Source organism: Pseudomonas sp. ASL3, from assembly GCF_056680425.1.
The window spans coordinates 980,172-1,441,544 of the sequence record NZ_CM155281.1 but is presented as its reverse complement, the minus strand read 5'-3'; the positions used below and the strand labels follow the sequence as shown (position 1 = coordinate 1,441,544).

At 57.5% G+C, this 461,373-nt stretch carries 386 protein-coding genes, 2 tRNA genes and 31 pseudogenes (2 of these 419 running past the window's edge); 184 read left to right on the top strand and 235 right to left on the bottom strand.

The genetic code is table 11. From position 1 onward, the window contains the following. The 3 genes and pseudogenes from AC1MEE_RS06520 to AC1MEE_RS06510 all read left to right on the top strand — a co-directional run. Window positions 1-377: the 3' portion of a TetR/AcrR family transcriptional regulator gene (locus tag AC1MEE_RS06520; protein ID WP_480414499.1), read on the top strand. It extends 256 nt beyond the left edge of the window; 377 of the gene's 633 nt are visible here — the last part of the coding sequence; its start codon lies off the left edge, out of view; it ends in the stop codon at window positions 375-377. A 367-nt stretch (window positions 378-744) separates the two neighbouring features. After that, window positions 745-896 (top strand): annotated as a pseudogene (locus tag AC1MEE_RS06515) (site-specific integrase); the annotation flags it as partial. Next, window positions 873-1,184, top strand: a pseudogene (locus AC1MEE_RS06510) (DUF6691 family protein); the annotation flags it as partial. The pseudogenes AC1MEE_RS06515 and AC1MEE_RS06510, both read left to right, overlap by 24 nt. Window positions 1,185-1,257: 73 nt before the next feature. On the opposite strand, the gene AC1MEE_RS06505 reads toward AC1MEE_RS06510, so the two are convergent. Both AC1MEE_RS06505 and AC1MEE_RS06500 read right to left on the bottom strand, forming a co-directional pair. Continuing rightward, window positions 1,258-2,541, bottom strand: coding sequence for a Zn-dependent hydrolase (locus tag AC1MEE_RS06505; protein WP_480414498.1), 1,284 nt, complete (start codon window positions 2,539-2,541; stop codon window positions 1,258-1,260). A 77-nt stretch (window positions 2,542-2,618) separates the two neighbouring features. After that, on the bottom strand, window positions 2,619-4,103 hold the full coding sequence (locus AC1MEE_RS06500; protein ID WP_480414497.1) for an NCS1 family nucleobase:cation symporter-1: 1,485 nt from the start codon (window positions 4,101-4,103) through the stop codon (window positions 2,619-2,621). A 621-nt stretch (window positions 4,104-4,724) separates the two neighbouring features. Here AC1MEE_RS06500 and hydA point away from each other — a divergent pair. The 3 genes from hydA to preA all read left to right on the top strand — a co-directional run bounded on the left by hydA (window position 4,725) and on the right by preA (window position 8,873). Then, window positions 4,725-6,164 (top strand): dihydropyrimidinase, encoded by a 1,440-nt coding sequence (hydA, locus tag AC1MEE_RS06495; protein WP_480414496.1) that lies wholly within the window; start codon window positions 4,725-4,727, stop codon window positions 6,162-6,164. A gap of 66 nt (window positions 6,165-6,230) precedes the next feature. Further along, on the top strand, window positions 6,231-7,598 hold the full coding sequence (locus tag AC1MEE_RS06490) for an NAD(P)-dependent oxidoreductase (protein ID WP_480414494.1): 1,368 nt from the start codon (window positions 6,231-6,233) through the stop codon (window positions 7,596-7,598). Then, window positions 7,599-8,873, top strand: a complete 1,275-nt coding sequence (preA, locus tag AC1MEE_RS06485; protein ID WP_480414493.1) for an NAD-dependent dihydropyrimidine dehydrogenase subunit PreA — start codon at window positions 7,599-7,601, stop codon at window positions 8,871-8,873. Between the two features lie 70 nt (window positions 8,874-8,943). Here preA and AC1MEE_RS06480 read toward each other — a convergent pair whose 3' ends face one another. Continuing rightward, a complete protein-coding gene (locus AC1MEE_RS06480) occupies window positions 8,944-9,564 on the bottom strand; it encodes a TetR/AcrR family transcriptional regulator (protein ID WP_480414492.1) in 621 nt (206 codons plus the stop codon). 146 nt (window positions 9,565-9,710) lie between these two features. Beyond that, window positions 9,711-10,299 (bottom strand): annotated as a pseudogene (gene istA / locus AC1MEE_RS06475) (IS21 family transposase); the annotation flags it as partial. A gap of 5 nt (window positions 10,300-10,304) precedes the next feature. On the opposite strand from istA, the pseudogene AC1MEE_RS06470 reads away from it, so the two are divergent. From AC1MEE_RS06470 to AC1MEE_RS06460, 3 genes and pseudogenes are all read left to right on the top strand, one after another. Then, window positions 10,305-10,487 (top strand): annotated as a pseudogene (locus AC1MEE_RS06470) (hypothetical protein); the annotation flags it as partial. 101 nt (window positions 10,488-10,588) lie between these two features. After that, the gene (pvdP, locus tag AC1MEE_RS06465) at window positions 10,589-12,232 is read left to right on the top strand and encodes a pyoverdine maturation tyrosinase PvdP (RefSeq protein ID WP_480414491.1); all 1,644 of its coding nucleotides are present in this window, start codon (window positions 10,589-10,591) and stop codon (window positions 12,230-12,232) included. A 96-nt stretch (window positions 12,233-12,328) separates the two neighbouring features. Then, on the top strand, window positions 12,329-14,299 hold the full coding sequence (locus AC1MEE_RS06460) for an acyltransferase family protein (RefSeq protein ID WP_480414489.1): 1,971 nt from the start codon (window positions 12,329-12,331) through the stop codon (window positions 14,297-14,299). A 32-nt stretch (window positions 14,300-14,331) separates the two neighbouring features. Here AC1MEE_RS06460 and AC1MEE_RS06455 read toward each other — a convergent pair whose 3' ends face one another. Both AC1MEE_RS06455 and AC1MEE_RS06450 read right to left on the bottom strand, forming a co-directional pair. Further along, window positions 14,332-14,472 (bottom strand): hypothetical protein, encoded by a 141-nt coding sequence (locus AC1MEE_RS06455; RefSeq protein ID WP_480414488.1) that lies wholly within the window; start codon window positions 14,470-14,472, stop codon window positions 14,332-14,334. Window positions 14,473-14,676: 204 nt separating this feature from the next. Then, on the bottom strand, window positions 14,677-15,495 hold the full coding sequence (locus tag AC1MEE_RS06450; RefSeq protein ID WP_480414487.1) for an alpha/beta fold hydrolase: 819 nt from the start codon (window positions 15,493-15,495) through the stop codon (window positions 14,677-14,679). A gap of 47 nt (window positions 15,496-15,542) precedes the next feature. Here AC1MEE_RS06450 and AC1MEE_RS06445 point away from each other — a divergent pair, with 47 nt between their 5' ends. Further along, window positions 15,543-15,863: an ArsR/SmtB family transcription factor gene (locus AC1MEE_RS06445; protein WP_480414485.1), complete on the top strand. Its 321-nt coding sequence runs from the start codon at window positions 15,543-15,545 to the stop codon at window positions 15,861-15,863. Between the two features lie 139 nt (window positions 15,864-16,002). On the opposite strand, the pseudogene AC1MEE_RS06440 reads toward AC1MEE_RS06445, so the two are convergent. From AC1MEE_RS06440 to AC1MEE_RS06430, 3 genes and pseudogenes are all read right to left on the bottom strand, one after another. Continuing rightward, a pseudogene (locus AC1MEE_RS06440) lies at window positions 16,003-16,896 on the bottom strand (DnaB-like helicase N-terminal domain-containing protein); the annotation flags it as partial. Beyond that, window positions 16,893-17,766: pseudogene (locus tag AC1MEE_RS06435) on the bottom strand (ParA family protein). The pseudogenes AC1MEE_RS06435 and AC1MEE_RS06440, both read right to left, overlap by 4 nt. A gap of 580 nt (window positions 17,767-18,346) precedes the next feature. Further along, entirely contained in the window at window positions 18,347-19,096 is a 750-nt protein-coding gene (locus AC1MEE_RS06430; protein WP_480414484.1) for an NADPH-dependent F420 reductase, read from the bottom strand. 101 nt (window positions 19,097-19,197) lie between these two features. Here AC1MEE_RS06430 and AC1MEE_RS06425 point away from each other — a divergent pair, with 101 nt between their 5' ends. From AC1MEE_RS06425 to AC1MEE_RS06415, 3 genes are all read left to right on the top strand, one after another. Beyond that, a complete protein-coding gene (locus AC1MEE_RS06425) occupies window positions 19,198-19,575 on the top strand; it encodes a winged helix-turn-helix transcriptional regulator (protein WP_480414483.1) in 378 nt (125 codons plus the stop codon). 182 nt (window positions 19,576-19,757) lie between these two features. Then, window positions 19,758-20,384: a TetR/AcrR family transcriptional regulator gene (locus AC1MEE_RS06420; protein WP_480414482.1), complete on the top strand. Its 627-nt coding sequence runs from the start codon at window positions 19,758-19,760 to the stop codon at window positions 20,382-20,384. A gap of 199 nt (window positions 20,385-20,583) precedes the next feature. Continuing rightward, the gene (locus AC1MEE_RS06415) at window positions 20,584-21,855 is read left to right on the top strand and encodes an OmpP1/FadL family transporter (protein ID WP_480416167.1); all 1,272 of its coding nucleotides are present in this window, start codon (window positions 20,584-20,586) and stop codon (window positions 21,853-21,855) included. A 111-nt stretch (window positions 21,856-21,966) separates the two neighbouring features. Here the strand turns inward: AC1MEE_RS06415 and AC1MEE_RS06410 are convergent, their stop codons facing one another. Together AC1MEE_RS06410 and AC1MEE_RS06405 are read right to left on the bottom strand one after the other, a co-directional pair. Then, window positions 21,967-22,752 (bottom strand): SDR family NAD(P)-dependent oxidoreductase, encoded by a 786-nt coding sequence (locus AC1MEE_RS06410; RefSeq protein ID WP_480414480.1) that lies wholly within the window; start codon window positions 22,750-22,752, stop codon window positions 21,967-21,969. Window positions 22,753-22,924: 172 nt separating this feature from the next. Next, entirely contained in the window at window positions 22,925-24,385 is a 1,461-nt protein-coding gene (locus AC1MEE_RS06405; protein ID WP_480414479.1) for an efflux transporter outer membrane subunit, read from the bottom strand. A gap of 220 nt (window positions 24,386-24,605) precedes the next feature. On the opposite strand from AC1MEE_RS06405, the gene AC1MEE_RS06400 reads away from it, so the two are divergent. From AC1MEE_RS06400 to fabF, 3 genes are read left to right on the top strand one after another with little or no spacing between them, the layout of a single operon-like run. Further along, window positions 24,606-25,715, top strand: a complete 1,110-nt coding sequence (locus AC1MEE_RS06400; protein WP_480414478.1) for an efflux RND transporter periplasmic adaptor subunit — start codon at window positions 24,606-24,608, stop codon at window positions 25,713-25,715. Next, entirely contained in the window at window positions 25,712-28,861 is a 3,150-nt protein-coding gene (locus AC1MEE_RS06395; protein ID WP_480414477.1) for an efflux RND transporter permease subunit, read from the top strand. The genes AC1MEE_RS06400 and AC1MEE_RS06395 overlap by 4 nt, the downstream gene beginning before the upstream one ends. Before the next feature lie 58 nt (window positions 28,862-28,919). Continuing rightward, complete coding sequence (gene fabF, locus AC1MEE_RS06390) at window positions 28,920-30,212, top strand: beta-ketoacyl-ACP synthase II (protein WP_480414476.1); 1,293 nt, start codon at window positions 28,920-28,922, stop codon at window positions 30,210-30,212. Window positions 30,213-30,221: 9 nt separating this feature from the next. Here the strand turns inward: fabF and AC1MEE_RS06385 are convergent, their stop codons facing one another. The 10 genes from AC1MEE_RS06385 to vapB (AC1MEE_RS06340) form a co-directional block, all read right to left on the bottom strand. Further along, the gene (locus AC1MEE_RS06385) at window positions 30,222-30,554 is read right to left on the bottom strand and encodes a hypothetical protein (protein ID WP_480414475.1); all 333 of its coding nucleotides are present in this window, start codon (window positions 30,552-30,554) and stop codon (window positions 30,222-30,224) included. After that, window positions 30,551-31,531, bottom strand: coding sequence for an integrase domain-containing protein (locus AC1MEE_RS06380; protein ID WP_480414474.1), 981 nt, complete (start codon window positions 31,529-31,531; stop codon window positions 30,551-30,553). Before AC1MEE_RS06380 ends, AC1MEE_RS06385 begins: the two co-directional genes overlap by 4 nt. Window positions 31,532-32,440: 909 nt before the next feature. Then, entirely contained in the window at window positions 32,441-33,763 is a 1,323-nt protein-coding gene (locus AC1MEE_RS06375; RefSeq protein WP_480414473.1) for a tyrosine-type recombinase/integrase, read from the bottom strand. 510 nt (window positions 33,764-34,273) lie between these two features. Beyond that, the gene (locus tag AC1MEE_RS06370) at window positions 34,274-34,615 is read right to left on the bottom strand and encodes a hypothetical protein (RefSeq protein ID WP_480414472.1); all 342 of its coding nucleotides are present in this window, start codon (window positions 34,613-34,615) and stop codon (window positions 34,274-34,276) included. Window positions 34,616-34,645: 30 nt separating this feature from the next. Further along, a complete protein-coding gene (locus tag AC1MEE_RS06365) occupies window positions 34,646-35,968 on the bottom strand; it encodes an MBL fold metallo-hydrolase (protein WP_480414471.1) in 1,323 nt (440 codons plus the stop codon). A 10-nt stretch (window positions 35,969-35,978) separates the two neighbouring features. Continuing rightward, a complete protein-coding gene (locus AC1MEE_RS06360) occupies window positions 35,979-39,521 on the bottom strand; it encodes a S8 family serine peptidase (RefSeq protein WP_480414470.1) in 3,543 nt (1,180 codons plus the stop codon). 296 nt (window positions 39,522-39,817) lie between these two features. Continuing rightward, a complete protein-coding gene (locus tag AC1MEE_RS06355; RefSeq protein WP_480414469.1) occupies window positions 39,818-40,594 on the bottom strand; it encodes a tyrosine-type recombinase/integrase in 777 nt (258 codons plus the stop codon). Window positions 40,595-40,731: 137 nt separating this feature from the next. After that, complete coding sequence (gene mobH / locus AC1MEE_RS06350; protein WP_480414467.1) at window positions 40,732-42,600, bottom strand: MobH family relaxase; 1,869 nt, start codon at window positions 42,598-42,600, stop codon at window positions 40,732-40,734. Between the two features lie 370 nt (window positions 42,601-42,970). Further along, the gene (gene vapC, locus AC1MEE_RS06345) at window positions 42,971-43,378 is read right to left on the bottom strand and encodes a type II toxin-antitoxin system tRNA(fMet)-specific endonuclease VapC (protein ID WP_480414466.1); all 408 of its coding nucleotides are present in this window, start codon (window positions 43,376-43,378) and stop codon (window positions 42,971-42,973) included. Continuing rightward, a complete protein-coding gene (gene vapB, locus AC1MEE_RS06340; RefSeq protein WP_480414465.1) occupies window positions 43,378-43,608 on the bottom strand; it encodes a type II toxin-antitoxin system VapB family antitoxin in 231 nt (76 codons plus the stop codon). Before vapB (AC1MEE_RS06340) ends, vapC begins: the two co-directional genes overlap by 1 nt. 291 nt (window positions 43,609-43,899) lie before the next feature. Between vapB (AC1MEE_RS06340) and AC1MEE_RS06335 the strand changes: the two genes are divergently transcribed. From AC1MEE_RS06335 to AC1MEE_RS06310, 6 genes are all read left to right on the top strand, one after another. Then, on the top strand, window positions 43,900-45,909 hold the full coding sequence (locus tag AC1MEE_RS06335; RefSeq protein WP_480414464.1) for a DNA topoisomerase III: 2,010 nt from the start codon (window positions 43,900-43,902) through the stop codon (window positions 45,907-45,909). Window positions 45,910-46,501: 592 nt separating this feature from the next. After that, a complete protein-coding gene (locus AC1MEE_RS06330) occupies window positions 46,502-46,699 on the top strand; it encodes a hypothetical protein (RefSeq protein WP_480414463.1) in 198 nt (65 codons plus the stop codon). A 307-nt stretch (window positions 46,700-47,006) separates the two neighbouring features. Continuing rightward, the gene (locus AC1MEE_RS06325; protein WP_480414462.1) at window positions 47,007-47,279 is read left to right on the top strand and encodes a hypothetical protein; all 273 of its coding nucleotides are present in this window, start codon (window positions 47,007-47,009) and stop codon (window positions 47,277-47,279) included. 284 nt (window positions 47,280-47,563) lie between these two features. Further along, on the top strand, window positions 47,564-48,022 hold the full coding sequence (locus AC1MEE_RS06320) for an STY4534 family ICE replication protein (protein WP_480414461.1): 459 nt from the start codon (window positions 47,564-47,566) through the stop codon (window positions 48,020-48,022). Window positions 48,023-48,129: 107 nt separating this feature from the next. Beyond that, the gene (gene radC, locus AC1MEE_RS06315; protein ID WP_480414460.1) at window positions 48,130-48,624 is read left to right on the top strand and encodes a RadC family protein; all 495 of its coding nucleotides are present in this window, start codon (window positions 48,130-48,132) and stop codon (window positions 48,622-48,624) included. Window positions 48,625-48,751: 127 nt separating this feature from the next. Further along, entirely contained in the window at window positions 48,752-49,483 is a 732-nt protein-coding gene (locus tag AC1MEE_RS06310; RefSeq protein ID WP_480414459.1) for a DNA cytosine methyltransferase, read from the top strand. 352 nt (window positions 49,484-49,835) lie between these two features. On the opposite strand, the gene AC1MEE_RS06305 is transcribed toward AC1MEE_RS06310, so the two are convergent. Beyond that, the gene (locus tag AC1MEE_RS06305; protein WP_480414458.1) at window positions 49,836-51,188 is read right to left on the bottom strand and encodes a hypothetical protein; all 1,353 of its coding nucleotides are present in this window, start codon (window positions 51,186-51,188) and stop codon (window positions 49,836-49,838) included. A 217-nt stretch (window positions 51,189-51,405) separates the two neighbouring features. Further along, complete coding sequence (locus AC1MEE_RS06300; RefSeq protein ID WP_480414457.1) at window positions 51,406-52,626, bottom strand: phospholipase D-like domain-containing protein; 1,221 nt, start codon at window positions 52,624-52,626, stop codon at window positions 51,406-51,408. Window positions 52,627-53,340: 714 nt separating this feature from the next. Between AC1MEE_RS06300 and AC1MEE_RS06295 the strand changes: the two genes are divergently transcribed. The 9 genes from AC1MEE_RS06295 (at window position 53,341) to AC1MEE_RS06255 (ending at window position 60,242) form a co-directional block, all read left to right on the top strand. Beyond that, window positions 53,341-53,466 (top strand): hypothetical protein, encoded by a 126-nt coding sequence (locus AC1MEE_RS06295; RefSeq protein ID WP_480414456.1) that lies wholly within the window; start codon window positions 53,341-53,343, stop codon window positions 53,464-53,466. Between the two features lie 332 nt (window positions 53,467-53,798). Continuing rightward, window positions 53,799-54,041: a hypothetical protein gene (locus AC1MEE_RS06290; RefSeq protein WP_480414455.1), complete on the top strand. Its 243-nt coding sequence runs from the start codon at window positions 53,799-53,801 to the stop codon at window positions 54,039-54,041. Window positions 54,042-54,264: 223 nt separating this feature from the next. Continuing rightward, window positions 54,265-54,843, top strand: a complete 579-nt coding sequence (gene pilL2, locus AC1MEE_RS06285) for a PFGI-1 class ICE element type IV pilus protein PilL2 (RefSeq protein ID WP_480414453.1) — start codon at window positions 54,265-54,267, stop codon at window positions 54,841-54,843. Further along, on the top strand, window positions 54,843-55,496 hold the full coding sequence (locus tag AC1MEE_RS06280; protein WP_480414452.1) for a hypothetical protein: 654 nt from the start codon (window positions 54,843-54,845) through the stop codon (window positions 55,494-55,496). The genes pilL2 and AC1MEE_RS06280 overlap by 1 nt, the downstream gene beginning before the upstream one ends. Before the next feature lie 9 nt (window positions 55,497-55,505). Then, window positions 55,506-56,231 (top strand): TIGR03759 family integrating conjugative element protein, encoded by a 726-nt coding sequence (locus AC1MEE_RS06275; RefSeq protein WP_480414451.1) that lies wholly within the window; start codon window positions 55,506-55,508, stop codon window positions 56,229-56,231. Then, window positions 56,216-56,773, top strand: coding sequence for a lysozyme family protein (locus AC1MEE_RS06270; protein ID WP_480414450.1), 558 nt, complete (start codon window positions 56,216-56,218; stop codon window positions 56,771-56,773). The genes AC1MEE_RS06275 and AC1MEE_RS06270 overlap by 16 nt, the downstream gene beginning before the upstream one ends. Further along, the gene (locus tag AC1MEE_RS06265; protein ID WP_480414449.1) at window positions 56,770-57,279 is read left to right on the top strand and encodes an integrating conjugative element protein; all 510 of its coding nucleotides are present in this window, start codon (window positions 56,770-56,772) and stop codon (window positions 57,277-57,279) included. The genes AC1MEE_RS06270 and AC1MEE_RS06265 overlap by 4 nt, the downstream gene beginning before the upstream one ends. Window positions 57,280-57,282: 3 nt before the next feature. Beyond that, window positions 57,283-59,442, top strand: coding sequence for a type IV conjugative transfer system coupling protein TraD (gene traD, locus AC1MEE_RS06260; protein ID WP_480414448.1), 2,160 nt, complete (start codon window positions 57,283-57,285; stop codon window positions 59,440-59,442). Window positions 59,443-59,489: 47 nt separating this feature from the next. Beyond that, window positions 59,490-60,242: a TIGR03747 family integrating conjugative element membrane protein gene (locus tag AC1MEE_RS06255; RefSeq protein ID WP_480414447.1), complete on the top strand. Its 753-nt coding sequence runs from the start codon at window positions 59,490-59,492 to the stop codon at window positions 60,240-60,242. A gap of 321 nt (window positions 60,243-60,563) precedes the next feature. Here the strand turns inward: AC1MEE_RS06255 and AC1MEE_RS06250 are convergent, their stop codons facing one another. Further along, on the bottom strand, window positions 60,564-61,040 hold the full coding sequence (locus AC1MEE_RS06250) for a hypothetical protein (RefSeq protein ID WP_480414446.1): 477 nt from the start codon (window positions 61,038-61,040) through the stop codon (window positions 60,564-60,566). Window positions 61,041-62,086: 1,046 nt separating this feature from the next. Here AC1MEE_RS06250 and AC1MEE_RS06245 point away from each other — a divergent pair. The 16 genes from AC1MEE_RS06245 to AC1MEE_RS06170 all read left to right on the top strand — a co-directional run bounded on the left by AC1MEE_RS06245 (window position 62,087) and on the right by AC1MEE_RS06170 (window position 77,856). Continuing rightward, complete coding sequence (locus AC1MEE_RS06245; protein WP_480414444.1) at window positions 62,087-63,364, top strand: metallophosphoesterase; 1,278 nt, start codon at window positions 62,087-62,089, stop codon at window positions 63,362-63,364. Between the two features lie 12 nt (window positions 63,365-63,376). Further along, window positions 63,377-64,447: a GTPase-associated system all-helical protein GASH gene (locus AC1MEE_RS06240; protein WP_480414443.1), complete on the top strand. Its 1,071-nt coding sequence runs from the start codon at window positions 63,377-63,379 to the stop codon at window positions 64,445-64,447. Next, window positions 64,447-65,379, top strand: coding sequence for a TRAFAC clade GTPase domain-containing protein (locus AC1MEE_RS06235; RefSeq protein ID WP_480414442.1), 933 nt, complete (start codon window positions 64,447-64,449; stop codon window positions 65,377-65,379). The genes AC1MEE_RS06240 and AC1MEE_RS06235 overlap by 1 nt, the downstream gene beginning before the upstream one ends. Further along, the gene (locus AC1MEE_RS06230; RefSeq protein WP_480414441.1) at window positions 65,376-66,269 is read left to right on the top strand and encodes a TRAFAC clade GTPase domain-containing protein; all 894 of its coding nucleotides are present in this window, start codon (window positions 65,376-65,378) and stop codon (window positions 66,267-66,269) included. Before AC1MEE_RS06235 ends, AC1MEE_RS06230 begins: the two co-directional genes overlap by 4 nt. After that, window positions 66,266-68,221: a GAP1-N1 domain-containing protein gene (locus tag AC1MEE_RS06225; RefSeq protein ID WP_480414440.1), complete on the top strand. Its 1,956-nt coding sequence runs from the start codon at window positions 66,266-66,268 to the stop codon at window positions 68,219-68,221. Before AC1MEE_RS06230 ends, AC1MEE_RS06225 begins: the two co-directional genes overlap by 4 nt. 328 nt (window positions 68,222-68,549) lie before the next feature. Further along, on the top strand, window positions 68,550-68,834 hold the full coding sequence (locus tag AC1MEE_RS06220; RefSeq protein WP_480414439.1) for a hypothetical protein: 285 nt from the start codon (window positions 68,550-68,552) through the stop codon (window positions 68,832-68,834). A gap of 437 nt (window positions 68,835-69,271) precedes the next feature. Further along, the gene (locus tag AC1MEE_RS06215; protein WP_480414437.1) at window positions 69,272-69,622 is read left to right on the top strand and encodes an integrative conjugative element protein, RAQPRD family; all 351 of its coding nucleotides are present in this window, start codon (window positions 69,272-69,274) and stop codon (window positions 69,620-69,622) included. 2 nt (window positions 69,623-69,624) lie between these two features. Next, a complete protein-coding gene (locus AC1MEE_RS06210) occupies window positions 69,625-69,858 on the top strand; it encodes a TIGR03758 family integrating conjugative element protein (RefSeq protein WP_480414436.1) in 234 nt (77 codons plus the stop codon). Window positions 69,859-69,892: 34 nt separating this feature from the next. Beyond that, window positions 69,893-70,243, top strand: a complete 351-nt coding sequence (locus tag AC1MEE_RS06205) for a TIGR03745 family integrating conjugative element membrane protein (RefSeq protein ID WP_480414435.1) — start codon at window positions 69,893-69,895, stop codon at window positions 70,241-70,243. Window positions 70,244-70,262: 19 nt separating this feature from the next. After that, the gene (locus AC1MEE_RS06200) at window positions 70,263-70,664 is read left to right on the top strand and encodes a TIGR03750 family conjugal transfer protein (RefSeq protein ID WP_480414434.1); all 402 of its coding nucleotides are present in this window, start codon (window positions 70,263-70,265) and stop codon (window positions 70,662-70,664) included. Next, the gene (locus tag AC1MEE_RS06195) at window positions 70,661-71,347 is read left to right on the top strand and encodes a PFL_4703 family integrating conjugative element protein (RefSeq protein ID WP_480414432.1); all 687 of its coding nucleotides are present in this window, start codon (window positions 70,661-70,663) and stop codon (window positions 71,345-71,347) included. The genes AC1MEE_RS06200 and AC1MEE_RS06195 overlap by 4 nt, the downstream gene beginning before the upstream one ends. Then, complete coding sequence (locus AC1MEE_RS06190) at window positions 71,344-72,204, top strand: TIGR03749 family integrating conjugative element protein (protein ID WP_480414431.1); 861 nt, start codon at window positions 71,344-71,346, stop codon at window positions 72,202-72,204. Before AC1MEE_RS06195 ends, AC1MEE_RS06190 begins: the two co-directional genes overlap by 4 nt. After that, window positions 72,194-73,678 carry a TIGR03752 family integrating conjugative element protein gene (locus AC1MEE_RS06185; RefSeq protein ID WP_480414430.1) on the top strand — a complete coding sequence of 495 codons (1,485 nt, stop codon included), beginning with the start codon at window positions 72,194-72,196 and terminating at the stop codon, window positions 73,676-73,678. The genes AC1MEE_RS06190 and AC1MEE_RS06185 overlap by 11 nt, the downstream gene beginning before the upstream one ends. Further along, entirely contained in the window at window positions 73,659-74,075 is a 417-nt protein-coding gene (locus AC1MEE_RS06180) for a TIGR03751 family conjugal transfer lipoprotein (RefSeq protein ID WP_480414429.1), read from the top strand. Before AC1MEE_RS06185 ends, AC1MEE_RS06180 begins: the two co-directional genes overlap by 20 nt. Further along, a complete protein-coding gene (locus AC1MEE_RS06175) occupies window positions 74,075-76,858 on the top strand; it encodes a conjugative transfer ATPase (RefSeq protein ID WP_480414428.1) in 2,784 nt (927 codons plus the stop codon). Before AC1MEE_RS06180 ends, AC1MEE_RS06175 begins: the two co-directional genes overlap by 1 nt. A gap of 155 nt (window positions 76,859-77,013) precedes the next feature. Further along, window positions 77,014-77,856 (top strand): hypothetical protein, encoded by an 843-nt coding sequence (locus AC1MEE_RS06170; protein ID WP_480414427.1) that lies wholly within the window; start codon window positions 77,014-77,016, stop codon window positions 77,854-77,856. A 267-nt stretch (window positions 77,857-78,123) separates the two neighbouring features. Here the strand turns inward: AC1MEE_RS06170 and AC1MEE_RS06165 are convergent, their stop codons facing one another. The 7 genes and pseudogenes from AC1MEE_RS06165 to AC1MEE_RS06135 form a co-directional block, all read right to left on the bottom strand. After that, window positions 78,124-92,988, bottom strand: a complete 14,865-nt coding sequence (locus tag AC1MEE_RS06165) for a calcium-binding protein (protein WP_480414426.1) — start codon at window positions 92,986-92,988, stop codon at window positions 78,124-78,126. Continuing rightward, the gene (locus AC1MEE_RS06160) at window positions 92,985-93,239 is read right to left on the bottom strand and encodes a hypothetical protein (RefSeq protein WP_480414425.1); all 255 of its coding nucleotides are present in this window, start codon (window positions 93,237-93,239) and stop codon (window positions 92,985-92,987) included. The genes AC1MEE_RS06165 and AC1MEE_RS06160 overlap by 4 nt, the downstream gene beginning before the upstream one ends. A 341-nt stretch (window positions 93,240-93,580) precedes the next feature. After that, complete coding sequence (locus AC1MEE_RS06155) at window positions 93,581-93,964, bottom strand: hypothetical protein (protein ID WP_480414424.1); 384 nt, start codon at window positions 93,962-93,964, stop codon at window positions 93,581-93,583. Continuing rightward, on the bottom strand, window positions 93,954-95,375 hold the full coding sequence (locus tag AC1MEE_RS06150; protein WP_480414423.1) for an HlyD family type I secretion periplasmic adaptor subunit: 1,422 nt from the start codon (window positions 95,373-95,375) through the stop codon (window positions 93,954-93,956). The genes AC1MEE_RS06155 and AC1MEE_RS06150 overlap by 11 nt, the downstream gene beginning before the upstream one ends. After that, window positions 95,368-97,530, bottom strand: a complete 2,163-nt coding sequence (locus tag AC1MEE_RS06145) for a type I secretion system permease/ATPase (RefSeq protein ID WP_480414422.1) — start codon at window positions 97,528-97,530, stop codon at window positions 95,368-95,370. The genes AC1MEE_RS06150 and AC1MEE_RS06145 overlap by 8 nt, the downstream gene beginning before the upstream one ends. 155 nt (window positions 97,531-97,685) lie before the next feature. Next, on the bottom strand, window positions 97,686-99,059 hold the full coding sequence (locus AC1MEE_RS06140) for a TolC family outer membrane protein (protein ID WP_480416166.1): 1,374 nt from the start codon (window positions 99,057-99,059) through the stop codon (window positions 97,686-97,688). Between the two features lie 584 nt (window positions 99,060-99,643). Then, window positions 99,644-99,780, bottom strand: a pseudogene (locus AC1MEE_RS06135) (IS5/IS1182 family transposase); the annotation flags it as partial. A 203-nt stretch (window positions 99,781-99,983) separates the two neighbouring features. Between AC1MEE_RS06135 and AC1MEE_RS06130 the strand changes: the two are divergent. The 5 genes and pseudogenes from AC1MEE_RS06130 (at window position 99,984) to AC1MEE_RS06110 (ending at window position 104,544) form a co-directional block, all read left to right on the top strand. Continuing rightward, a complete protein-coding gene (locus tag AC1MEE_RS06130) occupies window positions 99,984-100,310 on the top strand; it encodes a TIGR03757 family integrating conjugative element protein (protein ID WP_480414421.1) in 327 nt (108 codons plus the stop codon). Next, a complete protein-coding gene (locus AC1MEE_RS06125; protein WP_480414420.1) occupies window positions 100,307-101,248 on the top strand; it encodes a TIGR03756 family integrating conjugative element protein in 942 nt (313 codons plus the stop codon). Before AC1MEE_RS06130 ends, AC1MEE_RS06125 begins: the two co-directional genes overlap by 4 nt. Window positions 101,249-101,323: 75 nt before the next feature. After that, window positions 101,324-102,661: an integrating conjugative element protein gene (locus AC1MEE_RS06120; RefSeq protein ID WP_480416165.1), complete on the top strand. Its 1,338-nt coding sequence runs from the start codon at window positions 101,324-101,326 to the stop codon at window positions 102,659-102,661. Window positions 102,662-102,669: 8 nt separating this feature from the next. Then, window positions 102,670-103,017 carry a hypothetical protein gene (locus tag AC1MEE_RS06115; RefSeq protein ID WP_480414419.1) on the top strand — a complete coding sequence of 116 codons (348 nt, stop codon included), beginning with the start codon at window positions 102,670-102,672 and terminating at the stop codon, window positions 103,015-103,017. Window positions 103,018-103,027: 10 nt separating this feature from the next. Beyond that, window positions 103,028-104,544: pseudogene (locus tag AC1MEE_RS06110) on the top strand (conjugal transfer protein TraG N-terminal domain-containing protein). A 37-nt stretch (window positions 104,545-104,581) separates the two neighbouring features. Here AC1MEE_RS06110 and AC1MEE_RS06105 read toward each other — a convergent pair. Together AC1MEE_RS06105 and AC1MEE_RS06100 are read right to left on the bottom strand one after the other, a co-directional pair. Further along, the gene (locus tag AC1MEE_RS06105; protein ID WP_480414418.1) at window positions 104,582-104,956 is read right to left on the bottom strand and encodes a DUF3742 family protein; all 375 of its coding nucleotides are present in this window, start codon (window positions 104,954-104,956) and stop codon (window positions 104,582-104,584) included. Window positions 104,957-105,288: 332 nt separating this feature from the next. After that, entirely contained in the window at window positions 105,289-105,663 is a 375-nt protein-coding gene (locus AC1MEE_RS06100) for a DUF3742 family protein (protein ID WP_480414417.1), read from the bottom strand. Between the two features lie 129 nt (window positions 105,664-105,792). Between AC1MEE_RS06100 and AC1MEE_RS06095 the strand changes: the two genes are divergently transcribed. Next, the gene (locus tag AC1MEE_RS06095; protein ID WP_480414416.1) at window positions 105,793-106,449 is read left to right on the top strand and encodes a hypothetical protein; all 657 of its coding nucleotides are present in this window, start codon (window positions 105,793-105,795) and stop codon (window positions 106,447-106,449) included. A 252-nt stretch (window positions 106,450-106,701) separates the two neighbouring features. Here the strand turns inward: AC1MEE_RS06095 and AC1MEE_RS06090 are convergent. The 8 genes and pseudogenes from AC1MEE_RS06090 to AC1MEE_RS06055 all read right to left on the bottom strand — a co-directional run. Next, window positions 106,702-107,730: pseudogene (locus AC1MEE_RS06090) on the bottom strand (DUF4113 domain-containing protein); the annotation flags it as partial. A gap of 235 nt (window positions 107,731-107,965) precedes the next feature. After that, window positions 107,966-108,529 (bottom strand): TetR/AcrR family transcriptional regulator, encoded by a 564-nt coding sequence (locus tag AC1MEE_RS06085; RefSeq protein WP_480414415.1) that lies wholly within the window; start codon window positions 108,527-108,529, stop codon window positions 107,966-107,968. Between the two features lie 245 nt (window positions 108,530-108,774). Continuing rightward, window positions 108,775-109,476, bottom strand: a complete 702-nt coding sequence (locus AC1MEE_RS06080; protein ID WP_480411247.1) for a glutathione S-transferase family protein — start codon at window positions 109,474-109,476, stop codon at window positions 108,775-108,777. Between the two features lie 244 nt (window positions 109,477-109,720). After that, complete coding sequence (locus tag AC1MEE_RS06075) at window positions 109,721-109,900, bottom strand: site-specific recombinase (RefSeq protein WP_480414413.1); 180 nt, start codon at window positions 109,898-109,900, stop codon at window positions 109,721-109,723. A 238-nt stretch (window positions 109,901-110,138) separates the two neighbouring features. Next, window positions 110,139-110,369, bottom strand: a complete 231-nt coding sequence (gene vapB, locus AC1MEE_RS06070) for a type II toxin-antitoxin system VapB family antitoxin (protein ID WP_480414412.1) — start codon at window positions 110,367-110,369, stop codon at window positions 110,139-110,141. Between the two features lie 236 nt (window positions 110,370-110,605). Continuing rightward, window positions 110,606-111,001: a single-stranded DNA-binding protein gene (locus tag AC1MEE_RS06065; RefSeq protein WP_480414411.1), complete on the bottom strand. Its 396-nt coding sequence runs from the start codon at window positions 110,999-111,001 to the stop codon at window positions 110,606-110,608. 2 nt (window positions 111,002-111,003) lie between these two features. Beyond that, window positions 111,004-111,543: a DUF3158 family protein gene (locus AC1MEE_RS06060; protein ID WP_480414410.1), complete on the bottom strand. Its 540-nt coding sequence runs from the start codon at window positions 111,541-111,543 to the stop codon at window positions 111,004-111,006. Between the two features lie 37 nt (window positions 111,544-111,580). Further along, on the bottom strand, window positions 111,581-112,351 hold the full coding sequence (locus tag AC1MEE_RS06055; RefSeq protein WP_480414409.1) for a PFL_4669 family integrating conjugative element protein: 771 nt from the start codon (window positions 112,349-112,351) through the stop codon (window positions 111,581-111,583). A 107-nt stretch (window positions 112,352-112,458) separates the two neighbouring features. Here AC1MEE_RS06055 and AC1MEE_RS06050 point away from each other — a divergent pair, with 107 nt between their 5' ends. Beyond that, window positions 112,459-113,175, top strand: a complete 717-nt coding sequence (locus AC1MEE_RS06050) for a hypothetical protein (RefSeq protein WP_480414407.1) — start codon at window positions 112,459-112,461, stop codon at window positions 113,173-113,175. Between the two features lie 220 nt (window positions 113,176-113,395). Here the strand turns inward: AC1MEE_RS06050 and AC1MEE_RS06045 are convergent. From AC1MEE_RS06045 to AC1MEE_RS06035, 3 genes and pseudogenes are all read right to left on the bottom strand, one after another. Continuing rightward, a pseudogene (locus tag AC1MEE_RS06045) lies at window positions 113,396-113,993 on the bottom strand (eCIS core domain-containing protein). Window positions 113,994-114,242: 249 nt separating this feature from the next. Beyond that, entirely contained in the window at window positions 114,243-115,466 is a 1,224-nt protein-coding gene (locus tag AC1MEE_RS06040; protein WP_480414406.1) for an MFS transporter, read from the bottom strand. A 45-nt stretch (window positions 115,467-115,511) separates the two neighbouring features. Further along, window positions 115,512-116,486, bottom strand: coding sequence for an alpha/beta hydrolase (locus tag AC1MEE_RS06035; RefSeq protein WP_480416164.1), 975 nt, complete (start codon window positions 116,484-116,486; stop codon window positions 115,512-115,514). Window positions 116,487-116,753: 267 nt separating this feature from the next. On the opposite strand from AC1MEE_RS06035, the gene AC1MEE_RS06030 reads away from it, so the two are divergent. Then, window positions 116,754-117,647 (top strand): LysR family transcriptional regulator, encoded by an 894-nt coding sequence (locus tag AC1MEE_RS06030; RefSeq protein ID WP_480414405.1) that lies wholly within the window; start codon window positions 116,754-116,756, stop codon window positions 117,645-117,647. Between the two features lie 136 nt (window positions 117,648-117,783). Here AC1MEE_RS06030 and AC1MEE_RS06025 read toward each other — a convergent pair whose 3' ends face one another. From AC1MEE_RS06025 to AC1MEE_RS05975, 11 genes are all read right to left on the bottom strand, one after another. Then, window positions 117,784-119,163: an STY4528 family pathogenicity island replication protein gene (locus tag AC1MEE_RS06025; protein ID WP_480414404.1), complete on the bottom strand. Its 1,380-nt coding sequence runs from the start codon at window positions 119,161-119,163 to the stop codon at window positions 117,784-117,786. Continuing rightward, the gene (locus AC1MEE_RS06020) at window positions 119,163-119,717 is read right to left on the bottom strand and encodes a DUF2857 domain-containing protein (RefSeq protein ID WP_480414403.1); all 555 of its coding nucleotides are present in this window, start codon (window positions 119,715-119,717) and stop codon (window positions 119,163-119,165) included. The genes AC1MEE_RS06025 and AC1MEE_RS06020 overlap by 1 nt, the downstream gene beginning before the upstream one ends. A 28-nt stretch (window positions 119,718-119,745) precedes the next feature. Further along, on the bottom strand, window positions 119,746-121,425 hold the full coding sequence (locus AC1MEE_RS06015) for a ParB family protein (protein WP_480414402.1): 1,680 nt from the start codon (window positions 121,423-121,425) through the stop codon (window positions 119,746-119,748). Next, the gene (locus AC1MEE_RS06010; RefSeq protein WP_480414401.1) at window positions 121,425-121,715 is read right to left on the bottom strand and encodes an Arc family DNA-binding protein; all 291 of its coding nucleotides are present in this window, start codon (window positions 121,713-121,715) and stop codon (window positions 121,425-121,427) included. The genes AC1MEE_RS06015 and AC1MEE_RS06010 overlap by 1 nt, the downstream gene beginning before the upstream one ends. Continuing rightward, a complete protein-coding gene (locus tag AC1MEE_RS06005) occupies window positions 121,696-121,920 on the bottom strand; it encodes a hypothetical protein (protein WP_480414400.1) in 225 nt (74 codons plus the stop codon). Before AC1MEE_RS06005 ends, AC1MEE_RS06010 begins: the two co-directional genes overlap by 20 nt. Continuing rightward, a complete protein-coding gene (locus AC1MEE_RS06000; protein WP_480414399.1) occupies window positions 121,904-122,083 on the bottom strand; it encodes a hypothetical protein in 180 nt (59 codons plus the stop codon). The genes AC1MEE_RS06005 and AC1MEE_RS06000 overlap by 17 nt, the downstream gene beginning before the upstream one ends. Beyond that, entirely contained in the window at window positions 122,080-123,426 is a 1,347-nt protein-coding gene (dnaB, locus tag AC1MEE_RS05995; protein ID WP_480414398.1) for a replicative DNA helicase, read from the bottom strand. Before dnaB ends, AC1MEE_RS06000 begins: the two co-directional genes overlap by 4 nt. After that, a complete protein-coding gene (locus tag AC1MEE_RS05990; protein ID WP_480414397.1) occupies window positions 123,423-124,292 on the bottom strand; it encodes a ParA family protein in 870 nt (289 codons plus the stop codon). The genes dnaB and AC1MEE_RS05990 overlap by 4 nt, the downstream gene beginning before the upstream one ends. Window positions 124,293-124,477: 185 nt before the next feature. Further along, window positions 124,478-124,553: transfer RNA gene (locus AC1MEE_RS05985), tRNA-Asn, on the bottom strand. Between the two features lie 60 nt (window positions 124,554-124,613). Further along, on the bottom strand, window positions 124,614-125,537 hold the full coding sequence (locus tag AC1MEE_RS05980; protein ID WP_480414396.1) for an alpha/beta fold hydrolase: 924 nt from the start codon (window positions 125,535-125,537) through the stop codon (window positions 124,614-124,616). 93 nt (window positions 125,538-125,630) lie between these two features. Continuing rightward, window positions 125,631-126,302: a glutathione S-transferase family protein gene (locus AC1MEE_RS05975; RefSeq protein WP_480414394.1), complete on the bottom strand. Its 672-nt coding sequence runs from the start codon at window positions 126,300-126,302 to the stop codon at window positions 125,631-125,633. 133 nt (window positions 126,303-126,435) lie between these two features. Between AC1MEE_RS05975 and AC1MEE_RS05970 the strand changes: the two genes are divergently transcribed. Next, on the top strand, window positions 126,436-127,353 hold the full coding sequence (locus tag AC1MEE_RS05970; RefSeq protein ID WP_480414392.1) for a LysR family transcriptional regulator: 918 nt from the start codon (window positions 126,436-126,438) through the stop codon (window positions 127,351-127,353). 3 nt (window positions 127,354-127,356) lie between these two features. On the opposite strand, the gene AC1MEE_RS05965 is transcribed toward AC1MEE_RS05970, so the two are convergent. The 3 genes from AC1MEE_RS05965 to AC1MEE_RS05955 all read right to left on the bottom strand — a co-directional run bounded on the left by AC1MEE_RS05965 (window position 127,357) and on the right by AC1MEE_RS05955 (window position 129,718). Further along, window positions 127,357-127,767: an SRPBCC family protein gene (locus AC1MEE_RS05965; RefSeq protein WP_480414391.1), complete on the bottom strand. Its 411-nt coding sequence runs from the start codon at window positions 127,765-127,767 to the stop codon at window positions 127,357-127,359. Window positions 127,768-127,822: 55 nt separating this feature from the next. Next, the gene (locus tag AC1MEE_RS05960) at window positions 127,823-128,620 is read right to left on the bottom strand and encodes an SDR family NAD(P)-dependent oxidoreductase (protein WP_480414390.1); all 798 of its coding nucleotides are present in this window, start codon (window positions 128,618-128,620) and stop codon (window positions 127,823-127,825) included. Between the two features lie 78 nt (window positions 128,621-128,698). Further along, on the bottom strand, window positions 128,699-129,718 hold the full coding sequence (locus AC1MEE_RS05955) for an aldo/keto reductase (RefSeq protein WP_480414388.1): 1,020 nt from the start codon (window positions 129,716-129,718) through the stop codon (window positions 128,699-128,701). A 159-nt stretch (window positions 129,719-129,877) separates the two neighbouring features. Between AC1MEE_RS05955 and AC1MEE_RS05950 the strand changes: the two genes are divergently transcribed. Beyond that, window positions 129,878-130,786 (top strand): LysR substrate-binding domain-containing protein, encoded by a 909-nt coding sequence (locus AC1MEE_RS05950; protein WP_480414387.1) that lies wholly within the window; start codon window positions 129,878-129,880, stop codon window positions 130,784-130,786. 6 nt (window positions 130,787-130,792) lie between these two features. Here the strand turns inward: AC1MEE_RS05950 and AC1MEE_RS05945 are convergent, their stop codons facing one another. Further along, window positions 130,793-131,614, bottom strand: a complete 822-nt coding sequence (locus AC1MEE_RS05945; RefSeq protein ID WP_480414386.1) for an alpha/beta fold hydrolase — start codon at window positions 131,612-131,614, stop codon at window positions 130,793-130,795. Between the two features lie 292 nt (window positions 131,615-131,906). Here AC1MEE_RS05945 and AC1MEE_RS05940 point away from each other — a divergent pair, with 292 nt between their 5' ends. After that, a complete protein-coding gene (locus tag AC1MEE_RS05940) occupies window positions 131,907-132,836 on the top strand; it encodes a LysR family transcriptional regulator (protein ID WP_480414385.1) in 930 nt (309 codons plus the stop codon). Between the two features lie 318 nt (window positions 132,837-133,154). Here AC1MEE_RS05940 and AC1MEE_RS05935 read toward each other — a convergent pair whose 3' ends face one another. Both AC1MEE_RS05935 and AC1MEE_RS05930 read right to left on the bottom strand, forming a co-directional pair. After that, window positions 133,155-133,469 carry an NIPSNAP family protein gene (locus AC1MEE_RS05935; protein WP_480414384.1) on the bottom strand — a complete coding sequence of 105 codons (315 nt, stop codon included), beginning with the start codon at window positions 133,467-133,469 and terminating at the stop codon, window positions 133,155-133,157. Window positions 133,470-133,514: 45 nt separating this feature from the next. Beyond that, on the bottom strand, window positions 133,515-134,678 hold the full coding sequence (locus AC1MEE_RS05930) for an iron-containing alcohol dehydrogenase (protein ID WP_480414383.1): 1,164 nt from the start codon (window positions 134,676-134,678) through the stop codon (window positions 133,515-133,517). Window positions 134,679-134,914: 236 nt separating this feature from the next. On the opposite strand from AC1MEE_RS05930, the gene AC1MEE_RS05925 reads away from it, so the two are divergent. Together AC1MEE_RS05925 and AC1MEE_RS05920 are read left to right on the top strand one after the other, a co-directional pair. Next, window positions 134,915-135,703: an SDR family oxidoreductase gene (locus AC1MEE_RS05925; RefSeq protein ID WP_480414382.1), complete on the top strand. Its 789-nt coding sequence runs from the start codon at window positions 134,915-134,917 to the stop codon at window positions 135,701-135,703. 136 nt (window positions 135,704-135,839) lie between these two features. After that, window positions 135,840-137,152: pseudogene (locus AC1MEE_RS05920) on the top strand (MFS transporter). Between the two features lie 39 nt (window positions 137,153-137,191). On the opposite strand, the gene phnN reads toward AC1MEE_RS05920, so the two are convergent. Further along, the gene (gene phnN / locus AC1MEE_RS05915) at window positions 137,192-137,761 is read right to left on the bottom strand and encodes a phosphonate metabolism protein/1,5-bisphosphokinase (PRPP-forming) PhnN (RefSeq protein WP_480414381.1); all 570 of its coding nucleotides are present in this window, start codon (window positions 137,759-137,761) and stop codon (window positions 137,192-137,194) included. Between the two features lie 247 nt (window positions 137,762-138,008). Between phnN and AC1MEE_RS05910 the strand changes: the two genes are divergently transcribed. After that, complete coding sequence (locus AC1MEE_RS05910; protein ID WP_480414380.1) at window positions 138,009-138,914, top strand: alpha/beta hydrolase; 906 nt, start codon at window positions 138,009-138,011, stop codon at window positions 138,912-138,914. A 16-nt stretch (window positions 138,915-138,930) separates the two neighbouring features. Here the strand turns inward: AC1MEE_RS05910 and AC1MEE_RS05905 are convergent, their stop codons facing one another. Next, the gene (locus AC1MEE_RS05905) at window positions 138,931-139,917 is read right to left on the bottom strand and encodes a LysR family transcriptional regulator (RefSeq protein ID WP_480414379.1); all 987 of its coding nucleotides are present in this window, start codon (window positions 139,915-139,917) and stop codon (window positions 138,931-138,933) included. 83 nt (window positions 139,918-140,000) lie between these two features. Here AC1MEE_RS05905 and AC1MEE_RS05900 point away from each other — a divergent pair, with 83 nt between their 5' ends. After that, window positions 140,001-141,317: an L-fuconate dehydratase gene (locus AC1MEE_RS05900; RefSeq protein WP_480414377.1), complete on the top strand. Its 1,317-nt coding sequence runs from the start codon at window positions 140,001-140,003 to the stop codon at window positions 141,315-141,317. A gap of 95 nt (window positions 141,318-141,412) precedes the next feature. Next, a complete protein-coding gene (locus AC1MEE_RS05895) occupies window positions 141,413-142,723 on the top strand; it encodes an MFS transporter (RefSeq protein ID WP_480414375.1) in 1,311 nt (436 codons plus the stop codon). Between the two features lie 90 nt (window positions 142,724-142,813). Here AC1MEE_RS05895 and AC1MEE_RS05890 read toward each other — a convergent pair whose 3' ends face one another. The 10 genes and pseudogenes from AC1MEE_RS05890 to mrdA form a co-directional block, all read right to left on the bottom strand. Further along, a complete protein-coding gene (locus AC1MEE_RS05890; protein ID WP_480416163.1) occupies window positions 142,814-143,578 on the bottom strand; it encodes a methyl-accepting chemotaxis protein in 765 nt (254 codons plus the stop codon). Between the two features lie 90 nt (window positions 143,579-143,668). Further along, window positions 143,669-144,706, bottom strand: a pseudogene (locus AC1MEE_RS05885) (HAMP domain-containing protein); the annotation flags it as partial. Between the two features lie 190 nt (window positions 144,707-144,896). Then, window positions 144,897-145,889 carry an oligopeptide/dipeptide ABC transporter ATP-binding protein gene (locus AC1MEE_RS05880; protein WP_480414374.1) on the bottom strand — a complete coding sequence of 331 codons (993 nt, stop codon included), beginning with the start codon at window positions 145,887-145,889 and terminating at the stop codon, window positions 144,897-144,899. Continuing rightward, entirely contained in the window at window positions 145,886-146,917 is a 1,032-nt protein-coding gene (locus AC1MEE_RS05875) for an ABC transporter ATP-binding protein (RefSeq protein WP_480414372.1), read from the bottom strand. The genes AC1MEE_RS05880 and AC1MEE_RS05875 overlap by 4 nt, the downstream gene beginning before the upstream one ends. Beyond that, window positions 146,914-147,813, bottom strand: coding sequence for a D,D-dipeptide ABC transporter permease (gene ddpC, locus AC1MEE_RS05870; protein ID WP_480414371.1), 900 nt, complete (start codon window positions 147,811-147,813; stop codon window positions 146,914-146,916). The genes AC1MEE_RS05875 and ddpC overlap by 4 nt, the downstream gene beginning before the upstream one ends. Before the next feature lies 1 nt (window position 147,814). Further along, entirely contained in the window at window positions 147,815-148,831 is a 1,017-nt protein-coding gene (locus AC1MEE_RS05865; RefSeq protein ID WP_480414370.1) for an ABC transporter permease, read from the bottom strand. Between the two features lie 106 nt (window positions 148,832-148,937). Then, the gene (locus AC1MEE_RS05860) at window positions 148,938-150,494 is read right to left on the bottom strand and encodes an ABC transporter substrate-binding protein (RefSeq protein ID WP_480414369.1); all 1,557 of its coding nucleotides are present in this window, start codon (window positions 150,492-150,494) and stop codon (window positions 148,938-148,940) included. A 232-nt stretch (window positions 150,495-150,726) separates the two neighbouring features. Next, the gene (gene ddpX / locus AC1MEE_RS05855) at window positions 150,727-151,287 is read right to left on the bottom strand and encodes a D-alanyl-D-alanine dipeptidase (protein ID WP_480414368.1); all 561 of its coding nucleotides are present in this window, start codon (window positions 151,285-151,287) and stop codon (window positions 150,727-150,729) included. Window positions 151,288-151,351: 64 nt separating this feature from the next. After that, window positions 151,352-152,212 carry a MurR/RpiR family transcriptional regulator gene (locus AC1MEE_RS05850; protein ID WP_480414367.1) on the bottom strand — a complete coding sequence of 287 codons (861 nt, stop codon included), beginning with the start codon at window positions 152,210-152,212 and terminating at the stop codon, window positions 151,352-151,354. Window positions 152,213-152,498: 286 nt separating this feature from the next. Beyond that, entirely contained in the window at window positions 152,499-154,391 is a 1,893-nt protein-coding gene (gene mrdA / locus AC1MEE_RS05845; RefSeq protein ID WP_480414366.1) for a penicillin-binding protein 2, read from the bottom strand. Between the two features lie 283 nt (window positions 154,392-154,674). On the opposite strand from mrdA, the gene AC1MEE_RS05840 reads away from it, so the two are divergent. From AC1MEE_RS05840 to AC1MEE_RS05830, 3 genes are all read left to right on the top strand, one after another. Next, window positions 154,675-155,727, top strand: coding sequence for a LacI family DNA-binding transcriptional regulator (locus AC1MEE_RS05840; protein ID WP_480414365.1), 1,053 nt, complete (start codon window positions 154,675-154,677; stop codon window positions 155,725-155,727). Between the two features lie 237 nt (window positions 155,728-155,964). Beyond that, a complete protein-coding gene (locus tag AC1MEE_RS05835; RefSeq protein WP_480416162.1) occupies window positions 155,965-157,329 on the top strand; it encodes an MFS transporter in 1,365 nt (454 codons plus the stop codon). A 40-nt stretch (window positions 157,330-157,369) separates the two neighbouring features. Next, window positions 157,370-158,530: an L-talarate/galactarate dehydratase gene (locus AC1MEE_RS05830; RefSeq protein ID WP_480414364.1), complete on the top strand. Its 1,161-nt coding sequence runs from the start codon at window positions 157,370-157,372 to the stop codon at window positions 158,528-158,530. Window positions 158,531-158,721: 191 nt separating this feature from the next. On the opposite strand, the gene AC1MEE_RS05825 is transcribed toward AC1MEE_RS05830, so the two are convergent. From AC1MEE_RS05825 to AC1MEE_RS05810, 4 genes are all read right to left on the bottom strand, one after another. Beyond that, window positions 158,722-159,516 (bottom strand): ABC transporter permease, encoded by a 795-nt coding sequence (locus tag AC1MEE_RS05825; protein WP_480414362.1) that lies wholly within the window; start codon window positions 159,514-159,516, stop codon window positions 158,722-158,724. Continuing rightward, the gene (locus tag AC1MEE_RS05820) at window positions 159,513-160,193 is read right to left on the bottom strand and encodes an ABC transporter ATP-binding protein (RefSeq protein ID WP_480414361.1); all 681 of its coding nucleotides are present in this window, start codon (window positions 160,191-160,193) and stop codon (window positions 159,513-159,515) included. The genes AC1MEE_RS05825 and AC1MEE_RS05820 overlap by 4 nt, the downstream gene beginning before the upstream one ends. A gap of 67 nt (window positions 160,194-160,260) precedes the next feature. Then, window positions 160,261-162,072: an ABC transporter ATP-binding protein gene (locus tag AC1MEE_RS05815; RefSeq protein WP_480414360.1), complete on the bottom strand. Its 1,812-nt coding sequence runs from the start codon at window positions 162,070-162,072 to the stop codon at window positions 160,261-160,263. A gap of 306 nt (window positions 162,073-162,378) precedes the next feature. Further along, entirely contained in the window at window positions 162,379-164,019 is a 1,641-nt protein-coding gene (locus AC1MEE_RS05810; RefSeq protein ID WP_480414359.1) for an Nramp family divalent metal transporter, read from the bottom strand. Window positions 164,020-165,009: 990 nt separating this feature from the next. Between AC1MEE_RS05810 and AC1MEE_RS05805 the strand changes: the two genes are divergently transcribed. The 4 genes from AC1MEE_RS05805 (at window position 165,010) to arsJ (ending at window position 168,403) form a co-directional block, all read left to right on the top strand. Then, window positions 165,010-165,384, top strand: coding sequence for a metalloregulator ArsR/SmtB family transcription factor (locus tag AC1MEE_RS05805; RefSeq protein WP_480414358.1), 375 nt, complete (start codon window positions 165,010-165,012; stop codon window positions 165,382-165,384). A gap of 38 nt (window positions 165,385-165,422) precedes the next feature. Next, on the top strand, window positions 165,423-165,938 hold the full coding sequence (locus AC1MEE_RS05800) for a cyclin-dependent kinase inhibitor 3 family protein (protein ID WP_480414357.1): 516 nt from the start codon (window positions 165,423-165,425) through the stop codon (window positions 165,936-165,938). Between the two features lie 23 nt (window positions 165,939-165,961). Further along, window positions 165,962-166,966, top strand: a complete 1,005-nt coding sequence (locus AC1MEE_RS05795) for an ArsJ-associated glyceraldehyde-3-phosphate dehydrogenase (RefSeq protein WP_480414356.1) — start codon at window positions 165,962-165,964, stop codon at window positions 166,964-166,966. A 216-nt stretch (window positions 166,967-167,182) separates the two neighbouring features. Then, window positions 167,183-168,403 (top strand): organoarsenical effux MFS transporter ArsJ, encoded by a 1,221-nt coding sequence (arsJ, locus tag AC1MEE_RS05790; protein ID WP_480414355.1) that lies wholly within the window; start codon window positions 167,183-167,185, stop codon window positions 168,401-168,403. A 5-nt stretch (window positions 168,404-168,408) separates the two neighbouring features. On the opposite strand, the gene AC1MEE_RS05785 is transcribed toward arsJ, so the two are convergent. After that, complete coding sequence (locus AC1MEE_RS05785) at window positions 168,409-169,614, bottom strand: lipase family protein (protein ID WP_480414354.1); 1,206 nt, start codon at window positions 169,612-169,614, stop codon at window positions 168,409-168,411. A 111-nt stretch (window positions 169,615-169,725) separates the two neighbouring features. Between AC1MEE_RS05785 and AC1MEE_RS05780 the strand changes: the two are divergent. Both AC1MEE_RS05780 and AC1MEE_RS05775 read left to right on the top strand, forming a co-directional pair. Beyond that, window positions 169,726-169,887: pseudogene (locus AC1MEE_RS05780) on the top strand (diaminopimelate decarboxylase); the annotation flags it as partial. A 146-nt stretch (window positions 169,888-170,033) separates the two neighbouring features. Beyond that, window positions 170,034-171,089, top strand: a complete 1,056-nt coding sequence (locus tag AC1MEE_RS05775; protein WP_480414353.1) for a permease — start codon at window positions 170,034-170,036, stop codon at window positions 171,087-171,089. A 270-nt stretch (window positions 171,090-171,359) separates the two neighbouring features. Here the strand turns inward: AC1MEE_RS05775 and mnmH are convergent, their stop codons facing one another. The 3 genes from mnmH to AC1MEE_RS05760 all read right to left on the bottom strand — a co-directional run bounded on the left by mnmH (window position 171,360) and on the right by AC1MEE_RS05760 (window position 174,814). Next, window positions 171,360-172,460, bottom strand: a complete 1,101-nt coding sequence (mnmH, locus tag AC1MEE_RS05770; protein ID WP_480414352.1) for a tRNA 2-selenouridine(34) synthase MnmH — start codon at window positions 172,458-172,460, stop codon at window positions 171,360-171,362. Continuing rightward, window positions 172,460-173,494, bottom strand: a complete 1,035-nt coding sequence (selD, locus tag AC1MEE_RS05765) for a selenide, water dikinase SelD (protein WP_480414351.1) — start codon at window positions 173,492-173,494, stop codon at window positions 172,460-172,462. Before selD ends, mnmH begins: the two co-directional genes overlap by 1 nt. Window positions 173,495-173,623: 129 nt before the next feature. Beyond that, window positions 173,624-174,814, bottom strand: coding sequence for a DUF2252 domain-containing protein (locus AC1MEE_RS05760; RefSeq protein ID WP_480414350.1), 1,191 nt, complete (start codon window positions 174,812-174,814; stop codon window positions 173,624-173,626). 80 nt (window positions 174,815-174,894) lie between these two features. On the opposite strand from AC1MEE_RS05760, the gene AC1MEE_RS05755 reads away from it, so the two are divergent. After that, window positions 174,895-175,236, top strand: a complete 342-nt coding sequence (locus AC1MEE_RS05755; RefSeq protein WP_480414349.1) for an FKBP-type peptidyl-prolyl cis-trans isomerase — start codon at window positions 174,895-174,897, stop codon at window positions 175,234-175,236. 166 nt (window positions 175,237-175,402) lie between these two features. Further along, the gene (locus tag AC1MEE_RS05750; protein WP_480414348.1) at window positions 175,403-176,449 is read left to right on the top strand and encodes a class I SAM-dependent methyltransferase; all 1,047 of its coding nucleotides are present in this window, start codon (window positions 175,403-175,405) and stop codon (window positions 176,447-176,449) included. A 116-nt stretch (window positions 176,450-176,565) separates the two neighbouring features. Here the strand turns inward: AC1MEE_RS05750 and AC1MEE_RS05745 are convergent, their stop codons facing one another. The 4 genes and pseudogenes from AC1MEE_RS05745 to AC1MEE_RS05730 all read right to left on the bottom strand — a co-directional run. Beyond that, the gene (locus AC1MEE_RS05745; protein WP_480414347.1) at window positions 176,566-176,904 is read right to left on the bottom strand and encodes a hypothetical protein; all 339 of its coding nucleotides are present in this window, start codon (window positions 176,902-176,904) and stop codon (window positions 176,566-176,568) included. Between the two features lie 107 nt (window positions 176,905-177,011). Further along, window positions 177,012-177,572: a lipid-binding SYLF domain-containing protein gene (locus tag AC1MEE_RS05740; RefSeq protein ID WP_480414346.1), complete on the bottom strand. Its 561-nt coding sequence runs from the start codon at window positions 177,570-177,572 to the stop codon at window positions 177,012-177,014. A 316-nt stretch (window positions 177,573-177,888) separates the two neighbouring features. After that, window positions 177,889-179,616, bottom strand: a complete 1,728-nt coding sequence (gene ggt, locus AC1MEE_RS05735) for a gamma-glutamyltransferase (RefSeq protein WP_480414345.1) — start codon at window positions 179,614-179,616, stop codon at window positions 177,889-177,891. Window positions 179,617-179,818: 202 nt separating this feature from the next. Next, window positions 179,819-179,959, bottom strand: a pseudogene (locus AC1MEE_RS05730) (N-acetyltransferase); the annotation flags it as partial. A gap of 158 nt (window positions 179,960-180,117) precedes the next feature. Here AC1MEE_RS05730 and AC1MEE_RS05725 point away from each other — a divergent pair. After that, window positions 180,118-181,017 (top strand): LysR family transcriptional regulator, encoded by a 900-nt coding sequence (locus tag AC1MEE_RS05725; RefSeq protein WP_480414344.1) that lies wholly within the window; start codon window positions 180,118-180,120, stop codon window positions 181,015-181,017. Between the two features lie 19 nt (window positions 181,018-181,036). Here AC1MEE_RS05725 and AC1MEE_RS05720 read toward each other — a convergent pair whose 3' ends face one another. The 8 genes from AC1MEE_RS05720 to AC1MEE_RS05685 form a co-directional block, all read right to left on the bottom strand. Then, entirely contained in the window at window positions 181,037-181,933 is an 897-nt protein-coding gene (locus AC1MEE_RS05720; RefSeq protein ID WP_480414343.1) for a hypothetical protein, read from the bottom strand. After that, complete coding sequence (locus tag AC1MEE_RS05715; protein ID WP_480414342.1) at window positions 181,933-182,850, bottom strand: DMT family transporter; 918 nt, start codon at window positions 182,848-182,850, stop codon at window positions 181,933-181,935. The genes AC1MEE_RS05720 and AC1MEE_RS05715 overlap by 1 nt, the downstream gene beginning before the upstream one ends. Before the next feature lie 11 nt (window positions 182,851-182,861). Next, window positions 182,862-184,211 (bottom strand): hypothetical protein, encoded by a 1,350-nt coding sequence (locus AC1MEE_RS05710; protein ID WP_480414341.1) that lies wholly within the window; start codon window positions 184,209-184,211, stop codon window positions 182,862-182,864. A 293-nt stretch (window positions 184,212-184,504) separates the two neighbouring features. Next, complete coding sequence (locus AC1MEE_RS05705; protein ID WP_480414340.1) at window positions 184,505-185,017, bottom strand: GNAT family N-acetyltransferase; 513 nt, start codon at window positions 185,015-185,017, stop codon at window positions 184,505-184,507. A gap of 244 nt (window positions 185,018-185,261) precedes the next feature. Beyond that, window positions 185,262-185,966: a cysteine hydrolase family protein gene (locus AC1MEE_RS05700; protein WP_480414339.1), complete on the bottom strand. Its 705-nt coding sequence runs from the start codon at window positions 185,964-185,966 to the stop codon at window positions 185,262-185,264. A gap of 155 nt (window positions 185,967-186,121) precedes the next feature. Further along, window positions 186,122-186,373 carry a glutathione S-transferase C-terminal domain-containing protein gene (locus tag AC1MEE_RS05695; RefSeq protein WP_480414338.1) on the bottom strand — a complete coding sequence of 84 codons (252 nt, stop codon included), beginning with the start codon at window positions 186,371-186,373 and terminating at the stop codon, window positions 186,122-186,124. Window positions 186,374-186,543: 170 nt separating this feature from the next. Then, window positions 186,544-187,407 carry an alpha/beta fold hydrolase gene (locus AC1MEE_RS05690; protein ID WP_480414337.1) on the bottom strand — a complete coding sequence of 288 codons (864 nt, stop codon included), beginning with the start codon at window positions 187,405-187,407 and terminating at the stop codon, window positions 186,544-186,546. A 67-nt stretch (window positions 187,408-187,474) separates the two neighbouring features. After that, the gene (locus AC1MEE_RS05685) at window positions 187,475-188,221 is read right to left on the bottom strand and encodes an SDR family NAD(P)-dependent oxidoreductase (protein WP_480414335.1); all 747 of its coding nucleotides are present in this window, start codon (window positions 188,219-188,221) and stop codon (window positions 187,475-187,477) included. A gap of 174 nt (window positions 188,222-188,395) precedes the next feature. On the opposite strand from AC1MEE_RS05685, the gene AC1MEE_RS05680 reads away from it, so the two are divergent. After that, window positions 188,396-189,289: a LysR family transcriptional regulator gene (locus AC1MEE_RS05680; protein WP_480414334.1), complete on the top strand. Its 894-nt coding sequence runs from the start codon at window positions 188,396-188,398 to the stop codon at window positions 189,287-189,289. 48 nt (window positions 189,290-189,337) lie between these two features. On the opposite strand, the gene AC1MEE_RS05675 is transcribed toward AC1MEE_RS05680, so the two are convergent. Both AC1MEE_RS05675 and AC1MEE_RS05670 read right to left on the bottom strand, forming a co-directional pair. Then, entirely contained in the window at window positions 189,338-189,904 is a 567-nt protein-coding gene (locus tag AC1MEE_RS05675) for an N-acetyltransferase family protein (RefSeq protein ID WP_480414333.1), read from the bottom strand. A 166-nt stretch (window positions 189,905-190,070) separates the two neighbouring features. Next, window positions 190,071-190,475: pseudogene (locus AC1MEE_RS05670) on the bottom strand (aldo/keto reductase); the annotation flags it as partial. On the opposite strand from AC1MEE_RS05670, the pseudogene AC1MEE_RS05665 reads away from it, so the two are divergent. The 3 genes and pseudogenes from AC1MEE_RS05665 to AC1MEE_RS05655 form a co-directional block, all read left to right on the top strand. Next, a pseudogene (locus AC1MEE_RS05665) lies at window positions 190,476-190,900 on the top strand (TetR family transcriptional regulator C-terminal domain-containing protein); the annotation flags it as partial. 55 nt (window positions 190,901-190,955) lie between these two features. Beyond that, a pseudogene (mug, locus tag AC1MEE_RS05660) lies at window positions 190,956-191,472 on the top strand (G/U mismatch-specific DNA glycosylase). A 400-nt stretch (window positions 191,473-191,872) separates the two neighbouring features. Continuing rightward, on the top strand, window positions 191,873-192,112 hold the full coding sequence (locus AC1MEE_RS05655) for a hypothetical protein (protein ID WP_480414332.1): 240 nt from the start codon (window positions 191,873-191,875) through the stop codon (window positions 192,110-192,112). Window positions 192,113-192,470: 358 nt separating this feature from the next. Here the strand turns inward: AC1MEE_RS05655 and AC1MEE_RS05650 are convergent. The 4 genes and pseudogenes from AC1MEE_RS05650 to AC1MEE_RS05635 form a co-directional block, all read right to left on the bottom strand. After that, window positions 192,471-192,861: pseudogene (locus tag AC1MEE_RS05650) on the bottom strand (RidA family protein). A gap of 439 nt (window positions 192,862-193,300) precedes the next feature. Then, window positions 193,301-194,086: a sulfite exporter TauE/SafE family protein gene (locus tag AC1MEE_RS05645; RefSeq protein WP_480414331.1), complete on the bottom strand. Its 786-nt coding sequence runs from the start codon at window positions 194,084-194,086 to the stop codon at window positions 193,301-193,303. A gap of 267 nt (window positions 194,087-194,353) precedes the next feature. Then, on the bottom strand, window positions 194,354-195,331 hold the full coding sequence (locus AC1MEE_RS05640; RefSeq protein WP_480416161.1) for an autotransporter domain-containing protein: 978 nt from the start codon (window positions 195,329-195,331) through the stop codon (window positions 194,354-194,356). A gap of 474 nt (window positions 195,332-195,805) precedes the next feature. Then, on the bottom strand, window positions 195,806-196,840 hold the full coding sequence (locus AC1MEE_RS05635) for an oxidoreductase (protein WP_480414330.1): 1,035 nt from the start codon (window positions 196,838-196,840) through the stop codon (window positions 195,806-195,808). Between the two features lie 106 nt (window positions 196,841-196,946). Here AC1MEE_RS05635 and AC1MEE_RS05630 point away from each other — a divergent pair, with 106 nt between their 5' ends. The 3 genes from AC1MEE_RS05630 (at window position 196,947) to AC1MEE_RS05620 (ending at window position 199,967) form a co-directional block, all read left to right on the top strand. Then, window positions 196,947-197,876 (top strand): AraC family transcriptional regulator, encoded by a 930-nt coding sequence (locus AC1MEE_RS05630; RefSeq protein ID WP_480414329.1) that lies wholly within the window; start codon window positions 196,947-196,949, stop codon window positions 197,874-197,876. A 137-nt stretch (window positions 197,877-198,013) separates the two neighbouring features. Beyond that, the gene (locus tag AC1MEE_RS05625; RefSeq protein WP_480414328.1) at window positions 198,014-199,561 is read left to right on the top strand and encodes an FAD-dependent oxidoreductase; all 1,548 of its coding nucleotides are present in this window, start codon (window positions 198,014-198,016) and stop codon (window positions 199,559-199,561) included. Between the two features lie 193 nt (window positions 199,562-199,754). After that, entirely contained in the window at window positions 199,755-199,967 is a 213-nt protein-coding gene (locus AC1MEE_RS05620; protein WP_480414326.1) for a DUF1059 domain-containing protein, read from the top strand. Window positions 199,968-200,007: 40 nt separating this feature from the next. Here the strand turns inward: AC1MEE_RS05620 and AC1MEE_RS05615 are convergent, their stop codons facing one another. From AC1MEE_RS05615 to AC1MEE_RS05595, 5 genes are all read right to left on the bottom strand, one after another. Continuing rightward, window positions 200,008-200,553 carry a DUF4174 domain-containing protein gene (locus tag AC1MEE_RS05615; RefSeq protein ID WP_480414325.1) on the bottom strand — a complete coding sequence of 182 codons (546 nt, stop codon included), beginning with the start codon at window positions 200,551-200,553 and terminating at the stop codon, window positions 200,008-200,010. A gap of 103 nt (window positions 200,554-200,656) precedes the next feature. Beyond that, a complete protein-coding gene (locus AC1MEE_RS05610; RefSeq protein ID WP_480414324.1) occupies window positions 200,657-203,254 on the bottom strand; it encodes an ABC transporter permease in 2,598 nt (865 codons plus the stop codon). Between the two features lie 56 nt (window positions 203,255-203,310). Then, window positions 203,311-203,988, bottom strand: a complete 678-nt coding sequence (locus AC1MEE_RS05605; protein WP_480414323.1) for an ABC transporter ATP-binding protein — start codon at window positions 203,986-203,988, stop codon at window positions 203,311-203,313. Continuing rightward, entirely contained in the window at window positions 203,969-204,643 is a 675-nt protein-coding gene (locus AC1MEE_RS05600) for an ABC transporter ATP-binding protein (protein ID WP_480414322.1), read from the bottom strand. Before AC1MEE_RS05600 ends, AC1MEE_RS05605 begins: the two co-directional genes overlap by 20 nt. Window position 204,644: 1 nt before the next feature. Next, window positions 204,645-205,223, bottom strand: a complete 579-nt coding sequence (locus tag AC1MEE_RS05595) for a hypothetical protein (RefSeq protein WP_480414321.1) — start codon at window positions 205,221-205,223, stop codon at window positions 204,645-204,647. 277 nt (window positions 205,224-205,500) lie between these two features. Here AC1MEE_RS05595 and AC1MEE_RS05590 point away from each other — a divergent pair, with 277 nt between their 5' ends. After that, window positions 205,501-206,559 (top strand): hypothetical protein, encoded by a 1,059-nt coding sequence (locus AC1MEE_RS05590; RefSeq protein ID WP_480414320.1) that lies wholly within the window; start codon window positions 205,501-205,503, stop codon window positions 206,557-206,559. Between the two features lie 16 nt (window positions 206,560-206,575). Here the strand turns inward: AC1MEE_RS05590 and glsB are convergent, their stop codons facing one another. The 3 genes from glsB to AC1MEE_RS05575 form a co-directional block, all read right to left on the bottom strand. Further along, the gene (gene glsB / locus AC1MEE_RS05585; RefSeq protein ID WP_480414319.1) at window positions 206,576-207,484 is read right to left on the bottom strand and encodes a glutaminase B; all 909 of its coding nucleotides are present in this window, start codon (window positions 207,482-207,484) and stop codon (window positions 206,576-206,578) included. Window positions 207,485-207,647: 163 nt separating this feature from the next. Continuing rightward, window positions 207,648-209,642, bottom strand: a complete 1,995-nt coding sequence (locus AC1MEE_RS05580) for an acyltransferase family protein (RefSeq protein ID WP_480414318.1) — start codon at window positions 209,640-209,642, stop codon at window positions 207,648-207,650. Window positions 209,643-210,063: 421 nt separating this feature from the next. Further along, a complete protein-coding gene (locus AC1MEE_RS05575) occupies window positions 210,064-210,771 on the bottom strand; it encodes an SAM-dependent methyltransferase (RefSeq protein ID WP_480414317.1) in 708 nt (235 codons plus the stop codon). Window positions 210,772-210,946: 175 nt separating this feature from the next. Between AC1MEE_RS05575 and AC1MEE_RS05570 the strand changes: the two genes are divergently transcribed. Both AC1MEE_RS05570 and AC1MEE_RS05565 read left to right on the top strand, forming a co-directional pair. Next, a complete protein-coding gene (locus tag AC1MEE_RS05570) occupies window positions 210,947-211,651 on the top strand; it encodes a helix-turn-helix transcriptional regulator (protein WP_480414316.1) in 705 nt (234 codons plus the stop codon). 52 nt (window positions 211,652-211,703) lie between these two features. Next, the gene (locus AC1MEE_RS05565) at window positions 211,704-212,294 is read left to right on the top strand and encodes a DcrB/PsbP domain-containing protein (RefSeq protein WP_480414314.1); all 591 of its coding nucleotides are present in this window, start codon (window positions 211,704-211,706) and stop codon (window positions 212,292-212,294) included. Window positions 212,295-212,319: 25 nt separating this feature from the next. Here AC1MEE_RS05565 and AC1MEE_RS05560 read toward each other — a convergent pair whose 3' ends face one another. Beyond that, on the bottom strand, window positions 212,320-212,967 hold the full coding sequence (locus AC1MEE_RS05560; RefSeq protein ID WP_480414312.1) for an ATPase: 648 nt from the start codon (window positions 212,965-212,967) through the stop codon (window positions 212,320-212,322). A 391-nt stretch (window positions 212,968-213,358) separates the two neighbouring features. Then, window positions 213,359-214,597 carry an ISL3 family transposase gene (locus tag AC1MEE_RS05555; RefSeq protein ID WP_480412525.1) on the bottom strand — a complete coding sequence of 413 codons (1,239 nt, stop codon included), beginning with the start codon at window positions 214,595-214,597 and terminating at the stop codon, window positions 213,359-213,361. Window positions 214,598-215,231: 634 nt separating this feature from the next. Between AC1MEE_RS05555 and AC1MEE_RS05550 the strand changes: the two genes are divergently transcribed. Beyond that, on the top strand, window positions 215,232-216,107 hold the full coding sequence (locus AC1MEE_RS05550) for an NAD-dependent protein deacetylase (protein ID WP_480414311.1): 876 nt from the start codon (window positions 215,232-215,234) through the stop codon (window positions 216,105-216,107). On the opposite strand, the gene AC1MEE_RS05545 is transcribed toward AC1MEE_RS05550, so the two are convergent. Continuing rightward, window positions 216,102-217,106 carry a GlxA family transcriptional regulator gene (locus AC1MEE_RS05545; protein ID WP_480414310.1) on the bottom strand — a complete coding sequence of 335 codons (1,005 nt, stop codon included), beginning with the start codon at window positions 217,104-217,106 and terminating at the stop codon, window positions 216,102-216,104. The two genes, AC1MEE_RS05550 and AC1MEE_RS05545, sit on opposite strands and share 6 nt — an antisense overlap. Window positions 217,107-217,159: 53 nt before the next feature. Between AC1MEE_RS05545 and AC1MEE_RS05540 the strand changes: the two genes are divergently transcribed. Then, window positions 217,160-217,990, top strand: a complete 831-nt coding sequence (locus tag AC1MEE_RS05540) for an MBL fold metallo-hydrolase (RefSeq protein ID WP_480414309.1) — start codon at window positions 217,160-217,162, stop codon at window positions 217,988-217,990. An 11-nt stretch (window positions 217,991-218,001) separates the two neighbouring features. Here the strand turns inward: AC1MEE_RS05540 and tam are convergent, their stop codons facing one another. Continuing rightward, window positions 218,002-218,766 (bottom strand): trans-aconitate 2-methyltransferase, encoded by a 765-nt coding sequence (gene tam, locus AC1MEE_RS05535; RefSeq protein WP_480416160.1) that lies wholly within the window; start codon window positions 218,764-218,766, stop codon window positions 218,002-218,004. A 108-nt stretch (window positions 218,767-218,874) separates the two neighbouring features. Between tam and AC1MEE_RS05530 the strand changes: the two are divergent. Further along, window positions 218,875-219,378: pseudogene (locus AC1MEE_RS05530) on the top strand (LysR substrate-binding domain-containing protein); the annotation flags it as partial. Between the two features lie 209 nt (window positions 219,379-219,587). Here the strand turns inward: AC1MEE_RS05530 and AC1MEE_RS05525 are convergent. The 9 genes from AC1MEE_RS05525 to AC1MEE_RS05485 form a co-directional block, all read right to left on the bottom strand. Continuing rightward, the gene (locus tag AC1MEE_RS05525; RefSeq protein ID WP_480414308.1) at window positions 219,588-219,824 is read right to left on the bottom strand and encodes a hypothetical protein; all 237 of its coding nucleotides are present in this window, start codon (window positions 219,822-219,824) and stop codon (window positions 219,588-219,590) included. Between the two features lie 468 nt (window positions 219,825-220,292). Beyond that, window positions 220,293-221,333, bottom strand: coding sequence for an OprD family outer membrane porin (locus tag AC1MEE_RS05520; protein WP_480414307.1), 1,041 nt, complete (start codon window positions 221,331-221,333; stop codon window positions 220,293-220,295). A 256-nt stretch (window positions 221,334-221,589) separates the two neighbouring features. Next, the gene (locus AC1MEE_RS05515; RefSeq protein WP_480414306.1) at window positions 221,590-222,423 is read right to left on the bottom strand and encodes a phosphodiesterase; all 834 of its coding nucleotides are present in this window, start codon (window positions 222,421-222,423) and stop codon (window positions 221,590-221,592) included. 25 nt (window positions 222,424-222,448) lie between these two features. Then, the gene (locus tag AC1MEE_RS05510) at window positions 222,449-223,480 is read right to left on the bottom strand and encodes an ABC transporter ATP-binding protein (protein ID WP_480414305.1); all 1,032 of its coding nucleotides are present in this window, start codon (window positions 223,478-223,480) and stop codon (window positions 222,449-222,451) included. Next, on the bottom strand, window positions 223,477-224,271 hold the full coding sequence (locus AC1MEE_RS05505; RefSeq protein ID WP_480414304.1) for an ABC transporter permease: 795 nt from the start codon (window positions 224,269-224,271) through the stop codon (window positions 223,477-223,479). Before AC1MEE_RS05505 ends, AC1MEE_RS05510 begins: the two co-directional genes overlap by 4 nt. After that, window positions 224,268-225,086 carry an ABC transporter permease gene (locus AC1MEE_RS05500; RefSeq protein ID WP_480416159.1) on the bottom strand — a complete coding sequence of 273 codons (819 nt, stop codon included), beginning with the start codon at window positions 225,084-225,086 and terminating at the stop codon, window positions 224,268-224,270. Before AC1MEE_RS05500 ends, AC1MEE_RS05505 begins: the two co-directional genes overlap by 4 nt. A gap of 51 nt (window positions 225,087-225,137) precedes the next feature. Then, window positions 225,138-226,142 carry an ABC transporter substrate-binding protein gene (locus AC1MEE_RS05495; protein WP_480414303.1) on the bottom strand — a complete coding sequence of 335 codons (1,005 nt, stop codon included), beginning with the start codon at window positions 226,140-226,142 and terminating at the stop codon, window positions 225,138-225,140. Further along, window positions 226,126-227,145 (bottom strand): LacI family DNA-binding transcriptional regulator, encoded by a 1,020-nt coding sequence (locus AC1MEE_RS05490; RefSeq protein ID WP_480414302.1) that lies wholly within the window; start codon window positions 227,143-227,145, stop codon window positions 226,126-226,128. Before AC1MEE_RS05490 ends, AC1MEE_RS05495 begins: the two co-directional genes overlap by 17 nt. A 686-nt stretch (window positions 227,146-227,831) precedes the next feature. Then, window positions 227,832-228,746, bottom strand: a complete 915-nt coding sequence (locus tag AC1MEE_RS05485) for a LysR family transcriptional regulator (RefSeq protein WP_480414301.1) — start codon at window positions 228,744-228,746, stop codon at window positions 227,832-227,834. Window positions 228,747-228,983: 237 nt separating this feature from the next. Between AC1MEE_RS05485 and AC1MEE_RS05480 the strand changes: the two genes are divergently transcribed. From AC1MEE_RS05480 to AC1MEE_RS05465, 4 genes are all read left to right on the top strand, one after another. After that, entirely contained in the window at window positions 228,984-230,159 is a 1,176-nt protein-coding gene (locus AC1MEE_RS05480; protein WP_480414300.1) for a M20 aminoacylase family protein, read from the top strand. Between the two features lie 46 nt (window positions 230,160-230,205). After that, the gene (locus AC1MEE_RS05475; RefSeq protein WP_480414299.1) at window positions 230,206-230,985 is read left to right on the top strand and encodes an ABC transporter substrate-binding protein; all 780 of its coding nucleotides are present in this window, start codon (window positions 230,206-230,208) and stop codon (window positions 230,983-230,985) included. A gap of 10 nt (window positions 230,986-230,995) precedes the next feature. Further along, complete coding sequence (locus AC1MEE_RS05470; RefSeq protein WP_480414298.1) at window positions 230,996-231,844, top strand: phytanoyl-CoA dioxygenase family protein; 849 nt, start codon at window positions 230,996-230,998, stop codon at window positions 231,842-231,844. Between the two features lie 87 nt (window positions 231,845-231,931). Beyond that, complete coding sequence (locus AC1MEE_RS05465; RefSeq protein WP_480414297.1) at window positions 231,932-232,897, top strand: class I SAM-dependent methyltransferase; 966 nt, start codon at window positions 231,932-231,934, stop codon at window positions 232,895-232,897. Between the two features lie 164 nt (window positions 232,898-233,061). Here the strand turns inward: AC1MEE_RS05465 and AC1MEE_RS05460 are convergent, their stop codons facing one another. The 13 genes from AC1MEE_RS05460 to AC1MEE_RS05400 all read right to left on the bottom strand — a co-directional run bounded on the left by AC1MEE_RS05460 (window position 233,062) and on the right by AC1MEE_RS05400 (window position 245,855). Beyond that, window positions 233,062-233,604, bottom strand: a complete 543-nt coding sequence (locus AC1MEE_RS05460) for a cysteine hydrolase family protein (protein ID WP_480414296.1) — start codon at window positions 233,602-233,604, stop codon at window positions 233,062-233,064. A 452-nt stretch (window positions 233,605-234,056) separates the two neighbouring features. Next, entirely contained in the window at window positions 234,057-234,767 is a 711-nt protein-coding gene (locus AC1MEE_RS05455; RefSeq protein WP_480414295.1) for a GntR family transcriptional regulator, read from the bottom strand. A 70-nt stretch (window positions 234,768-234,837) separates the two neighbouring features. Continuing rightward, the gene (locus tag AC1MEE_RS05450) at window positions 234,838-235,860 is read right to left on the bottom strand and encodes a proline racemase family protein (RefSeq protein WP_480414294.1); all 1,023 of its coding nucleotides are present in this window, start codon (window positions 235,858-235,860) and stop codon (window positions 234,838-234,840) included. An 11-nt stretch (window positions 235,861-235,871) separates the two neighbouring features. Then, window positions 235,872-237,353 (bottom strand): aldehyde dehydrogenase family protein, encoded by a 1,482-nt coding sequence (locus tag AC1MEE_RS05445; RefSeq protein WP_480414293.1) that lies wholly within the window; start codon window positions 237,351-237,353, stop codon window positions 235,872-235,874. Beyond that, on the bottom strand, window positions 237,350-238,633 hold the full coding sequence (locus tag AC1MEE_RS05440) for an NAD(P)/FAD-dependent oxidoreductase (RefSeq protein ID WP_480414292.1): 1,284 nt from the start codon (window positions 238,631-238,633) through the stop codon (window positions 237,350-237,352). Before AC1MEE_RS05440 ends, AC1MEE_RS05445 begins: the two co-directional genes overlap by 4 nt. Continuing rightward, window positions 238,630-239,673, bottom strand: coding sequence for a 4-hydroxyproline epimerase (locus AC1MEE_RS05435; RefSeq protein WP_480414291.1), 1,044 nt, complete (start codon window positions 239,671-239,673; stop codon window positions 238,630-238,632). The genes AC1MEE_RS05440 and AC1MEE_RS05435 overlap by 4 nt, the downstream gene beginning before the upstream one ends. A 57-nt stretch (window positions 239,674-239,730) precedes the next feature. Next, entirely contained in the window at window positions 239,731-240,612 is an 882-nt protein-coding gene (locus tag AC1MEE_RS05430) for a dihydrodipicolinate synthase family protein (protein WP_480414290.1), read from the bottom strand. A 25-nt stretch (window positions 240,613-240,637) separates the two neighbouring features. After that, window positions 240,638-241,303, bottom strand: coding sequence for an amino acid ABC transporter permease (locus AC1MEE_RS05425; RefSeq protein ID WP_480414289.1), 666 nt, complete (start codon window positions 241,301-241,303; stop codon window positions 240,638-240,640). Window positions 241,304-241,313: 10 nt separating this feature from the next. Beyond that, window positions 241,314-241,985 (bottom strand): amino acid ABC transporter permease, encoded by a 672-nt coding sequence (locus AC1MEE_RS05420; protein ID WP_480414288.1) that lies wholly within the window; start codon window positions 241,983-241,985, stop codon window positions 241,314-241,316. A gap of 11 nt (window positions 241,986-241,996) precedes the next feature. Next, window positions 241,997-242,818 (bottom strand): amino acid ABC transporter ATP-binding protein, encoded by an 822-nt coding sequence (locus AC1MEE_RS05415; RefSeq protein WP_480414287.1) that lies wholly within the window; start codon window positions 242,816-242,818, stop codon window positions 241,997-241,999. Between the two features lie 54 nt (window positions 242,819-242,872). Continuing rightward, window positions 242,873-243,718, bottom strand: a complete 846-nt coding sequence (locus AC1MEE_RS05410; protein ID WP_480414286.1) for a substrate-binding periplasmic protein — start codon at window positions 243,716-243,718, stop codon at window positions 242,873-242,875. 183 nt (window positions 243,719-243,901) lie between these two features. Further along, window positions 243,902-244,813 (bottom strand): LysR family transcriptional regulator, encoded by a 912-nt coding sequence (locus tag AC1MEE_RS05405; RefSeq protein WP_480414284.1) that lies wholly within the window; start codon window positions 244,811-244,813, stop codon window positions 243,902-243,904. A 190-nt stretch (window positions 244,814-245,003) separates the two neighbouring features. Continuing rightward, the gene (locus AC1MEE_RS05400) at window positions 245,004-245,855 is read right to left on the bottom strand and encodes an urea carboxylase-associated family protein (protein WP_480414283.1); all 852 of its coding nucleotides are present in this window, start codon (window positions 245,853-245,855) and stop codon (window positions 245,004-245,006) included. Window positions 245,856-245,967: 112 nt separating this feature from the next. Between AC1MEE_RS05400 and AC1MEE_RS05395 the strand changes: the two genes are divergently transcribed. Further along, complete coding sequence (locus AC1MEE_RS05395) at window positions 245,968-247,407, top strand: MFS transporter (protein WP_480414282.1); 1,440 nt, start codon at window positions 245,968-245,970, stop codon at window positions 247,405-247,407. A gap of 39 nt (window positions 247,408-247,446) precedes the next feature. On the opposite strand, the gene AC1MEE_RS05390 is transcribed toward AC1MEE_RS05395, so the two are convergent. From AC1MEE_RS05390 to norR, 3 genes are all read right to left on the bottom strand, one after another. Then, a complete protein-coding gene (locus AC1MEE_RS05390) occupies window positions 247,447-247,671 on the bottom strand; it encodes a DUF6555 family protein (RefSeq protein WP_480414281.1) in 225 nt (74 codons plus the stop codon). 578 nt (window positions 247,672-248,249) lie between these two features. Further along, window positions 248,250-249,488: an ISL3 family transposase gene (locus AC1MEE_RS05385; protein WP_480412525.1), complete on the bottom strand. Its 1,239-nt coding sequence runs from the start codon at window positions 249,486-249,488 to the stop codon at window positions 248,250-248,252. A 473-nt stretch (window positions 249,489-249,961) separates the two neighbouring features. Further along, on the bottom strand, window positions 249,962-251,515 hold the full coding sequence (norR, locus tag AC1MEE_RS05380) for a nitric oxide reductase transcriptional regulator NorR (protein ID WP_480416158.1): 1,554 nt from the start codon (window positions 251,513-251,515) through the stop codon (window positions 249,962-249,964). 248 nt (window positions 251,516-251,763) lie between these two features. On the opposite strand from norR, the gene AC1MEE_RS05375 reads away from it, so the two are divergent. Continuing rightward, complete coding sequence (locus tag AC1MEE_RS05375; protein ID WP_480414280.1) at window positions 251,764-252,720, top strand: LysR family transcriptional regulator; 957 nt, start codon at window positions 251,764-251,766, stop codon at window positions 252,718-252,720. On the opposite strand, the gene pstB is transcribed toward AC1MEE_RS05375, so the two are convergent. The 7 genes from pstB to AC1MEE_RS05340 form a co-directional block, all read right to left on the bottom strand. Then, window positions 252,701-253,480: a phosphate ABC transporter ATP-binding protein PstB gene (gene pstB, locus AC1MEE_RS05370; protein WP_480414279.1), complete on the bottom strand. Its 780-nt coding sequence runs from the start codon at window positions 253,478-253,480 to the stop codon at window positions 252,701-252,703. The genes AC1MEE_RS05375 and pstB overlap by 20 nt on opposite strands. Next, window positions 253,480-254,352, bottom strand: a complete 873-nt coding sequence (gene pstA / locus AC1MEE_RS05365) for a phosphate ABC transporter permease PstA (protein ID WP_480414278.1) — start codon at window positions 254,350-254,352, stop codon at window positions 253,480-253,482. Before pstA ends, pstB begins: the two co-directional genes overlap by 1 nt. Next, window positions 254,349-255,344 (bottom strand): phosphate ABC transporter permease subunit PstC, encoded by a 996-nt coding sequence (gene pstC / locus AC1MEE_RS05360; RefSeq protein ID WP_480414277.1) that lies wholly within the window; start codon window positions 255,342-255,344, stop codon window positions 254,349-254,351. The genes pstA and pstC overlap by 4 nt, the downstream gene beginning before the upstream one ends. Window positions 255,345-255,419: 75 nt before the next feature. Beyond that, a complete protein-coding gene (gene pstS, locus AC1MEE_RS05355) occupies window positions 255,420-256,436 on the bottom strand; it encodes a phosphate ABC transporter substrate-binding protein PstS (RefSeq protein WP_480414276.1) in 1,017 nt (338 codons plus the stop codon). A 191-nt stretch (window positions 256,437-256,627) separates the two neighbouring features. Beyond that, window positions 256,628-256,837 carry a hypothetical protein gene (locus tag AC1MEE_RS05350; RefSeq protein WP_480414275.1) on the bottom strand — a complete coding sequence of 70 codons (210 nt, stop codon included), beginning with the start codon at window positions 256,835-256,837 and terminating at the stop codon, window positions 256,628-256,630. After that, window positions 256,824-257,324, bottom strand: coding sequence for a VOC family protein (locus AC1MEE_RS05345; protein WP_480414274.1), 501 nt, complete (start codon window positions 257,322-257,324; stop codon window positions 256,824-256,826). The genes AC1MEE_RS05350 and AC1MEE_RS05345 overlap by 14 nt, the downstream gene beginning before the upstream one ends. Window positions 257,325-257,486: 162 nt before the next feature. Continuing rightward, window positions 257,487-257,921, bottom strand: coding sequence for a DoxX family protein (locus AC1MEE_RS05340; RefSeq protein WP_480414273.1), 435 nt, complete (start codon window positions 257,919-257,921; stop codon window positions 257,487-257,489). 185 nt (window positions 257,922-258,106) lie between these two features. On the opposite strand from AC1MEE_RS05340, the gene AC1MEE_RS05335 reads away from it, so the two are divergent. Beyond that, complete coding sequence (locus AC1MEE_RS05335; RefSeq protein WP_480414271.1) at window positions 258,107-259,006, top strand: LysR family transcriptional regulator; 900 nt, start codon at window positions 258,107-258,109, stop codon at window positions 259,004-259,006. A gap of 236 nt (window positions 259,007-259,242) precedes the next feature. Here the strand turns inward: AC1MEE_RS05335 and yiaY are convergent, their stop codons facing one another. After that, window positions 259,243-260,391: an L-threonine dehydrogenase gene (yiaY, locus tag AC1MEE_RS05330; protein ID WP_480414269.1), complete on the bottom strand. Its 1,149-nt coding sequence runs from the start codon at window positions 260,389-260,391 to the stop codon at window positions 259,243-259,245. Between the two features lie 288 nt (window positions 260,392-260,679). Then, window positions 260,680-260,961, bottom strand: coding sequence for a DUF3303 domain-containing protein (locus AC1MEE_RS05325; RefSeq protein ID WP_480414267.1), 282 nt, complete (start codon window positions 260,959-260,961; stop codon window positions 260,680-260,682). 273 nt (window positions 260,962-261,234) lie between these two features. Here AC1MEE_RS05325 and AC1MEE_RS05320 point away from each other — a divergent pair, with 273 nt between their 5' ends. From AC1MEE_RS05320 to AC1MEE_RS05300, 5 genes are all read left to right on the top strand, one after another. Then, window positions 261,235-262,488: an NRAMP family divalent metal transporter gene (locus AC1MEE_RS05320; RefSeq protein WP_480414265.1), complete on the top strand. Its 1,254-nt coding sequence runs from the start codon at window positions 261,235-261,237 to the stop codon at window positions 262,486-262,488. Between the two features lie 375 nt (window positions 262,489-262,863). Further along, window positions 262,864-264,216, top strand: coding sequence for an OprD family outer membrane porin (locus AC1MEE_RS05315; protein WP_480414263.1), 1,353 nt, complete (start codon window positions 262,864-262,866; stop codon window positions 264,214-264,216). A 217-nt stretch (window positions 264,217-264,433) separates the two neighbouring features. After that, a complete protein-coding gene (locus AC1MEE_RS05310) occupies window positions 264,434-265,138 on the top strand; it encodes a YoaK family protein (RefSeq protein WP_480414260.1) in 705 nt (234 codons plus the stop codon). A gap of 87 nt (window positions 265,139-265,225) precedes the next feature. Next, the gene (locus AC1MEE_RS05305) at window positions 265,226-265,576 is read left to right on the top strand and encodes a hypothetical protein (RefSeq protein ID WP_480414259.1); all 351 of its coding nucleotides are present in this window, start codon (window positions 265,226-265,228) and stop codon (window positions 265,574-265,576) included. Between the two features lie 56 nt (window positions 265,577-265,632). After that, complete coding sequence (locus tag AC1MEE_RS05300) at window positions 265,633-265,872, top strand: hypothetical protein (protein ID WP_480414257.1); 240 nt, start codon at window positions 265,633-265,635, stop codon at window positions 265,870-265,872. 57 nt (window positions 265,873-265,929) lie between these two features. Here AC1MEE_RS05300 and AC1MEE_RS05295 read toward each other — a convergent pair. Both AC1MEE_RS05295 and AC1MEE_RS05290 read right to left on the bottom strand, forming a co-directional pair. Next, window positions 265,930-266,367 (bottom strand): annotated as a pseudogene (locus AC1MEE_RS05295) (methyl-accepting chemotaxis protein); the annotation flags it as partial. A gap of 102 nt (window positions 266,368-266,469) precedes the next feature. Next, a pseudogene (locus tag AC1MEE_RS05290) lies at window positions 266,470-267,156 on the bottom strand (PAS domain-containing protein); the annotation flags it as partial. A gap of 387 nt (window positions 267,157-267,543) precedes the next feature. Between AC1MEE_RS05290 and AC1MEE_RS05285 the strand changes: the two are divergent. From AC1MEE_RS05285 to AC1MEE_RS05260, 6 genes are all read left to right on the top strand, one after another. Further along, entirely contained in the window at window positions 267,544-268,320 is a 777-nt protein-coding gene (locus AC1MEE_RS05285) for an ABC transporter substrate-binding protein (protein ID WP_480414255.1), read from the top strand. 94 nt (window positions 268,321-268,414) lie between these two features. After that, window positions 268,415-269,104 (top strand): ABC transporter permease, encoded by a 690-nt coding sequence (locus AC1MEE_RS05280; protein ID WP_480414254.1) that lies wholly within the window; start codon window positions 268,415-268,417, stop codon window positions 269,102-269,104. A gap of 16 nt (window positions 269,105-269,120) precedes the next feature. Continuing rightward, window positions 269,121-269,819: an ABC transporter permease gene (locus tag AC1MEE_RS05275; protein WP_480414252.1), complete on the top strand. Its 699-nt coding sequence runs from the start codon at window positions 269,121-269,123 to the stop codon at window positions 269,817-269,819. A 9-nt stretch (window positions 269,820-269,828) separates the two neighbouring features. Next, window positions 269,829-270,941 carry a succinylglutamate desuccinylase/aspartoacylase family protein gene (locus tag AC1MEE_RS05270; protein WP_480414250.1) on the top strand — a complete coding sequence of 371 codons (1,113 nt, stop codon included), beginning with the start codon at window positions 269,829-269,831 and terminating at the stop codon, window positions 270,939-270,941. Between the two features lie 17 nt (window positions 270,942-270,958). Further along, complete coding sequence (locus AC1MEE_RS05265) at window positions 270,959-271,723, top strand: ABC transporter ATP-binding protein (protein ID WP_480414248.1); 765 nt, start codon at window positions 270,959-270,961, stop codon at window positions 271,721-271,723. A 121-nt stretch (window positions 271,724-271,844) separates the two neighbouring features. Continuing rightward, window positions 271,845-272,753, top strand: coding sequence for a MurR/RpiR family transcriptional regulator (locus tag AC1MEE_RS05260; protein ID WP_480414246.1), 909 nt, complete (start codon window positions 271,845-271,847; stop codon window positions 272,751-272,753). Window positions 272,754-272,761: 8 nt separating this feature from the next. Here the strand turns inward: AC1MEE_RS05260 and AC1MEE_RS05255 are convergent, their stop codons facing one another. The 8 genes and pseudogenes from AC1MEE_RS05255 to AC1MEE_RS05220 all read right to left on the bottom strand — a co-directional run bounded on the left by AC1MEE_RS05255 (window position 272,762) and on the right by AC1MEE_RS05220 (window position 280,217). Then, on the bottom strand, window positions 272,762-273,184 hold the full coding sequence (locus AC1MEE_RS05255; RefSeq protein ID WP_480416157.1) for a response regulator: 423 nt from the start codon (window positions 273,182-273,184) through the stop codon (window positions 272,762-272,764). Between the two features lie 42 nt (window positions 273,185-273,226). After that, window positions 273,227-275,314: pseudogene (locus AC1MEE_RS05250) on the bottom strand (putative bifunctional diguanylate cyclase/phosphodiesterase); the annotation flags it as partial. After that, the gene (locus tag AC1MEE_RS05245) at window positions 275,311-275,688 is read right to left on the bottom strand and encodes a response regulator (RefSeq protein WP_480414245.1); all 378 of its coding nucleotides are present in this window, start codon (window positions 275,686-275,688) and stop codon (window positions 275,311-275,313) included. The pseudogene AC1MEE_RS05250 and the gene AC1MEE_RS05245, both read right to left, overlap by 4 nt. A 12-nt stretch (window positions 275,689-275,700) precedes the next feature. Then, window positions 275,701-276,417: pseudogene (locus AC1MEE_RS05240) on the bottom strand (response regulator); the annotation flags it as partial. A gap of 87 nt (window positions 276,418-276,504) precedes the next feature. Beyond that, window positions 276,505-278,130 (bottom strand): annotated as a pseudogene (locus AC1MEE_RS05235) (PAS domain-containing sensor histidine kinase); the annotation flags it as partial. Beyond that, window positions 278,128-279,048 (bottom strand): annotated as a pseudogene (locus AC1MEE_RS05230) (PAS domain-containing protein); the annotation flags it as partial. The pseudogenes AC1MEE_RS05230 and AC1MEE_RS05235, both read right to left, overlap by 3 nt. Window positions 279,049-279,352: 304 nt before the next feature. Further along, window positions 279,353-279,442: pseudogene (locus AC1MEE_RS05225) on the bottom strand (DNA adenine methylase); the annotation flags it as partial. A 4-nt stretch (window positions 279,443-279,446) separates the two neighbouring features. Further along, window positions 279,447-280,217 carry a phytanoyl-CoA dioxygenase family protein gene (locus tag AC1MEE_RS05220; RefSeq protein WP_480416156.1) on the bottom strand — a complete coding sequence of 257 codons (771 nt, stop codon included), beginning with the start codon at window positions 280,215-280,217 and terminating at the stop codon, window positions 279,447-279,449. A 246-nt stretch (window positions 280,218-280,463) separates the two neighbouring features. Here AC1MEE_RS05220 and AC1MEE_RS05215 point away from each other — a divergent pair, with 246 nt between their 5' ends. Next, window positions 280,464-281,042 carry a DUF4337 domain-containing protein gene (locus AC1MEE_RS05215; protein ID WP_480414243.1) on the top strand — a complete coding sequence of 193 codons (579 nt, stop codon included), beginning with the start codon at window positions 280,464-280,466 and terminating at the stop codon, window positions 281,040-281,042. 77 nt (window positions 281,043-281,119) lie between these two features. Here AC1MEE_RS05215 and AC1MEE_RS05210 read toward each other — a convergent pair whose 3' ends face one another. Then, complete coding sequence (locus AC1MEE_RS05210; RefSeq protein ID WP_480414241.1) at window positions 281,120-282,877, bottom strand: L,D-transpeptidase family protein; 1,758 nt, start codon at window positions 282,875-282,877, stop codon at window positions 281,120-281,122. An 82-nt stretch (window positions 282,878-282,959) separates the two neighbouring features. On the opposite strand from AC1MEE_RS05210, the gene AC1MEE_RS05205 reads away from it, so the two are divergent. Then, window positions 282,960-283,664, top strand: a complete 705-nt coding sequence (locus AC1MEE_RS05205; protein WP_480414240.1) for a murein L,D-transpeptidase catalytic domain family protein — start codon at window positions 282,960-282,962, stop codon at window positions 283,662-283,664. A gap of 47 nt (window positions 283,665-283,711) precedes the next feature. Here AC1MEE_RS05205 and AC1MEE_RS05200 read toward each other — a convergent pair whose 3' ends face one another. From AC1MEE_RS05200 to AC1MEE_RS05185, 4 genes are all read right to left on the bottom strand, one after another. Beyond that, entirely contained in the window at window positions 283,712-284,824 is a 1,113-nt protein-coding gene (locus tag AC1MEE_RS05200; RefSeq protein ID WP_480414239.1) for a CapA family protein, read from the bottom strand. A gap of 177 nt (window positions 284,825-285,001) precedes the next feature. Further along, on the bottom strand, window positions 285,002-285,184 hold the full coding sequence (locus AC1MEE_RS05195; protein ID WP_480414237.1) for a hypothetical protein: 183 nt from the start codon (window positions 285,182-285,184) through the stop codon (window positions 285,002-285,004). A gap of 132 nt (window positions 285,185-285,316) precedes the next feature. After that, window positions 285,317-285,598 (bottom strand): type II toxin-antitoxin system RelE family toxin, encoded by a 282-nt coding sequence (locus AC1MEE_RS05190; protein WP_480414235.1) that lies wholly within the window; start codon window positions 285,596-285,598, stop codon window positions 285,317-285,319. Then, the gene (locus AC1MEE_RS05185; protein WP_480414233.1) at window positions 285,588-285,833 is read right to left on the bottom strand and encodes a type II toxin-antitoxin system Phd/YefM family antitoxin; all 246 of its coding nucleotides are present in this window, start codon (window positions 285,831-285,833) and stop codon (window positions 285,588-285,590) included. The genes AC1MEE_RS05190 and AC1MEE_RS05185 overlap by 11 nt, the downstream gene beginning before the upstream one ends. A 398-nt stretch (window positions 285,834-286,231) precedes the next feature. Here AC1MEE_RS05185 and AC1MEE_RS05180 point away from each other — a divergent pair, with 398 nt between their 5' ends. From AC1MEE_RS05180 to AC1MEE_RS05160, 5 genes are all read left to right on the top strand, one after another. After that, the gene (locus tag AC1MEE_RS05180; RefSeq protein WP_081729292.1) at window positions 286,232-286,393 is read left to right on the top strand and encodes a DUF2986 domain-containing protein; all 162 of its coding nucleotides are present in this window, start codon (window positions 286,232-286,234) and stop codon (window positions 286,391-286,393) included. 379 nt (window positions 286,394-286,772) lie between these two features. Then, complete coding sequence (locus AC1MEE_RS05175) at window positions 286,773-288,269, top strand: hypothetical protein (protein ID WP_480414230.1); 1,497 nt, start codon at window positions 286,773-286,775, stop codon at window positions 288,267-288,269. Window positions 288,270-288,339: 70 nt separating this feature from the next. Beyond that, entirely contained in the window at window positions 288,340-288,591 is a 252-nt protein-coding gene (locus AC1MEE_RS05170; RefSeq protein WP_480414228.1) for a hypothetical protein, read from the top strand. 97 nt (window positions 288,592-288,688) lie between these two features. Continuing rightward, window positions 288,689-289,186 carry a CC0125/CC1285 family lipoprotein gene (locus tag AC1MEE_RS05165; RefSeq protein WP_480414227.1) on the top strand — a complete coding sequence of 166 codons (498 nt, stop codon included), beginning with the start codon at window positions 288,689-288,691 and terminating at the stop codon, window positions 289,184-289,186. Window positions 289,187-289,578: 392 nt separating this feature from the next. Continuing rightward, window positions 289,579-290,292, top strand: a complete 714-nt coding sequence (locus AC1MEE_RS05160; protein ID WP_480414225.1) for an SOS response-associated peptidase family protein — start codon at window positions 289,579-289,581, stop codon at window positions 290,290-290,292. Between the two features lie 6 nt (window positions 290,293-290,298). Here the strand turns inward: AC1MEE_RS05160 and AC1MEE_RS05155 are convergent, their stop codons facing one another. Both AC1MEE_RS05155 and AC1MEE_RS05150 read right to left on the bottom strand, forming a co-directional pair. Next, window positions 290,299-290,685 (bottom strand): type II toxin-antitoxin system VapC family toxin, encoded by a 387-nt coding sequence (locus AC1MEE_RS05155; RefSeq protein WP_480414224.1) that lies wholly within the window; start codon window positions 290,683-290,685, stop codon window positions 290,299-290,301. Next, window positions 290,682-290,927, bottom strand: a complete 246-nt coding sequence (locus AC1MEE_RS05150) for a type II toxin-antitoxin system Phd/YefM family antitoxin (RefSeq protein WP_480414222.1) — start codon at window positions 290,925-290,927, stop codon at window positions 290,682-290,684. The genes AC1MEE_RS05155 and AC1MEE_RS05150 overlap by 4 nt, the downstream gene beginning before the upstream one ends. Before the next feature lie 262 nt (window positions 290,928-291,189). Here AC1MEE_RS05150 and AC1MEE_RS05145 point away from each other — a divergent pair, with 262 nt between their 5' ends. The 4 genes from AC1MEE_RS05145 (at window position 291,190) to tal (ending at window position 293,890) form a co-directional block, all read left to right on the top strand. Beyond that, window positions 291,190-291,432 carry a hypothetical protein gene (locus AC1MEE_RS05145; RefSeq protein ID WP_480414221.1) on the top strand — a complete coding sequence of 81 codons (243 nt, stop codon included), beginning with the start codon at window positions 291,190-291,192 and terminating at the stop codon, window positions 291,430-291,432. Next, window positions 291,419-291,730 carry a helix-turn-helix domain-containing protein gene (locus AC1MEE_RS05140; RefSeq protein WP_480414219.1) on the top strand — a complete coding sequence of 104 codons (312 nt, stop codon included), beginning with the start codon at window positions 291,419-291,421 and terminating at the stop codon, window positions 291,728-291,730. Before AC1MEE_RS05145 ends, AC1MEE_RS05140 begins: the two co-directional genes overlap by 14 nt. 70 nt (window positions 291,731-291,800) lie before the next feature. Beyond that, the gene (dusA, locus tag AC1MEE_RS05135; protein ID WP_480414217.1) at window positions 291,801-292,811 is read left to right on the top strand and encodes a tRNA dihydrouridine(20/20a) synthase DusA; all 1,011 of its coding nucleotides are present in this window, start codon (window positions 291,801-291,803) and stop codon (window positions 292,809-292,811) included. Between the two features lie 152 nt (window positions 292,812-292,963). Then, a complete protein-coding gene (tal, locus tag AC1MEE_RS05130) occupies window positions 292,964-293,890 on the top strand; it encodes a transaldolase (protein WP_480414215.1) in 927 nt (308 codons plus the stop codon). Window positions 293,891-293,973: 83 nt separating this feature from the next. Here the strand turns inward: tal and rssC are convergent, their stop codons facing one another. Together rssC and rssB are read right to left on the bottom strand one after the other, a co-directional pair. After that, a complete protein-coding gene (gene rssC / locus AC1MEE_RS05125) occupies window positions 293,974-294,456 on the bottom strand; it encodes an anti-sigma factor antagonist RssC (protein WP_480414213.1) in 483 nt (160 codons plus the stop codon). Continuing rightward, a complete protein-coding gene (gene rssB / locus AC1MEE_RS05120) occupies window positions 294,456-295,637 on the bottom strand; it encodes a two-component system response regulator RssB (RefSeq protein ID WP_480414211.1) in 1,182 nt (393 codons plus the stop codon). The genes rssC and rssB overlap by 1 nt, the downstream gene beginning before the upstream one ends. A gap of 266 nt (window positions 295,638-295,903) precedes the next feature. Here rssB and AC1MEE_RS05115 point away from each other — a divergent pair, with 266 nt between their 5' ends. Continuing rightward, on the top strand, window positions 295,904-296,203 hold the full coding sequence (locus tag AC1MEE_RS05115; protein ID WP_480414209.1) for a PilZ domain-containing protein: 300 nt from the start codon (window positions 295,904-295,906) through the stop codon (window positions 296,201-296,203). A 75-nt stretch (window positions 296,204-296,278) separates the two neighbouring features. On the opposite strand, the gene AC1MEE_RS05110 is transcribed toward AC1MEE_RS05115, so the two are convergent. Further along, window positions 296,279-296,980 carry an MlaA family lipoprotein gene (locus tag AC1MEE_RS05110; protein ID WP_480414207.1) on the bottom strand — a complete coding sequence of 234 codons (702 nt, stop codon included), beginning with the start codon at window positions 296,978-296,980 and terminating at the stop codon, window positions 296,279-296,281. Between the two features lie 201 nt (window positions 296,981-297,181). On the opposite strand from AC1MEE_RS05110, the gene pcrP reads away from it, so the two are divergent. Beyond that, on the top strand, window positions 297,182-297,847 hold the full coding sequence (pcrP, locus tag AC1MEE_RS05105; RefSeq protein ID WP_480414205.1) for an HAD superfamily inactivated hydrolase PcrP: 666 nt from the start codon (window positions 297,182-297,184) through the stop codon (window positions 297,845-297,847). A gap of 120 nt (window positions 297,848-297,967) precedes the next feature. Beyond that, the gene (locus AC1MEE_RS05100; protein ID WP_480414203.1) at window positions 297,968-298,231 is read left to right on the top strand and encodes a DUF4404 family protein; all 264 of its coding nucleotides are present in this window, start codon (window positions 297,968-297,970) and stop codon (window positions 298,229-298,231) included. A gap of 63 nt (window positions 298,232-298,294) precedes the next feature. On the opposite strand, the gene queF is transcribed toward AC1MEE_RS05100, so the two are convergent. Next, the gene (gene queF, locus AC1MEE_RS05095) at window positions 298,295-299,125 is read right to left on the bottom strand and encodes an NADPH-dependent 7-cyano-7-deazaguanine reductase QueF (protein WP_480414201.1); all 831 of its coding nucleotides are present in this window, start codon (window positions 299,123-299,125) and stop codon (window positions 298,295-298,297) included. A 68-nt stretch (window positions 299,126-299,193) separates the two neighbouring features. Next, the gene (gene copI, locus AC1MEE_RS05090) at window positions 299,194-299,718 is read right to left on the bottom strand and encodes a copper-resistant cuproprotein CopI (protein ID WP_480414199.1); all 525 of its coding nucleotides are present in this window, start codon (window positions 299,716-299,718) and stop codon (window positions 299,194-299,196) included. Window positions 299,719-299,882: 164 nt separating this feature from the next. Between copI and AC1MEE_RS05085 the strand changes: the two genes are divergently transcribed. After that, complete coding sequence (locus AC1MEE_RS05085) at window positions 299,883-300,563, top strand: heavy metal response regulator transcription factor (RefSeq protein ID WP_480414197.1); 681 nt, start codon at window positions 299,883-299,885, stop codon at window positions 300,561-300,563. Next, window positions 300,563-301,918, top strand: a complete 1,356-nt coding sequence (locus AC1MEE_RS05080; protein ID WP_480414195.1) for a heavy metal sensor histidine kinase — start codon at window positions 300,563-300,565, stop codon at window positions 301,916-301,918. Before AC1MEE_RS05085 ends, AC1MEE_RS05080 begins: the two co-directional genes overlap by 1 nt. A gap of 125 nt (window positions 301,919-302,043) precedes the next feature. Here AC1MEE_RS05080 and AC1MEE_RS05075 read toward each other — a convergent pair whose 3' ends face one another. The 3 genes from AC1MEE_RS05075 to AC1MEE_RS05065 all read right to left on the bottom strand — a co-directional run bounded on the left by AC1MEE_RS05075 (window position 302,044) and on the right by AC1MEE_RS05065 (window position 305,299). After that, window positions 302,044-303,291, bottom strand: coding sequence for a lipoprotein-releasing ABC transporter permease subunit (locus tag AC1MEE_RS05075; protein ID WP_480414193.1), 1,248 nt, complete (start codon window positions 303,289-303,291; stop codon window positions 302,044-302,046). Between the two features lie 66 nt (window positions 303,292-303,357). Further along, window positions 303,358-304,041: a lipoprotein-releasing ABC transporter ATP-binding protein LolD gene (gene lolD / locus AC1MEE_RS05070; RefSeq protein WP_480414191.1), complete on the bottom strand. Its 684-nt coding sequence runs from the start codon at window positions 304,039-304,041 to the stop codon at window positions 303,358-303,360. A gap of 7 nt (window positions 304,042-304,048) precedes the next feature. Then, on the bottom strand, window positions 304,049-305,299 hold the full coding sequence (locus tag AC1MEE_RS05065; protein WP_480414189.1) for a lipoprotein-releasing ABC transporter permease subunit: 1,251 nt from the start codon (window positions 305,297-305,299) through the stop codon (window positions 304,049-304,051). A gap of 93 nt (window positions 305,300-305,392) precedes the next feature. Between AC1MEE_RS05065 and AC1MEE_RS05060 the strand changes: the two genes are divergently transcribed. Together AC1MEE_RS05060 and AC1MEE_RS05055 are read left to right on the top strand one after the other, a co-directional pair. Continuing rightward, on the top strand, window positions 305,393-305,980 hold the full coding sequence (locus AC1MEE_RS05060) for a PilZ domain-containing protein (protein WP_480414187.1): 588 nt from the start codon (window positions 305,393-305,395) through the stop codon (window positions 305,978-305,980). Window positions 305,981-306,045: 65 nt separating this feature from the next. After that, window positions 306,046-306,768, top strand: coding sequence for a glycerophosphodiester phosphodiesterase (locus tag AC1MEE_RS05055; protein WP_480414184.1), 723 nt, complete (start codon window positions 306,046-306,048; stop codon window positions 306,766-306,768). 42 nt (window positions 306,769-306,810) lie between these two features. On the opposite strand, the gene sthA is transcribed toward AC1MEE_RS05055, so the two are convergent. Further along, window positions 306,811-308,205: a Si-specific NAD(P)(+) transhydrogenase gene (sthA, locus tag AC1MEE_RS05050; RefSeq protein WP_480414182.1), complete on the bottom strand. Its 1,395-nt coding sequence runs from the start codon at window positions 308,203-308,205 to the stop codon at window positions 306,811-306,813. Window positions 308,206-308,402: 197 nt separating this feature from the next. Beyond that, window positions 308,403-309,398 carry an FAD:protein FMN transferase gene (locus AC1MEE_RS05045; RefSeq protein WP_480414180.1) on the bottom strand — a complete coding sequence of 332 codons (996 nt, stop codon included), beginning with the start codon at window positions 309,396-309,398 and terminating at the stop codon, window positions 308,403-308,405. A 490-nt stretch (window positions 309,399-309,888) separates the two neighbouring features. On the opposite strand from AC1MEE_RS05045, the gene tcuC reads away from it, so the two are divergent. After that, complete coding sequence (gene tcuC, locus AC1MEE_RS05040; RefSeq protein WP_480414179.1) at window positions 309,889-311,184, top strand: tricarballylate/proton symporter TcuC; 1,296 nt, start codon at window positions 309,889-309,891, stop codon at window positions 311,182-311,184. 225 nt (window positions 311,185-311,409) lie between these two features. Here the strand turns inward: tcuC and AC1MEE_RS05035 are convergent, their stop codons facing one another. Continuing rightward, window positions 311,410-312,873 carry a glyceraldehyde-3-phosphate dehydrogenase gene (locus tag AC1MEE_RS05035; RefSeq protein WP_480414178.1) on the bottom strand — a complete coding sequence of 488 codons (1,464 nt, stop codon included), beginning with the start codon at window positions 312,871-312,873 and terminating at the stop codon, window positions 311,410-311,412. 169 nt (window positions 312,874-313,042) lie between these two features. Between AC1MEE_RS05035 and mfd the strand changes: the two genes are divergently transcribed. The 3 genes from mfd (at window position 313,043) to AC1MEE_RS05020 (ending at window position 319,795) form a co-directional block, all read left to right on the top strand. Next, window positions 313,043-316,492, top strand: a complete 3,450-nt coding sequence (gene mfd / locus AC1MEE_RS05030) for a transcription-repair coupling factor (protein WP_480414177.1) — start codon at window positions 313,043-313,045, stop codon at window positions 316,490-316,492. An 11-nt stretch (window positions 316,493-316,503) separates the two neighbouring features. After that, entirely contained in the window at window positions 316,504-317,028 is a 525-nt protein-coding gene (locus AC1MEE_RS05025; protein WP_480414176.1) for a CsiV family protein, read from the top strand. A 67-nt stretch (window positions 317,029-317,095) separates the two neighbouring features. Further along, complete coding sequence (locus AC1MEE_RS05020) at window positions 317,096-319,795, top strand: DEAD/DEAH box helicase (protein ID WP_480414175.1); 2,700 nt, start codon at window positions 317,096-317,098, stop codon at window positions 319,793-319,795. Between the two features lie 132 nt (window positions 319,796-319,927). Here the strand turns inward: AC1MEE_RS05020 and AC1MEE_RS05015 are convergent, their stop codons facing one another. Together AC1MEE_RS05015 and nagZ are read right to left on the bottom strand one after the other, a co-directional pair. Continuing rightward, the gene (locus AC1MEE_RS05015; RefSeq protein WP_480414174.1) at window positions 319,928-320,668 is read right to left on the bottom strand and encodes an S-methyl-5'-thioinosine phosphorylase; all 741 of its coding nucleotides are present in this window, start codon (window positions 320,666-320,668) and stop codon (window positions 319,928-319,930) included. 11 nt (window positions 320,669-320,679) lie between these two features. Further along, complete coding sequence (gene nagZ, locus AC1MEE_RS05010; RefSeq protein WP_480416155.1) at window positions 320,680-321,678, bottom strand: beta-N-acetylhexosaminidase; 999 nt, start codon at window positions 321,676-321,678, stop codon at window positions 320,680-320,682. Between the two features lie 12 nt (window positions 321,679-321,690). Here nagZ and AC1MEE_RS05005 point away from each other — a divergent pair, with 12 nt between their 5' ends. After that, window positions 321,691-321,852: a hypothetical protein gene (locus AC1MEE_RS05005; protein WP_480414173.1), complete on the top strand. Its 162-nt coding sequence runs from the start codon at window positions 321,691-321,693 to the stop codon at window positions 321,850-321,852. 38 nt (window positions 321,853-321,890) lie between these two features. On the opposite strand, the gene psrA is transcribed toward AC1MEE_RS05005, so the two are convergent. After that, a complete protein-coding gene (gene psrA, locus AC1MEE_RS05000) occupies window positions 321,891-322,598 on the bottom strand; it encodes a transcriptional regulator PsrA (RefSeq protein WP_480414172.1) in 708 nt (235 codons plus the stop codon). 264 nt (window positions 322,599-322,862) lie between these two features. Here psrA and lexA point away from each other — a divergent pair, with 264 nt between their 5' ends. Beyond that, a complete protein-coding gene (lexA, locus tag AC1MEE_RS04995; RefSeq protein ID WP_480414171.1) occupies window positions 322,863-323,471 on the top strand; it encodes a transcriptional repressor LexA in 609 nt (202 codons plus the stop codon). Window positions 323,472-323,481: 10 nt separating this feature from the next. Further along, a complete protein-coding gene (gene sulA / locus AC1MEE_RS04990) occupies window positions 323,482-323,955 on the top strand; it encodes an SOS-induced cell division inhibitor SulA (RefSeq protein ID WP_480414170.1) in 474 nt (157 codons plus the stop codon). Window positions 323,956-323,969: 14 nt separating this feature from the next. On the opposite strand, the gene AC1MEE_RS04985 is transcribed toward sulA, so the two are convergent. The 7 genes from AC1MEE_RS04985 to AC1MEE_RS04955 all read right to left on the bottom strand — a co-directional run bounded on the left by AC1MEE_RS04985 (window position 323,970) and on the right by AC1MEE_RS04955 (window position 332,484). After that, a complete protein-coding gene (locus AC1MEE_RS04985; protein ID WP_322216995.1) occupies window positions 323,970-324,203 on the bottom strand; it encodes a hypothetical protein in 234 nt (77 codons plus the stop codon). 127 nt (window positions 324,204-324,330) lie between these two features. Further along, window positions 324,331-324,852, bottom strand: a complete 522-nt coding sequence (locus tag AC1MEE_RS04980; protein WP_480414167.1) for a DUF6586 family protein — start codon at window positions 324,850-324,852, stop codon at window positions 324,331-324,333. Window positions 324,853-324,975: 123 nt separating this feature from the next. Next, window positions 324,976-327,588 carry a type I DNA topoisomerase gene (gene topA / locus AC1MEE_RS04975; RefSeq protein ID WP_480414165.1) on the bottom strand — a complete coding sequence of 871 codons (2,613 nt, stop codon included), beginning with the start codon at window positions 327,586-327,588 and terminating at the stop codon, window positions 324,976-324,978. A gap of 114 nt (window positions 327,589-327,702) precedes the next feature. Continuing rightward, window positions 327,703-327,939, bottom strand: a complete 237-nt coding sequence (locus tag AC1MEE_RS04970) for a DUF1653 domain-containing protein (protein WP_480414163.1) — start codon at window positions 327,937-327,939, stop codon at window positions 327,703-327,705. A 133-nt stretch (window positions 327,940-328,072) separates the two neighbouring features. After that, window positions 328,073-329,248 carry an acetyl-CoA C-acyltransferase FadA gene (fadA, locus tag AC1MEE_RS04965; protein ID WP_480414161.1) on the bottom strand — a complete coding sequence of 392 codons (1,176 nt, stop codon included), beginning with the start codon at window positions 329,246-329,248 and terminating at the stop codon, window positions 328,073-328,075. A 24-nt stretch (window positions 329,249-329,272) separates the two neighbouring features. Beyond that, window positions 329,273-331,420, bottom strand: coding sequence for a fatty acid oxidation complex subunit alpha FadB (gene fadB / locus AC1MEE_RS04960; RefSeq protein ID WP_480414158.1), 2,148 nt, complete (start codon window positions 331,418-331,420; stop codon window positions 329,273-329,275). A 626-nt stretch (window positions 331,421-332,046) separates the two neighbouring features. Next, a complete protein-coding gene (locus AC1MEE_RS04955; protein WP_480414156.1) occupies window positions 332,047-332,484 on the bottom strand; it encodes a hypothetical protein in 438 nt (145 codons plus the stop codon). A 101-nt stretch (window positions 332,485-332,585) separates the two neighbouring features. Between AC1MEE_RS04955 and AC1MEE_RS04950 the strand changes: the two genes are divergently transcribed. After that, on the top strand, window positions 332,586-333,029 hold the full coding sequence (locus AC1MEE_RS04950; RefSeq protein ID WP_480414154.1) for a universal stress protein: 444 nt from the start codon (window positions 332,586-332,588) through the stop codon (window positions 333,027-333,029). A gap of 112 nt (window positions 333,030-333,141) precedes the next feature. Here AC1MEE_RS04950 and AC1MEE_RS04945 read toward each other — a convergent pair whose 3' ends face one another. Beyond that, a complete protein-coding gene (locus AC1MEE_RS04945) occupies window positions 333,142-335,052 on the bottom strand; it encodes an ATP-binding cassette domain-containing protein (RefSeq protein ID WP_480414152.1) in 1,911 nt (636 codons plus the stop codon). A 243-nt stretch (window positions 335,053-335,295) separates the two neighbouring features. On the opposite strand from AC1MEE_RS04945, the gene AC1MEE_RS04940 reads away from it, so the two are divergent. Beyond that, the gene (locus tag AC1MEE_RS04940; RefSeq protein WP_480414150.1) at window positions 335,296-337,224 is read left to right on the top strand and encodes a transglycosylase SLT domain-containing protein; all 1,929 of its coding nucleotides are present in this window, start codon (window positions 335,296-335,298) and stop codon (window positions 337,222-337,224) included. A 588-nt stretch (window positions 337,225-337,812) separates the two neighbouring features. Here the strand turns inward: AC1MEE_RS04940 and AC1MEE_RS04935 are convergent. Then, entirely contained in the window at window positions 337,813-338,622 is an 810-nt protein-coding gene (locus tag AC1MEE_RS04935) for an MOSC domain-containing protein (RefSeq protein ID WP_480414148.1), read from the bottom strand. Between the two features lie 100 nt (window positions 338,623-338,722). Further along, entirely contained in the window at window positions 338,723-339,652 is a 930-nt protein-coding gene (locus AC1MEE_RS04930) for a chemotaxis protein CheV (protein WP_480414146.1), read from the bottom strand. A gap of 578 nt (window positions 339,653-340,230) precedes the next feature. On the opposite strand from AC1MEE_RS04930, the gene AC1MEE_RS04925 reads away from it, so the two are divergent. The 6 genes from AC1MEE_RS04925 (at window position 340,231) to AC1MEE_RS04900 (ending at window position 347,453) form a co-directional block, all read left to right on the top strand. Then, window positions 340,231-340,734 (top strand): hypothetical protein, encoded by a 504-nt coding sequence (locus AC1MEE_RS04925; protein ID WP_480414144.1) that lies wholly within the window; start codon window positions 340,231-340,233, stop codon window positions 340,732-340,734. A 399-nt stretch (window positions 340,735-341,133) separates the two neighbouring features. Next, window positions 341,134-342,024, top strand: coding sequence for a sensor histidine kinase (locus AC1MEE_RS04920; protein WP_480416154.1), 891 nt, complete (start codon window positions 341,134-341,136; stop codon window positions 342,022-342,024). After that, window positions 342,021-342,680, top strand: coding sequence for a response regulator (locus AC1MEE_RS04915; protein ID WP_480414142.1), 660 nt, complete (start codon window positions 342,021-342,023; stop codon window positions 342,678-342,680). Before AC1MEE_RS04920 ends, AC1MEE_RS04915 begins: the two co-directional genes overlap by 4 nt. A 434-nt stretch (window positions 342,681-343,114) precedes the next feature. Continuing rightward, window positions 343,115-344,551, top strand: coding sequence for an undecaprenyl-phosphate glucose phosphotransferase (locus AC1MEE_RS04910; RefSeq protein WP_480414140.1), 1,437 nt, complete (start codon window positions 343,115-343,117; stop codon window positions 344,549-344,551). Then, the gene (locus AC1MEE_RS04905; RefSeq protein WP_480414138.1) at window positions 344,551-346,008 is read left to right on the top strand and encodes a mannose-1-phosphate guanylyltransferase/mannose-6-phosphate isomerase; all 1,458 of its coding nucleotides are present in this window, start codon (window positions 344,551-344,553) and stop codon (window positions 346,006-346,008) included. The genes AC1MEE_RS04910 and AC1MEE_RS04905 overlap by 1 nt, the downstream gene beginning before the upstream one ends. A 122-nt stretch (window positions 346,009-346,130) precedes the next feature. Then, window positions 346,131-347,453 (top strand): beta-galactosidase, encoded by a 1,323-nt coding sequence (locus AC1MEE_RS04900; protein ID WP_480414136.1) that lies wholly within the window; start codon window positions 346,131-346,133, stop codon window positions 347,451-347,453. Between the two features lie 171 nt (window positions 347,454-347,624). On the opposite strand, the gene AC1MEE_RS04895 is transcribed toward AC1MEE_RS04900, so the two are convergent. Both AC1MEE_RS04895 and AC1MEE_RS04890 read right to left on the bottom strand, forming a co-directional pair. Beyond that, window positions 347,625-348,650, bottom strand: coding sequence for a Fic family protein (locus AC1MEE_RS04895; RefSeq protein WP_480414134.1), 1,026 nt, complete (start codon window positions 348,648-348,650; stop codon window positions 347,625-347,627). 46 nt (window positions 348,651-348,696) lie between these two features. After that, window positions 348,697-349,581 carry a LysR family transcriptional regulator gene (locus AC1MEE_RS04890; RefSeq protein ID WP_480414131.1) on the bottom strand — a complete coding sequence of 295 codons (885 nt, stop codon included), beginning with the start codon at window positions 349,579-349,581 and terminating at the stop codon, window positions 348,697-348,699. Window positions 349,582-349,704: 123 nt separating this feature from the next. Here AC1MEE_RS04890 and AC1MEE_RS04885 point away from each other — a divergent pair, with 123 nt between their 5' ends. The 3 genes from AC1MEE_RS04885 (at window position 349,705) to AC1MEE_RS04875 (ending at window position 352,562) form a co-directional block, all read left to right on the top strand. Beyond that, window positions 349,705-351,234, top strand: coding sequence for an MFS transporter (locus tag AC1MEE_RS04885; RefSeq protein ID WP_480414130.1), 1,530 nt, complete (start codon window positions 349,705-349,707; stop codon window positions 351,232-351,234). 448 nt (window positions 351,235-351,682) lie between these two features. Next, on the top strand, window positions 351,683-351,952 hold the full coding sequence (locus AC1MEE_RS04880) for a DUF2790 domain-containing protein (RefSeq protein ID WP_480414129.1): 270 nt from the start codon (window positions 351,683-351,685) through the stop codon (window positions 351,950-351,952). Between the two features lie 142 nt (window positions 351,953-352,094). Continuing rightward, complete coding sequence (locus AC1MEE_RS04875; protein WP_480414128.1) at window positions 352,095-352,562, top strand: AraC family transcriptional regulator; 468 nt, start codon at window positions 352,095-352,097, stop codon at window positions 352,560-352,562. Window positions 352,563-352,753: 191 nt separating this feature from the next. Here the strand turns inward: AC1MEE_RS04875 and AC1MEE_RS04870 are convergent, their stop codons facing one another. Continuing rightward, window positions 352,754-353,893, bottom strand: coding sequence for a glycerate kinase (locus AC1MEE_RS04870; RefSeq protein WP_480414127.1), 1,140 nt, complete (start codon window positions 353,891-353,893; stop codon window positions 352,754-352,756). 120 nt (window positions 353,894-354,013) lie between these two features. Beyond that, window positions 354,014-355,117, bottom strand: a complete 1,104-nt coding sequence (locus AC1MEE_RS04865) for a sugar diacid recognition domain-containing protein (RefSeq protein ID WP_480414126.1) — start codon at window positions 355,115-355,117, stop codon at window positions 354,014-354,016. Window positions 355,118-355,537: 420 nt separating this feature from the next. Here AC1MEE_RS04865 and AC1MEE_RS04860 point away from each other — a divergent pair, with 420 nt between their 5' ends. Then, the gene (locus tag AC1MEE_RS04860; protein WP_480414125.1) at window positions 355,538-355,855 is read left to right on the top strand and encodes a helix-turn-helix domain-containing protein; all 318 of its coding nucleotides are present in this window, start codon (window positions 355,538-355,540) and stop codon (window positions 355,853-355,855) included. A gap of 154 nt (window positions 355,856-356,009) precedes the next feature. Here the strand turns inward: AC1MEE_RS04860 and AC1MEE_RS04855 are convergent, their stop codons facing one another. After that, on the bottom strand, window positions 356,010-356,723 hold the full coding sequence (locus tag AC1MEE_RS04855) for a FadR/GntR family transcriptional regulator (RefSeq protein ID WP_480416153.1): 714 nt from the start codon (window positions 356,721-356,723) through the stop codon (window positions 356,010-356,012). 339 nt (window positions 356,724-357,062) lie between these two features. On the opposite strand from AC1MEE_RS04855, the gene AC1MEE_RS04850 reads away from it, so the two are divergent. The 3 genes from AC1MEE_RS04850 (at window position 357,063) to AC1MEE_RS04840 (ending at window position 360,593) form a co-directional block, all read left to right on the top strand. Continuing rightward, the gene (locus tag AC1MEE_RS04850) at window positions 357,063-358,391 is read left to right on the top strand and encodes an MFS transporter (RefSeq protein WP_480416152.1); all 1,329 of its coding nucleotides are present in this window, start codon (window positions 357,063-357,065) and stop codon (window positions 358,389-358,391) included. A 90-nt stretch (window positions 358,392-358,481) separates the two neighbouring features. Further along, window positions 358,482-359,834 (top strand): glucarate dehydratase, encoded by a 1,353-nt coding sequence (gene gudD, locus AC1MEE_RS04845; protein ID WP_480414124.1) that lies wholly within the window; start codon window positions 358,482-358,484, stop codon window positions 359,832-359,834. Window positions 359,835-359,939: 105 nt separating this feature from the next. Then, the gene (locus AC1MEE_RS04840) at window positions 359,940-360,593 is read left to right on the top strand and encodes a DUF1345 domain-containing protein (protein WP_480414123.1); all 654 of its coding nucleotides are present in this window, start codon (window positions 359,940-359,942) and stop codon (window positions 360,591-360,593) included. Between the two features lie 185 nt (window positions 360,594-360,778). Here the strand turns inward: AC1MEE_RS04840 and AC1MEE_RS04835 are convergent, their stop codons facing one another. Both AC1MEE_RS04835 and AC1MEE_RS04830 read right to left on the bottom strand, forming a co-directional pair. Next, window positions 360,779-362,017, bottom strand: coding sequence for an ISL3 family transposase (locus AC1MEE_RS04835; protein WP_480410596.1), 1,239 nt, complete (start codon window positions 362,015-362,017; stop codon window positions 360,779-360,781). A gap of 74 nt (window positions 362,018-362,091) precedes the next feature. Continuing rightward, on the bottom strand, window positions 362,092-362,442 hold the full coding sequence (locus AC1MEE_RS04830; RefSeq protein WP_480414122.1) for a hypothetical protein: 351 nt from the start codon (window positions 362,440-362,442) through the stop codon (window positions 362,092-362,094). A gap of 462 nt (window positions 362,443-362,904) precedes the next feature. Between AC1MEE_RS04830 and AC1MEE_RS04825 the strand changes: the two genes are divergently transcribed. Both AC1MEE_RS04825 and pncA read left to right on the top strand, forming a co-directional pair. Continuing rightward, a complete protein-coding gene (locus AC1MEE_RS04825) occupies window positions 362,905-363,870 on the top strand; it encodes a D-2-hydroxyacid dehydrogenase family protein (protein WP_480414121.1) in 966 nt (321 codons plus the stop codon). Further along, on the top strand, window positions 363,870-364,520 hold the full coding sequence (gene pncA, locus AC1MEE_RS04820; protein ID WP_480416151.1) for a bifunctional nicotinamidase/pyrazinamidase: 651 nt from the start codon (window positions 363,870-363,872) through the stop codon (window positions 364,518-364,520). Before AC1MEE_RS04825 ends, pncA begins: the two co-directional genes overlap by 1 nt. Here the strand turns inward: pncA and AC1MEE_RS04815 are convergent. After that, window positions 364,511-365,623 (bottom strand): NAD(P)/FAD-dependent oxidoreductase, encoded by a 1,113-nt coding sequence (locus AC1MEE_RS04815; RefSeq protein ID WP_480414119.1) that lies wholly within the window; start codon window positions 365,621-365,623, stop codon window positions 364,511-364,513. The two genes, pncA and AC1MEE_RS04815, sit on opposite strands and share 10 nt — an antisense overlap. Before the next feature lie 47 nt (window positions 365,624-365,670). Then, on the bottom strand, window positions 365,671-366,156 hold the full coding sequence (locus AC1MEE_RS04810; RefSeq protein WP_480414118.1) for an N-acetyltransferase family protein: 486 nt from the start codon (window positions 366,154-366,156) through the stop codon (window positions 365,671-365,673). A gap of 153 nt (window positions 366,157-366,309) precedes the next feature. Between AC1MEE_RS04810 and AC1MEE_RS04805 the strand changes: the two genes are divergently transcribed. Further along, on the top strand, window positions 366,310-367,218 hold the full coding sequence (locus tag AC1MEE_RS04805; protein ID WP_480414117.1) for a formate/nitrite transporter family protein: 909 nt from the start codon (window positions 366,310-366,312) through the stop codon (window positions 367,216-367,218). 89 nt (window positions 367,219-367,307) lie between these two features. Beyond that, window positions 367,308-367,553: pseudogene (locus tag AC1MEE_RS04800) on the top strand (two-component sensor histidine kinase); the annotation flags it as partial. 1,026 nt (window positions 367,554-368,579) lie between these two features. Here AC1MEE_RS04800 and AC1MEE_RS04795 read toward each other — a convergent pair. Genes AC1MEE_RS04795 through AC1MEE_RS04785 form a run of 3 tightly spaced genes read right to left on the bottom strand, consistent with a single transcriptional unit; the run spans window position 368,580 to window position 371,547 of the window. Further along, complete coding sequence (locus AC1MEE_RS04795) at window positions 368,580-369,419, bottom strand: amidohydrolase family protein (RefSeq protein WP_480414116.1); 840 nt, start codon at window positions 369,417-369,419, stop codon at window positions 368,580-368,582. A gap of 56 nt (window positions 369,420-369,475) precedes the next feature. Next, on the bottom strand, window positions 369,476-370,765 hold the full coding sequence (locus AC1MEE_RS04790) for an MFS transporter (protein WP_480414115.1): 1,290 nt from the start codon (window positions 370,763-370,765) through the stop codon (window positions 369,476-369,478). Window positions 370,766-370,815: 50 nt separating this feature from the next. After that, the gene (locus AC1MEE_RS04785; protein WP_480414114.1) at window positions 370,816-371,547 is read right to left on the bottom strand and encodes a GntR family transcriptional regulator; all 732 of its coding nucleotides are present in this window, start codon (window positions 371,545-371,547) and stop codon (window positions 370,816-370,818) included. A gap of 73 nt (window positions 371,548-371,620) precedes the next feature. On the opposite strand from AC1MEE_RS04785, the pseudogene AC1MEE_RS04780 reads away from it, so the two are divergent. After that, window positions 371,621-371,743, top strand: a pseudogene (locus AC1MEE_RS04780) (hypothetical protein); the annotation flags it as partial. Here AC1MEE_RS04780 and AC1MEE_RS04775 read toward each other — a convergent pair. Further along, window positions 371,693-371,863, bottom strand: a complete 171-nt coding sequence (locus AC1MEE_RS04775; protein WP_480416394.1) for a hypothetical protein — start codon at window positions 371,861-371,863, stop codon at window positions 371,693-371,695. The pseudogene AC1MEE_RS04780 and the gene AC1MEE_RS04775 overlap by 51 nt on opposite strands. Here AC1MEE_RS04775 and AC1MEE_RS04770 point away from each other — a divergent pair. Next, window positions 371,862-372,083, top strand: coding sequence for a hypothetical protein (locus AC1MEE_RS04770; RefSeq protein ID WP_480416393.1), 222 nt, complete (start codon window positions 371,862-371,864; stop codon window positions 372,081-372,083). The two genes, AC1MEE_RS04775 and AC1MEE_RS04770, sit on opposite strands and share 2 nt — an antisense overlap. A gap of 42 nt (window positions 372,084-372,125) precedes the next feature. On the opposite strand, the gene AC1MEE_RS04765 is transcribed toward AC1MEE_RS04770, so the two are convergent. Then, the gene (locus AC1MEE_RS04765; RefSeq protein ID WP_480414113.1) at window positions 372,126-372,767 is read right to left on the bottom strand and encodes an HNH endonuclease family protein; all 642 of its coding nucleotides are present in this window, start codon (window positions 372,765-372,767) and stop codon (window positions 372,126-372,128) included. Then, window positions 372,760-374,124, bottom strand: coding sequence for an AAA family ATPase (locus AC1MEE_RS04760; protein WP_480414112.1), 1,365 nt, complete (start codon window positions 374,122-374,124; stop codon window positions 372,760-372,762). The genes AC1MEE_RS04765 and AC1MEE_RS04760 overlap by 8 nt, the downstream gene beginning before the upstream one ends. Before the next feature lie 256 nt (window positions 374,125-374,380). On the opposite strand from AC1MEE_RS04760, the gene AC1MEE_RS04755 reads away from it, so the two are divergent. Then, window positions 374,381-375,598 (top strand): MFS transporter, encoded by a 1,218-nt coding sequence (locus AC1MEE_RS04755; RefSeq protein ID WP_480414111.1) that lies wholly within the window; start codon window positions 374,381-374,383, stop codon window positions 375,596-375,598. 393 nt (window positions 375,599-375,991) lie between these two features. Here AC1MEE_RS04755 and AC1MEE_RS04750 read toward each other — a convergent pair whose 3' ends face one another. Then, a complete protein-coding gene (locus AC1MEE_RS04750) occupies window positions 375,992-377,416 on the bottom strand; it encodes an IS1182 family transposase (protein ID WP_480410535.1) in 1,425 nt (474 codons plus the stop codon). A gap of 126 nt (window positions 377,417-377,542) precedes the next feature. On the opposite strand from AC1MEE_RS04750, the pseudogene AC1MEE_RS04745 reads away from it, so the two are divergent. The 5 genes and pseudogenes from AC1MEE_RS04745 to AC1MEE_RS04725 all read left to right on the top strand — a co-directional run. Further along, a pseudogene (locus AC1MEE_RS04745) lies at window positions 377,543-377,737 on the top strand (transposase); the annotation flags it as partial. A 165-nt stretch (window positions 377,738-377,902) separates the two neighbouring features. Next, window positions 377,903-379,639: a type I secretion system permease/ATPase gene (locus AC1MEE_RS04740; RefSeq protein WP_480414110.1), complete on the top strand. Its 1,737-nt coding sequence runs from the start codon at window positions 377,903-377,905 to the stop codon at window positions 379,637-379,639. A gap of 13 nt (window positions 379,640-379,652) precedes the next feature. Next, window positions 379,653-380,978, top strand: coding sequence for an HlyD family type I secretion periplasmic adaptor subunit (locus tag AC1MEE_RS04735; RefSeq protein ID WP_480414109.1), 1,326 nt, complete (start codon window positions 379,653-379,655; stop codon window positions 380,976-380,978). Next, entirely contained in the window at window positions 380,975-382,387 is a 1,413-nt protein-coding gene (locus AC1MEE_RS04730; RefSeq protein WP_480414108.1) for a TolC family outer membrane protein, read from the top strand. Before AC1MEE_RS04735 ends, AC1MEE_RS04730 begins: the two co-directional genes overlap by 4 nt. Window positions 382,388-382,889: 502 nt before the next feature. Next, on the top strand, window positions 382,890-384,128 hold the full coding sequence (locus tag AC1MEE_RS04725; RefSeq protein WP_480412973.1) for an ISL3 family transposase: 1,239 nt from the start codon (window positions 382,890-382,892) through the stop codon (window positions 384,126-384,128). Between the two features lie 69 nt (window positions 384,129-384,197). On the opposite strand, the gene AC1MEE_RS04720 is transcribed toward AC1MEE_RS04725, so the two are convergent. From AC1MEE_RS04720 to AC1MEE_RS04710, 3 genes are all read right to left on the bottom strand, one after another. Next, window positions 384,198-384,365, bottom strand: coding sequence for a hypothetical protein (locus AC1MEE_RS04720; RefSeq protein ID WP_480414107.1), 168 nt, complete (start codon window positions 384,363-384,365; stop codon window positions 384,198-384,200). Window positions 384,366-384,667: 302 nt separating this feature from the next. Continuing rightward, window positions 384,668-397,048, bottom strand: coding sequence for a hypothetical protein (locus AC1MEE_RS04715; RefSeq protein ID WP_480414106.1), 12,381 nt, complete (start codon window positions 397,046-397,048; stop codon window positions 384,668-384,670). A gap of 21 nt (window positions 397,049-397,069) precedes the next feature. Next, the gene (locus tag AC1MEE_RS04710) at window positions 397,070-397,366 is read right to left on the bottom strand and encodes a hypothetical protein (RefSeq protein WP_480414104.1); all 297 of its coding nucleotides are present in this window, start codon (window positions 397,364-397,366) and stop codon (window positions 397,070-397,072) included. 347 nt (window positions 397,367-397,713) lie between these two features. Here AC1MEE_RS04710 and AC1MEE_RS04705 point away from each other — a divergent pair, with 347 nt between their 5' ends. Next, window positions 397,714-398,781, top strand: a complete 1,068-nt coding sequence (locus AC1MEE_RS04705) for an IS630 family transposase (protein WP_480414103.1) — start codon at window positions 397,714-397,716, stop codon at window positions 398,779-398,781. A 218-nt stretch (window positions 398,782-398,999) separates the two neighbouring features. Here the strand turns inward: AC1MEE_RS04705 and AC1MEE_RS04700 are convergent, their stop codons facing one another. The 11 genes from AC1MEE_RS04700 to AC1MEE_RS04650 form a co-directional block, all read right to left on the bottom strand. Continuing rightward, window positions 399,000-399,767 (bottom strand): SapC family protein, encoded by a 768-nt coding sequence (locus AC1MEE_RS04700; RefSeq protein ID WP_480414102.1) that lies wholly within the window; start codon window positions 399,765-399,767, stop codon window positions 399,000-399,002. A gap of 976 nt (window positions 399,768-400,743) precedes the next feature. Beyond that, window positions 400,744-401,982 carry an ISL3 family transposase gene (locus tag AC1MEE_RS04695; protein WP_480410596.1) on the bottom strand — a complete coding sequence of 413 codons (1,239 nt, stop codon included), beginning with the start codon at window positions 401,980-401,982 and terminating at the stop codon, window positions 400,744-400,746. An 85-nt stretch (window positions 401,983-402,067) separates the two neighbouring features. Further along, window positions 402,068-404,833, bottom strand: coding sequence for a cystathionine beta-lyase (gene metC, locus AC1MEE_RS04690; RefSeq protein WP_480414101.1), 2,766 nt, complete (start codon window positions 404,831-404,833; stop codon window positions 402,068-402,070). A 212-nt stretch (window positions 404,834-405,045) separates the two neighbouring features. After that, window positions 405,046-405,642 (bottom strand): cysteine dioxygenase family protein, encoded by a 597-nt coding sequence (locus AC1MEE_RS04685; RefSeq protein WP_480414100.1) that lies wholly within the window; start codon window positions 405,640-405,642, stop codon window positions 405,046-405,048. Between the two features lie 34 nt (window positions 405,643-405,676). Further along, the gene (locus AC1MEE_RS04680; protein ID WP_480414099.1) at window positions 405,677-406,504 is read right to left on the bottom strand and encodes an amino acid ABC transporter ATP-binding protein; all 828 of its coding nucleotides are present in this window, start codon (window positions 406,502-406,504) and stop codon (window positions 405,677-405,679) included. Then, window positions 406,491-407,177, bottom strand: a complete 687-nt coding sequence (locus AC1MEE_RS04675) for an amino acid ABC transporter permease (protein ID WP_480414098.1) — start codon at window positions 407,175-407,177, stop codon at window positions 406,491-406,493. Before AC1MEE_RS04675 ends, AC1MEE_RS04680 begins: the two co-directional genes overlap by 14 nt. Further along, entirely contained in the window at window positions 407,167-407,901 is a 735-nt protein-coding gene (locus tag AC1MEE_RS04670; protein WP_480414097.1) for an amino acid ABC transporter permease, read from the bottom strand. The genes AC1MEE_RS04675 and AC1MEE_RS04670 overlap by 11 nt, the downstream gene beginning before the upstream one ends. Next, window positions 407,898-409,115 (bottom strand): aminotransferase class I/II-fold pyridoxal phosphate-dependent enzyme, encoded by a 1,218-nt coding sequence (locus tag AC1MEE_RS04665; RefSeq protein ID WP_480414096.1) that lies wholly within the window; start codon window positions 409,113-409,115, stop codon window positions 407,898-407,900. Before AC1MEE_RS04665 ends, AC1MEE_RS04670 begins: the two co-directional genes overlap by 4 nt. Continuing rightward, on the bottom strand, window positions 409,112-410,536 hold the full coding sequence (locus tag AC1MEE_RS04660) for an FAD-binding oxidoreductase (protein ID WP_480414094.1): 1,425 nt from the start codon (window positions 410,534-410,536) through the stop codon (window positions 409,112-409,114). The genes AC1MEE_RS04665 and AC1MEE_RS04660 overlap by 4 nt, the downstream gene beginning before the upstream one ends. After that, window positions 410,533-411,372: a transporter substrate-binding domain-containing protein gene (locus AC1MEE_RS04655; protein WP_480414092.1), complete on the bottom strand. Its 840-nt coding sequence runs from the start codon at window positions 411,370-411,372 to the stop codon at window positions 410,533-410,535. The genes AC1MEE_RS04660 and AC1MEE_RS04655 overlap by 4 nt, the downstream gene beginning before the upstream one ends. 27 nt (window positions 411,373-411,399) lie before the next feature. Next, window positions 411,400-412,242 carry a transporter substrate-binding domain-containing protein gene (locus AC1MEE_RS04650; protein WP_480414090.1) on the bottom strand — a complete coding sequence of 281 codons (843 nt, stop codon included), beginning with the start codon at window positions 412,240-412,242 and terminating at the stop codon, window positions 411,400-411,402. Between the two features lie 252 nt (window positions 412,243-412,494). Between AC1MEE_RS04650 and AC1MEE_RS04645 the strand changes: the two genes are divergently transcribed. Next, window positions 412,495-413,367 (top strand): LysR substrate-binding domain-containing protein, encoded by an 873-nt coding sequence (locus tag AC1MEE_RS04645; RefSeq protein ID WP_480414089.1) that lies wholly within the window; start codon window positions 412,495-412,497, stop codon window positions 413,365-413,367. 87 nt (window positions 413,368-413,454) lie between these two features. On the opposite strand, the gene ggt (AC1MEE_RS04640) is transcribed toward AC1MEE_RS04645, so the two are convergent. The 5 genes from ggt (AC1MEE_RS04640) to AC1MEE_RS04620 form a co-directional block, all read right to left on the bottom strand. Continuing rightward, window positions 413,455-415,065, bottom strand: a complete 1,611-nt coding sequence (gene ggt / locus AC1MEE_RS04640) for a gamma-glutamyltransferase (protein ID WP_480414087.1) — start codon at window positions 415,063-415,065, stop codon at window positions 413,455-413,457. A gap of 361 nt (window positions 415,066-415,426) precedes the next feature. Further along, complete coding sequence (lpdA, locus tag AC1MEE_RS04635; protein WP_480414086.1) at window positions 415,427-416,812, bottom strand: dihydrolipoyl dehydrogenase; 1,386 nt, start codon at window positions 416,810-416,812, stop codon at window positions 415,427-415,429. Between the two features lie 2 nt (window positions 416,813-416,814). Then, entirely contained in the window at window positions 416,815-418,098 is a 1,284-nt protein-coding gene (locus tag AC1MEE_RS04630; RefSeq protein WP_480414085.1) for a dihydrolipoamide acetyltransferase family protein, read from the bottom strand. Next, window positions 418,099-419,163, bottom strand: coding sequence for an alpha-ketoacid dehydrogenase subunit beta (locus AC1MEE_RS04625; RefSeq protein WP_480414084.1), 1,065 nt, complete (start codon window positions 419,161-419,163; stop codon window positions 418,099-418,101). Between the two features lies 1 nt (window position 419,164). After that, window positions 419,165-420,397 (bottom strand): thiamine pyrophosphate-dependent enzyme, encoded by a 1,233-nt coding sequence (locus AC1MEE_RS04620; RefSeq protein ID WP_480414082.1) that lies wholly within the window; start codon window positions 420,395-420,397, stop codon window positions 419,165-419,167. Between the two features lie 169 nt (window positions 420,398-420,566). Between AC1MEE_RS04620 and bkdR the strand changes: the two genes are divergently transcribed. The 6 genes from bkdR to AC1MEE_RS04590 all read left to right on the top strand — a co-directional run bounded on the left by bkdR (window position 420,567) and on the right by AC1MEE_RS04590 (window position 426,839). Continuing rightward, a complete protein-coding gene (bkdR, locus tag AC1MEE_RS04615; RefSeq protein WP_480414081.1) occupies window positions 420,567-421,055 on the top strand; it encodes a Bkd operon transcriptional regulator BkdR in 489 nt (162 codons plus the stop codon). Between the two features lie 321 nt (window positions 421,056-421,376). After that, complete coding sequence (locus AC1MEE_RS04610) at window positions 421,377-422,684, top strand: MFS transporter (RefSeq protein ID WP_480414079.1); 1,308 nt, start codon at window positions 421,377-421,379, stop codon at window positions 422,682-422,684. A gap of 17 nt (window positions 422,685-422,701) precedes the next feature. Beyond that, window positions 422,702-423,742 (top strand): NAD(P)-dependent alcohol dehydrogenase, encoded by a 1,041-nt coding sequence (locus tag AC1MEE_RS04605; RefSeq protein WP_480414078.1) that lies wholly within the window; start codon window positions 422,702-422,704, stop codon window positions 423,740-423,742. 48 nt (window positions 423,743-423,790) lie between these two features. Further along, window positions 423,791-424,699, top strand: coding sequence for an AraC family transcriptional regulator (locus AC1MEE_RS04600; protein WP_480414077.1), 909 nt, complete (start codon window positions 423,791-423,793; stop codon window positions 424,697-424,699). Between the two features lie 40 nt (window positions 424,700-424,739). After that, window positions 424,740-425,699 (top strand): carbohydrate kinase family protein, encoded by a 960-nt coding sequence (locus AC1MEE_RS04595; protein WP_480414076.1) that lies wholly within the window; start codon window positions 424,740-424,742, stop codon window positions 425,697-425,699. A gap of 60 nt (window positions 425,700-425,759) precedes the next feature. Continuing rightward, window positions 425,760-426,839 (top strand): FUSC family protein, encoded by a 1,080-nt coding sequence (locus AC1MEE_RS04590; protein WP_480414075.1) that lies wholly within the window; start codon window positions 425,760-425,762, stop codon window positions 426,837-426,839. Window positions 426,840-426,905: 66 nt separating this feature from the next. Here AC1MEE_RS04590 and AC1MEE_RS04585 read toward each other — a convergent pair whose 3' ends face one another. Beyond that, a complete protein-coding gene (locus tag AC1MEE_RS04585) occupies window positions 426,906-428,144 on the bottom strand; it encodes an ISL3 family transposase (protein ID WP_480412525.1) in 1,239 nt (412 codons plus the stop codon). Window positions 428,145-429,158: 1,014 nt separating this feature from the next. On the opposite strand from AC1MEE_RS04585, the gene AC1MEE_RS04580 reads away from it, so the two are divergent. From AC1MEE_RS04580 to AC1MEE_RS04545, 8 genes are all read left to right on the top strand, one after another. Then, window positions 429,159-429,863, top strand: coding sequence for a FadR/GntR family transcriptional regulator (locus tag AC1MEE_RS04580; protein ID WP_480414074.1), 705 nt, complete (start codon window positions 429,159-429,161; stop codon window positions 429,861-429,863). 30 nt (window positions 429,864-429,893) lie between these two features. Next, window positions 429,894-430,799 (top strand): L-threonate dehydrogenase, encoded by a 906-nt coding sequence (gene ltnD / locus AC1MEE_RS04575; RefSeq protein ID WP_480414073.1) that lies wholly within the window; start codon window positions 429,894-429,896, stop codon window positions 430,797-430,799. Between the two features lie 10 nt (window positions 430,800-430,809). Next, complete coding sequence (gene otnK, locus AC1MEE_RS04570) at window positions 430,810-432,102, top strand: 3-oxo-tetronate kinase (protein WP_480414072.1); 1,293 nt, start codon at window positions 430,810-430,812, stop codon at window positions 432,100-432,102. Continuing rightward, a complete protein-coding gene (gene otnC / locus AC1MEE_RS04565; RefSeq protein WP_480414071.1) occupies window positions 432,099-432,737 on the top strand; it encodes a 3-oxo-tetronate 4-phosphate decarboxylase in 639 nt (212 codons plus the stop codon). The genes otnK and otnC overlap by 4 nt, the downstream gene beginning before the upstream one ends. Before the next feature lie 164 nt (window positions 432,738-432,901). Then, window positions 432,902-434,362 carry a GntT/GntP/DsdX family permease gene (locus tag AC1MEE_RS04560; protein ID WP_480414070.1) on the top strand — a complete coding sequence of 487 codons (1,461 nt, stop codon included), beginning with the start codon at window positions 432,902-432,904 and terminating at the stop codon, window positions 434,360-434,362. 24 nt (window positions 434,363-434,386) lie between these two features. After that, the gene (gene otnI, locus AC1MEE_RS04555; RefSeq protein WP_480414069.1) at window positions 434,387-435,175 is read left to right on the top strand and encodes a 2-oxo-tetronate isomerase; all 789 of its coding nucleotides are present in this window, start codon (window positions 434,387-434,389) and stop codon (window positions 435,173-435,175) included. Between the two features lie 50 nt (window positions 435,176-435,225). Next, window positions 435,226-436,851 carry an NADP-dependent glyceraldehyde-3-phosphate dehydrogenase gene (locus tag AC1MEE_RS04550; protein WP_480414068.1) on the top strand — a complete coding sequence of 542 codons (1,626 nt, stop codon included), beginning with the start codon at window positions 435,226-435,228 and terminating at the stop codon, window positions 436,849-436,851. A gap of 92 nt (window positions 436,852-436,943) precedes the next feature. Beyond that, the gene (locus tag AC1MEE_RS04545; protein ID WP_480414067.1) at window positions 436,944-437,759 is read left to right on the top strand and encodes a transporter substrate-binding domain-containing protein; all 816 of its coding nucleotides are present in this window, start codon (window positions 436,944-436,946) and stop codon (window positions 437,757-437,759) included. Window positions 437,760-437,990: 231 nt separating this feature from the next. On the opposite strand, the gene AC1MEE_RS04540 is transcribed toward AC1MEE_RS04545, so the two are convergent. Next, entirely contained in the window at window positions 437,991-438,860 is an 870-nt protein-coding gene (locus tag AC1MEE_RS04540; protein ID WP_480414066.1) for a LysR family transcriptional regulator, read from the bottom strand. 132 nt (window positions 438,861-438,992) lie between these two features. Here AC1MEE_RS04540 and AC1MEE_RS04535 point away from each other — a divergent pair, with 132 nt between their 5' ends. Further along, on the top strand, window positions 438,993-440,051 hold the full coding sequence (locus AC1MEE_RS04535) for an SDR family oxidoreductase (RefSeq protein ID WP_480414065.1): 1,059 nt from the start codon (window positions 438,993-438,995) through the stop codon (window positions 440,049-440,051). A 16-nt stretch (window positions 440,052-440,067) separates the two neighbouring features. On the opposite strand, the gene AC1MEE_RS04530 is transcribed toward AC1MEE_RS04535, so the two are convergent. From AC1MEE_RS04530 to AC1MEE_RS04520, 3 genes are all read right to left on the bottom strand, one after another. Then, complete coding sequence (locus AC1MEE_RS04530) at window positions 440,068-441,342, bottom strand: 3-phosphoshikimate 1-carboxyvinyltransferase (protein ID WP_480414064.1); 1,275 nt, start codon at window positions 441,340-441,342, stop codon at window positions 440,068-440,070. A 199-nt stretch (window positions 441,343-441,541) separates the two neighbouring features. Further along, window positions 441,542-442,216, bottom strand: coding sequence for a type 1 glutamine amidotransferase domain-containing protein (locus AC1MEE_RS04525; protein WP_480414063.1), 675 nt, complete (start codon window positions 442,214-442,216; stop codon window positions 441,542-441,544). 142 nt (window positions 442,217-442,358) lie between these two features. Then, window positions 442,359-447,809, bottom strand: a complete 5,451-nt coding sequence (locus AC1MEE_RS04520; protein ID WP_480414062.1) for a trifunctional serine/threonine-protein kinase/ATP-binding protein/sensor histidine kinase — start codon at window positions 447,807-447,809, stop codon at window positions 442,359-442,361. Window positions 447,810-448,169: 360 nt separating this feature from the next. On the opposite strand from AC1MEE_RS04520, the gene AC1MEE_RS04515 reads away from it, so the two are divergent. The 4 genes from AC1MEE_RS04515 (at window position 448,170) to tnpA (ending at window position 451,202) form a co-directional block, all read left to right on the top strand. Continuing rightward, a complete protein-coding gene (locus AC1MEE_RS04515) occupies window positions 448,170-448,307 on the top strand; it encodes a DUF3761 domain-containing protein (RefSeq protein WP_480414061.1) in 138 nt (45 codons plus the stop codon). A 1,040-nt stretch (window positions 448,308-449,347) separates the two neighbouring features. Further along, window positions 449,348-449,761: a hypothetical protein gene (locus AC1MEE_RS04510; RefSeq protein ID WP_480414060.1), complete on the top strand. Its 414-nt coding sequence runs from the start codon at window positions 449,348-449,350 to the stop codon at window positions 449,759-449,761. 31 nt (window positions 449,762-449,792) lie between these two features. Next, window positions 449,793-450,431, top strand: a complete 639-nt coding sequence (locus tag AC1MEE_RS04505; RefSeq protein ID WP_480414059.1) for an SGNH/GDSL hydrolase family protein — start codon at window positions 449,793-449,795, stop codon at window positions 450,429-450,431. Window positions 450,432-450,869: 438 nt separating this feature from the next. Continuing rightward, window positions 450,870-451,202, top strand: a complete 333-nt coding sequence (gene tnpA / locus AC1MEE_RS04500; protein ID WP_480414058.1) for an IS66-like element accessory protein TnpA — start codon at window positions 450,870-450,872, stop codon at window positions 451,200-451,202. 122 nt (window positions 451,203-451,324) lie between these two features. Here the strand turns inward: tnpA and AC1MEE_RS04495 are convergent, their stop codons facing one another. Then, window positions 451,325-451,711: a VOC family protein gene (locus tag AC1MEE_RS04495; RefSeq protein WP_480414056.1), complete on the bottom strand. Its 387-nt coding sequence runs from the start codon at window positions 451,709-451,711 to the stop codon at window positions 451,325-451,327. Between the two features lie 264 nt (window positions 451,712-451,975). After that, complete coding sequence (locus AC1MEE_RS04490; RefSeq protein ID WP_480414054.1) at window positions 451,976-452,389, bottom strand: tautomerase family protein; 414 nt, start codon at window positions 452,387-452,389, stop codon at window positions 451,976-451,978. 153 nt (window positions 452,390-452,542) lie between these two features. On the opposite strand from AC1MEE_RS04490, the gene AC1MEE_RS04485 reads away from it, so the two are divergent. Beyond that, a complete protein-coding gene (locus AC1MEE_RS04485; RefSeq protein ID WP_480414053.1) occupies window positions 452,543-453,505 on the top strand; it encodes a LysR substrate-binding domain-containing protein in 963 nt (320 codons plus the stop codon). A gap of 30 nt (window positions 453,506-453,535) precedes the next feature. On the opposite strand, the gene AC1MEE_RS04480 is transcribed toward AC1MEE_RS04485, so the two are convergent. Continuing rightward, entirely contained in the window at window positions 453,536-453,991 is a 456-nt protein-coding gene (locus AC1MEE_RS04480) for a hypothetical protein (RefSeq protein WP_480414052.1), read from the bottom strand. Between AC1MEE_RS04480 and AC1MEE_RS04475 the strand changes: the two are divergent. Further along, window positions 453,990-454,418, top strand: a pseudogene (locus tag AC1MEE_RS04475) (ATP-binding protein); the annotation flags it as partial. The gene AC1MEE_RS04480 and the pseudogene AC1MEE_RS04475 sit on opposite strands and share 2 nt — an antisense overlap. A gap of 343 nt (window positions 454,419-454,761) precedes the next feature. On the opposite strand, the gene gcvA reads toward AC1MEE_RS04475, so the two are convergent. Continuing rightward, window positions 454,762-455,634: a transcriptional regulator GcvA gene (gene gcvA / locus AC1MEE_RS04470; protein ID WP_480414051.1), complete on the bottom strand. Its 873-nt coding sequence runs from the start codon at window positions 455,632-455,634 to the stop codon at window positions 454,762-454,764. Window positions 455,635-455,742: 108 nt separating this feature from the next. Between gcvA and AC1MEE_RS04465 the strand changes: the two genes are divergently transcribed. Next, complete coding sequence (locus AC1MEE_RS04465) at window positions 455,743-456,348, top strand: LysE family translocator (protein ID WP_480414050.1); 606 nt, start codon at window positions 455,743-455,745, stop codon at window positions 456,346-456,348. 295 nt (window positions 456,349-456,643) lie between these two features. Here the strand turns inward: AC1MEE_RS04465 and AC1MEE_RS04460 are convergent, their stop codons facing one another. The 5 genes and pseudogenes from AC1MEE_RS04460 to AC1MEE_RS04440 all read right to left on the bottom strand — a co-directional run bounded on the left by AC1MEE_RS04460 (window position 456,644) and on the right by AC1MEE_RS04440 (window position 460,456). After that, window positions 456,644-457,045 carry a hypothetical protein gene (locus AC1MEE_RS04460; protein WP_480414049.1) on the bottom strand — a complete coding sequence of 134 codons (402 nt, stop codon included), beginning with the start codon at window positions 457,043-457,045 and terminating at the stop codon, window positions 456,644-456,646. Window positions 457,046-457,089: 44 nt separating this feature from the next. Next, on the bottom strand, window positions 457,090-457,779 hold the full coding sequence (locus AC1MEE_RS04455; protein ID WP_480414048.1) for an inovirus Gp2 family protein: 690 nt from the start codon (window positions 457,777-457,779) through the stop codon (window positions 457,090-457,092). Between the two features lie 966 nt (window positions 457,780-458,745). Then, window positions 458,746-459,225 (bottom strand): annotated as a pseudogene (locus tag AC1MEE_RS04450) (YagK/YfjJ domain-containing protein); the annotation flags it as partial. Window positions 459,226-459,450: 225 nt separating this feature from the next. Further along, window positions 459,451-459,780, bottom strand: coding sequence for a hypothetical protein (locus AC1MEE_RS04445; protein ID WP_480414047.1), 330 nt, complete (start codon window positions 459,778-459,780; stop codon window positions 459,451-459,453). 588 nt (window positions 459,781-460,368) lie between these two features. Next, a tRNA-Ser gene (locus AC1MEE_RS04440) sits at window positions 460,369-460,456 on the bottom strand. A 121-nt stretch (window positions 460,457-460,577) separates the two neighbouring features. On the opposite strand from AC1MEE_RS04440, the gene AC1MEE_RS04435 reads away from it, so the two are divergent. Together AC1MEE_RS04435 and tusD are read left to right on the top strand one after the other, a co-directional pair. Then, window positions 460,578-461,252, top strand: coding sequence for a Bax inhibitor-1/YccA family protein (locus AC1MEE_RS04435; protein ID WP_480414046.1), 675 nt, complete (start codon window positions 460,578-460,580; stop codon window positions 461,250-461,252). Between the two features lie 102 nt (window positions 461,253-461,354). Then, window positions 461,355-461,373: the start of a sulfurtransferase complex subunit TusD gene (tusD, locus tag AC1MEE_RS04430; RefSeq protein ID WP_480414045.1), read on the top strand. The gene runs 374 nt beyond the window's last position; 19 of the gene's 393 nt are visible here — the first part of the coding sequence; the start codon lies at window positions 461,355-461,357; the stop codon falls past the right edge of the window.

Genomic DNA, 461,373 nt, shown 5'->3' with positions numbered 1-461,373 from the left:
CCACGGAGGAGCAGAAACTGCGCGAGGCAAGTCTGGCCTATTTCAGCTTCGCGCGGAGCAACCCGGCGCTTTACCAACTCATGTTCGGCCCTGAATTCGTTTCCGGAGAAATGATCCCGGAGCTTCGCGTGGCCCGCGAAGACGCATTTGGTGAAAATAAGCGCATCATCGCGGAGATTCTCAGGCTTGACGTTGAAAGCCGGGAGGTACGGGGAGCTGCCCTTGCTGGCTGGTCACACATGCACGGACTGGCGTCGCTGGTAATACATGGCGTTATGCAGTTCCCCGCTGGCACTAGCGATGAGCGTTTCGTGGACACTGCATTGCAGGGTTTTGCGCATCTCTTTTATGCAGGGCGCAGGGACCAGGGAGAGTAACCTTCGTCGAACAGCGACGTATCTTCCCGAACTGAATACCAGATTGAATGGCCGCTTGGCGATTCTATTGAAAAAGTCGCCGGCGGTTTCGGCGGCAAAAAAATGCCCGTCTGAGATTGAAATCCGCACTTTGCGTAGAGGAATATCGACTTAGAATTTACCTGGCGACGTGCAAAACGAACGTTTTCCAAGCTCAGTGCAGGTTGAGTCAGGCCGCTTCGACTTTTTCAACAGAATCGGCCGATTTCTGCCTGTCGCAACTACCTATTTCGGATCGAAATCGGCCGCTCAAGCGCAAAGTACCGGCTCAGGTGAACTCGACTTAAACTGCGCTACCAAAGGCCGGCGTGAAACTCGTCCGGCCCCATACCCAAACACAGACAGCAGCGGTCCGGTCTGTTCCAAGACGGTGACCAAACAATTGGGTGACCGTCAACGTCAGCCGGAACAAGGAGCCGACGTAGCGCCAAAGCTCAGGCCCTACTGCTTTCAGGTGGTAAATGGACACCTCATGATCTGGCGCTGGTCATGATCGGGGCGATTGCGGTGGCCTGGGCGCCGTTTCACTGGGCCATGAAGCAACCGAAATCCTTGCTGGGCGCGCCAATGCAGTTGCCGGTCAGTCGTGAGCTGGATCGCCGCTTAATCGGTGGCAGCCTGCTCTTCGGGGTTGGCTGGGGCATTGCCGGCATCTGCCCCGGCCCGGCACTGGTGTTGCTGCCCACCGGGCACCGGCAGGCGTGGGTGTTTGCGATCGCCATGTTGGCGGGGATGTTGATGTTCAGAGCGCTGCAAGCGCGTCGTTGAGTCGCCAACGGTAAAAGGTCGCAACCTTCGGCGGCGCCCGCAGGCGTTGCCGAAGTCTGCAATCCTTTACGCTTCAGGCCGCCAATTGCCCACTGGCAATCGCCGCCGACGCCGCCAGCATTGCCCGCAACAACACCGCACACCCGGCCGCCAGGTCATCCGGCGCGGCGTTTTCGATTTCGTTGTGGCTGATGCCGCCTTCGCACGGCACGAAAATCATTCCGGCCGGGCCGAGTTCGGCGAGGAAGATTGCGTCGTGCCCTGCCCCGCTGACGATGTCCATATGCGACAACCCAAGGCCTTGAGCGGCGCCGCGTACCGCTTCGACGCAGCCCTTGTCGAAGTACAGCGGTGGGAAGTCGGCGGTGGGTGTCAGTTCGAAGGTCAGGCCATGTTCTTCGCAAGTGGTTTCGATGACTTCGCGAACCTCGGCGATCATCGAGTCCAGCCGCGCCGGTTCCAGATGACGGAAGTCCAGGGTCATGCGTACCTCGCCGGGGATGACGTTGCGTGAGCCGGGATAGGCTTGCAGACAACCGACGGTGCCGCAGGCGTGGGGTTGATGGCCGAGGGCGGCGCGGTTGACCGCACCGACGATGACCGATGCGCCGACCAGAGCGTCCTTGCGCAGGTGCATCGGGGTCGGGCCGGCGTGAGCTTCGACACCGCGCAGTTTCAGGTCGAACCATTTCTGGCCGAGGGCGCCCATCACCACGCCGATGGTTTTGTGTTCATCTTCGAGGATCGGGCCTTGCTCGATGTGCGCTTCGAAATAGGCGCCGACCGCATGGCCGCTGACCTTGCGCGGGCCGGCGTAGCCGATGGCGTTAAGCGCTTCGCCGACCGTGATGCCATCGGCATCGACCTTGGCCAGGGTTTCTTCAAGCGTGAATTTTTCTGCGAACACGCCGGAGCCCATCATGCACGGGGCGAAGCGCGAGCCTTCTTCGTTGGTCCAGACCACCACTTCCAGCGGCGCTTCGGTTTCCACGCCCAGGTCATTGAGGGTGCGCAGCACTTCGACACCGGCCAGCACACCGAAGCAACCGTCGAACTTGCCGCCCGTGGGCTGGGTGTCGATGTGGCTACCGGTCATGACTGGAGGCAGGTTCGGGTTGCGGCCGGGGCGGCGGGCGAAGATGTTACCCACGGCATCAATGCTGACGGTGCAGCCGGCCTCCGTGCACCAGTTGACGAAGATGTCCCGGGCCTGACGGTCGAGGTCGGTCAGGGCCAGGCGACAGACCCCGCCCTTGACCGTGGCGCCGAGCTTGGCCAGTTCCATGAGCGACTGCCACAGGCGGTCGCGGTTGATGTGCTGATGGGTGGATTGCAGAACGTCTACGGCAGCGTTCATGTTGATCTCCTCAGGCAGTTTTTATGGGATTCTTCAAGCAATTCGTTGGTGTGTTTACTGGCGATGGGGCCCGTTGTTCAACCCGAAGATTTCACAACAGACGGGCTGCTGCGCATCGAGCACAACCCGTAATAAATCAATCCGCCCAAGGCCGAGCCGGTAAACCAGCCATAGCTGTAGAACCAGCTGAACACATCGCTGCCCAGCGACATCAACGTCAGCACCACTGGCACGCCAAACGCGATAAAACCAAACCAGTTCCACGCCGGATAAATGTCATCGCGATACAGCCCGGCCAGATCCAGTTGCTGTTTCTTGATCAGGAAATAGTCCACCACCATGATCCCGGCAATCGGTCCCAACAGGCTGGAATACCCCAGCAACCAGTTGGAGTACACCGTCTCCAGGCTCACGTTCGAGACAATCAGCCCAAGCTTTTTCAGCAGTTCATGGCCCATCAGCAACAACCCGACCAGACCGGTGAGCAACACCGCTTTGGTGCGGTTGATCACCTTGGGCGCGATGTTCTGGAAGTCATTGGTTGGCGAAACGATGTTGGCCGCGGTGTTGGTAGAAAGCGTGGCGATGATGATCAACGCCATGGCCAGCGCGACCCAGACCGGGTTCTGAATATGGCCGATCAGGCTGACCGGATCGGAGACCGTGACGCCCACCAATTTCACCGACGCAGCGGTCATGACGACGCCAAGGGAAGCAAACAGGAACATGGTCAGCGGCAAACCAAAAAGCTGCCCGAGAATCTGATCTTTCTGGCTTTTGGCGTAACGGCTGAAGTCCGGAATATTCAGGGACAAGGTCGCCCAGAACCCGACCATGGCCGTCAGCCCGGCGGCGAAGTAACTGACCACGCTGGCCCCTTCCGGACGCTTGGCCGGGATTGCCAGCAACTCGGTCATCGACACATTCGGCATTGCCCAAACAAGCAGCCCTACCCCCACCAGCACCAACAGCGGTGCCGAGAGGGTTTCCAGCCATTTGATCGATTCGGCCCCGCGCAATACCACCCACAGGTTCAGCGACCAGAAGATCATGAAACCGATGACTTCCCCGGTACCACCGAGGGATTTCCAGCCCTCGAAAATCGAGCCCAGAAACAGGTGAATCGCCAGCCCGCCAAACATGGTCTGGATGCCGAACCAGCCGCACGCTACCAGCGCGCGGATCAGGCACGGCACATTGGAGCCGAGGATGCCGAAAGACGACCGCAGCAACACCGGAAACGGGATGCCGTACTTGGTGCCGGCGAAGGCGTTCAGGGTCAGGGGGATCAGCACGATGAGGTTGGCAAACAGAATCGCCAACAGCGCTTCGCCGACGCTCAAGCCGAAGTAAGCGGTGAGCACCCCGCCAAGGGTGTAGGTCGGCACGCAGATCGACATGCCGATCCACAATGCGGTGATGTGCCATTTGTTCCAAGTTCGTTCGTGCACCTTGGTCGGTGCCATGTCGTGGTTGTAACGGGGACTGTCGAGGACGTCGCTGCCGGCTTCGAGCTCAAACAAGCCGTCGCGCTCGGTCACTTGCGATCTGATCTGTTGCATGGCCGCTCCACTGTTTTTTTGATTATTTTTGCTCATCGGGGGGCTGGCGCCAACAAGCGCGAGCCGGACGATGGCCGGAGAAACTAACAACTTTACGGACCGGCCAAGGTGTCAGCGGCGGCATCAATAAACGTGCCGGGTATTCCGCTTATGCATCGGGCAGCGCCATAAAATCTTTGTAAATAACTGATGTTTATCAGTTTTATTTATCCAACGATTGGGTCCAGGGTACTTGTCTGTTCACTCAGGCCGAATGCCAGGCAAGTTGTCCGAACAGTCAGGACTCAATCTGGTGCATGGATCTTTTTTTCAAAGTTGCGCACCAACCATAGACCCTCCTCAAGCAGCTGATTTCACATAAGAAATCTCGTCTATTTTTGAAACCTGTCAAGTGCGTCAAAATGGTGAGAGGTCGAACCATTTTGGTTATTTTATAAATAAATCGTTATTTTTCATAAACTTAAAACAGCTACAAGCCTATAAAAAATATTCTTGCTCATTCCTTGAACTACGACTAGATTCCATTCCTGACAGCGCTGACAGGAATACACCTGTTTGCACCATCTTCATATAAAACATTTAGAACCGGCATCAGTCGGTCATGCCTGCGAGGAACTCGGAATGTCTCTGTTGATCCGTGGCGCCACCGTTATTACCCATGATGAAAGTTACCGCGCCGACGTCTATTGCGCCGACGGCGTGATCAAGGCCATCGGCGAAAACCTTGATGTTCCCGTCGGTGCCGAAGTGCTCGACGGCAGTGGACAATACCTGATGCCCGGCGGCATCGACCCCCACACCCACATGCAACTGCCCTTCATGGGCACAGTGGCCAGCGAAGACTTTTTCAGCGGCACGGCGGCGGGTCTGGCCGGTGGCACCACGTCAATCATCGACTTCGTGATCCCCAATCCGCAGCAGTCATTGCTGGAGGCCTTTCACCAGTGGCGTGGCTGGGCCGAGAAATCGGCCTCCGATTACGGCTTTCACGTAGCCATCACCTGGTGGAGCGAGCAGGTCCGCGAGGAAATGGCCGAGTTGGTCAGCCATCACGGAGTCAACAGCTTCAAACATTTCATGGCCTACAAAAACGCGATCATGGCGGCCGACGACACCTTGGTGGCGAGCTTCGAACGCTGCCTGGAACTCGGTGCCGTGCCCACGGTGCACGCGGAAAACGGTGAACTGGTTTATCACCTGCAACGCAAGCTGATGGCCCAGGGCATCACCGGCCCGGAAGCCCATCCGCTGTCGCGACCTTCGCAAGTAGAAGGTGAAGCCGCCAGCCGGGCGATTCGCATCGCCGAAACCCTCGGCACGCCGTTGTATCTGGTGCATGTGTCGACCCAGGAAGCCCTCGACGAAATCACCTACGCTCGCAGCAAGGGCCAACCGGTCTACGGCGAAGTGCTGGCCGGGCATCTGCTGTTGGACGACAGCGTCTATCAACATCCGGACTGGCAGACCGCCGCCGGCTATGTGATGAGCCCACCCTTCCGTCCGCGCGGTCATCAAGAAGCGCTTTGGCACGGCCTGCAATCGGGCAATCTGCACACCACGGCCACCGACCATTGCTGCTTCTGCGCCGAGCAAAAAGCGGCAGGGCGTGACGATTTCAGCAAGATCCCCAACGGCACTGCCGGCATCGAAGACCGCATGGCGGTGCTCTGGGACGAAGGGGTGAACACCGGGCGTTTGTCGATGCAGGACTTCGTCGCGCTCACCTCCACCAACACCGCGAAAATCTTCAACCTCTATCCGCGCAAAGGCGCGATCCGCGTCGGCGCCGATGCCGACCTGGTGCTGTGGGACCCCGCCGGCACCCGCACCATTAGCGCCAAGACTCACCACCAGCAAGTGGACTTCAACATCTTCGAAGGCAAGACCGTGCGCGGTGTGCCCAGCCATACCGTCAGCCAGGGCCGCGTGGTGTGGGCCGATGGCGACTTGCGTGCCGAACGCGGGGCCGGACGCTACATCGAACGGCCGGCGTATCCGGCGGTGTTTGATTTGCTGAGCAAGCGGGCTGAGTTGCATCGGCCGGTTGCAGTTAAACGCTGAGATCGAGGCGACGAAAAAACCAATGCCCATCAGAGGCAGTACCTCAATAACCGTGAGGCCAATACCGTGATCAAGACCCTGAACCACCTCCCGCATCCCCATGAGATTGCGGCCGCCCTCGCCAGCCATTTCACCGATCTGGCGCCACCGCTCAACGACCGTCAAGCCCATCTGGAAGCCTCGCGCTGCCTGTATTGCTACGACGCGCCATGCGTGAATGCTTGCCCGAGCGAGATTGATATTCCGTCGTTCATCCGCAATATCCATCAGGACAACGTCCAGGGCGCCGCGCAGAAAATCCTCTCGGCCAACATCCTCGGCGGCAGTTGTGCCCGGGTGTGCCCGACAGAAATCCTCTGCCAGCAAGCCTGCGTACGCAACAACGCCCAGGAATGCGCACCGGTGCTGATCGGCCTGTTGCAGCGTTACGCCGTGGACAACGCACACTTTAGCCAGCACCCCTTCCAGCGCGCTGCCGCCACCGGCAAGCGTATCGCGGTGGTCGGCGCCGGTCCTGCGGGGCTGTCCTGCGCCCATCGCAGCGCCATGCACGGTCATGACGTGGTGATTTTCGAAGCTCGGGAAAAGGCCGGTGGCCTCAACGAGTACGGAATCGCCAAGTACAAACTGGTGGACGATTACGCGCAGAAGGAGCTGGATTTCCTGCTGCAAATCGGCGGCATCGAAATCCGCCACGGGCAGAAACTCGGCGAGAACCTGACCTTGAGCGAACTGCACCCACAATTCGACGCGGTGTTCCTCGGGCTCGGCCTGGCCGCCAGCAAGCAACTGGGCCTGCCCCACGAAGAGGCGCCGGGGCTGCTCGCGGCCACCGACTACATCCGAGAACTGCGCCAGACCGATGATCTGACGCAACTGCCGTTGGCCGACCGCTGCATCGTCCTCGGCGCCGGCAACACCGCGATCGACATGGCTGTGCAAATGGCACGTCTCGGCGCTCGCAATGTGAATCTGGTGTACCGCCGTGGTGTCGAGGACATGGGCGCGACCGGCCACGAGCAGGACATCGCCAAGGCCAATCAGGTGCGCTTGCTGACCTGGGCGCAACCCGATGAAGTGCTGCTCGACGATCAAGGCAACGTGCGCGGCATGCGCTTCGCCCGAACCCGGTTGGTAGACGGTCGCCTGCAAACCACCGGGGAAACCTTCGAGCTGGCCGCCGATGCCATCTTCAAAGCCATCGGCCAGGCGTTCGACGCCAGCGCCCTCACCGACCCGCTAGCCCGGGAACTCAAGCGTCAGGGTGAGCGGATCCAGGTAGACGAACAGCTGCGCACCAGCATCCCCGGCGTGTATGCCGGCGGCGACTGCACCAGCCTCGATCAGGACCTCACCGTGCAAGCGGTACAGCACGGCAAACGGGCCGCCGAGGCCATTAATGCTCAACTGATTCTCAATGTGGAGGCTGCGTAAATGGCCGATCTGTCGATTGTCTTCGCCGGTATCAAAGCCCCTAACCCGTTCTGGCTGGCCTCCGCGCCGCCTACCGACAAAGCCTACAACGTGGTCCGCGCGTTCGAGGCTGGCTGGGGCGGTGTAGTCTGGAAAACCCTGGGTGAAGACCCGGCGGCCGTCAACGTCTCGTCGCGCTACTCCGCGCACTTCGGTGCCAACCGCGAAGTCATGGGCATCAATAACATCGAGCTGATCACCGACCGCTCGCTTGCGATCAACCTGCGGGAAATCACCCAGGTGAAAAAGGACTGGCCGGACCGCGCGCTGATCGTGTCGCTGATGGTGCCCTGTGTCGAAGAGTCCTGGAAATTCATCCTGCCGCTGGTGGAAGCCACCGGTGCCGACGGCATCGAGCTGAACTTCGGTTGCCCCCACGGCATGCCGGAACGGGGCATGGGCGCAGCGGTGGGCCAGGTGCCGGAGTACGTCGAACAGGTCACTCGCTGGTGCAAAACCTATTGTTCGCTGCCGGTGATCGTCAAGCTCACGCCAAACATCACCGACATCCGCGTCGCCGCCCGTGCGGCCCACCGTGGCGGCGCCGATGCGGTGTCGTTGATCAACACCATCAACTCGATCACCAGCGTCAACCTGGAGCAAATGGTCGCGATCCCCACCGTCGGCCACCAAAGCACCCACGGCGGTTATTGCGGTTCGGCGGTGAAGCCGATTGCGCTGAACATGGTCGCTGAAATCGCCCGCGACCCCCAGACCCAAGGCCTGCCGATCTGCGGCATTGGTGGCATCGGCAGTTGGCGCGACGCGGCGGAATTCATTGCCCTAGGCAGCGGCGCGGTGCAGGTGTGCACGGCGGCGATGCTGCATGGTTTCCGGATTGTCGACGAAATGAAGGACGGGTTATCGCGCTGGATGGACAGTCAGGGTTACGCCAACCTGAAAGCATTTTCCGGGCGGGCGGTGGGCAACACCACCGACTGGAAGTACCTGGACATCAACTATCAGGTGATCGCCAAGATCGATCAGGCGGCCTGTATCGGCTGCGGGCGTTGCCACATCGCTTGCGAAGATACCTCGCACCAGGCGATTGCCAGCCTCAAGCAGGCGGACGGCACGCATAAATACGAAGTGATTGATGATGAGTGTGTGGGGTGCAACTTGTGCCAGATCACCTGTCCGGTGGCCGATTGCATCGAGATGGTGCCGATGGACACCGGCAAACCGTTTCTGGATTGGAATCATGATCCGCGCAATCCCTACCATGTCGCCCTTTAAGAACTGCGGCGCCTGAGCTGACGCCTTCGCGGGCAAGCCCGCGAAAAGGCCCGCCTCCCCACCGCAAAACCTACGGTTCCAACCCAATCCCCCGCAAGATCACACTGGTCACCGTCTGCACCGCCCGCTCAAACTGCATGTCGGACAACGGCTGATGGTCATTCAGAATATTCACCTGATGATCAAAGTCGGCGTAGTGCTGGGTCGAGGCCCAGATCATGTACAACAGGCTGGAAGGCTCTACCGGCAGGATGCGTTTGTCCTCCACCCATTGGCGAATTTTCGCTTCTTTCATCTTGGCCCAGTCGTACAGGCTGGCGTCCAGTGCCTCACCCAGTGTCGGCGCGCCGTGGATGATTTCGTTGGCCCAGACTTTCGAGCCGTAAGGCCGGCTGCGGGAATGGTTCATCTTGGCGCGGATGTAACTGCTGAGCACCACTCGCGGGTCGTCGAACATTTCAAAGCACAGCGCGTCCTGTTTCCAGACTTCCAGCAGGTCGAACAGCACAGCGCTGTACAGCTCGCTCTTGGTACTGAAGTAATAATGCAGATTGGAGCGCGGCAGTTGCACTTCGGCGGCGATATCGGCCATGGCGGTGCTGCCGAAACCTTTTTCGGCGAAGACCTTCTCGGCCCCCAGCAGGATTTTCTCGACGTTACTGCGGCGAATCTCGATCTTGTGATTGCCCATGAGGGCTCCCTGACTACAGCGTTGCTCAAGACTAGCACCCGTCCCGGATCGCGGCGACCGCCCTGTCGCACTTCCCCGAGCAAACCCGATTGACGCACGGCGAGACCATGATTTCCAGCCCGGACAGCGGCTTGATCCTTCAGGTGCTGACCGGCCTTGTCGACAGCGGTCTTCATGTTGTCGTAGATGCCACGACGTGGCACCCCACCTAGCGCGCCAAACCAGCGAGTATGGGCATCGAACAACGTCTCGGGCCCTTGGCTGGGGTATGCGACCAACCAAAAAGCGCGACTGGCGCACAGCTTCATGTGGGAGACCTGGGTACGTCGAAACAGGCCGCCAATCAGCAAGCCTTCTTCGCTCTAGTCGAACTGAAAGGCCTCACCAGGTGCGAACGTCAACGGTATAAAGGAACGTAGAGATTTACCTTGCTCACCGCGCCACGAGCGTATGAAGGCCGTGAGCTGGCTGTAGCCGCCGTCCGTAACCCTCGGCCTTGATCAACGCCAAAAGTGCTTTGGCGCTCCTGCGATTCTGCTTTGCCCTAAACGAATCGGCCTTGAGCGCCTGCTCCAGCGTCTCGTGGAAAGGACTGAGTTTGTTGAAGGCTGTGCGCCGCTGGTACACCGGCTGGGTTGCTTCGGGCGCTCTGACCCATTTCCGGATGGTATTGCGCGACAGCCCCGTATGCTTGGCTATTATCTGATGCAGCGACAGCTTGTCGCGAAAATGCATCCGCCTACATGTCCAACGTCATGGGACGGTTGATCGGAACTCTGCTTTCAGGCTGGATATTTCAGGCCTATGGCCTGGTTGCCTGTTTGTGGGTTTCAACGGTTTTCGCCCTGTTGGCCGCAGTGATTTCTATCGCCTTACCCAGGCACGCCAAGGCGATATGCAAAATCCGAAAGCCAAATATTTGACTTTTTTTTCGCCTTAAATAAAAAAGCCAATAAACTGGCATTGTCAGAAATTTTACAATAAATTTGAACTGGCAGATCAGCCTCCCAAGGGAGATGGCGCAATGGAGATATCTCGGCGAAAGATGATAGCGGGGCTGCTGGCCATGTCCGGGGCTTTGCTTACCTCGGCCTATGTGGGCAGTCACAAGGTCAAAGCCTACATGGAAAACCATGACGGGACGCCTCCCAAGGCCCGCGTCGAGCCGGCCAATGTCGATATCCAGCGACTGGCCTCTCAGCTGCGTGGTGTATGGCAATTGCAATTCATGGGTAGCGCTGCCGATTTGAGCGATCTGATGCCGGAAGGTCTGGAAATGTTTCTCGACGTGGCTGACCGTGGGCGGAGTTTACGGGGCTTTATCGACACGCCAGAAAACCTGCGCGCGTCGCAGCCTCCACGCTATCAGGTGATGGGTGATCTGGTGGATGCGTCAGCTACTCAGATTCACTGGATAGTGCTGGATAGGGACTCGGTGCGTTATTCGCCCATTTACCAAGTCACTGTCGCGCTCGAAAATATCTGGGCAAAGTTCGGAGTTGCCGACAACGACATTTTGAAAGGCCGCTTTCAGCGCCTGGATCGACCGGCTGCAGCTGGAGTAGAAGCTTTCGATTTTATTGCACGCAAGCGTCCGTTTCCGGAGGCGCGAGAGCGCATACCGCTCAATGCTACATTTCTGAGCTGGCTGATGAAGCCCGAGCACCGACTGGCTCATCAGATTTGGCACGCCTCACGGGATAAATGGCACGAGCTTTCCGAAGAGCGTCGCAATGCATTACGAGGCCTTGGCTGGCAACCGGGGCCCTTGGACAGCGAGCGCCATGCGCGAGGTCGGCATATGGATCGTAACGGATCGGGCGTGGATTTCTTTTTCATGCACCGGCATATGCTGGGTATTGCTCGCTCCATGCAGGCACCGCCTGCCTGGACGCACTTTCCCTTGCCACAACCGGCTGTGGAACAGGACCGGCTCGGCTTCGCCCGCTACTTTGACAATCATGACGGCTGCTCCGTCCCACCGACCTGGTTAGCGCCTGATGACAAGGAGTACGCCGAGGGATTGGAGGCGATGAAGAGCCGAGACGCTTTTTACAGTAACTTCCAGGTTTGGGAGTCGCGATTCCGGGATCCCGAGTACTTATCTCGTGTCACCCTTGGCCAATTCGGCTCGGAGATGGAGTTGACCTTGCATGATTGGCTGCATATGTGTTGGGCCACCGTGCCGCGTGATCCCGCCGACAGTGTTCCAGTCCCGCTCGCCCGAGGGCCTGCGGATTTCTCAGAACGCTGGTTCGGGCCACAAAACGACTTCCTCGGGGACCCTTTTTCATCCCATGTACACCCGTTGTTCTGGGGATTCCACGGTTGGATCGACGACCGCATCGAGGATTGGTTCGATGCTCACGAACGCGTTCATCCCGGGCAAGTTGTGCGTCGCTCACTAAGGGGTACCGAATGGTTCGCGGCGGGCCCTTGGGTGGAAGTCGACGAGCCATGGCTGGGCCCGATGACGCACGGATGCGGCGCCGTCCTTGATCCTATGACCGTGGGCACAATGGAAATGGATGTAGTAGACAGCGCGAAGCTGGCGCTGCACATCGCGTGCGACGATAAAGACCATATCGCAGATGCGCTGGCCAAGGCACCAAACAGACCCTGGTTCGCACGCAATCTGCCGGTGCGCAGCCATGTTGGAAAAGCATAGGAAGACACATAGTGAGATTCAATTTCTCTTGCGTTCATCCGTTGCTATTAATGTGAACTCATAACAAAAAAACGCTATAACACAGGAGTCTGTTTCGTGAAGCCACCCACACATGTACGGAATACTTCAAGCTATCGGCCGGACATTGATGGTCTGCGTGCCGTTGCCGTAATCCTTGTTGCGCTGTTTCACGCCAAGTTTCCGGTACTGGGTGGTTTTGTCGGCGTCGACGTGTTTTACGTGATTTCCGGCTACTTGATTACATCGATTATTGCCAAGGAAATCCCGGCAGGGGATTTCACGTTTCGTCGGTTTTATGAGCGAAGAATCAAGCGGTTACTGCCTGCCTACTTGTTCCTGCTATTTTGGCTGTTTATTTATTGCAGCCACTTTATGTTCGCAGAAGAGCTGGTCTCGTTTGCCAAAAGCTCGGTGTATTCCCTGATCGGGGTGAGCAATGTCTACTTCTTGTTCGGGACGAAGTACTCAGGATCGGCCTTTTATGAACCGCTCTTGCACACCTGGTCCCTTTCGGTAGAAGAGCAGTTTTATATGGTCTGGCCGATCCTCCTCATCATTTTATTCAAGATCAGGCACAAGGTTTCGCCGACCCTCATGATAGCAATAATTTTTCTGATATCGCTTTCGCTGTCAGAGGTGTACTCACGCCTGCACCAAAATGCCGCCTATCTGTTATTGCCGTTCCGTTTTTTTGAATTGCTCATCGGAAGTTACCTGGCCGTTGCGTCTGACAAAGTCGCGAGGGTGATGAAGTACCCGGCGGCTTGCTCGCTGGTCGGGGTTGTGCTGATTTTTGCCAGTGCTTTCATGCTGAATGACTTGTCCACTTTTCCGGGCATCAATGCCTTGCCTGTGTGTGTGGGCACCGGGTTGCTCATCGCGTCCGGGATGACGACGAAGCCAAGCCTGGTCACCCGTTTGCTCGGCCTGCCGCCTGTAACCTATGTAGGGAAAATCTCGTACTCGTTGTATCTCTGGCATTGGCCTGTACTCGTCCTGGCCCAATATCAGGGGATAGCGTTAACGACGAGCAATGCGTGCCTTCTCCTGGCGGGCTCTTTTGCTGCCTCGTCCATCAGTTATCACTTCGTGGAAAAGCCTTTCCGGTCGATCAAAGCCGGACAATTCAGAACGGTATTTACCGGACTCTATCTACTGCCTTCAATGTGCGTCCTCGGGATGGCCGTGCTGATTGTCACGCGTGACGGTTTCCGTTCTGATGCCGACATGGCCGTGCCAGAGCTCCTGGAACAGAACAGCTCCCACGTCATCCGCAGCAAATGCATGGAAACCGCGGTGGTGGGCAACATAGACGAATGCCACCTGGGCCTCTCCAAGAAATCCATCGATGGTGTGCTGATCGGGGATTCGTTCGCAAACGCGTACGCGCCGTTCATCAATGCGCTGGCCGTCGATGCAGGCCTCATGATTCACGACACGACCATGAGTTCGACGCCCTCTATACCCGGCATCTTTGTCGTGGACATCCAGAGCAAAGCCTCCCCGGGGGAGGCTGAAGCGATCATCAAATACTCGACCGACCGCTTCGAATTCGCCAAGAAACAAAGAATCGTGATCCTGTCGAATTTCTGGAACGCCTACGACCATTGGAATCAGCGTTACAGCATTCAAAATTCAAAGCGTGAAGACCTGACGGATCAAATGGATCAGTACTATTTCAAGGCAGTCAAGGAACTGTTGGATGCCGGCGTGAAAGTGGTGGTCATTGCCCAACCCTTTGCAGAAATTGGTCGGGTCAAAGTCAATGAACTCAGGCTGATGAAGCTTCATCATCTAGACCTGCAAGCGGTCACGCTGAAACCCGCCGAGGCTCTTGCCGAGCGGATCGAGTACAAGATCAAACAGAAATTTCCTGCCGTGGTCCTGATTGATCCCAATGATGAGTTGTGCGCAAAGGAATGCCGGCCGATCGTGGCGGGGAACATCCTGTTCACCACCGACGGCTCCTACCTTAACTCCATCGCCGCGGCGGCGCTGGGGAGTGAGTACATCAAGAATTTGGGTAATCCGCTGAAGAATTTGTAAGGAGGAGCGCAGCGCAGGTTATTCCAGGCGCGTCATTGCTCTGGAGCGACCAGGCGGAGCTTCCAGCGACCGCCGCCCCGTTCCGCACCAATACCGGTGTACCAAGTCGAAACGTGCTGTGCAGCGTCGAGACGCCAGAAGTCGACCTCACTGCCCAAGGGGGCTCTGGCCATCAATAAACCCCATAGTCCATGCGGGTGAGGAAGTCGTTGCTGCTTAAGCTGAAGGAGAGCCCGATACCTGCGAGCGTTGACCCCTACTACATGATAAAGGGGTTGGCCTCTATGATTGCACCACCTTTATCACAAGAGCTCATACTGAAGTGCGCGTTGTTATCTCTGCAGGAGACCAGAGAGCGGCCAGAAGCGGGCACGGCTTTAGATAGAACCAATTTGCTTCAGAACTGCTGCCACGATGTCCTCCGGCCTATCTTCCTGCATGAGGTGGCCGGACTTTTCTACCCGAATGCATGGATCCCGGGAAATCAACCCCGCAAGGTGCTCCCCTTTCTCATATGGAATCCAAGCGTCTTCTGCTCCCCACAGAACCGTGACAGGGCAATCCAGCGCCCCATAGAGTCCTTGAACCTCATCAGTAACCGCCTGATCCATCTGTGCGATCTGTCGATAAAAAGCAGCTTGGCCGACTACGCCAAGCCAAGGACTGCTGTAAACCTCCAGGGCTTCCTCAGATAGCGGATTGCACGCCGCAGTTTGCAGATATGCCTTCAGAAGAACCTGGTGCATATAGTCAGGCATCCCCGCGAATGCAGCCTCGTGCTGACGAACATGCTGAACAAATGGTGAGCCCCACGGGGCCAAGGCCACCGCATCGAAGATCGTGAGAGATTTGTAACGAAGCCCATTCAGGTAGTAGGCGCGCAGTGCTGTTGCCCCACCAAAGTCGTGTGCAAGTACGTCTGGCCGGATTATGCCCCATTCATCAAGAAGCGCTGCGAGCACATTATTCTGGATGGCCAAAGAAACATCTTGGCCATCCCTCATCTCGGACAGTCCATAGCCGACCATATCGAAGTAATACACCGTACGCCTGTCAGCCAAATGAGGAATGATCCTGCGCCATACCTGAGATGAAAACGGTGTCCCATGAAGAGCGACTAGAGGCGCGCCAGCCCCCAGCTTTCCCCACCTGACAGCGTTACCTTCGATGATCGATGTGTAGGGTAAATCCAGCATGGCTCACCTCATATTGTCATTTAGCTAAATAACTATATGATGTATTCATGGACAGATCAATTCAAGTTAAGGCGATGGGGAGCGAAGCCCGGATGTCGATATTGCGGCTGCTAGCAGAGCCGCATAAAAATTTCGCAGATCAGTGGTCAGCAGACCCTGCTGAGCTAGGGGTCTGTATGACCCTCATCGCGAGTGCAATGGGCGTAGCACAGCCAACAGCCAGTCGGCACCTAGAGATTCTAAAAAATGCCGGTTTCATATCAGTTGTCAAACAACACAAATGGTCATACTGCAAACTCAATGAGTCTGCGATTCTGGAGTATTTGGAATGGCTTCGGATCGAGTTAGCGTTGCCAAAAAGGGGTTAGCTGTTTGGTATTCTCGTCCGCTTCAGATCGATTTCGGCCTTTCGACCGCCAAGTCGCTGCCAGGTCACATCTTATGGCCGCCCCTCGCTCGCATTAATCTCACTGGGCGTCCTGCCATCTAAAGTCGGCACTTTATCCAGCTTTCGGGTGTCAGCCCAGAACTGTCGTCGACCACCAATCGTTCTCCGTAGCCATTGATCCTGGCCACTGCGGCAGTCAGTCTTGGCCAGTCTTCATCGTCTAGCTGGCCTCACATCAACGCGGCCAAATCTAACAAGCCCAGAATCGCCAGCATCCGGTACATCAGCGCTTGAGCAGGCATTTCCAGGCTGTAGATCTGTACGGTATTGGCCGGATCCTGCTGCAGCACCGCATCGACGAAGCTCAACGCAAGACTGGTTTTGCCCATGGACGGACGTGCGGCGACGATGATCAAGTCGGCGTCCTGAAAACCGCCGGTTTTCTGGTCCAGATCCGCGAGTCCGCTCGGAACGCCTGTCACGCCATCGCCGTGATTGAAGTTGAAATCAACCTGCTCCAGCACCTTCATCAGCGCGTCGTCGACGTCGACAAAGCTGTTGGGTGTACGGCCCTGTCCCAGTGCAAAAAGCTTCTGCTCGAAGCTCTCCTGCACCTCAGTGCTTTTCGCCTGATTGTCAGAGGCGCTGCGGCTGCATTCATGGCCCAGCATGATCAACTGCCGCAGATGAGCGCGCTCTCGAACGATCTCGGCGTAGGCGCCAATGTTGGCCACCGAGGGGATGTTTTTTGCCAATTCGCCGAGGTAAGCAAGACCGCCCGCCTCGTCGATTTCGACCAGCGATTCGGACACGGTGACAACGTCGAACGGCGTGTTGGTGGCTGCCAGCGCTTCAATGGCCTGGTAGATCAAGCGATGCTCACGCTTGAAGAAGTCCTCGGGACCGATGGTATCGGCGATCAACTCCCAGGCTTCGTTGTCGAGCATCAGCCCACCGAGCACGCCTTGCTCAGCTTCGATGGAATGCGGTGGCATCAGGTCGAAGAGGTTCACGAAACCACCTCGTGGTCGGCCTTCCGCCGGCTACCCAGCGTTTCTGCCGCCAAGAGATCAAATTGCGGTTTCCACTCCGGAAACAACTCCACGGCCAGCGCCTTGATCACGCTAAACGCCGAGGGGGAGCGGCGATTTAACGGTTGGCGATATTCCAGTCGATGAGCCGGCACACCCTCGGTGGCCGCTCGGCGAAAGCTCACCGCCGCTGGGAGTGTGGTGTTCAGCAGATTGATCTGCGGATGGTCCGCAAGGGTCTCGGTGAGTGATTGATAGATAGATCAGGCTCGCATCGTTAGTGGCATCAAGCTTGTTGATCACGATGTTCAACGGCGGCGTATGCACACCTAGCACTGAAAGCGGCTCCAGATCCTTGAGCAGCTGCTGCGTCCCCCGATAAAACTCACGCGCGGCGAGCATGTCCGGGGTGATTGGCGAGATCGCCAGATCCGAGCACAGCAACGCCATTTCCAGCATCACCGAGCGCGCGCCCTGGGTATCGATCAGCAGCAGATCGAAGTCAGCGGCAAAGGCCGACACCAGGTTTTTCAGACGCAAACGCCCGTCAGCCGCATGCAACAGCATGTTGCTGAGCTGGTTGAACGGATCGTTGGAGACGATGAGCGACAGGTTTGGGATGCAGGTGCGGGAAATGATCTGCTCTGCCCGGGTGTCGTTGTGAGCAATGAGTTGGTAGGTCCCGCCTTTCGCTTCGTGTTCGATGCGATAGAACGAAGACAGCGATGGCTGGGTGTCGAGGTCGATCAGGAGAGTGCGGAGATGAGCGTCGGCGCAGAACGCGCCTAGATTTGCGGTCACCGTGGTTTTACCCGGGCCGCCTTTGGTTGAAACGATTGATGCGATTTTCATGATGCTGGCCTCTAAATCAGTTGATTAGAGGCAGCGCTTTGCACGTGAAAACTAAACCTAGAATACTGTTACCAAATGTTTTTCGAAGCAGTAGAGCGAGATTTTGAAGGCTCGGCGCAAATGATCAAAAATCATTTGGTCCTAGAAACGTCCTACAACACCCCACTCAACCCCTTGAAAAATCTGGCTCACGACCTGGACTCGAATAGATAATTAAGTATTTGTTTTATAACGAAATTATGCTTAATTCTAAAGTTTATATCCCTACGATTATCCTAATCTAGCCCGTATTTTATGCGAATTCTTTCGATACCCCATGAACAGGGCAGCAGCAAGCTGCTGAAGGTGGCGTACGCAGGCCAGTCTGTACTGGATCAGAAAAGCACATCAAAGTGACTGCTTTTGACTGATAGTCGCCGGTGTTAAGGGCTGCTATCGCCTCAAAGCGAATACCTATAGGGAGGCGGTATTGGCGAGCTAGGGCGGCTGCACTCACCACTGAAGGACTATCAGATAATGTTGTCCAATAAATCAGTAGCGTGTCGCGCTCCAACAACCGTGGCTTCCGAGTGCGAGGAATTTAGCTGGCCGCGTTGAAGCTCCGATTAAATTCAACTACGTCACGATGAGAAGGATTTTTGGCGAATAGTGCAGGGAGTTGCGCATTGAACGCCTCTCGCTTCTGCGCTGCGGCTCCCTTAACTGCGACATTCAATGCTGGGCGCATCTCATCTGCGGTGTAGTCGCAGCAGTACGCTGGCGTGCAGGGTTGTTGACGCCATGAGTCCTCCAGGCTGCCGCTGTCGACCGGCTCGAATCCAACTTCATCGACAAGTTGCATCACAAGACGCTTGTGATTTGCATCGTCAACGGCAACGGCGACTCCCAGACGGCCTTCCGCGCCTTTTGGCTTACCAAGATTCTCTAGCGAATAAGCCAGAATATTGTTGAAGGCCTTGATCACCGGTCGGCCAAGCTGCTTGCTAACCCAGACGCTCTCCGTTTGACCATCTTCCAGCGCGGGGATCAGTTCGTCTCTCAGACCAGGGTAATAGTTACTGGTGTCGACCACTGGAACCGAGGATGGCAGTGCGGCCAGCAGGTTCTTAGGAAGAGCTGTCATGGCCGGTTGGGGAATGGAAATAATCACAGCATCGGCGCTGTCGAAGACATCTTTCAAGTCACAAGGAACGGCACCTACTTCTTTGGCAAAGGCGCTCACCGCCTCTTTTCCCCGAGAGTTAGCCACTCTGACCTCGTGGCCAGCAGTGACAAGCCGGCGGGCAAGGGTTCCGCCGATAGATCCAATACCAACGATCGCAATTTTCATACTGCCTCCAGGGATTCAAAGTCCGGATACGTTATTATCGATACTGCAATATCCGCAAGAACCGACGTTTTTGTCTGTAACCCACCAAAAGGTAAGTATCGATGGAGCGCCAGTGGGAATGTGAGAACCCTTTACGACGGCAGGCCTGGTCTGCCGCTATAAACGCTACGCTTCGCGTTCTGGAGGGCAAGTGGAAAATTGTGATCATCAATGAGCTGATGGCCGCTAAAGGCCGGCCGCTTCGGTTCTCAGAATTGGAAAAGCTCATTCCCGATGTCACGCAGAAGATGCTCATTCAGCAGTTGAAAGGGCTCCAGCAAGACGACATAGTTCAGCGCACCGTATACCCAGAGGTACCGCCGCGAGTGGAGTACGCGCTGACGGCGCTTGGTCATGCACTCGGCCCGGCTATGACAGCCCTTATAGACTGGGCTGAGCTTCGTCACATGCACGACGCCAAGCGCATGGAAACTACTTAGCGACGATGGACTTGCGGAACGCTAATCCCTCATGTTCGATCACTCAAACGTCAGCCCGTTTCACGCCTGATCGGCTGAAGTTTGTGATCGCTCGGAAAAGTCGTTCAAAATGGTCGATTTGTGACTATATATCTTATCGGTCACAAGTTGTCAGTCCTCGATAGGGTGAGTAAGCTGTTGTCATGAATCAGCCATCAATATCTTCATCTTCGCCCAGCGCCCGTGGCCCAGTGGATCACGACATTCGAGACCAGATTGTCGCGGCTGCCAACGAACACTTCAGTCAATACGGCTACGGCAAAACCACGGTTTCCGACCTGGCTAAGGCCATCGGGTTTTCTAAGGCCTACATCTACAAATTTTTTGATTCCAAGCAGGCGATCGGTGAAGCCATCTGCGCAAATTGTCTGGCAGAAATCGTCGCGGCTGTGGAGCAGGCTATCAATGTAGAAGGCCTGTCGCCGACGGAGCGCTTTCGACGTTTGGTCAAAACTGTGATCGCCACAGGTGTGAATCTGTTCTTTAACGACCGAAAACTCTATGACATTGCAGCGTTCGCGGCGTCGGAAAGCTGGCCCAGTTCGCAGGCTTATGACGCACAGATCAAACGCTTCGTGTTGCAAATCGTGCGAGAGGGGCGAGAGATTGGCGAGTTTGAACGCAAGACTCCGCTGGACGAGACAGTAGAAGCGATACATCTGGCGCTGCGGCCATTCGTCAACCCTTTGCTGCTGCAGTACAACCTCGATTTCGTCGAGGAGGCGCCCACGCTCACCTCCAACCTCATCTTGCGTAGCCTCATGCCTTGACCTTCGGCTAACGGTTTTACGGCATACCCGGGTAAGCGCCAGATCACCAAAACGGCTTTTCACTTTGCCCTTCTTCCATCCGTCGAAGGGCATTTTATTTATCTGCTTTGTGACTATTGACTGAATTGGTCACATGAACAAATATGGTGATGCGTCGCTTCTACTGTTTCATCTCAGTGATACCCATAGAGTTCAAACAATGAAAACAATATTGCTCAAGAGCCCATTTGGCCTCGCTGTCGTGCTCGCATCCTCAAACGTTTTTGCAAGCGGCTTCGCTCTCAATGAACAAAGCATCAGTGGGATGGGATCCGGGTTTGCCGGTCGCTCCTCCTCCGCTGAAGACGCGAGCACGGTCTTCGGTAATCCTGCGGGAATGTCTCGCTTGAAAAGGGAGCAGGTCAGCGTGGGGGCTGCGACTCTTTTTGCTAAGTCCGACATAAGCCAAACTCGCAGTACATTCGGGGGCCAGGAAGACGGCGACATGGTGCCAACCACCACAGTGCCTATGGGTTACTACGTCAAACCCATCGATGAGCATTGGGCGTTCGGTGTGGGTTTTTATGTACCTTTCGGTCTGATGACTGACTATGGCAGTGGTTTTGCCGGGCGTTACTACGCCAACAAAAGCGAGGTCACGACCCTTACGTTCCAGCCCACCATCAGCTATGCCTTTAACGACAAAGTTTCGATAGGGTTCGGCCCCACAATCAACCGTATCACTGGTGAGCTGTCCGGGATGGTGCCCAATCCACTCAGCCCTGGTCGCAATGACGGAAAACTCAAAAGCACTGGCGACGACACAGCTCTCGGTTTCAACGCCGGTATCCTGGTGCAGGCTACAGACCGAACCCGCTTGGGAATGACCTACCATTCCAAGGTCAGTTATCACTTGGATGCCAAGACCAAGGTCACCGACGGCATCTTTACCGTGTTGGGGGTCAGCGGTCGGAGTTATGACGCTTCGCTGGATGTGGATACCCCAGAGTCAGTGGACTTCTCGGTGACTCATCAGCTGAATAATGACTGGACCCTATACTTGGGGAGTACTTGGACCCGCTGGAGTCGCTTCAAAGAATTAACCATCGAGAACACTGGTTTACCCCCTTCGTTGAGCAGCGCGCTGGGCACCATTACCGAAGAACAGAACTGGCATGATACGTGGGCTCACGCTATCGGCACTGCGTATCAACTGAACAACCAATGGGTACTTCGCGCGGGCTTATCGGTCGACCAGTCGCCCACCAACAACACCAACCGAGGACCACGCATTCCTACGGGCGACCGGAAGGTTATCAGCTTCGGTGCTGGCTGGACTCCGGTGGACAATGTCACGATTGATGTTGCTTATTCCTACCTGTGGGAGGAGAGCGTGCAGGTCAACGACGCCTCGACGACCAGAGGCGCTTACAGTGCCAAATATAAGAACAGTGCGAGCGGGCTCGGTACTTCTGTTAGTTACCGCTTCTAATTGAGTGCCGTTACACGATAACTGTCCGGTCGGGAGCACGCGTTGCCTCCCGGCTTTTTAGAACACATCTCGGGCATTCCCCCTCAGGGAAAAGGCCTCTTTGTCGCCCCCTCAGACTCCCATAACCTGTGCCATAAGGCCCTGATGAAACCGACGTGGAGTGGCCCACGTCAAGACAGTGATGGCCTTGTTGCCAAAACCCGGCACCACACTCATGCGTCCGGCTTGCAGTGCACGGATTCCTGCACGCACGACGGGTTGAGGCTGCATCATCACTCTTTTTAAGGCTGGCGTGATCCGTTGTTTGGCGCTTTCTGCAAATCCGGTATCTGACATCCCAGGGCAAAGTGCGGTAACGACGACACCGTCATTTTTCAGTTCACGATGAAGCGCATCAGAGAAGCGAAGAACATAGGCTTTCGCGGCAGAGTAAACGGCGAAATTCTTCACGCCCTGGAAGGACAGCAAGCTTGCGACCATCAGGATGTGCCCACGTTTGCGGGCTCGCATGTCGGCCGCGAAAAGGCGTGTCAGGGCTGTCAGGCTGGCGATATCCAAATCAATCATGGTCAGGGACTCATCCAGAGGTTGATCCAGGAAAGGCCCCTGCAATCCATGACCCGCATTGTTGATGAGCACATCGATCACTATATTGCGTTCGCTGAGTCGCTCATGCAGTTCGATGATCGCCGGGATCGAGGACAGGTCTACTTGTTCGACTATCACATCAACGCCGAAGCGTTCGCGCAACTGCGCCGATAGCGCTTCGAGCTTACTCAGCCTTCTTGCTATCAGAACGAGCGATTTTCCCTGCGCTGCATATTGCCGGGCAAACTCCTCGCCAAATCCGCTTGATGCTCCGGTGATGAGCACCCAGGAATTCTCGTTCGATTTCATTTCGCTGCACTCCGGTTGGTTTCTATTGAGCAATTGGTTGCTGAGCACGTCGCAACAGAACGGCCTGAGACCACTGGTCGTCAGTCGATGAGCGAATCCCGCTCTCGGGTTGGGTAGTAGCGAAGAGAGGACGTGGAGGTGCGTGCATCAGGTGCTATGTCACCTGGTTAAATCATCGTGTCGCAATAGGCTGGGCTTCAGGAGGTTGCCAGCCACCACCTAGCGATTTGAATGCCGCAACCGCCGCTCGTGCCGATTCAGTTCGCGCTTGCGCCCGAGCATCGGAAGCCTGCAGCATCGTCTCGTCAGCGTGCAGGACATCGATCAGGCTGGCCGTGCCTTTCTCATAGGCAATGAACGACGATTGGCGAGCCTGTGTCAGAGACGCCTCTCCCCCGGTGAGGGTGGTTGCTTGAGCTTCCCGATTCACCAGTGAGGAGAACGCGTTCTCGACATCCTCGGTGGCGCGCAGCACAGACTGACGGTAAGCGGCCAGGGTTTCGGCTTCCTGTCCCTTGGCTTGGTCGATTTGGGCGTTTATGCGACCGAAGTCGAAGAGTCTCCAGCGCAGTCCCAATACACCCGCCGACTGGCTGGCGCCGCCGGTAAAAAGGTTGCCTGCGGATACAGCCGTGGCACTGCCCAGCAATGCGCTAAGGGAGAATTTCGGGTAGTACTCAGCAATCGCTTCCCCGATGCGTGCGTTTGAGGCCGCAAGACGGCGCTCAGCCACAATGAGATCTGGCCTGCGGCGCAGCAAATCGGCCGGCGTTCCCATCGCCTTTAACTGCGGCGCTACAGGAATGCTCCCCGCACTTGCCAATTGCGTGCGGTGAGTGCCTGGCGGCGTGCCGAGAATTACATCCAGCGCATTCCTTGCAGCATCCAGACCGGTCTGCAGGACCGGCACTGTCGCTTGGACCTGCGATAGCGCTCCCTCAGTCTGGTGAACCTGATAGTTGGCGGCGAGCCCCTTGCTGTAGAGCAATTGGACTTTCTCTAGCAACTCCTGCTGCGTTTTGACTTGCCGATTCGCAATGTCCAGCCGGGTCTGCAGTCCGCGGATAGTGATGTAGATATCGGCGGTCTGCGCGGCGATGGCCAGTCGTGTGGCAGCGACACCCGCCTCGGAAGCCTGGTACTCGGCCAGTGCAGCCTCGCGTCCGCGTCGCAGGCCGCCAAAGACGTCCGCCTCCCAGCTAGCATCGAGGTTGACCTCGTAGGAACTTCCGTACCGATCATAGCCAGGCGTTGAGTTCAACACCTGGCCGAGTGGGGTCTCGATTGACTGGTAGGAACGCGCGGCCTGGCCGCTGATGTTTCCCGAGGGCAGTAAAGCGGCATTTGCGGCGCCTAGTCCTGCCCGTGCCTGCGTTACTCGCGCCGACGCCTGCGCCAGATCCAGGTTCTGCTCAAGTGCCTTGGAGACGAAGTCGGCTAGCAGTGGATCACCGAAGCCTTCCCACCAGGCTACAAGACTGGCAGGCGTCGCCCCAGGCCTCTGTTCGACAGAAGGCTGACCCAAGTAACGGTCCGAAAGCGGGGCGTCCGGACGGTGATAGTCCGGACCGACCGCGCAACCTGTCATCAAGCTGGCACTCACCAAGAGAGCAACGGGACGGAGGGGAGGCATTGAGGTTCCTTCAATTGAGGATGTTTGTGACCATATTACGTTATGGTCACTTTCTGTCAATCGACGCTCGTTTAGCCAAGTTCGAAATTGGCTCAGTGCATTCGGCGATTCCACCGCTGAGGTTGAGGAGCTTAGCACTTCATAATTTGTGACCATTGACAGTAATGGTCACTCGGCTGAGAATATGACGCCTGTCCTATTTGTTTAAGTAAGGGAACCTATGCGCCGGCTTCGACCTGTCCCCATTGCCGCTTGCTTGTTGCCTCTAGTCCTGACGGCGTGTGGCGATTCATCCACCGTTGAAGATCCACGCATGCATGCCCCTCTTGTGAGGTCCTCTGCTGTTCAGGCTTCGTCCGACGTCTCGCGTTCTTTCACTGGTGTCGTGGCTGCCCGCGTCCAGGGCGACCTGGGCTTTCGGGTATCAGGCAAGGTACTTGAGCGTCTGGTTGACACCGGTCAGACCGTTAAACGTGGTCAGCCACTCATGCGCCTTGACCCAATCGACCTAGGGTTGCAGGCGCGAGCACAGCAAGAGTCGGTCATGGCCGCTCGGGCCCGAGCCAAGCAGACAGCAGATGACGAGGCTCGATATCGCGACCTGGTCGCCGCAGGTGCTATTTCTGCATCGGCCTATGACCAGATCAAAGCCGCAGCGGATACCGCAAAGGCGCAGCTTAGCGCCGCTGAAGCGCAGGCTGATGTAGCCCGCAATGCTTCTGGTTATGCGGTGCTGTTTGCGGATTCCGACGGCGTTGTGGTGGAGACGCTCGCCGAGCCCGGACAAGTTGTCAGCCCGGGACAGCCCGTGGTTCGACTGGCGCGGGCGGGGCAGCGCGAAGCCATCGTGCACCTGCCCGAGACGTTGCGCCCCGCAGCAGGATCCACCGCGCAGGCGACGCTTTATGGCAATACCACGGATGCTGTTACAGCGAAGCTGAGGCTGCTTTCTGACTCGGCCGACCGAATGACACGCACCTTCGAGGCGCGGTATGTGCTTGAGGGCGCGCTGGCCAATGCACCGATAGGGTCGACCGTCACGCTTCGGATCGCTGAAGGAACCACGCAAGGGCAGGGGCTGCAAGTACCGATCGCTGCCGTTTATGACCCAGGCCAAGGCACTGGCGTGTGGGTCATCGCCGGTACACCGGCGAAGGTGGCCTGGCGACCTGTACAAGTCCTGGGCTTGAGCGACGACACAGTGCGAGTCGCGGGCAACCTCAAAGTCGGCGAGCAGATCGTAGCGTTAGGCGCACATCTGTTGCGCGAAGGTGAAGAGGTGAGATTGCCTCAACAGGATGACGCCAAAGTTGCCGGGGGTCGTCCATGAGCGAGGGGCGCTTCAATCTTTCCGCGATCGCCGTTCGTGAGCGCTCTATCACGGTGTTTCTGATCTTCCTGATTGCCGTTGCGGGCATCTTGTCGTTCTTTCAGCTGGGGCGTGCGGAAGATCCTCCGTTTACGGTCAAGCAGTTAACGGTCATTACCGCCTGGCCGGGCGCCACGGCGCAGGAGATGCAGGATCAGGTAGCAGAGCCACTTGAAAAACGCCTGCAAGAACTGAAATGGTACGACCGCACGGAAACCTACACCCGTCCTGGCCTGGCCTTCACGATGGTGTCACTGCTCGATAGCACGCCGCCTTCACAAGTGCAGGAGGAGTTCTATCAAGCGCGTAAAAAGCTCGACGATGAGGCCAGGAAGCTGCCGGCGGGAGTCATCGGGCCAATGGTCAACGACGAGTTTTCGGACGTGACATTTGCACTTTTCGCCCTGAAAGCCAAAGGCGAGCCGCAGCGACTGTTGGTGCGTGATGCAGAGTCGTTGCGCCAACAACTGTTGCATGTGCCGGGCGTGAAGAAGGTCAACATTATTGGGGAGCAGCCCGAACGTATCTTTGTTTCCTTTTCGCATGATCGGTTGGCCACCTTGGGCGTATCTCCTCAGGACATCTTTGCCGCGCTGAATAATCAAAACGTGCTCACGCCCGCCGGTTCGATCGAAACCAATGGGCCGCAGGTCTTCCTCCGGCTGGATGGCGCCTTCGATAAGGTGCAGAAGATTCGTGACACACCCATTGCGGTTCAGGGGCGCACGCTCAAACTCTCTGACGTGGCGACAATCGAACGTGGTTATGAAGATCCCGCAACCTTTCTCGTGCGCAATAACGGTGAAGAGGCCTTGTTGCTGGGGATCGTGATGCGTGAGGGTTGGAACGGTCTTGACCTCGGCAAGGCGTTGGACGCGGAGTCGGTCAAGATAAATGAAGGCATGCCTTTGGGCATGACGCTCTCCAAGGTCACCGATCAATCTGTAAATATCAGTTCGGCCGTCGGCGAGTTCATGGTCAAATTTTTCGTCGCGCTGCTTGTGGTGATGCTTGTCTGCTTTCTCAGCATGGGCTGGCGTGTAGGCGTTGTGGTCGCTGCGGCTGTGCCATTGACGTTGGCTGTGGTGTTTGTGGTGATGGCGGCCACTGGAAAGAACTTTGACCGTATCACCCTTGGCTCGTTGATTCTGGCGCTTGGACTGCTGGTGGACGACGCCATCATTGCTATCGAAATGATGGTGGTGAAAATGGAAGAGGGCTACGACCGCATCAAAGCTTCCGCGTACGCCTGGAGTCATACGGCCGCGCCGATGCTTTCCGGTACGCTAGTGACGGCTATCGGCTTTATGCCCAACGGCTTCGCGCAATCGACAGCCGGCGAGTACACCAGCAACATGTTCTGGATCGTGGGCATTGCCCTGATTGCCTCCTGGGTGGTTGCGGTCGCTTTTACCCCATACCTGGGGGTGAAGATGTTGCCGAACATCAAGAAAGTCGAGGGTGGTCACGCGGCCATCTACAACACCCCTAACTACAACCGCTTCCGCCATGTTTTGACGCGAGTCATCGCTCGCAAATGGCTGGTGGCCGGCACTGTCATCGCTTCGTTTGTCGTGGCGATCCTCGGCATGAGCCTGGTCAAGAAGCAGTTCTTCCCTACCTCGGACCGTCCCGAGGTATTGATTGAAGTGCAAATGCCTTATGGAGCCTCCATTGAGCAGACCAGCGCGACCACCGCCAAGATAGAGACCTGGCTGCAAAAGCAGGATGAGGCAAAGATCGTCACGGCCTATATCGGACAAGGCGCGCCGCGCTTCTATCTAGCGATGGCACCGGAACTCCCTGATCCGTCGTTCGCGAAGATTGTGGTGCTGACGGACAGCCAGGAGGAGCGCGAGACCCTCAAGTTCCGTATCCGCGAAGCGGCGGCTGAGGGACTTGCCCCAGAAGCGCGTGTCAGGGTGACTCAGCTTGTTTTCGGGCCGTACTCGCCATTCCCTGTTGCCTACCGGGTGATGGGACCTGATCCGTCAAAGTTGCGCGAGATTGCGGGCCAGGTACAGGACGTGTTGCAGTCGAGCCCGATGATGAGAACCGTCAACACCGATTGGGGGCCACTGACGCCGACGCTGCATTTCGCTCTGGATCAGAATCGCTTGGAGGCGGTGGGGTTGACGTCAAACTCAGTCGCACAGCAACTGCAGTTTCTGTTGACCGGAGTACCGATCACAGCCGTTCGTGAGGACATTCGTTCGGTGCAGGTGGTCGGTCGCGCAGCGGGTGATATCCGGCTCGATCCCGCCAAGATAGAAGGCTTTACGCTGGTAGGCACGGCGGGTCAGCGGATTCCATTGTCCCAGGTGGGAGAGGTCGATGTGCGTATGGAGGATCCGATCCTTCGGCGTCGTGACCGCACGCCGACCATTACCGTGCGAGGCGACATTGCCGAAGGCCTGCAGCCACCGGACGTATCGAGCGTGATCATGAAGGAGCTGCAGCCGGTCATCGACAAGCTGCCTGACGGGTACCGGATCGAGCAGGCGGGTGCAATCGAGGAGTCGGGCAAGGCCGGTAAGGCGATGCTGCCGCTATTCCCGATCATGATTGCCATGACTCTGCTGATCATCATTCTGCAGGTACGTTCGATCTCGGCGATGATCATGGTGTTCCTCACCGCGCCTCTGGGATTGATTGGCGTGGTGCCAACATTGCTTATCTTCCAGCAGCCTTTTGGTATCAACGCCCTGGTCGGTCTAATCGCCCTTTCGGGCATTCTGATGCGCAATACGCTGATTCTGATTGGGCAAATCCATCACAACGCGCAAGAAGGACTGGATCCGTTCCACGCGGTGATCGAAGCCACAGTGCAACGTGCTCGCCCGGTGCTGTTGACAGCGTTGGCGGCAATCCTGGCGTTCATCCCCCTGACACACTCCGTCTTCTGGGGGACGCTGGCCTACACACTGATCGGAGGTACGTTTGTCGGAACCATCATGACGCTGGTGTTCCTGCCAGCGATGTACTCCATCTGGTTCAAGATCCGCCCTGACAATACGGGTCAAACTGAAACAGCGAATAAGCAAGCAAGCCTAGTGGACAGGACGCCACCCCGTCCTCTCGCCGCTCACCTAACCACAGAGCTTTAGCCGTAGGCCATAGCGTGCTGCTTTTAGTGGGCGTCGACTGAAAAATGAAGAGGGTTCAATGATTAATTTCGAAGGTCAAAAGCGAATCGTAGTCACGGGCGTCGGAATTGTCGGGCCTCTGGGGTGCGGAGTAGAAGAAGTCTGGAAGAGACTGCTGGCTGGGCGTTCTGGCATCCGTAACCTGCCCGACGATATTACTGAGGGGACGGGCGTTGCAGTAGGCGGCCAGGTGCCGTCTCTAGAAGATGATGCCATCGCGGGTTACGACCCGGAGCGCATCATCTCGGCCAAGGATCGCAAGAAGATGGATCGCTTCATCGAGTTTGCACTTGTGGCAGCGCACGAAGCTCTGGAGCAGGCAGGCTGGCATCCGACTGATGTCGCAGACCAGGAGCGGACAGCCACGATCATTTCATCGGGCGTAGGTGGGTTTGGCGCGATTGCCGACGCTGTGCGCACCACCGATGCGCGTGGTCCTCGCAGATTGTCGCCGTTCACTGCGCCGTCTTTTCTCGCCAACATGGCGGCCGGGCACGTATCCATTCGGCACGGTTTCAAAGGGCCGCTCGGCGCGCCTGTAACGGCCTGTGCTGCTGGGGTACAGGCCATCGGCGATGCGGCCAGAATCATCAGAAGTGGTGAGGCGGATATCGCCATATGCGGCGGTACCGAAGCAGCGATAGACCGTGTGACCCTGGGTTGTTTTGCTGCGGCCCGTGCGCTATCCACTGGTTTTGCCGAGCGCCCGCAGCAGGCCTCACGTCCCTTTGATCGTGATCGCGATGGCTTCGTCATGTCCGAAGGTGCCGGGTTGCTTGTGATCGAGTCGCTGGAACATGCCCTTGCGCGTGGAGCCAAGCCCCTGGCGGAGCTGGTCGGCTATGGCACCAGCGCCGATGCCTATCACCTGACGGCAGGTCCGGAGGACGGCAGCGGCGCACGGCGCGCCATGGAGCAGGCACTGCGGCAGGCGGTTGTCAGTCCTGCTGACGTACAGCATATCAATGCACATGCGACCTCCACACCGGTTGGCGACAGGGGGGAGTTGGCAGCGATTTGCTCGGTGTTCGGGAGTGACTCTGGCGTAGCGATCAGCTCGACTAAATCCGCCACCGGGCATCTTCTGGGAGCGGCCGGAGGCATTGAAGCCATCTTCACCGTACTGGCGCTTCGTGACCAGGTCGTGCCCCCCACGCTGAATCTGCTTCATCCCGATGAGGCGGCTTACGGGCTTGATCTGGTCGGCTTGAACTCCCGGAAGACACTGATAACGCACGCGCTCTCAAATGGGTTCGGGTTCGGTGGAGTTAACGCCAGCGTTCTGTTCCGCCGCTGGCAGTCTGAGTCTTGACTGTGGAGCTCATGCCGCCGCTATCTGTACGTTAATGACCGCTTTTGAGCGGTTGTTGACCCTCGCGTGGCGGTTGAGCTGCCAGGACTTTCCTAGGCGATGAACAAGCAAATGCACGGTCAGCAGATAGTAATAGCGAGTCGATTCAGCGTGCTGGTTCACATGGTGATTTAGGAACCATACAAGATGCTTTTGCTGCCAGGTCCATGGATTGTTGCGTTGCCAGCGATCAGCTATTGCTGTTTGGATAGCCTTCGCCTGACGCAGGTGGCGTTGGCGTGTGGTATGAGATCCAGTCAGGACGCCCGCCAGGAACAGCTCCATATCGAATGCCTTACTCATGCTCGGCCCCCGATGTAAGCCGACACTACGTCGATACGACCGTGCCCCAGCTCATAGCTGATTTGTGCTCGGGCCTCCTGATCGAGGTGTCGGTCGAGCTGGTAGCAACTGCCACCGTTGATGGGCGCAGGATGCTGGGTGATTTGCTCATAGCGTTCGCACGCATAGGTCGCCCGCAATTCGTGGAAGCCCTTGAGGTTGTGCGTAAGGAGAATCTCCCGTGCGGGGCGAACGATTACCTGTTGGAAATCGAGGTAGCGTTCATTCGCTGCAAGCAGGTTGCGGCTACCGTCTGGCGAGACTTGAAGGGCGAATGCCAGTGCGTCGCGGATGTGCTCATCCACCGTTATCCACCGAGGGGCCGAGGCTCCCGAGCGGCCACCTTTGGTGCCGTCCTGGATGTTGATCCTCCCGAGTTGCTCGGCTTCCCGTTGCAGTCGAGGAAGGTCGGCCAAAATCGCCTCGCGTAAGCGCATACCGGTTGCTCGCGCCAACTGCGCGATGGCGGCGGCGCGCGACTGCTGATGTCCGCAGAGCACGTCTACGACCCGCTTCACGTGTTCGCGGTCTTGGCCTTGCGGCACCGAGCGACGAACACTGGTGCGCCGCATTCCCAACGCCTTGCTCGGACTCACGACCTTCACATACTGATCACCGCGAAGCGCAGCCATGGTCCGGTTCACGCTGGACAGCCGGTTTTGCGCGGTGGCGATGACGAGTTCACCTCGTTCAACTTGCTTACGCAAATGCCCGGCGTAGTCCAGCAAAGTCTGCCGATCAATTTGCTGCGCATCATTGAACCCTGGCCCATCGTCTGACCGACACCAGCGCACGAACGCTTGCCACCGATCGCTATGCGCTTTGACCGTGCCGTAATGCCCGCCGCCAAATAGATCGCGCAATGCCTGCGGCCCGGCATAGCTTAACTGCCGGCCATAGCCAAAATTCCGCCCGTCCCGTCTACCGACCAGTGCCATGATCAAACTCCTCTCGAAACCAAACCCTTGAAGCTTTCCCCACGTCATCCCGCCAAGGATGTTGAGTGTTATCAGGGATCAAGGCCCCTGCGACCTGTGAGGGTTGTCCACTAACGCGGGACTGGCGGCTCCTTACGACCGGGAGCATGGGCATCTCATGATCTGGCCTCCTGAACACCTTCGAAGAAGTGGGCGGGTGGAGGCTGCGCTGGTTGACGAGACTGGCGCCGCGAGATCCTGAGTCGGGTGAAGGCAGTGAAGCAATGACCGGGGCATACCTGACTGTCAGTCAGGTGCAGTCCATTCCTTGGGCTGCGGCACCATCATCTGCATCGCTGTTGCTGGTGACTTTTCGGTGATTGTCACGCCGATTGTCACGAGGGGAAATGCCGAAAAGCCTTGTACGAGTTGGGCTGCAGCAGCGGTAGGAGCGCCCGTCTCTTTCCGGAGAAAGAGACGGGCGCAGGTTGGCGCAAGAAATGGCCAAGCGGATAAGTTGCTGCAGAGCAGCTAGGAAGGGGTATGAGTTGCCGCAGTGGGCACTCTGCTAGAAGTAGGCATCCATCACATCGCTGTGACTGTGCGAGCCGCCGGACGCTAATCGCACTTGGGGAGAACCACCACGGTGTGGCGTAGCCTCAAAGGTTCTGGCTACCTGGGTTGCTGTCAACGACAGCGCTTGCACGATCTTTTTTACGCCGGTGAATAATTTGGGTCAAGGCTCGAATTTTCGATGGTTCTGCGGCTGTGGATGAAATTATCCACCGGTGGAAATCAGTGGTTTTCCCTAGGCGCGTCACTAGTTTTCAGATCTTCTAAGTGAGGTCCTTCCAAACCAGGCGGCTTTGCAGCCCTGTTTGGAAGGACCCGCGTGGACAAGCGGATCACCGAAATATGAAGACCGTGCGCTTACTCGGTTGCGCCATGTTTTGCTTTTAGTCGAGTGACATTCGCACCCGCCTGATTGGCGAATTCGCGAGGGCTGACATGCTCCTGCTGATTAGCCTCAAGGTAGCGACTCCACCAGTTCATGATCAGCCTGCGCTCCTCGATGAACTCGGCCTTGTGGATGTAGGCCGCTCGGACGTTGTTGCGTTCCTTGTGGCTCATCTGCCGCTCGATGGCTGTATCCGTCCACAAACCCGACTCGATCAGTGCGCTGCAGGCCATCGAGCGAAACCCATGCCCGCAGATCTCGGTTTTGGTGTCGTACCCCATCTTCCGAAGCGCGCTGTTCACAGTATTTTCGGACATCGGTTTCCAAGACTTTGTATCGCCTGCGAACACCAAATCAAATTTGCCTGTGATTGCGTGGATCTGCTCGAGCAGGGCGACCGCTTGCGGCGATAAGGGTACAAGATGGATATCGCCTGCCATCTTCGTACCCCTTGTGGAAAAGGGTACGCCTTCCAACGCTGGTCGCGTGTCGGGTATTTCCCAGACACCACGCTTGAGGTCGAACTCGCTCCAGCGGGCGAAGCGCAGCTCGCTGGAGCGTACAAACACGTGCAGCGACAGCAAGACCGTCAGCCGGGTAAGTGCGCGGCCTTTATAGGTGTCGATCCGTTCCTGCAATTCAGGCAAGCGCGATAAGGATAAAGCGGGGCGATGGACGACCCGCGAGGCTTTGATCGAGCCTTCGAGGTCGTAAGCAGGGTTTACGGTGATAAGCCGGAGGCGCTTTGCCTCGCGCATGATGTTCTGCAGGTAGTTTTGTACCCTTAAAGCAACGTCTATCGCTCCGCGCTTCTTGATCGCTTCCAAGGGCCGCATCAGGTCGTGGGTGTCTAGGTCGACAATGGCGCGGGCGCCGATCAGCGGGAAGAGGTGGGTTTTGAGGCGGCTCATCACGGTCTTGGAATAGTCTGGTGCCCACTTGGCTGACATTTCCGTGTGCCAGCCGAGGGCAACGCTTTCGAAGGTGCGACCTTTGATCAGGGCTTGCGTCTTGGCTTGGTTCTTGGCTCCTATGGGATCAATGCCATCCGCGAGCATTCGTTTGACCTCCAAGCGCTTGCGGCGCGCATCGGCGAGGCCAACGATGGGATAGTTGCCGAATGAGGTCAGTCCTTCCCGGCCATCAGGTTTGATGTATCTGAGACGCCAGCCTTTGCGGCCATTGGGTTGGACTAGAAGGTAAAGGCCGTCGCCGTCGAAAAGCTTGTAGGCGCGGTCTGTGGGCTTGGCCGATCGGCAAGCGGAATCGGAGAGTGGAGCAGTGGTGCGCGACATAAGGGTACTCCCTTTTATCGAACTGACCTTTACCCCAAACTCTACCCTTAAAACGGCTGGTACCCACCGGAATCCGACGGAACGCCAAAACGAAAAAACCCGCCAGAAGGCGGGTTTTTCGGGGGTTTCAGAGATTTTGGAAGCCTTCTCTGGAACCTTGTCTGGCTCCACGACCTGGACTCGAACCAGGGACCCAATGATTAACAGTCATTGGAAATTAGCGTGTGCTCTACACCACCGACAACTTTTCACCTCTGAGCAAATGTAACTTTTGTTGTCGGGGCCGCGCTTGTGTTCTATCAAGCATTTGTTTCTACGGCATTGCTGCCGTCACAACCGCAAAAATAACCGGCGTTGCCGGTGATGTCAAATGGGGACTTGTTGCTGGGGAGGACCGTATTGTTTTCGTACGCTGAAAGCGTTACATGTTTAGCCGTGTTTATAGAGCCCGGGCTTGCTATAAATTGATGATGGCCGCCACGAATGACTGTAAGCGGCCCGTGGCGGACATCAGACTTCAATCGTTGTTGCTTTTTTCAGCGAGGACACGTCTTGAGTAATTTCCGTAACTTTGACTTTCAACTGTTCAATCGCTCCGTTGGTATCTGCTGTCTTCAGGCCCAAATCTTCCTTGATCTCTTGCTTGTACGTTGCGGTAAACGAACCGTCGGCCCCAACTGAGATCTGAAAGGATGTCCAGATCGACAAACCCTCCAAGAAAGAACCAAAAACGACCATAACCAAACCGCTTAGTCCAAATGTCTGGCGCCAGACAAATACGTAAACGGTACTGAGTAATAACACTGCGCCTAAAACCAGGCCAAGGTAGAACGCGATGTCTTTGATGCTCATGAAATGTAAGCCTCGCCCTTAACCTTCCTTTTAAACGTCAATGTCAAAATAAAGCCTCGTACTCCGTACCCCACGCTGCAAAGCAACATCGTTAGGGTCCATGTCCGTACGTAAGCTAACACCCTGTTCCCCTGTCGCCGCATCCAGCGCCTTCATTAATCCCTCCAAAGGAAGAGCTCCCCAGCGCCGCTTCACGGCAACGTCATGATCTACCGGAACCACCGCTGCAGTTAGATGGGTCATTAACTCCAATCCGCCTTTGCGTAAGGTAGCGTTATAACTTCCATGGTGTCCCACTTTGTAGAACGTGGTGCGCTTTACCAAATCCGTTCCGGTCATCACTTCCCCTCCAGGAAGATCCCATTTGCAATCCGCCCATGACAACCAATTACCCACCTGCGCATCCGCAGCAAACAACAATACGCCAGCGTCCTCGAGATCAATGGCGAGCACTAGGCTGGTATTGTTAGTCATACTGTCCAGCGCCAACGCAAGGCCGGTCGCATCGTCTAGCCACGCATCATCGATGCGCCTCCAATCCTCATGGTTCCAATATCTCTCTTCGAAGAACAATACTGTTTGCGCCACTTTGCGGGGAATGTTGTAGGGCTGAGCAAAAGGTACTTGAGACTCATCGGCGCTGATCGCAGGGCCAATATGCAGGTTGTAGGTTTCTAGGGCCATTTTGTAAGTTATGTCTTCCTTTTCTGATTTGGAAGGCAAGATCTTCTTTAACTTTGCATCGTCTCGTGGTGGCCCGAGCACGAAGATTCGCGCACGGAAATCCCGAAGAACGAGGGGCGGATCCTTGGGGTCACAGTACCGAGGCGGTTGACCCAGCTTATTGCGCACCGTCTCCAGAGCAGCTTTGGTAGTGCCCCGGGCAGGCGTACCGAAGAAGGCCAGCAGATCGTTCACAGGATGGGTATTGTCCGGATCATCAACGTGCAGCCGCACAGCGGTTGCTTGCAACATTGCCAGCGCCTGGTCGTGACTTTGCTTAAGATCGATGGCTTGTGGATCGTCCGGATCTTCGGTCCAGCCCATCCAGACCTCGCTGACATCTAGTATCTTGAAGATATCCTCGGCCTGAACGAAGCCGGAGAGGTGGTCCCAGTGCTCGTGTGTCACCACTAGTAGGTCGAGTTTGCCATCGGTTGTCCGGACCACATCCTCCATTACCGCCATCATCTTTTTTTCTTGATCTTCGGTGCCGAGAATTACCCCGCAATCGATCAGGATTCGGTACGTTTTATCACCATCGCCAAATAACGTAACCAGGTGACAATCGCCCAGCCCATGACGGTAGATACGCACCGTGGCCCGGGGCTTCGCGTTGTTATTCGTTGGCATGACCTCTCCCCTATCTCCGGTGCAGAAATGCGAACGGCTCACTGGCCAAGGCCGCAAGACCACGGTAGTTGTCCGCGAGTGCCTCTAGCTGGTCTTCCTGAAATTTTTGCTGGCGCTCGATGCGTGCGGACTGATCGAGACGCTTACGTATTACGTACGCCACCTCGCTGCTTACAAGGTCAATCACCAACGTGACCCCTCCCCTGAACACTTTGCCGCTGCCGTCTTTTGCATGGACCGACTGGGTTAACTCAACTACCAACTGCGACAGCAACTCACCATCCGGCCCCACGCGCCGCAATGGTCGGACTGAGTGGACTTCGATATTGCGCATTTCGCAAGGAACCACCATCCCGCTTATTTGCAGTGAATATTGAGTAATGCCAAGGCGATGCAGACCGAGGAAAGAGAGTTCGTCATCACTCACCTGTTTTTCGTCCATTAACCAGGCATGGAGCCGGATCGCATTTTTCCGAGAGCTCTCCCAAGCGGAGTCTCGGCGCGTCTGTAGGGTCCATTGCAAGCTCAATTTCGGAAGCAGTTTGCCAAGGTTTTTCAGTGGCATCAGCGGTGCTTCCCATTGCAGGGTATCGACCGAATAAGTACGCAAACCTTCTGGATAGATCCCTCGTGCCATAAATGCAGAGGCAAAGGCTACGCGATAGCCATAAGGGTCTTTGGGAATCAGATCATTGTCCGCCGTGATCAGCGCTCGCAAGTAGTCGCCGAATGTGAGGTCCACTGGCGGACAATAGTCCAGCGCTCGGATACACATGGTCAGCACATGCCTTGCGACCGTGCTGGCGACATCGGTAAGGGCGTCGACGAGGTCTGCTTGCAGCGCCCCGAGAGGCAACACCTCCGAACCCTGCGTGGCAAGGCGGATAGGGACCAATGCCCGACGCATATATATCTGCAGGAAGGCATCGAACACTGCAGAAACCAACACAGAGCCACGGTCATGCGCCTCGGTTTTGCTCGTGTAGTCAGTCGGGCTGGGTTTTACCCGCCGCCAAGTCATTTTGCCATTCTTGCCCTCTACCTCAGTACCGATGGCATCTCGTAAAGCCCGGTAGTGTCCGGTGGCCTTGCCAAACTGCACCGCCAGCCACGCAAGCATCGACTCTTGAGATAGATCACCTCGTGAACGTGCAATCAACTCTCTTAATGAATCCCTCAAGGTGAAGTGCTGGAAAAGCGCAATGATGTCCGCAAATCCCTCGTGGAAGGCCAGAACATCGGGGTTGGTAGGCTCGATAAAACGGCGATGCAGACCATCCAGCAACGCGTGGGTAGTTTCGTGCGCGACGATGTCATGGGAGAGCGCGGTGAAAATAGTCTCACCTGGTACGTTGCCGCCTTTATTGGATGATATAAAGTAGCCTAGGAGCAAAGCTTTCCGCTGGGGACTGTAGAATGCATTGGCCCCGCGCAATGCATGGGGATAAATACGCAGTCGTTGTACGAAGTGCGATTGGTTACCTGCAAAACGCGGTGCCCATAGGGCCACTCGGCCAAGAGCCTTCTCGAAATAGCCTATGGTTTTCATCGCCACGGCGTAGGCCATTTGCTGGTGAAACTGGGGATTGGCCTCCGATGGCAGAAATCCATCCGTAGCCAGCAGTCTCGGATCATTCAGATCCACAGGGGCGTAGCAGTACCCGCTAGCAGGGTCCACGTCTACAACCTCTAGGTACTCGCCCACCGGCCCAGGCGCCAATTCAGTCTCCCACGGCAGCATTAGTGTGGTCTGGTTGATCGCGACCATATCGAGTTCACGCGCTAGTGACGGATCATAGGCATATACCCGTAGCCTGCGGCCTACTGGCGTTGGTGGTTGAGGCGACAGGGCCTGGTGCATTTGCAGCCGGTCAAGGTTGCTGATGTACTGAGTCGGCGGTGACAATGGCGGGCCATCGTCCTGCCGGGGCATTGACGAGGTTTCCAACTGCAATGCTTGGCGAAGGGCCTGCGAAGCTCTAGGGTGCTGTGCCAAAGCGTTCGCGATGGCGAGTCGCTGCCCCAAGGTCAGTGAGTCCGGATCTACATCAAGATCAGGCAGCAAGGTCTCGATCGAGGCTGAATGGGACAGTTGCAACGCCTCCAACTCCAACATGCGCTGCTTAGCGCCCGACGCTTGCGCCATGCCAAGTCCCGTGAGCACGCGCAGGAATGCAAATGACGCCGAATCGGCAGCCTCTTTCTCCAATTGCTTGGGGTCTGGCGCTGCCACCTTGAAGGCATCCAGCGCACGTAACTCCCCTTGGCCAAGCTTCTGCGTACTGGTCTTGCTGCCGGTATCAAACAAGGCCTTGCGAACAGCGGCGACACGCATCCATTTGTGTGGGTACGCAGCACACGCAGCCCTATTGTTTTGTAGCCAAATTGCCGCCGCCGCAGCGATCTGTGGCGTAGCGGCTGACGTCCCGGCGCCATCGAAATCAACCACATTTTCACAGCCAAACTTGGCCCAAGGTACGTTCGGTGTATATGCGGCCAAGGCCGTGCGCATTTTGGATTTAGGCCCGTAATTGCCAGCCATTTTCTTGAGGGCCAGATCGGCGTACGGCGTGTGGTCGGCCATCACACCGCACGCAGCAATTACACGGTTGAAGCGCGCGGGATAAACAATGTTATGGGTCAGCAGGTTCCCGAAGTTGTTGCCCGCTGCCGTGACTAATACCACTCCCTCCTCATACAAGGCATTTACCGCATCCGCCCATGCCTGGCTTGCCACACCCCCCATGCTCATGGATACCACCTGAACTTCTTTGCCAGGCTGCCCGCAAAGCGCGTGGACATAATCAAATGCCTGCGCGATTGCGCTGTTGTAGAAAAGCACTACCCGATTGGCTACTCGGATTGGTACTACCTTGACGAAGGGCGCGGCACCTAGGCTTGCGAAACCTGCCGCCGGAGCGCCAGCGAGAATGCTCAAGGTACCGGTGCCATGGCCAAGGTTGTTCAACAAGCCGGAGGTGTCATCTGACGCGTCATTTGGACGGTTGTCATCGACAAAGTTTCGCGCCAATTTGGTCTCCAGCCGCTGCGGGAGGCTGGCATGATTCGGATCATATCCGGTGTCCAGATGGGCCACGCGTACAGCATCAACTTCGGCCACGGCCCCAAGGTTCTTCAACAGATTGGCGAACTGCGAATGCTCATCGTCCTGGTACCAGAAATTGTTTGAGCTGCTGGGGTAGTCCGCACTTTGCTTCATGACATCGCACGTCGCGGTGAGCGCTAATTGCTGGTCTTGCGACGTTCCGGTCACCCATCTCTGGGCCAGGTCGGGCTCAGCGAACACCGGGAGTGCAGCGCCAGCGATGCCCAGCCCCTGAGTTAGCATGGCATGACAGGCATCCCACGGATTGCCGGTGTCTATGGCCATGCCGGATTCAACAACATGCCAAGTAGGGCTTGGGGCCACACCCTGCTGTGCTTGGTCAATGCTTATGAATAAGGGGCGGATGCTGAGCGGTGTCGCGGCAAGCGCCATCTGGGCCGCGGTGGGTGGTAACATTTTCACTAGAAAGCGTTGGATATTAGGCATGGTTCGAGGCTCTGCTGCACAGCACAACAGCTTTTGCGGCACAGCGCTTCGCCGCAACCAAAAACCGCACGACTACGATGGGCCGTACTGCAAGGCGGGCGTTTGCAAGGGGAAGAGTAGACTAGGGAAATAAGTGCCGCCAGCCGCGTCGATACAGGTCGTCGGGGAAATCGGCCGCCTTCGTATAGGAACAACCCTAGTTGAATCCGATCAGCGTAAGCGATGGTGAAGCGAAGATCCCGTAGAGTGAACGCTGCTGTCATTGACCAATTCCATCCACCCCCTGAATAAGGCCATCACCCATACGTATTCAACAGTTCTCTCATCTGCTCATGATTCACCGAAACATAAGTCAGCGTTGTCGAAATATTACGATGCCCCAACAATTCCTTAACGACATGAATATCACGATCGGGATAACGCATCAGCTCAGTGGCAATGGTATGCCTGAACCTGTGAGGGCTCACCCTGACGTCGATCGAATTGGATAAGTGCGTATAGAATGCCGACACCTGATCCATATCCATCCGTTTCTTCCTATGGCGCATGGAGAAAATATTTACATTGAATAGTTGATCACTGGCGTCCATGTGCTTTTTCTTGGCGCACCGGATGAGTTTTATCAAATACGGATAAAGGTCTTTATGAATCGGAATGTAACGTTCCTCATAGTTTTTTGAAACATCAGCAGTCACGCAAATCAATCCTTTATGAATATCAACATCACACATGCGGAGATTGATTAACTCATTAGCACGTAGTCCAGTATAGACAAAAGTCTCGTACACCACCCTCCAAAACCATGCGGGATGAATTTTCGCCTGCTGTTGCCACTCAACCTCCTCCTGCTCCATATCCGTCAGAACGTGCCTGGCGCGAGACACATTAATGCGGTCCACCGTTTTTTTCGGGCGCTTGGGTGTACGGACCTGACAGTCTTCGAATGGGTTATCAGCCACGCCGACGAGGCCTCGTTCGATGCCAAACTGCACCAGACCAAACAGGTGTCTGATGTAGCTGTTCCAGCTCACCGCTTTGAGCGTGACCCCGAGCACTTCCTTGCGCCATTGCAAGACTGCTTTCCTGTTGATCTCCTCGACGAGGCAATCACCTCCCCAACGGATCCAGGCTCGGGAGGCGACTCCATACGAATCTTCCGAGCTGTTTTTAAGGACTTTGTCTGATAAATATTCGGTTACTAGTTCTGATATCAAATACATGGCTTTTGTTCTTTGATGTGCGGGGAATCAATCAATTCCAGATAGGGATTATCGTATGGCTTCTCGGTAAACACTGACAACGGATCTTTAAGCAGGTACCCCTTAACATTTCGCGTTTTTCGTGGACCCTGTACCTGACATGTCCATATATTCAGTCCATCGTCGCGTTTGACATGAAGCCCCAATTTCTCGAACGAACGCTGAACCAACCGCCAGTCACTACACCCTTCGATTTTGGCACACTGCGCCACATCGGGATGTTCCTGCGCGTATCGTTGAAAAATTTCAGGCGTAACTAAAAACGCTGTCCCGGCAACAGAGTGGACCTTCGCTTTTGCGTCATTTATTACAATCTTGTGTGTCACTACTCCATCTTGGACCCAGTCTATGAAAGTTGAGCCTAGTTTAACTAGTTCGAATTGATAATTGTTCACTCTATTGCTGTTATCAAAACGTCCTACAGCACTCACAGACCCTTCTCTCAAGCCATTCCCGGGTGGTCGAAAAGGCTCACGGCTTTCTACTACAGGCGCCACAGACGTATCCTCAGTCATCCCCAGAAGGTCCAGTAGCATGTCTACATCGTCGTTAGATGTGACACTGCTTTGGTCACCTGAAGGCATTCCTTGGCCTTCTGGCGATGACGCCTGATGGCGTTGACTACCCTCTTCCATCGCTGGAAGTGCCTCGGCGGAGGAAATCGTTTCCGAATCCAGATCAGATACCTCGGCTGTAACCGTCCCTTCAAAAAGCTCTGGACGCGACTCGGCATCCCAGATCAGCGCAGGGGAAAGCTTTAAAAACGTCAACGTCATCTGCCAACTTCCACTGTCGATGGCGGCCTTCCAAATGGCCTTCCCTGCCTCGTTGGATTGGATGATTCCATGGTCCTGGAGGACATTGAAAAATGTCGAGTTCGAGCTTGGAATGCCTTCGACACCTTGGGAAAGAAGATGGGCTCTCAGCTTGTCCGCAACCGTCTTGCTGACCAGCCACAGTGCATCCTTGGTCAGCCAGCCATCCGAGGCTCCAGGCTGATTCAGCTTCAACTGATCCGCCACTAGGTGCCGCAGGCCTTCCACCAATTGCCGCTGCAGTGAATGCTTCGGAGCGGCTAGTGCTCGCTCCGGATTGCCACCCAGCTCTTGAGCAACAGAGGCGCGATCGGCCTGGATTACCAGCTCACCGAGTATGCCGGCATGTTCATACTGGCCAGCTAGCAAATAGATCAGTGCTGCCCACAGCTCGGGAAATGTGCTGAGCCAATCGAGTATTTTTTCAGAAAGGATCTGCGTGTAAACCAACCCTGCCGCGGCACCATGGAGTTTGTATTCCCGCCCCTTGGCAAAGCGGAATCGGTAGCTGTCCGTGATAGGTCCATGCCATGGATGCCAGCGTGAGCCAGAGGCGAGATCCACCTCGACGTCGACCGCAATCTTGCCAACGTCGTGAAGCAGCGCCGCATAGGCCACTGCCGCAGTCCATGCCTCCGCTTGAGCGGCCTGCTGCTCCGGTGAGGTGCCCACAGGAAGCAAGTACGACTGGCGCATCTTCAGCGCATAAGCAACGATCTCTAAACCGTGATCAAGCATCCCACCTGGGTAGGCATGGTGGTGAGTTTCGGAGGCAGGGAGATGCTGGACCAGCTCTGCAAAGCTTCGCAGCGGCCCCCCGTAAAGCTGGTCAAATTGTTTGCGCGAGAGCGAGGTACGCTGCCAGATATGTTCGAGTAGCTTCCTGCGTCGTGGCGTGCTTAAAAGATCTTCGGCCGACTCAGCCAGACGAGCCCCAGGCTCTGCTACAGGCGGCCTCTCAGGGGCAATGCCTTTTGCTTTTTTCCAACTCAGCTTCCAAAACATTCATCCCTCGACGATTTGAATTTTAGGAGAGCCTTTTCGCCTTTCCGCTCCCTGACCAACCTTTTCGGGTAGGCCTCTTTCCCTTGGCCTCCATCCCCTTCGCGCCCTTCCTTTTGGCGCTGGCTTTATGGCCTTTTCGAGGGCTACGTCACAATGAGGAAACTGGTTTATCCAGTTTCCTTTTTGATTGCAGGATGATCGTGCCGGCGATATCGCTTACGTAGTTTTCTTTGACCGTGCTCGGATGAGCGAGGAGAACAAGCCTCACCCAATGACAGGGGATGTCATGGGGCCAAAGCTCAAATAGGCGGCGGAGTTATTACTCTGGAAATCGTCGTTTCCAGGTTCTGAATCAGGATCGCTCTGCCCGTTATCGGGTTGTCACCCAATCCTCAATACGTAATCCCGCCACGCGATCAAATTCCCGGATGTTGTTGGTCACAAGGACCAATCCCAGAGACCGGGCGTGGCCAGCAATCATCTGGTCGTAAGGACCAATAGGCTTACCCAGCTTCGCTAACTCTGCCCTTAACTGACCGCTATGAGCGGCCGCCTCGTGATTGTAATCAAGCACCTCAAGTCTGGCAGCGAAGCCCTCGACAACCGCCAGATTCCGCTCCGGGGTCGCTGATTTTTCTGCACCGTAGATCAATTCCATCAAGGTAATGGCGCTGATGCACAGCTGACCGTGATGGAGGCTGAACGCCTCACGAACCTCCTGAGGTTTATTCTTGATGGTGAAAATGCAAATGTTGGTATCCAGCATGTACTTGAGCATCAGAGCCCCTCGCGCTCTTGATCAATGGGTTGCTCACGCTCAGCCATGAAGTCAGCGCTCACGCTTGCGCCCTCAAACCAACTGTCCCATGACTCACCCGCCGGGGTAATGATTCGGGTACGCCCCACCGCAACGACATCTACTCGCGTCACCCCTTCAGGAAAAGCGACCGCTTTGGGCAGGCGTACAGCTTGGCTTCGATTGCTTTTAAATATGGCGGCTTGTTCCATGATTGCCTCCTGGAGATATGCCCTTTGGACATCCAATTGTAGTTAGCACTTGGTATATGTCAATGGGATATACCAATCAAGTCAGAAGGCAGGATTACCTGACTTACGGCCAAATCTCCCTCACTGGGCCCATCTTTCGGAACTCTGCGCGGCTTGCCCACGGCGCGCGTCGCCATGACCGCCGACCGATAACCCCAGTCTCCAATCCAGTTTTCCAGGGGAATTCCCCACTCACTTCCTGACAATGTCGAGGCAAATTCGCACATCATCATCGACTAAACGAGGTCTCCATTGCGCCTATTCCTCTGCGAAAAGCCCTCCCAAGGCAAAGACATCGCCCGCGTCCTGGGCGCAACCAAGCGCGGTGATGGCTGCCTGATTGGCGACTCTGTCTGCGTGACTTGGTGCATCGGCCACTTGCTCGAAACCGCCCCGCCGGAGGTGTACGACGACCGCTACAAGTCCTGGTCGCTGGAGCATCTACCTATCATTCCCGGCGACTGGAAGGTTGAGGTCAAATCCAAAACGGCTACGCAATTCAAAGCAGTGAAAAAGCTTTTGCGTGAGGCCAGCGAATTAGTGATTGCCACAGATGCCGATCGTGAAGGTGAACTGATTGCCCGCGAGATCATGGATCACTGCGGTTATCGTGGCCCGGTTCAGCGTTTGTGGTTATCAGCCCTGAATCCGCAATCGATTCGCAAGGCTTTGGCTGAATTGAAGTCGGGTGAAGAGACGTTTTTGCTTTACCACGCGGCGCTGGCTCGTTCCCGCGCAGATTGGTTGATCGGGATGAACCTGAGTCGCTTGTTTACCTTGATCGCGCGGCGATGCGGTCATGATCAGTTGCTGACCGTGGGGAGAGTGCAAACGCCTACCTTAAGCCTGGTGGTGAACAGAGACCGGGCCATCGCAGCGTTTGTAAAAAAGCCATTCTGGGAGGTTGAGGTTCGTCTCTCTGCGGAAGGCCAGGCGTTTAGCGCCAAGTGGAGAGCGCCGCGCGAGTTGTTGGACGCTGAAGGATGTTGTGTTGATCAGGCTCGAGCACTTGAAGCGTCTAGGCGCCTTGCGCAAGGTCAGGCCGTTGTCAGCGCGATCGATGTGGAGCGAGTGATCGAGCGACCGCCGTTGCCTTTCGATCTCGCCGCGCTACAGGAGCAATGCGACCGGCAATTCGGCATGGGTGTTGAGGAAACGTTGAACATTGCCCAGTCGCTGTACGAGACACACAAGGCAACGCATTACCCTCGCACCGAATGCCCTTATCTGCCTGAAAGCATGCTCGAAGAGGTGCCTGCGGTGCTGGACGCATTGGGTAAAACTGACCCGTCAATTGTTCCGTTGCTGCCAACATTGAACCGAGAGCAACGCTCACACGCCTGGGACGAAAAAAAACTGATCGGCCCGCATCACGGCATCATTCCGACGACTGAACCAGCTGACATCTCAAAGATGTCGGAGACGGAAAGCAAGGTGTATGACCTTATCCGTCGTCGTTATCTCGCCCAATTTCTGCCACATCATGAATATGATCGCGCAGTGGTATCGATGTCCTGCTCAGGCTTGGAGTTGCGCGCTGTGGGCAAGCAGGTCGCTGTTGCAGGGTGGAAAGCGTTGTTCTGTAGCAACGATTCAAGCGACGGGAAAGATGAAGAAAATCCCCCTGAAAAATCTCAACAGCTACCTGCTCTGCAGGTGAGTCAAAACTGCCGCATCGATGCTTCAGAATTGAAGTCTTTGATGACCTCGCCTCCTCGGCCTTACACCGAAGGTTCGCTACTCAAAGCGATGAAGAACATCGCTGAACAGGTCTCAGATCCGCGCCTAAAAGCGAAGCTGAAGGCGACTACCGGCATCGGCACGCAGGCCACTCGCGCGGCAATCATCAAGGGCCTGATGCAGCGCGGATATCTGGAGAAGAAACGTCGATCATTGAGCCCAACGGCGTCTGCATTCGCACTGATCGACGCCATCCCTGGCATCGTCAAAGACCCAGGCATGACCGCGATCTGGGAGCAGGCATCGGACGAGATTGAAGCAGGTCGACTGACCTTGGACAACTTTCTCAAAAGCCAAGGCCTATGGATCAGCAAACTGGTCGAGCAATGTTCGACGCTCACACTTCACATCGATCAACCGCCCTCACCGCCCTGCCCTCAATGTGGTTCGACCATGAACAGGAGGTCCGGCAAAAATGGAGCCTTCCTGTCCTGTGCGAAATATCCGGATTGCAAAGGGATTGTGAATGTCGAAGCCACAGGCAAACGAAAGACCAGTCCAAAATCCTACAAAAAAATCTGACTCAATCTGTCGGCCTAGGAGAAGGTTAAACGGTATTCCAAGATTTAATGGCGTGTGAAAGAATTACCCAGCATTGCATTTTCAACCGCTGGCTACTGGCGGTCATCAGTGGCGTCTGGAGCTCAACACTCCAAACCCAAGCACGCTTTACCTCGGGAAGTGCGTGCAGACTCTCCCTTCGTCTCCCTGTCTGTCCGGACACGTTGCCGTCACAATCTCCATGTTTGGGATTCACAGGCGTAAAGAGTTCAAGGTCTACTACTCCTCGGGTCGCTGCGCTGACGCACGACCCCTACTCCCCCTTTTAAAGCGACTTTGAAGAGTGCCCTGACGTTCTGCGAGGCGGAACGTGAGGACACCCTTCCGAGGGACTGATATTCGCTGCCGGTGCCCGCCGGTGAAAAAACGGGCTCCCTTTGTACGCGGATGCGTGCCAGCAAATTCCGATTCCAGCCACGACAAGAATCGGGTGAGGTGTTAGCAACGACAGGTCAATGCCAAGGGGCCGTCAACGCCGACGTTCACAGGTGGTTTTCTTTTCTTGAGCCGAGACTCTGGTCTCGGCTTATCTTCCTTGATCCAGGAGAACACCATGTCCCTTGCTGCTGTGATGAAGTTCTTCGGGTTGCTCGACGAGAAAGACATGTACATGAAGGCTAAAGGCGGCGTGAAGAATCTTCGCATCGTCGGCCGTGGCATGCTCAAACAGGACGTTGAAGAGATTTATGGCTCAGACAGTTACAAGCAAGCTCAACAGATGGCTAAGCACATCATTGCCAGGCAAGCGTAGGGTCAGCCTTGATCGGCTGATGGAATGCGGTGCCGGGGATCATCTGACTTGACATACCACAGTTCTTTTTCCACTCTAGATTCATGTCTCGCTGACGCTGTCAGCAGCATGCCCAGGTAGCCAGGATCTTCAAGGCTACGGCGCGGTACTCCGCGTTGATCACTCCCAGGATCGCCATCAGCATTCGTCAGCGCGATCAGTCGTCAGTCTCAACGACGATGGAATGCACCAACACCACACCACCCAATCGGGGATTCATTTCCCCAATGGGCGAAGTGTTTCTCCGTTTTACTGACAGGAGAAACACATGAACACACTCAGTTACCAATTCGGCTACTGTCTGGGAGTCATTGTCCATCGGGCGATCACTACCCTTCGCTCACTCAAGCACATGCCTCCTAGGCCGGATAAGTGCTCCAATCCGGACATTCTTGAACTGTGCCGGACGCCCTCCCTCGCTCGAAAGGGTGTGGATCTCAACCAGTGGTACGAGAACAACGTATTGCTCCGCGTTCCCAAACCTCAGCGCAAGCGTAAAAAAGTGACACCAAAACGTAGCACGCTGGATGCGCTCATCTGACTTCACGCCAAGCCTTGCACTTGACAGCACGGCGATCATTTTCCATGCTTTTGTCATGTTCAGCTGACGTCGTCAGCAACATGCCCGGGTAGCTGTGATCTTCAAAGCTACGACGCGAGTCATCGCGATGATCAACCCAAGATCGCCACAGCATTCGGCAGCGCGATCAATCGTCGGCAGCATTGACGATCGAGTGCCTGATCACACCATCACCCAAGCGGGGAAATCACTTTCCCCTTGGGGCGAGTCTTTCCCCGTTTTCATTTCTGAAATCGGAGAATCACATGACTCAATCCCTCACCAACGAAACCAAATACTTCGACCTGCACACCCACGGCATCGGTTATCTCAACCGAATTCGCGAGGTGAGCGTACGCAAGGGCGATCCATTCATGGCCGTCACCATTGGTGCCTTGCATGGCGCCTCTGATCAAGTGGAGTACACCTACATCGATTGCAAGGTTGCCGGTGGAGAGGCTGAAAAGCTGGTCCGTCGCTGCCAACAGGCCGAAAACGCCAAGAAGAAAGTCTTGGTCGCTTTTCGCGTTGGCGACCTTTGGGTCGATACCTTCACCTACGAGAAAGGCGAGAAAAAGGGCCAGCCAGGCGCAAGCCTCAAAGGTCGATTGCTTTTCCTTTCCTGGATTCGAATAGACGGCGAGCTGGTTTACCAGGCGTCGGCCAAGGAAAAAATTCTTGAATCCGATAATCAAATCGACCCAGCAGACGCTGATGCCGCTTGATCATTAACCTGTAATTCAATGCGTCCCTGCGACGCCAGCAACACACCCCCATGAGGGACACACCCTCTATGAGGTGTGCCCTCCCGTCGTTGTCCAAGGAGGCACACATGACTCAACCTAGACGTTCCACCCGTTCGTCCAAGCGTGGCTCGGCCCGTATCCATCGTGAAAGCCAGATCGTTGCACAGGCTTTGCAAATCCTCGATCAGCGTTTTTTCCAGCGTGGAGAACAACTGACCCAATCCTCTACCGTGGCTGATTTCCTGAGGATTCAACTCGCACACCAACAGAGCGAAGTCTTTGGGGTGATTTTCCTCGACTCGAAACATCGACTCTTGAAGTTTGAGCAGTTGTTTCATGGTTCCATCAGCGACTGCAAAATCTACCCTCGGGAGGTAGTCAAACGAGCATTGGCCCATAACGCCGTTGCTGTGATTTTGACCCACAACCATCCCTCGGGAAACACAACCCCTAGCGAAGCGGACCGCAACATAACCGACCTTTTGAAGAAGGCATTGGATTTGATCGACGTCACAGTGCTGGACCATTTCATCGTCGGAAAAGGCAAAGCCCTTTCCCTCGCTGAGCACGGCTGGCTTTAACCCTCATCAAGGCGCCTTCGGGCGCCCTACTTACCGTCCCGTCGTCCTACGCGAAACACCTCACCCAGGAATCCCCCTCCCCTCGTGTGCACCGCATTCACGCATGCGCGCGGCCGCAGGAATGATGATGAATGAGTTGGCTCTTTTCGCAGGCGCTGGTGGCGGAATACTGGGTAGCCACCTGCTTGGCTGGCGGACCATCTGCGCCGTTGAGCGTGATGCCTACGCAGCACAAGTTCTGGCGCAACGACAGAACGATGGAATCCTCTCAACTTTCCCGATTTGGTCTGACGTGTGCAGCTTTGACCCCTGCCCATGGCGAGGCCTTGTTGACGTGGTTTCGGGGGGCTTTCCCTGTCAGGACATCGCCATCTGCGGACGCGGCGAAGGCATTGAGGGTGCTCGATCCGGACTTTGGAAAGAAATGGCAAGAATCATCGGTGCGATTCGACCTATGTACGTCTGGCTGGAAAACTCACCAATGCTCGTCGGAAGAGGACTTGCTGTGGTCCTCGGTGATCTTGCCCAAATGGGGTATGACGCTCAGTGGCGTTGTCTATCAGCAGCTGAATGCGGAGCGCCGCACCGTCGCGACAGGATCTGGCTCGTGGCCTACGCCGGTAGCGAGCATGGCGCGCGGATCATCACCCGGGTCGCTGACTCGGAAATCTGGACGGGACCGCACCAGGGACCGGTTGGATCATGCCGTGATGGCTCTGCATGGTGGGCAGTTGAACCCGGAATGGGTCGAGTGGCTGATGGGGTGGCCCATCGGGTGGACCGCATTAAAGCCCTTGGCAACGGGCAGGTTCCGATCGTGGCAGCGTCGGCATTCGAGTTGCTCGCAGCGGAGGAATAGGCGAGCCCGCGTTCGATGAACACAGCTTCAACCGGGAACTCTTGATGCCTCCCAAATGCGGATGCATCGCTATTATCAATGGTGCGTCTGGTTCGCGTTGCCCCATTTGCATTCGTCTGAGCAGCGACACTATCCTTACTGCACTTATAATTTGTTTACTTCGAATGGATTGCGGCGTGGCTGGTGGCGATAGGAGACGTTCGGCAGAAGCGGCCGATCGCGTCGTCAGCAGATAGCGATCAGAAACGGAAGTTCAGCGCGAACAGATGACCTGCGCCCCCATTCGGGCAAGATTGGCTGCCCGATAAAGGGGACTGATACGCTTCCTCCCTCAATTTATTTTGGCAATACCCTAACTTTGCATGACCGCTCGAAATTTTTTGTATTCCCGTTTGATTTTAATAAACTGACTTTCAATACTTTTTGAGCGATTTAGTGCACGCACCTCAATCATTTCATCTGCAAAAAAACCAGCAACCTCATCTGCCACACCGTACTCTTCAAAAAAGTTTCGCTGTTGATCTGAACGAAATGGCAGATGTAATCCATCCTCCACGCTAAGCACTGAGCCTTTCACTGGGAACATCTCCAACATCCTACCAAGCTTATCGTCAAACGTTGCCAAAAATGGAAACATAATACGCTCAGTCGGGACGGAGCTTATTATTAACTCCATCGCTCTCGGAGTATAAAAATCCCAAGCTATATTATCCACCTTTTTCAACAGCCGCCTATTTTTCCCTCCTTTATTTATAGTGCCCAGAATCTCCATAGACTTTGGATCCGCAAAATACGCGAGCAAAATACTTAGCTCTCTCTCATGAAAAACACCTACTACATTCTGAACTTCGTGTAACAACTGTTTAAATTTCTCCGACGCACTCCGACTTGAAGAAAAATTAATCCTTAACGCTATTAGTAAAAGCAGCAATAGCTCCCGCTGTATTAATACCACTTGTCGAGAAATTTTTTTTCCATCGGGAGAAGCATAATAATTAAAAGCCACATCGCGAGCCTCCCTCACAGCCTGCCTAAACGAGCAACCAAAAACCAATTTACTGTTTCTTACATACTCATCGCAGTTTATCTTTCTAAAATACATCAATGCCGTGAGATTCCAACGAAACCCTTTATTCAAGCACTGCCAAAATCCAACTACTCCACCATTCCAACGCTCCGCCTTGCCACGTACAAACTTGATGCTCTCCTGCATATAAAAAAGATGATCGAAATTATACCCCCCATAAATAACTGCATCCATTAACTTGATCACGCGACTGTGATTATTACCCAAAGATCGCCCTCTAAGCATTGTTGATATAAAGCTAGCCACGTTAGTATCAAACATCAAAGTATAATCAACAGCGATATCTGCCTTTCTATTTTCCGCTGCCGCACGAACCGTATCCTTGCTCAACACCAGAACTTGATGAGACCGATAATAGGGAATCACATGATCAATTTTTGAAATGGTCTCAAATATCCCAAATGATTCATGCGCGGAAAACCCTTCAAGAGACAATACAACTTTTAAATTTTTAAAGCGCAAAGCGTATATACAATAAACTTTGAATGCTTCAAAAGATGTTTCCACTTCACGCATCCGTATCAAAAGCCTTTTAACGTCCAACTCATCATATAGTCCCATGCCACCCCCCCCCAAAAAAACAAAACTCACCACATATAAGCTCGAGACCAAACCCAAGACTCATCCTTCCACACTTGCACGTCGGCTCTTACAGCTCAGGGTGACCCTAACCAGCGCTGGCTTCGTAGCGGATCAACTGCCCTAATGCTGTGCGCTTACTATTGAACGACCGGCTACGTCCTATCGCTTTGATGTCACTGTAGCCATTATCGCGAACGAACCACCACATCCAAGAGGAGCAGTAATATGACCCGACAAGCTCCTAGGAGACAAATCATTCCCCCTCCTCATTCGCTTGCTCAGCTCCCCAGTATGCGTAGTTAAATAAAGCATCCAATTCGACAAAATCGCGAAGCCCCAGATCCTTTCTGATCCTTTCCGCCTGTTGGCAGTAATCCGCATAGCGTTGAGCGTTGACAGTTGTTTTGCTTGGCTTAGCTGGAAACTGACGAGTATTGGCCAACCCTAGACCCGATACGGCGTTTTGATTCATCACGGCGAAACGCGTACAGTCAAGCGCCATCAGAATTTCGGTAATAACATTCACACCAGCTCTGGGGACGTCGACGAAATGGTCCAGCAAAATTTGGTATGCATCTTGAGCCGTAAGCTGTTCACCTTGAGTGATAGCTCTCAGGGCGGCGATAAAGTGTTGTGCATGATCAGCAACGATATTCTTTCCCCGATGCAGCCCTCCGGAGTGGAACAAATTGATCAGTTGTTCGTAGTGCTCAAGAAAGGAACTTCGGCTTGATCGCTCCATAGAGGCAAGCTCACTGATTTTCAGTGCCGCTGCCTTTCTATTTTCTTTTCGAGTAGTTGTTTGTAACGCAAAGCCACTCTCCGATTCATCCTGTTGCATTAACCCCAAAATGTCGCGGAGTAAATTCGTGTCAAGGCTCGTCGAATCAGTAACTAGTTTGGCTCTCCGATCCGCCAGCCGGTGCTGAGCCTGATAAATCGCATAGCGATATGCGTACTCATCAATGCCCGCTTTTGTCGCAGGCACAAGCTCCTCGTCATCGATGAGATGGTCGACGTACTCCGTCACTGAACTAATCATCGTACCGCTTGGATCGTCTATTACTGCTGAAGCCTCATAATTGCCCCCCAATCCACCGGAGGTCAGATTGGCCGAACCAATGACCACCGTGCCGCCGTTTGGCCCCGAAAACCCATAGATTTTCGGATGAAACGTGGCGCTCGTATTGCTGAGGTAAAGGCTCAGACCATGTTGCGCCTTGCTTATACTAAAGAGTTTTCGCAATAGCGCCGGGCTTGTCTGGAAAAAGGCAAGACCAATAGAAAACCTAGCGGTAAGCCCAGCGGTAAGGCGCTTTTCAAGGGGGTGGAGAATCAATCCAAGAGCCGACTCTTTCGCAAAGGCAACAACGCATTCCAAGTGCGTTGCCTTCGCCAATAGAGAAACGATGACGCTACAGTGATCCTGTTGCTCGTCATTGAGCAGCAGTCGGACATTTTGTTTTTCCAACATGTCGGGACCTATTTGATTTCGTCAATGGATGACCCCTGGCTCGCTGGATCAATGCCTTTTTGCAAGCGTATACCCGAGATATTTTCTCACTTGGAATGTCTCGGCAAGCGACTTCAGCTCAACATCGCTTGAACGCAAACATCTAAACAGTGCCATACAATTGCCACCAATGCAGCATCCGCCAGCGCGATAATTGGCTCAGTGATGCCAACCGGAAGGTGCAAGAAATGATAGCGTTGATAGGCTAAGCACCAGCCAGCCCGCGATATTTTTCAGTTGAACACTGGAGCATCCCCTAACCAGACGCTTTCAATCTCTACGACAGCGATCATTCAATCAGAATGCGTAGGCGCTGCGGGGGGCTGGTGTGTAAGCGCCTAATCTGCGCCAATCACGGCCTCGTATGCGTGCCTCATCATCTCTATCAAATGCCTTGGCCGCTGGAGACAACGAAAAATTTCAGAAACGTCTGATTGACGCCTCCAAGATCAAAAGCTAAATATCAGAACAGGACCGCTGTCGTCGACAGCACCTGCCCAGGTAGTCAGGATCTTCAAGGCTACGGTGCAGCTCGCTGCATTGATTCAACCCGGTTCGCTCAGCATTCGACGGCGCGAACAATCGTCGAGAGTCTCGATGATCGAATGCTTACTCAACCACCCTGACGGGAGACCCCGTTAGGTGGCGTCTCCTCAAAAATTTAATGGAGATGCCATGAAAATATCGCTCACGCTGTACGACGCACTGATATCCGCCAATGTCTCGACCGACAAGGCCAAGGCCGTGGTGGATGCTTGGGAGACCGATGTGGAAAAGCTCGCAACCAAAGCTGACCTTTAGCATGTAGAAACCAGGCTGACCGCCTCGATTTCCGAGCTTCGTTCGGAGGTTCGGTCTGACATGAAGGTCATGCGCTGGCAACTCGGCGCAATCTTCGTTTGTGTGGTCGTTCCGTTGCTCAAGCTGGGTTTCGATCTGCTGACTCACGCGGCGGGCTGACATCGTTAGCCATCGGCAACTTCTCCCACTGACGCTCGAAACACCTTGAAAAGATCGGTCAGCTGACACCAGCTTGTCCGCTTTTTCACCCTCATCTATTCAACCCATACGGGGAAACACTTCCCCTGCCAGGGTGCTGTGTCTCTCCGCTTGCCAACATTTTGGAGAAACACATGCTGACACCAAGAAAAACTGCGCTACTCAAGCTCCCTATCGTTCTCAGTGAACAAGCATGGCTGGAGGCAGTGTTCATTAACGACTTTCTTGTTACCGAATTGAATAGTCGTCTCAACGCCGTCGTCCAGCGTGCGTACCGCGAGCTGCTATTGCTGCGTGACTTCGAAGAGGAAGATAACATCGGTTGCGGGCTTTATCTGTTCCCCGCCAGTGGCGAGAGAATAGATCGTGTCTGGTGATTGAACGCCAAGGCGGGGAGCCACATCTGCTGCGCATCATGTTGACGGATGAAATTCCGAGTCCATAACAGACCCCTGGCAGCACCATTCACGCGACGGTAAAACAATGCGCCATCTTCAGATGGCGCTTCTCCTAATCGCATAGGCCTGAAACCAGTTTTCCTGCTGCCCGCTGCGCGTTGATTTGACAAGGTGCCTTCACCATCACCTGAGGACAAATCAAATGCCCTTTTCTCCCAGCGCGCAAAAAGGTGTCTCTCCCACCACGCTCATGCTTGTCTCAGCCTTGTTATTGAACGGTTGCGCGTTCATCCCATCGCCAAAGAACCCAGCCTCAGGAGATGAGTCAAGCGTCCCATCGCATCTGAGATCCAACCCAGTTACAAAGGGCGAAACCCCGAGCCTGAAGCACATCCGTTATGACCGTTACACCGTCATGTCGACATCCCCCAAACCGGATCAAACCGACCTTCTCGCCCAGATCATCGACATCCGCATCCCCGATACGCTGACGCCGTCGGTGCAGGATGCGATGACCTACGCCCTTCGTAGATCCGGATACCAGCTCTGCCCCGCCAATAGCGACATCCAGCGGCTGTACTCACACGCCCTTCCCGCCTCCCATTACCAGCTTGGCCCTATCACCCTGCGTGACGCGCTCCAGGTCTTGGCAGGACAAGCCTGGAAACTTGAGGTCGACGAGCTCGCGCGCAGTATTTGTTTTTCGATGAGACCGAGTTTTCAACGCCCCACAGCTGCCTCTCTTGCCACCGATGTGATGGCCCAGCGGGGAGATCAGTGATGAAACTGAATCCAAAAATATGGTTCGTCCATAGTGCGTTGCTTCTGGTGCTGAGCAGCGCCGCCATTTATCAGGGAATGCAACTGCAGCATCTATCGCTGACTACCGAATCCAACCCGCTGGCCGGCACCGTCGAGACGTTGGTGGAGCAGCAAAACACTTTGCGTATGGAGATGGATGTTTTCACCAATGCAAACTTCGTGACCGGTGCACAACACGAGTCATACACGTCGGAGATCGGCCGGAAACTCGATGCTATAGCGCAAGCAGATCAACCCAACTCCGAATGGCAGTCGCTTAGAGAGGAAGTCACCGTGCTCGCGGCGGACGTAGAAGTCATCCGTCAAAACCTCCAGCAACTGAAGCTTCTCATGGAGCAGCGCCCTGCCTCTGCAATCACGACAAACCCCGCCTCTCGCAAGTCTTCATCCAAAACGGTTCCGCAGGCCGCCCCTTTCAAAACAATCGGCATCGAGTACCGCGGCGGTGACGAGTTTTTAGCTGTTTCGCCACCAGGAACACGCCGTCTGAGCGACGTCCAGCTGTTGCGCGCGGGTGATTCGTTAGAGGGATGGCAGCTCCGGTCACTGGAGCCGGGCGCAGCACATTTCACCTTGCCGAATGGAAGCCGGCAAACGGTAGCAGTCAGATAAGGAGGCCGCATGAGTTCACTAATCATCAAGGGACTGTTCATAGCCGGCGCATGGGCAATCCTGCCGGCCGCGCAGGCCGAAACCGTCCAATCCGGCACTACCCATACCGAACCCCAGGAACTCTCAATCAATGAGCTTGAAACACGAAAGGCCAGCCTATGGGGCTTGGATACGGTCGAGTGGGAGCGCTTTCGCCAACTCATGCAGGGGCCGCTGGGTATCTACTCGCCCAACCTCGATCCGCTCTCCGCGCTGGGCATCGAAGCAAAAACCGAGCAGGAACGCACGCGCTATGCCGAGCTCCAGGTACAGATGGAAACGGCACGAGTCACCAAGCTGCTGGCCTATCAAAATGCCTACGATCAAGCCTACAAGCGGCTGTACCCAAACATGCTGCCAGTTAACCTCATCGGTTCGGAGACGTTCCCTCAGGCTTCACCAGCAATAAGCCGCGAGCGCTTGGCGGTGTTCGTCACACCGGACTGCAAAGAGTGCGCTGAACAGGTGAAGCAATTGCAGCGCGACAACCAGTCTTTCGATATCTACCTGGTTGGAGCCCGCCTGAACGATGACAGCATCCGCGCCTGGGCACTCAAGGCCGGAATCTCCGCGGACAAGGTTCGCAGTCGTCAGATCACGCTGAATCACGATGCAGGTCGATGGATCAGCATCGGTGGCAAAGGCCGTTTCCCGGCGGTGCTCCGTGAGGACAACGGCAAGTGGGTGCGGCAATGAATCGTCAGGCGCTTGCCCTCACGACGGGGCTGGTGATGTGCTCGGCGCAAGCGGAGGTTCCGCCACCGGCCTATCAGCTCGCAACGCACGGGACCGCCGTCCCCAGCGAAGTGCTGTACGCCCTCGCATTGCAGGAAAGTGGCACCCCGTTACGCGGCAAGTTAGTGCCGTGGCCCTGGACCCTGAACGTGGCCACAGTCTCCTATCGGTTTCCCACGCGCAGCGCAGCCTGCACGGCACTGCAGCAGGCCATTCAAGAGGTGGGGCCGAAACGCGTCGATGCGGGGCTGGGTCAGCTCAACATTGGCTGGCAGCGTCATCACTTCTCCCAGCCCTGCGATGTGCTCGACCCTTATTTCAATCTGGCACTGACCGCTCGCGTTCTGCATGAGCAGAAATCAGCAAGCCGCGACTGGATCGAAGCCGCCGGACGTTATCACCGACCCGCCGGTGGCCCGCTCGCAGCGCGCTACCGCGAAAGCTTCACTCAACATCTAAGACGCGTGACTGCACCCTCTATCACCTCGGGAGAACGCCAATGAAAGTCCTGCTCACCTATTTCGCTCTGATGTTTCCGGCGCTGGCCTATGCAGAGCTGATCATCGTCGAAGATCTTGGCGGCATCTCTGCGCTGCCCTATTACCGGGCCTTGAATCTGCTGCCTGATGCTGAGCCATCGCCCCTGCAGTCGCTTCCCCCGATCCCGGTCAAACCCTATGGCGAGGCCGACATGTTGCCGGTCAAGTCTGCGCGGCTGAGCCCTGGCAAAGTCGTGAATCGAGCGCTTAATGCGCCGGGGTTGCAACCGTTGTTCCTGATCGGCGACGACCCACTTTCACGGGATTGGTTATCGACTCGCGGCGACATCCTGCGCGAGCTGAATGCCGTGGGTCTGGTGGTCAACGTCGAAAAACTCGAGACACTGCAGGAGCTGCGACAGCTCGCAGCGGGTTTGGAGATTGCGCCGGCGTCAGGCGATGAGCTCGCCGAGATGATCGGGCTTGAGAACTATCCCGTGCTGATCACGTCGACGGGCCTGGAGCAATAACCCATGGCACAGGATCATGTCATCGAAGCCCTGCTCCGCCCGGCCGTCGAGCTGTATACCGTTGGCGTCTGCCTGATGGGCGCTTTTCTCTCGCTGTTTGCGCCTTGGGCCTTGGCCCTGTCGCCCTTATTTGGCCTGGCCGCCGCATGCTTCTTCCTGTGGTTTGGCTGGATACGGTTGCGTCAGGCGTTGGTGGTACTTCGTTACCGACGCAACATTCGCCGCCTGCCGCGCTACGTGATGACCAGTAAGGACGTGCCCGTCAGCAATCGACGCCTGTTCATCGGTAAGGGATTCAAATGGGAACAGCGCCATACCCAGCGGCTGATGCAGACCTATCGACCCGAGTTTCGTCCCTATGTTGAACCAACGTCGCTGTTTACCGCAGCACGGCAAATGGAAGAGCGCATGGAGTACGCGCCCTTCCCGCTGAGCCTGATTCCCAAGGCCACGGCTTGGGACAATCCACTCAATCCGCTACGACCTCTGCCACCCGTAGGCGGCGCGCCGCGTATTCACGGCGTCGAGCCGGTTGAGGTTGAGGTCTCGTTGCCTCTGGGCGAACGCGTCGGTCACAGCCTGATACTTGGCACCACGCGAGTCGGGAAGACGCGCCTGGCTGAGCTGTTTATCACCCAGGACATTCGCCGCGTGAAGCAAGTCGCAGACGTCAGCGAGTTCGAGCCTGTGATCGTGTTTGACCCCAAGGGCGACGCCGACTTGCTCAAGCGCATGTACGTAGAAGCCAAACGCGCCGGCCGCGAGGGCGAGTTCTATATCTTCCACCTGGGCTGGCCCGACATCTCGTCCAGGTACAACGCGGTGGGACGGTTCGGACGGATCTCGGAAGTGGCCAGCCGAATCTCAGGACAACTTTCCGGTGAGGGCAACAGCGCAGCCTTCCGAGAATTTGCCTGGCGCTTCGTCAATATCATCGCCCGGGCGCTGGTCGAGCTGGGTATTCGCCCCGACTACATGAAGATCCAGATGCACGTGATCAACATCGATGCGCTGTTCATCGAGTACAGCGGTCACTACTTCGCCCGCCATGACACCAAAGCCTGGGACGCAATTGTGAAGATCGAGGCCGGGTTGAACGACAAGAACATCCCCTTCAACATGAAGGGCCGCCAGAAACGCGTGATCGCCATCGATCAATACCTCTCCCAAACCCGCGTAGCCGACCCGGTGATGGACGGCCTGAGATCCGCAGTGCGGTACGACAAGACCTACTTCGACAAGATCGTGGCCTCATTGCTGCCCTTGCTGGAAAAACTCACCACCGGCCGTATGGCGGAGCTGATCTCGCCCGACTACACCGACCTCAACGACCCGCGCCCCATCTTCGACTGGATGCAGATCATCCGTAAGCGCGCGATCGTCTACGTCGGCCTTGATGCATTGTCCGATCCGGAAGTGGCCGCGGCGGTTGGCAACTCAATGTTCTCCGACCTGGTCTCGGTGGCCGGACACATCTACAAATTCGGTATCGATGACGGACTGCCCGGTGCCGGTAATGAGCAGAAGATCCCCATCAACCTGCACGCTGACGAGTTCAACGAACTGATGGGCGATGAATTCATTCCCATGATCAACAAAGGCGGTGGCGCCGGCATTCAGGTCAGTGCTTACACCCAGACCGTCAGCGATATCGAAGCCAAGATCGGCAACAAGGCCAAGGCCGGGCAAGTTGTCGGTAACTTCAACAACCTGTTCATGCTGCGCGTGCGAGAGACCGCGACCGCGGAGCTACTCACCAAGCAGCTGCCAAAAGTCGACGTCTACACCACCACCCTGGTCAGCGGTGCTACCGATAGCTCGGACCCATCTGCCACGACCGACTTCACCAGCAACACTCAGGACCGGGTCAGCTCCACCAGCGTGCCGCTGATCGAACCGGCGCACATCGTCAGCCTGCCCAAAGGACAGGCGTTCGCCCTGATCGAAGGCGGCAACCTCTGGAAAATCCGCATGCCGCTGCCGGCGCCCGATCCGGACGAAGTCATGCCCAAAGACCTGCAAACCCTCGCCGAGAACATGCGCAAAAGCTACATCGACGGCGGCGGCGAATGGTGGACCACGACCGGCACCCAAGGCCTTGGCCAAGACCTGCCGCCCGACCTGCTCGATGATCAAGCGGCCTCTCCTTTCTCGCCCCCATAAGTGCCGTCGCGTCTTGATCAAACGCCCATCATCACGAGAACACCAGCATGGCCAGCACCACACAGACCGCCCAAACCCAGCAACAGCAAGTCCAAAAGAAAGGCGTCATCGCCCGAACACTCGCCCTACCCTTCGCGTTCATTGGGATCATGCTGGTCTCGCTGCTTATCAGCATCGTCATCGAATGGCTCGGCCTCTACTTCTACTGGCCCAACCAAGGCTGGCACCACGCCCAAGGCATGCTCAACAGCGAGTTGAAATGGATCTCCGACAGCTACGTGCAAAGCCTGGTATTGGACCAACCCGGTAAAGTGGCAAAGGAACTGATCAACCTGGTGTATGAGTGGGTGTTCGAAAAAACCGGGCTGATCGACTGGATAAACTACTCCGCCAGCCAATCCAGGCTCAACGGTACTCAGGGTGACGGCGTGCAGCATTACCTCGGCGTGCTGTACATCTACGTCGAGGACTATGGGCTGGCAGCCGTCTACACCATCCTCACTTTTCTCACACGATTGGTGATCCTGACGCTGACCATTCCGCTGTTCTTGATGGCGGCGTTTACGGGGGTGGTTGATGGGCTGGTGCGTCGTGATCTGCGCCGGTTTGGGGCTGGTCGTGAGTCGGGGTTCATTTATCACCGAGCCAAGATAATGATCGTGCCGTTGGTGGTTGCGCCTTGGATCATCTACCTGGCTTTGCCGGTGAGTATCAGCCCCGTTCTGATCTTGTTGCCATGTGCGGCCGCGCTGGGGTTGGTGGTCAGTGTGACGGCGGGTAGTTTCAAGAAATATCTTTAGGAGAGTGCCGGTGGATATTCCGGGGTGGATTGTTCGGAGTCTGGCTCCTGCAAATCACGCAGTTGGCTCTGTACGTGCCATACCTGCTTGGGTCGACACTTGCTTGTCGCGATAGGTAGGAATCGGCCGATTCTGTTGAAAAAGTCGGCTGTGTGCACCACGAACGTATCACACCGAAAACCCACCTCCTCCCTGAAAATGCCCAAAACTGTCGGGAGCGACTTTTTCAACAGAATCGGTCAAAAGCAGTCGTTCGGATACGTCTGCCTGCTTTCGATCTGGCCACACTATTTGAGCCTGGAGCGCCCCCAAAAGGAGCACTCATGAGTCACACGCTTGTTGTTCATGTTTTTCTGGTAGCGCTGGCACCGGGGTTCTGAGAACTTGTGTGAGTAGGTTGACCAATACCGTGTAGTTGGGTTTTTCGCCAAGCGCGTCGATCGCCTTCGTTCCGTCGACCTGGTGGAAGTCTCCGGAGGACGAAACCAGAAATCGAAGAGCTTCCGCTCGTAATCCTAGTTCGGAAAACTCAGCAGTCACAAGCACTTCGATGTAGAGTCTCTCATTTTTCACGACTGGGTAAGCGTGTGTAGCAAAGCTCTTGGAAGCAATTGTTCCGCGAATCAATTCTGATCTAGCTGCGCTGGGCTCTATCTTGAGTGAACCATCATAGAAGTGCTCTGCCAGCTTTCTCCAGTGATCCACGTATCCATCAAAGGAATCCCAGGCTCGGCTGAGTTCACGTGCATTTCGCGAAATTTGTTCTGACAATTGCTGTACGTCTTGTGTGTTTAGCATCTTCCAGCTTTCCCTTGCGCGTGTGCTTCCAGCATACAGTTCCTTGTTCCAACTCGCATACTGCGGGCATTTCTGTCCGGTGGAATAATGTATCTGGATTGCCTCAGCTCACGCAGGCATTCAGAATCAGATGTTCCACTGATACCCATCGAGAGCGGGTCCGCTTTGGGTCCAGGCTGTGTGAAAACACGCTGGATGCGTTGAAGGCTGGGATTTGTTTGGGTTACATGCGGGACCGACAGAAGAAGGCACGGATTGATCCACGCAGTACCGTTGCCCCTCATGTGGCGGCCTAGGTCAGCCGCAGGCTGACGATCAAGCGGCTTGTTTCACACTCTGATCGCTCCAAGCAATCTCTGGATGCCGAAGATGCTCATCATTCGCTTGAGGTTATAGCTGTGAAACACGCGGATGCAGCGCTGCACCTCGAAGCGGACGTCGGCCGGTCATCAAGTTGGGGCGCGCTAAGCTGGATCTCACCGCCGACGGGGGCGGACTGTAGGGCATTGAGCAGTAGATGGGGATCGAATTGAGCCCGCTCGACTTCTACCCGCCGTTGCAGGCATAGCTGGTGCCGCATAGTTCCTCCCCATAGCCGGCGAGTACTTCCCGGCAGAAGACTAGCAGGTCCACGATGGCGAGTCGGGCGCTCGGGGCTGGGGCAGGTCCAACCAGCGGCGCAGCAGGCCATTCAGATGGGCGATTTGTGCGATGATCTCCGCCAGCGTCCTATCTTTACCCGGACCGTTACCGGCGAGGTCATTCTTGGTCGTAACCACATCGAGGCCACCAGATACTCGGTGCAGGCAGCGTCGGCAGCAACGCACCGTGTCCGCCATCTCGGTTGGATGGCCTAACGCTTGTAAGCTGCCATTCTTTCAGGTGAGCTTGGCATTGCTTAGTTGTATCTGGATTAGACCTCGTGTCGCCGTGTCACACTGCGCCGAATCGGTATGCGAGCCGTACATCAACCTGTATATAGGTGAGGTCGAGTTACGCTGAACGCCGACATCCTTTAGGATATCGGTAAAACCAAGGAGTGGGCTTTGCTTATAATTCATTTGTCAGACATTCACTTCCGCAAGTCCGAGATCCGCACAGTACAAGATCCGAACTTTCATCTGCGGAACGAGCTGGTCCGGGACGTGGAGCGTCAATGTCGACAGTTGGGCACCCCAGACGCAATCATCGTATCCGGCGACGTCGCCTTCGCCGGCGATCCCGAGGAATTCGCCTATGCCACGGAATGGCTCGCCGAACTCTGTAGAGCCTGCGGTTGTCCGAAGGATTCGGTTTTTGTTGTGCCGGGCAACCATGACGTAGTACGTCAGTCGGCCGAGCGCAATCTCGTCCAATTGATCCACCGTCAGATCAAGCATGCGGAAGATCCGATCGCCGAGATCGCCCACCAACTGAGGGATCCGGATGCTGGCCGTCTACTTTATGAGAGCCTGGATAACTACAACCAATTTGCACTGCAGTTTTTTTGCGATTTGTTGCCACCTGAGAGGACGCGTGCTACCCGCGACCTCAGGCTCAACGACGGCTCCACCCTACGCCTGTGGGGCTTGAACACGGCATTTGTGTCAAGCCGTCATGATCAGAGAGGGGATCTATTCGTCGACCCAGCAAGCCTGCAGATCACACGCGAGGATGGCGTGGTGAACCTAGTGGTTGCACACCATCACCTGTCTTGGCTGCGGCAGGCCCGTGAACTGGAGGATCATCTCAATGATGTGGCGCCTGTGCAGATCTTCGGCCATGTCCACACGAACCGCATCGACATGAATCGCGACTACGTGAGGCTGACCGCCAGCGCCGCTAACCCCGATCGACAGGAGGAGGGATGGGAGCCGGGCTATAACCTAATCGAACTATCCGTTGACGGTGGACCTGATGCGCGCATGCTTCGAATCAAGGCCCACGTGAGAGTGTGGCAGACGGCACCCGGAGGTTTCCAAGCGAAGATGGACAGAGCCTCCCCCGTGTTCGACCATCTCATCGGGCTAGACCGGTGGTCACCACCCATTGCGAGACTATACCCGACCGCGCTCCCCGGCGACTCCTCGGAGCCTGTGGTCGGAGGTGCTGCATTGCCCATCGAGGGAGGACATGCGATGAACACCCTCCGAGATTTAGGCCTGCGCTTCTACCGACTTTCCTTCAGTAAGAAGTCGGAAATCGCGGGAAGGCTGGAGCTTCTGGAAGACGAGGACATGGGCCAGCCCGACCACGAGCGCTTCAGGCGCGCATTCCTCCGAGCACACGAGCGCGGAAAGCTAGATGCGCTCGCCGAAGCAGTATATGCAGCAGAACAAGGTTAAAAGGGACTGTTAATGGCCAAATTTACGTTCGCGGATCGTTACGCCGAGGCAGGGCTACAGCCCAGCTCTCAAGTGATTACCTCTCGGCAGGAGCCTGCCAAACGCATTGTCGACAACATCACGGATGCGCACATCCTAGATCTAGCGGCCGTTTACTATGGCAGCACTGGGCTCGACTTGAGCTGGCTTAGGGACCAGTTCATTCAAGAAGACGCAAGTTTTAGCCTCGTGAACAATGAGCGCGAGACACGGGTGCTTGCAGCATTGATGCTGGGCGAGCTGGTGGCCAATGAGCGTTCCGAGGCAATCCTGGCTGTGATTGTAGGTGGTGTCATGGGACACCGGAGCCCTTCTCAGTCAGGATGGCTCCTGAGCGACGCGAGAGAGGCCCTTGGGCGGCTTTCGGTGGCAGAGCGCAGGCCCGGGGAGGTTCATACCAAGGTAGTGGCGACGATCACCCCCCAACTTAGTGAAGAAATTACAGCCATCACCCCAAACGACTGGGCGACGCTTCTGGCAATGCTTGGCAAGATCAGATCTGAAGCGCAGGCATCGGCGAAGACCACCGCAGCCCAGTCTACGAACGCTTTAACTGCGCTCAATGAGCAGGTGAAATTGATGCGCGAGGAGAGCCAGATGCTCTGGTGGCTGTTCGGCGGTCACAGCAGGTCACTTGAACGCAGTTTCGATAACTTTAGCCCTCAGCAGGCAGCGCTAGTTGGCGCTGTGGATCTCGGCGCTTTAACTACAGAATCTTTGCTCGGTCCGGTCGCGGCACCGGCGATGCTGGAGCGGGTGATCGCATTAGCCAAGTGGACGAAAGGGGCGCAGCCTCGTGATCTCGCTACGGCAGTTGATAGCTTTACCGCAGAGGATATTGAGCGCTTGGAAGTATTTCCGAATAAGCTGCCACCGAGACTTGCTCCTGTCACGGCAGCGATCTACCTTGCTCGTATGCTGGGGATCGGCGCGTGGCATGCGCAATTTAAGACTAAAACTGGCCTAGACGCTTCAGTATCGTTCGATCCACTTTCGCTGGCGGAGCAACTCTACTGCGAACACCTATTAGGTCAGCTTCTGTGATGGACGAGCACGGCGAAGTCGACGCAGACGTCGATGTATTTGAGCAACCGGAGGCAGGGCAGGCAGCCGATCTTGATCTGCGATGGGTAACGCTTCCACCGTCGGCTATGTTAACGGTGGAAGATGCCGATGCGTTACTCCGTTGGCAACCGGCATCGGTGATCGCGGTGGTCGGAGAACGGAACGGTGGCAAGACGACTCTGGTCACCGAAATGTACGAGCGGTTCCTACGCGGTCCCTTCGCCAACGCTCTCTTTGCCCACAGCCTAAGCCTCATAGGCTACGAGAAGAAAAGCTTCCAGTCGCGCGCCGAGTCGGGCGCTGGGCGTCCGGACACGCCCCGCACGTCAGCTCAGGATGGGTTACGCTTCTTCCACCTCGCCGTGGCGGATGAATCCGACCTCCAACGGACCGACCTTCTAATTTCTGAGCGCGCCGGCGAAGTCTACCGCGAGGTTCGTGATAGGCCGGAGCTTGCCGCCGATCTGATCGAGATTCGCAAGGCTAGCGCTATCGCGTTCATCATCGACGGCGAACGGGTCGCAGACGACCGCAGACGCGCTGAAGTTTTCGCCTCAGTCCGGAACATCGCACGTGCGCTAGCAGCCGCAGGGAACATTGGCGCCCAATCACAGGTCCAGCTAGTCACCACCAAGTGGGATCTACTTGAGAGCGACGCAGCGGCCGGCGCGCGGGCTGCGCTGTCTGACTTCGAGGAGCGTCTTGCCAATCTGCTCGACGGGCGGTTCAAGGTCGAGACGTTCCACACGGCCGCACGCGATCCAGACGGAGTTGTCGAGCCCGCGCGCGGCCTCGAACCTCTCCTGCAAAGTTGGCTGCGGCCCGCGAAGCAACCACCAATCGACAACCCCGAGCTGCCGGCGCTGTCGGATGAGTTCGATAGACTTATACTCAGAAGGATCGTGAAATGAAGGCGAGCTTCGTCATCATGGGGTTGCCCGCGTCGGGTAAGACTACCTTTTTGGCGGCGCTCTGGCACCTCGTAGAGGCCGACGAGACCGAGTGTCGCCTCAAGCTGAACGGTTACCGCGGCGACCTTTCTTATCTTAATCGCATCGCGGAGGCGTGGCGTACCTTTCAGAAGGTACCTCGGACGTCTCAGGTCGGGGACATGAATGTGACCATCCATTTACTTGATCGCGAGACTGGCGTGAGCGGCGCGGCGTTCTTCCCGGACCTTGCCGGAGAGACCTTCGACCTTCAGGTGGAGGAGCGGCGTTGCCGGGCCGAATTCCTCGAACAAGTCGCCGTTGACGACGGCATCTTGTTTTTCATCAACGCCGACGTGAAGGATGATGCCCTTTCCGTAACCGAATTGAACGCGAGGCTCCCCGGCGGTGGCGCAACCGCGATAGGAGGTGCTGCGGCTGATCCGGCGGAAGACGCGGGAGATGGGATAGCTTCGGCCTCATTGCGTGAATGGGAGCCGAAGTTGCTGCCTGCGCAAGTCAGGATTGTACAATTGTTCAGTGACTTCGTACGCCATCCGTTCACACCTCGCAGTCGACGTCTTGCGATAATGATTTCCGCATGGGATCTCACCCGCGGTATGGAGCTTGCCCCTCGGCAATGGCTCGCCGCGAACATGCCGCTTGTCGATCAGTTCTTGAGAGCGAATGGAGACTCTTTTAAGCATGAAGTGTATGGAGTCTCCGCGCAGGGCGTGAGTCTGGAGGACCAGTCGGCAGTGGGTGAGGCGGCTAAGCTGACGCCGAGCAGGCGCATTCAAATCGTCGGCCCTGAAGACGAGGGGCACGACCTGACAGCACCGCTTATTTGGCTTATGTCGGCGGGCGAATGAAACTCGATCAATGCTTATTTGGATACGATGACGGGCATAGGTTGCTGGCATCGTCGCTACCCCTGGGATCTGAAACGTCGTTCCTCACCGAACTTAGTGATCTCGCTCCAGGAACAGTCTTCAGCCGCTCTGAGGGGTACTGGACGGGCTTGCCGGTACCCGCTATCGGTCGCTACGTTCTTATGCGCACTTGGCCAGCGCCGGAAATGCCTCGGCCTGGGTGTGTCTGGACCCATGCGCTGCTGATCGAGCCAGCGCTTCTCGAGTCGGTAGAGAATCTGTCCGTGCTACAAGCCCTCGCGATTCGGCCAGCCGCTCCCCTTGATAGGGGCCGCTACCGCGAGGCGGTGCCGGTCGACTTCACCTCCTTTGCTGGGGCCGACTTGCCGGTCGACGACGCTATAGTGCGGAAGCTAATCGCGTCTCTTTACGCGATGAGCAGTACGACAGTTGAAGTTGCCGCGCCTGGCGAGCTCGATGGACCTCTATTTGCAGTCTGGTCCCAACAATGGCCGCGACTTAGGCGTAACTTTCGCTTCCAGACCGCTACTTCACGGTTGCCTCGCTCCACTGGTTCGGCCCGCTTCGACATCACTGCGGTGCTCGCGAACCAGAGGGATGGGGCTACGCAGAACGATGATCCCGATACGCCGTGGCTCTCAGCTGCTGCGCGCGATGTTCAAGAGGGCGTCAACGGATCTTTGCGCCGGTTCCTTTGGCTTTACGGTCGCGACGTTCGCAAGCAGCGTGGCTCGTTTCGGCCTCTTGTCGAAGTCAAGGCTATTGATCATAAGGCTGTGGCGGATTCCGGAAAGCGCTTGATCGAGATCGTCACCGGCTCTTTTCCAACTCTAGATGATGCAACGTATCTGAAGCAGGATCTTGTGGATGGAGTGTTGGTTGCCCCCGCACAAGTAGAGCTGCTTCGGTTCGTGCTGTCGAACGAGGGGGAAGCTGTCTTTCCTCCGCCGACAAGTACGGGTGTCGCCAGACTCGCGCACTTCTGGCTAGAGAAACCTGATGAGATCCTCCAGCTCGCCGAGATCACGGCGGATGCTGAGGACCCGCTAGGCAGGTCGGTGTTTGAGAAGGTGACCGGCGGCGTCCAGACGTCGGAGTTCTGGCTTCTTACGCGCTCCTATCCGCGTGTCCGACTGCGCATGCTGCAAGCGCGCCCGGAGCTTTTGATGGCGGATGCCGCGCTTGAGCTCGATGATGCCACTCTAACGGAACTGCTCCCTCTGGTCCCCTCCGAGACTGCTGGCCTGACGAAACTGATCTCTCGTTTGCTTCCGCGCAACGACGAACAGCTTGTAAAGGTTGCGTTCGAGCAGTTTTCAGGCGTCGCCGCGGCCCAAGTCGTATTGGCGGCGAATGGTGCAAACACACGAGTGGCAGACGCCTGGTTGCACGAACTGACACGCAGACCCAGAGTCCTGCTCCAGCCTGACGTTATGGGCCTGGTCTCCCGCGCAAGCCTTCTATACCAGCTCGCCGACGCACTCGGCTGGCTGACGCCGGAGGTAGCCGCAGCGGGTACAAGCCCTTGGCTTGCCGCGCTCATCAATGTATTCAATGACCTCCCTGAGGACCAGGAGGACATGCTCTACTGTTTCCTCGTAGCGCTAGCGCTTTTATCCGGAGGCGACAGTGGCCGCCACGTAATTGAGAAGTTTTTCGATGTCTTACACGGGCAGGTGCTTAAATCGAGGTTGTCCTGGCATGCGCGAAACATCCTATTGCCCCTGCTGCCAGATCTCGGTTGGATACGAGGCTGGGATCTGGGGCTTCGGCTTCGAACGGCGGTGGCGGCGGCCTATGTTCGTTATGAATGGTCTCCGCAAAGTTACGCCGCGCTGACAGGCGACCGAAAGGTCCGTGCGATGCTCGCCGATGCTGCGTCGGACGTTCCCGGTGGTCAACCATATGTCGAGGCAGCAGAATCAAGCTGACTTACACCCTTGACCACGGATTTGCATTCGGCCAGACCAACCGTTTGCACTCGACTTGTCCAGCAAGGTGACCCCTTCCAAGTCTCGAAGGCACATGACCTGTCGGTTGGATTGATTGCCGTGGGTAGCTATGGATCGACTGCCACCAGGAGGTACGGGCTGCAGTCGACCCGTAGCTGACTTTACATTGGCATTTCGACCGTCCATCTCTGCTTGTTGAACTAAGGTGGCCTTAATGTACTGTTGGCTCGGTCGGACCTATCTACGTGCATGTCGCATCTTCTTCAGATTTGGCACGCTGCCAGCTATGCTACACGGGGGCACTGCCATGCAACTGCTGCTTTTACTGCTGCTGCCATTGACCAGCCTAGCTAATGCTGCTGAGCCGCCGCCCTATGACTACAAGGTATTTCAGAGAAAATTTGAATCTGTGTATGTCCTGCCGCACCAATGCGATCCTCAGCATATGGAGTGGCCTCAGATGGTTTGTTCCAACGACAAGGTTGACGCCGTAAGGCGGTTCAGCAATGAGTGGGTAGCGCGCTCGTACTGGGATGGACACACTGTAATCGACAATCCCAATGCTGATAAGCGCGTCAACGCACGGCCCTGAGTTATGGAGACCTGCTACGACTTGGCGTCCTGACGCCCGTATATGGACTGGCTACCCATGCATTGAGCGGTGAAAGCGCTTTTTTTTTTGCACGCTGCTACGTCAAATCTTAGCCCTGAACCTTCTGCGCAAAACACAGACTTCAATCTCATACGCGTACTTTTCTGCCGTGGAAACCGAAGTCGACTTTTTCAATACAATCGGCCGCTCTCTGCCTGTCGCAACTACTTATTTCGAATCGAAATCGGCCGCTCACCCGCGAAGTACCTCCTCACCACAAATTGATCTCGATCAATCTCTCCCCGCCCCTTGATGCCCCTTGTACCAACAGCGTCAAAAAACGCCCAAAACAAACTCCCTTCATTCTAGTTTTCTAGCTGCTCCCTCCCCTCCGCCTTGGCAAGCTGGTCCTACCCGTTGCAGCCAGGACCACCCAAATGCTCGCCGCCACATCCAATCCCCCTACCCAATACAAAGTCCCGCTCGCACTCGCTTTCGTCCTATTCCTCTGCGGCGTAGACACCCAGGCCGACTCAACCCTATCCGAACAAACCAGCCTAGAACTGATCCTGCGCCAACTCGACACCATCGACCGCATCGCCCAATCCAGCGAAGCGCTCCCCGTGGAGGACAGCGTTCGCTACCTCTTTGACTACCCACGCCTGGCTACTGACATCGATCTAATCCGCCAAGGCATCAAGGCCTATCAAACCCCATCCCGCGCACAGCCACGTCAACCTCCGGAGTTGACCGGCCACTACACCCAACAGAGCGACCAGCCACGATGAGCATGAACTCTGCCCAATCCAATGCGTTCCGGGCTGCCGGCGGTTACGCGCACCAGGACAGCTCCACGTTGATGGTGGGATTAGCGCTAACGCTCGCCCTGATTTTTACAGCCTGGGCCATCGGAAGCGGATTCCGAGGCTGGACCAGTGGACAACTCACCCAGCAGCAGTTTGGCGTTCTCGTTTTGAAAGCGCTGCTGATCTACACCCTGCTCACCTACCTGCTGCTGAGCTGACTCACACAAAAACCAACTGCCCGAGGAGGCAATCATGACTTTTCATCAAATGACCAAGCGTTTGGCTTTAGCGCTATTGAGCACCACTGCGTTCTTATCATCGATCGCTCATGCCGGCCTTCCGCAGATGGATGCACCCAGTCGCGGAGAAGGCGGCAGCATCATCGAGACGATCCAGAATTACGCTTTCGACGGCGCAGGCCTGATCGCACTGGTGATTTCGGTGGCCAGTTTCTGTGGCGTTGCGTATCACGCGTACGGGAGTTACGCGGAGGTACAAACCGGCAAGAAGACGTGGGGACAATTCGGACTCACATGCACTGTCGGTGCGGTATTGCTGGTGCTGTCGATTTGGTTGCTGACCAAGGCCGGCGGAATTCTCTGAGCGGAAGGAGGCGAACACGATGTCTTCGATTCCTGATCAGCTTTCAGACGGCACCTTGGTCTTTCTGCCGAATCGACTCAATCGGCAACCCATCATCGTATTGGGCATGACCGCGGATGAGCTCTGGTTGTCAGTTGGTCTGTCCGCTGCTGCGGGGCTGGTGACCGGTATATGTCTTGCGATGCTCACACAGAGTATCGCCATGGTGCCTTCAACCATCCTCGGATCCGTTGCGCTGGGCATTTTTGTCGGCGGGAAATTTCTACGCCGACTCAAGCGCGGCAAACCTCAGACCTGGTTGTACCGCCAGATGCAGTGGCGGGTCTGTCAGCAGCTGCCGGCACTGACAGCCTGGACTGGCGGCAGCGATCTGGTGGTGCGCAGCGGGCGGTGGGAGACGCGCCGGAGTGCTCGCAGATGAGTCGTTTCAAGAACGAGGTTTCGCGGCTGGAATCCCACGTCAAAACCTTACGAGTGGGTACGGTGTTGCTGTTTCTACTTGGGGTACTGGCAGGCGCAGGCTGGTGGTCGGCCCCGCGGGATATGACGATTCATGTCCCGCCCGACCTGCGCTCTGGCAGCACCCGCAAGTGGTGGGAGGTGCCGCCGGAAACGGTGTATGCCTTCAGCTTCTACATCTTCCAGCAGCTCAATCGCTGGCCCAACGATGGCGAGCAGGACTATCCCCGTAACTTGCATCAGCTCAGCGCCTATCTGACGCCCAGCTGCAAAACGGTGCTTCAGGCGGAGTTCGAGCAACGGCGTGCTGCCGGCGAACTGCGTAAGCGGACCCGCGGGGTTTTCGAGATACCTGAGCGCGGGTATGGCGACGATCCCACTTTTCGCGTGAAGACGCTGGGCGCTGATGCCTGGCTGGTCAATCTCGATCTGACCGCTGATGAGTACTTCGGCTCGGAGAGAGTCAAGCGCGCATTGGTGCGTTACCCCCTGCACGTGGTGCGGATGGACATCGATCCGGAACGCAATCCATTTGGTTTGGCCCTGAACTGCTACAGCGGCACGCCACAACGTATCGCGGCATCGTCCTCGACTCGCTCTCACCGCGCGGGTCTGGAAGTACCGGCGGAAGGAGAATTGAAATGACACGATTAGGCCCTTCTCTATGGCTGCTCGCCCTCTGCGGACTGTCGGCTTCGACCCAGGCGGTTGAAATCATGCAGTGGCAACGGCTACCGCTGGCAATCCCGCTAAAGGTCGGTCAGGAGCGCATTGTCTTTGTCGATGAAAACGTGCGCGTCGGTATTCCCGGTTCGCTAAAAGCCAAGCTGCGAATTCAAAGCAGTGGCGGCGCGCTGTATTTGCGCGCCAATGAGCCGATCGAACCGACCCGACTGCAGCTACAAAACGTCAGTACCGGCGAGATCATGTTGGTCGACATTGCGGCCACTGATGCCGAGGGAGATCAAGCGTTAGAACCGGTCAAAATCGTAAAGGTCGTAACGGCAACGCAGGCAACGACGACGGAGGTAGAGAACGCTCAAACCGAACTGGCTCCGCGACAAACACCCGTGCCCGTGGTGATCACCCGCTACGCCGCTCAAAACCTGTACGCACCGCTGCGGACCGTCGAACGCCTTGAAGGTGTCAGCCAGGTCAGGGTCAAACGAGACCTGGATCTGAGCGGCCTGATACCCATACAGCCTATCGAAGCCTCAGTGCTGGGCGCATGGCAGCTGGATGATTTTTGGGTGACTGCAGTGCGATTGCAGAACAAGGCCCCGGGAACGCTACAACTTGACCCTCGCGCATTGCATGGCGACTTTATCGCTGCGACTTTTCAGCACCAAAGCCTGGGTAGGAGCGGTACGCCCACCGACACCACCGTTGTCTATTTGGTCACTCAGGGCCACGGGTTATCGGCTGCCCTGACACCGGCAATGATCGATGTCGACGCGGCCATCAACCTGCCAAAACCAGGAGAGGGTCGCGATGAAAAGTAACGGCCTGATCAAATGGTTACTGTTGCCGATCCTCCTGGTGCTGCTCTTCGTGGTCCTCAAATCCTGCTCCAGCGACAAACCCTCCACGTCCAACTCGGCAGCACCCGGCACTCAACTTTCACCTGAAGAAATGAAACGCCTCGGCATCGAGGGCGACACGCCCATGGACACCGTGGCGACGCTTGTCGGCCAGACCAAAGCCATGCGCAAAGAGTTGCAATTGCTGCTGGACACAAACAAAACCCAGCAGGAAGAAAACGACCGCCTGCGTAAACGCGAAAGCGACGTCGACCAACGCATCCGCAGTGCCCTCGGCGGTCAATTGGACCAGCTGAGAAACGACCGCGATCAGTTCAACCAGGACAAACAGGTCACGAAAAACCTGCTGGAAACACTCAAGGATCAGTTGGACACCAGAAGCCTGTCGTCAGGAAATGCAGACCTGCCAGTGGGTCTCGGCTTGCAGCCCGGAGATAACGAAGCGTTCGGAGGTTCCGAAGACAGCCTGATATGGATTGATCCCCAAGACGCCACGGCGATCGATGCCCAGGGCAAACCGATCCCAGCAGGCTCCAGTAAACCGGCGCAAGGCTTCAATTTTCCCAGCGCTTTCGCCGACCACATCAACATGGGCCAGCGCGAACTAAAAGCCGCTGTCGGCGACGCTGGCCGCAACATCAAAACGGAAGACAAGCCACCCGCCAGACCGGTCTATACGCTGCCGGAAAACGCAACGCTGATGGGCTCGGTGGCCATGACCGCATTGATCGGCAGAGTCCCGGTGGACGGCACGGTCAATGACCCCTTCCCCTTCAAAATCCTGATCGGACCGGACAACCTCACAGCCAACGGCATCGATCTGCCGGACGTGGCCGGTGCGGTGATCAGTGGTACTGCAGCAGGAGACTGGACCTTGTCCTGCGTGCGCGGCCAGATCGTCAGCATGACCTTCGTCTTCAACGACGGTCGTGTACGCACAGTGCCGCAACCTCAGCGCCTGACCACTCGCCAAGGCAACAACACGCAAAACAGCGGCCAGATGGACAAAATTCAGGGCGGCATCGGCTGGATCAGCGATCCATACGGGATCCCCTGCATCTCTGGAGCTCGCCGTTCCAACGCAGAGCAATACCTCGGCAGCAAGAGCCTGGTGACTGCCGCCGGCGCGGGAGTCGCCAAACTTCTTGAGGCCGATCAGGCCAGTTCCGGCACGGTGATCAGCAGTGGCGGCACCACCGTCGGAACCACCAACGGCCCCGGGACTTCCGCACTCAGCACCATCCTCTCGGGTGGGGTCAAGGACATCGGCGATTGGGTCAACAAGCTGTATGGCCAAGCGTTCGCCGCAATCTATGTCCAGCCCGGCGCTCAGGTGGCCGTCCACCTGGATCGGCAACTGGAGATCGATTACGAGCCCGACGGCCGCAAAGTGAAATACGCATCAGGAGGTTCACATGCTTCATCGCTCGATTAATCCGCTGCTGGGGTTCGCTCTCCTGTCACTGCTCTCAGCTTGTACCACCGACAAAGACACGCTGATGCCGCACGGCCCGCACAACATGCTCGACCTCTGGACCAACTCTGCCGGTGCTACGGGTAGCCATGGGAGTAACCAACAACTCATGGAAGCTCGACTGCAGCTGCGTCGGCCCATGACCGAACACGACTCTCAACAGCAGGCTTATACCCGCACCGCTCAAAACGAGATCTACAGCCAGTTCAAGCGACTGCCCAATCCAGACCTGGTGCTTTATGTGTTTCCACATTTGGCCGGTACCGACCCTGCCCCGATTCCAGGCTACAGCACCGTTTTTCCTTTCTACCAGCGTGTGCAGTACGCGATGCCCGGTGAACGGACCGAGGACTATTGATGAGCCAAGTTGAGCAACCTGATGCCTGGGAGCAATACGTTTCCAAACTGGCAGAGCAAGGAATTCCCGAGCCTGGGGTAAAGAAGAATGCAGCTACCCAAGCCGATGAGCAGGACCTGTACACATCCCAACCGAGCTTCGTCGACCTGTTGCCGTGGGTTGAATACTTGCCCGATTCGCAGTGCATGTTGCTGGACGATGGCGAGTCGGTGGCTGCGTTTTTTGAGCTCACCCAGATTGGCACCGAAGGCCGCGAAGCTGATTGGCTGCGAGGTGTTCGCGATGCCTTGGAAAACGCCCTACAGGACAGCTTTGATGAGCTGGAGGATCAGCCATGGGTCGTGCAGCTTTACGCCCAAGACGAAACCAACTGGGACACCTACGTAAACCAGCTTCGTGACTACGTTCAGCCCCGCGCGCAAGGGTCTGCATTCAGTGAGTGCTACCTGCAGATGTTCCAGCAACACCTAGAGGCGATCTCAAAACCAGGCGGCTTGTTCGAAGACAATACGGTCACACGACTGCCTTGGCGTGGTCAGTCTCGACGCGTACGTCTGGTCGTCTATCGACGCAGCAAGGGCACAGACGCTCGACGCGGCCAAACCCCGGAACAGGCACTGAACGCTATTTGCGATCGGCTGGTGGGCGGGCTGGGAAACGTCGGAGTGAAATCCAGTCGCATGGACGGCGCACAGATCCACAATTGGTTGTTGCGCTGGTTCAATCCTCACCCCACATTGCTGGGTCCGTCTCCAGAAGACCGAGCGCGTTTCTATGAAGCGACGACTTATCCCGACACCGCCGAACCCGGCGAGCTGGAGCTGGCCAGCGGTACCGACTTCGCGCAGCGCCTGTTCTTCGAGCAGCCGCGATCGGATGCAGAACATGGTCTCTGGTATTTCGATCAAATGCCCCACCGGGTCGTCATCCTCGATCGGCTGCGCTCGCCACCGGTGACAGGCCATCTCACCGGTGAAACCCGCAAAGGCGGCGATGCTATCAACGCTCTGTTCGACCAGATGCCCGAGGACACCGTCCTGTGCATCACCCTCGTGGTCACACCGCAAGACATGCTCGAAGCACACCTCAACCACTTGGCCAAGAAGTCGGTCGGCGACACCTTGGACTCCGAACAAACACGGCGAGACGTACACGAAGCCCGATCGCTGATCGGCAGCTCACACAAGCTGTACCGCGCCAGTGTCGTGTTCTACCTGCGCGGCCAGGATCTGGCCCAGCTCGACGCCCGAACCCTGCAGTTGAACAACGTCATGCTCAACGCCGGGCTGCAGCCTGTAAGAGACGAACACGAGGTCGCACCGCTCAACAGCTACCTGCGCTGGCTGCCCTGCACCTACAACCCGGGGATGAAAAACGCAGACTGGTACACCCAACTGATGTTTGCCCAGCACATCGCCAACCTGGCGCCCGTCTGGGGTCGCAGCCAAGGCACCGGCCATCCAGGCATCACCTTCTTCAACCGTGGCGGCGGCCCGATCACAGTCGATCCGCTCAACCGCCTCGATCGGCAGATGAATGCCCACCTCTTCCTGTTCGGCCCTACGGGCTCCGGTAAGTCCGCCACACTGAACAACATCCTCAACCAGATCACCGCAATCTACCGCCCGAGGTTATTCATTGTCGAAGCCGGCAACAGCTTTGGTCTGTTCGCGGACTTTGCGAAACGTCTGGGTATGAGCGTGAACCGAGTGAAGCTCGCGCCCGGCTCTGGTGTCAGTCTGGCGCCCTTCGCCGATGCCCACCGCCTGATCAGCGCACCCGCTCAGGTAAAAACCCTGGACGTCGACGAACTGGACGAGACGGATGCCAGCGACGAGGACGAGCGCGATGTGCTGGGTGAACTGGAAATCACCGCACGACTGATGATCACCGGGGGTGAAGAAAAAGAAGAAGCACGGATGACCCGCGCGGACCGCAGCTTGATTCGCCAATGCATCCTCGACGCCGCACGAACTTGCGTCGAACAACAGCGCACAGTGCTCACCCAGGACGTCCGCGATGCACTCCGTCACGCTGGCCAAGACAACACCCTGCCCGAAGCCCGACGCACACGATTACTGGAAATGGCCGACGCCATGGACATGTTCTGCCAAGGCGCCGACGGTGACCTGTTCAACAGCGACGGCAGCCCGTGGCCAGAAGTCGACATCACCATCGTCGACCTCGCCACCTACGCCCGCGAAGGCTACAACGCCCAACTCTCCATCGCGTACATCTCGCTGATCAACACCGTCAACAACATCGCCGAACGCGACCAGATGCTCGGCCGACCAATCATCAACGTCACCGACGAAGGTCACATCATCACCAAAAACCCCCTGCTCTCGCCCTACGTGGTCAAGATCACCAAAATGTGGCGAAAACTCGGCGCCTGGTTCTGGTTGGCGACTCAGAACATCGACGACCTGCCGAAGGCTGCAGAGCCGATGTTGAACATGATTGAGTGGTGGATTTGCCTGAACATGCCGCCGGATGAAGTGGCCAAAATCTCACGGTTTCGGGAGCTGAATGAGGCGCAGAAAAAGCTGATGCTTTCAGCGAGGAAGGAATCGGGGAAGTTTACTGAAGGGGTGATTTTGTCGAAGTCGACGGAGGTACTGTTTCGGGCCGTGCCGCCGAGCTTGTACTTGGCCATGGCGATGACTGAGCCAGAGGAGAAGGCGGAGCGGTTTAGGGTGATGGGGGAGCTTGGGGTTGGGGAGTTGGATGCGGCGATTGAGATTGGGCGGAGGATTGATCGGATGAGGGGGATTGATACTTAATTTATTTCATCATTGAGGTTTGCATAACTCCCAACAGATGGCCATCAGAAGCGGTACATAACACCATTTCATAAGTTTTTTTCCGCTAGCAGTTACATAGGCAGGAACCCGCAACAGTGATACCTTATGGCCAGCACAGGACCTCAGGACCGTTCATGAGCGAAGAAAATCAGACCCAAACAAATAAAATACTTGGGAGGAGATGTAACATATGCCTCCTGAGACGGCCTATGACAAAGGATCATATTTTTCCAAAAGGAATTAGTGCTCCAGGGCAAAAACTTACAAAAAAGATCCTAGGAAAACTAGATCCAACCGGCGCAAACTCTCGAAGAAATGTAATCAGTCAAAATGGCTACACCAAAAGCACCTTGTGTTCCGACTGCAACAATAGATTGCTGGGTATCCAGCTGGATCCATCGCTGTCTCGCTTTTGCAAAGAAATAGATCTATACGTCCGAAATGCCCCGTTACTGATGTCACCTGTGGCGTCAATTAGGGGAGTTAAGCTGAATCAGATAGTTCGTTCCGTTGTAGGACATTTGCTTGCAGCTGACGACAAGCCTATTGTTCGAAACATAAAAACAAAGGCACTACGTCGCTACTTCCTCAACCGCCATGAAAATTTCCCTGACGAATTTGAGATTTTATTTTGGCTATATCCTTTCCGCGAACAAATTATCGCAAAAGATATATATACTACTAACAACCCCGGATCTGGAGCAATGCTATGGACGACGGTTTACAAAGCTTACCCTGTAGGTTTTGCAGTATGCAAAAAAATTGACAGCTATCAATTTGATGTCAAGGGCTTACTCAATATCACACCTCATCTTGATAAAAATATAGAGAGGGAATACTCCATCAACATTCCTTTGCGCCCTCTTGCGCCTTATAACTGGCCCGAAGCACCTTCACGCAACGGTTTCATCATGACTACCGACGCACCCGGAACAATTACTACTCCATACATGAATCGAAAAGCCTATCCTCACTAACTAAAACAGAAAAAATTTATCGATCTAGGCCCTGTACAAAAATCCATGATCACCCCGTTTTTTTTCAAGGACCAAGCGTTTGCTTTCGTATCTTAATCAGAAAGCAGCATATTGGCTCAACAAACTAAAATTACGTAAGGAGCTCACCTAAGAGGTGATCGCCGGACGCATACAACTCAAACCGAAGGGGCGCTAAGGTAGTGTAGGGGGTTGAGAATAAAATGAGGCGCTACCGACAACCGGAGCGCCCCAATCCCCTACCTATGCTTACTTCCAGTTAGCGACGAGTACCGCCTCCAGCTGCGTGTGCTGAGACGCAGTCAGGTTAGTCTCCGCCCCTGCGTCAACACCGAACGACGCCATGCTATCGACTAAGCTCTGAACTTGACTGTCCAATAAGGTTTTACCATTGGCCGCCTTGAACTGGTCGATATGATAGTCATTGGAAGAGTACCAGTTGTTGACCACGACCTTATCATTGGTACCGACGATACTGATCTCCAAGTTACTCCCACTGCGCCGCAACCATAGATCTTCAAGGCTGACTTCAGCGCCAAATTGCAGGGCATCAGTTCCGCCGCTTGTATCGTAGTTATTGATCGTATCTCGACCCGAACCTTTTCCAAACTGATAGATGTCATCGCCGTTGCCGCCATCCATAGCGTCATTACCAGTCCCTCCGTTGAGTACGTCGTTGCCACTACCCCCGTAGAGAATGTCATTACCCGCTCCACCTTGGAGCTGGTCGTTGCCGTCTTCACCGTTGAGCGTGTCGGCGCCATCGCCTCCGAATATCGTGTCGTTGCCGTTGCCTCCGTATACGGTATCGTCGCCAGCACCGGAGTCGATCACGTCATCACCGCTATAGCCCTGGAGCGTCTCGTCGGTATCAGTCCCCAGCAGCATTTGCGCTTTGATCTTAGTCTGATCCCAGGTGCTGCCATCGGCAAACTGGATACGATCAATCTGGTAGCCCGACGTAGCATCGCCAGCGAAGTGATTCATCACTCGCAAGCTATCGGTGCTGCCATTCACGCGGATAACCAAGTCACTGCCATCGCGTTTGATGCTGACGTCCGAAGCATTAAGATCGGTCAGCTTGACGGTATCAAGCTTGTCCGGTCGACTTTCGTAGGCATAATAAATGGTGTCTTGTCCCGAACCTTTACCGAACAGGTACGTGTCGTCCCCATTGCCACCATCCAGGCGGTCGTTACCGGCTCCGCCGTCCAGGATGTCGTTGCCATTGCCGCCGTAGAGGATGTCATTACCGGCCCCTCCCTTGAGCAGATCATTACCCTCCTCCCCGTTGAGCGTGTCTGCCCCGAGGCCACCCAGGAGAGTGTCGTTACCGCCCCCGCCATTGACCGTATCGTCACCGGCACCGGCATCAATAAGATCATCATTGCTCGTGCCCGAGAGCGTTTCATCAGCGCCTGTGCCCTGCAGCACCTGAGCCTTGATCATGGTCTGATCCCAAGTGCTGCCATCGGCAAACTGGATACGATCAATCTGGTAGCCAGCCGTAGCATCGCCAGCGAAGTGATTCATCACTCGCAAGCTATCGGTGCTGCCATTCACGCGGATAACCAAGTCACTGCCATCGCGTTTGATGCTGACGTCCGAAGCATTAAGATCGGTCAGCTTGACGGTATCAAGCTTGTCCGGTCGACTTTCGTAGGCATAGTAAATGGTGTCTTGTCCCGCCCCCTTGCCGAACAGGTAGGTGTCGTCACCATTGCCGCCGTCAAGGCGGTCATTACCGGCTCCGCCATCCAGGATGTCATTACCGTTTCCGCCATTAAGGATATCGTTCCCTGCCCCCCCTTGAAGCAGGTCATTGCCCTCCTCCCCGTTGAGGGTATCCGTGCCTGCGCCGCCCAGAAGCGTATCGTTACCGCCTCCGCCATTAACGGTATCGTCACCGGCATGAGCATCGATAACATCATCGTTACTCGTACCCGACAACGATTCATCAGCGTCTGTACCTTGCAGGACCTGCACCTTGATCATGGTCTGCTCCCAGAAGCTGCCATCGGCAAACTGGATACGATCAATCTGATAGCCAGCCGTAGCATCGCCAGCGAAGTGATACATGACCCGCAGGCTATCGGTACTGCCATTCACGCGGATGACCAGGTCGTTGCCATCGCGGTTGATGCTGACGTCCGAAGCGTTCAGATCAGTCAGCTTGACCGTATCAACCTTATTCGCTCGACTTTCGTAGGCGTAGTAAATGGTGTCTTGCCCCGACCCCTTGCCAAACAGGTAGGTGTCGTCACCACTGCCGCCGTCCAGGCGGTCGTTACCGGCGCCGCCGTCCAGGATGTCATTGCCATTACCGCCATAGAGGATGTCGTTGCCGGCTCCGCCTTGGAGAAGATCATTACCCTCCTCCCCGTTAAGGGTATCCGCGCCTGCGCCGCCCAGAAGCGTATCGTTGCCGCCCCCACCATTGATCGTATCGTCACCCGCGCCGGCATCAATCAGATCATCACTGCTGTAGCCCAGAAGCGTTTCATCGGAGTCGGAGCCTTGCAGCACCTGTACCTTGATTGTGGTTTGATCCCAGAAGCTGCCGTCGGCAAACTGGATGCGATCAATCTGATAGCCAGCCGTAGCATCGCCAGCGAAGTGATACATGACCCGCAGGTTGTCGGTACTGCCATTCACGCGGATGACCAGGTCGTAACCGTCGCGTTTGATGCTGACGTCCGAAGCATTAAGGTCGGTCAGTTTGACCGTATCGACCTTATCCGCTCGGCTTTCATTGGCATAGTAAATGGTGTCTTGTCCCGACCCCTTGCCAAACAGGTACGTGTCGTCACCATTGCCGCCGTCCAGGCGGTCGTTACCGGCGCCGCCGTCCAGGATGTCGTTGCCATTGCCGCCGTAGAGGATGTCGTTGCCGGCTCCACCTTGGAGAACATCATTACCCTCCTCCCCGTTGAGGGTATCCGCGCCTGCGCTGCCTAAGAGCGTGTCGTTGCCGCCACCACCGTAGACCGTATCGTCACCGGCACCGGCATCAATCAGATCATCACTGCTGTAGCCCAGAAGCGTTTCATCGGAGTCGGAGCCTTGCAGTACCTGCGCCTTGATCACCGCCTGATCCCAGGTGCTGCCATCGGCAAACTGGATGCGATCAATTTGATAGCCAGACGTAGCATCGCCAGCGAAGTGATTCATCACTCGCAAGCTATCAGTGCTGCCATTCACACGGATAACCAAGTCACTGCCATCGCGTTTTATGCTGACGTCCGAAGCATTAAGATCGGTCAGCTTGACGGTATCAAGCTTGTCCGGCCGGCTTTCGTAGGCATAATAAATGGTGTCTTGTCCCGAACCTTTACCGAAAAGGTACGTGTCGTCCCCATTGCCGCCGTCCAGGCGGTCGTTACCCGCGCCGCCGTCCAGGATGTCGTTGCCATTGCCGCCGTAGAGGATGTCGTTGCCGGCTCCACCTTGGAGAACATCATTACCCTCCTCCCCGTTGAGGGTATCCGCGCCGGTGCTGCCTAAGAGCGTGTCGTTGCCGCCACCACCGTAGACCGTATCGTCACCCGCACCGGCATCAATCAGGTCATCACTGCTGTAGCCCAGAAGCGTTTCATCGGAGTCGGAGCCTTGCAGTACCTGCGCCTTGATCACCGCCTGATCCCAGGTGCTGCCATCGGCAAACTGGATGCGATCAATTTGATAGCCAGACGTAGCATCGCCAGCGAAGTGATTCATCACTCGCAAGCTATCAGTGCTGCCATTCACACGGATAACCAAGTCACTGCCATCGCGTTTTATGCTGACGTCCGAAGCATTAAGATCGGTCAACTTGACGGTATCAAGCTTGTCCGGCCGGCTTTCGTAGGCATAATAAATGGTGTCTTGTCCCGAACCTTTACCGAAAAGGTACGTGTCGTCCCCATTGCCGCCGTCCAGGCGGTCGTTACCCGCGCCGCCGTCCAGGATGTCGTTGCCATTGCCGCCGTAGAGGATGTCGTTGCCGGCTCCACCTTGGAGAACATCATTACCCTCCTCCCCGTTGAGGGTATCCGCGCCTGCGCCGCCTAAGAGCGTGTCGTTGCCACCACCACCGTAGACCGTATCGTCACCGGCACCGCCATCGATCAGATCATCACTGCTGTAGCCCTGAAGCGTTTCATCGGAGTCGGTGCCTTGCAGTACCTGCGCCTTGATCACCGCCTGATCCCAGGTGCTGCCATCGGCAAACTGGATGCGGTCAATTTGATAGCCAGACGTAGCATCGCCAGCAAAGTGATTCATCACTCGCAAGCTATCAGTACTGCCATTCACGCGGATAACCAAGTCACTGCCATCGCGTTTGATGCTGACATCCGAAGCATTTAGATCTGTCAGCTTGACGGTATCAAGCTTGTCCGGCCGACTTTCGTAGGCATAGTAAATGGTGTCTTGTCCCGAACCTTTACCGAACAGGTATGTATCGTCACCACTGCCGCCGTCGAGGCGGTCGTTGCCTGCGCCACCGTCCAGGATGTCGTTGCCATTGCCACCATTGAGGACATCGTTCCCGGCACCACCGTTAAGACGGTCGTTACCATCCGTACCAGTCAGTTGAAGCGATTCAAGGAAGGCAGCCGAGGAGACGTTGGCCTTAATATCGTCGTAATTCCAGACTACGCCATCGCTGAACTGCAACTGATCGATCGCGTAACCATAGAGGCTGTTTTGGGAAAAGTGCGATCCAACCCGCAATGTTTCGCCGGTCTCCTTGATCTGGATGACCAGGTCATCGTACTCGCGCCGAATGATCACGTCCGCGGAGGTCAGACCTTCAAGGCGAATCACATCCAGCTTGTTCGGCGTGGTGTCGTTATAGGCGAAGTTACTGATGGTGTCCTGGCCTGAGCCTTTACGGAATACGTAGGTGTCTGAACCGTAGCCACCGTCCAGGGAATCATTGCCCGTGCCACCGTCGAGGACATCATTGCCGTAGCCACCGGACAGCGTGTCGTTGCCAGCTCCGCCCAACAGGGTGTCATTGCCATCTTCGCCGTTCAGCGTGTCTTTGCCATCGCCACCATCGAGCACATCATCGCCGGCACGGCCACTGAGCGTGTCGTTTCCGGCCAGGCCGGTGAGCGTATCGGCCGTCTCATAACCGATGAGGCTGTCATCACCTGCGGTCCCCGTAAGCAACGCGGACTTTATCTGCGCATTATCCCAGATCGAGCCATCGCTGAACTGCAGCTGATCGATCGCGTAACCATAGAGGCTGCTTTGGGAAAAATGCGATCCAACCCGCAATGTTTCACCGGTCTCCTTGATCTGGATGACCAGGTCATCGTACTCGCGTCGAATGATCACGTCCGCGGAGGTCAGACCTTCAAGGCGAATTACATCCAGCTTGTTCGGCGTGGTGTCGTTATAGGCGTAGTTACTGATGGTGTCCTGACCCGACCCTTTACGGAAAACGTAGGTGTCTGAACCGTAGCCACCGTCCAGGGAGTCGTTGCCCGTGCCACCGTCGAGTACATCATTGCCGTAGCCACCGGACAGCGTGTCGTTGCCAGCTCCGCCCAGCAGGGTGTCATTGCCATCCTCGCCGTTCAGCGTGTCTTTGCCATCGCCACCATCGAGCACATCATCGCCGGCACGGCCACTGAGCGTGTCGTTTCCGGCCAGGCCGGTGAGCGTATCGGCCGTCTCATAACCGATGAGGCTGTCATCACCTGCGGTCCCCGTAAGCAACGCGGACTTTATCTGCGCATTATCCCAGATCGAGCCATCGCTGAACTGCAGCTGATCGATCGCGTAACCATAGAGGCTGCTTTGGGAAAAGTGCGATCCAACCCGCAACGTTTCGCCGGTCTCCTTGATCTGGATGACCAGGTCATCGTACTCGCGCCGAATGATCACGTCCGCGGAGGTCAGACCTTCAAGGCGAATCACATCCAGCTTGTTCGGCGTGGTGTCGTTATAGGCGAAGTTACTGATGGTGTCCTGGCCTGAGCCTTTACGGAATACGTAGGTGTCTGAACCGTAGCCACCGTCCAGGGAATCATTGCCCGTGCCACCGTCGAGGACATCATTGCCGTAGCCACCGGACAGCGTGTCGTTGCCAGCTCCGCCCAGCAGGGTGTCATTGCCATCCTCGCCGTTCAGCGTGTCTTTGCCATCGCCACCATCGAGCACATCATCGCCGGCACGGCCACTGAGCGTGTCGTTTCCAGCCAGGCCGGTGAGCGTATCGGCCGTCTCATAACCGGTGAGGCTGTCATCGCCTGCGGTCCCCGTAAGCAATGCGGACTTGATCTGCGCACTATCCCAGATCGAGCCATCGCTGAACTGCAACTGATCGATCGCGTAACCATAGAGGCTGCTTTGGGAAAAATGCGATCCAACCCGCAACGTATCACCGGTCTCCTTGATCTGGATGACCAGGTCATCGTACTCGCGCCGAATGATCACGTCCGCGGAGGTCAGACCTTCAAGGCGAATCACATCCAGCTTGTTCGGCGTGGTGTCGTTATAGGCGAAGTTACTGATGGTGTCCTGGCCTGAGCCTTTACGGAATACGTAGGTGTCTGAACCGTAGCCACCGTCCAGGGAATCATTGCCCGTGCCACCGTCGAGGACATCATTGCCGTAGCCACCGGACAGCGTGTCGTTGCCAGCTCCGCCCAACAGGGTGTCATTGCCATCTTCGCCGTTCAGCGTGTCTTTGCCATCGCCACCATCGAGCACATCATCGCCGGCACGGCCACTGAGCGTGTCGTTTCCAGCCAGGCCGGTGAGCGTATCGGCCGTCTCATAACCGGTGAGGCTGTCATCGCCTGCGGTCCCCGTAAGCAATGCGGACTTGATCTGCGCACTATCCCAGATCGAGCCATCGCCGAACTGCAACTGATCGATCGCGTAACCATAGAGGCTGCTTTGGGAAAAATGCGATCCAACCCGCAACGTATCACCGGTCTCCTTGATCTGGATGACCAGGTCATCGTACTCGCGCCGAATGATCACGTCCGCGGAGGTCAGACCTTCAAAGCGAATCACATCCAGCTTGTTCGGCGTGGTGTCGTTATAGGCGGAATTACTGATGGTGTCCTGACCCGAGCCTTTACGGAAAACGTAGGTGTCTGAACCGTAGCCGCCGTCCAATGAATCGTTGCCCGTGCCACCGTCGAGGACATCATTGCCGTAGCCACCGGACAGTGTGTCGTTACCAGCTCCGCCCAGCAGGGTGTCATTGCCATCCTCGCCGTTCAGCGTGTCCTTGCCATCACCACCATCGAGCACGTCATCGCCGGCTCGGCCGCTAAGCGTGTCGTCTCCTTCCAGACCGGTGAGCGTATCAGCGGTAGCATAGCCCGTCAGCGAATCGCTGTTTTTAGTACCAATGAGGAGCGCCGCCTTGATCTGCAACCCACCCCACACAATGCCGTCACTGAACTGCAATTGGTCAATCGAATAGCCATAGAGATTATCTGGGTTGAAGTGCGAACTTACTCGCAGCGTATCTCCGGTTTCCGCAATTTGGATCACCAGGTCATCGTACTCGCGCCGAATGATCACGTCCGCGGAAGTCAGACCTTCAAGACGAATCACATCCAGCTTGTTCGGCGTGGTGTCGTTATAGACAGCGTTACTGATGGTGTCCTGACCCGAGCCCTTGCGGAACACATAGGTGTCCGAGCCAAAACCGCCATACAGAGAATCGTTGCCCGTCCCACCGTCGAGTACGTCGTCACCGTAACCACCAGAAAGCGTGTCGTTGCCAGCTCCGCCCAGCAGGGTGTCATTACCATCTTCGCCGTTCAGCGTGTCATTGCCATCGCCTCCATCGAGTACATCATCGCCGGCACGACCGCTGAGGGTGTCGTTTCCTGCCAGGCCGGTGAGTGTATCGGCCGTCTCATAACCGGTGAGGCTGTCATCTCCCTCGGCCCCGATGAGCAATGCGGACTTGATCTGCGCACCTCCCCAGACCGTACCATCGCTGAACTGCAGCTGATCGATCGCGTAACCATAGAGGCTGTTTTGGGAAAAGTGCGATCCAACCCGCAACGTGTCTCCGGTCTCCTTGATCTGGATGACCAGGTCATCGTACTCGCGCCGAATGATCACGTCCGCGGAGGTCAGACCTTCAAGACGAATCACATCAAGCTTGTTCGGCGTGGTGTCGTTATAGACGGCGTTGCTGATGGTGTCCTGACCCGAGCCTTTACGGAACATGTAGGTGTCTGAACCGTAGCCACCGTCCAAGGAGTCGTTGCCCGTGCCACCGTCAAGTACATCATTGCCATAGCCACCGGACAACGTGTCGTTGCCAGCTCCGCCCAACAGGGTGTCATTGCCATCCTCGCCGTTCAGCGTATCTTTGCCATCGCCACCATCAAGCACATCATCGCCGGCACGACCACTGAGGGTGTCGTTACCAGCCAGGCCAAATAGAGTATCGGCGCCGGTATAGCCAATTAGCCCATCGCCATTCTCAGTACCCTGAGTAACCGCTGTTCTGATCTGCGTACCATCCCAGACCGTGCCGTCCGCGAATTTTATTTGATCAATCGCGTAGCCATACGGGTTGGTATCGATCTGAGTGAAGTGAGATGCCACCCGCAAGGTGTCGCCTGTAGACTTGATCTGGATGACTAAGTCGTCCGACTCTCGCCATATGCTGACATCCGCAACAGTGAGGTCATCAAGCCGGATCACATCCAGTTTGTTCGGGGTAGTGTCGTTGTAAGAGGTATTATTAATCGTGTCCTGACCAGAGCCTTTGCGAAACACGTAGGTGTCCGAACCATAGCCACCATCCAAGGTGTCATTGCCGCTTCCACCGTCTAGAACATCATTCCCGTATCCGCCATAAAGCGAATCATTGCCCGCGTCCCCTACAAGAATATCGTCGTCATCCTCACCAAAGAGCAGGTCAGCACCCGCACCTCCATGTAGCACGTCTTTGCCAGCACCGCCATACAGCGTGTCGTTGCCTTCATCGCCAAACAGTGCATCGTTTCCGGCTTGCCCGAATAATATATCGTCACCTAGACCACCACTGATATGGTCGTCAGAAGAGTAGCCAGTCAACACGTCATTGCCATCGGTGCTTTTGAACGCGGCCATTACCTTGACTTGGTTGACGCTCCATTTGGTCCCATCAGCAAAACGGATTTCATCGACCTGGTATGGATTGTCGCCATCGTTGCTGAAGTAGCTGGAAACAGTGATCTGGTCATTGGAGTTTTTCAAACTCAGGACTAGATCGAAGCCGGAACGGGTTAAGACAATATCCTCAACAGCTATATCCGCACTGAATTCGATCGCATCGGTTTTGCCGCTGGTGGAATCGTAGTTAGCAACTGTGTCCTGACCCCAGCCACGGCTGAAGCGGTAGATGTCAGAACCCGCGCCGCCGGTCAGGTAATCATTGCCAGTGCCGCCGTCCAGAACGTCGTTGCCAGCATCGCCGGACAACATATCGTTGTCCGCGCCACCTTGCAGGAGGTCGTCCCCGGCACCGCCGAACAACGTATCGCTGCCTGCTCCGCCGTTAAGCACATCAGCGCCGTCTTCGCCAGAGAGCGAGTCGTTCCCTTCACCCCCAGAGAGCCGGTCATCGCCAGCTCCACCACTGAGTGAATCGTTACCCGCGTTGCCGTCCAAGACATCGTTGCCAGCCTGGCCATGAAGAGTGTCGTCCCCTAGACCACCACTCAAGGTGTCGTCGGTGGCGTAGCCCCAGATCGAGTCGTTGCCATCGGTGCTTTGCAGCACCATCGCCTTGACCTGGTCCAACGTCCAACTGGTGCCGTTACCGAAGTTGATCGCTTCCAGCTTGTAGTCGCTGACACCATCGTTGCCGAAGTAACTCGACACGTTAATCCGATCCGTTGTGCCACGAAGTGACAGGACCAGGTCGTCACCGGAACGGGTCGCAACGATATCTCCCGGCCCAATATCCGCGCTGAATTCGATCGCATCGGTTTTCCCGGTGCTGGAGTCGTAGTTGTTGATCGAGTCCTGACCCCAGCCACGGCTGAAGCGGTAGGTGTCGGAGCCCGCGCCGCCAGTTAGGTAGTCATTGCCGGTGCCGCCTTCCAGGAGGTCGTTGCCTGCATCGCCGTACAAACTATCGTTGTCCGCGCCACCTTGCAGGAGGTCGTCACCAGCACCGCCGAACAACATATCGCTGCCTGCTCCGCCGTTAAGCACATCAGCGCCGTCTTCGCCAGAGAGCGAGTCGTTACCTTCGCCCCCAGAGAGCTGGTCATCGCCAGTTCCACCACTGAGCGAATCGTTACCCGCGTTGCCGTCCAAGGCATCGTTGCCAGCCTGGCCATGAAGAGTGTCGTCCCCTAGACCACCGCTCAAGGTGTCATCGGTGGCATAGCCCCAGATCGAGTCATTGCCATCGGTGCTTTGCAGCACCATCGTCTTGACCTGGTCCAACGACCAACTGGTGCCGTTGGCGAAGTTGATCGCTTCCAGCTTGTAGTCGGTGACACCATCGTTGCCGAAGTAACTCGACACGTTAATCCGATCACTGGTGCCGCGCAGGACCAGGACCAGATCATCACCGGACCGGGTCGCAACGATGTCTCCAGGCGCAATATCTGCACTGAATTCGATCGCATCGGTTTTCCCCGTACTGGTGTCATAGTTGTTGAGCGAGTCCTGGCCCCAGCCACGGCTGAAACGGTAGGTGTCAGAGCCCGCGCCGCCAGTCAGGTAATCATTGCCAGTGCCGCCGTCCAGAACGTCGTTGCCAGCATCACCGAACAACATATCGTTGTCCGCGCCACCTTGCAGGAGGTCGTCACCGGCGCCGCCGAACAACGTATCGCTGCCTGCTCCACCGTTAAGCACATCAGCGCCGTCTTCGCCAAAGAGTGAATCGTTCCCAGCATTGCCGTCCAAGACATCGTTGCCAGCCTGGCCATGAAGAGTGTCGTCCCCTAGACCACCACTCAAGGTGTCATCGGTGGCGTAACCCCAGATCGAGTCATTACCATCTGTGCTTTGCTGCACCATCGATTTGACCTGGTCCAACGTCCAACTAGTGCCGTTACCGAAGTTGATCGCTTCCAGCTTGTAGTCGGTGACACCATCGTTGCCGAAGTAACTCGACACGTTAATCCGATCACTGGTGCCGCGCAGGACCAGGACCAGATCATCACCGGACCGGGTCGCAACGATGTCTCCAGGCGCAATATCTGCACTGAATTCGATCGCATCGGTTTTCCCCGTACTGGTGTCATAGTTGTTGAGCGAGTCCTGGCCCCAGCCACGGCTGAAACGGTAGGTGTCAGAGCCCGCGCCGCCAGTCAGGTAATCATTGCCAGTGCCGCCGTCCAGAACGTCGTTGCCAGCATCACCGAACAACATATCGTTGTCCGCGCCACCTTGCAGGAGGTCGTCACCGGCGCCGCCGAACAACGTATCGCTGCCGTCGCCGCCAATGAGTACATCAGCGCCGTCTTCACCAGAGAGCGAGTCGTTACCTTCGCCCCCAGAGAGCTGGTCATCGCCAGTTCCACCACTGAGTGAATCGTTCCCCGCATTGCCATCCAAGACATCGTTGCCAGCCTGGCCATGAAGGTTGTCGTCACCCAGTCCACCACTCAAGGTGTCGTCGGTGGCATAGCCCCAGAGTGAATCATTGCCATCAGTGCTTTGCAGCACCATCGCCTTGACCTGGTCCAACGTCCAGCGGGTGCCGTTGCCGAAGTTGATCGCTTCCAGCTTGTAGTCGCTGACACCATCGTTGCCGAAGTAACTCGACACGTTAATCCGATCGCTGGTGCCACGAAGGGCCAGCACCAGATCATCACCGGAACGGGTCGCAACGATGTCTCCCGGCGCAATATCTGCACTGAATTCGATCGCATCGGTTTTGCCGGCGCTGGTGTCGTAGTTGTTGATCGAGTCCTGACCCCAGCCACGACTGAAACGGTAGGTGTCAGAACCCGCGCCACCGTTCAGGTAATCATTGCCGGTGCCGCCGTCCAGAACATCGTTGCCAGCATCGCCATAAAGAGTGTCATCCCCGGTACCACCCTGCAGGATATCCGCACCGTCACCACCGGAAAGAAAATCGCTGCCTTCCCCGCCGATAAGCACATCAGCGCCGTCTTCGCCAGAGAGCGAGTCGTTACCTTCGCCCCCGGAGAGCTGGTCGTCACCGTTACCACCGCTGAGCGAATCGTTACCCGCGTTGCCGTCCAAGACATCGTTGCCAGCCTGGCCATGAAGACTGTCGTCTCCTAGACCACCGCTCAAAGTGTCGTCGGTGGCGTAGCCCCAGATCGAGTCGTTGCCATCGGTGCTTTGCAGCACCATCGCTTTGACTTGGTCCAACGTCCAACTGGTGCCGTTACTGAAGTTGATCGCTTCCAGTTTGTAGTCGCTGACACCATCGTTGCTGAAGTAACTTGATACGTTAATCCGATCCGTTGTTCCACGAAGTGACAGGACCAGATCATCACCGGAACGAGTCACAACGATGTCTCCGGACGCAATATCCGCGCTGAATTCGATCGCATCGATTTTACCGGCGCTTGTGTCGTAGTTGTTGATCGAGTCCTGACCCCAGCCACGACTGAAGCGATAGATGTCAGAACCTGCACCGCCGGTCAGGGTGTCATTACCCATTCCACCTTCGAGCACATCGTTACCGTTATCTCCTGAAAGGGAATCGTTGCCATCCCCACCCAAGAGGATGTCATTCCCATTGCCGCCAAAAAGAGTATCGGTGCCGGCACCACCGTCTAGACTATCGTCACCATCTTCTCCGTATAGTTTATCGTCACCCTGATCCCCTTCTAGGATGTCCCGCCCTGCCTGGCCATACAGAGTGTCATTACCCAATCCGCCAGAGAGCAAGTCGTCAGTGCTCCCGCCCCAAATACTGTCATCTCCGCTGGTGCTTACGAGGACTTTTAGCGAAACATCCTCAACGGTCCAAACAGTGCCATCTGCAAAACGAATTTGCTCTACAGAGTACCCATGATTCGCAACACTCTGATCGTCGAAATAACTCTGAATAGTAACTGTATCCAAACTTCCCTTGAACCGAATGATCAAATCATAAAAATTACGATTAAGGATGACGTCATCTACCGCTATATGTTCGCCAAATTTCAGTACATCTAACTTGGTGCCAGCAGCATCGGTATCCGAGTTAAGGAGAGTATCAGACCCATCTCCCTTATCGTAAATATAAGTATCAGCTCCGTCCCCCCCAACCAGATAATCGTTACCGATCCCCCCAACTAAGACATCGTCGCCGGAACCACCATATAGACGATCATTTCCCGCCATACCAAAAAGATAATCGTCTTGAGAAGTACCGTTTAATATATCGTTGCCAACACCACCGGTAGAGGAAACCAACCCTAAGCTCGATATAGCCAACGAAAACCCTGATCCACCGACGTCACCTTTGGATCTTAAGTCGTTGAGAACCTCAGCCCCAAAACCACCCGCACCCTTTAAACTACTTGCAAATTCACTCATAAGAAAAGAGGCAGCTTCAGGATCTTTCGCATATTGAGATTGAAATTCAACTACAAGCTTTGAAACATCCCAAACTATCCCACTGGTCGATACATCTATCTGTATGGAATTCACTAACGATGACAAATGCGTTTGCAACATAAGCTTACTGTAGACAACCCCTGCAAGATTATCAAATGCTTGCAGCAGAATTGCAGAAGCGGGCCCATGGGGATTAGGGTCTCTCTGTCCCCAGCACCAAGTTCCCAAATAACTCTCACCCAGGAAAGTTTCTAATGCAGCCAATTTCCGCGCATCTCCAATGACGTTACCGTAAATCTGCGTAGCTGCGCGGCTGAGTGGGTCTATATCCTGAACACCAGCCCAGTGATATATAATGTCTAGGAGCAAACTTTGACGTACGGACTCATCATCCGCTTCAGCGAATTTCTTTACCAGATCATCAAGGACTCCCGTTGAGTCACGCGCCATTGCCTGATGCAGACTATGCACGTTGCCGAAACCTTCAATATCCGGCATTGCAGCAATATTAGAATTTATGTCTACCGAGCTTAGATCAACAGTTTTCGAGGGATCTACCGCAAACCAAACATCATCCATTGCAGCGGTAGTGCCATCCAACTTTATATAGCTACCTGTCTGCCGATGTTCATTTCCATTTGCGTCAATTACGTTAGCTGATACGTCCCCATTCGCATCAGCAATGCCCGGTTCAGCGTACGCAACGTTCAACGCCTTCACACCAGCGCCCTGAAGCGTCAATAATTCGGCATTTTGCACAATGCCGTCGCTATTCTTATCAACCCAAACCTTCAACTTTGAAAAAGCTTCATCCCGGGAGTCTACAACGCCGTCATGGTTGGTATCGATATCTACGAGAGCAAGGAAACCGTTTTGAGCTTTTGCTCCGGACACCAACGCAGAATTATTACCAAAAAGCTCATTACCCGTACTTATTTTACCGTCACCGTTTTTATCCCAAACCAATAATCCGTCATTTTTACCGACCCAGCCAGTAGCTTCCGCGAAGCCATTTCCATCGTGATCAAAACTTACCCCCTGTTCGACCGAGATGGTTTCAACCCCATTCCCATCCAAATCTAAAATCAGAGGACTTCTAGTCACCTCTGCGCGACCGAACTTACTTTGAAGATCCTTAACTAGTTCCTCACCAATATTTGTAAAGGGAGAGAATACAGATGCAAAACTCTTATAAGCGTCGGCAACTGAAGCATCGGCAGGAATAGTAGGATTATCAATACCGTCCTCAATAGTTTTATTCAGATCCTCTTTTGTTATATAGTCATACACCATAGGACCATATTGACTTATCGCCATAGCCACAGAACCAACTGTTAAAGCAGTCAGAACCCAGGGAGCCGCTAGCCCTGTAATCACACCAAATCCGGCAGCTACTGCAGCAAAGTCGTACAGGACATCTGCGACATCCTTACCTGTTAACTCGCCTTTATCGACCTTATCAAAAAAATTTGAAAGACTACCTACGGCGCCTCCTTGACCAAGTAAAAAAGTAGCATACGCCTTGCCGAACGGTCCTCCGACTTTGGCCGCAATCTGCACACCAACAAACTGGATCGCATTTGTTGCACTTTCTATATTAGATGCACTGCTCATTTAATCTTCTCCATGACATAAGCAATAATTAGCAAAACGAAACCCAAAACTATTAATGACAGACCAATCCGACCTAAAACAGCTGTAATTCTAAAATAAAAGAACTCATCATTCTCTTTTTTTGTCCGACTAGAGCTATTTTTTAGGGCGTCTATTCTTACCTTTATTTTTTTTGAGTAACCCAAAAAATCACTCATACAAAAATAAATAGCAAGACCAAAAATTATACATATAGCCGAAAACTCACGCATGATAAAACCTATATTTTTCGGCAACCTTATTAACATCGAGACCTTTAGTAATAATGCATGGATAACTGGCCGACGGATCAACTATATAACTAAAACCGTTCAAAAAAGACAACTGCACCGACGACACACTTACCAAACCCATGACATCCCTCTCACTGAACGATAATTTTATTTAATAGATCCAAGATCTTTTTATCTACATCCTTATAATCCACACGCACCAGATCAAATCGATAAAGGACTTCGTATCCATTCCCATACATGCGATCTGATTCACCTGTAGATAGACCGGAGGTCACATAAACAGTTTGATTATCAGCGCCTATAAAAACAGATATTCTTCACCCCCTAACCACATAGATACTACCATCACGACTCACGTCAACCGGCTGAAACCCTTGAATTGCATAGTAAGATCGAGAAATAGCTTTACTCACTCTCCTCAGTCTAACTATCACACTATTTGTCTCTGCAAGAGAGTCCCGGACAATATTGTAACGTGATAGATCAAACCCAAAGGTCAGCACATTTGAACCATTAAACCTAAACAGCGAACACTCACACCCACTTACCTCAACCACAAATGGACCATGTACACATATTTCACTAGGCAACTGTACTGACTGCCCATTAGCCATTGTGCTGTAGATATTTACAAAAAATGCTAGACCCGCAATCCAACCGGCATTTTTAAAAAAATTAAATGCATCCAATTTAGCGCTCATTGATGCTTCCACTGAGATGCTGTTGCAAGGGGCTAAGAAAATACTCTATGACCCGGCGCTGATCTGTCTTCACTTCCGCAGTGATGGCCATACCAGGAGAAAGCATAACCTTCTGCCCATCAATAGTAAGATAGTCGTTAGTCAATCGAATTTTACTACTATAGATTAATCCTCGTTTTTCATCTTCGATTGCATCGTTGGAAACGCTGAGCACTTCGCCGTCAACTGCACCGTACTTGGTAAATGTGAAGGTTTCGACCTTGACGGTCACCGGCTGCCCCGCATGTACAAACCCTACATCCTTATTCTCCAGCATGGCTTCAACCTCTATCGGCTGACCTGTCGGCACAAGAACTAATAACGGTTGCGCAGGCGTAACGACTCCACCAATGGTGTGTACAGCCAATTGTTGAACCGTTCCATCTACAGGAGCCTCCAGTGTGGTGAGGCCTTCTTGGTAACGTGCCTTCGCCAAATCTTGACTAAGCGAAGAGACTTTCTGATCTGCTTGCTGAAGCAAATCGAGCATGGCGCGGCGTGTTTGAGCGATGACACCTTCGCGGCGTTGCTCCGCTTGCTGTCTAGCAGCGGTCGCTTGAAGAATATTGACTTGTTGGACACTAAGCTGGCGCTCAATTTCAAGACGAGCCTGCTCTTTTTCAAGATAAGCGTGACGCGCGATGTACTGCTTTTCTAACAAATGTTGATAGTCTTCAGCCAGCTTACTCGCAATGGGTAAGCTCTTTTGCAAACTTGCGACTTGTGCTTGGGCAGATTGGACGTCGGCTTGTCGCTGGCGTATCTCTGCCTCGGCAGTGTCCAGACTGCTCCGATATTCCTGATACTGGCCATGAAGCCAGCGCTCTGCCGCGAGTACGTGCTCAGGGTCGGCACCGCGAATAGTGCCGGCTAACGGTCGAGGCACCTGTTTATAAGTAATCGCGTCTAGCATGGCACCGGCCCGGGCATTGTCGACACGTGCAGCAAGTAGATCGCTTTGGACTCGACTGACATCGGCGTCGGCTGAAGTGGAATCCAATTCCAGCAACAGTTCGCCAGCCTTTACCGATTGTCCGTCGCGAACATGAATCGCTTTCACCACTGCAGTCTCACTGGACTGAATCACCTTGGTCTTACCACTGGGAATAATTTTGCCGGTGGCCGTAGCCACCACATCGATTTTTCCCATGCAAGCCCAAAGTAATGCCAATGCAGCGAACCCCATGATCGCCCACATGAAAACTCGCGGTGCGGGATGGCTGGGCTTTTCCTGCAACTCTAAAGCGGCTGGTAAAAACTGCACTTCATGGGACAGACGTTTCGGTACGTCCATATCACGACGGTGACGCCAAGACTGACGCCAAACGCTACGATAGCGGTGTAGGAGCCCGGTTTTATCGGTGTCAGACATGACCGCCCCCTTGCTGCAGGCGATGCAGACGCGAGTAGTGCCCAGCTTGATGGGTCAGAAGTTCGGCGTGACTACCTTGCTCAACGATCTGGCCTCGGTCCACGACGATGATCCGGTTTGCATCCCGCACGGCGGAAAGGCGATGCGCAATGATGATGACGGTTCGTCCTTTACAGATGGCCTGCATGTTCTGCTGCACAATCCGTTCGGACTCGTAGTCCAAAGCACTGGTCGCTTCGTCGAAAATCAAAATACGTGGATTACCCATGAGTGCGCGGGCAATCGCGACTCGCTGTCGTTGCCCACCGGATAACGAAGCACCATGTTCGCCTACAACAGTGTCGTAGCCTTCTGGAAGCTCCAGAATGAACTCATGAGCCCCTGCTAGTTTGGCGACCTGTATCACTACTTCAAGCGATACCCCCGGATCACTCAGAGCAATATTTTCACGAATGCTCCGATTGAAGAGCATATTGTCCTGAAGCACCACACCGATCTGTCGACGCAAAGAAGAAACGTCTGCTAGAGCCAAGTCCATGCCATCAACCAGCACCCGACCACGCTCCGGCACATAGAGGCGCTGCAGCAGACGTGTGAGTGTGCTCTTCCCTGAACCAGAACGCCCCACAACACCAATGACTTCCCCAGCAAGGATATTGAGACTGACACCCCGGAGAACTTCCGAACCATCCGGGCGATAGCGGAAATGCACTTGGTCAAATTCGATTTGACCTTTGATCGGGGGGAGCGCGCTGCGCGTTGCCTGGGATAACTCATTGCGGGTATTCAGGATGTCGCCGAGTCGCTGCACGGAGACCCCGGTCTGCTGGAAGTTGGTCCACAGTTGAGCAAGGCGCATGATCGGTTGCGCCACTCGACCTGCAAGCATATTGAAAGCAACCAGTTGTCCAACTGTAAGGTGGCCGTCGATAACCAAACGAGCGCCGAACCATAGGGTGGCAACAGTGACTAGCTTACCGATCAACGAAACGCTTTCGTTCGCTACCGTTGATAGGGTTTGGGTTTTGAAACCAGCGGCGACGTAACCTGCCAATTGGTTATCCCATTTGCGGATGACTTGTGGCTCGACTGCCATGGATTTAAGCGTGTCAATACCATTTACGGTTTCTACCAGGAATGCCTGATTCTCGGCGCCCCGCCCGAAGCTGTCGTTGAGCCGGGCCCGGAGTACGGGTGTGATCAATACCGAAACAAGAACATAAAGCGGCAGCGAGAGCAGCACAATCAACGTCAACACGCCGCTGTAGTAGAACATCACCGCGATAAACACCACGGAGAACAGCACGTCCAGCAATAAGGTGATGGCGTTACCGGTCAGGAAGCTACGGATATTTTCTAACTCTCGCACCCTCGCCACCGAGTCACCGACCCGCCGTGCCTGAAAATAAGCCAGGGGTAAGGTAATAAGGTGTCGAAAAAGTTTGGACCCCAGCTCCACATCGATGCGGCTAGCAGTATGCGCAAAAACGTAGCTTCGCAGCCCAGACAATGCGGATTCGAACATCATCACGCCAGCGAGGCCGACAGCGATGACATCAAGCGTCGTCAAGCCATGGTGGACCAACACTTTGTCCATCACCACTTGGAAAAATAGCGGAGTGATCAGCGAGAAAATCTGCAGAACGAACGACACCAGCATTACTTCGCCCAGCAGCTTGCGGTATTTGACGATGGCCGGAATGAACCAGGTGAAATCGAATCGCGAGGACTCGCCTGGATTTCCTGCTTCGGACCTTAGCAACAACACCTGCCCAGCCCATCGGGCTTGCAGTGTTTCAAAGCTAATGATTTCAGGTCGCTGGGAACGCGGATCATGGATTAAGGCCTTACCCTGATCCAAGCGGGCGATGATGAAGAAACCGCCATCTATATCCACTGCAATTGCTGGAAGCGGGGTGCGGTCCAGTCTATCCACTGAGGTTTTGGCAGCTTTCGCTTTAAGCCCAAGCTTTCGAGCTGCCAGCAAGAGGTCCGCTTGCCCCAAGGGTTGGTTCGAAGAACCAAACTCATGCGCCAGTTGCTCGGCGGAAGCCGCCACATGATGGAATCTAGCCAGCATGACCAATGAGGCCAGACCGGTGTCCATCGGTAGAGAGCTCTCGGGCATATTGTCGCCCACTCCTTGGTCGTTCATCTCGCTTCCCTACAGGTGTAGCATTTTGGACATCGTATATGCTTGGCTAGTTAGTCTCAATTGGCCAGCTTAGACTCTGCGACAGTTTAAGATGTAGGTGTCAGACCTAGATCTTTTTGGTAGAAATATGCAGCGCGGACGGTGCCTAGCGTTAGTTAGTCAAGAACGTTACTGCCGCCCGAAACTTGCTTCCTGAGCCCTGGTGGCAGGAAATCACGGTCCGCCTCGTAGTCCTGCTTAAGGTACACCGATAAAATTTTCAGATCGCTAGGGCTAAGGGTACCGGCAGCCTGTTTGAGTTTAAGGTTGTCCAGAATGTAGTCGTATCTGGCATCGTTGTAATCACGCACCGCCGCATATAGTTGCTTTTGGGCGTTTAGCACATCAGCGGTATTACGTGACCCAATATCCATGCCTACTTGGTTGGCCTCAACAGATTTTTGCCCAGAAATGATGCTCTGCCTGCGGGCGAAAATTTGCTCGATGTCAGCATTGATTCCACGGAAAGCGTTACGCGTGTTGAGCACTACCTCGCGAAGGCGATCCTCGTGCTCATCCTGACTTTGGTAAAGACGTTCCGTGGACTCCTTCACCTGCGAACGAGTCATACCGCCAGAGTAAAGCGGAATACTCAACTCTATGCCGATGCTGCTTTGCGCAACGTTACCCCGATAACCATTCCCTCCGAAGTCAGTCGGGTTGCTGTAGCCGAAACTATCATTGTCACCCTTTCGATAGGAGCCAACCGCATCTAGTGTGGGCGCATAGCCCGCTTTGCGCTGCTGAAGCGTCTCCTGTGCAGCGACGACCGCGTAATCGCTGGCTTGCAATTGCAAGTTTTGTTGAATCGCGGTGGTCACCCAAGACTTAGCTTCATTGGGGACTGGCGGTTCGATAGGTAAGTGATGCCCCATACCAGCAATCGAGTCATAGGATTGCTTAGTCAGACGGGCCAAAGCCTCGTAAGCGTCGTCTACTTTACGTTGCACCAGTTGGCGGTTTGCGCGGGCATTGTCATAAGCTGCCTGGGCATCATAGACATCGGTAATGCTCGAAGCGCCATCCTCCAATCGCCCTTGCGCTTGATCCCGTTGACGCAACAGTGCAGCCTCTTCTGCTTTTGCTGCGGCAAGACCGTCTAACTGACGAAGCGTTTCGAAGTAAGCCTGTGCAGCGCTGAACACAAGGGCCTGCTCCTTTACCGAAAGCTCAAGCCCCGCCTGAGCCGAACTCGCATGTGCGGCCTTGAGTTGATACCAACGATCGATCCGAAACAACGGCTGACTCAGATTGGCACGAAAAGTCGTTCCACTGCGCTCACGGGTTAGCGACGGCTCGTCACGCTCAAGACGAGTCGTTTCTGACGTGGCGCCAGCACTCAGCTGTGGCAGCAGGCCAGAGAGTGCTTGGGGTACGGCTTCGAGTTGCGCCTGATAAGCATGCCGGGCAGCCGAAAGCTGCGCATCATTGAGCGCTGCTGACTCATACACGCCAAGCAAATCAGCATGATTTGCAGATGCGTAGTCCATTGAATTAACTAGTGGACTGCAAATGGAGACCGCAAGCAACGCAGCTCCGCGAAGGGGGGCATAGAGCTTCATCAACTGTCCATGTAAAAGGAAGACCACTCAATAAGCGAACCGATCATGGAATGACCAGGTAGCAAGCAATTCGGCTGCAAACCGAATCTTTAATTTTCACCTCAGACTCTCCGACAACCACTTGTAGCTTCTATTTACTCCTCATGAGCGGCTGCCCACTCAGCCCCGGCAGGACCACTAAGCCAACTAACATTTAGAGATAGGCCAACTAAACCGATAAAAATCCGAAATATGAGAAGGTATCGTATCAGTAATAGCGTTTAGCCCTAACCGTACTAAGCAGTAAACAGCACGCCGCGATTTCGGTCAATCCGCATCGCACTAAATTTTGACAGATGAGAGGTAGGGACGTGTGGGGAAGCCTCTCTGCTGCGAAGGGTGGCAGATTGTGTAAGGGTGCTTGGAGTCGAAGCTAGCTATAGTTCCGAGCCAATTCAGACTGATCAATATGGCATCTAGTAGTTGGATTTCGCTACTGAGGATTACCCCCACCCTATTCATCGCCGAGCACCTAGACCATGAACTAAACCGGAGTCGGCATCGATATCTAAGTGAGTTTTCACCCCGAAAAATATTGATTTCCCGTCCTGGCTTGATTCATTTCTGGATCACGTTCTCCGTCCTTGTTCTTGGTCGAACTCGGGGCATTCCGTCGGGAATACATTCCGTTCAAAATCAGTTTTCCAGAAGCACCACACGCTTCCACGTAGTTGACTGTGTCCGTATTCCTACCCCGGACACACCGCTATGTCACCACCATATGACCTATCAACCCCCTCCCTTCCAGCTTTTTTGAGACTGCTTGCGATAACCACCCTACTGCTTGCCGTCTCTGTTGCAAACGCAGAAACCGTGATCATCGCCGATAACCATCAACACATCAGCGCAGGCCCGGACACACGCTCAATAAATCTTGATCTCCCAAGCTTCTTGGAAGCTGACCTTTCAACCAATCTCCCACCCGACCCAACAAAAGCCCAAACCATCATCCAACAACGTCTAACCCCCGACCTAACCGCCCGCATAACCAAAGCCCACCAAGACGTCGCAGACGCCTGGAGCATGGGCATCACCAAAAGCCCCGCGGTAGTGGTCGATCAAAAATACGTGGTCTACGGCGAAACCAACGTCCAGCGCGCGCTCGATCGCATTGAGGCGTATCGGGAGGCGAACCCATGAGCCTGCTCGCCCTTCACCGACAAATCAGACGCGCCCTGCCCGCTCTGATGCTGATGACAACACCCGTCTTCGCGCTCAACACCGCAATCATCGTGCCCTCAGCGTTTTCCCCCACCTGCATGGACTACCGAGTCGTCGGTGTCTGCTACTGGCTGCGCTGCACCACCTTCGGCTGCAAGGTAAAAACCTCTGCCAAGGTCGGTCATTACGTCCCCGATGCCGTGGTGTCTAGCTACTCCTCGACCGGGCAAAACCCGTGGGTTGAAGTGCAGGCATTGAGCGCGGCCACGTCGACGTCCAAGGGCGGTGGAAGCGGGACGACCAACAACGTGCATGAGAACAATCTGGCTGCATTTAAGAATGTCGATGTCATCGGCCACCCCGGGATCATCGCCTTCAACGCTTTCGCCAGCGGATCGGGTTATGCCTGCTCGGGTGCCGGCACGCCTTACATACCCAACATGCTCAGCACCCTGGATTACATCGGTTGGCGTTACGGCGTTCCCGAAAGCGTTTATCCGCAATCCATCACACCAGGTCTGCGTGAGATCGGCAGTCGTTCGACCTTGAATCTGTGGGGCAACGTTTATCCGCGCAGCGGTTTCCTGCATCAGGCCGACGACTTCAAGGCTGCTGCAGTCATGGCCCAACGTGCTGGCGACATTGTCACGCGCAATGGCCAGGTCCACGTGTACCAGCCACTACTTGCCATGCCACAGCCGGGTTACTGGCCAGCCGGTGAGTTGCGGGAGACGGAAAAGCGTACCGGTAAATGGCAGCAGCTAGCCCCTGTTATGAGCTCCACCTGCTCTGTTTTCCCGGACTCCGCGCCTGCTATTCAAGCCAGGGACGGCGGGTACGCATGGGCGCTCTGGCGTCCTTACAGCTGCTGCAAGCGCGAAGGGCAAACCTTCCTCGGCAGCACCGGCGCTTATTAATTCATTCAACTCTCAGGAGGCCAAACCATGGACCGGTTTTATCCAATCGCCCTGCGTCGATTTTGGCGGCAGGTCATGTTGCTCGCTGTACTTCCGATCGGTACCGCTCAAGCCGAGCCCATCAACGCCGGAGCGTCAGGCAGTGTCCTTGGTGACGACGTGCTGTACAGCATCGGCGGCGGAAGTGCCGTATCGATGGGACGCGCCGGGAACATGCAAAACATCGGCGTTGGTATGGGCTGGAACAGCAACCTGATGTGCGGAAACATGGACCTGTCCACAACGCTGCAGAACCAGCTCAATGGCACGACTGATGGATTCAAGAACATCATGAGCAGCGTCATCCAGAACGCCACCGGTGCCGTAGCATCCCTGCCGGCGCTGATCATTCAACGCGCAGATCCCGGGCTGTACAACCTCCTCACCAACGGCATCCTCCAGGCCCGCGTGGACTTTGATCGATCAAAGTCCAGCTGCATGGCCATGGCTCAAAGGATGGTCGACGTCGGCAGCAAGCAGACTGGTTGGGGCGCGCTCGCTGATGGCCAGGCCATGAAGGAAGCAGTCAGCCAAAACAACGATGCCGTCGCCGCGACCAAAACCGCCGAAGCCGACAAGGGCAATACCGGCGTGCCGTGGATTGGCGGTCAGAAGGCCGGCGGACGCAGTCAGCAACCGATTCGTGTCGTCGGAGGGGTCACCCGAGCTGGCTACAACCTGCTGAACGGCCGCAGCGCTGTCGACACGTCCTCGATCAGTCAAAGCAGCTGCAACAGCGGCATGTTGTGCGGTACCTGGAAGTCTCCGGACGAAGCAGCGCAGTTTGCCAATCGAGTTCTTGGTGAAGTGGAACAGCAGACCTGCGAAACCTGCGTCAAAACCAGCGCCACAGCGGGGGTTGGTCTCACACCGCTCATCCAGGAGGAGTACGACGCCAAGCTCAAGGGACTGCAAGAGCTCATCTCTGGCAGCAAGCAGCTCACACCTGAAAATCTAGCCGCGGCTGGCAGCAATTCACTGCCCATTTCACGGGGTGTCATCACCGCCCTCAAAGACGAGCCTGACCAGGAACTGCTGGCTCAACGTCTTGCTTCCGAGATCGCCGTCTCCAGCATATTGGAAAAGGCCCTGCTCCTGCAGCGCACCCTCCTCGCTGGCAACAAGGAACCCAACGTGGCGGCCAACGAGATTGCCACCAGCACCATCAGCAGCGAAAGCCAGAACCTCACCCTGGAAATCGACAACCTGAAAACGGAGCTCGAGCTCCGGCGATCGCTGGCCAGCAACTCGGCCACGGCAATCATCGCGCGCCACAAGGAGCGTAAAGACAACTCGCGCGCCATCTACCAGGGCGATACCGAGATGAACCGTCTGGACGAAACCCAAAAACCTGTCACTCAAGAAAATCCATAGGAGGCGTCATGAAGATAGGGATGATCAAACACAACCGTTTCTTCCAATTCAAATACTGGGGGCTGATCGGTCTCACCGTACTGATCATAGCGGTCGCAATACTCTTCAACATTTTCGGCATCTACCTGACGGGGGGCCTGGAAAGCTGGATCGCCTGGCTTGCCGACTCTTACTGGTATTTCTTTGCCTGGCGGATGGTGCTGTACGTCGCAATCGTCTCGGGTTGGGTCTGGCTACGTAGGCGCATTTTCGCTCGCGAGCCTGAGTCACGCCGGCGCATAAACCGGGCCGAAATCGCCTTGGCCACCACTTTCGTGCTGGCGGAAATTGTCCGCAGTCAGCCGTATTGGGCATAGGAGGAAGGATATGACGCTCTATACCAATGACTATCTGGAGTACTACCTCACCCTCGTCGGCTGGCTGATCAGTAACGGCATTTGGGAAGTCCTGATGGACTGTGGCCTTTTCGCTCTTGCCTTGGTGGCAATCATCCTCCAGGAATGGCTCAAAGCCCGGGGCGAAGGTGCCGATGAAGGCAACAAAGGCATGCTCTCGACGTTGCGCATCGAGAACCGCCTGTGGGTGGCCACTGCGGTCATGATGTTCGCCGGCATTCCGATGGTTGACCTGGATTTGAACACGCTCAAATTCGACGACACGCGGTCGCAGCAATGTCAGTACCAGGTGCCGCAACCTCAAGACACGCGCTGGGGCAATCCTTCACCACGCTGAATAACCAAAGCGCCAAAGTCCCGGCCTGGTGGTTCTTCGTGCACTCGATATCCAAGGCCGTCACCGCGGCCGCTGTCGCGTCGATACCGTGCGGCACGGATCTGCGACAAATGCGAATGGAGGTCAGCAACACCCGAATTCACAACCCCCTCCTCGCCCAGGAAATCGCCGACTTCACCAACGACTGCTACGCCTCCGCCCGGGCCAAACTGTTCATGAACCGGCCCCAGCTGGACGCCAAACTCATGAACGACATCAACTGGATCGGCTCGAACTACTTCACCACTCAGCCAGGCTATTACGACACCTACTACTCGCGATCGCCTCGCACCGAGTTTCCGTACGACCCTGTGCGTGACGCGACCATGCCCCGGGTGAAAAATGAAGGCGGCTTTCCCATGTGCAACCAGTGGTGGGGAGACAGCACGAACGGCCTGCGCACTCGTCTGCTCAACCAGGTCGATACCAGCCTGATGGAGCGATTCGTGAACTGGGCGAGCTTCATGACGCCTCAAGAAGTGAACGACGCGATCATTCGTGAAGTGGCATCGCCGCGCAGCCAGCGCATGACACAAGGACAGGTTTATACGGATTACGGTGGTCAGGTCGGTGGCTCACTGTTCAACGACATGAGCCGCGTGACAGGTGCTGCGGGATTGGGTGTCGGCTCGCTGGCTTACTTTCCCGCGATGGACGTGGTGCGTCAGGCGTTGCCGATGGTGATGGCGTTGCTGAAGATGGCGTTGATCATCTGCATACCGTTGGTGCTGACGTTTAGCACGTTTGATTTGAAGGCGGTGATTACGGTCTCGTTGGTCCAGTTCGCGATGATCTTCGTCGACTTCTGGTTTCAACTGGCCCGGTGGTTGGACACGACGATTCTGGATGCGATGTATGGGGGGAGCTCGCCGCATGCGACGCTGAATCCGTTGCTGGGGGCGAATAATACGCAGGCGGATATGCTGTTGAATTATGTGATGGCGGCGATGTTTATCATTTTGCCCGGTTTTTGGATGGGTGCTCTCAGCTGGGTGGGAGTCAAGGCCGGTACCGCTCTAGACGGGCTAAAACAAGGATCCAAAGGAGGCGAAAGCGCCGGCGCAGAAGGAGGAGAAAAAGTGAAGTCGACAGTTAAATCAGGGATGAAATAGCTAATGCGATGAGTGAGGGTCAAGACTCTCATCCCCCTCACTCATCCTCCTCGTCAAATCTGCCTGGATCAACACGATACTCCCCGCAGTAATACCCAAATCCCGAATGGCCACCTCTCCAGCCATCATCGTCATCGACCCGAGCGTCAGGCATCAGTCCTGACTGTGCCATCCCTTGAAGAATCCAAAGCCCAGCACCGAATAAAGCGATCCAGAACGACACGTAAAGAAGCAATCCGATCGCCCCAATTTTGATAGCGCGAAAAACCCACCTGCAGAGTGTCGCTGAAGCACCTGCCGTCACCAGACGCTGAATCAATCGTGCTTCCCATTTTAGGTATCGGCTGATCGCCGAGCCGATCAAATGACCTGCTCGATGAGCGATGCTTGGTTTGACGTTTGAGCTCTGCATTTTCGCACCTCACGTTTGATAAATACCTTCGAAGTGAGGCAAGCAGATCAAAAAGCCAGCGCTATTGAAATCGCCCTTTTCCGAGAAGTGCGTACGACATTTCCGAAGCCTCAGTAGACAGACGGAATGCACAGCAAAGTGAGCCACCGGCTATTGTAATTTGCGTCCCAATCGAAAATCAGAAGGCGTATAAAGCAGGTAAAGCCGCCCAAGGCTTGAGTGATGGCACGCGATCGGCTCAACAGGAGGGTGGCAAAGGGGCAGACATTACCAAGAAAGCTGCGTCCTGATCGCCGGACAAACCTAGGGTGACAAGCCCCTAGGCTGGCCTCTTAAGCATCGTCATGATGGAAGCTAGGGTCAAAAATATTCTCAGGTGCATACGGATCTGGAAACAGCGCTTCGGTATCAAAACCCACCTCACCGTCATGATTCCATGTGGTTGAATCTTTCTTTTCACTGCGAAGGGCTCCCGCCGCCAAGACAGCTAAGGCAACGACAGCGAACCAGAAGGCACCGTACAAGAGAAACGCAGCCAAGCACACATTGAAGATCAATAGCCCTGCGCTCACCAACGATGATGGGACACCCTTGCGAGATATCCAGCCCGCTAATCTCACCTGATACTTGAGATAGCGGCTCACTGCAGAACCGAGCAAATGACCTGCTTGATGGGCGATTCCTGGCTTGACTGTTGAATTCTGCATTTCGACTCTCCCGCTGGCCTAAAACAAAATCTGGACATGCCGAGAGAAAATCAAAAAAACGACCTCATTGAAATCGTACGTTTCCGAGAAGCGCGTACGATATTTCTGAGGACGTAGAACAAGTATTAAATGCCCGAAGCGCATTTACATTTCATCGTTTGGGCCGGATTTGCGTTTGTGCAATCATTGATGCCTTGGTCGGCAAACGGACCTGACCATCGACATCTCAATACAAGAAAACCTATGCCCTTTTTTCCGCCTCTGATCTCGGATGATCAGACTATCCATCTCTCACATTTAGATCCCTTCACCCTTAAGGTGGAAAGTCAGATCGCAAATAAATTGCTGAGAGTCGGAGTGAGGTTCAGTAATCACTGCTTCACCAAAGCCTATGATCCAAGCACCCATCCAGAAGGGTTTCCAGTTTTGCTTGATGCAGGACGACGGGAAAGAAGTTTTTGTGCAACCCGCTATCGATTATCCCTACGGCTGCCTCAGGTCGTGGCAGGTTTTGGGCACCCACGGGTTCAGGTGTGGCAGACGGCCGAGAGACGCAACTGGGTTTACTCGATGACAATTGACGACCCCGAAGGTCCCTATCATGTTTTCTTCGAACTGAGACGGACACCACCCACTCATCGGCAGCAATGGGACTTAAATATGGTCATTGAAAGCGCCTATCACGAGAGTCCGCACCTGGGACCTCCGAACGTGTTGGGCAAGATGGGGTTCGTCTTGTTGTGCGGTAAGGTCTACACCGGCAAACCAGTTTCGACAAAACGTTAGAACGAAAAAAGGTGCCCTAGGGCACCCTTTTCGTGTTCGGTAAAGCTATCCGGACACCACTCTGGCTTTCGCCTTGGACCGCCTTGCGCGATCACTGGATTGCTCCAGCTGGGAAGCGCTCGATCTCATCCGGTCAGTCGCTTCGTTTGACCAGTATATCCATCGATCGAATTTGAGCAAGCACTCGCTATTCATTTCGAATAGCGCTCGCTATTTGTATCGATATTCCTCTACCCCTTGGATCAATGGGTATCAGTGACAGAAAACCTGCCACAACTGATCCAACCGGGTCGTATAACTCTGACTCATCATCTCCCGCCGCATCCCCCAATCCGGATCGGTGGGAACACTACCAGTCCTAAGCGTCCCCCTGCCCCACCGCCCATTGATTTCATCCAACACCCCCATCACCTTCTCTGCCGCCACCGGCTGCGAAGCCGCAAACATATCGTCCGTGTAATCCCCCGCTGACCAAGTTCCAGCAACAATACCTCTGCCTTGCTGTACCTGAACCCCGGCCGAAACACCTGCTCAACCGCCGCAACCGCCGCCTTGGTTAGCACGCGCACGTCATCAGTCGGATACGGCAGATCCACGATCACACCATTTGCATACTTGGCCTCTTCCGGGTTGAACATCCCCGTGCGGATGCTGATGCGGATCTTCTTGCACAGCGACCGCTGCGCCCTGAGCTTTTCCGAGGCGCGCATCATGTAGGTGGCCACCGCTTCTTTGATCGGCGCCATCTCGGTCAGGCGCTTGCCGAACATGCGGCTGCAGCAGATCTCCTGCTTGGGCGGGTCAGGCTCGTCCAGTTCGAGGCATGGCGTGCCAGCAAGCTCGCGCGGTCTTCTCGATGACTACGCTGAATTTCTTGCGCAGCATCCACGGGTCGGCTTTCGCCAGGTCCATGGAGCTTCTGATCTTCAAGCCTTCCAGGTGAATCTTCATGCGCCGGCCGACGCCCCAGACTTCACCGACATCGGTGTTGCGCAGCACCCAATCACGCTTGTACGGGTCGCAGATGTTGACCACGCCGTCGGTCTCGACCTGCAGACGCTTGGCCGTATGGTTCGCCAGCTTCGCCAGGGTTTTGGTCCCAGCGATAACCACTCCAACGGGTATGCCGGTGCCCTGCAGCACGGTCGCTCGGATGCGCCGGCCAAGCGAATCCAGGCAGCCCGGAACGCCCGTCAGGTCGACGAACGATTCGTCGATGTAGACCTCGGCCACAGACACCATCGACTCGATCAGCGTCATGACGCGCTCGCTCACGTCACCGTTTATGTGGAATAGAAAATCAACGGGGATGCGGATTTTTCTCCCCCCTCACACCAAACCAGCATGGCCATGAGCATCCAAAGAAAAACAGATCGCCGACGGCTCCGGTTTACGACTGCTACCGGATGTATCTTGCATCCGGCTGACCATGCCCGCAAAAGAGACGACAGACAGAGACGACCCTGGACGGTCAACTGCCGCTGCACTCCCGCTCAAGAAAACCGTCTTCAGTTGCCTATGCTGGCAAAGGCCCGGACGCGCGGTAGGCTTCGATCAACGTGTCGAAAAGCGAGATGTCCGACCGACTTCTTGCGATGAGCTGAGCGCCGGCGACGGCTGCAAAAATGGCACGTGCCCGAACCTCACTGTTCTCCGGTTTGCAAACCTTCGCGGCCGAAAGAAGCTTGGTTAGCCAAACGACGTTGACATCAGCAAAAGCCTGGATTTCCTTCGTCATCTCGCTTGGCAGGTTATCGGTCTCCGCGCCCATGAAGCTGCCTAGGCAAAGACGATTATCGGCTTCAAGTGATCGACGAAAAATCTCAGGAAAGCGACGCAGAGCGTCTATCGGGTTCGGGTCTTCTTCGGAGATCGTCTCAAGTGCGGCCGCGCCGTCCTCCCAATATCGCTTGGCAACAGCAACACCAAGATCGGCTTTGCTAGGAAAGTGGTAGTAAATGCTCGCCGCTTTGATCCCTACCTCTTGGGCAAGGTCGCGAAAATTCAAGCCATTGTAGCCCTGTGATTGGGCAATTTTCGTGGCGGCCAACAGGATGGCCTCTCGGGCGTTGGTGTTCATTGTGGTGCCTTTCGTCCAAAGGACGATGTCTCGGATGGTGTACAACCATGCTATATCAAAAGCCTACCTTTAGTTAGGTAGACCTTGCGTCGCTGGAAGGGAGATAGCGAGCTTCCTTTCTCTGCCATGTCGGGAATGTGGAACCTATCGTTTTCTGAGCGCCGACGGCTTGGTCGTCGCCAGCGGCCGCCGAGAACGCCATGCGACGGCGATCCCGACGGTTCCGGAGCTACCCACTAGAGCCGTTATTCGGCCGGCGAGTCCAGCTCAGGAATGCCACTACTCCGATCGGCGTAGGCAGCCTGGAAGCTAGGGCGCTTCTGCCAGCGCTTCCAGTAGGCGTCCAGGAACTCAAAACGTTCGTCCAGAGGGGTGGCGTTGACCGGGAATTTGGAGAACGCGATCGCTGTTGCCAGCGTTATGTCCGCGAAGGTGGGAGCATCCCCGCCCAGCAGCCATTCGCGGCCGTCGGACAGATGACGATTGACCAGCGCAGCATGGGCCAACGCTTCCTTGCGGCAGTGCTCGCCCCAAGCCTCGTTCTTGGTAAGTTCGAGCTTGAATCCGAGCCCGGTGTGCAACACGTGAAATGCCGTGACGATCCGATACAGGATGTGCACCCAGACCCGGTTGTCCCACATGTTATCGAGCCCCTGTTCCAGTGCGTTCTCGCCCATGATCTTGCGACCGGGATAGGACTGGTCGAGATAGCGAACGATGGCAGCCGTCTCGGAAATGAAGCTTCCATCCGCCAGTTGGAGCGTGGGCGTCTCGCCCCACGGATTCATGTTGAGGTGACGCCAGCCACGCTGCTCGCCCCCTGGGGCCATGTCATAGACGGTCTCGTCGAACTGATCAGCGATGCCCTTTTCGTGCATGAACAGGCGCAGGCGCTGCGGGTTGGGAAAGGCCGAAGGCGAGGTGAAGAGTTGAAGTTTAGAAGTCATGATCGATCCTGGAGGTTGGTGGCTGAATTGCCTAACTAACGTTAGGTAGCCAAACCATAGCGAATGCATTACCTCGAGTCAACCCCTATCTAACACTTGTTAGGTAAATTTTTATCCGAGAGGTCCGTATGTGGATCAGGCAGCAAGGGCATAACGATACGGGCTCCACTCTCCGCGTCGGATGTCACCGGGTTGCGCGAGGTTATTCCTGTCGTAGTGACTCCGCTTGCCGCTAGGTCACATCTTATGGCCGATCCTTTCTCGCATCGATCTCACTGGGCGTCCTGCCATCTAAAGTCGGCACGTTGTCCAGCTTCTGGATAAGGCCGTCCAGCTTCTCCAAATCGCCTTCCACAATCGCCAGCTCATCAGCAGTCAATGGAACTGCTTCCAAGTAACGCCCGATGGAAGTTTTGCTTTCCAAGGCCTGGGCTCTTGCGCTGGCTTTCGGCAGGTTAAAATCACACCCTGCACAGGCCATGCGATGTGGGTGTCAGCGCGATTTTTGCCAGTTCGCGCGTGATTCCACTGGAATCACCATGGCAGTTGGGCACTATGATTCCAGTGGAATCACTTTGACCAGGGTTCGATTAGCGTCATCGTCAAAGCCTCGGAATGGCTCTATCTGAATAGCGCACGAGCTTGCAAAGCGCCGCCTAGCTTCACGGATTAGACCTGCCTTCATCACCGACAACGCTCGTTCGCTCTTGCAGAACGTCTGCATCTGCGTCGGGCAGTCCAGCCAGCGAAAGCCAGCTGGGCCGTACGGGGCGTAGCGTAATAGTGTCGCCGTTGCGTGTAATTTCCAGCTCCGCGACTCCCTCATAAGCCATGTCAGTGGGCAAGCGAATCACTTGAGCTTTACCGTTCTTGAAAATGGAGACAGTGCGCATAACGTTGCTCCTACATAGGTCCGACATGTGTGCGTTTTTTTGCCCGGGAGCAGGTGATTCCAGTGGAATCATGATGGCTAACAACCACTATGATTCCAGTGGAATCACCATAGCAGTCAGCCATCAATCAAACTCAAATCCCACGTAGTCCTGACATCTTCGCGGTGGCCTAAAGTTTCGAGGATAAAGCCCCACTCCACCAGCAACCTCACGCATGGGGCGATTTTTGTGCCAACTCAATCCTCAGGTTCGGCCGCCGCATGATCAGGCGCAGCAAGCACCACGCTTTCAATCCGGTGAGGCAAGATCCCGATGCGATTGGCCTGGACTTTCATCGCGCTGTTCTCGTCGCCCTCGTCGTCTTCCCACTTGTCCATCACCATGCGCCCCTGCACCAGCACCCGAACGCCCTTCGCGTACAACTTTGAGTAGCGCTCGGCATCCCGATGCCAAAGCTCGACGCTGGCCCAGAAGCCGCCCCGATCCTCGTATTCACCATCCCCCTTGGGAATCGAGTTGTCGAAGTAGACGTTCAGTCGCAGCAGACGCCGTGGGTCTTTGTTGCCGTTTGGGAATTCCTTGAATTCTGGCTTGGTGCCGATGTTGCCCTCACCCAGAAATGTTGTGGCCATGGTCAGGCCTCCTTTGCATGGTTGCTGTTGATTAAGTTGAGTCGATGGCGATACGCGGCTTCTGCCTGGCCCATTTTTTTTGAACACTCGGTCGCTTGGCGGCAGATGCTGTGGGTCAGGCTGATCTGCATGTTGATCGCGATGCGCTGCAGCTCCAGCGCGTACAAATCGGCGACCAGGCTGTCGGGGGTGCGTGGGTCGCTCAGGAGCTCGTCCCACAAATCGACGCCCATCTTGCTGCGGTCCGAACGGCTCCATCTCAGGAAGACGGTTCCCGCGCCTGTTGATTGGCAGGTCAACCGAATCGGCAGCAAGGTAAATGGATAACGCTCGGCCTGAGCGAGCACATCGTCGACCGCGAGCTGGATCAGGTTGCCCCTCAGCTGTCGGCAGGAAAGCGCAAATTGGCTCAGGTCTCCCTTACCCTTAAAAGGTTTTAAAAGCCCTTTAAGGAAGGATGCGTGTTCGAGGGTGGAGAAGGCTGTCTGTTGCAGCGGCAGGAAGGCAGCGTGTTTTGGCCCAGCGCTCGATTTTTGCGACATGGGGTCTGGCGCAGGCTTTCGAAATTCGGACATTGCCTCAGCCCTCCTCGACCCCGGGGTCATCAACGCCTGATCGCCCCGCTTCTTCGGTAGTGCTGGATGCGCCTTCCGTATCCCACTCATCTGCAGCAGCCTGAGCTTTAGGACGGATGATGACCGGGGCGAACTCGGACCGACGCGTGCCCTCAAGAACATCCCGCGGCAGTTCTCCAAAGGCTTCACGAGCCTCTCGGGCCCTGGCATTGTTGGCGGCAAAGTCGCCTCGTGCAGCGCCGGAGAATTTGTACCGCTGAGCCAGCCCAAAGAGACTTCTCAGTACATGCGCGCCTTCATTGAGCCAGATCTCCATATCCCGACGGCCAATCAAAGCCGTGTGATGGGCCAGTAGCAAACGGCGAGCAAGCTCATCGAATTGCGTCAGCAGATAGACCGCCATGAACCCCAGCTGAGCGTTGATGAACAGCGGCAGCTTTACCGGATGCAGGCTGAGGTTTTCACCCACGTTCAGGGTCGGTGGCAGACCCGACATGATCTGATCCAGCTGTTCCTTGATCGTGTTCAGCTCGGTTTTACAGGTAGCGATCTTTTCTTCGACCTGGATGATCCACCAATCGGAGTAAGGGTCATCCAGTTCGGCACCACGCTTCATCTTGTTCATGATCCCGACGAATCCGCTCAGGCCAATGATGCCGTTCTTGTCTTCGGTCGCAGTTCGCCCATGCCAAATCCGCGCGGCATGGTGGGTATGCAGGGTGAGATCCATGGCGCTGCGGAGCGCACCGAGGTTGAGTTGGATAGGTTCTGCCACGTTAAACTTCCTGATTGGCTTGGATGCGATCAGTGTCGCCAAGGCGCAGGAAGGCTGTCAGTGCTCAAACTGAATCAGCGCTGGTACTTTTCGGGGCAGGCTGTTGGGTGCCAGTGATTCCACTGGAATCACTACGGCAGTTGGGCACCATGATTCCACTGGAATCACCATGGCAGTTGGGCACCATGATTCCACTGGAATCACCATGGCAGTTGGGCACCATGATTCCACTGGAATCACCATGGCAGTTGGGCACCATGATTCCACTGGAATCACCATGGCAGTTGGGCACCATGATTCCACTGGAATCACCATGGCAGTTGGGCACCATGATTCCACTGGAATCACCATGGCAGTTGGGCACCATGATTCCACTGGAATCACCATGGCAGTTGGACACCATGATTCCACTGGAATCACCATGGCAGTTGGGCACCATGATTCCACTGGAATCACCATGGCAGTTGGGCACCATGATTCCACTGGAATCACCATGGCAGTTGGGCACCATGATTCCACTGGAATCACCGTGGCAGTTGGGCACCATGATTCCACTGGAATCACCATGGCAGTTGGGCACCATGATTCCACTGGAATCACCGTGGCAGTTGGGCACCATGATTCCACTGGAATCACCATGGCAGTTGGGCACCATGATTCCACTGGAATCACCGTGGCAGTTGGGCACCATGATTCCACTGGAATCACCATGGCAGTTGGGCACCATGATTCCAGTGGAGTCTCAGGGTGCGGACCAGCAGAGAACGGCCGACTCTGTTGAAAAAGTCGGCTTCGGTTTCCACGGCAGAAAAGTACGCGCCTGAGATTGAAATCCGTGTTTTGCGCAGAAGGCTCAGGACTCAGATTTGACGTAGCAGCGTGCAAAAAAGGCGATTTCACCGTTCAATGCATGGCTAGCCAGGCCGGGTCGACTTTTTCAACACAATCGGCCAGAAGCAGCCACTCATCGCCATTGAAACCTGGGTGACTCAATTCAATAAAACAACTGCTTTCTGCCTGTAAGACAGGCAGCTTCGCTGCCCTTCAGTAAGTCCCTTCCCGCACCGACCGTCTGACCTCAGCCTGTATGGCATAAGCCGGCGCCTCCACAGCATTGAAATCTTGTATATACCGCTGGGCAAATCCTTCTACCCCCCATTCCTGATACTGCTGCACATGCTTTAGTTCGTGAGCCCAGAGCGCGATGTCCTGTTCTGCGGTTTGAGCGTCCCGGAAGAGGATAATGTCGATCAGCGTCACGGCACCGACATCGGGGTTTTGCAGCATGGCAGTGGCGGCGCTGAATTGGCCGTTGTCGCTAACTTTATAGCGTGCGGTATCGAGGACGCTGGGGTCGTACCAACGCAGCAATTGCTCCCGGATGTGCGGCGGAATGGGTTGGATGCCGGCGTTGGCTGCTTCAGCGCGGGCTTGGGTCAGCCACAGCGCCAGGGCAGGGGCCGCGATCTGGTAGATGCCATCAGGTAAGGGGGCCGAGCATCTGTCCCAGGTCTGGCAGGCAGATGCAGCCGTCCAGGCACACTTGTTTCTCGCCAGCTGGGCAGCCGTTGGTCTGGGCTGGCACTTCAAGAGTCAGGCAAAGAACAAGCAGCGCCACCAGGCGCGTGTTGATGGGCGGCATTGGGCGCTCCAGGGACGGACGCAGCGCGAACAGCGGGTCACAATTGATCGACGACCCGCATAGCTTTAGCGTAGTCCCGAACCAGGCGCCCCCAAGATAATCGCAGGAAGCGACAGGCCACTGTAGTAAACATCCGTCCGCGGCAGCTCTTGGCTGGTGACTCCCGCCCGTCGTGACCAGCAGAGGCCGGCCAAAAGCGGTCGTCCGACACATTCAATTAAAGTGCTTCCGCGCGCAATATTGGCGAATTCAAGCAGCTTGCTGAACCTGCTTACGCGAAGTGACAAAGGCCATCACAGCGGCGAGTAGCAGCAAGGCGGCGCTTGCCAGAAAGGTGATGCGGTAGCCGCTGCCATCGAACAGCATGCCGCCGACGGTCGAGCCAAGTGCAATGGAGAGCTGAATCACAGCCACCATCAGGCCACCACCGGCTTCGGTGTCCTTGGGCAATGCGTTGGCTAACCACGACCACCAGCCCACGGGCGCCGCCGTTGCGACCAGGCCCCACAGACCCAGCAATACAAAAGCCGCTACCACTGCGTCGCCAAAGACTATCAAGGCCAGCGCGATGGTGGCCATCAAGAGTGGAATGCACACCAGGATGCGGTACATGCCGATCTTCAGTAACGTGCCGATGAGTAGCGTACCGATAAAGCCCGCGACGCCGATGACCAGAAGAATCATCGACAGCATGGAGACATCCACGCGGGTAACGGTTTCCAGGAATGGGCGCAGATAGGTGAACAACACGAACTGCCCCATGAAGAAGGTGCCCACCGCCAACATACCGAAGGTGACCAATGGGCTCTTGAACAGTCGAAAGACATTGCCAGAACCAACCTTACGCGGTCCGGCCTTCATGGAGGGCAGGCTGATCCACTGCCAGATCAACGCGATGACCACCACCGGCATTAGACAGAAAAAAGCACCACGCCAACCGATGACACTCCCGAGATAGCTGCCCAGCGGCGCGGCCACAACGGTCGCCAGCGCATTGCCGCTGTTGAAGATTGCCAGTGCCTTGGGCACGCTACGAGCCGGAACCAGGCGCATGGCCATTGCCGCCGACATTGACCAGAACCCGCCGATCACTACACCAATCAGCGCACGGCCGACCATGTACACCGCATAGTTCGGAGCCATACCGACGACCAGCCCCGACACACACATAAGCCCGGTCAGCAGCAGCAACAGCGTCTTGCGGTCCATTGAACCTGCGAGCGTCGAGATCCAAAGGCTGGTCAGCACGGCGAAGGCGCCGGAGATGGCGATGCCATAGCCGGCAAGTCCTTCGCTGATTTGAAGATCCGAAGCAATCGGTGTGAGCAAACTGACAGGCATGAATTCCGAGGCAATCAGCGCGAACACGCACAGTGTCATCGCAAAAATACCACTCCAATAAGCCGGTCGATCCTCGGTCTCCGGCGGGCCGAGGGTATCGCCTACCGGCATGTCAAATACTTGAGCCGTCATTCAAAAATCACTCATCAAAAAATTGTTAGCAGAAAGCGCGGGCTGTTAGCCAACCGCCGTCAGGTGCCGGGTATAGAATGAGCTGAGCGTGTTCCAGGGGATCAGGTTCACGCGGTCATACAGATCGACGTGACCTGCGCCGGGAACCCACACAAGTTCCTTAGGCTCGGCGGCCCGTTTATAGGCGTCTTCGCTGAATTCTTTGGAATGCGCCTGATCGCCGGCGATGAACAGCAGCGGGCGCGGGGAAATCGTCTCGATATCGTTGAACGGATAGAAGTTCACGAACCTGACTTCACTGGTCAGCGCGCGGTTTTGCGTCAGCTCCAGCGTTCTGCCCTGAGGGATATGGATGCCGCGCGGCGTGCGGTAAAAGTCCCAGAACTCACGTGTGACAGGGTCGGTATCTTTATCAGGCTGCGCAGGCAAATAGTTCAGGAATTGCATTTTCCCGGTAGAGAACTCGTCATACCGTTGCTCCGCTGCTTTAGCGAGCATGGCTTGGCGTTGCTCCGCAGTCAGTGAATGGCCCAGCCCATTTCGGGTAACCGCACCCATGTCGTACATGCTGACAGTGGCGATGGCTTTCATGCGTGGATCCATCTTGGCGGCACTGATTGCAAAACCGCCGCTACCGCAAATGCCCAGTACGCCGATACGGTTGCGATTAATAAAATCCCGCGTCCCGAGATAGTCAACGGCGGCGCTGAAAGCCTCGGCATACAGTTCGGGGGCTACCAGATTGCGAGGCTGGCCCTCGCTTTCACCCCAAAAAGACAAGTCAATCGCCAGCGTGATAAAGCCTTGCTCCGCCAGTTTTTGTGCATAGAGCATGGAGCTTTGCTCTTTGACCGCTCCCATCGGGTGGCCAACGATAATTGCAGGAGCACGACCATTTCGACCCAGATTTTTGGGGGTAATTAAATTTCCCACAATCTGCATGCTGTATTGATTCTTGAAGGTCACCTTCTGCACGGTCACCTTGTCGCTCTTGTAAAAATTGTCAGCATCTTCCGGAATGCTTGAAGCTCTCTGCGAACCCGCTGCAAAGGCAGAGCCTCCTGCGACGGAGAGGACGCCCAGAGCAGCGATGCTGACGCCGGCCGTCTTCACAAACTCACGGCGATCGGATCCCGTAGTGGTCAAAGTTTCTGCAGTTTCAAGGCTAATGTCAGGTGTCTCGCTCATCGTCGTTGCCCGTTGAAGATTAGGTGGCAGATCTTGACGGATTCGCGAGAACCTGATTAGTAGGCACAATCTTCATGTAGTTGTGAGAAAAACTCAGCAATGACCAATACCAAAGTGAACGATCTTCAGGCCTTTCTGGCTGTGGCGCTAGACCAGAGCTTTACGAAGGCCGCCGCCAAACTCGGCATCACCCCGTCCGCCCTGAGTCATACGATCCGGGCACTTGAAGAACGGCTGGGCGTGCGCCTGCTGGCCCGCACGACACGCAACGTGTCGCCTACGGAGGCGGGAGACAGATTGATGCGTTCAATCGCCCCGCTCTTCGATCAGATCACCGCCGAACTTGAGGCGCTGGGTGAATTGCGGGACAAGCCGAGTGGTACGATTCGCATCACCTGCACTGACGATCAGATTGAGTTATGCATACGGCCGATGCTTGCGGGATTTTTGAAAGACTATCCAGATATTACGCTGGAGTTCTACGTGGACTACGGGTTCACAAATGTGGTCGAAGAGCGATTCGATGCCGGCATTCGCATGGGTGAATCGATCAGCAAGGACATGATTGCCGTGCGTATAGGGCCGGATTGGCGGCTGGCCGTAGTGGGGTCTCCAGCGTACTTCGAACGGAACCCGGCGCCGACGACACCCCATGAGCTGACCAGCCATGCTTGCGTCAATATCCGACACAGACCATCAGGCGCCATTTACGCATGGGAGTTTGAAAAAAATGGCCAGGCTTTTACCGTCAAGGCAGAGGGGCAGCTGGTTTTCAACAGCATCATGCATGTTCTCAATGCTGCCGTAGATGGAATTGGTTTGGCTTACGTGCCAGAAGAACTGGTTGCACCTTATCTGGCCGATGGCCGACTTAAAGAGATCCTGGCCGACTGGTGCCCCAAGTTTCAGGGTTACCATTTGTATTATCCAAACAGGCGCCAAGCATCTCCTGCTTTTTCTGCATTGGTCGAAGCGCTGAAATATAGGAGCTAAGTTGCCGTCTATTATTTGACCGCAACCTCCCCCCAACGTCCGCATCGGGTCGTTCTCTGCCGGTCCACACCCAAATGATTCCACTGGAATCATGGTGCCCAAGTGCCATGGTGATTCCAGTGGAATCACCTTGCACTTAACCATTTCCACCACCTGATGCTGGGGGATTCCCGCCCAAACCCGCTCCGCGCCTACCCATCATCGCCATGATGGCGGCCATTTCCTTACTCGCAACGGCCCGGTTGTATTCGGTCGGTTGATGTTGCCTGGCGACCGGCGACGGTTCCTGCCTAACCTGTCCTGCAACGGGAGCCGTAGAAGCCCGCGAAGCCGGACACCGCTCTCGATCAGGTCCCGCCTGAGCAACCAAATTAAACTCCCCATTCCGCGCCTTCTCGATCATCCCAAGCAGGTATCCAAACGGATTGCGCATCGAACCCTGCGCAAGCCGCGCAGCCCACTGATCAAGCACCGATTGCTGCAACTCAACCGAGATCAACGCCAACCCAGCCTGCGCTTTCTGCCTCTGGTCCGGCGGCAACCTCTCGAACGAGGCAGGCCACGCAATCCCGGTACTCGCGCCCGCACGCGGTACAGAGCTTTTACATACAGATGTATTTGTATAAGTACTTGTACTAGATGAGTTCGGATTCCGAACTCGGGCTGCAGGACCCGATTTTCCACTGGGTTCGGAATCCGAACTGGGGGCTGCACGATTCCGAACTGGGTGTTTTTTACTGAGTTCGGATTCGCTTGAGCCGAGTTCGGATTCGTGTGGCGCGTCAGTCGCAGGCGCTCGCCGGTTGGATGACTCCAGCCGCGACTTGGCCCATCCTTGATTGGCGACCCGCCGTTCCAGCACTTCCAGATGGCTCGGAAGCGTCTGGTCGCGGAGATGAGGATCCTGCATGAATTCCTCGAGCGTATTGGCCGCCACCTGGCGTATCGATTTATTGGCGTGGTTTTGTGAGTTGCCCACCAGTTGCAGGTAACTGCTATCCAGCAGCATCGCTTCTGAAATGCTGATGGGTTCGTCGTGCAGCAGGTAGATGTTGCCTTTCATTTGCCCGGTGACTTCGTCACGGACCCGCCCGGCCAGGCTCAGCCAGCGGGTCAGGCGCAAGGTGGTCAGGGCCTTGGCGACGGTCTCGCGAGACGCCAGCTTGTACGGCGACGAGGCCAGGTAGGGACGTAGCTGCTCGTAGGTTGGGAAGGACGTCAGGCCGTCGTCGTTGAGCAGCAACCGGAAAACCTGCCAGGCATTGCGCTCGAGCGGCGTCAGCCGATTATCCAGCAGAAGCCTTCGCGGGAAGGCTTCATGGGGATTGCCGGTGAATAGAATGCCGGTGCTTTCAGTGTCGAGAATGGGCGCCAGTGGCTGCGCGCCCGGTCGATCGGGTTTTGGGATTCGGGTTTGCTCACGACGTTTATCGCTCAAGGAACTGGAGGCAGAATCCAGTAAGGCATTCAGCGTGTCGAGGTTGCCCGGGGTGAACCTGCGCGACGTGTCGGGCATCAGACCAAGTCCTGTTCAATCCAGCCCTGAATCGTCGTCCAGACCATGGCCAGGTTGAGTGGCGGCAGCTGTTCAGTGAGCTGTATCGCTACGTTCAACAAGGCCCGGCTGTCACGGGGGGCGTCGGGAAACGCTTTGATCGCGTTGACCCAGTGATCCCATAACGCCCGCTCCTGCTCCTGGTTAACGGCAGGCCAGCGACCCCTTCGGTTCGGCATGCCGAGGATGTTGCGACGCAGCGCCACCTCCTTGGCCGACAGCCCGAACAGTTGGTGGATCATCGGCGAGCTCGCGCCTATCTTCAAAGCCCGCATGATCAGTTGATCTTCTTCGCAGCTCTTGGCTTGCGACAACAGACGTCGAACGACCAGACCGTCGACCACCACTTTGAACCAGGGAACCGGTGCGTTGACCAGCATGCTCATGCACTGCGGCTCGATAAGATCCTTGAGGTCCTGTTCGGCAAAGCCCATGGCCAGGCAGCTGCGTAGCTGACCATTACGGATGTCGTTGAGGATCTGAAAAGCCACTGCCAAATTTAATGGATGGGCCATGGATGTTTCTCCATTTCGAGGCGGACAGTCACGCCGTTGCTTCCAGTTCAATTAGCCGACGCGCGAGGCGCATGACACGAAAGATTTTGACCAGGGCGTGATCGCTGAGTCGGTCTGAGGTAGAGGCGATCCGAGACTCGAGTTTTGCGCAGCCCAGGATCAGTTGTCCCAGTTCAGCAGAAGTTTGAAACGTCTGATCCGCCTGGACTTGCGAATACCCGTTGAGAGCCTCGAGCAAGGTCATTGTCGTTGCGGTCAATGGGGTCAGTTTTTCGTCTGGGTCGGCCGTGCGTTTCAGGTAAAAACCAGTGCCCACATCGCTGCGCCACAGCTCCGTAGGACATCCAACTTCACTGATGACCTCGCTGACCAATCCGTAGATCTGGTTTCGCAGCTGCGCCGGCTCATCAATCTGTCGTTCGATGTACCAAAGATCCGAGATCGGGTGCAGACCTCCGACCTGCACGGGAATGGAGTGCAGGCACGACTCGTCGAAGTCCGGGATCGGCTCCCCGGTTGCTTCGGCGAGCTGCTTTTTCATCGTCTGAATACGCGGTGTCAGCCCGGGAATGGGCGTGATGACATGGGCTTGAGTTCGCTCCTGGTTCTCTTCCTCAGTTAACTCGGGCGCGCGCCTGGAGGCAGGCTCCGTCTGCGTAATGGTTTCAAGTACCTGATCAGAGGGTGATTGAGATTTTGTGCTCCGCGCTGGCTTTTCATCGCTGCCATCAGGAGGCTCGTCCTTCGGTTTCGGCGTCTCAATGACAAGGGGTTTCGCCTGTGGTGGAGGTGGGGGAACTGCAGACCCCACCACCTGCTGCTGTTGTGAATTCGCATCAAGAATATCCAGCTTGAGCCAGTTGTAATCCTTACCCAGTGGCTGCTGCATCTGATGAATCAGCTCGTCCTGAAAGCGCTCAAACTTGAAGTCACCGCTGTCATCAAAAGTGGCCAACACCTCAACGAACAATGACTCAAAGTCGACGGTGACTGTGGAAGTATCCGCATACTTCGCCCAGCTCTTGGCGGCATTGCGGCGCAGGTTGGTCAGGCGTTCGATTTGCGGTTTCCCAAGGCCTGAATAGAGCAGATTGGGGATGGCCGGCAGCAGGAAGTGAATGCAGTCGTGCATCTTGCTGATGTGGGGCTGGGACACCGGATAACCGTCGGCCGCCAGCCTGCGAGCCAGCTCTCTTTGTGAGATAGGCTCGTTGGTTTCCAGCTCATACAGCCCCTTGGCCCGCTCGATACCCAGTGCACGTTCAATGAAAGTCAGTTCCCCGTGTATATCGTTTTCAGCCAGGTGCCCGGTCAACGCGACGATGTCGCCGCGCTTGGGCCACGGGCGGAACAGGCAATTAATGCGGAAAAACTGTTCGTCGCGGGTTTCTCGCCACAGCTCATTGAGGATCGCAAGGCGGGTATTTCCGCCGTTGCGAATGATGAAATGCTCCTCCCCCGGCCGCCGGGTGATCGGCGGCGGCGCATCCAGCCCTCTGCTGAGAATCGATGCTTTGAGCTCATCGAAAAGCGGGTTGCGATTGATGCGTGGGTTGTACTCATAGGGTCGAAGCTTATCCAGCGCGATCACCATCGGCGTGTCCGCGACGGGGTCAGAAAGCTGGGTCACATTGGGGCCGTTGTTCATGAAAGATCCCTGCAGCAGTTTTCCTTTAATGTCGTCGCGGCTTAATGTCCTGGCGCCCATCAGGAACCTCCCTTGATCACACGGACGTCACTGCAGTCATCGATCTCTGGCGAATTGGCCGGCTCGCGAGAGCTGCCATCGTCTGCCAGGCCATAACCTGTCAGCCGATCGATCACTGCATTGGCTCGCCTCAATTCCTCTTCCAATTCGAAGCTGCGGAACAATCGATAAACAATCTCGGCGTTCATCGAGCGCTTGGTGAGTTTTGCCTGATCGGCGATCTGGCCTCTGAGTCCAGGCTCGGAAAACCGGACAACGAATTTTTCTCGATCAGTTCTGCGGCTGGTCATATTCAGCTCCCTCTTCAGTCTGCTTGCTGTGTTGTGCGCTCTCGTAGCGCAGATCACCGATTTCCAGTTTGACGACCTCGACATGCGTCCACTGCTCGACTCGGCAGGCCAGGGCGTAGACAAATTTCCCCGCATCGACACGACCATTTTTCAGTCGAAACACAACCGTGCAGTACTCGTGGGAATTGTCATTGGTGGTCTTCATGACGACCCTCCTCCACTGAGTAACTGCCACACTCCGGGCAAACCAAAATATCCAGTTCGCCGTCCGGTAAAATGGTGTCAGCGATACGGCGAATGGCCTTGTGTATCGGGAAGTCAGCAGTGCAATCCATGCAGGTTCCTCGTGGCAGAGGTGTCTTGTTCATGCTGTTGCTCCTTGCCAGTGCTTGGCGTCCAGATTGGCGAAACGGGTGTGCGCGGGGATGAAAGCGGTGTGCACAACGCCGGTCGGCCCGTTGCGGTGTTTACCGATGATCAGTTCGGCAATACCTTGATCGGCTGAATCGGGGTGATAGACCTCGTCGCGGTAGATAAACAACGTGAGGTCGGCGTCCTGCTCGAGGGCGCCGGATTCACGTAGATCGCCGTTATGCGGGCGTTTGTTGGGGCGGTTTTCCAGCGAGCGGTTGAGCTGAGAAAGCGCTACGACGGGGCAGTCGAACTCTTTGGCGACGGCCTTGAGTCCCGCGGAAATAGCAGCGATCTCCAGGTTGCGATTTTCTTTGCCGGGACACTGCATCAGTTGCAGGTAATCGACCATGATCAGGCTCGGCTTGCCGTATCGTCGGGCGGCTCGCCGGGCGCGGGCGCGCAAGGTGGCTGGTGTCAGCCCGGAGCTGTCGTCGACCACCAATCGCTCGCCGTAGGCATTGATTCTGGCGACTGCTGCAGTCAGCTTTGGCCAGTCTTCGTCCTCCAGCTGCCCCCGCATCAAATTGGCCAAATCCAACTGACCAAGAATCGCCAGCATCCGGAACATCAGCGCCTGAGCAGGCATTTCCAGGCTGTAGATCTGGACCGAATTGGTCTGGTTTTTTTGCAGCACCGCATCGACAAAATTCAACGCGAGACTGGTTTTTCCCATGGACGGACGCGCCGCGACGATGATCAGGTCGGCGTCCTGAAAACCGCCGGTTTTCTGATCCAGATCCGCGAGCCCGCTGGGGACGCCGGTCACGCCATCGCCGTGATTGAAGTTGAAATCGACCTGCTCCAGCACCTTCATCAGCGCATCGTTAACGTCGACAAAACTGTTGGGGGCACGCCCCTGTCCCAGTGCAAAAAGCTTCTGCTCGAAGCTCTCCTGCACCTCAGTGCTTTTCGCCTGATTGTCAGAGGCGCTGCGACTGCATTCGTGGCCCAGCATGATCAGCTGACGCAGATGAGAGCGCTCTCGAACGATCTCGGCATAGGCGCCGATGTTGGCGACTGAGGGTGTGTTCTTTGCCAGCTCCCCGAGGTAGGCAAGACCGCCCACCTCGTCGATTTCGACCAGCGATTCGGACAAGGTGACAACGTCGAACGGCGTATTGGTAGCCGCCAGCGCTTCAATGGCCTGATAGATCAAGCGATGTTCACGCTTGAAGAAGTCCTCAGGACCGATGGTGTCTGCGATCAACTCCCAAGCCTCGTTGTCGAGCATCAACCCACCGAGCACGCCTTGCTCGGCTTCGATGGAGTGAGGTGGCATCAGGTCGAAGAGGTTCACGAGGCCACCTCCTGATTCGCATTCCGCCGGCTGTTGAGCGTTTCTTTAGCCAATAACTCGAATTGCGGCTTCCACTCCGGAAACAACTCTACGGCTAGCGCTTTGATCACGCTAAACGCCGAGGGTGAGCGCCGATTCAGCGGCTGACGATATTCCAGACGATGAGCCGGCACGCCCTCGGTAGCCGCCCTACGGAAACTCACTGCCGCCGGGAGCGTAGTGTTGAGCAGATTGATCTGCGGATGATCCGCAAGGGTCTCGGTGAGGGACTGATAAATCAGGCTCGCGTCATTGGTGGCATCGAGCTTGTTGATCACGATGTTCAATGGCGGCGTATACACGCCCAACACTGAAAGCGGCTCCAGGTCCTTGAGCAGCTGCTGAGTCCCTCGATAAAACTCACGCGCGGCGAGCATGTCCGGGGTGATCGGTGAGATCGCCAGATCGGAGCAGAGCAACGCCATTTCCAGCATCACCGAGCGGGCGCCCTGGGTGTCGATCAACAGCAGATCGAAGTCATCGGCAAAGGCCGATACCAGGTTTTTCAGGCGTAACCGCCCGTCAGCCGCGTGCAGCAGCATGTTGCTGAGCTGGTTGAAGGGGTCGTTGGAGACGATAAGCGACAGGTTTGGGATGCAGGTCCGGGAAATGATCTGCTCAGTCCGGGTGTCGTTGTGAGCAATGAGCTGATACGTCCCGCCTTTCGCTTCGTGTTCGATGCGATAGAACGAAGACAGCGAGGGCTGGGTATCGAGGTCGATCAGGAGGGTACGGAGATGAGCGTCAGCGCAGAACGCGCCTAGATTCGCGGTCACCGTGGTTTTGCCCGGGCCGCCTTTGGTCGAAACGATTGATGCGATTTTCATGGTGCTTGCCTCTAAATCAAGTGATTAGAGACAGCGCATTGCACGTAGAAAACTGGAATGCTGATATTGTTACAAGACGTGTTTCATGGCCGTTGAGCATGATTTTTGAGTTTCTATGAGAAAGCTCAAAAATCATTGGGCCCTGGAAATTTCCTACGGGACCCCGCTCAACCCCTTGAAAAATCTGGCTCCACGACCTGGACTCGAACCAGGGACCCAATGATTAACAGTCATTTGCTCTACCAACTGAGCTATCGCGGAATGCGCCGTATGTTACTGATTGAAAAGAACAAGTCAAGTCTTCAATGAAAAAGACCCGCCCTACTCCGCTAAAAACGCCTTGATGCGCGGCACGATGAAGTCAGGCTGTTCTTCCATGATCCAATGACCGGCCTTGGGCACGATCAGACCTTTTACGTGGGTGAAACCCGCCTCGGCGAAGGTTTGCATGCCAACGCCGAGTGACTTTTCACCGCCCACAGCGAGTACGGGCACGTCCAGCTTGCCCGTCTTGGCGAGGCGCGTCTGGTTGTCCCTGGCATCCTGCGAGAATGCGCCGAATTGATTGAATGCGGCATGCATGGCACCAGGCTGGGCGTAAAGGCCTGCGTAGTGCTCGCGGGTTTGCTCATCGATCTTCGCCGGGTCGTATGACAATTCGTTATAGAAGCGATCCAGATAGATACGCTCACGCCCCGCCACCAGCCGCTCTACATCCGGGCCGCGGAAATTGAAGTGCCAGACAATCGGGTTCAGCAGAATATCGTTCCAGGGGCCGATGCCGGGCAGTGGCGCGTCCATCAGCACCAGACGGGTGACGCGGGCAGGAAATTGCGCGGTGAAGGAGTAGGCCACCATGTTGCCGATGTCATGGCCGACGACTTCGACCTTGCCGACCTTTAACGCGTCCAGAAGGCCTGCAATATCCAGGCCTTGGGTGTCTTTGTCGTAGCCGCCTTCGGGGCGACTGGACAGGCCCATGCCGCGAAGGTCCGGGACGATCACTGTATGATCGCTCGCCAATTCTTTAGCCAGCGGTTCCCACATGTCGCCGGTATCGCCGAAGCCGTGCAGCAACACCACTGCCGGGCCATGACCGCCGACACGAACATGCAAGGTAGTGCCGTTGGTTTGAATGTCTTCGATCTTGAAACTGGCGGGGAATGGCGTGACCGCCGACGCCGGAGCAGCAGCAAATATAGCGGCGAACGAGACGGCGATCAGTGATGCAGTCAGCTTGAGCATAGCGATGTCCTCGAGTGGATGAATACTTGCGGCGAGTGCACTGATTCAAAAGCATAGGCCGCCCCTGTGTCGGGCCGGCCTGAAACAGCCGGATTAAAGCGCTGCGTTCTGCGGGAACAGCGCGCGACGGGTTTCTTCGTCGAACTCGGCCTTGAGGGTCAGTTTTTCCTTCAGGCCGTGGGCGCGCTGCGCGGCCGGACGAGCACTGATTTCATCGAACAGACGCTTCACGTTCGGGTACGCAGTCAGGCCGCTTTCACCCAGCACGTAACCTGCGTAGTTGGCCCAGCCCCACAGCGCCATGTCGGCGATGCTGTAGTCGTCACCGGCCAGATAACGCGAGTTGGCCAGGCGCTGGTCGAGGACGCTGTAATGACGTTCGACTTCTTTCAGATAACGATTGCGAGCGTACGGTACGGCTTCCGGCGCGTGGTGCAGGAAGTGCACAGCCTGACCGGAAAACGGCGACAGACCGGTTGCGATGTACATCAGCCAGGACAACAGCTCACCTTGCTGTTCAGCGACTGGCAAGAAGCGGGCGTTTTTTTGCGCCAGGTACAACAGGATTGCGTGGGAGTCGAACACCTTGACGTCGCCGTCGGTCAGCGCCGGGACCTTGGCGTTCGGGTTGATGGCCAGGAACGCAGGCAGATGCTGCTCACCCTTGAACGTATCGACGGCGATCAGCTCGTACGGCGTTTGCAGTTCTTCAAGCAGCAGCGCGACTTTCATCGGGTTTGGCGAAGGGTGGAAAAAGAATTTCATGGGGACGGCCTCTTGAATTCGAATGAGTGGGCGGGTAGTGCCCAAGCGGTGGGTTACGCTGGAACAGAGGATGTGCCCGTCTCGTTCGAATGACGTACAATGATTTCGCTCTATTCATTCGAAGGAGTCGAACATGTTGTCCAGTGAAGATTTCGCCCTGCTCGAAGCCATCCGCGAAACCGGGAGTCTGTCCCGGGCGGCCGTGCGGCTGGGCAAAGCGCCGTCGACCATTTCCTATGCCGCCCGGCAATTGGAAGAGCGTTTCGATGCGCTGCTGTTCGACCGCCGCCGTTATCGCTTGCAACTCACGCCGGCTGGCGAACTGCTGGTGCAGGAGGCGGCGCGCCTGATGCTGGATATTTCCCGCCTGACCCAGCGCGTGCAGCAAGTGGCCAATGGCTGGGAAAGCCGGTTATGGATCGTCACTGACGAGTTGCTCGAATTCGAAACACTGCTGCCGGTGATCCGTGAGTTCGACGCGCTGGACTCGGGCGTACCGTTGCGCATGACCCATGAAGTGCTGAAGGGCGTCTGGGAGGTACTGCTCGAGGGCCGTGCAGACCTGGTGATCGGCGCGACCAACGAACCGCCGGCCATCCCGACGTTGCGCTGGTTTCAGCTGGGGGAAATGGAGTGGGTGTTTGCAGTTTCGCCCAGGCATCCCTTGGCCAAGGCCGTAGAACCCATCTCGCGAGCGGCCGTCAGCCAACACCGGGCGGTGGTGGTGGCGGACTCCTCCAGAGCCACCGAAGGCCGCACCTACGGCGTGTCAGGTGGGCAACCGGTACTCGCCGTGCCGAGCATGCGCGCAAAAATCCTCGCGCAACGCGATGGTCTCGGCGTCGGCTGGCTGCCCAGACACCGCGTCAGCTCGTTGCTTAAAAGCGGCGAGCTGATCGAAAAGCGCATGGCCGACCCTCGCGAACCGAACATTCTCTACGTCGGCTGGCGCGGGGACCACGAAGGACGGGCGCTCAGTTGGTGGCTGGAAAAACTCAAGCAGACCCATCTGGCAACCCGGCTGGTGCAGGGCAATGATCAGTTTAACTAAAGCTTAAAAGTTGGCTTTCAGCGCATCAAGGCCGCCCTGGTAGATGCCGGTGAACAGTTCGACGACCTCGGCATCCGTCACACCGATGGGGGTGAAGCTGCCCGACCACTGGACCTCTGTCGCCTGTTTGCCGGCCACTTCGCGAACCGCAATCGTCGCCAGATAATCGGTGACTGGGAACGGTCCCTGTTCAATCGAGTATGTGTAGGTACGCGCCTTGTTATCGTAGGTCTGGAGTCGCTCGACAATCACCGCGCCATCAGCGGTTTCCAGACGGCGCACGCGCCCACCCTCGCTCGCTTCACTTTTGCTAATGAATGGCAACCAGTCGGGCAAGGAGTCGAAGCCGCCCATCAGTTGCCATACGTGATCGGCAGTCGTTGGAATCTCAATCGTTGCAGACGCTTTAGCCACGGTATTTCTCCAAAATAGGGTTCAAGGGATCAGGATTCAATAAGCCGGAAAGGAATCAAATCGCCAGACTATCGACCACACCACCATCGACACGCAATGCAGCGCCCGTAGTAGCCGAAGACAACGGCGACGCAATGTAGACCACCAGGTTCGCGACTTCATCCACTTCAGCCGCGCGCTGGATGATCGATGTCGGGCGCGCGATCTTGACGAACGCATCGGCCTCTTCACGCGCGCTACGTCCGGAGGCTGCGATCGCGTCCTTGAGCATGTGCTCCAGGCCATCGGTGAAGGTCGGCCCCGGAAGCACAGCGTTGACGGTGACACCGGTACCCGCCAGACGTTTGGCCAGACCGTGGGACACCGCGAGGTTGGCGCTTTTGGTCACGCCGTAGTTGATCATGTCGGCTGGCGTGGCGATGCCGGACTCGGAAGAAATGAACACCACCCTGCCCCATTTGCGTTCGACCATACCCGGCACGTAATGACGCGACAGGCGCACGCCAGAGATGACATTGACGTCGTAAAACCGCAGCCACTCGCTGTCGGGTACATCAAAGAAATCGACGTCGTTAAAGATGCCAAGATTGTTGACCAGAATGTCTGCCATCGGCTCAGCCTTGAACAGTGCTTCGGCACCTTCGACCGAGCCCAGATCTGCAACCACACCGCGCACCTTCGCCTCAGGCAGCATCTTGAGAATCGACGAAGCGGCTTCGTCGACCTTGTCCTGTTGACGGCCAACGACCACCACCGTGGCGCCGGCCTGAGCCAGGCCCTTGGCGATGCCAAAACCGATACCGGCGGTAGACCCGCTGACAATGGCGACTTTGTTGGAAAGATCGATTTGCATGATTGACCTCGATTGGAGACTGAATGTTGCCTCGCTGCTGATGCCGGTGATGACGAAATCAGCAACGAGGCATGACGGTTACTGCTTGGCGTCGATGGGCAACGGGGCATTGCCCGCGACCAGGCCCGCTTGGCGCAATTCGCGCCAGAACTCTGGCGGAATCACCGCGTTGAGTGCTGCGACATCTTCAGCGATACGGCTTGGGCGACTGGCACCGGGAATAACCGCAGCCACCGCCGGGTTGGCCAACGAAAACTGCAAGGCGGCGGCTTTGATGTCGATGTTGAAACGCTGTGCAATGCTTTTGATCCGCTCGACCTTGGCGAGAATTTCAGACGACGCTTTCTGGTACTCGAAGTGCGCACCACCGGCCAGCACGCCAGAGCTGTACGGGCCGCCAACGACGATATCGACGTTGGCGGCCAGAGCGGCCGGCATCAAGCGCTGCAAGGCGCGGTCATGATCGAGCAGGCTATAGCGACCGGCCAGCAAGAAAGCGTCTGGTTGAGCTTCAGCCAGGTCCAGCGTCAGCTCACAAGGCTCGACCTTGTTTACGCCCAGCCCCCACGCCTTGATCACCCCTTCCTCACGCAGACGGGTCAGCACCCGGAAGGCGCCTTTGCGCGCAACGTTGAAGTATTCAAGCCACTCATCGCCATAGAAATCCTGAGCGATGTCATGAACCCAGACGATGTCCAGCCGATCAGTGCGCAGGCGCTTAAGGCTGCCTTCAATCGAACGCAGGGTCGCGTCCGCCGAATAATCGTTAACGATCTTGTTCGGGCGACCGTGTTCGAAAACACCGCTTTTTTCGCCCAGATCTCGGGCGGCCACGTCTTCGACTTCATCCAGAATCACCCGGCCGACTTTGCTGCTGAGTACGTATTGGTCCCGCGGGTGCCCTTCCAGTGCGGCGCCCAGACGGATTTCCGACAACCCGGAACCGTAGAACGGCGCGGTGTCGAAGTAACGAACGCCTTGCTCCCAGGCTGCTTCAACCGTGGCGGCGGCTTCTTCCTCTGGAATAGCCCGGAACATATTGCCCAATGGCGCGGTGCCAAAACCCAGAACACCTTGCAGTTTGTCTCTGAGACTCATGGATAAATCCTTCAAAAATAATTTCACGTAACCGTGAGGGTGTAGGGGATGGCGACATCTTCGCGATGGGCCGATCACTGCTTCGGGGCAAATCTTAGGTTGCGGGTCTTTGACCGTCCAAGACATAATTCGCCAGACTTAAGTCCCTAGAGGTCTCACATGATCGATCTACGCCAGCTCCGTTACTTCGTGGCGGTCGCCGAAGAAGAGCACGTTGGCCGCGCTGCGGAACGCCTGCATATTTCGCAATCGCCGCTGAGCCGGCAGATCGCGCAATTGGAAGAACGCCTGGGCCTGAACCTGTTCGAGCGCAGTCAACAGCGCATTCGGCTGACCATCGATGGCCAGACCTTTCTCGCCGAAACCCGCGCCTTCCTGACCCACGCCAATCGTCTGGAGTCCCTCGGTCGCCGCCTTGGCCGTGGCGAAGAAGGCGGTCTGTGCATCGGCTATATCGAAAACTCCATGCACTCCGGCGTGTTGCCCGATGCCTTGCGCGTCTTGCGCAGCTCCCGCCCCGGCGTGCATATCGCCCTGTACAGCCTGAACTCGACCGAGCAACTGGAAGGCCTGCGCCAGCGCAGTCTCGACATCGCGCTGGTCAGCGAACCACCGGCCAGCGACGACGCGGATCTGGACAGCGCACGCGTGCTGAATGATCCGATGTTGTTGGCGCTGCCTGAGCTGCATCCGCTGGCGCAGCAGGCAGAACTGAGCCCCGGTGATCTGGCCGAACAAGAGTGGATCGCGGTCTCTCACCGGCAGAGCAGCAGCAAGCACGACGATTTTGTTTCGGCCTGCGTGAAAGCCGGTTTCAACCCGGACATCCGCCTGGAAGCGACCGAACCGCTGACCGCGCTCGGCTTGGTGGCGGCGGGCCTGGGCGTATCGATGATTCAAAAAAGCCTGCGTCATAACGCCCCCAAAGGCGTAGTGCTGCGTGAGCTGCCGTGGCTGCTGTACACGACACCGCTGTGGGCTGCATGGCACCGGATCAATCTGCGCCCATTGGTGGCAACCTTCCGCCAGGTGCTGATCGAGGGCATCACCACCCGCAGCGGTGATTAAGCCGCGCTAGCCTTTGATAAAGCCCAGCAACTCTTCGTTGATCTGAGCAGCCAGCGTGGTGCACATGCCATGGGAGGCGCCGGGGTAGATCTTCAACGTCGAGTTTTTCACCAGCTTCGCGCTGAGCAGGCCCGAGGCCTTGATCGGCACAATCTGATCGTCGTCGCCGTGCAGGATCAGGGTCGGCACGTCGATTTTCTTCAAGTCCTCGGTAAAATCGGTTTCGGAAAACGCCTTGATGCAGTCCAGCTCGCCCTTGTACGAGCCGAGCATGCCCATGGCCCAGAACCAGTCGATGGTGCCCTCGGACTTCTCGACGCCACGGCGATTGAAGCCGAAGAACGGAACGGCCAGGTCCTTGAAAAACTGCGAACGGTTGGCGATGACCCCGGAGCGTATGCCGTCGAAAACATCAATCGGCAACCCTTCGGGGTTGGTCTCTGTTTTCAGCATCAGCGGCGGTACGGCACTGATCAGCACGGCTTTGGACACGCGCGAGGTGCCATGGCGACCGATGTAACGCGCCACTTCGCCGCCGCCGGTGGAATGGCCGACCATGATTGCGTTCTTGAGGTCGAGTTTCTCGAACAGCGCCGCCAAATCATCGGCGTAGGTGTCCATCTCGTTGCCGTCCCACGGCTGGCTGGATCGGCCGTGGCCTCGTCGATCGTGGGCGATCGCCCGATAGCCATGATTGCCGAGGAAAGCCATCTGGCTATCCCAGGCGTCGGCATCCAGCGGCCAGCCATGGGAGAACACCACCGGTTGCCCGGTCCCCCAATCTTTGTAGTAAATCTCGGTGCCATCTTTGACAGTCAGCGTACTCATAGCCGTGTTCCTCTGGTAATGAAGCTGTAGATGGTTCAAGGACGACACGTCGAACGACATGACAAATAGCGCCAATGCGCTGAACGTGTCGTGGACGTAAAGCCTAGACGCGATTGCGGACTGTGCAGCGTCATCACTGGCTCACGTGACCACCGGCATCACGGTTCAGACTCCATTCGTGACTTTTGCGCAAATGACTTTTGCTCAAACAAGGGTAGGTCCGGGTAAAGACCGCAGGGATACTCCGCACGGCTTTCTCGCATTCCCGTCCCGTTGCCGAGATCCCTGCCCCATGGTCCCCACCCTTAAAACCATCGCCTCACGTTTACGCCTCAAACAGCTGCGTCTGCTGATCGCCCTGGATGAGCAGGGTTCGCTGCACAAGGCCGCCGAACACATCTCGATCTCCCAACCCGGCGCGACCAAGGCCTTGCATGAGATCGAATCGATCCTCGGCATGCCGCTGTTCGAGCGCCAACCCAAAGGCCTGAAACCCAACGATCTGGGGCGTTGCGTGATTCGCTACGCACGGCTGATCTACAGCGACCTGGCGCACTTGCGCGAAGAAATAATCGGCATCACACAGGGCCATGGCGGGCGTTTGTCCGTGGGCGTGATCATGGGCGCCGTGCCGCTGTTGACTCGGGCCTTGAGCCGGCTCAGGGTCCGGCAAGCGGACCTGTCGGTGGAGGTTGTGGAAAACACCAGTGCGAATTTGCTTGGTCTGCTCGATCAGGGTCGCCTGGACCTGGCGATCTGTCGCACCAGCGTGAGTCAGCGATCAGGCGCCTACGATTGCCTGACCCTCAGTGAGGAGCCACTGTCGGTGGTGGCGAACCGGGCTCATCCGCTGGCCAGTGCGCAGTTGCTGGAACTGACGCAACTGAGCGATTACCGTTGGATCGTGTATCCAGTCAACATGCCCATGCGCCAGGCGCTGGAACGTGAGCTAAACGAAGCCGGCCTTGAGGTGCCACGCTACCCGCTGGAAACCGCCTCGACCTTCGCGACCTTGATGATGCTGCAAGAAGACCCGTCATTGGTGGCAGTCATTCCACGGGAAGTGGCCGAATTCGGCGAGAAATTCGGCCTGTTGGTTCAATTGCCGGTGGCACTGCGGGCATTGATCGAACCCTATGGCGCCATCAGCCGCATCGGCTCCGATCTGTCGCCTGCGGCGCTGTTACTGATCGAGGAACTCACCAAGCAGTTGCCGGGTTGACACGGCGAACATAGAACCTGTGTAGGAGATCCCGCCCCGTCATCGACGCCGCGCTGTCGCGCAGCAAACTCGGTCTCGATTCTGCCCGAAGGGCGTGGGAGCTGACTTGTCTGCGAAAGGCCGGGGTCGCGTCCGACACGAAGGACCTTCCAGCGATATCGCGTCCAGCCCATTTGCGACTGCTTCGGTCGGACGCGACCCCGGACCGATCGCAGACAAGTCAGCTCAGATTTTCGAAAATTCACTTCCGGCAGTTGACGAAGTAACAACACGGATCGACACCCGGTCTTTCGCCAGACATCGACAACCGGGCGACGCTTATTTAATGGGCGAAAAATTAGCCGCCATCAGCAACTTCGATTCCTGTTTTTCCAGCATCGGAAATGCCTTGGGCACAAAGTTATTCAGCCAATCCTGGTCTTGATAGAGCGCCGCTCTTTTTTCGATCCGCTCATCCAGGCTTTCATACGCCCAGATGTGAATCACCTGATTGAGTTCGCCAATTTCCGTGTACCACCACCCTACCAATGTGGTGTAGCGCGAGATCACCGGCAAACCCATTTCCTCGAAATGACGCAGGTATTCCTGCATCTTTCCGACTTGAATCGTGTACGTGCGCATTTCGTAAAACATTTGAATTCACCTGTTTAAATGGGTAAGTGAGTCATCGCCGGGAATTCAAAGCACCCGGTGGTAGGCGTTACTGATAATTCGTTCGATATCAACGGCGGTGGTCAGACGTGGGTTGACCAGTACGTTGCCGCTGCGCATGGAGTCGCTGACCATCTGCGGCAGGTAGTCGAGATCAACCCCCAGATCCTTGATGTTGTCGGGAATACCGATGGCTTTGTTCAGGGCGACCACGTAATCCACGACTTTGTGACCGCCCTGGGTCGCGCTCAGGCCGTCGACGCTCTCGCCCATGGCAATCGCGATATCGCGAAACCGTTCCGGACAGGCAGCCAGGTTGTACTCGATCACGTACGGCAACAGCGTGGCGTTGGCTATGCCGTGCGGGATGTTGAAGACGCCGCCAAATGTGTGGGAAATGGCGTGTACATTGCCCAGCTTCGACTGCGCGAAGGCTACGCCAGCAAGGAATGAACCCATCAACAGTTGCTCCCGGGCCTCGATGTCAGAGCCGACAAAAAACGCCCTGCGGAGATGGCCGCTGATCATCTTGATGGCTTGGATCGCCAGTGCCTGACTGACTGGATTCGCCTGCTTGGACACGTAAGACTCGATGGCGTGGGTCAGCGCATCCATGCCCGTGGCGGCGGTGATTGCCGGGGGTAACTTGAGGGTCAGTTCGGCATCGAGAATCGCCAGTTTCGGATACAGCCACGGGCTGATGATTACCGTCTTGAACATGGTTTTTTTATTGGTAAACACCGTGGATGCGGTGCACTCGCTGCCGGTGCCAGACGTCGTCGGAATCGCGAAGATCGGCAGCGGCGGATTGATCAACTTGTCAAAGCCTTCGTAATCCAGAATATGGCCCGGATTACAGGCCATCGCCGCGACACCCTTGGCGGTATCGATACTGCTGCCTCCGCCAACGCCGATCACTGAATCGCAACCATGACTTTTCAGAAATTCGACGGCATGATCCAACACGTCAGTCGACGGGTTGGGCTCGACGCCGGAAAACACTTCATAGGCAATAGATTCGGTGTTGAGTGACTGAAAAAAGCCTTCAAGTACCCCCGAGCGCAACAGGCCTTCATCGGTCACGATCAGCAATTTGTTTTGAATAAACGGTTTCAACAAGGCGCCGGCCTGTCGCGCAAGGCCGTTCCCACATTTCAGGGTGGTGGGAAAATAAAATTGAAACGAACTCATCGGGGCACTCCGGATTTTATTGGTCTTGGAACACGAGTCGCGAAGTCCTTCTCAGGCGGCCGAAAAGGCTCGGATCGCTGCGCCCCGAAACAGTAATAAGCGTCTCGGCGCGTTGATAATGAAAAGAGCTGATCCAGCGATAACCCTTTTTCATCCCCTGCCGTCGGCCATGCCCGTTACAGTGCTGGCTTCGCCGCAAACGGCCATCTTGTCCATCAACCAATAGGAGCATCGTCATGGATCTAGGCATATCAGGACGCTGGGCAGTGGTCTGCGCAGCCAGTAAAGGACTGGGCCTGGGCTGCGCTCGGGCGCTGGCCAAAGAAGGTGTCAATCTGGTGATCAATGCGCGGGGCAGCGAAGCGCTGGAGCACGCCGCACAACAATTACGCCTGCTTCATCCGCAGATTGAAGTGCGCACTGTGATCGGTGACGTCGCCGAACAGGCCGTGCGTGATGCTCTGCTGGCCGCGTGTCCGCAGGTCGACATCCTGGTCAACAACGCCGGTGGCCCGCCACCGGGCGACTTCCGTGACTGGCAGCGCGAGGACTGGCTCAAGGCACTGGATGCCAACATGCTGACCCCCATCGAGCTGATCAAGGCCACGGTCGACGGCATGGCCCAGCGTGGTTTCGGACGCATCGTCAACATCACCTCAGGGGCGGTCAAAGCACCGATCGACATCCTTGGCTTGTCCAACGGCGCGCGCAGCGGGCTCACGGGATTCATCGCCGGTCTGGCGCGGCAACCGCAGTTGGCCGGGCATAACGTCACGGTCAACAACCTGCTCCCAGGCTCCTTCGACACTGAGCGCTTGCAGAAAAACCTGAGTACCGTCGCGCAATCTTCCCAGTGCAGTGTAGAGAGCCTCAGTGATCAGTGGCGCCAGGAGATTCCCGCAGGGCGCTTTGGCAATGCCGATGAGTTCGGCGCACTGTGCGCGTTCACGTGCAGCGCCCATGCCGGTTACCTGACCGGGCAAAACCTGTTGCTCGACGGCGGCGCTTATCCAGGCACGTTCTGACCATTCCGAACGCCAGGGGATGACGCACGGTTATCCCCTTATCAAGTCCTCTCATTAGGCAGCATGGGGAGGCGCTCTTACAGTTGGGCACCTGGTTTTTCACACCACTGTATCCACAACAATAAGAGCCGCCCCCATGAAAACACTCAACGCTCAGGGGCTGCCGATGGCAGCTTTGAACGCCGCTGTACGCCCGACCAGCGTCCGCTGGCGGATATTCCTGATCATGCTGTTACTGACCGCGATCAACTACATGACCGTGCATCACTGTCGGTGGCACTGCCGCTGATCTCCAGCGAATTCGAACTCCCGCCCGCGCTGGAAGGCCTGATGCTCAGCGCATTTTTCTGGTCCTACGCGTTGATGCAGATCCCTGGCGGCATGCTGCTCGACCGGTTTCAGACTCGCCGCATCATCGTCATCGCCACCGTTGCCTGGGGCAGTTTTCAGGCGTTGGCGGCCGGTTCGCATAGCTGGATCATGCTGCTCATCACCCGCATGGGCCTGGGCGTTGCCGAATCACCGATCATGCCAGCCGGCGCCAAACTCAATGGCGCCTGGCTGACACCCAATGAACGCGGACGCGGCGCGGTACTGGTCGATGGTGGTGCACCGCTGGGCAGTGCATTCGGTGCGATCATCATTGCCGGGCTGATCGGCTGCTTCGATTCCTGGCGCATCGCCTTTGTCATCGCCGGCGTCGGCACCATGCTCGCGGGCGTGCTGGCCTGGAAATACATCCGCAATCACCCCTCTGAACACCCTGGCGTCAATGCGGCGGAGCTGGCCCACATCACCGACGCCAACGCCGCCATCAGCCGGCCACAAGGCGACAGCAGCGTGCCACTCAAAGCATTGCTCAAGGACCGTTCGGTACTGGCGATGTTCGCCGGTTACTGCTGCATTCTCAGCGTGTTTTACGGGCTGCTGACCTGGATGCCCAGCTACTTGCACAAGACCCATGGCCTGGACATTTCCGCCATGGGCGGCGCGACCTTTCTGATCTTCATGTGCGGTTTCGTCGGCGAATTGATCGGCGGCTACCTGGGCGACAAATGGAAATCCACCGGTGCCTCGCCCAATCTGGTGATGCGCAGCATGTTCAGCGGATCGGCACTGATCGCCGCGCTGTGCATGCTGGCCGTGGCCTACACACCCGACGCCAGCACCGCCATCGGCCTGCTGTGTGTGGCGTTGTTCTTCATCCGCTGGTGCGGCATGTACTGGTGCATTCCCTCGATCGTCGGCGGCACCTCAAGGACAGGCGTATTGGCCGGCACCATGAACTTCTGCGGCAACATGGCCGGCGTGATCGTGCCGATCCTGATCGGCCTGATCGTACAGTTCACCGGCTCGTACTTTCTGGTGCTGATCTTCTTCGTGGTCATGGCCGTGCTGCTGGCGATCTTCTCCAGCCTGATCGACTACCGCGAGCGGGGGTTGGCTTGAATCAATCCCGAGCAACGATCACCTGCCCGGGCGACTGCTTCAGATGCATGCCGGTTCCTTGCCGATCAATTGCAGCAAGCGTTCGAGGGTTTGCTCGATAGGCCCGGAGTTGTCCAACAGCCACAGCGCCTTGTTCTCGGCCGCCATCAAGGCCGCAGCGAAATCGGCATTACGCGCCAAACGTGCCTCGATCTCCGGCAGCGACTCGCGACCACGGGCCAGCAAACGCTGGCGCAACACCGCCTGATCCACCATCAGCAGCAGCGCGAGCAACCCCGGATAGCGTTGACGCGCCTGAGGCAAGTGGCCACGCGAGCCGTTGACCAGCACATCCAGCCCGGCCTCCAGCCACTCGTCGATTTCTTTCGGAATCCCGTAGTGCAAGCCATTGGCTTGCCAGCTCAAGGCGAGAGCGCCGTCGGCGTGCAGCGTCGCGAATTCCTCGACGCTGACCGCCTGCGCCGCCTCACCGACCGCCTCGGCCGAACGGGTGATGACCCGCCGCACCATCCGGCAACCCTGGTGGGCCAACGATTCGCGGGCAGCATCCAGCAGGCTGTCCTTGCCCGAACCTGAAGGTCCGATGAGATAGATCAACCTGCCTGCCATCAAAACACCCTCTTCGCTTGTCGCCAGACCTGTTGAATCATCGTTGTTCCGGGCCGCCAACAGAAACGCCGCCCGCAAGACTGGGCCCGATAGTAATCGCTGGAGAGAATATCCAGTAGCCCTGCTTTAGCAAGGTCTGCCACCACCACGTTGCCCGGGTGCGAACCGCTGCCCACAACCGGTTCGATGAGCGTATCGTGCTTAAGTACCCGGTTTGATAGCTCTTTCGACGTGGGGGATCAGATACATGAGTGCTGTGCAGCGCCTCAACTACTTGCTGGTTCTGTTACTGAGCTGCCTGCCGCTTGTCGCTCAGGCCACCTCCAAACCCCAGCCGCCCCCTCAGACAAAATCCGAACCAACCCTCGCCGACCGTGGCTCGGCGCATTACCGGTTCGAGCGTTTGCACGTGGACTCCGCAGACGGCCAGCGTCGCTATCGCCTCGACCTCGCCATTCCCCGCCGCGCCGCACCCACTGCAGGCTACCCGGTCGTCTATCTACTGGATGGCAACAACGTCATGGCCGAGCTACGCGAAGACTGGCTGGCGGAACTGGACGCAGGCAACCCACCCGTGCTGGTGATGATCGGCTACGACATTGAAGAGCGTTACGACATGGACCTGCGGACACGGGACTACACCGGGGCCAGTTCGGCCGAGTTTCTGACGGTCGTCGAGTCACGCATCAAGCCGCTGGTGCAAACACAACAGCCCATCGACCGGACGCGGCAGATGTTGTGGGGGCACTCTTTCGGCGGCCTGTACGTGCTCTACGCGTTGTTCGAACATCCCGGCGCTTTCCAGACCTACGTCGCGGCAAGCCCCTCGCTCTGGTTTCAACCCGAGACATTCGCCAAAGGCAGCCGCTTCCAGGGCATCCAGGAGGGTTCGACACGACAGGTGCTGATCTTGCGCGGCTCAAAGGAAGGCACTCCGCCAATAGCTCAATTTGATGGAGGGTCGCCTGACCGCAGGAAAGCCATGGCCGCCGTGCCCGCCGATGCCAACCTACAGTTGGCCCGACACCTGGCGTCATTACCGGGAATGAATGCCAGCTACCGTGAGTTCGCCGGGCTCGCCCACGGCGAGATGTTCACCGCCGCACTTTACCCGGCGCTGCGGCTGGCGGCGGGATTGAAGGAAGAGCCCTGAAGCACGGGCCCGACCATCACCCCTTGGCGTATTCCTTGAGGTAACCCAGCAGCTTGGTCACTGCCGCCGACAACGGCCGTGATTGTCGGGTCAGCAGCCCGATATTGACCATGGAGATGGGCAACTCGACTGGCAGGATAGCGACCATGCCGTAGCGCAAGTAATGCTCTGCCACGTCATTGGGCACCACGGCAATCATGTCTGAGGCCTCGATCATGGAGGTGGTCGCCAGAATCGAGGCGGTTTCGACAATATCCAGCGCTTCGACCATGCCCCCCGCCTTCAGCGCGCTTTCCACCCTGCGGCGCATCGGGCTGCCGATGGGATGGAGTATCCAGGTCATGGGCACCAGGTCGGCCAGGCTCAGCCTGGCGACAGTGGCTAACGGATGACCAGGCCGGGCGATGACGCGCATCTGTTCGCCCTTTTCGAACAGCTCGATTTTCAGGTCCTGGCTGCCGGTCTGATCCGGCAAGCGCCCCAGCACCACATCGAAGTCGCCGCGAATCAACGCAGGCAACAGCGTGTCGCTGGTGCCTACCTCGATGGAAATGCGCACCTTCGGGTTATCGGCCTTGAACGCCAGCACGCCACGGGTCAACAACGTCGGCACCGGGCCCATCACCGTGCCGATGCGCACCAACCCCGACGCACCGCGCGCCAGCTCGGCGAGCTGCGCTTCAGCATGTTCGAAGTCATGAATCGCACCCTGGGCGTAGCGAATCATCACTTCGCCGTACAGTGTCGGCTCCATGCCTCGGGGCAAGCGCTCGAACAGTCGGGCATCCAGCCGCTCCTCCAACTGCTGTAACAACAGGCTCGCGGCAGGCTGGGTGGTATGCATCGCCGCGGCGGCCCGACGCAGGTTGCGGAACTCGCCCAGTGCGTTGAGCAGAGCAATTTGGCGACTGGAAATCTTCAACGGGCTGAAGGTTTTCAGTGGGACGTTGCTGGGAAGCAGGGGCGTTGGCGGCTTGCCTGACATATTGATTTTGATATCCATGGATACGAATCGACGATTATACCTGTATCGCTACCCGCCCTACAGTCGAGCTCCCAAGTGGTCACTAACCAAAAGAGTCCGCCATGAGCATTCGAATCACCCACCTGAGCGTTCGCGACATCCGCTTCCCTACTTCACAGTCACTGGACGGCTCCGACGCCATGAACTCCGCGCCAGACTATTCGGCGTCCTATGTGGTGCTGCACACCGACTCGACACAAGGGTTGGAAGGGCATGGCCTGACCTTCACCATCGGCCGAGGCAACGAGATCTGCGTCTCTGCCGTGCAATCGTTGGCGCCGCTGATCGTCGGTCTGAGCCTGGAAGAGATCACCGCCGACATGGGGGCCTTCTGGCACAACATTACGGTCGGCGACAGCCAACTGCGCTGGCTAGGCCCGGAAAAAGGGGTGATTCATCTGGCCACCGCCGCCATCGTCAACGCGGTGTGGGACCTGTGGGCCAAGACCGAAGAAAAGCCGGTATGGAAGCTGCTGGCGGACATGACACCCGAAGAGCTGGTCCGTTGCCTGGACTTCAGCTATGTGACCGACGCCATCACCCCGCAAGAAGCCATCGCGCTGCTGCGCCGTCTGGCCCCGAGCAAAGCCCAGCGTGAAACCCAGATGCTGCGCGAAGGCTATCCCGGTTACACCACGGCCCCAGGCTGGCTGGGTTATTCGGAAGAAAAAATGCGCCGACTGGCCCGTGAGGCCGTGGCCGAGGGTTGGACCCACTTCAAGCAGAAAATCGGCGCCAACCTCGAAGACGACATGCGCCGCGCCGCGATCCTGCGCGAAGAAATCGGTTGGGATCGCACCCTGATGATGGACGCCAACCAGGTCTGGAGCGTCGATGAATCGGTGCAGAACATGCGTCAACTGGCCGCCTTCGACCCGTGGTGGATCGAGGAACCGACCAGCCCGGACGATATTCTTGGCCACGCGACCATTCGCCGGCGAATCGCGCCGATTGGCGTCGCTACCGGCGAGCACTGCCATAACCGGGTCATGTTCAAGCAAATGTTCCAGGCCCAGGCACTGGACTTCTGCCAGTTGGACGCGGCCCGCCTGGGCGGCCTCAACGAAGTGCTGATCGTGTTGCTGATGGCCGCCAAATTCGGTGTGCCCGTGTGCCCCCATGGCGGCGGTGTCGGCCTGTGCGAGTACGTCCAGAACATCTCGTTGTTCGACTACATCGCGGTCTCGGGTTCACTGCAAAATCGGGTACTGGAATACGTCGACCATCTGCACGAACACTTCCTTGAACCCGTGGTCATTCGCAAAGGCCGCTACATGCCACCGCAGCGCCCTGGCTACAGCATCGAAATGACCGCAGACACCCTGGAGCGCTACCAATACCCCAACGGCCCGGTCTGGACGGATCTTGCCCAATCCTGATCGATAAGCCCCGCTGCCGTTAGCGCAACGGCACAATGGCGCCCTTTGCACCGGGCGCCATGACTCGCGCACCTGCCAACATTAGGACTATAAAAATGACAATCCTAAGCTCTACTGCGGCTGCCCAGGCACCTGCAGCCAGTGTCGACCAGCGCCTGACCAACCTGCTGCTACGCAAATTGATGCCCCTGCTCGTCGTGGTCTATGTGATGAGTTTTCTCGACCGCACCAACATTGCCCTGGCCAAAGCCAGCATGGGCGTCGACCTGGGGCTTTCCGCCGCGGCGTATGGGTTGGGTGCCGGGCTGTTCTTCCTGACGTATGCGCTGTTCGAAGTGCCCAGCAACCTGATCATGCACAAGGTCGGTGCGCGCTTCTGGATCACCCGCATCATGATCACCTGGGGTCTGCTCTCGGTCAGCATGGCCTTGGTCCAGGGCGAAACATCCTTCTACGTGATGCGCTTGTTGCTGGGCGTCGCCGAGGCCGGACTGTTTCCCGGCGTCATGCTCTACCTGACGTATTGGTTCGATCGCGAGCAACGTGCCCGGGCCACCGGTTATTTTCTGTTGGGCGTGTGCCTGGCCAATATTCTCAGCGGCCCCGTCGGCGGCGCACTGCTGCAACTGGAAGGCCTGCTGGGCTGGCATGGCTGGCAATGGCTATTCGTGGTTGAGGGCCTGCCCGCAGTGGCTCTGGCCTATGTGGTGTGGAAGAAGTTGCCCGACGGTCCCTCCTCCGCGCCCTGGCTGTCAGCGGCTGACGCGCGGGAGATCGAAGATCGCCTGAACGCCGAGAAAGACGCCGCCCCCCAACAAACCCGTCTCAGTCAGATGCTGCGCGACAAACAGATCTGGCTCGCCATCGTCGTGTACTTCGTGCATCAGATCACCATCTACACCGTGATCTTCTTCCTGCCCGGCATTATCGGTACCTACGGCGCACTGTCGCCGTTGCAGATCGGCCTGCTCACCTCCGTGCCCTGGATCGCCGCCGCCATCGGCGCAGCCACCTTCCCGCGGCTGGCCACCTCTGCACAGCGTTGCCGGAGCATTCTGTTTTTTGGGCTGCTGACCATGTCTGCCGGGCTGCTGCTGGCCTCATTGTCCAATTCGTTCATTGGCTTGATCGGCTTTTCGCTGACGGCACTGATGCTGTTCGTCGTGCAATCGATCATCTTTGTCTTCCCGTCCAGCCGCCTGAGCGGCACCGCCCTTGCGGGTGGCCTGGCCTTCGTTACCACCTGCGGCTTGCTGGGCGGCTTCGTCGGTCCATCGGTGATGGGCTTGATCGAACAGACCACCGGCAGCACCCGCAATGGTTTGCTGGTGATTGCCGGATTATTGGTAGTCGCCGCCCTGGTCAGCACACGTCTGCGTCAGGGTCAGGAACAGACAGCAGGCTGATTGAGCCTACCGGGAGGTTGATGCGAGGGAGGTTGACGGTTGAGAGAGCGACGGCGGAAGAACAGCCGCCGTCGCCTCAGGGTGCATCGATCAGATGCGGAAGGTTCCCACCAGACGCTGCAACGTGGTTGCTTGCTGCTCCAGGTCGGCACAGGCTTCGAGGGTCGATTTCAGGTTGTCGACCCCATCCTGATTCAAGGCGTTGATTTGCGTGATGTCGACGTTGATCGACTCAACGACGGCCGTCTGCTCCTCGGTGGCGGTGGCGACCGATTGGTTCATGCCATCGATTTCACCGATACGGCCCGTGACGCTGCTCAAGCGTTCACCGGCCTGATTGGCGATGGTGACGCTGGTTTCGCTCTGGCGCTGGCTTTCGGTCATGGTCACCACGGCTTCGCGCGACCCTACCTGCAACTCTTCGATCATCGTCTGCACTTGCTGGGCCGAGTCCTGGGTGCGGTGCGCCAGATTGCGCACTTCATCGGCCACCACGGCAAAACCTCGGCCCGCTTCCCCTGCCCTCGCCGCCTCGATGGCGGCATTCAGCGCCAGCAGATTGGTCTGCTGGGAAATGCTGGTGATCACTTCGAGGATCTGCCCGATGTTGACCGTCTTGCCGTTCAGGCTCTCGATGTTGATGCAGGACTCGCTGATTTTTTCCGACAGTAGATTCATCGCCTGGATGGTCTGCTGAACGACCTTCTGACCATCGCCAGCCAGATGACTGGCGTCGCTGGAGTGCTGCGAGGCAAGCGCCGCGTTCTGCGCGATCTCCTGCGCTGCGGCACCCAGTTCATTGATGGCGGCCGCAACGCTGCTGGTGCGGTTGGCTTGCTCGTCCGAGTTGACCATGGACGAGTTCGACGCGTACACGACTCGCGCTGCCACTTCACTGAGATGAGCGGCGGTGCCAGCCACTTCGCGAATCGACGCATGGATACGTTCAACGAAACGGTTGAAGGATTGCGCCAGCGCGCCGAACTCATCCTGAGAGTCGATGGACAGGCGCTTGGTCAGATCACCCTCACCGTCGGCGATGTCCTGCATGGCACGGCCCATCTGGTGCAACGGCTGCATGAGCAGGCGAATCAGCAGGCCCAGCAGCAGGACGACGAAAACCACGACCACCACCATCGCGGTCAGCGCCGAGGTACGGAACTCACTGAGCATTGAATACGCGGCGTCCTGATCGAGCACCAGCGCCACATACCAGTTCGCGGAGGCGAGACCATCGACATGGGTGAAGGAGATGAATTCAGTCTTGCCCGATGATTTGACTTCGGTGACCCCTGGAACGATTTTCGGCGTACCGGTCGGGTAAGCCTCGCTCAGGTTTTTCAGCACCAGCTTGCTGTCCGGGTGAACCAGGATCTTGCCGTCCGCACTGACGATAAAGGCGTAGCCGTGGCCGCCAAAGTTGAGCGAGTTGATGGTGTTGCTGATGCTGTCCAGCGCGATATCGGCACCCGCCACCCCGATAAATTGGTTGTCATGCCTGACCGGTGTGGCCAGGGTGACCACCAGCTTGCCCGAAGAGGCGGCGATATAAGGTTCCGTCACGATAGTGCTTTGGGCGCTTTCAGCCGCCTTGTACCAGCCACGCTGACGCGGATCGTAATCGGCAGCACGATTGCCCGCCGGGATGGAAAACATGACACCGTCATTACCGCCGAAATAACTCAGCTGGAAATTGTCGAGGTAAGCCGGTAGCCCGATCGCCCGTTGAAGATTCGCCGGGGACTTTCCATCGACGGCAATCTGTTGGGCCAGCGACTGCAGCAACTGAGTCCGGCTTTCCAACCAGGTCTGGATGTTATGCGTGGTCAGATTGGCCAGCTGTTGCAGTTCGGAGACCACGTTGGCACGCACGGTTTGACGTTGTCGATAATCGTTAACGGCAATAAAACTGGTAAAAGCGACAACAATAATTAACGTGGCGGCGAGCAGAATCTTCCTGCTGAAGCCCAGATTTCTGATCATGCGAGCGTATCCACTACTAAGAATGACAACGGCGTGTTCGCCGCGCAGGCGAACAGGGGGATTGCGATGCAGCGTTGTACGGACTTACGCAATGAAAAGGAAGTCACCGGATTAAGAAGATCAGGTTTTTTTTGACCCACTCATATCCGGCCTCACCTGATCACAACATCTCTGTTCACAACAGCTCGGTTTACAACAGGCCTGTTTCCAAATGGCAGCGCACCAAGTTGTCGTCGGCCTTGCCCTTCGCCGCCAACAGTGCCTGCGGTTTGTTACAGCCTGTGGTGGCGCGCGGGCAGCGGTCGCGGAAAAAACAACCGCTGGGCAGATTGCGGTTACCGGGCAGTTCGGTGGGCGCAGCGACCTGGGCGTTATCCAATGGCGCGCCAAGACGCGGCACCGCTTCCAGCAACAGGCGCGTGTAAGGGTGGCGCGGTTGTTCGAGCACCTCGGCGGCGCTGCCCAGTTCGACGATCTGCCCCAGGTACATCACCGCCACGCGGTCGGCCATGTGCCGGACCACGGAAACGTTGTGCGAGATCAGGATGTAGGTCAGGTCACGACTGCGTTGCAGCTCACGCAGCAAATTAAGGATCTGCGCCTGTACCGAGATGTCCAGCGCCGAGGTCGGCTCGTCGAGGACAATGATGTCCGGGTTGGAAGACAGCGCCCGGGCGATGGCGATGCGTTGCCGCTGCCCACCGGAAAACTGGTGGGCGAAGCGGTCCATGTACTCGGTACGAATGCCGACTTGAGCCGCGACTTTGGCGGCGATGTCGCGCATTTCCCGACGCGGCGCCGCGCGCTGGACGAACAGCGGCTCGGTGATGATCTTCCAGATCGGCAGACGCGGATCGAGGGATGACTGCGGGTCCTGGAACACGATCTGCACATTACTGCTGCGCTCGCGGGTGTCGTTATAGACCCAGTCCAACGTTCCGCTGGTGGGCTTGATCAACCCCATCAACAGTTGCGCCAGAGTGCTTTTGCCACAGCCGGACTCACCGACCACGCCCAGGGTTTCACCGGCGCGGACTTCCAGATCAATGCCGTTCAACGCATGAGCCAGGCCCTTGGGGCGACCCAGCCAATCGTTGCCCACCGGGAAATGCACCCGCACATTGTTCAGGCCGAGAATCGCCGGGGTGTCGCCGGGCAGTCGTTTATGTGCAGTGCTGATCATGATGATTGTTCCTGTACGGTCAGCCAGCAGGCGCTCTTGCGCAGGCCGCTGGGGTCAATGGCGTGCAGTGGCGGGCGTTTGCTGCAGACCGGCATCGCGTACAGACAGCGGTCGCGGAACGTGCAACCGGCGGGCAGCGCGGCAAGGTTCGGCACCTGGCCGGGAATGGTCAGCAGGTCCTCGCCCGGCTGCACCTGTTCCGGCAGACCGCTGAGCAGACCCCGGGTATACGGATGGCGTGGATCGACCATAACCTCGCCGGTCGCACCCTGCTCCACCACGGCACCGGTGTACATCACGTAGACCCGATCGCAGAACTGCGACACCAGCGCCATGTCGTGGGTGATCAGCAGGATGGCCGTGCCACGCTCACGGGCTTTTTCCCGCAACAGCAGCAGCACCTGACGCTGCACGGTGACGTCCAGCGCGGTGGTCGGTTCGTCGGCAATCAGCAGCTGCGGATCGCAGGAAAATGCCAAAGCGATCATCACCCGCTGACGCATGCCGCCTGACAGTTCGAACGGATAGCTTTCCAGCACCTGTTCGGGATCGGCAATGTGCATATCGCGCAGCAAGGCAATGGCCTTGGCCCGCGCCTCGACCTTGCTCAGGTGCTGGTGATGGATGATCACGTCGAGCATCTGCCGACCGATGCGGCGGGTCGGGTTCAGCGCGGTCATCGGCTCCTGAAAGATCATCGCGACGTCACGGCCACGGACGTTCAGCAGGTCTTTTTCCTTGGCCGCGAGCATGTCGCGACCGAGTATGTGCAGGCTACCGCCACTGACGTGGTAACTGCGCTCGGGCAACAGGCGCAGGCTAAGCATGGCGGTTACCGACTTGCCGGAACCGGACTCGCCGATCACACCGACGATTTCACCCGGATTGACGTGCAGCGAGACGCCGTTGAGGGCCTTGACTGTGCTGCGGTAGGCCGGGAACTCCACGCTCAGATTGTCGATGGTCAGGACTGGCGTGTTGATGCGCGGCACTGGCCCGTTTACTTCTGGAAAGGTCTGCATGGTCATTTCCCCTGCTGGCGCGGGTCGAGCAAGTCGCGCACGCCGTCGCCCAGCAGATTGAAACCGGTGGCGGTGATCAAAATCGCCAGGCCGGGGAACGTCGAATACCACCATTGATCGAGGATGTAGTTGCGTCCAGTGGCAACCATCGCGCCCCACTCTGCCGTCGGTTGCTGCGCACCGAGGCCGATGAAGCCCAGGGCCGAGGCCATCAGGATCGCGCTGCCAATGTCCAGACTCAATTGCACCAGCAACGGCGGCATGGCGTTACGCGCCACGTGCCAGAGCACGATGTGCCAGCGCCCGGCGCCAAAGGTCTGCGCGGCCTTGACGTAACCCATCTGGCGGATGCTCAACGCCTGACCCCGGGCCAGACGCACATAGAACGGAATCCGCACCAGGGTGATCGCCAGCATCGCGTTGAACAGGCTCGGGCCAAGCGCGGCGGCCAGGGCCATGATCAGCACCAGCGACGGCACCGACAGCATGATGTCCATCAAGCGCATGGTCAGACTGTCAAAGCGCCCGCCGATGACCCCGGACATGCAGCCCAACAGCCCACCGATCAGACACGAGGCGAAGGCGACGAACAGGCCGACCCCGACCGATTGTTGGCTGCCGTACAGCACCCGACTGAACAGATCGCGGCCGACTTCATCAGTGCCGAACCAGTGCGCGGCGGACGGCGGTGCCAGGCGATGCACCAGATCCAGTGCGTTGGGGTTGTGGGGCGCCAGCCACGGCGCGCACGCCATGCACAGCAGGACCATCAGGGTGATCGCCAGACCGGCCATGGTCAGCGGACTGCGACGGATCTGGTAGCCGAGGTAAGCGAACTTCTCCCGCCAGCGCGGGGTTTGCGCCAGCGGCGCGACGGTCACAGACGTAAGCGGAGTCGTCATATCAGTTGACCTCACCAATGCGGGGATCGATCAAGCGGTAAAGCAGATCGATGGCCATGTTGAGCAGCACATAAATGAAGGACACCAGAATCGCGAAGCCCATCACCGCCGGAAAATCCAGCGACTGGATCGACTTGACCACGTAGGCGCCCATGCCTGGCCAGGCGAAGACCGTTTCGGTGAGCACCGCACCGTAGAGCAAGTCACCCAGGGTCAGGCCCAGCACCGTCACCGACGGAATCAGCGCGTTGGGCAGCGCGTGGCGCAGGATCACCGCCCAGCGCGACAAGCCATAAGCCCGCGCGGTGCGAATGTAATCCTCGCCAAGCTGGTCGAGCATCGCTGAACGAATCTGCCGGGCCACGACCCCGAGGTTGACGAAACCCAAGGTCACCGCAGGCAGGATCAAATGCTGCAAGGCGTTGGAGAATAATGCGCCGTCCCCGGCCAGCAGCGAATCGATCAGATAGAAGCCGGTACGGGTCGGCGGTGGTTCGAGGCCTTCATCGAGGCGACCGCTGCCAGGCAACCAGCCCAAATGGCCGTAGAACAGCACGATCAAGCCCAGCCCGAGCCAGAATGCCGGAGTAGAAATACCAGTGACTGCCAGCGTGCGTGCGATCTGGTCGATGGCGCGGTTGTGGTACACCGCCGAGAGCACGCCCAATGGCACGCCGACCAGAATCGACAGGGTCAAGGCGGCCAGCGCCAATTCCAGGGTCGCCGGGAAATACGCCTGCAAATCTTCGAGCACCGGCCGACTGGTGCGGATCGAAGTGCCGAGGTCGCCATGTAGCAGGTCAAGCATGTAGCGGCCGTATTGCTGATACAGCGGCAGGTCCAGGCCCAATTGATGGCGGATGTTGGCGACAATGGCGTCGCTGGCGCGTTCGCCCGCGATCAACCGGGCTGGATCGCCGGGGATAAGATGGGAAATCGCAAAGGTGATCAACGAAACACCGACGACGACCAGCAACAGGCCGAACAGGCGTTTGCGCAAGATATTCAGGAAGGCCATGAGGCACCTCGGTAACGCTACGGATCAGCAGCGATAAATGCCTGCCGTGGGCACAACGCTGCAACGCCCCCCGTGCAGGCGGGGTCGCTGGAGCGATAACGACGATTTACTTGGTAATGGTGTCGAGGTTGAACACTTCTTCAAGCATCGGGTTGAACACGTAGCCTTTGACCGCATCACGCATCGGCAGCGTGTAGCTCTTCTGGTACAGGTAGGCGTAGACGCTGTCGTTGAGGACGATTTTCTGCGCTTGCTGGTAGAGTTCGGTGCGCTTGGCGGTGTCGTTGTTCGAGGCGGCGTCCCGGATCAGCTTGTCGACGGCCGGGTTGTCATAGAACGAACGGTTGCCCGCCAGGCCTTGCAGCTTGGAGTCGAACCAGAAATTCATGAACATATAGGGGTCGGCGAAGTCCGGGCTCCAGGAACCTATGGCGATATCGAAGTCGCCAGTGCCCAGGCGCTCACGCAGGGTCGCGTTGGCCAGTTTCTCCATCTTGAGATTGACCCCCAGCGGCGCCAGGCCAGACTGCAGGGTCAAGCCGATAGGCTCCCAGTTCGGGTCCTTGTCCGAATACATGAAGTTCAGGCTGCTGATTTTCCCCGGCGCTTTCGCCAGATCAGCCTTGGCTTTGGCCACGTCCTGCTTCATCGACGGCAGCTTCGAATCGTAGGCCCACATGCCCTGCGGGATTGGCCCGTTCATGGGTTTGGCCTTGCCCTTGAGAATACCGTCGATGATGCCGTCATAGTCCAGCGCATCGACGATGGCCCGACGTGCATCCGGGTTGTTCATCGGCGCTTTCTTGTTGTTCAGGTACAGGTAGGTGACGCGCAGCGAAGGATAGTCGCCAACCACTATCCCGGATTTTTTGCCCAGCGCATCGAGCTGGTCTTCGGGCATGTCTTCGATGATGTCGAGGTCACCGTGCTCCAGTTGCAGGCGGCGTACCGACGCCTCGCCAATGATCTTGATCACGACTTTCTTCAGCGTCGGTTTGGGACCGCTGAAATAGCTGTTCTGCTCCATGGTCAACGACTGACCTTTCTGCCACGAGACCAGACGGAAGGCACCGGAGCCGGCGGTATGCGTCGACAGGTAGGCGTTGACGTCATCGGATTTCTTCGCAACGTCCGGGTTGATGATGGCGCCGCCGTTATGCGCGAGGGTATAGAGAAACGGCGCATACGGCGCTTTCAGGGTGAAGCGCACGGTCATCGGATCGACCACTGTCACTACCATGTCGTCGGGGAAGGCACCGGACGGCCCTTGCTTGAGTTTCATCAAGCGGTCGAAAGAAAACTTCACCGCGTTGGCGTCCACTTCGGCACCGTCATCGAACTTGTTGCCGGGTTTGATCTTGAATTCCCAGATCAGGCTGTCAGCTGATGTGGTCCAACTGGCGGCCAGATCGCCCTGCACCTCGGTGCTGCCCTTGCCGTTCTCGACCTTGTAGGCCACCAGTTTCTGGTAGGACGGATAGGTCACGGTCCAGTCGTTGTTATCAATGGTCACGGCCGGGTCGAGGGTCTGAGGGTCGGCGGGTTTGCCGATCATCAGCGTGTCTTTCGGTACGGCGGCGCTGGCCGACTGCCAGGCGCCGAGGCCCAGAGCTGAACACAGCAAGGCCATGGCCAATTTGCGCGGGGTGAAGAGTGGATTCATGCCGGTTCCTTGATCATTCGATGTATGGAAGTTCGTCGGGTTTTTTATTAAAGCTATACCGGGCAGTTGAAGCTCGAGCGCTCGCAGTGAGCGTTCGTAAACGGCCAACCCTTGCCTTACGCACAAGGATTGAGCCGGATTTACGCCGGGATTCATTGTCGTCCCGGTCATGTCAGGCAGTGTCACGGTCCAGCACAGGCTGTACAGGTGTCGTCGTTAAAGGGGTTATCGGTCAGTGGCTGGCCGGACGGATCGAACCGTCGTCGATCAATGGGTAAGCATCGGCATCAGGCAGTTCGTAATGCCACCATTCGCTGGCAATCGGCTGGAACCCCGAGCTCAACATGATCCCCAACAGCAGCAGGCGGTTACGTTGCACGGTGGATGGCAGGTCGGCGAAGAACTGGTGGGACTGCTCACGCATGTCGTCAAAACCGGTGCCCATGTCCAGTGGCTGGCCGTCGGCGTCGATCAATGTCAGATCGACCGCCACACCACGGCTATGGTGCGAACCGAGCGCCGGATCACGCACGTACTCCGGATTCGGCAATGCCTGCCACAACAACAGTTGGGCGTACGGCGGGCGGTAGGCATCGAGGATGCGCAGGCTCAGCCCGGCCTGGCGCGCCAGACGGCTGGCCATGCGCAGGCAGCGTTCGGCATCGCGGTGCAGCAGGCAGCGTGGATCCTGATAAATCGGTGCGCCAGCCAGGTTATCGGCACCGGCGTAGATCAGATCGACTTCGACCTGCAGCGCGTGGGCATCGACTTCGACAAGTGGGCTGCTGTTCACTAAACACTCCAATGAAAAGTAAGGCGGTGGTCATCATGTTGCCGGTTCGATCGCCCAGGAGCGGCTATTCGAACTGGCCGAAAAGCTCTTGCAGCTGTCTGTTTTTCGCCAGACGCTCGTCCAGACGATCGCCGTATTTTTCCGCCACGGCTGACACCATCAGGTTGAACAGGCACGCCAGCGGCGCCACGGAATCCCAGAACTGACCGACATCGGACTTCAGTTGCAACAGGTCCATCGGGTAATCCCGGGCCCACGGGCAGTGGAAGTCGGTGATAAAGGCCAGGGGCAGATGGTGGGTGCTGGCGACCTCGCAAAACGTGCGGGCCACGCTGGAATAAGTGCGGAAGTCGGCAATCACTGCGTAGGGATTTTCGAAATTTGAATTCAGTGACTCAGCGTAAGTCCCGGACAGGCCATCAACGTAGTAGACCTTGGGCCGGATGTACTCAAGGTGGCTGTGGAACGCGTTGAGAATGCCGCGGGTGGTCTGGATGCCGACAATAAACACCGCATCGGCGGCGTACAGGCGCTCGACGATGTGGGCGAACTGCTCGCTACGGGCCAGGCCGTATACATGCTGAATGGCGTCCAGCTCCCGAGCCAATGAACGGTCCAGGGCATCGCCGTGGGTGCTTTCTTCACGAAAGGCGCCAAGCCGGTCTGTGATCACCCAGGGGTTACCCGAATCACCGCGCAGGCTTTGTTTGACGTCGTCCAGGTTGCGATAGCCCAGCGAACGCAAGAAGCGCCCCACCGAGATGCCGGTGGTCCCGGTTTGCTGCGCAATGCTGTCTGCAGTTTCGAAGGGCAACTTCTGCGGATTGGCCAGCAGATAGCCCGCGATACGCTTGCCGGTCGGCGTCAGGCTGGTGAAGCGCTGCTCCAGCGTGGTTAGAAAGCTGCTTTTTTCCGTGGAATTCATGCTGGATTCAGCGCCCCGACTCAGCGGAAAATGTTAGAAAGCATTCATATCGTTGCAATATGTTATCAACATAACATTCGATTTCAGCCTGACACAATGGCTTTTTTGCAGAAATTTTCAGAGGGGTATTTGTTGAGTCAAGGTGGTGCGCGGTGGAGCGGGAATGCCCGGTTTACGGGCAAAAAATGGGCGTCTGATCAGCCCTTTTTCGCGGGCAAGCCCGCTCCCACAGGTCGCGTGGTTCCAGTGGGAGCGAATTTATTCGCGAATAGCTTGATGCGGTGTATCAGACGTGCGGATCACCCGGGTTTTTTAACGGGATCGCATATTGCGGCTTCAGGTGGCCTTCCTTGTCGAGCAGCCAGGCGTCCATGATCTGACGCACCACAGGACCGGCCACGCGGCCGCCGGCTTCACCGTTTTCAATCATCACCGAGACTGCGATTTTCGGCTTGGCCGCCGGGGCGAAGCCGACGAACAATGCGTTGTCGCGGTTGCGCTCCAGGGTCTTCAAGCGGTTGTAGCGCTCACCCTGTTTGATTGCGACCACCTGGGCCGTACCGCTTTTACCGGCAATCCGGTATTGCGCGCCAACGGCGGCGGCCCGGGCGATGCCGCGCGGGTCGTGCATCACCATCTGCATACCGTGATTGACCTGATCCCATTCACTGGCGTCACGCAACACGATGTTGGGCATCGGATGCTCATCGACCGGCGCTACGCCATCGACCGTTTTCGCCAGATGAGGTCGATTCCATACGCCTTTGTTGGCAATCAGTGCCGTAGCCTGAGCCAGCTGCAACGGCGTCACCTGCATATACCCCTGACCGATACCGAGAATAACGGTTTCGCCAGGGAACCAGACCTGTCGTCGGGTGGCTCGCTTCCACTCACGGGACGGCATCAGCCCTGGCGCCTCTTCGAACATATCCAGCGAGACTTTTTGCCCCAAGCCAAACATGGTCATGTAGTCATGCATACGGTCAATGCCGAGCTTGTGCGCCAGGGTGTAGAAGTAGGTGTCGTTGGAACGCATGATGGCGGCGTCCATGTCCACCCAACCATCACCGCTGTGGTTCCAGTTGCGGTATTTGTGGTCGTAATCCGGCAGTTGGAAAAATCCAGGGTCGAACACCCGCGCCTGCGCCGTGACCACGCCGCTGTCCAACCCTGCAATCGCGACCTCTGGTTTGATCGTCGAACCGGGCGCGTACAACCCGCGCAGCACGCGATTGAACAAGGGTCTGTCGACGGAATCGCGTAGCGCTGCATATTCCTTGAAGCTGATACCGGTGACGAACAGGTTGGGGTCGAAACTGGGTTTGCTGACCATGGCCAGCACTTCGCCGGTCTCCGGGTCCAGCGCCACCACCGAGCCGCGCCGATCCCCCAATGCATCCTCGGCGGCGACCTGAAGATTGGCATCCAGACTCAGGACAATGTTTTTGCCGGGGATCGGGTCCGTGTGCTTGAGCACTCGCAACACCCTCCCCTGGGCGTTGGTTTCGACCTCTTCATAACCGACATGGCCGTGCAGCTCCGCTTCATAGAACTTCTCGATGCCGGTCTTGCCGATCGATTGGGTGCCGCGGTAATCCACGGAATCCAGTTGCTTCGATTCTTTTTCGTTGATCCGGCCGACGTAGCCAATCGAATGGGCAAAGTGCTCGCCCAACGGATAATGCCGAATGAATTGCGGCTCGACGTCGATCCCCGGCAGGCGAAACTGATTGACGGCAATCAAGGCGATTTGTTCTTCGGTCAATTCATACAACAGCGTCACAGGGTCGAAGTGATGGCGGGCCTGCTTCAAATCCTTGTCGAACAGAATCCGGTCTTCTTCGGGTAACTGCAGAATGCTGATCAGCGAGTCCAGCACCTGACTCCAATCCCCGGAGCGCTCACGGGTCATGATCAAGTTGAAACTGGGCCGGTTATCCGCCAGCACCGTCCCGTTACGGTCGTAGATAATCCCTCTCTCCGGGGTGATCGGCAGCACATGCACCCGGTTGTTCTCTGAAATCGTCGAGTGATACGCGAACTCGGTCACCTGCAGAAAATACATTCTGCCCACCAAAATACAGCTCAACACCGCCACGATCAGACCACAGACCATCAATCTTTTATTGACCAGCTGCTTCTCTTTTTCGTGGTCCTTCAAGGGAATTGGATCAGGCATTTCTACAGCTTCTCGTTGAAAAAAAGGGTAAACGTCACAAATTGTGACGCACGATACCAAGAAGTACGCGCCGATATGAATTCATCTGCCGAACGCCACCCTTGAAGTCGATCCTAAGCTGCGTTTGCAGCTGACCGGTGCGGTGATTTTGTGCTCTTTACATTTATGTCCGGAGAAACGGTATCGTGTGTCGCAACGGCCGGCCAGAACAGATTCCAGCCCTACATAGCGCGTGCCAGCAGCGCCGCTCACAGATGTCCAGCGTGTCAGTTCGGAAACACTAATGCCGAAAAAATCAAACAGCGGCGCGGCTGCCGTTGTTGCCCCCGCATTGCAAAAACCCTCGAACCTGACATTGATCGATGTGGCGAAGGTGGCGGGTGTGTCGCCGATGACCGTCTCGCGCGCCCTGCACCGTCCAGAACTGGTGAGCGAGCGCACTCGGGAAAAGGTCCGCGAGGCTGTGCGCGCCACAGGTTATGTACCGAACATGCTGGCCGGTGGCCTGGCGAGCAACAAAAGCAGGCTGGTGGCGATTTTTCTGCCGACCATTGCCAACTCCATTTTTGCTGACACTGTTCAGGCATTGATGGATCGCTTGACGGAAGCCGGCTACCAGACGCTGCTGGGGCTCACCGGCTACTCGGCGGAACAGGAAGAAGCATTGCTCGAAGCGGTTCTCGGGCGTCGCCCCGATGGCATCGTCCTCACCGGCACCCTGCACACCGAGGCCAGCCGCTTGCGCCTTGCCCAGGCAGGCATTCCCGTGGTGGAGGCCTGGGACCTGAGCGAAGCCCCGATTGACATGCTGGTCGGGTTTTCCCATGAACAGGTGGGCGAAGCGACGGCTCGCCATCTGCTCGACAAGGGCTACCGTCGGTTCTCGGTCATTACCATCAGCGACCCCCGCGGCTTGCGGCGCTGTAAAAGCCTGATCGCTGAACTGGAGCGACAGGGCATCACCGATGTCCCCATTGAGGTGTTGTCACCCCCTGCCACGCTGGAAGTCGGTCGCGAAGGCCTTCGCCGTCTGCTGAAACAAGAAACGCCCCCCGACATTGTGGTCTGCAGTTCGGACACCGTGGCTCAGGGTGTGCTGGCCGAAGCGGCCAGTCGTGGGTTGCGGGTACCTGCTGACCTGGCGGTGATGGGTTTCGGTGATCTGAGCAGCGCGGCACAGGTCTATCCGGCCCTTTCCACCGTCAAAGTAGATGGCTCGCGTATTGGGTTGCAGGTAGCACAGGCCTTGCTGGATCGCTTCCGCCATCCGCTGAGCGATCAGTCACCCGTGCGCATCGATACCGGTTTCAGCTTGATCGATCGCGCCAGCACCTGATTCCCCTGCCAAAACGAAGCGGTTTTGGGTGAACGATGCCGTTGAATGATTGCGCAATCAGTGTAATATCCGACCACAGAGCTGCCCCTCCAAAAGCAGTTCACTTTTTTAACATTGAATGATTGCGCAATCATCGATTTGAAACCATAGAGCTGAAACACCGCTTCAGGAGCGTTACCGCCCAACCGATTCGCCGCACCGTTTTCACCATAAGGAAAATAAAAAGTGAACAACCCTATGCACGCCATAGCGACGAAAACCAACGTCCGCTATCTGATCCTGGTGATGATTTTCATCGTCACCGTGTTCAATTATGTCGACCGGGCGACCCTGTCCATCGCCGCACCTAGCCTGCGCAAGGATCTTGGCTTCGATGCCGTGACCATGGGCATCGCCTTCTCCGCCTTCGGCTGGGCCTACACCTGGCTGCAAATTCCCGGGGGGATTATTCTCGACCGCTTCGGTTCACGTCTGGTGTTGGGGATAAGCCTGATCATCTGGTCGGTGCTGACCTTTTTACAGGGCTACGTAGACCTGTTCAGTTCAGCGTTCGTCGCCCTGTTCGTGCTGCGCTTCCTGATGGGCGTGGCAGAAGCGCCCGCCTTTCCGGCCAACAACCGCCTCACCGTCATGTGGTTTCCGCGCCACGAGCGGGGCCTGGCCACGGCGGTGTTCCAGTCGGCGCAGTACTTCGCGCTGGCGGCCTTCACCCCGATCATGGTCTGGACCCTCAACGTCTGGGGCTGGCAGCAGGTGTTCTTCGTGACCGGTGCGGCGGGCATCCTGATCGGCTTGCTGTGGTTTCGCATGGTCCATGAACCGCGCAAGGACAAGCGCGTCAATCAGGCTGAAATCGACTACATCGAAACCGGCGGCGGCCTGCCCTCGATGGGTGATGCCCCTACCCCCTTCAGTTGGAAACGCGTACGGGCGATTGGCGGCAACCGGATGATGCTCGGCATCTACCTGGGCCAGTTTTGCCTGACGTCCATCACCTGGTTTTTCCTCACCTGGTTCCCGACCTACCTGATCGAAGCCAAGGGCATGACCCTGCTCAAGGTCGGTCTGGTGGCGGCTATCCCGCCCATCGCCGGCTGCCTGGGCGGCATGATCGGCGGCCTCTGGTCGGACTCGATGCTGCGCAAGGGCTTCAGTCTCACCGCCGCCCGCAAGACCCCGATCATCTGCGGCTTGTTGCTATCGAGCAGCATCGTGGTAGCGAACTACACACCGTCGATCACCCTGGTCATCCTGGTGATGTCGATCGCCTTCTTCGCCAAAGGCGTCGGCAACCTGGGCTGGTGCATCGTCGGCGACGTATCGCCCAAGCGGGCCATGGGCGTCAGCGGTGCCATGTTCAACTTCTGCGGCAACCTGGCCAGCATCGTTACCCCCATCGCCATCGGCGTAATGATCAACCAACAGGGCTCCTTCGATGTCGCGCTGATGTATGTCGCGGCCATGGGCTTGTTGGGCGCCTTCTCGTACCTGCTCATTGTCGGCCCGCTGAAACGCCTCGACCTGGACGACTCGGAAGATCCGCCCCTGGAAGCGGCTCCGATTGCCTCGACACCGATTGACCTGGCTCGGCCACGTCGGTAACTCCCCCTCTTTTTTGAAATTGATCACCAGGAGAGCCCGCATGCTCACTCAAGCACAAAACATCAAGTCCTCGGATGACGACCGCATCGCATGGGTCCGGGTTTCCTCAGTATTCCTGCCACTGGCCAACCCCATCAGTGACGCGAAAGTCCTGACCGGCCGCCAGAAACCGATGACCGAAATCGCCATGCTGTTCGCCGAGATCGAAACCGTCGACGGCCATCGCGGTCTGGGCTTCAGTTACTCGAAACGTGCCGGCGGCCCGGGCCAATTCGCCCATGCTCAGGAAATCGCCCCGGCGTTGATCGGTGAAAACCCCAGCGACATCGCCAAGCTCTGGACCAAACTGTGCTGGGCTGGCGCATCGGTGGGCCGCAGCGGTCTGTCCACTCAAGCCATCGGCGCGTTCGACGTGGCGTTGTGGGACCTGAAAGCCAAACGGGCCAACCTGTCGCTGGCCCGCTTGCTGGGTGCACAACGCGACTCCGTGCGCTGCTACAACACCTCGGGTGGCTTCCTGCACACCCCGCTCGATCAATTGATGAAGAACACCGACCTGTCCCGTGAAAAGGGCATCGGCGGGATCAAACTCAAAGTCGGCCAGCCCGACAGCGCGCTGGACATCCACCGTGTCAGCAGCGTGCGTAAACACCTGGGCGACGACTTTCCGCTGATGGTCGATGCCAACCAGCAATGGGACCGGCCCACCGCGCAGCGCATGTGCCGCAAGTTCGAGGAATACAATCTGGTCTGGATCGAAGAACCGCTGGACTGCTACGACGCTGAAGGTCACGCCGCTCTGGCCTTGCAATTCGACACCCCAATCGCCACGGGCGAAATGCTCACCAGCGTGGCCGAGCATGCCGAGTTCATCAAACTGCGCGGGGCTGACTTCCTGATGCCCGACGCACCGCGCGTCGGTGGCATTACCCCTTACCTGAAAGTGGCGTCCATGGCCGAGCACGCGGGCCTGATGCTGGCCCCGCATTTCGCCATGGAGTTGCACGTTCACTTGGCCGCAGCCTACCCGACCGAACCCTGGGTCGAGCATTTCGAGTGGCTGGAGCCGCTGTTCAACGAGCGTCTTGAGACTCGGGACGGCCGCATGCTCGTGCCGACCCGTCCGGGCCTGGGCCTGACCCTGAGCGAACAAGTCAAGGCCTGGACCGCGCAGCAGGTGGAAGTCGGTAAGCGGGCGTAATGCTGAAACCGCCCGACTGAACATTCAGCCGGGCGATTCCCTGATTGAGCCAACACATAGGAACAATAAAACGTCGCCGATTACGCCCTGCCGGGTGTGGCGGCATTTTTCAGCATGGGCACCCTGCGCAAACTTCAATAATTGAGTCGAGCCGTTTAAAACAGGATCAGCGGATGCGCCGAGTCAGCCGACTATCTCCGTTCCGTCAGCTTCGACGCCAAAAACCTGTGCTCCGGTGAAAACAGCCGTCTGTAGGTGAGCAACACTGCACACACGGTCCCCAGCCCGGAAGCGGCCGCGATCAGAAACATGATGATGATTTGATAACGCACCGCCTGAATCGGCGATTGGCCCGCCAGTACCTGGCCGGTCATCATCCCGGGAAGGCTGACCAATCCGACCACCGTCATTTGATTCAGCGTAGGAATCATCCCGGCTCGCACCGCCTGACGCGCCGGGCCTTGTGCGGCTTCCCAGCGTGAGGCACCGAGCGCCAGGCTCATTTCCACCACGCTACGACCGGCCGTCAATTCCTGAGTCATCCGCTCAATGCCCAGCGATACACCGGTCAGCGTATTGCCGAGAATCATCCCGAGAATGGGGATTGCATACTGCGGCTCATACCAGGGATGAATCCGAATGATCGCGAACAGGCCGACGGCAGTGACCAACCACGAACTCAGCCAGATTGAAGCAATGCTGTCGATTCGCTGCCCCGCGTAGGTGCGCCGCCCTCGATCCGAAGCCGACAGTCCCGCAATCAGGGTCATCCCGGCCATCAACGCCAACACGACATACCACTGCGCGAAGTTGAACACCCACCCCAACACGTAACCAATGGCGAGTAGCTGCACGACAGTCCGGACCGCGGCCCAGGCGAGCTTGCGCTCCAGATCAAGTTTCAGGACCAGCGAAAGCAGGCCGTTAATCAGGATCAACGAGGAGGCAATACCGATGTCCAGGAGCGACAGGTTCTGATAGTTCATGATGCCGTTTGCTCGCTCAATGTACCCGCCTGCATCGTTAGCCGACGCTCACTCATGCGCTGCGCCTGTTCTTGATTATGGGAGATCCAGATATAGGCGCGGCCGTCCTGTTTAGCACCCTTGAACCAGGCCCCGACCAATGACTCGATCTCCCTGGATGATTCCGGGTCCAGTGCAGCGGTGGGCTCATCGAGTAGAAGCACGTCAGGCTGCAATTGCAGCACCCTGATCAGCGCGGCGATTTGAGCTTCTCCGCCCGACAGTTCGCTGGAGTGTTTACCGAGGAAGCGATCATCCCTCCCCGCCTGTTCGGCCAGCCGTAAAACGGCGGCGTGGTCGAACCTGAGGTCCTGATAGACCTTCAGGGTAAAGGGGTAGCGTAGATTTTCCTCGACTGTCCCCTCGAGCATTGCTGGACGCTGGGCGATGTAACTGACGTGGCGGCGGTACGCCGGAATTGCCGAGCCTGACACCGGTTCATTACGCCAGAACACGCTGCCCCCATCCAACGAGTCAAGCAACGCCAGGGCACGAAGAAACACGCTTTTCCCCGACCCCGAAGACCCGGTGAGGGCAACGCGATCACCTCCTGACAAGGTGAAATCCGTCTCATTGAGCAGATTCTTACGGGTTTTCGCGTCATATCGGACAAGTCCGGATGCTTTGATAAAGATCACTCGACAATTTTCTCGATATAAAAAGCAGCGGTTTCACAGATGCCCCTACCATAACGCAGAGGGGCTCTTACCTATAACCCCGGGCTTGTAAGTTGAACAACTGGGCATAACGCCCTCCGGCCGCGATCAAGCTCTGGTGATTACCGCGCTCAAGCACCCGCCCCTGATCCAGCACAATGATGTGATCAGCGTTACGCACACTGGAAAAGCGATGGGAGATCAGCAACGTCATGCGGCCCTTGGCATGCTCGCGAAAGTGTTCGAACACGGCCGCTTCTGCGGCCGCATCGAGGGCCGCGGTGGGCTCGTCGAGGATCAGAATGTCGGCATTGCGGCGCATGTAGGCGCGCGACAGTGCGATTTTTTGCCATTGCCCACCCGACAGTTCCTGCCCGCCCGCAAACCATCGGCCTAATTGGGTCGCATAGCCTTGATCGAGACGCTCAATGAATTCCGCCGCCATGCCTTGGGTGGCGGCTTCGCGCCATCGGGTTTCGTCGCCGAACGCGTCGATGTCACCCACACCCAGGTTTTCGCCCACGGGCAGTTGGTAGCGGATGTAATCCTGAAAGATCACCCCGATACGCCGGCGCAACGCGTCCTCACTCCAGTCATTGATATCGCTGCCGTCGAGCAGAATGCGGCCCTGATCCGGCCGATACAGGCGGGTCAACAGCTTGATCAGCGTAGTCTTGCCCGAACCGTTCTCGCCGACCAACGCCACGCTGCTCCCGGGCACCAGATGCAAATCGATATTTTCCAGCGTGGCATGGCTGGAATCCGGGTAACGAAAGCCGACGCCCTCGCAGCGCAAACCATCGCCAGGTAATACGCCTTGGGTGAGGCTCCCGGTTTCGACAATCACCGGCTGCGCCAGGTATTCATAAAGATTGGACAGGTACAGACCGTCCTCGTAAAGCCCGCTGATGGCGCTGAGGCTGCTGCTGACTGCTGTCTGCCCCTGCTTGAACAACACCAGGTACATCGTCATCTGCCCAAGGCTGATGTGGCCATTCACCGTGTCGATCACCACCCAGGCGTAGGCCAGATAAAACGCGCTGGTACCGAGCAGTCCCAGCAGGAACCCCCAGCTATCGCGACGGAGCGTGAGGCGCCGGTCTTCAGCATAGAGCCGCTTGAACGTGTCCCGATAACGCTGGAGCAAGAGCGGCGCAAAGCCGAATAACTTGACCTCTTTTATATAGGTTTCATGAGAGAGCAGCGTTTCGATGTAGTTTTGATGCCGGCTTTCAGGAGCGCGGCGGGTGAACAGGCGAAAGGCATCGCCGGAGAAATGGGCTTCGGCGAAGAATACTGGCAAGGCGCCGAGCAGCAGAATCACCAGCGCCCAAGGCGAAAAATGCACCAGCAACACCGCGAAGCTGATCAAGGAAATCAGGTTCTGAATCAGGCCAAGGGACTTGGTCACCAACGCCAGTGGCCGCGTCGAGGCCTCGCGGCGCACGCGAACCAGTTTGTCGTAAAAGTCTGAGTTCTCGAACTGAGTCAGCGACAGCGTCTGGGCCTTTTCCAGAATCAAGGTATTGACCTTCTGCCCCAACTGCACCCTCAACAGTGACTGCTGAACCGAGAGCCCGCGTTGCGCACCGGCCAATAACCCGAGAACCCCGGCCTCAAACAACACGTAACGCAACACTGGCCACAGAGGCGCACTGCCCTGCTCCGCATGCAACCGCATGGCGGCGACCACCGCGTCGACGATGCGCTGCCCGAGCCAGGCGGCCAACGCAGGGAGAACACCCGCCACCAGCGTCGCCAGCACCAGGCCCAGGAACAGTCCTCGCGAGGTGCTCCATACCAACTCCAAGGCACGCCTCGCCTGGTCGAAAAAAGAAGCGAAACGGCTGACAACAGGCATGCGACGGATGGCTCCTGGAGGAAGGTGAGGCTGAACTGGGTCGCGATTCTGCCCGGAGGGCGTAGGAGCTGACTTGTCTGCGATAGGCCGGGGTCGCGTCCGACACGAAGGACCTTCCGGCGGCGGTGAATCCACCATTTTTGCCAGCGCTTCGGTCGAGCGCGACCCCGGACGGATCGCAGACAAGTCAGCTCCTACAGTCGATCGGTGCCTGACTTAATATTTATATATTATTTTTCAACGACTTATAGGTTGTTTGATAGGCGGGACGAAAGCTTTCGCAGTTCGGCCCGCCGGTTAACAGATTTAAGCAAGCGCCAGCTGGACTACCTTGTAAATCACCATCCCCATTGCCACGACCAGGTAGCCTCGCAGCACCCCCATCCAGATGCGATTGCGTTGCGACAACACCATCGGCGTCAGTTGTGCCAGTGGCGGCATCCGCCAGGAGTACATCATTTTTTGGGTGAAGGTGACGGTGTTGTCAGACAACGCCCCTTTGTCGGCTTCTTCGCGGGCGTGCAACACATTCACGGCAATGGCGACAATGAGCCCTACCATGCCGCCACCAATCAAGATGTTGGTGATGGTTTCACCGGACATATTCGGAAAAGCCACCGCAGTGGTCAGAATGATCGACAGCAGCACCAGCACCGCCACGATCACGGCAGTAATCACGTTAGTGAAGCGTTTGTTCGTCCATGGACCTAGCACCTCCTTGTCATTGCACAGCAGCAGCAAAAACACGGTGGCGCTCGGCAGCAGCACGCCGGCCAGCGTCTGTACGGCGTTGGTCAGCAGGCCCAGCGGCACACCGGGAATCAGTACCAGCGCTGCGGCGAGCGCGATCAGGCCGCAGTACATCACGTAAAAGCCCTTGGCATCGCTTGGCTTGCGGTGCAGTGAATGCTTCAGGCTCAGTACATCACCCAGCGCATAGGCGGTCGACAGCGACACCGCCATTGCGCCGATGATGCTGGCGTCGATCAGTGCGATCGCAAATAGTACGCCTGGGAGACGCCCGTGGTATTTGGCGATACCCGTTGCGATAGCGCCGGCATCGGTGAACTGGCCAAACTCTGGGTGACCGACAAAAACTTGCGCAGTGAAGGCAATCATTGCCACCGCGCCAATCACCACCAGCGCGATGCCCAACCACAGGTCGGCGCGCTCGTACTTGATGAAGCGCGGAGTGATGCGCTTGTCGATCACGTAGCTTTGCTGGAAGAACAGCTGCCACGGCGCCACGGTGGTGCCCACGATACCGATTACCAGCAGCAACACCTCCGACAGCTTGCCGTCAGTAGGCAGTTGCGGGACGAGAAAGTCGTGAGCGACTTGCGCCATGGGTGGATGGATCATCACGAAGATCGGAACCAGGAGCAGGCTGCCCACCACCAATATCAGCGAGAAGCGTTCGAAGCGCCGGAAGTCGCCGGTACAGGCGGCGAGCATGATGAACACCGCTGCCACACACACACCGGCCACCTTGGGCACACCGAGGAACTCCATTCCGAGGCTGATGCCGATGAACTCGGTAACAATGGTCAGTGCGTTGAGGATGAACAGGTCGATCGCACTGAACGCACCCCAGAACTTGCCGAAGCGCTCAATGATCAGCCGGGCGTGACCGACACCGGTCACGACGCCCAGACGCAGCACCATTTCCTGGTTTACGTAAAGCACCGGGACCAGCAGTGCCATTGTCCACAGCAGCATGGTCCCGTAGTTCTGGCCGGCTTGGCCATAGGTGCTGAACGCACCGGCGTCATTGTCACCCACCATCACGATCAACCCGGGGCCGAGGATGGCCAGAAGCGTTTTGAAGCGCTGCCTCCAACCATTGCGAGGGGCAATGTCGTCATAACGGATGGTACCGAGTGCTCCGCGGATGTCTCCGACGTGGGCGCTGTCGAGAACAGCGGTTTCAATCTTCAAGTTGGACATAATGAAATCTCTCCAAAAGCGTAACGCTGGATGCCGCTTTCGATTCCTGCCGGACAGGCACGCCTGTATTCCCCCTCTCCAGGCCACTGCCTGTGGCCGGCACTTAGAGCGGAAAATCAGACATCCTGATGCAGCGGAAAACGCAATAAACGGGTCATACACCACCGACCAAGGGAGGTCAGGGTTCTGAGGAGGTCACGCGGAGAGGAATGGAGGGACGCGCGGGAGAGATCAACCAGAGATGGTTTTACGACTACCCGCGAGGCGTCGCCATTTCAGTCAGAGTGACCGATCTACTAATACTGGGGTCCATAATCGGTTCTCCTTCTGGCTTTCTCTCGCTGTAACAGCGTCAAACAAGGTAGTGGGCTTTGACTATGTTCAGATGACATGACCCCTCCTTTCCGTACCCGGCGGTTCGATTACGTAAAAAACAGCCGCTCCTGCGCAAATGGAGGCAGATGGCGGGTGCAAAAACCTGCGACCGCAGCGAACGTAAGACGCACGCAGCGGTTCAGGAGCGAACAGAAGGATCTGATCGCCCAGGCTTTATGTTTTAGTTACGCGAAGGAGTTCAATACTGATGCGCGCAACGTCTTGCTCTTGGCAAGACGTTGGCTAAGGGAATCTAGCTAAGATCTGGCCAAGCCTATGCGGAAATTTTTTCCGATTTATTACAATGGCTATCCAAGGTAATAGGCTCTCCAAGATATGACGGACGAATTTTATGCGTGCCTAATAAAAAAAGTCAATACAAGTTGTTTCAGTCCCGCGGTCGCCTGCCAACTACCTGCACGCCCGGTACCTGAGCCCGCTGTTAAACCCATCTTGGTGGGCGATCCCCTGCTGGCGTATCAGTCATAGATTTCTTTCGCTTTACCTTACATATGGAAAATCATATATTCGGAAAACCGCATATAGACTGAGGCCTCGTCATGACCAGCGCATCAAAATATTCCTCTTGGTGAAATTCAGACTCAGAGAACAGCAATGACCGACCACCTGACACCGACCACCGTTTTCAAATGCCTGGCTGACGACAATCGGGTGCGCATGATGCTGCTGGTTACCCGTGAGGGTGAACTCTGCGTCTGCGAACTGACCTGCGCGCTGAATGAGAGTCAGCCCAAGGTATCCCGACACTTGGCCCAACTGCGCACTTGCGGATTGCTGGCGGATCGTCGGCAAGGCCAATGGGTCTACTACCGGCTGCATCCGAACCTGCCTGATTGGGTGCATGGTGTTCTGACTACCGTGCTGGAGGCCAACAAACATTGGTTGAGCCCGGATGCGAAACGCCTTGATGAAATGGGCGACCGCCCGGAACGGGCCGCTGCTTGCTGGAGTCGGCAGAAGAACTCATGAACCGTGTTAACCAGCGCTCTATCTGAGGGTATTTCACCGTGCAACAACATCCGTATTCCGTATTGCCCCTGACGCAGCTCAAAGGCCAACTGATTTTCACCCCGTGCCCTGGCACCAAGGGCACCCGGTCTTTTGAAGCATTGCAAACCCTCAAGGACGCCGGTGCATCGGCTCTGCTGACGCTGATGCCGACCGAGGAGTTGCTCCAGAACGAAGTCGACCTGCTGCCTGAAGAATGCCAGCTCCTGGGCATTGAATGGTTTCACCTGCCGGTAGCGGACGAACAGGTCCCCGGCGAGGCATTCAAGGCGGCCTGGGAACAGCACCATCAACGCCTCAAGCAGTTGCTGACCGAAGGCAAGACCATTGCCATCCACTGCAAAGGTGGCTCTGGTCGCACCGGCCTGATCGCGGCGCAGTTATTGATCGAATGCGGCGTGCCGTTCGACGAAGCGATCTGCGAGGTGCAGTCGCTGCGTCCACGCGCCATTCAACATCCTGCCCATATTGAATACATCGACCAGTTCGACACTCGTAAGTCGGACTCCCACTGACAGCAGATACAGAGAATAAAGACATGACTATCAAAGTGGGTATCAATGGTTTCGGTCGGATCGGTCGCCTCGCTCTGCGAGCTGCCTGGAGCTGGCCAGAATTTGAATTCGTGCAGATCAATGACCCGGCAGGTGATGCAGCCACCCATGCGCATCTGTTGAATTTCGACTCCGTGCATGGCCGCTGGCACTATCAGGCCAGCGCTGAGGGCGACTGCATCATCATCGACGACAAGCGGGTCAAGGTCAGCGCCAATAAGGCGATTGCCGACACCGATTGGTCGGGTTGCGATCTGGTGATCGAAGCCAGCGGCAAAATGAAGACCGTTGCGGTCCTCCAGGGCTACCTGGACCAAGGTGTGAAGCGCGTCGTGGTCAGTGCCCCGGCGAAGGAAGAAGGTGCGTTGAACATCGTGATGGGCGTCAATCATCAACTGTTCAAGCCTGCGGAACATCGCATCGTCACGGCGGCGTCCTGCACCACGAACTGCCTGGCTCCCGTGGTTAAAGTGATTCACGAAAATCTGGGCATTCGTCACGGCTCGATCACCACCATTCACGACCTGACCAACACGCAAAGCATCCTCGATCAGCCGCACAAGGATCTGCGCCGTGCGCGCGCTTCCGGGATGAGCCTGATCCCTACCAGCACCGGCTCGGCCACGGCCATCGCCGAAATTTTCCCGGAATTGCGCGGACGCCTGAATGGTCACGCCGTGCGCGTACCGTTGGCCAACGCGTCGCTGACCGACTGCGTGTTCGAGGTCGAACGCGCCACCACCGCAGAGGAAGTGAATCAGCTGCTGAAGGACGCCTCAGAAAACGAACTGAAGGACATTCTCGGCTATGAGGAGCGGCCTCTGGTGTCCATCGACTACCGCACCGATCCGCGCTCGTCGATCATCGACGCGCTGTCGACCATGGTCATCAATGGCACCCAAGTGAAAATCTATGCTTGGTACGACAACGAATGGGGCTACGCCAACCGCACTGTCGAGCTGGCGAAAATGGTCGGGCTGGCAGTCTGACAGGAGATTGCGCCCCATCGCGCAGCAAACTCGGTCTTGGGTTCACACTGAATCCCCCGTGGGAGCGAATTTATTCGCGAAGGCGTCGGCACATCCACCATCGTCGGCGCCTGATAGACCGTATTCGCGAATGAATTCGCTCCCACAGTTAATCCCGCATTCCAAAAAATAATCTTTTAAATCCAATGGGTTGAATCTAGTTTGATGAGAGCGATCATGAACGCGTTGTCAGCCCTCGCTCCAGAAGTGCGGCAGTATCTGCTGGTCACGGGTAACTACTGGGCCTTTACCCTCACCGACGGCGCCTTGCGTATGTTGGTTGTGCTGCACTTTCACGCACTGGGCTACAGCCCACTTCAAATTGCGGCGCTGTTCCTGTTCTACGAATTCTTTGGCGTGGTCACCAACCTCGTCGGTGGTTTTCTGGGGGCTCATTTGGGTTTGAACCGAACCATGAACATTGGTTTGGCGATTCAGGTCGTGGCATTGCTGATGCTGGCAGTGCCCTCGGTCTGGTTGACCATCCCTTGGGTGATGGGCGCCCAGGCGCTGTCGGGGATTGCCAAAGACCTGAACAAGATGAGCGCCAAAAGCTCCATCAAGCTTCTGGTGTCTGATGGACAACAGGGCAAACTCTACCAGTGGATAGCGATCCTCACCGGCTCGAAGAACGCTCTTAAAGGCGTCGGATTTTTCCTCGGCGGTGCACTGCTGACTACCATTGGCTTCAAGGGTGCCGTGCTGGCCATGGCCAGCGTCTTGGGGCTGATCTGGATCAGCAGCCTGATCTCGCTACAGAAGGACTTGGGCAAAGCTCAAGCCAAACCCAAGTTTCGCGAGATCCTGTCCAAGAGCCGTGCAATCAACATTCTGTCGGCAGCACGGATGTTTTTATTCGGCGCGCGGGATGTCTGGTTTGTCGTCGCGTTGCCGGTGTATCTCAGTACAGCCTTTGGCTGGGACGTCTGGATGGTCGGTGGTTTCCTAGCGGCGTGGGTTATCGGCTATGGCATCGTGCAGTCGTTCGCCCCGGCTATCACTGGCAAAAGACGTGGGCATGTGCCTGATGGTCGCGCCGCCTTCCTCTGGGCACTTCCGCTGGCAGTGTTGCCGGGAGCGATTGCCCTGGGTTTGAACACCGGACTATCCGAGCAGGTCGTTCTTTTGGGCGGGTTGATGGTCTTCGGCGCACTGTTCGCCGTGAACTCATCACTGCACAGTTACCTGATCGTCTCCTACGCCAAGGAAGACGGCGTATCGCTGGATGTGGGTTTCTACTACATGTCCAACGCCATGGGCCGATTGATCGGCACCGTCCTCTCCGGATGGATTTACCAGGTGTATGGGCTGATTGCGTGCCTGTGGATCTCGACCGCATTTGTGTTGCTCGCCGCTTTGATCTCTATCGCTCTGCCCAGGCATGCCCTGCCCAAGTGAAACAGCTAGTCAAGCAACTCGGCAAGCCAGGCAGTCATCTCCGGGATATCGGTCTCGAAGATGCCAAAGTGTGCCCCCAACTCAACACCTTCACCAACCGTGGCATAGATTCGGTAGTACACGTTGTTGCCCTGTGCGCCTAGCTCACCGACGAGCAAGGTGGAATCACTGACTTGCACCCGGGGATCGCTCTGCGCGTGCGTAATGCGCACCGGCACAGGGATCTTCAGTGCAGGATTCATCAGATCAAGTTGACGCAGAAACTCCTGCTGATGGGGGTTGGGGTGGTGCACGATATCTCCCCTAAACTGCGCCGTGCCCAGGATGCCGCCCCAGGAATCGGACTGACTGAGCTCGACCCGGCATTTGCACGCGGCGTCTTCAAACAGCGCAAATGCTTGCTCCGTGAGTACCTGGTCAGGATCGATCGGATTGCCATTGGCAGTGGCACCCGCTCGCGAACCGACGATGGCTCCAGACAGGAACAGCGGGGTAAAGGCGAAACCAGGGAAGGTGACTGCCGCCTGCGCACCGCGCAGAAGTCCGGTCTTCAAATGAGAGGCTGGCGCCAGTGCGGCCACGCCTCGCACATCCAGCTCGGGCGTCCATTGTTTTGCATAATGAGCGGCGAATAGGGCTGCCTGTCCGCCCTGCGAATGTCCAGTGATGGCAACACGATTGGATATCTGCGGGTAGCGTTGGCGCGCGGCCCGAACCATGTCGAGCACCCCGTATGCTTCGGATTGACCAAGCAGATACGGATGATTTCCGGGTGTACCCATGCCCTCGTAGTCGGTCATGACAACCGCCCACCCCAGCTTAAGAAAAGCGTTGAGCATGATATGCGGTGCCTGATTGATCAGATGATGCTCCAGCAGTTCGTGAGCCATCTGCTTGCTGTCGCGTGAGGGTGCGCATTTGCTACCCAGCCCGAGCGTGCCATGCGCCCAACTGATCACCGGATAACCCAGCTTGCCTGGAGGACCGGAGGGCAGCGCGATAATGCCGGAGACGCCAATTGGGGTACCGTCGACTGCCTGAGATTGATAGAGCATCAACTCGGTATGGCTGGCTGCGGCGAGGGCTGCGGGTCCGCCGAGCGTCCGAGTCCAGATGACATCCCCATGTTCTCCGACCAAGTCAGCAGGTGGGTTGTAGAAGCCATCACCCTCAGGCGGTTGCGCGACTGCGCCAAGCGTTTCTACTGTCATGAAAATCCCCTCCATGGGAGTGTGTTGCTTCATTCGTATCTTTCAATATAGATCCCATCACAGCGGGCAAGCGCACCCCCGATCAATGGCGCGACCACATGGCTGCTCTATCTGCTGGTCATACACAGCACCGGCGCTTATGGTGCTGCTATGTCATCCAACTACAACAGCCGCCCACTGTTGCGGGAAGTGTTGATCGAGCACGGGCACGGCAAATTGATTCGACGCCCACAGCCACTGGCGGACTTGTTGGCCCTGGAGTTGGGGCTTTAGAAGTCAGGGTTGAATCGAAACAGTCGGTTGATGAGTATTCTCTTTCAGCCGACAACAGAAACAGACGGCACTGGCGCTAAAGCTCGGAGCTTCACGGGCAAGCTGAGCTATGCTGAGCGATATTCTCACTGCCCGGAAACCGCTCAATGGCCACGATGCCCACCACAATTCAATCACGGGGCTTGGCCTTCTGGTGGAAGCCAATCCTGTTCTTGTTGGTAGCCGTCATTGGCCTTTACTACGTCAAATGGTCGCCCTACTACCTCAAGTCGTTCGTCGCCGCTGACAATCACAACATCGGGGCCTCGATTCTCGGCGCTGCACAGGACGGTCCACTCACCGCCGCGCTGGCTTACGCCCAGGTGTATTTCCTGGCGATCTGGAAAGCGGCAGTGCTGGCGGTAATCCTTGGCTCACTCCTGCAAGTGCTTATTCCCCGGGACTGGCTGCTGAACCTGTTCGGGCGGGCCGGCTTTGGCTCGACGTTGCGCGGCGGGCTGTTTGCGCTGCCTGGCATGATGTGCAGTTGCTGCGCCGCTCCCGTGGCCGCGGGCATGCGTCGCCAGCAGGTTTCCGTGGGCGCGGCGCTGGCCTTCTGGATCGCCAATCCAGTGCTGAACCCGGCGACCCTGGTGTTTATGGGTTTCGTGCTGGGGTGGGAGTTCACCGCACTGCGCCTGGTGGCCGGCGTGGTAATGGTGCTGGGCGTCTCGCTGATTGCTCAACGCATCGCCAGCCCAGAGCAAGTCCCTGAGCAAGCGCTGGAAGCCGTAGCGGACGCGAGCTCAACCGACCAGAAGAATTTCCTGACGCGCTGGACGCAGACGTTGTGGCAGTTGTTCTGGAGCACCATTCCGATTTATGTGGTGGCGGTATTGGTGCTGGGCGCGGCACGGGTCTGGCTGTTCCCCCATGTGGACGCGTCCATGGGCAACAGTCTGGTCTGGATTGCGGCACTGGCCGTGGTCGGCACGCTGTTTGTGATTCCCACGGCCGCTGAAATCCCGATCGTGCAGACCATGCTGTCGCTGGGGTTGGGCACCGGTCCTGCCGTGGCGCTGCTGATGACCTTGCCAAGCGTGAGCCTGCCGTCGCTGCTGATGTTGCGCAAATCGTTCGACGCCAAGGTGCTGGTGGTTGTGGGGCTACTGACCATGCTGGTCGGCATCGTCAGCGGACTGGTGGGTGCCGCGCTGTTGTAACATTGGGCAACACACAGCCCCCTCAAATAACCTTTAAGCAATTGATAAATAATATTTTTTCTTTCTGATATTTTCGACTAGGCGCTGATCGACTGTAGGAGCTGACTTGTCTGCGATCCAGTGCGGAGCGCTGGCAAAAATGGTGAATTCACCACCGCTGGAAGGTCCTTCGGCCCTTTTCGCAGACAAGTCAGCTCCTACGCCCTCCGGGCAGAATCGAGACCCAGTTTGCTGCGCGACAGCGCAGCGTCGAAGACGGGACGAAATCTCCTACAGGGATTTGCGGTCCTTCAAGTACTCAAGCACCGCCGCCTGCTCGCCCGAAAATTCGATGCGCGGCCCCTTGCTGTCTCTCTGGTAGGCATACATCGGGTCGTAGTATTCGCCAAGCATCCCGGAGATCCACTCCCGGTGCATCTCCACCGCGCCAGACCGTTCCTGCTCGATCAGCGCGCTGTCCATGACCACTGACAACCGCTGGTAGCGCTCACCGCCCAGGCGTTTGACGATACTCGACAAGCCCTGGCGCAGGTGCGCGGCAAAGATAGCGAAACCCTGTTCGATACCATGGACGCCGATGTACTCGGCACACAGGTCGATCACATAATCCTTCAAAATCCGTTCGACCCGATGCTCGAAGCGCTCTTCGAGCCAGACCAGCGGGTACTGCTGCATGCCCTGATACAGCGTCAACGGGATCGCGCGGCTTCCGACAGCGCGCCCCTCGTCCTCAAGCACGAACTGACTCACGCCCGCCGCGCGCTTCTTGAGAATGTCGATTGCCAAGGCATTTTCGAAATTGATCTGAACCGGTTGCGCCGTTGCATGCTTGCCGAAACTGGAACCCCGGTGATTCGCGTGGCCTTCCAGGTCCAGGGCATTGGCCAGCTGTGACAGCACCTCGGTCTTGCCCGAGCCCGTCAGCCCCCCCACCAGCACGAAATCGCACTCGGCCACGGCGTTGTCAGTGACTTCGATCAGGTAGGTACGCAGCGCCTTATAGCCATCGATGACACGCGGATACTCGATCCCGGCCTCACTCTTGAGCCATTGCTGGGTGAGTTGCGAACGCAAACCGCCCCTGAAGCAATACAGGAAGCCTTGGGGTTGGGAGCGGGCAAAGTCTGACCAGGCTTCGATGCGTGCCTGTTTGGTCTGACCGGAAACCAGTTGATGACCCAACTCAATGGCCGCCTGCTGGCCGTGCTGCTTGTAGCAGGTGCCGACCTTCTCCCGCTCCAGATCATTCATCAGCGGCAGATTGCGCGCCAAGGGAAAGGCACCCTTGTCGAATTCGACCGGTGCCCGTACGTCCATCAGCGGAATGTCGTTGAGAAAGATATCGCGGTAGTCGGCACTGTTGTCGCGCATCAGAACACCTCGACCGCGTGACTCTGTCGGCCGACAAATTCGCCAATCACAGACAGCACCAGGCCCAGGTCGGCGGCCATCGCGAGGAATTCCGTTTGCGCGTTCGTCTCGACGGCAATCAGCAGCCCGCCACTGGTTTGCGGATCGCACAGCAATAATTTCTGCATCTGCGTCAACGGGGTGATACGCCCGGAATAGCTGTCGAAGTTGCGATGGGTGCCGCCGGGGATGCAGTTCTGCTCCAGATAGAAATCGACACTGGGCAGCCGAGGCACGGCCGCAAAGTCGATACGCGCCGTCAGTTGGCTGCCGTCAGCCATCTCCACCAGATGGCCAAGCAGGCCAAAGCCGGTGACGTCGGTCATCGCCTTGACCCCTTCGATTCTGGCGAAACGGCTGCCGGGTTTGTTGAGCGTACACATCAGGTCGCGTGCCACGCCTTGATCCTCCGCCCGCAACACACCCTTCTTCTCTGCCGTGGTGAGAATGCCGATACCCAGGGGTTTGGTCAGGTAGAGCTTGCAGCCCTCGGTGGCCGTGTCATTGCGCTTCATGAAGCGCTTTTCGACCAGCCCTGTCACCGCCAGGCCAAAAATCGGCTCGGGGGCATCAATCGAATGCCCGCCGGCCAGCGGGATGCCCGCCTCGTCACAGACTGCCCGTCCACCGCGAATCACTTCACGGGCGACTTCCGGTGCCAACACGTTGACCGGCCAACCCAGAATCGCGATCGCCATCAACGGATCGCCACCCATGGCGTAGATGTCGCTGATGGCATTGGTGGCAGCGATCCGACCGAAGTCGTACGGATCGTCCACAATCGGCATGAAGAAATCGGTGGTCGACACCACGCCGCGCTCTTCATCGATGGCATACACCGCTGCATCGTCCCGCGAGGCATTGCCGACCCAGAGCTTGGGATCAAGGTTCTGTGCACCACTGCCAGCCAGAATCACTTCCAGCGTTTGCGGGGAGATCTTGCAGCCACAACCTGCGCCGTGACTGTACTGGGTAAGGCGAATCGGCTCGCTCATGGGTGCACCTCTGAATATCAAGTCGTCGGATATTAGCAGAGCGCTCAAGGATGGAAGGTGGATTAGAGGTGAACGGCCAGCTTGCTGAGCTACTGCGCATCGGTGGCAAGGCAGCCCTCCAATTCATCTCTACCGGCCAGTTTCCAGCGCATACCGACGGCAATGCTCCAGGTAACCCTGCTCATGGCTGCCCACCAGTTGAACCACGCTGGTCCATAACCAGGACGGCGCATCAAGGTTTTTTGAGCGATTGAGCTGCAAGTCAGCCAGCCAGCTTTTGCGCGTGGCTTCATCCATCTGCCGCGCATGGGCAATGCCCACCACTCTCGCGAGATAGCCCGCTGCGCGAGTGGCATCTTGCTCGTTCAGTGTGTCCAGTTCCAGCTTCAAGTCTTGCGGCAGCAGTTCGCGGATAAACATGCCGTGGTCAAGAACACGCGTAGCCAGCATGCGCTCACCGAGCGCTGGGGATAGCTGACGAGCCCCCTCGACCACACGGCGGGCATTGTCCCGAGGCATATGAGCGCGCGCGACGCGGGGAGCCGCCGCGCCGACGGCTTGTTTGATATCGATGAGGCAATAGTCTTGCTCCTCTTGCCCCCCTACGCCCAGCAACACCGCATACCGCAACAAGCCAAGCGAACTACAACCCTTGACCCAATAGGCGGAATCGAGCAGCTCGACACGGGCATCATCCGGTCGCCCCTTTAGCGAGGTGACGAGTTGCTGGATCTCGGGTGTGACGCACAGCGCCTTGATCGCGGCTTTTTCATCGAGCGATAGTGGCCAGAAGCTCTTGCCAAGGGGAATGGTCGGACGCGCGTTCTCTATACGTTCACGGGCCAGGTGTTTCCAGGTGCGCTGTACCGCCGAGCGCATGCCGCCCTTCACCTGGCTTGGGCGTTCAGGTGCTTCGCCCGAACCTTTAACGAAGGCTTGCTCGTAGCCCTTCATCATTTCTTCGAGCATGCGTGCCGTCGTCACACCGGGTAAATCCGAACCACGCGCAGCGGTGGCCAATGACAACGCCAGTCGGACCAGATCATGTACCGGGTTGCCAATCACCGCTTGGTCGAGATCGCGAATATGAATATCGATACGACCATGGATGTCGCCAGTCGGGCCAAGGTTACCCACGTGGCAGTCACCGCAAATCCAGACACCGGGACCATGGGGTAAACGCCGCCCTCGCTGGCTGTGCAACCAGTCATAAAACTGCACGGCATTGCCACGCACATAAGCATGAGCGGAACGGGCCATTTTCTCGTTGCGGAGACTGTTGAGGAGCACCAGCCGTTCTTGCGGGCGAGGCAATTTCATCAGGCATTCTTTCCGCGTCTTATGGACTTCAATAGACTTGAAGAATCAGACATTGGTTTCAAAATTAACGAGAGTGAGTCATGAGCAGCGAACTACAGGTTGTAGAGATTCAACCAGGCGACGGCAAAGAAGTGGTCAAAGGCGCTTTGATCACCACCCAATACACCGGTTTTCTTGAGGACGGAACCACGTTCGACTCATCCTGGGAGCGCGGCAAGCCGTTCCAATGCGTCATCGGAACCGGACGCGTGATCAAAGGCTGGGATCAAGGACTGATGGGCATGAAAGTCGGCGGCAAACGCAAACTCTTCGTGCCGGCCCACCTGGCCTATGGCGAAAGACAGATCGGCGCCCATATCAAGCCGAACTCAAATTTGATCTTCGAGATCGAGCTGCTGGAAGTGCTGACGCGGGATGATTGACGGCGTACTACACTGAATTATTCCCCTACAGGGGTGCGCAGCTGACGGCTTCCCGGCACATCGCGCCTCCGCTGTCGCCCTGGTCATCTATCCGACCACCGCCGAGCAGGTTGTTGCCTGATCAGCAACTCCCGTGGACGGTGGCCTTCTTACAGGAGGACACGCAATGGATGAGGCCAAACTCAATGACTTCATGGGCAAGCTGGTTTCCGACATGGGCGGTGCGGCGATGCTCGCGAATGTCATCCTCGGCGAAGAACTCGGTCTGTACCGCGCCATGGCTGACAGCCAACCTGTCACCCCTGAAGTACTCGCCAGCAAGACCGGCTGCAACGCGCGCCTGCTCCGTGAGTGGCTCAGCGCCCACGCGGCATCCGGCTACATGGAGCACATCAACGGGCAGTTCCGTCTGCCGGAGGAGCAAGCCCTGGCGCTGGCGATCGAGGACTCACCGGTCTATGTGGCGGGCGGCGCCGTGGTGTTAGCGGCGTTGTTTCATGACAAGGACAAGCTGGTCGCCGCCATGCGCGGCGATGGCGCCCTGTCCTGGGGCGATCACCACCCGTGCATGTTCAGCGGTACGGAGCGCTTCTTCAGGCCCGGCTATCGGGCGCACCTGGTTGCCGAGTGGTTGCCGGCCCTGGAGGGGGTGGTCGACAAGCTGCACGCCGGTGCCAAGGTGGCGGACGTCGGCTGCGGGCATGGGGCGTCGACGGTGATCATGGCGCAGGCCTTCCCGGCATCGCGTTTTGTCGGTTTCGACTACCACGCGCCGTCCATCAGCATCGCCACGCAACGTGCGGAGGAAGGAGGCGTGGCGGCTCACGCGAGCTTCGCCCAAGGCACAGCCAAGAACTATCCCGGCAACGATTACGACCTGATCTGCTACTTCGATTGCCTGCACGACATGGGTGACCCGGTAGGTGCCGCCCGGCATGCCCATCAGTCGCTCAAACCGGACGGTACGGTGCTGCTGGTGGAGCCTTACGCCAACGACAAGCTTGACGAGAACATGACCCCAGTGGGACGGCTGTTCTACGCCGCGTCGACCTTCATCTGCACACCGAACTCGCTGTCTCAGGAGGTCGGCCTGGGTCTGGGTGCGCAGGCTGGAGAGACGCGCCTGCGCGAGGTCTTCACCGAGGCCGGGTTCACCCGGTTCCGCCGGGCAGCGGAAACCCCGTTCAACCTGATACTGGAGGCGCGCAAGTAATCGAGGCGATCCACCACGTTGGCATGGCGCTGGCTGGGTTCGGCGCCATGCCGAGGTACATCGCCCTCAATTTCATCGACGGCAGGTGAACTCCTGCGTCGCTGAACAGTGCGCGGCTAACCTAGCTGATCAATCATAACCGCGTTGGTATAGATCAAGCTGCCATCACTCTCCCGATACCCGACCAAATGGAACTGGCCGCGTTTGTCGTCCGAACTCAAATAGACGCGGAATTGACAATCGGATAGAGGGCCGTATCCCTCCGGCAAGATCAAGTCCATCGCGCTCATGTCAACATCGACCATGACATCAGGCTCGTGGGTCCTTTGCAGGGATTCTTCGGCCTGCTCCAGGAGCAAATGGACGGGTCCACTGACGTAAAAATGGATCTCCCCCACCGGGGTGGACTTTTGCTCGCCGATTTTGCACCAGCCTTCGATCGTCAGGGCATTCATGGTGAAACCTCCTGATGTGGTCCGTTGGACACTTATGGACTCCTTGCGTATTACGCCAAGGCGCGGACGCTCAAGGCCTCAGAAAAAAGGCCTTGAGGCGCCGGCTTTCAGCGCTTGATCAGGGAAATCTTGGTTCCCTCGATACTGACCCCAGCCATTAACCCTTGCTGGTCGAAGATGAACGCATAGGCATCGTCCTTCAGCGTCGAGCTCGACAGATTCTTCGCCAGGCCTGCGTCAACCACGACAACGGTTGGCCCCACGCCGATTTCCCAGCCCTTGGTCTTGCGTACATAGTTCACGGCTTTATCGGTCATCAGGAAAACCACATAGCCGTACGACTGGGCGCCTGCCTGCAGCCCCCATGACCCGGTCACGGAGTTGTAATAACCGTCCACTTTTTTACCCTTCAACATTTCGCCTTCGCCATAGCCGCCACCAAACACCAGACCCGCCTTGATGATTTTCGGGAAGACCAGCACAGCTTTGGCACTGTGCGAAATGGTCTCGGCAAATGGAGTGGCTTTGTAGAGGATTTGCAACGCTTGCCGGGACTCGGCATTCAGATCCTCGGCGGTTGCAGCGCCGGCAGTGTTCAGCAGGCTCGCTGATGCCAGTGATGCTGCCGCGAGGACGATCGATAGGAAGAACCGCAGTGACTGGGTCATTTTCGTACTCCGATGCGGGAGGACCAGATGTGACCAGCAGTCAGAGCCTGCAACAGGCAGGATCCGAACCTGCGGGAAGCTTTCCGGCGCACCCTAAAGTGTGTGGATTAAAACGCCGACCTTTAATGCACTGAATCAGAATCACCACGAGTGCCACGACCGGCAGGATGTGAATGAATCCACACCACAGTGTAGGTCGACACCCGCGCCCGCGCCCGCGGTCATGAGTTTGTTTGCATCAATTGTTGCGCATCCTGGCCTGTGCTGGTCAGCGAAGCCCCGAAACAGGACTTCGCTTTACTTAACGACGTATCACTTAATAGCCCAGCGAAAGTCCCGAGCCCTGCCGCGGATCGTTCGCGCCGTAGAAGCGGTTCTTGCCGACCGGCTTTCCGCCGAGGGAAGGCGCCCCGACCAAAATCGCTGCCACATGGTTGAACGGCTGCGGCCCGGTGAACTTTTGCCCCCAACCTTCGAGGATTTTCTGGGTATCAGGGCTGACGGCGAACGCTTCGAGATTGGTTTCTTCAGGCAACCACTGCTGATGGAATCGCGGCGCATCGACCGCTTCCTGAATATTCATTCCGTAGTCGATCACATTGAGCATGGTCAGCAACGTCGCAGTGATGATGCGGCTGCCCCCTGGCGTGCCGACCACCATCACGGTTTTGCCGTCCTTGGTGACGATGGTCGGGCTCATTGAGGACAATGGGGTTTTGCCTGGAGCGATCGCGTTGGCCTCCCCTTGCACCAGACCGTACATGTTGGGGACACCGATTTTGGAAGTGAAGTCGTCCATCTCGTCGTTGAGGATGACCCCGGTCTTGCTGGCCATGACCCCCGCACCAAACCAATCGTTCAGCGTGTAAGTCACCGAGACTGCGTTGCCCCATTTGTCCACGATCGAGTAGTGCGTGGTGTTGTTGCCCTCGTGAGGCGCTACACCCGGTTTGAGGTCGCGCGAAATACCGGCTTTTTGCGGATCGATAGCAGCACGGAGCTTCGCCGCATAGTCTTTATCCAGTAGGTGCGTCACCGGGTTCTTGACGAAGTCGGGGTCGCCCAAATAGCTGTTGCGGTCGACATAGGCGTGGCGCATGGCCTCGATCTGGTAGTGCAGCCCCTGAGCCGAATGGAAGCCGAGGCTTTGCATCGGGTAGCCATCGAGGATATTCATGATCTCGCAAATAACCACGCCACCCGAACTCGGCGGTGGTGCCGAGACGACGTGGTAGCCGCGGTAATCGCACTCGATCGGCGCGAGTTCGCGGGTCTGATACTTATCAAGGTCGGCCTGAGTGATGATGCCCTTGCCGGCCTTGCTTGAAGCAACGATGGACTGGGCCACCCAGCCCTTGTAGAAACCGTCGGTACCCTTAGTGGCAATTTCTCGCAGCGTCTTGGCCAGGTCCTTTTGCACCAGCTTTTGGCCAACCTGCATTGGCTCGCCGTTGCTCAGGAAGATCGAACCTGAGTCGTGCATATCTTTCTTGAACTCGTCGGTCGCGGTTGCGAGCAAGTCGACGTCGCCCTGCTCGAGCAGGAAACCGTCCTCGGCGTACTTGATTGCCGGCGCGATGACCGTGTCACGCTTCATCGTGCCGTATTTCTTCAGCGCCAGTTCCATGCCTGACACGGTCCCCGGGACGCCGACTGCCAGGTATCCCTTGGTGCTCAGGTCCGGGACGACGTTGCCATCCTTATCGAGGTACATGTTCGCGGTGGCAGCCTGGGGCGCCTTCTCGCGGAAGTCGAGGAAGGTCTTGCGGCCATCGGCCAACTGGATGGTCATGAAACCGCCGCCACCAAGATTGCCTGCAGCCGGGTAGACCACCGCCAGCGCATAACCGACCGCCACCGCCGCATCGACTGCGTTGCCGCCGTCCTTGAGGACATCGACGCCGACGTGGGTGGCCAGATGTTGGGCCGTGACCACCATGCCATTCTCGGCGGCAACCGGGGCTTGCGAAGCCGCGTATGCACTGATGGAACCAACAGCGAATGCCGTCGCAATGAGCGATTTGGCAAAGGGTTCGAATTTCATGAGCCGACTCTCTTGTTTTAAGGTAAGGGAACGTCGTGTGGGCAGTTGCCAGTTCATAGTGCCAATGCCGAGAGATCGTGTAGTGTCCGTTTCGATCAGATGGCCGGCGCCAACAGACTGTAGGACAATTTTGGCTCGCCCGCCCCGCTAAACCACAGCCAGCAGACACACCATCGCCCGCCCGCAACGAAACAGGGACGTGCTACGCCAAATCAAGGCAGTAAGTGTAGTAACCAGAGTCGCGGACATAGCCCAGTGACTCATAAAGACGTTGAGCCCCCTCATTGGCTCTTCCCGTCTCCAACAAAATGCCCTTTGCACCTGTCGACACCGCAAATGCTTTGGGGTCCCTGGCGAGCAAACCATTGAACCTGCCTCAAAAAATCTGCCTGTAAATGTTACGAAGTGTTGCTGCAACGTGCAGAATAGAGCAGTTGCACAGGGCTCCGCAGGCCCTGACACGATCCGAAAACCTTCGGCCCGTCACGGAGCAAAGAGTGCATGACTATGGAAATTGCTGAATTGGATGCTTTCAAAGCGATCGTCGATTACGGAAGTGTTACCCGAGCCGCGATCAGGCTTAACCGCGCCCAATCCAGTATCTCTTTTCGGATCAAGACACTCGAGTCACGGCTCGACACCAAGTTGTTTGAACGTGCCGGACGGGGCATCACGATGACCGCTGAAGGCAAGGAACTCTACTCCTACGCCTCACAGATACTCGAACTGGTTGCTCGTGCTCAGGCCAGCCTGAGCCAGGCGAAAACCGAAACGAGGGTTCGTCTGGGGGTTATAGAAAACCTCACCATTACCCGGCAACACCTATTGCAAAGCATGGTGGCCAATCCGGATTGCCTGGCAGTGGATATCAGTATTGGCAACACACAGTCGCTGCTGAAGGATCTCGAGGCAGGCAAACTCGACGCGGTGATAGTCGGTGCTGGCTTTGCTCCCGCCCACTATCGCCGGGTTACGCTGTTCAACGACCCCCTCGCGCTGATTTACAGTGCTACACAACCGCCCATCAGCGACCTGAAAGAGTTCAGCGGCAAAGTCTTTCTGGTCAACAGTCGTCGCAGCGCTTCTCAACGCAACCTCGATGAACTGTTTTTGATGGGAAACATCTCCCCCGAGAAAATCATCGAGTGCGGCTCTTACCCACTACTGTTTTCCAATGTGATCAGCGGCATGGGCGTGGCCCTGGTCCCCCTGTCACTGGTTGATTCATGCTGCCGCCAGGAACAGGTGCAAACCTACTTCCTGAACGGTTCCTATGCCTCGCTGACCACTGAATTCGTATTTTTTGACCATCCGGGCAAACCAGCACCCAGGGCACTGGCCCAATGGGTCCTGGACTTCGAAAAGCAGGCCCGCTCACAGCCTTCGGCGGCAGCGGTGTAACGGACCATAGGGATATTCGTCAGCAGTTACACGACTGACGAACAACCTCATCTTCAAAGGCATTCGACAAGTGCAGGCCATCCGCTTGACTGGTCGCCTGGATGACATCCCCGTGTTGCAACCCAAAGGCATCTCTATCGGTACTCAATGAAGCCCCCAACAGCACATAGTGAACCGTACCGGGTTCACACAGCTCCTCATGTTGAAACAACAGGGCTTCTAGTTCATTTTTGGCAAACATCATCTGGTCCAGGCCAAGCAACGATTCTTTGTCCCAGACGATTTCTCCACGCCGCACTATCGAACTCCTCACCTTCGAACTGCGCTGTGGTTCAGCGATCACCAATTCGTGGCACAGGGCAGTATTTCGCAGCTTGGAAAGACCGGCCAATCCTGGCTGGGTGTGGCGTAGGACAGGGTCAGAGAAATCCACCGCCAATGTGTAACCGATATAGCGAGGGTTTCGGCATTCATCGATGAGGTACACACAGGCATACTCGATCTCGATCCCCGCACCACTTGCGTGACAGGGCGACTTGATCGGCTCGGCAGCGGCGACCAGCCCCTTGCCGTTCCCTTTGTAGTACCAGTCCGGCGAAGACCGCTCGGGCATGGCCAGACCATTTACCAAGCGGTGTGTGTAGCCAAAGCCACTGACCATACACAACGTATCCTGCGCTGGCCGAACCGGTACGTTGAAGCTCATTGATGAAAGCGACCCAGGCGGAATGACACAAAGGGACAACCCGCCTTTGAAGTCCTCCCAGGACTGTCTGCTGCGAACAAAATCACAGGCCAACGCCTGCGAGCCCTCTACTCCCGCGACCCGCCAGACTTCAGTAGCCTCACCCTTGCCCCGCACAATGCCCACCCAGCGATCGCCATGACTGTTTACTGACTCGATAATCTTGTCCATTAAGCGGCCTCCGTCCGTAGCGCAACCGGCGCACGTCGCCGAATGGAGCACAGGATCACACCGAAACCGATCAACACCAGGCTGACAAGGTGGTAGGCGTGCAGTTGTACATCGAGAAACAAAATGCTGAACAAGCCGCCAGAAAGCGGAACCAGGTGAGTGAAGATCTCGCCTCGCGTGGCTCCAATTTCACCGATACCTTTGCTCCAGAACAGGTACGACAGCCACGACGGGAAGATCACCAGATAAGCCAGCCCCAGCCAGGGCGCGGCACCCTGCCCCAGATTGAACGTCACATCAGGATGAATGATCCAGACACCCATACTGAAGGGAACCAGGCACAGCGCGCCCACCACTGCGGAAAATGTAACGAACGCATTGCCGGCAATGGTTTTGGGCTTTGTCCGCAAAAAGGAACAATAGACAGCCCAACTGGCAGCCGACGCCATCGTCCAGAAGTCCCCCTTGTTGAAACCTTCGAGAAAGCTCAAATCGGAAAGATGCCCCATCGTCACCAACCAGAACACGCCCACCGTACTGATGACCACCCCGAGAATGTTCGACCTGGAGATGAAGTCACCGAATACGAAACGATTGAGTGCCAGAACCAGGCATGGCGTAGCCGAGAGATAAATCGCTGCATTCAAAGAACTGGTGTATTGCAAACCGATATACAACGTCAGTGGAAACACAACTTGCCCACAGACCGCCAACATCACCAGTGTGAACCACGACTTGCGAGCGACCGGCAAACTGGCCACAACAGCCTTGTAATTGACAAGTAATAGCAACGCACTGGTAATCAGCCATCTGACTTGCGACAGAAGAACCGGATCAACGTCCACCACCATTAACTTACCGACAACATAATTACCGCCCCAAAATACCGCGGCGAGCGAAAGCAATAAGTACGGCATAGATGCCTCCGTTAGATTTTCTTCATTAACATGAATGGGGCACCTTCAAGTTCGACATCCCCTCGAAGATGGAACGACGCCTGATAAAGAGGCAGTTGCGCTTGCAACGCGTCACTGTGTGACACCCGTAGAAAAGCATCCGGTGCCAAAACGCGGGCCAACTCTTTTACATAGACCCGACAAGGCTCGACTTCGACAGGCCCACTGTTAGCAACGATGAGCGAATATCCAAGGCGACGGCGATAGTGGAAATCCCCGGCCGAAGCAAAAGGCAGCCTGGAAAAATCCAGGTCGGCGCGCAACCTGAGCTGCTTGTGGCCTTGGTCCTGAGCCCACTGCAAGTGATGGGCAAACGGCTGCCGCGAGCTGGAGATGATGTCGATGCCGTGCCGGGCAAAGGCTTGAAGTTGGGTGTTATCCGCCGGTGCAATCAACAGCACGGACTTTTTGCCGAGCGTATCGAGATGCGCCGCAAGCTCCTCGGGCAATGCTGCCGCAGCCGCAAGCTTCGGCGCGTCGCGATAGATCATCAGCCAGTCTGAATTGATCGCCGCCCAATCGCTCACCTGCAACGTCTGCTCGATCGAAGGGTGATAGGTTTCCATGAGGTGCGCCTTGAAAGGCAGGTATTGCAGAACCTTTCCCTGATCGCCAACGATTGAATAATCACCGACCCACGTATTGAGGAACGAGCGAATCCCGACAATGCTCGCCTTGCCCAGATAATCCGCGTTCCAGCCAATGATAGCCTCACGCCCCACCCAAGCGTAGTCGCACAACCGCACAGGCGGCAGACGGGTCATTGCCACGGTCCGGGAACCGATGGAGAGCCTGCCATAAGGATCGTGATCCTGGCGCAACAGCTGACTACCCGGCGACAACCAGACACCATTGCCGATGTCCACATCGCCACCGGCATTGACCGCCGCATTACGACCAAAACGCACGTACTGACCAATCTTGATCGAGGGCAGTTTATCAGCCGCATAATCGAGTTGGTGATCCGCATGGGGATGACTGAAATAGGCCCCATTCTCAAAGTGCGTAGGCGAAATCAAGTGCTCCCCGACCTGCTCCTTGACGATCAATGGCGAGCCACTGGTATTGACCGAAAAGTGATCCTTTGACAAACCGAAGTCATCAGATAGGACTTGCAAGTGCTCACTAAACGTAACACCAAACTTAATCTCGTCACGGTGACAACTGATCGTTTGAGAAGCCTTCCTGAGTTGGCGCAGTGTTTTGACATAGCGAGGAACCGGCTGATGAACATCGGCGGAACTTAATGCCCGCTCCAATGCACCCAACTCCTGAACTTCACTGTCCAGTTCAATAGGGCTGACACTGACCGACGCATCCATATATCGATTTATCATGTAGGCTCTTTATTTTCTTGATGAGTACTAACCGGATATTCACCGCAACAGTGAACACCGCACGCAACAAGATCGTATGCCGGATAAAAACGGATGAATAATGAGTTTTATATCTGACACCCATCGATAAATACGAATGGGCAGAAGAAATGGGGAGTATTGCGGGTTACACGTCAGCCGAGCACATGCCAAAAGCTTGACCGGTAACAGAGTATCTACAGGATGACACCGAACTGTAGGGGCGAGGCTTGCCCGCGATACGATCTATCAAACGACGATTATTGAAAAACCAGCGCGGACGGCATATCCACATCCCACAAAACTCCGGGATCCTCCGTCGCCACCTGAACAACTTTCGCCGACGCAAACAGCGGCTTGGCCCCGCGATCACCGGACAAAGCCATCAGTGCCGCACCAAATGAACGCCCAAACCCCACCGGACGCCCAAACTCGCCACCCTGCACTGGCAGGCTGATGGTATCGGTGCTTAGCAAGAGAGTCCCTATCCCTCGACCCCTTGCAGCTTCACTCGCATAGAGGTCATTGAGAAGCCAGGTTCGTTGGGCGGCGATTGATGAAAACGTCGGGTACAACTGTACGAATCCTAGAACTTCGCCGGTCGGATCCTGGGCGTAGAAGATCGCTGACTCACCTCGGGCGATACGCTCAGCGATGAAGTTGTACGATTCCTGAATGTTGGAAGGCTGACCATAGAAACCTCTGTAGGCGTCGAAGAGGTTTGCGACTTTATCTATGCAGCTTGCATCGGCGCGTATGACTTGGACATCCATGACCTTTATCCCCCTGGGTTTCAGGTGCCCATTTACGTCCGTCCTGGTCATTTTCCTGAACGATGACTATTGGGCTAAACAGCCCTCAAAGCCAAGGGATTATTGCCTCTGTATTGTGCTACCCCGTTCATTGTCAGGTTGGGCTAGCCTTGATCCAATCGACCGGACGCAACATCCATCATGACAGCCAAATCAGTCAATATATTGAAAGTCAACGCCAGAGCCCGATGCGGGCTTCAGGTGTTTACTTTAAAACCGTCAGCAAATCCTCGGCGGTGTTGACCACTTTTCCGAAGTACAGGCCGAAGTTCAACATCGCCGCATTGTGCATCGCTTCGTCAGCATCGGCGCAAGCGTCCGAGACAAGAACGCAGCCATACCCTCGATCGGCGGCGTCACGAGCGGTTGTTTCGACGCAGCAACTGGTAACTACGCCCGTGAAAACCAGATTTCTTATCCCCATGCGCTGCAGCGTAGTGTCGATTTCGCTGCCATTGAAGGCTCCTTGAGTCGTCTTGCGGATGATCGTCTCGTCATTCCGGGGCGCAACTTCTTCCCGGAAGTTGTAGTCCGGATTATCGACCCACCACATGTCCTTGACGCCTGCGGCAATCTCCAACTCTCGGGTCCAATCCCGAAAGCGTGCGGGACAATCACGCATGTCCTGGTAAAGAGAGCCGGTACACAGATGAATGACCGGGCGACCCGCATCACGAAAAGCCTCCAACAGACTGCGGATAGCTGGAATCGTGGTCTGCTCCAATCTATCCAGGTAGTAACGCATCGACCCAGGCTCCACCGCTTCGCACGCTTTTACCCAGCCACGATTCGGTGTTGCGTCGCTGTGCTGTACATCGACTACGACCAAGGCTGTTGAAGAAATATCGGAGAAGTCGACACCGGGAATGGTGGAGGACAATGCTTCAAAATCATTCTTATGCATTCTCATGCCTATATCCTTTGTCCGCTGGCAGTCTGTTGGCGATGCTAACGGCTTCAATATCATCAAGTGACATAGGCACGCCCTTTTGATGCTTTTTCGCGCCACGATAAAGACCTATCGGTCGTGGCATGGAAAGCCGATGCGTAAATTCCTGTTTGTTGCTAGGCCGACGTGCTCGCGCGCTTTGAAACCTGGTCGTACCAGCGCTTCAGGGCGGCGCGCTTCTCCGGCACGGGGAAGTTGATCGCTTTGGCCGCAAAATCCACGGTTACCAAAGCCGTGATGTCGGCCACGGAGTAGCAATCACCCGCCACGAACGGAACCTCACCCAAGCGGGCATCGAGGTCGGCGAAGAAGTTCTTCACCCGCAGCTTGCTGCGCTCGGCCAGTTCCGGGATCTGCGTGTAGTTCATAGGGACCTGCGATCGCGCGTCCCTTGAGGCTTGGTGCGGCGTTGCGGATGGCCTCCATGACTGCCGCGAAACCTTCCAGTTCGGCGCGCCGCTCCCACATCGTCACCTGCGCCTTTTCCTTTGCGGTCTCGCCGAGCAATGGCGTTTGCGGATTTCGGCGACAACCAGATTCAGGCGCGCCCGGTGTCTTCGGAAAGGAACAGGGACGCGTGGCCGACAAAGCGCTCGGGGTATTGATACTGCGAGCCGTGGCTGGCATCCGGATAGAAGATCAGCTGCGCGTTCGGCAGGTGCCGCTGCAAGATCGAAGAGTTCACCGAATAGATGATCACGTCGTTGTCGCCATTGACGACCAGCGTTGGCTGCTTGATCGCCTTCAGGTAATCGAAGGGGTGCTCGCGTGGTGCGCCCCACTTGGCCAGCGCTTCGATCTGCGCGGGCCCGACCTTGTCGCTGACGTCTGGATCGCGGTTCTCCATGCGTTGCCGAAAGCGCTTGAGATAAGCGTGGCCCGCCGCTTGGCTAGCTTCGGATGGGGTGAAGAACACCCTGAGCCACAAGTGATCAGGCTCGTCGTAGGTCGCGCCGAAGATCTCCTGCGCTTCGGGCGTCAGCGAGACCATGCCTTCGCCACTGCGCGGTCCGGTACCCACCAGGATCAGCCGCCGCACGAGCACCGGCTCGGCCAGCGCCAGTTCCTGCGCGACCAGGCCGCCGAGCGAAAAGCCTAGTACGTCAACCTGTATTAGGCCGAGCGCCCTGATGAAGGCTGCGGCGTTGGCCGCCATTTTCTCGATTGAGTTCGGTACCTCCCCCGAACTGCTGGAGATACCGGCGTTGTCGAACAGAATCACTTCGCGGTCGTGCGCCAGTCCGTCCGTCACCGCAGGATCCCAGTGATCCATCGTGCCGGTGAAATGCATGTTGAAGACGAGCGGCACGCCACCCGATTTGCCAAAGCGTCGGTATGCGAACCGAATACCAGCCGCGTCCACGAACTGCGTCGGTGCGGTCTGGTGACTATGCTGGATCATTGAGATTCCCTCTGGTAGTGGCCGCCCCTTAACCAGGCGCGGAGCAAACCTCCGCGCCCGGACAGGATCAGTTCGCGGAGTGACCGCCGTCGACGTTGAGGATATGGCCGGTGATGTATGAAGCTTCGTCCGACGCGATGAAGACGATCGCGTTGGCGAGCTCCTCCGAGAGGCCGAGGCGACCCATCGGAACACCCGTCACCAGAGCCGCCTTGTTATCTGGCGTGCCGGTAAAACGGGTCAACATGCCAGTGTCCGTAGGACCAGGTGCCACGCCGTTCACACGGATTCCCGACTTGGCGACCTCAAGCGCCACCGACTTGGTAATGCCTTCGACGGCGTGCTTGCTACCGACATAGACGGAAGCCCCCGCCGCACCCTCGTGCCCGTAGGTCGAGGAGATGTTGATAATGCTACCGCTGCCCTGTCCCTGCATGACGCGCACTTCGTGCTTCATGCTCAGGATCACGCCGAGAACATTCGTGTCGAACGTCGCGGCATAGGTTTCCGCGGTCTGGTCCGTGATCGGGCCAACCTGGCCTTCGGTGCCAGCATTGTTCACCGCGACATCGAGACGGCCAAACCGTGCGACGGTCTTGTCGACAAGAGCGCGGACGTCCTCCTCCTTACGGACGTCGGCGTTGATGAATTCGGCCTCCGAACCGAAAGAGCGCAGCTCCTCAACGAGCGCCTTGCCGGCTTCATCACGCCGACCGGCAACGACCACCCTCGCGCCCTTCCTGGCGAAGGCGACGGCGGTGGCGCGGCCGATGCCGGTGAGCGCTCCAGTGATCAGAATGACGGGGTTGTTCATTTTTTAACTCCAGTGAGGTATGACTTACGGCGTATGGGTAGCCGACCAGCGGCGCCCGTTTCGGTGCCCGGAGGGGCTCCACGACGCCGCCACAGCCCAGAAACTAGGGGTTTGTGGCAAAGTTGAGAAAGACTTTGTAAGCTGGTGGGCATACCTGGCAGGCATGGGGGCGTCATGGAGCTGCGACATCTTCGATATTTCATTGCCGTCGCCGAGACGGGCAGCCTGACGGAGGCGGCCGAACGGCGGTTGCACACCTCGCAGCCGTCGCTAAGCCGGCAGATCCGGGATCTGGAGGCTCAGGTCGGGGTCGAGTTGCTGACGCGCAGCGTTCATGGCGTCGAGCTAACCGCTGCGGGCAAAGCCTTTCTCGACCATGCCCGCCTGGCGCTGATGCAGGTCGATGCCGCAGTCGAAACGGCACGCAGGGCGGCGCAACCGGCAAAGAAGACGTTCGCCATCGGCTTCCAGACCGGGCACGAGATGAGCTGGCTGCCGCAGGCGATGCATGTACTGCGCGACGAACTGAAGAACATTCAGGTCATGGTCTCCAGCGACTATTCCCCGGATCTCGCCGAAGCGCTCGCCCGCGGCCGGCTGGACCTGGCCTTCCTGCGCGTGGAGCCAGGCTACGACCTCGAGTACCACGTGGTGGACCGGGAACCGCTGATCGTCCTGATGCCGAGCGACCATCGCCTCATCGCGCGCGAAGCAGTGCGCCCGCAAGATTTCGTGGGCGAGATTTTCATCGGCGGTTCGAACAAGGCCACCGTGCTGCGCGCCGTCACCGAAGACTATCTCCGCCGCTCGGGGCTCGACATCAAACTGGATCACGGGGTGGACAATATGGCGATGGCCATGTCCCTGGTCGCATCCACCCGCGGGCTGGCGTTGATGCCCGCCTACGCCAAGAACCTGCTGCCATGGTCTGTCGTCAGCCGTCCGCTGGAAGGCGAGGCACCGACGGTCGATGTAGCGGTGGGCTATAGCAAATCGAATACATCGCCGATTCTCAAGCTGTTCCTGTCGCGGCTCGACGAACTGGTGGCGCCGAACCAGAAGCACTGACGCCACGGATTACTTCGCTCCGGGGGGCGACAGCTCTTACGCTCGGCGCTAGGGCCGGTGCATGAGATAAGCTTCACCGGTCACCCGGATCATCGGATGGGGTGTGATCTGACAAGTTTTGACGATACTGAAACCATGCCGTTCGTAAAAACGCCGGGCGCCGGTATTCGCAGCGTAGTCGATCAGGCTCAGGCCTTTAAGCCCCAATTCATCGGCGCGCACCTGAGCGTGTTTGAGAAAGCGCACCCCCAGGCTCTGGTTCCGCCACCCTTCGTGAAGCGCCAGGCTCGAAATATATAGGGTGTCGGGGATTTCCATGTCGGCATAAGGTGCCAGCACTGGGTCGGTCACCGGAGCGGCCATGGGATCGTGACGCATCACGTAGCTATGCATCATGCCGATAACGCGTCCTTCTGCTTCTGCGATGAGGCAGTTCTGGTAAGAAAAATCCACATCTTCCCGGGCGTAACGAATGGCACCCACGTCTAACAAATCTTGTCCCGACTCCGCCAACTGGCTCCAGATGTAATCCGATGCCCCCTCAGAAGTAATCTGGAACAAACGAGCAATCTCACGCGCATCCGAGCGCTGGGCCGGACGAAATTCAACGGTCATTCACATGACTCCATAAGAAATTGGGCGCCTCTTATAGCGTGGATGCTTGAGACATATCAATGTGCTGATCGAGGGTTTGTATATCGGGTTGCTGCAACCTTTCGCTCAACGAACCACGCCTTCTTCGATAGGGCGGCCCTGCAGAAGACCTCCCCGTCGTCGTGTGTTATTTTTTCCGCGGAATAAACCCAGGCACACCGGTTTCCACTACCGAGTTAAATCGTATCCTGGTCGTAATCTCTTCCTGAATTTCACGCATGGCCGTTTGAGGCAGGGTAGAAATATCTAAGTTTTCCTGGATATGGCTCGGTGTTGCAGAAGTGGTCAGGAAAGCAACGCCGCGCTGTACAGACCAGGCCAATGCAACTTGAGCCGGGGTCCTTTGTACGCGCTGAGCGATCCCTGTAATCACGGAGTCTTCCAGTACGTTCGGCTCCATGCCATGTCCAAGTGGCGCAAACGCAAGGACGATGATTCCATGCTGCTGACAGAATTCAAGCAGTTCCCATTCAGGCAGATAAGGGTGGGATTCGACCTGCACGACGGCGGGTTTTATCCGGGCCGCTGCCACATTGCGCAGTATTGGGAGGTTGCCGCTGACGCCATGCATGAGGCGCTGGCGGACCACGACCTGCCAGTGGCCGAGGCGTTGATGCGTTTCTACGAGGGGCAGTTGTCGATCTACTTCTCGGGTGACAGCCAACCGCGAGGCTGCTTTGTGATCGGCACGGCGACTACCGAAGCGGTCGAAGATTCTGAAATACGAGACATTCTTTCGGAGCTGATCAGTAAGCTCGATACCGATCTCGAAACGCGTCTGCGAGCAGCCATCAATTCCGGCGAGTTGAAAGACGATGTCGACCCAGTGGCCTTGGCGGCACTCGCGTCAGCCATGCTGCATAGCATTGCGATACGTGCGCGGGCGGGCGGGCGGGCAAATCCCGCGCTGAATTGACGGAGCTTGCACGCCATGCGGTCAGCGTGATCTGCGGATGAGATCGAGTAGATTGGATAATTGGCCTCGGCACCTGCCGGGTTTGTGAGGTTTATGGTGGGTGAAAGACTCGAAGATATTCTTACCGAGCATCTTGCAGTGATTTTTTGTGGCATTAATCCGGGAGTGACTGCCGCCGCCCAAGGGCATCATTTTGCGGGCAGAGGCAATCGCTTCTGGCGCACACTCCATCTCGCCGGCTTTACGCCGGAGGAAGTACGCCCGGAAAACGATCGGACGATCTTGCAGTATCAGTGTGGATTAACGGCCGTGGTTGAACGGCCTACGGCGCGAGCGGATCAGCTGTCTGTACATGAGCTCATCGCTGCCGCTGCGGATTTTGAACAAAAGATCGCGCTATGCGCCACGCTTTGTGGCTTTTCTCGGTAAAGCTGCGTATTCCGCGTTATCCGGCCAACGAGAAGTTACGTGGGGGCTTCAGGCAAAGACCTTTGGTAATGCCTCGGTATGGGTGCTGCCCAACCTTAGTGGGCGAAATCGCGCGTTCACGCTTGATCAACTGGTTGGCGCGTATCGCCAACTCTGTTTAGCAACAGGCGAGAGTCGGTTTTAGATTAATAGCCCAGGAAGGGCACTTGGGGGACTGGCTTAAAAATACCTGGCATCAGCGAGGTTCGCACACGCACCTCGCTCCCGGTTCCCGGCCGATCGGCCGAAGCGGACAATGAAAATCTTCGGTACCGAGGGTCTGCTGAGGGCTCTTGCGGCCTAAATCCGCGCTCGGCAGTCATCGCCAGTGAACGCGTTTTTACACACTCTCAGCCAAAAGCGGTCATAGCCATGCTTCACAGTACGTTGCCGGATGGGCAGCGATACTTTTGGTTCTCTTCATTCCATTGAAAGTCGTTGCTCGAGCGAATCGAGACCGTCGACTCATTGGGAACGCCGGCAAAAAATCTCGAACTCAAGCCTTACCGCGGTATCCAATGTGTAGGCCAATGGAGGTAAGCGATATGAACAACGATGACAATGTTAACGACCTCGAATCAGAAACAACGTCAAACGCCCCGCCCACCGATACGTCTGGCAAACCCGTCAATGTGGTCGAAAGAGATCTTGAGGACCGGGATAGTGACGCCAATGATGTAGACCAAGCAATTACGCCCTCTTCAACTCGAACCAAGGAGCAGGACGCTGAGGAGCTCAGTCGAAAAATAGCTGAAATAGAACGGAAGGTGGCGGATGGTAACTAGCAAAATGCTTGAAGCCACTTGGGGTCAGTTTTACTGTTTCCGCCGTTTCTCTTGAGCCGAGGTGGCTCAAAGGTTGGATTGAGCTACCTCCCTAGCGCGATTCAAGCCAGTTGTTACGCTTGCTTCGAGCCCACTCGTTTACATCCCTTCAATTCCGGCAGTGCTAACGCCGCCCCCGGTTTATTGGGCGTTCGGGGTGCTGAGCAGTTCCAGGTGATGTTTGGGCAGGGACATGTTGTTCTAGTCAGGCTTGTCACGGTGGAGGCGCGCATTGTAGCGGCGAAACGCTTGACCGGCACCCGTGTGCTACCCGGTGGCGGCCGCTCGCTGAGCGGGGCCGCCGGATAAGTCCGCGGACTCAGCCCTTGGCCGCCATCGCGGTGACTTCCACGCGCATGCCTTCGACCGCCAGGGTGGCCACGCCAACGGCGGCGCGAACCGGCCAGGGCTTGGCGAAGAAGCGCTGGTAGACCTCGTTGAAGGCGGCACGGTCGGCCATGTCGGTGAGGTTAGATGGTCAGATGCAGAACCCGGCCCATGGAACTGCCGGCGCGCTCCAGCGCTACTTTGAGCGCCTGCAGGGTGCACTCGCTTTGCTCGACGATGCCGCCCAGCTCCAAGCTGCCGTCGGGCCGTTCGTGAATTAACTCGAAAACTCGGAAGGCAAGCAGATGGGCGCTCCCCGCGGGGAATGACGATGCCGGTACCACACTCGAACGGCCCCAGAAATGTCCGGCTAGCGATAGTATTTTTTCATCCTGCCGCTCTTCCTCTTGAATAAAATCGGTCTAAAAAGTCCGGCCAGCACTTCGGGCTTTTTGCTATTCTGAAGTTATAGGTGAAGACGCAGACTGATGCGCAAGGGGATAGCAAGGAAACGTGGGGCGCGTTCCGAAGGGTACACGGTTAGAAAGATCTCCCGCTGAGATCCAGCCCTTATGCCGTGTGAAGCAGAAGAGCACAAAACTGTTCTGTCAGAGTCCTGATAAACCTTGTAAGCCGGAGACCAGCGCCGGCCACCTATATAATTTTCAAAGCCCGCCATGTGCGGGCTTTTTCGTAGTGCAAGACTGATACCCTCTCATAAAAACCATTTAAATCATTGGTTTTAAAGGAATATTTTCTGACGTACCGGATCAACTGTGGGAGCAGGCTTGCCTGCGAATCATGGTGAGTATTACAGCTGAATCAAAACGCCAATTTGGAACCAATGAAAACCAGCATTACGGCCAGGCAAGGACGCAGTACTGCGTCAGGAATGCGGCCTGATAAATGACTGCCCATGTAAATCCCTGGCAGTGACCCTACCAGTAGGTAGCCTAATACAGACCAATCCATATTACCCATGCTCGCATGGCCCAAACCGGCGACCAACGTCAGGGGTACGGCGTGTGCGATTTCAGTACCGACCAAGCGCTTGGTGGTCAGAAAAGGGTACAAGATAAAGAGTGCCACAGTACCCAATGCGCCGGCGCCGATGGAGGTTAATGCCACCATTGTGCCGAGTGTCATGCCCGTGACCACCGTCAGCACATTCAAACTCGAACCGCTGAGGTGATAGTGGTCACCCGCATGCTTATGGGCAAATGCCAGCAACTGTTTCTTAAAGAAAATGGCCAGCGCAGTCAGCAACAATACGAAGCCCAATGCCTGCTTGATAACTGCATTCATCGCTTGGGGATCAGTATGTAAACTGTTCAAAAACCACAGCGTAAGCGCTGCCATCGGCACACTGCCCAGTGTCAGCCAGCCGGTAATTGACCAGTCAATATTGTTGTTCTTTTTATGAACCAGTACGCCACCGGACTTAGTGATTGCCGCATACAGCAAGTCGGTCCCCACTGCGATGGCTGGATTAATGCCAAACCATAAAAGAATCGGCGTCATTAAAGAGCCGCCACCCACACCGGTCATGCCGACAATGAATCCGACAACTAAGCCTGCCACTACAAAACCAGAATTACCGAGATCCATTGCCATGTCCTACAAATCAAGCGCGACCAGATGAAAAATCTGACCGGCAGCATAGCGATTTTTTCTTATAACCACTTATACCAATATGATCTTATCTTATAACTTTTCACCTGCTTACCTGATGCTCCAGCAAGCTCTGCCGCCATAGTCTCGGCCATAAGCGGGGTGTGGGAGCGCGCTTGCCCGCGATGCAGCCACCTCGGTTTGAACTGGCCAACCGCAGGGGCACAGGCGCTCCTGCACTTTCTGCAACGTGGGCGCTGGTGCTCACCAGCGCACACGCACTCCAAGGTTACCGATCAAACCGAAGGCGTTATCGGTAGTGCCACTGTAGTCGCCACTGACAAACAGGCTGACGGTCGGCGAGACTTTGGCTAACAGACCAAGGCCCACTTCCACAGTCGATGAGTTGCGGCTGCTGGCGATCTTGTCGACCTGGCCAAGGCTAAGCGTGTCACCACTGGAATAAGTGAGCCAAAGGTTGGTATGCACGTAGGGTTCGACCGGCAGGCCGCGGACTTCGAAGTTACCCTTGAGACGTGCACCGACACGCCCGCTCCAGGAAGTCAGGTCGTCAGAGGGGGCGTTGGCAGCCGACGTACTCTGGCTAATCAGGGACACGCGTTGGTTGATTAACTGCGCCTGGGGTTCAATGACCCAGTTTTCGCTGATACCTATGGGGAAACCGCCCTCCACCGAGAACGTCATGGCGTTGCCTTTGGTAGCTTGCCAGTCGCCTTGTTCCGAGCGTACCTGGCCATTCAGGCGTGTCCCCATGGCGACCAGATTCACATGCCAGCCCTGTGCTCCTGTCAGGCTCCAGTAGGCCCCGAGGCTTTGACCTTGCAGGTTAAAGGCGTTGGTTCCGGGGGTCGCTACAAAACCAACCGTGTCGCTCGGCAGCTGACTCTGACCGACAAACAGACCCGCGCGCTGGGTATTCCCGCTATTGCCTTGCGCAGTATAGAGCGCAGGGCCGACTTGAAAGTTGCCGGGGGCGCCAGAGAGTTGTGGTCCAAGATTGCCGACTTCCCCCTGCCCCAATTGGCGACCACGGATCTGGTCCCAGGCGGTGGAGTCAGTTCCGACGCTCGCCAGTAGTTGAGATTCGAATCGAGGTTTAGCGGGTGCGGCGAGATTCTCTATCAATCGACTTGGGTCAGGAGGTAGCAAGGAGAGAACTGGAATGTCCCCTCGGTACCAGGGAGTCGTTTGATCCTCTGGCGGTGCTGCCTGAATTTCCATGGTGGAGCAAAGCAGGATTGAAGTCGAAACCGTACAAACTGCAGATTTGATTTCCCGTGGGGTCATGGAAGTTTTCATGGGGTAGTCCTTGTTGTCACATAAATACTCTGCTCTGGCGCCTCTCCTACCCTGAACGAGGGGCGGCCGAATTCATTGAGGCAAACCCCGGCCGCCTGCCGTAGCAGGTATCCAAGGCTTGACTCTGATTGTGTAGCGGGGGTAGTGAGCTATAGCTAAGGAGAGGTATGAGGGAGTGTCAAGAAAACGGACAATTTGTGTAATGGTGAGTTTACAAACTGCAAGTAGCTGATATTTTGACGTTTATTAAAATATTTCCTTTATGCAGAATCGATCCTATTTCTTCAAACCCTGCCTTTATGCCGAATAGATCCTATAGATGCCCCGCAACCGCCAGCGAACCGGTTATTCGCTTGACGCTTGCGTCATGTACACCTCGGTCCGGTGTCGCGTGGATCACCGCCCCGGTCGTGCCGCCTCGTGTTGTCCCAGGCCCAGGAGCTGTTCGCTCAAACGCCAAAGGCGGCCAGCCGCCTCAAGATCGACCGCATAAGGCATCACGCCAAGAGGCCTCGAACCGACCTGGCGGATTGCATCATCGCTCCTTCTCGCCTCAACCTCCTTGGCCACTCGCGGGACGATGTCGCAATTCTCGCAATAGATGCCGCCCATACCGGCGAGCTGCGGGCTCGTCGCGCACCAGACACTGGTCGCCGCCCCCTGCTCTACAGTCTTGAGGCCTCGCGCGGGGTCAAGGATCGGCTTCCGGTGCTCGTCGATGACCCCGGCCGCCCGTAGTTCCTCGTCCGAAAGATACTTTTCGAGACCGGTGCCGACGATGCCGCCCGGATGAAGGGAAAAGGCACGCACGCCTTCTGCCTTGCCACGCTCATCCAGCGCCAGCGCGAAAAGGATGTTGGCCGTCTTCGACTGGCCATAGGCCAACCAGCGATCATAATGTCGGCGTTCGAAATTGGGATCCTCGAACACCACCGGCGAATGGCGGTGCCCCCATGAGGAAACCGAGACCACCCGTGCACCGTTCGCCTGGCGCAGGGCGGGCCAAAGTCGCGCCACAAGCTGAAAGTGCCCCAGGTGGTTGGTCGCGAACTGTGACTCATACCCTCGCGCGTCGCGCACCAGGGGAGACGCCATAATCCCGGCACTGTTCACCAGGATGTGCAGCGGCTGGCCAGAGGCAAGAAACCTCTCGGCGAATGCATCGATCGAGGCCGGGTCGGTTAGCTCCATCGCCTCGATCTCGATACCGTCGAATCCCTTCAGCGCAGTCGCCGCCTTGTCATGATCGCGCGCCGGGACGATGACCCTGGCGCCTGCGGAGCATAGCGCTCGCGTGGTCTCCAGCCCGATGCCGGAATAGCCGCCGGTGACGATTGCGACCTTGCCGGACAGGTCGAGGCCCTTGATAACCTCGGCCGCAGTGGAGGCGGCGCCGAAGCCGGAACCTATAGGCTTTTGCAAAGTGGGCATTGTTCGTACCGCCTGAATGAATGGTGTGGGGTCCAAACCACTCTACGCGCGGCCTTCCGGACGATGAATACTTGATAGTCCGTATTACCTGCGTGATAGTACGGAAATGACTGCTGACCTCTTCTCCGACATCCTCAAATTCGCGAACGCCCAATCTGTCGTATCGGGTGGCTTTACTGCCGCAGATCCATGGGCGATCTACTTTGAGCCACCGACCAAGATCAAGTTCTTCGCCGTAGTCAAAGGTAATTGCTGGCTCTGCATCGACGGCGAAGAGTTGCCCGTGCGGGTTGAAGCAGGAGACGTGTTTCTGCTTTCGGCGCAACGGTCCTTCATTCTCGCCAGCAATTTGACGGTCGTTCCGGTAGACGCGAAAAGTGTATTTACCCCCAACGCAGGTACGATCGCGAAGCTTGGCGAAGGCGATGACTTCTTTGTGGTCGGCGGCCATGTTCAGTTGGATGCTGCAAGCGCAGGGCTTCTGGCGGATGTCCTGCCGCCGTTGATCCACGTTCGGGCCGCTTCGCCTCAGGCGACGGTCTTGCAATGGCTTGTCGACCAACTGGTCCGCGAGCGGTTGGCGGAACTCCCGGGGGCCAGTGTCGCGTCGTCGCAGCTCGCACAGCTCATGTTCGTCCAGCTCTTGCGCGCGCATCTGGCAGAGTCCGCGCCATTGCCGGCCGGATGGCTGCGGGCACTCGGCGACGCACGCATTGCGCCGGCCCTGCGTCTGATGCACAGCGATCCGGGCAGACCGTGGCAACTGGAGGAACTTGCCAGGTCAGTGGCCATGTCCCGGACCACGTTTGCTTTGCGCTTCAAGACCGTGGCCGGGGTTCCGCCACTGACCTACCTGCTCAACTGGCGCATGCGCATCGCTGAGCGCGCATTGCGCGAGGAAAACACCTCGGTGTCGACCCTCGCACTGTCGCTCGGCTATACCTCCGAGAGTGCTTTCAGCAATGCCTTCAAACGAACAATCGGAATGGCGCCGAAGCGCTACCGGGATGCCGCGCGGGCCGACGGCGTGAAGTAACCTATTATTTCTCCGATCGACTCACCAGAAATGCCGAGTTTCCCGACATTCATCCTTCAGTCGCGATGAGGCAGCAGCGGCGGTGACCGGTGGCGCAATCAACGGCATCGAATTGACCTCCACATGAGGAGTACAGAATGAGGCGCAGCGACGTTCTGATCATTGGGGCCGGCCCTACTGGGTTGGTTCTGGCACTCTGGCTCAGCAAGCTCGGGATCAAGGTGCGAATCCTCGACAAGACGGCCGCGCCGGGCACGACATCGCGAGCCTTGGCTGTCCAGGCTCGAACCCTTGAGCTCTACCGCCAACTCGACCTCACGAAGGTCATTGTGCAGGACGGCCACGAGGTGCCTGCGGTCAATCTCTGGGTCAAAGGCGAACAGGTTGCGCGCCTGTCGTTAGCCGCCATCGGCAAGGATCTGACCCCCTACCCCTTCCTGGAAATATTCCCTCAGGACCAGCATGAGCAGCTTCTGATCGAGCGACTGAAAGTGCTCGGCGTCTCGGTCGAGCGGCAGACTGAGTTGACACGTTTTGTTGATGACGGCGGTTGCATCACCGCACACCTGCTCAGAGCGGATGGGCAAGAAGAGATCTGCGAGGCCAGTTACCTTGCTGGCTGCGACGGCGCCCGCTCGACAGTGCGCAAAATCCTCAACACTGGGTTCCCCGGCGGCACCTACCAGCAAGTGTTCTACGTCGCCGACGTCGAAGCAGCAGGTCCTGCGATCAACGGCGAACTGCATGCGGACCTCGACGAGGCGGATTTCCTGGCCGTCTTCCCCTTGGCCGGCGAAGGGCGTGTTCGTCTGATTGGAACCGTGCGAGATGAGCGCGCCCAACATGCAGACACGCTCAAGTTCGAGGACGTCAGTAGCCGGGCGATCGACCATCTCAAGGTTCACATCAACAAGGTGAACTGGTTTTCGACTTATCACGTGCATCACCGGGTGGCGGAGCACTTTCGCACGGGACGAACCTTCCTGCTTGGCGACGCCGCGCATGTCCACAGCCCCGCTGGCGGTCAGGGAATGAACACCGGCATTGGTGATGCGATCAATCTGGCCTGGAAACTGGCCGCAGTACTGACTGGCAGTGCGGCGGACAGCCTGTTGGAGAGCTATGAGGCCGAGCGCATCGGGTTTGCGCGACAATTGGTGGCGACGACCGATCGGGTGTTCGGCTTTATCACTGCCGAGGGGCGGATTGCCAATCTTGTGCGTACACGGATCGCCCCTCTGCTGCTGGCCAAAGTCACTTCATTTGAACCGGTACGCGAGTACCTGTTTCGCACGGTTTCGCAGATCACCTTGAACTATCGAGAAATGCCCCTCAGCGCTGGCATCGCCGGCCACGTCCACGGCGGCGACCGGTTGCCCTGGGCGCCTGGCGACGGCATCGACAATTTCGACGCTCTCTCGACCCTGGTCTGGCAGATCCATGTGTATGGCGTTGCAAGCGAAAAGCTCGTCGCATGGTGCGCCGATCACGGTGTACCGCTGCATGTATTCGAGTGGACGCCTGCACATGAGGTGAGTGGTCTTGCGCGCAACGCATTCTATCTGCTCCGGCCCGATACCTATGTGGCGCTCGCTGAGGCGTCTGGGGATCCAAAGTTCCTCAATCGTTATTTCACCGAGCGCAAGATCCAACTGTGCACTGGTCCAGAACAGCCGTCCCGCTAAAGTTGCACCGGGCGATCGGCCCGAGAACGCCTCTGGTCTCTTCAAGAAAACCCACATTCGTCACCTGCGATATACTTTCAGGATCACTACACTCGATGCGACGCGCAGTCGTGTTCGATGTACTCCGCGCAACGTGTCGAGCGGTCGTTCACGCAGGCCTCCAGGCCTGCCCCTTGGTAATGAGGAGAACATCATGACCCGCAAATACATCGATTGCCGCGAATTTCCGAGCGACTCCAAGTGCACGGTAGCGCTGTCCGCAGACTCCGAAAGAGAATTGCTCGAGGCGGCTGCACAGCATGCGGTCACTGTTCACAAACATACCGATTCGCCAGAACTACGCGCCCAACTGAAGACGCTATTTCACGACGGCACACCGCCCGTCGAAGCACCGCGCCATGCGTAATGCACGCATAACCGTTTGAAGCCTCATGGCTGAAAACCCTTCAATCATCCAGCGGCTTGGGTGGCAGTATCGGCTTGGCGGGTTTGCCGTGTTTGCCCGCCTTGCCGGCAGGGGCCGGTGTGGCCTCGGGCGCGGGTGGAGGTGGCGCTGAGGCCTCTTTTTCTTGTATGGGCATCTGGTCGATGGTGCTGAAGATCTCCTTGAGATCGATGGGGCCGGTGTGTTCGATCTTCTTCTCGCCGTCCTTGCCCACCAGGATGACCCGGGCGTCGGCGCCAGCACCCAGATTCAGTTCGCGGATCAGCGCCATGGTAGTTTGCGCGTCCAGATTCTTGCCATCGCGCTGGCCGATCGTGTTGACCACGGTGTAGAGCACCATCTTGCGTTCGGTGAAGGCTGCGCGATTGGCTGACTCTTCCAGCGCCTTCTTCAGGTTAACCAGCGTCGGGTCCACGGAGCTGGGAGCGATGATAATCAGCGGGCGGGAGTGCCCGCGCTCCTGGGCCAAGGGGGCATCGCTGTCAGCGGCGAGCAAAGGGCCGGCGGCGGCAAGCAGAGTGGCAAGGGTCAGTGACCGGATGAGCATGCGCAACTCCTTTTGATATCCATGCGCTAATCATTGCGCATCGTGGCGAAAGGTCCAGCTCATGCCCCTAAATTTCTGACATTTCGATCGAACCGGAGTCGGGTTACAGCTCGCGCATGCGCTGCACCGCAGGAACTCGCGTATCGCGCAACGCCCCCAACACGGCGATGACAATCGACACCAGCGCCAGGGCAATCAGCGCACCCAGATAGCGCCACGGTATCTCGAGGCTCTCCGGTGGAGGATCGAACACGCCGGTCAGCAGTTTGACGAGCATCCAGGCCAAGCCGAAGCCCGTGAGCACACCCAGACTGGTGCCGGCAAAAAACTGCAGCAGTGCCTCGCTCCAGATAAAGGCGCCGAGCTGGCGTGGCTTGGCGCCCAACGCCGAGAGGATGGCGAACGTGCGGCGTCGTTCGGCCAGACCAAGGGCCAGCATCAGCCCGCTGGCTGCGGTCACCATCAGGACCGCGAAACTCAATTCCAACTGCGCAAGTCCGCGAAGGTCGATGGCAGTCAGGCCGGAGGCAATCAATCGGCGGGCCTCGCCGAGGTCACTGACCTTGCTACCCGGCAGGTCCGCGACCACCTGCCGAGCAGCCTTGGCCAACCCCGCAAGATCCGATGCATCGCTGCGCAGCAGAACGATTTCAGCGCCCTGCGCGCCTGACTGCTGGCTCATATAAGCCGTATTGGCGACCAGAAAGGAGTCATGGGGTGCCGTCGGGAACTCCCGGACCAGACCGATAAAGTGGAAGGGTACACTGTGGTATTGATGGTCGGCGTCGCTCTGCAGTCGCAGGTTCAGTTCGTCGCCGAGTTGCAGCTGGAAGTCCTGTGCCGTTTCTTCCGAGACCAGCACGCCGTCCGGCGTCTTCGCCAGCAGCCCGAGCAACTCCTCGGCACTACCGCCTTGGAAGTAAGCGTCGGCTAGCCGCGTTGCCTCACCGATATGCAGGGGATCAATTCCGTAGAGATCCTGCAGATCGTTGCCAACATAGGCGTAGCGGTGCTGCATCGGCTGTGCTGCCTTCACGCCTGGTAGCTGCTCCAGTTCGTGCAGGCGGCTGGATGCAGGGTTCTGTGCGGTACCGGTGACGGTGACGTCGGCGCCGTTGGTCAACTCAGCATCGACCCGCGCTTGAGCGTTGTAAGTGGTGTTGAAGATGGCCGTCGAGGTGGCAAAGGCAAAGCCCAGCGCAGCCAAGGCAATACCCTGCGTCACACGCTGGCGCTGCTGGCTGATGGATGCTGCCACCAGATCCGCCAGTGGCCCGGCCAGCGCCCGCAGCAGGTATGCCAGCGGTCGTCGGCCATGTTTCAGGGCGAGCGCGCAGAGCCGCAGGACCAGCAGCCCCATACCCAGCCAGAACAGCAGAGGCGCGAGGAAGGCCTGGTAGTCGACCTGGGCGGTCGGCACGCCTTCCGGCGCCAGCACCAATTGGTAGCCACTGCTCGAAGTACGCCAGAAGACCACACCCGCCAGCCCCAGGCAGATGAAATCGAGACCGATACGCTGCCAAATCCGTGGATGCCCTTGCACGCTGCTCATGCGCGCCTGCTTTACTGTCACCTGCCGCAGGTCGTGCCAGGCGGGCAGCAGGATGGCCGCCTGCGCCAATAGCAGGCCGATCAGGGTGGCTATGCCAAGCCAGGAAACACTGGCTGCCTGGAACAGCCCTCCCGTCAACAGCAGCGGCGCCCACACCGCGGCCATCGCCACACCCACGCAAAGACCGCCGATCCCTATCATGGCTGCCTCGGCAGCGGCTAGCCAGAGAATGTCGGCAACCACGGCACCGCGTATGCGCAGCAGGGCCTGTTCGCGCCGACGCCGCTCGCTGCCAGAAGCCGCCACGGCAAGTGTGAGGAACACCGCCAACAGGCAACCCGGCACGCCAAGGAAAAGAAACAGTACGCGGGCATAGAGGGCATCACCGCGCACCGCGTCGAGCCGCGCCGCCAGATTGTCGGCGAGCACCCCACGCCCAGCGATACGTGCTTCCAGATTGCGGGCGGCACCCTGGCTGAAGACAAAGGCCGATTCAGGGGAGTCCGGCAGCTGGCTGCGTTCAAGCGCGATATGCAATTGCAGGCGGACGGAGTCCGGCCTGACCTGCGCTTGCGGATCGAACAGCGAATGCCAGAGTGGCAGCGGGAGCAACAGCACATTGTCCGGCGGTGCCTGGGGGGCGGCACCGGGCGGTACACCGATGGCCTGGAACAAGGAATCGGCGGTGGGCAGGTCAACCACGCCGGTAATCCGCAACTCGGCGGTTGTCAGCCCAGGCCGTTGGATGGTCAGCAGCTCGCCGGGCGCTATATGCAAGTTGGCCGCGGTTTGCTGGGCGATGAGCACACCATCGTTGGTACCGACCAGCAGCCGCAGCTGGCCCGGAAAGTCCCGAGTGTAGCCGTCGTCTAGCCCCAATACCTTTCCGGCCCCCGTGGTCTGCACCGTTGCGCCCGTCTGCGCCTGGAAACCGTCCACGCTGGCGTACCCGACCGTTTGTTGACGGTTAACCCGCGCGGCCTTGGCGACCGCCAGGGAGATACCGGCAAGCCCCTCCCCCGGTACCAGTTGCACCTGCCAGTCCACCGGGATTTCCCTGACCGCCCGGGCGGTCATGCTGGCACCGCTCTGGGCGAGGAAGGCACCGAGCAGCGTCAACAGCGCTACCGTAAGGGCGACGCCAGCCATGCTCCCAGCGAGTCGTCCTCTGCGGGCGCGGAGCAGGCCACCGAGCCAGAGCCAGATCATAGCGAGCCTGCGAGTGGTTCACTGACGCTTAGCAGGCCATGCTCCATTTGCCAGTGGATCTCCATCCTCGCGGCGATGACCGGGTCGTGAGTGGCAATCAGCAAAGCACATTCGCTACCGGCCAGGTGCCTGAACAATGCGTCGAGCAGGGCGTGGCCGCTGACTTGGTCGAGTTGCCCAGTAGGTTCGTCGGCGAGGATCAGTTTCGGTTCTCCGACGATCGCTCTGGCCATGGCGACGCACTGCATCTGCCCGCCGGACAGGGTCTCCGGCAGTTTGTCGGCCAGCGACAGCAGGCCGAAGGTATTGAGCGCAAAGGCTACGCGAGCGCCGCTATCCCTGCCGCGCCCAGCCATCAACAGTGGCAACGCGACGTTCTCGGCAACGGTGAGTGAGTCCAACAAGCTAGGCGCCTGGAATACCAGGGCAACCTTCTCCGGCAGCAGCGACTCGACCGGCCCCAGACCCGGCCACGTGAGACTTCCGCCGCTGGGCTCATCGAGCCCGGCGAGCAGATGCAGCAGCGTCGATTTACCGCTGCCGGAACGGCCGACCAGCGCAATCCGCTGGCCGGGCCATATGCGCAGAGTCGCCGAGCTCAATGCCACCACGGCTTCCCCGGCCTGCTGGTAGCTACGCCCGAGGCCGTCGGCCTCAATCAGCGGCGAGGCCATTGACCAAACGTCCATCATCGAGCCGGAGCAGCCGATCGGCTTTGCTGGCGAGTGCACGGCTATGGGTCGCGATCAACATCGAGCAACCCTCACGGCAACGTACTCTCAGGTAGTCGAGGATGTTCGCCTCGGTCACCCCATCCACTTCGGCGGTTGGTTCATCCGCCAGCAGCAACGCTGGCCGAGTGCACAGCGCAAGCGCCAGTCCGGCACGTGCCACCTCGCCACCGGACAGCTGCGACGGGCGGGCCTGCAGGCGCTGAGTAAGACCCAGGGTCTGTAGCATGGCGTCAATCCCGACCCGTTCGCGCAGGCCCGCCAGCTTCAATTGCAACCATAGATTGCGCTCTAGGGTGAGGTGTTCGAAGAGATTGCCTGACTGCATCAGGATGCCGATATGCCGCGCACGCACGCCCGCGCGTTCCCGCTCGGTGCGCCGTGAAATACGTTGCCCCATCACTTCGACTATGCCGCCATCAGGGTCGTCCAACCCGGCCAGACACGCCAACAATGTGGACTTGCCGCTACCGGAAGGTCCCATGACGGCGACGAACTCGCCTGCTGCGATTTGCAGGGACACGCCCTTCAATGCCGCCGTCTCGACGTCGCCGTTATGGTAGAAGCGGTAGAGCCCGCGAGCCGAGAGAGGCAGCATCTCAGTTCCAGCGCAACGAATTGGCCATCAACCGCCATTGATCGGCATTGTCAGCGCCCACAGGGGCCGACAGGTCGAGAGCGGCCTGCCGGCCATCGTGATAGAACAAGTAGCGTTCGTGCTCCAGGCGCAACTGACGGTGGGTCACGGGGTTGGCTTCTGAGTCAGAATTGTAGCGGATGCGGATGGCCAAACCGCCCTTGAGCGTGACGCTATCCACTTTTCCCGGTTCGACGTTGTGTCCGGCTTTGACCAGTGTCGGTACCTCGATTGCCTTGGCCGATGCCTCACTGGGCGCGGCAGCCACCTGAGTAAGGCTCAGGTCAACCGCATTGAACTTATCGGCGAAACGCGCGCCGTCGTCACGCTCGGTTCGCGCCCACCCCTCGGGAACCTTGAGCACAAGCCCAAGCGGTGATTGGTAGCTGATAAAGACCTGGGAATCAGGAATATCGCCTGGAGGATTCTTTTCCTGCTGGGCTGCAAAAACAGCGGAACATGACAGGCAAATTGCCACCATGATAGCCGTGAGGCGCTGGCCGATGGCGAGTCGTGGGAAGTGTCGGATCCTGCCTTTCATGCTGGCCTCGGCGCGCAATCTGATGGGCAGGCGACAGCGAGTGTCGCCCCTACCAAGCGTAGGCGACTTCCGATCTATAGGCCGTGGAGAATGGCGCTCAAGATGTCCGCTTAGCGACTTGGAGCGTAGCTTCACGCCGGATATTATTGATCCCGTGTCCGCCACCTATACTTAAGATACCGGTTCCGTCTGGATAGCTGTGTGAAGTGCTTGGTTGAAGCTCATCCGATGTTGGATGGGCTACCGCTGTCGAATCTATTTTAGGGGGACTGCGATCTTGAATCCGCGCTCCCTGATCGTTGCCTTGATCGTCGTCTTGATGGTGGCGTTGGCGGGATGCGCCACTCCACATCACACCCCCGACCTGACTCCACCGACTCTGATCTCAGAAAATATCTGGCGGCAGGTCGATGCGGACATCGTCGCCGCGTCGCAAGCCGCGACAGGGCAGGCCAAAGTCTACACACGCGGCTCCATGGAAGCCTGGAGGGACCGCGTCAATGAGCGCACCGAGGCAAACTTCATTCCGTGGTTTAGCAGCTACTGGACCCAGCAATGGCTGGCTATGAAGGTGACCTGGTACACGGTGAGCACAGGGGGAAAGACAGACCCGGCCGCAAAACGATTGGCTACCTATCTGCAGGAGCAATATCACGCTCGCGTGCTGGACCCCGTCGCCAAGGAGATCGATCCCGACATGGTCATGGGGGAGGCAACGAACTTCTACGTCCAGCTCCTCGGCGAGCAACTTCAGGGAATCCCGCAGCGCTACGCTGTACCTCTCGATCAATTTGACCGGCGGCTCAACGACATTCCAGCGATCGCGCTGGCGCCTCCACCCACCCGTAGCGCTTCGCTCTACCAGATTCTCCATGCCGACCCGATCGCCAAGCTGCCGGCCTATGTGGCCCTGGTCGATCGGATCCATACTGCCGCGGGTCCCGCAGGTGCCGGGCCATCGGACGCAGCCATATCGTCAGCAGCGAACCGGGCCAGCGAACAACTGGAGGCCCAACTCGCCCCTCGCGGCGTCGCAAGCGCGGTCGCAGCGGCGGTCGGCCGGGTCACAGGCGTGATGATTTCCATCGGCGTGACGGGTTTCAGCGCCATCACGCACGAGAGAGAACGGCCGGAAATGGAAACGCAGCTTCGGAAAAACCTGAACTCCGCCTTTGACGATGCGTGGCTGGGTATGACGGAGAACCCCAACACTGGGGTGATGGCAGGGGTCTATTACCTATCTGGACAAATCGAAGGAAGTCTCGCCAAAACCGTTACCCTGCCGGGCAAAATCGAACCGCTATCGCGCGAAGTTTCCCTGCCAGGCGAGCATTAGTCCTGAGAGTGAGTCTCTAGAATACCGACCAGCCAATCCGCTGACTCAACAACTCCAAAGCGGCCATGCCGGCCAGTGAGTTACCGGCGGCGTTCAGTTCCGGCGACCAGACGCAGACAGTGAATCGCCCCGGTACCACTGCGACAATTCCACCGCCTACTCCACTCTTGCCCGGCAAACCGACGCGATAGGCGAAGTTGCCCGCTTCATCATATAGGCCACTGGTAGCCATGATTGAGTTGACCTGCTGGGTCTGACGCCGGGTCAAAATCTGCGCGCCGCTGTGTTTGCAGAAACCATCGTTGGCTAGAAAACAGAAGGCGCGCGCCAGATCGACACAATTCATCCGCAGCGCGCAATGGCTAAAGTAACTGCGCAGCACCGCCTCGACATCGTTGTGGAAGTTACCGAACGATTGCATCAGGTAGGCCATGGCCGCGTTACGGGCACGATGTTGGTATTCCGACTCGGCGACTCGCCCGTCGACCAACACCCCCATGTTGCCGGAAAGGCGGCGGACGAAATCACGCATCGACAGCGCAGGTGCGGCAAAGCGCGATTGATTGATATCGCAGATCACCAAGGCGCCCGCATTGATGAACGGATTACGTGGACGTCCGCGCTCGAACTCCAACTGCACCAACGAGTTGAACGGCTGCCCGGAAGGCTCATGACCCAAGCGTTGCCAGATAGCCTCGCCGGAATGATCGATGGCCTGCACCAGGCTGAACACTTTGGAAATACTCTGTACAGAGAATGGCGTTTGCGCATCGCCTGCACAAAACAGCTCGCCGTCATTACCATACACGGCGATGCCCAATTGCTGGGCTGGCACATCGGCCAGCGCCGGAATGTAGTCGGCAACCTTGCCCTGACCGATCAAGGGGCGAACTTCGTCGAGAATTTCGTTCAACAGCGCTTGCATGCTCAGGCCCGTATTCACTCCCCCGAACGGCTCCGGGGATACTTTTTCTAGACGCCGGGCGCCATGTCCAGAGCACAGTTTTCAGCTTCAGCTTCAGCGCTCAGCAAGCAGCGCAGGCATCGACGCTCAAACACTTGAACGTTGGATTCACTGACATCGACCTTCATAAATTCTTTAACGGGTTGCCTAGATTTTTAATGTATTCACTGCCAAGCGCTGCGGCGGCGATTGAATTAAGATGCGTGCCGTCAGTCGTGAATATAATGTTTCCCGCTACAATGGGGCTGCATTCCTTTTCACAGAGCTCATCGTTAGGGTCGATCAATACCACCTGCGGGAATCTCTCTTTTATTTTATATTCGATCCTGTCGGAGTGAGGTTCGGCCGGTTTCAGCTTGATAGCTTGTAAGCTAAGGTGATGAAGTTTCATGAGCCTCAGCTCATTCACTTTAACTCGACCGACCTCTGCAAAGGGTTGCGCGATAATGACCACTTTCACGCCAGCATCTAACAGTTCCTTGACCGCGTTGAAATAGGACTGATCCATGTTGTCGGTGAGGTCTTCAAGTTTCGAGTTATGGATGCTATAGCGCTGATTCCTATGATCATACGCATTCCAGAAATTTGACAGGATTACAATTCTTTGTTTTTTTGCAAATTCAAATCTGTCTGTCGAGTATTTGATGATGGCCGCTGCGGCCTCCCCGGATATTTTATTTTGTATGTCCATCACAAATATACCGGGAATGGAGGGGGTAGAACTCATCGTTGTATCATGTATCATGAGGCCCGCATCGGTGGCCAGTGCGTTGATAAAAGGCGCGTACGCGTTAGCAAAAGAGTCTCCGATCAGCACGCCGTCAATCGATTGTTTGTTAGCGCCCAAGTGGCACTCCTCTATGTTTCCGACCAAGGCGGTTTCCATACACTTACCGCGAATCATATGAGAAGTATTCTGTTCCTGGAGCTCTGTGACGGCCCTGTCTGCGTCCGAGCGGAAGCCGTCATGCGTGACAATCAGCACTGACACCCCCAAGACCCCGACCAAGGGCAAAAGATACAGGCTGACAAATATCTTTTTAAAGGCTCTTGGTTTAATGGCCCGACAAGGCTTTTCTATGAAGTGATAGCTTATTGATGAGGCGACAAAGGCGCCTGCCAGGAGGGCAATCGAATGGCTCGTCGTTAAAGCGATCCCTCTGTACTCGGCAAGTATGAGTATGGGCCAATGCCAAAGATACAACGAATATGATATTTTCCCTACATACGTAATGGGCGGCAGACTTAACAGTCTATTCATTACGCCTTGGTTCACTGTCGTCCCGGAGGCGATGATCAAGACGGCACCCAAACAAACGGGCAATGCATTGACACCTGGAAAACTGGATGACTCATCCAACAAGAAGGCGCTCGCGATAATCAACCCGCACCCGGCAAGGGAGCAGAGGTCAGGGTATTTAATAAAACGTGCGACCTTGTCGGAAATGATGGCAAGGTAACTCCCCATGAGCAGTTCAAAAAAACGGAACGGCAGTAATAGGTAAGCGGCATTTCTGTGATGATGCGAGAACAGTTCTGACAGTGAAAGGGACACCAGAAAAAGCCCAAGCATGATGAGTGTCGGGGATAGCCTGTGCCTTACCTTGAATAAAACGATGAGTATGATCGGCCAAAAAACATAGAATTGCTCCTCTATGGATATAGACCATGTGTGCAATAGCGGTTCATAACCGGCCGAGCCGAAGTAGCCAGTTCCGAACAAAAAGTAGACATTGCTGAGCCCGACCAGGGAATAGACGGTACTTTTGGCAAACGATATCAACTCGTCTGCAAACAGGAAGTTACCGCAATAAACAAACAACCAAAATAGCAGAAACAGATAGGCGGGCAATAATCGCTTGATTCTCCTCTCATAAAACGCACGAAACGTAAAGGTTTTAGCTTCAATTTCTTTGTAAATTATCGATGTGATCAAATAACCTGAAATCACATAAAATACGTCAACGCCGACAAAGCCACCTGGGGTTGGGAACTTGGCGTGATACAACGCAACCAATATGACGGCAATGGCGCGTAGTCCGTCGATGTCCGGTCTGTAGCTACCGGTTCGGACAGACTTTTCGTGGGTTAAGGTTCCCCGTGTAAATTTAGAAGGCATCAAGAAACAGACTCCATGATTTGTGGGATCCACAGTCTCGTTTGGGCCCGCCGTTCGCCCCAGACAAGTACCTGAATGCCCTCACCCCAGATGAATTCTATTTTTGCTTGCTCACCCGTGAGATGTACGTAGTGCATGGGGTACGGCCTCTCCATGACTAACCGTGCGATCTCCTTGAGATCAGCTCAACGTGGGGACCTCTCGGCATAGACCGGAAACTTGAATTGCGCCATTTATTTAATGGGTAAATTCCATGCCCGGTTACCGAGTTTGGCACCCTCTTGATTCCACATTAATATCAACTGAAGGGCACAAGAGAAATTGAATCTCACTATTGTATTCACCGTGCAGCAATAGCCATTTGGCGCCAGATCACAGGCTCGTTTGAGCACGTTCCCCTCTGCTCTCTATCAACGGCAAATCATTGCTTCCAGACTATCCAGGCGCCCCAAAACAGACTGGAGAAAAACCGTATGGGTGCCTCAAACCCGGCCTGGTCGAGCAGTGAAAACACGGCGTCTTCAGACGCCGGCGGATCGGCCCCACGCATGATTTTTGCCAGTTTGTCCTTCACCTCCTGCTCAGGTGCACCTTGCATGCGCCAGCGCTGCCCCCATGCGGCAAGCATCAAAGGGCTTTCGGCGTACCGTCGATGATTGCAGGCGAGAATTAAAGGAGCCCCAGACTTCAAACGAGCAGCAATGTCAGAGAGGATCGCCAGCTTTTCGGCATCGCTCGGCAGGTGATGCAGAACGCCAATCAACGTCGCAGCATCGTAGTCGCCGCTGGCCGGCAAATCCTTCACATGGCCGAGAAACATCTCCGTGCGATCCGCCAGCCCGGCCATTTCTATGCGAGAGCGAGCCAGCTCAAGCATCGGCACGGAAGGATCGACAGCGACGAAACGCCATTGCTGCTCCAGACGACCCGCGGTGGTGATCTCACTGGCCGTGCCGCCCGCCCCTGCAACTAGAATGTTCGCCGTCGAACCTTCACCCAGGCTTGCCGCGAGCAGACAACTGGATAATTCGTGGCAGGCATCGTAACCGGCCAGAGCGATCCTGCTCTGCTGCTCATATTCGGCAGCCCGCGACACATCAAACTTGGCAGCTGCAGCGGTGGTCGTCATGGGGTTTCCTTTTTCAACGAACGGGATGGTGAGTCCAGCGGCTTCGACAAACTCGCTTCGATTCGCCTAAGATCCCATACCTACAGCAACCATCTTTCCGAATTACATGATCGAGAGTCCAAAAAAATACGATCGACTCAGTGCCTTCCTGAATGCATTCGATTTGAAAGCATCTGTGCTCACAAGCGACACGTCCTCCGACCAGGCTCACCTTTTCATCGTTGTAGAAAGGCTCGGCAAAGGCCCGACGCAGGTCGTATTCCAACCGGATGCAGGCCCGGCTCCACAGGGTGACTTCGAGTTGATCGTGGCTGTACACGTCGACTTTGGCGGCCAGGCCAACCCTCTTCTGAAAGCCATGCCGCCGCAGATGGACTTCGCACTGCAACCGCAGGACGCACTGCATGCCATCGCACAACTGATCGTCAATGAATACCAACAGCGCAAGTGCGGGGGCCTTACGGTACAAAGCCGCCTTTGCGAAATACTCGTTCTGATGGCTTTCAGGCGAGCGATCGCAGAAAAGGCGATAGGTGCCGGACTGCTGGGCGGCCTGGCCCATCCGACGCTGCATCGTAGCCTGGTCGCTCTGCACGAGGACCCGGCGAAGCCTTGGCATCTGGAACAACTGGCCGAAATTGCCGGCATGTCGCGCAGCCATTTCATCGCCCGCTTCGGCGCGATGGTGGGCCAGACGCCAGCCGCCTACATCACGGCCTGGAGACTGGCATTGGGGCGCAAGGCGATCATTGGCGGCAAAAGTGTGAAAGACACGGCTCGCCGCGTAGGCTTCAACAGCGCCGCGGGATTCTCGCGGGCGTTTTTACGGTCCTATGGCTACTCACCCTCATCGCTGATTCAGAAAAGCGATGACCGCTAAATGGATAGAATCGTCCACAACGCGCCGTTAGCAATTTACCAGGAGAGGTTGAATGTCATTTTTCAGCAAGAAAACCATTGTGTTGGTCTTGAGCATGGCGGCCATTTTGGCCGGCATGAATGTTTACGCTACCAGCAAATCCCAAACAAAACCGGCAGCCGCGCAGAAGGTCTCGACCCTGGGAGGAAAATTCACGTTCAACCTGCCCAAAGGTTATGTCGCCAGCGCAATGCCCGCTGGCGATGAGAAAAGCGGTACCGCCGGTGCGACGGGAACGATGTATATCAATCAGGCGGAAAAGCGCGTGATCATCGCGGCTGAAAATACCCTCCCCGATGGCATGAAGGTTGGCGACAATGACGATATGTTCCTCGACAGCGCCGTTGCCGACTTCATTCATCAGCAGAGCGCAGCCCTGCCCGGCTTCAAGCAACTCAGTGAAAACAGAATCAAGTTCAAAGGCCTTGGCGTGCGCGAGATTGACGCCACAGCCCCCATGGGCGGTGGCAATACGCTGAATACGACCTTCCTGGCAGGCTCGGGCACCCACATGTCGGTGGTCCAGGTGATATCCCGCGCGGATGATCAGGCCGGACATACTGCACTGATCAAGCGGATCGTTGACGGATTACTCGCCCCCTGAACGCGAAGATGAATGAATCCGGGGGTCAGGATTTAGCGTTGAACAGGGTATCCAGAGACGTATCGAACCGCTCCAGAGCATTCACCTGCACAGCGTGTTGCTCATTAATCTCGGCGGCTATTTCGGGGGCGCCTTTGTTGAGGGCCCATACCGGCGACATGATCTTGTCGGCGTGGCCTTCGGCTTTACCGATGTAGTTGAGGCCGGCATCGAAGAACTCGGCCACGATAGTGGCCTGCACGTCTGGATTATGCGCAGTCACCAGCGTACTGCGGGTATCGAGCAGCACGATGACATCGGGTCTGGCCGCCATCAGGGCATCGAGGCTGTCATAGAAGTCAACCGAGGCAAACTGCGCTTGCAATGAAGTGGTGAACCAGTCAATCGCCAGTTCCGGGTCGGAACTCGAAACAAAAGCCTGTTGGACCTGTTGATCGAGCAGGTGACTGTTCTGGGCAACAGCGTGGTAGTGCTCGAGATAGGCCAGATTGGCCCTGGTGTTTTCACTGAAGATTACGCCCACTGACTGCGTGTGTTTCAACGCAATGCTGGACGTTTGGGTGGCAGGTCTGAACAGACCATCCTGATTGTCGGAATAACTTGGTGTACCCGTAACAGCACATCCGGCCAAGGCAACAACAAAGACAAGCAGAGCGGCCATGCGAGCGTTCATTTCACTTCTCCAGATTGCCTCAGTTGGCAGAGTGCCATCCTGAACCTTCATCGAAAAAAATGAGCGCCACGATCATCAATGATGATAATCGACCAAACAGATAGTGACGGTGGTCTGATAGCTAAAGCCGATCAGGCTGTGTGAAAACGTAGCGAGCGAAGGCAAGACAAGGCAAAAACAGGCGAGGAAGACGCTTCGACTTCCCCCACGTCATCCATGTCGTGCCGGATTAACTCATGCTCCTCGATGACGCTTGGGGCAGAACGCACCAGGTCGTTATATTGCCGGAGCCATCTGCAAATAACTCCCGCGCACGCTGCAAATGTTTCACGTTGTCCATCGTGACTCTCCATTCCTATCAAAAAAGGGGCTTCACCGGATCAAGTGGGTGTTATGAGTTTTGGAGACGTTCCGGGTATAAGTCCAAACCACCAAAATGAAAGTAAATGGCATTGCGAAAACGCTCCCGATTTCGAAACCCGCAAGAGCGTTGCTTGAGCCGTTGAATGCGTGCGTTCATGCTTTCTGCATGGCCGTTATGCAGGTTCAACACGATGGCGTTGACGATGCCCCACAGTCGTCGCTTGATCGTTTTGGCGACTTTCCACATCGGTGGCAGCCCACTGTTCAAGGCCCATTCCAGCCAGTGGTTCCACTGTTGTTCGACCTCATCCCGATCCTTACCTCGCCACAACTGCATGGCCAGATCTTTGATCGCCCACGCTTTGGCTGTACGCAACGAACCCTCTCGCAACGACTCGAAGGTTGCCTGTTGTCGCTCAGTCATGTTCTCAGCCCGCTTGAGCCAGACGTATTTCGTGTTCTTGAGCACCGTGGAGCCGGCCTTTAACAACTCGCGGTTCTCCATATGACGCACTCTGTCCAGCGCCTCACTCAACAGCTTGGCCACATGGAACTTGTCGAACGCTATTTTGTGCATGGCATCCGGAATATGACGCTGGGTCGCGCTGATAAAGGCGGGCCACATATCCATCGAAACGCCCGTAATAGCTTGCTTCTGGTCGCTATTGAGCTTCGTATAAAACGCTTCCAGGCTCTGGGTGAGGTTGCCGTCTTCCACATGCAAGACCTGACCCGTTGCGGGGTCGGTCACCACGGTGACGTACTCGCGACGCTTTTGAAACGAAGTCTCGTCCACACATATCTGGGTCGGTGATAACGGTTTTCGACGCGCCAATCCGCGTCTGACGGCGCGAGCCATGATCCGGTCAATGCTGCCCCAGCTTGTCTGGAGTTGACGCGAGACCGCCTGAATACTGGCTTCCTGGATCCAGTTGATCACCAATGCTTCAAACATCAAGGTGAAACCTGAACCAGCGTCTGCCCACGGGACCTCGACAGTCACCACGCCATGCTCGGCGCAATGAACTCTGGGCACCTCAGCCTCTAGAATGGTCACGAACTGACACGTATCAAGATGCCGCCAACGACGTTTGCGTTTGTCATAACGCGAAGCGTGCAGGCCACATTGCGGACAGGTGAACGCAGCAGCATCAGATACTCCAACGCCGACAACGACTTGCCCCAACGCACGGTCAAGGTTAACTGCGACCACTTTCCACGGTGCCTGGAGCCCAAGGATTTGGGTGTATAAATCGATATCTTTCATGGGGAGGAGAATAGATTACCCACTCAAAACGGTGAAGCCCCTCAAAAAACCTATAAGTATTTGAAAAACAAAGAATAAAAGTTATGAAATTTTCAGACAAACGCTGATCCTCTGTAGGAGATTCCGCCCCGTCTTCGACACCGCGCTGTCGCGCAGCAAACACGGTGCTGGGTTCACCTTGAATCTCCGTGGGAGCAGGCTTGCAACTACGCGTCCCGCTGCGAATGCGTTGGATCAGGCACAATACTGAACGCACGAATGCGCGAAGCCTTGCAGGCTGCCGCGCATTTGGCGTGATGAACACAGTTGCTACGCCCTCCGGGCAGAATCGAGCCCCAGTTTGCTGCGCGACAGCGCGGCGTCGAAGACGGGGCGGCCCTTCTTCGCATCGAGTCAGTTCTTTGGTCGCGTCTGGGACGAGCCTTCGCGAAGGCTAGCGGACCCGTTCAAACCGCACATATTTTCCGTCCATCCCGGCCCCGATCAAAGAGATCGTTGCCCGCCACTCTCACCCCTTCCCATTGCTCCAACAGCGTTTAAATCCGACACAGGAAAACCGACTCGATTACTATTCCAGCGGTGCCGGATGCGCAAACAAGTACAAACGCCGTAACGACAACGCGGAGACTGCAACATGATCGATAGCCAGGCCAGCCAAGGTCTAGAGACGCTCTATCGTTTAATGGCGGAGAAGCAATTTTTGGTCCTGACCGGCGCGGGTATCAGCACGCCTTCGGGTATTCCGGACTATCGGGACCGCGACGGGGTGCGTCGGGGCAAAGCGCCAATGATGTATCAGGAATTCCTCAGTGCGCCGGCGTCGCGTCGGCGTTATTGGGCGCGGGCGATGCTGGGCTGGCCGCGTATCCGACAGGCTCGGCCCAATGCCGCCCATGACGCGCTGGCGACGTTGCAAGCGAAGCAACATATCGCCGGGCTCATCACCCAAAACGTGGACACGCTGCATGATCAAGCGGGCAGCCAGGAAGTGATTGAGCTGCATGGCAGCTTGCACCGGGTGGTTTGCCTGGATTGCGAACAGCGCATTGATCGCAATGCGATCCAGGTCGTCATGGAAGCGGAAAACCCATACCTGTCCGGTGTCGACGCCATCCAGGCACCCGACGGCGATACCTTGCTGGACCCGGCCTTCGAAGCGCGTTTCCAAGTACCCCGCTGTCCATACTGCGACGGCGAACGGTTAAAGCCAGACGTGGTGTTTTTTGGTGAAAACGTCGCCCAGGCCACCGCCGCCAAAGCCGCACTGTGTGTCGAGCAGGCCGCGGGGTTGCTGGTGGTGGGTTCGTCGCTGATGGCCTATTCGGCCTTTCGCTTGTGCCGCGCGATGGCGGCCCTGCACAAGCCGCTGATCGCCATCAATCTGGGTAAAACCCGCGCCGACGACCTGTTGGACCTGAAAATCGAGGCGTCCTGCGAACAGCTGCTACCGCTAATGGCTGAACGCCTGAGCCAAAGTGGACATAACTCGTTTCCGCACACCGAGTTATAAGCGTCCGAAGCGTTGCCTATACGCCAGAGGTGTCAGCGCCGTCAGCTCCTTGAACATGCGCCGCATGTTCGAGTCGCTGCTGAATCCCAACTCCGCACAGATAGCGCTGACCGACGACGAGGTCAGAATGAGTCGTTCACTGGCTTGATTCAGCTTGATACGACGCGCATAGGTTGCAATCGAAACCCCGGTTTCGCCTATTACCTTGCGCGCGAGGGTACGTTCGGTCATACCCAGTCGCTCTGCCAATCGCTGCACCGTGATGTCTTGCGCAGGTAATTGCTCGACCAGTGCGTGCAATTTGCGCAGCAATAGCGAGGACTGCTCGATCATGCTCATGGCTTGAAAGATGCTATGGGACTGCACGGGACGCGGGAGCACCATTAACTTGGTCAGACGCTGCAATGCCTCTGGGCCCACATACCGCTCGATCAACGCCTGGGCGATGGGCAGGTGACCATTTACCCCAGATGCAGTGGCGGTACGTGCGTTGACAATGCAGTTCTGCTCCGTCTGCCACTTCACCTGTTTATAGCGCTGGGCCATTGCCTCAGCCAGCCACCAGGTCACGGTTGCAGACTGTCCGTTGAGCCCACCGCTCGCAGCCAGGAGACTGACTCCGCTGCAATAACTCCAGAGCATGACCCTGTTGGCGCGTGCCGCCAGAGCCGATATCAAGGCTCCATTGTCGGAAACCATCGCATCCACTTGCGATGCAGATTCAGCCCAGAACCCGGGCACCAGAATCGCGTCCAAATCAGCATGATCAAGTGTCTCGGTCACGTGCAACGATACGCCCTGAGCGCACTCGACACGTCCTGCCTGCAACGCAACAAAGCCTGTGTCGAACAGAGTGCGCCCCGCTTGCCGGTTAGCTGCATTAAGCAAGTCTGAAAATGCGAATAACCCTGCTGGCATGCAGTGCGGAAAAAGCAGCAAGCCGATTCTATGTATTTTTGTCATGGCAGAAAATGAACTGATTATGTCCAGACCTGCCATTCTCCAGCGTTAAGCGCTTAGACACAATCAAGCCTCTTCCAGGAGGCGACCTCATGCACATCCATCAACTTCGCAACGCGACGATCATTGTTGAATTCGGCCTTAACCAAATCCTGATCGACCCCATGCTCGCCGCTAAAAACGGACTGCCACCCTTACGTGTGCTCGGTGCACGGCAACGCAACCCCATCGTCGAATTGCCGGCATCAACAGCACAGGCACTAGAGTCCGTCACTCATTGCCTGATCACCCACTGCCAGAAAGGCCATTTCGATCATCTGGATCGAGCGGCGAAACAGTGGTTACGCGATACCCAAACACCGGTTTTCTGCACGCCCCACGACGCAGGCTATCTGGCCGATCGCGGATTGAACGTTCAATCCTTGCCGGAAAATCATGAACAACCGAGTCCGTTTTTAGGCGGTCAGATCCGAACCGTTCGCTGTATCCATGGCCGTGGGCTCGTCGGAAAATTGATGGAGCATGGCGTTGGATACCTCATCGAAGTGCCAGACGAACCGAGCCTTTACCTCAGCGGAGACACCTTACTCACGCCAACTGTCAGGGAGTTTGTGGCGCGTCATCGGCCGAATCTTTGTGTCATTCCTGCCGGGGGCGCTCGATTCGATCTGGGAGGCGACATCATCATGGGCATCGACGAAGTCATCGAGTTCACCCGCCTCGCGCCAGGCTTTGTAGTCGCCAACCATCTGCAAGCGCTCAGCCATTGTCCGGTGACCCGCAATGCGTTGGCCGACGCGGCACGACAAGCCGGTGTTGAAACACGCTTGCGCATTCCAGCAGATGGCGAAAGATTGAATTTCACGCGTCCCGACAGTGAAAAGAGGCAGCACTCATTTATCGGACAGGTCACGGCGCCATGAAAGGAATCAACTTACCGGGTCGCGATAATGAAAAGCCTGGGGAACGGCAGCAGCACCGTGCCGTCGGCAAGCGCCGGATAGGCTGCCGTGATCTGCGCTAGATAGGCCTCGAGGAAAGCAGTCTTTTCTGCCGGCACCAATGGCTCAAGATAAGGCCGCAGCGCTGATCCCTTGAACCACTCCACCACGGCGGCATGGCCGCCGGCCAAAGGGTGGTGATAGGTCGTGCGCCAAACATCGACCGTGCTGCAATGCGGATGCAGCAGTTCGTAATAGAAGCTCGCAGTATGTCGTTCGGGATGTTTGAACGTACCGATTTTGCCTGCCCAAGGCCCGTCTGCCGCCACTTGGCGTGCCAGCCTGTGCGCGGGCTCTTCGAGGTTGTCAGGGGTCTGCACGGCCAGGGTTCCGCCAGGCGCCAGCTTGCTCACCAGATGCGGGTAAAGCGCTGCATGATCCGGTAACCATTGCAGCGATGCGTTTGCCAGAATCACATCGAACGCCAGTGCAGGATTCCAGGACCCAATATCGGCCAACTCGAAGCTCAACGCGGGCAATCTTTCGCGCGCGTCGGCGAGCATGTCGTCGGAGCTGTCCATGCCAGTCACCACCGCGCCCGGAAAGCGCTCCGCCAATACCTCGGTAGAATTCCCGGGCCCGCAGCCCAGGTCGACGGCCACACGCACGTTGACGGTAGGGATGGCTGCAACAAGGTCGCGGACCGGACGAGTTCGCTGTTGTTCGAAGATTGAATACTGCTTGGCTGACCACGTCATCGCCGCTTCCTTTTTTATACGGGGGAGTTCGGGCACAGCGTAAATCTTGCGATCCATGAGTACAAATGCCAGGAATAGTGGCCTGCCATACCTGGAAAGTATCAGTTTGATGCGCTGGTACATGAAAGGCTCGATGCGGCGTTCATACGCTCACCCCTGAGTGGCACGCACGCCCTGCAGGATGAGCCCATTCTGGTCGAACCCATGCTACTGGCACTGCCGATAGACCACCCTTTGGCCACCGATTCCACTGCGCCGCTACCGTTGGCTGCATTGGCGAGTGAAGCCTTTGTCTTGTACCGACGTCGAGTGGGACTGGGGCTGTACGACGCCATTCTAGTGGCCTGCCGCGAAGCAGGATTCAGCCCACAGGTGGTTCAGGGAGCACCGCGCATGACGGCAACCCTGAGTCTGGTTGCCGCTGGCCTCGGTGTATCCATCGTACCGGCTTCCATGCAACGCCTGCGAGGCGATGGCATCGTGTACCGTGAGCTCTCGGAATGCCCAAGTCTGGTCGCCCCATTGCATCTGGCCACACGCATTGGCGATACATCGTCGGTACTGCACAAGTTTCGGGAACTGGTCATCCAGGCAGCAGCGACGGAGGTCTAGGTCTGTTCGAAAAGTAGAGAGAAATGCCGCGTCAACCAGGTCTCCAACACGTGGGCTTTCGAAGGGTAGCCACGTGTTCGATGTCCACTGTGGAGAAAAACCGAGTGGCAGATTCGGGTTGACTCCAGCGGGTCACGACAGGCTGAAATCGGCCAGAAGCAGCCCTTCAAATCTGCCGAGGCGCGCGTTGCTGGTCGCTGCACCTAGCATCAACTGGATTGATCGACGACCTCAATCTGCGTCAGCCCTAACAGCTTAGCCTGCTCTAAAATTTCCTCCGGCGTCGCGTCCGCAGTGGGCATGATCAGGCTGTTCTCTCCATCCCCAAAATGCAGCTGTAGCAGGTGCATCGCCGCCTCATGGGCGGGCAGTTGAGGCTGCTTGAGTTCGAACATGTGTGTGCGGGGCTCGCCGTTGAACAGGTATTCAAGGGTGTAGATGCGCATGGTGGGATCCTCGTAATGGGAGAAGTGCAACTGACCATCCTGACTTAATAGTCAGCTTTTAGTTCAACTGCTCGGCTTTGCCCTTTTCATGCAGACCCCAACTTTTGGGTATCGAGGAGCTATATATGCGCCTCGGTACGTCAGCCTGCACTTGCACGTCTGCGCATACAAGGGATCACCCCAATTACCCTCCTTCTGCCGAAGCCCAGAAGGTCGGCGCGCGCGGCGGCGTTTTCCTATCCTAGGAGGCTCTGGTTTGGTAAGCATCGTGATACCCCTAGCAAGCGCGTCACTCGCTTGGGCCCGTGTGAGTGGAATCTGAAGACGACTGACTCCGAGCGTCCGCTGGCCGATTGCTGCCTCTCGCCAAAGACGGTTATCGGCCAATAGCAGTCGCTCGCTTTAAGGGTAAATCAACGCCTGTCAGATAAGTTCGCGCTCCTGGGTTTCGTAAATAACTTTTACGCCTTACATCAATGGAATTGTATAGCTCACGATCAGGCGATTCTGGTCCTGGTCGCGGGCGATATCACTTCGGGACATCGCGTTCCGCCAGCCGAAACCGACGTTCTTCAACGCACCGCTCTGGATCACATAGTCCAGAGAGATATCGCGCTCCCATTCGCCTGCGTCCTTGCCGCTGGCAGTCTGAATATTGTCGCCCTTGAGGTACATCACCGATGCCTTCAAGCCTGGAGCCCCCAGAGCAGCGAAGTCGTAGGCATACTGCGCGAATGCGGTCCGCTCACCCGCTTGGATGAAGGTCTGAATGGTGCGGTCGGTGTAAAGATAAAGACTGGCACCCGCCTCGCCTTTATCGACCAGGCCACCCTGATTGAGTTGCGCAAAGTTGCTGTCATCGGAAACGCTTTGATAGCCCGCCGTAATCGCATGGCCGCCCAACGAATAAATGAACGCCGCGCTCCAGGTATCGTTGTCGATTTCACCGGTACCGCCTTTGGTGTAACCGCTGAACTTGTAACCACTGGCGCGACCGGCCGCACTGCTGTTCTTGCCATCGGACGTGGTCTTGAAATAATGCAGGTCGGTTTTCAGCGAACCGTATTCACCGAGCGGCAACACATGCAGCAAACCGGCGAAGTGCTGCTGGTAATAGTCTTCGAGATTGGCGTAATAATACTGAGCGGTCAGATCCTTCGTCAGTTTGTAATCGCCACCGGCAAAGGTAAATTTATTGCTTTCCTGAGTGCCGCCCGCAACAGCCAGACCTGCACTATCGCTGGAAACACGCCCGGTGGCGTGTTCAAGTTGGCCGGCGGTGAAGGTCAGGTTATCGATTTCATTGCTGGTGACTTGCCCGCCCTCGAAGGTTTGAGGCAACAGACGGCCATCGTTGGAGACCAGAATCGGCAACTTCGGTTGTAAGGTGCCATAACGCAGTTCGGTCTTCGAAGGAGCGGCGGCACCATCGCGGTTATCGTTGTTGAAGTAGAAGTTGCGCAAGCTCAAATTGGCGTTGCTGTCTTTAATGAAATCAGCAGACGCCAACGGCGCTCATCGCAATACTCAGGCCGCCGGTCAAAAAACTTAATACTTGAAACGTGGCTTTCATCAGGACGAACTCCAGCGCAGAACCTATGTTCCGGGCATATTGAAAAGGCAGCAGGAAGCACTCAGCCAATCAGGCGATTGGCCAATGCGTTAATTAATCATCAAGAAAAACTTCAACCATACGCAGAGAGTGATATCGGTTAAAGTCTCCGAAGAACCTCGTCAAAAAAACGCCTTGAAAATCCCTGTGTCATCAGTCGATCAATCCATGAGCGTCATAAAACGGATACGGTCCGGGATACTCACCAAACACGGCGTTATGGGTCACCAGCCCCTGCTGCGCTTGCCAGCGATGCAGCAGATACCCGGCCGGTTCCAGATTGAAATGCGCCGGGGCGGTTTGCTGTAGATCCAGCACGATTTGATGTGAGGTACCGGGGCACACACAACTCAGGCTGCCACCGAAACGCCGCTGCATCGGCCGGTGCAAATGCCCGCACAGCAAGCGATCCACCTGCGGGTGACGGGCGATGATCTGCTCCAGCGCCGACGCATTGATGAACGGCTCGCAGTCCATATGGCCGATACCGCTGATAAACGGCGGGTGATGCAGAACCAATAGCGTCGGTACATCGGGACGACGTGCCAGTTGTTCATCGAGCCAGAGCAACTGGCTGTCCAGCAACTGACCGCCATGGGCGCCAGGGATCGTCGTGTCCAGACCGATCAGGCGCACCGGATGCTCCTCAACCACCCAATCCAGTGGCGCGCTGGCCGACATCGGTAAGTAGGCATGATCGGCAAATGCCGCTAGCAAATGCTCGCGATTGTCGTGGTTGCCGGGCACGAGGTAGCAAGGCATGTGCAGGCGCGCCAGCTCGGGATGCAGAACGGCATATTCATCAGGACGACCGAAGTCCACCAGGTCGCCACTGATCGCCACGATGTCGGGACGCGGATGGCTGGCATTCAAATGATCGACAGCACGACGCAACGCGCCAAGGGTATCGACGACGCCATAAGTCAGTCTTTGACCGGCTTTAAGGTGCAGATCGCTGATCTGCGCAATGAGAAACGGACGGTTCAAAATAAGTTCTCTGAAAACAAAAACATCATGAATGCAGGGTAAACAGCACTTGCGGCTCGATGGCCAAGGCAATCAGCGCGCCGGGCGCGTGAATGATGCCGTCGGTGCTGTTCACCAACAGCGGCTGTGCGGCGCCGACATCCACCAACAGGCGGCTTTGGGCACCCTGGAAAAACTGCCCCACCAGACGCCCGCGCAGATGACCCAGGCTATCCATCACCTGCAAATGCTCAGGGCGGCAATACACTGTGGCGGGCAGACTGGCGCCACTCCATGGCAATTCGCCACCGCTGACTTTCAAGCCATGGGGCGTGCGCTCGATCACCGAAAAAGCATTGAGGTTGCCAACGAAACTGGCGACGAAAGCGTTGGCCGGTTGCTGATAGATTTCACGCGGGCTGGCCAATTGCGCGACCCGGCCGTGCTCCATGACCAGGATGCGATCCCCCAGCGCCATGGCTTCGCCCTGATCGTGGGTGACGAACACCGCGGTGATTCCCAAACCACGTAGCAACTGATCCAGTTCGCTGCGCAAACGTTCACGCAACTGAGCATCCAGCGCTGCCAAGGGTTCGTCGAGCAGCAACACCCGAGGCCGGGGTGCCAGCGCGCGGGCCAGGGCGACCCGCTGGCGCTGACCGCCGGACAACTCGTGAATGCTGCGCTTGCCGTGATCATGCAGGCCGACCAGTTCCAGCAACTCCGAGCAACGCTTGTTGCGTTCGGCGGGTGAAAGGCCGCGAATCTTTAGGCCGTAAACAATGTTGCCGGCCACATCCAGGTTCGGAAACAACGCGTAGTTCTGGAATACCATGCCCACGTCGCGGCGCTCGATGGGCACGCGTGTGACGTCGCTGTCGCCAAAAAATATCTGACCCACGTCCGGGCGTTCCAGACCGGCGATCAGGCGCAAGGTGGTGGTTTTACCGCAACCGGACGGGCCGAGAATCGCCAAGGTTTCCCCGGCCTCGATGGTCAGGTTCAGATCATGCACAGCAACGGTGCCGTCAGAGAACGCCTTGCGGCAACCCTCCAGGCGAATGGTGGTTCCGGTCATCGACTCTCTCCACGGGAAAGACGGGCGCTGATGGCCTGCAACGCAATGAGCAGCGGCACGATCATCAACAGGAATATGAGGGTATAGGCGCTGGCGACTTCCAGCCTGGCCGAGGCATAGCTGTCGGCCAGGCCCACCGGCAATGTCTTGGTCATCGGGGTGTGGAGCATCCAGGTCAGGTTGAACTCACCCAACGACAGGGTGACGACCATCAACACCCCGGCGAGAACCCCCGCCCGGCAGTTGGGCACCACCACGCTGAAGAAACGCCGGATCGGCCCGGCGCCAAGGCTGGCCGCCGCTTCTTCCAGCGTCAGCAGGTGCTGACGTTGCATCACCGCCATCACCGGGCGCACCAGGAATGGCAGCGTGAACAGCACATGGCCGACGAGAATGAACACCCAGCTGCTACGAAACCCACCGAACTGACCATAGGTGAGCAGCAACGCCAAAGCGCTAGCCAGACCGGGCATGGCCACCGGCAACACCATCAATTCCTCGAACGCCCGGCTGAAGCGGTTGTTCATCCGCACCAATGCGTAGGCCGCCGGCACCCCAATCACACAGACACACAACGCGCAGGCGGCGGCCAATTGCAGGGACAACCAGACAGTCGGCGAATAGGCCTGCCAAACCTGTATCAGCCAGTCGAATGTGAGTCCGCTGGACAGGCCCACGAAATAATTGCGCGTCAGCCCGGCCAGCAGCGACATCAGCACGGGCACCAACATGAAGGCGCAAACCAGCAAGGTAAAAACCAGTTGCCCGACAAACAGCGTTGAGCGTTTCACAAGACAGTCCCCGGTTGTTTGACCAGCCGCCGGGCCAGCAACAGTACGGCCCAGGTCACCGCACCCAACACCACCGACAGCGCAGCGGCCACGGCGAAGTTGGCGTAATTGGTGAACACGTTGTAGATCGCCACCGGGGTCACGTTCAGCCGAGTGCCCAAGGTGAAGGCCGTACCGAATGCGCCCATGGAGGTCGCGAAACAGATCGCCCCACATGAGACCAATGCCGGCGCCAGGCCGGGCACGATGACATCGCAGACCACTCGCCAATGACCCGCCCCCAGTGAATGGGCGGCTTCTTCCAGGCTACGATCCAGGCTTTCGCAAGCGGCCATCACCGTGAGGATCACCCGCGGAATCGAGAAGTACAGATAGCCAATGAACAACCCCATCAGCGAGTAGGCAAAAATCCAGCGCTCCCCCGCCAGCTCAAGGCCAAGCGTGGCGAACAACCCCTGACGACCGGCCAGCAGAATCACCAAAAAGCCGACCACCACGCCGGGAAACGCCAGCGGGAAGGTCAACAAGGCGACCAGTGCCGAGCGGCCGAAGAAGCGCTGGCGAGCCAGAAACACACCACTGATGCCGCCCACCAGCAGCGCCGCAAGGGTCACCACGAGGGCAAGAATGCAGGTCTGCGCCAGACTGCCCAGGTATTGCGCGCTGCTCAGCACCTGCCAATAACCGCTGTCGCTGCCGTCGCGGCTTTGCCCACCCAGCACGATCAGGTGCGCCAACGGCAATAACCAGAACGCGAACAGCACCGCTGCTGCCGGCGCCAGCGCCCAGGCAGCGGTCGGCCGCAAGCGCGGCACGATGGCCCGACCCGACCGGACTTCCTGAGCTTTTACTACCGAGGCCGTCACTTACTTGACCTCACTCAGATAACGCGCGGAGAAGGCTTCCTGCACCGCCGCCATGTGTTCGTAATTGACCACGCCGGCCCGGGCATAGTCGCTGTCCGGCAGGAACTGCGCAGCGACGTCGGCAGGCATCTTCATCGCCCGCACTGGTCGCAGGTACGCCTTGGCCCACAGCGCCTGGCCTTGATCGGACAAGACAAAATCCAACACCTTCTCGGCGTTGGCCCGATGCGGGGCATTGCCGACCATGCTCATCACGTAAGGCACGCTGATGCTGCCTTCCTTGGGAATCACGAACGCGACGTTGGCGTTGTCCTTGTAGCGAGCGCGATAAGCGTTGAAGTCGTAATCGACCAGAATCGGCAACTCGCCGGACAGCACCCGCGCATAAGCCGTCTGCTTGGGCACGATGGGCGAGTTTTTCGCCAGTTTCTGGAAGTAATCGATGGCGGGTGCGAAGTTATCCAGGGTGCCACCCATGGCCTGGTTGATGGCCACCGCAGAGACGTAACCCACGAAAGCGCTGGACGGATCAAGATAACCGACCATGCCTTTGTATTGGGGTTTGAGCAGGTCGGCCCAGCTTTGTGGAACCGGCAGGCCACCCAGCGCATCGACGTTGACCATGATGCCCAGGGTGCCGGAGTGAATCGCAAACCAGTGCCCCTCAGGGTCCTTCAAGCCCGCTGGAATCTGGTCCCAACCCTTCGGCTTATAAGTGCCGACCACCCCGGCTTTTTGCGCCTGCAAACCGAACGTCACGCCGTAATACACCACGTCAGCCACCGGTGCGGCTTGTTCAGCTACCAGTTGCGCCAATGACTGGCCGGAATTCTTGTTGTCCAGCGGGACCTGCACGCCGGTGGTGTCGGCAATCGCCTTGAGCTGTGCGCCCCAGTCCGCCCATTCCGGAGGGCAGTTGTAGCAAATCGCCGTTTCGACGGCTTGGGCCAGGCTGGCCACGCCGCATAGCAACAACGCCGCCAGGGTTTTACTGAAGCGGATCATCAAGCGTCTCCTCGTAGGGTTGAGTACTTTCGCCCGGCCGGATAAGGCAAGGCAGGCAATGGGAAACCGGTGCGGCGCCAGCGATCTGCGCCAGTAATTGATCGATCACGGTGCAAGCCAGCGCCTCGATGGGTTGAACGACGCTGCACAGCGTCGGGTGCATCTGGGTGCCGAGGGCGATGCCGTCAAAGCCAATGACCGAGAGCTGCCGGGGCACGTTCCAGCCATTGCGCCGCAGTTCCGCGATCAGACTGATCGCCAGCAAGTCGTTGGAGCAGACCAGCGCACTGGGTGCCTGCGGGCTGTGCAATAACGGCTCGATGGCGGCGAAGTCAGCCTGGGTATGGGCGGGCATTTCGATCACCGGCAGGCTGTCGAGGCCGGCCTCAAGCATAGCGTCGCAATAACCGGCGTAACGCAGGCGAGAGCGGTCGGACTGCAAGGCTGGACCGGCGACCATGCCGATCTGCAAGTGTCCCGCTTCCAGCAGATAACGGGTGGCGAGCGCCATGCCTGCGCGATTATCCACCGACACGGCGCTGTAGTTCGGATTGTCGGGCTGGTGATAGGCCAGCACAAAAGGCGTGACTTCGCTGGCAAGGCTTTGCAGCACGCGGTTGCTCTCGGCATCAGTCACGGTGAGGACCAGACCATCGACCCTCTGCCGCAACAACTCCTCGACCACCGCGCTTTCGCGCTCGCTGCTGTAGTCGGTAGTTGCCAGCAACAGGTTGTAACCGTGTAAGCGTGCAGCCTGCTCCATCGCCTGAAATTGCTCGGCGAACACCGGGTTGAGCAGATTGGGCACCACCACACCGATCAGGTTGGTGGTTTGCAAGCGTAGTTGGCGGCCGAGGCGATTAGGCCGAAAACCCAGCTGACGCGCAGCGGCGAATACTTGCTCTCGGGTGGCCGGACGCACCACTTCGGGGGAGGCAAAGGTTCGCGCGGCGGTCGCCCGCGAAACACCTGCCAGCCGTGCAACCTCTTTCAAATCAGTCATTGTCACTCGCTTGAGATCGATCTCATTTGCGAGAACAGTACTCAGGAAACATGGCATTCCCGCGATGAATAGATGACGTTTAGATGTCAGAAACGACGTTCATAGACTGAGCAGCATGGTTGATGCCCGAACTTCGTGCCTGTCTTCGACCGCCAGCACACTTTTTCGAGCCAATTAAGCGTCGTAAACGCCCGAAAAAGCCCAATCAGCTTTCCCATAGAAGGACTTGCCCTGGGCACCCAGCTGCAAGATCCATCGCCCTTCGGTCACGCGAGGCGCCTCATCACACCCATTCAAAAGCTGGCAATCGTGTGTCTCACAGCTGGGATAACTAATCGCCCGAAGTGCGACCTTGCAATGTCTCCTGTGGGTCGATTGTGTTGAAAAAGTCGGCTTCGGTTTCCACGGCAGAAAAGTACGCGTCTGAGATTGAAATCCGTGTTTTGCGCAGACGGTTCAGGGCTCAGATTTGACGTGGCAGTGTGCAAAAATGGCGTTTTCACCGCTCAATGCATGGGTAGCCAGGCCGGGTCGACTTTTTCAACAGAATCGGTCGATTGCTGTCGCTCATGATAGGCGGAAGTCGATCGACTCAGGCCAGCCGCTCGACCGGCAGCAATCGGCCAAAAGCCATTGAGATGTGTCGATGAAACCAGGGGCGATTCACTCGGTTTCGTTAACAACTCTCAGACCAGTAATTCGACGGTCTGCAACATGCGCCGATAAGGCGAGTGCAGATGCCCCATCTCAAAGTGAATGGTTTCGATCAGACATTCCAGAAACCGCTCGGCCGCCGGCCGCAGGGGCTGCCCGCTTCGGCTGATGGCTCCCACTGAGGCACTGCTGACCGGCTCGCGCAACGGCAAGGCGCACAAGCCTTCTCTTTGAGCGCAAATCTCCACCAGCGGCCAGGGAAAGATGCTCAACATGTCGGTTTCACGCAGCAAACTCAAGATAATCGATAGCGAATGGGCGAAATGCACCTGCCCCTGCGTCGTAATCGTCCCGTCTTGCTGTGAGGCCAAAATCCAGTCGGCCAACGCCAGTTCCTCCATGGCTCGACTGTTCGACAAAGGATGTTGTTGACGGGCCACCACCGCACAATCGGCCGTGAACAGAGGTTGATAGGTCAGGTCGGCGCTGGAACACCGGGTATCAAGCCGTCCGATAAAAAGATCGACGCTCGCATCCCGCAGCCGCGGACAGGCGACGGACGAAAGACCTTCATGCAGCTCAAGCTGCACCTTTGGAAATAACTGGCGAAAACGCACGACGGCCTTGGGCATGAGCGTCATCGCCAACCAAGGTGTGACGGCTACCGACAAGCGTCCAACCAGTTCCCCGTTGCAATCAGCCAACACTTGACGGGCACTGACCATCTGCGCCACCAGCAAGCGTGACTGAATCAACAGTTTCTTGCCGAGTTCGGTAAACACAATCCCGGAGGTATTGCGGATCAGCAATTGTGTTGCTGTGTCTGCCTCGAGTTTCTGTATCGCTTTGGTGACTGCGGCCGGCGAGGTGTCGAGCCTTTTTGCGGCGCCGCGAATGCTGCCTGCGTCGGCCACCGCCACCAGTGCATTGAGTTGATAGAACTTCATAGTGTCCGCCGCTGTTAACCCTGGGTTGCCTTGTTCACTTTCGATTGCCTATTGGCCTTTCTCTTGGCCCTCTAAGCTCAAACCAACGCCGCCTGGGCTTCGAGCCTCACCAAAAGAACCTATCAGAAAAAGCCTAGGCACTTTGATGAAACGTATGACGCCGTGAGCCATAGCGTGAGATGTGGCCCTGGCGACAGATCTGTTTCTCCTCCTGGTAACAAAGGAAAAACGCTGCCAATGACACAGTTCATGACGCTACTGAAAGAGATCGAGCACGAAATGCGCGAACTCCGCCAACATATCCATGCCAACCCTGAACTCGGTTATCAGGAGGTCGAGACCAGCGAACTGTTGTCCGAGCGACTGACCAAATGGGGGTATGAAGTGACGCGTGGCTTCGCCGAAACCGCGGTCATCGCCACGCTAAAAAAAGGCACCAGCCCCCGCGTGCTCGGCATAAGGGCTGACATGGACGCACTGCCGATTCTAGAGAAAACCGGGCTCCCCTATGCAAGCCGGATACCCGGAAAAATGCATGCGTGTGGCCATGACGGGCACACTGTCATGCTCCTCGCCGCGGCGTACGCCCTTGCCCATGGTCACCCGTTCGATGGCACCGTACACCTGATTTTCCAGCCGGCTGAAGAAGGCCTGGCCGGTGCCCGAAGAATGATTCAGGAAGGCGTGCTGCAACAGTTCCCCTGCGATGCGGTGTTCGCCGCACACAATATGCCTGGCTACCCTGCCGGAAAACTCGGGTTCCGAGCAGGGCCCTTCATGGCCTCCGCCGACCAGGTCAATGTCACGATTCACGGAAAAGGTGGTCACGGCGCGATGCCGCATCTGAGCGTCGACCCTGTGGTGGTCTGCGCAAGCATCATCATGGCCTTGCAGACAATCGTCTCGCGCAACGTTTCACCTCAGGAAATGAGCGTTATCACCGTCGGGGCCATTAACGCAGGCAAGGCGTCCAACGTGATCCCGGACAGCGCGCACATGCTGATGTCGGTCCGTTCACTGAACAACGCCGTCCGAGACCGCCTGGAGAGCCAGATAAAACGCCTCATTCACGCCCAGGCGGAGGCATTCGGCGCGACAGCCGACATTCACTACAGTGCCGACTACCCCTTGCTGGTGAATGACGAAGAAATGACCCGGTTCGCCAGTCAGGTGGCCATCGACTGGCTCGGTGAGGACGAGGTAATGAGAGACATCGTGCCCTTCAATGGCAGCGAGGATTTCGCCTATTTCCTGCAGCAATGCCCTGGCTGTTACCTGATTATCGGCAATGGCGACGGTGAAAAGAGCTGCATGGCTCACGACCCACGCTACGACTTCAATGACGACATCCTGATTCGTGGCGCTGGCTATTGGGTCAAGTTGACCGAGGCCTTTTTACCGCTTAACGCTTGAGCAACGACCTGCCAAACCGTGAAAACCAATAAAAAACGAGGTCATCATGCAGCTACGCAAACTTCAATACACCGTCATGCTGTTCGGGCTGATCATCACCCCGCTATCGCAGGCGGAACCAGTGATCAAATTCGGCGTCGATCCCAGCTATCCACCATTCGAGCAAAAGCAGCCAGACGGCTCATTGAGTGGTTTTGATATCGATCTGGGCAATGCCCTGTGTGCCGAGTTGCGGGTCAAGTGCATTTGGGTCGAGCAGAGCTTCGACAGCATGATCCCGGCGTTAAAGGCGAAGAAATTCGACGCGATCCTGTCTGCATTCAGCGCTACCGAGGCGCGTCGCCAGCAGGTCGATTTCAGCCATAAAATCTACACCGCTCCGTCTTCTCTCGTCGCCAGAAAAAACGCCGGATTACTGCCGACGGCTGAGTCATTGAAAGGAAAGTCCGTAGGGGTTGTTCAAGGGTCACTGCAAGAAAGTTATGCCAAATCGCAATGGGGCAGCCAAGGCATCGATATCCTTTCCTACCAAACCCAGGATCAGGTGTTTTCAGACCTCATCAATGGGCGCCTGGATGCTTCGTTCCAGGCCTCGGTACAGGCAGATATCGGGTTGTTGCAGAAGCCTCAGGGTCAGGGGTTTGCCTTCGCGGGTGAACCCATCACCGACAAAAGCATCATTGGCGATGGCGTCGCAATCGGTGTCAGAAAAAACGAACCTGATCTGAGAGAGCAACTGAATACGGCGATTGCCGGCATTCGCCAATCAGGCCAATACGACCAGATCGCGAAGCAGTATTTCAACTTCGATATTTACGGCAAGTGAGCGAATCCCCATGAACGAAATGACACAATGCGCTAAGCCTCGTCTTGCCGTCCCCGTCAGTGACGAGACTGTGCGCGCCTTCCAGACTCAGGGCGCGGTGTGCATCCGCAATGCGTTTTCTGCGCAGCAAATCAGCGAACTGACCCAAGGCATCGAGTGGAACCTTGCCCATCCCAGCCCTCGCGCAAAAGTGGCGAGCAGCGCCACCGACCCGGGATGGTTCTTCGAGGATTTTTGTAACTGGCAAGAGAATGCGCACTATCGCAACCTCATTTTCAACTCCGCCATCGCGCCTATCGCTGCCGCCCTGCTGAACAGCCAACACGTGCGCCTGCACCATGACCACTTGCTCGTAAAAGAGCCCCATACGCGCCAACGCACGCCTTGGCATCAGGACCAGCCTTACTACAACATCAGTGGCTCGGACACCGTGAGTTTCTGGATTCCCGTCGATCCAGTGCCCAGGGAATCGACCCTCGAGTTCATAGCGGGTTCACACAAGGGACCCTGGTTGATGCCTCGGTCTTTCATGGACAGCCAGGCCAAATGGTTTTCCGAGGGAACCCTGGGCGAGCTACCGGATATAGAAAGCCACCGCGAGGACTTTCCCATCCTGGGATGGGCGTTGTCGCCGGGGGACATGGTGTGTTTCAACATGTTGACCTTGCATGCCTCTGCCGGGGTGGGAGGGCAAAACCGCCGTCGCGCGTTTTCAGTGAGGGTCATCGGCGATGACGTACGGCATGCTCCGAGACCCTGGGCCACCTCACCTGATTTTCCTGGGCTTCGGGATACTCTGGCGTCAGATGTTCCTATGGAACACGAGCTGTTTCCGACACTTTGGCATCGCGGGATCTGAATGTCCGAGCGATGCCGTGAAAAATGCCTCCAGCATCCCGGCTATGGCGCTTAAACTGCGCGCTCACGAACGACTGATAATTAGCTAATGAATTCAGATGCCCTCTCCCTCCTGCAACAGCATTTAATCTCCGCTTTAAGTGCTGTACCTGACGAAGCCCGACGTTTGTTTCACGGCCGGGGTCTACGCTGGGAGGGGCTTGAGGATGTGGCTGTCGACTGGCTGCAAGGCGTGCTGTTGGTATCGCTGTACAGGGAACCCAATGAGCCCGAGATGGCCGCTTTACGGAGCATGCTTTCGGCCCTGACGCAGTCCCCCGCCTGGCAGCAGGCAAAGGCTCATGCATTGCTATTGCAGCATCGCTACCGTCAGGACAGCACAACGGAGTGGTTGCTGGGGGATACGTTTGATACCGGTGTCATCACTGAGAACGGCCTGCAATTCAAGTTGGATTTTGGCAGAAACCAGAACACGGGGTTGTTCCTGGATATGCGCTATGGGCGCCGCTGGGTCCAGGCTCATGCGCAAGGTAAACGTGTGCTGAATCTGTTCGCGTATACCTGTGGTTTTTCTGTGGCCGCCATTGCCGGCGGCGCGGAGCACGTCGTGAATCTGGACATGGCCAAGGCAGCGTTGAGCCGGGGGCGAGAAAACCACCGTCTTAACCAGCATGATTTGAGTCGAGTCAGTTTTTTAGGCCATGACCTGTTCAAATCCTGGGCGAGAATAAAAAGAGACGGACCCTACGACCTGGTTATCGTCGACCCACCCTCTTTTCAGAAAGGCAGCTTTGTACTGACCAAGGATTATCAAAAAATCCTGCGCCGCCTGCCTGATTTGCTCAACCCACAAGGCGTGGTCCTGGCATGCATCAATGACCCGGGCATTGGCCCCGAATTTTTAATCGAGAGCGCAGCTAATGAAGCGCCAAGCCTGAGCTTCCAGCAGCGCCTGGAAAACCCGCCAGAGTTTGCCGATGTCCATCCTGCTGGCGGGTTGAAGGCGTTGATTTTTTCATTGAATAGCGACCTTGTCGTGAACCCGACGGAGTAGCGCTGCAACCAGACATCTTGCGCCGGGAACGGCCCCTGTGGGAGCTGGCTTGACTGCGAAGAATGCACCGCGGTGTGTCAGGCATACCGCCTTCGCAGCGGGACGCGTAGTTGCAAGCCTGCTCCCACAGTTCACGTGGGCTACTCCGCCAGCAGGGCGCGGGGTCAGAACCGCACGTCAGCTGTGTTTTTCAGCTTCACGAAGGGCCCGTTCAACGTCAGGTTGTGATGCTCGATAATCAGCTTGGCGGGCATCGCAGGCGTATCCATGCAGGTATGCCCGTCAGCCACCAGCACCACCTGAAAGCCAAGATCTGTTGCGACGCGGCACGTTGCGTCAATGCAGTATTGCGTTTTCATCCCGACGATCACGACCTCATTGACGTCCGCTTCTGCGAACCGTTCGGCCAGCCGAGTCCCCACAAAGCAGTTGGGGCGGATTTTATCGAACACCGTATCTTTCCTGATATCCACCTCGAGACCCGGCAGCAGCTGCCAAAGCGCGCTCCCCTGCTCGATCGGCGAGCCCTGCGGCCCTGTGTGCCGAACCGCAAAAACAGGCGCGCCAGCCTCGTGCGCCTTACGGATCAGCTGGTTGATATTCCCCAGAACACGCGTCCCTTCGAAGGGCTCTTCGGGGCCGTTGAACATCCCAACCTGCATGTCGACGATCAATAGCGCAGAACGTTTAGGGTCTAAGTCACTCATCGGTATTTCTCCATGTTGTGCCCGCCAGGACGGAGAAACCGAAAGGCCCCGTCCATTGCTGGCGGGGCCTTGAGGTGTTCACGCTATTTTGCGCTCATGAACCCACCTCACGACCCGCCATAGGCGGTCGTGGTGATCGTGGTGGTGGCATGGAGCGCAATAATGTTCATGGAGGCATCATGCTGTCAGCGCTACAGGACGTCAACGCGCCTTCTATCAAGCAACGAATAACTCATTGAAAAATAACGAATAAATTTTAAGTTAAGCACCGATTCAATGTAGGAGAGACCGGGACGCGTAGTTTTGTCTGCGAAGACCATACGGCGCGATCTGTCAGACCCACCGCGTTGAATGGTCTTCGCAGACAAGTCAGCTCCTACGCCCTCCGGGCAGAATCGGGACCGAGTTTGCTGCGCGACAGCGCGGCGTCGAAGACGGGGCGAGGCCTCTTATCAAACAACAGACATGTTTTCAGTCAGATTTTGCTGCATGAAGTCCAGAAAGCGGCGTTGAAACAGCATGGTGTGTTCATGCGCAGCCTGTTCGGCCAGGTCAGCGTTCCGATCGGCAATAGCGTCGATCATCTCGTCGTGGTCACGCCCTAATCGGGTAGTGCTTGCGGCGCTGATGATGTAATCGAAATGAAGGTGAAGAAGCCGTTGCCCTTCGCCCAACAACTTTTCGTAGTAACTGATGAAGTACGGGTTTTTCCCGGCAACGGCAATGGCCATGTGGAAGGCCTTGTTCATTTCCGACATGGCCTGGAAGTCACCGGTGCTCACCGCATCAAGGTACGCGGCATCCGCCGCTCGGATACGCGCCAGGTCCTCGTCGTTATGCTGCGTTGCGGCGAGCCGTGTCACCACGCGCTGAATCAGATCCAGTGCCGAGATGTAGTTCGGAAACTCTTCGATTTCAAACGGAGTGACCAAGGTCGTGCGGTTGGGCAAGATCGTGACCAGGCCCTCACTGATCAGCCGAGCGAGTGCGTCACGCACGGGCGAGCGAGACAACCCGAATTGCGCTGCCAGCGACACTTCATCCAGCGGCATGCCGGGCTTGAGCTTGAGCGTCAAGATCTGCTTGCGCAGCTCTTCATAGATATACCGACCGCCATGGCGTTTGCCGTTGCCAGCCTTTTCAGTAGGGGTGTCTGTGCTCATAAAAATCACTCTCGACGCTGCTGGCCGAACATTCAGACCAGCAGCAACTTTAACACCTGCTCGCGAAGGGTTAGAAACCTTCGCCCCAGGTATCGCTCAGCATGAAGCCTTCATGCAAGGGGTCATCGGGATCGATACCGATCTGCTCAAGTCCGTATATCCATGCACGGCCGGTGATCCTCGGCAGGACCGCAGGCCTGCCACCCACTTCCGTGTGACCCAGTAGCTCGACCTTGAACTCGCCGCCAATGATTGAGCGAGAGACCAGCTGGTCACCAACCTCAACCAGCCCGCGGGCACTCAGTGTTGCCAGACTGGCTGAACTGCCCGTCCCACACGGCGATCTGTCAACTCGCCCGGGGGGCAGCGTCGTGCAGGTTTGGTAGGTCGTGTGATCGAGGCGATTTCGGAACATCACATAGGCGACCTCATCAAGCGCTTCAAACAATGGATGGCGCACCTTGACCTGTTGCTTGATCAGCGTTTTCAGACGTACGCCTTGGGTAGCCAGTTGCCGTGCATTTTCTGGAGCGATGGTCAGGCCGATCTGCTCGACATCGACCAGCGCGTAGTAAACGCCGCCAAACGCGATATCCGCTTTGAGGGTGCCAAACTCGGCGGTCTCGATAGCGACATCAAGCTGCTCGACAAACGATGCAACCATGTCCAGCGACACGCTCAGGCAACGCCCATCTTCGCACTGCGCCCGGGCCGTCACCAGACCCGCAGGTGTATCGAGCACCACGGTGGTCACAGGCTCTTGCATCGGTAACATGCCCAGTTCAAGCAAAGCCGTCACCACGCAGATGCAGTTACTCCCTGACATGGGGTGAGCCTTGTCGGCCTGCAGGACGATGAAGCCCGCTTGCGCTTCAGGTCGAGTGGGTGGCAAGAGCAGGTTCACTGACATTTGCAGGCACCCACGCGGCTCGAGCATGACCAACCGGCGCAGACTATCGTCCACGTCGTTGATGTAGTTCATCTTGTCGAGCATGGTCTTGCCGGGGATATCAAGGACCCCGCCGGTAATGACCTTGCCGATTTCACCTTCGCAATGCACCTCGGCCATTTGCAGTGTTTTTTTCCAACGCATGGCGGCCTCCTCTACTTGATGTACCAGCCCCAAGGCTGATCGCTGTCGTAACGTGTGATCTGTTTCGTTTCCAGATAGTTGTTCAGGCCCCATTCGCCCAGCTCACGCCCGATCCCGCTCTGCTTGTAACCGCCCCAGGGCGCTTCGGTGAAGGTGGGCTGTGAACAGTTGATCCAGACGATACCGGCACGCAGGCGTCGCGCTACCCGCTCGGCACGCTCCAGGTCCCGCGACATCACAGCGGCGGCCAAGCCAAAACGGGAGTCGTTGGCACTGCGCAGCGCGTCGGCTTCGTCATCAAAAGGACGAACGCAGACCACCGGTCCAAAGATTTCTTCCTGCCAGATCCAACTTCTCTCCGGTACGTCAGCGAAAATCGCGGGTGTCAGGAAGTAGCCCTTGTCGCAATGCGCCGGACGAGTCCCCCCTGTGAGCAAGGTCGCGCCCTCCTCCCGGCCACGCGCGATGGCTTCAAGCACCTTGTCGTATTGACCCCGGCTGACCAATGGGCCAAGTAGCACGCCCTCTTGCAAGCCGTTGCCGATGCTCAGGCGCTGTGTCTGCTCGACCAAGCGCTTGAGCAGAGGCTCATAGAGCTCACGCTGAACCAACACCCTTGAGGTGGCAGAACACACTTCGCCCTGGTTCCAGAAGATCCCGAACATGATCCATTCGACCGCAGCCTCGATATCGCTGTCATCGAAAATGATGAACGGTGATTTCCCGCCCAACTCCAGGCTGATGTTTTTGATGTCGCGCGCAGCCGCCTGCATGATCCGGCTGCCGGTGGGAATGCTCCCGGTAAAGGCCAGCTTGTCGATGCCAGGGTGTTCGCTGAGCGGTGCACCGGCATCCGGGCCCAGGCCGGTTACCACATTAAGTACACCTGCAGGCAGACCGGCTTGGTGTGCAATGTCGGCCAGCTCCAACGCGGTCAAAGGCGTCAACTCAGAAGGTTTGAGCACGATGCTGCACCCCGCAGCCAGTGCGGGTGCGACCTTCCAGGCGGCCATCAGCATCGGGAAGTTCCAGGGAATGATGGCCCCGGCTACGCCCACCGGTTCTTTACGTGCAATCGATGTGAAACGCTCATCCGCCAGCGAAACAGGCTGCTCGCGATGGCCATCCAGGTCTTCAGCCAGACCCGCATAGAAGTCGAAACAACCCGCCGTATCGCCGATGTCCCACAGCGCTTCAGGCAATGGCTTGCCGTTGTCGCGGACCTCCAGCTCAGCCAATTTATCCTGGCGCTCGCGTATGCCCTCTGCGATGCGACGCAAAATGGCGGCGCGCTCCGCGCCAGACATCTGTGGCCACGGTCCCTCATCGAAGGCGCGACGAGCCGCTTTTACAGCGCAATCAACATCTTCGGCGGTCGCGGCAGCCACCCGAGTGATGACCGTTTCATTACTCGGGTCGATGGTCTCGAAAGTACCGCCTTTCACCGGGCGTACCCATTGGCCGTCGATGTAGAGCTGATCATAGGCATTCATGCATGGCCTCCAGAAAGGGCAAAGCGCTTAGCGCTGAAAGGGGTCAAGTCCTGTGCCGGCTTACGCCCGGACACCAGGTCAGTGATAAGCCGGCCAGTAGTCGCAGCCAACGTCAGGCCAAGTTGACCGTGACCAAACGCCAGGAACACGTTGGGCAACCGTGAGCTGCGGTCGATGACAGGTTTGGTATCCGGCAGGAACGGGCGATAGCCAACGCCGAACTCGACAGCGTCGACTTGTAGCTGGGGAAGGACTTTGCGCGCCTTCTCCAGAATGATTTCAGCGCGCTTGTAATTGGGCTCGGCGTCCTGGCTCGCGAACTCAATAGTGCCGCCGATTTGCAGGCCACGGGTCATCGGACTGAAGCAGAAACCGCCATCGGAATAGATGATCGAGTGACGAAGCGCCACGCCGGGAGTTGGCAGCAGCACTTGATACCCTGCAATACCCGCCAGAGGAACCTTTGCCCCCATCTGCTCGAAGAACTTCCGCGACCCCGTCCCGGCGGCAATCACAACATGGTCGGCCGGATGGCGCTCACCATTGCTGAGCGTTACTCCGCTGGCACGGTCTGCGACCTCATCAATGTGCTTCACTTCAGCGCGCAAACGTATTCCGCCCTGATCAAGAAAGCTATGAGTCAACGCCGCGATGAATCCTTTGGTATCGCTCACTGCGCGCCAGTCGGAAAACAACAAACCATGGTTGAATTTCCCTGCCAGAGCGGGTTCCAGATCAGCGATAGCCGCACGATCCAGCACCTCGGACTTGAAGCCCAGCGCTTGTCGAAGCTCCAGATGGGGCCCCTCGTGCTCAAGCCCGGATGACGTATCGAAGACTTCAATAATCGGTCGTTCGCCCATCAATGTCTTGTCAGCGCACACATCAAGCAGTGGCGCGTAGTCTTCATAGACGTGATGAGTCAGCGTCGCCATGTCTTGTGCAATTTCGACAATCTTCGAATGACGAGCGCAGGCAACGAAGCGCAGAAACCACGGCAAAATGCCTGGGAAAGCGCTAGGCCGCAGGGCCAGAGGGCCCTTTTGGTCCAACAACCAGCCCGGTATCTTCTTCAAAATGCCGGGCTTGGACAGCGGGATGACTTCGCTCACCGCCATCTGCCCGCAGCTCCATTTCGCGGTGCTGTCGCCGGCAGCCGCCGGGTCGATCAACGTGACGCGATAGCCCTCGCGTTGCAGGTAGAGCGCACAGCAGACGCCGACAATACCGCCGCCGACCACGACCGCGGTTTCCTGAGGGACCGATTGCAGGGGCGTCATAGCGCTGTCTCTTTGGAAGGCGCGGGACTGGCAAAATCCTCCAGGCTGAATCCACCCCACCACGGCTCGCTGTCGTCGACGGTGTATTCGGAGCGACCTGTGATCCAGGCCCGACCTTCAATACTGGGTCGGATCGCCTCAAGCCCATTGCCCAGATGCAATTGCTCTTCAACCCGGCCGACAAAGTGGCTGCCGATCAGGCTCTCATGGCGATAGGACTGATCGGCTTTCAGCCAGCCGCGAGCAAAGCGTTGGGCCACGCGTGCCGAGCTGCCTGTGCCACAAGGCGAACGGTCGATCAGGCTGTCACCGGCAATGACCACACTTCGTCCGTCAGAGTCGGGCGAAATAGGAGCGCCGGTCCACATGCAGTGCTTGACCCCGCGTAGGGAAGGATCATCCGGGTGGACCACGTCCAGCGTCTGGTTGACCAGCCCCTGCATCTGCCGTCCCCAATCGAGCAGTTGCTGGGGGGTGTAATGCTCACAGCCAAGGTAGTTAGGCTGGACTTCAACAATCGGGTAAAAATTTCCGCCGTAGGCGATATCGACTTTCAGCTCGCCCAGCGCGGGCAGTGAAACCACCACATCCCGGTGGAGCAAAAACGACGGCACGTTGGTGAAACGCACCGAGGTGATGTTCTGCCCCTGCCGGGTATACGTGGCATGGATTTGCCCGGCGGGAACATCGACCACAACCTTACCCGGCCGTTTCGGCGTAACCAGTCCACTTTCCAGGGCAAGGGTGATGGAGCCGAGGGTGGCATGACCGCACATCGGCAGGCATCCCGAGGTTTCGATAAAGATCAGGCTGAAATCGGCCTCGCCGCTGAGGGGCGGGTAAAAAATCGTACCTGACATGTGCGAGTGCCCTCTGGGCTCCAGCATCAAGGCCCGACGTATCCAGTCGAACTCAGCCATGAATTGCTGGCGGCGCACGCCCATGTTGGCGCCACTCAACACGGGACCGCCATCGATGACCATGCGAACCGGCATGCCTTCGGTATGGCCTTCGAGACAGGTAAAACGATGTCGTGTCATGTCATTAACTCCCGAGAACCCGCATCGGTGGACGTAGCCGCCGACGCGGGCAGATCATCAACGTTGGGACAGTTCGAACGCTTTGCGGAACCCGGCCTTCTCATCATCAGTGAGTGGCTTCAATGGCATGCGCGCATTGCCGGCGTTGAAACCTGCGAGCTCGCAGCCATATTTGACTTTCTGAATGAACTTGCCGGATTCCATGTCGGCCAGGACCGGGAACAACGAACGCATGACCGCCTGAGCCCCGATCAGGTCGCCGGCGGTGTATTTGTTATAGAACGACATGACTTGTTCGGTCAGGCAATTGGCAGGCCCACAAATCCAACTGGTCGCGCCCCAGAGGAAGAAATCCAGCGCCTGATCGTCAGAGCCGCAGGACAACTGGAAGTGGTCTTTGTAGGTCCCGCCGATTTCGATGGCGCGCAGCAGGTTGCCGCTGCTTTCCTTGATGCCGATGACCCTATCGTTGTCCTTGAAGGCCTCCAGTACGCTGAAGCCCACTTCGACGTTGGTGCGAACAGGATAGTTGTAGAGCACCAGGTCGATATCCGGCACCGCATCCAGAATCGCCTGGTAGTGACCAATCAATTCATCCTGGGAAGGCAGCGCGTAATACGGTGGCGCGATGAGCAGATGGGTATAGCCGGCATCTCGGGTCTGTTTGACCTGTTCGATGACTTCACGGGTGCAGGAGCCATTGGCGCCGGCGATCAGCAAGCCACGCCCACCCACCACTTCACGCACGGTGGCCAGCACCTGACGGCGCTCATCATTGGTCAGGGCGTAATATTCACCAGTCGAGCCCAGCGGTACAAAACCACTCACGCCGGCCTTGAGCTGGAACTCGATGATGGAAGCGAGCATGTCGTAATCGACCGCGCCAGATGCGTCGAATGGGGTGACCAGGGCTGGCAAAATACCTTTGAGTTGCTGCATGAAAAATCTCCAGTTTGATGGGGTGTTAGTACGCGTAACGTCTGAGCATCCGGGCTTCGATCACGCCGACCAGCCGGGTCAGCGGAAACGCAACGAGGAAATAGATCACCGCTACCGCCGTCAGGAACTCAACGGGCCGCGCGGTGCTGTTGGAAATGTTCTGCCCCACAAACATCAAGTCAGCGATCCCCACTGACGAGATCAGCGCACTCTCTTTAAACAGGCTGACCACGTTCGAAAGCAGTGGGGGAACGGCCCTGAGCAAGGCCTGGGGGAAGATCACGTAAAGAACCTTGTTCCACGAAGCCACTCCCAATGCGGTGCATGCATCGTGCTGCTCGCTCGGAATTGATTTGAGCGCGCCACGGAAGGTCTCACTGGTGATTGCCGTCATGTACAGGGTCAAGGCCAGCAACACCGAGACGTAAGGCGGGATCGAAATACCGAATACGACCGGGAAGCAGAAGAACACCCAGAACAACTGAATCAGCAACGGAGTGCCGCGAAACAGCTCGACGTAGAGCCCGGTCGGGATACGGATCAGCCGGCTGCGCGAGAGTCGCAACAGGCTCAGCAGGAACCCGGCCAGACTGCCCAGCACTGCGCAGCCGACGGTAAAGGCCAGAGTCAATGCCAGTCCTTTAAGGAGCACCTGCCAATAAGAAAAGACCACGGTGAAATCGATATGCATGACCTGATCCTCAGCGCTGAAGCGCAGCGTCCTGACGTCGCTCCATCACCTGCACCAACTGCGAGACAGGCAGTGACAGCGCAAAGTAGATCAGGGCGATCAGCGAATAGGTTTCAAGAGGTCGATAGGCCTCGGTCGCGATGCTTTTGCCGACGTACATCAGATCCGCGACAGCCACGATGGCCACCAGGGCACTCTGTTGCAGGATCGAAATCCCGTTGGTCATCAGCACCGGTAACGCCGTGCGCAAAGCCTGCGGCAGAATCACGTACAGGGTTCGCTGCCAGGGCCGCAGACCTAACGCCACGCAGGCATCGAGGTGTTCTTTCGGCACCGCCTGAACCCCGGCCCGATAAGCCTCGGCGTTGAACGCGGTGAGGTTCAGCCCCAGCGCCAGGATGCCCATGACAATCGGATCGATGAACACGTTGAACAGCATCGGCAGGCAGTAAAAGAACCAGACAATCTGCAACAACGCCGGGGTGCAACGAAAGAACTCGATAAACAACTGCGCTGGCCAACGCACAAAAAACCAGCGGCTCAGGGTGAGCAGGCAAAGACCGAATCCCAGTAGCAAACCAACGACGTTCGACACCAACGCCAGCTCTAACGTGACCTTCAGGCCATCCCACAGCACGCCGTAGTTGCTCGTCAGAAAATTGAAATCGAATTGATAGTTCATGACCCCAACCCTCAGTCCAGGTGCAAGACTTTTTCCAGGAACTCGCGAGTTCGCGGCTCCTTCGGTTGCGTGAAGATTTGCTCGGGACGGCCTTGCTCCACGACTTTGCCGTTGGCGCAAAACACCACGCGCGTTGCGATGTGTCGGGCAAAGTGCATGTCGTGAGTGACGATGATCATTGCCATCTTTTGCTCAGCCAGTTGCTTCATCACGTTCTGCACCTCGATGACCATTTCCGGGTCCAGGGCCGACGTAACTTCATCGAACAACATCAGCTTGGGCTCCAGCATCAAGGCCCGGGCAATCGCCACCCTTTGCTTCTGGCCACCCGACAGCTGGCTGGGATAAGCGTTGAGCTTGCTTTCGAGTCCCAATCGGGTGAGGAACAGGCGAGCTTTTTCGATGGCCTGGCCCTTGGAAAGACCATGCACTTTCATCGGTGCGAGGATCAGGTTGCTCAACACCGAGAGATGGGGAAACAGCGTGTAATGCTGGAAGACCATGCCCACCTGGGTTTGCAAACTCACGTCGAGTGGTTTGCCATGCCGCTTCGAGTTGCCGTTGATGTACGGCTTGCCCTGAAAATGGATCGTCCCGCCCTGAATGCTTTCCAGACCCATCATCACCCGCAACAACGAGCTTTTACCGCTGCCGCTGGGGCCAATGATCACCAACCGATCATCAGCGCGCATGTCCAGGTCCAGGTGGTCCATCACCACCAGCCCTTCGCCGTAGGTCTTGTACACATCACGCAGCTGGATGAAGTCGCCACCCGTCGAATCGTGGGCGAGCGAAGGCTGTGGCTGGGCGGCCACGAGATAAGGAGCTTTCATAAACCGTTCTCCGGGAGAGCGCCGATCAAGCACGCTCTCGAGAGTCATTGATGTTTACTGGGAGGATTTGCTGGTGGCGATGGCTTGCAATGAAGCCTTATCGACCAAGGCATCGATCTCACCTGTCTCACGGCGCTGAGTGAGATAGATGTTCAGCACCTGAAGGTCAGCCGGGGTGGCATTTCGACGAACGCCGAAGGAAACACCTTGTTTTGCCAACGCAGGATTAGGGAGGACTTCCTTGGCCCAATCCGGATTGGCTACAGCAAAGAGATGATTGGTATCGCTCGCGTCGACCAGTACATCGGCCCGTTTCGACATGACGGCCAGACGGGCTTCGTCCATACCGGGCAGGCGCATGATCTTGCCCTGTTTGACCACCGCAGAGATCGCCTTGTCCTGGGCAGTACCCGACATCACCGCGAAGGTCACGCCTTCCTTGTCAAAGTCGGCAATCGCATTCTTGGCATTGGCAAACTTTGGATTGTCCTTGTTCACCAACAGGGACACTTGGTAGTCGGTTGCCGGTACCGAGAAACCCACTGCCATTGCGCGCTCGGGCGTCTGGTTGAGGGCCATGGCCAGATCCCACTTGCCACTTTGCAAACCTGCAACCAGATTATCCCAGCTGGTATCGACGAACTCGACTTTGACTTTCAGCACTTTTTCGCCGAAGTCGCGGCACAGATCCACGAAGTAACCGCTGTAATCCCCTGAACGAGCATCACGCATGACGTATGGCGCGGCGACGGCAGCTCCGCAACGAAGAACACCTGCTTTTTGAATGTCTTGCCAGAGCGAAGGTTCAGCAGCGTGAGCAGGAACCTGGGTGAGCAACGCACCGACGGCGGTAGCGCAGACGAGCATTTTGCGGATAGAGCGAGTGAGGAACCAAGCCATTTTGACCTCTCCAATGATTTCGTTGTTATAGGCAGGAAGGTACAAGTCGTGTTGCTGCGCTGTCATGTGTGCAGCGCTGTATGCAGATTAGAATTGAACGAATCGAACTGTCAACCTGCGACGAAATATTTTTTTGGACGGGTGACCGAGCGGTCGAATGACCGCTCACTGAGGCGGGATGATTTAGATTGTCTGCTGGATAGCGTCGAGAAAGTGATCAAGGATCAGACTGGGACGCCGGCCTTTGGCTGTTACCACGGCCAGCGGTGCATCGAAATGCAACCGCTGCGCAGCGATGGATTTCATCAAACCTTTCTCCACCCAACCCGCAGCGTAGTGGTCAGGAAGAAACCCGATATAGCTTCCGGTCAGGATCAAAAATGCGATCCCTTCACGGTCGGTGGCCGTCGCGGTGCAGTCGAGCAACTGGTGCAAACCAATCGCTTCTGCGGTCATTCGGTAACTGGGCACGACCGCATCGACATGACGCAAATCGTCGTTGGCAACGTCGCCGACCCGATCAAAAAGCGGGTGTTCCCGACTGCAATACAGGTTCGAGCGCTCGTTGTAGAGCAGGCTGTACTCCAGGCCTGAGAGCGGCGCTATCAGCGGGATGGCGCCGACATGCAAGCGTCCATCCAGCAACCCACGCTCGATCTCCCCCGGGGTGCTCATGCTCAGGTTGATGGTCACGCCTTCGCCTTGGCGGCGCAGCGATTTCAACGCGCTGGTGATGCGCATCTTCGGTTGGGTGACCAGGTTATTCATGACCCCGATATTCAGGTCGCCGCGCAGTTGACTGTGCAACTGATTCACTTCACTGCGAAATCCCTCGATGGCGCTCAGAACCGCTTCACTGGAACGTAGCACTTCCCTCCCCTCGTCGGTAAGAGCGAAGCCCGCTCGCCCGCGCTGGCACAAGCGCATGCCCAGACGCTTTTCCAGATCACTCATGTGCAGACTGATGGCGGACCGGCTGATGCCGAGGGCGGTTTCAGCCGCGGTGAAACTGCCGCACTGCACCACCGTCTTGAACAACCGAATCAAGCGCAAATCGAAATCGCTGACTTGGCTCAAGGGATTTTTTTTGCTCATAGGTGAGTTTTTCTATATGTGAACTTAAGAAGATCAAGATTTAACTCACCCATCGATTTGTCACAAGCTCCGTCACAGGAAAATCCTCAGGAGCCCGACGATGAACACACCCTTGCTTGAGCCGCCGTGCGTGTACACGGCGGGATACGTCTTGGGGCCATCGTGAAATGACCTCATATGACGAACGTACTTATTTTTCCCAAGCCGCCTTGGCGATATGCAGACCATGCAGGCCGTTGTAGGCAGCGCGCTCCGGTTGTTTCCAGCCTTCGAGCAAGGCGTCATCGAGCTGATAGATCTCCACCCCCAGCGGACGGCAAACGGTCAGCGGGTCTTGAGCATCCGGGCCCCACATGGCCAGTGACAGGTCACCACCGGGGCAGGTAGACAGGGCGCACAGCACATCGATTTCCGCGAAAAACTCCAGATAGTCACCCTTCTTCGCCGGACAGGCTTTCATGAAGTACATGTCGTCGTGGTTGAGGCCGGTGCACTGGAAGATGTTCAGCACATCATGCACGTCGAACTCGGTCAGCCCATGGGGCAGCACGGCACGGGTCAGGTTGGAGTGACAGTGATGATGGAAGTCTTCGCCGGTCAGCATCTTGTTCACGTACGGGTCGCAACGGGTGCCGAGCAGATCGTGAAGACGTCCGCCGTGCTCATCGATGCCGTAATCCGCCAGGCTGTCGTCGGTGATGGTCACCATCGGCCGCAGAAACGGCAGATTCGACCACAGCCGGTCGTATGTGCTGACGTGTGCGCCTTGCAGTTGCCGAGTCCGCGCCGCCCACATCCGTTCGCGCGGGTCATTGGCGTTCCAGATGTTGAAGTCACCCACCTGCGGGCCGACCGGCGTCGTCACGCGAAACACCTGCCCCGCCGTGACTTTCCAGGCGCGACCGGTGCGAATCGGTACTTCAAACTGTTCAACGAGGGTACGTGCGGATGTCTGCTCGCGAATGCGGTCATAAAACGCTTTGTCCACGTTAAGCGCAGAGCCTTTACTGACTTGATAAGCCGCAGGGTAGTCTTTGTACATGGGTCAAATGCCTCTCGAAGGGAAAAAGGGCTGACACGATCAACGCTTTGAATGTAACAATTTATCGCGAGAAAAACGCCACATACCGCCCATGGATCTGGAAAAGCCACGCATGTCCACGCTCTCTCCCGCCGCGTCACCAAACGTTGCCACCACCACTCAGGGAGTCGACCCGGCTCGGGTGGCCTTTATTGCCGCGCGCATTGACCGGCTGCCGACGGTCGCGACCCTGTGGCGATTGGTGGCGTTGTTATCGATTGGCGGCTTTTTCGAGCTGTACGACCTGTTCCAGACGGCCTATATCAGCCCCGGCCTGATTCGCGACGGTATTTTTGCCACCGGCAATCTGGGCGTGTTCGGATTTTCCGATCAAGCAGCGTTCGCGTCGGCGACCTTTCTCGGGCTGTTTCTGGGCGCGAGCCTGCTTAGCCCGATAGCCGACCGTTTCGGTCGCCGGGCCATTTTCACCTTCGCCCTGATCTGGTACACCGTCGCGACGGTGCTGATGGGCGTGCAAAGCTCGGCACTCGGGATCATTTGCATGCGCTTTCTGGTCGGGATCGGGTTGGGCATCGAACTGGTGACCATCGATGCCTACTTGTCGGAACTGGTGCCAAAACGGATGCGCAGCTCTGCGTTTGCGTTCGCTTTTTTCGTGCAATTCCTGTCGGTGCCAGCGGTGGCGCTGATGTCCTGGTGGCTGGTGCCGCAAGCGCCTTTCGGTATCTCCGGCTGGCGCTGGGTAGTGCTGGCCAGCGCGGCATTTGCCCTGTTTATCTGGTGGCTGCGCTCGCGTCTGCCCGAGTCGCCGCGCTGGCTGGCGCAGCAGGGCCGGTTCGACGAAGCCGAGCAGATCATGGACGATATCGAAGCGCGCTGCGTGCGTGATCACGGCAAGACCCTGGACGAGCCTGAACCAGAAATCGTCAGCGTCGAAGGCAGCGGCCATTTTGCCGATATCTGGCAACCTCCGTACCGCCGCCGAGCCTTGATGCTGATCGTGTTTCACGTATTCCAGGCCATCGGTTTCTTCGGCTTTGGCAACTGGCTGCCGGCGTTGTTATCCGGCCAGGGCGTGAGCGTCACCCACAGCCTGATGTACGCCTTCATCATCACCCTCGCCTATCCGCTCGGGCCGCTGCTGTTCGTCAAGTTCGCCAACCGCTTCGAGAACAAATGGCAGATCGTCAGCTCGGCATTGGGTGCCATGGTGTTCGGAACGCTGTTTGCGCTGCAAACGTCAGGCGTAGGACTGATCATTTGCGGGGTGATGATCACTTTCTGCAACGCTTGGCTGAGCTTTAGCTATCACGCTTATCAAAGCGAACTGTTCCCGACCAACATCCGCGCCCGCGCCGTGGGTTTCTGCTATTCCTTCAGCCGCTTGTCGACGGTGTTCAGCAGCCTGTTGATCGGCTTTTTCCTCGACCACTTCGGTACGCCTGGAGTGCTCGCCTTTATCGTCAGCAGCATGTTGATCGTGATGATCACCATCGGCCGCTTCGGCCCGCGCACGCGCAACCTGGCGCTGGAGAACATCGCGCATCGTTAGCCGATTATCGGAACCGTTGGACACCCGATGTCGTTCATTTCAACTTTGCACCCACTCGACATCCGTGATGCCGAAATGCTCGGCATACAGTCTCGAGACCCTGGGCACTTTATCCAGTCGATACTTGGGGATCCGGCCGATACCTGCGTCAACGCTCGCGTGGTGCCAGGCTTCGGTGTTGTCCATGAACTCAGCGCTGATGTAGAACGATTTGAACACGCCATTGAGCAAGTAATCGATTCTGTAGTGTTTGTATTGGGTCATCCCTTGGGTGCCTCATGAGTCATGGCCTAGAGCATCAGATGACCCTTTCTGGTGGGAAAAAATTCAGTCGTCAGTTACGAGCGATTGTAGCCTGACACATCGCGAACAAGATTTGAGTACAGCCCCTATTCAGCGGCCAGCCTCGATTCTGTAGGAAATTCCGCCCCCCGTCTTCGACGCCGCGCTGTCGCGCAGCAAACTGGGTCCCTGTAGGAGCTGCCGAAGGCTGCGAAAAGGTCGGCACGACCTTCAGCGGTCTCAAGAAAGCGACCGGTTCCCGGTCGATCGCAGCCTTCGGCAGCTCCTACAGGGGATCAGCGTTAAGCTGAAAATTTATGCTTTATTTTTCAACGATTTATAGGTTGTTGATGAGAGCAGGCTTGCAACTAAGCGTCCCGCTGCGAAAGCGTTGGGTCAGGCTCAAATATTCCGCAAGTCATGATGCTCTTCTTTGCACGACTGGCCTCTTCGCAGGCAAGCCTGCCCCCACATCTAGTTGATCCGGCATGCCAAAAAATAATCTTTTAAAACCAATGACTTAAATGACGCTTGAGGGGCTTCACCGGATCAAGTGGGTGTTATGAGTTTTGGAGACGTTCCGGGTATAAGTCCAAACCACCAAAATGAAAGTAAATGGCATTGCGAAAACGCTCCCGATTTCGAAACCCGCAAGAGCGTTGCTTGAGCCGTTGAATGCGTGCGTTCATGCTTTCTGCATGGCCGTTATGCAGGTTCAACACGATGGCGTTGACGATGCCCCACAGTCGTCGCTTGATCGTTTTGGCGACTTTCCACATCGGTGGCAGCCCACTGTTCAAGGCCCATTCCAGCCAGTGGTTCCACTGTTGTTCGACCTCATCCCGATCCTTACCTCGCCACAACTGCATGGCCAGATCTTTGATCGCCCACGCTTTGGCTGTACGCAACGAACCCTCTCGCAACGACTCGAAGGTTGCCTGTTGTCGCTCAGTCATGTTCTCAGCCCGCTTGAGCCAGACGTATTTCGTGTTCTTGAGCACCGTGGAGCCGGCCTTTAACAACTCGCGGTTCTCCATATGACGCACTCTGTCCAGCGCCTCACTCAACAGCTTGGCCACATGGAACTTGTCGAACGCTATTTTGTGCATGGCATCCGGAATATGACGCTGGGTCGCGCTGATAAAGGCGGGCCACATATCCATCGAAACGCCCGTAATAGCTTGCTTCTGGTCGCTATTGAGCTTCGTATAAAACGCTTCCAGGCTCTGGGTGAGGTTGCCGTCTTCCACATGCAAGACCTGACCCGTTGCGGGGTCGGTCACCACGGTGACGTACTCGCGACGCTTTTGAAACGAAGTCTCGTCCACACATATCTGGGTCGGTGATAACGGTTTTCGACGCGCCAATCCGCGTCTGACGGCGCGAGCCATGATCCGGTCAATGCTGCCCCAGCTTGTCTGGAGTTGACGCGAGACCGCCTGAATACTGGCTTCCTGGATCCAGTTGATCACCAATGCTTCAAACATCAAGGTGAAACCTGAACCAGCGTCTGCCCACGGGACCTCGACAGTCACCACGCCATGCTCGGCGCAATGAACTCTGGGCACCTCAGCCTCTAGAATGGTCACGAACTGACACGTATCAAGATGCCGCCAACGACGTTTGCGTTTGTCATAACGCGAAGCGTGCAGGCCACATTGCGGACAGGTGAACGCAGCAGCATCAGATACTCCAACGCCGACAACGACTTGCCCCAACGCACGGTCAAGGTTAACTGCGACCACTTTCCACGGTGCCTGGAGCCCAAGGATTTGGGTGTATAAATCGATATCTTTCATGGGGAGGAGAATAGATTACCCACTCAAAACGGTGAAGCCCCACGCTTGAAGGAAATGTCGCCCCGTCTTCGACGCCGGATTTCAGCCAGCCACAGATTTAGCGCCGAGCATAGATCCACCGTAGGAGCTAACTTGTTCGCGAGGCGATATACCTGACGTGCCACCCTAAGCGCTTCGCCAACAAGTTGGCTTTCAACAACCTGTACGTCGTTGAAAAATAAATAATAAAAATTATGTGAACTTTCAGCCAAACGCTGATCCCTCTGTAGGAGCGCGCTTGACCGCGATGGACCACGAAGCGGTCCCGAAAATGCTGAGCACCGTTCCACTGCCAGAATCGAGTTCGCCGATTTTGCGACTGCTGCGCAGCCGATCGCGGGCAAGCGCGCTCCTACATTGACCGAGTTTGCTGCGCGACAGCGCGGCGTCGAAGACGGGACAGGATCTCCTACAGAAAAATCCAGCCTGATTATTCAACGAATCCCCAGTCGCTTGGCCAGCCGACTGAGGTTGGCGCGATCCAGGCCCAGTTCCCGGGCGACGTCGGCCCATTTGCCCTGATGCCGGACCAATGCGTCGCTGATCAGGATTTTCTGGTAGGCATCCACCGACGCCTTCAAGCCTTCGCCTTCTCTGACCCTCGGCACCTCGCCGTTCGTGACCGATTCCACTTCCGGCATGTCATCGTCCATCCCCAGCGCCTGGGACTCGATGGTGAGAATGCGCGGGCGCTCGGCGTGGGTCGACAGGGCCTTGAGCGTGGCGCGGCTGATCAGATGCTCCAGTTCGCGGACGTTGCCCGGCCAGGTGTAACTCACCAGCAGCTTTTGCGCCTCGGGGTTTAGCCGCAGGCTTCGCAGGCCCATGCGCGCGCGGTTTTCTTCGAGAAAAAAGCCGGCCAGCAGAAGGACATCCCGTCCCCGCTCGCGTAGCGGTGGTACCAGTAACGGATAAACGCTGAGCCGATGGTAAAGGTCGGCGCGGAAACGCCCGGCTCGCACCTCTTCGGCGAGATCACGGTTGGTGGCCGCAATGATTCGCACGTCGACATGGTGCTCCTGATCAGAGCCGACGCGCTGCAACTGGCCGCTCTGCAATACCCGAAGCAATTTCGCTTGAACCGGAAGCGGCAGCTCGCCGACCTCATCGAGAAAGATCGTGCCGCCGTCGGCCAGTTCGAATTTGCCGCTGCGCCCATTGACCGCACCCGAGAACGCGCCTTTGACGTGGCCAAACAGCTCGCTCTCAACCAGCAGTTCAGGCAACGCCGCACAGTTAAGGCTGATCAGCGGTTTCTGCGCCCGCGGCGATTGCAGGTGGATCGCTTCGGCCACCAGCTCTTTGCCGACGCCCGTTTCCCCAGTGATCAGCACCGACAACGCGCTGTTGCCCACCAGTTGAATTTCTTGCTGCATGCGCTTGTGAACAGCGCTCTGGCCAATCAGTTCGCGAGGCCCACGTCCACCCGCCGCGCGTTTGTAGACCTCGGCCAACTGACGCTGATCTTCGAAATTGCGCGCCAGCTGGTTGATCCGCTCGCTGGCCATCACCGTCGCCGCTGCCAGGCTGGCAAAGGCTTCGAGATTGTCCAGATCGACCTGGCCAAAGCTCGACGGGTCCAGCGCATCCAGGGTGATCAGCCCCCAGGGTTTGTCCTGCAGGTACAGCGGACAGCCGAGGCAGTCGTGGACTTCCAGATGCCCCTGATGGCCGTCGACCAGCCCATCATACGGATCAGGCAGACCGCAATCGGTGGAGAACCGGGTCGGACCACGGTTCTCCAGAAGGATCTTGAGCCGGGGATGCTCGTCGACCTTGAACCGCCGGCCCAACGTGTCTGGACTCAACCCTTCTACCGACAGCGGAATCAGCACATCGCCTTCGAGCTTGAGCAACGCCACCGCATCGCACGGCAGCATCTGGCGCAGTGAGCGCAGCAGACGTCGATAGCGTTCTTCATCCGGCAATTCGCGGGAAAGATCGGCGACCAGTGGCACCAGCGCCAGCAGGAGTGGATTAGTCATGATGATTCCGCAGGGGTCCATTGGAGGTCGGCAAGCATAACAGAGGTCAATATGACTCCTGCAAGGTCATAACGACAACTTCACAACGAGTCATTAGGACACGATGTTTTTCACCCCGAGGCCGGACGGTGGTCCGGGTTAGAACGTCAGTGACTGCCGCCGCTCAAGACCGCTGTAGACGGTAGTCCACCCAACTTCCTAAACTGTCGACCGATATCGTGCGATGTTTTGCGCAATTTGGGGATCGACTGATGAATCGCAATGAACTGCGCAAGGCCGACATCAACTTAATGGTGGTATTCGAAACCCTGATGCAGGAGCGCAATGTGACCCGCGCCGCCGAGAAGCTGTTCCTCGGCCAGCCGACCATCAGCGCCGCGCTGAACCGTTTGCGCGCCCTGCTCAATGACCCGTTGTTCGTCCGGGTCGGCCATCGCATGGAGCCGACAGCCAGGGCTCAGGAAATCATTCAGCACCTGTCGCCAGCGCTGGACGCCATGTCCGTGGCCCTGAGCCTGACCCGTCCCTTCGATCCAGCCAATAGCACCATGACCTTCCGTATCGGGCTGTCCGACGACGTCGAGTTCGGCCTGCTGCCAGCCCTGCTCCGATCCGTGCGCGAGGAAGCACCCAAGATCGTAATCGTGGTCAAGCACGTGGACCATTGGAACATCTCGGACTTGCTGACGACCGGGGAAATCACCGTCGGTATCAGCCGGACAGAGGATCTGCCCGCCAATGCCAAGCGCAAGCTACTCAGGAGTTTTCAGCCGCGGGTATTACGCGCCGATCAGTCATCGACTCCGCTGACCCTCGACGAATACTGTTCGCGACCGCACGTGGTGGTATCGCATACCGCCGATATCAGCAGTTTCTCCGATGAGTGGCTCAGAGCCATTGGCCGCAAGCGTCACGTGGTGCTGTCGATTCCGCAATACAGCACCCTGCCCGCGCTGATGGCTGGCACCGATCTGCTGGCGAGTCTTCCGGATTACACCGCAACCGCCATGGCGGCGGCCTCCAGCGTGTTGGTCGATGAGCCGTTGCCGTTCATTACACCGACCCTGGACCTGTCCATGGTCTGGCTCAGCATTAGCGACACCGACCCGGCCGAACGCTGGTTACGGTCGAGGCTGGAATCGTTTATGAGCGACAGGCCGCAAAAGCCTGTCGCGGCTGAAACCGGGCTTAACCGAAGCGACCGGTGATGTAGTCCTCAGTCTGGGACTTGCTCGGTTTGGTGAAGATGGTGTCGGTGTCGCCGTGCTCGATCAGTTCACCCATGAACATGAACGCGGTGTAATCCGAGACCCGCGCCGCTTGCTGCATGTTGTGGGTGACGATAATCACCGTGAACTGCTCTTTGAGGTCGGTGATCAGCTGTTCGATGCGCCCGGTGGAAATCGGGTCGAGGGCCGAAGTCGGCTCGTCCAGCAGCAACACCTGAGGGCGCAAGGCAATGGTGCGGGCGATGCACAGGCGTTGCTGCTGTCCGCCGGACAGGCTTTGCGCACTCTGCTTGAGTTTGTCCTTGACCTCATCCCATAGGGCCGCGCCATTCAGGGCCTGTTCGACGCGATCATCCATTTCCCCACGGGACAGCCGCTCATGGTGACGCACGGCGTAGGCGATGTTGTCGTAGATCGTCATCGGGAACGGCACCGGCTTCTGGAACACCATGCCAACGTGGCTGCGCAGGCGGTTCATCGAGTAACCCGGTGCGAGAATGTTCTCGCCGTTGAGCAGCACTTCGCCCTTCGCTTCTTGCTTGGGGTACATGGCGTAGATGCGGTTGAACACCCGCAGCAATGTCGACTTCCCGCAACCCGAAGGCCCGATGATCGCGGTGATGCGCTTCTCGGGAATATCCATATTGATGGATTTCAGCGAGCGTTGGTCGTTGTAAAAGAACTCCAGGTCGCGCACCCGAATTTTGGTTCGCTCATTGGCTAGGGCAAGGCTATTCATCAGGTCAACCTATTGCGCAAAAGGATCAAGCGGGAAAGCAGACTGAGCGCCAACACGAAGAGTGTCAGTACCAATGCGCCCGCCCAGGCCAGGGAATGCCAGTCATCGAACGGACTCATGGCGTACTGGAAAATCACCACCGGCACGCTGGCAATCGGTTTGAGCAGGTTGCTGCTCCAGAACTGATTGCCGAACGCGGTGAACAACAGCGGCGCCGTTTCACCGGTAATCCTGGCCAGCGCCAGAAGAATCCCGGTAACGACCCCGGCTTTGGCTGCCCGCAGGACGATTTGCAGGGTCAGCTTCCATTGCGGCACACCCAGCGCCAGCGCGGCTTCGCGCATGGTGGACGGCTGCAACTGGAGCATTTCGTCAGTGGTACGCACCACCACCGGGATCACCAGCAAAGCCAACGCCAGTGCGCCGGCGATGGCCGAGAAGCCCATTTGATGATTCGTCAGCACGTTGAGCGGCAGAATCACCCCGGTGTAGATAAACAGCCCCAACACAATGGACGGCGCCGAGAGCAGGATGTCGTTGATAAAGCGGATCGTGGTGCCCAGTCGGGTATGCCGTGCGAACTCCGCCAGCCAGATCCCCGCCATCAGGCCGATCGGTGTACCAATCAGCAAGGCCAGCCCGGACATCAGGGCACTGCCGTAGAACGCATTCGCCAGCCCGCCTTCAGTGCCGGGCGGCGGCGTCATCTCGGTGAATAGACGCAGATTCAGTGCCTGGAAACCGTTGATGATAGTGGTCAGAAGAATCCACACCAGCCACAGCAGACCGAAGAGCGTGGCGCCACAGCTGAACACCATCGCCAGCCAGTTTTTGATAGCGCGATTTCGATAAAGACTCTCGTTGCCGGTCATAGACCCTCCTTACGCGAAAGGCGCATCAGCATCAGTCGCGCCAGTGCCAGCACGACGAAGGTGACGATGAACAGCAAGAAACCCAGCGCGATCAGCGCCGAGCGATGCAGGTCGGTGTAGGCCTCACTGAATTCGTTGGCGATCACCGAAGCGATGGAGCTGCTGGGCATCAGCAAGGAGGCCGAGAATTGTTGTGCGTTACCCAGCACGAACGTCACGGCCATGGTCTCGCCCAACGCACGACCGAGCCCCAGAAACACGCCGCCGACCACCGCTGAGCGGGTGTATGGCAGGACGATGTCCCAGACCACTTCCCAGGTCGTACTGCCCAAGGCGTACGCAGACTCCTTGAGGGTGGTGGGCACGCTGCGGAACACCTCATGCATCACCGACGTGATGAACGGCATGATCATGATCGCCAGGACGATGCCGGCCGTCAGCATGCCGATCCCCAGAGGTGGCCCCTGAAAAAACTGGCCGATAAAAGGCAGTGCGCCCAGATAGTCATTGATCCAGGGCGACAGGTATTGAGCCATGAACGGGCCGAATACAAACAGCCCCCACATGCCATAAATAATCGATGGAATCCCGGCCAGCAGTTCGACGGCCGAAGCGATCGGCATCCGCAGCCATGGCGGCGCTACTTCAGTGAGGAAAATCGCGATGCCGAAGCTCACAGGCACGGCGATCAGCAAGGCCAGAAATGACGTGACCAGCGTGCCGTAGATCGGCACCACGGCGCCAAAGTGGTTGTTGACCGCGTCCCACTCAGTACTGGTGAGAAAGTCCAGGCCAAAGGTCCTGAACGCCAGACTGCCCCCCCACAGGGTGGAGGCGGCAATGCTTGCAAGCAAAAACAGCACCAGCAATGCGGCGCCCTGCATCGAGCGTCTGAACCAGAGGTCATGACGCTGATCGCGGGCGGCTCGCATATCGCCAGTGCTGTCGGCCTTGGAAAGCGTCGTGGACATGGTTCGGGTGTTTTCTGTCATCAATGGTCCACTCGCAAGAACGCCCCCCTTCATCAAACCCGGCGGGCTTGATGAAGGGGGGCCGAACGCTTCAGATTAATGGCTGAAGTCGGATTTCCAGTAACCTTCAATGCGCTGGACCAGCGAGCCCGGCAAAGCGACATAGTCCAGTGCGGCAGCTTGCTGCTGGCCATTTTCCAGCGACCACTTGAAGAAGTTGAACGCAGCCTGGCTTTGCTCGGCATTCTTCGGTTGCTTGTACATGATGATCCAGGTGGTCGCCGTGATCGGCCATGCGTTGTCGCCCGGCGCATTGGTCATGATCAGGTTGAAGTCCTTGGCGCTGGCCCAATCGGCAGTATCAGCGGCAGCCTGGAACGCCTTGGCGTTAGGCTCGATGAACTTGCCCGCGGCGTTTTTCAACTGTGCATGGGTCATTTTGTTTTGCAGAGCATAGGCGTACTCGACATAACCGACCGAGTTCTTGATCTGCTTGACGTAAGCGGCAACACCTTCGTTACCCTTGCCACCCACACCGACCGGCCATGGAACGGTGGTGCCGAAGCCGATCGCGCTCTTCCAGTCTGGGCTGACTTTGGCCAGGTAGTTGGTGAAGTTGAACGAAGTGCCGGAACCGTCAGAGCGGTGAACCACAGTGATAGGGCCGTCTGGAAGTTTCACACCCGGGTTCAGCGCGGCGATGGCCGGGTCGCTCCACTTGGTGATCTTGCCGAGGAATACTTTGGCCAGGGTTTCGCCGTCAAGCTTGAGCTCGCCAGGCTTGACGCCCTCGATGTTCATCACCGGCACGATGCCGCCGATCACGCTAGGGAACTGACCCAGGCCTGCAGCCTTGAGGTCATCCTCGGACAACGGGGCATCGGAAGCGCCGAAGTCCACGGTCGCCGCCTTGATCTGGGCAATACCGCCACCCGAACCAATCGACTGGTAGTTGATGCGGTTGCTGGACGTTTTGCCGTAATCCTGCGACCACTTGGACAGCACTGGGTACACGAAACTCGAGCCAGCACCGGTTACATCAGTCGCATGTGCCATACCGCTCAGGCACAACGACGCCAGTAAAAGCGACAGACGGTTTTTAGTCAGCAACATCACGGCAACACCTCAAAAAGGGGGTTTTGTGGATTCGCCCACAAGGAAGGGGCCGTGACGATTTAATGCTTAAAATATTTCTGCTTGATGACAGTGAGGCAAGATGTTGCGAGATAGTAGGCACAGCATCGTCAGCATGCAACGTTCGGCGTGATTGCCGAACGCTGAGTGACCATTGAAATCAGTTCGGATTATTCGCCGTAGGTATCGAAATCGAAGTACTTCTGGCGAATTTTGTCGTAGGTGCCATTGGCCCGAATCGCCGCCAATGCCTGATTGAAACGGCCTGCCAGCGGATCGTTCTTGAGCACGGCAATACCGATACCGGTGCCAAAGAATTGCTCTTCGGTGAAATTCGGGCCGAGCTTCATTCCTTCTTGAGCCCGTTCAACGCCCTGCAAACGCCTGCTCCAGCTTCTTGAGGTCGAGCTTCTTCATTTGCAGCATGGCCATCATGACCCTGGCGGATTTCTCCGCGTCACTATGATCAATCATGTCCAGCAGCAAGCGTGGAATGACTTGCCATGACACCCCGAATTTGTCCTTGAGCCAGCCGCACTGCTGAGCCTTGGCGTCGCCCCCGACCGAAAGTCTGTCCCAGTAGTGGTCGATTTCGGCCTGCGTCTGGCAATGAATCTGCAGCGAGATAGCCTCGTTAAAGGTAAACGCCGGTCCTCCATTGAGTACCGTAAACGTCTGCCCTTCCAGCTCGAAGATAATCGACATGACAGAACCCGCCGGCCGCTGATGAACCTCGAATCCCGCTTCGCCATAACGGGTGGTGCCGATGACCCGCGAGTCTTTAAAGATCCCGGTATAAAATGCGACCGCTTCTTCCGCTTGATCGTTGAACCATAAGCACGGAGTGATTTTCTGGATGCTTTGCATGGAGTCTCTCCTGTCGGTGGACGTCGTGATCATACATAGCGGCGATTACCCCTTAGTCGTTTTCGTGCACCCGGAATCGACAGCGTCCGCAAACAAACGACAAAGCCGAAGTGTCGCCACTTCGGCTTTGTCGTTTGAGCAGTCAGCGGTGAAGTCAATCCATCAACCGCGACGGGCATCCAGGCTGAAACGGCCAGCACCGAAGGCGATCACTTGCAGCAGACCACCGGCCATGGCGATGTTTTTGAAGAAGTGGATGAACTGATTCTGGTCAGCCAGGTTGTGGTGGAAGGCAAACGCGGTGACGACGGTGAACAACGCCATGATCGCGGCAACTGTTTTGGTGCGGTAGCCGAGGACCAAGGCAATACCGCCGCCGACTTCAACCAGAATCGCCAGGCCCAGCGCCACGGCCGGAAGTGGCAGGCCGACCGACTGGATGTAGCCGATCATCATCGCCGGAGCGGTGATTTTCGAGAAACCCGAGAGCAGGAAGATGGCGGCAATGAAAATCCGGCCAACCAATGCCAGGCTGGCATGGGTGGTCGATGCGTCGGAAACGTTCTGGTTCGAGGTTGAAACGGCGGATTGCGACATGGGATTTATCACCTGATTAAGTCAGCGAAACCGACATGGCTTGCTGCGATGGGTAGATTCTGGCATCTCCGCAGATGACGCAATAGCCGACTAATTTCGACATTTATGTTCTATTTTTTCGAACGTACGGTATTAGCCTCAACCAGCCACTGGTAAAGTGCCGCAATAGGTTCGAGGAAATAGACATGAGTTCTGATCCAGGTACACCGACCCTTGACCAACTGCGGGTATTTCTGACTGTAGTCGAAGTTGGCAGTTTCGCCGGGGCGGCGCGAAAACTACACCGGGCGACCTCGGTGATCAGCTATTCCATCGCCAACCTGGAGTCGCAACTGGGCGTGCAGCTTTTCGACCGCAAAACCACGCGCAAACCTCAGCTCACCATCGCCGGGCGCACCGTGCTGATCGAAGCGCGCACCGTATTCAGCGGCATCGACGGCTTGCGCGCCAAGGTCAAGGGTTTGGTGCATGGCCTGGAAGCCGAAGTCCATCTGGCGCTGGATGTGATGCTGCCCGCCTCCCGGGTGGTGGATGCGCTCAAAGCCTTTTCTAGCGAATTCCCGACGGTGTCGCTGCACCTGAGGATTGAGGCGCTGGGGGCAGTCACCCAGCTTGTGCTGGAGAGGGCATCGACCCTTGGCGTCAGCGGCCTATTGCATGCGGATATCGGCGGCATCGAACGCATCGGCATTGGCGGTCTCACCCTGATACCGGTCGCGGCCCCCGACCATCCCCTGGCCCTCGGCAACCCGAATCCGCCTGGCGCAGCGCGTGAGCATGTGCAATTGGTGCTCACGGATCGTTCACCGCTGACTCAAGACAAGGAGTTCGCCGTAGTCAGCCCGCGCACCTGGCGTCTGGCCGATCTGGGCGCCAAGCACATGCTGCTTCGTGAAGGCATCGGTTGGGGCAATATGCCGACGCACATGATCGAGGAAGACCTCGCCACCGGCCGACTGGTGCAGCTCGACCTGCCCGAATCCAGGGGCAACCCCTACAGCTTCGACGTGATCTACCGAACCGATACACCACCCGGTCCGGCCGCTCGTTGGTTGATCGAGCGGTTTATCCGGCAGGTGAGCTGAAGATTGCGGCCGCTCACAAATCCCCAAGGAGCTGGCTTACAACTACGCGTCCCGCTGCGATCAGTTTGATGCGGTGTGTCACCCATTAGCCGGCCCAGCGCAAGACTCAAAACAATCCCGCCCTGCTTTTTAAGCGGACGGGGCAAGCCCCGAAAAAAAACCCTGTCTCTCAATGAGCGACAAGGCTTTTTTTAATCGACTTGCTGTGAAGATTGGCTATGCCAATGTCACCGCTATTACATCGCCGTACGGAAAATTTCCTCGATCTCGTCCTGGCTGGCCGTACGCGGGTTGGTAAAGCCGCAGGCATCCTTCATGGCGTTAGCAGCCAGGGTCGGGATGTCGTCAACCTTGACGCCCAGTTCTTCCAGGCCGCGCGGAATGCCAACATCCGAAGACAGTTTGCGAATGGCGGCAATGGCCGCAGCGGCGCCTTTTTCCGCATCCAGGTGCTGGGTGTCGATGCCCATGGCGGTGGCGACGTCTTTGAGCCGGGCCGGGCAGATGCTGGCGTTGAAGCTTTCGACATGCGGCAGCAGGATCGCGTTGCAGACGCCGTGTGGCAGGTCGTAGAAGCCACCCAGTTGATGCGCCATGGCGTGGACATAGCCCAGCGAAGCGTTGTTGAAGGCCATGCCGGCAAGAAATTGCGCGTAGGCCATATTTTCCCGAGCGTTCATGTCGCCACCGTTGGCAACGGCGTTGCGCAGGTTGGCCGAAATCAATTCCACGGCCTTGAGTGCGCAGGCATCGGTGATCGGCGTCGCCGCAGTGGACACGTAGGCCTCGATAGCGTGGGTCAGTGCGTCCATGCCGGTGGCGGCGGTCAGACCTTTGGGCATGGCCGCCATCAGCGAAGGATCGTTGACCGACAACAGTGGGGTGACGTTGCGGTCGACGATAGCCATTTTCACATGACGGACCTCGTCGGTGATGATGCAGAAGCGCGTCATTTCACTCGCCGTGCCAGCGGTCGTATTGATCGCGATCAGCGGCATTTGTGGTTTGGCGGACTGATCCACCCCTTCGTATTCGCTGATGTGACCGCCGTTGGCGGCACACAGAGCAATACCCTTGGCGCAGTCATGAGGTGAACCACCGCCCAGGGAAATAATGAAATCACAGTCACTGCGATTGAGCAGCTCAAGGCCTTTCTCGACGTTACTGACCGTCGGATTGGGTTTGGCACCGTCAAAGAGCGTGGAGTTGATGTCCTGCTCGGCCAGAAGCTTGGCCACCTTGTCAGCCACGCCGGCTTTGGCCAAGCCTGCGTCAGTGACGATCAAGGCTTTACGGAAACCATATTTGCGGATGGCGACCATCGCTTCGTCAAGACTGCCAATGCCCATCATGTTCACAGATGGAATAAAGAACGTGCTGCTCATGATAAATCCTCTTTTATTCTGGACACTTCAGCTCAGCGTGGAGGGAGGCTTCTGTTCATATTTAGAATTGCTGAGGCTTGTATGGCCATCGCAACCGGGATCGGTTGACTATGGGATTTAGCCTAAAGCAACGACGCCAAACCTAAATGGTCCTTTAGGTTTTACTGGCACCGCCTTTAGTAGTAGGGAGGGAAACGTTGCAAGCGCCTGGTTTGTTAAAAAAGAGACAGATTTATTCAGAGAAATTAAATCTGTCCCTTTTTGCTCAGCTGTTTTTTCGGGCGAAGACTATTGCTTGCTGATCGCCGCCGCCATGAGCGGAGCTAACTGCTCATCGGTCAGCGCTGGGTAAACCTCCATATTGAGAAGGTCATTCCAGTCGAGCACCCATTTTTGTATCAGCGTGAGATCAGTGGCCTCTGCGATACCAAAGCCGGCCGAGCGTCCGACGGCATGCCAGCGTCCCAGCATGGTCACACCTGCGGGTGCAACTGCGCCTGTTTTGAGAAAACGCTCGATTGCGCTATTACGATGTTCGGGACTGATTGACCAATGGACAATGAATAACATCTGCCACCTCCTGATTGGCACCTGCTCTTCTCTTCGCGCACCAGGCTGGCACCGCGGCCACGGCCACGCGTCTGTTCCCTACCCGTAATATTGCGGGCCTGGAACGACTTCTCCAATGGGAAGGAATAGCAGTCTGCCGAACCCTGCGTATGACCGCTGATCCTCTTTCCTTGCATCTGCATTCGCGTAAGCAATGGAGGCATAAATAGCTGAACGTATTGCGTCGTCACCTATCAAACGAACCATGCGGATATAAAAAAGGGAAGAAACCACATGTTCAAAAAAATCGTTCGCGCGTTGGGCCCCGGATTGATCACTGGCGCGTCGGATGATGATCCTAGCGGCATTGGTACCTACTCACAGATGGGGGCCCAGTTTGGGTTCGGCATGCTGTGGACCATGGTGTTCTCATACCCGCTAATGGTGTCCATCCAGGTGATCTGCGCCAACATTGGCCGCGTCACAGGCCATGGGGTGGCCGGCAATCTGCAACGGCATTACCCCCGTTGGCTGCTGTATCCGATCGTTGCATTACTGCTGATCGCCAACACCATCAATATTGGTGCGGATCTGGGTGCCATGGGCGCAGCACTTCACCTGCTACTGGGTGGCCAGATCGGCGTGTACACCGCTGCATTCGGCATCTTCTCCGCCGCACTTCAGGTCTTCATACCTTACCATCGGTATGTCCAGGTGTTGAAATGGCTGACGCTGGCGCTCTTCGCTTATGTCGCAACGATCTGGGTCATTCAGATTCCCTGGGGACAGGTCGCCCGTGAGACGTTATTGCCTGCGTTTTCCCTCAAATCAAGCTACATCACCGCAGTGGTCGCTATATTTGGTACCACGATCAGTCCGTATCTATTTTTCTGGCAAGCGTCACAGGAAGTCGAGGACGAAGAAGGCGCATCTGATCAACATGCACTTAAACAAGCACCGGCTGAAGCGCCGAAGCAACTAGCCCGTATCAAGTTGGACACGCTGATAGGGATGGGTGCATCCAATTTAGTTGGCTTTTTCATCATACTGACCACCGCCGTGACACTTCATACCCATGGGATCAATGATATCGACAGCGCGGCCAAGGCCGCCGAGGCATTGCGCCCGATTGCGGGCAACTTCGCATTCACCCTGTTCGCGGCGGGAATTATTGGCACAGGGTTACTTGCCATCCCCGTACTCGCCGGTAGTGCCGCGTATGGTTTGGGTGAAGCCTTCCGATGGACTACGGGTCTAGAACATACGCCGCAAGAGGCACGCGGATTTTACGCAGTGATAGTGATCGCAACCCTGGCCGGTATTGCGATGAATTTTCTGCACATCAATCCAATAAAAGCCCTTTTCTGGACTGCTGTGATCAACGGCGTGATCGCTGTGCCTATTCTTGTGGTCATCATGCTGATGGCTGTACGCCCGAAAATCATGGGGCAGTTTGTTATCTCAAGAAGGCTGCGATGGGTAGGTTGGCTCACGACCGGCGTCATGGGCGTCTGCGTAATCGCGATGTTCGTCACCTGGCCTGCCTGACCCGGGCCCTGAGCATCTCCGTAGCGCACACATCATGTAAGTGGTCGCAGTCTCTGCGACACATTAAATAGTCCCCACTAACTACCGTCCAACTTTCATCGCAAAAATCTATTCTCCTTTAGTTTAATACATTGGCACTCCTGACAGACGGACCGCCACTGCTCTGCTGTAGTGACAGCAACAGAGCAACACTAAATTTAATTTCATGTATGAAACAAGGAAGTCGTCATGCAACTGTCACAGGGTTGATTCTTAATGCGCGTCAACAGCTTGCAGCGTACCAGGCGCTGTCGCTCTGCCGCTGAAGTTCCGATCCATTGCGCCGGGCCGGAAACTCAGTCAGCAGGTTGAATACCCCTGTAAACGAGACCCATGATGACCCATAAATTAATCAGGCCTGTAGTCGGTGCCTTGCTGGGCGGAGTGATGTTGTCTGCTCAAGCGGACTTTATCGACGACAGCCATGCCGACCTGACGCTCCTCAATCGCTATCTCAACCAGCAGGGTCGGGATGTCGTCGGCAGCAGTAGCAAAGCCAAGAGCTACCGCGACTGGGGGCAGGGCTTTCAATTCAACTTTAAGTCCGGCTACACCGAAGGCGCCGTTGGCTTTGGGCTGGATCTGGAGGCTTTTTATGGCCTCAAGCTCGACTCCGGCGGTGATCTGAACAATAGCTCTCACCAGAGCCGCTATCCGGGCAGCATGTTCCCGCTGGATGACGGAAAGTCCGCTAACGATTTCAGCGTCCTGAGCCCTACCTTCAAGATGCGCTTTCTCAAGGATGAGCTGCGTATAGGCACGCTCTATCAAAACAACCCGATGCTGGCCAACACCGATGGGCGTCTGTACCACCAGACCAATACCGGGGTGCAACTGGTTTCCAAGGATGTGTCGGACTTCACCTTTACCGCGGGTGACATCATCCGGACGAAAATCCGCAATGAGACCAACGACAGTGACATGACCACAGGCGGCGGGGCGAAGCTCAGCGACCGCTTCCTCTATGGCGGTGCCGATTACACGGGCCTGGCCGATACCACCCTGAGCCTGTGGTACTCCAATCTGCAGGATTACTATCAGCAGGCCTTCATCGGCGCCAAGCACACCAGCTCGTTGCCGGTCGGTAGCCTGCTCAGTGATTTTCGTGCCTATCGCAGCCTGGGCGTGGGCGGCAACGCAGAGGGGGACAGCGACTTTGCAGCCAGTGGTTCCTTCGATAATGGTCTGAACAAAGGGCGGATCAATCAGTCGACCATCAGTTTGATGGAAAGCTATAGCCTCGACGGCCATACCCTGGGTCTGGGCGCCCAGAAGAACACCGGGGAAAGCGACTTTCCCTACCTGGACTCAGGCCTGAACAGCGGTGCCGATCGCCAGGGACCGGGGGCCGGCGCTGATACCCCGGCGTTGACCAACCTGCAATTGAACAAATTCCAGCACGCCGGTGAGCGCACCTGGCTTGCGCAGTACAAATACGATTTCGGCCAGTTGGGCATCAACGGATTGGGCTTCGCGGCCACGTATGCCCACGGTGATCAGATCAGGGTGGCCAAGGGGGGTAATAGCGAATGGGAGCGCGACCTGGCGTTGAGTTACGTCGTGCCTGAGGGGAAATTGAAAGGGCTGGGTGTCACCTGGAAGAACGCCCAAGCCAATCCGAGTCTTACCGGGCAGACCCAGCAGGATGAGAATCGCCTGTATGTGAGTTATATCGTACCGTTGTGGTAGTACTCGGTCGGGCATGAACGGTGCCGGCATGAAGTAATCACGCATACCCACGTCCCGCGTGGGTATGCGCCCTTCAAAGGGCAAAGAGGAATTCGTCGAATACAAATCCCATGGGCTTTACCCCATACTCAGCGAAGCGATGAGCTACGAGCGAGCTCGACATCTTGATCGCCCCCTGAGTCCAGCCCCATGGATCCGTGCACGTGAAGATATTCTGATGCTGCCTTCCCCACTTAAAAGTCATGCCAGTCCCGGACTGCGGCACACCCAGAAATGGCGAGGACGCATTGGTCTTAGCCTGGTGGCTGGCCTCTCGGTATTAGCCGGAATGACGGATGCTATTGGCTTCATGGCAACCGGGGATTTCGTCTCCTTCATGAGCGGCAACACGACCCGCCTGGCCGTCGCCATCAGCAGCGGCGACCTGGGACTCACACTGCGGCTGCTTATCCTCGTTGCCACCTTTATCGCCGGCAACGCGGTGGGAGTCGTCGTAAGCCGAATGAGTGGTCGACGCGCCCTCCCCTTGCTGCTGTCCGTCGCCGCACTGCTTTGCGTCGCTGCGACTTGGCCGCTTGATGCTCAGTTGCCCGCGCTGTTGGGGGCTATAACTGCGATGGGCATGCTCAACGCAGCCGTTGAACAGGTGAACGGCTTTCCCGTCGGGCTCACTTACGTGACCGGTGCCCTCTCACGGTTTGGCAGAGGACTGGGCCGATGGATGCTTGGGGAACGAAGGAATGGATGGCGGGTTCAGTTGATCCCCTGGACCGGTATGCTTGCCGGGGCGGTGATCGGTGCCCTGCTTGAACAGCATCTGGGCCTGAAAGCCTTACTGGCCAGCGGCTTGTTTTCTGCGATTCTCGGGTTTGCCTCACTGAAGATCCCCCGCCGCTGGCAACTGGCTTACATGCCTAAATAAAGGCGTTAGCCAGGCGGAAATGGCCGGGATGGATGGCTTCATCACTGCCGAGTGTTACAGTCGGCATTTTCAGGATGAGGAAACATCATGCGGATGTTGATAGGTGCCATGACCTTGGGGTTGCTGGCTGGGTGCATGACGCAGGGCATGACTGAGGCCAGATCCGGAGCCCCTTACAAAACGTTTTCATCCCAGAAACAAGACCAACTCGTTGCCCAATGCATTCAATTCGCCTGGCAGGATGAATCAGTCTTTGGCGTCGACGCTGCTGCGTATATACAGCCGGGCAGCAAGGGCGGGTTCACGGTCCACACAAGGGATTCGGAATATTTCGTCGATGTGCTGAGCAGTGCGTCCGGCACGACGGTGAGTTACTACACCGCATTGAGTAATTCGATTGCCGAACGCAGGCTTGCCGCGCTGGCGACCTGTCTCTAAAAAAGATGACGGCGCCGCCAAAAACATCGCGGCCTTAATTTTTATCTGGAAGTCAAATGACCCCTAACGCAGAACTCTACAATCCCTCCACCGAATATGCCGACAAACTGGTCACGCGCATCGGACAGACACCCGCATGGATTGCAAAGCGCATCGGTGTCACTGACCGACGCATTCGCTACATCCTTGATGGCTCACGAACCGTCAAAGGGGTCACCAGCCCTATCCAGATGACCTATACCGAGCAGTTTGCCCTTGAGTGCCTTGCGGCAGAAGCCAGCGCCAAAAAGAAATAGCTTTCTGGCTGCAACAGGGAACAGACCAAGATAGGGGACGCGGCTGACTGTCGACGCTTAGGTCGACAGTTGATTGGCAAATTGTCCCACGGCGCTCACGACTCGCTGAGCACCATCCTGAATCTCGACAATCACCGTCCCCGCCTCGGATGCCAGTGCCAGGCCTTCTTCGGCCTGGAGTTTGCCACCACTCATGAGCGCCACGGCATCGCGCGCCATGTCCTGGTTTTGGCGCACAACGCCAACGATCTCTTCCGTCGCCTTGCTGGTTCGCGAAGCCAGCTGCCGGACTTCGTCCGCCACCACCGCAAAGCCGCGGCCTTGCTCACCCGCCCGAGCTGCCTCGATCGCCGCGTTGAGCGCCAGCAAGTTGGTTTGCTCGGCAATGCCGCTGATGGTTTTTACGATCGAACCAATCACCTGCGACTGTGCATTCAGGGCTTCGATACCCTCGCCGGCCTGCTGCATGTGCTTGGCCAGATTGCGCATGACGTCCACCGCCTGAGTGACCACGGCGGTACCTCGCTGGGCGCTGCTGTCGGTCTGCTGCGATGTGCTGTAGGCAATGTTGGCCGCCTCGGCGACTGCCTGCTCCTGATTGACCTGGTCGGTAATCACGGTCGCGAACTTGACCACTTTGTAGAGCTTTTCGTTGGCGTCGAGCACCGGGCTATAGGAGGCCTCCAGCCAGACAACCCGGCCGTGGCTATCGACCCGCTTGAAACGGCCGGCAATGAACTCGCCAGCGTTCAATCGTACCCAGAACGCCTGATACTCCGGGCTGCTGTAATCCCCCGGTTCGCAGAAGAGTCGGTGATGTTTGCCTTTGATCTGCTCGAGGCTATAGCCCATCGCATTGAGGAAACGGTCGTTGGCACTCAGCACGTCACCGTTCAGGTTGAACTCGATGACCGCAGTCGAGCGCAATAGCGCACCGATCAGGTTTTCGTGTTCGCGGGAGGTCTCGATGGTTCGAGTCAAGTTGTCGGAGTAGATCGAAAACCGCAGCACTTGGCCATTCGACCCGCGAATCGGCTGCAGGATCGAACGCAGCCACGCTTCGCGTCCATCGCCTCTTAACAATCGAAGCGCACCGCTGAAATGCTCGCCACGCGTCAGAGCGCTTTTAAACCGCTGCTGAAACTCATTGTTTTTGAGGTAACCCGGCACGAACTCTTCGATGTGACGCCCGAGCAATGCGCTGCTTTGATAGTGCATCTCCTGGAGGAAGTTCTGATTGACCGATTCGATCCTTCCATCACGGTCAAGGGTGAAGGAGAGCATTTCCCTTTCCAGGCTATCCCTCACCTGCTGGAGGCTGGACAGTTCTTCGCGAAGAGCGGACAGCTCCTGCTTCAAGCTTTTGTTGAACATGATGGCACCGATGAGCAGTGAAATAGCGGCGTTATGCCATTGCCATCGGCCATACCCATCTTTTCTGAAGCGCTCTGGCGGCCAGTCCAGTAAATAAATTTCAGCCACTCCATGTTCACCCACAGCAGTCGGGCCAGAGCGGCTCGTGCCTGAAATTCGAACAACTCGATGTGACACATATATTTTTATAAATTTGATTTGTGAAATAAAACGTGTCAATCATAGATACAACGAAATCACCAAGACCGACCCACCTCGCCTCGACAACCCAAACGCCCCATCCAAGGAGTCAATAAGATGAACAAGATCAAACTTCTAGGCGCCCTGGCGCTCTGCGCCTCCAGCATCCTGGCCCACGCGGACGAAGATACCCTGCGTATCGGTATCGAATCCGCCTACCCACCCTTTGCCTTCAAGACCCCGGAAGGCAACATCAGCGGTTTCGACTACGACATCGGCAATGCCCTGTGTGAACAGATGAAGATCAAATGCCAATGGGTCGAACAGGAATTCGACGGCCTGATCCCATCGCTCAAAGTGCACAAGATCGATGCTGTGCTGTCGTCGATGTCGATCACCGAAGACCGCCTGAAGTCCGTCGACTTCAGCAAGAAGTACTATCAAACCCCTGGCAAGTTTGCGATGAAGGCCGGCAGCGTGATCCACGATCCGCTGGTGGATCTCAAAGGCAAGAAAGTCGGCGTGCAACGCGCTTCCACGTACGACCGCTTCGCCACCGATCAGCTCGAGAAAGCCGGGATCGAGGTGGTGCGTTATGCCGCGCAGAATGAAGCCTTCCTTGACCTTGCCTCTGGTCGCCTGGATGCCACCCTGGCAGACATCGTCAACACCAACGAAAGCTTTATCAAAACGCCTTTGGGCAAAGATTTCGCACTGGTAGGCCCGGATATCAACGACCCGAAATATTTCGGCAGGGGCGCCGGGATTGCCGTGCGCAAAGGCGATAGCGAGAACGCTGCGCGCTTCAACGCCGCCATCGATGCGATCCGGGACAATGGCAAGTATCAGGCCGTGCAGGCCAAGTACTTCGCATTCGATATCTACGGCAAGTAAACCGCCTTTGCGTAACGCTGGCGCCTCTTGATCCGAGGCGCCTCTTTTTCGTTGTCCGGTGCGCCTTCCGGCGCATCGCGTGAGGAACTTCATCATGCTCCACGGCTACGGATCGACCATCCTCGATGGCGCCTGGCTCACCCTGCACCTGGCCCTGACGTCCATGGCACTGGCCATCGCTCTCGGCCTTATCGGTGCAGCATTTCGTCTGTCGCCGCTGAAGTGGCTGGCGCTGCTGGGCGAAGGTTACACAACGCTTATTCGCGGCATCCCTGACCTGGTGTTGATCCTGCTGATTTTCTACGGCGGCCAGGATCTGGTGAACCGCATTGCACCGCTGGTTGGCTACACCCACTACATCGATATCAATCCATTTATCGCCGGTGTCTGCACCATGGGGTTTATCTTCGGCGCCTATCTCTCGGAAACCTTTCGCGGCGCCTTTATGGCGATCCCCAAGGGTCAGGGCGAAGCCGGTGCGGCCTATGGCATGAAAGGCCTGCAGGTGTTCTGGCGGATCCTGGTGCCGCAGATGATTCGTTTCGCCATTCCCGGGTTCACCAACAATTGGCTGGTGTTGATCAAATCCACCGCACTGATCTCGGTGATCGGCCTGCAAGACATGATGTTCAAGGCCAAGAACGCAGCGGATGCAACCCGTGAGCCCTTTACCTTTTTCCTCGCGGTCGCGGGGCTTTATCTGGTGCTGACCAGCCTGTCGTTGCTGGCTCTGCGTTACCTGGAAAAGCACTACTCGGTCGGCATCAAAGCCGCCGATCTGTGAACACGGGAGCGAATGTATGATCTTTGACTACAACGTAATCTGGGCAAGCCTGCCGATGTATCTTGGCGGTGCCTTGCTGACCCTGAAGGTGCTTCTGATCTCCCTGGCATGCGGCCTGATGTTGGCGATTCCTTTGGCGCTGATGCGGGTCTCCAGGTCGCCCCTGCTGAGCTTCCCGGCCTGGCTTTACACCTATGTGATACGCGGCACGCCCATGCTGGTGCAATTGTTCCTCATCTATTACGGCCTGGCGCAGTTCGAAGCCGTGCGTGAAAGCGCACTCTGGCCCTATTTATCCAGCGCGACCTTTTGTGCTTGCCTGGCTTTTGCGATCAATACCAGTGCCTACAGTGCGGAACTCCTCGCCGGCAGCCTGAAGGCCACGGCCCATGGCGAGATCGAAGCGGCCAAGGCCATGGGCATGTCTCGCGTCACCCTGTACCGCCGCATTCTCCTGCCCTCGGCCTTGCGCCGTGCGCTGCCGCAGTACAGCAATGAAGTGCTCATGATGCTGCAGACCACCAGCCTGGTGTCCATCGTCACCCTGGTCGACATCACCGGGGCTGCACGCACGATCAGCGCGCGATTCTATATGCCGTTCGAGGCTTTCATCACCGCGGGCGTCATCTATCTGGTCCTCACCTTCATTCTGGTGCGTCTGTTCAAGCGGGCCGAGCGCCACTGGCTGGCGTATCTGGCACCCCGCAAGCATTAAGGAAATCCTATGAAGCAGATTCAATACCTCCTGCCCTGGAGTGCCATGGGTACCGAACGACACTTGTCGCTGTTTCGTTTTGGCAGTGGGTCACGCAAGGCTTATATCCAGGCCTCGTTGCATGCCGACGAGTTGCCGGGCATGCGCGTCGCGGTCGAACTCAAGCGCCGCCTGCTGGAACTGGAAGAGCAAGGCCGCCTGAGCGGGGTCATCGAGCTGGTGCCAGTGGCCAATCCGATCGGGCTTGCGCAAATGTTCCAGGCCACCCATCAGGGCCGCTTCGAGTTCTCAAGCGGGCAGAACTTCAACCGCGATTTCCCGGTGCTCGCCGAAGCTGTGGCGCCCTATGTGAAAGGTCAACTGGGCGAAGATGCGAGCGCCAATATCGCGCTCATTCGCCGCGCCATGGGCGATGCCCTCGCAGCCCTGCCCGCCCCCGGATCGGAACTCGATGGCCTGCGCCGCCTGCTGTTGCAGCACGCCTGCGATGCCGATGTGGTCCTGGACCTGCACTGTGACTTCGAGTCGATCATGCTGCTCTACGCCCTGCCGCAAAACTGGCCGCGCCTGCGTTCATTGGCCGCTCGCCTGGGTGCCGGCGCGGCACTGCTGGCCGAGGATGCGGGCGGCAATGCCTTCGATGAAGCCTGCGCGATGCCTTGGCTGCAGCTGGCCGAACGCTTCCCTGAAGCCAATATTCCGCTGGCCTGCCTGGCCACCACGATTGAGCTGCGCGGCATGGCCGACACCGGGCGCGAGCAATGCATTGAGAGCGCCAACGACATTCTCGGTTTTCTGGCCGACCAGGGCCTGATCAGCGGTGACTGGCCCGCTGCTCCGCCGACCTGCTGTGAAGCCACGCCGTTCGCCGGAGCACAGTACGCCTATGCACCCCACCCTGGCGTGGTGAGTTTTCTGCAACCGCTGGGGGCTCAGGTCAAGGTCGGTGATCCGCTGTTCGAGGTGATCGACCCACTGACCGATCGTCACAGCGTGGTGCAGGCCAGCACCGACGGCATCCTCTATGCCCGTGAACGCCTGCGCTTTGCCCAGCCCGGTTTATGGCTGGCCAAGGTGGCCGGTAGTACCCCTATTCGCCAAGGTCGCTTGCTCAGCGACTGATTCAGAGAACGACAACCATGTACAAACTTGAAATCCAGGATCTACACAAGCGTTACGGTACTCACGAAGTGCTCAAGGGCGTGTCCCTGGAGGCGAAAGCCGGTGACGTGATCAGCATCATCGGCTCCAGTGGCTCGGGCAAAAGCACCTTCCTGCGCTGCATCAACCTGCTGGAGCAACCCAACGAAGGCCGGATTCTGCTCAATGGCGAACAGCTCAAGCTAGCGGCCAACAAACTCGGGGGGCTCAAGGCCGCCGATCCCAAGCAGTTGCAGCGCATGCGCTCACGCCTGGCGATGGTGTTCCAGCACTTCAATCTGTGGGCACACATGAGCGCCCTTGAAAACGTCATGGAAGCCCCGGTGCATGTCCTGGGCATGAGCAAGAAAGACGCCCAGGACAAGGCCGAGCACTACTTGAACAAGGTCGGTGTCGCGCACCGCAAGGATGCCTATCCGGCGCACATGTCCGGCGGCGAGCAGCAACGTGTGGCAATTGCCCGCGCGCTGGCCATGGAGCCGGAAGTGATGCTGTTCGACGAGCCGACTTCGGCACTCGACCCGGAGCTGGTAGGCGAAGTACTTAAAGTCATGCAGGACCTTGCCCAGGAAGGCCGCACCATGGTGGTAGTGACCCATGAAATGGGTTTTGCGCGCGAGGTGTCCAACCAGTTGGTGTTCATCCACCAAGGTCGGGTCGAAGAACGCGGCAACCCGCGTGAAGTGCTGATCAAACCACAGTCCGAGCGCCTCCAGCAGTTCCTTGCCGGAAGCTTGAAATAACCCCTCACACCGGCCGTTGACGAACACGCCAACGGTCGGCTTCGGATACACTTCAGCCCACCTTTTGCCAGGGCAGCAGGCACACCCCCTCCTCTACCCATCAGAAAATGTTGAGCCGGATATGCCTACCCCATCGAAAAACACGACTGTCTATGCAGCACCGGTGATGCGCAAGCTGGCGGAAATCGTCTCCGATTTGCAGCCATCACTGCGCAAGGTGGCGGACTTTATCCTGCGTCATCCGCTGAGGGCCGCCACCTTGACCATCGAGGAACTGGCCCAGGAAACGTCCACCTCGCCAGCGGCCGTCAATCGCTTGGCCAAGGCCATGAACCTGGGTGGTTACACTGGCATGAAGGCCGAGTTGGTGGCCACCTTGCAGCAAATGGTTTCCCCGGTCGACAAACTGCGTAACGAGCTGGCGCATCGCCCCGGTGGCGCGTTTGGCCTGCATGAACAAATCCAGATTGCCACCAGCAACCTCGGTACCGCCGGCACCAACAACCATGCCGATACCTTTGAAGCCTTCGTCACGTGCCTGACCAAAGCGCGCAAGATTTATATCCTGGGCTTTGGCAACAGTGCCTACCTGGCCGGCCTGGCCGCCTCGACGCTCATGCCCTTCTGTGCCGACGCCACGGCTATCAGCATGGAGGGCGGCAACGAAAACGCCGCTTATCGCCTGGCGGCGATCACCGATCAGGACATATTGCTGGCCATCTCGCTACCGCGGTACTCGCTCGACACCCTGCAACTTGCGCGATTCGCCAATGAGCGTGGCGCCACGGTGCTGGCGATCACCGACTCCCCCGCGTCCCCCCTGACCAACATTGCCAAACACGTGCTGTTCGCCCCCGCCGACCACCCGGTATTGACCAGCTCCAATATCGCAGTCCTCGCGTTGATCGAAGGATTGGTCGCCGGGGTGATGGCGCGCAATAAAGAAGCGGTAAAACTGGCGACCGAACTCACTGAAAGCGTGATGGCTTACCTGCACATGCCAGCCAGCCATAAACCCGCGAAAAAGTGAGCTCGACTTCATTGATTTGCTATTGGCGCCCTCGACACATCACCGAAAATATCCTGCAACAGGAAGTAATTGCGGAAGGCGTCGCGCACGTTGTCGCGCAACAGCGTGTTGTCCCACGGCTTGGTATAGAAGCGATAAATCGCACCACGATTCATTGCCTCCATGATTGATTCCAGGTCGGTGTATCCAGACAATATCCGGAATGCATCGGGATACAGTTCCTTGACCCGGTCGAGGAACACCGCACCGTTCATGATGGGCAAGCGCTGGTTGCACAGGACGACCTGCACCTGATTGAGTGCCAGCAAATCAAAACCCTCGGCGGCCGACCGTGCCGCCAAAATATGGTAGCCATCCTGGCGCAGCAAGCGTTGCAAGGAGGCCAATGCCTGGGGTTCATTGTCTACCAACAGCAATGTCTTGTGCGGCATATGCGGAGAGCCAGCAGGTAGCAGCAAATGCTGTTCATCACGTAGCATTTTCTCCACGTGTGCCAACGGCAGCGGCGGGCTGAAATAGAAACCCTGGATGTAGTCGCAATGGTGGCATCGCAAGTACATCATTTGTGCAGCCGACTCGACGCCTTCCGCGATCACATCGAGCTTCAAGCTATGGGCCATGTGGATGATGGCCAGCACAATGGCCGCATCGTCAGGGCTGGTCGTCAACTCACGGATGAAGGCGATGTCGATTTTCAGTTTATCGATAGGGAAACGGCGCAAATACGCCAGGCTGGAATAGCCGGTTCCGAAATCATCGATGGAAATCTGCACGCCTCGACTCTTCAGATTGCGCAAGCTGCCGATCGTGCGCTCGGTGTTCGCCATCAACGAGGTCTCTGTCAGTTCCAGCTCCAGCAGATCAGCCGAGATACCGTTGTCGTCGAGCGCTCTGATAACGTCCCCTTCCAGGTCACCTTCAACGAATTGGCGCCCGGACACGTTCACCGATACTTGTACCGCGCCGATCGTGGAGTGGAGCCATAAGCCTATTTGCTTGCAGACCGTAGCAATGACCCAACTGCCCACGCGCACGATTAACCCGGTCTCCTCCAATAGCGGGATGAATTCATTCGGCGGCACCATCCCGTGTTCTGGCCGTTGCCAGCGCAGCAGCGCTTCGAAACCGACTATGCGGCCACTACTGAGTTGCACCTTGGGCTGGTAGTACAAAACGAACTCTTCATTCTCAACAGCCTTGCGCAAGGCCGTTTCCAGGTTGAGTCGGGCCAGCACGTCGGCATTCATTTGCGCCGTAAAGAAACGGTAGGTGTCACGTCCAGCATGCTTGGCCCGGTACATCGCCGTATCCGCATACTTGATCAAGGTGTCGGGGTCGGAGGCGTCCTCGGGATGGATCGTGATGCCGATACTGGCAGTCATGCTGACCTCGTGGCCCTGCAGCTGGAAGGGCGCGCGCAGTACCTCGCGGATCTTCTTGGCGACCGGCACGGCGCCTTGCTGCCCCTCCTGCATCACCAGAATCAGGGCAAACTCGTCGCCGCCCAGGCGCCCGATGGTATCGCGGATGCGCACGCACTGGATCAGCCGATCGCTGAACTGGACCAGCAACTCATCGCCGATTGCGTGGCCTAGCGTGTCGTTGACGTTCTTGAAGTGATCCAGGTCGATGAACAGGACGGCAATCACCCATCCATTGTCGTCTGCCATTGCCAAAGTCTTCTTCAGCGTCTCATAGAACAGCGTGCGGTTCGGCAGGCCGGTGAGCGCATCGTGATGCGCTTGATGCTGCAGACGTTTCTCCGCTTCCTTGCGCTCGGTAATGTCGCGCACCACGGCGACAATGATCCAGTCCATACCAGAGAGCAGAGCCTGGTGATGCACTTCTACCTGCACATAGGTGCCATCTTTGCGCCGCAACTGGGCTTGAGTCAGCTCCTTGCTGGCGAGGCTTTCGATGATGCCATCGTACAAGCTCTCCAACTGCTCCGGCTTAGCATCCAACTCCGCCGGCCCGATCATGAACATTTCCGCTCGCGTGTAGCCGAGCATATCGCAGGCTGTCGCATTGACTTCGACATAGCGCATTGTGGTGCGGCTGACCAACAGGATTGCGTCAGCGGTGGCGTCCATCGCCGTCCGGAAGCGCCGCAAGTCAACCGTGCGCGCCAGCACCAGTTGTTCCAGGTTGGAGCTATGGTTCTGCAGATCGCCAAATGCTTTCAAACGCAACAGATTGCGCACTCTCAGCCATAATTCGGCGCGGTCGACAGGTTTCGTCAAAAAGTCTTCCGCCCCCGCGTTGAGGCAGGCCAGTCGAGCACTGCGTTCTATGTGTGCAGTCACTATGATGATCGGAATATTCGAGGTGGCCGGGTTGGCCTTCAGAATGCTGGCTACCTGGCAGCCGTCGATGCCCGGCATCATGATGTCGAGCAAAATCAAGTCCGGTGCGCACTGTGAGATCGATGCCAGCGCCTCTTCGCCACTGGCGGCGGTGGAGGTGAGATAACCTTCGGGCCGCAGCAGCACCGCCAGCAGCCTGCGATTTTGCGCTTCATCATCGACAATCAGGATGGTCGGAGCGACAGCAGCACTCATGAGAATTCCCCATTGAGCAAAAGCGCATCGATTGCCGCGTACAAATCCTGGTAACGCAATGGTTTGGCAATATAGGCGTCGCACCCGGCTATCTTGCTCTTCTCCTCATCCTCCTTCATTGCCATCGCGGTCAGCGCAATGACGGGGATGGCAGCAGTGGCAGGATCTTGTTTCAGCAGGGCCGTCGCCGCCAACCCGTCCATGCCAGGTAGCTGGATATCCATCAGGATCAGATCGGGCAAATCGGTACGCGCCGTGGTCAAACCGGTCTCGGCATCAGCGGCACACAACACCGTATGACCGGCGTTGCGTAACAACAGGGATGCCAGCTTCATGTTCGCTGCGTTGTCTTCTACGACTAATACTTTGGCCATATGACGCCTTCCCTAGTGTGGCAGCAACGCGCGCCGGACCTCGGCAATGAATCGGACCTGGTTGAACCCGGCCTTCTCGACAATGTGGACAAGCTGATCCGAACTGCTGCCGAGCACCCCCCGGTCCTGTGCCGAGACTTGCTTGGCTGTCACGACCAGGATGGGGATGCACGCCGTATCGGAATTGAGCCGCAGTGCTTCCACCACATCAAAACCGTTCACGCCCGGCATCATCAAATCGAGCAAGATCAAATCCGGGCGAACGCGCTGTGCCAGCGTGATCGCTTCGGTGCCGCCATACGCGCGCACCACCACATAGGCAGGCGCCGGCAAGAACCCGGCAATCACCTCGACGGCCTTGGGATCGTCGTCCACGACCAGTACCGTGCGGGTGTGCTCGGGCGCCGGATGCAGGCCCAGGTTGCCCAGCGAGACTCTCAGCTGGGCGCGGCTGAGGGGCTTTTGCAGGACGGCGGCGGCGCCACCGGCGAGTGCCAGATTGGTGTCGGCGACAATGACCACCGGCACCTGGGCCAGTGTGCTGTTTTCGCGTATGAGCTGGAGAAACTCCCAACCGTCGATACCGGGCAAACGAATATCGAGGGTGATCAAGCTGAGTGTTTGCTGTGGTGCCATCAGCAAGGCGGCCTCGGCACTGGCAGCACGCAAGACAGTAAACCCCTCGGCTTCGAGCAGCAGGCGCGCCAGATCGGCGGCCTGGTCGTTGTCCTCGACGACCAGGGCCAGACGTTCGCTCGGTCCGGCGCTTGCCAGGACCGCAGGACCGGCGTTGCGCTGCGCAGCACGCGTTCCTTGTGCCGGAGTACGCAGCGGCAACCAGGCAGCGAAACGCGAGCCTTCGCCCTCAAGGCTGGCCACCGCCACCGCCCCACCTTGCAGCTCGGCCAGTTGCCTGACCATCGCCAGGCCGAGACCGGTGCCCTCGAATTTGCGCGCGAGGCTGCTGTCGATCTGGCTGAACGCCTGGAACAGTTTCGCCATATTGTCCTGGGAAATGCCGATGCCGCTGTCGCTGACGCAGATCTCCAGAAAGTCGTTATATTCGTTGTCGGCCAGGGGGAAGCTGTGCACGGGCCAGGCGCCCACCAGCGTGCCAACGACACTGCGTGGAACCCGTCGCGCCCGCAAGATCACCGGGCCGCCGTTGGCGCTGAATTTGACGGCATTGCTCAGCAGGTTGTAGACGATCTGCTTGGTCTTGCGCATGTCCAACTGGGGCACGCCCAAGTCTTCCTCGATCTGCAGTTCAAGCGCAATATGCTGGGCCGCCGCCTTTTCCCGTACGATCGTCAGGCTGTTGGACAGCAGGCTATTCAAGTCGACCGCCTCCAGCTCAAGCGCCATCATGCCGGCTTCAACCTTCGATAGATCCAGAATGTCGTTGATCAGCGAGAGCAGGTGCTGGCCGCTGGTGAAAATATCGTCGATGTATTCGTGTTGGAGCTCCGTGGTCTGGCCCATCAAGCCATCTTTGAGCGCTTCGGAAAAACCGATGATCGCGTTGAGCGGCGTACGCAATTCGTGCGACATGGTGGCCAGGAACTCCGATTTCATCCGGCTGGCGCGTTCAAGCTCGATGTTCTTGTCTTCCAGCGTGTGTTCGAAACGTTTGCGCTCTGTGACGTCGCGCGCCGCCGCGAATACGCCTTGCAGCGTACGGTCGCGGTCGTGGAAGATCGCGGCGTTATAGGACACCACCGTTTCGTCCCCGTTCTGGGCGCGCACAGTCAGTTCGTAGTTACTCACCTTGTTTTCGGTCAGCACGCGTTTGATAGCGGCGTCGGCCCGTACCGGATCGGTAAAAAAGTTCTTGCAGGGCGCGCCGATCAGTTCATCGCGGGTACGCCCTGTGAGCGCCATCATCTGTTGGTTCACGTCCGAGATGATGCCCTGCGGGTCGGTCATCATGAGCGCGTCGATATTCGATTCGATCAGCGAGCGGGTGTAGAACTGCTGGTCGCGCAAGCGCTGGTCGAGCAGCGCCTGGGCTGCCTCGACTTGCTTGCGCGCCGTGTTGTCAGTGCCGATCAACAAATAACCGATGATGTCGTCATAGGCATCGCGTAGCGCAGTGACCGATACGATGGCGGGGAACCGGCTGCCATCCTTGCGGACATAAGTCAGCTCGTATATGTCCTCAATGCCGCGCGAGGCCTTGAACACCAGCGCCTCAAAGCCTGGTGTGATGGGCGTATCCAGTTCCAGACTCAGGGCCTGAGCGCGTGCAATCACTTCCTGAGGATCGGAAATGTCGGCCGGTGTGATCTTGTTCATCACTTCGACGGCCGTGTAGCCCAGCATGCGCTCGGCGCCGACATTGAAAATCTGGATCACACCTTTCGCGTCCGTGGCGATGCTCGAAAAATTGGCGCTGTTGAAGATCGCTCTCTGCAGAGCGCCCGCCTTGAGCAGCGCCTCTTCCGCGTGCTTGCGCGCAGTGTTATCGGTGCCTATCAGCAAATAGCCGATGATCGCGTTTTGATCGTCGCGCAACGCCGTGACGGACACGACGGCGGGAAAGCGGCTGCCGTCCTTGCGAAAGTAAGTCAGCTCGTAGATGTCCTCGATCCCGCGCGAGGCCTTGAACACCAGCGCCTCAAAGCCGGGATTAATGACGGTATCGAGCTCCACGCTGAGCGCTTTGGCGCGTGCGATCACCTCCTGTGGATCGGAAATGTCGGCCGGTGTGATCTTGTTCATCACTTCGGCAGCCGTGTAGCCCAGCATCCGTTCGGCGCCGACGTTGAAAATCTGGATCACACCCTTGGCGTCCGTGGCAATGCTCGAAAAATTGGCGCTATTGAAGATCGCGCTCTGCAGCGCGCCCGCCTTGAGCAGCGCCTCTTCCGCTTGCTTGCGCGCAGTGTTGTCGGTGCCGATCAGCAGATAGCCAATGATGGAATTGTGATCATCACGCAGTGCCGTGACGGACACCACCGCCGGGAAGCGGCTGCCATCCTTGCGGATATAGGTCAGCTCGTAAATGTCTTCGATCCCGCGCGAAGCTTTGAATACCAAGGCCTCGAAACCTGGGGTAATCGGTGTACCCAGTTCCAGGCTCATGGCGGCCGCCCGGGCGATCATTTCTTGCGGATCCGAGATGTCAGCCGGCGTGATCCGGTTAAACACATCGAGCGCCGTATAGCCCAACATGCGCTCGGCACCGACATTGAAGATCTGGATCACACCTTTTTCATCCGTGGCGATACTGGAGAAATAGGCACTGTTGAAAATGGCGTCCCGCAAGGCACCCGTCTTCAGCAAATTTTCCTGGCGCCTAAACTCAGTGTTGCCATCAAGCCGATCATGAGAACCACTGCCAAAACCGGTCGTATGCATTGTTGCGTCCATGCGAATGTTGCATATTCAGTCGGTAGCGCTTTACCCGAAGGGTACGCGCCATAACTGCAGAGCAGGCTCACAGATTGACGCCGATCAGCACTGAAACAAGAACAGGCCGACGGCAAAGAGGAGAGGGGTCGAACAAAGCGTAGCAGAGGCGATGCGGTACGTATTAATTAATCATTGGAAAGCATGCAAATACGCTAGAAGCGTAATAAATGGGTTTAATTGTGTATTTTGCGATCAACTTTTTCTGAAAAGTAAAATAGACCGGACATTGAGTTTACAGAAGCACTAACAGGGGGCGTATAAAGTAGAGGGCCGTTCCGCCAGCGAATATTTCAACGTAGCATTCATGCGCTGAAAAGAAAGAGATAAGGCGACCGCCCATCTGGTCAGTCGTATTCGGCTTCCTGGTGTTCTCCCAGCAGGCGCCGTTGTCGCGGTGTGGCGGCCGCCAGCACAGCGGGGTTGAAACGCCAGTGCAGGTATGGTGCGAACTTCTGCGCCACCATGCGCCTGCCGTAGTGCAGCTGCAACAGGTAGCGCGTGCGGTCGAGGGTCCGGTTGCTGCCGCCTGCGTGCCACAGTTCGCTGCGAAACATCAGCACGTCGCCAGCCCGGCACAGCACCACCTGCGCAGTAAGACCCTGCCACTGACTTTCACCGACGGCGGGCGGCCGTCCGGCTCGGTGGCTGCCGGGGATCACCCGAGTGGGGCAGAGATCGGCGTCAATATCGTCGAGGTAGAGGTGCGCGGTGCAGATCTGCATCGGCAACGTGAAGGTAGGATCGGCCAGCAGGCTTTGTGGCAGTTCCATCACCAGATAGTCCAGATGCAGTGCGAGGCCGACGAAACCGGGATGGCAGCGCCAGGCGGTCTGGCCAATGAGGTGGCAATCGTCGCCGAGGGCCGCTTCGGCCAGCTCGATGATCCCGGGCAGGTCGAGAAACGGCAGCCACAGCGGGTCGCGGTTGAACACGCACTTGTAGTGGTCGAGCAGGCCGCTGTAGTCCCAGTGCTGGGGCTTGAGGCGGTCGATGGCGTCGCGCAGCGTTTCGATCTGAGCGCCATCCAGCACCCCAGACAACAGGACGAAACCTTCTCTATGCAGGGCCTGCAGACGATTGGCGGTCAGTATTGGCGAAAGTTCGGTGGTGTCCATGGCATGCACCCCGGCAAGCGCGGATGACTCCACGCATACTTGCACGGCGCACGGTGCGAGGAAAGGGGACACGGTTTTCTAGCCTTGCCCTTGCGTCCCCCACCCGTTCACCGCTCACCGACCTCGCTCCCTGGCGCGGGCTCTTGGTGTTGTAGGGAAACCTCGATGGCGATCAATTGATATAGCGCCTTCGGCGATCACTACCTTTACACTTCGATACTTCTTCACTCCCAAAGATCAAAGTCCATGTCTGAAGACTTCGAAGTCCCCAGCCCGCACGAACGTCATCTGGAACACGTCACCGAGCACGCCCATGCCCGCGGCGACAGTTTCGGCAGCAAGATAGCCGTGATGACGGCGATCATGGCGACCATAGGCGCCTTGCTCAGCTATCAAACCGGCTCCACTGAGAGCGAAGCGGCAATGGACAAAAACAACGCCGCGATCAAGAAAACAGAAGCCTCCAACCAGTGGAATTACTACCAGGCCAAATCCAGCCGACAAAACCTGTCTGAACTGGCGGTCCATATCCCCGGCCTCGATGCCGCGCATTACAGCGCGGAGGTACAGCGCTATAAAAGTGAAAAAGAAGTGGTGCGGCAGAAAGCCGAAGCACTCGAGGTGGAAGCTCGCGAGTGGGATGAAAAGTCGGAATTAGCATTGCATCAACATCACCGCTGGGCGCAGGCGATGACGGCGATTCAGATTGCTATTTCGCTGGCGGCGATTACCTTGCTGACGCGCAAGGAGTGGCTAAAAAGGGTGGCATACAGTGCGGCTGGAGTCAGTGTACTGCTGGGCACGCTGGCGTGGTTACATATCTAAGTAGACGAGGCTCCCCGATACGCCAGGTTGATATGTAAATTTGAGAGCCCGGCCCAGCGCCGGGCTTTTTCATTGCGCTACTGCCCCTTGCTTTGCCTCGTCGCCACAGAAGGAAATCCTGCTCGCGGCAAATCTAAAATGGACAGTTCTGAAGGTAAATTCAGCGCCCGCAGCACTGCGTAATCGTGCCCGTACACGTCGGGTTTAAAAGCCACTCGACCATCATCACTCAGATCCACTGTCCAATAGGCTAACAACACAGGCACTTTTACGGGGAGACTGATATTTTCTGTCTTACCGTTGGCTAACTTCGCCTGAATCGCGGCGGCACTCCAACGAATCGGGTCGTTGAACAACAGTTCTACCAACTGAAGCGGGTTTTCGACCCTGATGCAGCCTGAACTGGTGGCACGGCGTGATTGAGCGAACAAGTCTCGATGAGGCGTGTCGTGGAGATAAACCGCATAGTCATTTGGAAACCGAATGACAACCTGGCCGAGAGAGTTGTCAGGGCCAGCATCCTGACGGAGCGTGATGCCGTGCGGGTTGTGCCAATCGATGGTCGACGGATCGACGACAGCCCCTTGCTTGTCAAGGACTCGAATAAGGTTTGCGTCAAGGTAATGAGGATTCTTTAACACCTTGGGCAGAATATCACTGTTGAGAATCGTCGGTGGAACTGTCCAGGTAGGATTGAACGTTATGTAAGTAATCTCGGATTGAAATACCGGTGTGCTGCGGAAGGGTTTACCGACCTGTACACGAGAGCGCCATATAGCCTTACCGTTGCGATAAAGCGCGACCTTGTACCCGGCGATGTCAACGACCACGAAAGTTCCCTGAAGCTTATACAGTAGCCAACGCGCCCGCTCCATATTCACTCGGACTTGGTCTATCCGCGCCTCTATCGGTATATTCAACGCCGCAAGTGTCGCCCCACCCACGGCGCCGTCCACCGGAAGGTATTGCTCGGTTTGAAATTTTTTAACCGCAGCTGTAACGGTTTCGTCGTAGTCAATCCCTGTTGCCATTTGTGCGTCCAGATAACCACCGGCACTCAAACGGGCTCGCAACACCGCCACTGAGACGTCGGCCACGCCTGGCTTGAGAACCTGCCCTGCGGCAATCCGCGGCCAGCCGCCGCTGTCTCGAACCCTGCGCAGTTGCGCTAACCCCTGTCGTAACCTGCCGTAAATCGCATTTTGTGGCGGCGCTTGATCGAACGCGCGCGCTACGGCATGGGTTTCGATTGCGTCGAAAAAGCCTTTGACGTCTTCACGAGGATCGACGTCGATTGGATCGAAGTTCCAATGTATTTCCAGACGAGAGGGGTCGACTTTGCCGCGCCGCAACTGGAGCAGCGCCGTAATGTAAGTATGGGTGGCAGCTATATCAAACGTCGCGCGTTGTGCGGGGGTTGGCGCCGTTGCGTGCATCGACGCTTCGGCCCTGGCCAGATCATCAATGCGGAAATCACGAGGGTCCAGACCGTCTGCCTGAGTATTGTTCAGGCTTTTCAACAGCTGGGCTGCGTCGCTATCGTCGGTCCAGGCAGGACGGAAGCTTCGCTGAGCATAAAAATCGATTACCGCACGATTGACATCCACGCGTTGGTGACGCGGTGAGGCGGCGAGTAGAGGGGAAGAAGTTGAGCCCCCGGGGGCGAGAATTGCCTGGATCGCCTGTGCGACGGCGTTGGCTGGCGCAACGTCAATGGCGCTGGGTGATGGAGTCGTCAACAAAATAGGCGAAGACTGTGCTGTCGCTGAGTGGCCTATCAGGAGTCCCATAAAAAAGACGCGGCTTAACATGGATAAATTTGATCGCTGCCGCATGGACAATCCTTAATTTTCCGTACATGAGAGCTAGCATCCGTCACACTGCTAGACTCGTATGAATAGTGATGAGATCACGCACATGACGCTGGACCGCTTTGGCTTTTTAATGGCAGCCATGCTCCTGATGTCCATTTCTGTAGAAGCAGCCTACGCCGATTCGCTTGAGGCCGCGCTGGTCAAAGCGGCACCAGACGCTAACGCCAAAGTTATCGCGTTGGCCGTACGTGCGTCGCAGTGCAGGTTGGCGCAAGGCACAGTACCTGCCCAAAGGCTCGCAGTGATTGATTATTCTCTTCCCTCAACCGAGCAGCGACTGTGGGTTTTTGACCTGCAACACCGCACATTACTTTTTCACGAACTGGTCGCGCACGGCCGGAACAGCGGCGAAAATATGGCCAGCCAATTTTCCAACCAGAATGAAAGCATGGCCACCAGCCTTGGGTTATATCGGACGCGTTCGACCTATCTCGGTCATAACGGTTATTCCTTGCGCATGGAGGGATTGGAGCCTGGTTTCAACGATCATGCACTCGACCGAGCGATTGTCATCCACGGGGCACCCTATGTCAGTCGCGATATGGCGCGGTTGAATGGCCGTATTGGTAGAAGTTTAGGTTGCCCCGCCGTACGCCCTGCCATTGCTCATCAACTCATCGACTCAATGAAAGATGGCCAGTTACTATTTTCTTATTATCCTGATCAGCGCTGGCTGAACTCGTCGTCGTTTATAAATTGCGATAGCTCCAGCGTGGCTGATGCATCCAAACCGATGACAGGCTTTTAAAGGGTGGGGGTTTGTGGAGCGGTTACTTTAGTCGTGTCCAGACGCTCCTACCAACGCAACTCGAAGGCATTTTTCGCGCCCAGCTGGATGCTGCTGCCCCAGCGTGCGCACTCGCGAGAAAGGGTGTCGTGCAGCCATTGACGGTCATCCCCTTCGGCGCGACAGATGCGAAAGCGACGGAGGCGGGTGGGTATCAGGTCCAGCGACTGCAGCTGCCCGCCCGGGTCCAACGAGGCAAAGTATAGAAACCCCAGGTCGCCGCGAAAGGCTGTGTGGTCCTCGATGCCTTCGTAATCGCTCAGGAGATCACCGCAGCCATAGAGAATCAGGCGTTCGCGGTACACCTCGATGCCCTTGACGTGGTGCGAGGAATGCCCGTGCACCAAGTCAACTCCGGCCTCGTCGATCAAGGCATGGGCGAACCGGACCTGCTCCCGCGGGATATCGAACCCCCAGTTGCCGCCCCAGTGAATGGAAGCGATCACCAGATCCCCCTGATTTTTGCCCTCGAGAATCCGTTTGGCCACAGGGCGCAGGCTTTGCATCGACAGATCCTCCAGCCGCGCGACGCCCGCGCGTCTATCCGTGGCGGCCCAGTCCGGCGGAATGCCGCTGTCGGGTGCGCCGAGGCCAAACACCAACAAGCGCCGCCCGCCAAGCTGCGGCAGCACGGCGGGCGCTTCGGCAGATTGCCGGTTGTGCCCGGCGCCGGCGCTGCACATACCGTTGCTCGATAGGGTCTCTAGCGTATCGGCCAGGCCGGCTGCCCCCCAGTCCAGCACATGGTTGTTGGCCAGCACGCAGCAGTCGATGCCGGCTGCGCTGATGGCCGGGAAGTTCTCCGGGCTCATGCGGTAATTGATGCCCTTTTGCTCCGGTCGTCCGCGGCGGGACACCGCAGTTTCCAGATTGATGATGCGTGCGTGTGGCTGGTGAAGTTCGAACTCATCCAGCGCAGCGCCCCAGACATAGGTGAAATCGACTGGGCGGGGAATCAAGCCATTGAGTCTTTCTGCCAGCCGGACGTAATCGCCGGCATTCTTGACGTAAGCTTCGTAAAGCCGCGGATCGCCAGGATGCGGCAGTACTGAGTCAATGCCGCGGGCGGTCATGACGTCGCCGGCGAGAAACAGCTTCAGCGTATCGGTAACAGCTGCCATGGCGCCCTCCCAGATCGTGAATAACGTAAACCGGGGACAGCCCCCAATTAGCTCACCTGCGACCCCATCACAACGATCATCACGCCTCAACTATAGCCAGGTGGCGCTCTCAATCAGGCCAGCCATATGACGGCTGATGCCAGGCTCAGCATCGACTGATAGTTTCTTGCCCGTCGTTCATACCTTGTTACGATCCGGCGATACTGCTTCGGCTTCTGGAAAAAGCGCTCCACCCAGTTGCGCACCTTTTAGAGATGCCGATCCAGCCAGCGAGGTTTCAGGCGATTTCTTTTCGAGCAACTGGTTGTTATCGGGCTGATCCTGGCACAAAAGCAAAGTATTGAAGATCAGCTTATTCATTACTGCCTGATGTTCGACAGATAAGCCGAATGAAAAGCGTAGCGCTTCAAAGCAATTAAAAATTTCTAAATAAATCCGTCCAATGTACTTGATGCTGACAACAACATTGATATGGCCTGAAAGTTCTTGCCTCTAGCGTTTCCTCGCCCATTCATACACTGCACTACGCTCTCGCTTACCCACAGCTACGACAGATACGACAACTCGCTCATCAATTACTTGGTAAACCAGCCTGTAGCCTGAAGATTTCAACTTAATCTTGTAGCAGTCGGGCATTCCATGCAGTGAATCCGCCTGCACCCGAGGCAGCACAATACCCTCCGCCAACTTTTTCTTGAACTGCTCGCGCAGGGTATGCCCAAGCTTGTCCCACTCCTTGCGCGCGGACGGCAAGAACTCAAGCTTATAGGTCATCCAGGCTTACCGGCTCAGGGGTCTCATGGCTACGAGCACGAACCAGCTCTGCCAAATCCATATCATCCAGACGCTCCATCATTGCCTCAAACACGTCTGCCGGTACCATGTATCCCATTACCCGGTTGTGATTCAGCACAGCAACCGGACCACCATGGGCTCCACTCAGCACGGCAGAGGGGTTTTTCTTCAATTCGGACACACTGACGGCCATATCGGCCAGTACGCTTTGCATTATTAAGACTCCTATTTAGGTCTTAATTTTGGTCTTTTATTTGCGAAGGGGCAACCCTCCCCTCCACGATTTTGAGGGATTCAGTGTGATGGATGGGAGCGGCCAACCATATAGCCCTTTAAAACAGAGGCTTACAGAGTCTTTCTACTTCCCCCGTACCAGTTTTGTACCACCAAAATCTTCTAAAGCGACCTTTCCGCTATGGATATGTGCGTTTACATCAGGGGCAGATAACGGCCAGAAGAGGACCATGGACACAATGCACGTGACTCCGTAATGTGCTCTGTAGTCATGTGGCTTTTCCTCTACAACGTTATGCACTAAAAACGCGCCACAGGGATCTGGTTCAATATTTTAAGCTGACATCATTCAAGAACTTACAAGCTGAGTAGAAAAATATGAATCGTCGTAAAAAAATAAAGCAGCTATTAAAGGCTCACGCCAAAAAGGCTAGTGCCAAATTGGCACCGCCAAGCAAGTCTAAATACATTAGTAAAGCTGACCGATTGAAACTAGCTGCTGAATCCAGTCACGACTCAATCATTTCCTCTGAGAGCTGATCTATGTATCTTAAGCACCACCGGAATTTACAAATCTGGTTGGGCTAGGCATTCCGATGGCACGTACCGCGAGAACGCGGCCTAACAATGCACTCAAGGTCGCTCTCTTCGGTTGCTGGACGCTGCGCGATAAAGCCAATCTGTTGCATCGACCGGTTGAATCCACAGTCGATTGCTGCCAGTCAGGCGCAAAATCATCAGCCTTTTCGGTGATGGATTGGAGCTACTAGAAGTTCAGCCCACGGAAACAAACGCCCTCAGGCCTGCTCGGTTTCTCCTGTTCCAGTTACGTACCACCCAACCCCATTGCGCGTTTCGCAAATCGAGCCTCCGGCCTTTGTGCTGCTATGATTTCGATTTTCCGAATGGAGTCGAAGCCTTGTCCAACCAGAACGCTATGCAACCGCACAACGTAGACGAAGCCAAGCAAGCGTTAAGACCGGTCAGGACGTGCATCATTTGTGGCAATCCGGCAGGCTCAGGTGAGCATCTGTTTCCAGCTGCCTTGGGTGGCCGCAGAACACATAATGGAATCTACTGCAAAATCCACAACGAGGGGTTGTCGCCCTTCGTAGCGGTAATGGCTGATCAACTGGCCTTATTCAACGGCATGCTCGAAGTGCGGCACGATCGAAAGAAGGCTCCTCAACCGCCGATCATTGCATCGGCAGACGGATCGCTCTATTCGATCGAAGGGCAAAGATTTGTTCCACAAAGCACGCGCATACTTGCAAGGACGCAAGTTGGCGATGACAGGGAACAGATGGTAGTAGCGGTGCCTAAACACCTGATGGGTAAGTTCAAGGCCTTGGAAACCAACGGCGACATTATAATTTTGGCGAAAGGCCATCCTGTACCTCGGCTGCAGGATCAGAATATCGGCTTCAGCCTTAGCATCGGTGGTCCAAAGTTTCTTGCCGCGATCAGCTATGTGAGCATGACTTACTTCGCAAAATATCATCCCGAACTCGCGCGAGAAAAGACGGCAGATTTGGAGTCGTTGAAAGCAAGCCTTATAGACTCCGCAGCGAGAAAGGAAGATGAAGTAGCCTCCCCCGAACACGTCTGGTGGGAGTCTACTGAGCTTCTGGAAACTTTGCCGACGCCACCGTTTCGCTTCTCGCATACGATCGTCTTGTCCACCTCGCAGGAGACCATGCACGCTACAGCGTATCTCTGTCTGTTCGGTGTGTTTTGCTTCGGGATCGATTTCGGTGAATTCAAAGCGCTATCAGATCATACGGTGGTGGTGCACCTAGACCCATTGTCACCGCATCCCCCGAATGACCAGAGCGAGTACGTGCAGCCGGGCGCTGCCCTGCGCATCACACCTCCCAAACAAAGCCAGACCGAGCACCTGCGCAATTCATTGTCAAACGGCATTGCAGAAAGACAGCTATCAACCTTCGTCGCACGCACTATCGACTGGCATCTCGAGAGCGCGGCTATGGCAATGCTAGAGCGACTGCGACTCATCCCCCCAGGCAGGCTGATGACTTTGGCAAGTCGAGAGGCAGCGCAGCGGCTGTTGGACGACGAGGAACAACGCGTGTTTAACATGATGACGGAGTTCGTAAAAGAGTTTCGAGACAAACACTTGCGGGAGATGCCACACGCCGTCGGTACTGCGTACGGCCATGCCCTCCAACTTCAAATTGCGCCTCAAGAGTCAATGCCTGATGGCCTATCGCAGCCGGCTGCGGCAAGCCTAATAGTGGCTAAGTCAGTGCTTACCAATAAAATTCTTAAGGAGCGCGACCTAGGAAATCTGACGGTGGAAAAAGCGAAGATGCTGCTGGGAGGTGGAGAGGGCTTGGCAACCGTCGGACGCTCGATGCTTTCCCACATCATGGGCGAAAGTTTACTAGACGAATAGCTCCGCTTACAGCCGACTCCGGAAATACATTCAAGCTATCTTGAACATATCTCTGCCAGAGAACAGTGCGATGAAGATCTTCAATTTCTTCGCAACCTTTACGCACATCGTGCGTGGCGATACAGCATCACAGATGGAAGGACGAACGAAGCGAATTTACGCAATAATCAGAGCTCAGCCAGGGGTGGCTCAATCGGAAACGTTCGCAATCGTAAACACCACCTGTCTTCGCAGCGCAATGAACAACGCTTTGGCGCTGATTGAGACGCTTCGACAAGCGCACCCTTCAACTGAGCCTGATCTGGTGGAGTTAGATACATGAGAGCTAAGAACGTGCAGGAGGTAACGTTCACCCCGCGCTTCGCTCCGGGCGGCCAGACCCTTAACTCAAACATTAGGTATTTAACTCAGGAGTTCCCATGAACACGATTTTCAAAAATACTTTTGTTTTGCTCACTACACTGTTGCTCTCATCTTGCGCCTCAACCTATACCCCCCAAAGCACTTTCCCAGGATTCAATGGCTATTTTGACACTAAGCTAGGTGAAAATATTTTTCAAGCCGGCTTTCAGGGGGATGGATACGACTCACCAGGAAGAGTGACAGATCTTGCGCTTCTTCGGAGTGCCGAAGTGGCCTTGCAAAATGGTTTCGCTTACTTTGTGATTGCAAACATGACGGATAACTCCACTGGAGCCAATTATACAGCACAAAAAACAACGCAAGCGGCGGCGACAGTCGTCGGAAATACGGCATACGGAACTGCAACCACCTACGGCGGACAAAGCTTCTTCATTACCTACCCCAATACCACCAATACGATTGTGTGTTTCAAAGAGAAACCGGCCATACAAGGATTGGTATATGAAGCCAGGTTTGTAGCAGCATCACTTAAGTCTAGGTATAGTATTAAATAAAAATATACCAAGAAATTCCGGGTAAGTTTCTAACAAGACGCATATGGGTTCTCCCCCATAAGTAGTGAGTAAACGATATACGAGGGCAATCCGCGCTGCCGACCTTTGCGGATTCCGTGGCACTTGGACCTGACCCAACAGGGTTTATCTTCCTGACGTGGCCACCTCTGCATGCCGATTCAGCAGCACGCATTTGTCCGTCTGGACATAAATATCGCCCTCCAGGGGCTTGGCGCCGTGAATTTCTTTCATGGGCAAAGCTATGCCGCGCAGCCTCATTTGGGTGATTCGAAAGTACATGGGGCGCCTCGGATAACTGTTTATCCATACAGTTAACTTTCATCTAAACTTCAGGTCAACCACAGGCGGTGAAAATTCGACAGAGGGCTGTTATGTGCGGAAGACTGTCCCAGTACCGGGGTATCCATGACTTCGTGGAGGCGCTGAGCATGCCTAATGCGCTGGTCAATACCGTGGGTGATCAACCCATCGAACGGTACAACGTCGCGCCGACTACCCAGGTAGCTCTTCTCCATCTAGAAGGCGAAGTACTACACGCCGACCTTGTCCGCTGGGGATGGCGACCGCATTGGGCGACCGACCGTCCGCCGCCGATCAATGCCAGGGTCGACAAGGTCGCGCACGGTCCTTTCTTCCACGCAATCTGGCCACACCGGGCTATTACGCCGATCGATAACTGGTTCGAGTGGGTTTATGAAGGCGGTCCGAAGAAGCAACCCTACCTCATCCGGCGTCGGGACCGTGCGCCGATTCTGTGTGCAGCCCTTGGCCAATACCCTACCGGTAACCGAGAGCCGCAAGAGCACGATGGCTTCGTGATCATCACAGCGGACGGCGCTGGCGGAATGGTCGACATCCACGACAGGCGGCCTGTCGTCCTGGCTCCGGAACTAGCCCGGGAGTGGCTCACCCCGGCAACTCCAAAGGAGCGCGCCGAGCAGATGCTCCTGCAGCAGGGCGAGCCTTCCGAGACGTTCGAATGGTTCAAGGTAGATCACGCGGTGGGCAACGTGAGGAATCAGGGGGCCGGTCTCATTACCCCTATTGGCGCGATCATTAGGGGGAACAAAAAGGGCAAAGGATGACAAACATCAAACCCTTTGCACAGGTCCAGGATACTGCGCAACCAACGAATCAGCGGTTAGCAGTGTGATCCCTTCGACGGTCGCTTGGGCTACCAAAATGCGGTCAAAAGGGTCTTTGTGAATATCAGGCAGGCTATCGATAGCGACTGCATGCTCACTGCCAATGGGCAGTTCGCTATAGCCGTTGTCTAGCAACCCACGACGCAATACCCGTGCGTCCACTTTGAAGTCTGGGCGGCCCAGACTGTGTTTGATAGCGATCTCCCACAGACTGGCAGCACTGAAAAATAGCTCGTTCTCGGGCTCGCTAATCAGGGCGGTGGCAGTATCAGATAAACGACCTGGGTCGCCAGCAGCGCACAACAGTAGATGGGTGTCGAGCAGTAGCTTCATGCCTCACCGCCAAACAGATGCTCGATGTCATCGCTCCCCATCCGGTCAAAGTCATCGGGCACATTGATCTGTCCTGCCATGAAACCCAAGCGCTTAACTTGGCCAGGTTCGGGCGAGGTCAACGACATAACCTTGACCAGCGGCTTGCCCGCTTTGGCAATAATAAAGGGCTCACCGCGTACGGCCTGATCGATCAGGCGTGACAGGTGGGTCTTGGCTTCATGAATGTTGATGGTGAGCATAACGGACGCCCCGAAGTAAACTAAGTCCTGTTAGTTTGGTTCATTCAAAAAAAACGACAAGAGCCGTTTAAACATCAACCCACAAAGGTACACAGCGCCCATTCCGAACAGCCCCGAACCATCCGGCACTTTTTCATTTGACTCTTCTCTTGCCGCAAGTACGTCAAAGACGTATAGTCAGGCAATGCTCACAATCATTGAATCTCCACTGTTCACCAAGCTATGGCCTGACTATTGGACCGAAGAAGAGCGAGGTGCATTCATGACCTTTCTCGCCAACAATCCCGATGCCGGTGTGGTCGTGCCTGGCTCCGATGGCTGCCGTAAAGTCCGCTGGAGCGTCGACGGTCGCGGCAAGAGCGGATCTGTAAGGGTCATCTATACGGCACAGCTCGCCAGCGGAGCGTTGGTTACCCTGCTGATTTATGGCAAAGGCGCTACCGAAAATATCCCAGCGCACATCCTGCGAAAAATCGCAAAGGAGATGAATCATGCCCCTGACTGAAAAAGAACTGATCGAGCGTGACGCCAAACGCAATATTGGCGAAGAACTATTGGCTGCCATCATCGATGTCAAAGCCGGTCGTCATGGACATGTCCATACTGTGGAAATCACAGAGGCCGCTGAAGCACGGAGCAAAACCGGGCTTTCACAACCCAAGTTCGCAGAGCTTCTGGGCGTCTCCGTGCGCACTCTGCAGGAATGGGAACAAGGACGACGCTCGCCTTCTGGTGCTGCCAGATCATTGCTGCACATTGCGGCTCTGCGCCCTGACGTGTTCCGAGATGTCCTTTCGCACTGAGCCCCCGGTCAACTATCAAATCATCGATAATGACTCGCCTCTAAAACCTGCAATAAACACGTAGAGCAAAATGGTACAGAAATCAGCTACAAGCCCGGTAGATACAAGCTCTACGGTATCCAGACGCTTCTCCGTTGCGCCGATGATGGATTGGACCGATAGACATTGCCGTTTTTTCCTACGGCTTTTGTCGAAAAACACCCTCCTCTACACCGAGATGGTCACCACCGGCGCGCTTCTCAACGGCGATCACGACCGTTTCCTTCGCCACGACGAAGCGGAGCACCCACTAGCCCTGCAGCTAGGCGGCAGCGTCCCAGCCGACCTGGCAGCGTGCGCACGCATGGCTGAAGCCACCGGCTACGATGAGGTCAATCTGAACGTCGGCTGCCCAAGTGATCGAGTGCAGAACAATTTAATTGGTGCGGTGTTGATGGCGCATCCGGGGTTGGTGGCGGATTGTGTGAGGGCGATGCTGGATGCGGTGTCTATTCCGGTGACGGTGAAGCATCGGATCGGGATCAATGGCCGGGACAGTTACGCACAGTTGTGTGATTTTGTCGGGCAGGTGCATGAGGCCGGATGTACAAGCTTCACGGTGCATGCGCGGATTGCGATTCTTGAGGGGTTGTCGCCTAAAGAGAACCGCGATATTCCGCCGTTGCAATATGACGTGGCGGCCAGGTTGAAAGCGGATTTCCCCGATCTGGAAATTATCCTCAACGGCGGGATCAAGACGCTCGAGCAGTGCCATGAGCATCTGCAGGTATTCAATGGTGTGATGTTGGGGCGTGAGGCTTATCACAACCCTTATATTCTGGCCGACGTTGATCAGCAGCTGTTTGGCAGCTCCGCGCCGGTTATCTCTCGGGCGGAGGCGTTGGCGGCGTTGCGGCCTTATATCGCCGAGCACATTGCCAGCGGCGGTTCGATGCATCACATCACTCGTCATGTGCTGGGGCTTGGCACGGGCTTTCCGGGGGCACGGCGGTTTCGGCAGTTGCTGTCGGTCGATATCCATAAGGCGAAAGATCCGTTGGCGTTGCTCGATCAGGCTGCGCAGTTGCTGGAAGGTCGCTAGTCAAATCGTCGCTTGGGGAACAAGCTGTGCGGATCGGGCTCAAATGATTCTGGATCGCTTATCCGCTTCTTGGGGCATCGATAAGGATGCGCCCTTGAGTGGCTGGCAGCGCTCGGGTAATGTCATCTAACCGCACAGGACAGAGCACACTCATGACTTCCAAGCTGGATCAACTCAAAAAAATTACCACTGTGGTCGCTGACACTGGCGATTTTGATGCCATCGCCCGCCTCAAGCCGGTGGATGCTACGACCAACCCTTCTTTGCTGCTTAAAGCCGCCTCCAGTTCGAACAATGCCGAACTGCTCGCGAAAGCTTTCAGCGGTAGCAAAAACGATATTGGCCTGGCCTGCGATCGTTTTGCCGTCGCTATCGGTCAAAAAATTCTGAATGTTGTGCCGGGGCGTGTGTCCACTGAAGTGGACTCCCGGTTGTCGTTCGATACCCACGCCATGATCGAACGCGCCGAGCGTCTGGTCGGTCTCTACGATGACGCGGGCATTGGCCGCGACCGGATTCTGATCAAACTGGCGTCGACCTGGGAAGGCATTCGTGCTGCCGAAAAGCTTGAAAAAAACGGCATCCAGACCAACCTCACCCTGCTGTTCTCGTTCGCCCAGGCGGTTGCCTGTGCCGAGGCCGGTGTGTTCTTGATCTCGCCGTTCGTAGGGCGGATTTACGACTGGTACAAAAAGTCGGCCGGCCATGACTTTGTCGGTGCCGAAGATCCAGGTGTGCAGTCTGTCACCAGGATCTACAACTACTACAAGTCCAATGACTACAAGACCGTGGTCATGGGCGCCAGCTTCCGCAACCTTGGCCAGATAGAGCAATTGGCCGGCTGTGATCGCCTGACCATCAGCCCGGACTTGCTGGAACAGCTGTCGCAGGACAACGGCACGCTGGAGCGCAAACTGGCGCCGGGCAATACCGGTGAAGCGCGTCAAAGCCTCAACGAAAACCAGTTCCGCTGGGCGTCGAATGAAGACGCGATGGCAACCGAGAAGCTGGCCGAAGGTATTCGTCAGTTCGCTCGCGATCAGGAAAAACTCGAGGCATTGCTCGCCGCCAAGGCCTGAATGCATCAAAGGGCGGCACCTTTACAGGTCCGCCCTTTTTAATTCCCGTGTCCCTGCTGTCGTGTCAGCAGCGCTGGTTGCTCTCAGTTCCGTTCGAGGGCATTGACCAGATCGTGAAACGCCTCGCGATTCGAGTCGTTCAGGCCCATCAAGATCTTGTGCGCCTCCAACACCTTGGCTTTCACCACTTCTTCGGACTGATCCTGCGACGGCAAATCGGTCAGGGACTCAGGGCATCTGATCGGCCGATCAACGATGTTGAACACCTGATCGAAGCCCATCGACTGCAACAGCCGGGTGATGTCTTCGTGGGTGGTGACAACGGTCGGCAATAGCCCTACTTTTTGTCGCGACATGATCGACAGCTTGGCCAGCAAGCCGAGCGTCGTACTGTCGATGCTGCGGGTTTCGGTCAAATCGATCACGATTGCGGAAAAATTCCGCGAGGTGAAAATTCTTTCAATAGTTGTATCCAAAGCCGAACAGAGTGTCAGACGCACTTCACCCACGAATTTGAGGACAAAGGTGCCTTCTTGCTCGGCGAACTGGATTCTACCAGTACTCATTAAAGATTCCTGCTCAACACCAACAAGGCGATATCATCCGGCATCTCCCCTAGCGTGGCCAATCCAAAAACCTGACGCAGGCCATCCAGGCTGCCGCCCGCCGTCTTCACCATTTGAGGTAACACGGCTTCTTTCTCTTTGAGTGTATCACCCGGTAAAAGGTCCAAAATCCCATCAGAAAGTAAGGTCAGACTGAAGGTCTCAGGCAAGTCCAGTACGTGATCCTGATAGGTTGCCTCATTGAACAGTCCGACCGGCAGGCCACGGCCTTCCAGATAGTGGACATCCGTGGGCGTGTACAGAATCGGCAACGGCAGATGGCCGCCGATACTGTAGGTCAATTTCCCGGTTTCTTCGTCGATGACACCGCCCACCATGGTCACATGCTTGCCCAGGTTGCAGTTGATCAATCCACGGTTGATATGGCCCAGCACTTCCGAAGGCTTGAAGTCCGGCATGGCGCCGTTACGCTTGAATTCGAACAACAGGCGCGTGGTCATGAATTTCAGTAGAACCGTGACAAAGGCCGACGAAGCCCCATGCCCGGATACGTCGGCGAGATAAAACGCCACGCGACGCTCATCGACCCGAAAGTAATCCACGAAATCACCGGACAGGTACAACGACGGGATAATTTCGTGGGCGAACTGGAACTGGTCGACCACCCAAGGGTTGACCGGCAGCATGTTCATTTGCACCTGACGACCGGCGTTCTGGTCTTCCTGGAGCAAATGCAGGCTGGCTTCGAGTTCGCGGTTAGCGGTTTCGAGCTTCTGGCGATAGCGCTGGTTTTCCAGCATCAGTCGCGCACGATCCAGGGCTCGACGCACCGAATGCTCAAGCACCGCCAGATCTTCCAGGGGTTTGACCAGATAATCGGCGGCGCCCAGGCGCAAAGCCTCGACGGCATCGTTCATGACCCCTGCCCCGGAAACGACGATCACCGGCATTTCGGGCGCAAGATTCGTTACCTGGCGGATCAGCTCGAGGCCGCCTACCTGAGGCATACGCAGGTCGCAGATCACAAGGTCGGGCTTTTTTTGCTCGAAGACCTGGAGGCCCTGCAAGCCATTGCTCGCTTGCAGGACGCTGAAGCCACTGTCTTCCAAATAGGCGGCGATGCTCGCGCGCACTACTTCGTCGTCATCGATTATCAGCAGCGTGGCACTGGTTTTCTGCATGTGGGCAAACGGCGCCAGAGTAGGTTGGCGTAGGCGGTTCGGTTTTACCGGACCGCGTACTGGATTCGCTTCTAGCCTCTCTAAAACAGCAGCGACAGACTTTTGGTCGCGCGCATTGCCATTCAAAGGTGCCCTTCAAGGCGCAGACGGTACTCCCATCCGCCGGGCGTTTCAAGCTCACGCCAAGGTCACGGAGTGTCTTTACATCGCAAATCACGTGGAGTTATAAGAATAGACAAATCAGCAACAGAATCGAAGGGCAAGCCATGAGCCAAAATGATCGGGACTACGCGGAGAAGAGAGATTACATCCGCATGCGTGTGGAGGCCGACATCACCCTGCTGTACGCCGGCCAGATTATTCCAGCGGTCTGCGTTGACCTGTCAAGCTCAGGCATGCAGGTGCATGTGCCGCGCTCGTTCAAGGTCGGAGACAAGCTGAGCGTGCGGATCGATTCCGACCATGCGGCGCTTAAAGGGCTGGAAGCTGAAACCGAGGTGGTCTGGCTGACAGATGAGGAGGAAGGCGGCCAGAAGCTGGGACTGACGATTATTTCAATGAATTGATACTTTTTTTGTCCGGTCCTTTTAACGGATAAAAAAGGCGACCCTGAGGTCGCCTTTTTTATCGCTCGGTGACGACTAAAAATCGTCTTCGACCTTGCCGTCTTTGATCTTGAACTCGCGGTTCTGCAAGTAGGCGTTACGGATGAACACGTATTTGTCACCGAGGATCAATTTCTCGGCCGACAGCAGGCTGGCACGAGTGTCGACAATACCAACGCCCTGGATCGTATTACGCGCCGGTATGTCGTTCATGTAACGGTACGGTGCGTCGTAAGTGTCAGGGTACTTGGCGAGGCCATCGCGCACGGTGCTAGGGCCAAACAACGGCAGAACCACGTAAGGGCCGCTAGGCACACCCCAATGCCCCAGGGTCTGACCGAAGTCTTCATCGTTGCGCTGCAAGCCCATTTTGGTGCCGACGTCGAAGAAGCCAGCCACACCGAGCGTGGTGTTCAAGAGCAGACGCGCCGTGTCGACGCCAGCGGCGTGCGGCTTGGCCTGCAATACATCGTTGGCGAAGTTGCGGACGTCGCCGATGTTGTTGAACATGTTGTGAATGCCGTCTTCGAGGAACTGCGGCGTGATGAACTGATAACCCTGTGCCAGAGGCTTCAGAGCGTAAGTATCAAGCGTGTCGTTGAAGCGGAAAATAACGCGATTGACCCCTTCCCACGGATCTTCATCAGCGGCTTGCGCAGCTATAGGAACCAACGCCACACCGACACAAAGGCACAGTTGAGCTAAACGATTGATAAAGCCTGCACCAGTCACGGGCATAGCTGACACTCCTGGTTAATGGTTCGGGCGCTATGCCCTGCAAGTCAAGACGGGCAGTATAAAGCCTTACGCAACGATTTAGGCACCCTGCCGGAACTGATAGTGCTAATGCACAACATCGATAACCGCCCCTGCCATCGGGCTTTCACGCGACTGTCATATAGCCCCCGTAGCGTAAGAGAATATTTCAGGGACGTTGCCATGCCTGCGCCACACACCAAACCCATTCTCGTACCTGCGCCCGCCTTCACAGCCTTGCTCTTTGGCCTCAGCGGCTGCCTGGTCGACTTCGGCGCTCGCGCTCCGGCTTTGTTGGCTCGGGGAGCGCTCAACGCTCAGCAGCAGGACGTACACGCCAAGATCAGCGAACAGGCCAACGTCACGCCTGGCGCTCTGACTATCCTGCAAACACTGAGCCGACAAGGCGTGCCCTGCGCCTGGCTGGAGGAGTTGCCCGGCAGTGTAAGCCAATGCCTGGCCACACCACTGGGCAAGTGGATTCAGCCGGCTGATCGCTCCAGCACCTGCGCCGACTGGCCTGCACCCGATGCGTGCTGGCAGGCGTTGATGACCTTGAATGTGAAACAACTGGATGGTTGCGTGCTGGTCAGCGGCGAACCACGCCTGTTGCAGTCCGGGCTCAACGCCGGACTCTGGACGGTCGGTCTGGCCTCCTGCGGCCCACTCTGCGGATTGTCACCCAGCGATTGGCAAGCGTTGACCAGCGCCGAACGCGAATACCGACGCGGTCAAGCCACCCTGCAACTGTATGGCCTTGGCGTGCATTCAGTGATCGATCACCTTGGGGAGCTCGCTTCCTGCCTTGCCGATATCAGCTTGCGCCGCACCAAGGGCGAGAAGCCGTGATCGTGTCTGCTTGATCAAGATCATGCACGCAGCTTCGGAGTGGATTAGTCTTAAGTAAACAGGGACCTTTAGCCCAGCGCCGGGGTCCATGCCAGAGACTATCCATAAAGGGAGCACGCTATGCCTGCCCGCGAACTGCAAGAACAACTCAACACCCTGCGCGAGCAACTGGAGCAGAACCCACCACTTTCCGAATCGGAACGCCAGAACCTGCACGAATTGATGCAGCAGATCGAAGACCAAATCAAACTGGAGTCCGTGACCAAGGATTCGAGCCTGTCCGACGGCGTCAATCTCGCCGTGGAACGCTTTGATCTGGAGCATCCAGCCATTGCCGGGACGCTGCGCAATATCATCCAGACCCTGGGCAACATGGGGATTTAAACCCGCCCGCAAAACACCTGAATCACCGACACAAAAAACCCGTCTTATCGACGGGTTTTTTGTTTACTGACGCGCCAGCCTGCGGTTCTCCAGGCTGATCACCTCGGTGCTGCGATAGGGGTTGATGTCCAACCCGCCGCGCCGCACGTAACGCGCGTAGACCGTCAGTTTTTCCGGCTTGAGAAGACGTTGCAGATCGAGAAAGATCCGCTCGACGCACTGTTCATGAAAGTCCGAATGCTGGCGGAAGCTGACGATATAGGCCAGCAGACTGGCATGATCCAGCGCCGCACCGCGATACTCCACGGCTACGCTACCCCAATCGGGCTGACTGGTGACCGGGCAATTGGATTTGAGCAGATGACTGTGCAGGCGTTCTTCGACCACCCGTGAATCATCGCAACGCAGCAGCTCTGGCCGTGGTGTTTCGTAGTTATTGATGCTCACATCCAGCTCATCGATGCAAACGCCGGGCAGCGACGCCACGCCTTCGCCTTCAATCTCGGCCAGACTGCGAATGCGCACGCCGACCGGTTTGCCGGCAGCCGCCGACAAATCCTTCTCCAGCGTCGCCATCAGCTCTGCACGATCAGCGAACGCGGTCTGGTTCAGCGAGTTGAGGTAGAGCTTGAACGACTTGGACTCAATGATATTTGGCGAGTCTGCCGGAATGCTGAACTCAGCGATGGCCACCACCGGCTTGCCCGACGGCAGCAACCAGGACAGCTCGTAGCAGTTCCAGAAATCGACACCTTGATAGGGCAAGGTTTCAGCCGTAAGCCCAAGCTCGGCCCATTTCGCCGCGCGCGGGATCGGGAACAGCAAGGACGGCGTGTAGGTGGCAATGTATTCACTGGACTTGCCCAGCGGCGAGTGTTCGGCTGCGGGATGCATGGCGGGGACCTGGGACTTGGCTAAATAATCTCCGCAAGTTTATAGGGTTTGCCCACAGCTTTCAGCGCCTAGTCGACAATGTTGATCTTGCCGACCATCCCCGCCTGATAATGCCCGGGAATATCGCAGGCAAATTCAAGATCGCTGGCCTTGCTGAACGTCCAGGTCAGCTCGGCGGTTTTGCCCGGCTCGACCAGAACACTGTTGGGATCGTCGTGTTTCATGGCCATCCCGTTTTTCATGGCGCTATGATCCATCGCCTCATGGTTGATGCCGGTCGGCATGAGCATGCCGCTTTGCTGCATCGCCAGCATTTCCTTCTGATGCTCGGCGTGCATGGCCGCGTCGCCGAGGTTGAACTCATGCAGCAACTGGCCCTTGTTGATCAGGACGAAGCGTACCGTCTCACCGGCTTTGACCTGCACGACCTTGGGTTCGAAAAACATATCACCCAAGGTCACCTCGACCGTACGCGTGGCCTGAGCAGCCGGGGCAGCGTGACCAAAGCTGAGGGTCTGGGCCGGGGAAGCCATCAGCGGCAGACTCAGCACCAGCAACCCCACAGCCACCACCAGGCGTATAAGCGACCCCATGAGACTTCTCCAAATAAGCGACAATCGATCACCTCATTGTAGAAAGGCTCCGCTGGCAGTTAGCTGACCGAAAGATTACAACTTTGTCAGCTTCGGTCCTTTCCGTTGCTCGCGTTATAAAGTACCGCTGCATAAAGCCCCGCTGCGTTCGTCACGAGTAGCCCATGAAACTACTGATCATCGAAGATCAACCCAAAACCGGCCACTACCTGCGTCAGGGCTTGAGCGAGGCTGGCTTCATCGCCGAACTGGTGGCTGATGGCACCACCGGTCAACACATGGCATTGAGCGGCGATTACGCGCTGCTGATCCTCGACGTGATGCTGCCCGGCCGCGACGGCTGGCAGATACTCCAGGCGGTGCGTAACGCCGGACTGGAGGCGCCGGTGCTGTTCCTTACCGCGCGCGATGCGGTGGAGGATCGGGTGCGCGGCCTTGAGCTGGGTGCCGATGACTATCTGGTCAAGCCCTTCGCCTTCTCCGAACTGCTCGCGCGGGTACGCAGCCTGCTACGCCGGGGCAGCAACGCCGCGCAGGAAACACACCTGCAACTGGCCGATTTGCGCCTCGACCTGCTGCGTCGACGTGTCGAGCGCAATGGGCAACGCATCGACCTGACGGCCAAGGAGTTCTCGCTGCTGGAACTGCTGTTGCGGCGTCAGGGCGAAGTGCTGCCTAAGTCGCTGATCGCTTCGCAGGTCTGGGACATGAACTTCGACAGCGACACCAACGTGATTGAAGTCGCGATCCGTCGCCTGCGCTTGAAAGTCGATGACGACTACCCAAACAAACTGATTCATACCGTGCGCGGCATGGGCTATGTCCTTGAAGAGCGCGCCCTGTGATGGGCCGCCTGTCCCTCGGCAGTCGTCTGGCACTGCTGTTCGCCGCCTGCACTGCCGTGGTGTCGTTGACCGCCGGTGTACTGTTCAACCGAGCCAGCGAGGCGCATTTCATCGAACTGGATCAGCAATTGCTCGACGGCAAGCTGCTAGCCCTGCGCACGACCTTGAAGGGCGTTGAAAGCCAAAACGATATCACTGCTCGACAAGCATCATTGCAGAGCGAACTCAGCCACCAGCCCGACCTGACGCTGCGTATCAGCGGCAACGACGGACGAATCTGGTTTGAGAGCCTGCCGACGCTACCGGTGACACTGCCGACACTCCCCGGGCTGCAAACCCTGCATAGCGCAGGGACTGACTACCGGGTATACACGACCTCGCTGGAGCCAGACAACGCTGGTTCACCGCAGCTGACGCTGCTGCTGGACATCACGCACCACCAACACTTTCTTGAGCGCATGCAGCGTTTGATCTGGCTGACGGTCGGCCTTTCTGCATTGGCCACGGCTTTGTTGGGCGCCTGGGCGGCCCGCAGCGGCTTGCGCCCACTCAGGCAAATGAGTGAAATCGCTGCCAGCGTCTCGGCCAGTTCGCTGACCACACGCCTGCCGCAAACGGACATGCCAGTGGAGCTGGCAGAACTGACGCAGGCGTTCAACGCCATGTTCGGGCGTCTCGACGACGCGTTTCAGCGACTCTCGGCGTTCTCCGCCGACATCGCCCATGAGCTGCGCACCCCGCTGTCGAACCTGCTGACCCACACTCAAGTCACCCTCACCCGCCCACGCCCGGTCGAGGACTACCGCGAAGCCCTGCTCAGTAACCTTGAGGAGTTGCAGTGGATGGCACAGATGGTCAACGACATGCTTTACCTGGCCAAGGCCGAACACGGCCTGCTTAATCCGACGCGAGAAACGCTGAAGCTCGAAGACGAAGCGGATGCGGTACTGGAATTTTTTGCCCCGCTGGCCGAGGAGGCGCGAGTGCGGCTGTCACGCGAGGGGCACGCCACGCTGGCCGGTGATCGCAACATGCTGCGCCGCGCGATCTCCAATCTGCTGGACAACGCCCTGCGCTTCACCCCGGCAGGCGGACAGGTGGCAATGCATATAACCCACTTGGCTCAAGCGGTGCAGCTGAGCATCGAAAACAGCGGCGCAACCATTCCGGCAGACGTTTTACCGCGTTTGTTCGATCGTTTTTTTCGTGCGGACCCGGCACGCCACGAAGGAAGTAGCGAGCATGCAGGGTTGGGGCTGGCCATTACCCAGTCGATCATCCGCGCCCATGGCGGGCAGATTCGTTGCGAATCGGCAGAGGGTTTGACGCGGTTTGTAATTGACCTACCAGCTTAGTTCCGGCGGCGAATGACAGGACGCCTTCGCGAATAAATTCGCTCCCACAATAGATCTCCGTACTCTGTGGGAGCGAATTTATTCGCGAATGGTTTTATTCGGTGCGCCTGACACACCGCTAGCAATCACTCATACCGCAACGCATACGCCGGCTGGATCTGTGCCGCGCGCCAGGCCGGGTACAGGGTGGCAAGGAAGCTCAGGATAAATCCGGCGCTGCAGATCAACACCACATCCCCACCTTGCAACTGCGATGGCAGGTTATTCACGAAGTACACATCGGAACTGAAGATGTGCTGACCGGTAACCCGCTCCAGCCAGCCCACCATCTCACTGACGTTGATCGCTGCAATCACTCCCAGAACGCCACCGATGATCGTGCCGACAACACCGATGACCGTACCCTGAACCATGAAGATCGTCATGATCTGCCCGGGCGTGGCGCCGATAGTGCGCAGGATGGCGATGTCAGCGCCCTTGTCGTTCACCACCATGATCAAGGTGGCGATGATGTTGAACGCCGCCACCGCGACAATCATCAGCAGCAACAGACCGATCATGGTCTTTTCCATCTTCATCGCGCTAAACAGGCTGCCCTGGCTGTGAGTCCAGTCATCGGCGCGGTAATCAGCGCCAAGACCGGCCACGATGGCCGCCGAGACCTGTGGCGCGGTGTACAGATCTTTCAGCGCCAGACGCACGCCTTGCACCTGACCAGGCTGCCAGTGCTGTATCTGCGCGGCGTCGGCAGCGTTGATCAGGGCCATGGTGCCATCGAGCTCGGCGCCGACCTTGAACACACCGACCACCGTCAGCCGTTGCAGGCGCGGGGTGATACCGCCCGCAGCAGTAGTGCTGGCTTCCGGCACGATCAGGGTCACTTTGTCACCGACATTCAGACGAAAGCGCCGCGCGGTGATTTCGCCGAGCACCACACCGAATTCGCCGGCCTTGAGGTCTTCCAGGCGACCCTGAGTGATGTGCTGGGCAACAATCGATACTTGGTGTTCCAGCGCCGGATCGACGCCGCTGATCTGAATCGGTTGCATCGAGCCCTTGTAGGAGAACATGCCTTCCATTTCGGTGAAGGGTACGGCAGCGGTGACCTCGGGATTTTTCATCGCGGCGGCGGCAACCGGCTTCCAGTCGTCGAGCGGCTTCACGCCAGCGATGACTGCGTGGGGCACCATGCCGAGAATGCGCGAGCTCATTTCACGCTGAAAACCATTCATCACCGACAGCACCACGATCATTGCCAACACGCCCAGCGCGAGGCCGATCATCGAGGTCATCGAAATGAACGAAATGAAATGATTGCGGCGCTTGGCGCGGGTATAGCGCGTGCCAATAAAGATCGATAACGGTCTGAACATTCGCGGAGCACCGTAGAAAAAAACGAAGACCCCGACGCAGCGACAACCTGCGCCGGGCTGACTGAATCAGGCAGCGATCAAACGACCATCTTCCAGACGCAATACACGGTCCATCTGTTGGGCCAGGCTCATATCGTGGGTCACGACCAGAAACGCCGTGCGCGACGAGGTGCTGAGCTCCAGCATCAAATCCTGAATACCTTGCGCCGTGTGATGGTCGAGGTTGCCGGTAGGCTCATCGAGCATCACCAGACCCGGTCGGTTGACCAGAGCCCGGGCAATCGCCACTCGCTGACGCTCGCCGCCGGACAGCTCCGACGGCTTGTGCGCCAGACGATGCCCCAGCCCTACCCGCTGCAGCAGCGCCGTGGCGCGCTGACGGGCTTCCGGGATCGGCGTGCGGCCGATCAACAGCGGCATGCAGACGTTCTCCAGCGCGGTGAACTCAGGCAACAGGTGGTGGAATTGATACACAAACCCCAGCGCCCGGTTACGCAACAGACCACGGGCTTTTTCGCCCAGGGCCGACAACTCTTCGCCTGCCAGCCACACGCTGCCCTGCGAAGGCGTATCCAGACCACCGAGCAGATTGAGCAAGGTACTTTTACCAGAACCCGAGCTGCCGACAATGGCTACACGCTCGCCTGGATGCAACTCCAGCTGCAAGCCCGACAGGACCACCACCGACTCCGGGCCTTCCTCGTAGGATTTGCCCAGGTTGCGGCAACTCAGCACTGCTTTATCACTCATGCCCAACTCACTCATAACGTAGCGCCTCCGCAGGCTGGGTGCGCGCCGCACGCCAGGCTGGATACAGGGTGGCGAGGAAACTCAGAACCAATGCGGCGCCGCAGACCAACAGCACGTCTTCGGCCATCAATTGCGAAGGCAGGTAGTCGATGAAGTAGACATCCGCACTGAGAAACTTGTGCCCGATCAGACCTTCGAGGGCGGAGATGGCAGCACTGACATTGAGCGCGGCGAAAATCCCCACCACAGCACCGATCAGCGTTCCGACCACACCGATGACCGTACCCTGCACCATGAAGATCGCCATGATCTCCCCAGGCGTGGCACCCAGGGTGCGCAGGATCGCGATGTCGCCCTTCTTGTCATTGACCACCATCACCAGCGTGGAAATGATGTTGAAGGCCGCAACCGCAACGATCAGCAACAACAGCAGGCCGATCATGGCTTTTTCCATACGGATCGCCTGATACAGGTTGCCGTGGGTACGGGTCCAGTCACGGGCATAAAACTCATGATCACCCAGCTTCTGGGCGATTTCCCATGATACGCGTGGCGCCTGGAACAGGTCGTCGAACTTCAGACGCAGCCCTTGCACCTGATCCGGCTTCCAGCGATGCAAGCGCGCCAGGTCAGTCAGGTTGGTCAGGCCAAGGTAGCCGTCCAGCTCACCAGCGCCGACATGGAAAATACCGACCACGGTAAAGCGCTTCATCCGCGGGAATATTCCGCCTGGCGTCACGGTGACTTCCGGGGTGACGAAGGTCAGCTTGTCACCGACACCAACGCCCAGATTGGTAGCCGCCTTGTCGCCGATAACAATGCCGAAGCTGTCGGGCGTCAGGTCGTCGAGGCGGCCCTGCTGCATGAAGCTGTCGATGATCGAGACCTTGCGCTCCTGCGCCGGATCGATCGCATTGAGCAACACCTTCTGCACTTTGCCGTTGTTGCTCAGCAAACCCTGCATCTGGGTGAATGGCGCAATCGCCAGCACCTGAGGGTTTGCCTTGACCTTGTCGGCCAGGCTCTGCCAGTCGTTGATCGGCTGATCGCCTTCGATGGTCGCGTGGGGCACCATGCCGAGCACGCGGGTGCGCATCTCATGATCGAAGCCATTCATCACCGATAACACGACGATCATCACGACAACGCCAAGGGCGAGGCCGATCATCGACGTCAGGGAAATGAAGGAGACAAAATGATTACGGCGTTTTGCACGGGTATAACGCGTGCCAATAAATACAAACAGAGGTCTGAACATGTCGGGGCTTGTTCGGAGGAAAGGGAACGTCCTTGTGGCGGGGCTTAACGAGCAGCTTTACACTCAGACCACCGCTACTACCATGGGTTCGCCATGTCGACATTAGATGAAGAAGATCGCCGCGAATACTATCGTATCGAGGACACGATCGCACTGGAAATTAAGCACCTGACCGGCACCGATGCGACCCATCATGCGCCCGCCCAGGATACGTCCACGCTGTTCAACCTGCTCAGCGAACTGCACATCAGCGAGTTCGAATCCCAGCATTTGCTACGCCAACTCGGCGAACACGACCGCGTACTGGGCAGTTATCTGAAGACCCTGAACAAGCGCATCGATTTGCTCGGCCAGGTCGTTGCGCAAACCGTACTGGGCAAGATCGGCGAGCCACAGCTGGTGATTCTGTCCGAGGGCGGCTTGCAGTTTCACCACCACCTGCCCATTCACACAGGCACTCAACTGTCCATCAAGATGGTGCTGATGCCGCAAGCACGGGGTTTGATGCTGAACGCCAAGGTCACTCGTTGCGATGCACACGAGATCGGCAACTTCGAGATCGGCGTTGAGTTCGAGGACCTGTCGGATGCCCAACGACAGCTGCTCGCCCGACACATCCTTCAACGACAAGCCCAGCAACGGCGGTTGGCGCGAGAACAGGACGGCCCGCCAGAAAGCTGAGGCCTGCGAACCCACGTAACGATGATGCTTAAGCAATAACGGCGCTAATGCCACAAGGAGTAAACGTGACCCTCATCTACGGCCACCGCGGCGCCAAAGGCGAAGCACCGGAAAACACCCTGAACAGCTTCAAGGAGTGCCTCAAACACGGCGTTCGCCGCTGCGAACTGGATCTGCACCTGTCTCGTGATGGCGAACTGATGGTAATTCATGACCCGACCCTCAAGCGCACCACGGATCGTCGCGGCAAGGTCGTCGAACAGGATGCCGCGGACCTGGTTACCTATGATGCACGCAAAGGCGGCCCAGGCTGGATCCAGCCCTGCCCGATTCCCCGCCTGGAGGAATTGTTCGAGCAATGCGACTTCGATCACTGGCAATTGGAAGTCAAAAGCCCATCTCGCACTCGCGCCGTGACCACCGTGCTGGCGATTCGTGAGTTGGCCCAGCGCCATGGCCTGCTGGACAAGGTCACCATCACCTCGAGTTCACGGGAAGTGTTGCGTGCAGCACTGGAGCTGACGCCCGACCTGTCCCGCGGACTGGTGGCCGAATACGCCTGGCTCGACCCGTTGAAGGTCGCGCAAAATTATGACTGCAAGATTTTGGCGTTGAACTGGACGCTGTGCACTCCCGAGCGCTTGCAGAAAGCCCAGCGCCAGGGTTTGCATGTGTCGGTCTGGACAGTCAACGAACCCGCGCTCATGCGCAGGCTCGCCGACTTCGGCGTAGATAGCCTGATTACAGACTTTCCCGGTTTGGCCAGCGCCACTCTCGGGAATTACTGAAATCGGTCTCCCCGGCCGGCTCAGGCCACCGGCCGGAGTCGCTCAAAAAAGCCGGCCGAGGCCGTCGTAAGCGGCGACCCGATAGGCTTCGGCCATGGTCGGGTAGTTGAAGGTGGTGTTGACAAAATACTTGAGGGTATTGGCCTCGCCCGGCTGGTTCATGATCGCCTGACCAATGTGCACGATCTCTGACGCCTGGTCACCGAAGCAATGCACGCCCAACACTTGCAGCGTATCGCGGTGGAACAGGATCTTCAGCATGCCCACCGGCTCGCCGGAAATCTGCGCCCGAGCCATGCTTTTGAAGAACGCCTTGCCCACTTCGTACGGCACTTTGGCTTGGGTCAGTTCGTGTTCGTTCTTGCCGATCGAGCTGATCTCCGGAATGGTGTAGATCCCGGTTGGCACGTCGTTGACGAAACGCCAGCTGCCATTATCGACGACGCTACCCGCCGCTGAACGACCCTGGTCATAGGCCGCACTGGCCAGACTCGGCCAGCCGATCACGTCACCGGCACCGTAGATGGTCGACACATTGGTGCGGTAGTTTTCGTCAACTTCGATCTGACCACGGCCATTGGCCTTGATCCCGACGTTTTCCAGCCCGAGTTTGTCAGTGTTGCCGGTACGGCCGTTGCACCAGAGCAAGGCGTCGGCCTTGATTTTTTTGCCGGACTTGAGGTGCAGAACCACACCGTTATCCAGGCCTTCGACCCTTTCGTACTCTTCGTTGTGGCGAACCATCACGTTGTTGTTGCTGAAGTGATAGCTCAATGCCTGGGCGATTTCCGAGTCAAGGAAGCTCAACAGTTGTTCACGGTTGTCCACCAATTCGACCATCACGCCCAGGCCGCTGAAGATCGATGCGTATTCGCAACCGATAACCCCGGCACCGTAGATGATCAGCTTGCGCGGGGTATGCCCGAGGCTGAGGATGGTGTCGCTATCGTAGATTCGCTTGTGGGAGAAATCGATATCGAGCGGGCGATACGGACGCGAACCGGTGGCGATGATGATCTGGCTGGCGACCAGTTTTTCCACTGCGCCGTTGGAACACACCACGTCGATGCTGTGCTCATCGGCAAAACTGCCGGTGCCGAAAAACACGTCGACCCGGTTACGGGCGTAATAGCCGGTACGCGATGCCACTTGCTTGGTGATGACTTTTTCGGCGTTCTTCAACACATCAGGGAACGAGAACCAGCGCGGCTCGCCAATGGCCCGGAACATCGGGTTAGTATTGAAGTGAATGATCTGCTTGACCGAATGACGCAGCGCTTTGGAAGGGATGGTGCCCAGGTGAGTGCAGTTGCCGCCGACCTGGCGACGGCTATCGACCATCGCTACCTTGCGCCCTGCTTTGGCGGCGTTCATTGCCGCACCTTCTCCCGCAGGGCCGGAACCCAGCACCACTACGTCGTAGTTGTAGACAGCCATGCGTACTCCTTTAGAACAGGCCGAGGCGCCACTCTGACGTCTCTGGCTAAATCATGCCGCGGCCAGCGACATGAAGGATCAAAACCTGGGGCGCAGTCTAACCAAGCGCGGACGCGGCGAACATTAACCCTTGGTCGCGTCGTAGGCCAATGTTGTCTGCACTACATCGCAAGCCAAGGTAATAAATCGCTGTCCGTCTACTGCGATTTGCCGGCAAACAGCCTGTCAAACTCCGGATTGCTGCGGATGATAAAGCGCTTATCGGCACGAATCACAAAAAATGCAGCGATTTTATGCTGCTCGGCATAGGCCCAGCCACGTTCCGGACCGAGAATCAGCAGCAGGGTCGACAACCCGTCGGCCATCAACGTCGAACGATCAATGACTGTGACCGACGTCAGCGCGTGAGTAATGGGCGCCCCGGTCAGCGCATCAAAGGTATGGGAATAACGCTGTCCGCCCTGCACGAAGTAATTACGGTAGTCGCCAGAAGTGGAAACACCATAACCCTCGAGCTCGATCGTTTTTTGTGCCACCTGCTGATCATCGCGAGGCTCTTCAAGTGCTACTCGCCAGGGTGATCCATCCGCTTTTTTGCCAACGGCCTTGAGTTCACCCGACATGTCGACCAGATAGCTTCGGATACCCAATACCTGCAATCGCGAGCTAATGAGGTCTGCCGCGTAACCAGGGGCAATGCTATTGAAATCGACCTCCACTGCCGCATCCTTGCACAACTTATCGCCGTCAATACGCAAATGGTCATGACCCACACGCTGGAGTACTTGAGCCACTTCTTGTGCCGTCGGCACGCGCTCGACGCGAGCCTGCGGGCCAAATCCCCACAGGTTGAGCAATGGCTCGACCGTCAGATCATATGAACCCTGGCTGGCGACGGACAATTGCTCACCCACCCGGACCAACTCCAACACCCCCGCCGACATCCGCTGACAACTGTTGGCCGGCAGCACATTGAACCGCTCGATATCCGAATCACTACGGTAGGTCGACATCTGCCTATCCACTTCGGCCAGAATCGCTTCTACCTCCGGCTGGACTTTCGCAGCCTTTGGCCCGTCGGGGCCGCGCACGTATTGCACTGAATACGTGCTGCCCATGGTCGGACCGCCGAAACTTTCCAGGCTGTCACCCGAACCGCATGCCGTCAGGGCACCCATCAGCAGCGCAGACATCGAAACCTTGACCGGCCAAGGGCAAAATCTGAACAGGCCAAGACCTAAAATCCAATCCAAACGCATTTGTCGCTCGCAAAGCCCGATACCGGGCAGAAATTGACTTGATCTATCAATAGGCACTCAACAAGGCGCGACCATTATGCGGTATCTCCTTGTCTGCTTATTGCTGTTATTAAGCCCGGTCACTCAGGGCAGCCCGGCAGCGCGACTCAAGGAGGCCTGTTTTCCTGTCCAGCCAGATCATTTTTAGTAGCGCCAATCCCGAGCTGGCGCGAGTCTATTTCGGACTTTGGCTGGCCCCCGACGCACTGTCGCAGAGCCTGCGCGAGACTTTATTGGATCGCAGTTGAAAGCACCTTTTTTGTTGTCTTGGCGCCCCATAAAACATATTGTTACAAACGCGTGCTGCATGCTGGCAGGAGCCACAGTGCAACAACGAATAAAGACAAGGGATTCCCAGTTACATAGCCTAAGTGAGTAATTAGACATGGCCTCAAACACGGGCAAGGGCAAGGCGATCTTTCGCGTTGTCAGTGGCAACTTTCTGGAAATGTTCGACTTCATGGTCTACGGCTTTTACGCCACAGCCATTGCCAAGACCTTCTTCCCTTCCGATAGCGCTTTTGCTTCGCTGATGTTGTCGCTGGCCACCTTCGGTGCCGGCTTCCTGATGCGTCCACTGGGTGCAATTTTCCTGGGCGCTTATATTGACCGTCACGGCCGTCGCCAAGGCTTGATCATTACCTTGGCATTGATGGCCATGGGTACGGTACTCATTGCTTGCGTACCCGGTTACGCGACTCTTGGCGTCGCAGCGCCGCTGCTGGTATTGCTGGGCCGCCTGTTACAAGGCTTCTCAGCTGGAGTGGAACTGGGCGGTGTCTCGGTTTACCTCGCAGAAATCTCCACCCCAGGCCGTAAAGGCTTCTTCGTCAGCTGGCAATCGGCTAGCCAACAGGCTGCGGTGGTGTTCGCTGCCCTGCTCGGTGTAGGCCTCAACCATTGGCTGAGCCCGGATCAAATGGGTGATTGGGGCTGGCGCGTGCCGTTCCTGGTCGGCTGCATGATCGTTCCTGCCATCTTCGTGATTCGTCGCTCACTGGAAGAAACCCCTGAATTCCAGGCGCGTAAACACCGTCCATCCCTGGGCGAAGTGATGCGTTCGATCGTCCAGAACTTCGGTCTGGTGCTGGGCGGCATGGCACTGGTTGTCATGACCACCGTGTCGTTCTACCTGATCACCGCCTACACCCCGACCTTTGGCAAGACCGAGCTGCACCTGTCTGACCTCGACAGCTTGTTGGTCGCGGTCTGTGTCGGTGTGTCGAACTTTATCTGGCTGCCAGTGATGGGATCCCTGTCCGACCGCATCGGCCGCAAGCCGCTGCTGCTGGCGGCAACCATTCTGGCACTGGTCACCGCTTACCCTGCGCTGTCCTGGCTGGTGGCCAACCCGAGCTTCGAACACCTGCTGATTGTCGAGCTGTGGTTGTCGTTCCTGTATGGCTCCTACAACGGTGCCATGGTCGTCGCCCTGACCGAAATCATGCCCGTTGAAGTCCGAACCACCGGTTTCTCCCTGGCCTACAGCCTGGCAACTGCGACCTTCGGCGGCTTTACCCCGCTGGCCTGTACCTACCTGATCCATGCCCTGGGTAACCAGGCAGCGCCTGGCATCTGGCTGAGTGGCGCAGCTGCACTGGGCCTGACTGCGACGTTGGTACTGTTCCGCAAAGGCAAATACCAACTGGAAGCGCCTCGGGCAGTTCCAGCTAATGGCTGATTCATCGCTGTAATAAAAATACCCCGATTCGTCGGGGCATTTTTTTGGCTGGATTTTGTGTGCGCCAAGGGGACTGATTTATTTTCAGCGCTTCATCGAAAATTAATCTGTCCCCGCTGTTGGGGCCGGGGACAGATTGATTTTTCAAAGAGCGCGAAAAACAAATCAGTCCCCTCACGACAAAAAAACGCCCCGAACCAGTCGGGGCATTTTTGTTTCTGTCGCTTAGCGCGGGAATGCAGGTGGGTTGACCCCAGCCATGTCTTCCATCACGCGAACAACCTGGCAGCTGTAACCGAATTCGTTGTCGTACCAGACGTACAGGACAACACGGTTATCGTTGCAGATCGTTGCTTCGGCATCCACTACACCGGCGTGGCGCGAGCCAACGAAGTCGGTGGAAACCACTTCCTGCGAGTTAACGAAGTCGATCTGCTTGTGCAGATCCGAGTGCATGGCCATGTAGCGCAAGTACTCGTTCATCTCTTCGCGGGTGGTCGGCTTCTCGAGGTTCAGGTTGAGAATCGCCATGGACACGTTCGGTGTCGGTACGCGGATCGCGTTGCCGGTCAGCTTGCCAGCCAGCTCAGGCAGGGCCTTGGCAGCAGCAGTCGCTGCACCGGTTTCAGTGATGACCATGTTCAACGCGGCGCTACGGCCGCGACGATCACCCTTGTGGAAGTTGTCGATCAGGTTCTGGTCGTTGGTGTACGAGTGAACCGTTTCAACGTGGCCATTGATGATGCCGAACTTGTCGTTGACCGCCTTGAGCACCGGCACGATGGCGTTGGTGGTGCAAGACGCCGCCGAAACGATCAGGTCTTCAGCGGTGATCTGGTCATGGTTGATGCCATGCACGATGTTCTTCAGTTTGCCTTTGCCTGGCGCGGTCAGAACAACGCGATCGATACCCGGGCAAGTCAAATGCTGACCCAGGCCCTCGGCATCACGCCATACACCGGTGTTATCCACCAGCAAAGCGTTCTTGATCCCGTACTGGGTGTAGTCCACCTCTGTCGGGTTCTTCGCGTAGATCACCTGAATCAGGTTGCCGTTGGCGGTGATGGTGTTGTCGGCTTCATTGATGGTGATGGTGCCATCGAACGGGCCATGCACCGAGTCACGACGCAACAGGCTGGCACGCTTGACCAGATCATTCTCGGCGCCTTTGCGCACGACAATGGCACGCAGACGCAGGCCGTCGCCGCCGCCGGTTTTCTCGATCAGGATCCGCGCCAGCAGGCGACCGATCCGGCCAAAACCGTACAACACGACATCCGTGCCTTTACGCGCGGCAACATTTTGTTGACCGACAACATCGGCCAGCTCTTCGCGCACGAACTGCTCGGCACTGCGGCCTTTGCCTTCGGACTTGAATTTCACAGCCAGCTTGCCCAGGTCCACCGAAGCAGCACCCAGCTTGAGCTCGCTCATCGCCTTAAGAAGCGGGAAAGTCTCGTGTACGGACAATTCACTGTCGTCGGCCTGACGGTGACGAGCAAAGCGGTGGGCTTTGAGAATCGCGATGACTGAACGGTTGATCAGGCTGCGGCCATAGATCGAACTCACCACATTGTTATTGCGGTAGAGCTGACCGATGAGGGGGATCATCGCCTCGGCGAGGGCTTCACGATCGATCCATTCACCAAGACACTGGTCGGGCTTCTGAGTCACGGGAACCTTCCACATGTAGGGGCTGAAAAAAGGGGCTACATTATGCCGCCGCCTTTGTTTATGAGCAATGTGCGGCTATCAGATTGCACGGCACTACATGTTCCGGCGCGCTGAAAACTGACAGGACGCACCTTCGCCCGTTACAATCGCCGCCCCTGTCGCAACGCTTGGAGCTCAACCTCCCGTGCCCGTTCTGCGTCTACCGCTACTCCCTGCCGCTGCAGGTAAACAACACTGGGGCAATTTACCCGGTGCCGCCCTCAGCCTGGCCATTGCCGAGGCTGCCAGCGCCGCCAAGCGCTTTACGCTGCTTTTGACCGCTGACAGCCAAAGTGCAGAGCGTCTTGAGCAAGAGCTTAGCTTCTTTGCGCCTACGCTGCCGGTTCTGCATTTCCCGGACTGGGAAACCCTGCCCTACGATCTTTTTTCGCCGCATCAGGACATCATTTCCCAGCGTATCGCCAGCCTTTATCGGTTACCGGAACTCGATCATGGCGTTTTAGTAGTCCCGATCACCACAGCCCTACACAGGCTGGCGCCGACAAAATTCCTGCTCGGCAGCAGCCTGGTGCTGGACGTCGGCCAGAAGCTCGATGTCGAGCAGATGCGCACCCGGCTCGAGGCAAGTGGCTATCGCTGCGTCGATACGGTGTACGAGCACGGTGAGTTCGCGGTACGCGGGGCCTTGATCGATCTGTTCCCGATGGGCAGCAAACTGCCGTACCGGATCGACCTGTTCGACGACGAAATCGAAACCCTGCGCACCTTTGACCCGGAAAACCAGCGCTCCATCGACAAGGTCGAGTCGGTTCGCCTGCTGCCGGCGCGTGAGTTTCCGCTGCAAAAAGATGCCGTCACACGCTTCAAGGCCCGGTTTCGCGAACGCTTCGACGTGGATTTCCGTCGCTGCCCGATTTTTCAGGACTTGAGCAGCGGCATTACGCCAGCCGGTATCGAGTACTACCTGCCGTTGTTCTTCGACGAAACCTCGACCCTGTTCGATTACCTGCCCCAGGACACTCAAGTGTTCTCGCTGCCCGGCATCGAACAAGCGGCGGAGAATTTCTGGAGCGATGTACGCAATCGTTATGAGGAACGTCGCATCGACCCTGAGCGGCCTTTATTGCCGCCCAATGAGTTGTTCTTGCCAGTAGAAGACTGCTTCGCCCGCCTGAAAAGCTGGCCGCGAGTGGTTGCCAGTCAGCAGGATATCGAGACCGGTGTCGGCCGCGAACGTTTCCCGGCGCTGCAACTACCTGATCTGGCCATCGAATCCAAGGCCACTCAGCCACTGGCGGCGCTGTCGAAGTTTCTCGATGAGTTCCCCGGTCGCGTGTTGTTCACCGCCGAATCCGCCGGGCGTCGTGAAGTGCTGCTGGAACTGCTCGAACGCCTGAAGCTGCGGCCGAAAACCGTCGACAGCTGGCCGGATTTCGTCAGCAGCAGCGAACGCCTGGCGATCACCATCGCCCCACTGGACGAAGGTCTGGTGCTGGAACAACCGGCTCTGGCGCTGGTGGCCGAAAGTCCATTGTTCGGTCAGCGGGTCATGCAACGCCGACGTCGCGAGAAACGCAGCGACGGCAGCAACGATGCGGTCATCAAGAACCTCACCGAACTGCGCGAAGGCGCACCGGTGGTGCATATCGATCATGGCGTCGGTCGCTACCTGGGCCTGGCCACGCTGGAAGTGGAGAATCAGGTCGCCGAATTCCTGATGCTGGCCTACGCCGAAGACGCCAAGCTGTATGTCCCGGTGGCCAACCTGCACTTGATCGCGCGTTACACCGGCAGCGATGACGCCCTTGCGCCGCTGCATCGACTGGGCTCGGAAACCTGGCAGAAAGCCAAACGCAAGGCCGCCGAGCAAGTGCGCGATGTCGCCGCCGAACTCCTGGACATCTATGCGCGTCGTGCTGCCCGGGAAGGTTATGCCTTCGCCGACCCGAAAGCCGATTACGCAACCTTCAGCGCCGGCTTCCCTTTCGAGGAAACCCCGGACCAGCAGACCACCATCGACGCCGTCCGCGCCGACATGCTGGCGCCCAAGCCAATGGACCGCCTGGTGTGCGGCGATGTTGGTTTCGGCAAGACCGAAGTGGCGATGCGTGCGGCATTCATTGCCGTCCATGGCGGGCGTCAGGTCGCGATTCTGGTGCCGACCACCCTGCTCGCCCAGCAACACTACAACAGCTTTCGCGATCGCTTCGCCGATTGGCCGGTAAGCGTGGAAGTCATGAGCCGCTTCAAGTCCGCCAAGGAAGTCAACGCGGCCGTGGCTGACCTGGCCGAAGGCAAGATCGACATCGTGATCGGCACGCACAAACTGCTGCAAGACGATGTGAAGATCAAAAACCTGGGCCTGGTAATCATCGACGAAGAACACCGCTTCGGCGTGCGCCAGAAGGAGCAACTCAAGGCCCTGCGCAGTGAAGTCGACATCCTCACCCTGACCGCGACCCCGATCCCACGCACGCTGAACATGGCCGTATCGGGCATGCGCGATCTGTCGATCATTGCCACGCCGCCAGCTCGCCGCCTGTCCGTACGCACCTTCGTCATGGAACAGAACAAAAGCACGGTCAAGGAAGCCCTGCTCCGTGAACTGCTGCGTGGCGGGCAGGTTTACTACCTGCACAACGACGTGAAAACCATCGAGAAATGCGCCGCCGATCTGGCCGAACTGGTGCCCGAAGCGCGTATCGGCATTGGCCACGGACAGATGCGTGAACGTGATCTCGAACAGGTGATGAGCGACTTCTACCACAAGCGCTTCAACGTGCTGATCGCCTCGACCATCATCGAGACCGGCATCGACGTGCCGAGCGCCAACACCATCATCATCGAGCGTGCCGACAAGTTCGGTCTGGCGCAGTTGCATCAATTGCGTGGCCGGGTCGGCCGTAGTCACCACCAGGCGTATGCCTACCTGCTGACACCGCCTCGGCAACAGATCACCCCGGACGCCGAGAAGCGTCTGGAAGCCATCGCCAACACTCAGGACCTCGGTGCGGGCTTCGTGCTTGCCACCAACGACCTGGAAATCCGTGGCGCCGGCGAACTGCTGGGCGACGGCCAGAGCGGGCAGATCCAGGCCGTGGGCTTCACCTTGTATATGGAAATGCTCGAACGCGCGGTCAAGGCCATTCGCAAGGGCGAACAACCCAACCTCGACCAGCCATTGGGTGGCGGCCCGGAAATCAACCTGCGTCTGCCGGCCCTGATCCCCGAAGCCTACCTGCCCGATGTGCACACCCGCTTGATTCTGTACAAACGCATCGCCAACGCCGCCGATGAAGAGGGCCTCAAGGACCTGCAAGTGGAGATGATCGACCGCTTCGGCCTGCTGCCAGAACCGACCAAGAACCTGGTGCGCTTGACCTTGCTCAAACTGCAGGCCGAGCAATTGGGCATCAAAAAAGTCGATGCCGGGCCACAGGGTGGACGAATCGAATTCAGCGCCGATACTCAGGTTGATCCACTGGTGCTGATCAAGCTGATTCAGGGTCAGCCCAACCGGTACAAGTTCGAGGGCGCCACGCTGTTCAAATTCATGGTGCCAATGGAACGCCCGGAAGAGCGATTCAATACTTTAGAAGCGCTACTCGAGCGCCTGACTCCGAAAACCGCTTGAAGGATTCACCCATGCGTGCGCTTCGCTCATTGATCCTGCTGCTGACACTGGCCGCACCGGCAGCGTTTGCCGATGGCCTGTATCAGGTCGAAATGATCCTTTTCCGGCAGATCGGCGAGCCTGCAACCACCAACCAGCCAGCCCCCGAAGACTGGGCAGCCGGGGCGCAAAAAATCACCGCCGGGAACGAACCCAGCCTCGCCCTGACCGATATGGCCACTAAACTGGATGCCAAAAGCACCTACAAAGTGCTGCTGCATCGGGCCTGGCAGCAGCATCTGAGCGCGAATCCGAGCAAAATGGCGGTGAGCAGCGGTCAGGAGCGGTTTGGTCACTTCCCCATTGAAGGCACCGTCACCTTGAGTCTGGCGCGCTTTACCGACATCACGGCGGACTTCTGGGTCAATAAACTCGATACCTATGGCGTGCTGAACACCAGCGAGCGACTGACGCAGACGACCCGGGTCAAAAATGGCGAATTGACCTACATAGACAATGGCAGCCTGGCCATGCTGATCAAGGTTTCTCCTCTTTAAGCATCCAAGGGGCGCGCGGCGCTCCTTGCCCTTTTAGCATCGCTGCGGCGTAGGGCTGTACTGAACTGTGTCGTCAATTCTTGAAAAAGTTCTTGCCTCCTCGTGGGCACAAGTATTCAAAGCTCAAAGCCTTGAGCGAGGGCGCGACTACGCCCAACAACAACGCATCATGTTGCAGCACCTGAGCCCCGAACTGATCAGAACGGTGTGCAGAGGTTCGAGTCTGGAAATCTATACGCAAACCCTCCAGCTCAAAGACCCGGCCAACCATAAGCAATTCGTGGTGTGCAAATGTACCTGCCCGGTGCGCAACAACTGCAAACACTGCGCCGCCGCCCTGTTCTTTCTGCAAGATCCAGAAAACCAGGCCTCGGTTCTCGCTGCACTGGAGTCGCCTGCGCGAGCCGCAGAGTCGGCCCGAGCGGAGCAGAAGCCCTCCCTGCCGGTGCGTTTGATCGACACCCTGCAACCCAAACCACGGCTAATCCTCGCCAGCTTCGAGTTCAGCGCCTACGAGCCGCGCAATGGCCGGATGCAACGGCATATTCAGCATCGCGCAGCCCTGGCGTTCGGCTATGGCGAGCACTACACGACCGGCAGCAAAACCGTTGATCTGCTGGTGCATGACGAAACCGAAATCCTGCGCATCCGTCGTCATCCTGAAGCCGAAAATGCCCAGCGCAAGATCATTCAGGACTTCGGTTTCAAGCTGGCAACCCGGCAAAGCAAAGCCTTGCCCGACAGCGCCGGGGACATGTTCGAGCTGCCGAACGATAAAGTCTGGCTGTACTTCATGACCAACGAACTCCCCTTGCTGCGTGAGCTAGGCTGGGAGATCGAGATCGCCGAGGACTTCGCCTTTGACGTCACGCCGGTTCAGGACTGGTATGCCGTCGTCGATGAACAGCCTGAACACGACTGGTTCGATCTGGAATTGGGCATCATCGTCAACGGCGAGCGTCTGAGCCTGCTGCCGATCCTGATCAATCTGTTGCGCAGCCACCCTGAGTTGATGAGCGCCAGCGGAATCGCCAAACGCCGCGATGACGAACAGTTGTTGGTCCAGCTCAATCACTTCACCCAGAAAGGTGGCGGCCCGATCCAGGTGGCCCTGCCCTATGGCCGTCTGAAGCCCGTACTGGCGACCCTCGGTGATTTCTATTGGCGCGAGGACGGCAACAATGCGCTGCGCCTCAATACCGCCGACGCCGCGCGCCTGACCGAACTGGACGACCTGCCGCTGACTTGGGAAGGCGGTGAGCGCCTGCGCCAGTTCGCCGAGCGACTGGCCGATATCAAGAATTTTTCGGTCAGCGTGCCCGATGGCCTGAATGCAACCCTGCGGCACTATCAGCTTGAAGGCCTGAGCTGGATGCAATCACTGCGCGAGCTGGAAGTCGGCGGCATCCTCGCCGACGACATGGGCCTGGGCAAAACCTTGCAGACCCTGTCCCATTTACTCGTGGAGAAACAGGCCGGCCGCCTGGATCGCCCCTCCCTGGCGGTGATGCCCACCAGTCTGATCCCCAACTGGATGGATGAAGCCGAGCGTTTCACCCCGCAACTGAAAGTGTTGGCGTTGTACGGCGCGGGCCGACGTCAGGACTTTGCCCATTTGCAGGATTACGACCTGATCCTGACCACTTACGCCTTGCTGCCACGCGATGTCGAGCTGTTGGCGCAGCAACCGTTGCATGTGCTGATCCTCGACGAAGCGCAATACATCAAAAACCCCAAAAGCAAGGCCGCTCAGGCAGCGCGCAGCCTGAACGCCCGGCAGCGCCTGTGCCTGAGTGGCACGCCGCTGGAAAACCATCTGGGCGAGCTCTGGTCGCTGTTTCACTTCCTGATGCCCGGCTGGCTGGGCGACAGCAAGCAGTTCAACAGCAACTACCGCACCGCCATCGAAAAACAGGGCAACGAAGAACGCTTGCAGCACCTGAACGCACGGATCAAGCCCTTCCTGCTGCGCCGCACCAAAGAGCAAGTCGCCACCGAACTGCCGCCCAAGACCGAAATCATCCATTGGGTCGAACTCAACGACACCCAGCGCGACGTGTACGAAACGGTGCGTTTGGCCATGGACAAGAAGGTTCGCGACGAAATCACCCGCAAGGGCGTGGCCCGCAGCCAGATCATTATTCTTGAGGCGCTGCTCAAGTTGCGTCAGGTCTGTTGCGATTTGCGCCTGGTCAACAGCGCGCCCTCAACCGGGCGCCATGGCAGTTCAGCCAAGCTGCACAGCCTGATGGAAATGTTCGAGGAGCTGCTGGCCGAAGGCCGAAAAATCCTGTTGTTCTCGCAGTTCACCTCAATGCTGACCTTGATCGAAGCTGAGCTGAAACAGCGCGGCATCGAGTACGCGCTACTCACCGGGGCGACCAAGGACCGCCGTACGCCAGTGCAGGATTTCCAGAGCGGCAAGCTGCCGATTTTCCTGATCAGCCTCAAGGCCGGCGGCACCGGACTGAACCTGACCGCGGCTGACACGGTGATCCACTACGACCCTTGGTGGAACCCGGCCGCCGAACACCAGGCCACCGACCGTGCGCATCGCATTGGCCAGGAAAAACCGGTGTTCGTCTATAAGATGATCGCCCGCGGCACGGTAGAAGAGAAAATCCAGCGCTTGCAGCAGGACAAATCAGCGCTGGCGGCCGGCGTGCTGGATGGCCGAACCGCAGGCGACTGGAAGCTGGAAAGCGAAGACATCGCAGCGCTGTTCGCGCCATTGCCGTTGCCGGCGAAGAAGAAAGTGAAGCACTGAATGTAGCCACAATCCCATAGGAGCTGCCGAAGGCTGCGATAAGGTTGGAACAACCTTCAGCTGTTCATTATTGCGACCGATTCTCGGTCGATCGCAGCCTTCGGCAGCTCCTACAGGGTATCGATCAACCGCTCAACCCGCAGCCAACACCCGAGCCAAGGTCGCTTTGACCTTACCCATCCCGTCATGCAACGCCTGTTCGATCTCGGCCATGGTGATCACCGCCGAGGACTTGCCCGCTGCTGGATTGACCACCAGCGCCAGGCAGGCATAGGCCAGATCAAGCTCGCGAGCCAGTGCCGCTTCAGGCATGCCGGTCATCCCGACGATATCGCAACCATCACGCTCCAGCCGGATGATCTCCGCCACGGTTTCCAGACGCGGCCCCTGGGTGCAGGCATACACGCCCTGATCGCTGTAAGCACAGCCTTCGGCAGCCAGTGCGGCAATCAATCGAGTGCGTACGGCTTCGCTGTAGGGATAGCTGAAGTCAATGTGGGTGACCTGCTCCAGGTCGTCGGCAAAATAGGTGTGCTCACGGCCGCTGGTGTAATCGATCAACTGGTGCGGCACACAAAAATGCCCGGTGCCCATGGCCGGATGAATCCCGCCCACCGCGTTGACCGCCAGAATGGCCTCGGCCCCGGCCTGTTTCAACGCCCACAGATTGGCGCGGTAGTTGACTTGATGTGGCGGAAAGCGATGGGGGTGACCGTGGCGCGCCAGAAATAGCACTTCGCGGCCTGCGTACTCGCCAATCTGAATCTCTGCTGACGGCACGCCATAAGGGGTGTTCATCGGCAGGGACTGACGAATATTCAAGCCATCGAGTTGGGTCAGGCCGGTGCCGCCGATAATCGCGTAAACAGTCATCGTAAAATCCTTCAGTCGATCAGTTGGGCGGCACGCAGTGCTTCGATGGCAGCCAGCCAGCGCGGGTGCTGACGATATTCAGTGGTGGCATACGCTTGGCCGCGCATGCGCGCGATACGTGGCGATGGTTTGACCTTGAGCCGTTGCGCGGCACTGAGCGCCAGTTCAGCGGCAGCCCGGTCGTTGCACACCAACCCCATGTCACAACCGGCAGTCAGCGCAGCTTCGATGCGACTCGCCGCATCACCGACCACATGCGCGCCGACCATGGACAGATCATCGCTGAAAATCACCCCATCGAACTGCAACTCGCCCCGCAGAATGTCTTGCAGCCAACGCCGGGAGAAGCCTGCGGGCTGAGCATCGACTTGCGGGTAAATGACGTGCGCCGGCATCACAGCGGCCAGTTGCTTGCTCAGACGGGCGAAGGGCAGCAGATCTTTGGCGCGGATTTCGTCCAGGCTGCGCTCATCAGTCGGGATCGCAACATGGGAATCGGCTTCAGCCCAGCCATGGCCAGGGAAGTGTTTGCCAGTTGCCGCCATACCTGCGGCGTTCATGCCGCGAATAAAAGCACCGGCCAGCAACGTCGCACGCTCGGGGTCACCGTCGAAAGCCCGGCTACCCACCACGGCACTGCGCTGGTAGTCCAGGTCCAGCACCGGGGCAAAACTCAAATCCAGACCGACCGCCAGCACTTCAGTGGCCATCAGCCAACCGCAATGTTCGGCCAAAGATTCGGCATTCAGGTTGTCGGCAATCGCCCGCATCGCCGGCAATCGGACAAAACCCTGCCGTAGACGCTGCACCCGTCCGCCCTCTTGGTCCACCGCCAGCAACAGGTCGGGGCGTACGGCGCGGATCGCGGCACTGAGTTCACGAACCTGACGCGGATGCTCGATATTACGGGCAAAAATGATCAAACCACCGATTTCGGGCTGACGCAGAAACTGGCGGTCTTCAGCCGTCAGCCAGGTACCGGCGACATCCACCATCAACGAGCCTTGCAGGCCTGAACTCATATGAAATTCCTTAACTCAACGCAGCCGATGCCCAGTCCAGGCATGGCATCGAGCACAGTGGGGGACAGCCAGACGCACAACCCGCTGCCGATCGGCAACGCCGTAAACACACTGATTGGCGAGAGAGACATGAAAATATCGAGCGTACGCATGGGCGGCTAGCTTAGCCGATGAAAGCTGCCGCGCCCACCCGTCAACGGCTAAACCTTGGCCGCGACGGCCATGCTTTTGCTGCGAGGCTTGAGTTGCGCCGACACCATGGCGGCGTCGGTCACGCCCGTTTCGGCCCGCATGCCGGCCGCGAGGAACGGCACCATCAGGCGCATCACCTGTTCGATGGAGGTATTCACGCCGAAATCCGTCTCGGCAATCGCCCGCAACGCCTTGATACCGGACATGCTGAACGCTGCCGCCCCGAGCATGAAATGCACGCGCCAGAACAATTCGATCGGTGGGATACGCGGAGCAGCTTCATTGACCAACAGCATGTAGCGGCGAAACACCTTGCCGTACATGTCTTCCAGATAACGACGCAAATGACCCTGGCTCTGGCTGAACGCCAGGCCCAGCAACCGCATGAATATCGACAGATCGTTACCGCTGCGTGGCTGTACGACCAAGGCTTGCTCGACGAGGATTTCCAGCAGCTCTTCAAGCGTCGGCTTATGCTCTGGCTTGGCCTGACGACGCTCCAGCTCGCGATCGAGGCTGACGCAGAACGGCCCGAGGAAACGTGAGAACACCGCCTGAATCAGGGCCTTCTTCGAACCAAAATGATAATTCACCGCCGCCAGATTGACTGAGGCTTTGCTGGTGATCAGCCGCAACGAAGTTTCGGCGAAGCCTTTTTCCGCGAACAACTGCTCAGCAGCATCGAGGATGCGTTCAACTGTTTCCGACTGGGCCATGATTCTCCGCCTGACAAACACTTGTTTGAAACATACGTTTCAGATGGACCTTTTGTCAACCCTGCCCGTCCGTTTTCTGGCTGGTCAGTCATGCATTAAATCATATCAGCCGGAACCTGTAGCCACCCTGCGACTTATCGCCCCCGGATCGCCTCCCGACAGTCTGCAGAAGACCGTCCAGCGGCCTGACTAAAAAGGACGATTGCCAAGACGCAATCACTGTATATAATCCCAGTCACTGTATAAAAAGACAGAGCGATCAACATGCTAAAACTGACGCCACGCCAAGCCGAGATTCTGGGTTTCATCAAACGCTGCCTCGAAGACAACGGCTACCCACCGACCCGTGCGGAAATCGCTCAGGAACTGGGCTTCAAGTCGCCCAACGCGGCGGAAGAACACCTCAAGGCCCTGGCGCGCAAAGGCGCTATCGAAATGACCCCGGGCGCCTCGCGGGGCATTCGCATTCCAGGCTTCGAAACCAAGTCCGAAGAAAGCAGCCTGCCGATTATCGGGCGCGTCGCGGCTGGCGCACCGATTCTGGCGCAGCAACATATCGAAGAGTCCTGCAACATCAACCCGGCGTTCTTCCATCCGAGCGCGGACTATCTACTGCGCGTACATGGCATGAGCATGAAGGACGTCGGCATCCTTGATGGCGACCTGATTGCCGTACACACCTGTCGCGAAGCCCGCAATGGCCAGATCGTCGTGGCGCGGATCGGCGATGAAGTCACGGTAAAACGCTTCAAGCGTGAGGGCAATAAAGTCTGGCTGATTGCCGAGAACCCCGATTTCGCCCCTATCGAAGTGAACCTCAAAGATCAGGATCTGGTGATCGAAGGCCTGAGCGTCGGCGTCATTCGCCGCTAAAGGAGACGTTATGCAGTTCCCCCAAACCCCACAGCATGCACAATTACCACTGTTCGAGGCATTCATGGCACAGCCCATCGCCCCGCTACTTAAAGAAGTGGTCGAAACGCCCTGGAACACCGAGCCAGAAGCTTTTAGTGAGCTGTCATTGCGTGGCGCGGCCGGGAACTGTCTGAACCTTCTGGCGCCGATCTTGCGGGAGTTGAGTCAAGACCAGGATGCACGCTGGCTGACCTTGATTGCGCCACCGTCGAGCCTGACTCAGGCCTGGTTGCGTGATGCGGGGCTTAATCGTGAGCGGATTCTTCTATTGCAACCACGCGGTACGCAAAGCGCACTGCAATTGACCTGCGAAGCCCTGCGATTGGGCCGCAGCCATACGGTTGTCAGCTGGATCAATCCGATCAATGCCGTGGCGCGCCAACAATTGATCAGCGCTGCAAGGACGGGAGACGCGCAAAGCTTGAATATTCGGCTGGGCTGACGATCAGCCCGCGATCAATGAAGAACGCGCGGGCCATCATGCTTATCAAGATCACCTTCCGCAAGACGCCCGGCCATCTGCACGCCGACGCTCAGCATGGCTTTAGCAATTTCTACGTGCTGGCCTTGCAGGAAGACCTTGGCATCAGCAGAAAAGTCCAGGGTGACCAAGGAACCCTCGTCCTCAGCACGGCGCAGCTCGATACGGCCGTCGGGCAACTCGACGATTTCTAAAAAAGACGTTGGCATAGGGATCTGTTCTCCACGAAAGGCGACATTGTATCAGCCAGTCGACTCAGCCCCTAGGGCCTGTTGACGTTTGGTGGCGAACCGCGTCACCAAACGTCAACAGGCCTGGCCCTGGCCCATCGATCAATCAGCATTCGCTCAGCCCTTCGCGAAAACGAATTGTCAGGCTTTTGAGCTGCTGGCGCCAACTCTCCATTTCTTCGCGGCTCAACTCAGGCACCGGCTCGTCATCCAGGTTGACGGCAATGATCATCGGTTTGGTAACGTCACCCTTGACCTTCTTCGGTGCACGCGGTGGCTGGAACAGCGCGTTGTAGGCCGCCAGCAACTGCGCCAGCCAGGTTTCCGAATGCTGCGCCAATTCGACCAGCTCGGCCATTTCCGGGATAGCGATAGCGTCCAGCACTTCCTTGGTCAGCAACAGCTCTGCCCGTGGCGCATTGGCTTGAGGCAAGCGATAGAAGCCTGCGACCTCATGGCACAAGCCGAGCAAGGCGCCGTACAGGTGAAACAGCGCGGACTCACGCTCAGCCTGAACCAGCGCCTGAGCATTCATCGCCTGGCTTTCCTCAGCCTTGGCCAGCGCTTCGAGGGCGAGCCCGGCGAAATAAATTTTCTGGTTGGTGCGGGTATAGAGCTCATGGGCCATGGCGGCACTCTCCATAACAAAACTTAAAGCAAATCTGGCTCGCGCAACGCGCTTAAGGCACACCGGGCGAGCCAGCATCAGACAACCGACTCACACCTGACACTACCTGTCAGGTGCAAATCATCAACGCTTGTCTTCGACCTTCCAGGCCTTGCCATCATAGAACGCCCGCCAGCCTGTCGGCTTGCCTTCCACTTCGGTCTGTACATATTGCTCTTTGGTTTTGCGGCTGTAACGAATCACCGCCGGACGCCCGTCTGGATCTTTCTTCGGCGCCTCGCAGAGGAAATGGTACTTCGGATCGATCTCGTCTTTGTGCGGCACGATCTCGATCACCAGGGGTGCGCGGGTCTCGCGATTTTTCGGGAACTGGCTCGCCGCCAGGAACAGGCCCGAAGCGCCGTCACGCAGGATATACGTGTCGGTGACCTTCTCGCATTTGAGTTCGGGCATCTTCACCGGGTCCATCTTCGGCCCCGCTGCTTCGCCGCTTTTCAGCAGCTTGCGAGTGTTCTTGCAGTCCGGGTTGGTGCAACCGAAGAACTTGCCGAAGCGGCCGGTCTTGAGCTGCATTTCGCTGCCGCACTTGTCGCACTCCAGGCTCGGGCCTTCATAACCCTTGATCCGGTAAGTGCCCTCTTCGATTTCATAACCCGCGCAATCAGGGTTATTACCGCAGATGTGCAGCTTGCGCTTTTCATCCAGCAGGTAAGCGTCCATGGCCGTGTTGCAGATGTGGCAGCGGTGCTTGCCGCGCAGTACACGCGATTCAGACTCACCTTCGTCATCCTCGGCAATTTCGTCGCCGGGGGTCAGGTTGATGGTCGCTTTGCAACGTTCTTTGGGCGGCAGGCTGTAGCCGGAGCAACCGAGGAAAACCCCGGTCGAAGCAGTACGAATCTGCATCGGGCGCCCGCAGACCTTACACTCGATGTCAGTCATCACCGGTTGGTTGGAGCGCATGCCGCTGTCAGGTGCTTCGGCTACTTCGAGCTTTTTCTTGAAGTCACCGTAGAACTCGTCGAGCACGCTCTTCCAGTCGCGTTGACCTTGAGCGACGTCATCGAGGTTCTCTTCCATGCCGGCGGTGAAGCCGTAATCCATCAGATTGGAGAAGCTTTCAGACAAGCGCTCGGTAACGATGTCGCCCATTTTTTCGGAGTAGAAGCGGCGGTTATGCAGCGCCACGTAACCACGATCCTGGATGGTCGAGATGATCGCGGCGTAGGTCGATGGACGGCCAATACCACGTTTTTCCATTTCCTTGACCAGGCTTGCTTCAGAGTAACGCGCAGGCGGCTTGGTGAAGTGCTGGCTTGGATCGAGCTTGTTCAGTTTCAGGTTGTCGCCCTGCCCCATGTCCGGCAACACATCGTCGTCGCCCGGCTTGGCCATCTGCGGCATGACACGGGTGTAACCGTCGAACTTGAGGATGCGGCCCTTGGCGCGCAGCTCGAAGGTCCCGGCAGCGACGCTGACGGTGGTCGACAGGTATTGCGCCGGTGGCATCTGGCACGCGACGAATTGGCGCCAGATCAGCTCGTAGAGGCGCTCAGCGTCACGTTCCATGCCCGTCAGCTTGCTCGGGTGGGTGTTGACGTCAGACGGACGAATCGCTTCGTGCGCCTCTTGTGCGCCCTCTTTGCTGCTGTAGACGTTTGGCGATTCAGGCAGGTACTTCTTGCCGAACTCGGTTTCGATGTAGCTGCGCGCCATGGTCACCGCGTCGACCGACAGGTTGGTCGAGTCGGTACGCATGTAAGTGATGTAGCCGGCTTCATACAAGCGCTGGGCCATCATCATGGTTTTCTTCACGCCATAGCCCAGGCGGTTGCTCGCAGCCTGTTGCAGGGTCGACGTGATAAACGGTGCGGAAGGCTTGCTGCTGGTTGGCTTGTCTTCACGCTTGACGATGCTGTAGCTGGAAGCCTTGAGCTTCTCCAGCGCAGCCATGGCCTGGGTTTCGTTCAGCGGTTTGAACGCTTCGCCGTTTTCGCGAGCGACTTCGAAACGCACGTTGGCGCCCTTGGCAGTGCCGAGGTCAGCGTGGATTTCCCAGTATTCTTCGGGGTTGAACGCACGAATTTCGCGCTCACGTTCCACCACCAGTTTTACCGCGACCGATTGCACCCGACCTGCGGACAGGCCACGGGCAATCTTCTGCCACAGCAGAGGCGACACCATGTAGCCCACGACACGGTCGAGGAAGCGACGCGCCTGCTGGGCGTTGACCCGATCGATATCCAGCTCGCCCGGCCTGGAGAAGGCTTCCTGAATCGCTTTCTTGGTGATTTCGTTGAACACCACGCGCTTGTAGCGGCTGTCGTCACCACCAATGGCTTCGCGCAAGTGCCAGGCAATGGCTTCCCCCTCGCGATCCAAGTCGGTTGCGAGATAGATGATGTCAGCATCCTTGGCGAGCCGGCGCAGCTCTTCGATCACCTTCTCTTTACCAGGAAGGATCTCGTACTTGGCTTTCCAGCCGTGATCAGGATCGACGCCCATCCGCGAGACCAACTGACGCTTGGCCTTTTCCTTCGGCGTCAGCAGGGGCACTTCACCCGCAGCAGCCTTCCCGCGCTTGGCGGCCGGCTCTTTGCTGGCGCTAGCCGAACCGCTGGTGGGCAGGTCTCGGATATGGCCGATACTCGACTTCACCACGTACTCGTTACCCAAGTACTTGTTGATGGTCTTGGCCTTAGCCGGGGATTCCACAATGACCAGCGATTTGCCCATGGATCAGAAAATTCCTGAATTCTAGAAATGAAAGGCGGTTGGAGCCTGTCGAGGCACCGCTATATATAGTGGCAATAAGGTGAGGTCAAGCACAGGCTACTGCGCGATCTCGGCTCAAGGCCTTGAAAACAGGCTCGGTTCAGCCTGAACCAAAGCAAAACGCGGCACTTGCTCGCCGTCAACCTCGACGGATTCGAGAAACATGCTCAGGGGGCGCACCCACAGGCCGTAATCGCCATAGAGCGCCTGATAGAACACCATTTCCTCTTCGGTTTCGGAATGCCGGGCAACACTGAATACACGGTACTCAGGGCCCTTGTAATGGCGATAGAGTCCAGGCTGTAACTGCATGTTGCTGCCCTCGAAAATAAAACCGAAATAAAAATTGAAAAACAACTTTTCAGAAAAATAGCGCTTCAGGAAAGCAGTTCTTCAGAAAAACAAAAACCGGGGCACAAGGCCCCGGCTTCCATCACTCGAACCTTTAGACGCGTTCGAAGACGGTGGCAATACCCTGACCGAGGCCGATGCACATGGTAGCAACCCCAAGGTTACCGCCATTCTGCTTCATGACGTTCAGCAACGTGCCGGAAATACGCGCACCAGAACATCCAAATGGATGGCCCAGAGCGATTGCGCCGCCGTGCAGGTTAACCTTCTCGTTCATCTTGTCGAGAACTTTCAAATCTTTCAGCACTGGCAGGGCCTGTGCTGCGAAAGCTTCGTTGAGCTCGAAGAAGTCGATATCGGCAATGTTCAGACCTGCACGTTTCAAAGCTTTTTGTGTAGCCGGTACTGGACCATAGCCCATGATTGCCGGGTCCACACCTGCCACCGCCATGGAGCGGATGACCGCCATAGGCTGGATGCCGAGGTCTTGCGCACGCTGTGCGGACATCACAATCATGCACGATGCGCCGTCAGTGATTTGCGAGGAAGTCCCCGCTGTCACGGTGCCACCTTTCGGGTTGAAGGCAGGCTTCAAGGCTGCAAGACTTTCCAGGGTCGTTTCCGGACGAATGGTTTCGTCGTAGTCGAACATTTTCAGGAAGCCGTTCTCGTCATACCCTTGCATCGGGATGATTTCGTCCTTGAACTTGCCTTCAATCGTTGCCTTGTGCGCCAACTGGTGCGAACGCACACCGAAAGCGTCTTGCGCCTCACGGGTGATGCCATGCATTTTGCCGAGCATTTCCGCGGTCAGGCCCATCATGCCCGACGCCTTGGCGGCGTACAGCGACATGTGCGGGTTCGGGTCTACGCCATGCATCATGCTGACGTGGCCCATGTGCTCGACACCGCCGACTACGAACACATCACCATTACCGGTCATGATCGCTTGCGCAGCGGTATGCAGCGCGCTCATGGACGAGCCACACAGGCGGCTGACCGTTTGCGCAGCCGAGGTGTGCGGGATCTGGGTCAGTAGCGACGCCATGCGGGCGATGTTCCAGCCCTGCTCCATGGTCTGGTTCACGCAGCCCCAGATCACGTCTTCGACTTCCGCCGGATCGACCTTGACGTTGCGCTCCAGCAGCTTGCTGATCAGGTGCGCGGACATATCTTCAGCGCGGGTATTACGGTGCATGCCACCCTTGGAGCGGCCCATCGGGGTGCGACCAAAGTCGACAATCACGACGTCTCTCGGATTCAAGCTCATAAATTCCTCTCAGTCGTTGGGCGCTTAACCGAAGAAGCTCTGGCCGTTTTCAGCCATCTCACGCAGCTTCGCGGTGGGGTGGTACAAGGCGCCCAGATCAGCATATTTGTCAGCCAGGGCAACGAATTCCGCGACACCGATCGAATCGATGTAACGCAGTGCGCCGCCACGGAATGGAGGGAAACCAATGCCGTAGATCAAGCCCATATCGGCTTCGGCGGCGGTTTCGACGATGCCGTCTTCCAGGCAACGAACCGTTTCCAGGCACAGCGCAATCATCAACCAGTTGATGATGTCGTCGTCGGACACTTCACGCTGCTCATAGATAATCGGCTTGAGCACTTCAAGCACAGCCGCGTCGGCGACTTTCTTCGGCTTGCCCTTCTTGTCCATTTCGTAGGCATAGAAGCCCTTGCCGTTCTTCTGGCCCAGACGATTGGCTTCGTAAAGCACGTCTACAGCCGAACGACGATCGTCCTTCATCCGATCAGGGAAACCTTCAGCCATGACATCGCGGCCGTGGTGGCCGGTGTCGATGCCGACCACGTCCATCAGGTACGCCGGGCCCATTGGCCAGCCGAATTTCTCCATGACTTTGTCGATGCGAACGAAGTCCACGCCGGCACTGATCAACTTGGCGAAACCGCCGAAGTAAGGGAACAGCACACGGTTGACCAGGAAGCCCGGGCAGTCGTTGACCACGATCGGGTTCTTGCCTATTTTCTTGGCGTAGGCCACGGCGGTCGCGACGGCAACTTCGCTGGACTTCTCGCCGCGGATGACTTCGACCAGCGGCATCATGTGTACCGGGTTGAAGAAGTGCATGCCGACGAAGTTTTCCGGACGCTTGAGGGCATTGGCTAGCAGGCTGATGGAAATGGTCGAGGTGTTCGACGCCAGAATGGTGTCTTCCTTGACCTGGCCTTCGACTTCAGCCAATACCGCTTGCTTGACCTTAGGGTTCTCGACCACGGCTTCGACGACAAAGTCGACGGTACCGAAATCACCGTAGGACAGGGTCGGACGAATCGCGTTGAGGGCGACAGCCATCTTCGCGGCCGTCAGACGGCCTTTGTCGACACGGTTGCCCAGCAGTTTGGACGCTTCGTTCAGACCCAATTGAATGGCGTCTTCGCGGATGTCTTTCATCAGGATCGGCGTGCCTTTGACAGCCGACTGATAAGCAATACCGCCGCCCATGATGCCAGCGCCGAGTACGGCCGCCTGCTTCACGTCTTTAGCGGCTTCATCGTAGATCTTGGCTTTTTTCTTCAGTTCCTGATCGTTCAGGAACAAACCGATCAGGCTCTGCGCGGCAGACGTCTTGGCCATTTTGACGAAACCGGCGGCTTCGACTTCCAGCGCCTTGTCACGGCCAAAGTTGGCGGCTTTCTGGATGGTCTTGATCGCTTCGACCGGTGCCGGGTAGTTCGGGCCGGCTTGACCCGCAACGAAGCCCTTGGCGGTTTCGAACGCCATCATTTGTTCGATGGCATTGAGCTTGAGCTTGTCCAGCTTCGGCTGACGCCTGGCCTTGTGATCGAACTCGCCGGAAATGGCGCGTTTGATCAGATCCAGCGCAGCATCGAGCAGCTTCTCAGGGGCGACTACCGCATCGACCGCGCCTACTTTTAGGGCGTCCTCAGCACGGTTTTCCTTGCCGGAAGCGATCCACTCGATGGCGTTGTCGGCACCGATGATGCGCGGCAGACGAACGGTGCCGCCGAAACCTGGATAGATACCGAGTTTGACTTCAGGCAGACCGATTTTGGCGCTGCTGGACATGACGCGAAAGTCCGCCGCCAGGCACATTTCGAAACCACCGCCCAACGCGATGCCATTGATGGCCGCGACGGTTGGAACACCGAGGTCTTCAAAGTCGCTGAAGATTTTGTTGGCTTCGAGGTTGCCAGCCACCAGCTCTGCATCCGGCAACTTGAAGTTGTCGACGAACTCGGTGATATCGGCGCCGACGATAAAGACGTCCTTGCCGCTGGTGACGATCACGCCCTTGATCGAACCATCTGCCTTGATGGTATCAACGGCCTGACGCAGGTCGTTGAGGGTTAGACGGTTGAACTTGTTGACGGACTCACCCTTGAGATCGAAATTCAATTCGACGATGCCACTTTCAAGAGCCTTAACCGTGATGGCTTTACCTTCGTAAATCATCAACTGATCTCCACGATATGGAAGCTGAACAATACGCGTCGGACACTAGAGACCGGCGTGACTACGACGTTGCCGTCGATGCTAACGCCAAACCGCCAGACCCACCCGCCGACGCGATAGTCGGGATTCTGTAAGAGCGTTCTGACAATGCAAACGCTCAATTCATACGCCCGTTTGATTTGGGTACGGACACCATCACGGAATTCCCGGCAATTGTCAATTCCACAAAACACCAATGAAAGCGGCAAATTGTGTGTGTGCACGATTCTCCCTCCGTGCTTGTTACGGATTTGATGCACGCTTGATAGAGGAATATTCATGCCGCTTATGATGCAAAGTTTGAGGCAAACCCTGCACCTTTTCGGGGCGGCATGGACCCAGGCGGATAAAAAAGAGGCGTGACAGCGACAAACTCACCAGGACGGTCTACATTCAGCGCACAGGTGCTTCAGGCTCGGCAAAACCGCCGACAACAACGCCCCCTGCACAGTGCTTTCCCCTGCTTTGCACCGGGGATCGCTACAGATTATCGGCCTGCCTGGCCAACCCTGGCCCGATGTTGTTGTCGGGCTTTTTATCGCCTGCACACCGGTAAAATGGCTAATCGCCATTAGGTGCCAGGGTTATCAGGCCAGCGCTTTGAGTACGGCGGCAATACGTTGCAATATTTCAGGCTCGCCACGCTCGGCCCAATATAAGGCAATCATTTGCTTGCCGGCCTCGACCTTGAACACGTCAGCAGGAAGTGTGCTGAACTGAACCATCAGCAACGCATCCTCACAAGGCTCGCGCCATTGATTGAGCCAGATCCCCGGTACGGTTTGCCAATAGACCCAGCTGGCTGCCTGCTCACTGCGGCGAGGGCTGTGGTATTGCGCGCAGGGGCTTGGTGGCTCTTTGGGCAGCCAGTGCGGCCACTCCTGAGGCGCCAACTGCATGCCCAGGCCAATGCGCCGCGCCTCCATGCGCAGAGCCATTTTCCCGCTCTGCTGGCGCGAAGGTCGCAACCATGCAAGGGGGCTCAGGATCAGCGCAAGGATTGACAGTACTATCCAGACCGTCATATTTCTTATTCCCAGAAGTAATTATCAAATTAACGGCGCACCCAGTTGTGCGTGAAAAGAGCCATACTCAAGGCTGTCGCAATCCTCAAGAGGTACTCCTCATGCCCTACGAACATATTCTGGTCGCCGTCGACCTCACCGAAGAGTGCGATCCCGTCATCCGCCGCGCTCGCGAACTGGCCGTCAGCAATGCTGCCAAACTGTCCCTGGTGCACATCGTAGAACCCATGGCCATGGCCTTTGGTGGCGATGTACCGATGGATCTTTCCCAGTTGCAACAACAGCAGTTCGACCAGGCCAAGGAAAAACTCAACGCCCTGAAACTGAAGTACCCGGAAATCAAAACCGCCGACAGTCATCTGACCTACGGTCAGCCCCGGCAAGAAATCCATCAACTGGCCAAAGCGCAGAACTGCGACCTGATCGTGGTCGGCAGCCATGGCCGCCACGGCCTGGCACTGCTGCTCGGCTCGACCGCCAATGACGTTCTCCACGGTGCGCCGTGCGACGTTCTTGCCGTGCGCCTGAAGCGCGGGACTGAGTGAACCGACTCTGAATCCGAAGGCGGAGGGTAACCTCGCCTTCAGCAAAAAGCCCAGACCATTTTCTCTGCAAATGGCGCCGGGCTTTTTATTCAGTTCAGCTAAGCAACTCGCCTCAGGCGTCCAGCTCGGCCCAACGCTCCAGCAATACATCGAGTTGCGCTTGCAGGTTTTCCAATTGCGCCAGCACCGCAGCGGTCTGTTCGGCTGGACGCTGGTAGAAACCTGCGCCAGCCATTTCGGCGGTCAAGGTGGCCATTTGTGCTTCTACGTCGTCGATTTGCGCTGGCAAAGCTTCCAGCTCGCGTTGCAGCTTGTAGCTGAGCTTCTTCTTGGCCACCGGCATTTCCTGGGCCGCCACGGGCGCCGCAGCAACAACCGCAGTCGCCAGCTCGGCTTTACCGGATTTGTTCTCAGTCACGCCTAACAGACGTGGTGAGCCACCCTGACGCAGCCAGTCCTGATACCCGCCGACGTATTCACGAACCTTGCCTTCGCCTTCGAAAACCAGGGTGCTGGTCACGACGTTGTCGAGGAATGCCCGGTCGTGACTGACCATCAATACGGTGCCTTTGAACGTCAGAAGCACCTCTTCAAGCAGCTCGAGGGTTTCCACGTCCAGGTCGTTGGTCGGTTCGTCGAGTACCAGCAGGTTCGCTGGTTTGCTGAACAGCTTGGCCAGCAACAGACGAGCACGCTCGCCGCCGGACAGCGCCTTCACCGGCGTACGCGCGCGTTGCGGACTGAACAGGAAGTCGCCCAGGTAGCTCAGCACATGCCGGCTCTGGCCGTCGATATCGATGAAATCGCGACCTTCGGCCACGTTGTCGATCACGGTTTTTTCCAGATCGAGCTGGTGACGCAACTGATCGAAATAAGCCACGTCCAGACGTGTACCCACTTCCACACTGCCGCTGGTGGGCTGCAGGCTGTCCAGCATCAGCTTGAGCAAGGTGGTTTTGCCGGTACCGTTGGCCCCCAGCAGACCAATACGGTCCTCGCGCTGCAGGACCATGGAGAAGTCCTTGATCAGGAACGGGCCGCCTGGGTGAGCGAAGCTGACGTTATCGAGCACCATCACTTGCTTGCCGGACTTGTCGGCTGTATCCAGCTGAATGTTGGCCTTGCCAGTGCGCTCGCGGCGCTCACTGCGTTCCACCCGCAATTCTTTCAAGGCACGCACGCGGCCTTCGTTACGGGTACGGCGCGCCTTGATGCCCTGGCGGATCCAGACCTCTTCCTGGGCCAGCCGCTTGTCGAACAGCGCGTTGGCGGTTTCTTCAGCGGCCAACTGGGCTTCTTTGTGCACGAGGAAGCTGGCGTAGTCGCCGTTCCAGTCGATCAGGCCGCCGCGGTCCAGCTCCAGAATGCGCGTTGCCAGATTCTGCAGGAAGGACCGGTCGTGGGTAATGAACAGAACCGCGCCCTGGAAGCCCATCAAGGCCTCTTCAAGCCAGGCGATCGCGCCGATATCCAAGTGGTTGGTCGGTTCGTCGAGCAGCAGCAGATCGGGCTCGGACACCAACGCCTGAGCCAACAGCACCCGGCGACGCCAGCCTCCGGACAGCTCGGCCAGGGTTTTGTCGGCCGGCAATTGCAGGCGGCTCAACGTGCTATCGACCAATTGCTGCAGACGCCAGCCGTCGCGGGACTCAAGGTCGTGCTGGACATGCATCAGTTTGTCCAGATCCTCAGCGGTAACGATGTTCTGGCTCAGGTGATGGTATTCGGCGAGCAGCGCCCCAACGCCGTCCAGGCCTTCAGCGACCACGTCGAACACTGTCCGCTCGTCGGCCACCGGCAATTCCTGCGGCAGTTCGCCAATTTTCAGGCCAGGAGCGCGCCACACGGAGCCGTCATCAGGCTTTTGTACGCCTTTGACCAGCTTCAACATGCTGGACTTGCCAGTGCCGTTACGGCCGATGATGCACACCCGCTCACCACGGGCGATCTGCCAGGACACCTTGTCCAACAACGGCATAGCGCCGAAAGCAAGGGACACATCGCTGAATTTGAGCAGGGTCATGAGCTTCTCCAAAAACCGGGGGCGCATTCTACCTGAGATACCCGGGGCATGTTGGCATTCAATGACGATCGAGCTGGCGCCGCTGAACGCAAATGACTCCTTGCTCCCTTACTTTTTAAATATGAAGAGAAAAGCACGGGAAAATATGTCTGTAACAGTGTGTCGGTCAGCAATGCTTTCACCCGGAGCTGGCAAACGGCTAAGCTACAAACACTTTTCCCGATTCATCTGCACGGAAGTCTCATGCGCAGTCGTTTGCTCAGTCTTTTATCCTGCCTGCTTCTCTCTGCTACCGCAGTCCAGTCAGTTCAGGCAGTAGACCTCACCCTACAGCGTCAGTATTACGACGAGGCAAAACGCGCGCTGGCCAGAGGCGACTCCGGCCCCTATATGGCTTACAGCCAGGCACTTGCCGATTATCCGCTGGAACCGTATCTGGAATATGACGAACTGACCGCGCGGCTCAAGACCGCGAGCAATCCGGAGATTGAAAAGTTTCTCGCGGACCACGGCGACCTGCCCCAGACCAACTGGATGAAATTGCGCTGGTTGCGCTGGCTGGCCGAACGCGGTGACTGGCAGCCCTTCGTCAAGTATTACGACCCCAAGCTCAACTTCACCGAACTCGACTGCCTGTACGGCCAATACCAGCTGGGCCACAACCTGCGCGCCGAAGGCTACGCCAACGCCGAAAAACTGTGGATGACCGGCAAGACCCAACCTGAGGCGTGCGACGCATTGTTTGCGCGCTGGGCGGCCGAAGGCCAGTTGCCAGAACAGAAACGCTGGCAGCGTGCCAAGCTGGCCGCCGCAGCGCGCAATTACAGCCTGGCCACGTCCTTGGTCGACAGCCTCGTGACCCTCGCCCCGCAAGGCAAAATGCTGATCGCAGTCGCGCAGAAACCTGAATTGCTCAACGACCCTTCGCGCTTCACTCCGGCCGATGAAGCCATGTCCGACGTGGTCGGCCTTGGCCTGCGTCGTCTGGCCAAGCAAGATCCGCAGAGAGCCCTGGACATGCTCGACGGCTACTCGGCGCGCATGCACTTCTCGCGCGACGAACAAGTGGCGATCGCCCGGGAAATCGGTTTGGCGCTGGCCCGCAGCTTCGATAGCCGGGCGCTGGAGGTGATGACCAAATATGACCCGGACTTGCGCGACAATACGGTCACCGAATGGCGCTTGCGCCTGCTGCTGCGTCTGGGTCGCTGGGACGATGCCTATCAGTTGACGCGCAAGCTGCCGCAGGATCTGGCCACTACCAATCGCTGGCGTTACTGGCAGGCGCGTGCGCTGGAACTGTCCCAGCCTACCAGCCCACTGGTGCCAGCGCTGTATAAGGCGGTGTCCAGGGAACGCGATTTTTATGGTTTCCTTGCCGCTGATCGCTCGCAGACCTCTTACCAGTTGAACAACAAACCGCTGGTGCTCAGTCAGCAGGTCATCAACAAGGTCCGCAATACGCCCGGTATACGCCGGGCCCTGGAATTCCATGATCGCGGCCAGGTCGTCGACGGCCGCCGCGAGTGGTACTACGTCAGCCGCCTGTTCAACCGTGATGAAATGGTCGCTCAAGCCAAGCTGGCCTATGACATGCACTGGTACTTTCCAGCCATTCGCACCATCAGCCAGGCGCAATACTGGGATGACCTGGACATCCGTTTCCCGATGGCCCACCGCGACACCCTGGTGCGTGAAGCCAATGTACGCGGCCTGCACTCCAGTTGGGTATTCGCCATTACCCGTCAGGAAAGTGCTTTCATGGACGACGCGCGCTCCGGCGTCGGCGCCAGCGGCTTGATGCAATTGATGCCCACCACCGCGAGGGAAACCGCGCGCAAGTTCGACATTCCACTGGCGTCATCCCAGCAAGTGTTCGACCCGGATAAAAACATCGAGCTGGGCGCTGCTTACCTGAGCCAGGTCCACAGTCAGTTCAATGGCAACCGCGTACTTGCCTCGGCGGCCTATAACGCCGGCCCTGCTCGGGTTCGTCAATGGCTCAAGGGCGCGAATCACCTGGCATTCGATGTCTGGGTCGAAACCATTCCGTTCGACGAAACCCGCCAGTACGTGCAGAACGTTCTGTCTTACTCGGTGATTTACGGGGAAAAACTCAATTCGCCACAACCTCTGGTGGATTGGCACGAGCGGTTTTTCGACGATTTTTGAGAGCTTCGCTGCCTGAGCTAATGCTTTCGCAGGCAAGCCTACCCTCATCAAACAACCTGTAAGTGATTGGAATATATGAAGTGAACTTTCGCAATCTGTAGGAGCTGACTTGTCTGCGATCCGTCCGGGGTCGCGCTCGACCGAAGCGCTCGCAAAAGTAGTGAACTCACCACCGCTGGAAGGTCCTTCGGCCCTTTTCGCAGACAAAACTACGCGTCCCGGTCTCTCCTACGCCCTCCGGGCAGAATCGAGCCCCAGTTTGCTGCGCGACAGCGCAGCGTCGAAGACGCGGCGAGGCCTCTCATCAAACAATGCATAACCAGCTGAAATAAAAAGATTATTTTGTAGGAGCGCGCTTGCCCGCGATCGCTTCGGAGTCGCGCTCGACCGGAGCAGTCGCAAAATCAGTGAACTCGATTCTGGCAATAGAACTGTGCTCAGCATTTTCGGGACCGCTTCGCGCTCCATCGCGGGCAAGCGCGCTCCTACAATTGACCGAGTTTGCTGCGCGACAGCGCAGCGTCGAAGACGGGGCGGCATCTCCCAGCAGGCTTGCAACTACGCGTCCCGCTGCGAATAGCTTGACGCCTACTCCAGAACAGTCACCGGCATCCCGACCTCAAGGGTGCCAGGGCCGTCATTGACCATGTTCTGCCCGAACCACACATCCCCTTCGCGCTCACGATAAGTCTTCAAGGTGGTCATTGGCTCGCGATCCGGCGAACGCTCGCCTGTCTTTGGATCGATAGTGGTAAGGATGCAACGCGAGCAGCCCTTGAGCAGGCGAAATTCGATGTCGCCGATGCGGATGCGCTTCCAGCCATCCTCAGCGAAGGCCTCGCTGCCCTCGACCACCAGATTCGGCCTGAAACGCAGCATCTCCAGCGGCCGCCCGACCTTGGCCGACAAGTCATCCAGAGAGGCCTGGCCAATCAACAGCAAGGGAAAACCGTCGGCAAAACCGACCTTGTCGTCGACAGTGCCGTAACCACTGGGCAACCAGCGAGCGCGCTCGGCCGGCACGTGAACCATGCGCGTGGGCCTGCCCATGAATTCGCTGAGCCACTGCGCCGCCTCGTCACCCGCGTCTGGCACGCGCAGCGTATCGCGCCAGATGGTCACGCCACGTAGCGATGCAGGCGTGTCTTCGGGCACGGGGACATTGAGTGTTTCGAAGCCAGGCGCATTCAGGGCCACACCACCATCGGCATTCCACAACACCGACAGCTGCGACATCTGCGGCATGGCGCGCTGGGTAAAGAAGCGCCCGGAGCCCTCCTCCACCAGCATCCAGCGGCGATCCCCAGACAGACCCAGTCCATCGAACCTGGCCTGTTGCAGAGGTTCGGCCATGCCGGACTTGAGTGGAAATCGATAAAGTGCGCTGAGACGCAACATGGCCAGCCCCCTGATTGGCAAAGAGCCAACTTATACGAGCTGACATCGCGCACTACAACCCCTACACACCCCACAAAATTAAAAAGTGGCCGGGAAACCGTCAGGCCTGGTCCAGCATCAGGCGCTCGCGCACCACGTCGACCAATTTATCCGGCTGGAATTTGGAGAGGAAGTTGTCGCAGCCGACCTTCTTCACCATGGAGTCGTTGAAGCTGCCCGACAATGAGGTGTGCAACACAACATACAGACGGCGCAAGCGCGGATCGTTGCGGATTTCGGTCGTCAGCCGGTAACCGTCCATCTCTGGCATCTCGGCGTCGGTGAAAATCATCAATAGCTTGTCAGTCATGACTTCGCCGGCATCAGCCCAGGCCTTGAGCATATTCAACGCTTTGAGACCGTCGCGGGCGATGTGCATCTTGACCCCTAGCTGGGACAAGGTATCGCGCAGCTGGGACAGCGCCACGTTTGAATCATCGACCAGCAGCACTTCGCGACCACGGGCGCGCTCCAACACCGGATCCTGGAGCTTTTCGCGAGAGACTTTGGCGTTGTAAGGCACGATTTCGGCGAGAACTTTTTCGACGTCGATAATCTCCACCAACTGGTCATCGACCTTGCTGATGGCCGTCAGGTAATGCTGGCGGCCAGCGCTCGCGGGTGGTGGGAGAATTGCTTCCCAGTTCATGTTGACGATGCGATCCACACCGCCGACGAGAAATGCCTGCACCGAGCGATTGTACTCCGTGACGATGATCGTACTGTTCGGCCCCGGTACCAGCGGCCGCATACCAATGGCCTGGGAAAGGTCGATAACCGGTAACGTTTGGCCACGCAGATTGACCACACCACAGACAAAGGGATGACGTTGCGGCATCAGGGTCAGCTTCGGCAGCTGCAGGACCTCCTGAACTTTGAACACGTTGATCGCGAACAATTGCCGCCCAGCCAGGCGAAACATGAGAATTTCCAGGCGATTCTCACCCACCAGCTGCGTGCGTTGATCTACCGTGTCGAGAATGCCGGCCATTAATGACTCCTGGGACGTGGTTCGGGTTGAGAGCGCTCAAGCTGTTATCGGCTGAAGTGAGCAGGACCTTAATTGCAACAAAGTGCCACGTAAAGCCATTGATGTCATATTGGCATCATGCTTTACTCAATTTTTCTTTTCGGCGACCACATCGGCCGTTCACGGCGTCGTTCATCCCACCATAGAATCTGACTGACGGGTCACTCTCTAGGGGAAACCCTGAGTGACAATCAGGCCCAACCTGATATTCGTGATATCTAATAGCCACTAATGTGACACCATTCTCATTGCATGAATGGAGTCAGGCTCTTGTTTGCTATCGCGGGACCGTGGTCAAGCAACACCATGAGGATCGTTGCCGTCCTTGATCATTTATCAAGGCCTGCCATCACGGGTCGCAAAAGACTCATCTGTCGCGTTGCAACACGCTTGCACATGCGGGTGACCGGGTCGTTGAATATGATCAAAAAACAACATTCGGAAATAGACTACAGACTTCCGTTTGATTTCAACATTAACTTGAAACCACTCGCCGAGCGCGATCTACGTTCGCTGTCCATGAGTTGTGGAGATAAAGCATGTTGAACGGCAAAGAGTGGCAACATTCGCTCCCTGATTTTCTGATCGAGTCTCAGTCACTTCTCGCCAAGTCGGAAGAATGCCTGAGCCACCTGGAGTTATTCACTAACGATAAGGATGCCATCGAATGTCTGCTCGGTACCCTGTTCACACTGGCCCACAAGGGCGACGCCCTTGCCCTTGACGACATCACCGACTTTTCCCTGCGTATTCACCGCCTGCTGAGCCTTGCCCACCCGCTTATCAGTCTCCAGGGTGAAGCGTTGCGCACCCTCAGAAACTGTTTCACCCTCCTTGCCTGGCAACTTGAACTGGTCGACGCCGATTCGGGCATGCTCTTGCTCGACGACAGCGAACAACTGGAGTTGCTATACACGTTCGCGGTTATCGCCGGGCTCGAAGAGGAACTGGCACGTCTTGTACCGCTCAAGAGCTGGGCGGCCGCCCTGAAACTGCAATCCACTGTGGCGTCAGAAGGTATTGATCCTTCAAGGTTCGCTTGACTCAGCCGGCCAAAAACATGAGTGCTCGAAAAAGGGGCGCTTTATTCTTTAAGTTTCAGATTAATGTGCTGATTGTCTGTCCGCCCTTGAATAGCGAACTTGCGCATCACTTCCGATACACATATTTCTGACCAATCAGACATATACAGGCCCATGGTTTTTCTGCCGACCACCTCTAAAACGCTTAATTATTCAGACATTTAAGGTAAGATCAGCGCCCTTGAATTGAGGGTCAGAGTTTTTTCCCGGGTTGCACAGGCAGGGTTGTCACCGGACCCGTTACTGGCTAGACGAATGATGATCCAAAGGTGAGGCGTCGACACCGTCGAGCTCCCTGACACTGACCTGTAGCAGCCGAAACAGGTTATCCGCAGCGAACATCCAATGGCTCCATCCGCTATGTATGCCAGCATCAAGTCATTCAAGCTTTGGCCCCTCAGCAAAAACAACGCCCGCTGGCTTACTGCTCTACTGTGCATGGGGTCGGTCGCTGGCAACCTCGCGGTCTATTTCACCGCCATGGCATTGCCAGCGGGTTTGCTTGCGCTGAACCTGGCAACCATCGCCAGCATCTGGTACGTCCAGCGACGGTCCGGCAACTCGATCAGGTTCCAACCCCGGGAACTGGCCGAACGCATGCTCGAAGTGCAAGAAACCGAGCGCCATCGGCTCAGCCGCGAATTGCACGATGACATTGGCCAAATGCTCACCGCCGCCAAACTGCAAAGTGACTGGCTGCAACGGCGTCTGCCACCCGAGTTACACAAGCAATGTGCGGTGTTGTGTAGCACGCTGGACGAAACCCTGGCGAAAGTCCGCGACGTGTCAGCCATTCTCAATCCTCGTCAATTAGCCAGTCTGGGGCTGGAAGCCAGTTTGCGCGCACACCTGTTGCGCACGCTGGGGAACACTCCAGTGCACTGGAGCATGGAATGTCACCAGCGCCTGGCGGGCATCCCCGAAGAAATGGCGGTTGCTGCGTTTCGGATTACCCAGGAGGCCGTCACCAATATGCTGCGTCATGCTCAGGCGGTTAATTTGCTGGTGCGCTTGCAACGTTCGCCCGAGGGCTTGCTGCTGTATATCGCCGACGACGGCCTTGGCTTTTCGCCGGCAGAAAACCCGGGCCTGGAAGGTCAGCGCGGTATGGCCGGTATGGCCGAACGGATAGCGCTGCTGGGCGGCACCTTGACGGTTCATAGCCAACCCGGCAAAGGTACGCAAATCGAAGCACTTTTTCCCTGGGCACCCCGTGCCCGCGAACGAGCCAATAAAAGCAAGGGTTTATGATCTGCAATTTGCTTCTGGTCGATGACCACTCGCTGATCAGGGCAGGCGTCCGCGCGTTGATCTCGGATATTCCTGGCTACGCCGTGATCGGTGAGGCCAACGATGGCGCGCAGCTGCTCGATCTGGTCCGACAACTGCGTCCGGACATCACGCTTCTGGATATCTCCATGAAGGACACCAATGGCCTGGACGCGTTAGAGAAGCTGCTTCGGGAGCTGCCCCTCAGCAAAGTGCTGATTCTGTCGATGCACACCGATCCGCAGTTGATCATGCGGGCGCTGGAGATGGGCGCGCATGGTTACCTGCTCAAGGATGCCACTGGCACGGAGCTGGAGCAGGCCCTGGAGGCGTTACGCAATAACGAACGCTACCTGAGCCCCGCCATCGCCCATACCGTGATCAATCAAGCCTTGATCAGCGTGCAGGCGAACCGACACGAACCGGTGAAAAATCACAACCTGACCGCGCGCCAACTGGAAATCCTGCGCCTGATCGTGCGCGGTAAATCCACACGCGAGATCGCCAGCGGCCTGGGCCTGAGCGTCAAGACCGTGGAAACCCATCGCTCGCAAATCATGAAGCGTTTGCAGATCTACGACGTAGCCGGCCTGGTGCTGTTCTGTGTGCGGGAGCGGATCATCAGTCTCGACGACTGACCCGCTAAGCCGTACCGAGCCGCGGCGAGCGCGCCGGCAACGACAATCCTCCAGTAATCCGCTGCCAATGCCCCTTGCAAAGGATGTTGACCGAGCGGGCAAAAAAAGCCCGGAACCGCCTCGATTTTTTAGCAGCTAAAGACCCTCACGGAACGACACAGGCTGCTTCATCGGCTTTACTTCCATTACGCCGCCCATTTGGATTTTTTTCGGGGGAGGGTTGCAGAAATAGTTGACCCCTTGTCGGAGAAAAAGCTGCATGGGTACACATCACCATTGAAATGAAATCACTGGCCGTGTTTAATTCGACAGAATATTGGCTATAGTGGAGCAAGAAGGCGCATACGTCATTTTATTGACTTCTCCAATGAATATCTGCCGCTGTACCGTGGGATCAGGCACTGAGTTCATGACTAAAGGGGTGGGAACGTTTTATGCGCTTGCAACCTGTCGACAGTCTTCTGCTAACACGAACCGGTCTGGTCGAATACTTTCTCTTCGGTATTCGCCTGGTGCACGGCATGAGCTGCATTTTGCCCGGGCTGGTGATGTTGGCGATCGCGCAGAACGACCACCCCACCGCGCTGAACAGCTATTTTGCGGTGCTGATTTTCTTTGGCGTCATCAGCGTATTGATCTTTCAGGCGATTGGCGTCTACTCCGAGTCCATCTTCAGCAATCTCCTGCGCTTTCGCCTGACCTTGTTCGCCTGGTCTTCGGCGTTTTGCCTGCTGCTGTTCATGCGTCAGGGATTGTCACTGCTCAATTCCGTCTCCAACACGCAATTGGCCCTCTGGTTCGTGGGCAGCTTTGTGTTGTTCGGCATAGAGCGAGTTTTGCTGTTGATGGCGTTCCAGCACCTGATGCAAAAGGGTTTCTTCCTGCAGAACGCAATCATCCTCGGCGCGACTGAAAACGGTCAGCGTCTGGCCGAGTACCTGGCACAGAATCAAGACATTCGCTCCGGGGTTTCCGGATTTATCGACGACCGCATCGGACGCATGCCCAAAACCATGGCCAACTTGCCCCTGTTGGGTAACTCCGGCGACCTGGAACGGTTGATTCGCGAAGAGAAAGTCACGCAGGTATTGGTCGCCCTGCCCTGGTCCGCGGAAAACCGCATGGACTACATCATTCGTGAGCTGCGCAGGTTGCCCGTCAACGTGCTACTGGTGCCGGACATGATTGCGTTCCGGCATGCCCACAACCGAATCACCGAAGTTGCCAAACTGCCGATGTTCAATGCGTCCGAAGTACCGCTGCACGGTTGGTCGCCATTTTTCAAGCGGCTGGAGGACATGCTGGTATCGAGCCTCGCTTTGCTGTCGCTCGCACCGGTGATGATGATCGTGGCCATGGCGATCAAGCTCGACTCCCCTGGACCGGTACTGTTCCGGCAAAAACGCTATGGCTACAACAACCGCCTGATCGAGGTCTGCAAGTTTCGCTCGATGCACCAGGATCAAGCCGATGCTAACGCCGAGTTACAAACCACTCGGGGCGACGCCAGGATCACCCGGGTCGGGCGCTTTATCCGCAAGACCAGCCTTGATGAACTGCCACAACTGTTCAACGTCTTCGCGGGCAGTATGTCCATGGTCGGACCGCGCCCCCATGCCACCGCAACCAAAGCCGCCGGCATTCTTTTTGAAGAAGCGGTCAAGGAATACACCTCACGCCATCGAGTCAAACCGGGCATTACCGGGCTGGCACAAATCAACGGATACCGAGGAGAGACGGATACCTTGGAAAAAATCGAGAAGCGTGTCGAGTTCGATCTTGAATACATAGAAAACTGGTCGGTCTGGTTCGATTTGTACATCCTTTTCCGCACTGTTCCGGCAGTGCTATTCACTCGTGAGGTTTATTGATGAGCATACTCATCCCGTGCATTATCGCTGGTGGAGCTGGCACCCGGCTGTGGCCGGTTTCTCGCGAAGCCATGCCCAAACCCTTCATGCGTCTTCCCGACGGTGAAAGCCTGCTGCAAAAAACCTTCGTCCGAGCCACCGGGCTGGCCGGCGTCAACCGAATCCTGACGGTGACCAACCGCGACGTTTATTTCCGCACGGTGGACGACTATCGCCACCTCAACAAAAGCAATGCGAACCTGGACTTCATCCTTGAACCTTTCGGGCGCAATACCGCACCCGCCATCGCGGCTGCGGCACTGCATGTCGCCCGCTTGTATGGCGAAGATGCGCACCTGCTGATTCTCCCGGCCGATCATTTGATCAAGGACCTGGAGGCTTTCGCTCAAGCCGTCAACGTGGCGCGGGAGCTGGCCGATCTAGGCTGGATAGCAACGTTCGGCATTGTGCCGACCAAAGCTGAAACCGGCTTCGGTTATATCGAAAAGGGCCAGGTCCTCAACGCGACGGCTTATCAAGTGGAGCGCTTCATCGAGAAGCCGGACGCCGACACCGCTCAGGGTTACCTCGACGGTGGCTTGCACCTGTGGAATTCCGGGATGTTTTGCATGCGCGCCGACACCATGCTGCGTGAACTGCAGGCGCACGCGCCGCAGGTGTTGGCCACGGTTAGCGCCTGCCTGGCGCAAAGCCTCAGCAAGGAAGGCAATCACGAATTGCAGGTGGAATTGCACAGCGAACTGTTCGCCGAAGCCCCGGATATTTCCATCGACTACGCAGTGATGGAGCCTTCGCAAAAAGTCGCCGTGATCCCTTGTCAGCTGGGTTGGAACGACATCGGTTCGTGGCAGGCCCTACGTGAACTGAGCCCGGCCGATGCCGACGGCAACCAATGCAACGGTCAGACGGTGCTGCGTGACGTGACCAACTGTTACATAGACTCGCCACGGCGATTGGTCGGCGGTATCGGTCTGGATGACCTGATCATCATCGACACCCCTGACGCGTTGCTGATTGCCGATGCCAAGCGCAGCCAGGAGGTCAAAGTCATCGCCCAGGAACTCAAGCGTCAGGGCCACGATGCTTACCGTCTGCACCGCACCGTCACCCGGCCGTGGGGGACATATACCGTGCTCGAGGAAGGCAAGCGCTTCAAAATCAAACGCATCATGGTTCGGCCAAAGGCGTCGCTGTCGCTGCAAATGCACCACCACCGCAGCGAACACTGGGTTGTCGTCAGCGGTATGGCGAAAGTGACCAATGGCGACAGTGAGTTTCTGCTTGATACCAACGAGTCGACGTTTATCAAACCTGGCCGCAACCACCGCTTGATCAACCCTGGCGTAGTCGACCTGGTCATGATCGAAGTACAGAGCGGTGAGTACCTGGGCGAGGACGATATCGTTCGTTTCACCGACATCTATGGCCGTGTCCCCGAGGAGCCCGCCAAGACTTAGAAAACCGACACTGGCAGTCCGCTGGACTCGACACGCCAGCGAAATGGGAAGCGAACGAGTCCGGAGCCACACGCCCGAACGCTTCAAACAATTATCCCAAGAAGCGTGCGGAGGAAAATTGCATGTGGCGTAAATCCTTTACGTTGCTCCCGCTACTGACCGTGACAACTATTGGTCTATGCGCTGTGCCGTGGACCCAGACGGCCGACGCTCAAACCATCCTGCATGCACCGCATGCCGTGGAGTGGAAAGACTTTCTAGGGGTCAACGCCCAATTCCAGTATTTCTCATCCGATATATCTGAAAAGCAGATGACCCGGCTCGATCAGCTGGGCTTGAACTGGGTACGCCTGACGACGCACTGGGCTGCGCTCGAACCCGAGCAAGGGCAGTACAACCTCGCCGATCTGGACGTGGCGATGAACGCCGTCAAGGCCCACCACTACAACACCGTCACCTATCTCGTGGGTTCGGCGCCCTTTGTCAGTAGCGGCCCTCCTGGAGCGTCCAACAGCGATCAGTACCCGCCCAAAGACTTCAACGCCTTCGCCGAACGCATGGTGATGCTGGCCCAACGTTACCCGCAGGTGAACAACTGGCAGGTGTGGGACGAGCCGAACATCATCTGGCTGCCCCAGGAGGATCCACAGGCTTACGACAAGCTGCTGATCACCACTGCCAGCGCCATCCGTGCGGCCATGCCCGGTAAAACCATCGTCACCGCCGGCATGGCCTATTACAGCCAGATGCAAGGCACCCAAGGGCTGATGCTGGAAAAACTGCTGACCATGGGTCTGGGCAATCAGGACATCGTTGCGGCCTACCACCCCTATTCCGAGTTCCCCGAAGGCGATTCGCCGGCCGACGGTGATTTTCTGGTCCGCGCCAACTTTATCAACAACGCCCTGCACGCCAAGGGTGTGAAACAGGTCTGGGCCACCGAATGGGGCTGGTCGAGCTATACCGGCCCGAAAAAAACGCAAGCGCTGATCACCGTCGACGAGCAGTCTGACTACACCCTGAGACGCCTGGCGCTGATGAGCGCGATGGACTACCAACGCATCTTCCTCTTCAACCTCAGCGATCTGGATTCCCGCGCCAGCCTCCGCGACCAGTTCTATGGCCTGCTGGACCTGCAGGGCAACCCGAAGCCGGTGTACACCGCGCTGCATAACTTCCTCACCATCACCGGCCCGCGCCTGGTGCCCGCCGATCCACCCGCAATGAACAAAGCGCCGGTGGACCTGTACGCTGTACCCTGGACCCGCGCCGATGGCGTTCACATCCTGATGTTCTGGAGCGCCAGCGGCACCAGCCTGCAACTGCCCGGCATTAAATCAGCCGCGCTATTGGACCCCTTGATCGGCACCCGAACCGTTTTGAGCAACGAACACGGGATTACCGCTGCACTGAAACCGAGCCTGCAAATCCTGGTCTGGCGGTAGGAGAGCAGCCCCCCGCCCGTTGCGATGCCTGATGGAGCCTTGCCGGCAGTGCTGGCCTCTTCGCAGGCAAGCCTGCTCCCACGTGGGGGGATTGTGGGCGGGAGGGGCTGGACTGAAAATTCATCATTTCTCCATGACCCTTTCTGTTTGGGAAAGGGTCATGAAACGTCATTACGACGTTTTCAGCAGTGTGTGGCCACGCTCAGTCAACCGATACATCTGCGCAGGACTGCGGGGCGAGTCGGGATCGGTCATTTCCACCAGCCCTGCCGCCAATGCCGGGTTGAGATACGTGTTACGAAATGATTGCCGATGAACGAGGCCCAATTGATCCATCAGCTCGCCGGATTTGAACGAAGGATGGCTTGCGAGAACCTTGAGTAGTTTTTTTACCGGGTCGGTTACTTGTGCGGCTACTTGTTCGGTTACTTGTGCGGTCTGATCCACATCGCTCAACGCCTGCTTCAAGGCACCCAGCATGAATTCAACGAAAGGTGTCGCTTCGGCGAGCTGGTCTGCCGCAGATAGCGCACCGTAATACGCATCCTGCTGATCACGAATCACCGTTTCTACCGGCAGATACGCCAGCACTGGACGCCACTGACTCAGGATCAGGGTTTGCCAGAGTCGGCCCATTCGTCCATTGCCGTCCGCGAAGGGGTGAATGAATTCAAATTCGTAATGGAACACGCAACTGGCGATCAACGGGTGCAGGTCAGCCCCCTCCAGCCAACCCAGCAAATCATCCATGAGTGTCGCGACGCGACTGGCCGGAGGAGCCATATGCAGCAATCGGTCACCGCGATAGATCCCTACCCCGCCCCGACGAAACTGACCGGCGTCATCGATCAAGCCACGCATCAATAGCTCGTGAGCCTGTAACAGGTCAGAGCGGACATCGGGTTTCCATCCAGGCATTGCCTCATAAGTCGCGAAGGCATTGCGCACTTCCTGAATCTCACGAGGTAGACCAAGCACCCATTGCCCGTCCAGCACCGCAGTCACTTGTTCCAGGCTCAACGTGTTGTTCTCGATAGCCAACGAAGCCTGAATGGTACGAATGCGATTGCCACGCCTCAGCATTGGGGTCTGCGTCGTTTCCCACAACGCCGACAAACGACCCACCTGTTCGCTGATATCTGCGACGAGGGCGAGCATCTGTGGGGTCAGTGTCAACGGTGGTTGGTATTTCTTCATTTACTAAAGTCCATGATCAATCTTCACGTTCCAGAAATGTGCAGGGTTAATCATGGGTTGTCTCGCTGAAATACTTTACGTATTCGATGAAGTGCGCCACCGCTGGTGCCTTTTCAAAACGTCGATAGACCAGCGACAAGAATGACGAAGGGTGACAGTCATGGATACGCCGATACACCACATTAGGCAGTTTGAGGTGATCCACCACCGATTCCGGGACCACGGCCACGCCCTGCCCCAAGGACACCAACGCCACCACCGAGACCAATCCACCCGGTTGAGGCCCTAGTTTCGGTGCGTAGCCACCTTGTGCAGCGATCTGCAAGGTGCCGGAGATCTGTTCGGGGAGGATGAAGGTTTCGTTCTGCAAATGCGCCGCGTTGATTTCTTTCAGGCGACACAGCCAAGAGCTGTCCGGCAGCGCCAACGCGAAGCCCTCTACCAACAGGCTGACGGTGCTCAGGGACTCGGGTAAATGCATGGGTGAGCGGATATAACCGACATCCAGCCGCCCTTCCTCGATCAGGGTTGGCAAGGCTGGCATCAGACTCTCGCGGATAGCGAAACCGATGTCCGGGTAACGCTGGCGAAAGCTGCTGACCTGTTTTTGCAGGGAACCGGAAAACACCGCCGAGGCGACATAGCCCAGTTCGATATGCCCAGTCTCACCACGCCCTGCCCGCTGCGCATTGAGCTGTGTGGCCTCGAACTGACGCACGGCCAGCTCCGCCTCTACCTGCAAGGCCCTGCCCGCCTCAGTCAGGCTGACCTCGCGTTGCAGGCGCAGGAACAGGCGTGTGCCCAGCTCGCTTTCCAAATCCTGAATCTGCCGGGTCAGGGTTGGCGGCGCGATGCCCAGCTGTTCGGCAGCGCGGGTGAAATTCTTGTGCTTGGCAACGGCCAGAAAGTAGCGAAAGTGGCGTATTTCCATAGCTGCATTAGCTCAAAGGTAATGAAGTGCTGAGATGCAGCTAATAAAAAGCTGAGATCGCCGCGATAAGCTTGCCAACAACGTTACCTCTAAAGCAACCATGTATCAGTGCCAGGAAATTAAATGAAAACGCTCAGCCCGCGCATGACCCTGCTGACGGCTTCGGGTGTCTGCTCGCTTATCGTCCTGGACACCAATATCGTGGCCGTGACCTTGCCGAGCATCGCCCGTGACCTGGGGGCGAATTTCGCCGATATCGAATGGGTGGTCAGCGCCTACATGCTGGCCTTCGCTGCGTTGCTGTTGCCTGCGGGTAGCATCGCCGACCGGTTTGGCCGGAAAAAGACCCTGCTCAGCGGCCTGGTGCTGTTCATCCTGGCCTCGGTGGGCTGTGGCGCGGCGCCGAACATTGTGTTCCTCGACATTGCCCGGGCGATCAAGGGTGTGGGCGCCGCGCTGCTGTTGACCTCGGCGCTGGCGACCATCGGCCATGTGTTCCATAACGAGACCGAGCGGGCCAAGGCCTGGGCGTTCTGGGGGGCGTGCATGGGCGTGGCGATGACCGCGGCGCCGACCGTTGGCGGCCTGATTGCCTCGTTCGTCGGCTGGCGCTGGATCTTCTACCTGAACCTGCCGGTGGGCTTGCTGCTGGTAGCCATGGTGTGGCGCAACATCGAAGAGTCACGCAACGAACAATCGGCGCGGCTCGATCCTTGGGGCAGCCTGGCCTTCAGCGGCAGTCTGCTGTGTCTGATCTGGGCCTTGATCGAGGCCAATCGCATTGGCTGGGACAACTCACTGACCACCCTGCGTCTGCTGGGCGGGGTGCTGCTCATGGCCCTGTTCGTGGTGGTCGAGCGCCTGCAACGTCGGCCCATGGTCGATCTGCAACTGTTCAAGCATCCGCGTTTCATCGGTGCACTGCTGGGGATGTTCGCTTACGCCGGCTGCGCTCAGGTGATGATGACGCTGTTGCCGTTCTACTTGCAGAACGGCCTGGGCTTCACCGCCATCGCTTCCGGGCTGGGCATGTTGCCGTTCGCCCTGACCATGCTGACCTTCCCGAAAATCGGCTCGCGGCTGTCCAGCGTGCTGTCACCGGCCAGCATGATGACCCTCGGTCTGACCCTGGTTGGCTGCGGCAACCTGCTCAGTGCCTGGGCGGCATCAGCGGGCGGTTATCTGGGTTTCGCCTGCGCCATCGCCGTTACCGGGGCAGGCGCCGGCTTGCTCAATGGCGATACACAGAAGAACATCATGGCCTGCGTACCCCGCGACCGTGCCGGCATGGCGTCGGGCATGAGCACGACCATGCGCTTCAGCGCGATCATGCTCGCCATCGGAGTGTTCGGCGCGGTATTGGCCAGCCACACGCAACAGGCATTGAATAGCAGCCTGCAGCTCAATGCCCCCGGTTGGCTGGCGCAAACCGATCACATCGCATCGCGCGTGATAGCCGGTGACATGGTCGCAGCGATGCAACCGCTGACAGAGAATGCGCGGCTGATCATCCGGCCCTTGGCGCAACAGGCATTCGTTGCCGGTTTCAGCACGATTATGGAGTTGGCCGGGCTGTTGGCGCTGTTTGGCGCACTGCTGGTGGGCACGCTGATGCGCAACCCGATTCCAGCGGTGCAGATGAGTTCCGCCTGATCCGGTTATTCGTGCCGCTTGAGCCACTCGCCGGGCGGAACGCCAAACAACCTATAACTCGTTGAAAAACAAAAAATAAAAATTATGAAATTTTCAGCCAAACGCTGACTCCCTGTAGGAGCTGACTTGTCTGCGATCGGTCCGGGGTCGCGTCCGACCGAAGCAGTCGCAAAATGGCTGGACACGATATCGCTGGAAGGTCCTTCGTGTCGGACGCGACCCCGGCCTTTCGCAGACAAAACTACGCGTCCCGGTCTCTCCTACGCCCTCCGGGCAGAATCGAGCCCCAGTTTACTGCGCGACAGCGCAGCGTCGAAGACGGGGCGGGATCTCCTACAAGTCAGATGTATTTCTTTCAAATTATTTTTCACAGCGCGGGAATAACCCCCCTCCGCCTTCGTCGTACAGGCTCATGAAACTCAACCTGTCCCACGACGAGAACCTCACCATGAAAATTTCCCTGAAAGGCACCTTGATCGCCCTCTCCCTCCTTGCTGTCAGCGGCGCGGCCTCGGCGGCCAGTGACACCTTCAAATCAGTCAACCAGGTCGAGGACTACAGCTACTCCACCCAACTGGATATCGCTCGGGTGATCGCGGCTCCGGACTTGGGCTTCTGCGGTATTCAACCGGTGCAGATGACCTATGAAGACCATTCAGGCAAAACCCACACCGTACGTTTCGAAGAGTTCGGCAGCGGCTGCAACAATATGGGCTGAAGCTGCACCCGGACGCCCAACCGGCCATGGCCGGATCTGCGCGCATCGAGGGCTCGTGCCACCGCCACCATCGAGTTTGATCGGACACTCGACGGCGCGCCTGATCTATCATCAGCGCTCCAACGAGATGAGGGAAATCCCCATGGAAATCACGATCAAACAATTGCCGCCCGTGCGGATTGCCTACATGCGCCTCACGGGTCCTTACGGCCCGGCTATCGGTGTGTTCTGGCGTGAAGTGTTCGGCGTCTGGATGGAGCAGAACGGTCTGCTGCAGCAGGTTCGTTTTGGCATAGGCCTTGATGATCCGCAGATCACGCCCGCCGAGCAATGCCGCTATGACGCCTGCGTCGAAGTGCCGGAAAGCTTTGACGCGCCCCCGAAAGTCCTGGTTCGCACCCTGCCTGGCGGTCAGTTTGCCGTCGCTCGATTCAATGGTACCGGGGCGGAGATGGGTGGGGCCTGGATGCGGTTTTTCAGCGAGCTGCCCGCCAATGGCGTGCAATCGGATGGAGGACCTTATTTCGAGCGTTATGCGGAAAATTCCAGCTACGATCCGGTGACCGGGGTGATGGCGTGTGAGCTGTGTGTTCCGGTGAAGCCTCTGTAGTTCAATCACTGTTTTTTTGTTGGAGTCACACAGAACCCATGTAGGAGCTGCCGAAGGCTGCGATCGGCCGCACAGCGGTCGCAATTTTGGATAATTTGAAGGTCGTATCGGTCGAGCGCGACCCCGGCCTATCGCAGCCTTCGGCAGCTCCTACAGTTGATCCGGGTTCGCCAGACAGAATCATCCATCTGTCAGCGCGACGCCGCCAACTGCCAGACCCGCGCCAGATCGCGGGCGCGGGCATGCAGCAGGCTGGCGGCATTGCGGCAGGCGTGATCGAGGGTCATTGGACCACTGGTCAACGCGAAGGCTGCACTGATGCCATGTTCGTACAAGGCGGCATAGCCCTCGCCCAAGGTCCCGGCCAGCACGATCACCGGCACGTCCTTGCGCTGGGCGATGCGAGCGACGCCGAACGGGGTTTTCCCACGCAGGGTCTGGGCATCGAAACGGCCTTCGCCGGTGATCACCAGATCGGCACCGTCCAGTGCTTCGGCCAGACCCACCAGATCGGCCACCACTTCGACGCCGGGGCGGAAGGTCGCGTTCAGATACGCCTTGGCAGCGAAGCCCATGCCTCCTGCCGCGCCGCAACCAGGGTTGTCCCGCAGGTCTTGACCAAGCACCTGCGCCGAATGATCGGCGAAATGTCCCAGGGCTGCGTCCAGCTCCAGCACTTGCTGCGGCGATGCCCCCTTTTGCGGGCCAAAAATATGCGAAGCACCCTGAGGACCACACAGCGGGTTGTCGACATCAGCGGCAACCTCGAAACGCACGTCACGCAACCGGACATCGAGGCCGTCCAGCTCAATCCGCTGCACCTGTGCCAAGGCCAGACCACCCGGCGCCACGGGCTGACCGTTGCCGTCGAGAAACCGCGCGCCCAGCGCCGAAAGCATGCCGCTGCCCGCATCATTGGTCGCGCTGCCGCCAATCGCCAGGATGATGCGTTGCGCGCCCGCATCCAGCGCCGCGCGGATCAACTCGCCGGTACCTTGCGTGCTGCTCAGGCAAGCGTCCCGCTGCTCAAGAGTCAATAGTTGCAGGCCGCTGGCCATGGCCATTTCGATGATTGCGGTGCGGGTCTGCTCCAGCCAGCCCCACTGCGCATCGACGGCAACCCCCAGCGGCCCACTGACGTTGGCGCTCATCCATTGCCCGTCACACGCCGCCAGAATCGCCTCAATGGTGCCCTCGCCGCCGTCGGCCATCGGACATTGGACCAACTCGGCGCCTGGCCAAACCTCAGCCAGGCCACTGGCGATGGCACTGGCGACACCCTGAGCACTCAGGCTGTCCTTGAAAGAGTCGGGGGCGATGACGATTTTCATGGGGAGTCTTCCTATCCGTAATGGGTGGATGTTCTCACTCTGGTCGACATTTGCCGCCTGACCTTCGCACAAGGAACGTCAGCCGTTATTGGTCATTGGAACAAAACGGCGCGACCTGATTTAGTCGGCGGCGATGCGCGGCGTCATCTGCAAACCCAGATAAAGGCGCAGCAAGTCGTCGGTTTTGTACGGGTCGCAACCGCTGAGTTCGGCGACCTTCTCCAGTCGATAGCGCAGGCTGTTGCGGTGGATGCCCAGCGCATCGGCACAGGCCTGGCTTTCACCGCTGTAATCGAACCAACTGCGCAGGGTTTCCAGCAACTGGCTGCTGTTGCTCTCTTGCAGGCGGGTAATGGGTTCGGCCACGCCCTGGGCCAGCCAATCGTTGCGATAGCGCCAGAACAGTACCGCCAGCCGGTGGACCGCCAGACGTACAAGCCGTTGTTGGGGATGAACATGGCGCGCGTAGTCGAGCAAGTCGCGGGCCGCTGCACAGGCCTGACGCAACGCCGCCAAATCTGTCGACTGTTCGACCGTGACCATGCGCAACACCGGCCAGCCCTGTTCGTCGAACTGCTCCAGCAGCAGCGCATCATCGCGCTCCTTGCCTGCGGCCCGACACCAGTACAACAACGTCGGCTCACGTGCGACACACCAACTGTGGGCATAACGTGCGTTCAACCAGGTGACGATCTGACTGGCCGCAGGCGTTTGCGCAGGCAGTTCGATCAACACCGCCTGACGCGGCAATTGCGGTTGCAGCCCCAGATGCTCGGCTTCGTCGACCTGGCTGTCAGGGCAGTCGGGCAGCAACAGCCGCGACAGCAGGTCCTCGCTGCGCTGATGTCGCCACTGCTGATCCGCCTGCTGGCGCCGGTGCTCCATCAACATCTCGGCGGTCATCTTCACCAACTCGCCATAGACCCGCACCTCATCCGGCTCACCCGTGATGCCCAGTACGCCAACCAATTTCTGATCGAGCATCAACGGCAGATTGACCCCGGGACGCACGCCATTCAGATGCTTGGCCGTCTGCGAATCGATCTCCACCACCCGGCTGTTGGCCAACACCAACTGCGCGCCTTCATGCCGGGTATACAACCGATCAGCCTCGCCACTGCCGATGATGATGCCCAGATAGTCCATCACATTGACGTTGCACGGCAGAATCGCCATGGCACGGTCGACGATGTCCTGCGCAAGGTCGTGATCGAGGGCGAACATAAAAGACTCCGGTTGCGGTGAATGTGTTTATGGAAACACTTTTTTATTGGATGTCGGGGAGTCTGCCTGATTCTCTGTAGGAGATCCCGCGCTGTCGCTCGGCAAACTCGGTCGGGTGTAGGAGCTGACTTGTCTGCGATCCGTCCGGGGTCGCGCTCGACCGAAGCGCTGGCAAAAATGGTGAATTCACCCCCGCTGGAAGGTCCTTCGGCCCTTTTCGCAGACAAAACTACGCGTCCCGGTCTCTCCTACGCCCTCCGGGCAGAATCGCGACCCAGTTTGCTGCGCGACAGCGCGGCGTCGAAGACGGGGCGGGCCCTCCTACAGATGATTGCGACGGGCAAAATTTACGCCGGGCTAGCTTGATTGGGTTTTTATAAGTAAAATTCAAAAAAAACTTATATAAAACTTATATTTATTATGAAAAACAACGTACAAATCATCAACGGCCCGGACGGCAAGCCGGCTTTTGTCGTCATTCCCTATGAGGACTACCTCAGTCAGCACGGCGGGAATGATTTGATCCCTCACGAAGTCGTGAGCCTGATGGTCGACGGTGCAACACCGATCCGGGCATGGCGTGAGTATCTGGATCTGACGCAGGAAGAAGTCGCCAAGCGATTGGGCATTTCCCAGCCGGCTTATGCGCAACAGGAAGCGGTCGCCAAGCCGCGCAAGATCACCCGGGAAAAGATCGCCATAGCGTTTGGCATTCGGGCCGATCAGCTGGAACTTTAAGCTGCAAGCTGCAAGCTGCAAGCTGCAAGCTGCAAGCTGCAAGCTGCAAGCTGCAAGCTGCAAGCTGCAAGCTGCAAGCTGCAAGCTGCAAGCTGCAAGCTGCAAGCTGCAAGCTGCAAGCCTTAAGCCTATAACTTGCAGCTTGCCCTTACGTCTACTCCGCCGGCGCCAGCCGTTCGCGGCTGTTGCTCAAATGGGTCCACATGGCGGCGCGGGCGGCGTCAGGGTCCTGGCGGCGGATCGCGCTCAGCAGGGCTTCATGTTCGAGGTTGGCCAGGTAGCCGTGGTGAGCGAGGCTGGTCCCGGCGCGCTCGCTGGACGCAATACGGCTGCGCGGGATCATGGCGCTGCCCAGGTGCTGCATGATCTCGATGAAGCACGGGTTGCCAGTGGCTTCGGCGATCAACAGATGAAAACGCCTGTCCGCTTCCACGCAGCTGTCGTCCTTGGCCAGCAGGTCCTGATAGTCATCCAGGGCCTGACGCATGGCCGCCAGTTGCTCATCGGTACGACGCAGGGCGGCCAGCGCCACTGCCTGAGTTTCCAGACCGATGCGCAGTTCGATGATGTCACGCACGCTGGCTGCGGTTTCCACCTTCAGGCGCAAACCGGTCTGCCCTTGATGCTCAAGCACAAAGGTGCCGATGCCATGGCGGGTTTCAACCAGTCCTGACGCCTGCAACTTGGAAATCGCTTCGCGAACGACCGTGCGGCTGACGCCGTGCTCGCGCACGATTTCACTCTCCGAAGGCAGTTTTTCACCCGGATTGATCTTGCCCAGCAGGATTCGCTGGCTCAATTGCGTAACCAGATCAGTGGCCAGGCTGTGCGGACGCCGCTTGGGGGCGGCTCGGGTCGGGTCTTGCATACGAATGATGTCCAAATAAAACGCTGAAACCTGCGCTGCCGGGATCATACCACCTGCTTCGGGCGCAATAACCTGATGCAACAAGCGCTATCAGCGGGATTCACAAAACCCTACCAACTTGTATGACGACATAAAAATATCTTGCCCCACCAAGATCGCCAACCCACAGAAAAAAGCTGTCGAATACAGCAATAGCTGGAAATAACAGCCACAGACCCTCTTGCGTCGTCAAATTTTACTTGTATGATGACTGTCAACCAGGCACATGACCTTGTTGCGACTCAACCCGCATAAAAATAACGAGTGGGAGATCCGATTGTGAATACATCCAATGCCAGGATGAACGGCGGCGCCGATTCAGCGCTGCTTTCGGCAGTGTCGAAGGTGAAGCGCCGCGTACTGCCGCTGTTCGTCATCATGTTCATCGTCAACTACATCGACCGGGTCAATATCGGCTTCGTTCGAACCTATATGGAACACGACCTGGGCATCGGCGCTGCCGCCTACGGTCTGGGCGCCGGCCTGTTCTTCATCGGCTACGCGCTGTTTGAAGTCCCTTCCAATATCCTGCTGCAAAAGGTCGGCGCACGAATCTGGCTGACTCGCATCATGCTCACCTGGGGCCTGGTAGCGGCCGGGATGGCGTTCATCCACAACGAAACCCACTTCTACATCCTGCGCTTTCTGCTGGGCGTCGCTGAAGCGGGCTTCTTCCCCGGCGTCATCTACTACTTCACTCGCTGGTTGCCAGGCGTCGAGCGCGGCAAGGCTATCGCCATCTTCCTCAGTGGGTCGGCATTCGCGTCGCTGATCTCCGGTCCGTTGTCGGGTGCGCTGCTGCAAATCAGCGGTTTGGGTTGGCACGGCTGGCAGTGGATGTACTTCATCGAAGGCATGGTCTCGGTTAGCCTGTGCTTCTTCGTCTGGTTCTGGCTGGACTCCAAGCCCCACGATGCCAAATGGTTGAGCCACGACGAACAGAATGCATTGGTCAATGCCATCGACGCCGAACAACTGGAGCGCGAAGCCGCCACGCCGATCAAGCCGTCGCTGACTACCCTGCTCAAGGATCGGCAAATTATCCTGTTCTGCGTGATCTACTTCTTCATCCAGCTGACCATCTACGCCGCCACCTTCTGGCTGCCCAGCATCATCAAGAAGATGGGCGACCTCAGCGATATGCAGGTCGGGCTGTTCAATTCCATTCCGTGGTTGCTGTCGATTGTCGGCATGTACGCCTTCGCCTCGTTCTCGGCGAAATGGAAACACCAGCAAGCGTGGGTCGCCGTAGCACTGCTGATTGCGGCTGCCGGGATGTTCATGTCCACCACCGGTGGACCGATCTTCGCCTTCGTCGCGATCTGCTTTGCGGCGTTGGGTTTCAAATCGGCCTCGTCGCTGTTCTGGCCGATTCCGCAGGCTTATCTGGATGCACGGATCGCCGCAGGCGTCATCGCGCTGATCAACTCGATCGGCAACCTCGGCGGCTTCTTCGCGCCGGCGACCTTTGGCTGGCTTGAAGAACACACCGGCTCGATTCAAGGCGGTCTGTACGGCCTGGCCGGCACCTCGATCATCGCAGCGATCATCGTGTTTGCCGCGCGCAACAAACCCAAGGGCGCACCCGTCGCCGCTATCCCAGGCAAACCAGTGCCGACCCACTCCTGATACCCAATGGCCACGCGCCGAGACTGATCGACTCAGATTTCGGCGCTGCCCCCAGAACCAACGAACACGTATTTTTTACAGGATCACACCATGACCACCTTGAATCCCCAGACCGTTGGCAAAGCCCCCGTCATCACCAGCATGCAGATCGTTCCCGTGGCCGGCCACGACGGGATGTTACTGAACCTGAGCGGCGCCCACGGGCCGTTTTTCACCCGCAATATCGTCATTCTCAAGGACAACGCCGGGCACACGGGTGTCGGCGAAGTACCCGGCGGTGAGCGCATCCGTCAGACTCTGGAAGACGCCCGTTCGCTGGTGGTGGGCAGCCCGATCGGCACTTATCAGAAAATTCTCAATCAGGTGCGCCAGGCCTTTGCCGAACGCGACTCGGGTGGCCGTGGCCTGCAAACCTTTGATTTGCGCATCACCATTCATGCGGTCACCGGCCTGGAGGCGGCCTTGCTGGATTTGCTCGGCCAGCACCTGGACGTACCGGTCGCCGCGTTGCTCGGTGAAGGCCAGCAACGCGACGAAGTGAAGATGCTCGGCTACCTGTTCTACGTCGGCGATCGCAACAAGACCAACCTGGCCTACCGCAACGAACCCGACGCCGACAACGACTGGTTTCGCCTGCGCCATGAAGAAGCCATGACCACCGAATCAGTGGTGCGTCTGGCTGAAGCGGCCCACGCGAAGTACGGCTTCAAGGATTTCAAACTCAAAGGCGGCGTGTTGCGCGGCGAAGAGGAAATCGAAGCGGTCACCGCCCTCGCCGAACGCTTCCCGGATGCGCGCATCACCCTGGACCCCAACGGCGCCTGGTCACTGAAAGAGGCGATCTGCCTGTGCCGCGATCAGCAACATGTCCTGGCCTACGCCGAAGACCCTTGCGGTGCGGAAAACGGCTTTTCCGGCCGCGAAGTCATGGCCGAATTCCGTCGCGCCACGGGCCTGAGGACCGCCACCAACATGATCGCCACCGACTGGCGCGAAATGGGTCATGCGATCCAGTTGCAGTCCGTCGACATCCCGTTGGCCGACCCACATTTCTGGACCATGCAGGGCTCAGTGCGGGTGGCGCAGATGTGCCATGAATGGGGCCTGACCTGGGGCTCGCACTCGAACAACCACTTCGACATTTCCCTGGCGATGTTCACTCACGTCGCGGCCGCGGCGCCAGGCGAGATCACGGCCATCGACACTCACTGGATCTGGCAGGACGGCCAGCGCCTGACCAAAGCCCCGCTGCAAATCGTCGACGGCTGCGTGCAGGTGCCGAAAAAGCCCGGCCTGGGCATCGAGCTGGACATGGACCAGGTGGCGCAGGCTCACGAGCTGTACAAAGGCATGGGACTGGGCGCTCGAGATGACAGCGTTGCCATGCAGTTTCTGATTCCGGGGTGGTCGTTCAACAACAAGCGGCCGTGCCTGGTACGGTAAGTCGCAGCTGTAACCCACGGCGCGGAATCAGCTCTGCGCCGTTTTTTCTTCTGCCGCTGAGGGTCGTGCTAAGGTTCGTGCAGACCCTGACTGCGATGCCCTCCGATGCCCCATCTTGGCCGCACCCACCCTCGCCTTACCGTTGCCGGACTGGTTGGCTGCGCCAGCGGTGTCCTGTGCAGTTTCATCGTTCCCGGCCTCACGATCACTACGCACATATTGATCGGCTGGAACATCGGTGTATGGACCTACCTGATCCTGATGATGTGGCTGACTCTTCGCGCAGACTCCGAGGACGTCAAACGCTTCGCGATTATCGAGGACGAAAATGCCGGACTGGTGCTGGCGACGGTGTGCACAGCGGCGATTGCCAGCCTTGCGGCCATCACCCTGGAGCTGGTCGGCAGCAAAGACCTGAGTACCTCCGCCAAGGCGCTGCACTATGGCTTTACCGGCCTGACCGTCATCGGCTCCTGGCTGGTCACCGGAGTGATTTTCAGCCTGCATTACGCCCGTCTGTTCTACACCGCCAACACCAGGGAGCCCGCCCTGCGCTTCGCCGATGGTGAGAAGCGCCCGGACTATTGGGACTTCTTGTACTTCTCCTTCACCATCAGCGTCGCCGTGCAAACCGCTGACGTGGGCGTCGCGAGCCGGAACATGCGCAAGACCGTGCTGGCGCAGTCGCTGATCGGTTTTGTGTTCAACACCGCAATCCTGGGTTTCTCGATCAACATCGCGGCGGGGTTGTTTAGTTGAGGGGTGTTGTCGGCTATTGCATGTCAGCCACTTAAACGTCCGTGAAATTGTTCCGATTCGATTAATTTTCCGAGTTTTTGATTAGAAATCGGCAGTTCGTCAATAAAACGATTACTTTTCTACCCTCACCCCCCTCAGGCACCGTTCTCTCCTCAAACAAGGGGCTTCACCGGATCAAGTGGGTGTTATGAGTTTTGGAGACGTTCCGGGTATAAATCCAAACCACCAAAATGAAAGTAAATGGCATTGCGAAAACGCTCCCGATTTCGAAACCCGCAAGAGCGTTGCTTGAGCCGTTGAATGCGTGCGTTCATGCTTTCTGCATGGCCGTTATGCAGGTTCAACACGATGGCGTTGACGATGCCCCACAGTCGTCGCTTGATCGTTTTGGCGACTTTCCACATCGGTGGCAGCCCACTGTTCAAGGCCCATTCCAGCCAGTGGTTCCACTGTTGTTCGACCTCATCCCGATCCTTACCTCGCCACAACTGCATGGCCAGATCCTTGATCGCCCAAGCTTTGGCTGTACGCAACGAACCCTCTCGCAACGACTCGAAGGTTGCCTGTTGCCGCTCGGTCATGTTTTCGGCCCGCTTAAGCCAGACGTATTTCGTGTTCTTGAGCACCGTGGAGCCTGCCTTTAGCAACTCGCGGTTCTCCATATGACGCACCCTGTCCAGCGCCTCACTCAACAGCTTGGCCACATGGAACTTGTCGAACGCTATTTTGTGCATGGCATCCGGAATATGACGCTGGGTCGCGCTGATAAAGGCGGGCCACATATCCATCGAAACGCCCGTAATAGCTTGCTTCTGGTCGCTATTGAGCTTCGTATAAAACGCTTCCAGGCTCTGGGTGAGATTGCCGTCTTCCACATGCAAGACCTGACCCGTTGCGGGGTCGGTCACCACGGTGACGTACTCGCGACGCTTTTGAAACGAAGTCTCGTCCACACATATCTGGGTCGGTGATAACGGTTTTCGACGCGCCAATCCGCGTCTGACGGCGCGAGCCATGATCCGGTCAATGCTGCCCCAGCTTGTCTGGAGTTGACGCGAGACCGCCTGAATACTGGCTTCCTGGATCCAGTTGATCACCAATGCTTCAAACATCAAGGTGAAACCTGAACCAGCGTCTGCCCACGGGACCTCGACAGTCACCACGCCATGCTCGGCGCAATGAACTCTGGGCACCTCAGCCTCTAGAATGGTCACGAACTGACACGTATCAAGATGCCGCCAACGACGTTTGCGTTTGTCATAACGCGAAGCGTGCAGGCCACATTGCGGACAGGTGAACGCAGCAGCATCAGATACTCCAACGCCGACAACGACTTGCCCCAACGCACGGTCAAGGTTAACTGCGACCACTTTCCACGGTGCCTGGAGCCCAAGAATTTGGGCATATAAATCAATATCTCTCATGGGGAGGAGAATAGATTACCCACTCAAAACGGTGAAGCCCCTCAAACAATGCATAACTAGCTGAAATAAAAAGATTATTTTGTAGGAGCGCGCTTGCCCGCGATCGGCTGCGGAGCAGTCGCAAAATCAGCAAACGCGATTCTGGCAATATAACTGTGCTCAGCATTTTCGGGACCGCTTCGCGGTCCATCGCGGGCAAGCCCGCTCCTACATTGACCGTGTTTGCTGCGCGACAGCGCAGCGTGGAAGACGCGGCGAGGCCTCTCATCAAACAATGCATAGCTAGCTGAAATAAAAAGATTATTTTGTAGGAGCGCGCTTGCCCGCGATCGGCTGCGGAGCAGTCGCAAAATCAGCGAACTCGATTCTGGCAATAGAACTGTGTTCAGCATTTTCGGGACCGCTTCGCGGTCCATCGCGGGCAAGCGCGCTCCTACAATTGACCGTGTTTGCTGCGCGATAGCGCAGCGTGGAAGACGCGGCGAGGCCCCCCAAACAACCTGTAAGTGATTGGAATATATGAAGTGAATTTTCGCAATCTGTAGGAGCTGACTTGTCTGCGATCCGTCCGGGGTCGCGCTTGACCGAAGCGCTGGCAAAAATGGTGAATTCACCACCGCTGGAAGGTCCTTCGGCCCTTTTCGCAGACAAGTCAGCTCCTACGCCCTCCGGGCAGAATCGAGCCCAAGTTTGCTGCGCGACAGCGCGGCGTCGGAGACGGGGCGGGATCTCCTATAGAAGACCGGCAGTTTCCTGTTGTCCTGGCCGCAAGTCTGATATCGAGTTTCTCGATCAAACCAGCCTGACTCTGTTTCGCTCGCTGGCGCTCTGGCGTTATTGTTGGCCCCACGAATAATTCCAATGCGTTTCTTTGGCGAGGCAAACCAATGACTGAACATTCCCTCTTACGGATCGCCGTCCTTGATGACTGGCAATCGGTAGCCAGTGGTGTGGTGGACTGGACCGTCCTCGATTCGATTGGCGAGGTCAGCTTCCTGCATGAGTTCCCGGCAGACACCGCCAGCATGGTGGCGCGTCTGGAGTCGTTCGAGGTGATTTGTGTCATGCGCGAGCGCACCCTCTTCAACGAAGCCTTGTTGAGCCAACTGCCGTGCCTGAAATTGCTGGTCACCGGCGGCATGCGCAATGCCGCGATCGACCTCCCGGCAGCAGCACGGCTTGGCATCCAGGTGTGTGGCACTGACAGCTACAAGAACGCCGCCCCGGAAGTGACCTGGGCGCTGATCATGGGCATCACCCGCAATCTGCTGAGCGAAGCCAATTCTTTACGTAACGGCGGCTGGCAGATTGGCCTGGGTGGCGACTTGTACGGCAAGACGCTGGGGATTCTCGGCCTGGGCAGCATTGGCAAATGGGTCGCGAACTATGCTCAAGCGTTCGGCATGCGAGTGATCGCCTGGAGCGAAAACCTCACGGCCGAGCGCGCGGCGGAATCCGGCGTGACCTACGTCAGCAAGCAAGAATTGTTCGAACAGTCGGATGTGCTGTCAGTGCATCTGGTGCTCAGCGACCGCAGCCGCGGCATTGTCGACGCGCAGGCGCTGAGCTGGATGAAGCCCAGCGCCTACCTGATCAACACCGCGCGCGGGCCGATCATTGACGAAGCAGCGCTGATCAGCGTGCTGCAACAACGTCGTATTGCCGGAGCTGCGCTGGATGTCTACGAGCCAGAACCGCTGCCCGCCGACCATCCGTTCCGCCACCTGGACAACGTCCTCGCGACGCCGCATATCGGCTACGTCACCGAGAACAACTACCGGACCTTCTTCAGCCAGATGATCGAAGGCATCCAGACCTGGCACGACGGCAAGCCGATTCGAGTGTTGACATGATGCGCTCCACTGCTATCTCCCCGTCTGACCCTTCTTGCGCACTGCTGGTCATCGACATGCAGAACGACTTCATGCCCGGCGGGCAGTTGGCGGTGGCCGATGGCGATGCGCTGGTGCCGTTGATCAACCGTCTGGGCGCACGCTTTCGCAACGTGGTGATCACTCAGGACTGGCACCCGACCGGGCATATTTCCTTTGCCTCCAGCCATGCCGAGCGCAAACCGTTCGACAGCATTCACTTGCCCTACGGCCCGCAAACCCTCTGGCCCGATCACTGCGTGCAAGGCAGCCAAGGCGCGCAGTTGCATGCCGATCTCGATCTGCCCAAGGCGCAACTGATCCTGCGCAAGGGTTGCAACGCCGACATCGACAGTTACTCGGCGTTTCTCGAAGCAGACCGCAGCACCAGCACCGGGCTGACCGGGTACCTCAAGGAGCGCGATATCAATAGTGTGTTCGTGGTCGGTCTGGCCCTGGACTTTTGCGTGGCCTGGTCCGCACAGGATGCGCGCGCTGCTGGCTTCAATACCTTCGTTATCGCCGACGCCTGTCGGGCCATTGATCTGCAGGGCTCACTGGACAAGGCGTGGCAGGAGATGTTGGCGGCGGGCGTGCAGCGCATCGAGTCTATCGAGGTGCTTCAGGCCTGAAGGTCGAGCTTGCGCAGCACCCGCTCGGCCAGCGCCAGGCAGGAGGTCAGCCCCGGTGACTCAATGCCGAACAGGCTAACCAGGCCGGGTACGCCATGTTCGCCCGGGCCGCTGATGACAAAGTCACTGGCCGGCTGATCGGGCGCCGAGATTTTCGGGCGCATGCCGCTGTAGCCCGGTTGCAGGCTACCGTCCGCAAGGCCGGGCCAATAACGGCGGATTGCCGCGTAGAAGCCATCACCACGACGCGGATCGACTCGGTAGTCGGCGTCGTCGACCCACTCTGTGTCCGGCCCGAAACGCGCCTGGCCACCGAGGTCCAGGGTCATGTGTACGCCCAAGCCTGCGGCTTCCGGCGCCGGGTAAATCAGGTGCTTGAACGGCGCACGACCGCTCAAGGTGAAATAGCTGCCCTTGCACAAGTAAGCCTGGGGAATGAAATCAGCCGCCAAACCTTCGATTTGCCGCGCCACGGTGGTCGCCGACAGGCCGGCAGAATTGATCAGCCAGTGGCAGGACAGCTGCATCGGTGATTCGCCGCCGAGTTCCAGTAGAAAACCGTCGCCCATGACCTTCGCCGCCAGCAACGGCGTATGAAACGCCAGCGCAGCACCAGCCGTCTCGGCATCGCCTTGCAGGGCCAGCATCAGGCCATGGGAATCGACGATGCCGGTGGAAGGTGAAAGCAACGCGGCGACGCACTCCAGTTGCGGCTCCAGCGCTCGCGCCTGATCGCGGTCGAGCATCTGCAAATCATCGACGCCATTGGCCAGTCCGCGCTCAAGCAAGCCGTGCAGTTGCCGATGCTGTTCCTGGTCCGCAGCCGCAATCAATTTGCCGACCCGGCGCACGCTGACCCCGTGGCTGGCGCAATAGTCGTACAGCCGATGTTTGCCCTCGACACAGAGCTGCGCCTTGAGGCTGCCGGCCGGGTAATAGATGCCAGCGTGGATCACTTCGGAGTTGCGCGAACTGGCGCCGACGCCGATGCCTTCGCCCGCCTCGACCACGATCACCTCATGCCCCGCCCGAGCCAGGGCACGCGCCACGGCCAGATCGACGACGCCGGCACCCACCACCACACACTCGATATCGACGCTCACCGGTCTGCCTCTCTATTTGTTGTCAGGCATGGTTGTCAGGCCGTGTTTCAAGCATCGCCCAACGCAAAACTCTTCAGGGTTTCGCCAGCCAGTCGGTAGCGCACCCACTCCTCCTGCGGCTCGGCACCGATAGATTTATAAAAGTCGATGGCCGGCGTGTTCCAGTCCAGCACGCTCCATTCGAAACGGCCACAGCCGCTGTCGTACGCCAGTTTCGCCAGATGCCGGAGCAATTTCTTGCCCGCGCCGACACCGCGATGGCGTGACGAAACGAACAGGTCTTCCAGATACAAGCCCTTGCGCCCTTGCCAGGTGGAATAGCTCAAGAAGTACACGGCGAAACCGATCGGCTCATCATTCAGCAGGCAGATCAGGGCCCGTGCCGGCGAAGGCTCGTCGAACAGGCTGCGCTCGATATCCGCCACGCTGGCCAATACTTCGTGCTCGGCGTTTTCGTAGATCGCCAGTTCGGTGATAAAACCCAGAATAACCTCGGCATCGGCCCTGGTCGCTTCGCGGATATGGATGCTCACGGTCACTCTCCTGAATTTGAACAGTTTGACTCAGCGAAATGCTCTCGCCTCGGAGGGCGAACGCTCAGCAGCGAATTGTGTCTTAACCATCAGCGCTATGCAGCATTCGATGCACGACTGCGCGATGTTACTGAACTCGAGTCGAGGACTTTTATGGACAGCAAAGAAAATGGCAAGACCCCAGGCCTGTCCGCTGAAGAAGAAAAAAACGCTGACAAAAACCAGCCCCCGCGTGCCGCGGTACTGCACGAAATCATTCGCCTGCAGGGCGATCAGGAGCTGGAGCGCAGCGTTGCCGCGCTCTGGTGGTCGGCCCTGGCCGCCGGTCTGACCATGGGCTTGTCGCTGATGGCCATGGGGCTGTTCACCGCGCGGCTGCCCGAAGGCGATACCAGCAAGGTGATTGCCAGTCTGGGGTATTCGGCAGGGTTTCTTGCGGTGATTCTGGCGCGTCAGCAGTTGTTCACCGAGAACACCCTGACCGCCGTGCTGCCGGTGATGACTAAACCGACGCTGGACAATTTCGGCCGACTGTTGCGTTTGTGGGGGGTGGTGCTGGTGGGCAATCTGACCGGCACCCTGCTGGTGGCCTACGTCATGCTGCACTTGCCGATCTTCGATGTGAAAACCGATGCGGCGTTTCTCGATATCGGCCACAAAGTCATGGAAAACAACGTCAGCCAGATGTTCTCCAAAGGCATCGTTTCCGGCTGGATGATCGCCACCATGGTCTGGATGATCCCGTCCATGGAGAGCGCGAAAATCTGGATCATCATCCTCATCACCTACCTGATGGCGCTGGGCGATTTCACCCACATCATCGTCGGCTCTGCCGAGGTCTCGTACATGGTGTTCGCCGGTCAGCTGCCGTGGAAGGACTTCTGGCTGACCTTCGCCGGACCGACCCTGGCCGGCAATATCATCGGCGGCAGTTTTATTTTTGCCTTGATCAGCCATGCACAGATCCGCAGCGAAAGCGGAGCGCCCAGCAAGGGGGAAAAGGGACGACAGCCATCCCGCAAGGGAGCGCAAACGGTTGAGCCTGAGCGGTTGAAGAAGTGATTGGCTGTAGGACTTCCAGCGCCTGCGCAGCAACATAAACTTTTTTTAAAAAGTGACGAAACGTTTAAGGGCCGTGCGAGGCTCGGGCTATGTCATTGCTGAACCCCTCTAAGGGCTGGCGCTCTTCGAGCAGCCGCCTGCTGGCGTTATACAGTTTTCTGTTCGTCGCCTGGAGCTGCATTCTGATGGGTGTGCTGTATTGGGAAGTCACGCGATACCTGAGCAACCTCGCCCGCCATTCCCTGATGCAACGTCAGCACCTTTTTTCTCGTTTCCAAGGCGACCAGTTGATCGATGCGCTGGTCACCAGCATGACCTTCGACATGCGCACCGTTGTAGGGCGCTGCGCAGTTTCGCAGATGGCTTCGGCATCGGCGAAGTCGTTTTTGTTGCTTTTCACATAAGGACGCACATGCTGAGCGGCGATGAGCTTGGGGCAGATCGATGGCGACGGTAGCTTCTGTGTTCATGACAATGGTCTCCGATAGGTACCTGGTGAAAGCTTAGAAAACTTTCACCAGGTAGGCAGGGGGTGACCATTTCATTAGGTTTAGGTGATCTCTGTGGGAGGCCTCGCCGCGTCTTCGACGCTGCGCTGTCGCGCAGCAAACTGGGGCTCGATTCTGCCCGGAGGGCGTAGGAGCTGACTTGTCTGCGAAAGGCCGGGGTCGCGTCCGACACGAAGGACCTTCCAGCGATATCGTGTCCAGCCCATTTACGACTGCTTCGCAGCCGATCGCAGACAAGTCAGCTCCTACAGTTTTTCGAAAGTTCAGTTTCTATATTTCAATCACTTACAGGTTGTTTGATAAGAGGCCTCGCCGCGTCTTCCACGCTGCGCTGTCGCGCAGCAAACTGGGGCTCGATTCTGCCCGGAGGGCGTAGGAGCTGACTTGTCTGCGAAAGGCCGGGGTCGCGTCCGACACGAAGGACCTTCCAGCGATATCGTGTCCAGCCCATTTACGACTGCTTCGCAGCCGATCGCAGACAAGTCAGCTCCTACAGTTTTTCGAAAGTTCAGTTTCTATATTTCAATCACTTACAGGTTGTTTGATAAGAGGCCCCGCCCCGTCTTCGACGCCGCGCTGTCGCGCAGCAAACTGGGTCCCGATTCTGCCCGGAGGGCGTAGGAGCTGACTTGTCTGCGAAAGGCCGGGGTCGCGTCCGACACGAAGGACCTTCCAGCGGTGGTGAATTCACCATTTTTGCCAGCGCTTCGGTCGGACGCGACCCCGGACGGATCGCAGACAAGTCAGCTCCTACAGGGGGTCGGCGTTTGGCTGAAAATTTATGTTTTATTTTTCAATGATTTATCGGTTGTTTGATAAGAGCAGGCTTGCCTGCGAATCGAGCACAATCACCTACAGACCAAACAACGCCTGCGGTGCCTCCACCAACATCGCGTGTTCGATATCTGCCGGACAGCCAAGCTGCTGCAATTGCTCGACCGCCGAGCTGTAGCTCATCTGATCTTCGTACTGGGTGTGCGGCCAGTCGCTGCCCCACACCAGGCGTCGCTTGCCAAAGGCCTGGGTCAGCAACGGCATGGCCTCGCGGGCGAAGGCCATGTTCTGTTCAAGGTTGCCGCCCAAACGATAAATGCCAGAAATCTTCATCCACAGCCGACCGCTCAGCCCCAGTTCCAGCAACTGCGCAAACGCCGGTTGCTCGACGCCCAGCAGGGCATCCGGACGGCCGAAATGGTCGACGACGATCTTGCAGTCATAAGGCATCAAGCCGCTGATCAACGCCGGCAAATCTTCGACTTCGCGATGTACCTCGACATGCCAGCCAAGGGCTGCGACCTGGGTAAAAAGCCGCTTCCACTGGTCTTCGGCAAGGTCCGGAAAAGCCTGTCCGACAAGGTTCAGACGAATACCGACGACGCCCTGCCCGGCCATCTGTTCCAGCGCTGCGCGACTGATAGCGGGATCAACCACGACCACCCCGCGCAACTGCCCGGGCGCCTGTTGCAGCGCCGCCAGCAGGTGCTGATTGTCGGTGCCCAAAAAGCTCGGCTGCACCAGCACACCATGGCTCAGGCCGTGTTTGCGCAGGTGCGTCAGATACTGTTCAAGTGTGGCGTCATAGTCCGGGCTGTAGCGCCGGGCCGAGACCAGCGTCAGCTCACGGCTGAACACATGGGCATGGGCATCGATGCCGAGGATCGGCGAAGTATCGGACAAGCAGATATCGGGCATGGAACTCATCTATGAAATGAGCGCGGCGGCAAACACCGCGCCGTTTAAAAATCGGATCAAGCCTGCGCGGTTTCAGCCTTATTGGCTGATCCCTGAGTCGGCGCAGGGGTGGCGTCGAGCGTACGTCCTCGGGTTTCCGGCAACGCCATGGCTGCGATCACCGCCACGCCGTAGGCAATCCCGGCATCAATGCCGATGGCCGATCCCAGTGACATGGACTCGCTCATATGGCCAACCATGAATGGAAACACCGACGACACCACGCGGCCGAAGTTGTAGCAGAACCCTACGCCTGCCCCGCGCACATCCGCCGGGTACAACTCGTTGAACAAGGCGCCCAGGCTCGCGGGAATGCCGGCCGCGAAGAAACCCAGCGGGAAACCGAGGAACAGCATCTGCGTGTTGGTCAGCGGCAGGAACAGGTAGCACTGCACCGTTACCACGCAGCACAGGGCGAACAAGATGATGTTTTTGCGCCGACCGATGCGATCGATCAACAAACCGCTGGCGATGCAGCCGCACCAGAACGCAACGATGATCACCGCCAGATAACCACCGGAACTGAGCACCGAAAGATTGCGCTCGGTCTTGAGAAAGGTCGGCAACCAGGTCATGACCGCGTGGTAACCGCCGTGCGCGCCCAGGCCCAGCAAGCCGCCGAGCAGTGTCACGCGCAGCAGTTGCGGACGGAAAATCCCGGACATGGATTTGAAGAAGCTCTGGGGTTTGGTTTTTTCTTTTTGCTGACGCTGAAAGCTGTCCGGTTCCTGGACATTGCGCCGCACCCAGATGATCAGCAGCGCCGGCAGCAGACCGACCAGAAACATCGCGCGCCAGGCCATGGCTTCGGGCACCAGGGAATAGATCAGCGCGAACGTACCGACCGCCACGCCCCAACCCACGGCCCAGGCGCTTTGTACGGTGCCCATCACCTTGCCGCGAAATTTTGGCTGGATGGTTTCGGCCATCAACACCGCGCCCGCCGCCCACTCGCCACCGATGCCAAAGCCTTGCAGTGCCTTGACGATCAGCAACTGATTGAAGCCGGTGACAAAGGCCGAGAGAAAGGTGAATACCGAAAACCAGAGAATCATCCATTGCAAGGTGCGAACGCGGCCATAGCGGTCGGAAAGTGTGCCGCCCAGCCAGCCGCCCAGCGCCGAAGTGATCAGGGTCACGCCGCTGATCAACCCTGCGTCACCCTTGGTCAGGGCGAAGGCAGCGATCAGCGCCGGAATCGCCAGGCCGAACATCTGCACTTCCAGAGCGTCCAGCGACCAGCCACCGAAACAGGCCCAGAACGTCTTGCGCTCCCGAGGAGTGACTTCGCGATACCACTTGAACATGATTCTTGTCCTTATAGATGTACATGAGGCGGCCGCAACGGCCGGTGGCATCAGCGGATTTCGACGCTGTAGCGAAAGTGGCTGGCATGCCCGCGCGAACGGCGCCACTCCAGCGGTGCTCCGGCGTAATTGCGCGCCAGACGCTCGATCACCACCACCGGGCTGTTAACAGGAATCTGCAGCAGTCGGGCGTGAACCTCGTCGACCGAGTCTGCCGTCAGGGTTTCCTCGGCATAGGCGACCACCTGACCACAGAATTCTTCGTAGATCGGATAAAGCAACGGCCCCTGCTGATCCAGATCGATGTCCAGCAGCGCATGGAACTGAATCCGCGGCAGCCAGATTTCTTCGGCCAATACCGGCCGCTCGTCAAGCAAACGCAGACGCAGTATGCGGATGACCGGCGCATCCGCAGGCAACCCCAGCATCTGTGCAACGGCCGAAGGTGCGCTCATGGGTTCGATGGACAGAATCCGGCTCTCAGGCACCTGACGTTCACCGGCAGCGGTCTGGAAGCGGAAGAAGCGGAACAGCGATGACTGGAACTGCGGACGCCGAATGAAGGTGCCGCGCCCTTGCTGGCGTTCGAGGATGTTGTCGTTGACCAGCATGTCGATGGCTTTGCGCACCGTGCCGGTAGACAGACAGTACTCGCTGGACAGCGCTGCTTCGGTAGGAATCGCCTCACCTGGGCGCCAACGATTATTGGCAATCTGCTCGGCCAATTGATCGCGCAGACGGTGGTACAGGGGCAGACGTACGTCACTGGAGAGTCTGTTCATTGTTGTAATTATCTAGTCATATATATGAATATTGAGGCCAGTATTCTCCCGATACAAAATCTCGTCAAGCGTTGTGTTTTGCCTGATACATCCCATTCGCAGCGGGACGCGTAGTTGCAAGCCTCCCACAAAAGCTGCATCAGGCTTAGCCGCCACCAACCGTGACCTGCGCCAGGAAGTCACGGCCAAGCGTTTTCGCGAAGACCTGTATTTCCGCCTCAACGTGTTCCCGATCCAGTCCCCGGCCCTGCGCGAACGGCCGATGGACATCGCGCCGCTGGCCGCGCACTTCCTCAAGCGGCGCCGACTTGAACATGGACCTGCCGGACGAACCGAAAACCAGTGTCGCACTGCCCGCCCTCACCTCCACGATCATGACCGATGGCCAACTGCGCGAACTGGAACGCAGCAACACGCTTGCCGCCCTCAAAGCGGCCAACGGGAAACTGTTTGGTAAGGGGGGTGCCGCTGAGTTGTTGGGGCTTAAACCGACGACATTGGCTTCAAGATTGAAGCGATTGGATATCGAGTTGTAATGAAGGGCCAGGGGATGAGCGCGCGCTCACCACCTGCATGCGTTATGCACGCAGGTGGCGAATCACGTTGACCAATACTGGAGAGAATGGCTGCAATTTCTGCTCTTCATTGGGTTGCAGCAAGTCATTCAATAGCAGTTCCAGAAACTCATCATCTTCAAGGCTGAGTTCATCTGGCGCCAGCGAGCTGGAGTAAAGCAATGCATCTACCATCGCCTTACGCTCACCCACCAGGCCGCGGTTGCTTTGATAGCTTCCACCCAGATTAAGCACCTCAATGCTGGTGCGCGCCCGCTCGGTGAACCCTTTAACCAATCCCGATAACTCGAATTTCAACTCGGTTTCACATTCGGCTATCAGCGGTGTCAGGGGCAATAGCTGCCTGCCATGGGCCTTCCCGCAACGACCCTGCTGATTGCAACTGGCGACGATGTTTGAAAAGTCCAACGTGCGATGGGGTGCCAGAGACTGTGCTTCGACGTGCTCATTGTGTGAACTGGCTTTCTCCGACGATATTCCCCGACAGCAGTAAGCGCACAGCCCAAATTGTTCAGAGACGCAGGCCTCGCGAACAACATCCTTGATCGCTTCATCGCTGACCAGATCTTGATAACGCTTGCCTGGGTTCGCCCGCTTCCATGCACTCAACTCTGCTGATTCAGCTCCTTTTAAAATCCTACGCACGACGAATCCCCAGCTTTCGAATCAGTAACGCGGCCTTTGCCAGCTCTATATGTCCCGTCGGAAGCTCGCCCGATAATGACTCATAGAGAGACTTGGCCTCATCCAACTTGCCGTCCTGCAATAATGCTTGCAGATAATCCAGCTGCTGCTGCACTTCGCTGTTGCGAATATCGGTATCCATCACACTCAGCAACACCTGATTGGCATCGAGGCCATACAAACCCGTCTGCTCCTGCAACTCACCGTCATCCATCACGTAGCACAACACATCCTTCGCATCGCTGATGACCAGCGGGGAATGTGTCGTCAGCAAGAACTGCAAATTAGGGAACGTCGTACTCAGTTGTCGTATCAAACTGCGCTGCCACTTGGGGTGCAAATGCAGATCCACTTCATCGATCAATACAATGCCGTCACCCTGCAGAGGGTTTTCCAGTGACTGATTCATCATCGCCAGACGTCGTGCAATATCGCCGACCAGCGCCATCATCGACTTTTCACCCTGCGACAGCTGCGAAACGTTCAGCGTGACACCGTCTTTATCGATAGCCATGTGCAAACGGGGTTTGCGTTGAACACGCAAGTTGCTGAAACCCGGCATGAATGCGGCGATGGCGGATCGAACCGCCGTCAGTTGTCGATCGCGAGAAGAGGCGTTGACTTGAGAAAGGGTTTTCCATAATTCACTGTCTTGGCCGAACCTTTCGGAAATCTCGGCCAACACCGTGACGGAAACGCCGGTCTCGTTTTCGCTGTCTTCCCGCTCTCTGAACCATTCGAAAAAGCGTCGAAAGTCGACCCCGCGGTTTAGCGCGTTGTCATAGCCGTCCAACTGATCAAAGGTGTGTCGGGCTTTGATCTTTAGTGGAATTTCAAGCACCGACCGCTCCACTGGATAGTAGGCAATCAGCGGCACAGGCGCCTTTTCGACGTTGCTCATTAGTGCTCGATAGCCGTCCGCCAGGCGGCTGACGTCCGTTAGCACGCTGGACGAATCTGCCTTGCGCCCTTTACGGGCGGCGGCGACCGACCATTCGTAATGTGTTTGTACGGGATTAGAAGCGGAGTCTATTTGCGGAACACAGAAATCGCGGACCGTTATGGTAATGGCAGCTGAAGCGGCACCATTGAGAATGGAGTCTTCGTCAATCCGTTTACCGCTACCTTTCTCCGAACTGATCCTGGCCACCAGCCAGCTAAGCGAGAGGGCAACAGACTTGAGCAATGTCGTCTTCCCTGCACCGTTATTGCCAACCAGAACCGTCACATTGGACGAATGCTGATTGGTCGGAGCCAGTGCGACCTCAAGGTCGACAAAACGGCCGACGTTGCGGAGCCTGAACTTTTTGATTTCCATCCAAATACCCTTGTGGGGTTGTCCGATTGAAGCAGCAGGGTCGCATTATGTCATTCCTTGCCCGACATTGAACGGCTGACTTGAGGTCTCCGAGCGTCATAAAAAAAATCATTCTTTTCAGGAATAATAACTATCACCCTCACGCCCCTTCTTACTTCCCGGCGGAACACTTAGCCTGCGCTCTATCCAATGCCAGATGGCCCTCTGCGGGCGTGCTCGAGCAGCACTTGGCTCATTTGTCCGACCGGGAATTTCCATGAATACCACGACCCAAACCAGACACGCCGATGCCCCCGCCATGACGCGGGGCATGGTGATGCTGTTCGCGTTTTGCTGTGGCGCCATCGTCGGCAATATCTATTACGCCCAACCCATCATTGGCATGATCGCGCCAGACATCGGCCTGTCCAGCACCCTGGCCAGTTTCATCGTTTCGCTGACCCAGATCGGTTACGCATTGGGGTTGTTCTTCCTGGTGCCACTGGGCGATCTGCTGGAAAACCGCCGACTGATGATAATGACCGCATTGCTGGCCATTATCAGCTTGTTGGGCGCGGCGTTCAGTCAACAGCCAAATGTGTTTCTACTGGCCTCATTGTTGGTCGGTTTCAGTTCGGTATCGGTACAAATCCTGATTCCGCTGGCGGCGCATCTGGCACCGGAAGAATCCCGAGGCCGGGTCGTCGGCGGAATCATGGGCGGTTTGTTGTTGGGGATTCTGCTGGCGCGGCCGCTGTCCAGTGTGATCGCTGATCACTTCGGCTGGCGCGCGGTGTTTGCCTCGGCTGCGGTACTGATGATGCTGATCAGTGTGGTGCTCGCCACCACCATGCCCAAACGCCAACCCAACCATAGCGCCTCGTACGGGCAACTGCTGGGTTCGCTGTGGACCTTGCTGCGCAAGCAACCGGTGCTGCGTCAACGGGCGTTCTATCAGGGGCTGATGTTTGCGTCGTTCAGCCTGTTCTGGACCGCCGTACCGCTGGAACTGGCACGCAACCATGGCCTGTCCCAGACCCAGATCGCGATCTTCGCGCTGGTCGGTGCCATCGGCGCGATTGCCGCACCGATCAGTGGTCGTCTGGCGGATGCCGGGCACACCCGCATCGCCAGCCTTGGTGCATTGGTCTTCGCCGCGCTGAGCTTCTTGCCGGCATTGATACACCCGGCCTACAGCGTGATCGGGCTGGCCGTTACCGGCGTGGTCCTGGACTTCTGCGTGCAGATGAACATGGTGCTGGGCCAACGCGCGGTCTACGCCCTGGATGCCCATAGCCGCAGCCGCCTGAATGCCCTGTACATGACCAGTATCTTCATCGGCGGCGCCTTTGGTTCGGCGATTGCCAGTGTGCTGTATGACCGCGGCGGCTGGCTGTGGATCGTGATTGCGGGCAGCGCTTTTCCGTTGATCGCACTGCTTAGCTTTCTGAAAAACGCTTCGGTCGAACGACGTGTCGGTGTCGGCGCGCACTGAAATGCAGGCGCCCGCGCCCCCGACCTATCGCAGCCTTCGGCAGCTCTTCAAACAAACTTTAAATCATTGTTTTTAAATGATTACTTTCTGACATTCCGGATCAGCTGTGGGAGCAGGCTTGCCTGCGAAGAGGCCAGTCGTGCAAAGAAGAGCGTCATGACTTGCGGAATATCTGAGCCTGACCCAACGTTTTCGCAGGCAAGCCTGCTCCCACACAGGCTGTGTGAAAACCTGACGATCATGTTTCAAACCAACGCCCCGACTTGTCGGGGCGTTGGTTTTTGGCCTTTGATCCCGAAATCATCGCTGTTCGTTTTCACGTCGCCGGGACAAAGCGTTTTGAGCGCTCCATGGCCAGTCCTGGGACGTTTGTCAGGCGCAAAAAAAGGCTGCTTAGCCCATCTTCGCCATCATTTCACGCGCACCCAGCACATTGATCGCCCTTTTAAAGTTATAGGCAAGCACCGCCAGCGACATCTCTATTCGCGCGCCTTTCAGTTGGCGTAGCAAGAACCGTCCATTGCCCATGATCCATTGCTTGAGGTTGCCGAAGGGGTGTTCAACGATGGACCTTCGTTCAACCATCTTCTCCGGATGCGCCTGCATGCGCTGCTCCATTCGCTCAAAAGCGGCCTCATGCGCATGCCGCGTTACTTTCCGGCGGGAGGTCTTGGTGCACTGACTTTTCAGCGGGCAGTGGGCGCAGTCACTGGGCAGTGCGTGGTAAATACGCGTGCCGCGATTCAGTTGCGTCAGCGTCAGTAGCTTGCCATTCGGGCACCGGTACTGATCGTCCAGGGCCTCATACGTAAACTGGGTGCGGTCAAAGAATTTTACGTCCCCGCCCCGCGTGTTGATCGTTCGATTCAGCGGCACATACGCCGTGATACCCGCGTCTTCACAGGCCTGGAATTGTTTGCCGTGGGAATATCCGGCATCGGCCACTACCGTCAGCTCTGACTGTTGCAGTACTTCTTTAGCCGCTTTGGCCATGGGTTCAAGCTGTTTGCGGTCATCGCCGTCCTGAGTCACTTCGTGGTGCAGGATCAAGCCGTTCTCGGCATCCACCGCCGTCTGCACGTTGTACGCCACGGCCATGCCTTGCGGCGCCCGCATCATCCGCGCCTCGCTTTCGGTGCTGATGAACTGCTCGACTTCCAGCGCCTTCATCACCTGCTGACGGGTCAGGTTGTTGTCTCGTTTGTTGCTCAGACGGGCCAAAGCGGCTTTGACTTTCTGCTTATCCACAGGCTGATCGGCGTCGTCTTTGTCCGCCCGATCAAGCTCCGCCAGGTACTGGGTAATCTTCTTGTTCAGTATTTCCTCATCGCGCTTAAGGTGCTTGAGGCTCATATGACGGCGCTTGGAGGCCACGGCTTTGAATTTGCTGCCGTCGATAGCAACCAGCTTGCCGGCGATTAGCCCCACTTCACGGCAAAAAAGAATGAAGAGTCGGCAGATGGCGGCGAATGCGGCACCGTTGTCTCTGCGGAAATCGGCGATGGTTTTGAAGTCAGGTGCGAGCTGATTGAGCAGCCACATGACTTCGATGTTGCGCAGGCATTCGGCTTCGAGGCGGCGTGACGAACGGATGCTGAGGAAATAGCCGTAGAGATAAAGTTTGAGCAGGTCTGCCGGATCATAGGGCGGGCGCCCGTTGCCCTTGAGGACAGCCTTGTCGAATCCCAGCTCCCGCAGATTGAGCTGGGTGACATAGGCATCAATGACTCTGACCAAGTGGTCTACCGGAATGGATTCTTCCAGCGACACCGGAAAAAGACTGCTCTGATCGCGCGCTATGCCTTGGATGTATGCCACAAAAATGCCCCCAATCTTCCGATGAAGGCATTTTCTTAGACCGTTGCAAGAATTGCCAGGTTTTCACACAGTCTGCACAGATTCAAGGTGAACCCAACACTGCGTTTGCTGCGCGACAGCGCGGCGTCGAAATGGGGGCAACGTGGGACCAACGAGAACACAAACGGCCTTGTCCGCCAGTTTTTCCCCGAAGGGAACCGACCTGTCCAAGTACACCCAAGAGGAGTTGGAAAGTTTGTGTATTTACTAAACATCCGACCGCGCAAGCGATTTAACTGGCTGTGTCCGATCGACGTACTCACTCCGCTCATGGGCTTGTAACATGAGGCTCCTGCTTCAATTCAATAACTGTGTTGCACTGAGCTTCTGCAACCGCCTGACGTTTATCTGACCCCACTAAAAGCTTTTTCGTGTCTTGCATGTCTTGCGCGTTAACTGAGTGCTAGAATCGCGCGATTTTATATACCTGTGGCAGTTCAGAAAATTATGCGCAACGCACATGAAAATAGCTTGCAGGCTGCATTAAAATCCTGTAGAGGCAGTTTGATATCAGTCGGTATTTTCAGTTTGTTTGTTAATGCCCTGATGCTGGTTCCTACCTTTTATATGCTTCAGGTTTACGGTCGAGTAGTGACCAGCGGAAGTCTATCAACGTTGGCCATGCTGACCATTATCATGGTCGTACTTATGGTCACTACGGGACTGCTGGAGTGGATCCGTTCGCGCATCATGGTCCGTGTCAGCAATAAATTGGACGTGACGCTGAGTCGCCATGTCTACAGGGCCAGTTTTAAACAGGCACTGGCAACTGGCGGCATGAACGCTTCGGCCCAGCCTCTCAGTGACCTGACCAACCTGCGCCAATTTATGACGGGTAACGGCGTATTCGCATTCTTTGATGCGCCCTGGCTGCCGATTTATGTCGCTGTCATGTTTATGTTTCACCCGTGGTATGGGTGGATGGCCGTTGGTTCCGCGATTGTTCTGATCTGCCTGGCCTTTGCCAACGAGAAGGCAACGGGCAAGACCATGTCGAACGCCAATAAGGAAAATACCGCTGCCAGCCTCTACACCACCAAGAACTTGCGTAATGCTGAAGTCATTGAATCCATGGGCATGCTCAATACCCTGATCCATCGCTGGTCGCTGCGTCAGAACAAAGTACTGCTTCTACAATCGATAGCCAGCGACAATGGCGGTGCAATCACCGCAATTTCCAAGACGTTCCGCGTGCTGGTGCAATCATTGGTCCTGGGACTGGGCGCCTATCTGGCGGTCAACCACGAAATCAGCCAAGGGTTGGTCCTGGCCGGTTCAGTCCTGTTGGGCCGCGCCCTGGCGCCTATCGATCTGATCATCGGCAGCTGGAAAGGCTTCATTGCGGCGCGTGGGCAGTACAACCGCCTCAACGAAATTCTGGACAAATTGCATTCCGAGCCAGAACGCATGTCCTTGCCCCCGCCGGAAGGTAATGTGCTAGTCGAAAACATTATCGTCAGCTCACCTGGTTCCCGAGCGCCCATCATTAAAGGTGTCAGTTTCACCGTCCAGGCCGGGACGGTCGTCGGTGTCATTGGCCCTAGCGCATCTGGCAAATCCACTCTAGCCCGGGCGTTACTGGGGATCTGGCCAGTCCAGCACGGCGTCGTGCGTCTTGATGGTGCCGACATCAGTAATTGGAACAAGGCAGAGTTGGGGCCGCACGTCGGCTACCTGCCACAGGACATTGAGTTGTTCGAAGGCACCATCAGTGAAAACATCGCTCGTTTCGCCGAAGTTGAAGCCGAGAAGGTTATTCAGGCGGCGAAAGTTGCGGGTGTACATGAAATGATCCTGCTGCTGCCTAGCGGCTACGATACGGTCATCGGCAGCGATGGCGTCAACCTGTCCGGTGGTCAGCGCCAGCGCATTGGTCTGGCCCGGGCGATCTACGGCACACCGCGTTTGATCATCCTTGATGAGCCCAACTCCAACCTTGATGAGGTCGGTGAGCGTGCATTGTCTTACGCAATCACTTACCTGAAGGCAACTGGCGCGACCATTTTTGTCATCACCCACCGCACCAGCATCTTGTCCCAACTTGATCGCCTGCTGGTGATGAACGATGGCCTCGTCAGCATGTATGGGCCGACCGAACAAGTAATGGCCGAGCTTAGCGCGAAAGCAAAAACTCAACAGAATGCAGCCCCGGTCGCCTCAGGCGCAGCGCCAATCAGCGCCTGACAGGAAGATGTCGATGAATCGAAATACGCTTATTACAACCGCCGATAACTTCAGTGATTTACCTACCTCGGACCTTAAGACGCGCCGCCTCGGGTTCAGTATTATTTTTGTGGTTTTCGGTGTATTCGGAACGTGGGCGGCTTTCGCACCGCTGGACAGTGCAGCCTATGCGCCTGGGGTCGTGACCGTACAAACCTATCGCAAGACGGTTCAACACCTGGAAGGTGGCATCGTCAAAGACGTGCTGGTCCATGACGGCGACATTGTCAAAAAAGGCGATCCAGTCATCATTCTTGATGATAGCCAACTACGTGCTGAATACGAGATGACCCGCAGCCAGCTGATTGCTGCCAAAGCGATGGAAGCGCGCTTGATCGCTGAGCGTGACAATCTTCCGTCGATCAACTTTGACAAAGTTGTCGAACTCAACAACGTTCGAGGCATGGAAGCACGCAATGGGGAAACCCAAGTGTTCAATGCGCGCCGCGGAGCTCGTCTGGGTCAGATCTCAGTGCTGCAAGAGCGAATTGGCCAGCTAAACCAGCAAATTAAAGGCACCGACACCATGATTGGTACCAAGGACGTTCTGGGGAAATCTTACAGCGGCGAAATCGGTGAACTGAACGAACTGTTGGCCCAAGGGTTCGTCGACAAGCAGCGTCTGCTCGAACAAGAACGCAAACTCGACATGCTTAAGTCAGAAGTGGCGGACAGCCGCTCTTCAATCATCAAGACGCGTCTGCAGATCAATGAAACACAGCTGCAGCTCCTGCAAATCAATAAGGACTTCAATTCTGACGTGGTCAAGCAATTGGCCGAAGTCCAGACCAAGGCCTATGACCTGCAAGAGAAGGATGCCGCTCTTGAGGATCGGCTGAGTCGTGTGGTCATCCGGGCACCGGATAACGGCATGGTCATTAGCATGACAGTACACACTATAGGCGGCGTTGTACGGGCCGCTACGCCGCTTCTCGATATCGTGCCGTCCATCTCCGATCTGATCGTGGAGGCCCATGTGGCGCCAGTCGACATTGATCGCATCGGTGTCGGCAAATTAGCTCAAATTCGCTTCAGCGCCTTTAACAGTGCAACCACCCCGGAAATCGAAGGTATCGTCACCAAAGTGTCTGCTGACCGCCTGACCGATGAGCGAACCGGTCAGCCGTATTACCTGGCTCGACTTCGTTTGACCGAAGCCGGTGAGAAGAAGCTGGGTGACCACAAACTGGTCCCGGGTATGCCGGCGGACGCGCTGATCAACACTGGCAAGCGCACGATGCTGCAATACCTGATGCAACCGGCACGCAATGCTATTTCAGAATCGATGATCGAGGAATGATCGTGCGCCTGCTTCCATGTTTGATGTTGGGGGTACTGGTGCTGCAGGCACATGCCGCCGAGCCGAAAACCGCTGAACCATCAACCCTGAAACCGTCTCCCTCAAGCGTCAGCGCGAAAAATTACTCAGCTGATCTGATGCAGCTTTATCGTGAGTCGCGTCTGGAGGACCCTCGTGTGCTGGCGGCCTATGCCCGGGCTGAGGCTGGCAAAGAGCATCAACGTGAAGCGTTCGGTTCTTTATTGCCACAAGTGACGGCGAACGCTGGCACCAACCGCATCAAGCAGACCGATGACGTCACTAATCAGATCTACGATAGCAAGAGCTACAGCGTGAGTTTGAGCCAGGTCATCTACAACAAGGCGGTATGGGAAAACTTCCAGAGATACAAAAGCCTGGCGAAACAATCTGTATCTGAATCCGAAGAAGCCCAGGCAGAAGCAGCCGTCGATCTGGCGCAGCGCTATTTCACCTCCCTGGCGGCCGATGATGAGCTCGAATTGGTCCAGGCCGAGCGTCGTACGATGCAAAAAAACCTCGATCGGGTCAACGCTCTGTACAAGAAACAACTCGCCATGATCACTGACGTGCTCGACCTCAAGGCTCGTGTTGATTCCCTGGCTGCCCAGGAAGTGGATGCACGTAATCAGGTCAGCTTGAGCCGAGCCGCGCTGTCGGAAATTGTCGGTCGTCCGGTCACGGAAAAACTCAGCCGTATCCGCAATGACGTGGAGTTGCAGGTTTCCACTGACAGCCTTGAACGTTGGGTCAATTTGGGTCTGACGGAAAACCCCACGCTCAAAGCCAATCAAAGCGCGGTCGAGGCTGCGGAGGCGGCCTTGCGCGGTGGTAAGGGCGGGCACTATCCGACACTCGGTGTGAACCTGAGTGTACAAAACACGACCGAAGGCTATAACAACGCCCTGGCCCCCAAAACGGATAGTTATGTCGCCGGCCTGCAGTTGTCAGTGCCCATTTACAGTGGCGGGTCAACGTCGGCGAGAGTTAGCGGCCTCTATCAGGATCAGGTCTCTGCTGAACAGCAGTTGGAAGGAACTCGTCGGCAGATCGTAAAAGAAATAACCAATGCTTATTTGACCGCTGATTCAAGCGTCGAAAAAATACGTGCCGACCGCAACGCCCTGACGTCGGCCGAGCAATCGAGCATCGCATCGGAAAAAGCATTTACGTATGGCGTAGTGAACGCCGTGGACGTCCAGACCAGCATACAGAACGAATTCAAGGCGCGTCGCGACTTGCTCAAAGCCCAGTATGACTTCATCACCAACCTGTTCATCCTCAACCGTTGGGCTGGCAAGCTGTCCAATGAAAGCGTCGAAAGCGTCAACGTCTGGCTGAGCAACAACAGCAAAACGGACCCCGCCCTCGACCGGGACATAAAACGATGAACGACTGTAGGAGATTCCGCGCTGTCGCGCAGCAAACTCGGTCAATGTAGGAGCGGGCTTGCCCGCGATCGGCTGCGGAGCAGTCGCAAAATCAGCGAACTCGATTCTGGCAGTAGAACTGTGCCCAGCATTTTTGGGACCGCCTCGCGGTCCATCGCGGGCAAGCCCGCTCCTACAAAATAATCTTTTTATTTCAGCTAGTTATGCATTGTTTGATGGGAGGCCTCGCCGCGTCTTCGACGCTGCGCTGTCGCGCAGCAAACTGGGGCTCGATTCTGCCCGGAGGGCGTAGGAGCTGACTTGTCTGCGAAAGGCCGGGGTCGCGTCCGACACGAAGGACCTTCCAGCGATATCGTGTCCAGCCCATTTACGACTGCTTCGCAGCCGATCGCAGACAAGTCAGCTCCTACAGATTTTAGAAAATTAACTTATTATATTTCAACAAGTTACAGGCTATTTGAGGGGCTTCACCGTTTTGAGTGGGTAATCTATTCTCCTCCCCATGAGAGATATCGATTTATACACCCAAATCCTTGGGCTCCAGGCACCGTGGAAAGTGGTCGCAGTTAACCTTGACCGTGCGTTGGGGCAAGTCGTTGTCGGCGTTGGAGTATCTGATGCTGCTGCGTTCACCTGTCCGCAATGTGGCCTGCACGCTTCGCGTTATGACAAACGCAAACGTCGTTGGCGGCATCTTGATACGTGTCAGTTCGTGACCATTCTAGAGGCTGAGGTGCCCAGAGTTCATTGCGCCGAGCATGGCGTGGTGACTGTCGAGGTCCCGTGGGCAGACGCTGGTTCAGGTTTCACCTTGATGTTTGAAGCATTGGTGATCAACTGGATCCAGGAAGCCAGTATTCAGGCGGTCTCGCGTCAACTCCAGACAAGCTGGGGCAGCATTGACCGGATCATGGCTCGCGCCGTCAGACGCGGATTGGCGCGTCGAAAACCGTTATCACCGACCCAGATATGTGTGGACGAGACTTCGTTTCAAAAGCGTCGCGAGTACGTCACCGTGGTGACCGACCCCGCAACGGGTCAGGTCTTGCATGTGGAAGACGGCAACCTCACCCAGAGCCTGGAAGCGTTTTATACGAAGCTCAATAGCGACCAGAAGCAAGCTATTACGGGCGTTTCGATGGATATGTGGCCCGCCTTTATCAGCGCGACCCAGCGTCATATTCCGGATGCCATGCACAAAATAGCGTTCGACAAGTTCCATGTGGCCAAGCTGTTGAGTGAGGCGCTGGACAGAGTGCGTCATATGGAGAACCGCGAGTTGTTAAAGGCCGGCTCCACGGTGCTCAAGAACACGAAATACGTCTGGCTCAAGCGGGCTGAGAACATGACTGAGCGACAACAGGCAACCTTCGAGTCGTTGCGAGAGGGTTCGTTGCGTACAGCCAAAGCGTGGGCGATCAAAGATCTGGCCATGCAGTTGTGGCGAGGTAAGGATCGGGATGAGGTCGAACAACAGTGGAACCACTGGCTGGAATGGGCCTTGAACAGTGGGCTGCCACCGATGTGGAAAGTCGCCAAAACGATCAAGCGACGACTGTGGGGCATCGTCAACGCCATCGTGTTGAACCTGCATAACGGCCATGCAGAAAGCATGAACGCACGCATTCAACGGCTCAAGCAACGCTCTTGCGGGTTTCGAAATCGGGAGCGTTTTCGCAATGCCATTTACTTTCATTTTGGTGGTTTGGATTTATACCCGGAACGTCTCCAAAACTCATAACACCCACTTGATCCGGTGAAGCCCCCTATTTGATAAGAGCAGGCTTGCAACTACGCGTCCCGCTGCGAATCAATCGACCAGTGTCAGATAATCCCACAGGCCAGGAAGATCATCTTTGGGCGACTGGCTTCTTCGCAGGCAAGCCTGCTCCCACAGTTGATTCGGTACGTCAGAAAATAATCTGACAAGAGATCCCGCCCCGTCTTCGCGCAGTGCGATGAGCACTGCCTTGTTCATACGTAAAGCCCATTCACGGGCACTGCCGACTCCTCTTGCTAGACATTCAACGACCAGCTCTGCTGCCCACTTACGGGAGGATTTCCACCTCCAGAATTACGCACATGTTGGGCGCATAAAAAAACCCGCGAAAGCCAATGGCCACGCGGGTTCTGAATGATTTACCACTTTACTTTCAATATTTAAACGCTACAGCCAGCCCCCTTGTGAGGGGCGAGGCTTTGACGTTTTGCAGGCTTCACCCGGACTCCGCCTTGCGGCTTCGTCCGGGTTACAAGGCCAGAACCCACTGACGACACGACTTAGCTCGTGATAGTCAGTCCAGCATGAGAAGCAACGGACATACCCACCAGCACGACATCAACCGAGCCGACCTGGATATCCAGCCCCCCTGTGACATCGTGATACGAGTAGCCATGGCCAGTAGCTAAATCTGCCGTAAGGTGGTTGTTGATCTCCCCCGTCATGCCGGTCAGATTAAGAACAAAACCGGTCGCGGTATTGGCATTACTCACGGTAACCGACGTCCCGGTCGCTACTCCCATGTTGAGGTTGATCGTGCTCGCGTTGGATACCGACGCCAGATCAACGTCCGCGATGACGTTGGTCACGGTCATTGCAGCCGTGCTGGTCGCACCGCCAGTAGCGGTCAAGAACCCCACCTGCGCGCCAGTCAGCGTCGACATCGACAAGGTCGCCGCACTCAAGTCAAAGGTGGGGACATTTCCACCAAGAACATGAGAAGCAGCAGCACTCAGACTAGTGTTCAGTGTCATCAGCGAGGTGATATATCCGCTGGTGACCGATCCGGTGATATCGATGGCATGTGCAATCTGCTCACCCCCGAAGTTGGCCGCATTGAGGACATTCCCGACCGAGTCACTGATGATGATGGAACTTGATCCGCTTGCGCTGTAACTGTGGTTAGCGCCGGCTGCGATAGTATTAACACCGAACGTTGTCTCGCCGCTGGCGTAGTTGGTATAGAACGCTTCCGAGACGGCTGCCGATACCGTCGACGCCTGGGATACCTGCACAACCGGGGCTGCCACTCCCGAGATGGCATTAATGTTTGTTATCGCAGAGTTCAAGTTGCTGACCGTATCGGCGATGGTCAGTGCGTTAACACCGCCATTGACCGAGTTGAGCGTGGCTTCCGACTCCAACGTCTGCAGATTACCCGCGCTAACGGTATCACCTACACCCACGTCGATATTCATGAAACTCGCCTCGCCGACAGCTGTTGTATAAGCCGAGTTCAGCAAATGCGCTGCCGTATCGTGAAGCGTGAGCGTGGTGACGCCACCCTTCACAAAGCCCGGAGTCGCCTGCACATTAGCTGCCGTGTCGTAAATGCTCACGGCCGTGACTGTCCCGGTTGTCTCCGACTGGATGCTGACCAGATCGGCGATGCTCCGCTGATCTGTCACAGTAATATTGACCGCACCCGTCACAAAGGCATTGGAATTCAAGTGCAGATTGGTATAGGTGTCACTAACGGCTGTGTAGGTCAGCGTGCCGCTGCCGATTGCTTGCTTAACCGCTTGCAACTGCGCCAGGTCGGGTGCGTTGATGCCGTTGCCGGTCAGCGTCACATTCTCCCCATGCACCAGATAAGTTAAGGCGCTAGCGTTAAGTACGTCGCTAAGTACACCGCCGCTTGTGAACAAGTCTGCCGCTGTGTCGCTTACGCCGTTGTTGGTCAGGGTGCCGCTACCGATCGCGGTCTGGATAGCTGCCAATTGCGCCAGGTCGGCGAGGCCGGTGACCGTCGCGTTCATACCGCTGGCCAGAGCCGAAGCATCGGTGGTCAGCGTGCCACTAGCCGATGCGTAAGCCGCCGCACTGTCGCTGACACCGCCCGACGCCGCCAGCGTACCGCTGCCAATCGCCGACTTGATCGCATACAACTGCGCTATATCGGCGGAGGTGGTAACCGTCACGTTCGTCCCGGAAATCAAGGCCCCCGCGTTGGTAGTCAGCGTGCCACTGGTCGAAGCGTAATCCACCGCTGTATCGCTGATGCTGTAGCTCGCCGTGGCGTTCCAGGCATGGATCGAGTGAGCCGTCGCGACATCAATCGCCGCATCGCTAACCGTCACTGCCGTCGCATGACCCACCGACGATGCAGTGCCAAGGCTCAGAATGTTCGAGGCTGTGTCACTTATGCTGTAGGTCGCCGCATGGTTACCGTTGTAGATGGTCGTCGCCTGTGCAGCGGTCGCTGTACCCGTCGCCGTCACTGTCACCGCATGGCCCAGCGCCGTGGCGTTCACTGCCGCAAGTGCAGCGGCCGTGTCGCTGATCGTCGCAAATGTCGCCGCGTTCAAGGCGGTGTACAAGGACGTCGCATCGGCTGCATTGGTCGTACCCGTTGCCAGCACTGTCGCCGCATGGCCCAGCGCCGTGACGTTCACTGCCAAAAGTGCGCTGGCCGTGTCGGAGATTGTCGCAAACGTCGCCAAAGCGTTACCGGTGTAGATGGTCGTCGCCTGTGCAGCGGTCGCCGTACCCGTCGCCGTCACTGTCGCCGCATGGCCCAGGGCCGCGGCGTTGACTGCCGCAAGGGCAGTAGCCGTGTCGGAGATCGTCGCAAACGTTGCCCCAGCGTTACCGGTGTAGATGGTCGTCGCCTGTGCAGCGGTCGCCGTACCCGTCGCCGTCACTGTCGTTGCATGGCCCAGCGCCACAGCGTTCACTGCCGCAAGGGCAGCAGCCGTGTCGCTGATCGTCCCAAACGTCGCCAAAGCGTTACCGGTGTAGATGGTCGTCGCCTGAGCAGCGGTCGCTGTACCCGACGCCGTCACTGTCGCCGCATGGCCCAAGGCCGTAGCGTTGACTGCCGCAAGGGCAGCGGCCGTGTCGGAGATCGTCGCAAACGTCGCCGCATGGTTACCGGTGTAGATGGTCGTCGCCTGTGCAGCGGTCGCCGTACCCGTCGCCGTCACTGTCGCCGCATGGCCCAGCGCCGTGCCATTCACTGCCGCAAGTGCAGCGGCCGTGTCGCTGATCGCTGCAAACGTCGCCGCGTTCAAGACAGCGTACAAAGATGTCGCATCGGCGGCATTGGTCGTGCCCGTTGCCAGCACTGTCGCCGCATGGCCCAGCGCCGTAGCGTTGACTGCCGCAAGGGCAGAGGCCGTGCCGGAGATCGTCGCAAACGTTGCCGCAGCGTTGCCGGTATAGATGGTCGTCGCCTGCGCAGCAGTCGCCGTACCCGTCGCCGTCACTGTCGTCGCATCGCCCAGCGCCGTGGCGTTGACTGCCGCAAGGGCAGCGGCCGTGTCGGAGATCGTATCAAACGTTGCCCCAGCGTTACCGGTGTAGATGGTCGTCGCCTGTGCAGCGGTCGCCGTACCCGTCGCTGTTACTGTCCCCGCATTGCCCAGCGCCACAGTGTTCACTGCCGCAAGGGCAGCGGCCGTGTCGGAGATCGTGTCAAACGTCGCCGCAATGTTGCCGGTGTAGATGGCCGTTGCCTGCGCAGCGGTCGCCGTACCCGTCGCCGTCACTGTCGCTGCATGACCCAGCGCCACAGCGTTGACTGCCGCAAGGGCAGCGGCCGTGTCGGAGATCGTATCAAACGTTGCCGCAGCGTTACCGGTGTAGATGGTCGTCGCCTCGGCGGCTGTCGCCGTACCCGTCGCCGTCACTGTCCCCGCATGACCCAGGGCCACAGCGTTGACTGCCGCAAGTGCAGCGGCCGTGTCAGAGATCGTTGCAAACGTCGCCGCAGCGTTACCGGTGTAGATGGTCGTCGCCTCGGCGGCTGTCGCCGTACCCGTCGCCGTCACTGTCCCCGCATGACCCAGGGCCACAGCGTTGACTGCCGCAAGTGCAGCGGCCGTGTCAGAGATCGTTGCAAACGTCGCCGCATGGTTGCCGGTGTAGATCGTCGCCGCCTCGGCGGCTGTTGCCGTACCTGTCGCCGTCACCGCCGCAGCATGGCCCAGCGCCGTAGCATTCACTGCCGCAAGTGCAGCGGCTGTGTCAGAGATCGTCGTAAACGTCGCCGTGCTCAAGACGGTGTACAAGGACGTCGCATCGGCGGCATTGGTCGTGCCCGTTGCCAGCACTGTCGTCGCATGGCCCAGGGCCGTGGCGTTGACTGCCGCAAGGGCAGAGGCCGTGTCGCTGATCGTTGCAAACGTCGCCGCATTGTTGCCGGTGTAGATGGTCGTCGCCTGTGCAGCGGTCGCTGTACCCGTCGCCGTCACTGTCGCCGCATGGCCCAGCGCCACGGCGTTGACTGCCGCAAGGGCAGCGGCCGTGTCGGAGATCGTCGCAAATGTCGCCGAGTTCAAGGCGGTGTACAAGGACGTCGCCTGCGCAGCTGTCGCCGTACCCGTCGCCGTCACTGTCGCCGCATGACCCAGCGCCACGGCGTTCACTGCCGCAAGTGCGCTGGCCGTATCGGAGATCGTCGCAAACGTCGCCGCAGCGTTACCGGTGTAGATGGTCGTCGCCTGTGCAGCAGTCGCCGTACCCGACGCCGTCACTGTCGTCGCATGGCCCAGCGCCGTGGTGTTCACTGCCGCAAGGGCAGCGGCTGTGTCGGAGATCGTCGCAAACGTTGCCGCAGCGTTACCGGTGTAGATGGTCGTCGCCTGTGCAGCGGTCGCCGTACCCGTCGCCGTCACTGTCGCTGCATGGCCCAGCGCCACAGCGTTAACTGCCGCAAGTGCAGCGGCTGTGTCGGAGATCGTCGCAAACGTTGCCGCGTTCAAGACGGTGTACAAGGACGTCGCATCGGCGGCATTGGTCGTGCCTGTTGCCAGCACTGTCGCCGCGTGGCCCAGGGCCGTAGCGTTGACTGCCGCAAGGGCAGCAGCCGTGTCGGAGATCGTCGCAAATGTTGCCGCAGCGTTGCCGGTGTAGATGGTCGTCGCCTGCGCAGCGGTCGCCGTACCCGTCGCCGTCACTGTCGCCGCATGGCTCAGCGCCGTGGCGTTCACTGCCGCAAGGGCAGCGGCCGTGTCGCTGATCGCTGCAAACGTCGCCGCGTTCAAGGCGGTGTACAAGGACGTCGCATCGGCGGCATTGGTCGTGCCCGTTGCCAGCACTGTCGTCGCATGGCCCAGCGCCGCAGCGTTGACTGCCGCAAGGGCAGCGGCCGTGTCGCTGATCGTTGCAAACGTCGCCAAAGCGTTACCGGTGTAGATGGTCGTCGCCTGTGCAGCGGTCGCCGTACCCGTCGCCGTCACTGTCGTCGCATGGCCCAGGGCCGTAGCGTTCACTGCCGCAAGAGCAGCGGCCGTGTCGGAGATCGTCGCAAACGTTGCCCCAGCGTTACCGGTGTAGATGGCCGTCGCCTGTGCAGCGGTCGCCGTACCCGTCGCCGTCACTGTCGCCGCATGGCCCAGCGCCACAGCGTTGACTGCCGCAAGTGCAGCGGCTGTGTCGGAGATCGTTGCAAACGTCGCCAAAGCGTTACCGGTGTAGATGGTCGTCGCCTGTGCAGCGGTCGCCGTACCCGTCGCCGTCACTGTCGCCGCATGGCTCAGCGCCGTAGCGTTGACTGCCGCAAGGGCAGCGGCTGTGTCGCTGATCGTCGCAAATGTCGCCGTGCTCAAGACAGCGTACAAGGACGTCGCATCGACGGCATTGGTCGTGCCCGTTGCCAGCACTGTCGTCGCATGGCCCAGGGCCGTAGCGTTGACTGCCGCAAGTGCAGCGGCCGTGTCGGAGATCGTCGCGAATGTTGCCGCAGCGTTACCGGTGTAGATGGTCGTTGCCTGCGCAGCGGTCGCTGTGCCCGTCGCCGTCACTGTCGCCGCATGGCCCAGCGCCGTGGCGTTGACTGCCGCAAGGGCAGCGGCCGTGTCGCTGATCGTTGCAAACGTCGCCAAAGCGTTACCGGTGTAGATGGTCGTCGCCTGTGCAGCGGTCGCCGTACCCGTCGCCGTCACTGTCGCCGCATCGCCCAGCGCCGTGGCGTTCACTGCCGCAAGGGCAGCGGCCGTGTCGGAGATCGTCGCAAACGTCGCCGCATTGTTGCCGGTATAGATGGTCGTCGCCTGCGCAGCAGTCGCCGTACCCGTCGCCGTCACTGTCGTCGCATCGCCCAGCGCCGTGGCGTTCACTGCCGCAAGGGCAGCGGCCGTGTCGGAGATCGTATCAAACGTTGCCCCAGCGTTACCGGTGTAGATGGTCGTCGCCTGTGCAGCGGTCGCCGTACCCGCCGCCGTCACTGTCCCCGCATTGCCCAGCGCCACAGCGTTCACTGCCGCAAGGGCAGCGGCCGTGTCGGAGATCGTGTCAAACGTCGCCGCAATGTTGCCGGTGTAGATGGCCGTTGCCTGCGCAGCGGTCGCCGTACCCGTCGCCGTCACTGTCGCTGCATGACCCAGCGCCACAGCGTTGACTGCCGCAAGGGCAGCGGCCGTGTCGGAGATCGTATCAAACGTTGCCGCAGCGTTACCGGTGTAGATCGTCGCCGCCTCGGCGGCTGTCGCCGTACCCGTCGCCGTCACTGTCCCCGCATGACCCAGGGCCACAGCGTTGACTGCCGCAAGTGCAGCGGCCGTGTCAGAGATCGTTGCAAACGTCGCCGCATGGTTGCCGGTGTAGATCGTCGCCGCCTGTGCGGCTGTTGCCGTACCTGTCGCCGTCACCGCCGCAGCATGGCCCAGCGCCGTAGCATTCACTGCCGCAAGTGCAGCGGCTGTGTCAGAGATCGTCGTAAACGTCGCCGTGCTCAAGACGGTGTACAAGGACGTCGCATCGGCGGCATTGGTCGTGCCTGTTGCCAGCACTGTCGCCGCATGGCCCAGGGCCGTGGCGTTGACTGCCGCAAGGGCAGAGGCCGTGTCGCTGATCGTTGCAAACGTTGCCGCAGCGTTACCGGTGTAGATGGTCGTCGCCTGTGCAGCGGTCGCCGTACCCGTCGCCGTCACTGTCGCCGCATGGCCCAGGGCCGTAGCGTTGACTGCCGCAAGGGCAGCGGCCGTGTCGGAGATCGTCGCAAATGTCGCCGAGTTCAAGGCGGTGTACAAGGACGTCGCCTGCGCAGCTGTCGCCGTACCCGTCGCCGTCACTGTCGCCGCATGACCCAGCGCCACGGCGTTCACTGCCGCAAGTGCGCTGGCCGTATCGGAGATCGTCGCAAACGTCGCCGCAGCGTTACCGGTGTAGATGGTCGTCGCCTGTGCAGCAGTCGCCGTACCCGACGCCGTCACTGTCGTCGCATGGCCCAGCGCCGTGGTGTTCACTGCCGCAAGGGCAGCGGCTGTGTCGGAGATCGTCGCAAACGTTGCCGCAGCGTTACCGGTGTAGATGGTCGTCGCCTGTGCAGCGGTCGCCGTACCCGTCGCCGTCACTGTCGCCGCATGGCCCAGCGCCGTGGCGTTCACTGCTGCAAGTGCAGCAGCCGTGTCGGAGATAGTCGTAAACGTCGCCGTGCTCAAGACAGAGTACAAGGACGTCGCATCGGCGGCATTGGTCGTGCCTGTTGCCAGCACTGTCGCCGCGTGGCCCAGGGCCGTAGCGTTCACTGCCGCAAGGGCAGCAGCCGTGTCGGAGATCGTCGCAAATGTTGCCGCAGCGTTGCCGGTGTAGATGGTTGTCGCCTGCGCAGCAGTCGCCGTACCCGTCGCCGTCACTGTCGCCGCATGGCCCAGGGCCGTGGCGTTCACTGCTGCAAGTGCAGCGGCCGTGTCGCTGATCGTCGCAAATGTCGCCGCGTTCAAGGCGGTGTACAAGGACGTCGCATCGGCGGCATTGGTCGTGCCTGTTGCCAGCACTGTCGCCGCATGGCCCAGCGCCGTGGCGTTGACTGCCGCAAGTGCAGCGGCCGTGTCGGAGATCGTCGCAAACGTTGCCGCAGCGTTACCGGTGTAGATGGTCGTCGCTTGGGCAGCGGTCGCCGTACCCGTCGCCGTCACCGCCGTCGCATTGCCCAGCGCCGTGGCATTCACTGCCGCCAATGCGCTAGCCGTGTCGGAGATCGTCGCAAACGTCGCTGCATGGTTGCCGGTGTAGATGGTCGTCGCCTGCGCAGCGGTCGCCGTACCCAACGCCGTCACCGCCGTAGCATTGCCCAACAGCGAAGCAGCGGCGCCAGCAAGCGCCGTGGCGTTGTCGCTAACTGTGTAGGTGTATCCATTGAGCGCTACGTGCAGATCGCCAGTACCGCTACCAAAGAGTGTCAGCGCATCCGCCACCGACAGCCCGGTCACATTGGCCGTCAGGCTGATCGAGGAAGCCGCGAGTACGGCAGCATCGCTCGCATGGGCCAGCAAAGCCGCCGCCGTATCGCTGATCGAGTACGAAACCACCCCAGCAGTATGTTCCACGGTCGCAGCATTCGCGGCCGAAACCCCCGTGACGGTCATGCTATTGCCTGCGACACCCATAGCAGCCACATACGAGGCATTGCCCGAGAAAACGCTATAGGTCAAGGTTACCGGTGTCGCCGACGACGGCACTACGACCGAAACCTGCGCGTAGTGATTAGTCGCGATATAGCTGGTCAGCGCGGTGTAATCCCCCAGCGAATCCGACGCGGCGGTTACATCAATGATCGTACCGTCACCAGTCCAGGCATGTTCCAGCGCAGTCACATAGCCAGGATTGTGGACGAAGTCGCCATAGCTGAGGGTGATCGGCGCCGAGAATCCAGGGACCTGCACAACGGAGCCGTGGTCGTAGGCGCCAAGAGCGCTCACCGCCGCATTGTAATCAGTCAGCGACATCGAGGTGGCGATGAGGGTGATGGGGCTAGTCGTCGCTTTCAGCAACACGATATAGGCCGCGTTGGCGGTGCTGGTGAAATCGTTGTAAGTCAGCGTGACTGGCGATGCCGCCGGCATCACGACGGAGCCATTGGCATAGCCGTGCAGCGCTGACACTGCGGCGTTGTAGTCGGCCAGCGAAGTCGAAGCCGCTGTCAGATGGAGGGTATCCCCCGCCGCTTCCAGCGACTGCACATAGCCCGCGTTGTTGGTGCCGGTGAAATCAGCAAAGGTCAACGTCACGGTTTCGCCGGAGCTCAGCACGACGCTGCCATGCACGTAGCCATCCAGCGCCAACATCGCCGCGCTGTAATTCGCCTGCGTGGTGGTGATCTGGAACGTGTCGCCCGCTGCCTCCAGCGCCGCCAGGTAGTCCGGGTTACCGCTAACGATCGACAAATCCAGCGTGATCGGCTTCAACGAAGCCGGCAGTACGACAGAACCATTTGCATGGCTGTGCAGCGCCGACACTGCGGCGTTGTAGTCGGCCAGTGCAGCCGACGCTGCATTCACCTGTATCGACGTCGCCAAGATCAGGGCAGCCGAACCAAGAGCGGCGATATGCGCGGTGGTGTCGACTACGGTCAGGGTCTCGCCGTCGGCCATCGTGACGCTGGCGCCCAGCGCTGCCAATGCGGCGGCGGTGGATGCGTTGACGATGGCGCCGTCACTGATAACGATAGCGTTATGACCGCCAGCTGCGGCGATCGCCGCCACGCCTGCATGCGAAGTCAGGTTGCTTACGGTGTCGCTGATGGTCAGATGACCGCCGGAGCTAAAGCCACGGATGTGTTCCAGCTGAGCAGCTTCAGCCACCGTTACAACGTTGCTCTCCGGTGCGCTCGAGTCGATGGTCACGGTCACCGTGGTCGCAAGGTGCGAGGCGATGGACGGGTCGAGCAACTGGGCCGCCGTGGCGGTGTTGATCGTCAGGCTGGCGAGGTTGAACTTGGCGGCAGTAGTGCTTGCATCCAGCAATGCTTCAAACTGCGTTGCCGATGCCAGGCCGGAGACAAAAATGGTCGAGGCGCCGGAAATAACAAGCGGCGAAGCGTCCAGTACATTCAGTACATTGGTAGCCGAGTCGGTGATTGAGTAGCCACCTGTGTAACCGCCATTCACCGCCAGGGCCGCTTGTACCACAGTCAGCGTGCCGGTGATCGAGGCATGCGTGAGGTTGACGGCAAAACCGTCAACGTGCACGGCACTAACGAGGCTGACCAGGGCAGTCAGGTTGGCGCCGGTCAGGGAGCCGGTCAGCGTCAGGCCTGACAACTGCATCGCATTGATGCGGGCCTCGACGGCCACGATCACCCCACTAGCGAGCACATTGGCCGTAGTGTCTTGCAGGACCAGTGCGACACCGCTGCCTGCTGTGGCGTGGATCGCGCTCAGCGTGTTTAGGGTGGCGACAGAGACCGTTGCGTTAGTGTTGACTTGAACGGTGGGGGAATGCAAACCGCCGAAAGCGATCGCCTTGGTCATCGACGCGGCAGTCAGGTTGGCTACCGTGTCGGAAATGGTCAGGGTGCCGGAGGCGGCGGTGAAGCTCGCCAGCGTTTCCAGCTTCAGTGCCTGGGCCACGGTGACCGTGTTTGCAGTGCCATCGCTGCCCAACAAGGCGACAGAGGAGGCGCCGCTCAAGGCGGATACGTTGGCCGGGTTGAGCAGATCAGCTGCGGTTGCCGTCAAGCCGTAGTGCGCCAATTTGTGGCTGCTGGCCCATACGGCTTGCGCGATAGTCAGGCCCGTCGGGGTATTCGTCGCCAGGCTCAGGTTCGCGGTGGCAAAGACCGGCGACGCCTGCAGGCTGGCGATGTCGGCCGCCAACAGCACGCCACTGACATAAATATGGGCCGCCCCTGTCACGCTGGCAGAATTGCTGGATGACAGCAGATTAGCCGCCGTGTCCGACAGCGTATACGGCCCCACATAGTGAGCATTCAACAGTGTGGTGATTTGGCCGACCGTCTCGTTGCCGCTGGTAATCGTCGCCCCACTCAGGTTCAGCTTGCCTGCAAAAACCGAGTTGGCGGAGTTGTTAAGATCGGCGGTCAGGTTGGCAACATCGGCCGCTACCAGATTGCCGGTGATGGCGACCGTGGTTGCCATAGCCAGGGCAGACAGGTTGAGATGAATATTGGCAGCCGTGTCCGAAATCGTCAGTGTTACGGGCTGTGCGTTCACATCTGTAAGCGCTAGCTGGGCGTGAATCGCCGTCAGAATCTTAGCGGTTGCTACGGTGACCTTGGCGCTGTCGGACACGACGACAGTAACGCCGCCAGCAATGACGGCCTTCTGAATCATCGCCTGCGCAGCGCTGGAAGTCAGATTGGCCACTTTGTCGGAGATAGTCAGTAAACCGGCGCTGTTGAAGCCCTTCATGCCTTCGAGCTTGGTCGCTTGTCCGACTGTCACCACATTGTCTGTGAGGGTGCCGGCGACCAGCGTAACGGTGCTTTCCAGAGACAAGGCAGCCGCGTTGCTGGTATCCAGCAGGTCAGCCGCCGTCCCGGTAATGTTAGCCGTGACAGTACGTGCGGAGGATTTCAACGCCAGCAGTGCAGTGAGGTTAGCTGCAACATTGTCGATGCTGTCGCTCACAACCAACGTCGTTGTTTTGCTGTTGGTGACGAGGGAACCCGTAGCGGCGGCGTTTAGCAGAATGTTGGCCGCCGTATCGCTGATGCTGGTATAGGTCAGCGTTCCAGTCGTCTCGGCAGCCTGAATCGCCGTCAACTGGGCGATCGTGGCGGCGCCTGTCACCGTCACGGCGATGCCGGCCTTCACCAAACTATTGACCGTCGTGCCGGTGATCAGGTGGGCGATCGTGTCGGTGATGCTGGTATAGGTTAGCGTTCCAGTCGAGTCGGCAGTCTGGATCGCCGTCAATTGGGCGATCGTGGCGGCGCCTGTCACCGTCACGGCGACGCCGGGCGTCACGAAACTATTGACCGTCGTGCCGCTGACCAGGTGGGCGATCGTGTCGCTGATGCTGGTAGCGGTTACCGCTCCAGTCGTATTGGCAGCATCGATCAGCGTCAATTGGGCGATTGTGGCGACGTTTGTCACCGTCACGGCGACGCCGGCCTTCACGAAACTATTGACCGTCGTGCCGCTGATCAGGTTGGCGACCGTGTCGCTGATGCTGGTAGCGGTTAGCGCTCCAGTCGTGTCGGCAGCATGGATCGCCGTCAACTGGGCGATCGTGGCGGCGCTTGTCACAGTCACGGCGACGCCAGGCTTCACGAAACTATTGACCGTCGTGCCGCTGATCAGGTTAGCGACCGTGTCGCTAATGCTGGTATAGGTGAGCGCGCCAGTCGTGTCGGCAGCACGGATCGCCGTCAATTGGGCGATTGTGGCGACGTCCGTCACCGTCACGGCGACGCCGGGCTTCACGAAACTATTGACCGTCGTGCCACTGATCAGGTTGGCGACGGTGTCGCTGATGGTGTTCGCGGTAATCACGCTTGTCGATCCGGCGGCTGTCCGAATGGCATTAAGCTGCGCAATATTCGCCGCGCCGGTAACGGTGGCATTTTGATTGGTCAGGAATGTCGTGGCGCCCAAGCCACTCAGCGTTACCAGGTTGGCAGCGGTGTCGACTATCGTCAGCCCATGGGCCGCGATGCGCGGGAGCACTTGGGTGAGCGCATTAGTTGTACCTTGCAGCGTTACCGCCTGAGCCTCAGTGAGGGTACCGGTGACGGCCAGGGTGTAGTTGGTGTTGGTGATCTTGCCCAAAACGGCTGCGTCGGCGACCAGCTGCGCTGCCGTGACAGTAGCCGTACCGGGTACCGCGTCAGTCAGCGTAATGCTTGTAATCTGGCCATTTTTCGCCTGAAGGCTGGCTAGATTGGCAATCAAGAAGACGTTCGCTTTTGTATCCGAAATCGCCAGTCCACTGGCACTGGAGAGTAGCGCCGCCGCAACCGTAATGTTAGCCATTAAATTTTCCCTGAATACAAATTAATTAAAATTTGAGCCGCTTGAGCGACCGAATGCTTTCGTATACCAGGCCACCAGGGGCCGGCTGCCTGCTTCATGATTTTGTGAAACGTAGTGCGGACGCGGCCTGGCTGCCATTATGGGTGCCATTATCAGCGCAAAATAGGCGCCATTATTGGTGCCATTATTGGTGCAAAACTGAATTTTTGAGCCTTGTTTTTGAGCACATTTCAGGGAGAGATCCCCTCGAATGCTACCCAAAAATGCGGCAACGATTTTTTGCGAAAATACGGCACGACCTGATTTTGACGCACTCAACAGATCGATTATTCCAATAGTCCTCCCTGAAAATTCAGAATATTTCTGTTACGAAATTGACGTCAAACTCAAAGCGCAGTATTTATTTGGACCAAATCTAACATAAGAAAATAAATAAAGAATCCAGGCGCTGAAAAATTTTTCCAACGCGACGCTTTTCAAGTAGTTGTCGCGTCAAGCGTACTGCTATACCGTCTTTCCCCAGCCTGAATCCAGGGAATAAAAGCCCACAGGGTGTAAGTACCGAGTGTGTAATTCGTTTATCTAAGTGCCGAGTGTGTAGTTCGTTTATCTAACAGCCTGTCGATATACCAACCAGACGTCGACCTCACTGAGCAGTAGTGCGCATGCCCAAGCCCGCCGCCCCATTTGTTTTAACGCCAGCTGACCACGCCACACTACAAGGCTGGTCGCAGATCGGCTCGTTGGCACAACGTCTTGGGCAGCGGGCCAAAATTCTGTTGCTGCTGGCTGATGGATTAACGCCCAAAGACGTCAGCCATCAGCTCCAGATCTCGGCACCTGTGGTGTTCAAATGGCGAAAGCGCTATCTGGAGGCGGGTCTTGAGGGCTTGAACGACCTGCCTCGAAGTGGCCAGCCTCGCAAGCTCAGCACTCAAAAGATGAAGGAAATTCTTACGCTGACAACCCAGCACGTGCCTCGTGAGGCGACGCATTGGAGTGTGCGCCTGATGGCCAAGTATGCCGCCGTTACGGCTTGGCAGGTGCGACAGGCCTGGGCTGCTTCCGACCTTAAACCCCATCATTTGAAGACGTTCACGATCAGCAATGATCCGCATTTTGCCGATAAGGTCGTCGATGTAGTCGGGCTTTATCTGAACCCGCCGGATAACGCCATCGTGCTGTCGGTTGATGAGAAAACCCAGATCCAGGCACTGGACCGCACACAACCGATGTTGCCGCTACGCCCCGGTCAGATCGAGCGACGCACGCATGATTACAAACGCCACGGCACCGCCAGTCTGTATGCCGCTTTTGACATCCTGACAGGCCAGGTTATCGGGCGGATAACCCAACGCCACCGAGCCAAAGAGTTCCTGGCCTTCCTGCAACAGATCGACCACGCTACGCCCGCAGAGCTTGACCTGCATGTCATCCTGGACAACAGCTCGACGCACAAAACGCCGGCCATCAAGCAATGGTTGGAGAAGCACCCGCGTTTCAAGCTGCACTTCACGCCAACCAGTGCTTCGTGGCTGAACGCAGTGGAAGGCTGGTTTACGCAGCTGGAAAGTCGGGCACTGTGTCCTGGTGTCTTCACCAGCGTGCCCGAACTGAAAGCGGCTATTGGTCAGTTTATCGAGGCCCACAATGACCTTTCGGCCAAGCCCTTCAGGTGGAACAAGACGGCTGAATCGTCGGGGCGAATTTCAGGTAAAAATCTTTGTGCTTAGGGTGCGTTCTCAATAAATGGCAGATCGCGTTGGAACTGTGATTGTGTCAGGCAAGACGCGGGACGCAGGAGATGCTTATTGCCTCTTCAAGTCCCGCAACGCAGCCTGGCGCGATCACAGTTTCAACCCGCAGGGCCTAGCCCCGGAAACCTTATCTGATGACCGTGCCTCATTCTTTGCGGGGCGACGGCGCGACTGTCAGTTATTGAGAACGCACCCTAATACAAACCCGAAAAATCGAAGGTCTCGCTATGAACGCCTGGCTCTTCCGCCTTGGTTGAAGGCTCTGCTTTAGGCGGTTGAATCCGTTGGGCCAAGGCATCAATTTTCTGCATGGACAAAAGCTGGCAATACACCACCGGCAAGGCACCTGCCTGGCGCAACGCCAGAAACGCCCCATCGGACAAGGTGTTCAATACCGCTTCATCGATCTTATAAAGTCCCGCAACAGACTGTTCCTCGACTCCGTTATTCAGGACTATTTTCCATGGGCTTATCAAGCCATGCTCCGCTAACACGGCACAAATATTTTGGGTCAGCTGGCGGCTCGCATTGAACTGCTTCACCAGCTTGAAAATCTCACTGATGGCTTCTGTGACTTCACCATTTTCATTAAAAAACGGCTCACCCTCTGCACCGTCGGTGACACGGTCCTCATCAATACACAAAACCTGTTGGCCTTCCAGGCCTGTGACGGCGAGCAACTCGAAAGGACTGCTGCGGTAAGTGACGGGCATGTACTCTGCCAGCCATTTCCCCTCTGCCGAGACCAACAAATTCTCTCCTGGCTTCAGGCCCATAACGACAACCAATACAAAGCCTTGCTCTTGTTTGACAAAGGCTATCGGCATGGCTTGTACGGCCGCAGCCAATTCATTCACGAACAGGGGTGCGACGGTATCAGTCCTGGAAAAAGCTAACGATGTGTGGCGCAACCAGCGCTTGTTACGATGTAGTTCATGACTAATGGCGGCGTAAGTAGGCATCTGAAAACTCGTATGTGAGACGTTACCAAGCGACTAAGGGATATGACCGGCCTCGGCAAGCGTTCGAGTTTAACGCTAAACCCCGACCAGCTCCCCACTGCGCTCGGCAAAATTCTGCCGGCGCTACGTCGGTCGAGGCGTTTTAGATTGAAACCGAGTCGACCCGTTCGCAGGCAAGCCTGACTCCCACAGATTTTGTGCTCGACGCTTATTCTGTAGGAGACGCCGCCCCGTCTTCGACGCTGCGCTGTCGCGCAGCAAACTCGGGCTCGATTCTGCCCGGAGGGCGTAGGAGCTGACTTGTCTGCGAAAGGCCGGGGTCGCGTCCGACACGAAGGACCTTCCAGCGATATCGTGTCCAGCCCATTTACGACTGCTTCGCAGCCGATCGCAGACAAGTCAGCTCCTACAGTTTTTCGAAAGTTCAGTTTCTATATTTCAATCACTTACAGGTTGTTTGATAAGAGGCCTCGCCGCGTCTTCGACGCTGCGCTGTCGCGCAGCAAACTGGGGCTCGATTCTGCCCGAAGGGCGTAGGAGCTGACTTGTCTGCGAAAGGCCGGGGTCGCGTCCGACACGAAGGACCTTCCAGCGATATCGTGTCCAACCCATCTACGACTGCTTCGCAGCCGATCGCAGACAAGTCAGCTCCTACAGATTTTAGAAAATTAACTTATTATATTTCAACCAGTTACAGGCTGTTTGATAAGAGGCCTCGCCGCGTCTTCGACGCTGCGCTGTCGCGCAGCAAACTGGGGCTCGATTCTGCCCGAAGGGCATAGGAGCTGACTTGTCTGCGAAAGGCCGGGGTCGCGTCCGACACGAAGGACCTTCCAGCGATATCGTGTCCAGCCCATCTACGACTGCTTCGCAGCCGATCGCAGACAAGTCAGCTCCTACAGATTTTAGAAAATTAACTTATTATATTTCAATCAGTTACAGGTTGTTTGAGGGGCTTCACCGGATCAAGTGGGTGTTATGAGTTTTGGAGACGTTCCGGGTATAAATCCAAACCACCAAAATGAAAGTAAATGGCATTGCGAAAACGCTCCCGATTTCGAAACCCGCAAGAGCGTTGCTTGAGCCGTTGAATGCGTGCGTTCATGCTTTCTGCATGGCCGTTATGCAGGTTCAACACGATGGCGTTGACGATGCCCCACAGTCGTCGCTTGATCGTTTTGGCGACTTTCCACATCGGTGGCAGCCCACTGTTCAAGGCCCATTCCAGCCAGTGGTTCCACTGTTGTTCGACCTCATCCCGATCCTTACCTCGCCACAACTGCATGGCCAGATCCTTGATCGCCCAAGCTTTGGCTGTACGCAACGAACCCTCTCGCAACGACTCGAAGGTTGCCTGTTGCCGCTCGGTCATGTTTTCGGCCCGCTTAAGCCAGACGTATTTCGTGTTCTTGAGCACCGTGGAGCCTGCCTTTAGCAACTCGCGGTTCTCCATATGACGCACCCTGTCCAGCGCCTCACTCAACAGCTTGGCCACATGGAACTTGTCGAACGCTATTTTGTGCATGGCATCCGGAATATGACGCTGGGTCGCGCTGATAAAGGCGGGCCACATATCCATCGAAACGCCCGTAATAGCTTGCTTCTGGTCGCTATTGAGCTTCGTATAAAACGCTTCCAGGCTCTGGGTGAGATTGCCGTCTTCCACATGCAAGACCTGACCCGTTGCGGGGTCGGTCACCACGGTGACGTACTCGCGACGCTTTTGAAACGAAGTCTCGTCCACACATATCTGGGTCGGTGATAACGGTTTTCGACGCGCCAATCCGCGTCTGACGGCGCGAGCCATGATCCGGTCAATGCTGCCCCAGCTTGTCTGGAGTTGACGCGAGACCGCCTGAATACTGGCTTCCTGGATCCAGTTGATCACCAATGCTTCAAACATCAAGGTGAAACCTGAACCAGCGTCTGCCCACGGGACCTCGACAGTCACCACGCCATGCTCGGCGCAATGAACTCTGGGCACCTCAGCCTCTAGAATGGTCACGAACTGACACGTATCAAGATGCCGCCAACGACGTTTGCGTTTGTCATAACGCGAAGCGTGCAGGCCACATTGCGGACAGGTGAACGCAGCAGCATCAGATACTCCAACGCCGACAACGACTTGCCCCAACGCACGGTCAAGGTTAACTGCGACCACTTTCCACGGTGCCTGGAGCCCAAGAATTTGGGCATATAAATCAATATCTCTCATGGGGAGGAGAATAGATTACCCACTCAAAACGGTGAAGCCCCTTGTTTGATAAGAGTCAGGCTTGCCTGCGAATGGCTTGAGGCAATTATTCTCCCAGACACGCTTCAAACCCACGCCGCAAATCCTCGATCAACGCGCCCACGTCTTCCAGCCCGATGTGCAACCTCAACACCGGGTTAAGTATTCGATCGGCGCTGCTATGGGCGCTGACGTCGGCGACGGTGACCAGGCTTTCATAACCGCCCCATGATGCGCCGAGGCCGAACAACGTCAGGGCGCCGATAAAACGTTCCAGTTGACGAGGATCAGCGTCGGCGAATTCAAAGGACAGCAGTCCGTTGCTGCCGGTGAAGTCACGTTTCCACAGTGCGTTGCCGGGATGGTCGGGCAAGGCTGGATGGAACACCTGCTTGACCTGCGGCTGCGCCTGTAGCCAATGGGCGACTTCCAGCGCCTGACGTTCATGCACTTCCAGCCGTGGCGCCAGTGTGCGTGCGCCGCGCAGGACCAGATAGGCGTCGTCCGGGCTGACGGTGGTGCCGAAACTGTCGCTCATCCGTGACAACGGCTGCCAGACCTCTTCGCGGGTGCAAACGCTGCCCATGACCACATCGCTGTGACCACACAGGTATTTGGTCAGGGCCATGATCGAAATATCCGCGCCCAGGGTCAGCGGCCGATACAGATAGCCCGAGCCCCAGGTGTTGTCCACCGCCAGCAGAATGCCTCGCGGTTTGCACAGGGCGGCAATGGCCGGTAGATCGCTCAACTCGTAGAGCAACGAACCCGGCACTTCGCTGTAGACCATCCGCGTGTTGGCTTGCAACTGCGCTTCCAGCCCCTGACCATCGGCGGCGAAGTAGCTCACCTGAATGCCGAAGGGCTCGAGAAAGTCTTGCGCCAGACGCCGCACCGGCCAGTACACCGCATCGGTGATCAGCACATGATCGCCGGGGCGCAAGTAGGCGAGAAAGGTCTGCGCCACAGCAGCAAGGCCGGTGGCAAACAAACGCGTGCGATAACCGCCTTCCAGTTCGGTGACCAGATCTTCCAGGGCAAACGCGGTGGGATTGCCCCGGGCGCCGTAACTCAGCACCCGCTCATGATCGCGACGGGTGCGGGCGTCGCGCATTTGCTGGAGGTTATCGAACAGCACCGTGCTCAGACGCGTGACGGGAACGTTCACCGCTCGCCCGCCACCGCCTTTGACGGTACGTGCGGCGTGGACCAGACGGGTGCGCACCTGGGCGTTTTGCGCCTGACGCTGAGCCGCTTTGTCGGACAGCGGTTTGAGGCTGTTCACTTCGCTGTCGGTCATCTGCCCCAGCAAACCGGTTTCCCAGGCGAGATACTGACGCGCGGCGTCCTTGTTGCCGGAGTGGCGATCGTGGGTGAAGAACAGGAAGTCGATGCACTGTTCGTTCGCTGGGTTGGCCGGGTCTTCAACCAGCGGCAGACCCGCTTTTTGCCAGGCTGGAATCCCGCCGTTGAGCAGGCGCAGTTGATCGCGTTGAATGTCGCTGAGCTCCAGCGCCGCCAGTTGCGCGACAGACAGATCATCAGCCACCACCACCAAGGGACGCTGCTCATCCGCCAGAGTCGCAACCAACAATGGGCGAATCGACCAACGCGAGCCGTCGATATGCGCCTTGCGCCAGGCCATGCTCGGGCGCAGATCGATCAGCGCCACGGCCTTGTCTTTCAACGCGTCGGCCAAGGCCAACGCATCGATGGTTGCCAGTGCCGGACGCTCTACAGCCTCCACCAGCGGCAATGACAAACCACTGTTCACACCTTCGGCCAACACATACGCATCGTGACCCAACTGTTTCAGCCAGCTGGCAACAATCGGCGCCCTTACACCATCAGAATCAATCAACACCAAACGCGCCTGACGCACACCGACGTACAGATCAGTTGATTGAATCAACTGTCCGCCTGGCGTGTGTTGCGCACCGGACAGACTGCCGGCGGCAAATTCTTCGGCAGTGCGCACGTCACACAAAAACAGACTGCGCTGGCTGTCTTCAGCCCACGTCTCAACCTGCGCCGCACTCACCGTTTTTACCCCGGCACGCTCGGCCAACCGCTGTGCGGCAAGCCGTTGTTGGGCGAGCCCAGAGGGCGATGTCGTGTCTGTGTAGCGCCGGGTGCTGCCGTGTTCCAGCGGCAGATCAGCGAGAAACCAGCCTTGGGTGCCGTTCTCCAGCGCATACACCGGGTTTTTCACCCCGAGGTTGATCAGGGTTTGTGCGCCGATGATGCTGCGGGTGCGGCCGGCACAGTTGATCACGATGGGCGTCTGCTCATCCGGCAGCAGATCGCGCAGGCGATAACCCAGCTCGCCGTTGGGGCAGCAGATGGAACCGGGGATGGTCATCTTGCGGTATTCGTCGAACGGTCGGCCGTCGAGCAGCACCAGCGGTTCGCCACGGGCTTGCCAGTCGGCCAGTTCAAGGGCGCTGATATGCGGCGTGGCGCTGGCCTGTTCGACCAACTCGCCAAAGGCCTTGGACGGCACATGCACGCCAGCGAACAATCGCAGACCCGCCGCCTGCCAGCCGTCAGCGCCCCCCTCAAGGATGCTGATGTGGCTGTAGCCCAGCGTTTGCAAGCGCTGGGCGGCACGGACTGCCAGCTCGCCGCCATTCTGGTCGTAGATCACCAGGCGCACGGCAGGGTTGGGTGCCAGTCGGCGGACTTCCAATTCCAGTCGGCTGTAGGGCAGATTCACCCCATGGAACAGGTGCGCTTCGCCATATTGGCCGTGCTCACGCACATCGAACAGGGCAATTTCCTGCCCGTCGAATAGCCATTGCTGCAGTTGCCGTGGGGTGATGATTGAGGTCATGGGAGTTCCGTTTGAGTTTGTTGTAACCACATTCCCTGTAGAAGGGTCTGCCCCGTCTTCGACGCCGCGCTGTCGCGCAGCAAACTGGGCCCTGTAGGAGCTGCCGAAGGCTGCGATAAGGTCGGTACGACCTTCAGCGATCTCAAGGAAGCGACCGGTTCCCGGTCGATCGCAGCCTTCGGCAGCTCCTACAGGTAATCTCTACGGGTCAATCATGCGTAAGCCTGAATCGACGGCACCATTTGCGAGGCGTTGTAGTTGAGGATGCGACCATCGGCCTCGACCCCATAACGGCCGTTGAGCGACTCCAGCGGCAAGCCGTACAAGTGGAAGTGCAATGTCGGTTGCTCGCCATCGACACGAATGCCGTGCAGGTCGTCGCCAAGGAACGAGATCGAGGTGCCGGGCTGCACGATGACTTCCTTCTCCAATTGCAGGCGGGCGATCTGCGGGTCGCTGCCGTCATCACTGCGGCCATACACGTAGTTGATTTCCTGGCCTTCCACGGCGCTGATCACCGCCCAGGTTTCGTGGTTGTGGGCGATGGTGTTCTTGCCCGGCAACAGCGAGTTCAGGTACAGCGTCGGCGTGTCGCCGTCGTCGTTGAGGCGATAGCGGAACGCGGTGCTGCCCTGCCCCGGAACCGGCGCTGGAAAGGCGTCGAAATTGAACAGATCGCGACGCTCGGCCAGGCCCTCAAGCAAGGCCACGATTTCCACCAGTGCAGCGCGATCGACGCCACGTTGGTTGATCAGACGAATTTGCTTGAGGAAGTCCTCAATCACATCGGCACGGTTAGCGGTACTCATGGGGTTGCTCCTTCAGGGTCTATTACAGACAGGTTCAGACGGACAAACTGTAGCGGCTGATGTTGCTCAACAGATACGGATCGGGTGGCATGGAAGGACGGCGCCCGGCATCGCCCAGGGCATGGCGTAGAAATTCATGGGTGCGCTCGCTGGTCGGGTGCTGGAAGATCTGCTCGGCGCTGCCGTGCTCGACGATCAGGCCGTTTTCGGTGAAGTACACGACATCGCTGATTTCCTCGGCGAAACGCATTTCGTGGGTCACCAGCACGCAGGTCATGCCCTCTTCGGTCAGCTCACGAATCACCGTCAGTACTTCGCCGACGGTTTCCGGGTCCAACGCCGAGGTGACTTCATCGAACAGAATCAGCTCCGGGCGCATCGCCAGCGCCCGAGCGATGGCCACCCGTTGTTGCTGGCCCCCGGACAACTGGCCGGGATAGGCATCGGCCTTGTGCTCCATGCGCACTTTGGCCAGCAACGCCCGTGCTTCTTTTTCCGCGTCGGCACGATCACGGCCCAGCACTTTGCGCGGGGCGATCACCAGGTTTTCCAGCACCGACAGGTGCGGAAACAGGTTGTACTGCTGAAAGACAAAGCCCACCCGCTTGCGCAGTTCGATGCGCTCGGCTTCGCGCGCCAGTTTATGCACCTCAGTGCTGCCGACCCGAAGCGTCCCGCGCTGTGGCTGCAGCAGGCCGGTGATGCAGCGCAGAATGGTCGACTTGCCGGAACCGGAGGGGCCGATGATCGACACCGCCTGCCCACGCTGCACGTCCAGATCGATGCCCTTGAGCACCTGATTGCTGGCGAACGACAAATGCACGTCCCGCAGGCTGACCAGAGGCGTTTCAATAGAAGGCATAACGTCGCTCCAGGCGTTGGGTCAGTCGGGAAATCGGGTAGCACCAGGCGAAGAACAGCGCCAGCACGCTGAAGTAGATCAGCACGGTGAAGGCGGTGCGGTTGACCGTGTTGCTGGCGATTTGCGCGGTGTCGAGCAGGTCATGCACGCCCACCAGCGAGACCAGCGCGGTGCCCATGGTGATTACCGCGTACAGGTTCATCCACGGCGGCAACATGCGTTTGAAGCACTGCGGCAGGATGATCGAACGAAAAATCTGTCCACGGGTGAAGGCCAACGAGCGCGCCGCTTCCCACTGAGTGCCGGGGATCGAGGCGATGGCGCCACGAAAGATTTCCGCGACATTGGCGCTTGCCGGCAAGGCCAGGCCAATCGTCACTTTCAGCCAGTCAGGAAACGGCAGATACGCAGTGCCCAGATGAATTTCGAACGGGAACACGTAGGTGGTGAAGTAGATCAGCACCAGCCACGGCGCGTTGCGAAACACCTGGACCCAGATCCGTGCCGGCAAGCGCGTCAGCCGCAGGGGTGACAAGCCCAGCGCGCCGACCAGCAACCCCAGCAGCGAACCGATGGCAATCGCCAACAGACTGATCAGGATGTTCTGGGCAAAACCCACGGCCAGCGCAGGCGACCACTCCAGCAGCGCGGCGACGGATGATTCAATGGCCATAGCCGGGCATCCTCAGGCGCGCTTCAAGGGCGCGCCCCACACAGTTGACGACGAAGCTCAGTACGCCAAAAAACGCCAGAATCAGGATCATCAATTCCAGCACGTTATCGCCCTGGGTCCAGATCATGATCGCGGCGTAGGTGATATCGCCGACTGCAATGGCAGAGGCGACGGCGGTCATTTTCACCAGATCGATCAGGTTGTTGATCAGGGACGGCAAGGCGAAACGCAGGGCCAGCGGCAGTTGCACGTTCCACAACAACTGGCGGCTGCTGAAGGCCAGCGACGCGGCAGCCTCCAGCGTCACCGCCGGCACCGCTTCGATCCCGGCGCGCAGGGCCTCGGCATGGAACGCGCCCTTGTGCAGGGAAATCACGATCACCACCCAGGCAAACGGCGTCAGCGGATTGGCCGCGCCGACCGCCTGGGTCAATAGCATGTTGAGCACCAGAAATGCGCAATACAGCTGCACCAGCGTTGGCGTATTACGCGTGACTTCGACGAAGACCCGCGCAGGCTTGGCCAGATATGGCTTGCCGGAGGTCAGCATCGCCGCCAGGGCCACCCCGGCCAGCAGGCTGCCGACGAGGGTAAACAGGCACAGCAAGAGGCTGGTCAGCGCACCATCCACCAATGAACCGCGCTGATAGGCATCCAGCAGAAAGCCGTAGTTCAAACCGAACCCGGCCGTCCAGTGGACAAACAGCGCCAACCACTCACTCATTGCGGCGCCTCGACCCGCAGGCGCGCACAGGCATGGGCGATGCGCCGGCCCGCCTCGCTGACACTGGACGTGGCGGTGGCTATCGACAGGCGAAACCACGGCGACAAACCATAGGCGCTACCCGCAACACCGGCCACGCCCTCCTCCAGCAAATACGCGACCACGTCGGCGTCGCTGTCCAGGCGCTGGCCATCTTCGCGATAACGGCCGAGCAACCCGGCGCAGCGCACGAACACAAAGAAACCGCCCTCAGGTTGCAGCACCTCAAGACCCTCCACTGCGCTCAGTGCCGTGACTAGCAGATCACGCCGCTCATGGTAAGCAGCGACCTGCGGCGGCAGAAACGCCAGCCCACCGTCGAACGCGGCAAGCGCCGCCGCTTGCCCCACCGATGACGCACCCGAGGTGGATTGCGACTGCACCACTGTCATCGCAGTGGTCAAGACTTCCGGCCCGGCAGCGAAACCGATGCGCCAACCGGTCATGGCATAGGTCTTCGACACCCCGCCCACCAACAGGCAACGCGATCGCAGGTCCGGCGCGACGTTGAGCAGGCTGAGTGCCGGTCGATCATCGAAGCGGATGTGTTCGTACAGCTCATCCAGCAGGATCAGCACCTGGGGATGACGGCGCAACACCTCGGCCAACGCGGCCAGCTCAGCCTCGCTGTACACCGCGCCGCTGGGGTTGCCGGGGCCATTGAGAATCAGCCAGCGAGTGCGCTCGCCAATGGACTGTTCAAGCTGCGCCGGGGTCAGTTTGCAGCCCTGCTCCAGGCCGCATTCGATGAACACCGGTTCTCCACCGTTGAAGCGCACGCTGTCGGGAAAGGACGGCCAGAATGGTACCGGCACCAGCACCTCATCGCCGTCATCAAGGGTCGCGGCGAAGGCGTTGAAGATGATTTGTTTCGCGCCGTTGGCGATCACCACGGAGGCCAACGGGTAATCCAGACGGTTCTCGCGCTTGAGCTTGCGCTGCACCGCCTCACGCAAGGCTCGCACGCCAGGGGTCGGGGTGTATTTGGTCGCGCCGGCGGCGATGGCGGCGTACGCGGCTTGTTTGATGTGGTCCGGGGTGTCGAAATCCGGCTCGCCGGTGGTCAGGTCGAGAATGTCCCGACCGGCATCCCGCAAAGCGGTGGCCTGTGACTTGGCGGCCGCGTTGGCCGACAGCGACACGCGCTGTACACGTTTGGATAAGCGAATGGTCATTGCACAGTTCCCTTCAGTACTTTGCCCGGATTCAGCAGACCACGCGGATCGAGCGCGTGCTTGATGCGCTGCATCAGGTCCAGCTCCACCGCGCTTTTGTAGCGCGGCAGCAGGTCCAGCTTGCGTTGGCCGATGCCGTGTTCGGCGCTGATGGAGCCGCCGTGGGCATGGGCGCTGTCGTGCACCAATAGGCTCAAAGCCTCGTAGTTGGCCATGTGCTCGTCGACCGTCTTATCCAGCGGATGAGCAACGTTGTAATGCAGATTGCCGTCGCCCAGATGACCGAAGGTGTAATGCCGCACGCCGGGGAAATGCGCCTGCAACAGCCCATCGGTGCGCTCGACGAATTCCGCCACCCGCGAGATCGGCACCGAGATATCGTGCTTCATGTTGCGCCCGGCGCGCTTCTGCGCTTCGCTCATGTTCTCGCGCAACTGCCACAGCGCTTCGCTCTGGGCCAGGCTTTCGGCGATCAAGGCATCGGCCAGTAGCTCGGCTTCGAAGGCTGCACCGAGCACCTCTTCGAACGCCTGCCGGGCATGACTTTCGCTGTGGCCATCGGACAGCTCCAGCAGCGCGAACCACGGCTGGGTCGCCCGAATAAAGGGCTGCGGCCCCTCTGAAAACTGCTCGCGCAACAATGCCAGGCAATCAGCAGTGAGCAATTCGAAGGCGGTCAGGCTGGCACCGAATCCGGCGCGGGCATGGGACAGGAATGCCACCGCCTGTGCCAGCGAATCAAAGGCCAGCAACGCCGTGCATTGCGCCTTCGGCAAGGGAAACAGTTTCAAGGTCGCGGCAGTGATGATGCCCAGCGTACCTTCGCTGCCGATGAACAGATCGCGTAGGTCGTAACCGGTATTGTCCTTGCGTAAACCGCGCAAGCCATTCCAGATTTCGCCTTGAGCGGTGACCACTTCCAGCCCCAGCGTCAACTCCCGAGTATTGCCGTAACGCAACACGGCAGTGCCGCCAGCGTTGGTACCCAGGTTGCCGCCAATCGTGCAACTGCCCTCGGCTCCGAGGCTCAGGGGAAACAATCGTCCGGCGTTGCGCGCCACGTCCTGGACGGTTTGCAGAATGCAGCCGGCTTCGACGGTCAGGGTGTCGTTATCGGTATCGATTTCACGCACGGTGTTTAAGCGATCAAGCAAGAGCAAGACAGCGGTGCCGCTTGCGTCCGGGGTCGCGGCACCCATCAGCCCGGTGTTGCCGCCCTGCACCACCATCGGCGCGTCGTGCTGCGCACACAGGCGAACCACGGCGGCGACTTCTTCGGTGTTAGCGGGATGCACGGCGGCGATCACTGCGCCGACATAACGACCCTGTTTGTCAGTCAGGTACGCCGACGCGTCCTCGGAGGTCTGCACATGGCTGACGCCGAGCAATTGCTGCAACGCTGCAAACAGATGCGCACTCATCGGGTCGCTTCCAGCGGTGCGGCATCGCGGTATTTTTCATGCAACTGATGCAGCGCTGGCGACGGTGCCATGCCGGTACGCTCGCCGAGGTCGATCAGCCAGCCACTGCGATGCCAGTCGCGAATGATCGCGTCCAGTTTCGCCTGAGTGTCGTGCTCGCCCTTGCGTATCCAGATCACCGAGTCCGAAGGAATCAGGTCGTCGGCCAAGGGGATTTCGTAATCGCCCCATTCTGCATCGCCTAGCAGTGTGTGCATGGTCGGACTGACATGCACCGCCGCGACGCAGCCATTGCCCCGCAGCGACAACAACGATTCCGACTGGCTCTTGAAAGCCTTGATTTCCGCGCCGTAGGTTTCCTGCAACGGCTTGATGAAGTTGCTGCCCTGGGACACGCACACCGGCTTGCCTTTCAGGTCTTCCCAGCGAGTGATGCCGGCGCCTTTACGAATCAATGCCGCGCCACCGACTTCTTCATAAGGCGTGGGCACGTAATCGAGGATCTGGCTGCGCTCTTCGGTGAACTGCATGTTGGCGATCAGGATGTCGACCTTGCCCTGCTGCAAAAACTGCACGCGATTGGGCGCCAGCACCGACACGGTTTCCACCTCCACGCCCAAGCGTTGTGCGATGCCTTTCGCCAGCTCGACGTTGTAGCCCAGGTGCTCGCGGGTCTTGGGGTCGATGGTGCCGAACGGCGGACCGCTGAGGATCACGCCGACGCTGATTTTGTGTCGTTGCTGGATTTTGTCCAGCGTGGCGTCGGCCTGGGCCAGTCCGGCACACAGGCTCAACAGCAACGCCAGCAGGGTTTTGCCCGAAAAAATCGTGTTCATAAACGAGAGCCTTGAAGAAAGAGAAAATCAGGCGCCGGTGCTTTGGAACTGCTTGCGCAACTCCACCAGCGCGGGCGACGCCGGGGTGATGTGGTTGCGCTGCTCGGCCTCGATCAGCCAGCCGCTGCGGTGCCAGTCTTTGACGATCGGGTCGAGCCGCGCCTGGGTGTCGGTCTCGCCGCGACGGGTCCAGATCACCGAGGGCGCCGGGTTCAGTTCCGGGGTCAACGCGCGGTAGTTCTGCCATTCGGTACTGTCGGCCAGCAATGGATTGATCAACGTGGCGTCGTGCACGGCGGCGACACAGTTATTGCCACGCAACGCCAGCAGCGACTCGGACGAGCTTTTGAACGCTTTGATTTCGGCGCCGAACTCGGTCAGCGGTTTCACGTAGCTGCTGCCCTGGGAGGTGCACACCGGTTGGCCCTTGAGCTCTTCCCAGCGGGTGATGGTGCTGTCTTTGAGAACCGCTGCGGTGCCGCCGACCCGATAAAACGGCGTCGGTACATGCCCGAGGATCTGGTCGCGCTCGCTGTTCCATTCCATGTTGGCAATCAGCAGATCGACCTTGCCCTGCTGCAAGAATTGCACGCGGTTGGCTGGCAGCACCGGCACCAACTCAACCTCGGCGCCCAGTTGGCGGCCCAGGTCATTGGCCAGATCGACGTTCAATCCACGCGGCACCTGAGTGGTGGGATCAATCGAACCGAACGGTCCACCGGACAACACCACGCCGACCACCAACCGATGACGCTGCTGGATCTTGTCCAGGGTCGCATCGGCCTGCGCCGCGCTCATACCGGCAAAGGTCAACGCAGTTCCCAGCATGACGGGCAACCATCGGGTAACGGGCGAGCGCTTGAACGGCATGGATTTCCCCTCAGTGATGATCGGCGTTTCCCGACCTGATGAGGGCGCATGCTAGGTACAGCCGTCCCGTAACGGAAATGCAAATATCTAATATTGTTATAACTTTCTGGATGAGCCGTTCTTTTGAAAAGGTTATATAGGCTGTTTACGGGGCTTGTAGCGTATCGATCAAAATTCGATGCCACGAATACATAAAAATACGTAATGTATTAGCACGTTCCCCTGATATGAATTCAGCCTCATCGAGCCATCATGTCCGACCTTGCCACCCTCGATCTTGAATTGCTGCGGACCTTTATCGCAGTGGTCGATCACCACAGCTTCGCCGAAGCCGGCGTGCATCTGGCACGCACCCAGTCCTCGGTGACGCAACATATGCAACGTCTGGAGCAACAGGTCGGCGTCACCTTGTTCCGCAAGCAAGGCCGGCAAAAGCACCTCACCGAGCCGGGGATGCAGTTGTTGCGGCATGCGCGACAGATGCTTTCACTCAACGACGAGGCCTTGAGTTCCCTGCGTGAAAACAGTCTCAGCGGCGTGCTGCGTATCGGCTCACCGCACGACATCGCCGACACCATCCTGCCGCCGATCCTCAGCCACATCGCCCGCTCGGCGCCGCGTTTGCGTCTGGAGATCGACGTCGGCCGCAGCCCGTTCCTGATGGAGGACCTGCACCGTGGCAAGGTGGACATGGTGATTTCCACCCGCGAAGACCCGAACCTTGAAGGCTTCGCCCTGCGCACCTCGCCGGTGTGGTGGATCTGTTCAGCGCAGTACATCCATGTGCCCGGCGAACCGCTGCCGTTGATTCTGGTGGATGAGCCGAGTATTTATCGACGCTATGCGCTGGAGGCCCTGGAGCGCGCGCAGATTCCCTGGCGTCAGGCGTACCTGGCGTCCAACCTGATCGGCATCAAGGCCGCGACCCGCGCAGGTCTGGGTGTCACCCCGCGCAGCATGGAAATGCTCGGCCCGGACATGCGCGTACTCGGCGAAAGCGACGGCCTGCCGCGCTTGCCGGACGTGACCTATTTCCTGTGGATTCGGCCAAACACGGTCAACCCGCTGGCGCGCAAGGCTTACGAATTGATTCGGGGAAGTCAGGGGCTTCGGGGCGGGTTTTGAGGCAATGGGCAGTCTCAAAAAAATCCTGAGATCAGACCGGCCTCTTCGCAGGCAAGCCTGCGAATAGCTTGACGCGGTCTGCCTGCCTCACCACACCGCAATACTTGAATCTGCCCTCGGTTCGGTGCCGCCGCACAATACCCCGGTTTGCGGATCACGCAGGATGATCTGGCCGCGACCGTAATGGGTCAGGTCACAGGCGATTTCAACCTGGTGCCCGCGTCGCGCCAAAGCGGCCGCCAGGTCCCGTGAAGCGCTCTGCTCGATCCCGACTTTCATCTCCCCCAGCCACTGCCAGCGCGGCGCATCCAGTGCGGCTTGCGGGTTGAGGCCGAAGTCGATCAGGTTCATCACCATCTGCACATGACCTTGCGGCTGCATGTAACCGCCCATGACCCCGAACGGCCCCATGGGCACGCCGTCTTTGCTGAGGAAGCCGGGGATGATGGTGTGAAAGGTTTTTTTACCCGGCGCCAGGCTGTTGGCATGCGCCGGATCGAGGCTGAACTCCTGACCCCGGTTTTGCAGGGCGATACCGCTGTCGGGCAGGACCACGCCAGAGCCGAAGCCGTGGTAGTTGCTCTGAATGAACGAGACCATATTGCCTTCGGCATCGGCTGCGGCCAGGTACACCGTGTCACTGGCGTGGGGGTCGCCCGGCTTCGGCGCCATGGCCCGCTCACCGATTTCTGCACGGCGTCGGCTGGCGTACTCATCACTGAGCAGATCAGCCACCGCTACCCGCATGTGCCGCGGATCGGTGATGTAGTGCCGACCGTCGCTGTACGCCAGCTTCATCGCCTCCAGTTGTCGGTGCCAGGTTTGCTGGCTGTCGCGATGATCGAAGTCGAAGCCTTCGAGAATCTTCAAGGTCATCAGCGCCACCAGCCCTTGACCACTGGGTGGAATTTCCCAGACGTCATAACCACGGTAATTGATGCTGATCGGGTCGACCCATTGCGCGCGGTAACCCTGCAAGTCGCTGGCGCTCAAGTAGCCACCGGTCGCCTGCGAATGATCGGCCAGACGCTTGGCCAGGGCGCCGCGATAGAAACTCTCACAACCGGTGGCCGCCAGTTCGGCCAGGGTCTCGGCTTGCGCGGGATTGCGAAACAATTCGCCGGCCTGTGGCGCCCGGCCGTCGATCAGGTACGTTTCAAACCAGGCCTCCAGCACCGCGTCCCGATGCGGACCGAATTCGGCCAGCGCGGCCTGCCATTGATGGGCAACCACCGGTGACACTGGAAAGCCGTCGCGCGCCAGGCTGATGGCCGGTTGCAGCAGATCGGCGAAGGGCAAGCGACCGAAGCGCCGGGACAGCTCGGCCCAGGCGGACGGGATGCCAGGCACGGTGACCGGCGTCCAGCCATACAGCGGCATCTGCGGATGACCGGCCGCCTTGACCGCGTCGATGGTCAGCGCCTGCGGCGCGTGGCCGCTGGCGTTGAGCCCATGCAGGCTGCCCTGGGTCCAGACCAGGGCGAACGCATCGCCGCCAATGCCGCAACCGGTCGGCTCGACCACCGTCAGCGCCGCCGCCGTGGCGATGGCCGCATCGATGGCATTCCCCCCCTTTTGCAGCATTTCGATCCCGGCTTGCGCGGCCAGGGGTTGAGAAGCGGCGACCATCCCGCGCCGGGCAAACACGGTTTGGCGCTGTGACGGATAGGGATACTCGTGAGCGGAAAATTTCAACATGGCATAAGCTCATTCAAATTCAATCAGCACAGGATTCTGAGGCGGTCAAAGGACTCGACTGAGACTCCGATCTGATTGAGGTAGCGAACGGGGCAGTTAAACAAGTTGTCCGTGAGATTTTTTCGCAGGCAAGCCTGCTCCCACAGATTCATGCCGGGCACAAATCCTTGTAGGAGCTGCCGAAGGCTGCGATCGACCGGGAACCGGTCGTAGATGCAGATATTTTTGAAGGCCGTTCCGGCCTTATCGCAGCCTTCGGCAGCTCCTACATGGGTTCGGCGTATTGCCTGAGAACATAGAATCTCCCACAGGGGATTTCCTGTGGGAGCAGGCTTGCCTGCGAATAGCTTGATGCGGTCTATCAGAGGTGCAATGCATGCCCCAGCGCACGCAAAGCCGCTTCCTGGACCGCTTCGCCCAGTGTCGGATGAGCGTGAATGGTGCCGGCGATGTCTTCCAGTCGAGCGCCCATTTCCAGGGATTGCGCAAAGGCAGTGGACAGTTCCGAGACACCAACACCCACGGCTTGCCAGCCGACAATCAAGTGGTTGTCCCGCCGTGCGACCACACGTACGAAGCCGCTTTTCGACTCCAGGGTCATCGCCCGACCATTGGCCGCGAACGGAAAGTTGGCGACCAGGCAATCCAGTCCGCCTTCTTCAGCCTCCTGAGGTGTTTTGCCGACCACCACCAGCTCCGGATCGGTAAAGCACACGGCGGCAATGGCGACGGGATCGAACTCGCGGTGTTTGCCGGCGATCAGTTCCGCGACCATTTCACCCTGAGCCATGGCGCGGTGGGCGAGCATCGGCTCTCCCGCAAGGTCACCGATGGCCCAGACATTGCGCATGCTGGTCTGGCAGCGGTTGTCGATCTTGACCGCCGCGCCGTTCATGTCCAAGGCCAGGGTTTCGAGGTTCCAACCCTGACTATTAGGGCGACGGCCGACCGCGACCAGCACCTGATCGGTTGCCAGTGCGAGCGTCTCGCCGTCCGGGTTGCGCACCTGCAGCGTCTGGGTATCGGCATCGAAACCTTCGACGCTGTGTTGCAAATACAGCTTCACCCCCAGGTGTTTCAGGGTCTCGGCGATGGGTTGAGTCAGCTCCTGATCGTAGGCCGGCAGGATCCGGTCACGGGCTTCGACCACACTGACTTCAGCGCCCAGCTTGCGATAAGCGATGCCCAGCTCCAGGCCGATGTAGCCAGCACCGACCACGATCAAGTGCTTGGGTATGGCGTCAGGGGTCAGCGCTTCGGTGGACGAAATGATCGGGCCGCCGAGGGGCAACATCGGCAGGTTGACCGAGGTCGAACCCGTGGCCAGCAACAGGTGCTCGCACTGGATACGCAGGTCGTTGACTTCGACAGTCTTGCCATCGATGACCCGCGCCCAGCCATGGATCACCTGCACATTGTTTTTCTTCAGCAAGGCCGCGACGCCGGTGGTCAGGCGGTCGACGATGCCGTTCTTCCAGTTCACGCTTTGCTTGATGTCCAGCGCGGCCGACTGGACGCTGATACCCAGCGCCGACGTTTGACTGAAACCCGTGGTCTGGTGGAACTGTTCAGCGACGTGGATCAGCGCCTTGGACGGGATACAACCGACATTCAGGCAGGTGCCGCCCAGTGCCTGGCCTTCCACCAAAATGGTCGGGATCCCCAGTTGACCGGCACGAATCGCGGCCACATAACCGCCAGGACCGCCGCCGATGATTAGCAACGTAGTGTTCAGAGTCTGTTGCATGATTACTCCACAAACAGGGTGGCGGGTTGTTCGAGCAAGCCGCGAATGGCCTGGATGAATTGCGCCGCGTCCATGCCATCGACCACGCGATGGTCGAAGGAACTGGAGAGGTTCATCATTTTCCGGATCACGATCTGGCCTTTGATCACCATCGGCCGTTCGACGATGCGGTTGACGCCGACGATGGCCACTTCTGGCAGGTTGAGTACCGGGGTGCTGACGATCCCACCCAATGCACCGAGGCTGGTCAGGGTGATGGTGGAGCCGGACATCTCATCGCGAGTGGCTTTGCCGCTGCGTGCAGCGCTGGCCAGACGCGCGATTTCCTCGGCGTTGGCCCACAGGCTGCGGGCTTCGGCGTGACGTACCACCGGCACCATCAGTCCGTTGTCGCTTTGTGTGGCGACCCCGACATGCACCGCGCCATGACGGGTGATGATTTGCGCTTCATCGTCGTAGCGGGCGTTGATCTGCGGGAAGTCGCGCAAGGCCACGACCATGGCCCGGACGAGGAACGGCAGCAAGGTCAGCTTGCCGCGACTGGCGCCCCATTTTTCATTGAGATGCACACGCAGTTCTTCCAGCGCGGTGACGTCCACTTCTTCGACATAACTGAAGTGCGCCGCGCGGCGCGTGGCGTCCTGCATGCGTTGGGCGATTTTGCGGCGCAGGCCGATGACCGGGATTTGCTGCTCGTCGTTGCGTTCGGCGTAAGCGGCGGCCGGGGCAGGACTGGCCTCATTGCCGTGTTCGAGGTAAGCGTCCAGGTCTTCATGGCGGATCTGCCCGGCCGGGCCATGGCCTTGCACCAGACGCAACGGAATACCGGCATCCAGAGCGCGCTTGCGCACTGCCGGAGAGGCCAACGGACGCTCATCAGTCTGACGGGTAGAACGGGCTTCCAGGGAACGTTTCACGCCGGCTGCCGGGGCCGTGTGTGGCTTGATATCAAGCGCAGGTCTGGCTTCGACTTTGGGCTGTACCACTGGCGTCGGCGCGGGCTCAGCCTTAGCGGTTGTGGCGGTTTCCTTGAGGTTACCGGCGCCTTCGACTTCGATCCGGATCAGCTCACTGCCCACGGCCATGACTTCACCGGGCTGACCACCCAAGGCTATTACCTTGCCGGCCACAGGAGAAGGAATATCCACTGTGGCCTTGTCGGTCATCACATCGGCGACGACCTGATCCTCGACGACCATATCGCCGACTTTAACGAACCACTCCACCAACTCGACTTGCGCGATGCCTTCGCCAATGTCCGGCATTTTAATGACATGCGTGCCCATTCAGACCTCCATGACCCGTTTCAAAGCCGCACCCACTCGGGATGGACCGGGGAAATACGCCCACTCTTGAGCATGGGGATACGGCGTATCCCAGCCCGTGACGCGCTCGATAGGCGATTCCAGATAGTGGAAGCAGTGTTCTTGCACCAGCGCCACCAGCTCCGCGCCAAAGCCGCACGTGCGCGTGGCTTCGTGAACCACCACGCAGCGACGGGTTTTCTTCACCGAATTGACGATGGTTTCCAGGTCCAGCGGCCAGAGGCTGCGCAGGTCGATGACTTCGGCGTCGACGCCGGTCTCTTCCGCCGCCACTTGCGACACATACACCGTGGTGCCATAGGTCAGCACCGTGACGTCGTTGCCAGGGCGAGTAATCGCCGCCACGTCCAGCGGCACGGTGTAGTAACCATCGGGCACGGCGCTGGCCGGGTGTTTCGACCATGGCGTTACCGGACGGTCGTGATGCCCATCGAACGGGCCGTTATACAGGCGTTTGGGCTCGAGAAAAATCACCGGGTCATCATTCTCGATGGAGGCGATCAACAAGCCCTTGGCGTCATAAGGATTGGAAGGCATCACCGTGCGCAAACCACAGACCTGAGTGAACATCGCTTCCGGGCTTTGGCTGTGGGTCTGGCCGCCATAGATACCACCACCGCAAGGCATGCGCAGGGTCATCGGAGCGATGAATTCCCCGGCCGAGCGATAGCGCAGGCGAGCCGCTTCCGAGACGATCTGGTCGGAAGCCGGGTAGAAATAGTCGGCGAACTGGATCTCGGCCACCGGCCGCAACCCGTAGGCGCCCATCCCCACCGCTACACCGACGATCCCGCTTTCGGAGATCGGTGCGTCGAACACCCGTGAGGTGCCGTATTTGGCTTGCAGGCCTTCGGTGCAACGAAAAACCCCACCGAAATAACCCACGTCCTGGCCGAACACGACCACGTTGTTATCGCGCTCTAGCATGACATCCATGGCCGAGCGCAGGGCCTGGATCATGGTCATGTTGGTGGTGGTCATGGCGGTTTCCGTGTCCAACTGGATAGTGCTGTTGTGATCGTTCATGTCAGATCCCCAGTTGCTGACGCTGCCGACGTAAGTGCTCCGGCATTTCTTTATAGACGTCTTCGAAGATGGTCGCGGCGCTGGGCATTTGCCCGCCAGCGAGGGTGCCGTATTGCTCAGCTTCTTTCTGCGCAGCGATGATCTCCGCTTCGAGTTCGGCGCTGGTGGCGGCGTGTTCTTCTTCGGACCATTGACCGATGCTGATCAGGTGCTGTTTGAGGCGCAGGATCGGATCGCCCAACGGGAAGTGACTCCAGTCATCGGCCGGACGGTATTTGGACGGGTCATCGGAGGTCGAGTGCGGGCCGGCGCGGTAGGTCACCCACTCGATCAGCGTCGGGCCAAGGTTGCGTCGGGCGCGTTCAGCGGCCCAGGCGGAGGCCGCATAGACCGCGATGAAATCGTTGCCATCCACGCGCAGAGAGGCAATGCCGCAACCGACGCCGCGACCGGCAAAGGTCGTCGCTTCGCCACCGGCAATCGCCTGGAAGGTGGAAATCGCCCATTGGTTGTTGACCACGTTGAGAATCACCGGCGCGCGGTAGACGTGGGCGAACGTGAGGGCGGTGTGGAAGTCGGATTCGGCGGTCGCGCCATCGCCGATCCAGGCAGAAGCGATCTTGGTATCACCCTTGATCGCCGAGGCCATGCCCCAGCCGACGGCCTGGACGAACTGCGTGGCGAGGTTGCCGGAAATGGTGAAGAAGCCGTGATCACGCACCGAGTACATGATCGGCAGCTGTCGCCCTTTGAGCGGGTCGCGTTCGTTGGACAGCAATTGGCAAATCAGATCCACCAACGGCACTTCGCGGGCCATCAGGATGCTTTGCTGACGATAGGTCGGAAAGCACATATCGGTCATGTTCAGGGCCAGGGCCTGAGCGCTGCCAATTGCCTCTTCGCCGAGGCTCTGCATATAGAAGGACATTTTCTTCTGGCGCTGGGCGACGACCATGCGGTTATCGAAGATCCGCGTCTTGAGCATGGCACGCATGCCTTTGCGCAGAATTTCCAGCGGAACGCCTTCGGCCCACGGGCCAAGCGCCCTGCCCTGATCATCGAGGACACGAATCAGCCCTCGGGCCAGGTCAGCGGTATCGGCCGGCTCGACATCGATCGGCGGCTTGCGGACCAGGCCCGCATCCGTCAGACGCAGGTAGGAGAAATCGGTGGTACAGCCTGGACGGCCAGAAGGTTCAGGAACGTGCAGGCGCAGGGGTTCGTATTCGTTCATGGGCTTTTCTCTACGCTCGATCTTGTCATGTGTTTTGTTGGGCGTTGGATCTTGTCCTACACAAATCATAGGCCTGACCGTAGAGAATATTTTTCTCAACTTCATTGCGCTTCGAGCCATTTAAGGACAATTATTCTGAATAAACACAATAAACAGGCGTATTTACCTCATGCGAAAGCTGGATCGTACCGACATAGGGATTCTCAACAGTCTTCAGGAGAATGCCCGCATTACCAACGCGGACCTCGCACGCTCCGTCAATCTCTCCCCCACCCCCTGCTTCAATCGGGTCAAGGCCATGGAGGAACTGGGGCTGATCAAGCAACAGGTCACCTTGCTCGACCCCGAATTGCTGGGGCTGCACGTCAACGTGTTCATCCACGTCAGCCTCGAGAAACAGGTTGAGGAAGCCTTGCATCTTTTCGAAGACGCCATCTCCGATCGCCCCGAGGTGATGGAGTGCTATTTGATGGCCGGCGACCCGGACTACTTGATCCGCGTGCTCGTCCCGACCATCCAGGCGCTGGAGCGGTTCATGATGGATTTTTTGACCAAGGTGCCCGGCGTGGCCAACATCCGCTCCAGCTTTGCGCTGAAGCAGGTGCGCTACAAGACGGCGTTGCCGTTGCCGGCGAATGGCTTGAGTCTGGGGATATAGGGAAGGTGTCGCAAGCTCTGGCGTCGTTTACCTCAACGCAATCGACGCCTGATAGCCGCTTATATAATTAAGCTCCGCAGTCCAAACGTTGCGGCCCACACTTTATAACCCACGATTCAATGACCGAACAAACAACCCACCTGTTTTATTGCTGTTTTTCAACGCCGAACTTCAGGCCCTGAAAAAAAGTATTACTGGCCGGAAATTAACACGCTAGCCAGCAAACACGAGCCCATTGTCTACTAGCCTTACCGACCCGCTTATGCCCGCCAGGCAAGCGCACGGGTGCTGACTCTTACAACTATAAAAAAGGAAAGTGCTATGGTTTCCCACGTGAAATCACGGGGCCTGCTATTCGGCATGCCCCTCTGTCTGATCTGGGGTTATGTTGCAATTGCCCTGTTCATGACGGGCGATGGTATCGAACTGGCGTTCTTGTCTCGTTATGTCGTCGACCTCGGCTTCTCCCCCTCGCAAGCCTCTTTTCTATTTACGGTCTATGGACTACTGGCTGCATTGTCCAGTTGGGGTTCCGGCGTACTTGCGGAAATCTACGGGCCGCGTCGGATCATGCGCATCGGCGTGGTGGCCTGGATTGTTTTGCATGTGCTCTTTCTCTACTTCGGCCTGGGTGCCAAAAACTATCCATTAATGGTGCTGTTCTACGGTATACGCGGCCTCGCCTACCCCTTATTCATCTATTCCTTTCTGGTCTGGGTCGCCCAGGTCGCACCGCGAGATCGGCTGGCTTCGGCGATGGGCTGGTACTGGACGATGTACTCCATCGGCATCGGCTTTCTCGGAACCTACCTGCCGAGCTTCAGCATTCCCCGTATAGGGTTCATGGGCACCTTATGGATGTCGATCATTTGGGTGGCCTTCGCTGGGGCGATCGTTCTGTTCCTGGTGAAAGACCAGAGGATGGGCATCCCGGAGGTTCGATTGAGCACGGCTGAGCGTCTTCGCGAACTGAGCCGTGGCGCAACCATCCTCTTCGACAACCGGAGCATTTTAATCGCGGCCATTGTGCGGATCATCTGCAACCTCACGCTGTTCGGCTTCCCCGTCATCATGCCGCTGTACCTCACCTCGGCCGAGGTGGGGTTCACGATGGAGCAATGGCTGCGGATCTGGGGGCTGATGTTCATCGTCACCATCTTTACCAACGTCTTGTGGGGGCTGATCGGTGATCGAATTGGCTGGATTCGCCAGATGCGCTGGTTCGGATGCGCCGGGTGTGCCATCGCGACCCTGGCCTTCTACTACCTGCCGCTGACCTACGGTGCCAATTTCCCCGTCGCGGTGATCGCCGCAGTCGCATTGGGCGTCAGCGTCTCAGCCTTTGTGCCCATGGGGGCGATCTTTCCCGCCATGGCTCCAGACCACAAGGGTGCGGCCATCTCGGCCCATAACCTGGCTGCCGGCCTGTCCAACTTCATGGGCCCGGCGATTGCCACCCTCGCCATCGCCACGCTGGGCGTCAAAGGCATCGTCTGGATCTACGCCGGGCTTTACCTGGTCGGTCTGGGGCTGACCTATTTCATTCACGTCGATCAACCCGGGTTCGAGTCCAGGGCCAAGCCAATGATTTACACCCCGAATCGCCCAAAAACCAGCGAAGCACTATGAATCTGCGAGGCTCCACCATGAAAGCTTTAGTCCTGGAAAAACAACACCAATTGACTATCCGTGATATCGAAGTCACCCAGGTATTGGGCGCCGATGATGTGCGTATCCGGGTCCATACCGTCGGCGTGTGTGGCAGCGACGTGCATTACTACAGCCATGGCCGGATCGGACATTTCATTGTCGACCAGCCGATGATCCTGGGGCATGAAGCGGCCGGTACGGTTATCGAAACGGGCAGCAACGTAACCCACCTTGTGGTCGGCGACCGGGTCTGTATGGAACCGGGCATTCCCGACCCCAAGTCCAGGGCCTCACGCCTTGGCCTCTACAACGTCGACCCCGCCGTAGTGTTCTGGGCGACCCCACCGGTGCATGGCTGCCTGACCGCTGAAGTCATCCATCGCGCATCCTTCACCTACAAGCTGCCCGACCATGTCAGCTTTGCCGAAGGGGCAATGGTCGAACCCTTCGCAATCGGCATGCAGGCGGCGGTGAAAGCTCGGATCAAACCCGGCGATGTGGCGGTGGTCATCGGCGCCGGCACCATCGGCATGATGACCGCCCTGGCGGCCCTGGCAGGCGGCGCCAGCCAGGTGCTGGTGTCCGATCTGATGCAGGAAAAGCTGGACATCGCCCAGCGCTACGACGGCATCACCAGCGTTAACGTGCGTGAACACTCCCTGAGGGACAAAGTGGCCGAGGCTACCAACGGTTGGGGCGCGGACGTTGTATTCGAGGCCAGCGGCAGTGCGCGCGCTTATGACGATGCACTGGCAGCCGTCTGCCCCGGCGGAGCACTGGTGCTGGTGGGCATGCCGGTCGAGCCGGTGCCCTTCGATGTGGTGGCGGCCCAGGCCAAGGAAATCCGCATCGAAACGGTATTCCGCTACGCCAATGTCTATGAGCGCGCAGTGAACCTGATTGCCAGTGGCAAAGTGGATCTGAAACCTCTGATCACGGCGACCTTCCCCTTTGAAAAGGGTGTCGAGGCCTTCGAGCGTGCAGCTAGCGCCCTGCCGGCCGATGTGAAGCTGCAAATCACCTTTGGTGATGCTTGAGCAGAGGGGCTACTTTGGCATCAGGTAATCCAGCGGAGATCAAAGGTGATGATGGGCGAACAATCAAACGGTAGGCCCTCGGATTTCGAGGTGATTCTTACCGGGCCTCAGCATAGTTTCCGCTGGTACGAGCATGATTATCCGTATCCATTGGCACGCTGGAATCATCACCCTGAATTCGAGATTCACCTGATCCGACAAGGTAGCGGCCGGTTGCTTGCCGGAGACTATATCGGCCATTTCGGTCCGGGGCATGTGGCGCTGATAGGCCCCGGCTTACCCCATGACTGGATCAGCGACCTGGCACCCGGGCAGCGGATAGAGGGCCGCGATGTGGTCTTGCAGTTCGATGGGGAAGCCTTGCTGCAGTTGCGTGAAACCTTGCCCGAGTTGGGCGAACTGGAGTCCCTGTTCAGTCGTGCACGGCAAGGTATCGAGTTCAGTGGGGAGGTCGCGCGCTCAGCCGCCTGCCTGCTGGAAGAGATCGGGCAGGTCAAGGGTTTGAAGAGCTTCGTGCTGTTTCTGTCGCTACTGGAAGCATTGGGGCAGGCAGACGCTCATGGGAGCCGAACCCTGGCCAGCCCACACTACGCACCGATGCAGGACAGCCTGACGACTGAGCGAATGAACCGGATCTTTGATTACGTCCTGGGGGATCTGGCGGGCGAGATTCGCATGTCGACCATCGCCCACCGTCTGGAAATGACCGAGTCGGCTTTCTCACGGTTCTTCAAACGTACGACCGGCCATACCTTTGTCGAGCTGATCCGCAAGCTGCGTATCCAGCGCGCTTGTCGCCTGCTGCTGCAAAGCAGGCAGTCGGTTGCTGATATCTGCTTCGAAGCGGGCTTCAGCAACCTGTCGAATTTCAATCGTCAGTTTCGCGGTGAAATGCAGGCAACCCCCAGCGACTACCGGCGCAAACTCGGCGAACATTCTGTTAAGGAAATTGTGTGAAAGACAGTATTCAACGTTTTGCATGGCGCGAGGATTCGCCATGTTTCTAGTCTGCGGCGAAGCGTTATTCGACCTCTTTGCCAATCCGCCGAATAACGGGTTGTCGAGCCAAATCGGTTTCAACGCAATCGCAGGCGGTTCCCCCTTCAATGTGGCAGTGGGACTGAGCCGGTTGGGCATTGATAGTGCTTTGCTGACCGGCATATCCACCGACTTTATGGGTAAGCAGCTACGTCAGACGCTGAAGGAGGAAAAGGTTTCAACGGCCTACCTCATCTCCGTCGACGCACCGACGACCCTGAGCCTGGTCAGCCTCGATGAGCGTGGCATTCCCCACTACAGCTTCTATGGACAGTCCGGGGCTGACCGGCAACTGAATCTGGCCGACATTCCCCGGCTCGATAACGCCCGAGGCATTCACGTAGGATCCTATTCGCTGGTGGTGCCTCCGACGGCCGATACGCTCTACAAGATGGTGGCAAGCGCTCCCGCCCATTTGCTGATCACCCTTGATCCCAATGTGCGCCTGAATGTCGAGCCAAATCTCGATACGTGGCGAACGCGGATCACCGCCTTCGCCCGGCATGCGCACATCATCAAAGTCAGTGAAGAGGACCTTGAGCTTCTCTATCCGGATAAGGAGCCTGCGTCGGTCGCGTCCAGTTGGCTGGGTGATCGCTGCCAGCTTGTGCTCCTGACCCGGGGTGAGAAAGGCGTCAGCGTTTTTAGCCGCGCGCTCGGCGAGTGGTCGCATGCAGCCCGGCAGTTGATCCCTGTGGATACCGTGGGCGCGGGAGATACCTTCCAGGCCGCAGTGATCGCCTTCCTGATAGAGAGCAACCTGGACTCACCCGCCGCCCTCGCAACGCTAGAGCGCAATGACATCGATGCCTTGCTGACTTTTGCCACGGAAGCGGCAGCATTGACCTGCTTGCGCCGTGGACCGGACCTTCCCCGGCGCCATGAGCTGATCCACCTCTTGCGAACAGCACCGAGCTGATTAGCTTGCGCAGTGAAAACGCCTGGGCGACTCTTGCCGAAAAGAGGCTTCATTGAACCGATGAATTATTTTCAATCATCTCGACTCCCTTCGCTGCTGCGCAAACTACTGCGTCCGCTGCTGGATCCCTATCGACGCTATCGCCACGCCCGGCTTATCCATGCCGTGCGTGTGTCGCTGGGGCTGCTCGCCACGATCTTGCTGACCACCGGTATCAACCTGCCCCACGGTGAATGGGCCTCGATCACCATGCTGGTGGTGATTGGCGGCCTTCAGCACCACGGCAATATTGGCAAAAAAGCCGCTGAGCGGGCCTATGGCACGCTGATCGGCGCGGCTGTCGGCCTGTTGCTGATTGCCCAGCACGCGTATTTCGGCATACCGATGCTCACCTACCTGGGCATTTCTGTGGTGTGCGGCTTTTTTGCCTACCATGCAATCGGCAAGGGCGGCTACACGGCACTGTTGTCGGCGATCACGGTGTTCATCGTCGTCGGCCATGGCGATAATCCGGTATCCGATGGCCTTTGGCGTACCGTCGATATCTTGATCGGCATCGTCCTGGCCTTGGCGTTTTCCTTCGCTCTGCCGCTGTATGCGGTGTTTTCCTGGCGCTACAACCTGGCGAGTGCACTGCGTGACTGCGCGGTGATCCATGGCCGAATCGTCAGTGGGCAATCGGTCACCGACGACGACTATATAAAGCTGATCAACCGTGTAAACGGCGCGATGGTGCAAATGCGTTCGTTGATGCCGTCGGTGTCCAAGGAAGTGCGGATATCGATCAATGAACTGGACGCCATCCAGCGCAATCTGCGGATGTGCATCAGCACCCTGGAGATCCTCGCCAACACCCGCCCCGCCGCCGACGACGAACAGACCATGGCCCGGCTGCAACTGTCCCTGAAAGCCGAGCACCGACAGATACGCGTTCAGCTGATTGCCATGGCACGCGCACTGCAAACCGGTGCCTCGGAGCGACTTGAACGGCCTGCCGGTGGCCTGGAAAAAGAGGCAGGGTTAAAAGCGCCGGTCTACTCGGCCCTGGACGGCTACCGACTGTTGACCCTGCAACTGGCCGCCAACATCGACGACATGCGTCAGCGGTTGGCGAAGAGTGCAGGGCAATGGAAGATCTGACTGTCAGTCATGGCGCGGGCAAACCCGCTTCTGTCAAATAAGGGGCTTCACCGGATCAAGTGGGTGTTATGAGTTTTGGAGACGTTCCGGGTATAAGTCCAAACCACCAAAATGAAAGTAAATGGCATTGCGAAAACGCTCCCGATTTCGAAACCCGCAAGAGCGTTGCTTGAGCCGTTGAATGCGTGCGTTCATGCTTTCTGCATGGCCGTTATGCAGGTTCAACACGATGGCGTTGACGATGCCCCACAGTCGTCGCTTGATCGTTTTGGCGACTTTCCACATCGGTGGCAGCCCACTGTTCAAGGCCCATTCCAGCCAGTGGTTCCACTGTTGTTCGACCTCATCCCGATCCTTACCTCGCCACAACTGCATGGCCAGATCTTTGATCGCCCACGCTTTGGCTGTACGCAACGAACCCTCTCGCAACGACTCGAAGGTTGCCTGTTGTCGCTCAGTCATGTTCTCAGCCCGCTTGAGCCAGACGTATTTCGTGTTCTTGAGCACCGTGGAGCCGGCCTTTAACAACTCGCGGTTCTCCATATGACGCACTCTGTCCAGCGCCTCACTCAACAGCTTGGCCACATGGAACTTGTCGAACGCTATTTTGTGCATGGCATCCGGAATATGACGCTGGGTCGCGCTGATAAAGGCGGGCCACATATCCATCGAAACGCCCGTAATAGCTTGCTTCTGGTCGCTATTGAGCTTCGTATAAAACGCTTCCAGGCTCTGGGTGAGGTTGCCGTCTTCCACATGCAAGACCTGACCCGTTGCGGGGTCGGTCACCACGGTGACGTACTCGCGACGCTTTTGAAACGAAGTCTCGTCCACACATATCTGGGTCGGTGATAACGGTTTTCGACGCGCCAATCCGCGTCTGACGGCGCGAGCCATGATCCGGTCAATGCTGCCCCAGCTTGTCTGGAGTTGACGCGAGACCGCCTGAATACTGGCTTCCTGGATCCAGTTGATCACCAATGCTTCAAACATCAAGGTGAAACCTGAACCAGCGTCTGCCCACGGGACCTCGACAGTCACCACGCCATGCTCGGCGCAATGAACTCTGGGCACCTCAGCCTCTAGAATGGTCACGAACTGACACGTATCAAGATGCCGCCAACGACGTTTGCGTTTGTCATAACGCGAAGCGTGCAGGCCACATTGCGGACAGGTGAACGCAGCAGCATCAGATACTCCAACGCCGACAACGACTTGCCCCAACGCACGGTCAAGGTTAACTGCGACCACTTTCCACGGTGCCTGGAGCCCAAGGATTTGGGTGTATAAATCGATATCTTTCATGGGGAGGAGAATAGATTACCCACTCAAAACGGTGAAGCCCCTCAAATAACCTTTAAGTCATTGGTTCTAAATGATTATTTTCGGAGATTCCGGATCAACTGTGGGAGATTCTATGTTGCGGGGCAACTCGCAAGCATAGGGCTCGGTCGATATCTGGTGTAGGGGACTGATTTGTTTTCAGCGCTTCATCGAAAATTAATCCGTCCCCCGATGTTGAGGTCGGGAGCTAAGGTAGAGAGCTGAGGTAGAGAGCTGAGGCCTGGGACAGATTGATTTTTCAAAGAGCGCGAAAAATAAAATCAGTCCCTGTGGGAGCAGGCTTGCCTGCGAAGAGGCCAGTCGTGCAAAGAAGAGCGTTATGACTTGCGGAATATTTGAGCCTGATCCAAGGCTTTCGCAGCGGGACGCGTAGTTGCAAGCCTGCTCCCACAGATTCAGGGTGAACCCGGCACCGTGTTTGCTGTGCCACAGCGCGGCGTCGAAGACGGGACAGGATCTCCTATCAAACAGCCTGTAAGCCACTGAAAAATAAAATATAAATTTTAAGTCAGGCACCGATCGACTGTAGGAGCTGACTTGTCTGCGAAGGCCATTCAACGCGGTGGGTCTGACAGATCGCGCCGTATGGTCTTCGCAGACAAGTCAGCTCCTACGCCCTCCGGGCAGAATCGAGACCCAGTTTGCTGCGCGACAGCGCGGCGTCGAAGACGGGGCGGGATCTCCCACAGAAATTCAAGGTGAACCCAACACCGTGATGGATTTCCTAGCCTTCGTAGGGTCACTGTGGCCCACGAGAGGAGCATTTAAAACCAGGCGCCAAGGCAATGGAAATACGGTGATGTGCCGAGCAAAGCATGCACTGGACCACATCCCTGTACAAATAATCAGTTACCCCCCTCACGACGAACGTGAAGCTTTTTTTCATCATCACGCTTCACAAACGCTAACGATTAGTAGAGTATCGCCTCAACCTGTATGACAACCTGATAACAACACAACAACAGGATTGCCACGATGTTCGACAAGGTCCCTACGCATGTGTTGAGCGACAACGTCGCCCAGCAGTTGTTGGAAAAGATCGAAACCGGTGTTTTTGCCAACGGTAGCAAGCTGCCCAGTGAAGCCATGCTCTCCCAAGCCTTTGGGGTGAGCCGCACGGTGGTTCGAGAAGCTATTTCCCGCTTGAAGAACGAAGGCGTCCTGCAGCCCCAGCAGGGTCGCGGCATCTTCGTCACGCCTAATGCCAATATCCGCCCCCTGCGCATCGACTACACCGAAGCCAACCTGCCCGGCAGCGTGTTCCATCTGCTGGCGCTGCGCCGTGCCATCGAGGCGGAGATCGCTTCCGAGGCCGCCCTCAATCGCAGCGAAGCGGATTTGGTAGTGATCGATGAAGCGCTGGCGCGCATCGATGAAGAAGTCGATGAGGGCCTGGACGGGGTCAAGGCCGATGTCGCGTTCCATCGCTCCATCGCCCAGGCCACCGGCAACCCCTACTTCCTCAAGACCCTCGAGTTCGTCAGCCAGTACCTGGAGACCGCGACGCGGATCACCCGTACCAACGAGGCGCGCCGGGAAGACTTCTCGCGCCAGGTGCACGAAGAGCACCAAGCCGTGGTTGCGGCGATTCGCCTGGGTGACCCGCTGGCTGCCGGCAATGCCGCGCGCGCCCATATCTACAACGCTGCCCGCCGCCTGCGCCAGGCTGGCGTGGAGTGAGACCGTAGCTTTTCTGTCTGGAGTACACCCATGAATAACAAGAATGTCGGCGTTATCGGTCTGGGCGCAATGGGACTGGGCATTGCCCGCTCGCTGTTGCGTGCCGGCTTCAATGTGCATGCCTGCGACGTCCGCGCCTCGGCGCTGGAGCAGTTCGCGACCGAAGGTGGCGTGTCTTGCGCCTCCCCTGCGGCGATGGCCGAGGCCTGCGAGGTGATCATCACGGTGGTGGTGAATGCCGAGCAGACTGAAACCGTGCTGTACGGTGAAAACGGCGCCGTGGCTGCATTGCGCCCGGGCAGCCTGCTGATTGGCTGCGCCACCGTCGCGCCGACCTTCGCCGTGGAACTCGGACAACGCCTGGCCGAGCAAGGCCTGCTGTACCTCGACGCCCCCATCTCCGGCGGTGCGGCCAAGGCCGCTGCTGGCGAGATGACCATGATGACGTCCGGCCCGGCGGACGCTTACGCCAAAGCCGAAGCGATCCTCGCTGGCATGGCGGGCAAGGTCTACCGTTTGGGCGACGTTCATGGCCTCGGCTCGAAGGTCAAGATCATCAACCAATTGCTGGCGGGCGTGCACATTGCCGCCTCCGCCGAAGCCATGGCCCTGGGCCTGCGCGAAGGCGTGGACGCCGATGCCCTGTACGAAGTGATCACCCACAGCGCCGGCAATTCCTGGATGTTCGAAAACCGCGTGCCGCACATTCTCAAAGCCGACTACACGCCGCTTTCGGCTGTGGATATTTTCGTCAAGGACCTGGGTCTGGTACTGGATACCGCCCGCGCCAGCAAATTCCCGCTGCCGCTGTCAGCCACTGCGCACCAGATGTTTATGCAGGCCTCCAGCGCCGGTTTCGGCCGCGAGGATGATTCGGCAGTGATCAAGATTTTTCCGGGCATCAAATTGCCGACCGCGAAAACCGAATCAGCCTGAGGAGCGCAGCATGAGCACATCCACCGCACGCCCGCTGCTGGGCTGCATCGCCGACGATTTCACGGGCGCCACCGACCTTGCCAATATGCTGGTGCGCGGCGGTATGCGCACGGTGCAGAGCATCGGTATCCCCAGCGCTGAAGTGGCCGCCGGGCTCGATGCCGACGCCATCGTCATCGCCCTCAAGTCGCGCACCACACCGGCCGTCAGTGCGGTCGAAGAATCCCTGCAAGCCCTGGCGTGGCTGCGTGAGCGCGGTTGCGAGCAGATTTTCTTCAAGTACTGCTCGACCTTCGATTCCACCGCCGCCGGCAATATCGGTCAGGTCAGCGAAGCCTTGCTCGCCGCGTTGAACAGCGACTTCACCCTCGCCTGCCCGGCCTTCCCGGAGAACGGTCGAACGATCTTCCGTGGCCACCTGTTCGTGCAGGATCAACTGCTGAACGAATGCGGCATGCAAGATCATCCGTTGACGCCGATGACCGATGCCAATCTGGTGCGCGTGCTGCAATCCCAGACCCGGCTGAAGGTTGGCCTGCTGCGCTACGACCACGTCGCCCAAGGCGCCGAGCAGGTGCGCGCGCGCATCGACGAACTGCGTGCCGAAGGCATTGGTATGGCGATCGCCGATGCCGTGTCGGATGCCGACCTCTACACTCTGAGCACCGCGTGCGCCGATCTGCCGTTGCTGACGGGGGGTTCCGGGCTGGCCTTGGGGCTGCCGGAAAACTTCCGTCGCGCCGGCAAGTTGCGCAGCCTCGATGCAGCCAAACTGCCTCCAGTCAGTGGCGGTGAGGTGGTCCTCGCCGGCAGCGCTTCCCTGGCCACCAACGGCCAGGTCGCCGCTTGGCTGGAGGCCGCCCACCCGGCCTATCGCATCGACCCGCTGGCCCTGGCTGCCGGCAAACCGGTGGTCAACGAAGCCCTGGCTTTTGCCCGCGACAGCGCTGAAACCGTGCTGATCTACGCCACCTGCAGCCCCGAACAAGTCAAGGCGGTACAGCGTGAACTTGGTGTGGAACGCGCCGGCAGCCTGGTGGAGCAGGCCCTTGGAGAGATCGCCAAGGGCCTGTTCCAGGCGGGTGTACGACGTTTTGTGGTGGCCGGCGGCGAAACCTCCGGCGCAGTAGTCCAGGCCCTCGGCGTACAGTTGTTGCAGATTGGCGCGCAGATTGATCCCGGCGTACCGGCCACGGTCAGTAGCACAGATGAACCACTGGCCCTGGCCCTCAAGTCCGGCAACTTCGGTGGCCGTGAGTTTTTTGCCAAGGCGCTGAAGCAGTTGGCAGGAGGTGCGGCATGAGTCAGGAAAACACCCTGCGCGAAGAAATCTGCGACGTCGGCCACAGCCTCTACGGCCGTGGTTATACCGTCGGTAGCGCTGGCAATATCAGCGCCCGGCTGGATGACGGTTGGCTGATCACACCTACCGATGCCTGCCTGGGCCGCCTCGACCCGGCGACCATCGCCAAGGTCAACCTGGCCGGTGAATGGGTCTCGGGGGACAAGCCGTCCAAGACCCTGGCGTTGCATCGCCAGGTCTACGACCGCAACCCCGGTGTCGGCGGCGTGGTGCATACCCACTCTACCCATCTGGTGGCGCTCACCTTGGCCGGGGTCTGGCAGCCGGACACCATCCTGCCGCCACTGACCCCTTATCAGGTGATGAAAGTCGGGCGCATTCCATTGATTGCCTATGAACGCCCCGGTTCGCCGAAAGTCGCCGAACGGGTCGCGCAACTGGCCAACAGCGTGCGAGGCGTGATGCTCGAACGCCTCGGCCCGGTGATCTGGGAAAGCTCGGTATCCAAGGCCAGTTATGCCCTGGAGGAACTCGAAGAAACCGCTCGGCTTTGGCTGATGAGCAACCCCAAACCAGCCCCGCTGAACCAGGCCGCCCTGGATGAATTGCGCGAGACGTTCGGCGCGCAGTGGTAAACCGCTAGACCGATAACGCAAGCCCTGCCCGGGAGCTGCTGTTTCGCTCCCGACGGACTCGGCTTGCCTGAAAAAACAATAACAACAGGAAATACCCACATGGCCCACCTCGACCGTAACACCCCAAGCCCCTCGTCCACAGCCCGGTTCGGGAGTCTTTCGGCATGAGCCCACTCCTATTGATGGTCATCGCCGGCATCGGCATCGCCTTGTTGCTGTTCCTGGTGCTCAAGTACAAATTCCAGCCCTTCGTGGCACTGATGCTGGTCAGTATTCTGGTGGCCCTGGCCGCCGGGGTGAAACCGGGTGATCTGGTGGCGACCATCGAAGGCGGCATGGGCAAGACCCTCGGCCATATCGCGATCATCATTGCCCTGGGCGCGATGATCGGGCGCATCATCGAACTCTCTGGCGGCGCCGAAGCCCTTGCCCATACGCTGATCGCGCGCTTCGGCAGCCGACGCACCCCCCTGGCGCTGACCATGGCCGGATTCATGGTCGGGGTGCCGGTGTTCTTTGAAGTCGGGGTGATTATCCTGATGCCACTGGCCTACGGCGTCGCCCGCAGTGCGCGCAAACCGCTGCTGGTGTTCGCCCTGCCGATGTGCGCGGCACTGCTCACCGTGCATGCCTTTCTGCCGCCACACCCGGGCGCCGTTGCCGCCGCCAGCCAATTGGGTGCCGACCTCGGTCGGGTGCTGATGTTTGGCCTGCCGATCACCGCGTTCCTTTGCTATGTAGCCTACCGCGTGGCCGGGCGCATGACCCGTCGGGTCTACCCGATGTCCGATGACATCCGCGCCGAAGTCTATGGTCCGCACGTCAGCAACGCCGATGTCGCCGCCTGGGCCGCCAATGACTCGACGAACACCGTCCAGGCCCGCGCACAGAAGGTCGAACTGGGCCTGGAAGAAAGCCTCAGCAACCTGGTCGCCAAGCTGCCGGCCGCTCCGGCACCGGGTTTTGGCTTGATCGTCGGCCTGATCCTGTTGCCGATTACCCTGATCCTGTTGGGCACCCTGGCCACCTCGTTGCTGCCGGTCGAGTCAAGTGTGCGCAGTGTGATGACGGTCCTTGGCGCGCCGCTGGTTGCGCTGCTGCTCGACACCCTGCTGTGCGCCTATCTGCTCGGCTCGCGTCGGGGCTGGAGCCGCAGTCAGGTGTCCGATGTGATCGGCTCTGCGTTGCCGGGCGTGGCCATGGTGATTCTGATCGCCGGTGCTGGCGGTGTATTTGGCAAGGTGTTGGTCGACACCGGTATCGGCGCGGTGGTCTCCGACATGCTGCGCACCACCGGCCTGCCGGTGCTCGCGCTGGGTTTCCTGTTGACCATGTTGCTGCGTGCGGTGCAAGGTTCGACTACCGTGGCCCTGGTGACCACAGCCGGGATTATCAGCCCACTGATCGCCACCTTGAATCTTTCGCCCAACCATATGGCCCTGCTGTGCCTGGCCATGGGCGGCGGGGGCCTGGCGATGTCGCATATCAATGACGCGGGTTACTGGATCTTCACCAAACTGGCCGGTCTCAACGTAGCCGATGGCCTGCGCACCTGGACCGTGTTGACCACGCTGCTCGGCACTTTGGGGTTCATCATTACCCTGCTGCTCTGGCCGTTCGTTTAACTTTTCGCCCACTCAGGAGCCACCATGCCTCGTTTCGCTGCCAACCTCAGCATGCTGTACCCGGAACACGAATTTCTCGAACGCTTCGCCGCCGCCGCCAGCGATGGCTTCGAAGCGGTGGAATATCTGTTCCCCTACGACTACAGCGCCCAGCAACTCAAACAACGCCTGGACGACAACGGTCTGGTCCAGGCGTTGTTCAACGCCCCGCCCGGTGACTGGGCGGCCGGTGAACGCGGTACCGTGTCGCTGCCGGGGCGGGAAGCGGAATTCAAAAGCGGCTTCGGCCGCGCCCTGGAATACGCGACGGTGCTCGGCAACGACCGAATCCACGTGATGGCCGGCCTGCTGCCCAGCGAGGCCGAACGCCCGCGTCACCGCGCCACCTACCTGGAAAACCTCAGCCACGCGGCGGCAGACGCCGCCAAGGTCGGGATCACGGTGCTGATAGAGCCGATCAATACCCGCGACATACCGGGCTTCTTCCTTAACCGTCAGGATCAGGCCCAGGCCATTTGCAAGGAAGTCGGCGCCGCCAACCTCAAGGTGCAATTCGACTGCTACCACTGCCAGATCGTCGAGGGCGATCTCGCCACCAAGCTGCGCCGCGACTTTGCCGGTATCGGCCATATCCAGATTGCCGGGGTACCCGACCGCCACGAACCGGACCTGGGCGAGCTGAACTATCCCTACTTATTCGACCTGATCGACCAATTGGGCTATACCGGCTGGGTCGGTTGCGAATACCGTCCACGAGGTAATACATCAGCAGGACTGGATTGGCTGAGAAAGCTGCGAGCACTGCCGGCCTGATGGCTGAAATAAAGCGTCCTTCGTCGCTTATCTAAACATGGAGTAACGTCATGACCAGCGAGCGCGTTCTGAATAACCTTTTTCCCACCGCAGCAGATATCCCGGAAAACTATCGCCTCGACGGCCAGATCGAACAACGCGAGTATCTCGTCGATGGGTTGCTGCATCTCTGGGAGGGTCCACTGGCTCAAGTGCGCAGCCCGGTTTACCTGGCAACGGATCACGGTGACGAGCAAGTCATACTCGGCAGCACACCCTTGCTGGATGCCCCGACTGCTTTGACGGCACTGGATGCTGCTGTCCGTGCCTACGACAATGGGCAAGGAAGCTGGCCAACCATGCGGGTCGCCGAGCGGATTCAGCATGTGGAAACGTTCCTGATACGCATGCGGGAACAGCGCGACGCGGTGGTCAAACTGCTGATGTGGGAAATCGGCAAAAGTCTCAAGGACTCCGAAAAGGAGTTCGACCGGACCTGTGACTACATCGTTGACACCATCAATGCCCTCAAGGAACTTGATCGTCGTTCCAGTCGCTTCGAGCTTGAACAGGACACCCTCGGCCAGATCCGTCGTGTACCGATGGGCGTTGCTCTGTGCATGGGCCCCTACAATTACCCGTTGAACGAAACCTTCACCACCCTGATTCCCGCGCTGATCATGGGTAACACCGTGGTGTTCAAGCCGGCCAAATTGGGCGTGCTGTTGATCCGCCCTCTGCTGGAAGCCTTCCGAGACAGCTTCCCGGCCGGGGTGATCAACGTGATTTATGGCAGCGGACGGGAAACGGTCAGCGCCCTGATGGCCAGCGGCAAAGTCGATATCTTCGCCTTCATCGGCACCAACAAGGCAGCCAGCGACCTGAAGAAACTGCACCCAAAACCCCACCGCTTGCGTGCGGCCCTGGGTCTTGATGCAAAGAACCCCGGCATCGTTCTGCCCGAGGTGGATCTGGACAACGCCGTCAACGAAGCCGTTACCGGTTCGTTATCTTTCAATGGTCAACGCTGCACCGCGTTGAAGATCCTGTTCGTCCACGAGGCGGTGGTCGACAGTTTCATCGAAAAATTCAACCGCAAACTCGAAACGCTCAAGCCCGGCATGCCATGGGAGCCCGGCGTGGCGCTGACTCCCCTTCCGGAAACGGGCAAGACCGACTACCTGCGTTCACTGGTCGAAGATGCCACCAGCAAGGGGGCGAAAGTCGTCAATGCCCATGGCGGCGAGACGCGCAGTTCGTTCTTCTATCCCGCGGTTCTATACCCCGTGACCCCCGAGATGCGGGTGTATACGGAAGAACAATTCGGCCCGGTGGTGCCTATCGTCCCTTATCGTTTTCTCGAAACGGTCATCGACTACGTACTCGACTCGGACTTCGGTCAGCAACTGAGTATTTTCGGCACCAACTCCACGCAGGTGGGGCGCCTGGTTGACACCTTCGCCAATCAGGTGGGGCGCATCAACATCAATGCCCAGTGCCAACGTGGCCCGGACACTTACCCGTTCAATGGCCGGAAAAACTCAGCCGAAGGCACCCTGTCCGTTCACGACGCCCTCAGGGTCTTCTCGATCCGCACGCTGGTCGCCACCAAATTCCAGGAGAGCAACAAAGAACTCATCAGCGAGATCATTCGTAATCGAGAATCGAGTTTTCTGACTACGGATTACATTTTTTGAGGGGTTGAGTGAGGGTATGAAAGGGTCTGTGCGGGAGACGCCCACCACCGCCAATCAAACCTCATAACCACTGCCGACGAGCATTGAAGAACATGCAAACGATGAAAAACACAGTGCTTCTCGGCAGTCTGCTGGCGCTATCCGGCGTTGTTCAGGCACAGGAAGCGCCATCACACCTGGACACTGTGATGCAGCAGGGTCAATTGACGGTGTGTACCACGGGCGACTACAAGCCCTATTCCTACAAAGGCGAAGGGGGCGACTACGAAGGTATCGACATCGCATTGGCGCGCTCGCTGGCAGAGAGCCTGGGCGCCAAGGTGCAGTGGGTACCGACCACCTGGAAGACCCTGATGCCCGATATGTTGGCGGGGAAATGCGACATTGCGGTCGGGGGTATTTCTGTCACGCTGGAGCGGCAGAAGAAGGCGTTCTTCAGTCACACGCTGGATGTAGATGGCAAGATTCCGCTGGCGCGTTGTGAAGATCAAACGCGCTACCAGACCATCGAGCAGATCAACCAACCCTCAGTGCGTCTGATTGAACCCGCCGGTGGTACGAATGAAGCTTTCGTTCATGCTTTCCTGCCCAAGGCACAGCTGATCCTTCACGACAACGTGAGTCTATTCCAAGAGCTTTTGGACAAGAAAGCCGATGTGATGATCACGGATGCGTCCGAGGCGCTCTACCAGCAGAAACTCAAACCAGGACTCTGCGCCATCAACCCGACCCGGTTCATGCAGTACGGTGAGAAAGCCTATCTCCTGCCTCGCGACGACATCAGCTGGAAACAGTACGTCGATCAGTGGCTGCACCTGACCAAGGTAAACGGGAGTTACCAGAAAATTGTCGGCCAGTGGCTGGCAACGCCCGGACAGTCTGAACACGGCGCAATTACTCCTCCTTAAGAGGTCCCGCCCCGTCTTCGACGCTGCGCTGTCGCGCAGCAAACTCGGTCTGTAGGAGAGACCGGGACGCGTAGTTTTGTCTGCGATAGGCCGGGGTCGCATCCGACAGGAAGGACCTTCCAGCGGTGGTGAATTCACCATTTTTGCCAGCGCTTCGCACTGGATCGCAGACAAGTCAGCTCCTACATTAAATCGGTGCCTTACTTAAAAATTATATTATTTTTCAATGACTTACATGTTATTGATAAGTGCGAATCGAAGAACCTCATCCAGGATTCCAAACAGCGCTTTGATGTGAGGTTGTTTCAGGGCTTGCGGACGCGTGACGAGAAAGACCTCCATCTCGGGTAGTTCGATTTCCGAGAACAGCTCAATCAATCCGCCAGCCAAAATGCGCGGTAGCACCGCGACGCCATGCCCTCTTTTTACCGCCTCCATCTGTGCGGCAAAAGAGTTCACGCTGATCTGAGCGCCCCTCAGATTCGCCGCCCGCGCTGCACGCATGTGAGGGAGTGCATCCAACGGCGGCAATAGCGCAATGCTGGACACTGTCTCCGGTGCCAGTCCGTCCCCTGCCCGATCAAGGTAGGCAGGTGCTGCGAAAATGCCATAGGCGACGTTGCCGAGAGGCCGGTAGATCAGCGACGGCTCCCCCAGATGGCTGGTGCGAATGGCAATGTCCACGGCTCCGCGCGCGACCTTGCAGAACTCGGCTTCCATCACGAACTTCACCGAGCAGCGCCGATGTAGAGAGGTCAAGCGCCCCGCCGCTTCCATGACATAAGGAGAAAAACCCTCGCCAGCGGTCACTACGACGTTACCCGAAAGTACCGCGTTATCCAGGCCGGCCGCTACGCCAGAGGGACGCTGCAAACCTTCTTCCGCCGCCTGGGCAACCGCCACCAGGGCCAGACCGCGTTCGGTAATCCGGCAGCCCTCGACTCCGCGCTCTACCAGCAGCTCGCCGACCGCTTCCTCTAGTTGGCTAACGCGCCGCGACAACGTGGAAGCCGCCATGCCCAGTGTTCGCCCTGCCTGAAGAAAGCTACCCCGACGCGAGATCGCAAGCAGAAGGCGCAAGTCATCCCAATTGGTTTCCACGTTTAAATCCTGTTCAGGCCGTTACTTTGCATATTCGCAAAGCCATTGTGCATCTATCACCGTTTTTCGCAAAACAGTCTCACGGTATACCAGTCCTCTCAAACGAAAGGCCCAAACTGAAAGGACTAAACCATGCAAACCGTATTTGTCACTGGAGCCACCGGACTGCTCGGGAATAACCTGGTCCGTGCGCTCATCGCCAAAGGGATGACCGTGCGTGCGCTGGTCCGCTCTCGACATAAGGCCCGGGAGCAGTTCAACGGACTTTCGAACATCGAGATCATCGAAGGCGACATGCAGAACGTGGCGGACTTCGCCGACTCGCTGGTGGGGTGTGATGCGCTGTTCCATACCGCGGCCTATTTCCGTGATAGCTATTACGGTGGCCGGCACTGGACCCTGCTGGAGCGCATCAACGTTAAGGGTACGAACGACCTGCTCAATGCCGCCTATGCAGCCGGTATCCGCCGTTTCGTCCATACCAGCTCGATCGCGGTGGTCAATGGTCCGCGGGGTGCGCTCATCGACGAGAGCATGAAACGGGACGTGAGCGAGGCGGACGACTATTACCGTAGCAAGATCCTTTGCGACAGGGTCGTGTCGGACTTTCTGGTGCGTCATCCGGACATGTTCGGCGTATTCGTCATGCCGGGCTGGATGCACGGGCCTGGCGATATCGGACCCACGTCGGCCGGACAATTCACACTGGACTTCATGCAACGCAAGCTGCCCGGCATCCCCCCGGCGACCGTCTCCTTCGTCGATGCGCGTGACGTAGCGTCCGCCATGATTTCGGCTGTTGATAACGGTCGACGAGGCGAGCATTACCTCGCGGCCGGCAGGCACATCAGCATGCGCGACCTGATGCGCATGTATCAGGAAGTGACCGGGATCCCCGCGCCCACTCGCGCTATTCCTCCATTGCTGCTCTGGGTCGTCGCCGGCTGCCAGGAACTCATCGCGCGGATCAGCGGGCGGCCGGCACTGCTCAGCGTGGCCACCGTCCGCGTCATACGCAGAGAGATAGACCGCTCGCACTTTGACCACTCAAAGAGTCAAGCCGAACTGCACCTGAGGTTCCGGCCAATCACAGAGACTCTTCGCGACGAGGTCGATTGGTATATGACCCATGGCAAACTGCCGACCACCTCAATGAGTGACCTCACCAGCCTTAATCAACCCCGGGATTGATCGGACTCAAGTCTGTTCAATCAATCTGCGCGCTCGCGGTGTCAAACTGCACGCCGAGAGCAGCCAGCGTTTGCCAATAACCCGGGTAAGTCTTGGCCACGCAATCCGGGTCGAGAATCCGGATCCCCTTCACTTTCAATCCCGCCAACGCAAAACACATGGCAATCCGATGGTCAGCGTGGGTATCGATCAGCGCTTCGCAGGAAGTACCCGCCAGCTCAGGGTCGGCCGCCACCAACAGGTCGTCACCTTCGACAGTCGCCAAGCCCGAGCGGATTGCATTCAAGCCATCGAACAAGGCCTGGATGCGGTCGCACTCCTTGACCCGGAGATTGGCCAGGTCAGTAAAGCGCACCGGTGTCTGGTTGAACGCAGCCAGCACCGCCAGGGTTGGAATGGCGTCTTGCATCTGCGAACCGTTGATCACCCCCGGCATGTTCGGAAACTGCGCGATTAGGCTGCTGGCCTTGGCATCGGGCTGTGTGAAGTCCTCCTCGGCAATGCCCAGATCGATATTTCCGTTGGTCAATGCCTGCGCAGCCCACAGATAGGTGGCGGCGGACGCATCCGGCTCGATCAAGTAGTCGCTCGCGGTATAACCGGTCGGGGCCACGCGCCAGGTGCTTTCGTCCACAGCCTGAACCTGCGCACCGAAGGCGCTCATGCAGGCCAGGGTAAGATCCACATAGCCACGCGCACCGATATCCTTACCGGTCAGGACCACCTCGATGGGCGTCTGGCCGCAGGCGGCAACCATCAATAGCGCGGACACGTACTGACTCGACAAGCCTGCGTCGATTTCGAAACGTGTGGCCTGGATACGTCCCATGCCCCGGACGATGACCGGCGGGCAGCCAGTGAGGCTTTCAGCAGTCAAACCGCCAAGGGTCAACGCGTCGAGTAGCGGACCTATGGGGCGCTTGCGCATGTACTCATCGCCATCCAGGGTCACCACGCCCTCTACCGTCGCCACGGCTGCGGTCAGGAAGCGCATCGCAGTCCCGGCGTTACCCAGGAACAGCGCCTGCCCTGGCGCTTGTAGTTTGCCTCGGCCAGTGACCACAAAGGTGGTGTCGTCGGGTTCGTCGATGATGACGCCCATCTGCCGCAGCGCATTGGACATATGCCGGGTGTCATCGCTTTTCAAAGCACCGCTCAGGCGACTGGTACCCGTGGCCAGAGCGGCAAGAAGCAAGGCGCGATTGGTGATGGATTTTGAACCTGGTGGCGTCACCTTTCCGCGCAAGGAAAAGCTTGGCGGGATAAGGGTCACGGTCTTATGGATACTCAATGCTTAACGCTCCTGATTCAAAACGACGCAGCCGCCAAATCTAATGTTTAAGAGCTTGATAGAGTGCCATATAGACGCCGTCCACGACAAAACTCTGCAGATACACGCGCCATATCTGCAGATTCGAAGAGGTCGAAGCTGACTGAGCAGCAGCCTGGGCTCTATGAAAAGCCGTCCCAGGCCGAGGAGTCAAGCGGGCCTAGATCAGCGCCAGTACCGCCTCAGCCGTGGCGTCGGACGAGCCTGGGTTCTGCCCTGTAACCAACAGACCATCCGTCACGACGTGGCTCTGCCAGTCCGCGGTTTTCGAGTAGATGCCACCGTTGGCTTGCAGCATGTCCTCAACCAGAAACGGCACCACATCAGTCAATTGCACCGCGGCTTCTTCGGAGTTGCTGAAGCCGGTGACCTTTTTGCCATTGACCAGGAACTCGCCATCGGCTCGTTTGGTGTGCCGGAATATGCCCGGAGCATGGCAAACAGCTGCAATCGGCTTCGCGGCGGCAGCGAATGCCTCGATCAGGGCGATCGAGTCGCGGTCTTCCGCCAGATCCCACAGCGGACCATGGCCACCCGGGTAGAACACGGCATCGTAGTCGTCGGCTTTCAGGCCTTTGAGCGTCGATGTAGCTGCCAGTGCAGCCTGAGCCGCTGAGTCCTTACGGAAGCGCTCGGTGGCGGCGGTCTGTGCGCCTGGCTCGTCACTCTTCGGATCCAGTGGCGGCTGGCCGCCCTTGGGTGAGGCCAGGGTCACTTCGGCACCGACGTCCTTGAACACGTAATAAGGGGACGCGAACTCTTCCAGCCAGAAGCCGGTCTTGGCTCCGGTGTCGCCGAGTTGGTCGTGGGAGGTCAATACCATCAGAATCTTCATAACGTTCTCCTGCTTGTTGAGATCAGTCGTCGCTGCCGACTCTAAGCCAGAGCTGTCGTCAATACAGCCGGCGATTCGCTCGATGATCTGCTGCGCACCATCCCATGCGCATGGATTCAGTGACAAGCCGATGGTCCCGTCTTCACGCTAGAGTAACGCCCTCATTCGAGGCTTCGATTGGCAGCTCAAGGGTAAAGGTTGCACCTTTTCCCGGCCCATCGCTATTCGCTTTCAGCGAACCACCCATCTCCATGGCTGCCAGACCGCAGCTATGCAAACCGAAACCATGGCCGTCTTTGCGGGTGGTGAATCCATGCGCAAAAATGCGCTCCAGGTTCTCTTGCGCAATACCCTCTCCATTGTCGATCACGCTGATCGTCAAGGTCTGTCCCTGCACCACCTCAATATGTAGCGTGATCTGAGAGTGTCGATCCGGTCTATTGTCCATTGCACTGCAGGCATTTTTAATCAGGTTGACCAGGATCAGAAGCACCCGGTGCTTGTCCAGTTGCAGCACGGGAGCTTCTGCGAAGTCTTTCAGAACCTCTATCCGACGAGCCGTGAGTATCCCGACATTCATACGCAAGGCATCTTCTACCAGATCCCGTATTTGCACGGTCTCGACGATACTGGAAGCGCCCGCATAAGATTGCTGGGTGGCGACGATTTCTTTGATGTGCTCAACGCTTTTGGTCAATTGCGCCAGTTCGGCGGTCATGCTCTGCTGTTCGAGGGCCAGGGTGTCCACCAGTTGGTTCAGGTACCCCGGCAGAAGCTTGCCTTTTTCGTCTCGAGAGATGAAGTCGCCCAAGTCTTCGGCATGCTCGTTCATCAACTTTACCGCCCTGCTGAGCCCTGAGACCTTGCTGGTGCTTAGCTTGCGAGTCACCAGGTCAGCGGAGACATTCACACTATTGAGGACGTTGCCAACGTTATGCAGCACGTTGGTGGCGATTTCGGCCATGCCGGCCTGCCGGGCAGTTGCGACGAGTTGGCTCTGGGCTTCCCTGAGTTCCTGGGTACGTTCCTGTACCCGCTGCTCGAGTTCTTGGTAGAGCGTGGAGTTCTCGATAGAAATAGCAGCCTGGGATATCAGCAGCCCAAGTACCGTGATTCGGTTCACGGTAAACACATTGCTGGAGAGGTTGTTTTCAAAATAGGCCAAGCCGAGCAGTCGACCCTGGTTCATAACGGGTAAACAGAGCACTGACTTCGGTTTTGCCCTCACCACATACTCGTCATTGATAAATCGATGATCTTGATAGACATCGTCCAGGATAAGGTTATCGTGCGTTCTGTGGACAAAGTTGACAACGCCATGGATCAGGTCCGGGAAGTCTTGCAAAGGGCGTTTAACGACGGCCGAGCCTTGAATATTTGCTTGCGCTTCAATGAACAGCTCCCCGTGCTTTTCAAGAATCAGAACCCCTCGTTCAGCCCCAGCGCTTTCCATCAGTGTCGACATCAACGTGCCCAGTAACTTGTCCAGAACGATCTCCTGGGATATCGCCTGGCTTGCCTTGATCACCGTGGCGAAGTCGAGACTGCTATTACCGTCGGTAACCGAGATATAGCGAGTCACCTGTACCGCATTTCCGGCTTTGATCGTGTCCGATTTAACGCCGGCATTGAGCAAGAGTTCGCCGAACTCTTGCTCCAGGAGACTGGTTTTTGAACTTGCGCCCCAGCGCCTGTAGGCATAGTAGGCATCGGTCAGGTAAACCTGAGCCACTCGTTTACGGCCTCTCTCCAAATAGAAGAGTGCTGCAAATTCCAGTGCCAACGCTTCATCATGGGTAAACTTCCCTGCTACAGCATTCTCGATACTCAGATCGTATTGCGTCTGTGCATCCGCGTCCCGCCCTTCCAGCCGCGCCTGCTCTGCGCTCATCAATTGATAGCGATGCAAGAAGTTAACCGGGCCGTTCTCCGACCAGAGTTTGAATTTTTCCAGATTTCTTTTCAGGCGTTCGTTATAGCGGGTCTTTTCCGGCTGCGCGACGTCGGCATACGCCTTGGTGATGGCCAAGGACTGATAGAAAAAGTGGTTGGTGGTCGACCACAGTCCAATATCGTAGGGAATGGCACTCTCAGTGAGCTCGGCGGTCTGCAAGGCCTCGGAAAACTGCCCCAGCATAACCTGTAATCCCGTTTTGAAAACGCCATACCAAAGCGTTCCAACGTGAAATTTGCTGTCCTGAAAATACTGCACATGCTCAGCTTCATTGAAGGTATCTGTGTCGAGCGAGCCCGGACTTTTCGTCAGACCCTGAAGACCAAGCAGAATCTGGCGATGCAAGTCATAGGCATTGATAATATTCCCGTCTTTGATATCCCTGACGAAATGTGCGTATTTGTCGGACTCTCTCAAGACATCGTCCAGATTGTCGCCTTTCATCGTTCTGACCAAAATCATCAGATGAGCGGCCCATAAGCTATAGAAGATGTCTCCGATTTGAGGGCCGGTCGTGTAGCTTTTCATGTAGTACGGCAAGTTGCTTTCGAGGTGGTTGAAATAGGGATTCAGTGAATTTGCCATCATGTTGCAGACTTTAGGGGTATAGACTGGATTGACGAACTTCTCCTCGTTCAAAGTTTTCCCAAGCATGCCGAAATCGAAACCCCGCCGGTAGTTTCCTTCAATCGCCAGAAGCATGCCGTGGAGTACATAGCCCATCGCAGAAGCATCGCAATTGCCATATTCCAATGAGGTCGAGACCATCCAATACACTGTGAGGGCGCTCAATTTCATATCGCCTGCGAAGTAGGCAGCACACCAGGTGGGCACCAGAAGATCCATGGCAGTTTTTTTCACCGGATCATTCATCGCCGGGTGCTCGACCAGGGTCGCGACCGCAACACCGTGCAAGCGCTCGTTGATTCCCGCCAGTTCCGCGTTACAGGCTCGTGTCTTTTCGTCGTCACTCCTCGGTACGTTGAAATTCAGCAGCGTGAGGCCTTCGATCCCAGCCTGAAGGGCTTTCGAAAACTCCGATCCTGTCATGAATAATTGAACGCGCGTGGAATAAGCCGCCGCCTTGTCCGCTTGACTTCGGCCGTGAGTGACAGCCTCCATACTGAGGCGGTCAGACGCCTGGAAGTTTCCGATCAGATACTGACATTCAGCCTGACTGTTGTGCAGTTCAAACAGGAGTTCGTAGTGTTGTCGCCATGCCTGTGGACCCAATAGGCCAAGGGTGATGGAAAAATGTTGAACGGCCGCCTTGTTGGCGGCGGCCGCTTTGGCGCGCTTGCCGGCTTGAAAGTTGAGCTTGGCAAGTACTAGTTTTTCGGACTCATCAATGACCAGATCGATACCGATATTGAGATGTCTCGTCACCTCGAAGAGCATCTCCTCACGTTGAGTTTCAGTGTTGCATCCTGCCAACAGAAGACGACCGATTCTTAAATGTTCGAATTTTCTGTCCTGCTCCGGAATCAACAGATAGGCCGCCTGCTGCACACGGTCATGGAGAAAACGATAATGTGCATTGAATCGCCCCGACTCAATCTCTTCACGCAACGCTTCATTGAGCCTGGCTCGAAGGGGCTCGGCATTTTTGCTCGAATGGGCCTGTGCGGGTATTAACTCGTGAGCGGCCTGGTAATCCTTGGAGATCGGAACAATAAGACCCTGAATCAACGCAGGCCAGATATGTTGCGCCGTCATGTGATACGGCGTTTGCGAGACAGTCGATAACATCTTGAGATCAAACTGGCTACCGATACACGCCGCCGTCTTGAGGAAGTCCATGCACAGCTTGGGTAAATGTTTAAGTCGAGCGCTCATCAACTCAACGATATTGTTGGTGATACCGGTACTTTGCAGCTCTGTTATATCCCAACGCCACTTTGCATCGTCAGGGTTCAAGGTCAGTTGATGAGTTTCATGAAGCGAGTACAACAACTGAATCAGAAAAAACGGATTGCCCCCTGTTTTCTCATACAGCAACTGAGCCAAAGGAAATGTTTGCTCCTGGTGACTACGAAGTGCTCCCGAAATGAGCGCGCCTGCATCGCCAGGTGTCAACGGAGAAAGGACAATGGCACTGACGTTGGTTTTAGACTTCCTGATGGCCTGCACGGCAAGCATGAACGGATGCGCTGCATCAACTTCGTTGTCCCGATAGGCGGCGATGACAAAGAGGTGGGCAATATTGCTTTGACACAGAAGGCCCTCTAGAAGAACGAGGGAAGGATTGTCTGCCCATTGCAAGTCATCAAGAAAGATAACCAGGGAATGCCTGGCCTGAGCCAGGACGCGAACAAAGTTCTGGAAAACCTGGTTAAAACGACTCAGCGCTTCTGTGGGGGGAAGTGTCGGGACAGCGGGTTGTGGTCCAATCAGCTGTTCGAGTAGCGGGATGACATCAACGATGATCTGACCATTAGGACCCAGCGCGTCCTGAACCTGGGATCGCCAGGAGGCGACTTGCTCGGATGACTCGGTCAGGATGCTCTGCACCATTTGATCGAAAGCCTGCGCGAGCGCAGAGTACGGAACCCCACGATCGAATTGATCATATTTGCCGGCAATGAAGTAACCCTTTTGCCTGACGATAGGCTTGTGCACCTCTCTGACCAGGGACGATTTACCAATACCCGAATATCCCCCCACCAGAAGCAGCTCTGTATTGCCTTGGACAACACGATCAAAACCTTGTAGCAACGTGTCGACTTCAGCTTCGCGCCCGAAGATATGTTGTGGTATTTCGAGTTTTGTGGAGACATCTCGCTCAGCCAGTGGGAACGGATTAATTTCTCCTCGTTCTACCCATTGACTCAGACACTGCTGCAAATCGTGTCTCAACCCGATTGCGCTCTGGTAGCGATCCTCCACCGCTTTGGACATCAACCGGGTGACAATATCTGATATTACCTGAGGTATCTCTTCATTGATCTGGCTGAGCGGGCGAGGTTGCCGGGCGATATGCGCATGCACCAGCTCCATCGCATCGGTGTTTTCGAAGGGTGGCATGCCTCCCAGCAAGTGATAAAAGGTCGCTCCCAGGGAGTACAGATCGGTTTTGAAGTCGAGGGTGCGGTTCATTCGCCCGGTTTGCTCTGGCGAAATATAGGCCAGCGTTCCCTCAAACCCATCGGGATTCTTGAGTACTTGGGTTTCGTGCGAAATGCGGGTGGAAATCCCGAAATCTATAATTTTGACTTCGTGAGTGTCCGGATTGAAAAGGATGTTCGTTGGGGAAATATCTTTATGAACAATGTCATATTCGTGGATTGCGAGGAGACCGTCAGTCACCGCAATCGCGATTTCCAGGACAGCCTGGACGGAGATATTTTTCCCGGAAAAATAGTGAAGGATCGGCGATCCGCCGAAATCCTCCAGGACTAAAAGCATTCTGTTGTGTAGCCGCTCCAGGCTATAGGCTTGAATGACCTGATGCGATTGGAGCCCTTGCAAAATATCGAACTCATTTCGCAGGCTTGCCGCTTGCTTGAGTGGAGGATATTCATTGGCTGAATATTTGATAATGACCGGAAGATTGTCTCGCTGCCGCACCGCCCGCATGACGACCGTTGACTCATTCCGATAAATTTCTTCTCGCGATATAAATCCCGGCAGCTCGCTCATGACATCTCCCTGTCCTGCACCTCAAAAAGCGCCTTGCATTCCGGCCCTTACTCCAGAGGACTATAGCAGCGCCTGTGCAGGGACTATAGACCGAAGTAAAAAGACTTCCACTGCTCGACGCCCCTCAGATCCCCTCTAGCGCGGCATCTGAGACCCCAGAGAGCAGCGAAAAGGTAATCCGACGCAATAAACCATCCCAACAACAAACTGAGCACAGCATGAAACTAGCCTACTTGGCTCTCGCGGCAGCCCTGATTTTTCAGCCAGCTTTCGCAAAATCGTACGTTGATCGTAGCGCCGTATCCCCTGATGAATCGCAGCTCATTGAGCATGGCTCATACATAAAGCGACGGGCAGCCGGTGCATAGCCCAGCTCATACAAAATCAGAAACTGCCCCGGTTGGTGCTACTGCCAAATGTCGTGATAAATCGTTCAGCTTCAGCCGGCACAGAAGTGGCACATGCTCGCGGCATGGCGGTGTGATGGCTTGGCTGTAAAACCGTCAGACCGGATGCAAAAAGCCCAGCGCTTGGCTGGGCTTCTAATCACTTGGCAGGACTTACTCTTCTTCGGTCCCGGTCCAGTCGCCTGCACCCTGCACCCTGCACCCTGCACCCTGCACCCTGCACCCTGTTCAGTCTTAGGTTGCCGCCGGTGATGTCAAACCAAAAGGATGCTACCCAGGTAACGGCCTGCTGTCGGCAGAACAACCACTCACATAAAGATCTGACTTAGAAAAAACCTACCGACTCATCTCCGCTTTGGTCCACGCACTAACATACAACCCATTATTGAATAGTAACTGGGTGACTATTACATTTGCCCGCTCGTCATACGTCAGGCCCTGACAATTACAAAAAAATCAAACGACCTTATTCAGTTAGAACTACAGAGATTTGAAATATTTAATGCTCATAAAAAATATTTTTTATAAAGCCAACAGGAATGTCAAAAGTTTTTTATACCCCATCTAAGCAATCAAAAATGTTACATCAGCGATACACTAATGAAAATTTTTATAACTTACAATACGTTAGAAAAAAGGTGCTTCCCACCACTACAACAGCCCACAACACTATCTGATAATAAATAGACATTCGGAGTAAAGCCGCTTTTTTGACATTTAAAAAAAGCGCCCTATGCTCACTCAAGAACCCAGCCGAGAAAAGCATGATGCTCATCCCGCATACTCTACCAGGTTCAGATACAACAGCATGGACAGAAAATCGGGACAAATTTACTTATCGACTCGATGTCTTGGACAGCTTTGTCCTCGAGTTCAGATCGATGAATGGCCTTCCGCGTAAAGCGGCACATAACTCTGTCACCGTTTCGATCCAGGCCCACGGTCGCCGATCAAGCAGCATACAGGTGCGCTTTCTGAGTATCGATAATGGTCGCGTTTCGACAGTTGACTGTTAAATATAATTGGCCTCGCCCACAGATTAAAAAAGTAGCTGACTCCGCAATGCATACATGTCAAAAATTGTAGAGTCTTAATATTTCCAGCTTGAATCAGGAATATACGGAGATTGTCATGTTGCCATCTTGGAGCAGAAATATATTGCTTCCGTTTGCTCTTGCATTCGTTTCTTGGGGAGCAACTGGAGCAGATAAACAGCAGTATTCTTTGAAGGTGGGTGAAAGTGTAGATATTGGCGAATTTTTCTGGGTCAACCGACACTGCGAATCACTACTGAGAGGAGTTAGGGGTGTGGACTTGCTCGAGGGACCTCCTGGGATCGAACTGTCGATTCGTGAAGAAGATGTTACGGATCTACGTCAACAGTGCCTGGGCACGGCCAAGATCCCTGGAGGGACCGTGGTATTGACTGCGAAGGCCATTCCATCGAAATTTATCGGAACAATAAGATTCCGTGTTCGCTTCAACACAACAGAGGGTGCCAAAGAAGATAGTTACTCACGAAATATTGCCTTATATCCAAACTAAGCGATCAATTTCACTCTTAGGCATTTCCACAATGAAAACAAAACTCGCATATTCGTACCGGCCAGTATGTGCGACGTTGGTGTTATTTGCCAGCATCGTGGCGGGCAGCTTTGCTCAGTCGGTCGGCGGCACGAAGCCGATTCAAATCGTCGCGTCTGGAGCTAGCCAGACCGCAGGGAAAATTGTGAGTCGGGACCAAGCATACCCAGCGCAACTGGAGCGGCAATTGAGAACAGAGGGTTTCAATGTAAATGTCGTAAACCAAGGTTCAAGTGGCGACACAACCGAAGATGAGCGCAACAGGCTGGAACCCGCAATTCCGATCGGCACAGACATTGTCCTCTTCCAACCGGGAACCAACGACTGCGGCCACAAAAACGGCATCAGTGAGGACCATATGGCGAAAAACTTGGCGACGATATTGTCATGGATGAAGGACCGTCATCTGAAAGTATTGGTTCTTGGTGGTGATTGTTATGAAGACCTACAAGCCAGTCTGCCAGGAAAGTATGGCTTTACGTACTACGGAAAAATGGCGCAAGGCCTCAAAGATTTTCCTCGGCCTGATGGCCAGCATTTCACAGCCGAAGGCTATGCACACATGGCGGAACTGCTTTTGCCTTCTGTCAAAAAAATGATTGTTGAACTGGGCGCATCTGCGGACAAGTGATAGCTGCACTCAAAGACTGCAGTGCTTCGTCCGCGAGACCATGAAAAGTAAGGTGGGATGAAAGATCGTGCCACTGGGCCATGACATTACGATAACATCTGCCGAGCGGAAACGCCCTCTAGAACCTAAGAGGGCGTCATGGAGTGAGCGCCAGACTCGCGTTGCGCGAATGCTCCTGGACGACGACGGCTTATTACTGAGCGTCTTTTAAGTAGTCCTTGAGTGCAGTTAACGGGGCATCAAGAGCCTCCATCGTTTCCGCGCAACTAAAGTCAGCTGACAGTTTATGAAGCTCCCGCCCTAGCGGTGTATCGGCACCGCCTAAAGCTTTCAACGTAAGGGAACGGCAAACCCATCTTTTCAGCCCCGCTAAGCACCGACATGGTGTGCACTTAATTTAAGTGGACACCATCTCTGGCCTATTTAAGCGGATCCTTCATGCAGCCAAAACGACGCTCCTACACCAAAGCTTTCAAAGCCAAAATCATCCAGGAATGCGCACAGCCTGATGCGTCCATTGCCAGCGTGGCCCAGCACCACGGGCTCAACGCCAACCTCGTGCACAAGTGGATTCGTCTCCAACCGCGCCAAGATATAGCTCTGCAATCAGCCTTCGTCCCGTTGAAATGGCAGGCGCCAACCCCACAGGCTGAATCCGCCACCTCAGTCATCCACATCGAAGTCCCCCATGCTCGCGGCACCGTCGTGGTGAGCTGGCCTGCCGACAACGCCACTGCGTGTGCGACCTTTCTGCGAGACCTGCTGCGATGATTCGTGTCGACGCCATCTGGCTCGCCACCGAACCGATGGACATGCGCGCCGGCACCGAGACCGCGTTGGAGCGACTGTTGTGTTGTCACCTTCCGCGCCAGAGCCGGTGTCCTGACTTACGGCTATATGGGTGTACAAAGCTCCACCAGTGTTCCGTCGGGGCATCGAACATAGGAAACCGTTTGTCCCCAGGGTTTGGTCACCGGGGCAGCGATTTGTGTGGCGCCTGCGTTCAAGGCTTTGTCGTGGGCGCCTGGAACATCCTCGGTCACCAGACCTATTTCCATACCCAACGGTATTACGGACGAGTGTGCGGCCACATGGCCGGTGCTGAAGTTCATCTCGGCCAGTTCGTGGGAGGCGAAGGCCAGTGCGGTTTCTCCCGTTTCCAGTTCGCCATAGGTGCCGGACTCATGCAGGAAGCGAGTGGCAAGCCCGAAGGCCGAGGAAAAGAACCGGAGCGAGGCGGTAACGTCCGGAACGTAGATGATCGTGTAGCCGAATTTCATGGTCGAACATTCCTTGCTTGTGCCGAAGAAATCGAGACGAAGAAAACGGCCCTGGGTTGGGCGGTTTTTCTGCAAATTCGATAGGAAGCCGGTTTGCTGATCTCATCGAGACTATCGATAAGGAACCGGCTTTACTCAGGTTACTTGAGTTGCATCAGGCCAGGCTAGATGACTGAGTGCAAGCTCAGCCCATCGGCTGATCACGCCCCCTTTAGCTGTGACAAACCCCGCCCGCAGGCCGGCGCGGCCCAAAAAAACTGGCCGCTACACGGTAGAAACATCACCGACTTGTTGCTCCAGTGCCATCGCAAATTTGCCCGAGCCCACCGACCAATCCGAATAGTCATTCTCATGCATGAAGATGAAAATATCTTGCGGGCGAACCTGTGCCCGGGCAGTGAGGTTGTCGGCAATTTTTTGGTAGAGCTCGCGCTTCATCGCGTCACTGCGACCTCTGCGCATCGTAATTTCAATCACGATCAGACGGTCTGAACGCGCGACGCCATTAAAGCTGCGACTGTAAAAAAACTGTTGCGGATCATAGTCCACAACCAGATTGAACAGTTCATCCCGGGGCATGCCAATGCTCTCGACCAGCGCTTGGTGTATGCCATCGACGATGCGTTGACGTTGCTGCTGGCTGGTGCCGCTGATGACCGATGTTCGAACGAAGGGCATGGGAGATTTTCTCAATTAATTCAGGAGGTACGCCTATCCTCCTAGCGCCTCTTGAACGGCAACCAGACAGGCAGGAACCAAGTGATTTTGCAAAACCTGGACAGGACTGGAAATCGATTTATGCGCTCATTCAAATTGAGTTAAAATCACTTTATGAACCGTCGCCTCCCACCACTGAATGCACTCCGCTCTTTCGAGGCTGCTGCCCGACTGGGAAAAATGACGTCCGCCGCCGAAGAGCTGTCTGTCACGCCCGGAGCCGTGAGTCGCCAGGTACGCCAGTTAGAGCTGAGCCTTGGAGTGGAACTGTTCGAGGGTGCCAAAAACAAACCGCGGCTCACCGCCGCAGGGAAAGAACTTCTGCCCGATTTGACCGCTGCGCTGGATCAGATCGAAGCCGCCGTCGGCAGAATCAGTGATAGCGCGACAGGCATTCTGGACGTGTCCTGCTTCAGCACGTTTACGCTCAAGTGGTTGATCCCCCGTCTTTTCGACTTCAATGCGAAGTACCCTGAGATCAAGATTCGCTTGAGCTCCTCAGCCCAGGCCAGCGATCCGGGCCGAGACCGCTATGACGTGATGATCAGTGCGGAGCAAGGGGTCGCTGACGGTCAAAAAAATACCCTGCTTCTGTTTCCTGAACGATTGGGCATCGTGCTGTCACCCACGTTAGCCGCGCGTGTTCAACTAACCGAGTTGAATTCCATTTTCCAGCACCCGCTACTGCACACAAAAACTCGCCCGGACGCCTGGACCAGTTGGAGTGATGCGATCGGCTATCCGGCGGCCGCGCCAGACGGAGTGGAGTTCGAGCACTATTATTTTACCCTGGAGGCGGCAATTTCCGGCCTGGGGATTTGCGTCGCCCCCTGGCACCTGGTGGCCGACGACATTCGTCTTGGCCGTTTACTCGCGCCATTCGGCTTTCACCAAAGCCGCTACACCTACATTGCCAAGCGCAGCCCGGAACAGAGCAAGAAACTCGAGCTGTTTTGCACATGGCTGGTGCAGCAGGCCGAACAAGGCAGCTTGCCACCGCCCCTCCAAGGCCAATCACCAGAGTCACCATCCAGCTCAGCGCCGCCGCCCAGCGTACCTGCTGGAATAACGCATTGAAGTGCTCGGCATGCAAGGGTATCAATGTTCTCAACAGAATCCAGCAACCCACTGCCTGACAACTTCTCGGGAAAAGAGCAGGTCCTGCACAGCTAATCCAACCGACTTGAAGATCGTCACACCCTCCTCATGAGCCAACACGTCATCGACGCAGACAGTACCGATCTCCGTGTCCGGCAATAGGCCTTTGATAACGGCCTTGATCGTGGCGGTACAGATGATGTCGCCGTCGCGCACCGCCTCAATAACCGTGGCGCAAATCGCGACCGGCAAATCGCAGTAGTGCTCGCTCCAGGACGCAAACGTCAGCTTTCCGGTCGTTATCGATCCCTTGCTCGCCAATTGGCTAGATAGCAGAATCGGCAACGGTGCATAGATGACTCCGGGGTAATTAACATTGTCACGGTTTTGCCTGTCAGGTCCGACCAGACCTTCTAGCGAACGCCCCAGGCTGACGCCGATGACGCTGACGGCATTGGCAGCCAAACGCGTGCGCTTCTACTCCACGGTGGATCTGGTCAATTTACTGGAGCGCGAAAAGTACGATGGCAAGACGGGCCGAATCGCTCAAGGGCTGCTACGGACAGACTTGGTGATACTCGATGAACTGGGGTATTTGCCCTTCAGCCAGAGCGGTGGTGCACTGTTATTTCACCTGCTATCCAAGCTGTACGAGCACACCAGCGTCGTTATCACCACCAACCTCAGCTTCTCAGAATGGTCGAGTGTGTTTGGCGACGCCAAGATGACCACTGCGTTGCTGGATCGGCTGACGCACCACTGCCACATCGTCGAAACGGGCAACGAGTCCTACCGTCTGCAACACAGCAGCTTGGTCGCCCAGACAAAGATCAAATCACGTGAACGAAAGCGCAAAGACGATGATGGTGCCGAGGACGATGAGCCGTTTTGATCGGCACCGAAAATACCCTGCCGCATGCCTACATGCGGTGGGGCTTGATGCCTCTTCCACCGGGATACGACTGCTAAGCTTATCCACAATTGCTGATGCAAAAATCAGCAATCCGCCCTGGGTCAATTTTCAATCGGCAGGGTGGGTCAGTTTTCAATCAGCGCCGACAACCCACCGCTTCTGTTGGTACTGCAACAGTGTGTGAAGCCCAGAAAGTCATGCATAACTCGGAGTTTGGTTGATTCGCCATTTCTTACCAGTATCGAACTTTCATCGACTATCCTCCGCCAGCTTTAACTGGCGCTCTATGCGCCCGGCGAAATCATCTATACGCAGACAGAACCTACAATGAGCTCTGCGCAGCAGCCTGCAGCAGCCATTCCCGAAACGCTTCAAGATCGCGGCGCGGCGCACTCGCACGCGGGGTGACGATCCAGTAGCTATAGTCGTTCGGAATCGCTATCGGGAACGGTTGCATCAGACGCCCCGCCTGTATATCCGCTTGCGCGAGCATTAATCGGCCCAATGCAACACCCTGCCCGTCCATGGCGGCCTGCAACACGAATGAGGCGTCATCGAAAAATGAGCCCTGAGACAGGTCTAGATTCACCTGAGCAATTTCGCACCACTGTGCCCAACCCGAGCGCGGCTTGTCGTGCAGCAGACGCATGCGGGCCAGATCGCGGGGAGCAATCAACTCCGCAGCCCCGGACGGGCTGCACACGGGACTCAAATACTCGCGCGCCAGCAACTCAGTCCTGAACCCAGGCCAGCGACCGATCCCAGAGCGGATGCCCAGATCATAACTGTCATCGCCTGCCCACAATTGAGAGGAGCTGCTGACCCGCAGTTCGATGTCCGGGTGGCGTACATGGAAATCCGGCAGCCGTGGTAACAACCAGCGCGACGCGAAAGACGGCAACGCAGTGACCCGCAATGGCCCCTCCTGGGGCATCTGAACTTGCTCGGTAGCTGCTGCTAATTGATCGAACACTTGGGAGAGCGCAGCTAGATACGCCGTGCCTTTGTCAGTAAGTGTGAGGCTGTGCCCCCGACGTTCGAACAAGCGTTGACCTAACCAGTCCTCCATCAGACGCACTTGGTGACTGACTGCTGCCTGAGTGACGCACAGCTCTTCGGCGGCACGGGTAAAGCTCATGTGCCGGGCGGCGGTTTCGAAGGCGCGGGCAGCACCAAGGGGCGGAAGTTTGCGCATGGTGTTCGATTAGCCAAGATTATCGAGCCGGTGATGATAAGTCGTTTTGCCTGGCATCGGGAATAGGCGCTAATAGCGACCTCTGACACGTAGCGTAGGAACACAAACATGATTGGGTGGGAACTGTGGGGAGCGTTTTTGAGCTATGCCGTGCCAATGATTATCAGCCCGGGGCCGGGTAACACGCTGCTGGCAACCACCGGCGGCAGCCTAGGGGTACGCAGTGCGATGCCGTTCTGGTTCGGGTTCGAACTGGCTAATCTCGCGTTATGCACCCTGTACGGACTGGGCCTAGGGGGCACATTACACCAGTACCCACAGGTACACCTCGCTTTGAAATGGTTGGGCGCATGCTACCTGCTGTACTTGGCGTACGGGTTCTTACGCGCCTCGGTAAAACCGTTGAAGGACAGTACTAAGGCCAAGGCGCCAGGGTTTCGGGAAGGATTTTTCTGCGTGATGCTTAACCCCAAGATCCACTCAATGATCATCGTGATGTTCGCACAGTTTCTGGTCAGCGACGTTAGCCTCACCATGCAGGTTCTCCAACTGAGCGCAGCTTTCGTGGTGCTGGGGGTGTTCTGCCACTTCCCATGGATCTATGGCGGCAGAGTAATCCTTGGACGGTTCAACTCACCGGCGGCATTACGGGTTCAGGCGGCGGTGTTCGGTACGGCAATGGTAGGGGTCGCGGCGTATACCTGTTTTTCATAGGGCTCGTTCAGCGCCCATTAGCCGGTCTCGAGTCAAGGTTAAAAGCCACCACCCCCTGCAGTTTTTAACTGCAGGGTTTACCCTTTAACTCAACCTAATCGGTTGAACCCGTTTCCTCGTCATGGGCTACGACGAGTCGTGCCTGACACCCATGTGGATCAAACGGTAGCGATACAGCAAGCACCGCCCTGGCAGTTAGAGGCACCATCTGCTGGTGCCTCGCCGACGTGCGTGAGTCACGTTTGTGGGTTATTGGTGCATGGCCCGGCATTGAGTCGGACTGACGATCATCACCTCATGCAGTAGCCTCGTCCAGCTCCTGGCGATTGAGCAGCAGCCGGATTCTGTCGACCAGTGCATTCATCGCTTGAGCAGTGCTTAGGTAGCCCGTTTCCGTACTGTCCATGCATACCATCCCACATGGGGTGTCTTCGAGCCCAATCTCCCGGTAAGCCATCCAGAACATATCTTGATGTTCGTCGTTGCAATAATTCGCGCACTCCTTGCTTATCTGTGACACACAGTCGAATAGCGTGGAGAGCGAAGTAGGCTTGATCTGCTCATCGCCTTGAGCATCTAGCGTGACACGATAGGCTGGTGCGCTGGTGCGAGCGACGGCCTGTATCAGGCGGCTGATGGCGATTGCAGCGTGTGATTCAGATAACGGAAGTCGCGGATTGATGTAAGGAAAAAGCATGACCGTACCTGCTGGAGAATGGATTCATTGAGTATGGGATGAGCTCAGCCGCTCACCCCTGGCGCGAAGCTCTGTGGCGTTGGCCTCTCGAATGCTCGGCATCGACTGCCGTAGTCCTTGGTAGCTGCCTTGCAGAGGTAGCTCACCCGATGGAAGTACCGATCCATCTCCGCTGAATCATCCTGGGAGAGGTGGAATGTGGCGTCGGCTGGGATGTGCACCAAACCATCGGCATCTTCGAATGAAATCCTCAGCGCACTGGCCCATGCGGCCTGAATGCGGCTGTATAGATTCTCCCTTTCAGATTGAAAACGTCCCACCGTGTGGTACGCATCCCGATTCACTAGCAAGACGCAGTGATAATGCGGACGCCCCTCTTGCCCAACCTCTCTGACCCAGCACCAGCGCACCCGTGTTTGATGGGCAAAGCCATTCAGGCGCCTGGAGCGCTCACGTGCTATTTGAATCCTTTCCTTCAAGGAGTCGACAAACCTGGAGATGACGGCGTTCCCTGATGCAGGTGGCAGATAGTCATCTGGAAAACGCAGATCGAAACGTACCGCGAACACTTGGCGATGATCGCTCAGCGCTAACTGAGTCGTTTCGTACAGTCGTTCGAGGTATTCGGTAATGAAGGGGGCGTGGGACGTCATCACGGGTAGACCGCGAAAGGTGTCCTCGTAGTACAGGTGGAGATTGCTGTTGCCGGAGTGACGCTTGGACTGGTGTGCCATGGGGGTGATCCGCTGAGTGAATTCATAACCTCAGTGGACTGGGTATTTATTTACGATTCGATCTGCCAATGGGCCGACCTCGGCTCAGCGTCTGGCGCTGATCCTGTTACTGGCTGCAATAGGGATGGGTGACTGAGCTCATAGCGCTTACCCCATTGAGAGGGGTAAGCCTGATAGGTATCTGAAGAGAGCTTGTGAATTGGTAAATTCTATTGGTAGTGATGGACGTATAATCTGACGCTATAAATAATACTAATACCGAAACCTACCACCCTAGACCCGCAAGAGAGTGGAGCAGCGAAGTGCCAGAGAACGCGGGAAGAATGGGACTGTTTCGATACTCTGGAAATAAACCACCGTTTGGAGCCACATCGTCAGCTCGAACGCCGACCGAATGACTGGGCGCAAGCTCACCCCATCGGCTGATCAAGCCGACCTTAACGTCGATACCCACGCTCTACTCATCACGAACGGCTAAAATGGAGCGTCGCCACTGATAGTTAGGCGACGCAGTGCGTACATGGGGGGACAAGAATACAAAACCTAACAAAACCCAATAAAACAGGGCAAAACATCAAAAATAACGCCGCCCACAAGCCGGAGACGCAGCAGATTGTGGCGGGGCGCTTGAAGGAATTGAAGTCTTGGCTATATGACTGATCCAAGCCACGACGTCCCCCTGAAGCCGAAGCGGCAGGGGACTTGAGTCTATGGAAGTCTTCGGTCGCCGCCTGGCTCAGCCTCCGGCCCTATTAAGATATGCTTCAGCCGATCAGCCTGATTGGCCACCTGATGAGCAATAAACATGACTTCCTCGATGTTAAGGACCGTCATCCATAGGCTGCATAGCTCAACAAGCCAGACAAACCAGTCCATTCCGCTACCTTGCTCATCCATCCGCAGCTAGCGGCGATTGAGAAAGCCCGTCGCTAGCCTGTGACTACATGTAAAGGCAAACGAGTAGTATCAGATCCGGCTAGCCCCAAAGCCATGATGACCATCCCCAAAAGCCTTGGTTGCAGCCTTACAGAGATAGCTAGCCCTGAAAAAGAACTCAGCCTGTCCAGCCAAATCCTCACGATTCAGGTGATAGTACGGATTACTCGGGATCTCGACCAAGCCGCTGACTGCCTCTACTGGCAAGCCTAGGGCACTGGCCAAGCCTCCACCAGACGGTTAAACATGTTATCCCTGCTGGCTCGAACTTACCCAGTGCATTGAAGGCATCGTAATTCAGCAGGATTGCCAGGTGATAATGAGGCCTTCTATGCTTACCCCGCTCTCTCTCACCCAAACGTAGCGAACTTTACCGTCGTGAGCAGAGCCAGAGCCACTCCTCAAGCGAGCGCCAAGATCGCTATACGCAATCTTAGCCTTCAGCGACTCGATAAAGCGTTCGATGACCCGGTTCGCGTAGGCGTCGTCTGACAGCAGAATCCCCACAGGAAAAGCGAAACGTCATTGTGTGAGTTCGCGACAGCTTTGATACCAACCAGAACCCAGTAAACCCAGCAGCCCACATCGAGTCATAGTCACACCCTCTGGGCAGGCTGGAGAGTTGATCGCATCAACCAAATGCATTGATGTCGCAATGCCCTCTAGAATCTATGAGGACGTCATGGAGTGAGCGCCAGACTCACGTTGTGCGAATGTTCCGATGACGACGGCTTATTACTGAACGTCTTTTAAGTAGTCCTTGAGTGCAGTTAACGGGGCATCGAGCGCCTCCATCGTCTCCACACAACTAAAGTCAGCTGACAGCTTGTGAAGCTCCCGCCCTAGCGGTGTATCGGCACCGCCTAAAGCGTTCAACGCCAACCCCAGACACTCATCCATTTTCAGCTGGATAGCTTCGACATCACCTTTACGCACAAGCAAGCCGAACACGTCTTTCTGGTAATCACTCATTATCGTGTCTTGACGCAAAATCGGACTATCGCCCTCCTTCTCATAAGCCAGCTTGAGGGAAAAAAGGGCAACCGTTTCCAGTGGCAATTCCATAACCTGAATCCTTGCAATGTCTTACCGGACCTAGGCCGGTTTGGGCAGGCAGTTTGCAGCCTGCTTGAGGGGCAAGCTAATCCACGAGTCAATACTACGAACAAAGAGAACGGGATTCCTCGCTGGCCGCGGACGTCTGTTCGAAAATTTCACGTACATCGAGCAGGCGACGATTGATCTCATCGGCGACTGTGCTTTACCCAGCGCATGTTGCGTCGTCACTTGGTGCTGTGCTTTCTCCAGCCAGGCATACAGTGGGCCCGGGACTGGCAGGCTATTTTGCTGTCAACCTTCTCGATCAGACTCTTTAGCACCCACATCCACACCCGCGCCTCATCGCAGTGGATAGCCTCTGCGCCATCCAACCTTGAAACTCCGATAACAGATCCAAGACGCAGCGTGTAGCTCTTCAGAGCGACCGATGGTCGAATCAATTGAAACCTACAACAGCGTGCTCCAGCAAGCGCTACGATTGCAGGGGCAAAGGCTGATCAATAGGAAGCGCGTCGTGTGTGGGGGAACAAATGGGGGAACAGAAAGCGCTGATAGCAAAAAGGCCCCGTAATACGGGGCCTTTAGGCGTAAATATGGCGGAGGCGATGGGATTCGAACTCATGGACCTGTTACAGTCGGCAGTTTTCAAGACTGCTGCCTTAAACCACTCGGCCACACCTCCGTTGCGTTGCGGGCGCCATAATACCCGAATGAAACACACTGTCAAACTCTCTTGATAGCCAGCAGCAGAGCCTCTGTTATGATCTTTGCGTCTGAACATTTCAATCACCAGGAGTTGCGCCATGCGCGAACAGGATTACGCAGTTAAGAACGGCGTGCAGGCCGAGCAGCTAGAGGTTAGCCGCGTCCTGCGCAACACATACGGTCTTCTGGCTATCACCCTCGCCTTCAGCGGCTTGATGGCTTTTATCGCTCAGCAGAATCATGTTCGTTACCCGAACGTATTCGTGGTGCTGATCGGCTTTTATGGCCTTTTCTTCCTTACCAATAAATTGCGCGACTCGGCTTGGGGGCTGGTGTCGACCTTCGCCTTGACCGGTTTCATGGGTTATCTGCTGGGCCCGATTCTCAACCGCTACCTGGGTATGCAGGGCGGTGCTGAGGTTGTCAGTTCGGCATTTGCAATGACCGCGCTGGTATTTGGTGGCTTGTCCGCCTACGTGCTGATCACTCGCAAGGACATGAGCTTCCTCGGTGGTTTCATCACCGCCGGCTTCTTCGTCCTGCTGGGCGCTGTGCTGGCGAGCATGTTCTTCCAGATCAGCGGGCTACAATTGGCGATCAGCGCCGGTTTCGTGCTGTTCTCCTCGGTCTGCATCCTGTTCCAGACCAGCGCCATCATCCATGGCGGCGAGCGTAACTACATCATGGCGACCATCAGCCTGTATGTATCGATCTACAACCTGTTCATCAGCCTGTTGCAGTTGTTCGGCCTGATGGGTGGCAGCAGAGATTGATGTGCTGTTGAGCTTCAACAAAAAGCCCGCTTAGCGGGCTTTTTGCTGTCTGCTGTCCGCAAACTCTTTATCATGGCTGCAGATTCATTGACTGAGCCGACCATGAAGTTCGCCATTGCCC

What these genes read in the sequence shown, in the direction of transcription:
- AC1MEE_RS05485 (WP_480414301.1), bottom strand. Translation starts at nt 228,746, where the DNA reads ATGAAGTTCTATCAACTCAATGCACTGGTGGCGGTGGCCGACGCAGGC.
- fabF (WP_480414476.1), top strand. Translation starts at nt 28,920, where the DNA reads ATGATTAATTTCGAAGGTCAAAAGCGAATCGTAGTCACGGGCGTCGGA.
- AC1MEE_RS04535 (WP_480414065.1), top strand. Translation starts at nt 438,993, where the DNA reads ATGCAAACCGTATTTGTCACTGGAGCCACCGGACTGCTCGGGAATAAC.
- AC1MEE_RS05580 (WP_480414318.1), bottom strand. Translation starts at nt 209,642, where the DNA reads ATGCCTTCTAAATTTACACGGGGAACCTTAACCCACGAAAAGTCTGTC.
- AC1MEE_RS06125 (WP_480414420.1), top strand. Translation starts at nt 100,307, where the DNA reads ATGAGCCTGCTCGCCCTTCACCGACAAATCAGACGCGCCCTGCCCGCT.
- AC1MEE_RS04790 (WP_480414115.1), bottom strand. Translation starts at nt 370,765, where the DNA reads ATGTTCAAGTGGTATCGCGAAGTCACTCCTCGGGAGCGCAAGACGTTC.
- AC1MEE_RS05490 (WP_480414302.1), bottom strand. Translation starts at nt 227,145, where the DNA reads ATGACTGATTTGAAAGAGGTTGCACGGCTGGCAGGTGTTTCGCGGGCG.
- AC1MEE_RS04460 (WP_480414049.1), bottom strand. Translation starts at nt 457,045, where the DNA reads ATGCTTTTTCCTTACATCAATCCGCGACTTCCGTTATCTGAATCACAC.
- AC1MEE_RS06330 (WP_480414463.1), top strand. Translation starts at nt 46,502, where the DNA reads ATGTCCCTTGCTGCTGTGATGAAGTTCTTCGGGTTGCTCGACGAGAAA.
- AC1MEE_RS05345 (WP_480414274.1), bottom strand. Translation starts at nt 257,324, where the DNA reads ATGCAAAGCATCCAGAAAATCACTCCGTGCTTATGGTTCAACGATCAA.
- AC1MEE_RS05195 (WP_480414237.1), bottom strand. Translation starts at nt 285,184, where the DNA reads ATGAATAAGCTGATCTTCAATACTTTGCTTTTGTGCCAGGATCAGCCC.
- AC1MEE_RS06280 (WP_480414452.1), top strand. Translation starts at nt 54,843, where the DNA reads ATGAAACTGAATCCAAAAATATGGTTCGTCCATAGTGCGTTGCTTCTG.
- AC1MEE_RS04915 (WP_480414142.1), top strand. Translation starts at nt 342,021, where the DNA reads ATGATCTGCAATTTGCTTCTGGTCGATGACCACTCGCTGATCAGGGCA.
- AC1MEE_RS05450 (WP_480414294.1), bottom strand. Translation starts at nt 235,860, where the DNA reads ATGCGTTGGAAAAAAACACTGCAAATGGCCGAGGTGCATTGCGAAGGT.
- AC1MEE_RS06295 (WP_480414456.1), top strand. Translation starts at nt 53,341, where the DNA reads ATGAAAATATCGCTCACGCTGTACGACGCACTGATATCCGCCAATGTC.
- topA (WP_480414165.1), bottom strand. Translation starts at nt 327,588, where the DNA reads ATGGGCAAATCGCTGGTCATTGTGGAATCCCCGGCTAAGGCCAAGACC.
- AC1MEE_RS05495 (WP_480414303.1), bottom strand. Translation starts at nt 226,142, where the DNA reads ATGATCCGCTTCAGTAAAACCCTGGCGGCGTTGTTGCTATGCGGCGTG.
- AC1MEE_RS04605 (WP_480414078.1), top strand. Translation starts at nt 422,702, where the DNA reads ATGAAAGCTTTAGTCCTGGAAAAACAACACCAATTGACTATCCGTGAT.
- AC1MEE_RS04675 (WP_480414098.1), bottom strand. Translation starts at nt 407,177, where the DNA reads ATGGCCATTGAATCATCCGTCGCCGCGCTGCTGGAGTGGTCGCCTGCG.
- AC1MEE_RS04590 (WP_480414075.1), top strand. Translation starts at nt 425,760, where the DNA reads ATGAATTATTTTCAATCATCTCGACTCCCTTCGCTGCTGCGCAAACTA.
- AC1MEE_RS04700 (WP_480414102.1), bottom strand. Translation starts at nt 399,767, where the DNA reads ATGCCTACTTACGCCGCCATTAGTCATGAACTACATCGTAACAAGCGC.
- AC1MEE_RS05695 (WP_480414338.1), bottom strand. Translation starts at nt 186,373, where the DNA reads ATGAACTACACGCAGATCCCGGAACTGGCCGAGCGCAGCAAGCTGCGG.
- AC1MEE_RS05510 (WP_480414305.1), bottom strand. Translation starts at nt 223,480, where the DNA reads ATGACCGGAACCACCATTCGCCTGGAGGGTTGCCGCAAGGCGTTCTCT.
- AC1MEE_RS04895 (WP_480414134.1), bottom strand. Translation starts at nt 348,650, where the DNA reads ATGAAGAAATACCAACCACCGTTGACACTGACCCCACAGATGCTCGCC.
- AC1MEE_RS06240 (WP_480414443.1), top strand. Translation starts at nt 63,377, where the DNA reads ATGGCCAAATTTACGTTCGCGGATCGTTACGCCGAGGCAGGGCTACAG.
- AC1MEE_RS05465 (WP_480414297.1), top strand. Translation starts at nt 231,932, where the DNA reads ATGAATTCAGATGCCCTCTCCCTCCTGCAACAGCATTTAATCTCCGCT.
- tal (WP_480414215.1), top strand. Translation starts at nt 292,964, where the DNA reads ATGACTTCCAAGCTGGATCAACTCAAAAAAATTACCACTGTGGTCGCT.
- AC1MEE_RS05320 (WP_480414265.1), top strand. Translation starts at nt 261,235, where the DNA reads ATGTTCAAAAAAATCGTTCGCGCGTTGGGCCCCGGATTGATCACTGGC.
- AC1MEE_RS05430 (WP_480414290.1), bottom strand. Translation starts at nt 240,612, where the DNA reads ATGCAGCAACTCAAAGGTATTTTGCCAGCCCTGGTCACCCCATTCGAC.
- pstS (WP_480414276.1), bottom strand. Translation starts at nt 256,436, where the DNA reads ATGTTGCTGACTAAAAACCGTCTGTCGCTTTTACTGGCGTCGTTGTGC.
- AC1MEE_RS05630 (WP_480414329.1), top strand. Translation starts at nt 196,947, where the DNA reads ATGACTGCTGACCTCTTCTCCGACATCCTCAAATTCGCGAACGCCCAA.
- AC1MEE_RS04485 (WP_480414053.1), top strand. Translation starts at nt 452,543, where the DNA reads ATGAACCGTCGCCTCCCACCACTGAATGCACTCCGCTCTTTCGAGGCT.
- AC1MEE_RS06030 (WP_480414405.1), top strand. Translation starts at nt 116,754, where the DNA reads ATGACCAATACCAAAGTGAACGATCTTCAGGCCTTTCTGGCTGTGGCG.
- AC1MEE_RS06255 (WP_480414447.1), top strand. Translation starts at nt 59,490, where the DNA reads ATGGCCAGCACCACACAGACCGCCCAAACCCAGCAACAGCAAGTCCAA.
- AC1MEE_RS05310 (WP_480414260.1), top strand. Translation starts at nt 264,434, where the DNA reads ATGCTGCCTTCCCCACTTAAAAGTCATGCCAGTCCCGGACTGCGGCAC.
- sulA (WP_480414170.1), top strand. Translation starts at nt 323,482, where the DNA reads ATGCAGTTCCCCCAAACCCCACAGCATGCACAATTACCACTGTTCGAG.
- AC1MEE_RS05955 (WP_480414388.1), bottom strand. Translation starts at nt 129,718, where the DNA reads ATGAGTCTCAGAGACAAACTGCAAGGTGTTCTGGGTTTTGGCACCGCG.
- AC1MEE_RS05150 (WP_480414222.1), bottom strand. Translation starts at nt 290,927, where the DNA reads ATGCTCACCATCAACATTCATGAAGCCAAGACCCACCTGTCACGCCTG.
- AC1MEE_RS05375 (WP_480414280.1), top strand. Translation starts at nt 251,764, where the DNA reads ATGAATCGCAATGAACTGCGCAAGGCCGACATCAACTTAATGGTGGTA.
- AC1MEE_RS04545 (WP_480414067.1), top strand. Translation starts at nt 436,944, where the DNA reads ATGCAAACGATGAAAAACACAGTGCTTCTCGGCAGTCTGCTGGCGCTA.
- AC1MEE_RS06380 (WP_480414474.1), bottom strand. Translation starts at nt 31,531, where the DNA reads ATGGCACTGGTCGGTAGACGGGACGGGCGGAATTTTGGCTATGGCCGG.
- AC1MEE_RS05980 (WP_480414396.1), bottom strand. Translation starts at nt 125,537, where the DNA reads ATGCTCAAGCTGACTGCATCACTGATCGCCGTCTCGTTCGCCGCTATA.
- AC1MEE_RS05400 (WP_480414283.1), bottom strand. Translation starts at nt 245,855, where the DNA reads ATGTACAAAGACTACCCTGCGGCTTATCAAGTCAGTAAAGGCTCTGCG.
- AC1MEE_RS05775 (WP_480414353.1), top strand. Translation starts at nt 170,034, where the DNA reads ATGGCCACGATGCCCACCACAATTCAATCACGGGGCTTGGCCTTCTGG.
- AC1MEE_RS05425 (WP_480414289.1), bottom strand. Translation starts at nt 241,303, where the DNA reads ATGCATATCGATTTCACCGTGGTCTTTTCTTATTGGCAGGTGCTCCTT.
- AC1MEE_RS06040 (WP_480414406.1), bottom strand. Translation starts at nt 115,466, where the DNA reads ATGACGGCTCAAGTATTTGACATGCCGGTAGGCGATACCCTCGGCCCG.
- AC1MEE_RS05340 (WP_480414273.1), bottom strand. Translation starts at nt 257,921, where the DNA reads ATGTCGCAATCCGCCGTTTCAACCTCGAACCAGAACGTTTCCGACGCA.
- AC1MEE_RS06235 (WP_480414442.1), top strand. Translation starts at nt 64,447, where the DNA reads ATGGACGAGCACGGCGAAGTCGACGCAGACGTCGATGTATTTGAGCAA.
- AC1MEE_RS05060 (WP_480414187.1), top strand. Translation starts at nt 305,393, where the DNA reads ATGTCGACATTAGATGAAGAAGATCGCCGCGAATACTATCGTATCGAG.
- AC1MEE_RS06105 (WP_480414418.1), bottom strand. Translation starts at nt 104,956, where the DNA reads ATGCAGAGCTCAAACGTCAAACCAAGCATCGCTCATCGAGCAGGTCAT.
- AC1MEE_RS06065 (WP_480414411.1), bottom strand. Translation starts at nt 111,001, where the DNA reads ATGGCCACAACATTTCTGGGTGAGGGCAACATCGGCACCAAGCCAGAA.
- lpdA (WP_480414086.1), bottom strand. Translation starts at nt 416,812, where the DNA reads ATGCAACAGACTCTGAACACTACGTTGCTAATCATCGGCGGCGGTCCT.
- AC1MEE_RS05930 (WP_480414383.1), bottom strand. Translation starts at nt 134,678, where the DNA reads ATGAGTTCGTTTCAATTTTATTTTCCCACCACCCTGAAATGTGGGAAC.
- radC (WP_480414460.1), top strand. Translation starts at nt 48,130, where the DNA reads ATGACTCAACCTAGACGTTCCACCCGTTCGTCCAAGCGTGGCTCGGCC.
- AC1MEE_RS04630 (WP_480414085.1), bottom strand. Translation starts at nt 418,098, where the DNA reads ATGGGCACGCATGTCATTAAAATGCCGGACATTGGCGAAGGCATCGCG.
- AC1MEE_RS05835 (WP_480416162.1), top strand. Translation starts at nt 155,965, where the DNA reads ATGCACGCCATAGCGACGAAAACCAACGTCCGCTATCTGATCCTGGTG.
- AC1MEE_RS05645 (WP_480414331.1), bottom strand. Translation starts at nt 194,086, where the DNA reads ATGGATCTCGGTAATTCTGGTTTTGTAGTGGCAGGCTTAGTTGTCGGA.
- AC1MEE_RS06300 (WP_480414457.1), bottom strand. Translation starts at nt 52,626, where the DNA reads ATGTTGGAAAAACAAAATGTCCGACTGCTGCTCAATGACGAGCAACAG.
- AC1MEE_RS05155 (WP_480414224.1), bottom strand. Translation starts at nt 290,685, where the DNA reads ATGAAGCTACTGCTCGACACCCATCTACTGTTGTGCGCTGCTGGCGAC.
- AC1MEE_RS06450 (WP_480414487.1), bottom strand. Translation starts at nt 15,495, where the DNA reads ATGCTGGATTTACCCTACACATCGATCATCGAAGGTAACGCTGTCAGG.
- AC1MEE_RS05245 (WP_480414245.1), bottom strand. Translation starts at nt 275,688, where the DNA reads ATGGCCAAAGTATTAGTCGTAGAAGACAACGCAGCGAACATGAAGCTG.
- fadB (WP_480414158.1), bottom strand. Translation starts at nt 331,420, where the DNA reads ATGATTTACGAAGGTAAAGCCATCACGGTTAAGGCTCTTGAAAGTGGC.
- AC1MEE_RS06375 (WP_480414473.1), bottom strand. Translation starts at nt 33,763, where the DNA reads ATGTCGCGCACCACTGCTCCACTCTCCGATTCCGCTTGCCGATCGGCC.
- AC1MEE_RS05325 (WP_480414267.1), bottom strand. Translation starts at nt 260,961, where the DNA reads ATGTTATTCATTGTCCATTGGTCAATCAGTCCCGAACATCGTAATAGC.
- AC1MEE_RS04560 (WP_480414070.1), top strand. Translation starts at nt 432,902, where the DNA reads ATGAGCCCACTCCTATTGATGGTCATCGCCGGCATCGGCATCGCCTTG.
- AC1MEE_RS05145 (WP_480414221.1), top strand. Translation starts at nt 291,190, where the DNA reads ATGACCTTTCTCGCCAACAATCCCGATGCCGGTGTGGTCGTGCCTGGC.
- AC1MEE_RS05140 (WP_480414219.1), top strand. Translation starts at nt 291,419, where the DNA reads ATGCCCCTGACTGAAAAAGAACTGATCGAGCGTGACGCCAAACGCAAT.
- dusA (WP_480414217.1), top strand. Translation starts at nt 291,801, where the DNA reads ATGGTACAGAAATCAGCTACAAGCCCGGTAGATACAAGCTCTACGGTA.
- AC1MEE_RS05935 (WP_480414384.1), bottom strand. Translation starts at nt 133,469, where the DNA reads ATGTTTTACGAAATGCGCACGTACACGATTCAAGTCGGAAAGATGCAG.
- AC1MEE_RS06095 (WP_480414416.1), top strand. Translation starts at nt 105,793, where the DNA reads ATGCCCGAAGCGCATTTACATTTCATCGTTTGGGCCGGATTTGCGTTT.
- AC1MEE_RS05925 (WP_480414382.1), top strand. Translation starts at nt 134,915, where the DNA reads ATGGATCTAGGCATATCAGGACGCTGGGCAGTGGTCTGCGCAGCCAGT.
- tnpA (WP_480414058.1), top strand. Translation starts at nt 450,870, where the DNA reads ATGCAGCCAAAACGACGCTCCTACACCAAAGCTTTCAAAGCCAAAATC.
- AC1MEE_RS05100 (WP_480414203.1), top strand. Translation starts at nt 297,968, where the DNA reads ATGCCTGCCCGCGAACTGCAAGAACAACTCAACACCCTGCGCGAGCAA.
- AC1MEE_RS04720 (WP_480414107.1), bottom strand. Translation starts at nt 384,365, where the DNA reads ATGAACAAGGCAGTGCTCATCGCACTGCGCGAAGACGGGGCGGGATCT.
- AC1MEE_RS05690 (WP_480414337.1), bottom strand. Translation starts at nt 187,407, where the DNA reads ATGATCCAGCATAGTCACCAGACCGCACCGACGCAGTTCGTGGACGCG.
- AC1MEE_RS04520 (WP_480414062.1), bottom strand. Translation starts at nt 447,809, where the DNA reads ATGAGCGAGCTGCCGGGATTTATATCGCGAGAAGAAATTTATCGGAAT.
- AC1MEE_RS04770 (WP_480416393.1), top strand. Translation starts at nt 371,862, where the DNA reads ATGGACCTGCCGGACGAACCGAAAACCAGTGTCGCACTGCCCGCCCTC.
- AC1MEE_RS05460 (WP_480414296.1), bottom strand. Translation starts at nt 233,604, where the DNA reads ATGAGTGACTTAGACCCTAAACGTTCTGCGCTATTGATCGTCGACATG.
- selD (WP_480414351.1), bottom strand. Translation starts at nt 173,494, where the DNA reads ATGAGCGAGCCGATTCGCCTTACCCAGTACAGTCACGGCGCAGGTTGT.
- AC1MEE_RS05075 (WP_480414193.1), bottom strand. Translation starts at nt 303,291, where the DNA reads ATGTTCAGACCGTTATCGATCTTTATTGGCACGCGCTATACCCGCGCC.
- AC1MEE_RS04870 (WP_480414127.1), bottom strand. Translation starts at nt 353,893, where the DNA reads ATGAAAATCGTCATCGCCCCCGACTCTTTCAAGGACAGCCTGAGTGCT.
- pcrP (WP_480414205.1), top strand. Translation starts at nt 297,182, where the DNA reads ATGCCTGCGCCACACACCAAACCCATTCTCGTACCTGCGCCCGCCTTC.
- pncA (WP_480416151.1), top strand. Translation starts at nt 363,870, where the DNA reads ATGCGCTCCACTGCTATCTCCCCGTCTGACCCTTCTTGCGCACTGCTG.
- AC1MEE_RS05180 (WP_081729292.1), top strand. Translation starts at nt 286,232, where the DNA reads ATGAATCGTCGTAAAAAAATAAAGCAGCTATTAAAGGCTCACGCCAAA.
- AC1MEE_RS05205 (WP_480414240.1), top strand. Translation starts at nt 282,960, where the DNA reads ATGACGCTGGACCGCTTTGGCTTTTTAATGGCAGCCATGCTCCTGATG.
- AC1MEE_RS06430 (WP_480414484.1), bottom strand. Translation starts at nt 19,096, where the DNA reads ATGAAAATTGCGATCGTTGGTATTGGATCTATCGGCGGAACCCTTGCC.
- AC1MEE_RS05895 (WP_480414375.1), top strand. Translation starts at nt 141,413, where the DNA reads ATGACAATCCTAAGCTCTACTGCGGCTGCCCAGGCACCTGCAGCCAGT.
- AC1MEE_RS04980 (WP_480414167.1), bottom strand. Translation starts at nt 324,852, where the DNA reads ATGGCCCATGAGCTCTATACCCGCACCAACCAGAAAATTTATTTCGCC.
- AC1MEE_RS05815 (WP_480414360.1), bottom strand. Translation starts at nt 162,072, where the DNA reads ATGCCTGTTGTCAGCCGTTTCGCTTCTTTTTTCGACCAGGCGAGGCGT.
- AC1MEE_RS05540 (WP_480414309.1), top strand. Translation starts at nt 217,160, where the DNA reads ATGCACATCCATCAACTTCGCAACGCGACGATCATTGTTGAATTCGGC.
- AC1MEE_RS04735 (WP_480414109.1), top strand. Translation starts at nt 379,653, where the DNA reads ATGAATCGAAATACGCTTATTACAACCGCCGATAACTTCAGTGATTTA.
- AC1MEE_RS06415 (WP_480416167.1), top strand. Translation starts at nt 20,584, where the DNA reads ATGAAAACAATATTGCTCAAGAGCCCATTTGGCCTCGCTGTCGTGCTC.
- AC1MEE_RS06405 (WP_480414479.1), bottom strand. Translation starts at nt 24,385, where the DNA reads ATGCCTCCCCTCCGTCCCGTTGCTCTCTTGGTGAGTGCCAGCTTGATG.
- AC1MEE_RS06290 (WP_480414455.1), top strand. Translation starts at nt 53,799, where the DNA reads ATGCTGACACCAAGAAAAACTGCGCTACTCAAGCTCCCTATCGTTCTC.
- AC1MEE_RS05595 (WP_480414321.1), bottom strand. Translation starts at nt 205,223, where the DNA reads ATGAAAGGCAGGATCCGACACTTCCCACGACTCGCCATCGGCCAGCGC.
- AC1MEE_RS05810 (WP_480414359.1), bottom strand. Translation starts at nt 164,019, where the DNA reads ATGTCCAACTTGAAGATTGAAACCGCTGTTCTCGACAGCGCCCACGTC.
- AC1MEE_RS04600 (WP_480414077.1), top strand. Translation starts at nt 423,791, where the DNA reads ATGATGGGCGAACAATCAAACGGTAGGCCCTCGGATTTCGAGGTGATT.
- AC1MEE_RS05605 (WP_480414323.1), bottom strand. Translation starts at nt 203,988, where the DNA reads ATGGCCTCGCCGCTGATTGAGGCCGACGGCCTCGGGCGTAGCTACCAG.
- AC1MEE_RS04805 (WP_480414117.1), top strand. Translation starts at nt 366,310, where the DNA reads ATGGACAGCAAAGAAAATGGCAAGACCCCAGGCCTGTCCGCTGAAGAA.
- AC1MEE_RS05760 (WP_480414350.1), bottom strand. Translation starts at nt 174,814, where the DNA reads ATGAAATTGCCTCGCCCGCAAGAACGGCTGGTGCTCCTCAACAGTCTC.
- AC1MEE_RS05865 (WP_480414370.1), bottom strand. Translation starts at nt 148,831, where the DNA reads ATGGCCTTCCTGAATATCTTGCGCAAACGCCTGTTCGGCCTGTTGCTG.
- psrA (WP_480414172.1), bottom strand. Translation starts at nt 322,598, where the DNA reads ATGGCCCAGTCGGAAACAGTTGAACGCATCCTCGATGCTGCTGAGCAG.
- AC1MEE_RS04695 (WP_480410596.1), bottom strand. Translation starts at nt 401,982, where the DNA reads ATGAGAGATATTGATTTATATGCCCAAATTCTTGGGCTCCAGGCACCG.
- AC1MEE_RS05415 (WP_480414287.1), bottom strand. Translation starts at nt 242,818, where the DNA reads ATGAAAGCTCCTTATCTCGTGGCCGCCCAGCCACAGCCTTCGCTCGCC.
- AC1MEE_RS06060 (WP_480414410.1), bottom strand. Translation starts at nt 111,543, where the DNA reads ATGTCGCAAAAATCGAGCGCTGGGCCAAAACACGCTGCCTTCCTGCCG.
- AC1MEE_RS05635 (WP_480414330.1), bottom strand. Translation starts at nt 196,840, where the DNA reads ATGCCCACTTTGCAAAAGCCTATAGGTTCCGGCTTCGGCGCCGCCTCC.
- AC1MEE_RS04610 (WP_480414079.1), top strand. Translation starts at nt 421,377, where the DNA reads ATGGTTTCCCACGTGAAATCACGGGGCCTGCTATTCGGCATGCCCCTC.
- AC1MEE_RS05565 (WP_480414314.1), top strand. Translation starts at nt 211,704, where the DNA reads ATGTCATTTTTCAGCAAGAAAACCATTGTGTTGGTCTTGAGCATGGCG.
- AC1MEE_RS06155 (WP_480414424.1), bottom strand. Translation starts at nt 93,964, where the DNA reads ATGAGCGCTAAATTGGATGCATTTAATTTTTTTAAAAATGCCGGTTGG.
- hydA (WP_480414496.1), top strand. Translation starts at nt 4,725, where the DNA reads ATGTCTCTGTTGATCCGTGGCGCCACCGTTATTACCCATGATGAAAGT.
- AC1MEE_RS05610 (WP_480414324.1), bottom strand. Translation starts at nt 203,254, where the DNA reads ATGGCTGGCGTCGCCCTTACGGTAGCGCTGTTGACGCTGCTCGGTGCC.
- AC1MEE_RS04585 (WP_480412525.1), bottom strand. Translation starts at nt 428,144, where the DNA reads ATGAAAGATATCGATTTATACACCCAAATCCTTGGGCTCCAGGCACCG.
- AC1MEE_RS05640 (WP_480416161.1), bottom strand. Translation starts at nt 195,331, where the DNA reads ATGGAAATTCAGGCAGCACCGCCAGAGGATCAAACGACTCCCTGGTAC.
- AC1MEE_RS04595 (WP_480414076.1), top strand. Translation starts at nt 424,740, where the DNA reads ATGTTTCTAGTCTGCGGCGAAGCGTTATTCGACCTCTTTGCCAATCCG.
- AC1MEE_RS06370 (WP_480414472.1), bottom strand. Translation starts at nt 34,615, where the DNA reads ATGAGCATCAAAGACATCGCGTTCTACCTTGGCCTGGTTTTAGGCGCA.
- AC1MEE_RS06320 (WP_480414461.1), top strand. Translation starts at nt 47,564, where the DNA reads ATGACTCAATCCCTCACCAACGAAACCAAATACTTCGACCTGCACACC.
- AC1MEE_RS05260 (WP_480414246.1), top strand. Translation starts at nt 271,845, where the DNA reads ATGCCTACCCCATCGAAAAACACGACTGTCTATGCAGCACCGGTGATG.
- AC1MEE_RS06175 (WP_480414428.1), top strand. Translation starts at nt 74,075, where the DNA reads ATGAGCCAAGTTGAGCAACCTGATGCCTGGGAGCAATACGTTTCCAAA.
- gudD (WP_480414124.1), top strand. Translation starts at nt 358,482, where the DNA reads ATGACCACCTTGAATCCCCAGACCGTTGGCAAAGCCCCCGTCATCACC.
- AC1MEE_RS05555 (WP_480412525.1), bottom strand. Translation starts at nt 214,597, where the DNA reads ATGAAAGATATCGATTTATACACCCAAATCCTTGGGCTCCAGGCACCG.
- AC1MEE_RS04940 (WP_480414150.1), top strand. Translation starts at nt 335,296, where the DNA reads ATGCGCAGTCGTTTGCTCAGTCTTTTATCCTGCCTGCTTCTCTCTGCT.
- AC1MEE_RS05905 (WP_480414379.1), bottom strand. Translation starts at nt 139,917, where the DNA reads ATGGATATCAAAATCAATATGTCAGGCAAGCCGCCAACGCCCCTGCTT.
- AC1MEE_RS05850 (WP_480414367.1), bottom strand. Translation starts at nt 152,212, where the DNA reads ATGAATTCCACGGAAAAAAGCAGCTTTCTAACCACGCTGGAGCAGCGC.
- gcvA (WP_480414051.1), bottom strand. Translation starts at nt 455,634, where the DNA reads ATGCGCAAACTTCCGCCCCTTGGTGCTGCCCGCGCCTTCGAAACCGCC.
- ggt (WP_480414087.1), bottom strand. Translation starts at nt 415,065, where the DNA reads ATGTTGAAATTTTCCGCTCACGAGTATCCCTATCCGTCACAGCGCCAA.
- AC1MEE_RS05890 (WP_480416163.1), bottom strand. Translation starts at nt 143,578, where the DNA reads ATGGTCAACTCGGACGAGCAAGCCAACCGCACCAGCAGCGTTGCGGCC.
- AC1MEE_RS04890 (WP_480414131.1), bottom strand. Translation starts at nt 349,581, where the DNA reads ATGGAAATACGCCACTTTCGCTACTTTCTGGCCGTTGCCAAGCACAAG.
- AC1MEE_RS05170 (WP_480414228.1), top strand. Translation starts at nt 288,340, where the DNA reads ATGAAGATCTTCAATTTCTTCGCAACCTTTACGCACATCGTGCGTGGC.
- AC1MEE_RS05390 (WP_480414281.1), bottom strand. Translation starts at nt 247,671, where the DNA reads ATGACCCAATACAAACACTACAGAATCGATTACTTGCTCAATGGCGTG.
- AC1MEE_RS04905 (WP_480414138.1), top strand. Translation starts at nt 344,551, where the DNA reads ATGAGCATACTCATCCCGTGCATTATCGCTGGTGGAGCTGGCACCCGG.
- AC1MEE_RS04880 (WP_480414129.1), top strand. Translation starts at nt 351,683, where the DNA reads ATGAAAATTTCCCTGAAAGGCACCTTGATCGCCCTCTCCCTCCTTGCT.
- AC1MEE_RS05025 (WP_480414176.1), top strand. Translation starts at nt 316,504, where the DNA reads ATGCGTGCGCTTCGCTCATTGATCCTGCTGCTGACACTGGCCGCACCG.
- yiaY (WP_480414269.1), bottom strand. Translation starts at nt 260,391, where the DNA reads ATGAGCAGCACGTTCTTTATTCCATCTGTGAACATGATGGGCATTGGC.
- AC1MEE_RS04705 (WP_480414103.1), top strand. Translation starts at nt 397,714, where the DNA reads ATGCCCAAGCCCGCCGCCCCATTTGTTTTAACGCCAGCTGACCACGCC.
- AC1MEE_RS06220 (WP_480414439.1), top strand. Translation starts at nt 68,550, where the DNA reads ATGCAACTGCTGCTTTTACTGCTGCTGCCATTGACCAGCCTAGCTAAT.
- AC1MEE_RS06225 (WP_480414440.1), top strand. Translation starts at nt 66,266, where the DNA reads ATGAAACTCGATCAATGCTTATTTGGATACGATGACGGGCATAGGTTG.
- AC1MEE_RS05970 (WP_480414392.1), top strand. Translation starts at nt 126,436, where the DNA reads ATGTTGTCCAGTGAAGATTTCGCCCTGCTCGAAGCCATCCGCGAAACC.
- AC1MEE_RS05575 (WP_480414317.1), bottom strand. Translation starts at nt 210,771, where the DNA reads ATGACGACCACCGCTGCAGCTGCCAAGTTTGATGTGTCGCGGGCTGCC.
- AC1MEE_RS04510 (WP_480414060.1), top strand. Translation starts at nt 449,348, where the DNA reads ATGTTGCCATCTTGGAGCAGAAATATATTGCTTCCGTTTGCTCTTGCA.
- AC1MEE_RS06385 (WP_480414475.1), bottom strand. Translation starts at nt 30,554, where the DNA reads ATGAGTAAGGCATTCGATATGGAGCTGTTCCTGGCGGGCGTCCTGACT.
- AC1MEE_RS04680 (WP_480414099.1), bottom strand. Translation starts at nt 406,504, where the DNA reads ATGCCTTCTATTGAAACGCCTCTGGTCAGCCTGCGGGACGTGCATTTG.
- AC1MEE_RS05725 (WP_480414344.1), top strand. Translation starts at nt 180,118, where the DNA reads ATGACTATGGAAATTGCTGAATTGGATGCTTTCAAAGCGATCGTCGAT.
- AC1MEE_RS04625 (WP_480414084.1), bottom strand. Translation starts at nt 419,163, where the DNA reads ATGAACGATCACAACAGCACTATCCAGTTGGACACGGAAACCGCCATG.
- AC1MEE_RS05200 (WP_480414239.1), bottom strand. Translation starts at nt 284,824, where the DNA reads ATGGCAGCTGTTACCGATACGCTGAAGCTGTTTCTCGCCGGCGACGTC.
- AC1MEE_RS05860 (WP_480414369.1), bottom strand. Translation starts at nt 150,494, where the DNA reads ATGAATCCACTCTTCACCCCGCGCAAATTGGCCATGGCCTTGCTGTGT.
- bkdR (WP_480414081.1), top strand. Translation starts at nt 420,567, where the DNA reads ATGCGAAAGCTGGATCGTACCGACATAGGGATTCTCAACAGTCTTCAG.
- AC1MEE_RS04850 (WP_480416152.1), top strand. Translation starts at nt 357,063, where the DNA reads ATGAACGGCGGCGCCGATTCAGCGCTGCTTTCGGCAGTGTCGAAGGTG.
- AC1MEE_RS05405 (WP_480414284.1), bottom strand. Translation starts at nt 244,813, where the DNA reads ATGAGCAAAAAAAATCCCTTGAGCCAAGTCAGCGATTTCGATTTGCGC.
- arsJ (WP_480414355.1), top strand. Translation starts at nt 167,183, where the DNA reads ATGAACGCGTTGTCAGCCCTCGCTCCAGAAGTGCGGCAGTATCTGCTG.
- AC1MEE_RS04490 (WP_480414054.1), bottom strand. Translation starts at nt 452,389, where the DNA reads ATGCCCTTCGTTCGAACATCGGTCATCAGCGGCACCAGCCAGCAGCAA.
- vapC (WP_480414466.1), bottom strand. Translation starts at nt 43,378, where the DNA reads ATGCTCAAGTACATGCTGGATACCAACATTTGCATTTTCACCATCAAG.
- AC1MEE_RS04910 (WP_480414140.1), top strand. Translation starts at nt 343,115, where the DNA reads ATGCGCTTGCAACCTGTCGACAGTCTTCTGCTAACACGAACCGGTCTG.
- AC1MEE_RS04920 (WP_480416154.1), top strand. Translation starts at nt 341,134, where the DNA reads ATGTATGCCAGCATCAAGTCATTCAAGCTTTGGCCCCTCAGCAAAAAC.
- AC1MEE_RS04900 (WP_480414136.1), top strand. Translation starts at nt 346,131, where the DNA reads ATGTGGCGTAAATCCTTTACGTTGCTCCCGCTACTGACCGTGACAACT.
- AC1MEE_RS05880 (WP_480414374.1), bottom strand. Translation starts at nt 145,889, where the DNA reads ATGATCAGCACTGCACATAAACGACTGCCCGGCGACACCCCGGCGATT.
- AC1MEE_RS04935 (WP_480414148.1), bottom strand. Translation starts at nt 338,622, where the DNA reads ATGTTGCGTCTCAGCGCACTTTATCGATTTCCACTCAAGTCCGGCATG.
- copI (WP_480414199.1), bottom strand. Translation starts at nt 299,718, where the DNA reads ATGGGGTCGCTTATACGCCTGGTGGTGGCTGTGGGGTTGCTGGTGCTG.
- AC1MEE_RS05680 (WP_480414334.1), top strand. Translation starts at nt 188,396, where the DNA reads ATGGAGCTGCGACATCTTCGATATTTCATTGCCGTCGCCGAGACGGGC.
- AC1MEE_RS04455 (WP_480414048.1), bottom strand. Translation starts at nt 457,779, where the DNA reads ATGGCACACCAGTCCAAGCGTCACTCCGGCAACAGCAATCTCCACCTG.
- AC1MEE_RS04755 (WP_480414111.1), top strand. Translation starts at nt 374,381, where the DNA reads ATGAATACCACGACCCAAACCAGACACGCCGATGCCCCCGCCATGACG.
- AC1MEE_RS05280 (WP_480414254.1), top strand. Translation starts at nt 268,415, where the DNA reads ATGCTCCACGGCTACGGATCGACCATCCTCGATGGCGCCTGGCTCACC.
- AC1MEE_RS05255 (WP_480416157.1), bottom strand. Translation starts at nt 273,184, where the DNA reads ATGCCGCACAAGACATTGCTGTTGGTAGACAATGAACCCCAGGCATTG.
- AC1MEE_RS04885 (WP_480414130.1), top strand. Translation starts at nt 349,705, where the DNA reads ATGAAAACGCTCAGCCCGCGCATGACCCTGCTGACGGCTTCGGGTGTC.
- AC1MEE_RS05115 (WP_480414209.1), top strand. Translation starts at nt 295,904, where the DNA reads ATGAGCCAAAATGATCGGGACTACGCGGAGAAGAGAGATTACATCCGC.
- glsB (WP_480414319.1), bottom strand. Translation starts at nt 207,484, where the DNA reads ATGCAAGCGCTGTTGAACGAAATTCTCGACGAAGTTCGCCCCTTGATC.
- AC1MEE_RS05045 (WP_480414180.1), bottom strand. Translation starts at nt 309,398, where the DNA reads ATGTCTGCGCTGCTGATGGGTGCCCTGACGGCATGCGGTTCGGGTGAC.
- AC1MEE_RS04860 (WP_480414125.1), top strand. Translation starts at nt 355,538, where the DNA reads ATGAAAAACAACGTACAAATCATCAACGGCCCGGACGGCAAGCCGGCT.
- AC1MEE_RS06165 (WP_480414426.1), bottom strand. Translation starts at nt 92,988, where the DNA reads ATGAGCAGTGCATCTAATATAGAAAGTGCAACAAATGCGATCCAGTTT.
- AC1MEE_RS06080 (WP_480411247.1), bottom strand. Translation starts at nt 109,476, where the DNA reads ATGACTTCTAAACTTCAACTCTTCACCTCGCCTTCGGCCTTTCCCAAC.
- rssC (WP_480414213.1), bottom strand. Translation starts at nt 294,456, where the DNA reads ATGAGTACTGGTAGAATCCAGTTCGCCGAGCAAGAAGGCACCTTTGTC.
- AC1MEE_RS06365 (WP_480414471.1), bottom strand. Translation starts at nt 35,968, where the DNA reads ATGCCAACGAATAACAACGCGAAGCCCCGGGCCACGGTGCGTATCTAC.
- ltnD (WP_480414073.1), top strand. Translation starts at nt 429,894, where the DNA reads ATGAATAACAAGAATGTCGGCGTTATCGGTCTGGGCGCAATGGGACTG.
- AC1MEE_RS04505 (WP_480414059.1), top strand. Translation starts at nt 449,793, where the DNA reads ATGAAAACAAAACTCGCATATTCGTACCGGCCAGTATGTGCGACGTTG.
- AC1MEE_RS06000 (WP_480414399.1), bottom strand. Translation starts at nt 122,083, where the DNA reads ATGAACAAGACACCTCTGCCACGAGGAACCTGCATGGATTGCACTGCT.
- AC1MEE_RS06190 (WP_480414431.1), top strand. Translation starts at nt 71,344, where the DNA reads ATGACACGATTAGGCCCTTCTCTATGGCTGCTCGCCCTCTGCGGACTG.
- pstB (WP_480414279.1), bottom strand. Translation starts at nt 253,480, where the DNA reads ATGAATAGCCTTGCCCTAGCCAATGAGCGAACCAAAATTCGGGTGCGC.
- AC1MEE_RS04685 (WP_480414100.1), bottom strand. Translation starts at nt 405,642, where the DNA reads ATGAGTACCGCTAACCGTGCCGATGTGATTGAGGACTTCCTCAAGCAA.
- traD (WP_480414448.1), top strand. Translation starts at nt 57,283, where the DNA reads ATGGCACAGGATCATGTCATCGAAGCCCTGCTCCGCCCGGCCGTCGAG.
- AC1MEE_RS06025 (WP_480414404.1), bottom strand. Translation starts at nt 119,163, where the DNA reads ATGCCCGACACGTCGCGCAGGTTCACCCCGGGCAACCTCGACACGCTG.
- AC1MEE_RS05305 (WP_480414259.1), top strand. Translation starts at nt 265,226, where the DNA reads ATGCGGATGTTGATAGGTGCCATGACCTTGGGGTTGCTGGCTGGGTGC.
- AC1MEE_RS05160 (WP_480414225.1), top strand. Translation starts at nt 289,579, where the DNA reads ATGTGCGGAAGACTGTCCCAGTACCGGGGTATCCATGACTTCGTGGAG.
- metC (WP_480414101.1), bottom strand. Translation starts at nt 404,833, where the DNA reads ATGACCTCAATCATCACCCCACGGCAACTGCAGCAATGGCTATTCGAC.
- AC1MEE_RS06120 (WP_480416165.1), top strand. Translation starts at nt 101,324, where the DNA reads ATGTTGCTCGCTGTACTTCCGATCGGTACCGCTCAAGCCGAGCCCATC.
- AC1MEE_RS06325 (WP_480414462.1), top strand. Translation starts at nt 47,007, where the DNA reads ATGAACACACTCAGTTACCAATTCGGCTACTGTCTGGGAGTCATTGTC.
- phnN (WP_480414381.1), bottom strand. Translation starts at nt 137,761, where the DNA reads ATGGCAGGCAGGTTGATCTATCTCATCGGACCTTCAGGTTCGGGCAAG.
- AC1MEE_RS04550 (WP_480414068.1), top strand. Translation starts at nt 435,226, where the DNA reads ATGACCAGCGAGCGCGTTCTGAATAACCTTTTTCCCACCGCAGCAGAT.
- AC1MEE_RS04825 (WP_480414121.1), top strand. Translation starts at nt 362,905, where the DNA reads ATGACTGAACATTCCCTCTTACGGATCGCCGTCCTTGATGACTGGCAA.
- AC1MEE_RS06170 (WP_480414427.1), top strand. Translation starts at nt 77,014, where the DNA reads ATGAGCGAAGAAAATCAGACCCAAACAAATAAAATACTTGGGAGGAGA.
- AC1MEE_RS05755 (WP_480414349.1), top strand. Translation starts at nt 174,895, where the DNA reads ATGAGCAGCGAACTACAGGTTGTAGAGATTCAACCAGGCGACGGCAAA.
- AC1MEE_RS04875 (WP_480414128.1), top strand. Translation starts at nt 352,095, where the DNA reads ATGGAAATCACGATCAAACAATTGCCGCCCGTGCGGATTGCCTACATG.
- AC1MEE_RS04660 (WP_480414094.1), bottom strand. Translation starts at nt 410,536, where the DNA reads ATGAGTGCGCATCTGTTTGCAGCGTTGCAGCAATTGCTCGGCGTCAGC.
- AC1MEE_RS04835 (WP_480410596.1), bottom strand. Translation starts at nt 362,017, where the DNA reads ATGAGAGATATTGATTTATATGCCCAAATTCTTGGGCTCCAGGCACCG.
- AC1MEE_RS05825 (WP_480414362.1), bottom strand. Translation starts at nt 159,516, where the DNA reads ATGAACTATCAGAACCTGTCGCTCCTGGACATCGGTATTGCCTCCTCG.
- AC1MEE_RS04655 (WP_480414092.1), bottom strand. Translation starts at nt 411,372, where the DNA reads ATGAACACGATTTTTTCGGGCAAAACCCTGCTGGCGTTGCTGTTGAGC.
- pilL2 (WP_480414453.1), top strand. Translation starts at nt 54,265, where the DNA reads ATGCCCTTTTCTCCCAGCGCGCAAAAAGGTGTCTCTCCCACCACGCTC.
- AC1MEE_RS04855 (WP_480416153.1), bottom strand. Translation starts at nt 356,723, where the DNA reads ATGCAAGACCCGACCCGAGCCGCCCCCAAGCGGCGTCCGCACAGCCTG.
- AC1MEE_RS06420 (WP_480414482.1), top strand. Translation starts at nt 19,758, where the DNA reads ATGAATCAGCCATCAATATCTTCATCTTCGCCCAGCGCCCGTGGCCCA.
- AC1MEE_RS05110 (WP_480414207.1), bottom strand. Translation starts at nt 296,980, where the DNA reads ATGCCCGTGACTGGTGCAGGCTTTATCAATCGTTTAGCTCAACTGTGC.
- AC1MEE_RS04985 (WP_322216995.1), bottom strand. Translation starts at nt 324,203, where the DNA reads ATGCCAACGTCTTTTTTAGAAATCGTCGAGTTGCCCGACGGCCGTATC.
- AC1MEE_RS04525 (WP_480414063.1), bottom strand. Translation starts at nt 442,216, where the DNA reads ATGAAGATTCTGATGGTATTGACCTCCCACGACCAACTCGGCGACACC.
- mnmH (WP_480414352.1), bottom strand. Translation starts at nt 172,460, where the DNA reads ATGCGCGACAACAGTGCCGACTACCGCGATATCTTTCTCAACGACATT.
- vapB (WP_480414465.1), bottom strand. Translation starts at nt 43,608, where the DNA reads ATGGAACAAGCCGCCATATTTAAAAGCAATCGAAGCCAAGCTGTACGC.
- AC1MEE_RS04950 (WP_480414154.1), top strand. Translation starts at nt 332,586, where the DNA reads ATGCCCTACGAACATATTCTGGTCGCCGTCGACCTCACCGAAGAGTGC.
- AC1MEE_RS06145 (WP_480414422.1), bottom strand. Translation starts at nt 97,530, where the DNA reads ATGAACGACCAAGGAGTGGGCGACAATATGCCCGAGAGCTCTCTACCG.
- otnC (WP_480414071.1), top strand. Translation starts at nt 432,099, where the DNA reads ATGAGTCAGGAAAACACCCTGCGCGAAGAAATCTGCGACGTCGGCCAC.
- AC1MEE_RS05190 (WP_480414235.1), bottom strand. Translation starts at nt 285,598, where the DNA reads ATGACCTATAAGCTTGAGTTCTTGCCGTCCGCGCGCAAGGAGTGGGAC.
- AC1MEE_RS04665 (WP_480414096.1), bottom strand. Translation starts at nt 409,115, where the DNA reads ATGACCATTCGCTTATCCAAACGTGTACAGCGCGTGTCGCTGTCGGCC.
- AC1MEE_RS05085 (WP_480414197.1), top strand. Translation starts at nt 299,883, where the DNA reads ATGAAACTACTGATCATCGAAGATCAACCCAAAACCGGCCACTACCTG.
- AC1MEE_RS04945 (WP_480414152.1), bottom strand. Translation starts at nt 335,052, where the DNA reads ATGACCCTGCTCAAATTCAGCGATGTGTCCCTTGCTTTCGGCGCTATG.
- AC1MEE_RS04435 (WP_480414046.1), top strand. Translation starts at nt 460,578, where the DNA reads ATGCGCGAACAGGATTACGCAGTTAAGAACGGCGTGCAGGCCGAGCAG.
- AC1MEE_RS05700 (WP_480414339.1), bottom strand. Translation starts at nt 185,966, where the DNA reads ATGAGAATGCATAAGAATGATTTTGAAGCATTGTCCTCCACCATTCCC.
- AC1MEE_RS05005 (WP_480414173.1), top strand. Translation starts at nt 321,691, where the DNA reads ATGAAATTCCTTAACTCAACGCAGCCGATGCCCAGTCCAGGCATGGCA.
- AC1MEE_RS04760 (WP_480414112.1), bottom strand. Translation starts at nt 374,124, where the DNA reads ATGGAAATCAAAAAGTTCAGGCTCCGCAACGTCGGCCGTTTTGTCGAC.
- AC1MEE_RS04715 (WP_480414106.1), bottom strand. Translation starts at nt 397,048, where the DNA reads ATGGCTAACATTACGGTTGCGGCGGCGCTACTCTCCAGTGCCAGTGGA.
- AC1MEE_RS06250 (WP_480414446.1), bottom strand. Translation starts at nt 61,040, where the DNA reads ATGCTAAACACACAAGACGTACAGCAATTGTCAGAACAAATTTCGCGA.
- AC1MEE_RS05615 (WP_480414325.1), bottom strand. Translation starts at nt 200,553, where the DNA reads ATGCTCATCCGGTCACTGACCCTTGCCACTCTGCTTGCCGCCGCCGGC.
- AC1MEE_RS05065 (WP_480414189.1), bottom strand. Translation starts at nt 305,299, where the DNA reads ATGTTCAGACCTCTGTTTGTATTTATTGGCACGCGTTATACCCGTGCA.
- AC1MEE_RS05550 (WP_480414311.1), top strand. Translation starts at nt 215,232, where the DNA reads ATGATCGATAGCCAGGCCAGCCAAGGTCTAGAGACGCTCTATCGTTTA.
- AC1MEE_RS05445 (WP_480414293.1), bottom strand. Translation starts at nt 237,353, where the DNA reads ATGAATGCCTATGATCAGCTCTACATCGACGGCCAATGGGTACGCCCG.
- tam (WP_480416160.1), bottom strand. Translation starts at nt 218,766, where the DNA reads ATGACGTGGTCAGCCAAGCAGTATTCAATCTTCGAACAACAGCGAACT.
- AC1MEE_RS05265 (WP_480414248.1), top strand. Translation starts at nt 270,959, where the DNA reads ATGTACAAACTTGAAATCCAGGATCTACACAAGCGTTACGGTACTCAC.
- AC1MEE_RS05220 (WP_480416156.1), bottom strand. Translation starts at nt 280,217, where the DNA reads ATGGACACCACCGAACTTTCGCCAATACTGACCGCCAATCGTCTGCAG.
- AC1MEE_RS05705 (WP_480414340.1), bottom strand. Translation starts at nt 185,017, where the DNA reads ATGGATGTCCAAGTCATACGCGCCGATGCAAGCTGCATAGATAAAGTC.
- AC1MEE_RS06140 (WP_480416166.1), bottom strand. Translation starts at nt 99,059, where the DNA reads ATGGACTACGCATCTGCAAATCATGCTGATTTGCTTGGCGTGTATGAG.
- AC1MEE_RS06210 (WP_480414436.1), top strand. Translation starts at nt 69,625, where the DNA reads ATGAACTCTGCCCAATCCAATGCGTTCCGGGCTGCCGGCGGTTACGCG.
- AC1MEE_RS05945 (WP_480414386.1), bottom strand. Translation starts at nt 131,614, where the DNA reads ATGAGTACGCTGACTGTCAAAGATGGCACCGAGATTTACTACAAAGAT.
- AC1MEE_RS05475 (WP_480414299.1), top strand. Translation starts at nt 230,206, where the DNA reads ATGCAGCTACGCAAACTTCAATACACCGTCATGCTGTTCGGGCTGATC.
- AC1MEE_RS06230 (WP_480414441.1), top strand. Translation starts at nt 65,376, where the DNA reads ATGAAGGCGAGCTTCGTCATCATGGGGTTGCCCGCGTCGGGTAAGACT.
- AC1MEE_RS04645 (WP_480414089.1), top strand. Translation starts at nt 412,495, where the DNA reads ATGTCCGACCTTGCCACCCTCGATCTTGAATTGCTGCGGACCTTTATC.
- AC1MEE_RS06360 (WP_480414470.1), bottom strand. Translation starts at nt 39,521, where the DNA reads ATGCCTAATATCCAACGCTTTCTAGTGAAAATGTTACCACCCACCGCG.
- AC1MEE_RS06015 (WP_480414402.1), bottom strand. Translation starts at nt 121,425, where the DNA reads ATGGGCGCCAGGACATTAAGCCGCGACGACATTAAAGGAAAACTGCTG.
- AC1MEE_RS05545 (WP_480414310.1), bottom strand. Translation starts at nt 217,106, where the DNA reads ATGGCAGGTCTGGACATAATCAGTTCATTTTCTGCCATGACAAAAATA.
- AC1MEE_RS05620 (WP_480414326.1), top strand. Translation starts at nt 199,755, where the DNA reads ATGACCCGCAAATACATCGATTGCCGCGAATTTCCGAGCGACTCCAAG.
- AC1MEE_RS06100 (WP_480414417.1), bottom strand. Translation starts at nt 105,663, where the DNA reads ATGCAGAATTCAACAGTCAAGCCAGGAATCGCCCATCAAGCAGGTCAT.
- lexA (WP_480414171.1), top strand. Translation starts at nt 322,863, where the DNA reads ATGCTAAAACTGACGCCACGCCAAGCCGAGATTCTGGGTTTCATCAAA.
- AC1MEE_RS05740 (WP_480414346.1), bottom strand. Translation starts at nt 177,572, where the DNA reads ATGACCCAGTCACTGCGGTTCTTCCTATCGATCGTCCTCGCGGCAGCA.
- AC1MEE_RS05335 (WP_480414271.1), top strand. Translation starts at nt 258,107, where the DNA reads ATGAGTTCTGATCCAGGTACACCGACCCTTGACCAACTGCGGGTATTT.
- AC1MEE_RS05805 (WP_480414358.1), top strand. Translation starts at nt 165,010, where the DNA reads ATGACCGACCACCTGACACCGACCACCGTTTTCAAATGCCTGGCTGAC.
- AC1MEE_RS05715 (WP_480414342.1), bottom strand. Translation starts at nt 182,850, where the DNA reads ATGCCGTACTTATTGCTTTCGCTCGCCGCGGTATTTTGGGGCGGTAAT.
- mobH (WP_480414467.1), bottom strand. Translation starts at nt 42,600, where the DNA reads ATGTTTTGGAAGCTGAGTTGGAAAAAAGCAAAAGGCATTGCCCCTGAG.
- fadA (WP_480414161.1), bottom strand. Translation starts at nt 329,248, where the DNA reads ATGAGCTTGAATCCGAGAGACGTCGTGATTGTCGACTTTGGTCGCACC.
- AC1MEE_RS05950 (WP_480414387.1), top strand. Translation starts at nt 129,878, where the DNA reads ATGATCGATCTACGCCAGCTCCGTTACTTCGTGGCGGTCGCCGAAGAA.
- mrdA (WP_480414366.1), bottom strand. Translation starts at nt 154,391, where the DNA reads ATGCCTGATCCAATTCCCTTGAAGGACCACGAAAAAGAGAAGCAGCTG.
- AC1MEE_RS06505 (WP_480414498.1), bottom strand. Translation starts at nt 2,541, where the DNA reads ATGAACGCTGCCGTAGACGTTCTGCAATCCACCCATCAGCACATCAAC.
- AC1MEE_RS05315 (WP_480414263.1), top strand. Translation starts at nt 262,864, where the DNA reads ATGACCCATAAATTAATCAGGCCTGTAGTCGGTGCCTTGCTGGGCGGA.
- AC1MEE_RS04650 (WP_480414090.1), bottom strand. Translation starts at nt 412,242, where the DNA reads ATGCCGTTCAAGCGCTCGCCCGTTACCCGATGGTTGCCCGTCATGCTG.
- vapB (WP_480414412.1), bottom strand. Translation starts at nt 110,369, where the DNA reads ATGCGCACTGTCTCCATTTTCAAGAACGGTAAAGCTCAAGTGATTCGC.
- AC1MEE_RS05420 (WP_480414288.1), bottom strand. Translation starts at nt 241,985, where the DNA reads ATGAACTATCAATTCGATTTCAATTTTCTGACGAGCAACTACGGCGTG.
- AC1MEE_RS05675 (WP_480414333.1), bottom strand. Translation starts at nt 189,904, where the DNA reads ATGACCGTTGAATTTCGTCCGGCCCAGCGCTCGGATGCGCGTGAGATT.
- ddpC (WP_480414371.1), bottom strand. Translation starts at nt 147,813, where the DNA reads ATGACGACTCCGCTTACGTCTGTGACCGTCGCGCCGCTGGCGCAAACC.
- sthA (WP_480414182.1), bottom strand. Translation starts at nt 308,205, where the DNA reads ATGGCTGTCTACAACTACGACGTAGTGGTGCTGGGTTCCGGCCCTGCG.
- AC1MEE_RS05440 (WP_480414292.1), bottom strand. Translation starts at nt 238,633, where the DNA reads ATGACGCCCCTGCAATCGGTCCCTCAGGAAACCGCGGTCGTGGTCGGC.
- AC1MEE_RS06445 (WP_480414485.1), top strand. Translation starts at nt 15,543, where the DNA reads ATGGACAGATCAATTCAAGTTAAGGCGATGGGGAGCGAAGCCCGGATG.
- AC1MEE_RS05270 (WP_480414250.1), top strand. Translation starts at nt 269,829, where the DNA reads ATGAAGCAGATTCAATACCTCCTGCCCTGGAGTGCCATGGGTACCGAA.
- lolD (WP_480414191.1), bottom strand. Translation starts at nt 304,041, where the DNA reads ATGAGTGATAAAGCAGTGCTGAGTTGCCGCAACCTGGGCAAATCCTAC.
- AC1MEE_RS04955 (WP_480414156.1), bottom strand. Translation starts at nt 332,484, where the DNA reads ATGACGGTCTGGATAGTACTGTCAATCCTTGCGCTGATCCTGAGCCCC.
- AC1MEE_RS05215 (WP_480414243.1), top strand. Translation starts at nt 280,464, where the DNA reads ATGTCTGAAGACTTCGAAGTCCCCAGCCCGCACGAACGTCATCTGGAA.
- AC1MEE_RS05015 (WP_480414174.1), bottom strand. Translation starts at nt 320,668, where the DNA reads ATGACTGTTTACGCGATTATCGGCGGCACCGGCCTGACCCAACTCGAT.
- AC1MEE_RS05750 (WP_480414348.1), top strand. Translation starts at nt 175,403, where the DNA reads ATGGATGAGGCCAAACTCAATGACTTCATGGGCAAGCTGGTTTCCGAC.
- AC1MEE_RS05525 (WP_480414308.1), bottom strand. Translation starts at nt 219,824, where the DNA reads ATGCGCATCTACACCCTTGAATACCTGTTCAACGGCGAGCCCCGCACA.
- AC1MEE_RS04840 (WP_480414123.1), top strand. Translation starts at nt 359,940, where the DNA reads ATGCCCCATCTTGGCCGCACCCACCCTCGCCTTACCGTTGCCGGACTG.
- otnI (WP_480414069.1), top strand. Translation starts at nt 434,387, where the DNA reads ATGCCTCGTTTCGCTGCCAACCTCAGCATGCTGTACCCGGAACACGAA.
- AC1MEE_RS06310 (WP_480414459.1), top strand. Translation starts at nt 48,752, where the DNA reads ATGAATGAGTTGGCTCTTTTCGCAGGCGCTGGTGGCGGAATACTGGGT.
- AC1MEE_RS05795 (WP_480414356.1), top strand. Translation starts at nt 165,962, where the DNA reads ATGACTATCAAAGTGGGTATCAATGGTTTCGGTCGGATCGGTCGCCTC.
- AC1MEE_RS04730 (WP_480414108.1), top strand. Translation starts at nt 380,975, where the DNA reads ATGATCGTGCGCCTGCTTCCATGTTTGATGTTGGGGGTACTGGTGCTG.
- AC1MEE_RS05685 (WP_480414335.1), bottom strand. Translation starts at nt 188,221, where the DNA reads ATGAACAACCCCGTCATTCTGATCACTGGAGCGCTCACCGGCATCGGC.
- AC1MEE_RS06275 (WP_480414451.1), top strand. Translation starts at nt 55,506, where the DNA reads ATGAGTTCACTAATCATCAAGGGACTGTTCATAGCCGGCGCATGGGCA.
- AC1MEE_RS06180 (WP_480414429.1), top strand. Translation starts at nt 73,659, where the DNA reads ATGCTTCATCGCTCGATTAATCCGCTGCTGGGGTTCGCTCTCCTGTCA.
- AC1MEE_RS05875 (WP_480414372.1), bottom strand. Translation starts at nt 146,917, where the DNA reads ATGACCATGCAGACCTTTCCAGAAGTAAACGGGCCAGTGCCGCGCATC.
- AC1MEE_RS05435 (WP_480414291.1), bottom strand. Translation starts at nt 239,673, where the DNA reads ATGACACGACATCGTTTTACCTGTCTCGAAGGCCATACCGAAGGCATG.
- AC1MEE_RS05625 (WP_480414328.1), top strand. Translation starts at nt 198,014, where the DNA reads ATGAGGCGCAGCGACGTTCTGATCATTGGGGCCGGCCCTACTGGGTTG.
- AC1MEE_RS05975 (WP_480414394.1), bottom strand. Translation starts at nt 126,302, where the DNA reads ATGAAATTCTTTTTCCACCCTTCGCCAAACCCGATGAAAGTCGCGCTG.
- AC1MEE_RS05910 (WP_480414380.1), top strand. Translation starts at nt 138,009, where the DNA reads ATGAGTGCTGTGCAGCGCCTCAACTACTTGCTGGTTCTGTTACTGAGC.
- AC1MEE_RS04670 (WP_480414097.1), bottom strand. Translation starts at nt 407,901, where the DNA reads ATGAGTGAGTGGTTGGCGCTGTTTGTCCACTGGACGGCCGGGTTCGGT.
- AC1MEE_RS06010 (WP_480414401.1), bottom strand. Translation starts at nt 121,715, where the DNA reads ATGACCAGCCGCAGAACTGATCGAGAAAAATTCGTTGTCCGGTTTTCC.
- AC1MEE_RS04495 (WP_480414056.1), bottom strand. Translation starts at nt 451,711, where the DNA reads ATGAAATTCGGCTACACGATCATCTACGTTCCGGACGTTACCGCCTCG.
- AC1MEE_RS05940 (WP_480414385.1), top strand. Translation starts at nt 131,907, where the DNA reads ATGGTCCCCACCCTTAAAACCATCGCCTCACGTTTACGCCTCAAACAG.
- AC1MEE_RS05840 (WP_480414365.1), top strand. Translation starts at nt 154,675, where the DNA reads ATGCCGAAAAAATCAAACAGCGGCGCGGCTGCCGTTGTTGCCCCCGCA.
- AC1MEE_RS05785 (WP_480414354.1), bottom strand. Translation starts at nt 169,614, where the DNA reads ATGACAGTAGAAACGCTTGGCGCAGTCGCGCAACCGCCTGAGGGTGAT.
- pstC (WP_480414277.1), bottom strand. Translation starts at nt 255,344, where the DNA reads ATGACAGAAAACACCCGAACCATGTCCACGACGCTTTCCAAGGCCGAC.
- AC1MEE_RS05395 (WP_480414282.1), top strand. Translation starts at nt 245,968, where the DNA reads ATGTCCACGCTCTCTCCCGCCGCGTCACCAAACGTTGCCACCACCACT.
- AC1MEE_RS05185 (WP_480414233.1), bottom strand. Translation starts at nt 285,833, where the DNA reads ATGCAAAGCGTACTGGCCGATATGGCCGTCAGTGTGTCCGAATTGAAG.
- AC1MEE_RS04740 (WP_480414110.1), top strand. Translation starts at nt 377,903, where the DNA reads ATGCGCAACGCACATGAAAATAGCTTGCAGGCTGCATTAAAATCCTGT.
- AC1MEE_RS06200 (WP_480414434.1), top strand. Translation starts at nt 70,263, where the DNA reads ATGTCTTCGATTCCTGATCAGCTTTCAGACGGCACCTTGGTCTTTCTG.
- AC1MEE_RS06395 (WP_480414477.1), top strand. Translation starts at nt 25,712, where the DNA reads ATGAGCGAGGGGCGCTTCAATCTTTCCGCGATCGCCGTTCGTGAGCGC.
- AC1MEE_RS04580 (WP_480414074.1), top strand. Translation starts at nt 429,159, where the DNA reads ATGTTCGACAAGGTCCCTACGCATGTGTTGAGCGACAACGTCGCCCAG.
- AC1MEE_RS05655 (WP_480414332.1), top strand. Translation starts at nt 191,873, where the DNA reads ATGAACAACGATGACAATGTTAACGACCTCGAATCAGAAACAACGTCA.
- AC1MEE_RS06195 (WP_480414432.1), top strand. Translation starts at nt 70,661, where the DNA reads ATGAGTCGTTTCAAGAACGAGGTTTCGCGGCTGGAATCCCACGTCAAA.
- AC1MEE_RS04775 (WP_480416394.1), bottom strand. Translation starts at nt 371,863, where the DNA reads ATGTTCAAGTCGGCGCCGCTTGAGGAAGTGCGCGGCCAGCGGCGCGAT.
- pvdP (WP_480414491.1), top strand. Translation starts at nt 10,589, where the DNA reads ATGGAGATATCTCGGCGAAAGATGATAGCGGGGCTGCTGGCCATGTCC.
- AC1MEE_RS05900 (WP_480414377.1), top strand. Translation starts at nt 140,001, where the DNA reads ATGAGCATTCGAATCACCCACCTGAGCGTTCGCGACATCCGCTTCCCT.
- AC1MEE_RS05470 (WP_480414298.1), top strand. Translation starts at nt 230,996, where the DNA reads ATGAACGAAATGACACAATGCGCTAAGCCTCGTCTTGCCGTCCCCGTC.
- AC1MEE_RS05745 (WP_480414347.1), bottom strand. Translation starts at nt 176,904, where the DNA reads ATGAATGCCCTGACGATCGAAGGCTGGTGCAAAATCGGCGAGCAAAAG.
- AC1MEE_RS06115 (WP_480414419.1), top strand. Translation starts at nt 102,670, where the DNA reads ATGAAGATAGGGATGATCAAACACAACCGTTTCTTCCAATTCAAATAC.
- AC1MEE_RS06480 (WP_480414492.1), bottom strand. Translation starts at nt 9,564, where the DNA reads ATGGGCAATCACAAGATCGAGATTCGCCGCAGTAACGTCGAGAAAATC.
- AC1MEE_RS05710 (WP_480414341.1), bottom strand. Translation starts at nt 184,211, where the DNA reads ATGGATGCGTCGGTCAGTGTCAGCCCTATTGAACTGGACAGTGAAGTT.
- AC1MEE_RS04865 (WP_480414126.1), bottom strand. Translation starts at nt 355,117, where the DNA reads ATGTTCGCCCTCGATCACGACCTTGCGCAGGACATCGTCGACCGTGCC.
- queF (WP_480414201.1), bottom strand. Translation starts at nt 299,125, where the DNA reads ATGCATCCCGCAGCCGAACACTCGCCGCTGGGCAAGTCCAGTGAATAC.
- AC1MEE_RS04930 (WP_480414146.1), bottom strand. Translation starts at nt 339,652, where the DNA reads ATGGCCGGCATTCTCGACACGGTAGATCAACGCACGCAGCTGGTGGGT.
- AC1MEE_RS04445 (WP_480414047.1), bottom strand. Translation starts at nt 459,780, where the DNA reads ATGGAATTGCCACTGGAAACGGTTGCCCTTTTTTCCCTCAAGCTGGCT.
- AC1MEE_RS06215 (WP_480414437.1), top strand. Translation starts at nt 69,272, where the DNA reads ATGCTCGCCGCCACATCCAATCCCCCTACCCAATACAAAGTCCCGCTC.
- AC1MEE_RS04795 (WP_480414116.1), bottom strand. Translation starts at nt 369,419, where the DNA reads ATGCCCGATATCTGCTTGTCCGATACTTCGCCGATCCTCGGCATCGAT.
- AC1MEE_RS04785 (WP_480414114.1), bottom strand. Translation starts at nt 371,547, where the DNA reads ATGAACAGACTCTCCAGTGACGTACGTCTGCCCCTGTACCACCGTCTG.
- AC1MEE_RS05960 (WP_480414390.1), bottom strand. Translation starts at nt 128,620, where the DNA reads ATGCAAATCGATCTTTCCAACAAAGTCGCCATTGTCAGCGGGTCTACC.
- AC1MEE_RS04970 (WP_480414163.1), bottom strand. Translation starts at nt 327,939, where the DNA reads ATGCAGTTACAGCCTGGACTCTATCGCCATTACAAGGGCCCTGAGTAC.
- AC1MEE_RS06205 (WP_480414435.1), top strand. Translation starts at nt 69,893, where the DNA reads ATGACTTTTCATCAAATGACCAAGCGTTTGGCTTTAGCGCTATTGAGC.
- AC1MEE_RS06185 (WP_480414430.1), top strand. Translation starts at nt 72,194, where the DNA reads ATGAAAAGTAACGGCCTGATCAAATGGTTACTGTTGCCGATCCTCCTG.
- AC1MEE_RS04925 (WP_480414144.1), top strand. Translation starts at nt 340,231, where the DNA reads ATGTTGAACGGCAAAGAGTGGCAACATTCGCTCCCTGATTTTCTGATC.
- AC1MEE_RS06425 (WP_480414483.1), top strand. Translation starts at nt 19,198, where the DNA reads ATGGAGCGCCAGTGGGAATGTGAGAACCCTTTACGACGGCAGGCCTGG.
- AC1MEE_RS06005 (WP_480414400.1), bottom strand. Translation starts at nt 121,920, where the DNA reads ATGAAGACCACCAATGACAATTCCCACGAGTACTGCACGGTTGTGTTT.
- AC1MEE_RS05830 (WP_480414364.1), top strand. Translation starts at nt 157,370, where the DNA reads ATGCTCACTCAAGCACAAAACATCAAGTCCTCGGATGACGACCGCATC.
- otnK (WP_480414072.1), top strand. Translation starts at nt 430,810, where the DNA reads ATGAGCACATCCACCGCACGCCCGCTGCTGGGCTGCATCGCCGACGAT.
- AC1MEE_RS05275 (WP_480414252.1), top strand. Translation starts at nt 269,121, where the DNA reads ATGATCTTTGACTACAACGTAATCTGGGCAAGCCTGCCGATGTATCTT.
- AC1MEE_RS05035 (WP_480414178.1), bottom strand. Translation starts at nt 312,873, where the DNA reads ATGTGGAAGGTTCCCGTGACTCAGAAGCCCGACCAGTGTCTTGGTGAA.
- AC1MEE_RS06020 (WP_480414403.1), bottom strand. Translation starts at nt 119,717, where the DNA reads ATGGCCCATCCATTAAATTTGGCAGTGGCTTTTCAGATCCTCAACGAC.
- AC1MEE_RS05165 (WP_480414227.1), top strand. Translation starts at nt 288,689, where the DNA reads ATGAACACGATTTTCAAAAATACTTTTGTTTTGCTCACTACACTGTTG.
- AC1MEE_RS05480 (WP_480414300.1), top strand. Translation starts at nt 228,984, where the DNA reads ATGACACAGTTCATGACGCTACTGAAAGAGATCGAGCACGAAATGCGC.
- AC1MEE_RS05080 (WP_480414195.1), top strand. Translation starts at nt 300,563, where the DNA reads ATGGGCCGCCTGTCCCTCGGCAGTCGTCTGGCACTGCTGTTCGCCGCC.
- AC1MEE_RS04725 (WP_480412973.1), top strand. Translation starts at nt 382,890, where the DNA reads ATGAGAGATATCGATTTATACACCCAAATCCTTGGGCTCCAGGCACCG.
- AC1MEE_RS06455 (WP_480414488.1), bottom strand. Translation starts at nt 14,472, where the DNA reads ATGGCCAGAGCCCCCTTGGGCAGTGAGGTCGACTTCTGGCGTCTCGAC.
- rssB (WP_480414211.1), bottom strand. Translation starts at nt 295,637, where the DNA reads ATGCAGAAAACCAGTGCCACGCTGCTGATAATCGATGACGACGAAGTA.
- ggt (WP_480414345.1), bottom strand. Translation starts at nt 179,616, where the DNA reads ATGAAATTCGAACCCTTTGCCAAATCGCTCATTGCGACGGCATTCGCT.
- AC1MEE_RS05455 (WP_480414295.1), bottom strand. Translation starts at nt 234,767, where the DNA reads ATGAGCACAGACACCCCTACTGAAAAGGCTGGCAACGGCAAACGCCAT.
- AC1MEE_RS06410 (WP_480414480.1), bottom strand. Translation starts at nt 22,752, where the DNA reads ATGAAATCGAACGAGAATTCCTGGGTGCTCATCACCGGAGCATCAAGC.
- tcuC (WP_480414179.1), top strand. Translation starts at nt 309,889, where the DNA reads ATGGCCTCAAACACGGGCAAGGGCAAGGCGATCTTTCGCGTTGTCAGT.
- AC1MEE_RS05385 (WP_480412525.1), bottom strand. Translation starts at nt 249,488, where the DNA reads ATGAAAGATATCGATTTATACACCCAAATCCTTGGGCTCCAGGCACCG.
- AC1MEE_RS05990 (WP_480414397.1), bottom strand. Translation starts at nt 124,292, where the DNA reads ATGAAAATCGCATCAATCGTTTCGACCAAAGGCGGCCCGGGCAAAACC.
- AC1MEE_RS05600 (WP_480414322.1), bottom strand. Translation starts at nt 204,643, where the DNA reads ATGCTGCCTCTCTCGGCTCGCGGGCTCTACCGCTTCTACCATAACGGC.
- AC1MEE_RS05210 (WP_480414241.1), bottom strand. Translation starts at nt 282,877, where the DNA reads ATGCGGCAGCGATCAAATTTATCCATGTTAAGCCGCGTCTTTTTTATG.
- preA (WP_480414493.1), top strand. Translation starts at nt 7,599, where the DNA reads ATGGCCGATCTGTCGATTGTCTTCGCCGGTATCAAAGCCCCTAACCCG.
- AC1MEE_RS05410 (WP_480414286.1), bottom strand. Translation starts at nt 243,718, where the DNA reads ATGGCTTGGTTCCTCACTCGCTCTATCCGCAAAATGCTCGTCTGCGCT.
- AC1MEE_RS06160 (WP_480414425.1), bottom strand. Translation starts at nt 93,239, where the DNA reads ATGCGTGAGTTTTCGGCTATATGTATAATTTTTGGTCTTGCTATTTAT.
- AC1MEE_RS04620 (WP_480414082.1), bottom strand. Translation starts at nt 420,397, where the DNA reads ATGAACGAATACGAACCCCTGCGCCTGCACGTTCCTGAACCTTCTGGC.
- AC1MEE_RS06400 (WP_480414478.1), top strand. Translation starts at nt 24,606, where the DNA reads ATGCGCCGGCTTCGACCTGTCCCCATTGCCGCTTGCTTGTTGCCTCTA.
- AC1MEE_RS06265 (WP_480414449.1), top strand. Translation starts at nt 56,770, where the DNA reads ATGAAAGTCCTGCTCACCTATTTCGCTCTGATGTTTCCGGCGCTGGCC.
- AC1MEE_RS05560 (WP_480414312.1), bottom strand. Translation starts at nt 212,967, where the DNA reads ATGAACGCTCGCATGGCCGCTCTGCTTGTCTTTGTTGTTGCCTTGGCC.
- pstA (WP_480414278.1), bottom strand. Translation starts at nt 254,352, where the DNA reads ATGACCGGCAACGAGAGTCTTTATCGAAATCGCGCTATCAAAAACTGG.
- AC1MEE_RS05720 (WP_480414343.1), bottom strand. Translation starts at nt 181,933, where the DNA reads ATGGACAAGATTATCGAGTCAGTAAACAGTCATGGCGATCGCTGGGTG.
- AC1MEE_RS06500 (WP_480414497.1), bottom strand. Translation starts at nt 4,103, where the DNA reads ATGCAACAGATCAGATCGCAAGTGACCGAGCGCGACGGCTTGTTTGAG.
- AC1MEE_RS06085 (WP_480414415.1), bottom strand. Translation starts at nt 108,529, where the DNA reads ATGAACACCAACGCCCGAGAGGCCATCCTGTTGGCCGCCACGAAAATT.
- AC1MEE_RS04465 (WP_480414050.1), top strand. Translation starts at nt 455,743, where the DNA reads ATGATTGGGTGGGAACTGTGGGGAGCGTTTTTGAGCTATGCCGTGCCA.
- AC1MEE_RS06150 (WP_480414423.1), bottom strand. Translation starts at nt 95,375, where the DNA reads ATGTCTGACACCGATAAAACCGGGCTCCTACACCGCTATCGTAGCGTT.
- AC1MEE_RS05285 (WP_480414255.1), top strand. Translation starts at nt 267,544, where the DNA reads ATGAACAAGATCAAACTTCTAGGCGCCCTGGCGCTCTGCGCCTCCAGC.
- AC1MEE_RS05300 (WP_480414257.1), top strand. Translation starts at nt 265,633, where the DNA reads ATGACCCCTAACGCAGAACTCTACAATCCCTCCACCGAATATGCCGAC.